Raw genomic sequence first — 360,770 nt, forward strand, 5'->3', positions numbered from 1 at the left:
TGAGAACGAAGGCTAGGAATATCCTGACCGAGTTCTTCAATATGTGTAAACGGAAGCTCGCATACCTCGCTGTCTTCCAAAGCCACAGCATCACAGCTGTGAATATGGGAACAAATCCCATCCATACCGATCAGCTCGCCCGACATAAAAAAGCCGGTTACCTGATCTCGTCCATCTTGGCTGGCGACTGTTGTCTTAAAGAAGCCCGCACGGATGGCAAACAAAGAGGTAAACGGCTCACCGGCACGGAACAGGTATTCACCTTTTTTCAGACGGCGGCTTTGACGAATAACCGCGTCCAATTGTGAAAATTCGTTAGGCATCAGTCCGACAGGCAAACACAGCTCGCGTAAAGAACATGTGGAACACAAGGTTTTCATTTGATGTGTTGCATTGTGTGTAGCCATAACGCACCCTTAATCTGCATAGTTCTATAAATCCCTGATGAAGCCGAACAACTATTGACCCAAGTCAAAGTCGGCATATCATTATCAGGCATTCTACCAAACTATCGAAATTTTGACTAAAATTTTCCCTAATTTCCCTACTTTATACTACAAGCCCAACCATGAAAATCATCCCCATCTCAAATAACACCAACACAAACAACGAATTACCAGAATTCGATCGTGAATTGATTGCCAGTTTGCCATCAAGCGGTCCCCGTTATACATCCTACCCGACTGCCGACCGCTTCCATGAAGGCTTTAAAGAAGCCGAATATATCCAAGCTTTAAGCCTGCGCAATACGGGAGCGCTCAACAAACCCCTTTCGCTCTACATCCACATCCCCTTCTGCAATACCATCTGCTACTACTGCGGCTGCAACAAAATCATTACCAAAGACAAAAGCCGTGCCGATGCCTATATCCAGTATCTGGAAAAAGAAATGGAATTGCTGGCACCGCATTTGGGCGGAAGACACCAGCTCGCGCAGCTGCACTTCGGCGGCGGTACGCCCACATTCCTGAGCGACGACCAACTCGAGCGCGTCTTCGACATGATTCGTAAATACTTCCAGCTGATTCCCAACGGCGAATACTCCATCGAAATCGACCCGCGCAAAGTCAGCCGCGAAACCGTCCTCAAATTGGGCAAACTCGGTTTCAACCGCATGAGTGTCGGTATTCAAGACTTTGACCCTAAAGTGCAGGAAGCCGTCAACCGCATTCAAAGTTATGAAGAAACCAAAGAAGTAATTGATGCCGCACGCGAAGCCGGGTTTAAATCGGTCAGCGTCGATTTGATTTACGGCCTGCCGCACCAAAACACAGAAAGCATCAAAACCACCATCGACACGGTCTTGTCCCTCGATCCCGACCGCCTTGCCCTTTACCACTACGCCCACCTGCCGCATATCTTCAAACCGCAACGCCGTATCGACACCAATGTCGTACCCGGCAGCGAAGAAAAACTCGATATGCTGCAATATTGCGTTCAAACCCTGACCGAGCGCGGCTATGTCTTCATCGGTATGGACCACTTTGCCAAACCTGACGACGAACTCTCCATCGCCCTCAAAGAAGGCTTTCTGCAACGCAACTTCCAAGGCTACTCGACCTATGCCGACTGCGACTTGGTGGCAATCGGCGTATCCTCTATCGGCAAAATCGGCAGCACCTACTCCCAAAACGAGCGCGACATCGATGCCTATTACGCCGCACTTGATGCCGGACATCTGCCGATTATGCGCGGCTACCAGCTCAATCAAGACGATATTCTGCGCCGCAACATCATTCAGGATTTAATGTGCCGTTTCTCACTTGATTATCAAATTTACGAAAGCGTGTTCGGTATTCCGTTTAGCCGCTATTTTGCAGCCGAACTGGAAGATATGAAGCAACTGGAAACCCTCGGCTTGGTTCGTCTCAAACCACACAGTCTGACCGTTACGCCGAAGGGCCGTTTCCTGATCCGCAACATCGCCATGGTGTTCGACTACCATCTGCGCCATAAAGAAACCAAAGCCAAATACTCGCAAACCGTATAAATAGGAATAGAAAAGGTCGTCTGAAAATTTTCAGATGACCTTTGTTTTTATTTTCAATACTTTCGGGTAACATAAAACCATATTTCCCGCTTTATCAGGATTCAAAGTTAATTTGTATAGGCGCGTATCCTATGATTACCGAGCAGCAAAACGATATCCTCAGCATCAATCAAGTGCAGCTTCTCCTTGCTGAAAAACGCACGGCACTTGCTATCATGCGTACGGGCATTGCCGTTTTCGCACTCCCTTTGTCTATTTTCAGTGCGCTGATTGCGACATCGAAATGGTACGAAGCCGTTGATGTTTGGCCTTTGCTCGCACTGGTCAGTCTGATGAACATCAGTTTGATTATTTTCTCGGTCTATCTGATTACCCGCTCGCTCCGTAGAATGCATCAATACGACCGAATGATTGCCGATATCAAATACAACAATCAGTCTTTGCGTAAACTGATTAAGTCATAAAGTGCAAATAGTTGGAGCTGGGCATAAGGTCGTCTGAAAATCAAAATATAGAGGAACTCCAGATTTGTATTAAAACATGATTCTGCCAAACATACCGTAATTGTTCTTGGAGACCTTACTGTACACTTTGCTCCTCCTATTTGAATCGATACGATACCATGGCAGTAATTGGGTTTAAAATGAACAACTCAATTGAATATTGGTAGAAATCCTACCGGATACACTTGCTATGTTTAGACGAAAGCGAAAGCAGTCTGAAATTTCGGTTTGTCCGGTCTCTTATCTCAAACGCTTTTAAAATATGGAACAACCCGATTTTTTCCCCATCCCCAGCCCCTGCATCGGCGTTTGCGAAGCCAATGCCAAAGGCTATTGCAAAGGCTGTCTGCGCAGCCGAGAAGAGCGCTTGTACTGGCTCCAGATGACCGACAGCCAAAAGCACCAAGTCATGCACCTTCTATCCCTCAGGAAGGCCAAAATCCGCAACCGCAAAATGGAAAAAACCGAAACGGGCGAACATCCTGTTCAAAACCTGCTCGATTTCTAAATTCCCCTTACCTACCGCACACCACAATAAGGAAAAACATGAAAAAACTACTCGCCTGCCTGCTTGTTCCATTGACCGCCCTTGCCTTGGGTGCCTGCAAACCCGCCGCAACTTCATCCGACAACAAACCCGCCGAACTTAACTGGCAGCAGCCTAAACTGACCAGCAATGTTTGGAAAATCAGCAAAGAAGGCCAACCCAATTCCTACCTGCTCGGCACCATCCACATGGGGCAAACCAATCAAACCTTGTCTTCCGATGCAGTCAAACTATTGCAATCCACCGACCAACTGACCACAGAAGTTGACCCACTGCCGGACAGCAGTCCGGAAACGAAAAAAATGTATCAAAAATACTTCAAGGAAGTCATGAGTACCGAACCGCTCAGTCGCAAGCTTGGCAAAACAGATTTCCGTCTTTTACAAGAAATCTATTCACAAAATGAAGAAAGCCGACCCATCGCCCAAATTGCCGACAAACTCCATCCGTGGGCGGCATTCATTTTTGCCGGCAGTACATTTCCCAAAGGGTATAGCTCAGAAACCGGTGCAGATATGTTGCTGACCAACGCGGCCGCCGACATCAATAAGCCGCGTGGTTCATTAGAAAGCTTGGACGATGTTACCGCGATCTTCAAAGCCCAGCCTGAAAAAACCATGCTCAACTTTCTGAAAGCCAGTATTAAAACCAATAAAGAAGAAACCGAAGATATCAAAAAACTCCATCAAGCCTATTCAGACGGCCGCTTTGAAGAACTCATCCCACTTTTGGAAGAAACCGAACAACGCACCCTCAAACTTGTTGATACCAAATACGCCAAAGCCATGTCCGATTGGCTGAAAAACGACCTCCTGATTCGGCGTAACTTGGCATGGCTGCCTGAAATCCGCAAGCAATCCGCCAAACAAAGCACCCTCTTTGCCGTCGGTATTGCCCATTTACCCAGCGAAAAAGGCTTAATCGAACTATTGCGTCAAGAAGGCTATCAAGTAACGCCCGAACCCAAAGTCCTGATTTGGCAATAAACTCCAATCAAACGACAAGGCCGTCTGAAAGTCTTTCTTTCAGACGGCCTTTATTTAATCTCTATTAAATGAAGCAGTAAGCAATGTTGAGCGTAACAATCAATCGCCCAATGCCGCTACCATCACCGCTTTAATCGTATGCATCCGGTTTTCTGCCTGATCAAACACAATGCTGGCTTCGCTTTCAAAGACTTCTTCCGTTACTTCCACACCATTCAGGCCGAATGTCTCATAAATCCATTCGCCGACTTTGGTTTCGCGATTATGGAAAGCAGGCAGACAGTGCATAAACTTGACTTGCAGATTTTCCGCCGCCGCCATCAGCTCAGGCGTAACGCGGTAACCTTTCAGCAAATCAATACGTTCCTGCCAAGCCTCTTTAGGCTCGCCCATACTGACCCACACATCGGTATGGATAAAATCCACGCCTTTCACGGCTTCCTGCACATTCTCCGTCAACAGAATCCGTCCGCCGGTCTCTTTGGCAACAGCCTGCACCGTCTCGATAATGTTTTCAGACGGCCACAAACTTTTCGGCGCACCGATACGCACGTCCATGCCCAATTTCGCAGCCAACACCAGCAACGAATTGGCCATGTTGTAACGCGCATCTCCGACGTAGGCAAACGCAATTTGGTTCAAAGGCTTGTCGCTATGTTCGCGCATCGTCAGCGCATCGGCGAGCATTTGAGTCGGGTGAAACTCGTTGGTCAAACCATTGAACACAGGCACGCCTGCATACTTGGCCAGCTCTTCCACTACATCCTGTCCAAAACCGCGATATTCGATACCGTCAAACATCCGCCCTAAAACACGCGCCGTATCCTTAATGCTTTCCTTATGCCCGATTTGGCTGGCAGAAGGTTCCAGATAAGTTACCCCTGCGCCTTGGTCGCGTGCGGCCACTTCAAACGCGCAACGGGTGCGGGTCGATGTTTTCTCGAAAATCAGGGCGATGTTTTTTCCCTTCATACGCTGCACCTCGCGCCCTGCTTTTTTAGCGGCTTTCAATTCGGCGGCAAGGTCGAGATAGGTGGTGATTTCTTCAGGCGTAAAATCCAAAAGTTTTAAAAAATGGCGGTTTTTCAGGTTCATATTCGTATTTCTCCTTTGCATTAACCGTTTATCAGCATTAAAGCCTTTGCTCCATCAATGTTTTCAACGGCTCCATACCCAATTTTTCATAAAAGCCTAATGCACCGCCGTTGGCATTGGCAACGTATAAGGTCAGGCTGTTGCAACCCGACGAACGGGCGAAATCGACGACATAACGATAAAGTTTTTCGCCGATTTTCTTGCCGCGCTGCGAAGCGTCCACGCACAAATCGTCGATAAACAAAACCTTGCGTTCATGCAGCGACGGTACGCCCGAGGTCGCCTGAAAAAAGCAAATGGCGTATGCCTGCACCATTCGGGCTTCATCTTCGTAAACAAAAACGACCTTGCCTTCATCGGCAATCAGTGCGGCAATTTCTTCATCCGAATATTTTCGACCGCCCTTTTTGTACAAATCGGGACGCAAATCGGCATGTACGTCGTGTACCTGATACAGTAATTCGCCGATTCGTGCCATATCGGCTGCAACCGTTTTTCTAATAGCCATATTTCGTTCCTTTTACAATCGTAGGTCAGGCATTTATGCCCAACCTCCCCCTCTTCAAAACAAGGCCGTCTGAACTTCGCCTCGCTCCAACGCAAGCAACGATTGTTTGCGGTTCAAACCGCCTGCGTAGCCGGTCAGTTTACCGTCGCTGCCGATGACACGGTGGCAGGGAATCAAGATAGACACCTTATTCTGTCCGTTTGCAGCGGCAACGGCGCGAATGGCTTTGGGATTACCCAACTGCTGCGCCTGCTCCTTGTAGCTGCGCGTTTCGCCGTAAGGAATGGTCAGCAGCGCATTCCACACCTGCTGCTGAAAAGCTGTACCTATCGTTTCCAAAGGTGTCACAAAAACTTTCAGACGGCCTTGAAAGTATAAATCCAATTCTTGACGCAAAAGTTGCGTTTGCTCATTTTCTTGGAAAATAAACTGCCCGCGTAAAGCTTTTTGGACAGCCATGATTTCCTGTCCCATATGTTTCTGCCCGACAAATTCCAGCAGACACAAACCCTTACTGCCGAACACCGCCAACATCTCGCCCAACGGCGTAGCAACCACGACCGCAGTCAGTTCGTTCGGACTATCCGGATAACGCGTTTCCAACAGTCGGATGGCTCGGCGGATACGGACATATTCTTCAGGCGCGCAACCGATACAGTCAATAAAATCCTGCTCGAACTGCTTGGCTTCGTGTTCAGTAAGACGCTCGTGCAGCAAGGCTTCGAGGTCGGCAGAAAAGTCGGTTTCCAACTGCTCGCGGATTTCATTCCACTTTGATGGAAGATCGTTTAAAGAAGGCAGTGTAATCATATTTTGCCTTGTCCAATTATCGATAACTTAAGAGAAAACAAAAAGAACAAAAGAATCGTATCGCCCTATCGTTTTTCAAAGCCTACTACGGCCTTTTCACTTCAACAGGCGTTTCAACATATCTTCATACACTGCCGACAGCTTCGGAATATCTTCCAAACGTACGTTTTCGTTGATTTGGTGGATGGTCGCGTTGGACGGGCCTAACTCGATGAGTTCTTTGGCAATGGCTTTGATGAAGCGTCCGTCCGAAGTACCGCCGGTAGTGGACAATTCGGCCTCAATGCCACAAATCTCGGCAATGGCTTCGCGTGCCACATCGGTCAATTTTCCTGCCTGAGTCAGGAAAGGTTGGCCTGAGCAAGACCACTGCAAATCGTATTGCACGCCGTGTTTGTCCAAAATGGAGTGAACGCGTTGTTTCAACCCTTCTTCGGTGGACTCGGTAGAGAAACGGAAATTGAATTTGACGTTCAGCTCGCCCGGAATCACATTGGTCGCACCTGTGCCGCCGTTGATATTGGAAATTTGGAAACTGGTCGGTGGGAAGTATTCGTTGCCCTCGTCCCAGACTTCTTGTGTCAGCTCTAACAAGGCCGGGGCAAAAGTATGCACGGGATTGATCGCCAAATGCGGATAGGCAATATGGCCTTGCTTGCCTTTGACGGTCAGATTGCCCGACAGCGAGCCACGGCGGCCGTTTTTCAACATATCGCCTAATTTATCCACGGCAGTCGGTTCACCGACGATACAGTAATCAATCAACTCGCCGCGCGCTTTCAACACATCGACGACTTTGGTCGTACCGTCCAGCGCATCACCCTCTTCGTCCGAAGTAATCAGGAGCGCGATGCTGCCTTGATGATTGGGATTTTCGGCAACGAATCGCTCGCAGGCGGTAACAAAACAGGCAATGCTGGTTTTCATATCCGCCGCGCCGCGGCCATACAGACGGCCTTCACGCTCGGTCGGTTCAAACGGTGGCGAATCCCATTTTTCAACAGGGCCTGTCGGCACGACGTCGGTATGTCCGGCAAAGCAGAACACCGGAGCCTGAGTACCGCGGCGCAACCAAACGTTTTTGGTGTCGCCAAAATGAAGCTCTTCGACGGCAAAACCGATTTTCTGCAGGCGTTCGACCAGCAGTTGTTGGCAGTTTTGGTCATCCGGCGTCACGGACGGGCGGGAAATCAGCTCTTTGGCAAGCTCTAGGGATTGGGTTTCGGTCATATTTGATCACTTTGAGAAACAGGCCGTCTGAAACGTTCTGAATATGATTTTCAGACGGCCTTGAGTTTATTTGAAGATACTGAATAGGCAGTCTGCCTTTCGGTATTCTGAGTTATTTTCCATGACAAGCTTCGTAAAGCGGCAGTAAGTCTTCCACTGTTTCCACTATCCATTTCACGACATCCTGCTTGCCCAAATCATCACGTTCGATATGTTTCCCGATACAGAAGAAATCTTTGTCGTCTCGAAGCTTTCTATCGCCGTCGCTTTGTTGGGCGACGGTGCGATAGTCGTCATATTCGCTTTCCGCACCGTGCCACATATCGAATGAAGCGTATTTTTCGGTATCAAAATTATCCAGCCAGCGGTTGTAATCAGGCAGCGCAATGGGGGAAACATCGGCTTTATAGCAATGCCAGTCCAAGCTGACACTCAAACGGCGGCGATTCAGCAAAATCGATAAAATCGCTGCGGAATTTTTATATTGTTCGTATTTGAAATAGGCAAAGAAATGAGCGCGCACCTGCCAGCCGTTACACCAGCGTTCGATATGCGGCGGCGCAAACGGTGCACCCAATTCGGCGGCAACCTGCTGGATTAGCTGCTGCCATACCTGCCAGTTTTCTTTATAGTCTGCCTTGATTTGCGGAATACTTTCAGGCTGGTATTTTTTAAGCTGGGAAAACTGGAAAAAAGGGATATTGAACAAATCACAACTTTTTGGGGTCAGCATAGTGTATTCCTTGAGACGATTGTTTCAGACGGCCTTATTTGCGGCGGCGTGCGGCCATAATTTCGCCGATTTCGGTCAGTTTTTCTTTGGGGATAAAGGTTTTGCCCATATCAAACAGCGGCTCTTCAATCGCCAGATGAACATCATATCCTGCGACAAAACGTTTGAATGCTTCAGCATCAGGGATATAGGCGTTGTCCGCTTCAAGCTTGGCAAATTCAGCCGCTACACCGTCCCAGTTGCTATGCAGGCTGACATGTTGGCGCAACAGCTCGTCAACGCTTTCTTGAGCTTGCGGCGCATATTGCAACAAAAGCGGAAAAAAGTTTTCTTCTTCATCTTCATGGTGCAACGGCGCGGCAACGTTGAAATACTGGGCAATTTGGCGGATGGTTTGCAAAACGACTTGATTGCAGCCGTTTTCGGCAATATAGTCCGACAACATGGCAATCTGATTGCAGAAACGGCGCACTTTGCCGTGGCAGGCGTACAGCATTTCAATGGGTTCGGCAAAAGTAACGCTTTTGGTTTCAAACGGATTCATAGGATTTATTCTTAAATTAATGTTTCCAGATTATAACAAAACAGCCTGCGCAAGGCAGGCTGTCTGTTTTCGAGCTTTAGGCGGATTAGTCAACCAAAGTAACTTTACCGTTCATCAAAGCGCCGTGACCTGGGAAGGTGCAAGCGAATTTGTATTCGCCGTCAGCCAGTTTGGCTGGATCCAGAGTCAAAGAAGATTCTTCGCCGCCACCGATCAGTTTGGTGTGGGCAACAACACGTGCATCATCAGGTTTGACGTAGTCAGTGTCAGCTGCGCCAACGCCATCTTTGAAAATACCGTCCATGTCTTCAGCTTTACCGATGACAATGTTGTGACCCATGCTGGTTTTAGGTTGGGTACCGGTGTGTTTCAGGGTGATGGTGAATTCTTTACAAGCTTTGCTTACTTGGATTTCTTTAGTGTTGAACTGCATAGCGTCGTTGGCTTCAACAGTAGTCGCGCAGTTGCCGGCAGCAGGAGCAGCGGCAGCGTCGGCCGGAGCGGCTTCAGAAGCAGGAGCTGCATCAGCAGGTGCAGTAGTTTCTGCGGGGGCAGCTTCGGAAGCAGCAGAAGCAGCAGGGGCTTCTGCAGGTTTTGCAGCTTCTTGAGAGCATGCAGCCAAGCCGATAACGGCAGCGGAAATCAGAGCCAGATAAGCTTTCATTGATGTATCTCCTAATGATGAGAGTTTTGTTAAGTTCTATTAATAGCACCACACGAATATATTAATAAAAGGCAAACGCCAAACTAAAATTTATCCGCATAGCGTGATGTGAAATTCAGGCGTTATTTTGCTACAAACTTCACACGAAATCAAAGTTTCAAGCCAAGTTTACATCAGTTTACCTAAAAGAAAACAGATACTTTCTAGGTCGTATTTCTTTAGTATTAGATACTATCAGCCGAACGATATAAATTTTAACATTTATTAACTATAATCTCATTTAACATAATTTTAACGGCTATGCTTGCGTACCAATTCTGCCAATGCCGCCGCCAATTCGGGATGTTTGCCTTCCAATTTGGCTGCCGCCTCATCGAAGCTGTCTAAAGCTGCCTCACTCAATCGCAAACTATTGGTTTTCAGCTGAGCCGGAGGCTTGGGAACTACCCTGACCACCACTTCCCTTACGCCTGCATGCAATGTTTGCAACTTGGGCAACATGGCAGGCAGGATCATTTTCAAACGCGAAGCAGCCATATTGTTGGCGGCAAGCAAGACCAATCTTCCGTCTTCTACGCAGGCCGTCTGAAAATGCGGATGCAGGTTTGCCGGCAAAACCGTTTTGATTTTTGCATCCAATTTCCGCCATTGTTGCGATTGTTGCAACAAGCCCGCCAATAAATGATCGCGTTTGCCTAATTGTGCTAAATCCATAGTTTCAGACGGCCTCTCAGTGAATTAACCAAACAATTACAATTGAAATACAGCAAAACCGCCTTTATTTCAAACAGCATTACCGCGTTATATAGGCGCTTGTGTTAAAATCCCAGTTTCGCCCACTATTATATCAAGGCGCAGGAATTATTCATGCTGACAAACATTGCTAAGAAAATCTTCGGCAGCCGCAACGACCGCCTGCTGAAACAATATCGTAAATCCGTTGCCAAAATCAACGCGCTTGAGAAACAAATGCAGGCCTTGAGCGATGCAGAACTGCAAGCTAAAACAGCCGAATTCAAACAACGTCTCGCCGACGGACAAAGCTTGGACGACATCTTGGTCGAAGCCTTTGCCGTCTGCCGCGAAGCATCGAGCCGTGTATTGGGCATGCGCCACTTCGATGTACAGCTGATCGGCGGTATGGTCCTGCACAACGGTAAAATCGCCGAAATGCGTACCGGTGAAGGTAAAACTCTAGTGGCCACCCTTGCCGTTTACCTGAATGCATTGTCAGGAAAAGGCGTCCACGTTGTTACCGTCAACGACTACCTCGCCTCCCGTGACGCAAGCATTATGGAGCCGTTGTACAACTTCTTAGGCTTAAGCGTCGGCGTGATCGTCGCCGATTTGCAACCTTTCGAACGCCAAACTGCTTACGGTGCCGACATTACTTACGGTACAAACAACGAATTCGGTTTCGACTACCTGCGCGACAATATGGTGACCGACCAATACGACAAAGTTCAACGCGAATTGAACTTTGCCGTTGTCGACGAAGTGGACTCCATTCTGATTGACGAAGCACGTACGCCGCTGATTATTTCCGGCCAGGCGGATGACAACATCCAGCTCTACCGTGTGATGAACGCCGTTCCTGCCCACCTTATCCGCCAAGAAACCGAAGAAGGCGAAGGCGATTACTGGGTAGATGAAAAAGCACACCAAGTCATCCTGAGCGAAGCCGGTCACGAACACGCCGAGCAAATCCTGACTCAAATGGGCTTATTGCAGGAAAACGATTCGCTCTACTCTGCCGCCAATATTTCCCTGATGCACCACCTCATGGCTGCATTGCGCGCACACACCCTGTTCCACAAAGACCAACACTACGTCATTCAAAACGGCGAAATCGTGATTGTGGACGAATTCACAGGCCGTCTGATGGCCGGCCGCCGTTGGTCCGAAGGCTTGCACCAAGCCGTTGAAGCCAAAGAAGGCGTAGAAATCAAACGCGAAAACCAAACGCTCGCGTCTATTACCTTCCAAAACTACTTCCGCCTGTACAACAAACTGTCCGGCATGACCGGTACGGCCGACACCGAAGCCTTCGAGTTCCAAAGCATTTACAACCTCGAAACCGTCATCATCCCGACCAACCGCCCTGTACAACGTAAAGACTTCAACGACCAAATCTTCCGTTCAGCCGAAGAAAAATTTGAAGCCGTCGTCAAAGACATCGCCGAATGCCACAAAAACGGCCAACCGGTTTTGGTCGGTACAACCAGCATCGAAAACTCCGAACTGGTTTCCCGCTTGTTACACGAAGCAGGTTTGCCGCATAACGTTCTGAATGCCAAAGAACACGAGCGCGAGGCATTGATTGTAGCCCAAGCCGGTAAAGTCGGCGCAATTACCGTTGCCACCAACATGGCAGGCCGCGGTACCGATATTGTCTTGGGCGGCAACCTCAAACATCAAATCGAAGCCATCCGTGCCGATGAAACCTTGAGCGAACAGCAAAAACAAGCGCAAATTTCCGCCCTTGAAAGCGGTTGGCAAGCCGAACACGACCAAGTTGTGGCCGCAGGCGGTTTGCACATTATCGGTACAGAACGCCATGAAAGCCGCCGTATCGACAACCAATTGCGTGGTCGTGCGGGCCGTCAGGGCGACCCCGGCTCCAGCCGTTTCTATCTGTCGTTTGAAGACCCATTGTTGCGCCTCTTTGCGCTCGACCGTGCCGCCGCCATCCTCAACCGTCTGGCACCTGAGCGCGGCGTTGCCATCGAACACGGCCTGCTGACCCGTCAAATCGAAGGCGCACAACGTAAAGTCGAAGGCCGCAACTTCGATATGCGTAAACAAGTTTTGGAATACGATGACGTTGCCAACGACCAACGTAAAGTGATTTACCATCAACGTAACGAAATCCTGACCAACAAAGACGTCAGCGATTTGACCCGCGAAATCCGCGCCGACGTTATCAGCGACTTGGTTGATTACCATATCCCACCTGACAGCATGGAAGAACAATGGGACATTCCGGCACTGGAGCACCAACTTGCCGCCGATTTCCGCCTGCATGTCGATATTAAAGGCTGGCTGAAAGAAGACAGCACTTTGGACAACCAAGACATTAAAGAACGCCTCATCAAACGCATCGAAGACGAATACGCCGAAAAAGTCGAATTGGTCGGCAAACAGGCTATGTCTGACTTCGAACGCAATGTTATGCTGCAAGTTATCGACAACCAATGGCGCGAACACCTCGCCGCCATGGACTACCTGCGCCAAGGCATCCATCTGCGCAGCTATGCTCAAAAAAATCCGAAACAGGAATACAAACGCGAAGCTTTCGCCATGTTTGAAAACCTGTGGCGCAGTATCAAACAAAACATTGCCGCTTTGCTGACCGCCGTTCAAATCGAGCGCAACAGCGAATACGACCACACCGCCGCACAAAGTGTCAGCGATGTTCAAACCGTCCACTCCGATGCGCCTGATATGGAAGAATTGCTCGGTCAATCGCAAACCGATTTGGTTACCGAAGCGTTCGACCCTGACGGCACAGACTTCAGCCCTGAAGCGCTTGCACAAAACGGCCTGATTGTTCACCGCAATGATCCTTGCCCTTGCGGCAGCGGCCTGAAATACAAACAGTGCCACGGTAAATTGAACTAAGCAGTCATCTCAAAAGGCCGTCTGAACGGTGAAACGAGAATCTTTGATTTCGTTCTCACATCTGTTCAGACGGCCTGAGAATTATCCAAATAAGCAAAAAATTTCCAAACCCAATTTCAAAAGAGTATCCCTATGGCAGGAAATACCTTCGGACAAATCTTTACCGTTACCACTTTCGGCGAAAGCCACGGCGCAGGCTTGGGCTGCATCATTGACGGCTGCCCGCCCGGATTAGAATTGAGCGAAGCGGATATCCAATATGACCTTGACCGCCGCAAACCCGGCACCAGCCGCCACGTTACCCAACGCCGCGAAGCCGACCAAGTCGAAATCCTCTCCGGCGTATTCGAAGGCAAAACCACCGGCACACCCATCGCCCTCCTAATCCGCAATACCGACCAACGCAGCAAAGACTATGGCAATATCGCCACCAGCTTCCGCCCCGGACATGCCGATTACACCTACTGGCACAAATACGGTACACGCGACTATCGCGGCGGCGGTAGAAGTTCCGCCCGCGAAACCGCTGCCCGCGTTGCAGCTGGAGCAGTCGCTAAAAAATGGCTGAAAGAAAAATTCGGTACGGAAATTACCGCCTACGTTACCCAAGTCGGCGAAAAAGAAATCCAGTTTGAAGGCTACAAATATATTTCCCAAAATCCTTTTTTTGCAGCAAACCAAAGCCAAATTGAGGACTTGGAAAACTATATGGACAGCGTGCGCAAATCATTGGATTCTGTCGGCGCAAAACTTCATATCGAAGCAGCCAACGTCCCTGTCGGCTTGGGCGAACCGGTTTTTGACCGCCTCGATGCAGAAATTGCCTACGCCATGATGGGCATCAATGCTGTCAAAGGCGTGGAAATCGGTGCAGGTTTTGATAGCGTAACGCAACGCGGCAGCGAGCATGGCGACGAGCTCACGCCACAAGGCTTTCTATCCAACCACTCAGGCGGCATCTTGGGCGGCATCAGCACCGGACAAGACATTCATGTGAATATTGCCATCAAGCCTACCAGCTCTATCGCCACACTGCGCCGCAGCATTGATATAGAGGGCAACCCTGTCGAACTTGCCACACACGGCCGCCACGACCCCTGCGTTGGCCTACGCGCCGCTCCGATTGCAGAAGCCATGCTGGCCTTGGTATTGATTGATCACGCTTTACGCCATCGTGCGCAAAATGCCGACGTTCAGGTAAATACACCGGACATTACCAAACTGAAGAAATAACCGTTTATTTCTGAATATTCTCAGAAAAATTTAGCCAAATCACAGTCTTTATACTACAATAGCACCTTATTGCCGTATGACGAAAATACGGATTTATATTAGAGGAATACAACCGCAATGGCACAAGAAACCGCTTTGGGCGCTGCGCTGAAATCTGCCGTCCAAACCATGAGCAAGAAAAAACAGACAGACATGATTGCCGACCACATCTACGGCAAATATGATGTATTCAAACGATTCAAACCGTTGGCCGTTGGTATCGACCAAGACTTGGTTGCCGCCCTGCCCCAATACGACCCTGCACTGATTGCACGCGTACTGGCCAACCACTGCCGCCGTCCACGCTATCTGAAAGCCCTGGCTCGCGGCGGCAAACGTTTTGACTTGAACAACCGCTTCAAAGGCGAAGTCAGCGCAGAAGAACAAACCATCGCCCAACAGCACCCAGCCGTTCAACAGGCATTGGCTGCACAAGCCGAACGCCAAGCCGCCAAGGCTACCACTGAAGCAGAAGCGGCTCCTGCACAAGCTGAGATCAACGAAGCTGCTGAATAATGTTCAGACGGCCTGATAAGGCTCATACTAAATAGAAAAAACCCCAGTTCAATACGACACTTAAACGTCGATGGATTGGGGCTTTTTATTGCCTTAACCTTATAGTAGGCTGATTAAAAATAGCTTTGTTTATATCCTCACCAAGCCAAGTTTTGAAACCAAAATCTTTTCTAAGCTATTCCCAATAAGGTATTTCTCTATTACCTTGGTTATTCTTGTATCAGTTCAAACATTGAACAACATGATTTATGCATCGTTAAAATAAACTAAAATCTACCCCTTACAAAAATAAGCAAAGGCCGTCTGAAATCGATCTTTCAGACGGCCCTTTTAAATCAAATAATCAATTAAAACACTGCTTGCAAAATCAAATAGCTGACAACAGACAAAATGGCAGCAGCAGGCAAGGTAATAACCCAAGCAAGGCCGATCGGTTTCATCAATTTCCAGTTGGCATTGCGGTTAACCAAGCCGATACCCAAAACTGCACCCACCAAGATATGGGTACTGGAAACAGGCAAGCCCATAAATGATGCGGCCATCACGACGGCAGCAGCAGAAAGCTCAGCAGAAAAACCTGACGCGGGGTGCATTTCTGCCAAGCTGGTGCCAACGGTTTTAATCACTTCTTTGCCGACAAACCACAAGCCGACGATCAATGCGATACCAAAAGTCAACATGGCAATAGGCGGCACGGCGTTTTGAGCGGTAATGCTGTTGGTACGCAACACATCCATAATCGCGGCAAACGGACCAATCGCATTGGCAATATCGTTCGCACCATGGCTGAATGCAAAACCGCAAGCGGTAAATACCTGCATCCATGAGAACATTTGAAAAGTCGATTTATCCAAATCTTTGCGTTTTAAACTTTTGGCAAATACAAACGTACCCATCCAAATAGCCGCGCCAATCATGAAAATGGTCAGGAAGCTGTTGACGTTGCTCATACCCAAATGCAGATTTTTCAGACCTTTGAAAATCAACATTGCCGCAATCATCATGCCACCGACAGAAGCAATAAACGGCACCCAGGAATGCAGCGCTTTGTAAGAATCTACTTCACCCTTACGGCTGTCAAAGCGGTGCAGACCGCGATAATACTCAGACTGCAATTCTTCAGGATCAAAGTCCGGCTCATCATAGATTTGGGCATCATGCGCCATTTTGGTGGCGTATTCGACTTTTTCAGATTCACTTAAGGCTTCAAAAAACAGGCGATGCTCTTCTTTATAAGCTTTCTTCTCCAGCTTGATGCCTTTGAGCGTATTATCAGCCCAAGAGTTGTAGTCTAAAACATTTTTCTTAATTCGTGAAAACAACAGATAGGAAACGATGCCGCCCAAAACCGGAGACAATATCCAAGATAAGGCAATTTCGCCCAACTTGTCCCATTGAATCAGCGCAACGGAATCCACACCGTTCAATGCCGCCATACACAAAGCACTACCGACGATACCGCCGATAATGGCATGTGTAGTGGAAACCGGCAGACCTTTGTGCGATGCGAAAAGCAGCCACAATGCCGCAGCCAAAAGCGCAGACATCATAATAAAGACAAACTGCATTGGATCCAGATGCATGCCATTCAAATCGACAATACCCTTACGGATAGTATCTGTTACCTCGCCGCCAGCAATCACTGCGCCGCTGACTTCAAATACTGCCGCAATCAGCAAGGCTTGCGGAATGGTCAAAGTGCCGGAGCCGACACTTGTACCGAAAGAGTTGGCAATATCGTTGCCACCCACATTAAACGCCATGAAGACGCCGAAAAAGGTAGCAAGGATAAACAGGCCGGAGTGGTTGTAGTGGGTATAACCCAAGCCCCAATAAATAAAATAGCCGACCATGCTCACAAGCATAGCGGCAAAAACCGTATTAATCAGCTTCAAGTTCGCACTCGACTGAGTTTGAGCCATGGAAAGTTTCCTTTTGGAAAACATGTTGAGTCGCGTTATTTTAACCTTTTTGTAATCTTTCTTGCACCAACTATTTACATTAAATGCCGAAATTCCCGTAAAAACGTCAAAAGGCGTTAAAATGTCATTTTACCTTCTCTTTCTGTAACCGAAATGCAACCCCAATACTATATCGGCATCATGTCCGGAACCAGCATGGACGGCGCCGATGCCGTACTGATTCAAATGCAAGGCAAGCAATGGCAACGCGCCGTTGCCCACAGCTTTTTACCCTATTCAGACGGCCTGCGCCAAGAATTGTTGGCACTGCAAAATATAGGCGAAAATGAATTGCACAGAAGCAATATCCTGGCTCAAACACTCAGCCGCCTATACGACCAAACCGTCCAGCAACTATTGGCAGAACAAAACCTGTCGGCCAAAGACATTGCCGCAATCGGCTGCCACGGACAAACCATCCGCCATGCGCCTAAACACGGTTACAGCATTCAACTGGTCAACCTCCCACTATTGGCCGAACTGACCGGCATTTTCACGATCGGCGACTTCCGCAGCCGTGACCTTGCCTGCAACGGTCAAGGTGCGCCCCTCGTCCCCGCTTTTCACGAAGCGCTGTTTCAAGATGCGAATGAAACCCGTGCCGTACTCAACATTGGCGGCATTTCCAATATCAGCATCCTCCCGCCCGACAACCCTTCTTTCGGCTTCGATACCGGCCCCGGCAATATGTTGATGGATGCATGGATGCAACATATTTGGCAGCAGCCTTACGACAAAAATGGGGAAAAAGCCGCACAAGGCGAAATCCTCCCTGACCTGCTCGTTTCCCTGCTCGACCATCCTTACTTCAGCCGCCCTTATCCGAAAAGTACAGGTCGAGAGTTGTTTTCCCTAAGCTGGCTTCAAGGCCGTCTGAAAGGTGATGAAAAGCCAGAAGATGTGATACGCACATTGGTCTTTTATACCGCACAAACCATTTTTGATGCGACCAAACAAGCTGCTCCGGCGATTCATAATCTTTATATCTGCGGCGGCGGCATCCGCAATCCGATTTTGATGCAAGACTTGGAAACCCTGTTTTCTCCCAACACCAAATTGCACAGCACAGCCAAGCTCTATCTTGACCCGCAGTGGGTCGAAGCAGCCGCTTTTGCCTGGCTTGCAGCCTGTTGGTGCAATCAAGTTCCGAGCAATCCCCACCATGCAACCGGCGCACATTCACACCGAATCTTAGGCTCAGGACATTACGGCAACTAAAGTTGAACAAATAAAAAGGCTGTCTGAACATTTTCAGACGGCCTTTACTATATTAGCCTTTACTTATTCTTCTTCCGGCAAACGGTTGATTTTCACACGGGCAATACGTTGCCCATCCTTCTCAACCACTTCAAAACGCCAGCCATGATAATCGATGAAGTCGCCCACATCAGGAATACTTTGCAATTCTTCCATAATCAAGCCGGCAACGGTATGGAAATCCGCGTCTTCCTCTTGAGCAGGCAGGTTTAATTGAGAAGCCAATTCCACATACTCCAATGCACCATCCACAGACAGCGTTTCATCCTGACTGGCCGGAGCAGCTTCTTCTTCCTCACGCTCGAATTCCTCGGGGAACTCACCGGCAATGGTTTCCAACAAATCTTTCATAGTCACCATACCCAGCACCGCGCCAAACTCATCCACCACCAACGCATAATCCGCGCTGCTTTGACGGAACAATTCAATCGCATTCAACGCCGTCGTACTATCCGGCAAAATCAACGGCTGGCGCAAGGCCGTCTGAATATTGATTTCTCCCGATTCAAGCAGCTGGTTCAGCAAATCTTTTTTACTGATATAGCCCAACGGCTCATCTACACCTGCCTTACCAACAACCAACAAACGGCTATACGGCGTATTTTTCAACTGCGCATTTTGTTCTTCCCGACTTTGGGAAATATCCAATTTCTCGATTTCCCGACGCGGAATCATCACACCCATAATCGGACGCTCCGCCAAAGTCAGCACGCTGCGAATCATGGATTTTTCGTTTTCTTCAAAATGCTCGTCATCGCCGCCATTATCGCCTGCTTTTGCCAAAATGCTTTCGCGGATACCCATCATGCCCAACACATTTTCAGCGGTGCGCTTACGCCAAGAAGTGCTGATGTAGTCATTTTTACGGGCATTCTTTTGCGAAACCTGATTAAACAGTTCGATCAAAATCGAGAAGCCGATCGCCGCATACAAATAGCCTTTCGGAATATGGAAATGGAAGGCTTCCGCAATCAGACTGAAACCAATCATCAACAAGAAACCCAAACACAACATCACGACGGTCGGATGCTTGTCGACAAAAGCAGTCAACGGTTTGCTGGCGGAAATCATCACCGTCATCGCCACAACAACCGCACCCATTGCCACCACAATATGATCCACCATCGCCACTGCCGTAATGACAGAATCGATAGAGAAAACCGCATCCAAAATCAAGATTTGCACCACAACGCCCCAAAAAGCAGAATGCTTCTTCTGCCCTTCAGCAACAGCAAATTGATTGTGGCCTTCAAGGCGTTCGTGCAACTCAGTAGTCGCTTTATAAAGCAGGAAAATACCGCCGGCAAACATAATCATATCTTTACCGGAAATCTCCAAGCCTCCCAGCTCAAACAAAGGACGCGTCAGCGTCATGATGTGCGCCATAAAGCCCAGCATGAAAATCCGAATAACAACGGCCAAACCCAAGCCCGTTATCCGCGCCCTATCACGTTGCGATGGTTTAACCTTGTTTGCCAAAATCGCTACGAAAACAAGGTTATCAATACCTAAAACAACTTCCAAAACCAGAAGCGTGGCAAAGCCTATCCAGGTATGCGGCTCTGCCAACCAACTGAAATCCATAATGATTGTGTTCCTTTAAAATACAAAAAGGCAGCCGTTCCGCTTAAAACGGACAGACTGCCAAAGTTCGGACATAAATAAAGGGAAAGAAGCGGTATAACAACTACTCTGCTCTGCGTCTTTCATGAAAAATTTATGCCTCGGTCAAAAATAATGGCAAACAGTTTATCAGTTTGACGAAAGAAAGGCAAAGTCTGGCAGCATATTTTCTTTTAAAAACAGCCTATACCATCACTTACCAGCTTTCAGACGGCCTTTTCTTACTTGATAAAACCATCAATCGGCGCATAACCCAAGAAATCTGCCTGATCATTCAATATCACAACCCATTCTTTACTGCGCGCACTGGTAAATGGCAAGAAATACAATTCTTTTCCATCGTTTTCCAGCGAAGCCTGTTTAAAAATTGACTCCTCACTCATGCCACGGGCTTTTGCCAAGACAAATAACGGTTTCATTGCCTTACGAATTTTCTCACGTTCCTGCTGCGAATCTGGCAACCACCAAGAAGGCCTCATACTCGGTTCAACACCTTTCAAAGACAAATCAAGACTTTGGTTAGCTTCATCCGGACCCGTTGCTTCACGCAACCCAACACGACGCGCGCCAAACCAAGATAAATCCTGCAAATCCTTCGGGGCATGGCTCAAATCATTTACATCAATTTCTGCAGCAGTTACCACATTTATCCTATCGGTTTCAAATGCAGCAACCACTGGACGTGCCAAAGATACACTATATAAACCATAAATCAAAGCAGCCAGCTGAATCATGCCGATTAAGGAAAAATCAACAATCCTCTCTTTAAGTTTCTTGCTCGGACTGGCAAGAATCAAAGTCAGCAACGGACCACAAACAATATCTACTGAAATGACCAGTTTATATAAAGCCAATCCACCTGTCAGCTCGGCATACGGATAAGGATACCAAACTCCAAATACCAACAAAGCGGCCAATCCTGCCAAAATCAGACTAATCAACAAGTGCCATGCCGCATTTTTTAATGCGAACCGAAAGCGTGATAAAGAATGTAATGTATGTGAGTTTTCCATAAATAACAATAAGATATTATTTTTCTATAAATATTATGTATAGCTTAAAAAATAAATGAGATATTTAAATATGCTGGTAGGCCGTCTGAAAATTGAAGCATTAAGTACAACCATCTCACCACGCATTATCAATATGTTAAAAATACTAATAAATAGATAAAATAAAAACCACCATGCAACATGGTGGTTTTAAAATTTGGCTCCCCGACCTGGGCTCGAACCAGGGACCTGCGGATTAACAGTCCGTCGCTCTACCGACTGAGCTATCGGGGAATTAAAGATGGAATTATATAGAAAATATCAGAAATCTGTCAAGCAACAATCTATATAAAAACAAAAATATTTTTAGGGGCTGTACTAGATAACCAGAATAAATTCTGCTTTACTAATTGTTTTAAAATAGAAATTTGAACTTTTATTTCACCATGGTTAAAACGCCATTCACATTCCTTCAAATACAGCTCAAAATGATCTTTGGGAATGCCGTTAAACTTACGTAAGTGGCGTTTTGCCTGATTCCAAAAGTTCTCAATTCCGTTGATGTGATTTTGTCGATCAGCAAAATGTGTGCTGTGATTAATGCGAAAGTGGCTAAACTCACTCACATCAAGTACGTCATAGCTTTTGTAACAATCAGTATAAACAATACTGTCAGGCTTTACTTGCTCACGTATTATCGGCAATAAAGTGGCAGTTTGTGTATTGGGCACAGCAACGGTGTAAACCTTGCCGTTGCGCTTCAGAAGCCCGAATACAACCACTTTGCTGGCTGCACCGCGACCGCGTTTGCCTTTGCGCTGCCCGCCAAAATAGCTTTCATCAACTTCTACTTCGCCATCAAACATTTCCAGATGCGGGCTGTTATGAAAAATTAGTACACGTAAACGATGAAAGTAATAGGCTGATGTGTTTTTATTAACACTGACTAATTGCGCTGCTGTGCGTGCGGTAACACCTGCAATAAACAGCTCAATCAGTTTGTTTTGTTTGTACTGACTTAAACGGCTTCTTCTCATAGGGATTATTCTAACCTGAAATTAGATTTCCCTAGTTATCTAGTACAGCCCCTATTTTTATATCTTTTTAATTTATAAAACTTTTATAAGATTTCAGCAATTTGTTTGGCTGCACGTTTCGCATCTAACAAAATCAAGCCCAATTTACCGCTTTCTTTTGCCATCAATGCCAACACTGCTTTTTCACCTGCTTGACTCAACAGAATATAGCCGTTTTTACCTTTAACCATTACCTGATCCAACTCACCGCAAGCCAACTCACGCACGGAACGATTGCCCAATGCCAAAAGCGTTGCCGACATCGCGCCTACACGGTCTGCATTCAGGTGGGAAGGCAGCATGGTTGCGATCGGCAGGCCGTCTGTAGAAATAACTGCAGAAGCAGTGATATCAGCAGAGGTATTGTTCAAATCGCTTAATACAGAGATTAATAGTTGTTGCATAGTCGCTCCATTCTAAAATAAATATCGGTCAGGCAAAAATCAACGGCTGCCGTATCGGTGGTACAGCACTTTAACCAAAGTAACAAAAGCCTCTTTATTTAAGTCAGGCATTCCGCCAATTACCAAAATCAGCTTGGTCATGCCAATATACAGAGGGAAAAAGGTCAATTCACTTTGGCCTGAAGGATCACAAATACCCCATGCGCTATTATTGATATGCAGGTTATTGCGAATCAAAAGACGGTGATTGTCTTCCATTTTGGCCACTTCGCTCGCCAAAAGGCCCAACTCTTCCGCAGCCTCGTGATGGAAATTGGCATTGGCAAAATACAAACCGTTTTCATCAGCCAATAAAGCTTTGCCAGAATTAGACAACTGTTCCAACAATGTAGGCAATTGCTCGTCAGTCAAATGGATATCGTCTGTGCTGATTTCCTCATCACCATACAAGAATTCCAAGCGTTGGAGACGGTACAGCAGATTCAAAGCGGTATTGATGTCGCTGGTATCCGCCCACGCCAAGATTTTTTCGCTGCTGATGGTTTCAGACGGCTCTGCACGCAACAGACCATACAATAAAGTTCTGCTGGCACTGGGCGTATCACTTGAAACAGCATAATACGCACCCGCCGGTGTAATCTTAGGATATAAATTTGCTTGTAAAGAGAGTGTCGCTTCCATCTTATACCTCTAATCCGGGGTCAATTGAGAACAACATGGCAGTAACCAATTGTCTTACATCGTCTTTTCGACGCGCATCAATCTCAAAAACCGGTACATTAAAATTATTCTGTGCTAAATATTTTTGATAAACATCCACGCTTGGTAAGGATCGGATATCCATCTTCGTCACCCCTACAACCAGAGGCGCTTTTTTCAGCAACTCCCGGAATGCATCCAAGAAGAATTGCAAGTCTTTCAATGGATTGCTTCTTGTATTATCCAAAAGAAGCACCAAGCCCATACTGCCTTGGCTCAGAATTTCCCACATGAAATTAAAACGCTCCTGACCAGGTGTACCATACAGGTGAACCTTAGTTTCCTCATCCAAATGAATGACACCGTAGTCCATCGCCACAGTCGTGTACCCCTTACGGACAAGTGTAATATCGGATGCGGATGCATCGGTTTGAACCGGAGGTTCATCAGATAAAGCTGAAATTGCAGTGGTTTTACCTACGCCAACAGGACCGGTAAAGATAATTTTATTTTCTTTCATGACGTGTCCTTTACGATTTACCCAGCAACTTACGCATCAGGCGTTGCAACAGGCCGCGAGGTTGTTCTTTCGACGGACCGGCAATTTTTTGAGCCTCTTTGCTCATTGCTGTTTCAGGTACGTCTTTGCTATTCACATCAATCTGTTCGTTCAATGAAGGCGTATTGTTCGCATCAGTTGCAAACTCTGTATCTGTCGCCAAAAAGCCTGTCATATATGTTGCCGATAAATAGTTCAAAATATCAGGCATTTCTAAAGGCATGACTTTATAGAGGATGTTCAGATTAACAGACGTTTTCGTCAGAAATGCCGACAAACGCATAGATTCTGGAACATGTGCCAAACGGGTTAAGTTTGGCCACCGCTTGAGTGTAAAGACAGTTTGCGGCGTCATCGGATAAATCAGACGGCCTGATGCAGTCCAAATAGCCATTTGCCACAAGCATGACATAATGGTAACTTTGGCTTTTTCTTTCCATTGAGGATTATCAGGAACAGCCTTACACACGACAGCCAAGTTATCGTTCTTACACAATTTCTCCAACTCGTTGGCACTGACTGTCAACAGTACTCGCTGGATGCTAGGAAACACGATTAATATCGGCTTGCCTTCATGCAAGACAGCAATATCTTGGTGTCCTTGACTGGCAAATTTTAGCGCGCCCAACAAGCCTTTATTTGGATTAAATCGGCGAATGGTTGCTTTTCTTGTGCCATCTGAATTTGATTGTCTTTTATTCTCTTCAGCCGCTTGTTGTTCAGACGGCTCAAAAACATTGCCGCCTTGAGCCAGGCTGCGCAAAACAGGAAACAAGGTATCGAATTTGACCGGCTTAGCCAAATAAGGAGTCGTTACTGTCGGCAACTCGGAAGAAAACATAGCCACAGGTACTTCCGGATAAGTTTTCTTCGACTCTTTCCAAGCTTCTAAACCTGCCGGAGTATCGGTATCAACCAATACCAAATCCGGTTTTTCATCAGAGTCAGGGGAAACGATGACGTAATTCGTCGTATTGTGCATTTTAAATGCCATACGGAATACCGCCTGCTGTTGCTCGCCCATCTCCTGTAACATAACCCGTATGGTTTTAATTTTTGGTAAATGATTATTCATCACTCGTACTTTCTACGATTATCTTATTTTTTTGAATATTGGTTCATTCGTTGCAAGAGACGGCTCATTGCCAAGACAACCTCTTCAGGCAGGCTGACAACACGCTCACGCAACAAGCGCAGAAATTGTTCTAAACGTCCCCAATCTTCAACGCGTTCGTACAAATCAAACAAGATAATGTACAACTGCGATTCTTGAGGATACTGCAAAACAGCCTGTTCCAAAGTACCGATGGCCAAATCCAATTGACCATAAGCCAACAAAGATTCCACTTCTTTCAGAGCCTCATCAGCTGGTGAAGAGCTGGCGCTGATAACTGAAGAGTCTTTTTGAACCAACTCACGATATTTGGCTTTCATCTGCAAAGAACTTGGCTGAATGTAACCGCGTTTCAAGCCAATCTCTTTAATTTGCTGTTCAGACGGCCCTTTTTCCAAATCATCAAAAATTTCGTGATAACCAAGGTTATAACCCCAACCAAGCATACGTTCTTTTACTTGACGGCCATATTGACCCAAAGAGTGGTAAAGCTTCCACAGATGCTTGGCAAACTGCCCTACTTCTTCATTCTGATAATCCAGACGCAAGGCATCGATAATGAGACCAGCGGGCTTCGCAGAAGTTTGGATTGCTTTGTTGTATTGATGCAAAGCAGTCTCGTAGCTAATCTTGTCTTTCAAGATTTTTGCACTACGCTCCGGTTTGGCAAAACCAATAACCGCGCCCATCTCTTCAGGGCTGATTTCGCCAAAATCTTTCTTGCCTAATACGATAGGCGCACGTTTGCCCATGCCTGGAACGACAATGCGCTCAACCGAGTCGTTCTCAAAGGCAATATGCTCGTCGGAAGCAACTTCCAAACCGCTTTGTTCGCCAATTTGACGGTCCACTTCCTGCATATTCCAACTAAGATGATGCTCGGCAAAAACACGCAGGCGCAGGTTAGTAGAATCCAAAGCCAGACCGGCTTTCAGGTATTCGGCTACGCTGTCTTCAGAAAGGGAGGCACTATGACGCTCAAGCGTATCCGCCAGCATGTCGATATTGCCGACACGCAGATTCAAACCGATTAATTCATGAACCAGCTTTTCCGGAGCACCGTCTTCCAAAGTATTGAGATAACCGGCCAAAGACTCCGCTGCTTTGCTCTCATAGCCGAACTGTTTATAAACCTGATATTCGGTCAACGGATCGACTTCTTGTGCGGAAACAGAAGCTGTTGCATCGTTTGAGCCGCTTCCACCCCATTCCCAGTCTTGATTATCCGCATTGGAAACTGTCTGGTTGACTTTCTCAATCCAGTCGTTTCCATCATCAGAGGAGGCTGTATGAGCAGCAGACGTACGGCCGCTTTTTGATGCATGTGCGCTTTGTTTGTCTGAATTGTTACTTTGTTTATGACGAACAAAAACCAACACCAGCAAAAAAAGCACCAGCAAAAAAATAGTTAAAAGTTGATAGTTCAAGAACACCTCCCGGTCTTGTGCTGCAAACTGCATTTATTAACATCTGTTGCTTTACACGCAACTTCAACGTTATTAATTCCCCAAACGAATGATGATAACATGAATGCACTCATTTTTACATTAAAAACCCTACTCACATAAAGGACTTGATACCAATTTACAACTCAAACACACCGATGGATTCAACATGCGAGGTTTGCGCAAACATATTCATGATTCCTGCCGCCTTAAACTTATAGCCCTTATCAACCAAGACACCGGCATCTCGTGCAAATGTTGATGGATTACACGAAACATACACTATCTTCTGAGGCAAAAACGGCTTGTGTAGCGATTTGACAACAGCATAAGCCCCGTTTCTCGGCGGATCCAGCAACATCTTGTCAAATCGTCCCCACGACTCAACAGTCTTTTCATCGGTATCGAATAAGTCTGCAACAGAAAACGTCATATTCTCGGCACAACGATTCAGACGAGTATTTTCCCTTGCCCTATCTACCAGATAATCGGCACCTTCAATACCGACAACCGATGCGCCACTTTTTGCCAGTGGCAAACTGAAATTGCCCAAACCGCAAAACAGATCGGCAATCCGCTCCCCTTTTTGAGGGTTTAAAAGTCTGACAGCCCTTGCCACCATCACTTCGTTTAGCTGCGCATTAATCTGCGTAAAATCACCAGGCTTATAAGGCATTTCCACATCAAATTGAGCAAAAGTATAGTTCAGGGGAGGCGCGTTCTCAGGGTAAAACGGCAAGGACTCGGCATGATCCTGCAACCATATTTGCCATGCCTTTTCAGCACCCGACAATATCTTATCAAACCAATTACACAATTCGCTTAATATTTGTTCAAACGGTTGATTTACGAAACGAATGTTGAGTACCGTCACATTTTTCCCGTAATAAAACTCAACAAATTTCACTTTTACACCGTCATCATGCAGCTTTTGCAGCAAATTGCGGACATCAGGCAATCTATCGGACACATGCTTAGGCAAAATATGGCAATGGCGGATATTGACGACATCATGGCTTTTTTTGGCCTGAAAACCGAGTTTCAGACGGCCTTGCTTATCCACCGAAACACTTAAACGTGCTCTATCGCGATAATACCAGGAGTAACCATATAAGGGAGGTAAAATTATCTCCGGCTTGACCTTACCTATCCGTTCCAACTGTTCTTCCAAAATCCGTTGCTTTAATGCAACTTGCGCTCCGAAAGAAACATGTTGAAGCGAACAGCCACCACATGTATCAAAATAGCAACATGCGGGCTCGACACGTTCGGAAGAAGCCTTCAAAACCTTTTCAACTTGAGCCTCGGCAAACTGCTTTTTCTCTTTATGTATGACAAACGTTACACGCTCTCCAGGCAGCGCACCGCCGATAAATACGGCCTTCCCATCAACTCTGGCAACACCCCTGCCCTCATAATCCAAAGAAAAAACTTCCGTTTCTTGATACTGTTCTTTCACACCCATACCGTTTCCGTCACTCAGCCGCTCCCCGACCATTTAACTGTCTTCCAATACCGAAAGCGCATATTTTCTCACAAAAACACAGAGTTTCAGGTATCATGCGCCAAAAACTTTCATTTCAAACCCTACAAAAAAAAGACGACATGAAAAAAATACTATTCGGCCTGACAGCCGCCCTTTTAACTTCAGCCGCTGCTGCAAACACGCTTATTCCAGACGTCTCCCCCGCCTCTTCCGGACAACACGTCGTTATCAATATTACGCAACAGCGTTTGTTCCTCTACGACAACGGCAAACTGAGCAAAATTTATCCTGTTGCCGTCGGCAAAGCCATGACCCAAACCAATCTGGGCGAACATAAAATCGGCGCAAAAGCCTACAACCCAGTTTGGCATATCCCTAAATCCATTCAAAAAGAACGCAATGACGGCGTAAAAAGCGTACCGGCTGGTCCAAATAATCCGCTGGGCCCCGTATTTGTCCGTCTTGGCGACCCTAAATTAAGCCTTGGCATTCACGGCACCAATGCCCCTGCCAGCGTACCCGGCGTCCGCAGCCATGGTTGCGTGCGCATGAAATCGCCTGACGCATTGGAATTCGCCAAAACCATTGCAACAGGTTCTCCTGCCTCCGTTATCTACCAAATGGCAAGCCTGAACGAAGATGCCAACCAAAACTTGTGGCTGGCTGCCTATCGTGACCCATACGACAAGAAAAACCTTGATACGGCTGCCCTGAAAAAAAGCATTGCCGCCTGGGCAAAAGCGCACGGCAAAACCATTCCTGCCGCACGTGTGGATGCAATCCTGAAAGGACGCACCGGCGCAGCAAACTGTCTGACCTGCGCCAAAGGTGTGAAACTCAAATCGCCTTTGAAGTCTTTGGCATGGACCAGCGGCACGGATGCTTACAGCAAACCTAAAGTCATGCCGAAACCGGCTCCTGCTAAAGATGTGGTATTGCCTCAAGGTACTGAAATCGAAGTTGATGCTACCGACGATACAAACAAGGCAGCATCCGAACCGAAACAAAGCGTTCGTCCGACTCCGGTGAAACCGGCAAAACCTGCGGCCAAACCGGTAACCACTCCAGCCGATGCTCCTGCCTCTGCACCTAAAGCCGCCTCCGAACCGGCTACTGCCCCAGCCTCTTCTCCAGTGAAAGATGCTCCGGCAAGCAGCGAACCGGCAGATTTGCTGTTCTAAGCAGAACAAAATACATAGCCAAAGGCCGTCTGAAATGAATTTTTCAGACGGCCTTTTCGTACAACTGGATATTGGAAATAGATGCCCCTCTTAATTCAGACGGCCTTTTTACTTTCCAAATATTCTGACAAGCCGCGCTCGCGCAAAATACAGCTTGGGCATTCATGGCAACCACCGACCACGCCGTTATAACAGGTATGCGTATGCTCGCGAATATAATCCAACACACCCATTTCATCCGCCAGCGCCCATGTTTGCGCTTTGGTTAAATACATCAAGGGCGTGTGAATTTGAAAAGCGTAATCCATGGCCAGATTCAGCGTGACATTCATCGACTTGACGAACACATCGCGACAGTCGGGATAACCCGAAAAATCGGTTTCGCACACGCCAGCAATGATATGGCGTATTCCCTGCCCTTTGGCGTAAATAGCGGCGTAAAGCAAAAACAAAGCATTGCGTCCATCTACAAATGTATTGGGCAAGCCGTCTGAAGCTGTTTCAATGGATGCCGTATCATCCATCAAGGCATTGTGTGTAATCTGTTGCATCAAGCTCAAATCGAGTACTGTCTGCTTTACGCCCAAATCTTGGGCAATCCAACGCGCGCGCTCTAATTCGATGGCGTGGCGTTGTCCATATTGAAAAGTGATGGCCTGCACATTTTCACATCCATATGTTTGAATTGCCTGAATCAGGCAGGTTGTTGAATCCTGCCCACCCGAAAAAATAACGAGGGCCTGCTGTTTTTCCATAGTAAATTCCTAGTTTTGTTAACGCGGGAGGTTTGCGAACCGCGTGATTCGAAGATTGACGGATTATAACGGATTTCATCTATAATCACGGCACTTCATTTTCTTTTATATAGCATAATTATGAGCATCTACGCCCTGAAACCAAAATTCCAAAACCTTTTGTGCCCCATTGTTAAGCGACTTTATCAAAAAGGCATTACTGCCAATCAGGTTACTCTGTTTGCCTGCGCCGTTTCTATTTTGATTGGTTTGCTTTTAGCATTGTTTGCAGGTGTATCCACATTATTCTGGCTTTTGCCGATTTGGTTGTTTGTCCGCATGGCGCTGAATGCAATGGACGGCATGCTGGCACGGGAGTTCGGCCAGCAATCGGCATTAGGCGGTTATTTGAATGAAATCACCGATATTGCCGCCGATGCCGCTTTGTATCTGCCTTTTGCCTTTATCGTTCCCTTCGGCGGCGTGCAAATCGCCCTGTTTATTTGGCTGGCGGCAATGACCGAGTTTTGCGGCGTTTTGGGACAAGTCCATGGCAACGGCCGTCGTTATGATGGGCCATTCGGCAAAAGCGACCGCGCATTCTTTATAGGCGCATTGGCCGTATGGTATGCAATCGCCGGCAGCTTCCATTCGCTTTTCTATATCCTTATGTGGCTGGCCTGCGCGGCATTGTTTTATACCTGCTACAAACGTGTCATCAATGGCTTGAAGGCCGTCTGAAACCTGTCCGCGTTCCTGGGTTAATCACTGTTTCAACCCATCAACCTGTTTTACTGAAAACAAAAAGGCCGTCTGAAACCATAAAGTTTATGGTTTCAGATGGCCTTTTATCCAGTAGCCAAGATAACTTACTGTTTACCCAGCTGACTGTAATCTACCAACATATACTTGGCAGTAATTTTCTGTGAAGCATTGCCTTCATCGCCCATCAGAATCATTTGAGGCTTGCCGTTAACGGTAATCGAATCGACGGCTTCAACGTTGGTGATGTGTTGCAGATTAGGCAGAGAGATTTTTTGCGGTTCATCGGTCGGATTACCGCTCCAAGTCCACAGTTGTGAGAATTTTTGTCCATTCTCATCCTTCACTTCATTGGCAATTACGTATGTTTTCAACACAGGATCATAGTTGAGGGAACGGATACCGCCGCCATCAATATCAATCACGGCCACTTCATCAAACTCAGGCTTGGCATTGCGCTCAAACACATCTTTCGGATTGCTGATAAACGCAACTAAAGCCATGTTGTTGAACTCAGGATCACGGAATCCCAAAACGAGACGTTTTTTCACCGGATCAAACGCCATGCCCTCAATATTGATTTCTTCAAAAGAAACCTCAGCCTTAGTTCGCTCGCGAATCAAATCATGCAGCTTGTGATCGGTTTCCAAAACCTGCGTCAGATTGTCGTAGCTGGTCAGCCCCAACACATTGCCGTCTTGGATTTTAAAACGCATCAGGTGTTCGCGGTCAGGCGAGCGATTGCCTTTACGGGTGCGCGAGTGTGAAGTCAGCGCGTAGATAAAGCCTTCATCGTCACGCGCCAAAGCCTCCAAGTCGCTGAGACGGCGTTTGAAACCGGTAATCACGCGTGTATCCAATGCCTCGTCTTCCACAAACCTACCGGTTTTATCAATGCTGACAATACTGAACGCATGGTTGGGTTCGTCTTCCGCAATCAACAAATTCCCATCCGGAAGCTGTTGTACGGCGGAAGGCTCAAATACTCCGTTAAACATATTGATACCCAGCGAACGCAGCTCTGCCGCATTGTTGGCCGGAGGCGTCAGCAATGACGGCAATGTTTTCACGCCGATAAATGCCGCCAACGAAGCCAGCAAGCCCCAGCGGAATACCGCGTAAGATAAATTAATGTATTTAAACTGTTTATCCGCCAACAAACCAAGCCAATAAAGATGATCGCTCATCTTTTGATAGATTTGTTTACGGTCGCCCATAATCTCCTGCATCATTTCCCAATATTGATCTTTTTGCAGTTTTACACGGTCTTCATAAATCAAAATATTGGGTTGGCTGCCGCCAAAAAAGCGTGTTTCGGTACTGCTGAGGCGGGTTTTCAAATCCCGCAGTTTCGAACGGCCGCGGATAAAATCCTTAAACCATGTACGCGCTGCCTGCATTTTGCCGATACGTTCCGGCGAAGCAGAAAGCAATGCAAACACGATAGACGCGGCGGCAGTAATCATAAACGTACTGGCCGGAATCAAAAATTCGGGCGACGATGAAAAAATAAACGCGCCCGAAATCATCAGCGCAGAAACAATAAAACCATTCAGCGAAATCATAATGTTCGCTTTGGTTGCCGCTAGCGCCAACAATTCCATCTCCGAGCGTACGGCGTTGCGGAACATGGTTTCCACGCCCTTATTCGTACCCAACAGATCAGACGCATTCAAATCCTCGGCTTTATTTTTTTCTTCTTCGCCTTGTCTTTTTTGCGTTTGGCTTTCTTCTCACTTTTTTCAGACGGCATCTCAGGATGTTCAACCACTTCCTGACCTTCTACTGCTCCAGCCACAACCTCAACTTCGTTTTCAACCACACCGTTTTGCTTGTGATCCCAAAACTCAACATCCTGTTGGGATTCGGCAGCTGCGCCGTCGTTTAAAGGTTGTTCTTGGTCGCCTATCTGCTTCGGCTGACCATCTTCCTTCCAATCATTCAAACTCATATTATGACTCCCAACATCAAACACTTTGAACTACATGGAAAATAAAAAACATATTTAGTTCATTTATTTCAGGTAATTTACATGCTGTTTACATTCTTTAAATGCCTAAATAGCAAACTGTCGCAGGACCAAAAGCCCTGCGACAATCTACTTTATATCGAAATATTAATAATCGATGCGTTCTTTGATAATTTGCAAATCAGGATACGACAAAACAATGTCGTACTCACGGCCATTTTTAAAAGCCTCAACCTCCAACACAGGCTGACCTCGACGGCTATCGGCATCAACATCGTGAACTTGATAGCCACGTTGTTCCAACATTCTTACGGCTTTAGCACGGTTTTGCTCGAAGTTTTTGTCGCTGTAGATTTTGTGTTCGATGTAATCGCTGGCACCGGCAGTAGCAGCAGACAAAGCAACGATAGTAGTCAATAAGAATTTTTTCATGTTTGATTTCCTTTTAAAATGTGTATTCGGGTTTCGATGGATGTATTAAAACATGACAAAATTAGCAGTTAATTAGTGCTTGGTTAAACGCAGTAAAGGCCGTCTGAAAACTGTTCAGACGGCCTTGATCCTTAGTCATCAAATTTCAAACGTATTGCCCAAGTGTAAATCCTGAAGGTTAGAAGCGATGAAAAGCCTGCAGCGAATATTCACCCAACAAATGGACAAATCATGAACAAATTTTGCGAAATTACTTTTTGCCAACAAATCGGCAGCAACAAACAACACAACCAAGATGCCCTTTTTAACGGCGAACAAGTGTTTCAATATAAACTCAAAACCGCTGAAACACGCCTTGAAACCCGTCCACGCTTTATCATCGGGATAGCCGACGGCATTTCCAATAGCAATCATCCCGGAAAAGCCAGCAAATCAGCCATGCACCTATTAAGCCGTACAGCCAGACTCAGCCGTCAAACCATCAATCATGTACAAACCGTTTTATCCGCAGAATTGGCAGAGGATTATTTTGGTTCATCAACCACTTTTGTTGCCGCAGAAATCGACCAAACCACCGGCAAAACCAAAATCATCAGCGTAGGCGACAGCCGCGCCTATTTGATTGATACACAAGGAACATGGAAGCAACTGACCCAAGATCACTCGATACTCTCCGAATTGCTGGATGGTTTGTCGGATAAAAAAGAAGAAGAGTTCGCCACCATATATGGCGGCGTTTCTTCTTATCTAGCAGCAGATTATTCCGAATTCCAAGACAAAATGTGTCATATCGAACTTACGCTTAAAGCAGGAGAAAGCCTGCTGCTTTGTTCAGACGGCCTAAGTGATGCTCTTTCAGAAGAAATAAGAGAAAAAATTTGGCAACAATATGATAACGATAAGTCCCGTCTGACTGTGTTTCGTAAATTAATTGCGAAACAAAGAGTTTATGATGATATGTCGGTAGTAGTTTGTAAGATTATCCAAACACCTTCTATCCAACCTTTTAACAATCACTGTCATCCGTTTTAAGTGAAATTTGAAACCATCTTTTACCATTTCTCTCCATCATTGCATTCGTCCGATATGTCATGATACTGTTCAAAAAACATGACTATTAGGAGTTTCTCATGTCCGAACAGCAAAAATACTTTTCTACCCAAGACGGTACTTCGCTTTTCTACCGCTATCGCCCTGCTGCCGATGGTTCTTCCGACAAAGCCATTGTGCTGTTCCATCGCGGACATGAGCATTCTGGCCGGATGATGTTTGTGGCGGATGAACTGGGTTTCAACGATTTTGCCTATTTTGCTTGGGATGCGCGCGGTCATGGCTACAGCCCCGGAGAACGCGGCGATAGTCCGAGTATCGGCACTTCGGTTGCAGACGTAGATGATTTTATCCGACACATTCAAAGCGAATATGGCATCAAACCTGAAAACATTTGCGTGATTGCGCAAAGTGTCGGAGCGGTATTGGTTTCTACTTGGTTGCACGATTACGCGCCGAAAATCCGTTGCGCCGTATTGGCATCGCCCGCATTCAAAGTCAAACTCTACGTCCCTTTTGCCCGTACCGGCCTGAAAATCATGCAGAAATGGCGCGGTAATTTCTTTGTCAACAGCTACGTCAAACCACACTATCTGACCCACAACGTCGAGCGTCAAAAAAGCTACGACAATGATCCGCTTATTGCCCACGCTATTTCTGTGCGCATCCTGCTGGGTTTATATGAAGCGGCCGAACGTGTGGTTGCCGATGCGCAAGCCATTACTACGCCTGTACAACTGTTGATTTCAGGCAGCGATTGGGTTGTTCATCATAAACCGCAACATGATTTCTACAACCGTTTGGGCAGCCATATTAAAGAACGCCATATCCTACCCGGTTTCTACCACGACACCTTAGGCGAGCAAAACCGTGAAATCGCGTTTGTCGAAATGCGCCGTTTTATACGCGAGCGTTTCAATCAACCCTTGCAACAAGTCGATCTGACTCAAGCGCACTTATTTGGAGACAGCCGTCGCGAAGCTGACGAACTGGCGACGCCTTTGCCTGTTTGTTCGCTACGCGGTGCATTTTGGGCAATATATCGCGCCTCGCTCAAACTGGGTTCGCGCTGGAGTGAAGGCTTGAGAATCGGTCAAGAAACAGGCTTTGACTCAGGCAGCACACTGGATTACGTCTACCGCAATCAACCGCAAGGCAGCAATGCTTTCGGTGTATGGGTGGATAAATACTATCTCAACGCCATTGGCTGGCGCGGCATTCGACAACGCAAAGTCAATATCGGCAAAGCCATTCAGACGGCCTCAGCCAAACTGCGTGAAGCAGGCAAACCGGTACACGTTTTGGATATTGCGTCCGGTCATGGCCGCTATGTATTGGATGCCCTGACTGCCGACACATTGCCTGATTCCGTACGCTTGCGCGATTACAGTCCGATTAATGTCGAAGCCGGACGCAAGCTGATTGCCGAGCGCGGCTTGCAAGAGACGGTAACCTTCAATGAAGTCAATGCCTATGATCGCGCCAATTATCACGATTTACAGCCACGCCCCACCCTGGGCATCGTCTCTGGCCTGCACGAATTGTTTGCCGACAACGATTTGATTTTGAACTCACTCTACGGTTTTGGAGAAGCCATTGAAACCGGCGGCTATCTGATCTACACCGGCCAGCCGTGGCATCCACAACTGGAAATGATTGCCCGCGCCCTAACCAGCCACAAAGCAGGCAGCCCAAACTGGGTAATGCGCCGCCGCAGTCAGCAGGAAATGGATCAGCTGGTTGAAAAAGCCGGTTTTGAAAAAATCCATCAATGGATAGACGAAGACGGTATTTTCACCGTGAGCTTGGCAGTGAAGAAATAAAAATAAAGGCCGTCTGAACAATTTTTTAACTTTCAGACGGCCTTATTTAAACCATGTACCTATCCATGAAACCCTCCCTCAAAAACTCCCTACTCAAGCTGATTTTAGTCGGTATCCTGTTTTACACCAGCTACGGCCTCTCCAATCATTACGCGGCATCGCTGGACTATGTGCCTGAAATCGCTTTTGCATGGGAGAGCAATATTCCGTTTTGGGCATGGACGATTGTGCCTTATTGGTCGCTGAACCTGATGTATGCTGTGGCATTTTTTCTTTGCCGTGATACACATGAACAAAACCGATATGTAGCGCACCTTGTAGCCGCCCAACTGATTGCGACTGTTTGCTTTGTCCTGTTTCCGCTGCGTTTCGGGTGGCCTAAACCGCCTGCTGATGGGCTGTCAGGCTGGCTTTTTGATTCATTGGCTGCATTTGATTTGCCGTACAACCAAGCACCATCTTTGCATATCGCGTTGGCGATTATCGTGGGTGCATTTTATTGGACGCGCTTTCCCAAAATCCGCCTGCCGCTTTTCTTATGGCAAAGCCTGATTGCCTTATCGGTACTGACGACTTATCAACATCATTTTATTGACATGCCGACCGGAGCATTGCTTGGCTGGCTGGTGTTGTGGGCTTTCCCGCGTCAGATGACTTCGCCGTTAAGACTGGACTCAAGTGATGTACGCTCAAGAAAGATTGCTCTGCTGTATTTGCTTGGCGCGTGTTTAATGGCTTTACCTGCGCTGCTGGGTGGCGCGTGGCTGTGGTTGATATGGATTAGCGTGTCTTTGCTGATGGTGGCCTTTGCCTATTTGACTGGAAATGCAAACGTATTCCAAAAACAGGCTAACGGTAAATTATCGACGGCAGCGACGGTTTTGCTGTTGCCTTATCTGGTGGGCGTACGGCTAAACATGGCGTATTGGTTACGCAGTAAGGCGAAAACGGCACCAGTCCGCCATGATGTATTGATTGGCAGCGTTTTGGGGATTTCAAACCATCTGCCTGCCGTATTGGATGTATGCGCCGAATATCCCTGCCGTAGCCATCAAGGAGAATATCGCGCCGTACCTTTACTGGATATGGTAACGCCGTCTGAAAACGATTTGGTTCAGACGGCCTTGATATTGGAAACCTTACGCCAAAAACACGACAAAGTGCTGGTATGTTGCGCTTTAGGTTATGGAAGAAGTGCCGCAGTGGTGCTGACGTGGCTGCTGGTCTATGGTGGCTGCAAAGACTTGGCGCAAGCGAAGGCTGAACTCAAACAGGCTCGGCCGCAAATGGTATTATCGCCGGCCACTGCCAAAGCAGTCGAAGCTGCTGCCAACCGTTTAAAACAAGGATAATGATGAACAACGCAACCGACAGCCGTATTACTGCCCACCTGCTCTCTACCACACATTATGTTGCCGCCTGCAACGCCTTGCTGCTCGCCTTGTCGGCAAAATATGGCGGCGCATGGTTTGCGGTGCAACTTGTCTTGGCAGCGGTTTTGCTGTACTGCCATATCCGCATTCACTTCGACCACCGCGTGTTCCAAGACTTTGCCGACAACCGCTACTCTCCTGAAGACTTCGACCAATCCTTACAACAAAACGGTTTACATCAAATTTCAGGCAGCCGTACGTTGACCCAACGGATAAACGGCGCACTTTCCTTATGGCGCAAAAACTTATACCTGACCGCCGCACAATTTTTAATTTTGCTTATCCAAAGCATTTGATTATTTTTGCTGATTTACCCAAACCAAATCCTTAGCGGTATCTCACTCCCAAAGGCAGAAACAATGAAAAACTTCCTCAAAAAACAACTTGCCTGGCTGACCGACCAAGCCTTGTGTCTGTCGGTCTCTTTTCTTACGGGCGTCCGTCCTAAAAGTCCGCACGAACGGACATTCAATCAGCACCAAAAGGTCTATTATGCCAATCACGGCAGCCATGGCGATTTTGTGCTGGTGTGGATTTCCCTACCCCGCCGCTGGCGCTTGTCCACGCGCCCAGTCGCCGGTTCGGATTACTGGCTGACAAGCAAACTCAAACGCTTCATCATTCAAAACGTTTTCAACGCCTTGCTGATTCCGCGCCATAGCGATAATCCGCAAGCAATTACCGAACAGATGAAAGACGCGCTAAACGCAGGCGACTCTTTGATTATTTTCCCGGAAGGCACGCGCAATACTGACGACAACACTATCCTGCTGCCGTTCAAGTCCGGCATTTATCATTTGGCAAAAAGCAAACCCGATACCGAATTTGTGCCGATTTGGATAGACAACATCAGCCGCGTACTGCCCAAAGGCAAAATCCTGCCTATACCGCTTTTGTGTGAAGTCCATATCGGACAGCCGCTTACTTTGCAGGAAAACGAAGACAAAGACAGCTTTTTGACACGCAGCCGTGAAGCGCTGCTGGCACTCAGGCCGTCTGAAAACGACCGCAGCGAACTTCGCCAAAATGAATCTGAAGTCCATCAAAACAAAGGAGGACAAGCATGAGCCTTTCTACGACTTCCCAACAAATTATTGTCGAACAGGCCGCCGCTCATCTGACTCCGCAAGCCAGCTATATTTTTGTCGGCGTATTTGCCGTATTGTGTTTTGCCAGCATCATCGGACAATGGCTCAAGCGCAAAAACGGCGCCGATAATGCCACCATCGCCAACCTCAATGCCCGCATTTACGCATGGTGGCTGATGACGCTGGTGTTGCTGGGTGCGTTTTGGTTCGGCAAAATCGGGACGGTTGTACTGTTTTTCCTGATTTCATTTGCCGCACTGCGCGAATTTATGACCCTCGTCTATCGCCGCCGCAGCGACTATTACAGCATGGTGGTCTGCTTTTATCTGCTGCTGCCGGTGCAATACTATTTCGTCTATGACAGCTGGTACGGCATGTTCAGCATTTTTATTCCGGTTTACGGCTTTTTGATACTGCCGATTATTGCCAGCCTCAGCGGCCAAACCGCGCACTTTTTGGAACGCGCCGCCAAAACGCAATGGATGGCGATGATTTGCATCTTCTGTCTGTCCCATGTTCCGGCGCTGATGTTTCTAGATTTGGACGGCTTCGATAACAGCAATAATATCCTGTTGCTGATCTTCCTGATTGGCGTGGTGCAAGTATCAGATGTGTTGCAATACGTTTGGGGCAAACTGATTGGCGGTGCAAAAATCATGCCCTCGCTTTCCCCGTCCAAAACCATTTCCGGCACTGTCGGCGGTATTTTATCGGCCACTGCCATTGCCGCGTTGATGGCGCCGATTACGCCGTTTTCCCACGGCCAAGCAGCCGTTATCGGCTTTATCGTCTGCCTGATGGGTTTCTTTGGCGGCCTGGTTATGTCTGCCATCAAACGCGATTACGGTGTCAAAGACTGGGGCAATATGATACGTGGCCACGGCGGCATGCTTGACCGCGTGGATTCGATTTGTTTTGCCGCACCCGTGTTTTTCCACATCACCCGTTATTTCTGGAACGGCTAAACTTCAGGCCGTCTGAAAGCTGTTTTCAGACGGCCTTGAATATATGAAACTGCCAGCCCTACCAATTCGTTATACAATACGCGACCATTGTTATTACACACACAACATGAATAAACCTTCTCCAATCTTTCCCATTTTTCTTGCTACGATTATCTTCGCCCTCATTGTTTGGTCAGGTATCAATCCCCATGACCGCGCAGTCTGGTACGCCGAAATCATTCCCGTAGCATCCGTATTCTTCCTTCTGGTTGCCACCTACCGCATTTTCCGATTCAGCAACCTGGCCTACTTATTCATGAGTTTCTGGCTCATCATGCATTCCATCGGTGCATACTACACTTTTGCAGATGTACCGTTTGAATCCATCAACCGCTTTGTCGAGCCAATTTTGGGCGAAAACCGCAATCATTACGACCGTATTGCCCATTACATCATCGGCTTTTATGCCTATCCAATGGCTGAATGGCTGCTACGCCGCAAGCTGTGCAACCTGCCGTTGGCCTTATTTTTCTCCCTGTTCTTCATTATGAGCGTGGCTGCCGCCTATGAAATCATCGAATGGCAATATGCTGTCATCGACGGCGGAGAAGCCGGACTGGAATTTTTGGGTTCTCAAGGCGATATTTGGGACGCGCAAAAAGACATGCTTGCCGATACTTTGGGCGCGTTAACTTCTCTGTTTATTTTTGTGTTTACCCGACCCGATAAACGCTTGGGTTTCTCTTAAATCTACCCCTTTACAGCAAAAGGCCGTCTGAAACCAGATTTTCAGACGGCCTTTTTCATTTTTCTATTGGTATGTTGGAACATTGGTTGACAATAATTGGAGTGGGTTGTCGACCATCAAGTTGAATATAAAGTTTTAAATATCGACATCAAAGTGCGCTAGTACCAATACAGAAAGCTTCATTAATAACAATTTTGTCGGCCAGCCTGATCTAAGATTTGCCGACAACGGTATAGATTCTATGCGTATGATGATGCGTATAGAAGATCATGACACCTTTTTTAACCGCAAATTGCAAATTAAAAGTAATATGGAATTGTGAGAAATCACCAAAATTTACTCGACAATGTCGAATAATCTTTCAGTGAGTAGTTCCTGAAACGCAGTACGCCTACTTTGGATTGATTAATTTGGGTTGGATCAAGAACAAAGGTCGTCTGAATGTTTCAGATGGCCTTATATATTTCGCCTCTTTGATATGTCTTTTCTCATCGGTTTTATCAAATATAAAAAAGCGTACCTTTCTAGGTACGCTTTTTTTCAATCTGACTCAAAATTAGAATTTCGCGCCAGACTCGTTTGCCATAAAGTCTACAGCAGCTTTAACTTCATCGTCACTCAAGCTGCTGTTGCCACCTTTGGCAGGCATTGAATTAAAACCTTCAAGCGCGTGTTTGTGCAAAGTGTCTTTACCTTGCTTAATTCGAGGAGCCCAGTCTTCTTTTTTACCTACGACAGGAGCGCCTGGAATCATACCGCCATGACATGTTTTACAGTTGGCTTCAAAAACAGCTTTGCCATCTACCTTAACCGGAGCCGCTTCTGCTTTTTCAGCAGGTTTGGCTTCAGCAGCCGGAGCAGCTTTAGCATCTGAAGCAGGAGCGGCAGATGCTGCGCTGTCAGCTGCAGGGGCTGATGCTTCGGCTGCTGGAGCAGCTTGAGCAGGCTCAGCTTTTTTAGCAGGAGCTTTTTTACCGTCTTTGTTAGACATACCCCAAACGTAAGCAGTCATGATGTGCAGCTTGTCTTTGTCGAGGAAGTGACCCCAAGCAGGCATTTGGCTGCTGCGGCCGTTGGTAATGGTTTCGGTAATCGCTTTTTGAGTACCGCCCCACAACCATACATCGTCAGTCAGGTTCGGACCAAGACCTTGGATACCTTGACCTTTGTCGCCGTGACAAGTGAAACAGTTGGCAGGTGGGCCGCTAAACAGGGCTTTACCGCGTTCTGCACGTTCTTCGTCGTATTGACCTTTAGGTTTAGAAAGAGACATAACATACTGTGTTACGTTTTTCACGCCTTCTTCACCCAAAGCAGGACCCCATGCAGGCATGGCGGCAGTACGGCCTTTTTCAATAGTTTCCTGAATTTTTTCAGGTTCGCCGCCCCACAGCCAGTCGTCGTCAGTCAGATTTGGGAAGCCTTTAGAGCCTTTGGCATCTGAACCATGACATTGGATACAGTAGGTATTGAAAAGGTTTTGACCGATAGCTTGTGCTTCAGGATTTTTAGCCACTTGATCAATCGGCATTTTGGCAAACTTAGCATACATTTGGCTGTATTTCTGTTCGGCTTTGGCAACCTCTTCTTCATACTGACCGTGGCTAGTCCAGCCCCAGATACCTTTAAAGTCACCGACACCCGGATACATGACCAGATAGCCGATACCGAAGGTCCAAGTGCAGACATACAGCCAAAACCACCAACGCGGCAGCGGGTTGTTGTATTCTTCAATACCGTCCCATTCATGACCTGTCGTTTTGACTTCTTCGCCCTTTTTAGGACGCTTCACAACGTTTTGGGAAAGCAGCAGCCATGCCAAGCCGATAAAGCTGAGCACGACAATAACTGCAATGTATATATTCCAGAAATTGCTGGTAAATTGGGATGTTGTGTTCATTCTTTTGCTCCGTGATCACGGACTAAACTGTTATCGCCCGTCTTTTTCAGACGACCCTTTATCATCATTGTCAAAAATACTGTTGGCAGCATCATCGTAGTTCTTTTTATTACGTCGATTAAAAACAATATAAAGCACTAAGATGAAACTGATAAAAACCCAAACAGTAAAGAGCGAGCGAGCCCAGTTCACGTCCATGATGTTACCTTACGTTTTTCAATGCCAAGCCTAAGCCTTGCAGGTATGCAATCACCGCATCCAGCTCTGATTTGTTTGCCAAAGCTTCAGGAGCTTTTTCAATTTCTTCATCGCTGTAAGGCGTACCGACTTTACGCAGGGCTTTCATATGTGCCACTGTTGCTTCGGCATCGACTTTGTTGCGGGCAAGCCATGGGAAAGCAGGCATATTGGACTCTGGCACAACGTCGCGCGGATTCAGCAAGTGGATGCGGTGCCATTCGTCGGAATAGCGGCCGCCTACACGAGCCAAGTCCGGACCGGTACGTTTGGAACCCCATTGGAACGGATGGTCATAAACAGACTCACCGGCAACGGAGTAGTGGCCGTAACGTTCGGTTTCTGCACGGAACGGACGAATCATTTGAGAGTGGCAGTTATAGCAGCCTTCGCGTACGTAAATATCACGACCGGCCACTTGCAAAGCGTTATAAGGTTTCACACCTTCAATAGGTTGGGTTACAGCCTTGGAGAAGAACAGCGGCACGGCTTCAATCAACAGACCTACGCTGACTACAAGCAGGGTAAATACAATCAGGACGCCGACTTTTTCTTCAGCTAATTGTTGTAATTTCATTTTGGTAGCCTTTTCTTATGTTTTTAGTGGTGCTGGGTTTGAGACACCGCGGGAATCTCGGCATCAACCGCTTTGCCACTGATGGCTGTACGGTAAACGTTGTATGCCATGATACACATACCGCTCAGGTACAGCAGGCCGCCGGTGAAACGAATCATGTAGTAAGGCATGGTACGTTTAACTGACTCTACAAACGAATAAGTCAAAGTACCGTCAGCATTCAGAGAACCCCACATCAGGCCTTGCATCACACCGGCAATCCACATCGCGGCGATATACAGAACCACACCGATGGTTGCAATCCAGAAATGCGCTTCAACCAATTTGGTGCTGTACATTTCGTTTTTACCGAAGAGGCGTGGGATCATATAGTAAACGGAACCGATGGTTACGAAGCCTACCCAACCCAATGCACCGGCGTGAACGTGTGCAACAGTCCAGTCAGTGTAGTGGCTCAGAGCGTTAACAGTTTTGATAGACATCATCGGACCTTCGAAGGTAGACATACCGTAGAAGGACAGAGATACGATCAAGAATTTCAAAATCGGGTCAGTACGCAGTTTGTCCCATGCACCAGACAGAGTCATGATACCGTTGATCATACCGCCCCAAGAAGGTGCGAACAGGATCAAAGACAATACCATACCCAAAGATTGAGTCCAGTCAGGCAATGCGGTGTAGTGCAAGTGGTGAGAACCTGCCCACATATAAGTGAAAATCAAAGCCCAAAAGTGAACAACGGACAAGCGGTAAGAGTAAATAGGACGACCTGCTTGTTTTGGTACGAAGTAGTACATCATACCCAAGAAACCGGCTGTCAGGAAAAAGCCCACCGCATTGTGGCCATACCACCATTGAACCATCGCATCAATCGCACCAGAGTAAACTGGGTAAGATTTCATCAAACCGGCAGGGATGCTGATATTATTGACGATGTGCAACAGCGCAACAGCCAAGATAAAGCCGCCGTAGAACCAGTTGGCAACGTAAATATGTTTGATTTTACGTTTGGCAATCGTACCGAAGAATACGATAGCGTAGGCAACCCACACCAGCGTAATCAAAATGTCGATAGGCCATTCCAACTCGGCGTATTCTTTACCTTGGGTATAACCCATAGGCAAGCTGATAGCCGCAGCCACGATGACAGCCTGCCAACCCCAGAAGGTAAATGCAGGCAACCAACCGCCAAACAGACGGGTATTACATGTACGTTGAACAACGTAGTATGATGTACCGATCAAACCGCAACCACCGAATGCAAAAATAACCGCATTGGTATGCAGCGGACGCAGGCGGCCAAAGTGGAACCAAGGTCCAATTTCAGATAAATCAAGGGATGGAGCAAATAATTGGGCGGCTACAATTACACCGACCAACATGCCCACAATACCCCAAACTACAGTCATGATGGCGAACTGGCGCACCACTTTGTAGTTATAAGTTTGTGTGTCCATGGAAGTCTCCATAAATTATGGGTATAAAAAATTTTTATCTCACCCCAACCCTTACGTTTATGAAAAGCGCAATACGGCTAAGGCTCAAATTTTTCTAAATTTAACATAGACACCACAACATGCCAAGCAAAATTACATTCCATATTGCATAAAACCTTTAGTGAGACATCATCTCATTTCTTTTATAATCAATAATTTATTTAAACATATTCAATAAATAGGGCACGGCATTTTTTCAAGCCTCCTTTTTCGTACAGATTTATTGATATAGATTAAACCCAACCTTTTAAAACACTTATTCTTAATAAACTTTAGCAAACTATACGATAGCTATGATTAATTACAAAATTACCCCCAACTTTCTGTCTCATGAATGGCACATCACCTTATCGTTCACCCAACCCAATGATTATGAAACAGAAATCAGCCTACCAAACTGGGTTCCCGGCAGCTACCTCATCCGTGACTTTGCCCGCCACATCACACACATCAGCGCACGCTGCGACGACAAAGCCCAGCCGCTAACACAAACCAGCAAAAACCATTGGCAAACCCCGGCCCTCAGTGGAGCGTGGGAAATTTACTACACCATCTACGCATTCGACTTGTCTGTACGCGGCTCATTCCTCAGTACCGAGCGCGGCTTTTTCGATGGCGCGTGCCTCTTCTTAAAAGTACACGGACAAGAGGAACAACCGCACCAAGTCGAATTTCCTACCCTGCCACACACATGGCAAATAGCCACAACCCTGCCCCAAATTTCGGCGACCACTTTTCAGACGGCCTCATATACCGAGCTTATTGATCACCCCGTTGAAACAGGCATCATCGAATTCCTCGACTTTGAAGCACAAGGCATCCCCCACCGTATTGCATTAAGTGGTATTTACCCCGATTTCGACCGCGCCCGCTTCCTCGCCGATATTCAAAAAATCTGCGAAACCGAGTTGGCGATGTTCCCCACCCCTGCCCCGTTTACCGAATACCTTTTCCTACTACATCTGGGCGACAACCTCTACGGCGGACTGGAACACATCAGCAGCACCGCCCTACTCGCCGACCGCCACAGTCTGCCATCTTACGATATGGGCGAAGCCGACAAAGCCTATACCGAACTGCTCGGCCTCTTTTCCCATGAATACTTCCACGCATGGAACGTCAAATCCATCAAACCGGCCGTCTTCGCACCTTACAATCTCGACCAAGAAAACTACACCGAGCAACTTTGGGCATTTGAAGGCATTACGTCCTACTACGACGACCTCTTTCTTGCTAGAAGCAAAACCATCAGCCCCGAAGCCTACCTTACCCTGCTTGCACAAGGCATCACACGCGTACAGCAGACACAAGGCCGTCTGAAACAAACACTTGCCCAATCCAGTTTCAGCGCATGGGACAAGTTCTACAAACAAGACGAAAACAGCCCAAACGCCATCGTCAGCTACTATCAAAAAGGCGCACTGGCCGCACTTTGCCTCGACCTCATCATCCGTGAAAAAAGCCAAGGCAAATACACCCTCGACAGCGTGATGCAGCAACACTATCGCGACTGGTGCGACACCCATCAAGGCATACCCGAAAAACACTGGCAAACCCGTTGCCAAGAAATGACCGGTTTAGATTTAGCAACCTTCTTTCAGACGGCCTTATACAGCACCGAAGACCTTCCGCTCGCAGAATGTCTGCAAAGCGTAGGTGTCAAACTCGACTTCATCCCCCTGCCACGCCAGCACGGCGGAGCATTTGCAAGCGAACCCCAATCGGTTGCCCCCGCCAATGATTTGGGCGCACGTTTCAAACAAAACGGCGACCACGCTATCCTGACTCATGTATTTAATGGCGGCAGCGCAGAAAATGCCGGACTCTGCCCGCAAGACAAAATCATCGCCTTAGGCGGATATGCCTGCAACGACCTTGCGGCTCAGTGGAGCAAACTGCCTATCGGCACGCGCACCACCATCCATTTCTTCCGCCAAGGCCTGTTGCGCGAAACCAGTATCACAGTTCAAGCAGCAGAAGCCAATACCGCCCTGCTACACATTACCGATCGCCCAAAACTCGAAAACTGGTTGTACAATCATTAAATAAAACTTCAAACGGCCTGCCACTTTCTAGGCCGTCTGAAATCTACATATCCGCTCAATATAAAGAAAGGAAAAACTATGCCCATCCGTAAACTGACCGACTCCCTCTATATCGCCCCCCAACTGACCGAAGCCGATGTCCAAGAAGCCGTACGTCTCGGCATCCAAACCGTCATCTGCAACCGCCCGGACGGCGAAGAAGAAAACCAACCGGCTTTTGCCGAAGTACAAAACTGGTTTAAAGAAGCCGGCATCAACCAATTCTCACACCAGCCTGTTGTTGCGCCTCAAATCAACGCAGCCGATGTTGCAGCCTTCCAAAATCTGTTGCAACAATCTCCGGCTCCTATCCTTGCCTTCTGCCGTACCGGCACTCGCTGCTCCTTGCTTTGGGGTTATCATCAAGTGCAACACGGCGCATCCGTAGCCGAAGTAGTTGCCGCAGCCGAGCAGGCGGGCGTCAACCTCAGCAGCTTTGAAGCCCGCCTGCAAGAAGCCAAAGATAAAGGTTTGGCTTAATACTTAATTTATATAAGTAGCAGCCTTTAAACCAATCAGGCCGTCTGAAACCAATTCTTTCAGACGGCCTAATGACTTTTATTCACAATCAAACCTTATTTTTAATTTATTTCCACTATCCTAAAAATATATTTTCTAAATCAAGCCCGAATTGACCTGTATCAATACCCCAACCCTATTTTCATTTATAATGCCTTTCAATGCTTCAGGGCCAAGCCCTAATCATCCAGTTTTCCTCTATAAGAGCCAGCTCTCTTATTAAATGATTTTTCTTTCCTCTTGATGTGTGTGTGTTTGGGTGTGGCCGAAAGCCACCCCCTTTTTTTTATACCTACCCCTTTTAAGGCCGTCTGAAAACTTTCAGACGGCCTTTCCTTTCCCCTCACAAAAATAGTATAAAATCCCCTTATCGTTCAAACCACAAACTCAAAATACCATGGTCAATAAACTCACTCCCCCTCCCAGCCTGCCCGATCCGCAAGACCTCCGCGCTGTTATCGCCTACAACATGCGCCTCTACCGCGTCAACCACGGCTGGTCGCAAGAAGAACTGGCGCGCCAATGCGGACTTGACCGTACCTACGTCTCCGCCGTCGAACGCAAACGCTGGAACATCGCCCTTTCCAACATCGAAAAAATCGCATCCGCACTTAAAATCGCCCCTTACAAACTCCTCCTTCCGCCGCAAGAAATGCTCCGCCAAATGACCGAGCCTGCCGATACCCAAGCCTAATTCACAGCCAGATACCATCATGACCGCCGCCCAACAAGCCATCCAAACCTACCAGCAGCAAAAAGCCGCAGCAGAAACTGCCTACCGCCAAAACAACCGCCCTACCGCTTACTTCCGCGACCATATCGCTGCTGCCGAAACCCTGCTACAAACCCTCTGGCAAATCCACTTCCCCGACAGCAACGACATCAGTCTCATTGCCATCGGCGGCTTTGGGCGTTGCGAACTCTATCCCCATTCCGACTGGGACTTAGCAATTATTTCCTCCACTCCTTTTTCAGACGACCTGCAACAGCAAACCGCCCAATTTATCCAAACCCTTTGGGACGCACACCTCAATCCCGCCATCAAAAGCGGCAGCATAGAAGAAATCCTCCAAAGCACCCAAAACGACATTACCGGCGAAACCGCCTTTCTAGAAGCACGCCACCTACAAGGCAATGCCGACCTTACCGCCCAACTTCTAAACAAACTCAACACACGCCGCGACACAGCCACCTTTATCGAAGCCAAACTCCTCGAAATGGAGCAACGCCATACCAAATCCCAAGGTACAGGCGCACAACTCGAACCCAACATCAAAACTTGCCCCGGCGGCCTGCGCGACATCCACACCCTGATTTGGACAGCCAAAGCACAAGGCATAGACAGCAACCCCACCGCCCTTGTTACTGCCGGCGTCCTCACACGCACCGAAGCCGGTATGTTGGCCCATGGCTACCGCCGGCTCGCCAACATCCGCATTCATCTCCACCTTACTGCCGACCGCCCCGAAGACAGGCTGCTTTTCGACTACCAGTCCCAAGTTGCCGAAAGCTTAGGCTATACCCAACCCGACATCCGCGGCCGAAGCGAAGCCCTAATGCACACCTTCTACCGTGCCACTAAAGCCATCAAACAACTCAACGGCATCCTCATTCCGGTTCTCAAAAACCATCAAACCTCCAGCCGTCCCCAACATATCCACCCCATCGACAGCCGCTACAAACGCATCGGCCACCAAATCGCCGCCAACGACCTTGCCCTGTTCGAACAAAATCCCGAACACATCTTCACCATCATTCAAACCATGCAGGAGCAAAACATCACCACCATCGAGCCGCAAACCCTACGTGCATGGTGGGCGGCCACACGAAAAATCAACGCCCGTTTCACCCAAAATCCAGAAAACCGCCGCCGCTTTATCCAATTCTTCAAACACGGCACCGGCCTTACCCAAACCCTCCGTTTTCTCAACCTCTACGGCGTACTTGGCCGCTATCTCCCCGCATGGGAAAAAATCACCGGCCTGCTCCAACACGACCTCTTCCATATTTACCCCGTAGACGACCACATCCTGACCGTCGTCCGCAATATGCGCCGTCTCGCCATCGAAACCCACAGCCACGAAATGCCCGAGGCCAGCGCCATCATGCAGGCCTACCCAAGACCGCATGTCCTCTACACCGCCGCCCTGCTGCACGACATCGCCAAAGGCCGTGGCGGCGATCACGCCAAAGAAGGCATCAAAGACGCACAACAATTCGCCGCCAACCACTACTACACCGAAGAAGAAAGCCACCTCCTCGCATGGCTGGTTGAAAACCACCTGCTCATGTCCACCGTTGCCCAAAAAGAAGACATCCAAGATCCCCATGTCCTCCAAGCCTTTTGCCGCCGTATTCCCACGCGCGAATACCTCGACGCACTCTACCTGCTTACCATTGCCGACATCCGCGGCACCAACCCCAAACTTTGGAACACATGGCGCGCCAGTCTGCTCCAAACCCTCTACCACAGCACCGCCGCCGTTTTAAACAGCAAACACCACGATCCCGAACGCCTCCCCAACCGACGCGAACAAGCCTCGACCGATCAGCTCACACGCGCGGCCGTTCCCCTCAAAAACCAACAAAAACTCCGCCGCATCCTCGGCAGCGCATACTACGTCCGCCATCAGACGCGAGAAATCCTCTGGCACACCGCAAACCTCGCCTACGACACCCAAAGTCCGGCCGTCCGCAGCCGTATCCTCCCCCAAAGCAACAGCCTTCAAGTCATGGTATTCATGCCCAATGGCGACCGCCTCTTCGCACGCCTCTGCCGCATCTTCAGCAGCCACCGCTTCGACATCCAAGCCGCCCGTGCCTTTATTACCGAGCACGACTACATCCTTGACACCTTTATCCTGCAACTTCCCGACAATCTCCCGCCCGAAGAATATCCCGACCGTCAAAGCGCACTCGAAGCCGAACTCAACAGCTTCATCCACGGCAATACCACCGTCCAAAAACAAAGCGGCCGCCCGCACATCAGCCGCCGCATCCGCCACATTCCCATTCCGCCTACCGTAATCATCACCCCCGAAGAAGATTATCCCGGCTGGCACACCATAGACATCACCGCCGTCAACCGCCCCCATCTCCTCGCCGATATCGCCGAGACCTTCTTTGCACACAACATCAGCCTGCGCTACGCCAAAATCACCACCTTGGATCAGCGCATTGAGGACAGCTTCATCACCTACAGCCCATCCCTCCAAGACCCGCAAACCCAAAACACCCTAAAACAGGCATTGATCGAAGTCTTGGCCCCATAAAGGCCGTCTGAACATCTTAAAAACATAGGGTGAGCATTTTTTGCTCACCCTAATCGCACCCAAAAATATAAATATCTCGAACATACCCTTCTAAAACACTCAAGAAATCCAAAGCCTTAAAATTCGAAACCAAAACTTCCTTCTGACATAAAACTACATTCTAAAATCATAACCCATATGAATATAATTCCAATAACAAATTTTCATTCACCTATTACACCAAACCTTCTTCAAAAATCCTTCCTTCCAAATTTTCTCCTTATCCGTATTCAAACAAAATACGCATAAAAAATAAAACCCATAAAAAACAAAAAAATAAAATCACAAAATATTAAACTCACCGATTAATCCATAAAAATACCGTCCATCTAAATCAATTAACATATTATTGAGTCAAGCTTAATTTCTGACGAAAACGTCACATACCCAAACTTGCACACACTCTCTGTCACAAAAAACACAAAACTGACAAAAAACGTCAACCCCCTATTTCCCAAAAATCCTGAAACTTTCAAACAAAACCTCACAAAATTTAAAAATTTAAAAATAATTTCAATAAAAACAATAAACAAAAAATAAAAAATAAATTTTCTAATCAGTTTTGCACACTTGGCACACCGACTGCTTGTAATAACACATCCGATAAGGCTCAAGCCTCAAAGCAGCAAGCCCGACGGAAGCTGTATATTCCTTCTTACTTATGGTTTACTCATAATACATAGTGCCAAGCACATTACGGATTTTTTACTTAAACACAATTATTCACACTTTAAAACTGGAATTTTAAACAATGAAAGCAATCCAAAAAGGTTTCACCCTGATCGAATTGATGATCGTTATCGCCATCTTGGGCATCTTGGCCGTAATCGCTCTGCCTGCATACCAAGACTACACCGTCCGCGCTAAAGTAGCTGAAGGCTTAGGCCTCGCAGCTCCTGCAAAATTGGCCGTATATGAAACTTCCGCAGCACTCGGTAGCTTGGATAAAGTTAATGCTGAGAATAGTGGTTATAAATTTGTAAAAACCAAGTACGTTGAAAGTATTAAAATTGAAGACGGCGGTATAATTAAAGTTGTAACTAAAGATACTGGAGCAAAAGACAATCCTGAATTTACTCTGACCCCAAGCCAAGCTTCAAATAATATTGAAGCACCAATCGAGTGGGCATGTACTAAAGATAAAGGTGAAGAGAAACATTTGCCTGCTAACTGCCGAGCTGATACTCCTAAGAAGCCATAATTTTTACATAAACAGCACATTTTCAGATAAGCTTTTCAGATAAAAGCAAATCCCATAAGATTATTATGGGATTTGCTTTATAAAAATAAAAAAGCTTGAAAACGATACACTCAAATGAATACCCCATTTCAAACCCAAAAAGGTTTTACCCTGATTGAGCTGATGATAGTTATCGCTATCCTCGGTATTCTGGTTGTTGTCGCCATACCCACTTACAAAAACCATACCGGTAGGGCGCAAGCCTCCGAAGCAATATACCTTACCGACGACCTGAAAACCGAAATCAGCATTGCCTCAGCGGTAAATAACCGCCTGCCCAATGCAGAGGATGTCAGCAAACAAGGCGCAATCGGCGTTATCGCTCAAAGCATCGGCGGCACATACATCCAAAACGGTGGCGTAACTGTAGAAGCAGATACAGGCAAAATCAGCATTCCTTTCGATAAAGGACAAAACAAAGGCAAAGTCCTGACCCTGACCCCTTATCGAAATAATAACGATTCGACTTGGTTGCTCAACTGGCGATGCGGCGGAACACTGGATCCGATGATGGTTCCCGCCATGTGCCGCGATAACTCAAACGGATAACAACCAAGCATATACCCTAAGAAAAACACAAAAATACATTGCGAAGAAAACACCCCAAACAAAGCCAAATACAAACGCGGAAAACGAATCAAAGCAAAAGAACAAAACTCTCCAAAACACGGTCATTAAGAGCCTGAATGATCACATTACGAAAATAAATGCCGTCTGAAATTCATTTTCAGACGGCCTCTTTATATCCAATCCTAATATGACATAAAACTTTGATCTAGATTAGTTTCAGACGGCCTTCATCTTTTCACCACTACATAAAACAAATTCGCAACACTCCTTATAAGACAATTTGTCGCCTATCTGAACTCAATATATAATTTAACCATACAAGTCTTTATTTTTAAGCATTTTTCATTTTTAAAACATACATTACCTACATTGGGAGAACCATCATGCCTCATCTAAACTTGGATAAAACGGATTTAAAGATTCTGCAGGTTTTGCAGGAAAATGGGCGGTTGAGCAATGTTGAGCTTTCTGAAAAGGTGGCGCTCTCCCCTTCTCCCTGCCTGCGCCGTCTCAAACAGCTTGAAGATGCGGGCATTATTCAAAAATACGCTGCCCAGCTTTCTCCCGTATCTTTGGGCTTGGGCTTGCAGGCTTTTATCCGTGTATCGATTAGCAAGGCAAAAGATGCGCGCGAGGATTTTTCCGAATCTGTCCGCGCCTGGCCGGAAGTATTAAGCTGCTTTGCTTTAACAGGCGAAACCGACTATCTGCTCCATGCGTTTTTTACCGATATGAACGCGTTTTCCCATTTTGTTTTGGACACGCTGCTTTCGCACCACGGCGTGCAAGATGCGCAATCGAGTTTTGTGTTGAAAGAAATTAAAAACACGACTGCTCTGCCTTTAGTTCATTTGGTTCAGGATTAATGATTTAAAACTGATAAAGGCCGTCTGTTATTCAGACGGCCTTTTAAATTCCAATGGTTTGCTTTCAAGCCCATACACTTGTATACTTTTTAAGAATAATTCACATAAGCTTTTACTATGACTGACACTGCCCATCTCGATATCGATACTGTTTCAGAACATACCAAACAATGGCTGGAAAAAGCCGTTATCGGGCTGAATCTCTGCCCGTTTGCCAAAGCGCCGCACGTTAAAAACCTGGTTCGCATCGTTGTCAGCGAAGCCCGTCATTTGGACGGTTTCCTTGAGGACTTGGATCGTGAATTGCAACTTCTGGGCAATACGCCTGCTTCGGAATTGGAAACCACTTTACTGGTTCATCCGACGCTATTCCCTGATTTTGAAACCTTCAACCAAATGCTGGAAATTGCCGACGATGCGGTTATAGAAAACGAATTGGAAGGCATTGTCCAAATTGCGCCGTTCCATCCCGATTTTCAATTTGAAGGCACTGAAGCCGACGACATCAACAACTACACCAACCGCTCGCCCTACCCGACCTTGCATCTGATTCGTGAAGACAGTATTGCCAAAGCGGCTGAAGCATTTCCTGATGCCTCGGCAATTTTCGACCGCAATATCGCACTACTGGAAAAAATGGGGCATGAGGGCTGGGATAAATTAGACATTCCGCGTTGTCCATTTCCACATCACAAGCCGTCTGAAAACAAATAATTGGTGACGGGAAGATGGTTCGCTATTTATTGATTTTTTGCGGCGCATTGTCGCTTGTCTTGGGCATTATCGGCATTTTCCTGCCATTACTGCCGACTACGCCTTTCATTTTATTGACCGCCGCCTGCTGGGCAAAAGCTTCGCCGCGCTTTCACAATTGGCTGTATCATCACCGCCATTTCGGCCCGATCATACAAAATTGGGAAAACAACGGCGCCGTGCCGCGCAAGGCAAAGTTCTTCGCTATCGGCATGATGGCCCTTTCTTGCCTGTTTATGTTTTGGCAATTTCCAGAACGCTGGTGGATTGGTGCCGTTTCATCAGTCTTCTGTAGCTGCGTGGCTGTGTGGATGTGGTTACGGCCGGAGGCATAAAATAAAACAGGTGGGCATTTTCGCTTACCTATTTTTTTGTTTTCATACCCAATTTATCCATTAAAACAATCAGTAAGAACTAAAACACCCTATTCATCCTCATTTTTCAGACGGCCTCCATTTATTCAATTAAATGTAAATTTTAGCTAAAATTAATTCAAAATATTTTTTCGATAGCATTATTTTCAAAGTTTCAAGCTCCTGTTTCAAAAACATTTTTTTACTACTTCCAACTACTCCCATCGCTTTTATTCCTTTATTTGTATCAACATTTCTTTTGATTCCAACACTCTAAACCGTCCCTTAACACTTGCTTTGCGTTATACTTTCCCCTGACACAACCGCGCAGTTCGTCTGGATATTTTCAGACGGCCTGAATATTTCACCGCCGTGCTCTCTCAACGAAGTTCCTCACTGCGCAACAGAATAAAAAGGAAATACTATGCGCTATCTCTCATTTTTACTGCTTCTTACCGCCTTTCCTGCTGCGGCATCCGATTTTGACGGCTCATCCGCAAGCCTGCTTTGGGGTCTGCCGTTTGCACTGATTCTCTTGTCTATTGCACTCGGACCTCTGTTTTTCTCCCGCATTTGGCATCACCACTTCGGCAAAATTACAGCGTTTTGGACGCTGCTGTTTTTAACGCCGTTTATCGTAACCTTTGGTTTCGGAGCCGGCGTACATACCGTTGCCCACGCGTTGGTTGAAGAATATATCCCCTTTATCCTGTTGCTTTTGGCACTCTATACCATTTCAGGCGGTATTTTTGTCAGCGGCGACTTGCACGGCTCGCCCAAATTAAACACAACCCTGTTGGCAGTCGGCACGGCTTTGTCGTCCATCATGGGGACGACAGGCGCGGCGATGCTGATGATTCGTCCGCTTTTGAAAGCCAACCATAAACGCCACTACCGCGTTCACATCGTGATTTTCTTCATTTTCTTGGTGGCGAATATCGGCGGCGGTCTGACTCCTTTAGGCGATCCTCCTTTGTTCTTAGGATTCCTGAAAGGCGTAGATTTCATGTGGACGGTCAAACACATGCTGATGCCTGTATTGATCAGTTCTGTGATTTTGCTGGCCGTTTTCTACATCATCGACAGCCGACACTTCAACCGTGAACAAAGCGAACACCTTGCTCCTGCTCCTTCCGATAAAGAAGACAAAGTCAAAATTTACGGCAAATGGAATTTTCTGTTACTGGCCGGTGTAGTCGGCGCGGTTTTGCTGTCCGGTTTGTGGAAACCAAATCATCCGGGCTTTGAAATCTTAGGCAGCCATTACGCCTTGCAAAACCTGATGCGCGATGGCATTTTGCTGGCTTTGACCGCCGTATCTTGGATTATTACGCCCAAACAGGTACGCGCAGGCAATGAGTTCAACTTCGAGCCGATTGCCGAAGTGGGCAAACTGTTTTTGGGTATTTTCATTACCATTTCGCCTGTTTTGGCGATTTTGAAAGCCGGCGAAACAGGCGCATTGGCTTCCGTTGTTTCTTTGGTTCACGACGCGGCAGGCAATCCGATTAATGTGATGTATTTCTGGATGAGCGGCATTTTGTCGGCATTCTTGGATAACGCGCCGACTTATTTGGTGTTCTTCAATATGGCCGGTGGCGATGCCCAAGCCTTGATGACAGGCCACCTGTTCCACTCGCTGCTGGCAGTATCTATGGGTTCCGTATTTATGGGTGCGCTCACTTATATCGGTAATGCGCCGAACTTCATGGTCAAAGCCATTGCCGAACAACGCGGCGTACCGATGCCTTCCTTCTTCGGCTATATGGCATGGTCGGTGATTGTATTGGTACCTCTGTTTGCCCTGCATACGATGATTTTCTTTGTTTGGCAGCTCTTTTAAACTTAAAGGCCGTCTGAAATTCAGACGGCCTTTCATTTTCAGCCATATCATCAAATATAGCGTTTAAATATCAATCAGTTAAAAATTATTTCCCTTAACACTCGATTACACATTCCTACTTTTTTCCCACTTTTCCCGTAAAAATAAGCGTAAAACTGACATAAAGCAGCCTATACCTGATAAAATCTAAAGCTTTGTTGTTTGCGTTTATTCGTTGTTTTTATAGCAAACCTCTGCTTTTTCAGACGGCCCATCCGTTGTTTCAAAACATTACATGCCGTCTGAAAAAAACAATCCGACATCCGAATCTCAACCCACCAAAAAGTAACGCATCCTTATGATTAAGATAAAAAAAGGCTTAGACCTGCCTATCGCAGGCAGACCGGAGCAAGTCATTTATGACGGTCCGGCCATTACCGAAGTCGCGTTGCTTGGCGAAGAATATGTCGGCATGCGCCCCTCGATGAAAATCAAGGAAGGCGAAGCCGTCAAAAAAGGCCAAGTGCTGTTTGAAGACAAAAAGAATCCGGGCGTAGTATTTACTGCTCCGGCTTCAGGCAAAATCGCCGCGATTCACCGTGGCGAAAAGCGCGTACTTCAGTCAGTCGTAATTGCCGTTGAAGGCAACGACGAAATCGAGTTCGAACGCTACGCACCTGAAGCGCTGGCAAAATTGAGCAGCGAAGAAGTGCGCCGCAACCTGATCCAATCCGGTTTGTGGACTGCACTGCGCACCCGTCCGTTCAGCAAAATCCCTGCCGTCGATGCCGAACCGTTCGCCATCTTCGTCAATGCGATGGACACCAATCCGCTGGCTGCCGATCCTACGGTCATCATCAAAGAAGCCGCCGAAGACTTCAAACGCGGCCTGCTGGTATTGAGCCGCCTGACCGAACGTAAAATCCATGTATGTAAAGCAGCCGGCGCAGATGTGCCGTCTGAAAACGCTGCCAACATCGAAACACATGAATTTGGCGGCCCGCATCCTGCCGGTTTGAGTGGCACGCACATTCATTTCATCGAGCCGGTCGGTGCAAACAAAACCGTTTGGACCATCAATTATCAAGATGTGATTGCCATTGGCCGTTTGTTTGCAACAGGCCGTCTGAACACCGAGTGCGTGATTGCCTTGGGTGGCTCTCAAGTCAACAAACCGCGCCTCTTGCGTACCGTTTTGGGTGCGAAAGTATCGCAAATTACTGCAGGCGAATTGGTTGACGCAGACAACCGCGTGATTTCCGGCTCAGTATTGAACGGCGCGATTGCACAAGGCGCGCACGATTACCTCGGCCGCTACCACAATCAGATTTCCGTTATCGAAGAAGGCCGCAGCAAAGAGCTGTTCGGCTGGGTTGCGCCGCAGCCGGACAAATACTCGATTACGCGTACGACCCTCGGTCATTTCCTGAAAAACAAACTCTTCAAGTTCACGACAGCCGTCAATGGCGGCGACCGTGCCATGGTGCCGATTGGCACTTACGAACGCGTGATGCCGCTGGACATCCTGCCTACTTTGCTTCTGCGCGATTTAATCGTCGGTGATACCGACAGCGCGCAGGCTTTGGGTTGCTTGGAATTGGACGAAGAAGACCTCGCTTTGTGCAGCTTCGTCTGCCCGGGTAAATACGAATACGGCCCGCTGTTGCGCAAGGTGCTGGAAACCATTGAGAAGGAAGGCTGATTATGGGCTTGAAACATTTTCTGGAAAAAATCGAACCGCACTTCCTGCCGGGCGGCAAACATGAAAAATGGTATGCCCTCTATGAAGCTGCGGCGACGATTTTCTACACATCCGGTGCGGTAACGCGCAAAGCGGCGCACGTCCGCGATGCGCTGGATTCCAAACGCATGATGATTTTGGTATGGCTGGCTTTGTTCCCCGCCATGTTTTACGGTATGTACAACGTCGGCGCACAGGCATTCGGTGCGCTGACACCCGATTTGCTGCAACAAAGCATCGCAAACGACTGGCATTACGCCCTTGCCAACGCTTTGGGCATTAATATGTCGTCTGAAGCGGGCGTGTTGGGCAAAATGCTGTTCGGCGCGATTTACTTCCTGCCGATTTACGCAACCGTATTTATCGTCGGCGGCTTCTGGGAAGTCTTGTTCGCCACCGTGCGCAAACACGAAATCAACGAAGGTTTCTTCGTGACTTCGATTCTGTTTGCCTTAATCGTTCCGCCTACGCTGCCGCTGTGGCAGGCTGCCTTGGGTATTACCTTCGGCGTGGTGGTTGCGAAAGAAGTGTTCGGCGGTACGGGTAAAAACTTTATGAACCCCGCGCTGGCAGGCCGTGCCTTCTTGTTCTTCGCCTATCCTGCGAATATTACCGGCGACACCGTTTGGACGGCGGTTGACGGCTATTCCGGCGCAACTGCGTTGGCGCAATGGGCGGCACACGGTTCAGAAGGTCTGAAAAATGCTGTTACCAATCAATCCATCACTTGGATGGATGCGTTTATCGGTAACGTGCCCGGTTCTATCGGGGAAGTATCCACTTTGGCGCTTTTAATCGGCGGCGCGTTTATCGTGTTTGCCCGCATCGCTTCTTGGCGCATTATTGCCGGCGTGATGATCGGTATGATTGCCATGTCTTCGCTGTTTAACGTCATCGGTTCGGACACCAACGCCATGTTTTCCATGCCTTGGTACTGGCACTTGGTGGTCGGAGGCTTCGCCATCGGTATGCTGTTTATGGCGACCGACCCTGTTTCCGCTTCCTTTACCAATGTCGGCAAATGGTGGTACGGCGCGCTTATCGGTGTAATGTGCGTGTTGATCCGCGTGGTCAACCCAGCTTACCCCGAAGGCATGATGTTGGCGATTCTGTTTGCCAACCTGTTTGCCCCGATTTTCGACTATTTCGTCGCACAAGCGAACATCAAACGCAGAAAGGCGCGCAGCAATGGCTAAGAAATTCGATAAAGACAGCTTCAGCGGCACGCTGATTGTGGTATTGGTTGTCAGCCTGATTTGTTCCATCATCGTTGCTGGTGCGGTCGTCGGCTTGAAACCAATCCAAGAGAAACAAAAACTCCAAGACAAACAAGGCTATATCTTGAGCGTAGCTGGTTTGATGGATAAAAACACCGACATCAGCAAAACCTTTGCCGAGCGTATCGAGCAACGTGTCGTGGACTTGGCAACCGGCGAATACGTCGCCGATGCGCCTAAAGACTTCAGCGCACGCGTTGCCGGCAAAGACCCTGCCCAAAGCATCCAAATCAAACCTGAAGACGATTTGGCAGGCATCAAAAGCCGTGCCAAATACACTGAGGTTTACTTGGTAAAAGGCGAAGACGGTAAAGTCAGCCAAATCATCCTGCCTATGCACGGCAACGGTTTGTGGTCTGTCATGTACGGTTTTGTCGCCATTCAACCTGACGGCAACACCATCAACGGCATTACCTACTACGACCAAGGCGAAACTCCGGGTTTGGGCGGCGAAATCGGCAACCCTCTGTGGCAACAAAAATTCGTCGGCAAAAAACTGTTTAACGAACAAGGCAAATTTGCCCTGCACGTCGGCAAAGGCGCAAGCTCAGACAAAGAACACGGCGTAGATGCCCTCTCCGGCGCGTCGCTGACGTCTAAAGGTGTGCAAGGTTCGTTCGACTACTGGTTCGGCGAAAACGGCTATATCCCCTACCTGAACAAATTGAAATCAGCAGGAGCACAATAATGGCTGACATGAAACGCTTGAAACATTTGATGTTTTCACCCTTTATCGACAACAACCCAATTGCCTTGCAAGTTTTGGGTATTTGTTCGGCTTTGGCGGTTACCACCAAACTTCAGACGGCCATCGTAATGGGTATTTCCGTCAGTTTAGTAACCGGTTTTTCCAGCTTCTTCATTTCTTTGGTACGCAACTACATCCCCAACAGCATCCGTATTATTGTGCAAATGGCGATTGTTGCTTCCTTGGTAACGCTGGTTGACCAACTGCTCCAAGCTTTTGCTTATGAGCTGTCCAAACAGCTGTCCGTATTCGTCGGCCTGATTATTACCAACTGTATCGTGATGGGCCGCGCCGAAGCATTCGCCATGAAAGAGCCTCCTTTGGAGAGCTTGGTTGACGGTATCGGTAACGGCGCAGGTTACGGCATGATGTTGATCATCATCGCAACCATCCGCGAACTGATCGGCTCAGGCAAGCTCTTTGGCTACACCATTTTCCAAACCGTACAGGACGGCGGCTGGTATCAAACCAACGGCTTATTCCTGCTCGCCCCTAGCGCATTCTTCATCATTGGCTTCTTGGTATGGGGTCTGCGCACTTGGAAACCTGAACAGGCGGAGAAATAACACATGGAACATTACTTAAGCCTCTTTGTAAAATCCGTCTTTCTGGAAAACATGGCACTTTCCTTCTTCTTGGGGATGTGTACATTTTTGGCGGTATCTAAAAAAGTATCCACTGCATTCGGTTTGGGCGTGGCTGTAACTTTCGTACTCGGCCTGTCCGTCCCAGCCAACCAACTGGTTTACTCGCTGTTGAAAGACGGCGCGCTGGTTGAAGGTGTGGACCTGACCTTCCTGAAATTCATCACCTTCATCGGCGTGATTGCGGCTTTGGTGCAGATTCTGGAAATGTTCTTGGACAAATTCGTTCCCGCCCTCTATAACGCGCTGGGCATCTACCTGCCGCTGATTACCGTAAACTGCGCGATTTTTGGTGCTGTTTCGTTTATGGCGCAACGCGAATACAACTTCGGCGAATCCGTCGTGTACGGCTTCGGCGCGGGCTTGGGCTGGATGTTGGCAATTGTCGCTTTGGCGGGCATTACCGAAAAAATGAAATATTCGGACGCTCCCAAAGGCCTCAAAGGACTGGGCATCACCTTTATCTCCGCCGGCCTGATGGCGATGGCGTTTATGTCGTTTTCAGGTATCCAGTTGTAAAAACGTTCAGGCCGTCTGAAAAATAAAACAGAAGGAAAAACATGTTTATCATTTCGCTGACCTACACCGCCGAACTTGCTCAAATAGAACAGCACTTGGCTGCCCACCGCCAATTTTTAGACCGCTACTATCAGGCAGGCGTATTTCTGTTTTCAGGGCGGAAAGAACCGCGCACCGGCGGCATCATCATCGCCCAAGCCGCTGGCCGCGACGAAGTGGAACGTATCATTAGCAAAGACCCTTTCCGCCAAGCAGGTATCGCCGATTACGCGATAACAGAGTTTATCCCCAGCAAAACCGCGCCTGATTTAAGCCACTATGCCGGGGCCTGAATTTTCAGACGACCTAAAACTCCATTTGGCGCAGCCAAAAATATTTTTGAATTAAAGGAACACCTATGGAAATCATCTTAGGTATCGTGATGTTCACCGTCATCGTCTTGGCTTTGGCACTGATGATTCTGTTTGCCAAATCCAAGCTGGTGAGCGAGGGCGACATCACCATCAAAGTCAATGATGAAAAAGAGCTGACTATGCCCGCCGGCGGCAAACTGCTGGGCGCGCTTGCCAGCCAAGGCATCTTCGTTCCCTCCGCCTGCGGTGGCGGCGGTTCGTGCGGACAATGCCGCGTTGTCGTGAAAAGCGGCGGCGGCGACATTCTGCCGACCGAGTTGTCCCACATCAGCAAACGCGAAGCACGCGAAGGCTGCCGTCTGTCCTGCCAAGTTAACGTCAAAACAGACATGGACATTGAAGTACCGGAAGAAGTGTTCGGCGTGAAAAAATGGGAATGCACCGTCATCTCCAACGACAACAAAGCCACGTTCATTAAAGAACTCAAGCTTGCCATTCCCGAAGGCGAAGAAGTTCCCTTCCGTGCAGGCGGCTACATCCAAATCGAAGCCCCGCCGCACACCGTTGCTTACAAAGACTTCGACATTCCTAAGGAATATCACGAAGACTGGGACAAATACAATCTGTGGCAATACGTTTCCAAAGTGGACGAGCCGATTTTGCGCGCTTACTCCATGGCTTCATATCCTGAAGAAAAAGGCATCATCATGCTGAACGTGCGTATCGCCACGCCGCCTCCGCGCGTACCTGATGCACCTCCGGGACAAATGTCGTCTTACATCTGGTCGCTCAAACCCGGCGACAAAGTAACCATTTCCGGCCCGTTCGGCGAATTTTTCGCCAAAGACACCGATGCCGAAATGGTATTCATCGGTGGCGGTGCGGGTATGGCGCCGATGCGTTCCCACATTTTCGACCAGTTGAAACGTTTGAACTCCAAACGCAAAATCACCTTCTGGTACGGTGCACGTTCCAAACGCGAAATGTTCTATGTTGAAGACTTCGACCAACTTGCAGCAGAGTTCCCGAACTTCACATGGCACGTCGCCTTGTCCGATCCGCTGCCGGAAGACAACTGGGACGGCTACACAGGCTTCATCCACAACGTGGTTTACGAAAACCACCTGAAAAACCATGAGGCACCGGAAGACTGCGAATTCTACATGTGCGGCCCTCCGATCATGAACCAGTCCGTGATCAAAATGCTCAAAGACTTGGGCGTGGAAGACGAAAACATCCTCTTGGACGATTTCGGCGGCTAACAGACAAAAAGGAAGAAACTACGGTTTCTTCCTTTTTTTATTTCTAGGCCGTCTGAAAACTATACTTTCAGACGGCCTGACCCTTTCTTTTACGATACAATAAAGGCTTCAAAAAATAATCCGCAAATCCCTTATGCCGTTTCTTTCAAATTCGTTTTACCGTCTGATAATCGGTTGCACCGTTGCCATCCTTTCCGCGCTCACACTCTCTGCCTGCCAACCTGAAAAACAACAAACCATTACCCTGCAAGGCGAGACCATGGGCACGACCTATACCGTCAAATATCTTTCAGACGGCCAAGACAAACTCCCCTCCCCTGCCGAAATACAAAAACGCATTGATGACGCACTTAAAGAAGTCAATCGGCAAATGTCTACCTACCAGACCGATTCCGAAATCAGCCAATTCAACCAGCTGCGCACCGTCAATCAGGCCATGCCCATTTCCCTAGACTTTGCCTATGTGACCGGCGAAGCCTTGCGTTTAAACAAACTAACGCACGGCGCACTAGACGTAACCGTCGGTCCTTTGGTCAACCTCTGGGGATTCGGCCCGCAAAAAGAAATCACGCACGAACCGACTGCGCAAGAAATCCAACATGCTTCAGAAATGGTCGGCACAGACAAAATCAAACTTTCCCAAGACGGACAGCAGCCTACACTTGCCAAAACCCATCCCGAAGTCTATTTAGACCTATCTTCTATCGCCAAAGGCTTTGGCGTGGATAAAACCGCCGCCGAACTTGAAAAACTCAATATCGGCAATTATTTGGTAGAAATCGGGGGTGAGTTGCATGGCAAAGGCCACAATGCGCAAGGCAACCCTTGGCGTATCGGCATCGAGCAGCCCAATATCGTTCAAGGAGGCGCCACCCAAATTACCATTCCATTGGACAATAAATCACTGGCTACGTCCGGCGACTACCGCATTTTCCATGTTGATAAGTCAGGCCGCCGCCTTTCCCATATCATCAACCCTAAAACCAAACAACCCATCAGCCACAACCTTGCTTCCATCAGCGTAGTAGCTGAAAACGCCACACTTGCAGACGGCCTTTCAACCGGCTTATTCGTCCTCGGAGAAACCGAAGCACTTAAACTTGCCGAGCAAGAAAATCTCGCCGTTTTCCTTATCATCCGAACTCCGCAAGGCGGCTACCATACTGAAATGTCCAGCGCATTCAAAAAATTATTAAACTAACCTTCAGGAATACACACATGAAAACCCTCCTCCTTACTTTCGGTATCTTTATCCTTGTCATCCTCGGCATGGCAGTCGGCTATATTTTCTCCAAACGCACCATTAAAGGCAGCTGCGGCGGCATTTCCTCTCTCGGTATGAAGAAAATGTGCGATTGCGATACGCCATGCGATACCTTGCAAAAAGAGCTGGATAAAAAACAACATTCCGACAATCAAGGCATCAAGGTCGATCATTAAAGTCGTTGTTGAATATTTATTCATGATTTAAGACCGCTTATCCCCTATCAGGCCGTCTGAAAAATAAAAGAGCGTGACCCCAATGGATACACGCTCTTTTATTTTGCCTCTTATTAAAGCAATTCAAAAATATCTTGCATACACATTTGAAACAAGCCTCCAAACTAATCGGGAAATAAAAAAGAAAAGCTCCTGCAAAACAGGAGCTTTTTCTTGGAAGAAACCGGATTATTTCAATTTAGTTTCTTTGTAAATAACGTGTTTACGGGCTACCGGGTCAAATTTTTTGATTTCCAGTTTGCCAGGCATAGTACGTTTGTTTTTAGTAGTTGTGTAGAAGTGACCAGTACCAGCGCTGGACTCCAGTTTGATTTTATCGCGCATTGCAGTAATCCTTAATTAATGGTGTTTAAATTAAGCTTCGCCGCGAGCACGCAAATCAGCCAATACGACATCAATGCCTACTTTATCGATGGTGCGCAATGCAGCGTTAGAAACGCGCAGGCGAACCCAGCGGTTTTCACTTTCTACCCAGAAACGACGTGATTGCAAGTTAGGCAAAAAACGACGTTTGGTTTTGTTGTTGGCGTGTGATACGTTATTGCCAGACATCGGGCGCTTACCGGTCACTTTGCAAACTCGTGCCATGGTTAGTCTCCAAACTTCTAAAATAGTAAAACGCGATTTATACCACGAAATCCGCCTTCAGTTCAAGTCGTTTGCTGAAAAAACGGGATTTGTGGAAATAAATCTTCTCAATATGTTGCATCTGCGAAACGGTATTTCGCAAAGCCTTAACTTTTCAATTATAACGGATTTCTTTAAAAAAATCATCTGTCGTTTGCATGGTCGGCGAAATAAACAGGCCGTCTGAACATTTCAGACGGCCTGTTTTATCATCATGCTTTTTTCTTCAACGCCGCATTCAAAATGCAGCCGAGTATAAAGCAGGCTAAAGAGGGAACAACCCATCCTAAACCGATATTGTAAAACGGCAATGCGCGCTCGATAGCGGCAGCGGTGTCGGCATCAAATCCAAACGCGGCCTTATAGGCATCGAGCAAACCGACCACAAGGGCCGCCATCATGGTGCAGAAATAGACAATACGGCCGCCGCCAAACAATTTATCTGTCAAAGCCAGCAGAATGATGACGATGGTCAGCGGATACAACAGCATCAACATAGGGATGGAAAACTGCAAAATCGCTGAAAGGCCCTTGTTGGCCAACAGGATAGACACCACAGTATTCAGTATCACAAAGGCTTTATAAGAAATACCCGGGCAGAGACGGTTGAAATATTCGGCGCATGAAGTAATCAAGCCAACCGCCGTACTCAGGCAGGCAAGCAGCACCATCACGCCCAGCAGCACAATACCGGCCGTACCGAAATAGTGTTGTGCAGTTTTAGACAAAACCGACGCGCCGTTTTCCTGCAAGCCGATACCGGCCACACCTGTCGCGCCCATATAGCCGATAAACAGGTAAACCACTGCCAAACAAGAAGCCGCCAACACGCCCGAAATCGTCGTAGTCTTCAGCAAGTCTGCACGGTTGTCCACGCCCATGGCGCGAACGGCATCGATGACGATAATGGCAAACACCAGCGAAGCCAGCGCGTCCATGGTACCGTAGCCTTCCAAAATGCCTTTAACCAACGGATGAGTGGCAAAATCGCCTTGCGCCGCCTGCGGCACGCCCATTGGGTTAATGGCGGCATAGCCGACCAATATCGCAATTGACAGCAACAAAACAGGCGTGAGGATTTTACCGATACGGTCAACCAGCTTACCCGGAGAAATCGACAGCCAATAAGTCATACCGAAAAACACCAGGCTGAATACGGCCAATGCGATGTTTTTCCAAGATTCATCAATAAAAGGGGAAATCGCGGTTTCAAAAGACACTGTCGCCGTACGCGGCATGGCAAACAGAGGGCCGATTGCCAAATAAAGCGCCGTGGCAAAAGTCACGCCGTACCAAGGCGCAACACGGGAAGCCAGCGCCTCCACATCGCGCGAACCGGAATAGCCGACGGCAATCACACCCAACAACGGCAAACCCGCCCCTGTCAGCAAAAAGCCGGACATGGCCGAAAGCCAGTTTTCACCGGCCTGCTGTCCCAAAAAAGCAGGAAAAATCAGGTTCCCCGCCCCAAAAAACAGGGCAAACAACATTAAGCCCACTGCCCATAAAGAAGCTTTGGTATGACTTGTCGTCGAATCCATTTTAGTTCTCTTTATTCAAATTCTCGTTATCGGTTTCATCGGCTTCAAGGCCGTCTGAAAGCATTTCAGCTTCGTTTGTTTCCAAACCGTCTTTCAGGCTGATTTCGATTTCACCATAATTTTCAGGCTGCACGATACGCACCAAGCCTTCTTTAGCCAATTCCAGCAATGCAATAAAATTGACCACCACATATATCGCACCCTGCTCCGGCTTAAATAAATCGCTAAACTTGCTGATACCACTTTCGTTCAAGCGACGCAAAATCGCCGTCATCTGCGCGCGCACGGAAATGGTTTCCCGCACCACTTCATGACTGCGCGTATGCTTGGCACGCGACAAAATACCCAACCAAGCCTGCGTCAAATCGGCAACGTACACTTCCGGCAACTTCGCTTCGACCGCGATTTCCAGCGGCAAATACGCCCAAGCAAAATCACGCCCGGCACGCGGCAACGCATCCAAGCCCTGAGCCGCCAGTTTCATCTGTTCGTAAGCCAACAGACGGCGCACCAACTCAGCACGCGGATCCGCCTCTTCATCCTCAACTTCTTCAGGACGCGGCAACAGCAGGCGCGATTTAATTTCAATCAACATCGCCGCCATCAGCAGGTATTCCGCCGCCAAATCAAACTGATACGCTTCCATTTGGGCAATATAGTGCAGATACTGCTCGGTAATCTTCACCATCGGAATATCGAGGACATCGATATTTTGCTTGCGGATAAGGTACAGCAGCAAATCCAACGGCCCTTGGAAGCTGCTCAATACCACCTTCAACGCATCAGGCGGAATAAACAAATCCTGCGGCACATCGGTGACAGGCTGACCGAACACCCACGCAACGGTATGTTCAGACGGCGTTGCGGCAGTGGAAGAAATAAGGTGTTCTGAAGGCATGGTTAAAGGGTCTTTTTCTTTTTAAGTTTAGTAAGAAGTTTCATCAACAAAAGGCCGTCTGAAACAAGGACAACCCGTTTTAAATATAAAAATCAACGTTTTTTACGATTGATTTGCAAAGAAACAATGGCGACGGCAAAGGTCTGGGCCAAGGCCATACCCAACAGCGGCAGACTGGCGAAAACTGTACCCGCCAGTACCGAGCCAACATCTCGGGACAACACAAAACCATCCCTCGCAAGCATCGCCACTATCAAAGCTAACAGCAGCAAACTTTCGCAGCCGACCAAAAACCAAATCATTTTAACCGAACGGCGGTTAAGCCATTTCATAATACCGGCGTGCAAAAGACTGAATATCACGACGGACAGAAACGGATAAAGAAAAGTGGTGAATGGGCGGTCATAACCGCTTTGCACACACAAATAATCGCCCGGCAGCGTATTGCATTCCGTCACATCAAGAAACATCGGATCGACAGCATACATCAATACGCCGAACCATACCGCATAAATCAGACTGGCAATAAAATAGGCTTTGAAAAATCGGCTCTTAACCATCTTCCTCTACCCCTCACTTCCGCCCCGCGATATGCTCCACCGCCGCCTGCGCACAATACAGCCCAAACGAAGCCGTTACCAGCATACTCGCGCCGTAGCCCGCGCAGGACAAACCTTGCGGCGCGGCATCGGTCGAACACGCTTCGCCGGATTGCGGCGGCGTAATATTCTCGGTTGAATAAACGCAAGGCACGCGCATTTTTTCTTTGGTATCGCGGCTGAAGCCGTAGCGTTTGCGCAAGGTGTAGCGCAAATTGGAAAGCAGCGGATCGTGGGTAACTCGGCTCAAATCGGCGGTTTGGATTAAAGCCGGATTTTTCTGTCCGCCCGCGCCGCCGCTGATAATAAACGGTTGTTTATGTTGCACGAAATACGCCGCCATCGCCGCTTTGACACGGATTTGGTCGATGGCGTCGATAACGAAGTCAAAAGGCCGTCTGAAAAACTCGTCCAGATTGTCTTCGGTAACAAAATCTTCGATTTCCGTCACTTCGCATTGCGGATTGATTTGGGCGATGCGTTCGCGCAAAGCAGTAACTTTTGCCTTACCGAAATCATCGGTCAAAGCGTGCAACTGGCGGTTGACATTGGACTCGGCAACATTGTCCAAATCAATTAGCGTTAAACGACCGATACCGCTCCGAACCAAAGCCTCCACCGCCCACGAGCCGACGCCTCCGACGCCGACCACGCACACATGCGCACGCGAAAAGCGCGCCAGTGCTTCGTCTCCGTAAAGCCTGGCAATGCCGCCAAAGCGGCGCGAAGAAAGAAAAGCGGCGTCCTGCATAAGTAACCTTGTGATATATCAATAAATTAATGAAAAACGCCACAGGCGAATCGGACTGACATTATACTTGAAAGCAGATGGGCTGTTGTACCCGCCCGAAAGAGTTTATAATCGTTTCACATTCAGACAAGTTCTGATTTCATATTAAACGAAAGTGCCGCTACTCGGCGCAAAAGGAGAATAAATATGTACAAACATCTGGTTGTAGCCGTTGACGGTAGCGAGACCTCCCTCAATGCATTGAAACACGCCGCCGAACTGGCAAGCCTCAACAAAGCCCAACTGACTTTGGTTCACGTTGCCAACCCTGCCGAATACATGGCTTTGGCTCCTGAATTCCTGCAACACGAAAGCTACGAAGCCGCCGCAGTGGCTCAAGGTAACGAAGTTTTGGATTTCGCAGAAAAAACAGCGCGTGAAAGCGGCGTTGAAAACATCGTGAAACACCTGTTGGTTGCCAACAAAGGCGCGCGCGAAATGGCGCAAGACTTGGTTGACTACGCCGACAACAACGGCGCAGACCTGCTGGTACTCGGCACACACGGCCGCACCGGCCTGATGCACCTGCTGATGGGCAGCTTCGCCGAAACCGTAATGCGTCAAAGCCACCTGCCTCTGCTGATTATCCGCAGCAAAGCCGAAGAAGCATAATCAAGCATTTATTTAACATAGCGAAAGTCCGTCTGAATAGTTTCAGACGGCCTTTTTTCACATGGCAGCTTCAGCTTTTATTTTGCCATTTCTTTGAACACTTCGTGTGCCACAGCAATGGTTTCGTCAATCAGCTCAGGCGTATGCGCGGCGGAAACAAAACCGGCTTCATAAGCTGACGGGCCGAATGCGACATTGCGGTCGAGCATACCGTGGAAGAAATGTTTGAAACCGTCGATATTAGAACGCGCCATGTCGGCATAGTTTTGCGGCGTATGGCTGGCAAAATACAAACCAAACATGCCGCCCACGCTGTCCGCCGTAAATTCAACGCCATGTGCTTTAGCCGCATCGGCAATACCGTTGGCGAGGCGTTGGGTCAAGGCAGTCAGGTTTTCATAGAAGCCTTCACGCTGAATGATTTCCAGCGTTTTCAAACCGGCGGCGATGGCAATCGGATTGCCGGACAATGTACCTGCCTGATACACGCCGCCCAACGGGGAAATACATTCCATAATGTCTTTACGGCCGCCGAACGCCGCCAAAGGCATACCGCCGCCGATCACTTTGCCCATGGTGGTTAAATCGGGTTTGATGCCGTGCAAAGATTGTGCGCCGCCCAGCGCCACGCGAAAGCCGGTCATCACTTCGTCGTAAATCAACACGGCACCGTGTTTTTCAGTCAATTCGCGCAAGGCTTTGACAAAGGCTTCAGACGGCCTAACCAGATTCATATTGCCGACAAAAGGCTCCAAAATCACACAGGCAATGTCATTGCCGCTTTGGGCAAAGGCTTCTTCCAGTTGGGCGATATTGTTGTATTCGAGTACCAAAGTGTGTTTGGTAAAGTCGGTAGGCACACCGGCGGAAGAAGGATTGCCAAACGTCAGCAGACCGCTGCCTGCTTTAACCAGCAAACTGTCGGAATGGCCGTGGTAGCAGCCTTCAAATTTGATGATTTTGTCGCGGCCGGTAAAACCGCGTGCCAAACGGATGGCGGTCATCGTTGCTTCCGTACCGGAGCTGACAAGGCGCAGCTGCTCGACAGACGGCATGATTTTGGCGATTTCTTCGGCAATGACAATTTCGCCTTCAGTTGGCGCACCAAACGACAAACCGCCCAATGCTGCTTCGCGCACGGCTTCAATGACTTCAGGATGGGCATGGCCGACAATCGCAGGGCCCCAAGAGCCGACATAGTCGGTATAACGCGTGCCGTTTTCGTCCCAAACATACGCGCCTTCTGCCTTTTTGATAAAGCGCGGCACGCCGCCGACGCTGCCAAATGCGCGCACAGGAGAGTTCACGCCGCCGGGAATAATGGCTTTGGCGCGGTTGAACAAGCTTTCATTACGGTTCATGATAAATTCTTTCGTAAGAGGTCGTCTGAAAATCAAATCGGTGCCATTTTAACACCAAATCCTTTTCAGACGGCCCAAGCTTCAAAATAAGAATCGGGTGCAAAATCAAAATTATTCTTTAAAAACAAATACTCTATCCACATTTTTCCTGCTTGTGCTATAATCCGCGACCTATTGAAACAATAAAAGAAAAGCATCATGTTACGCGGATTCATACTCAGCCTCGCCCTTTTGGCGTCCTCCCTCGTCCATGCACAACGCAGCCTGCCTGACGATATGGATGTAGCCGTTTTAAAGACTGTCGATTTGCCTTATCTGAAAGTCAGCAAAGGCGGTTTTTCTTGGACGCGCCTGCTAACCTTGGGCATTGTGGACGGCAATGCGGCCAAACTGCAAATCACCCGTTTCACCAAAATCCACGATGAAAACGACCGTTTCATTCCGATGGGCCGCCTGCTGAATCAAACCGGCAAAGCCGTTGCGTTCAAATACAACGAAGAAAGCCGCCTCGTCCGCGAAATCTGGATTTTGACCGACGCCGAAGCCGACAGGTTCATCGAACACGCTAAAAAGCAGAAAAAGGCGGAAGAATAATTTTTCAGACGGCCCGAGTATTTCACAGGCCGTCTGAACCCTTTTACAACAAGCAAATCAATCAAAACAAACCATGAAAAAAGTATTTATCCGCACCTTCGGGTGCCAAATGAACGAGTACGACAGCGAAAAAATGTTGTCCGTCCTCGCCGAAGAACACGGCGGCATCGAACAGGTTACCCAACCTGACGACGCCGACATCATCTTGTTCAACACCTGCTCCGTGCGTGAAAAAGCACAAGAGAAAGTTTTCTCCGACTTGGGCCGCGTACGTCCGCTCAAAGAAAAAAATCCCGACCTCATCATCGGCGTTGCCGGCTGCGTTGCCTCTCAAGAAGGCGAAAACATCGTCAAACGCGCTCCGTATGTGGACGTGGTTTTCGGCCCGCAAACGCTGCACCGCCTGCCCAAACTCATCGTCGACAAAGAAACCACCGGCCTATCTCAAATCGATATTTCCTTCCCCGAAATCGAAAAATTCGACCATCTGCCGCCTGCGCGCGTAGAAGGCGGCTCGGCATTCATTTCCATTATGGAAGGCTGTTCCAAATACTGCTCTTACTGCGTCGTCCCTTACACCCGCGGCGAAGAATTCTCCCGCCCGCTCAACGACGTATTGACCGAAATTGCCGGTTTGGCGCAACAAGGCGTTAAAGAAATCAACCTCTTAGGCCAAAACGTTAATGCCTATCGCGGCGAAATGGAAAACGGCGAAATCTGCGACTTTGCCACTTTATTGCGCATCGTCCACGAAATCCCCGGCATCGAACGCCTACGCTTTACCACCAGCCATCCGCGCGAATTTACCGACGCGATTATCGAGTGCTACCGCGACCTGCCGAAGCTGGTTTCCCACCTGCACCTGCCGATTCAAAGCGGTTCCGACCGCGTATTGAGCGCGATGAAACGCGGCTACACCGCCTTGGAATACAAATCCATCATCCGCAAACTGCGTGCCATCCGTCCTGATTTGTGCCTCAGCTCCGACTTTATCGTCGGCTTCCCGGGCGAGACCGAGCGCGAGTTCGAGCAAACCTTGAAACTGGTCAAAGACATTGCCTTCGACTTGAGCTTCGTCTTTATTTACAGTCCGCGCCCCGGCACACCTGCCGCCAACCTGCACGACGACACGCCGCATGAAGAAAAAGTGCGCCGCCTCGAAGCTTTAAACGAAGTTATCGAAGCCGAAACCGCACGCATCAACCAAACCATGATCGGCACGGTTCAACGCTGCTTGGTTGAAGGCATCTCCAAAAAAGACCCTGACCAACTGCAAGCCCGTACCGCCAACAACCGCGTGGTCAACTTTACCGGTACACCCGACATGATCAACCAAATGATCGATTTGGAAATCACCGAAGCCTACACCTTCTCCCTGAAAGGCAAACCGGTATAAGTACACACAAACAAAGGCCGTCTGAAACTGTTCAGACGGCCTTTATCTTGGCTCGGCTCAGTATCATCTGATTCATTTTTATTACCCGAACAAAAGGCTTTTCAGTATAATACCGCCCGAAAATTCCCTTATCTGTTGAGAAGTTAAGGCTAAAATCCGAGCTTCCGGCAGTTAAACCCGATGATGCCGTCCTTAAACGGCTTTCCCCCAAAGGAATATCTCGAATGAGTTCTTCAAATCAAAGCGTTTTGGAAAGATTATTCAACCTCAACGCCAATCAGACCAACGTCCGCACGGAAATTATGGCCGGCGTGACAACCTTCCTCGCCATGTGCTACATCATCATCGTCAATCCCCTGATTTTGGGTGAAACCGGCATGGATATGGGCGCAGTATTTGTGGCCACCTGTATCGCCTCCGCCATCGGTTGTTTCGTGATGGGCTTTGTCGGCAACTACCCGATCGCCCTTGCTCCAGGCATGGGTTTGAACGCCTACTTTACCTTTGCCGTCGTCAAAGGCATGGGCGTGGACTGGCGTGTGGCTTTGGGTGCCGTTTTCATCTCCGGCATTATTTTCATCCTGTTCAGCTTCTTTAAAGTGCGCGAAATGCTGGTCAACGCCTTGCCTATGGGCTTGAAAATGTCGATTGCCGCAGGCATCGGCCTCTTCTTGGCATTGATTGCACTCAAAGGCGCAGGCGTGATTGTGGCCAATCCTGCCACATTGGTCGGTTTGGGCGACATCCACCAGCCTACCGCCCTGCTGGCGATGGCAGGCTTTGTCATGGTAGTTGCACTTGGCCACTTCCGCGTTAAAGGCTCCATCATCATTACCATTCTGACACTGACCGCCATCTCCACCATCTTGGGCTTGAGCGAGTTCAAAGGCGTGGTCGGCGAAGTTCCGAGCATTGCGCCAACCTTCATGCAGATGGACTTCAAAGGCTTGTTCACCGTCAGCATGGTCAGCGTGATTTTTGTATTCTTCCTGGTTGACCTGTTTGACTCTACCGGCACATTGATCGGCGTTTCCCACCGCGCAGGCCTGTTGCAAGACGGCAAACTGCCACGTTTGAAACGCGCCCTGCTTGCCGACTCTACCGCCATTATCGCCGGTGCCGCCTTGGGTACTTCTTCTACCACCCCTTACGTTGAAAGCGCGGCAGGCGTTTCTGCCGGCGGCCGTACCGGCCTGACTGCCGTTACCGTCGGCGTACTGATGCTGGCCTGTCTGATTTTCTCCCCGCTGGTTCAAAGCATTCCTGCATTCGCTACCGCACCCGCCCTGCTCTATGTTGGCGCGCAAATGTTGCGCAGCGCGCGTGAAATCGATTGGGACGACATGACCGAAGCCGCACCAGCATTCCTGACCATCGTCTTCATGCCGTTTACCTACTCGATTGCCGACGGTATTGCGTTCGGCTTTATCAGCTACGCACTCATCAAACTCTTGTGCAACCGCACCCAAGACGTACCGCCTATGGTATGGATTGTCGCCGTGTTGTGGGCATTGAAATTCTGGTTCTTGGGTTAAACCGCTCAAAAGAACAGGCCGTCTGAAAACTTTTCAGACGGCCTGTTTTATTTTATCCAGCGTTTAAAGCTGTCGGTAAAAAATTATTTTTTCACTTTTTTAGCAGCTGGTTTAGCGGCAGCTTTCGCGCCTTTGTCCAATGCGCAGAAGCGGGTAACGATTTGATCAACCACTTCTTGTTTGCCGTTTACTTCGGTAGTACCGCGGACAGTCAGCATGTTGCCGTCAACTTTGTCTACGTTGGCTGCAGTAGCTGCTTCAGCAACCCAAGCGACATTGCCACCCCAGAATGCGTTTACATCTTTGCTGCTGTCAGTGATACGGAACAGGTTTTCAGTTAATTGACCTTTGTATTTTACTTGGGCGGCAACAACTTCGTTGCCTTTGAAGCCGTACATTACGCTCAGAGGTTCTTTGCCGTCTTTACCGCATTTGTAGTGAACTTCTTTAGTACCGTCGATAGAGTCTACTTTCAAAGTATTAGGTACTGGAGCTTGAGCTTGTTGAGCTTGGGCTTGAGTTTGTTGTTGCACAGTAGGCGCAGCTTTGGTTTCAGGTTTGGCTTTAGAACCGCTGCTACATGCAGTCAAGGCAACAGCCGCCAAAACGGCAGGAACGATTAATTTAACATTCATATTCATAATTGACTCCCAAATGGTTTCAATAAAAACCGGCAAATGCCGTGACATTTACACATTAACAGAGATATTCCGTCTTGTCTTTATCTCAGACGGCATTTTTCAAGAAAAGTTCAAATAAATATTTTTATTTCCTAAAATCAATAAATTATAAATATGAAATCATGTAAATTCAGGTTTGGGAATTTTTAAGATGAATACTATTGTCAATAAATCAGGTTTTGACAATGGTAAAATGAGATTGAAAAGCGCATATAGACAACAAAAACCTGAGCAATTTATTTTACAAGCTTCTGCCTCTGGATTTGCTGAGCGTTTCAGACGGCCATAAAACATACACAGCAAATACAATAAAAAAACGCAATCTGAAACAGATTGCGTTTTTTTGAAAACTGGCACGCCCACGGGGAATCGAACCCCGGTTACCGCCGTGAAAGGGCGATGTCCTAACCGCTAGACGATGGGCGCGGATAAATCTTGTGGCGCACCCGGAGCGATTCGAACGCCCGACCCTCTGGTTCGTAGCCAGATACTCTATCCAACTGAGCTACGGGTGCATCCTCATCACTTCGCTAGTGCGTTGTGAATCAAGAAGACCGAATAATATAGGCTTTGCTGAAACCTGTCTACTATTTTCACAGATATTTTTTATATTTTTAATTAACTAATTGAAATTAAAAAATATAAAATTAACGTAAAATCCCTACTCCTGACAAATCCTGCGCCATTTTGGCGGCGGAGTTATCGGTCATGCTGCCGACAAAATCCAAAATCTTCATATAAGCCTGATACAGACTGTCTTCAGGAAGAATCGGATTGTGTTTTTTCAATAATTCCAACGCCAGAGACTGACGCGTTGCCAACTGTTTTTCAGCAATCAGGGCATAAGCGGCAGGGACGAGTAAATCCAAGATGGAGCCTAAACATGGGAACGTGGCAATCTCAGTCAAGAGCTTGGTGTGATGGCGGAAAATCCGTGTTTGCGCCAACTCTTTCGCTTTTGCCAAAGTGTTTTGCACTTGCGGGCTACACAAAGCAAGCAAGTCTTTGCCTTTGAATGTTCCGTCCAGTAAATCGGACTGATGCAGCATAAAGGTTTGCGCGACATCATCAATCGCCTTGCCAATCGCAATACCGCGCAACATGGCGCAACGCTGACGGCTGGAACTGGCGTGCCATGCGCTTTCGGCAAAGGTCAACTCGGACAAGATACTCTCCACTTCCGTATCCGTGAGCAAATCCAATTCGACGGCATCTTCCAAGTCCAGCAAGGCATAGCAAATATCGTCAGCAGCCTCCATCAAATAAGACAAAGGATGGCGCGCCCAGCTGTCTACTCCTGCAGAAACCAGTCCCAATTCTTCGGCAACTTGACGGATAAACGGCAACTCGGTTTGATAAATATTGAATTTCTTTCTGCCGTTTGGATGTTGCGTTGTCCACGGATACTTCAGCAATGCGCCGATGGCTGCCGCAGTCAGGCGCATTCCGCCCGCCTCTGGATACATTTCAAGACTGGCGACAATACGCAGGCTATGCGCATTGCCTTCATAGGTTTGAATGTCGTTGCGCTCCGCTTCGTTCAATGTGTTCAGATAAATTTGATGTTCAGGCCGTCTGAACCAATCACGCAAAGCATCTTCTCCGGTATGGCCAAACGGCGGATTGCCCAAATCATGCGCCAAACAGGCAACCTGCACCACAGCACCAATATCGCTGGGCGTATTGCCCTGCGGCAGAAAACCGCCGTTGTGCAACATCACGCCCACGCGGTTGCCCAAACTCCTGCCCACACTGGCAACTTCAACGCTGTGCGTCAGGCGGTTGTGCGTCAAGTCATGTTGCGCCAACGGATGCACCTGCGTTTTACGACCAAGGCGGCGGAAGGATCCGGAAAAAACAACCCGGTCGTAGTCAATGTGAAAATCCGTACGCAAGGCATCGGCACCTTCCTGAGTCGAAGGGGTAACGGTCGGCACGATTTCGCCGTTTTTGGTACGGAAGCGTTGGGTGGACAATAAATTTTGCCAATTCATTCGGATGGTCATAAAGATTCCTCAAGCAAAGTAAAGGCCGTCTGAAACATGTTCAGACGGCCTTATGCTTATTTACCGCGCATCAATTCAAAGAAATCGTCGTTATTTTTAGAGTCTTTGAGTTTACCCACCAAAAACTCGGTCGCTTCGATTTCGTCCATAGGATGCAGGAATTTGCGCAAAAGCCACATACGTTGCAACTGATCGTTCGGCACCAGCAATTCTTCGCGGCGCGTACCGGATTTATTGATACTGATGGCCGGAAACAGGCGTTTTTCTGCCATGCGGCGGTCAAGGTGCAATTCCATATTGCCCGTGCCTTTGAACTCTTCGTAAATCACGTCGTCCATGCGGCTGCCGGTTTCAACAAGTGCCGTCGCAATAATGGTAAGCGAACCGCCCTCTTCCACATTACGCGCTGCGCCGAAAAAGCGTTTCGGACGGTGCAAAGCGTTGGCATCGACACCGCCGGTCAGAATTTTGCCCGAAGTCGGCACAACGGTATTGTAGGCGCGTGCCAAACGGGTAATCGAATCCAGCAGAATCACCACGTCTTTTTTGTGTTCGACCATGCGTTTGGCTTTTTCAATCACCATCTCGGCCACTTGTACATGGCGTTGCGCAGGCTCGTCAAACGTAGAGGAAACCACTTCGCCGCGTACAGAACGGCTCATTTCGGTCACTTCTTCCGGACGCTCGTCAATCAACAGGACAATCAACTCGACATCGGGATAATTGGCGGTAATGGCGTGGGCAATGTTTTGCAACATCACGGTTTTGCCGGTTTTAGGCGGCGCAACCAACAATGCACGTTGGCCTTTACCAATTGGGGAAACCAAGTCGATGGCGCGGCCGGTCAGATTCTCTTCGGCTTTGATGTCGCGCTCGAGTTTGAATTGTTCGGTTGGGAATAAAGGCGTGAGGTTTTCAAAAAGGATTTTGTGTTTGCAGACTTCAGGCTGATCGCCGTTGATAGTGTCTAGACGGACAAGCGCGAAATAACGCTCATTGTCTTTAGGCACGCGCACGCTGCCTTCGATGGTGTCGCCGGTGTGCAGATTGAAGCGGCGGATTTGCGTGGGCGAAACATAAATATCATCAGGGCCGGCAAGGTAAGAAGTATCTGCGCTGCGCAAGAAACCGAAGCCGTCGGGCAGGATTTCGAGTGTACCGGAACAGGTAAAACTGACATTCTGCTTCATCATCTGGCGGACGATGGCAAAAACGAGGTCTTGTTTGCGGAAACGGTTGGCGTTTTCAATGCCATGTTCTTCTGCCATTTCCAAGAGTTTGGAAATGTGGAGGGTTTGGAGTTCTGAAACGTGCATAGTATTGATATATTTTGAATGGTATCAGAGAGATGGCACAAAGGCCGTCTGAAAGTATGAAATCGTGCCGCAGGATACGGTAGATTTTTGAGAAAGTTGAATTTTAGGCAGTTGGAGGCAGGGTGTCAAATTTTTAAATCGAACACTAAGGCCGTAACTTGGTCTTATCCTTCAATAAGATTACGGCTGGAAGTAACGTGGCAACCGCAATCTTATTATCAAAAATCCGAGTATTTGCCAAACTTCAGACGGCCTTCTGCCCGTACCGCATCAGCGTCATGCCGCCGACTGCCGCTGCACAACCTGCAACCAGCGAAATATGCAACGGTTCGCCCAAAAACCACGCCGAAGACAGTACACCGAAAATCGGCACGAGCGTAATGTACGCCGCCGCACTGCCTGCGCCCAAAATCTTCACACCTTCGAAATACCACGCATATGCCAATACCGTCGCGCCGATGACCAGCCACGCCAAGGCCGTCCAGCCGCGTCCATCCATTGCCGCTATCGCCTCAAACGGCAATCCGTCCGTCCACAACGCCACCGCCGACAACATCAACGCACCAATGAACGAAGTTGCCGTCGTTACCGTCAGCGCATCTATCCCGCGCAAAACCGCGCGCCCGATTAAGGTATAAGCCGCCCAACAGACCACGCAGCCGAAAATCAGCCACTCTCCTGCCTTGATGCCGCCGGATAACACTGTCAACGGCTGCCCTTGCGTGACCGCCGTTATTGCACCCAAAACCGCCAGCAGCATACCCGCCAAAATCTTCGCATTTAAACGCTCGCCGAAAAACCAAGTTGCCAACAGCAGCGTCAACACGGGGTTCACCGCCACGACCACCGCCGCCTTGCCTGCCGGCATAGTCTGCAAACCCAGCATAAAAAACACCGCATAGCCGCACACCCCGACGGAAGCGGCTGCAGTCAAGCCCAGCCATTGCCGCGCCGACAAAGCCGCTAAAGTCGCAAACCTGCTGCGCGTAAACAACCAGCCCAACAACAAAACCGAAGCCAGTACAAACCGAACCGCCCCACCCGTCAGCGGCGGCAGCGACTGCCCCAGCATCCGCCCCATCGGCCAAGACGCGCCCCACAACACCGCCATTCCCAGCAGTTTCAAATGTACGGAATAACGTTCCATCTCAATCCTTTATCAACAAAGGCCGTCTGAAAACCGAATTTCAAGTTTTCAGACGGCCTTTCAGTGCAGCTGCTGTAAACAGATTACTTGGGCTGCCAAGAATCTTTCAGTGTTACCGTGCGGTTGAACACGGGCTGTTCGGGGCGGTGGTCTTTACGGTCGGTGACGAAATAGCCCAGTCGCTCGAACTGCCAACGGCTTTCCGCCGGCAGATCTTTTGCGACAGGCTCGGCGTAGGCAGTGATTTCCTTGATGGATTCTGGATTGAGGAAATCTGTAAACGGCAGGTAGTTGCCGTCTTCGCCGCGCACGGCATCGGGACGCTCGACGGTAAAGAGGCGGTCGTACAGGCGGACTTTGATTTCGGCGGCGTGTTCGGCAGACACCCAGTGAATCACGCCTTTGACTTTGCGGCCTTCTGGATTTTTGCCCAAGGTATCGTGGTCGATGCTGCATTTGAGTTCAACCACATTGCCTGCCGCGTCTTTTACGACTTCATCGCACTTGATGACATAGCCGTGGCGCAAACGCACTTCGCCACCGGGAATCAGGCGTTTGAAGCCTTTAGGCGGATTTTCGGCAAAGTCGTCGGCTTCGATGTAGATGGTTTGGGAAATAGGTACTTCACGATCGCCCATTTCTTCATGGTTCGGATGGAATGCGGCACGGCGGCTTTGGGTTTTACCGGCTTCAAAGTTGGTCAGAGTCACTTTGAGCGGGTTCAAAACCGCCATCAAGCGTGGCGCAGAGTTTTCCAACTCTTCACGAATTGCACCTTCCAACACGCTCATGTCGACGATGTTTTCAGATTTGGAAATACCGGCGCGTTTGGCAAACAGGCGCAGGCCTTCGGGCGTGTAACCGCGGCGGCGCATACCGGAAATGGTCGGCATACGCGGGTCGTCCCAGCCGGAAACATGGCCTTCTGAAACCAGTTGGTTCAGCTTGCGTTTGGAGGTGATGGAATACAGAAGCTCCAAACGGGAAAACTCGTATTGGCGCGGACGTGTGGCGTGCAGCGCAGGGATGTTGTCCAACACCCAGTCGTAAAGCGGGCGGTGGGCTTCAAATTCGAGCGTACACAAGGAATGCGTGATGCCTTCGATGGCATCGGAAATGCAATGCGTGTAGTCGTACATCGGGTAGATGCACCATTTGTCGCCAGTGTTGTGGTGATGGGCGCGGCGGATACGGTAGATGACAGGATCGCGCATATTGATGTTGCCTGAAGCCATGTCAATTTTCAGGCGTAGGGTTTTACTGCCGTCGGGAAATTCGCCGTTTTTCATGCGCGTGAACAGGTCGAGGTTTTCTTCGACGCTGCGGTCGCGGTAGGGGCTGTTTTTGCCTGCTTCGGTCAGCGTACCGCGATACTCGCGCATTTCTTCTGGTGTCAAATCATCGACATACGCTTTGCCGTCTTTGATTAAACCGACGGCGTAGTCGTAAAGCTGGTCGAAATAATTGGAAGCGAAACGCGGCTCGCCTGCCCAATGGAAACCGAGCCACTCGACGTCTTCTTTGATGGCGTTGACGTATTCGTCGTTTTCTTTTTCGGGATTGGTATCGTCGAAACGCAGGTTGCACAGGCCGTCGAAAATATAGGCCAAACCGAAGTTCAGGCAGATGGATTTGGCGTGACCGATGTGCAAATAGCCATTCGGCTCGGGCGGGAAACGGGTTTGGATGGCTGTATGTTTACCGCTTTTGAGGTCTTCATCGATAATGGTGCGGATAAAATGGTTGTCCGCGAATTGGTCTTTATTCAACATAATATTTCTTTAATGGGAAAATGATTTTCTGTTTTCAGACGGCCTGTACATTCAATCAGGCCGTCTGAAAGGAATGGAATGATGGCTCAATTGTACCCGACTTGGCTACTTTGATACAGGGTCGGCAACCTGCCACGCTACGCCGCGCTCGTTTAGGGTTTTCTGCATGGCGGCGGATGGTGGGCGGTCGGTAAACAACTTATCAAATGCGCCGATATCGCCCAGTCTGACCAAGGCATTGCTGTTGAATTTGCTGTGATCGACGCCAAGATAGCGCACGCGGGCATTGTTCACCATCGCCTGCATGACGCTGACCTCCTTGTAATCGTCATCCAAAAGCGAGCCGTCGTTTTCTATGCCGTGGGTACTCATGATGGCATAGTCAACTTTGAATTGGTTGATGAAATCGACGGTCGCCACGCCCGTAATACCGCCATCCAAGGGGCGGACCACGCCGGAAGCGATGATGACTGTGTAGTCGGTACGCGCCGCAGTGATGGAGGCGGCGTAGATGTTGTTGGTGATAATCCGCAGGTTTTTACGCTGTCTGACCAATTCGGCGGCGACGGCTTCCATGGTGGTGCCGATGCTGATAAAGAGCGAGGCATTATCGGGAATGGTGGAAGCAATCAGCCGGGCAATGGCGTTTTTCTCCTGCTGCTGATGGTTGCGCCGCTCCTGCCCTGCCGTTACGACTGAAACGTCGCCCAAAGATGCGCCGCCGTGATAGCGTTTAAGTTGTCCGGTTTCGCTTAACTCCTGCACATCGCGGCGTATGGTTTGCGGCGTAACATCCAAATTTGCCGCCAACTCTTCCACCGTCATAAAGTTATGTTCGCGGACGAGGGTGAGGATATGTTCGTGTCTTTGGATTTTGGGTTTCATGGCGTTTCGTTTTTTAGGGATAAACCAATGGCCGTCTGAATATTTCAGACGGCCTTGTTATTGTCAAACCGATTACATCTCGAGTTTCTGTTCCAAGCGTTCCATGCACGCGCCCAAGTGGCGGCGTATGACTTTGGTCACACGGTTGCGCTTGCCTGCCAGCAACAAATCAAGGATTTCTCGGTGTTCATGGTGCGAATTGGAATCGATATTGCGCTTTTCTTTGCGAAGCGGGTCGGAAACGGCCACAATCAATGAAGAGCGCGCACACAAGGTATTCATGATTTCAAACAGGACATTGTTGTCCAACAGCCGCGCCAATTCGACATGGAAGGCATTGGACAGGCGGTTCCAACCCACGCGGTCGCCGCTTTCGGAGGCTGCGCCCTCTTGCTCAATCATGGCGTAAAGCGGTTTCAGACGCGTTTCCAAATCAGGCATATCGATGAGGACGCTCAAAATCATGCTTTCCATTTCGATACGCGTGTTGAACACGTCTTTCATTTCTTTCAAGTCCGGCACATGGACAAATGCGCCGCGGTTGGGCTGCAAATCGACGATTTTGTCGTGCGCCAAAAGCGACAATGCGCCACGCACGGTATTGCGCGAGCAAACCATTTGTCTGCAAAGCTCGGACTCGGTCAGTTTTTTGCCCGGCAACAGCAGATGGTCGGTAATGCCGTCCAAAATCAATGCGTACACGCGGAAGAGTTCGGAATCATGACGCTCTTCCAAAATAAGCGATGAAGTTGCAGGCGCAACGTTGGTATTATTTTCGTAATCCATAATGTTTCCCCTGTATCCGTATTAAGGCGCAAGCGTTTACAAACCAGCATCTTTCGGGGGTGTTTAAAATATAATTAAAAATTGTTGACAATGTTAAACGAAACTTGCACAATGAGATCAACAAGCCAAGTTATAAAGGCTGATAGAGAGAGAAGAAAAAGGAATAAAAAGCAAGCAGATATATTCATGTTAATGCGTGAATATATCTGCTTTTTTTGTGGGTAGTCGGTTCACGCTCCGACACGCCCACCCTGAAACCGCCCTATTCTGTTTCGACGATCTCGAAGCTGTGGCTCATTTTTGCCGCTTTGCCCAGCATAATCGATGCGGAGCAATATTTTTCGGCAGACATCTGTACGGCGCGTTCAATCGCGCTTTCTTGCAAACCTCGACCATACACTTTGAAATGGATATGGATTTCGGTAAACACGCGCGGCGCAGTGTCGGCGCGTTTGGCAGTCACTTCGGCACGGCAGTCGGTGATTTTTTGGCGTTGTTTCTCGGCAATCATCACGACATCGATGCTGGAGCAGCCTGCTACACCCAACAACAGCATTTCCATCGGGCTGGGGCCGCGTTTGACTTCGCCTTCAGCCGCCGCGCCTTCCATCACAACGCTGTGTCCGTTTGCCGTTGTACCGACGAAGCACATTCCGTCTATCCATTTTGAAGTAACTTGCATGGTGTCTTTTTTATCCGTAAAAGCATTAATCCGATATTGTAAACAATTTCAAGTGATAAACCTAGTCAGGCCGTCTGAAAAATACAATCAATTACAATCGGACTAAACGCATCATTCGTTCCGATACGCCCAGTGGTTGACCGGCCCGTGCCCTGCCCCGATGCCCAAAGGATGGGAAATGGCGGCGGCAATATAGTTTTTTGCCGTTTGAACCGCCTCTGGAACGCTAAACCCTTTTGCCAACTCGGCTGTGATGCAGGCAGAAAACGTGCAGCCCGTGCCATGTGTATGCGGCGTCGGGAAACGTTTGCTGTTCAGCTCAATGGTTTCGTATGGCGTAAACAGCCAGTCGGTGCAATATTCGCTTCGGCTGTCGGCAAGATGGCCGCCTTTAATCACCACATTTTTCACGCCCCAATCCTGAAGAATTTTGGCGGCGCGTTCCGCATCTTGGCGGTTTTCAATATTGATACCCGTCAATGCCTGCGCTTCGGGCAGATTGGGGGTCAATACGTCCGTATGCGGCAGCAGCAGGCGTTTCATGGCTTCGACGGCTGAATTTTCCAACAACGGCGCACCGCCTTTAGCAATCATGACCGGATCCAATACGCGTTTACCGAAGTCGCATTCGGCGGTTTGTTCCGCCACGCATTCGATGATTTCCGCCGTACCCAGCATGCCGATTTTATAAGCGCGGATTTGAAAATCCTCCTGAATCGCGGCAATTTGCGCGGCAATCATGTCGGTCGGTATCGGATGCACTGCCGATACACCCAAAGTATTTTGTGCGGTAACAGCGGTCAGTACGCTGGTACCGAACACGCCGCGCATCTGAAACGTCTTCAAATCCGCCTGTATGCCCGCGCCGCCGCCGGAATCTGAGCCGGCAATCGTCAGCGTTTGAATAAAAAGTTCGTCCATCGTGTCCTCCTGTTTTTCAGACGGCCTTTTGCTTATCGTTATGGAAAGCCGTTTGGTTTTATTCGTAAGCAAAGGCATCCGCTGTCTATCTTTCCGAATGCCTTATCCGTTGTTTTACCAAAAACAAATGTATGTTCTCGGGCGAAATATCTTAACAAACAAAAGGCCGTCTGAAAACTATTTTCATTTTCAGACGACCTGTTCAATTTTAAACCTATTCAGGCTTAATCTTCGTATGCGTCAATCGGCAAGCAGGAGCAAATCAGATTGCGGTCGCCATACACTTCATCTACACGTTTCACGCTCGGCCAGAATTTGTGTTCGCGGACAAACGGCAACGGGAAGACAGCTTCTTCGCGAGAATACGGATGCGTCCATTCGTCGGTTACGTCGGACGCGGTGTGCGGAGCGTTGACCAGTGGGTTGTCCTCTTTCGGCCATTCGCCGCGCTCGACTTTCAGCACTTCCTGTTTGATTTGTTTCAGGGCGGCGATGAAGCGGTCAAGTTCGGCTTTGCTTTCGCTCTCGGTCGGCTCAATCATCAGCGTACCGGCAACAGGGAAGGAAACCGTCGGCGCGTGGAAGCCATAGTCCATCAGGCGTTTGGCGATGTCGGTTTCGGTGATGCCGCTTTCGGCTTTGAGCGGACGCAAATCGACGATACATTCGTGCGCAACGCGGCCGTTTTTGCCTGTATACAGAATCGGATAGTCTTCACTCAGGCGTTTGGCAACGTAGTTGGCGTTGAGCAATGCCCAGCGTGTTGCCTGCTCCATGCCTTGTTTGCCCATCATGGTCAGGTACATCCAAGTAATCGGCAGGATGGACGCAGAACCGAAGGCCGCAGCAGCAACGGCGGTTTGGTCGGCACTGGCGCTGTGGGTGTCGGTCAAAGCGTGTCCCGGTGCAAACGGGGCAAGGTGGGCTTTCAAACCGATAGGGCCGACGCCCGGACCGCCGCCGCCGTGAGGGATACAGAAGGTTTTGTGCAGGTTCATGTGCAACACGTCCGCGCCGACTTCGGCAGGCTGCATGATGCCGATTTGGGCGTTGAGGTTGGCGCCGTCCATGTAAACCTGTCCGCCGTTTTCATGGATGATGCGGCAGATGTCGCGGATGCCTTCTTCGTACACGCCGTGGGTGGACGGGTAAGTAATCATGATGGCGGACAAAGCGTCGCGGTATTGCTCGGCTTTGGCTTTCAAATCGTCGATGTTGACGTTGCCGTGTTCGTCGGTATCGACAACGACGACTTTCAAACCCAGCATAGCGGCAGTCGCAGGGTTGGTACCGTGGGCGGATTTGGGAATCAGGCAGATGTTGCGGTGTCCCTCTCCGTTGGCTTCTTGATAGCGGCGGATGGAGAGCATGCCGCTGTATTCGCCCTGCGCGCCGGAGTTGGGCTGGAAGGAAATCGCGTCAAAGCCGGTGATGGCTTTCAGGCTGTTTTCCATATCGGCAAGCAATTCGCGGTAGCCGGCGGTTTGCGCTTCAGGAGCGTAAGGATGGATGTCGGAGAACTCAGCCCAAGTAATCGGCAACATTTCCGCAGTCGCGTTGAGTTTCATGGTGCAGCTGCCCAATGAAATCATGCTGCGGTTCATCGCCAAGTCGCGGTCTTCGAGTTTTTTCAGATAGCGCAACATTTCGTGTTCGGTGTGGTAACTATTGAACACAGGATGTTGAAGAATGTCGTCCTGACGCAGCAATTCGGCGTTCAGACGGCCTTTGACATCATCGGCAAATGCGAACGTATCCTTGCCGGTAAACGCACGGTACAAATCAACCAAATCTTCGTATGCCGATGTTTCATGGAATGCAGCTGCAACTTGAGTATCGTTGACGCGGCGCAGGTTGTAACCCGATTCCAGAGCAGCGGCAAACACTTGGTCTGCTTTCTCTTTGCTGCCGAAATCGACGGTAACGGTATCGAAGAAGACTTTGTGAACCACATTCAGGCCGTCTGAAACCAGCGCATCAGCAAAGGCAGAAGCCAACGCATGAATGCGGTTGGCAATGCGTTTCACGCCTTCAGGACCGTGGTAAACAGCATACATACCGGCCAAGTTCGCCAGCAATGCTTGTGCGGTACAAATATTGGATGTCGCTTTTTCGCGGCGGATGTGTTGCTCGCGGGTGGACAAAGCCATGCGCAGCGCGGGTTTGCCCGATGCGTCTTTGGATACGCCGATGATGCGGCCCGGAGCGGAACGTTTGAACTCGTCTTTAAATGCGAAATAAGCAGCGTGCGGACCACCAAAGCCCATCGGTACACCGAAGCGTTGGGTGTTGCCCAAAGCAATATCCGCGCCCAATTCAGCCGGAGACTTCAGCAAAACCAAGCTCATGATGTCGGCGGCAACGGCCACAATTGTGCCTTTTGCTTTCAGACGGCCGATAACATCCTGCAAGTCTTGTACGTCGCCGTCTTTGCCGACGTATTGGAGCAGCGCGCCGAAGTATTCGCCTTCATCCGCTTGGGCAAAATCACCGACCACCAGTTCAAAGCCGAAATATTTGGCGCGGGTTTTCATCACGTCCAAAGTTTGCGGATACACGCGCGCATCCACAAAGAAACGCTCGGTTTTCACTTTGCCCACTCGGTGCGCCATCGCCATCGCTTCAGCCGCGGCAGTTGCCTCGTCCAACAAAGACGCGCCTGCCACAGGGAAACCGGTCAAATCAATACACACTTGTTGGAAGTTCAACAAAGCTTCCAAACGACCTTGGGCAATTTCTGCCTGATACGGGGTGTAGGCGGTGTACCAGCCCGGATTCTCCAATACGTTGCGCAAAATCACGTTCGGCACGCGGGTCGGGTAATAACCCAAACCGATATAGGACTTGTTGATCACGTTTTTCGACGCAATGGCTTTCAGCTTCGCCAAAGCGTCCGCCTCGGTCAGGGCTTCGGACAGGTCGAGTTCGGACGGCATACGGATGCTTTGCGGCACGGTATTGCCGACAAAATCATCCATGCTCTTCTCGCCCAGCGCTTCCAAAAGCGCAGCCTCGTCGCCAAAGCTCAAATGTCGCGCGGCAAATTCGTTCGGGTTGAACAATTCAGATAGTTTCATTTCTACTCCTTCGGTGTTATCGATATCAACACTGTTTTTTCTTGCAGATGTTGTTTCAGACGGCCTCCGCCCACTTTGGACGACATGCCAATATTTCCCTATAAACCGGACAGGTTTCCACATGCGCGCCGGGCAGGTAGCCGGTACTCATCAGAAATTCGCCGACGATTTCGCCGCCGACAAATTTGAAATGTTTTTTAAACAGCTTCACCCATTCAGCCTTGTCGAGCGGATGGTTCGCATCGAGCCAGTTTTTGAATGAGCTGTATTCTTGCTGTATTTGTTTGATTTGTCGCGCGTTATAAATGGCTGCGTTGATTTTCAGGCGGTTGCGGACGATGCCTGCATCGGCAAGCAGCAGCTCAATATCGGTTTCGTCAAATGCGGCGACCGTATCGATGTCAAAACCTTTAAATGCCGTCTGAAATGCCTGCTGCTTCTTCAGCATCAGCGTCCAGCTTAATCCTGCCTGATTGATTTCCAACACCAGCCGCTCAAACAATTCATTGTCGTCCTCAATCGGAAAACCGTATTGCGTGTCGTGATAATGTTTGTTGGGGTTGTCTGTATCGTCAGGAAGCGTGGCGACAAATTCGCAGTAATTCATGTTTACTGAGGAAAAATTGAAACAAAGGCCGTCTGAAAGCATTTTTCAGACGACCTAAGACCTGCAATATCAAACAGATGAAAAATCTGTTTGGATGTTTGCAAAAATCAAGCTACTTCGCCTGCGTATTGTTCGGCAGTCAACAGACCGTCGTAATCGGCAGGATTGGCAGGTTTGATTTTGAAGAACCAGCCTGCGCCGTAAGGGTCGCTGTTGGCGGTTTCCGGCGCGCTGGGCAAATCTTCGTTGACGGCAACGACTTCGCCCGCAATCGGCGCGTACACGTCGGACGCGGCTTTCACAGACTCAACCACACCGGCTTGTTCTTCAGCGGCAAGGTTCGCGCCGACTTCAGGCAGTTCGACGAACACGATGTCGCCCAACAACTCTTGCGCGTGGTGGGTAATGCCGACGGTAACGGTACCGTCGTCTTCAAGGCGCAGCCATTCGTGGCTGGCAACGTATTTCAGTTCGGCTGGGATGTTGTTGCTCATGGTTTGGTTCTCCTTTAAGAACGGTTTAATTTAGCTAGTAGTGAATCTTGCGATACTCTCCTACTAAGTGTAAGTGTATAAGCAAACCTTACAAACAAAAAACTTTATGAATCCTAGTATCTGAATATTGATATGGGCCATGAATAGAAGCCGACCAGCCATGTAAATCAACAATTCTTTCCAAATGCTTGAATTGCACTTTCCAATCTACATAAACTCTCCATTCTTCAAAATCAATATCTTTCACAATACCCAACGCTCTAACTTCCATTTTTTGTTCAGGTACACTATGAATTTTCTTTACTGCTATCTTATCTCCAATAGAAATCTCCTTGAATTTTTCAATCTGCCTTTCTATTGAATTTGGTCCTTTACTTTCTTCCCCCGTTGGAACCTTCTTATTCCAACAATACCAATAACCCCGTTCTATAAAGCTCTCTAAGGCATCATCCACACCACCAAACATGGCACCAACAATCCAATAATTCATCACAACAAACTTTCTTTTTTATTTGAATACCATTTCTAACTTCTTAATTTAGGTAAATTAATACCTATATTTTTATTTCAGACGGCCTTTATTTTGACAAAGGCCGTCTGAAACCGCATCAGTCAAACTGTTTCTGCCCATTACGCACAAACGGCAGTTTCAATACGCGCACGTCCACTTCCTTGCCGCGCATCAGCACTTTGGCGGTATCGCCGTCAAAATCTTTCGGCACGCGGGCGATGGCGATGGATTGTTTCAGGCTGGGCGAGAATACGCCGCTGGTGGTTTCGCCTTTGCCTTTGTCGGTCAACACTTCCATATGCGCGCGCAGGATGCCGCCTTTGTCGAGCAGCAAACCGACCTGTTTGACGGCAACGCCTTTTTCTTTCAATGCCAGCAAGGCGGCTTTACCGACGAAATCGCGGTTTTCGTCTTTCAAATCAACCGTCCAACCCATGCCTGCTTCGAGCGGGCTGGTGTCGTCGTCCATATCGTTGCCATAGAGGTTCATGCCGGCTTCCATGCGCAGGGTGTCGCGCGCACCGAGGCCGCAAGGCTGTACGCCTGCTGCTTGCAGGGCTTTGAAGAATGCGACGGCTTCAGTGCCCGGCAGAATCACTTCGACGCCGTCTTCGCCGGTATAACCGGTGCGTGCGACAAACCAGTCGTTGCCCAAATCCGCGCCCTGGAACGGTTTGAGGTTGTTGACGACATCCGCCCATTCGGGTTTGACGGTCAGGAGTTTTTCGATGGCTTTCGGGCCTTGTACGGCGAGCATACCGAGGTCGTAGCGCGGGTTGAAGGCGACGCCGAATTCTTGTCCGACTTTGTGGAACTGGGCGGTGTCTTTTTCGCGGGTCGCGCCGTTGGACACGATGCGGTATTGGGTTTCGGCTTCGTTGGTGCGGTAAACGATCAAGTCGTCAATCACGCCGCCGTTGTCGTTAAGCAGCGCGGAATAAAGGGCTTTGCCGACGAAGGCGAGTTTGGCAACGTCGTTGGCAATCAGTTTGCGGAAAAAGGCTTTGGCGTTCACTCCGGCGACGTCGGTAACGAGCATGTGGGATACGTCGAACATGCCGGCGTCGGTGCGCACGGCTTCGTGTTCGGCGATTTGCGAACCATAATGGATGGGCAGCTCCCAGCCGGCAAAATCGACCAGCTTCGCGCCTGCATCTTGATGGGCTTGATGAAATGGGGTGGTTTTCAGAGCAGTCATTCTCAAATTTCTCCGGATTTTTTGTTCAGATGCCGCCCGCGCACCTATGCGCGGATGACCCTATCTGTCCTTGAACCTGAGATTTTCGGCCGTATCCGCATGATGGCAAACCAGTCTGCTCACTGCTTTGCGCGGTTGTCTGAATGGTGGTTCAGACGGCCTTCTCCCCTTCGGTGGACGTTATTCTAACGCCGCTCTCCAGATTGTTTGTTTCAATGTGCAGTCCCTGATACCTGAGCGATTTAAGGGTGTCTGCGCCTTCGGTGGTTACATTGTAGTTGGGTGTAACACTCTCCTGCACATTTTCCGATTATGTCTTGAATCGGCGGTTTGGGCAAGTAGCCGACGAATATTTATGATGCGAATATTCGTCTTTTTATTGAGGCGGCAAAACCTGAGCCTTTATAAAATTGTTAGCCATGCGGCAAATGTTTTTGCAAAAGTCCCAGGCCGTCTGAAGCCCTTACCCGTTTTTCCTATATAATTCTGTTTTTTCGATTTATCTGCGTCCATCATGAACCGCCTCAAACGCATTAAAACCATCCTCTGCACGCTCTACCGCTACCGCCTTGCCGAGCTGATTGCCTCGCTGGTCCGTCCGGGTTGGGCGCGGACTTTCCTCAATATGTTGCCGCAGTCGTCCAAGTTCAAACACGAGACGCCTGCCGTGCGCCTGCGTTTGGCGTTGGAAAGCCTGGGGCCGATTTTCATCAAATTCGGACAGGTATTGTCCACGCGTCCCGATTTGATTCCGCACGATTACGCGGTCGAACTGGCAAGGCTGCAAGACAAAGTGCCGCCGTTTGACGCGCAGCTTTCACGCTCGCAAATCGAAAAATCTTTGGGCCAATCCATCGACACTTTATACGCGGAATTTGAAACAGAGCCTGTCGCCAGCGCGTCCATCGCCCAAGTACACAAAGCCCGCCTGCATTCGGGCGAACAGGTCGCAGTGAAAGTCTTGCGCCCCAACCTTTTGCCCGTGATTGAACAGGATTTGTCGCTGATGCGCTTTGGTGCAGGCTGGGTGGAACGTTTGTTTTCAGACGGCAAGCGTTTGAAGCCGCGCGAAGTGGTGGCCGAATTTGACAAATACCTGCACGACGAATTGGACTTGATGCGCGAAGCCGCCAATGCCAGCCAGCTCGGTCGCAATTTCCAAAACAGCGATATGCTGATTGTGCCGAAGGTATTTTACGATTACTGCACCAGCGACGTACTGACCATCGAATGGATGGACGGCACGCCGGTATCCGATATCGCCAAACTCAAAGCAGACGGCATTGATTTGCACAAACTTGCCGATTACGGCGTGGAAATCTTCTTCACGCAAGTTTTCCGAGACGGCTTTTTCCATGCGGATATGCACCCCGGCAATATTCTGGTTGCCGCCGACAACCGCTACATCGCCCTCGATTTCGGCATCGTCGGCACGTTGACCGATTACGACAAACGCTATCTCGCCATCAACTTCCTCGCCTTCTTCAACCGCGATTACCACCGCGTCGCCACCGCCCACATCGAATCGGGTTGGGTGCCTGCCGACACACGTGCGGAAGAATTGGAAGCCGCTGTCCGCGCCGTGTGCGAGCCTGTGTTCAACAAACCGATTTCGCAGATTTCCTTCGGCTTGGTGCTGATGCGCCTGTTTGAAGTCAGCCGCCGTTTCAATGTCGAAATCCAACCGCAGCTGGTATTGCTGCAAAAAACGCTGCTCAACATCGAAGGCTTGGGCCGCCAGCTTGATCCCGATTTGGACTTGTGGAAAACCGCCAAACCGTTTTTGGTGCGCTGGATGAACGAACAAGTCGGCCCCAAAGCCCTTTGGCGCAACCTCAAAAACGAAGCCCCCGACTGGGCGCAAATCATCCCCTCCCTGCCGCGCAAAATCAGTGCGCTGATTGATGAAAACCGCCAGCAGGAAATGCGCGATGCCTATGTACATTTGGTTAAAGTACAGCAACGCCAAAGCCTGTGGCTGGGTGTGATTGCGGTTGTTTTGCTGCTGATTTTGCTGTTTAAGTAAACCGTAATACAGCTTTAAACGACATAATAAAGGCCGTCTGAAATTTAGTTTTCAGACGGCCTTTGTTATGCCGACCTATTCTTTTTTCTCGTGCTGAACATGTCCGCTTTCGGCTTCAATATGCCGTCTGAAGCGCAAACCTGCGGCATGGTAAAACGGATGCGGCGAGAATTGGCGCGAGACTTGCGAAGCGAAGATGCAAGTCAGCAACATCCAAAACAGTAAATTCTGTCCACCCGTCATTTCCATGACCACCACGGCGGCGGTCAACGGCGATTGGGTCGCGGCGGCAAGAAATGCGGCCATGCAGAGCAAAACCGCGACATTGGACGCGTCGCCCAGTTGCGCGAAAGAAGCCATGTGTTCGCCTATCATCGCACCAATGGTTAACGATGGCGTGAAGATGCCGCCGGGAATGCCTGCCCAATAGCTGAACACGGTTGCCGCCCATTTTGCGACTGCCAAGCCGAACGGCGCTTCATACGCGCCTTTGAGTGCGGCTGCGGCTTCGTGATAGCCCGTACCATAGGTTTTACCTTGATAAAACGTACCGAGCAGCGCGAGCAAGATACCCATTACAAAGGCGACCACCAACAAATGGCGGCGGATGAAACTGCGCCAGCGTACCGGTGCGAATGCCGCCGCTCCGCGATACAAAAAGCTGCCGAACAATCCGCCGGCCACGCCGCAGACGATGCCCGACACCTCCGCCCACATCAACATGTTTGGCAACTCATGCCCTTGAAAACCTGAGAAATACGGGTTATTGCCCTGTATCGCCACTTGAATGAAACCGGCTGCCAACACGCCCATCAGGATTTGACGTTCCCAACGTAAAAGCACGCCACGCCCCAATTCTTCGATGGCAAACACCACGCCGGCCAAAGGCGCGTTAAACGCCGCCGCCAAACCGCCGGCCGCACCTGCGGCAATCAAATCGTTTTCCTGCATACCCCTAAACGCCAGCCCGTGCTTTTTACACCACGCGCCCCAAGCGTTCATCACCGCCGCGCCCACTTGCACAGACGGCCCTTCCCTGCCGACAGACGCACCCAACAGCATGGCGCAAAACGTCAGCGGAATTTTAAAAAAGGTTTCGCCCAAACGAATCAAACGGGTTTTCTGCGCACCATAAGGCAAAGACAAAGAGGCGATAACCTGCGGAATACCGCTGCCGGAAGTGTACGGCGCAAATTTTCGCGTAAACCATGCCAAAAGCGGCAAACCCAGCGGCAAAACCACCCACGCAAACCACGGATATTTTCCCACCAACAAGGCGTTCCATTCCAAAGCCAAATCCGCCAAGTACGCAAACATCAAAGCCGTCAGGGCAACCAATGCCGATCCTGCCAACAAAAACAGAAGGGCGATGCTCTTTTTCGACAGGCGTTTGGTTTGGCGGATTTTGTGGGCAAGGCGCGTCGCCCAAGTCTGGGGAAATTTCATAATAAACACGCAGTCAATGTGTTCAGACGGCCTTGATACTTTTCTCAAAGGCCGTCTGAACACAAGGATAAAGGTTTTTAAGAACGGTAATCCGCGTTAATCGACACATATTCGTGCGACAAATCGCAGGTATAGACAGCCGCCGTCGTATCACCGCGTTGCAAATCGATGCGGACGGTGATTTCCGGACGGTTCATCACCGCTTGTCCTGCTTCTTCGGTATAGCTTTCCGCGCGGCCGCCGTTTTCGGCAACCAACACGTCATCCAGCCACATTTTCAAAGCATCGACATCCAAGTCTTCAATACCGGCATAGCCGACGGCTGCCAACAGACGGCCCAAGTTCGGGTCGGAGGCAAAGAAAGCGGTTTTCACCAAAGGCGAATGGGCAACGGCATAAGCCACTTTGCGCGCCTCTTCGCGGTTTTTCGCATTTTGCACTTCAACCGTGATGAACTTGGTCGCACCCTCGCCATCACGGACAATCGCCTGCGCCAATTCCAAAGCCAGCGAACCGAGCAAGGCTTTGAGCTGCGCATAGCGCGGATCGGCGGTATTGTCGATTTCGCTCTGACCGCAACGGCCTGTCGCCATAATGACAAAGCTGTCGTTGGTGCTGGTATCGCCGTCCACGGTAATCGTATTGAAACTCTCATCTGCGATTTCTTGCGTCATCAGCTGCAAAATCGGTTGGGACACTTTGGCATCGGTAGCGATAAACGACAACATAGTCGCCATGTTCGGATGAATCATGCCCGAGCCTTTGGCGATGCCGGTAGCGCGGACTGTGTGTTTTTCGCCGACCAAGCCTGTGCGTGAAGCGGCTTTCGGTACAGTATCCGTCGTCATGATGGCACGCGCCGCGTCCGACCAGAATGCAGGACGTACTTGCGGCAAGGCGGCCACGATTTTATCCACAGGCAGAGGCTCCAAAATCACGCCGGTCGAAAACGGCATAATCTGATTGGATTGGCAGCCGACCTGTTCCGCCGCCGCCGCGCACACTTTGATCGCGTCCAGACGGCCTTGTGCGCCGGTACCCGCATTGGCATTGCCCGTATTGATGACTAAGGCACACACGCCGTCTTGGTCAAACAGATGCGACTTGGCGATATGCACCGGCGCGGCGCAGAAACGGTTTTGCGTAAACACCGCGCCCACCGTATGTCCGCCGCCCAACACCATTAGCGTCAAATCGTCGCGGTCTTGTTGCTTGATGCCGGCACGACCTGTAAACAGACGGATGCCGTCGATTTCCAACAATTCGTCTGCACGTTTTTCAGTCAAATTTACAGCCATATCATTTTCTCCTGTTTACACTATTTTCAGACGGCCTAAACGCTATACGCCCAATAAGGGAATCAAGATAGGCACCAATATCGCCGTCAACACGCCGTTAAGCGTCAAGCCCAAGCCGGCATATGCGGCCATACGGCGGCCGTATTCCAAAGACGCCGCAATACCCATCGCATGCGAGGCCGTACCCAAAGACATTCCTACTGAAGAAGGCATATACAACGCCCCTTTCAACACTTTATATCCGGCCATCTGTCCAAAAAGTCCAGCAATAATCACCGTTGCCGCCGTAATCGCCGGAATACCGCCGATAGACGCCGTGATTTCAATCGCAATCGGATTGGTCACGGATTTGGAAGCCAGCGACAGAATCACTTCGCGCGAAGCGCCCAGCCATTTGGCAAAATACACGCCCGTAACAATGCCTGTCACGCTGCCCGCCAACTGCGACAACACCACCGGCAACCACTGGCTGCGGATACGGTCCCAATTTCGATAAAGCGGCACGGCCAGCAACACGACTGCCGGTTTCAGCCAAAAATCAATAAAGCGCGAAGCAGAATGATACAGCTCGTAATCGATGGCAAATACCTTCAAATACCCCATCAACACCAGCGTACTGATCAATACCGGATTACACAGCACATTCCCCGTGCGCGTCCGAATCTGCACCGCCAAAGCATATACGGCCAAAGTCAGGAACAGCATGACTGAGGGCATGCGCAACAGCCCGTCTATATTCATCACATCCGCCTCCTGACCCACTCATGCACTTTGCCGGTCACCAACAATACGCAGATCGTACTGCCGATTGTGGCCGTCAAAATTGAAAACCAGTCGTTTGCAATCACGTCCAAATAGCTGATGACGGCCACGCAAGGCGGCACCAAAAACAAAGTCAGGTTTGCCATCAAAATGTCTGCCAGTTCGCCCACCCAAGACAATTTGACCCAGCCCGCCTGAAGCGCGGCAAACAGCAAAGCCATGCCGACAATACTGCCCGGCAGCTTCAACCCCAAAATCCAAACGGTTGCCTCGCCCAAAGCCAGGCAACCCAATACCACCAATAAGGCACGAATAATATTCATTAAGCCGGTTTCTCCTTATCCTTTTTCAGACGGCCTCAAGAAATTTATTAATCATTGAATCATATCGTGCCACAGGCCGTCTGAAAAGGGAAGAAACGCCTTCCTTCGAGTTTAATGAAAGATAAGTATGATTACTCTAGCGGATTGGCTGAGGCAATATTGAAACCCCTACCCTGCTTTTTGTCTTTAACGGCCGCTGCAAACCGGGCATTCGGGATTGTGTTTCACCCCGTATTGCTGCCATTTTCCGCTCAACGCGTTGTAGGTAGAAAGTTTGCCGTGCGACGGCGTACCGATACCGATCAGCACTTTAAGCGCTTCGGCGGCTTGGGTCGTTCCGATAACGCCGACCAATGGCGAAAAAACGCCGAACAATGCACAAGCGCCGTCGCTGGCTTGTTCTCCGTCAAACAGGCAGGCATAACAAGGCGTATCGGGAAGATCGGGACGGTACACGGCGATTTGTCCGTCAAAGCCGACGGCCGCTGCGGAAACCAAAGGCGTGCGCGTGGCAACGGCGGCGCGGTTGACCGCTTGGCGTGTGGGATAATTGTCGGAACAATCAAGGATGATGTCAGCGGCGTTTGCCAATTCGACAAGCCTGGCCTCATCGAGAAATTCGGCAATAGCTGTAATGTGTGTTTGGCTGTTGATTTGTTTCAGACGGCCTTGCATCACCAAAGCCTTGTTTTTACCGATGTCGGCTTCGGTAAACGTGATTTGGCGTTGAAGGTTGGTCTCGTCGATGGTATCGGCATCGGCAATCGTCAGGCTGCCGATACCGGCGGCGGCAAGATACGGCAAGGCCGCCGCACCCAGCCCGCCGCAACCGACAACAAGCACATGGGCGGCCAAGAGTTTTTCTTGACCTTCGATACCGATTTCGTCAAGCAAGATATGGCGGCTGAACCGCAGGAGTTGTTGATCGTTCATCATAATAATAAGGCCGTCTGAAACCCAATGTTCAGACGGCCTGAATGGTTTAGAAATTAATATTTTCGTATGCGTTGTCAAACAAGAAAGGACGGCCTTCGCTGCTGGTTTCGGATTCTAGGCGGATGCCGCTGAGCATCATATTGCGGTCAACGTCTTTCATCATGTCGTAAACGCTCAAGAGCGCCAAATTGAGGCCAGCCAGGGCTTCGGTGGCAATGCTGCCGTTGCTGTGCGCTTGGACGGTCAGCGTGGCCTTCAGGCAGGCCAACTCAACGTTAATATCGAAATCAACCTGCACGCCGATGATGCGGCCGGGCAGGTGCAGCGGAATCAGGTTGGCAGTCTGTTTGATGCTCTGAATGGCGGCAACGCGGGCAATGGTCAGGATACTTGCCTTTTCGGTGGCATTCTCTATCAACACCCTTATCGCCTGCTGGCTCATGTTGATAGTGCCGACGGCGACGGCGGTGTGTTGCTCAGGAAAATCGGGTTGGTTGGGAAATTCAATCATGGGTTTCTCGCCTCTGTTTTGATGGGCAATATTTTACGGCATTTTACAGACAGCGACCACGCGGCGGATACAGACGGCCGTTTTCCGGTTTGAAATGTATCGGGTGTTACCATTGGCAGTTTATAAAAATCTGCTATACAATGGATTCACGATACACCCAAATTAACATTTAAATAAGAGAAAAATCATGCAACTGCATATCTTGAATAATCCAAAAGATGCCGCTCTGGCAGCGGATGCGGAATTTTTAAAACAGTCTCTTTTCAATCTGCTGCATGAGGAAGCATCGCCTTTGGTGGTCGAAACCGTTAAGCTATTATCGACCTCAGACGACAGTGCTGCCCTGATTGAGAAGGTGTTGCCGCAATTGGACGAACAACAAACCCACGATTTAACCTTGGCCTGCGGCCTGTTCGCGCAGATTTTGAACATCGCCGAAGACGTACACCACGAACGCCGCCGCCAAATCCACGAAGAGGCCGGACACAACAGCGCCGAAGGCAGCCTGACGGAAACCGTGCGCAAGCTCAAAGCCGGAAAAGTCAACGGCAAATCGTTGCAACAACAACTAGACAACACGGTCGTTACCGCCGTTTTGACCGCACACCCGACCGAAGTACAACGCCAAACCGTCTTGAGCTTCAACCGCCGCATCCGCGCGCTGCTGCCGCAACGCGAACGCTGCACCAACCCCGAAGCACTGGCTCAGTTGCGCCGCGAAATCGACACTGTCCTTTTGGGCCTGTGGCAGACCAGCGAAACGCGCCGCCACAAACTCAGCGTCAACGACGAAATTAACAACGGCGTATCTATTTTCCCAATGAGCTTTTTTGAAGCCCTGCCTAAACTCTACCGCACAATGGAACGCGATTTTCAGACGACCTATCCCGGCGTCAGCGTTCCGAATATCCTTAAAATCGGCGGCTGGATAGGCGGCGACCGCGATGGCAACCCTTTCGTTTCTGCCGAAACCTTGCGTTTTGCGTTCAGACGGCATGCCGACGCAGTGTTCCGCTTCTATCGCGGCGAACTCGACAAACTCTACCGCGAATTGCCGCTCTCCATCCGCCGCGTCAAAGTCAACGACGACGTGATGGCACTGGCCGCCCTCTCGCCTGACGAAGAAATCGCCCGCACCGAAGAACCCTACCGCCGCGCCATCGCCTACATCATGGCTCGCGCCATGGGCAAAGCACGCTCACTCGGTTTGGGTATGGGCTGCAAATTCGGCTTCCTCGAGCCTTATGCCACGGTTGAAGAGTTCCTCAACGACCTGAAAAAACTGCAACGCTCGCTCCACGAAAACGGCAGCCAACTGCTGGCAGAAGGCCGTCTGGCCAATATTATCCGCAGCGTATCCGTGTTCGGCTTCCACATGATGCCGCTCGACCTGCGCCAACACGCAGGCAAACACGCCGATGTGGTTGCCGAGCTTTTCCAACATGCAGGCTTGGAAGACTACAACAGCCTGAACGAAGAGCAAAAACAAACCGCCTTATTGCGCGAATTGAGCCATCAACGTCCGCTGTACAGCCCGTTCATCACATACAGCGACCATACCCGCCACGAACTGGCAATTTTCAACGAAGCGCGCAAAATCAAAGACGAATTTGGCGAAGATGCCGTTACACAAAGCATTATTTCCAACTGCGAACAGCCCAGCGACCTGCTCGCCTTGGCATTGCTGCTGAAAGAAAGCGGCCTGTTGGTGGTGGAAAACAGCAAACCGCACAGCCGCATCAATATCGTGCCTCTGTTTGAAACCATCGAAGCGCTCGAAAACGCCTGTCCGGTCATGGAAACCATGTTCCGCCTCGACTGGTATGATGCCCTGCTCGAAAGCCGCGGCAACATCCAAGAAATCATGCTGGGCTACTCCGACTCCAACAAAGACGGCGGCTACGTTACCAGCTCATGGTGTCTGTATCAGGCAGAGTTGGGCTTGGTCGAACTCTTCAAAAAATACGATGTCCGCATGCGCCTGTTCCACGGCCGCGGCGGCAGCGTAGGTCGCGGCGGCGGCCCATCTTACCAAGCCATCTTGGCGCAACCTGCAGGCAGCGTTGCCGGACAAATCCGTATTACCGAGCAAGGCGAAGTCATTACCGCCAAATACGCCGACCCGGGCAATGCCCAACGCAACTTGGAAGCCTTGGTTGCCGCGACGTTGGAAGCCAGCATCCTGCCGGACAAAAAAGACCCTGATGCCAAACTGATGCAGGATTTGTCGGACGTATCGTTCAAATACTACCGCGAACTGATTACCCATCCCGACTTCATCGACTACTTCCTGCAAACCAGCCCGATTCAGGAAATCGCCACCCTCAACCTCGGCAGCCGTCCCGCCAGCCGCAAAACCTTGGCGCGGATTCAGGACTTGCGCGCGATTCCGTGGGTATTCTCATGGATGCAAAACCGCCTCATGCTGCCGGCTTGGTACGGTTTCGGCAGCGCAGTGGAAACCTTGTGCGAAGGGAATCCCGACACACTGGCCGCGCTGCGCGAACACGCCCAAAGCAACCCGTTCTTCCAAGCCATGCTCTCCAACATGGAACAAGTGATGGCGAAAACCGACATCACCTTGGCGGAAAACTATGCCGGCTTGAGCGAATCGCCCGATAAAGCAAAAATCATCTTCGGCATGATCAAGGAAGAATACCAACGCAGCCGCAAAGCACTGCTCGACCTGCTGCAAACCGAAGAACTCCTGCGCGACAACCGCAGCCTCGCCCGTTCTCTTGCCTTGAGGATTCCATATCTGAACGCCCTCAACGGCCTGCAAGTCGCCATGCTCAAACGCCTGCGCAAAGAGCCTAACAATCCGCACGCGCTGCTGATGGTTCACCTGACCATCAACGGCGTGGCGCAAGGTTTGCGCAATACCGGTTAAGGCAGCACAGAAAAAAGGCCGTCTGAAACAATTTTCAGACGGCCTTTAAACTAACTGCGAACCGCAGCAACGGCTTTATCCACGAAGCCCCATACTGTTTCTCAACCTGCTTGCCACTCTTACCCTATTCATTTAACTTGCCCTGTATTTCAAACTATTATGGGCAACAGCAGATAATCCATTGTCAAATCAAAGTGTTCATTTAAGTATGGCAAGCGCTTCAGCATGATGGATGATCAACCTCTGACATACCTTACCGCAGCACTACCCCATACGCCGCACAATACGCTTTCAGACAATCCTGAGGCCGTCTGAAAACAAAAACATCTTACACCAAGGCAACTATCATTATGTTTGACATTGTATTTATCTTGTTATTCGGCAGGCTTCAGCCCCACAAAACACCCGATTCATCCGACACGCCCGTCCCTTTTGGGCATTCGGCGGCAGGCTCGGCTTTAATTTATTTATGCATACGCATAGGGACAATCATCCTTCATGATTCGATTTCCGGAGCCATTAACAGCCCCCCCCTCATTCTGTTTCAAACAATCTGCATGTTCGGCTGTCTGGTTTTGTATTTTAAAATGTTGCGTACCGCATCCGACCCAAAATACCGTCAGATGATTTATTGGGTACTGGGCATTCTTTCAGGTTTGATCTTAAGCCTCCTGTCCGAAAAATTGTTTTATTTAACGGCTTTATTCATTTACTCATTCTTCGGAAAAACAATAAGTTGAATGCCTGTCCCTCTTTTTTCAGACGGCCTTTTATCATAAGAACATACCAGCATTGCGGCTGTGTTGAGTACCTCCACAATATGCTATAATCCGCCGTTAAACTTTTATCTTTTCAGGAAAAACCATGAGCTTGAAATGCGGCATCGTCGGCCTGCCCAACGTAGGCAAATCCACCCTCTTTAACGCGCTGACCCAATCGGGTATCGAAGCGGCAAACTATCCTTTCTGTACCATCGAACCCAACGTCGGCATCGTTGAAGTCCCCGATCCGCGTATGGCTGAATTGGCAAAAATCGTCAATCCGCAAAAAATGCAGCCTGCCATCGTCGAATTCGTCGACATCGCTGGTTTGGTTGCAGGTGCAAGCAAAGGCGAAGGCTTGGGCAACCAGTTCCTTGCCAACATCCGCGAGACTGACGCGATTGTTAACGTCGTACGTTGCTTTGACGACGACAACATCGTGCACGTTTCCGGCAAAGTCGATCCGATTGCCGACATCGAAACCATCGGCACCGAATTGGCACTTGCCGACCTCGCCAGCGTCGAAAAAGCCATCGTCCGCGAAGAAAAACGCGCCCGCTCAGGCGACAAAGACGCGCAAAAACTGGTCGAGCTGTGCAAAAAACTGCTACCGCATCTGGACGAAGGCAAACCCGTCCGCTCCTTCGGTTTGGACGCGGAAGAACTCGCCATGCTCAAGCCACTGTTCCTGCTGACCGCCAAACCCGCCATGTATGTCGGCAACGTTGCCGAAGACGGATTTGAAAACAATCCGCACCTCGACCGCCTGAAAGAATTGGCTGAAAAAGAAAACGCGCCCGTCGTCGCCGTTTGCGCCGCGATGGAAAGCGAAATTGCCGAATTGGAAGATGATGAAAAGGCCGAATTCCTCGCTGAAATGGGCTTGGAAGAGCCGGGCCTGAACCGCCTGATCCGTGCCGGCTACGACCTTTTGGGCCTGCAAACCTACTTCACCGCCGGCGTCAAAGAAGTCCGCGCCTGGACCATCCACAAAGGCGACACCGCCCCACAAGCCGCCGGCGTAATTCACACCGACTTTGAACGCGGCTTCATCCGTGCTCAAGTTATCTCCTACGAAGATTTCATCGCTTTAGGCGGCGAAGCCAAAGCCAAAGAAGCCGGCAAAATGCGTGTGGAAGGCAAGGAATATGTCGTGCAGGATGGCGATGTGATGCACTTCTTGTTTAACGTGTAAGATTGTCTGAAAATATTTGGGAACAGGGAATCTGTTCCCAATACTACAATAGCAAAGAAAATAAATATGATCTTAAGAAAATTTCAAATTAAAAATTTCCGATCTCTTATTAACGTTAATGTTAAATTTATTGATAATCTACCTATTGTAATCAGTGGTGAAAATAATATTGGTAAAACTAATTTTTTAAGAGCTTTAAACGTATATTTTAATCATATTCATGATAAAAATTTATACCATGCTGAAACTGATATTCCACATCACATATATTATGGTTCGCGAGGAGGAAGAACCAAGACAGAATTAATTGGGGAATTTGAAAATCACGGTAAAATTATAAAACTTTTAGTACGTTTTGATGCAAAAGGTAACTCTTCATACAAATTAGATTCCAAAGATATTAATGATAACAAAGCCTTTGAATTTTTATCAGAATTTAAATTTATATTTATAGAATCTCATAACATACATTTACCAAGCCTCATTGGAGCTATTCTAGAAAAAGACGGCTTACTAGCTTTGGATAAAAAACGTACAAAACAAAGTCGTCCTTTAGAAAAATTGGAAGAGTTTATAGATCTATCTAGACAAGCCATCACCGACATTGAGAATGACATAAACCATTGCTTTAAAGAACTTACTGATTTTGATGGAATTTTGAAAGAGGCTAAAATTCTAATAAACTTTGCAGAATTTGATAGATTGAGAGATGTAATTCGCACAATGACATCCATCACTCTACAAGACGGCAATAATCATGAAATTGAATCTAAAGGTAGTGGAGCTCAAAGAGCAGTTTTTCTTTCGTTAATGAAATATATTTCAAAAAATATTAAAAATAAAAAAATTATTTGGGCAATTGATGAACCAGAAGCATTTTTACAACCAAAATTACAAAGAAAAGTATTTGAAACTTTGCAATCGATGTGTAAAGAAGATAAGCAAACAATTATACTCACTACACACTCACAACATTTTATTAACTTAAGAAATATTGATACGGTTAATTTATTTATAGGGAATTCTGAACCTAAGGAGTATGAAAGACGCCCTGGTAAAATATTTTATGAAATAAACACTCAAAATATTGCTTTTACCTCTACATCCGAAAAAATCAAAGCAATTAAAGAACATTTAGGAATTAACAATAATGACGGATGGGAGCTTTTGCCATTTAATGTCTTAGTAGAAGGAGAGGAAGACAAAAAATACTTAGAAAAACTGATGGAAGCCGTAGATATTGAAATTCCAAACATTATCTGCGCTGGAGGAGCAACCAAAATTGCAGGATACTTGCAATATTATAATGATTTCGCCAAAGATAACCCCTTTCCAGAAAAACCAAAAATTTTATGTATTTTTGATAATGATAAAGAGGGAAGAGAATCTAAATCAAAAATCAATCCTAAAAAATTAACCTCCCTGAAAATCCAAAGCATTCTTATTCCCAGACATGACTACACCATTTTAGATGATAATCCTAGGAACTTTAGTGGACAATCTCAAAACTGGGCAATAGAAGATTTTTTATCTCCCGCCCTAATTATAGAAACTGCAAATAATTTACTACGGAAAGACAAATATAAAATCATTGGAAAAAAACAGATAAACGTTCGAAACCAAGTTGCACATAGAAATAAAATTATTCTCGAATATCTTTCAGAGTGCACCTCACAAAATAATCCTGACAAGGATGATTACCTTTGGGGCTCAGATGGAAGAAAAATAGCTCTATGTAAATCTTTCTGTGATAATCAAACTCCAGAAAAAATACTTGAACATCTGAATCAAAATCAAAGAGATTTTTTAAATAAATTAAAAGGTTAAATATGAAGTCTGTCATTCAAGACCTACAATCGCGCGGCCTTATCGCGCAAACTACCGACATCGAAGCCTTAGACGCTTTGTTGAACGAACAAAAAATCGCCCTCTACTGCGGTTTCGACCCGACCGCCGACAGCCTGCATATCGGACACTTGCTGCCCGTATTGGCATTGCGTCGTTTCCAACAGGCGGGGCATACGCCGATTGCTTTGGTGGGCGGCGCGACCGGTATGATCGGCGACCCCAGCTTCAAAGCGGTGGAGCGCAGCTTGAATTCCGCCGAAACCGTTGCCGGCTGGGTAGAAAGCATCCGCAACCAACTGAAACCGTTTTTGAGCTTTGAAGGCGAAAACGCTGCCATTATGGCGAATAACGCCGACTGGTTCGGCAGCATGAACTGCCTCGATTTCCTGCGCGACATCGGCAAGCATTTCTCCGTCAACGCCATGCTGAACAAGGAATCCGTCAAACAGCGTATCGAGCGCGACGATGTGGGCATTTCCTTCACCGAGTTCGCCTATTCCCTGCTGCAAGGCTACGACTTTGCCGAATTGAACAAACGTCACGGTGCGGTTTTGGAAATCGGCGGCTCCGACCAATGGGGCAACATTACTGCCGGTATCGACCTGACCCGCCGTCTGAACCAAAAACAAGTATTCGGCCTGACCCTGCCTTTGGTAACCAAATCAGACGGCACTAAATTCGGTAAAACCGAAGGCGGCGCGGTATGGTTGAACGCGAAGAAAACTTCTCCGTATCAGTTCTACCAATTCTGGCTGAAAGTCGCCGATGCCGATGTGTATAAATTCCTGAAATACTTTACCTTCCTGTCCATCGAAGCAATCGACGCCATCGAAGCGAAAGACAAAGCCAGCGGCACCAAGCCAGAAGCGCAACGCATTCTCGCCGAGGAAATGACCCGTCTGATTCACGGCGAAGAGGCCCTTGCCGCCGCCCAACGCATTTCTGAAAACCTGTTTGCCGAAGACCAAAGCAGCCTGACCGAAAGCGACTTCGAGCAGCTGGCACTCGACGGCCTGCCGACTTTTGAAGTTTCCGAGAGCATCAACGTGGTTGAGACTTTGGTGAAAACCGGTTTGGCGTCTTCTAACAAAGAAGCGCGCGGCTTTGTAAACAGTAAAGCGGTTTTGCTCAACGGCAAACCTGCTGAAGCCAACAATCCGAACCATGCCGCTGAAAAACCTGACGATGCCTACATGCTGACCGACGAACACAAACGTTTCGGCAAATACACCATCGTACGGCGCGGCAAACGCAACCACGCTTTGTTGGTTTGGAAATAATCTTTAAACATTAAACACATCGTTTAAAACAATCATGCCGTCTGAAATCAGCCACGCTTTTTTTTCAGACGGCATTTTCTATTGATGATATTCAGTTTTCCAAAAAGAAAGGGCAGGTTTTGCACCTGCCCTTCTATTAAGCCAATTTCCTTAAGAAACCTTTATCCCCAGCTTACTGCAAACGTTCATTTTCTTGACGGACGGCATTCACCACCTCTGCGCCAAACAAAGCGTTGACATCGGTTTCATCAAACACATACTTGCTATGGCAGAAATCGCAATCGATTTGAATGCTGCCTTGTTCCGCCACCACGCCGCCGACTTCTTGGCCACCAAGCATCAACAGCATATCGCTGACTTTGCCGCGGGAGCAGGTGCAGGCAAATTCAATAGTCTCCGGTTCAAAAACGCGGGGCGGGGTTTCATGGTAAAGGCGGTAAAGGGCGTGATGAGCGTCCAAACCGGTCAATTCTTGCGAAGTAAGCGTTTGCGCAAGCGTAGTCACATGCTCCCACGCGGCATCATCCAATTCTTCTTCCGGCAGACGTTGCAGCAATAATGCGCCTGCGGCTTGGTCGTCGGCGGCAAGCGTAATATAGGTATCGAGCTGCTCGGAACGTTTCATATAGTTGACCAGCATTTGCGCAATGCTGTCGCCTTCCAGCGGTACAACACCTTGCCACGGGTCGGCATCTTTAGGCTGATGGGTCAAAACGAACACGCTGTTTTCGCCCAACAGCGCAGTCAGACTTTCATCATCACGGATTTCAGCAGTTTCGTCCCAACGCGCGGTAGCGCGGACAGTATTTTCAGAAGTCGCTTCCACCACCAACATTTTCAGACGGCCCTGACCTTGAACCTGAACAATCAGCGCGCCTTCGTTTTTAAGGTTGGCAGACAATAAAGCACCGGCGGCCAACAATTCGCCCAATGCGCGACGGATGGCGACAGGATAATGTTTTTGGTTGACGATGTGGTGCCAAACCTTTTCAAGGCGGATGTGCATACCGCGGATAGGCATATCGTCGAAGATAAAGCGTGTACGGATATCGCTGTGATTTTGTGTCATGTCAGTCTCTGAAAATAAATCAATGAATGCCGCTTATATGGTTGCAGCGGCGGATAAATCAAGCGAAACCGTGTTTGATGTTTTTCTAGTTTGTTTGGAAACAAGGGTTTAACGCAAAATAACAGCAGTTTTTTTGCCAAAAAGACAGTTTTTGAATACAATCAAGCAGATAACAAGAGAATGATACGGGATAACATCTCAGAAACCGGCAATGTGCCTGCAATCGGCAGGGAATGCCTTCTGAAACGGAAGTTTTTATAATGAATTTTTTACTCCGGCTCGCAGCAGTTTGGACTTCGGTCGCCATGCTCGCGAGCGTCAATTTTTCTTACGCCGATGATTTGGAAAACCTGATTACCACCCGTCAGCATGTTTTAAACCAATTCAACGACAACGCCAACGTTTACGACAATACGCGTCAGGCAACCCCTGTCCACCCCGTCAATACACACCCCGCTCCAAGCAACAATACGCGCGCACCTTCAGGCAATGCAGACGAATTGATCGGCAGCGCCATGGGCTTGCTCGGCGTGGCCTACCGCTACGGCGGCACATCGGCTTCTACCGGCTTTGACTGCAGCGGCTTTATGCAACACATCTTTAAACGCGCCATGGGTATAAACCTGCCGCGCACCTCTGCCGAACAGGCACAAATGGGCGTTGCCGTGAGCCGTTCGGAATTGCAGCCGGGCGACATGGTCTTTTTCCGCACCATGGGTCCCGGCCGTATTTCCCACGTCGGCCTTTACATCGGCAACAACAATTTTATTCATGCGCCGAGAACGGGCAAACGTATCGAAATTACCAGCCTCGGCCACAAATATTGGAGCGCGAAATACGCCTTCGGCCGCCGCGTGAAGAAAAACGATCCATCCCGTTTCTTGAATTGAGGTGCATGATGGCAATGCCGCAAATGCCCAAATGGTATGACGATGACGGTCAGATTGTTTCCTGCACCGAAAAAGTCAAAGTCATGACCGAAAACTTGAACGAACTGTACCAAATAGCGCAGGACGCATTTGAAGACGCGCTGCTGATGGGTTGTTCCGAAAAACAGCTACGCGAATACTTCCGCGACTTAATGGCCGGACTGGAAAACCCTTATCAAAAAAACGGTTAGTTATTCGATCCATACAAAAAAGGCCGTCTGAAAGTTTTTCAGACGGCCTTTTCTTATTGGCCAGACCCCTACCCTATTGCTAACATTCCACCACGCGCACGGATACTGGGACGGCTTTTTTCTGCAAGGTAATGGCCAGGCCTGCGAGTGAGGTTTCTTTGTAGGTTGCCTTCATATCGCGGCCGGTTTGCAACATGGTTTGAATCACTTCATCAAGTGAGACTTTTTTGTCTGTGCCGTCTTCCAAAAGCGCAAGGGTAGCGAGCTTGAGGGCTTTTTCGGCGGCGATGCCGTTGCGCTCGATACAGGGGATTTGCACCAAGCCGCCGACCGGGTCACAGGTCAGGCCTAAGTGGTGTTCCATGGCCATTTCGGCGGCGTTTTCCACTTGTTTCGGTGTACCGCCGATAACTTCGGCGTATGCGCCAGCCGCCATGGAACACGCCACGCCGACTTCACCTTGGCAGCCTACATCCGCGCCGGAAATCGACGCGTTGGTTTTATACAAAATACCGATGGCACCGGCAGTCAGCAGGAAATCTTCGACACGCGATTGGTTGGCGTGCGGATTAAATTTGCGGAAATAGTGCAAGACGGCAGGAATGATGCCTGCCGCGCCGTTGGTGGGTGCAGTTACAACACGGCCGCCGGCGGCGTTTTCTTCATTAACCGCCATGGCGTACACCATCGGCCAAAGTTGGGTATTGACGATTTCGCTCTCACGCAGGACTTTGAGTTTGGCCGCCAACTGCGGCGCGCGGCGGCGGACGTTCAAGCCGCCCGGCAGCTGCCCTTCCGCACCCAAGCCGCGCTTGATGCAGTTTTCCATCACATCGGCCACGGCAGCCACACGGCGGCGTACTTCCGCTTCATCGCAACCTGCCAACGCCGCTTCATTGGCCAACACGACTTCGGAAATATTCAACTGGTTCAGACGGCATTGTGCCAGCAGCTCGTCGCAGTTTTTGTAAGGATATGGCACGTCTGAATTTTCCTGCGCTTCTTGTGCAAACCCTTCGTCTGTTACGATAAAACCGCCGCCGACCGAATAATAGATCTGCTCTTTCAGCTTCTGGCCGTCTGAATTATAGGCGATAAAGTTCAAACCGTTCGGATGTTTGGGCAACACTTTGTCGCCGCGGATATCCAAATCTTTTTCAGGATTGAATGCCATTTCACGGCCGTTGAGTTTTAAAACGTGCTGCGTGCGGATGCGTTCCAAGCGTTGGGGGATGTCTGCAAGCGGAATATCGTGCGGCAGGCTGCCTTCCAAACCAAGCAATAATGCGTCGAATGTGCCGTGTCCGATGCCGGTCAAGGCAAGCGAGCCGTACACTTCAATGACAATGCGCGCCACTTGCGTATCCAAGTTTTCGGCATACAGCAAATCAGCAAAGGCGGCAGCGGCCTTCATCGGGCCTACGGTGTGCGAGCTGGACGGGCCGATACCGATTTTAAAAATATCAAAGATACTGATCATGGGGTTTTCCCTTATAGTCTGAAAAGGCCGTCTGAAGATTTCAGACGGCCTGTTGTTTGTGAAACTTAAACAGCCTCTATCCAACCGGCAATGCGTTTTTCAACGGCTTCGGCATTCAGCCCCAAATCGGCTAAAAGTTTTTTCGGATCGCCGTGTTCGGTGACTTTGTCTTCTACACCCAGCAACAATACCGGTTTGCAGATGCCGTGTTTCGCCAACACTTCCAACACTGCGCTGCCTGCGCCGCCTTGTTCGGCGTTTTCTTCGGCGGTAACGATGTAATCGTGGCTTCGGGCAAGACGGACGATCAGCTCTTCATCTATCGGCTTGACAAAGCGCATATCGGCAACAGTGGCGTTCAGCTTGTCGGCGGCGGTCAATGATGGGGCAACCATGCTGCCAAAGGCAATAACGGCAATTTTCTCGCCTTCGCGACGGATGATGCCTTTGCCGATTTCAACGGTTTCCAGGCCGTCTGAAATGGTTGCGCCCGTGCCTGTACCGCGCGGATAACGGACGGCAGATGGAGAGTTTGTCTGATAGCAGGTTGAGAACAGCAGGCGGCATTCGTTTTCGTCGCTCGGTACGGCAATAATCATGTTCGGCACACAACGCAAAAAGCTCAAGTCGTACAAACCTGCATGGGTCGGGCCGTCTGCACCGACAATACCTGCGCGGTCAATGGCAAACAAAACAGGCAGGTTTTGCAAGGCAACGTCGTGTACCAACTGGTCGTAAGCGCGTTGCAGGAAAGTGGAGTAAATCGCCACGACAGGCTTGATGCCTTCGCATGCCAAACCGCCTGCAAAGGTAACGGCGTGTTGCTCGGCGATGCCGACGTCGAAATAGCGGTCGGGGAATTGCTGTTCAAACTCAACCAAGCCGCTGCCCTCGCGCATGGCAGGCGTGATGGCAATCAAACGCTCGTCCGCCGCCGCTTGGTCGCACAGCCATTGACCGAACACTTGCGTATAAGTCGGTTTGACCACGGCAGGTTGGACTTCCAGCGCAGGCACTTCGCTCGGCAACTTGGCGACAGCGTGATATTTGACAGGATCGTTTTCGGCAAATTTGTAGCCGTTGCCTTTTTTGGTGATGACGTGCAGCAACTGAGGGCCTTTGCGACCGCGTAAGTCTTTTAATACGTCCACCAGATTTTCAACGTTGTGGCCGTCCACCGGGCCGGTATAACGGAAACCGAAGTTTTCAAACAAAGACAGCGATTGTTTGGCGTGTTCCGCTTCGCCTGCCAAGGTTTTGATTTTGTTTTCGACTTTTTGGGCAAGCTCCATCGCACCGGGCAATTTATCCAATACTTTGCTCGATTGGGCTTTGATGGTGCTCAACAGGCCGTGCATATCGCGCACGACGTTGCTGGCAAGGTATTTCGGCAGCGCGCCGACATTGGGGGAAATCGACATTTCGTTGTCGTTGAGGATGACCAGCAAATCAACATCCATATCGCCTGCGCAGTTCAGGGCTTCGAATGCCTGACCCGCCGTCATGGCTCCGTCGCCGATGATGGCGACGCTGCGGCGGTTGTTGCCCAACTGTTTGTCCGCAACGGCCATGCCCAATGCCGCGCCGATGGATGTGGAAGAATGCCCCACGCCGAATGCGTCGTATTCCGACTCACTGCGTTTCGGAAAACCGGCCAAACCGCCGTATTGGCGCATAGTGTGCATTTGATTTTTGCGGCCGGTGAGGATTTTGTGCGGATAGCTTTGATGGCCGACATCCCAAACCAAATGGTCTTCGGGCGTGTCGTACACATAATGCAGGGCCACCGTCAGCTCGACCGCGCCCAAGTTACTAGCGAAATGGCCGCCCGTCTTACCGACGGAATCCAACAGAAATTCGCGCAATTCGGCGGCGACTTGCGGCAGCTGTTTTTTCTCCAGACGGCGCAAATCCTGAGGCGTATCGATAATATCGAGCAAAGGGCTTGGGTTCATGATTTTTGGCGGTGAATTTTTGTGTAACGGACGATTATATCAAGAGATTGCACAACTTGTTACAAATGCTTTCAGACGGCCCGAACCTTTATCCTTTATAATACTGCCAACTGAAAACACAAGGCCGTCTGAAATGACCCAAAACGCAAACAATCTCTGCTGGCTCGATATGGAAATGACCGGCCTCAACCCGGAACACGACCGCATTATCGAAGTCGCCATGATCATTACCGACTCCGATTTGAACGTACTGGCGCAATCAGACGTCTACGTCATCCATCAAAGCGACGAGTTGCTCAACGGTATGGACGAGTGGAACACCGCCACCCACGGCCGCACCGGCCTGACCCAACGCGTACGCGAATCCCAACTGACCGAAGCCGAAGTCGAGCAAAACCTGTTGGACTTCATGTCCGCATGGATACCTGAGAAATCCACGCCCATGTGCGGCAACTCCATCCATCAAGACCGCCGCTTCATGGTCAAATACATGCCGCGTTTGGAAGCCTATTTCCACTACCGCAACTTAGACGTATCCACGCTGAAAGAATTGGCCAAACGCTGGAATCCGGCCGTTGCCAAAAGCGTGGTCAAACGCGGTTCGCACAAGGCATTGGACGACATCCTCGAAAGCATCGAAGAAATGCGCCATTATCGCGAGCATTTCCTCAAACTCCCTTCCGAACAATAATCCCAAGGCCGTCTGAAACGGGTTTTACACTGTTCAGACGGCCTCATCGGCTTCCTTCATCTCATGAAAATCACCAAAATCTTTACCTTCGATTCCTCGCATATGCTCGATGGGCATGACGGCAAGTGCCAAAACCTGCACGGCCACACCTACAAACTCGAAATTACCGTCTCCGCGCCGGTTATCCAAGGCGGCGCAAAAGACGGCATGGTGATGGACTTTACCGACCTGAAAGCCATCGTCAAACAACACATTACCGACCCGTTCGACCATGCCTTCATCTATCACGGCAACAACGAACGCGAAAGCCAAATCGCTGCGCTTTTGGAAGGCTGGAACATGAAAACCCTGCGCCTGCCCTGCCGCACCACCGCCGAAAACATGAGCGTAGAAATGTATGGCCGTCTGAAAAACGCCGGTGTCAAAGTGTACAGCGTGAAACTATGGGAAACGCCGACTTCGTGTGCTGAATATGAAGGGGAATAAACTGCCATCCTGTATTTTTCAGACGGCCTATTCCCCAAACACACCCATCCTCTAAACATCAAAAGGAATCTTCATGAAAATTATCTCCACCCTCCTCGTCCTCTTCGTCGCTGTCGAACACTTCTACATCGCCTGGCTCGAAATGACGCAAATTCCAAGCGAAAAAGCATCAGAACTGTTCAACATGCCTTACGAATTTATGGAACAAAAGCGCGTACAAACCCTGTTTTCCAACCAAGGCCTGTACAACGGTTTCCTCGCTATCGGCTTGGTATGGGCGCGCTTTGCCGCACCTGACAACGCGGTTTACGGAACGACCATCCTGTTCCTCGGCTTCGTCCTCATCGCCGCCGCATGGGGCGCGTTTTCATCCGGCAACAAAGGTATTTTGCTCAAACAAGGCTTGCCGGCATTTTTGGCCGCCGCAGCCGTCATTAACGCTTAAACACACCAGCCATTCTTTCCCCTCGAACTAACAGAAAGAATGGCTGCCTCAACCGATTTCTCAAAACGCTTCACCACAACAATTAAATCCCGCACACCCGACATTCATGACCATTCAAATCACACCAAACAATCCCCAATACCGCATTGTCGAAATCTTTGAAAGCCTGCAAGGCGAAGGCTGGAATACAGGCATGCCCGCCGTTTTCATCCGTTTGGGCAAATGCAATCTCGCGTGCAGCTGGTGCGATACCGACTACCTTAAATTCGGCATGATGAGCCTGTCCAATATTTTCGACCGTCTGAAAACCTACACGGCGCGCAACATCATCATTACCGGCGGTGAACCCACCATCCAACCGCATTTGGATACCCTGCTCAATGCACTCAAAGCCGAAGGCTATTTTCTGTGTATCGAAACCAACGGCCTCAACCCCGCGCCGCCGCAAATCGACTACGTTGCCACCAGCCCTAAAGCCTGCTATGCCGCCAAATATGAATCTAGTTGCATCGAGAAAGCCGACGAAGTGCGTATTGTTGCCGGCGGCGATGTCGTTGCGTTTTGCCAAGAGATGGAATGCAAAATCCGCGCCCAACATTACTACCTCTCGCCTTGCGAACAAGACAGTGTGATGAATATCTACGACACCATCCGCCAAATCGGTGTGTTAAACAGCCGACCCGATACCCCCGTCCATTGGCAACTGAGCGTACAGACGCATAAATGGGCAGGAATAGAATAATTCGTTTGAAATCAATTAAAAACAAATCCTTTACAAAATATTGAATGTAAATACCATTCGATATTCGACCAAATGCACTACTGGCAATGCTCTCAGGCCGTCTGAAAACCCAATTTCAGACGGCCTTTTTTGTTACAAACCTCTTGACCGATTACATAAGATTACGTAAAGTGTGCAACAGTTTTCATAAATTGGTAAAACCAATTTACCTGATAACTGGTTGCATCTAAAAAAGTGGCAATCCTTATTCGAAAAACATCTATTACTCAACACATCGCATCAAACCGCCATTGATTGACGGTTATGGTGCCCGTTGCCCCAAGGATAATCCCATGGCTCTCTTTCTCAGTATTTTTCCCATTGTGCTGCTGATCTGGCTGATGGTTAAGAAAAACAGTATGCCGTCCTACGTCGCGCTGCCGATTACCGCCGCGCTGATTTATGCCATCAAACTGTTTTATTTCGGCAACGACGCTATGTTGCTCAACGCAACAGCCGCGTCCGGCCTCGTCTCTACCCTGACCCCGATTACCGTGATTTTCGGTGCCATTATGTTTAACCGCATGATGGAAACCACCGGCTGTATCGACGTCATCCGCAAATGGCTGGCTACCATCAGCCCGAATCCGATTGCCCAGTTGATGATTATCGGCTGGTCTTTCGCCTTTATGATTGAAGGCGCATCCGGTTTCGGCACACCTGCCGCCATTGCCGCGCCAATCCTGATGAGCTTGGGCTTCAACCCATTAAAAGTAGCCATCTTCACTTTGGTCATGAACTCCGTACCCGTGTCCTTCGGTGCAGTAGGTACCCCGACTTGGTTCGGCTTCGCGCCTTTGGGCTTGGATCAAAAGAGCATTATGGAAATCGGTATGAGAACCGGCGTAATGCACTTCTTTGCTGGTTTCATCATCCCTGTGATCGGCTTGAGCTTCATCGTACCTTGGGCTGAAATCCGCAAAAACTTGGGCTTCATCGGTATCGCCGTATTCTCCTGTACCCTTCCTTACGTTGCCTTGGCGATGGTTAATGAAGAATTCCCATCTCTGGTTGCCGGCGCAATCGGTCTGATGGTGTCCGTATTCGCAGCAAACCGCGGCTGGGGCTTGAGCAAAGATTACGCCAAAGACCCGAATGCAGAAAAAGTACCTTTCGCACAAGTTGCCAAAGCACTGGCTCCTTTGGGTATGCTGATCGGCATGCTGGTGATCACCCGTATCAAACAGCTGGGCATCAAAGGCCTGCTGACCAGCAAAGAAGAATGGTTCAGCTTCCAACTGCCGTTTGATTTGTCCAAAATCACCGTCAGCGACTCCCTAACCATCACCTTCGGCAACATCTTCGGCCAAGGCGTAAACGCTTCCTACCAAACCCTATACGTTCCGGCTTGGATTCCGTTTGTCTTCACCGTTTGGATTTGCATCCTGCTGTACAAAACCAAATTCAAAGATGCGTGGTCTTTCTATGCTGCAACCTTCAACCAAACCAAAAAACCTCTGCTTGCCCTGATGGGTGCGTTGATTATGGTTCAACTGATGATGGTTGGCGGCGACGACTCCATGGTGAAAATCATCGGTAAAGAATTTGCCAATGCGGCTGGCGAACACTGGGTGTACTTCTCCCCATACTTGGGTGCAATCGGTGCATTCTTCTCCGGCTCCAACACTGTATCCAACCTGACCTTTGGTCCGATTCAACAACAAATCGCGCTTGATACCGGCCTGTCCGTTACCCTCATCCTCGCCCTGCAATCTGTCGGCGGCGCAATGGGCAACATGGTCTGCATCAACAACATCATCGCCGTGTGCAGCGTGTTGAACGTAAACAACGCCGAAGGCGCCATCATCAAGAAAACTGTGATCCCGATGAGCATCTACGGCATCATCGCCGTAACTGTGGCTGCAATTTTCTTCTTCTAAACCGCTTCATATCAAAGGCCGTCTGAATATTCAGACGGCCTTTCTTGTATTCTTTCGCTATATTTCTTAAAGAATCATTAATGTATATATTCCGCAACAACCCGCATAACCACTTTGCAACACCAAATTACAAACAACTTTCTATTAATAAACAATCCGGTAACCATAAGTAAACACTGTTTTGCAATTTACCCAATTGCCACTACCGACAAAACGCCTAAAATACGCTTCATCTGCAAACGGAAACCCTTTCTCACTTTGCAAGATAACACACAACACTCATATGGAGCTTAGATCATGAAATTACTTTCTGTTATCACTGCAGCCGCATTGGCTACTGTTTCCTTCTCTGCTGCCGCTGCACCTGCCGGCTTCGTTTCTTACAGTTGTGACGGTGGCAAATCACTGAACGTGATGTACGGCTTTGACCGTAGCGGCCGTGCCATTACTGCTGACGTAAATGCCGGTGGCAAAAAAGCCTCTTTGGTTGTCGACAAAAAACGTTCTGACAGCACTGGCACTACTTTCACCAACCGTAAAGGCTATGTAATGTCTGCCGGTTTCATCGACAAAAACACCCACACTACTTCTGAAGTAGTTGGCGTGAACGCCCCTAACGGCTCATTCCTGGTAAAAAACTGCGAACCACGTCCACGTTAATCCCAGTTTCCCTATTTAACCGAATCATCCCGGTTTGATAGAAAGGCCGTCTGAAAAACAATTTTTCAGACGGCCTTTTGATTCAAGCCTATAAAAAAGAGCGTGTACCGTACACGCTCTTTTTGTTTGTTCACACACCAATTAAATACGCATCGGCATTACGATGTATTTGAAGTTCGGATTATTCGGCATGGTAAACAGCGTTGAACGGTTGGCATCGCCGAAAGCAAGCTGCATATCGTCGGAGTGTATGTTACGCAACACATCCATCAGGTAGCCGATGTTGAAACCGACTTCGAGTTCTCCGCCTTGGTAAGCGATTTCCAGCTCTTCGCGCGCCTCTTCCTGCTCGTTGTTGCTACATACGACACTCAGCAAACCAGGCTGCAGGAACAGTCGTGCGCCGCGGAATTTTTCATTGGCAAGAATGGCGGCACGCTCGAGTGCACCCAAAAGCTGGGTACGGGATACGAGGAAAATCTTGTCATTATCCAAAGGAATCACGCGGTTAAAGTCAGGGAACTTGCCGTCGATGACTTTGCTGACAATGGTTGTGCCATTGCATTGGAAGCGTACTTGATTGTCCAAAAGCTCAACTGTGATGGACTCGGACGGATTATTCAACAGCTTGAAGAGTTCCAATACCGTTTTACGCGGCAGGATCACTTCCGTTTTCGGCAGTTCTGCTTCAATTTGACTGGCCGCATAAGCAAGGCGGTGGCCGTCGGTTGCAACAAGGCGCAGCTGATTACCTTCAACCTGCATCAGCAAACCGTTGAGGTAATAGCGGATATCTTGAACTGCCATGCTGTATTGCACTTGCGAAAGCATGGTTTTGAAGGTTTCTTGAGTCAGTGAGAAAGTCGCACTGACGTCGCTGCCGACGCTCATCAACGGAAAGTCTTCAGCCGGCAAGGTTTGCAGGGCAAAACGAGATTTTCCCGCGCGCAGAGTCAAACGGTTGTCCGCCCAATCCAGTGACACCAGCGCACTGTCAGGCAGGGCACGCAGGATGTCTTGGAATTTTTTAGCGTTGGTCGTAATACGGAAATCGCCTGCCTGACTTTCAGGGCCGGCGGTATTGATTTGGATTTCCAAGTCGGTTGCCAAAAGTTTGGTTTGTCCGTCTTTGCTTTCCAGCAACACATTAGACAAAATCGGCAGAGTATGGCGACGTTCGACAATACCGGTAACGGCTTGCAACGGCTTGAGCAGACTGTCGCGATCGGCTTGTAAAATCAGCATGTTCCATTCCTTTGAATTTGAAATCGGTTGATTTGGGTATTTTAGAATATTTTTTGTATTCAGACGGCCTCACATTGACATCAGGCCGTCTGAATATTGCATTGGGTCAGTTCTGAATCAAAATCAGCAGTTTTTCGTAGTCTTGCGCCAATTCGGGATCTTCTTCGCGCAGTTTTGCCACCGCTTTGACACCGTGCATCACGGTCGTGTGATCGCGACCGCCAAAGGCATCACCGATAGAAGGCAGGCTGAGCGTGGTCAGCTCTTTGGTCAGACTCATGGCAACTTGGCGCGGACGGGCAATATTGCGCGTGCGTTTTTTGCCTAATATATCGCTGATTTTAATACGGTAGTATTTGGCTGTCGCATCGATGATGATGTCGGCGGTAATGACTTTGTGTTTCTCGGCAATAATATCCTGCAAAGCCGTACGCGCCAAATCCATGTCGATGACAGGACGGTTCATAAAACGGCTGCTGGCACTGACGCGGTTGAACGCGCCTTCCAGCTCACGCACATTGGAACGGATCAGATTGGCGATAAACAGAGCAGCTTCGTCTTCGATACTGATACCGGCTGCTTCTGCCTTTTTCTGCAAAATCGCCACGCGCATTTCCAATTCGGGCGGTTCGAGTTCCAAAGTCAAACCCCATGAAAAACGGGACTTGAGACGGTCGTCCATACCCTCGATCTTGGCAGGCAATACGTCGCACGTCAGGATCAGCTGTTTTTTCTCGTTGTGGAAATGGTTGTACAGATAGAAGAACTCTTCCATCGTACGGTCTTTGCCTTTAATGAACTGAATATCGTCGATAATCAGCAGGTCATATTGTTTGTATTGTTGCTTGAACACATCATAAGTGTTGTTGCGTACAGCCTTCATAAAGCTGCGGATATAGTCATCCGAGTGCATATAACGCACTTTGGCATCAGGACGGTTTTTCAGCAATTCATTGCCGATGGCTTGCACCAAGTGGGTTTTACCCAAACCGGTACTGCCATATAAGAAAAACGGGTTGTAGCCCTGCCCCGGATTTTCAGCAATCGCTTGGGCGGCAGCGGCGGCAAGGCGGTTGCCCTTACCTTCCACCAAAGTTTCAAATGTATAGTCACGCGACAGATTGGTCTGTTCGTAGCGTGCTTCTTCCGCATCGTGTTGCGCGTCGGTTTTGGCTTTGGCAACTGCTTTAGACTCAGCCGGAGCGACAGTTTGCACTTGAGGCTCATGCGGCAGGTTTTTCATGCGTTGCGCCAAAATCTCGGCAGCCGTCATGGCAGCGGCAGGTTTGGAAACCGTTTCAGACGGCCTATCTTCTTCCATTGCAGCAGCAGTTTGCAAAGGCATTTGAACAGGCTCTACACACTCTTCGACTTCAATGACCTCTTGCACTTGCACTGGCGCAACAGTCTGAGCCGCCATTTCATAATGCTCACCTACGCCCGGCTTAAACGCGAAAGCAGCCTGCTGAGGCACCAACTCGGCACGCACGGCGTCAATTTTGGCGGCAAACTGGCTTTTGAGCATATTGCAGGCAAATTGGTTTTTACCATACACCACCCATACGCCGTTTTCTTCGCCCACGGTCAAAGGCGCAATCCATTGCGCAAACTGCCCGGCAGGCAACATTTCGTGAAGGCGGCGAAGGCACAGCGGCCAAAATTCAGCTAACGTCATGAGATTAAGCTCGGAAATGGAAGATTTGGGAAATACAAGAAGGCAGAGCAGACAGGCAATCCGATAAAAATCAAATTTTTACGATACTCCCGCTTTCAGACGGCCTTGCACACAGAGAAAAGCAAGGTTGGTCAATTATACCCATTCCGCTCTTTTTTATCCACAACCGCCGCAAAATTTTATCCACAAATTCTATCAATGCATAAAACCCGTTGTCACACTTTAGCCAACGAAAAGTTTTTATATTGATTGACAAAAGCGGCAAATTGGAGTGTAATTCATGGTTTAATTATCTACCAATTTTTAGGAAACATCATGAAACGCACTTATCAACCTTCCGTTACCAAACGCAAACGCACCCACGGCTTCTTGGTTCGCTCCAAAACCCGCGGTGGTCGCGCAGTATTGGCTGCCCGTCGCGCCAAAGGCCGCAAACGCCTGGCTGTATAATTTTGAATTACGGCTTCTCGAAGCAGTATCGCTTATTAAAAACGGATGATTTTTCATCCGTTTTTGCGTTGAAAAACCGACGCAGCCGCGATTTGCTGCAAGTCTCCCAGTCCGCAGACAACGCGCTCGGCCATCCGCGCCTTGGTTTGGTCGTCAGCAAAAAGACTGCCAAACGCGCCCATGACCGCAATTATATGAAGCGCGTCATCCGCGACTGGTTCAGACTGAATCAACACCAGCTGCCGCCGCATGATTTTGTTGTGCGCGTGCGTCAGGCGTTTAATCGGGAAACTGCCCCAGAAGCCCGAGACCAACTTGCCCAGCTGATGAAAAAACGCCGATGAATACCCTGCTTTCCAAGCTCTTCCTTGCACTCATCCGCTTTTACCAATACTGCATCAGTCCCCTCATTCCGCCGCGCTGCCGCTATACCCCGACCTGTTCACAATACGCAGTCGAAGCCGTCAAAAAATACGGTGCATTCAAAGGTGGATGGCTGGCAATCAAACGCATCGCACGATGCCATCCTTTCGGCGGACACGGACATGACCCTGTTCCATAATGCTGCTGTCAACCATTTAAAGAACACGATTTCCTTTAATTTCCCGTCGGTTTCTATATAATGCCGTCTGAAGCAGTTTTCATCTCGATTACCTATCCGTCAATTCCAGGAATCTCTTATGGATTTTAAAAGACTAATGGCGTTTTTTGCCATTTCAGTGGCAATCTTTGCCGGCTGGGAACATTTTTTCCCCAGCCCCAAACCTAATCCGGCGCAACAAGCCGCGCAACAGCAAACGGCCGCCGCTCCGGCAAAAGCCGCTGCCGAAGCCGCGCTTGCCCCGGCCTCTCCCATTACCGTTACCACAGACACGGTTAAAGCCGTCATCGATGAGAAAAGCGGCGACCTGCGTCAGCTGACCCTCTTGCAATACAAAGCAACCGGCGACGAACACAAACCTTTCGTCCTGTTTAACGACGGCAAGGAATACACCTACGTTGCCCAATCTGAACTTTTGGACGCTCAAGGCAACAACGTTCTGAAAGGCATCAGCTTTACCGCCCCACAAAAACAATACAGTTTGGAAGGTGACAAAGTTGAAGTCCGCCTGAGCGCACCTGAAACCAACGGCCTGAAAATCGACAAAGTTTATACTTTTACCAAAGGCAGCTACTTGGTTAACATCCGCTTTGACATTACCAACAGCAACGGCCAACCTGTCAACCTGAGCGCGGACTACCGCATCGTACGCGACAACAGCGAACCCGAAGGTCAAGGCTACTTCACCCGCTCTTACGTCGGCCCGGTGGTTTACACCCCTGAAGGCGACTTCCAAAAAGTCAGCTTCTCTGATTTGGACGACGATGCCAAATCCGGCAAATCCGAAGCCGAATACATCCGCAAAACCCCGACCGGCTGGCTCGGCATGATTGAACACCACTTCATGTCCACCTGGATTCTCCAACCTAAAGGCGGACAAAGCGTTTGCGCCGCTGGCGACTGCCGTATCGACATCAAACGCCGCAATGACAACCTGTACAGTGCAAGCGTCAGCGTACCTTTAGCCGTGATCCAAGCCGACGCAAAAGCCGAAACCGCCATCAACCTGTATGCCGGCCCGCAAACCACTTCCGTTATCGCCAATATCGCCGACAAACTGCAACTGGCCAAAGACTACGGCAAAGTACACTGGTTCGCCTCTCCCCTCTTCTGGCTCTTGAACCAACTGCACAACATCATCGGCAACTGGGGCTGGGCAATCATCGTTTTGACCATCATCGTCAAAGCCGTACTGTACCCATTGACCAACGCCTCTTACCGCTCTATGGCAAAAATGCGTGCCGCCGCACCTAAATTGCAAGCCATCAAAGAGAAATACGGCGATGACCGCATGGCGCAACAACAAGCCATGATGCAGCTTTATAAAGACGAGAAAATCAATCCGCTGGGCGGCTGTCTACCTATGCTGTTGCAAATCCCTGTCTTCATCGGTCTGTATTGGGCATTGTTCGCCTCCGTAGAATTGCGCCAAGCGCCATGGTTGGGTTGGATTACCGACTTAAGCCGTCCGGATCCTTTCTACATCCTGCCTTTGATTATGGCGGCAACCATGTTTGCACAAACTTATCTAAATCCGCCGTCAACCGACCCAATGCAGGCGAAAATGATGAAAATCATGCCTTTGGTTTTCTCCATCATGTTCTTCTTCTTCCCTGCCGGCTTGGTTCTGTACTGGGTAGTCAACAACCTCTTGACCATCGCCCAACAATGGCACATCAACCGCAGCATCGAAAAACAACGCGCCCAAGGCGAAGTCGTTTCTTGATAAAAGCTTAGGCAACACAAAGGCCGTCTGTTGTTCAGACGGCCTTTTTTATTTCCTCAAACAAATACAGTTTGAGATTGAACCCAATCCAGTTTTAAGCTTTTAAGCGGCATGCAACACAAAAATCGTCGGGCGTTTCTTCAAATTCGGCATTTCTTTTCTTTTTCGCCACTGCGCAATCGTCTGGCTGATGATTTCCTGTGTCGGCAAGGTCAAATCCGTAGCCACACATAAGCGCGTTTCAGGATGCAGGTTTTCCACCGCATCAGCCAACAACGCATCGTTGCGATACGGCGTTTCGATAAACAGCTGCGTTTCATTCTGCTGGCGTGAACGTTGCTCCAAAGCCTTCAAACTCTGAATTCGCTCATTTTTTTCAGACGGCAGATAACCCTTAAATGCAAAGTTTTGCCCATTCGCACCCGAAGCCATCAGCGCCAGCAACAAGCTGGACGGCCCAACCAAAGGCCGTACTTCAAACCCGTGTTTATGCGCCAATGCCACCAAATTCGCACCCGGATCGGCAACAGCCGGACAACCTGCCTCGCTGACAATGCCCATACTGCGCCCTTCTTGCAAAGGCTTCAGCAGTTCCGGCAAAGACTTCAAATCCGTGTGTTCATTCAGCGTTTGCAAATTCAGTTCGCGGATAGGCGTAGTCACACCCAAATGCTTCAAATGCGCGCGCGCTGTTTTTTCCGCTTCCACAACAAAATCCGTCAGCCCGACAATCGCCTGTTGTTCATGCGGCAACAGGCATGGCGTATCAGGCGCACCCAAAGGGGTAGGAATCAAATACAAAACCGGTTTCATTCTTGCAACTCCAAAAAATCTCAGGCCGTCTGAACACATTCAGACGGCCTCAAACTATAAAACTTCCACACCTTCGTTTTTCAAAAAATCAATCAGACGGAAAATCGGAAGGCCGATCAAAGCATTCGGATCCGTACTTTCAATCCGCTCCAACAAAGCAGCGCCCAAACCCTCACTCTTCGCCGCACCGGCACAATAAACCGCATCCGGCTCGCGTTCCAAATATCGGCTGATTTGTTCCTGCGTCAACTGGCGCATGGCAACCACCGTATGATCGACATGATGCTGAACCTTGCCCGTAGCAGTATTCAAAAGCACGATTGCACTGTAAAATTCAATCCGTTTTCCGCTTAAGTCCGCCAGCATCTGTTGTGCATTTGCGACGTTCATCGGCTTGCCCAACTGCCGTCCTTCGCACCATGCGACTTGGTCTGCACCGATAATCAGCGCGGCAGGGAAAGCTGCCGCCAATGAACGAGCTTTGCCTTCAGCCAAACGCAGCGCCGTTTCGCCCGCATGCTCGCCCGCAATAGGCGTTTCGTCAAAATCAGGCAATGCCGTCTGAAAATCGATACCCAAACGGCGAAGCTGTCCGCAGCGGAAAACCGAACTCGACCCTAAAACCAAAGGCAGTTTTACTTCCATATTTTTACTTAAAAACATTGACGTTAGACTGCCGAAATTATATCATACTCCGTTTATGTCATACCCTAATTTGATTGACCCAGAAGTTTTCGCCGCCGAAGGGCAGAATCTGCAAGGCAGCTTCCTGCTCGAAGAATTGGATGAACGAGTCAGTTCGCACGATTATCCGGCCGACAAACAGACACGCGTGTCGTTTACGCTGCAAGGCGGTCGCGACCGGCTGCAACGTCTGTTTCTCGATTTAAACGTCAAAGCCGACATGCCCCTGATTTGCCAGCGTTGCATTACGCCCATGCCGTTTCTACTCGATGAAACCAGCCGTATCGTCCTGTTTGCCGATGAAGAGAGTTTGGACGAAGCCATGCTTGCCGATGAAGAATTGGAAGGCATGCTGCTCGAAAAAGAGCTTGACGTGCGGACTCTGGTTGAAGACCAAATCCTGATGTCGCTCCCTTTCTCCCCTCGACACGAAGACTGCGGCAACAATGGAACACTGGACGAAGTCAATCGGGACAAACCAAACCCCTTTGCTGTTTTAGCAGGTTTGAAAAGCAGTTAATTAGGACACAGTTTATTTATCTAGGAGCTTGAAATGGCCGTTCAACAAAACAAAAAATCCCCTTCTAAACGCGGTATGCACCGTTCACACGACGCTCTGACTGCGCCTTCTCTGTCTGTTGACAGCGCAACCGGCGAAGTGCATCGTCCACACCACATTTCTCCAAACGGTATGTACCGTGGCCGTAAAGTGGTAAAAGCTAAAGGCGAATAATCCGTTCGTCTGACTGAAAAAGCCAGAATATTGCCATGCAATGACTGGCTTTTTTGCATTGCACCCTGTATTTTCCTCTTCGGAAGCACACCATGAAACGTAAAATCTGGTACACCTACGACGACATCCACCGCGTAATCAAAGGATTGGCGGAAAAAATCCAAAACTCCGGCACCAAATACGATGCCATGATTGCCATTGGCGGCGGCGGTTTTATCCCTGCCCGCATGTTGCGCTGCTTCTTGGAAATTCCGATTTACGCCGTCACCACAGCCTACTACGACAGTGATAACGAAGGTCAAGTTACCGAGGAAGTGAAAAAAGTCCAATGGCTTGATCCCGTTCCAGATGCCCTGAAAGGCAAAAACGTACTGGTTGTTGACGAAGTGGACGACAGCCGCGTTACCATGGAATTCTGCCTGAACGAATTGTTGAAAGAAGATTTCGGCACTGTCGGCGTGGCAGTATTGCATGAAAAAATCAAAGCCAAAGCCGGTAAAATTCCTGAAGGTATCCCTTATTTCAGCGGCATTACCGTTGAAGACTGGTGGATCAACTATCCTTGGGACGCGCTGGACATTGACGAACACAACAAATTGGCCGCGCAAAACCAATAAATCTGGCACGACCGTCGCAACAAGCCTTTTCATCTGATTTTCAATTCAATTTCCTGAAAATCAGGTGAGAGTGCTTGTCCGATTGTTTGAGGCCGTCTGAAACACACAAACCGGAGAACAACATGATTACACTGGCCGTAGATGCCATGGGCGGAGATGCAAGCCTTGCGATGACCGTCCCCGGTGCAGTGGATTTCCTGAAACAGCAATCCGACGTACATCTGATTATGGTCGGAGATGAAGCAGCAGTCCGTCAAGCATTAAGCTCGGCAGGCGCGCCTATGGACCGCATTACCGTCTGCCATGCAGCACAAGTCGTCGAAATGGATGAAGCGCCGCAATCCGCGCTGAAAAATAAAAAAGAATCATCCATGCGCATCGCCATCAACCAAGTCAAAGAAGGCAATGCGCAAGCCGCCGTATCGGCAGGTAATACCGGCGCACTGATGGCGACCGCCCGATTCGTCCTCAAAACCATTCCCGGCATTGAGCGCCCTGCCATCGCCAAATTCCTGCCTTCTGACAGCGAACACGTTACCCTGGCTTTGGATTTGGGTGCCAACGTCGACTGTACGCCCGAACAACTGGTTCAATTTGCCATCATCGGCAGCGAGCTGGTACACGCGCTGCACCCTGAAAAAGGCAGCCCTCGTGTCGCCCTTTTGAACGTCGGCACTGAAGACATCAAGGGCACGGATGCCGTCAAACAAACCTTTCAACTGTTGAGCAGCAGCAAACTCAACTTTATCGGCAATATCGAAAGCAACAGCGTTTTGTATGGCGAAGCCGATGTCGTTGTCGCAGACGGATTTGTCGGCAACGTTATGCTCAAAACCATCGAAGGCGCGGTTAAATTCATGAGCGGCGCCATCCGCCGTGAATTCCAAAGCACCCTGTTCAACAAACTTGCCGCCATTGCCGCCCTGCCCGCGCTCAAAGGTTTGAAAGGCAAATTGGATCCGCGCAAATTTAACGGTGCCATCCTTCTTGGCTTACGCGGCATCGTGATTAAGAGCCACGGCGGAACTGACGAAGTCGGCTTCCGTTATGCTTTGGAAGAAGCCTACCACGAAGCCAAATCTGCCGGCCTCGCCCAAATCGAACAAGGCGTAGCCACCCAGTTGGCTGCTTTGGAAGCCGCCAAAGCAGCAACCGAACCGGAAGAAACAGCTGCTCCAAAAACGGAAGCTTAAGGCTGATATACACAGGCCGTCTGAAACTTCAAAATGTTCAGACGGCCTGTTTTTATCTTTAATTACCGGCTTCATTCTTAATATTGGGAATTTTCCCATTTTCGCTTACAATACCCGACTATCTGAATCAATTCTCTAAAAAGGCCGTTCTCATGCAATATGCCAAAATTTCCGGTACGGGCAGCTACCTTCCTGCCAACCGCGTCAGCAATGACGACCTTGCCAAAAAAGTGGACACTTCCGACGAGTGGATTACCACGCGTACAGGTATCAAATTTCGCCATATTGCAGACGACAGCGAAAAAACCAGCGATTTGGCCGCCGAGTCAGCGCGCCGCGCCTTGGCAGATGCCGATTTACAGGCTGACGATATCGATTTGATTATCGTCGCCACAGCCACTCCCGATATGCAATTCCCTTCTACGGCAACCATCGTGCAGCAAAAATTGGGCATTGCCAACGGCTGCCCTGCCTTCGACGTACAAGCCGTGTGTGCCGGTTTTATGTATGCCCTAACCACTGCCAATGCCTACATCAAAAGCGGCATGGCGAAAAACGCTTTGGTTATTGGCGCGGAAACTTTCAGCCGCATCGTCGATTGGAACGACCGTACCACCTGTGTCCTCTTTGGTGACGGTGCGGGCGCGGTTGTCTTAAGCGCATCTGACGAACCGGGCATCATTCACGGCAAACTCAAAGCCGACGGCAACTACCTCAACCTTTTAAACGTCCCCGGACAAATCGCAAACGGCCAGATTTGCGGTTCGCCCTACATCAGCATGGACGGCCCCGGCGTATTCAAGTTTGCCGTCAAAATGCTGGCAAAAATTGCAGATGATGTCATCGAAGAAGCCGGTTACACCGCCGATCAAATCGATTGGATTGTGCCGCACCAAGCCAATAAGCGCATTATCGACTCTACCGCCAAACACTTGGGCTTGAGCATGGACAAAGTGATCTTGACTGTCCAAGACCACGGCAACACGTCCGCCGCCTCCATTCCGCTGGCACTGGATGTCGGTATTAAAAACGGCCAAATCAAACGCGGACAAAACCTCTTGCTCGAAGGCATCGGCGGCGGTTTTGCCTGGGGTGCGGTTCTGGTGAAATATTAATGTTTAGGCCGTCTGAACATCCCTTTCAGACGGCCTATTCTGCTAAAACCCATGAAATCCCTAACGTTTGCACTCTGCATCAGCATCTTATTTTTAGGCGTAACGTTTATGGTATTGCCCAAACTGGCAATCGCCTATCTCGCACTGAGTGCATACGTTTTCCTGCTTTACTACCTAGACAAACAGCACGCACGCAACCACGGCAGACGCATATCCGAAGCAAAATTGCACCTGCTCAACCTGCTTGGTGGCTGGCCGGGCGGTTATTGCGGCAGCCTCGCATTCAGGCACAAAACCAGCAAACCCGGATTTATCCGCACCTTCCGGCTGACCGCCGCAACCAATACTGTCGCCACCCTCCTTCTGCTGGCAGACACCCTCAAACATTCAAACCAATAAGGAATTACCATGTCTTTCGCATTCTTCTTCCCCGGACAAGGCTCACAAAGCCTAGGCATGATGAACGGCTTTGCTGAGCAAGCCATCGTTAAAGCCACATTTGACGAAGCTTCCGCCGTATTGGGTCAAGACCTGTGGGCAATGATTAACGGCGAAGATGCCGAATTAATCGGACAAACCGTCAACACCCAGCCCATCATGCTGGCTGCCGGCATTGCTACCTACCGCGCCTACTTGGAAGCCGGCGGTAAAATCCCTTCCGTCGTTGCAGGCCACAGTCTCGGCGAATACACTGCCCTCGTCGCTGCCGGCGCATTGGATTTCGCAGATGCGGTCAAACTGGTTCGCCTGCGCGCTGAACTCATGCAATCTGCCGTACCGCAAGGCGTAGGCGCAATGGCCGCTATTTTGGGTTTGGAAGATGAACAAGTAAAAGCCATTTGTGCCGAAGCTGCACAAGGCGAAGCCGTTGAAGCCGTCAACTTCAACTCTCCAGGTCAAGTTGTGATTGCCGGCAATACCGCCGCGGTCGAACGCGCCATGGCCGCCGCCAAAGAAGCCGGAGCCAAACGCGCCCTGCCGCTGCCTGTTTCCGTTCCCTCACATTGCAGCCTCATGAAGCCCGCAGCGGAAAAACTTGCCGAAGCATTGAAAGACATCACCATCAAACAACCGCAAATCCGCGTCATTCATAACGCCGATGTTGCCTCTTATGATGATGCCGACAAAATCAAAGATGCCTTAGTACGCCAACTGTATAGCCCGGTGCACTGGACAGAAACCGTCAACGCGCTTGTTTCCGAAGGCATCACCGAATCCGCCGAATGCGGCCCCGGCAAAGTCCTTGCAGGCCTCGCCAAACGCATCAATAAAGAAGCCGCGTGCAGCGCATTGACCAATGCCGACCAAGTGGCTACATTTATCGAAGCCCACTAAAACGTTTTTAGACGGCCTTCCTCAAAAAGGCCGTCTTTAATTCTTGAATATAAACCAGTAAAATAACAACAAAAAAGATGGGGAAGAAATCCTAAATCAGAAATATAGGCATTTACAAGAAGATTCATCTTAATAACCGTTTTTAATGCATATTTCAAACTAAGTAACTTTGCCAGACTCCTGCCTGAATGAATATAAATATCAAAATTGTAAATACTGGAATTAAGTCGCCTAACTTATTGGCAACTTGATTACGAAAATACCTTTAACAAGTCCTAATCAATATAAGAAATAGTTATGAGTAAAACAATATTATTTGGAATGCCTACTGTATCCGGATTGTATAAACTAATTGATAAGAATTTAAAATACCATGGTTTTAAAGTTATTAATATTACAGAAGACTTTGAAAACTTCCGTTATCCTTCTATTTCCAGTTGGCTAAAAGTAAAATGGAGTAAATTTATTTACAAAGATATATCTGCTAAAAAAAATTTGAAATGTTCAACATTACAGAATATTATTACAGAGAAAATTAAGAATATTGGCGAATTAGACTACGCTTTATTAATTAGTGGCGACATATACAATAATGATTTTATTCAATTCCTTAATAAAATAAGTCAAAATGGTGTAGTTAATTATCAATTTGACGGTTTACATCGATTTCCTTCAATTTATCCTTTAATAAATGAATTTAATAGATGTTATGTTTTTGATTCAAATGATTTATATTATTCAGAATACCATCTCTTTCCTGCAACAAATTTCTATTTTGACTATGAGCTAGATAACCTTCCCGAAAGAACAGTAGATTTCTACTTCACAGGTGTTCATATGGACTCCCGAGCAAAAGTAATTGCTAATTTTGGACGCTATGCAAAAACAAGGAATAAGAGTACTGACATAAATATATTTTGGAAAAGATACGCAGATGGCAGAAAAATATACCCTGATGAGAGCATTACACTTATTGATAAAACAATCAGCTTTGAGGAAAATATTAAACGTGCCCAACATGCGAAAGTATTAATTGACTTTGTTATTGATAAGCATAATGGCTTATCTTTTCGCACTTTCGAAGCACTAGGAAATAAACAAAAGCTGATTACCACAAATACACAAGTAAAATACTATGATTTTTATCACCCTAATAATTTCCTAGTTTGGGATGGATATGATTTTGCACAACTAGATGAGTTTTTGGCAAAACCCTACGTTGATATTGATGAGAAAATTCGACAAAAGTACAGTTTTAAAAATTGGATTAGTTATATACTACAAATTCAACCATATAAAGAAATAAAGCTTCCAAATCCAATAGAAGATATAAAAGTCAAACCATAATGATAGGCCCATATAAGAAATCAAAAACTTACTATCATATTTTGGGATAAATGTCTTTTAAATTTCTATTAACATGGAAATTAAACTTATAATTTAACTGAAAATTAAAAACAGGGCGAAAATGCATAAACATCAACCTCTTATATCCATTATTATTCCATGCTATAACTCAGCTAATTACATTAAGGAAACTTTATCAAGTATTTATCACCAGTCTTATCAAAATTTTGAAATTATAGCTATTGATGATGGTTCAAACGACAATACCTTAGAAATTCTATATGAAGAAGCAAAAAAAGAATCTAGATTAAAAGTACTTTCACAAGAAAATACTTACTGCGTCAAAGCTCGTATTCATGCTATTCAATATGCCCGTGGCGATTACCTTGTTTGTCTAGATTCAGATGATCTTTTGGGAATAGACTATTTGAAAGTATGTGTAGATGCAGCTGAAGCTGATAAGAAATTAGCAATTGTATATACTGATGCCTTTCTTTTTGGCGCGAGAAATGAACCATGGAAGTTACCTAAATTTGCCTTACCAGACTTTTTACTGCAGAACTGCATCTATATTACCGCCTTAATCCGAAAAAAAGATTACGATGCAGTGGGTGGCTTTGATAGCAACATGACTTTTATTGAAGATTGGGAACTGTTTATTTCCATCATTAAAAATGGTGGGAAAGTCAAACAAATTCATCAACCTTTATTTTACTACCGACAACGACTCGACGAATCATCAGTGAGTAATTTAGCCTCTGATATAAAAGTCTCAGACAACCTACTAAAAATTTATAACAAACACTATGATTTTTACAAAGAAAACGGGATTTTTCTACAACTTTTAACTTCATACACACTAAAACAATATGAATTAAAACGAAAAAAATATAACAATCCTTTGATAAAATATTTTTATAAATGGTTCAACCCTAGAAGATATCAAAAAATCCAACCCTACTTGGAGTAGTAGCTAATGAGACGAATATTAAAAAAAATATTTCATACTTGGAAAATACAACGTCAGCTTCAAGCAAATTATCGTTTCATTTCAAGTAATCCTTATATATATAAGTCAGAAAACTATCCAGATAGTTTTCTAAGTAAAGTTATTAAGCAAACAACATTCATAATTGACAAGAATCCCGTTCCTAGAAAAATTTACACTTTTTGGACTGGTAACAATCCAATGTCAGAATCCCGTCAATCGCATTTTGAGCTTCTGAAACTAGTTTCAGGAGTAGAAGTGGTATTGATTACTCCAAATAATTTATCAGAATATATTTTACCTGAGTATCCACTGCACCACGCATTCAAATACTTATCCTTAGTACATAAAGCTGATTATCTACGTTGCTATTTTATGCATCATTACGGTGGAGGTTATAGTGATATTAAAGCTGCTCAATACAATTGGAGTCCTGTTTTTGACACTTTAGATTGTAGTAATGCATATTTTATTGGCTATCCTGAGATTAAAGCAGAAGACTTAGCACCTGTTGAAGGCAAGATTGGCGAAGATATGCAATGTTATTTTAGTATCATAGCTGGAAATTGCGCCTATATTTTTCGCAAACAAACCCCTTTTACTCAAGAATGGTATAACGAACTATTAAATAGAATGGATAATTACGCTGAGCAACTGGAGAATAATCCTGGTAACGTTCTAGGTAATAACCCCGGATACCCTATCCCTTGGACAAATATATTAGGAGATATATTTCACCCTTTATGCTTGAAATATACTGATAAAATTCTCCTTGATAATACTTTACGTCCAAATTTGGAAAACTATCGTTAAATTAATAGCGTGGTTGACATCCAAACATTTAACTACTATTTATACAGCATGTGATATAAATAGTATCAAAAAGGAAACAACATGAGTACACAAGATTTGAGCGGCAAAATCGCTTTGGTAACTGGCGCATCGCGCGGTATTGGTGCGGCGATTGCCGATACTTTGGCTGCGGCCGGTGCAAAAGTTATCGGCACTGCCACCAGTGAGAGCGGTGCGGCTGCAATCGGCGAACGCTTGGCACAATGGGGCGGCGAAGGCCGTGCATTGAATTCTGCCGAACCTGAAACCATCGAAAACCTGATTGCCGATATCGAAAAAGAATTCGGCAAACTGGATATTCTGGTCAACAACGCCGGCATTACCCGCGACAACCTCCTGATGCGCATGAAAGAGGAAGAATGGGACGACATCATGCAGGTCAACCTCAAATCTGTGTTCCGCGCCTCCAAAGCGGTATTGCGCGGCATGATGAAACAGCGTGCCGGTCGCATCATCAACATCACTTCTGTTGTCGGTGTGATGGGCAATGCCGGTCAAACCAACTATGCAGCGGCAAAAGCAGGCTTAATCGGCTTCTCCAAATCTATGGCACGTGAAGTCGGCAGCCGCGGCATTACCGTCAACTGCGTCGCCCCCGGCTTTATCGACACCGATATGACCCGCGCCCTGCCGGAAGAAACCCGCAAAACCTTTGAAGCGCAAACTTCTTTGGGTAAATTCGGTGAGGCGCAAGATATTGCCGATGCAGTCTTGTTCTTGGCTTCTGATCAGGCAAAATACATTACTGGTCAGACACTTCATGTCAACGGCGGCATGTTGATGCCTTAAACCGTTTGTTTATTTAAAGGCCGTCTGAATATTTCAGACGGCCCTTTTTGTCAATCAAAACACTATTTTACATTCTATCTTGATATAATCTTAATAATCCGTTAGATAACGCTCGAAACAGTAAGTCCAAATAAGCATGATACGGGAAATCAAATTGCAGAAATGAAGTTCATTCTGTGCGTTTTTATTTGGGTTTGCTGTCGGTTTTCGACGTGTTTCAGACGGCCTATATAACAATAGCTACTTTTAACGAAAGGCCGCCCACTCTATGCACGAATTCTCCCTCGGTCCCATTGTCATTGTCCTGTTGGTTTCCGTCATTACGGTTATCTGCTGTCGCAAATTCAACATTCCTTCCATGCTCGGTTATCTTTTGGTCGGTTTTATTGCCGGTCCGGGTATGTTCAAACTGATTCCGCAAAGCCACGCCACTGACTATTTGGGCGAAATCGGCATTGTGTTCTTGATGTTCAGCATCGGTCTCGAATTCTCCCTGCCCAAACTCAAAGCCATGCGCCGCCTCGTATTCGGTTTGGGCGGTTTGCAAGTCATCATTACCATGCTCTCGATTATGGGCATTTTGATGGCAATGGGCACGCCGTTTAACTGGGCTTTTGCCACTGCGGGCGCACTGACCATGTCGTCCACCGCCATCGTCAGCCGCATTCTGTCGGAGAAAACCGAGCTGGGTCAGCCGCATGGTCAAATGGCCATGGGTGTTTTGCTGATGCAAGATATTGCCGTGGTACCGCTGATGATTCTGATTCCGGCACTTGCCGGCGGCAGCGAAGGCAACTTGTGGGTAGAGTTGGGCTTGGCCGGTCTGAAAATGTTGCTGACCTTGGGCATTTTGTTCGTTATCGGCAGCCGTGTGATGTCGCGCTGGTTCAGACTGGTTGCCAAACGCAAATCGTCCGAACTCTTCATGATCAACGTTTTGCTGGTTACTTTGGCCGTAGCCTATCTGACAGAGCTTGAAGGCCTGTCTATGGCATTGGGCGCATTCGTCGCCGGTATGCTGCTTTCCGAAACCGAATACCGTATTCAGGTAGAAGACGACATCCGTCCATTCCGCGACATCCTGCTTGGCTTCTTCTTCATTACCGTCGGTATGAAGCTGAATATTCAGGCACTGATCGGCAACTGGCAGCAAATCCTGATTTTGTTGGCAATCCTGTTGGTCTTGAAAGCACTGGTCGTCTTCATCATCGCTTTGCGCATGAAAAACCCTGTGGGCGACAGCCTCAAAAGTGCGCTTTATTTGGCGCAAGGCGGCGAGTTCGGCTTCGTGATGCTGGCCATTTCCAGCAAAATCAATATGGTTTCGCCTGAATTGGAACAAGCGGCCACTGCAGCCGTCTTGCTCTCCATGATTGCCGCACCATTCATTTTAGGCAGCAGCGATGCCATCGTCAGCCGCTTCGTTAAATCCGACTGGGACATGAAAGCCTTGGACTTACACTCTATGTTGGTGGAAACCATGAGCAAATCCGAACACGTCCTGATTATCGGTTTCGGACGCGGCGGTCAATCGGTTGCCCGTGTATTGGCGCAAGAAGGCATCCCCTACTTTGCCCTTGACTTGGACATTGCCCGCGTACAAGTGGCACGCAACGCAGGCGAGCCGGTTTCCTTTGGCGATGCCAAACGCCGCGAAGTCTTGGAAGCCGCCGGCTTGGGACGCGCCAAAATGGTGGTCATCACGCTGAACAATATGCACGAGACCCAACATGTTCTCGGCAACATCATGTCTATGCATCCGAGCATGCCGGTTTATGTTCGCGCCACCAATGACGATTACGTTAAAACCTTTACCGAAATGGGTGCAGAAGAAACCGTCTCCGATACCAAAGAAACCAGCCTGGTGCTGGCAAGCTATGCCATGTTGGGCCACGGCCTCTCCTACAACCATGTTTATCAAACCATAACCCATATCCGTCACAGCCGCTATGCATCTTTGCAGGACTTGTTTGTCGGCAGTGATGATGACAGCTTCTCCGACGAAGACAGCAAGGCCGTCTGCCGCCATGCCTTCCCATTGCAAGGCGAAGCATACGCCATCGGCAAAACCATCCGTGAATTGCCATTGGCAGCGCATTATCTGAAACTATTGTTTATCCGCCGCAATACCGGAAAAATCCAGGACCTTGACCCTGATTTCGTTCTAGAAACCGGCGACATTTTGGTTGTCGCAGGCAAGCAGGAAGAAATTATTTCCTTTGAAAACTGGTGCTTGCAGGGAGATATCTAATTATCGGCAAATAAATCTTGCGCGTATCAGGATTTTTTGGTTTAATAGCGTCTTCGCAATTTTGCGCATGGGTGATTAGCTCAGTTGGTAGAGCGTCTGCCTTACAAGCAGAATGTCGGCGGTTCGACTCCGTCATCACCCACCAAGTTTCTTTTTCATTGTCTTTGACAGTGGATGCGCGGTGGTAGCTCAGTTGGTTAGAGTACCGGCCTGTCACGCCGGGGGTCGCGGGTTCGAGCCCCGTCCGCCGCGCCATTATTTAGAAATACTGATTCCTCAGTATCTCCCTTTTTCGGGTGATTAGCTCAGTTGGTAGAGCGTCTGCCTTACAAGCAGAATGTCGGCGGTTCGACTCCGTCATCACCCACCAAGTTTCTTTTTCATTGTCTTTGACAGTGGATGCGCGGTGGTAGCTCAGTTGGTTAGAGTACCGGCCTGTCACGCCGGGGGTCGCGGGTTCGAGCCCCGTCCGCCGCGCCATCAAGTTAAAAATAAAAATACCGGTTTTTACCGGTATTTTTTCGTCTGTACCCTATGCCTTTTTATAAAAAATCGAGCTTTTTAGATAGTATAAACAGGACAGCACAATAAAGCAGACATATGGTTCGAATCCTGAAAGACCATCTATCTCAAGCGGATTCACACCAAACGCTTATTCATCAAATCCCTAGATCATCTTTCAAAATAGACATAAATACTTGTCTCCTCTTCTTACACAAAGGCCGTCTGAAAACGTCAATACATTTTCAGACGGCCTTTTTTAGCTTATCAAGCCTGATATCTAATCATGCAGGAGGCCTTAGCATCAATCCAATGTTCGCCACCGGGCTGTACAATTTTAGACACCAGCTTATCCAAGTCGCGTAGATAATCGGTTGATTTTTGGCTGTTGATAATGACGACAACCAGCAACGGCTTTTCGCCCAACCAATACCCTGCCAGCGCGCGGACATCTTTAAGCGTACCGGTTTTGAGGCGCAGGTTTTCACCGGGCTGTTTCAAGCGTGTTTTAAGCGTGCCGTCTTTACCGGCAATCGGCAGCGTACTGATAAACTCGTTTTTAAACGGGCTGAAGTAGGCTTTTTCCAACATTTGCGCCATCATGCGCACATTGAGCCGTTCTACGCGGGACAGGCCTGAGCCGTTTTCCAACACCAGCCCTTCCGTATTGATACCGGCAACCTCCAGCTCGCTTTTTACGATAGAGGCGGCCTTAGTCTGCGCCAGCTTGTAATCAGATATATTTCCGGCAAATTTAAGGAAAACCGAACGGGCAATCAGATTATTGGAATGCTTGTTCATATCGGTGAGAATATCGGTAAGCGGTTTAGATAGATGACTTGCCAACACATGCGCATCATGAGGCGCGACACCTGTCGTCAGGCCGTCTGAAACCGTACCGTCTTGTTGACGCCATTGGTTGACAAAACTTTTGCCGACAAATTCTTTCATGCTGTACATATTCAGATACAGCTCTTTGCCCAAGCAGCTTTCCGGCAGCTTGCCCGATACGGTCAGCGTATTGTTTTTATAGGCAGTCTTCATGTGGTTTTTTAAAACACTGCACTTCCCTTCCTTATCTTCAAGCGTCAATTTGTTTTGAATATTCAGATTCGGCAGCGGCGGATTGGTACGGATGACCAAGCTTCCGTCTTCTTCTTTTTCAGCACGAAGCTCAACGGTTTTATACGCCAACATATTGGGATCAGGCGGTGTCATAAAGCTTTCGGCAGAGTCGGAAGCAAAATCATCCGGGTTCTTCACATCGCCCCACAGGCTACGGTCGAGTATCAGATGTCCGTCAATATGGCGTATGCCCTTATCGCGCATCTGTTGCTGCATTTGCACCAAATCATGCTGGTCAAACACAGGATCGCCGCTCCCCACCCAATACACATTGCCTTTCAGCGTATCGCCTTTGATTAGGCCGTTGGTTTTAAACTCCGTTTTCCAACGATAATCGCCGCCCAGCATACGAAACGCGGTAAACGCCGTTACCAGCTTCATCGTCGAAGCAGGATTGCGTAATTCATCGGCACGGTGTTCGGCAATCACTTTGCCGCTGTCCAATTCCTGCACATAAACGGAAATTTCATTTTCAGGAATACGCCCGAAATCCAAAGCCCATGACGGACAAACCGCCATCATCAGGCCGATTGATAAAATTCTTTTCAACTTCATTACGTTACAAAATCTTATAAATTCTGACAAGGTACTTAGGCCGTCTGAACGTTTCAGACGGCCTTTTATTTATTTCTGATGCGCTTTCAAACGCAAAGCAAACATGACGACCACGACACCGACAGCCAAAGCGCAACCCATCGCCAAATGGATACCGTCCAGCATTGCCTGTTGCGGCATATCTGCGCTGGAGAGTTTCTCGCCAATATTGGTTACGCCGACAAAAAACGCCGCACCGATGGCACCGGCAATCGGGTTGATGGTGGTCAGAATCGCCGCACCGTGCGGATTGAGCGTTTTCGGCAACGCGTTCAAACCGTGAGTTTCTCCCGTTACACAAGCGGACACGGAAAGCGCCAACAGCGTGAACATCGCCGTCAACATCACCACTTGCGTATCAATCCGCAAAAACAGCCACAATACCGCCAGCGACACCACCAGCATCACTGTTGCCGGCAAGACGACAAAGCGTCCGCCCTTTTTGTCCAATAATTTGCCGAACAAAGTCGCGGCAACCGCTTGGGCGATACTCGCGGGCATCAGAATCAGGCCGGTTGCCGTACCGGTCAGCATCAACACTTGTTGCGTGTACATCGGCACCATCAGTTCCAAGCCCAAGAACAGGAATATCGCACCGGCTAAAATTACAACGCAATATCTGAACTGTTTGTATTCAAATGCACGAAGGTTCAACAACGGCGTAGCCAAACGGAACTGACGGTGCGCAAACCAACCCACCAGCACAACGGAAGCGGCAAAGAGCAGGATAAATTCCACCAACGGCATATGGGCAAAATTACTGCTCGCATAAACCAGCCCGCCGAAGCCCGCAATCGACAGCACAGCCGACAACATATCAATTTTCGGACGGCTGATGTTGCTCAAATTGACCGTCAAATATTTGCCCACCAGCACCATCGCCGCCAACATAAACGGCGCAGTAAAGCCGAACAACACGCGCCAATGCGTATGGTCGATGATGATGCCCGACAGCGTCGGCCCCATTGCAGGCGCGGCGGTAAACATCATGGTAATGACGCCCATCGCCGTTCCGCGCTTGTTGGGCGGGAAAATCGACAATACGCCGTTAAACAGAAGCGGGACAAAAAATGCGGCAGACACTGCCTGCACCATACGCCCGACCACTAATACGCCAAACGTCGGTGCAAACGCGCAAATCAGCGAGCCTGCTAAAAACGTTGCCTGTGTAAACAGCACCATTTTGCGCGTTTCAAACCATTGAATCACGCCTGCCGTAATCGGCGTAAATGCCCCCATGACCAGCAAAAAGCCCGTCGTCAGCCATTGAACCGTGGTCTTATCGACACCGAAATCCTTCATAATCGGCGTGAGCGCGACATTCAGCAGCGTATCGTTGAGATAGCCGAAAAATGCGCCGATGAATAAGGTGGCGACAATGGTTTTAGCAGGAAAGTCGGGATTGTCGGCGTAGTATTCGTGTGCCGTTTCGCCCTCTTGCGAATCAGAAGCGTGCATAATAATTTGAAATATCAGCGAAACCGTTATTTTAGCATAAACCGTTTTGACAGGCCGTCTGAAACCTTGACCGCTTCTCCAGACAATACTAAAATTTAGAATCGTTTTCATTTTTATTATCAAACAGGAGAAAAACATGTCAAAGAAAGTCAGCATCTTGGTCGGCAGTCTGCGTAAAGGCTCGTTTGCACGAAAAATCGCACAAAACGTCATTTCCATGTTCCCCGAAGGCTACGAAGCGCAAATCGTCGAAATCGGCCATTTGCCTTTATACAACTTCGACTACGATGATCCCGCCGTTACCGACTTCCCTACTCCGTCCAGCTATACCGAGTTCCGTGAAACCATCAAAGCCTCTGCCGGCGTATTGTTCGTAACTTCCGAAAACAACCGCACCGTCCCGGCTTGTCTGAAAAACGCCATCGACATCGGCTCCAAACCCAATGCCGATGTTGCCTGGAAAAAAACACCGGCCGGCATCATCAGCCATTCTGTCGGCAAAATGGGCGGCTATAGCGCGCAAAAAAATCTGCGCCTTGCCCTTTCGTATTTCGATATGCCGCTGACCGGCCAGCCGGAAGTGTTCCTCGGCAACTCGCCTACCCTGTTTGACGACAACGGCCAGCTCATCGAATCTGCACGCGGCTTTGTTCAAGGCTATATCGACCAATTGGTTGCCTTGATTGAGAAAAACCCTAAATAACCGGGATTGAAACATACAGGCCGTCTGAAAACCGAATTTCAGACGGCCTCATCTTTTGCAAAAAATCAGTTTTTCGACAGTTCCTAAATTTTTACTAATTGTGTGCGGTTATAATCACTATCCGCCCATCCTCCGGAGAACTTCCATGCGCGTATTATTGGTTGAAGACGATGCCATGATTGCCCAAGCCGTCAGTGCCAACCTGAAAGACACCGGCTACGCTGTCGATTGGGTCAGCCGCGGTTCGGAAGTTGCCGCAGCAGTGGCGGCGCAAGCATACGATTTGCTGCTCTTGGATTTGGGTTTGCCCGGCAAAGACGGTTTGGACGTATTGGCGCAAATCCGCAGCGGAGGCTGTACCGTTCCTGTCTTAATCGTGACCGCGCGCGACGATTTGCACAGCCGCCTCAACGGCTTAGACGGCGGCGCAGACGACTACATCGTCAAACCCTTCGACATGGCAGAACTGCAAGCCCGTATGCGCGCCGTATTGCGCCGACACGGCGGACAGGCGCAAACGCTGCTGAGCAACGGCATCATCACGCTCAACCCTTCCACCCATCAGGCAGAAGTGGTCGGGCAGGAACAGGCCATCATGCTCAGCAACAAAGAATTTGCCGTCCTCCAAGCCCTGCTGCTGCGCCCGGGCATGATTCTGTCGCGCAGCGATTTGGAAGATAAAATCTACGGCTGGGGCGAAGAAGTCGAAAGCAACGCCGTTGACTTCCTGATTCACGCCTTACGCAAAAAACTCGGCAAAGAAGCGATTCAAAACGTTCGTGGGGTCGGCTGGCTGGTTGCACAAAACAACCAAACCGTCTGAAAAACCACAACAACAACACACAAACCATGCAACGCCTTATCCACACCATCAAACAATCCCTGCAAGTCCGGATCAGCCTCGCCCTGATCTGTATGCTCCTGCCCCTCTCCATTCTTGCAGGCATATTTTCATATTACGATACTTATCACGAGACCCAAGAGGTTCAAGACGACCTGTTGCGCCAAGTTGCGAACTATCTCGACCCGAGCGATGCCGATGACGAGAAACACTCGCTCGACAACGACAACAAGATTTCCGTTCAATTTCCCAATACGCCCAATCCCATTGTCAGCCTGCCTGAGAAGATTTCAGACGGCCTGCACACCATTCAGGCCGATGACGACGACGATTACTACCGCGTTTATACCCGTAATACCAAGCAAGGCCGCATCGCCGTCATGCAGGAAAGCGACTACCGCGAAGAGCTGGCCGAAATGGCCGCCGTGCAGAGCATCCTTCCCATGCTCCTCGCCCTGCCTCTGATTATCCTGCTCACCGTCTGGATTACCCATCGCGCCATGCGTTCCATCAAAACCCTGTCCAACGATTTAGAACAGCGCCAAATCAACGACCTCTCGCCGATGGACACGCAAGACATTCCCAGCGAAATCCAAGGCTTTGTCGTCGCCATCAACAACCTGTTGCAACGTACCGACGAAAACGTCCGCCAACAGCAACGCTTTATCGCCGATGCCGCACACGAATTGCGTAGCCCCATGACCGCCCTTTCCCTTCAGGCAGAACGGCTCAACAATATGCAGCTGTCCGCCGAAGCGCGCGAGCAGTCCGCCCTGTTGCAACAAGGCATACAGCGCAACCGCCACCTGCTTGAGCAACTCCTCTCCCTAGCACGCGCCCAAGCACCCGAAACCCAACGCCCCAAAACCCTGATCAGCCTGCAAAACCAGTTCCGCCGCGTCTTGCAGGAACTCATGCCGCTGGCGCTGGCCAAAGGTCAAGACATCGGTGTCGCCGTTGAAAACGACTGCCAAATCCACGCCGACGACACCGAAATCTACACCCTCATCAAAACCTTTACCGACAACGCCATCCGCTATACCCCCAAAGGCGGCCGCATCGATTTGGGCTTTGACGAAACCGCCGAATACCTCAACATCTGGGTAGAAGACGACGGCCCCGGCATTCCCCAAAGCGAACGCCAACGCGTTATCGACCCCTTCTACCGCATTCTCGGTACCGAACAACAAGGTACCGGCTTGGGGCTTTCCATCGCAAACACCATTGTCAAACGCCATCAAGGCCGTCTGAAACTGGCCGACAGCCGACGCTTTGACAGCGGCTTGCTGATTATTGCCGAGTTGGATAAAAAGACGCTTTAAATAATCGACCCGCCCAAATTGGTTTATCTAGCTTTAATCCGATAAATGAAAACGCTTTAAAACCAAAGGCCGTCTGAAAATACCTTTCAGACGGCCTTTTTATATTTTAAAGCAAACCTCATTCATTCCTCACAAATACGGCTGCAAGGTTTGGCGGAGGATTTCCATATCGGTAATTTCGGTGATATTGGCTTTACCCAAGTATTCCAAACCGACAAAACGCATGATGCCGCTGCTGACTTTTTTGTCGTGGCTCATATGTTCAATCCATTTTTCAAATGAGAAAACAGGCGGTGCGGACGGGAGGGAGGCGGCTTCCATTAAAGCAGCAATGCGGTCGGTATCGGCTTGTTGGGTTTTGCCCAAAATTTGCGACAAACGGGAAGCGAGGACGCAACCGGCGGCAACGGCTTCACCGTGCAGCCATACGCCGTAGCCCATTTCAGCCTCAATAGCATGGCCGAAAGTGTGGCCGAGATTAAGCCATGCGCGGATGCCCTGCTCGGTTTCGTCTTGGGCAACAATATCAGCCTTCATTTTGCAGCAATGATAAACGGCTTCTGCCATTTTTTCTTGATGTTGCGCCATCAGATCGGCCATATTTTCTTCCAACCAGGCAAAAAATTCGGCATCGCCCAATGCGCCGTATTTGATGACTTCGGCCATACCTGCGGAAAGTTCGCGTTGCGGCAGCGTTTGCAGGGCGGTCAAATCGGCCAAAACGGCTTGCGGCTGGTAGAACGCGCCAATCATGTTTTTACCGAGCGAATGGTTGATGGCAGTTTTACCACCGACCGAGGAATCGACCTGGCTGAGCAATGTGGTCGGCACTTGGATAAAAGGTGCACCGCGCTGATAAGTCGCCGCGGCAAAGCCGACCATATCGCCTATCACACCGCCGCCCAAAGCGATTAAAGTGGTTTTGCGTTCGGCACGGTTTTGCATCAAGCCATCGTAAATCAGGTTAAGCGTCTGCCAGTTTTTATATTCTTCGCCGTCGGTAAGGATGATGCTGAAATGCGGCACGCCCAGTCTGTCTAAGGCCGTCTGAAGCTGTTTGAGATAAAGCGGCGCAACGGTTTCGTTGGTAATGATGGCCGCTTTTTTGCCTAAATAGGGCTGAAGCAGCGTATCTGCCTGCTCAATCAGTTTATGCCCGATAAAGATGGGGTATTGATGGGACGGAGTTTGGACAGTCAGGGTGCGCATGGTGTTCCTTTGCAAAGCGTATTTATTCGCCTAAAGCCTGTATCAGGCGTTTGAGCGTTTTGTGACAGCTGTCGGATTCGATGACGAGATGGGCAGTTTGACGGTACAGCGTATCGCGTTGGTCATACAGCTCTTGCAGTTTGGCCAAAGGATTGGCAACTTGCAACAGCGGCCGGTTGCTGTCGTAACGGGTACGCTCCAGCAAGGTTTCGGGGCTGGCATGCAGATAAACAACCGTACCGTTTTGGCGCAAAATCTGCCTGTTTTCACTGCGCAATACGGAGCCGCCACCGGTCGATAAAACGATGTTGCGCCGGGAAGCGAGCTTCTTCAGCATATTGGTTTCACGGTTGCGGAAGCCTTCCTCCCCTTCCATCTCAAAAATGGTCGGAATGGATACGCCCGAAGAAGTGCAGATTTCGTAGTCGCTGTCGTAAAACGGGCATTCAAACATTTGGGCAAGCTGCTTGCCCAAAGTGGTTTTGCCCGCGCCCATCAGCCCGATTAAGATTAAATTGCCGTTGATTTTTTCCATGTGGGTCATTTTATACGATATGGTGGTTTCGTGGAAAAGTTCGTCGTTTTTCAGACGGCCTTTTCATCTCAGGCCGTCTGAAAACCAAAACAGGCATACCTTTGCAGATATGCCTGTTTGTCATTTTAAAAATCAGTAACGCAGATTGTTACCCACATTATCCATAATGCGCGGCGTGATGAAGATCAATAGCTCACGGCGGTTTTCACGTTTGCCGCGTGATTTGAACAGATTGCCGACAACGGGAATATCGCCCAAAACAGGTACTTTGTTCACCGCATTGGTGCTTTCTTCCTCGTAAATACCGCCGACAATCAGCGTACCGCCATCTTCAACCATGGCTTGGGTATTCAAGTGTTTGGTGTTGATACACTTGGTCATCAGAGAATCTACGGTACAGTCGATCGGGGTATCGCGATTAATCTTCACAGTCATGATAATTTGACCGTCAGGCGTAATGTTCGGCGTTACGGTCAAGCCCAAAACGGCTTTCTTAAAGGTAATCGAAGTCGCACCGCTGGAAGAAGCCTCTTGGTAAGGAATTTCCGTACCGGATTCAATTTTGGCTTCTTTACGGTCTTGTGTCAGCACGCGCGGATTGGAAATGGTTTTGCTCTTACCCTGTTCTTCAGACGCACTGATTTCCAAGCCCAATGCGCCGGACGAGAACGCACGCACCAGCGCAATGCTGTTGACTGCGGCCGCGGTCGGCAGACTGACATTCGGATCCAAAGTCCATTTGCGGTAGCCTACGTCGCCACGGTTAAACGAGGCATTGGTATTGTAGTTGGTTTGCGCATTGCTCCAGTTGCTGCCCCATGCCGTACGGCCGATCGCACCACCGGAACCGAATTTAACGCCCAAGTTGCGGAAGAAGGTATCTTCTGCTTCCACAATACGCGCTTCCACCATCACTTGACGGGTTGGAACGTCCAATTCATCAATCAGTTTGCGGAATTTCTCAATCACGCCGCGGTTGTCGGTTACGATCAGCGTATTGGTGGCCGGATCGATTAAGGCGCTGCCTCGGTTGCTCAACAGAGTGTTGCGGGTGTTGGAATTATTGCTGTCGTATTCTTCCAAACGCAGAATTTTGCGGAATTCATCCACGTTTTTGTATTTCAACTGGAAGGTTTGAGAATACAGCGGACCCAATTCGGCAATCTCTTTTTCAGCCTGCAAGAAGGCTTTGTCTTTTGCCAACAATTCATCGCGAGGTGCGATATTGATAATGTTGCCTTGACGGCGCATATCCAAATTGCGCGCCTGCATAACCAAGTCTAAAGCCTGATCCCAAGGTACATCTTTCAGGGACAAAGTCATAGTGCCTTTGACGGTATCGCTGGCAACAATATTCATGCCGGATTCTTTTGCCAAAATCTGCAAGATGGTACGAACTTCTACATCTTGGAAATCCAAAGAAATTTTACGGCCTTTGAACGATTTGTTCGCATTGTGGTTTAAGCCGCCGGATTCGGTATTGGCGGCTTTAGGCGATACTTCAAATACAAAGCGTCCGGAAGAAGCTTTGGTATTGATGTCCCAATTCGTATTATTGTTGCGGATAATAAGCTGGGTAGAATTGCCGATACGTTTGAGCGTAACGTTTTGTACAGGTGTATTAAAGTCAGCCACATCCAAACTGCGTTGCGCTTGTGTCGGCAAAGTATGGTTTTTCAATGTCACAACCACGCGGTCGCGCTGCTGTTTAATATCCGGCTGTCCGCTGAAACCAGGGGCGGACAATTCAATAATGCCGGAATTGCGTGCGCCTTTGCGGAAATCGATATTGGCTGCTGAAACGGCTTGATAAGTCTGAGCAGCGCGCGCGGTAGACGGCGTAGCCGCACGTTCATTTGCAACGGCCGCATTGGTTTGATCAGTAGATTCGTTTACAAATACCCAAACTTCGTTGCCGCGAATCTCAGTATTGTATTGGCTGATTTTGTTCAAACCCAAAACCACGCGTGCACGGTCATTGTTTTGCGCCGCAGTAATTTGATTCAGCAATGGGTCGGCATATTCCAAAACAGGCTGAGGCAAACGGATATTGGTGTTGGCAAAATCCAATGCGATACGCGCCGGCGTAGATGTTACAAAACCATGAGGTGTGGTGACATCTTTGTCGAAACGGATTTTGATGATTTTTTGGTTGTCAGGCAAAGTAGAAACGTTAATATCGGTAATATTGCCTGCAAAGGCCGTCTGAACAGCGAGGGCAACGCTGAAGCCGGCAAATAATTTTGTCATGTGCTTGGTTTTCATAATCGAGTGAGACCCCTAAATTAATTTGAATTCGAACTATCTGAGCTATTGGAAGAATCCGCCTCTTTACTGCTCAATGGCAATTCGGCCTTCCGGTACACCCAGTTGCCGTAGCTGTCTTCAACTTGCTCGGTCAAGATAATTTTATCTTCGGTAATACTTTGGATTCTGCCGTAATTCTGACCGATGTAGTTTCCGGGATAAACGGTATAAACATGGTCGTTAACCTTGATAAATCCGGAAACTTTGCCGCCGCTTTGAAGCGTTCCGACAAAGGCCATATTCTCCAAACTGAAGGCTTCCAATGTTTCTTTCGGACGGTTCACATCCGGCGCATTGCCGCCTTTAGGAGCAGTGTCCAAACGACGTGAATCAAACGCATTCATGCCTTTAAAGTTCGGCGGGCTATACGGCTTAGGCAATGTAACCGTCGGCTCTTCAAACGGAATAATCTTGGATTTTGCTTCCTGACGGGTTTGCGTCATCCATTGAGTCAAATCTTCATAGCTTTGCGTACAGGCTGTCAAGGGAAGAAGACTTAAGAGTAAGATGATTTTTTTCATGATTTCCCTATTCTTTTATTTTTGCTCATTCTCGGCAGGTTTGCCTTCTTCTTGTGCCTGTTGCGCAGCCAATTCGGCAGCAATCTCTTCGGCCGGACGGGCTTTGTAAGTCGTCGCAATCGCACTCAATGTCAACTCGCCTTTATTGCCTTTGCCTTCTTTGTCCTCGCCTGCGTTCACGAGTTTCAAAGAATCTAACGTAATAATGCGCGACAAATCGCCTACATCACGGGTAAATTGGCTGATTTGAGAGTATTTGCCCGTGATGGAAATCTGATACGGCAGTTTTTGAATCGGACCATCGTTTTCAGGTTGGAGCGGTGCAACGCTGTCCAAACGCAGTCCGTTGGTTGAACCTGCCTGATGCAGCTCTTGAATCAGGTTCGGAATTTCCGCATCGGTCGGCAGTTGTTTCAACAAAACGTCAAATGCAGAACGGATAGAAGCCAATTCAGCCTTCAAATTGTTCAAGCTTGCCGCCTGAATGCTTTTACGCGTAAAGGTTTCCTTCAGTTCTGCTTCTTTGGCTTCCTGCGTATTCAAGGTTTCAATCTGATCTTTAAATACGCCGACATAGCCCAACGCCAACATACCGACAATCAACAAACCTCCCAGCAAAAGTTTTGAAGGCATATTGAGCAGGTACAGGTTTTGTACGTCCAATTGTTTCAGGTTTTTAGATGCCATTATTGAGCCTCCGGAGCAGGTTCTGCCACAGGTTCGGCTATTTCACTGCTGCTTTGTGCAGTCGGTGCAGGAGCCGGCGTATTCACTTGGTTGATTGAAGATTTCAAAGTAAATTCTTGGTAGTTATCTACTTTTTTGATGCTCAACAATTCAGGCTGCAAGAAAATACCTGTACTTGGCAGGGAGCGCATCATAACGGCAATTTTATTGTCGCTGACGGCATGGCCGCTAATTTTATAGCTGGTCGGGCTTTCTGCTTCCAACGCAGTCAAATAAGTATTATCGGGCGTAAGCGCATTCAAAGAATCAAGGATATAAGCTGCTTGATAGCGTTTTTCCTGCAACTCTTCCACTTTCAGCTTCTTGGCCAAGAAGGCTTCTTTTTCTTGCTGAAGTTTATCGATTTCGCCCAATTCTCTATCAAGTCTGTCGATTTCGGTTTGCAGGAAGTTGTTGCGGCCTTCTTGATTGCTGATGGCGCTATCAATACCGAGATAGGTAGCGGCTGCCAAGCCCAAACCCACTGCAAAAGCGCCAAGCATCAATACTTTGAATTGCTGCTGCTTGCGCTGTTTAATCTCTTCCCGATACGGAAGAAGGTTGATTCTGGTTAATTCGATCATGTTCTCAAAGTCCCCTTAATGCCAATCCAAACGCCAACGTCAGTGACGGCGCATCAATTTGAAACTGCGGCAATTCTACTTTTGCACTGCGTTCCACATATGAAATCGGATGCAGGTATTCTGTTGCCGTATTGGTTTGCGAGAAAATGCTTTCCGCCAAACCTGCCTGCTGAGCGGTAAAGCCGGTCAGCAGGATGTGTTTGATATTGGCGAAAGAATCAGTGGCCTGCGTGGTATAGTAAAATTGCAAAACCCGCTGAACTTCTTGCGCAACCTGCACATTAAAACGGTCGGCAATCTGAGACTGGTAGTCGGAAGGCTTGTTTTGGGAAGCCATCATTTGAGCGGCTTTTTCTTCCGTTACCCGATAAGTACGCTGAATCAGCTGATTGAGCTGCTCTGTGCTGACCGGAGTTTCTTGTTTATAGAGAATGCGGCCGTTTTGCAGAATCAGGGCATACATTTGCGTCGCATGAATGCCGAACACGGCAACTTTTTCCTCTGCCATTTCGGGAGCATGCGTATTCATCCAATAAACGAAGGCATTGCGTTGCGCCAGTAAGTCCAAATCCAAAGCGGACAAAGGCAAGCCCGCATTTTCAAACATTTCAATGCGCGGTTCGACATCGTCTTTTTTAGCGGCAACAGCTAAAACATGCTGGCCCGAACCGACTTCTTCGGCTTGAAAGTCGTAGTTCATTTCTTCAATAGGCGCAAATTGGCCGACTTCCGCATCGACAAACTCTTCCAAGTCCAAATCGGTATCACGCGGGTTGTAAATAATTTGCTCGACTGTCGCCAAATTTTGTGGCACAGCCGCAACAATATTTTTGCAAGAACTGCGTAATTGTGTGTAAGTATGTTGGATGTAAGTGGCAAGCTGATCGTAGTCTTGAATTTTGTTGCCTTTGACAATATTTTTAGGCAATTTGGTAATAACGTATTTTTCCAGCTGAATTTGGTTTAAACTACGGCCTGTCAGTTGTACCATCTTAATGGCATGTTGGCTGATGTCGACGCCGATGGCAGAGCGGTTGTTCAATCCGCTAGAAGCCTTGCCTGTTTTGGTATCTTTCGTGCTTTTAAATAAGCGCATGATTTGACTTCCCTGTATCATTTAGGAGTGAGTAACTGTTTCGTTATCCGTAAAGGACTTCTTATTCTTTACACAGTATTGACTGTGACTGATAGAAATCGTTTCCCATTTTACTTTATTTATCGCCATTAATGGCAAAATTATTACTTAGTCATGATTAAAAAGATTATAACGACCTGTATGGGTCTCTTATTAGGACTGGCTCTTTTCGGTATAGGTCTGATCGCAATTGCAATTCTGGTAACCTATCCAAAACTGCCGTCTTTGGACTCTTTACAACACTACAAACCAAAAATGCCGCTGACGATTTATTCTTCAGACGGCCAAGTCATTGGCGTTTACGGCGAACAACGGCGTGAATTTACCAAAATCGGCGACTTCCCCAAAATTTTGAAAGACGCAGTGATTGCCGCCGAAGACAAACGCTTCTACGACCACTGGGGTGTGGACGTTTGGGGCGTGGCGCGAGCCGTGATCGGCAACGTAATGGCCGGCAGTGTTCAATCCGGTGCCAGTACGATTACGCAACAGGTTGCCAAAAACTTCTACCTGAGCAGCGAGCGTTCATTCACCCGTAAATTCAACGAAGCCCTGCTGGCTTACAAAATCGAGCAGTCTTTAAGCAAAGACAAGATTTTGGAGCTGTACTTCAACCAAATCTATTTGGGTCAACGCGCTTATGGTTTTGCCTCCGCCGCCCAAACTTATTTCAATAAAAATGTTAATGATTTAACATTGGCCGAAGCCGCCATGTTGGCCGGCTTGCCTAAAGCACCTTCCGCCTACAATCCGATTGTAAACCCTGAGCGTGCCAAACTGCGCCAGGCTTATATTCTGAACAATATGCTGGAAGAAGGCATGATCACCCTGCAGCAACGCAATCAGGCTTTGAAAGAAGAGTTGCATTACGAGCGTTTTGTACAAAACATCGACCAAAATGCCCTGTATGTTGCCGAGATGGTGCGTCAAGAACTGTTTGAAAAATACGGCGAAGATGCCTACACACAAGGCTTCAATGTATATACCACCGTCGATACCGCACACCAGCGCGTCGCCACCGAAGCCCTGCGTAAAGTTCTGCGCAATTTCGACCGCGGCAGCAGCTACCGCGGTGCAGAAAACTACATCGACCTGAGCAAAAGCGATAACGTAGAAGAAACTGTCAGCCAATATCTTTCTACACTTTACACCGTCGATAAAATGATTCCTGCGGTTGTATTGGAAGCCTCACGCAAAGGTGTACAGATTCAGTTGCCAAGCGGCCGTAAAGTCACGCTGAACAGCCACGCTTTAGGCTTTGCCGCCCGTGCCGTCAACAACGAAAAAATGGGGGATGACCGTATCCGTCGCGGCTCCGTCATTCGCGTTAAAGGTAGCGGCGATACTTTTACCGTCGTTCAAGAGCCTTTGTTGCAAGGCGCATTGGTGTCTTTAGATGCGAAAACCGGTGCAGTCCGTGCATTGGTCGGCGGCTACGACTACCACAGCAAAACCTTCAACCGCGCAACTCAAGCCATGCGCCAACCCGGCTCGACGTTCAAACCGTTCGTTTATTCCGCCGCTTTGGCAAAAGGCATGACTGCCTCCACCATGATTAACGATGCGCCGATTTCCCTGCCGGGCAAAGGTGCAAACGGTAAAGCGTGGAACCCGAAAAACTCTGACGGCCGCTATGCCGGTTACATCACGCTGCGTCAGGCTTTGACCGCGTCGAAAAACATGGTGTCCATCCGCATCCTGATGTCTATCGGCATCGGCTACGCGCAACAATACATCCAACGCTTCGGCTTCAAGCCGTCTGAAATCCCTGCCAGCCTGTCTATGGCTTTGGGTACAGGCGAAACCACTCCGTTGCGTATTGCAGAAGGTTACAGCGTCTTTGCCAACGGCGGTTACAAAGTATCTGCCCACGTCATCGACAAAATCTACGACAGCCAAGGCCGTCTGAGAGCGCAAATGCAGCCGTTAGTGGCCGGTGAAAACGCACCTCAAGCCATTGACCCGCGCAACGCCTACATCATGTACAAAATCATGCAGGACGTTGTCCGTGTCGGTACCGCGCGCGGTGCAGCCGCACTGGGCCGCTCCGACATCGCCGGTAAAACCGGTACCACCAACGACAACAAAGACGCATGGTTTGTCGGCTTCACCCCTAGCGTTGTGACTGCCGTCTATATCGGCTTTGACAAACCGCGCAGCATGGGCAGTGCAGGCTACGGTGGCACAATCGCCGTACCGGTTTGGGTAGAATACATGCGCTTCGCCCTGAAAGGCACCAGCGTCAAACCGATGAAAGCACCTGAAGGCGTGGTTACAAACGGCGGCGAAGTGTATATGCGCGAACGCATGACCACCAGCTCCGACCTGGCCTTGGACAACAGCGGCGTTGCTCCGCGTCCTGCTCAACCTGCCCGTCATGCTGTTCCGAATGAAAACCGCCGCAGTGCCGAGAGCAACACTGCGCCAGCCCGTGAAGAATCAGACGAAACCCCAGTTCTGCCAAGCAATACCGGCAACAATAACAGACAACAACTGGACTCTCTGTTCTAATGTTCTAAAGCAAGGCCGTCTGAAACGTTCAGACGGCCTTTTTTAAGAAAATTCAAAGCAAAACCATGATTGATTTACACTGCCATTCGACCGTTTCAGACGGCATGTTGTCCCCAACCGAAGTTGTCCGACTCGCCCGTCAAAACGGTTGCACCCTGCTCGCCCTGACCGACCACGACCATACCGGCGGACTTGCCGAAGCACGCACCGAAGCCGATACCCTCGGCCTCCCCTTCGTCAACGGCGTGGAGATATCCGTCACTTGGCGCGGCCGCACCATCCACGTTGTCGGCTTGGACTTTGACGAACACAACGAAGCCCTGCAAAACCTGCTTGTCGAAGTCCGCAAAGGCCGTCTGAAACGATTGGAAACCATCGCGGCCAAACTGGAGAAAAAAGGCATAACAGGCGCGTATGAAGGCGCGCTGGCATTGGCCGCCAATAAAGAAATGGCCAGCCGCACCCACATTGCCGAATTCCTCATCCGCGAAGGCCATGTCAAAAACAAACAGCAGGCATTTACCAAATATCTGGGAGACGGAAAATCCTGTTCCGTCAGACACGAATGGGCCACACTGGAAGACTGCGTAGCCGCGATTACAGGCGCGGGTGGCATGGCCATTATCGCCCACCCGATGCGCTATGAATTATCCGCCACCGCCAAACGAAACCTGTTTCAAGAATTTAAAAATCTCGGCGGCGCAGGGATTGAAGTGCACAGCGGCAACTGCTGTAAAAACGACCGCCTAAACTATGCCTTGCTTGCCGACCGTTTCGACTTTCTCGCCAGCGCAGGCAGCGACTTCCACCGCCCCAACGACTTCAGCGGCGGCATACTCGGCGCCTGTCCCGACTTACCCGAACAATGCCGTCCTGTCTGGAAACACTTTAAGGCCGTCTGAATGCCTCACGCAAAAGGATTATCCTGCCAAATATCTTTGGAAGCCATATCTGATAACGTGTTTATACGGCCGGGATATATGCAGTATTTTCTCCGGGCAGTATAACCGATGTTGAAATTTCCGTCGGATACACGACATCAGCGGCTGTCTCTGCTGAAATTTCACCTGCCAACTCATTGTAAATTCCTTTGTCGTTTTGGAAATCAATATCGGCAACCTTGCGCCTTTCCCCATTTTCCAAAACCACTTCTGATTCAAATAATATTTTATTATCGGCTTCATCTTTCAGATTGATTTCTGCAAAATCCAAAGAGATCGACTGGATATCCCAGTCGGACAATAGAGAAAGCTCTCCTTCCTCCGTTTTCCCGTTACTGTTTTCGTCATGCCAGATTCTTAGCTCACCCCACAATTCATCATATTGATTAATGATATTATTATTGTCGCTGTCCAAATCTTTCGCCGTTTTCTGCGCGCTTGCCGTCAGACATAACTGTTGCCTTACCAAACATCTCCGTTCCGTCGTTTACCATGCCGTCTCCATTTTTATCCCAAACCAAAAAACCGCTGCCTTTTTTGAGCCAAGCCGTCTGTTCGGCCATCCCGTCGCTATCCATATCAAAACTCACTCCATCCTCCACCGAAGTCGTGAGCAACTCTTCTCCATACAGCTCGATAGCAAGAGGAGTATGGTAATTTTGGGCAATTTGGTCAAAATTCTGCTGAAGATTATCCACTCCGCCCTGCAAATCAAGTGAAATATTGGCTTTGTTCAGTAAATCCTGCAAAGCTTTCAAAGCTTCGTTTTCATTATGAATTTCTTTGCCTTTTCCTGATGCCTGTTCGGATTTTTGCTGTTCGACCAAAGCAGCCAAGCGGTTCACTGCATTGGAATAAAGCCTGCTGGCTGAAGTAATCAGTGCCGCATACGCACTTTTTGAGTAATTTACTAAATTATCGTTGAAGCTGACACTCTTGCCCGCGCTACCGATACCGAATTCAATCGCCCCCTGCTTTCCGCCTGAAGAATAATATAACGCTGTTCTTGCAGCCGTCGTTACCGTACCGTCTGCCAAACGGCTGTTGGCAGATACAAATACCACCATCAACATAGGATTTCCACGTGTCATCATCGGCATCAGACTAAGCGGCATATTTGGATCGGTTTTCTGAAAGCGAACCCGCTCGTCACCTACGCCAAACAGTCTGCTGGGATGGTCAGGCGCTGCTTCATCCATTCCTGATTGCAGGATTTTTTACTTTTCGGCCGGAGTTTTACCGTTTAGCAGGTTTGGATTGATTTTCTTAAGGAATATTGATTTCGCCAATGTCCAATAAGTATCGCCGGGCTCGCCGCTGGGGTTTTGGGTTTTCATTTTATGGGCAAAATAATCAACAGCCTGTTGTTGGTTCATCGCCTTGATTGCTTCTGTATTTGAGCCGTATTTGGTTTCTTTTGGGTTGTTCCGCAAATCAAACTGAAAACGGTTGTATTCGGCTTTTCCTTCTTCATAAACAAATCTTCGTGCATATTCATTCGCTGTTATATTGCGATTTCCATCAATATCAAGATCAAGCTTGGAAATTGTTTTCGACAAACCATGTCCTAACTCATGAGCCCAATCAGAAGCAGTCAGATATCTTTTGTCTGCCGTACCGAATACAATACTTCTATTTTCTTTACTGCCAATTAGTTTGCTTTGGAAAAATATGCCGGAATATTTAGTGTTTGCTTGAATACTCCCTAACCCCCCATTGATTGATAAAGTTATGGGTTTGCCCCAGTAAAATTGAATCCCGAATAATCTGATTAACTTCCGAAACAGGCATCCCTAATTTTAAAAAATGCTGCCGGATTTGTGCTGTTGTAGCCATACCATATACCTTTAAAATTAAATACTATCGACTATCTGATAAGAAAGATGCTGGAAATATCATTAATGCATTTGTCTGTTGGATGCTGAAATAATATTCCTGCACCTTTCTCCTCCCTTATAACCAAATGTCTATCACTCCCGATCAAATGGTTGTTTTCATCTACTGCTACTTGTTTTACTACCGTATACCTAGGAAAAACTTGTTCTGTTCCATTGTTAAAGCATACGCTGACCGGGCTTAGGATATGAGATGAAACATAGGGTTTCGGCAAATCATCAGGATAACGGTCATCAGGAAACAATGAACGGTATCGTTTTATATAATCAGGCGTTGCTTCGATTTCTAAAAAAGTACTGCCGTCGTAGTCGGTCTGATGCACTACCGTAAAGCCGTCGGTCGGCCGTTTTAGCTTACGCCGCCTGTGTTTGAGCCATTTCTGCCGCTCTGCCTTGTCTTTCCATCTGAGTACCGCCTGTTTTTCTCCGTCAGGCCGCAAACGGCCAGAAAGCCGCAGATAGCGCCGGTACACGGGAATCTGCCACTTTTTCGCTAAATCTTCAGGCGGCATATCAAGCAAACAGGCACTATGCAGCGTGCCGGCCATCTGTCTGAACAAATTCTCGAAGCTCTCTACAGGATAAAGCTGCCCGCAGCCCGTTGCGTCATCCGCATATGCTTGAGAAACAGAGACCGTCTGAATGCCGCTATCGGCATGAGACAAAATGGGCAGCAACATGGCCGGCCACAGCAAAGCAGCTAAAAATTTCACACTCATCTCCTTCTTGATAAAAATTATTACTTGCATTGATATTATTTCCAATATTTTTTCACTGCAAGCACATTTGCACGCTAATTGAGACCTTTGCAAAATTCCCCAAAATCCCCTAAATTCCCACCAAGACATTTAGGGGATTTTTCATGAGTACCTTCTTTCAGCAAACCGCCCAAGCCATGATTGCCAAACACATCGACCGTTTCCCACTAATGATAGAAAAAGGTCGTCTGAAAACCGCTTTTCCGTTTTCAGACGACCTTTGTTCTTTGCTTTGTTCAAGCGGGTTACGCCGTTTTCTTTTCGCGTATCGGCAGGTTCAGCAAAGCCGCCGTCCCCGCCAACACCGCGTCGGCATACCACATCCAGCCGTAATCGTTGAATTGATAAATCACGATGCCGCCGATATACGAGCCTAAAAAACCGCCGATTTGGTGGCTCAACATCGTCAGTCCGAACAGCGTCGCCAGATAGCGCGTGCCGAACAGCTTGCCTGTAATCGCAGCGGTTGGAGCGACGGTGGCGAGCCAAGTGAAGCCCAGCGCGGCGGCGAAAATGTAGAAATTGACGTCGGTTCTTGGGGCGGCAAGGTATATCAGCACCATCGCCACGCGCGAGGCGTAGAGTCCGAACAGAACGTATTTGCCCAAAAACCGCCCCGTACACCAGCCCGAAAAAATGCAGCCTGCGATGTTCGCCAAGCCGATAATCGCAATCGAAGTCGAAGCGACCGAAGCGGGCAGGCCGCAGAGCGCGATTTCGTTGGGCAGGTGGGTTACCAAAAACGCAATGTGGAAACCGCAGGTAAAAAAGCCCAAGTGGAGCAGGATGTAGCTTCGGTCTTTAAACGCGGTTTTGACCGCCTGCCCCAGCGTTTGCCCGTTTTCAGACGACGTGTGGTGCGTGGCGACAGCGTTTTTGCCGCCCGCCAGCCACCACGAAATCGGCAGGATCAAAAGTGCGATGCCGCTCCAAACGTAAAACGCTCCCGTCCAGCCGACGGCGGGCGATATCAACAAACCCTGCACCAGCGGCGCAAACAGAAACTGCCCCGCCGAACCGCCCGCGTTGACCAGCCCCGAAGCCAAACCGCGTTTGTGCGGCGGTACTTTCGCCGCGACCTGCCCCATGATGATGGAGAAACCGCCCGCCCCCGTTCCGAATGCAAAAAGCAGCCCGATTGCCAGCATCAGCCCCCAATAAGTCGGCATCTGCGGCACCATCAGACAGGCGCAAGCCAACAGCAGCGCGCCGCCGCCCAAAACCTTAAACGCGCCAAAGCGGTCGGCAAGCGCGCCGGAAAGCGGCTGGGACACGCCCCACATCAACTGGAAAACGGCAATAATCAGGCTGAACTCTTGGATACTCAGCTCGGTAGAGTCGACAACGGGACGGACAAACAGTCCCATAGTCATGCGCATACCGATGGTAATCAGCAGGATGGCGGCGGCAGCGGCGGTCACCAGCCAAAGGTCAGGGGATTTTTGCTGTGTGTGTGTCATGGTTATGATTTGTTTCTATTGGAAAATGCCGTTCAATCAAACGGCAAAACGACGGATTTTAGCAAACGGGCTGACGCAGGCTAAATAACTCCTGATGCTTTGGATATAGCCAAAACCTCTATCCGCGCCGTTTTTCAATTTCTTTCTATCTGAAAGGTAGGGCATGGGATATGGGCAGAAAATACGGCGCATAAAAAACAGCAAAGGTCGTCTGAAAACCCGAAATCCGATTTTCAGACGACCTTTGTGTTTCTGCGTCCCGTATTAGAACGATTTGACCAGCGACAGACCGACTTCGTTTTGTTTGTAGCTGTACAGCCAGTCGGTGTTGCCGTGGACGCGGCGGTGTTTGTAGCTGAGGACGGGTTTGAGGCCGGTGGCTTTCCAGCGGTCTGCACCTATGCTGAGGAGGTAGGTCTGTTCTTTGTCGCGGCGGCGTTGTTCGAGTACGGCGTTCTCTTCGCGGTGGCTGCGCAGGCCGAAGGTGGCGGAGAGTGAGGCATCGAAGCCGGCTTCAAAGATTTTTGCGGCACCCAGCCGTGCGGAGATTTGGCGGTAACTGTCCACGGGTTCTTTGGCTTTGCGCTGCTGCCAGTCTATGCCGCCGTAGAGCATGAGGTCGTTGCGCGGGAAGTAGGACAGGGTGTTGTAAACGGAGAAGAGGCTGCCGTCGAGCAGGCGGGTTTTGTCGGAATAGGAGAGGTGTTTCCACTCGGCTTCGGTGTTCCACGTCCAGCTGCCTTTGTCGAGGTTCCACTCGCTGCGCACGCCGTAGGCGCGGTTGAGGGTTTTGCCGCCGCTGCCGTTCCATTCGACGAGCGGGGCGAGGGCGAAGGTGTGGCGGTGGTTTTCAAACTGGTAGCCTGCGCTGAGGTTGAGCGTGTGTTCGTTGAAGTCTTTATGGTTGTGGTAGAAGCGGCCGTAGCCGAGCGCGCGGGCGGCGATGCCGTGATGTCCTTTAATCTGCCAGCGGCGGACGGCGGCGGCTTCGTATTTGATGCCGTTGGCGGAAACGGGCTGGTCGCCTGAAAATTCTTCCCAGCATTCGCCGTCGATTTCGGTTTTGCACCACACTTTGCCGCTGGCTTCGTTGATGTTGCTGTTGTGGACGGCGCCGACGGAAAGACTGCCCTGCCAACTTCGACGTTGGTTCAAGGCATCTTGGAAATGGGCGATGTTTTCTTTGACGGCTTCGGGCAAGTCTTCGTTTTGAAGGTGTGCAAATTCAGAAGAGGCTTCGCGGTTCAGACGGCCTTCAAAAAGCAGGCGTGCGTAATCAAGCCGTCCGCGTATGAAGTCGGGATGGCGTTGCAGCAGGGTTTCGTATTCTTGTTTAGCGGCTTTCCACCTGCCTTCGCCTCTAGCCAACGAGGCGCGGGCAAACGAAGCGATATCGGGATCGTATTCGGTTTGCTGTGTATAACGTTCAAGCAGCGGGCGTACGGTTTGCCAGTCGCTGTGGTTGACGGCGTTGAACAGGGCTTCGCCTTGGTCGGCTTCGGGATCGGCTTCGGCTGTCTGCCCGATGTTTTCGGAGGGAATGTCGAGGCGGTATTCGCGCACTTTTTGTTCCTGTTCCTGCATGGTTTGGCGGGTGTCCTGCCACAGGCGTTGCGCGGTACGGTCGTCTGAAAAGTCAGAACGGGGCGCGGCAAGGACGGGGGCAGCGAGAAACAGGAGAAGGCAGGCAGACGGTTTGTACATGGTGTCGGCTTTCCGGTCGGTGGTTTTCAGACGATCTTGAGAAGGTTGGCGGGCTGGTGTTTAAAAAAGCCTGCGTGAAGCAGGCTTTCATTTTACTTAACTACGGATTTTAGCGTTTTACACCGCCGTATGCCGTATCCAAGTTGCGGTCAGTCTTAAATTTGGCAACACCGGCCAACGCGCTTGCACCGTTGCCGAAGAAGTGGCCTTCGGTTGTACCGAAGTGGCCGTTGGCGCGGGCGTAGCCTTCAAATGATGCGCTAGACGGTTTGATGCGGGAATGAATATCCAGCTGCATGGCGTTGTTTTTCATAGAGCCGGTCAAGACTTTTTGACCGAAGTCGGCACGCAATATACCGGTCAGAGGATTATTGCCGGTGTAGTTGTTGATGCCTTTAACCGCGTAGTTGGCTACACCGGATACAGGCATAGAGGTAGCGCGTTTGTCGCCGGAGTAGTAAACGCCGCGGTTGGTGCCTTTAGCGTATTCTTTGCCGACCCACTCGCCGTAATATACTTCCGAACCGCCGCTCTTAATGGTATCAAATGCATAACGGCCGAGATTTTGACGGGTGTATGCGTCGTTAACCTGTACGGTTTTCACGCCGTTGCGGTCTGCTTTTGCCGGAATGCGGTTTACGTTGGTGTAATACACTCCTGAACGGTAGGCTGCATTTTTCATCACTTTTTCGCCTTCGGCTTCAGATGCAGGCTTACCCCATTTTTTGCCGTATTTGTGATTTTTGTAGCCATACTCGAATGGGTTATAGGCATTATTAGCGGCAAATGCGCCTGCGCTGAACACAACAGCCAAAACAGCAGCGGTGGTTTTTTGCAGATTCAGTTTCATTGAACACTCCTTGAGGTAAGACGATGGTGGGGAAAATTATGTTTCGTTGTGAGTAGAACATATCGTTATGTGAGGAGGTCTTTTTATTCTACAAAACATTTTATAGGGGAAGTGTTAGCACAGAATTAGCAAATATCCTAAAAATCTCCAATAAGGCGAAAATATTTATTTTTAATTCGATACAACCTGTATCACCTGCCCCAAAACGGCAAAGAATATATTGAAACTGCCTGCCCGATACACCATAATGACCCTATAAATACCCGAAAAAAAGGTTAACGCCATGTGCCAACTGCTCGGCATGAATTGCAACACTCCCACAGACATCATGTTTTCTTTTGAAGGCTTTCGCCGTCGTGGCGGCATTACCGATTACCACGCCGACGGCTTCGGTATCGGCTTTTTTGAAGGCAAAGGCGTGCGCTTGTTTCACGACGACAAGCCCAGCGCCAACTCGCCTGTTGCCGACTTGGTACGCGCCTATCAGATCAAATCCGAAAACGTTATCGCCCATATCCGCAAGGCCTCACAAGGCCAGACCTCATTGGCGAACACTCATCCCTTCATGCGCGAGATGTGGGGCGAATATTGGCTGTTTGCACACAACGGCCATTTGATTGATTTTTTCCCCGAGCAGGGCGAGTACTACCATGCCGTCGGTTCAACCGATTCCGAACGTGCATTCTGCTTTATCCTCAACCGCCTGCGCAGTCGCTTTGCCACCAAGCCCGAACCTGAAGTTTTGTTTGACGCCATTGCCGGCCTAACCCATGAAATCCGCCGCCACGGTTTGTTCAACTTTGTGATGTCCAACGGCGACTGCCTGTTTGCCCATGCCAGCACCTTGCTGCACTACATCGTGCGCAAAGCCCCGTTTGGCAAAGCGCGTCTGCTGGACGATGATGTGATGGTCGATTTTTCCAAAGTGACCACGCCAAACGATAAGGTCTCCGTCATCGCCACCCTGCCCCTGACCCGCGATGAAACTTGGTCGCAATTGGCAGTCAATGAATTGGTGATGTTTCAAGACGGCGATATCGTCCGCAGCGACCGCCCCGAAAATCCGGTTTATATGAGTGCGGAAGAAGGTTTGGAAATCGCCCGCGCCGTCGGCGTATCGGTTTAACGGTTGATTGACTGCAAAACTCAAGGCCGTCTGAAAAGCCCAACTTCACTCAAGTTGCCCTTTCAGACGGCCTTTTTATACTTAATCCAGCGAAAAGCCTTTACTATACGAAAATAGCACAATCCGCTACAATAATAGTTCACAAACAATAAATTCAATTGCTTAGCGACCTTGCCGAGCGTATGACAAGGAAACCCGATGAAGTGTCCGTTTTGCCAACACCCCAACACACAAGTAACCGACTCGCGATGGCTGGAAGACACCAACAGCATCCGTCGCCGTCGCAAATGCTTGGAATGCGGTCAACGCTTCAGCACCTTTGAAACCGTTGAAATGCGGATGCCGCAAGTCATCAAATCCGACAGCACACGGGTTCCCTTCAATCCGCACAAACTGCAGACCAGCCTTGAGCGCGCGCTGCACAAACGCCCTGTTACGCAAGAACAAATCGATGAAACCGTTGCCCTTATCGAGCAACGCCTCTACCGTTTGGGCAAAAAAGAAGTCGCTTCGCACATCGTCGGCGAAATGGCGATGGAAGAGCTGGCAAAAATCGACCAAGTCGCTTATGTCCGCTTCGCGTCTGTCTATAAAAGCTTTAAAGACGTTTCCGAATTCACCCAAGTCATCGCCGAATGCAAAGCCAAATAAGGCCGTCTGAAACCATGTTTTCCGCACTTGATACCCAAATGATGCAAACCGCCCTCGAGCTGGCCAAGCTTGGGCGGTTTTCCACTTCCCCCAATCCCCGCGTCGGCTGCGTAATTGCACACGGCGCCCAAATCGTCGGACAAGGTTTCCACGTCAAAGCAGGCGAACCGCACGCTGAAGTTCATGCCTTGAGGCAGGCCGGAGCGGCGGCAAAAGGCGCAACAGCCTATGTCACGCTGGAACCTTGCAGCCATTACGGCCGCACACCGCCATGCGCCGAAGCGCTGGTTCATTCCGGCGTAACGCGCGTGGTCACCGCCATGACCGACCCTAACCCATTGGTTGCAGGCAAAGGCTTGTCTATGTTGGAAGCCGCCGGAATCCGTACCGAAAGCGGTTTACTGGAAACTCAGGCGCGCGAACTCAACCGCGGTTTTCTGTCGCGTATCGAACGTGGCAGACCGTTTGTCCGCCTCAAATGCGCCGCCAGTTTGGATGGTAAAACCGCCCTTTCAGACGGCCGCAGCTTTTGGATTACAGGCGAAGCAGCGCGCGAAGACGTACAAATTCTCCGTGCCGAAAGTTGCGCCGTTTTGACCGGTATCGGTACCGTACTTGCCGACAACCCGAAACTCAACGTTCGCAGCTTCCCCACTCTACGCCAACCTGCGCGTATCGTCTTGGACAGCCGACTGCAAACTCCTTTAGACTGCCACCTCGTTACCGATACCGAAAGCCCGACCGTTATCGTTACCCTTTCCTCAGACGAACAACGTTTGCAGGCTCTACGCACATTTGAACATATCCGCATCATCAGGCCGTCTGAACACATCAACGGCCGCATCAATCTTCTTTCACTCATGCCGCAACTGGCAGAGCTTGGCTTTGGAGAAGTTCTGGTAGAAGCCGGCTCCACACTTGCTTCAGCCTTCCTGAAGGATGACTTGGTGGATGAAATCGTCCTCTACCAAGCGCCGAAACTGTTAGGCGCAGGCAAACCTCTTTTCTCCCTTTCTGAAAATCCGGCCGCCCTACTTTCAGACGGCCCTTGGCAAAGTCAATCAGTAGAAATCATCGGACAGGACATTAAATGGGCTCTCCGGAAACAATCCATCTAATTGCCTCAAATTAATAATCAAATCACTTTCAATAGCATATATCTATTATTCACATAGCAATAAATGTAATTTTTTCGTCAATATATTATAATGACTTTAGCGTATTCCAATTTAAAACTTTGACTTAAGTTAACTATCCTCAAGCTGATTATAGACAAATTTTCCTTTTTTCATCACGAAACAATGGATTATTAAGATAAGTTAAACCACGAAAATTTATTAAAAGTTTTTATTCTAGAAGGGTTTTAAACGGCATAAACGGTAGTTTCATTTCATGAACCATGCATTTGACAAAACAATATCTAAAATCAAAACATGTAGTTGAATGTAACTTCTAAAAATTAAGCATTCAAAAATACCGTTTTCATGCCTTATAGGCCGTCTGAACGACCATTAAACTTTTTTGATTGAGACGAATCAGATAAGTGCTTATGATTTTGTCTAATGTAATTATAAGTATGGTTTTAAGGCTTCACACAATACGGCAGCCGGCTATGGCTATGCGGTTGCAGCAAACAACTCAGGCATCGGGCAAACATCCCGATTTACTCATTCATTAAACGAAAGACATCATGAAAAACATTACGATACAAAAATTTGCCGATAAGACCGCAAAAATCGGCATCGTTGGCTTAGGCTACGTCGGTTTACCACTGATGTTGCGCTATGTGGATATCGGTTACCAAGTTTTGGGTTTCGACATTGACACCAACAAAGTCGACAAGCTCAACAAAGGCGAAAGCTACATTGAGCATATCCCTTCCGACAAAATTGCCGCTGCTTCCAACAGCCTGTTTGAAGCAACGACCGACTTCTCCCGCATCGGCGAAGTAGAAGCCGTTATTTTGTGCGTACCGACTCCGCTGAACAAATACCGCGAGCCGGACATGAGCTTTGTGATCGACACTACAGATGCGGTAAAACCCTACCTACGCGCCGGTCAAGTGCTGTCTTTAGAATCCACCACCTACCCCGGCACTACCGAAGAAGAATTGCTGCCGCGCATAGAAGAAGGCGGCTTGAAAGTTGGTCAAGACGTATTCTTGGTTTACTCTCCTGAGCGTGAAGACCCTGGTAACCCTAACTTTGAAACCCGTACCATTCCAAAAGTCATCGGCGGCCACACCCCTGATTGTTTGGAAGTCGGCCTTGCGCTGTACCAACCTGCCATCGATAAAGTTGTTCCAGTAAGCTCCACCAAAGCTGCCGAGCTGACCAAACTTTTGGAAAACATCCACCGCGCCGTAAACATCGGCTTGGTGAACGAGATGAAAATTGTTGCCGACAAAATGGGCATCGACATTCACGAAGTCATCAATGCCGCTGCAACCAAACCGTTCGGCTTCGTTGCTTATTACCCGGGCCCTGGCTTGGGCGGCCACTGTATCCCTATCGACCCGTTCTACCTGACTTGGAAAGCACGCGAATACGGCGTAAACACCCGTTTCATCGAGCTGGCCGGTGAAGTGAACTCCCATATGCCCGATTACGTTATCGAAAAAGTCGGCCTGGCTTTGAATGACCACAACCGTTCTATCAAAGACAGTAAAATCTTGGTATTGGGTATCGCCTACAAGAAAAACGTGGACGATATGCGTGAAAGCCCGTCTGTGGAAGTTATGGACCGCCTGCACAAACTGGGTGCAGTGGTTTCCTACTCTGACCCGCACGTTCCAGAGTTCCCGCACATCCCCGGCCACCACTACTTCGACCTGAAGAGCGAAGCGCTGACCCCTGAAACTGTCGCTCAATACGATTGCGTGGTTCTGACCACCGATCACGACAAATTCGACTATGACATGATTACCGAACATGCCAAGCTGATTGTCGATACACGCGGCAAATTCCCAGTGAAAAATCCTAAAGTCATCAAAGCATAATCTTGCTTCAAACGCATCCGGCTGCCTCCGGTTTCCCCGACCGGGACGGCGGCCGGTTTCCCAAGGCCATTTGTTTTTCAGACGGCCTTGGCAAACCGGCAACGGTAACAACACATACCTTACAAAAAATGCTCAGCTCGAACTTCTGGCCGTCTGAAAACAAATAATATGAACGCGAAAAAAATTCTCGGCTACGCATTGGGCCCGGTAGGAAGCGCCGCCTTCGGCCTGCTTTCCCTGCCACTCATCTCATGGTACTTCCCTGCGGAAGACATCGGCCGTATCGTACTCTTGCAGACCATTGCCGGACTGAGCATTCTGCTCTTGGGCTTGGGGCTGGACCAATCCTATATTCGCGACTATTACGCCGTTAAAGACAAGGCCGCGCTGTTCAAATCCGTTTTTTTATCGCCATTGATTCTGACTGTGGCGGTTGTGGTTTTAGTGTTACTGATAAACGCATCATGGCCGTCTGAAATCATTTTTGACATCCCCAGCGCAAATTTGGGGATTCTCTTTCTGATTTTCTTGACCACCACGCTGATTACCCGTTTTTTAGCTCTGATTTTGCGGATGAAAGAGCAGGCATTGGCTTTTTCCGTCAGCCAGCTTGCGCCGAAATTCTTGATTTTGTTGTTGGTTTTTGCCGTGATTGCTTCCGGCTTGCCTACCAATACTACTTCGCTGGTTTTTACCTACACCGCAGCCCAAGTGCTGACCGTTGTACTGTTGATATATCAGCTGCGCCAAGACCTGCAAGCCGTTTCCCATGCGAAATGGTCGTCCGAGCTGCATCGGGACGGCCTGCGCTACGGCCTGCCGCTGGCATTCGGCAACCTGGCCTATTGGGGCCTGACTTCGATTGACCGCTTTGTCCTCAAAGACATCTCGGGTTTGGACGAATTGGGCATTTATTCGATGGCAGTCAGCTTTGGTGCCGTCGCCCTGATTTTCCAAAGCGTGTTTTCCACCATTTGGGCGCCTTTGGTGTTCAAATGGGTAGAAGAAAAAACCAATCTGGACAAAATCGGCGACATCACGCTTTCCATGACCGTCCTCATCAGCGCAATGATTTGCCTTATCGGGATTTTCTCGCCGATGGCGACTTGGATACTGCCGGAAAAATACACGCAGGTTCAATTTATCCTGCTCTCGTGTATGCTCTTTCCCCTGTTTTACACGCTGACCGAAGTCAGCGGCATCGGTTTGAACGTCGTCCGCTCGACTTGGCTGATTACCGTCATCAACATCGTTGCCTTTATCGCCAATACCGCCCTGCTCTATCTGCTGGTACCGAAATTCGGTGCAAAAGGTGCGGCTATGGCCAGCGCAACGGCTTTTTGGCTGTTTTTCATCTTTAAAACCGAATTCTCTTCACGCCTATGGCAACCTTTGCCGCGCCTGAAGATTTATACCAACTCAACGCTCTGCCTGATGATCTGCCTTGCCTACACTTGGCTGGGTACGCGCGACAACTACATTTGGTTTGCGCTGGCATGGTCAGTCGGACTGGGTTTCCTGTTCCTAAAATACAAACACGCACTATTTGCCGCAACCGAAAAAATCAAAGCCAAATTAAACCGTTCGGCAAAATAGCCAACCTGAGATTCACGTCTCTACGACAACAACAGAATGACCATGAAAATAAAACGTCTGAACTTATACACTTACATCCTATACATCATGCTCGCAGCCTATATGCTGGGACCCGCGCTGTCCTTTAAGGTCGGCGTGCCGCGTATCGACAACCCGCTGACCCTGATATTTGTACTGCTTGGTTTTGTCGTATTTTTTCTGGAAAGCAAGCATATTCCGCGCAAGATTTTTGCCATGCTCTGCGCCCTGACCGCCATGTGCATCTGGCCTGCCATCCACATGGGTATTACGTCGCTGACGCCGACGCAGTACATGGATATTTTGTTTTTTATGGCGATTCCGGCTTTCTTCTACTTGTTTTACCAAGTATCGAAACGTGCCGACGACCCTTTGGGAACGATTCAAAAGTTCCTCATCGTATTTACGCTGTTTATCGCCGTGCCGCCTTTTGCAGAGTTGGCCACCGGCATTCAGTTTGTGAGCGCCAGCGATGAGTTGGCTATTGATGAAGGTTCACTCAAAGGCTTGTTCTTTAACCCGAACAACCTTGCCGCCACCGCAGTCTGCCTTGCACCTGCCATTTTGTTTTTCTTCCAACTCCAAGGACGAAAACACAAAGAAAAACTACTGGGCTGGGGTTTGTTCCTGCTGTTGGGCATGGCCATTTTCGCCAGTGTATCGCGTACCGCCATCGGCTGTTACCTGTTGATTTTGCTGGTTTATACGGCCTATCGCAAAAACGGTTTTATTACAGTCGGCGTAGCTGGTTTGCTGGCGTTGGTGTTGTCGATGATTCCGTCACGCGCGATTGCGGAATTTTTGCTGTCGCTCAACGGCAACCAGTTTTTGGAACGTTTTTCCAGCCGCGTGTACCTCTTCCTGTACGACTTAGGCAGCGACAACTCCGTGTCCTACCGTCAGGAGATTTACAACTACTTCTGGAACAATCCGCCCCTGCTGCTGACCGGTTACGGTCCTAAAAACTTCCGCGAATATTTCGGCGGCCACTTGAGTAACAGCGTGGGTTTTGAAAATCCGCACAGTTTTATCATCGAACTGTATTTGGGTTTCGGCATAATTTCCCTGCTCGGCTTTATTGCATTTGTAGCGTTTTATTTCCTCTACACTGCCTCAAGCCGTGCACTAACCAATAAATCACGCGTACTGGCTTGGGTTACCTTGGGCATTTTCCTGCTGGCCGGTTTTATTCCATCCACCATTTTACGTATGCCGTTTATCTGGCTGCCCTGCCTGCTGATTTTTATTTACAGCGTATTTGTTGCGCCCAAGCTGAAAGATATGGCCGCTTACGCATACAACGAAACACTATACGATACGAAGAAACCATCATGAAAATCATCCTGACTACCTCCATGTCCGGTCTCGGTGGCACTGAAAACGCCACTTTCCGCCTCGGCCGCCTGCTCAAACAACGCGGACACGATATCGTATTGGCCTCTTCAGACGGCCCTCTGATTCAGGAAGCGCAAGCATTGGGCATCCGTTGGCAGCCGATCGATTTTTACCAAGGCGGTCTTTTGGGTTACGTCAAAGGCATGTTTGCCTATATGAAACTGCTGAAAAAAGAAAAACCTGATGTGATTCACTGCCAAATGGCGCGTATCGTTCCGGCCTGCGCCATTGCGGCCAAGTTTGCCTCGCCGAAAACCAAAGTGTTCTACCACGCGCGCGGCCTTGATCCGGAAACTTATCCGAAAATTGCCAAGCTTTTCGACAAGCTGGGCGTGTACATCATCGGCAACTGCAAACACGAACGCGAAAAACTCATCCGTTACGGTTTCCCTGCCAACCGCATCACCTACACTTACAACGCCCTGCACAAAGCAGATTTCGTTCCTGAAAAAACGGTCAAAGACTATGTCCAACTGGGCACACTTTCCCGTTTGGACACCGTCCGCGCCGTACATCTGATGTTGGATATTTTGAAGAAAATGATTGACCGCGGTATGCCTGTACGCCTCAACGTTGCAGGTATCGGCGAAGAAATGGACAACCTCAAAGCCCAAGCCAAACGTTTGGGCATTGAAGACAAAGTCACCTTCCTCGGCGGCGTCCGCGACTTGACCGGCTATTTCAAAGACGTGGATATTTTGGTGAACACGCCGCACTGTATCGGCGACCATGGTGCAGGCGTCGGCAACAACATCCTTGAAGCTGGCCTCTACGACACGCCCGTCGTGACCTACAACATGGGCGGCATTTCCGAAATGGTCATTACCGGCGAAACCGGATACTGTTTCCCCTTCGACGAAGACGAAGCCTTTATCGAAGCCGTCGATCAACTCATCAAGCAGCCCGAGTTACGCGAAAAGATGGGCAAAGCCCTGCATAAACACGTTGAGACCTTGTGTTCCGATGATGAAATCTATCGCACCACCATGGCCGCTTACGATATGTGAGGTCGTCTGAAAATATGAACATCACCATCGTCGCCCCCTACTGTTCGCTGCCGTCCGAGCCGCATTTCAACCGCTTCTGGTATCTTGCTGAGCTGTTGTCGCAGTCTCATGACGTGCTGCTGATTACCAGCAATTTCAAACACTACGACAAATCTTTCAGACGACCTGAAGATGCCACATCTGCTTCGCAAGGTCGTCTGAAAGTCATGCTGCTGGAAGAGAGCGGCTACGGCAAAAACGTCTCGCTGGACCGCGTCAAAAGCCATCATGTATTCGTCAAAAATTTTGAGCAATGGCTGAAAAACTGCCGTCCGGGCGAGCAAGACGTCGTCTTTTCCGCCTATCCGCTGATTGCCACCAACCTGCTTTTGGGCGAACACAAAGCGCGTTTGGGCTACAAGCTGATTATCGACGTGCAGGACGTATGGCCGGAATCCTTCTCCTCGGTCGTGCCGTTTTTGAAAAAAATCCCGCACAACCTGCTGCCCTTCTCCTCTCGCGCCAACCGCGCCTACCGCTACGCCGACGCGCTGGTCGCCGTGTCGCAGACCTACCTCGACCGCGCCAAAGAAGCCAATCCGAACGTACCCGGCGAAGTCGTCTATATCGGCGCGGATTTTCCGAAACTCGATGCCGCGCCGGCAAAAGACTTCGGCGACGACAAAACCCGTTTCTTCTACTTGGGTACGCTCAGTTACAGCTATGACGTGGAAACCGTGTGCAAAGGCGTTCGCAAGCTGTTGGACGCCGGCGAAAACGTCGAATTGCACATCATGGGCGGCGGCCCCGATTTGGACAGGCTCAAACAATATGCCTGCGACGGCATCAAGTTTTACGGCTACATTCCTTACGCCGAAATGATGTCGGTCGCCAAAGGCTGCGACATCTCCGTCAACGCCATCCACTCTTACGCCATGCAGTCGATTACCAACAAACTCTCCGACTATATGGCTTTGCAAAAACCGATTCTGAACAGCCAGGTCAACGACGAAGTTGCCGAAGTCCTTACCCTGCTGCCGCATGCGAACTACCGTTCCGGCGATGTGGACGGTTTCGTCCAAGCCGCCAAAGACATTCTGGCGCGCAAAAACGACCCCGTTCAATCCGACGAAATCGTCCGCCGCTTCAAGCGCGACGTGGCGTATCAAAAAATCGTCAACCTGATTGAAAGATTAGCCCATGAGTAAATTCTTCAAACGCCTGTTTGACATCATCGCCTCCGCCTCAGGACTGATTTTCCTCTCGCCCGTATTTTTGATTTTGATATACCTCATCCGCAAAAACTTGGGCGAACCGGTATTCTTCACCCAAGAGCGGCCGGGCAAAGACGGCAAACCGTTTAAAATGATTAAATTCCGCTCCATGCGCGATGCGGTCGATAAAGACGGCAACCCGCTGCCCGACAGCGAACGCCTGACCGATTTCGGCAAAAAATTACGTGCCACCAGTTTGGACGAACTTCCTGAATTATGGAATGTCTTAAAAGGCGAGATGAGTCTAGTTGGCCCTCGTCCGCTGCTGATGCACTACCTGCCGTTGTACAACGACTTCCAAAACCGCCGCCACGAAATGAAACCGGGCGTGACCGGTTGGGCTCAAGTCAATGGCCGCAACGCCATTTCATGGGATGAGAAATTTGCCCACGATGTTTGGTACATCGACAACTTCAGCTTTTGGCTGGATATCAAAATTTTGTTCCTGACGGTTAAAAAAATCTTCGTCAAAGAAGGCATCTCAGCCGAAGGAGAAGCCACCATGCCTTATTTCACGGGTAATAAAACTGATGAAAAAAAATAACATACTGATTCTGTCGGCAGGTCGCCGTGTCGAATTGGTGCAGGACTTTCAAACCGAAGCCGCACGTTTTTCAGACGGCATCGGCGTTTTTGCCACTGACCTCAACCCACACATGTCTTCTGCCTGCCATGTTGCCGACCGCGCTTTCAGCGTGCCGCGTATCGATGCAGCCGAATACATTGACAGCATTCTCGAGCTGGCCCAACAACACGACATCGGTCTGATTGTGCCAACCATCGATACCGAGCTGCTCAAACTGGCCGAAGCACGTGACCGTTTTGAAGCTGAAGGAATACATATTGTCATTTCCGATGCAAAGCTGATTACCCTGTGCTGCGACAAGCGCCTGACCGCAGGCCTGTTTGCACAATACAGTATCCGTTCGCCTGAAATTTACGAACGTGACCGCCTGGTTTTCCCATGTTTTGCCAAGCCTTATGACGGCAGCCGAGCCATCGGTGCGAAAAAAATCAACACACCGGCTGATTTGACTGTCGACATTACCGAAGACCCGAAAATGATGTTCGCCCAATACATCGATATCGAGAATACTTTCTCCGAATTTACCGTCGATATGTATTACGACCGTCAAGGCCGTCTGAAATGCGCCATTCCTCGCGAACGTTTGGAAGTGCGCACCGGCGAAGTCAGCAAAGGCGCAACCCGACGCAATGCCCTATATGAAGAGCTGGTTGAAAAAATGGCCGTATTGGAAGGCGCACGCGGCTGTATTACCGCACAATTCTTCGTCAGCAAAACCGACAGCACGACCTACGGTGTGGAAATCAACCCGCGTTTCGGCGGCGGTTTCCCGCTGACTTACGCCGCAGGCGGCAACTATCCGGGCTGGCTGATTCAAGAATACATCGGCGGCCAAGACATCCCTTTCTCCAACGACTGGGAAAACAATTTAATCATGCTTCGTTACGATGCTAAAGTTTTGGTAAGAGAACATGATTAAGCCGGAAGAATCTGTCATCGTCTTCGATCTTGACGATACGCTTTACTCTGAGCACGACTACAAATGCTCCGGAATACAGGCAGTTGTAGGGATAATTACGTCGCTTTATCCTCAATACAATGCTGACGTACTAAATGAAATTGCAGACAATAAAAGTAAAGACTGGCTCGATAATTTGTGCCATCATTGCAAATTAAACGAATTAGAGAAACAATCACTTTTGTGGCAATATCGACTACACAGGCCTGTTATCCGACCCTATGTCGAACCGTCTTTTTTACGGAAGCTGATGCGCCCTTTTGCCGCACGCGCCCTGATTACAGACGGCCGCAGTCTGACACAGCGTTTGAAAATACAGGTCTTGGGTTTGACCGATTTGTTTGACGACATTTTGATTTCGGAAGCCATGCAATCGGAAAAACCCGAAGATAAGCGTTTTGTCTTCCTGCAAAACAAATATCCGGCTGCAAAACATTTCATCTACATCGGCGACAACATCAAAAAAGATTTTGTCGCACCCAACAAACTGGGGTGGCTCTCCATTGGCATCATGCCTAAGCCGCACAATATTCATCAAGCCGATCCCGAGCAATACGGTCATGAATACCAGCCCACCCTTTGGATAAACACCCTGGAAGAATTGACTACACTGACAACTTCCGCCACCGAAAAAGCAAATGCATAAGGGACATTTCTCCATGAAAATCTTATTTATGGGTCGTAAACAGGTTTCCGCCAACCTGCTTCGTTTTTTGACCAAACAAGACCATATCGAAATCGTCGGTGTCTTGACCGACAGCCATCTGCAAGGCTCGCCGACCACGGCTGCCGCACAGGAATTGGGCTTGCCCCTGTACACCTTCGATACGGCTTTGGAAGCAATGCGAGAAGGCCGTCTGAAATACGATTTGGGCTTGTCTGTCCTTTACTGGCGCAAGCTGCGTGATGAATTCCTGAGCATTCCGACTTTAGGCACGATCAACTTCCACCCTGCGCTGTTGCCCGAATACAAAGGCACAGGCGGCTACAATCTGGCCATCATGGACGAGCTGAACCAATGGGGCAATACCGCCCACTACGTTGATGCTTCCATCGATACCGGCGAAATTATCGAAGTGGACCGCTTCCCTATCGACGCTGAAACAGAAACCGCCCAATCGCTCGAACGCAAAACCATGCAGGCATTGGAAGATTTCGCACGACGCATCATCACCCGCGCCATCGAGTCGAAAACCAAATTGCCGACCACGCCAAACATCGGTGGCCGCTACGTCAGCCGTGACGAAATGGAAGCCATGAAGCAAATCTGCGACGGCGACGATATCGAGAAGAAAATCCGCGCCTTCTGGTTCCCTCCTTACGACGGCGCATACGTCGAAATCAACGGTCAGAAATACACCCTGATCAACCGCCAACTGCTGGAAGAAATCGCCCCCAAAGGCTCAACCAGTCTTTTCGCAGGAAAAACAAATGCTTAATACATCACTCTCCCCATGGCCAAGCTTTACTCAAGAAGAAGCCGATGCCGTTTCCAAAGTCCTGCTGTCCAACAAAGTCAACTACTGGACAGGTACGGAATGTCGCGAATTTGAAAAAGAATTTGCAGCTTTTGTCGGCACGCAATACGCCGTCGCCCTTTCCAACGGTACGTTGGCACTCGATGTCGCGCTAAAAGCAATGGGCATAGGCGCAGGCGACGACGTCATCGTTACCTCGCGCACCTTCCTCGCCTCCGCTTCCTGCATCGTTACCGCAGGCGCAAACCCCGTGTTTGCCGATGTGGATTTGAACAGCCAAAACATCAGCGCGGAAACCATCAAAGCCGCGCTGACGCCGAATACCAAAGCCATCATCGTCGTCCACCTCGCCGGTATGCCCGCCGAAATGGACGCCATCATGGACTTGGCCAAAGAACATAACTTGTGGGTTATCGAAGACTGCGCCCAAGCGCACGGTGCGAAATACAAAGGCAAATCCGTCGGCTCTATCGGCCACGTCGGCGCTTGGTCGTTCTGCCAAGACAAAATCATGACCACCGGCGGCGAAGGCGGCATGGTAACCACCAACGACAAAGAGCTGTGGAGCAAAATGTGGTCGTACAAAGACCACGGCAAAAGCTACGATGCCGTGTACAACCGTGAGCACGCACCCGGTTTCCGCTGGTTGCACGAAAGCTTCGGCACCAACTGGCGCATGATGGAAATGCAGGCTGTCATTGGCCGCATTCAGCTCAAACGTATGCCCGAATGGACTGCCCGCCGTCAAGCTCACACCGCCAAACTGGCTGAAAGCTTGGGCAAATTTGCCAGCATCCGTTTGGTTGAAGTAGCCGACTATATCGAACACGCGCAATACAAGTTCTATGTTTTCGTCAAACCCAAACACCTGAAAGACGGCTGGACGCGCGACCGTATCGTCAACGAACTGAACGCGCGCAAAGTCCCATGCTATCAAGGCAGCTGCTCCGAAGTGTATTTGGAAAAAGCCTTCGACGACACGCCTTGGCGTCCGAAAGAGCGTTTGAAAAACGCCGTCGAGTTGGGCGACACCAGCCTGATGTTCTTGGTGCACCCAACCCTGACCGATGAAGAAATTGCGTTCTGTAAAGAAAACATCGAAGCCGTATTGACTGAAGCCACGGCATAATCATTTTCAGACGGCCTGCAACTTCAGGCCGTCTGAAAAAATAAAACAGCCTGCTTCAAACAATCCGTACCAAGCCACATTACAACACTCAGACACAAGAAATATAAAATGAACTTGGAAACCCTGCTGGCTCTGCCGCGCAACCTTAAAAAAACCTTCTTCGTCATTCACGATATCTTGATAATATTCGTGGCGTTTTGGTTTGCCCAAAGCCTCAAAGTACAATATTCCGACGAATGGTTGAGCATCGCCAACTGGCTGGCTTTCGGCAGCACCGCTGTGCTGACCATCATCCTTTTCATCCGTATCGGCCTCTATCGCGCCGTCACACGCTTCGTCAGCATCCGTGTCCTGACCGCCGCCGCATTCGGCAGCATCATTTCAGCGGTCTTGTTCTGCCTAACCACCCTGATTTTTGAACGAAAACTGCACCTTGCCCTGCCCATCGTCTATTTCTTGGTCTTGGTGGTCGGCGTAACCAGCTCGCGCATGATCCTGCGCGCGATTCTGACCGATCATCACCGCAAACAGATGACCCCCGTCATCATCTACGGTGCAGGCCAATCCGGCCGCCAGTTGTTGGAAGCCATCAAACAGGTTAACGAATACTCAGCCATTGCCTTTGTCGATGACAACCCAAAAATCCAACGTACCGTCATCTATGATCTTGCCGTCTACAACCCCAACGAAATCCCGATGCTGATCAGCCGCTACGGCGTCCGTAAAATTCTGCTGGCGATTCCAAGTTCTACGCCGGAAGAACGCAAAGACATCATCCGCCGCCTCGAAGCATACAAATGCGAAGTCCTGACCATTCCGGGTATGAAAGATTTGGTCGACGGCAAAATCAACGTCAGCTCATTGAAAAAAATCTCTGTGGTCGATTTGCTCGGCCGCGCCCCTGTGGCACCGCGCCCTGAATTGATGAGCGCCGACATCAGCGACAAAGTCGTGATGGTGACCGGCGCAGGCGGTTCTATCGGCTCCGAACTTTGCCGTCAGATTCTCAACTGCCGTCCGACCAAACTGCTGTTGTTTGAATTGTCCGAGTTTGCCCTGTACAGCATAGACAAAGAATTGCGCGAAACCCAAGCCGCGCAAGGCAGCCAAGTCGAAGTCGTACCGCTTTTGGGCTCGGTTCAAAACAAAGAACGCCTTAGCAGCATCATGAAGGCCTATCACGTCGACACCGTCTATCATGCCGCAGCCTATAAACACGTCCCTATGGTTGAGTTTAACACCATCGAAGGCATTCAAAACAACGTGTTCGGCACACTCTGCTGCGCGCAGGCCGCCGTAGATGCGGGCGTTTCCACCTTTGTTTTGATTTCCACTGACAAAGCCGTCCGACCGACCAACACTATGGGCGCCAGCAAACGCATGGCCGAACTCTGCCTGCAAGCGCTTGCCGCTGAGCCGGAGCAAAAAACACGCTTCTGCATGGTGCGTTTCGGCAATGTATTGGGTTCATCCGGCTCCGTTGTCCCCGTATTTGAAAAACAAATTGCCGAAGGCGGCCCAATTACCCTGACCCACCAAGACATTACCCGCTACTTCATGACCATTCCCGAAGCAGCGCAACTGGTTATCCAAGCCGGCGCAATGGGTAAAGGCGGCGACGTATTCGTCCTCGACATGGGCGAATCCGTCAAAATCATCGACCTTGCCCGTCAAATGATTGTCCTCAGCGGCCTCAAAGTCAAAGACGAGCAGCACCCTCACGGCGACATCGAAATCAAGATTACCGGCCTGCGCCCGGGCGAGAAACTTTATGAAGAACTGCTCATTGGCGACGAGGTACAAAAAACCACTCATCCCCGTATTATGACCGCCAGTGAAGTAATGCTTCCATGGACGCAATTATCTGACATACTGTCGGAACTCCATACTGCCTGTCTCCAAAGCGACCAAAACAGCCTGCGCCAGCTTCTGCTGCGCGCACCGACAGGCTTCGTACCTAAAGACGGTATCTGCGACTTGGTTTGGCAACAAAACAATAAGGCCGTCTGAACATTTTCAGACGGCCCGGACACCATCCCGCAAGGACTACTACATGAAAAAAACGCTCTCCCTGCTTACTCTATTCGCACTGACTGCCTGTAACAGCACGACAGTCATTCCTGGTTCAACCATCAAAACCAGAACCAAAACCATTGTTTACACCGATACCGACACCGCAGCCGACACCAACCTCGACAGCCGCGTTGCCGTTTACCCCATCACGCCCAACCTGATTGAAAAAATGCGTAAGCCGCCTGTACTTTCCCAAAACAACCAAGGTTTGGAGCAAAGCAAAAGCGCTTACCGCTACCGCATCGGCAGCGGCGACGTCCTCAATATCATGGTTTGGGCGCACTCCGACCTTAACTCCCCTATCCAGCAAAGCAACCCGCAAACCAACCAAGTCAGCCGCGGGGCCTGGGTAGATGAGGGCGGTTATATTACTTACCCGCTGGCAGGCAAAATTCAAGCCAAAGACAAAACTTTGGACGAATTGCAAAACACCCTGACCAACCTTCTGAAACGCTACATCAAAAACCCTCAAGTAGCCATCAACGTTACCGAATTCCGTTCACAACGCATTTCAGTATCCGGTGCCATCAACCAAGCAGGTCAGCTGCCGATTACCAATATCCCGATGACCATTTTGGATGCCATCAACCAAGCAGGCGGCGTTACCCAAAGTGCCGACACCCAACACATCAAATGGACGCACAACGGCGTCGACCGCACCATCTCCCTGCAAGACATGCTGCAATACGGCGATATGTCGCAAAACCATCTTCTCAGCCATGGCGACATCGTTTACGTTCCTAACAGCAGCAACAACAAAATCTACATCATGGGCGAAGTCGGCAAACAAGCCACACTGCCGATCGGCAATCACGGCCTCAACCTGACCCAAGCGCTCGGAGAAGTCGGCGGCATGAACCAAAACTATGCCGATGCAACCGGCGTATTCGTAATCCGCCGCGCACCAGAAGACGCGGCCAAACCTATCCACATCTATCAGCTCAACCTGAAAGATGCGACTTCTTACGCATTGGGCAGCGAATTCAAACTGCGTTCGGAAGATACCGTTTACGTTACCGCCGCCCCGGTTACCCGTTGGAACCGCGTAATGTCACAAATTACCAACTCCATCAGCAACGTCAACACCCTCGACAATACGTTTAGATAAACAGTGGTTCCTGCTGTCAGACCCTTGTTTGACAGCAGGATACAAAATCACGCACAATCCAAGCTAATTACATAAACGGCATACAAAAGCCGTACACACCGCACAAACGGAAAAGCAGTATCTTATAGTCTGACTCACGTTTTTTTCAGGCCATAAACCGAAAACAATATCATGTACCACAACATACTCATCGTCTGCCTAGGCAACATCTGCCGCTCCCCCACTGCAGAGCGGATCATGCAGAAAAAACTACCCGGCCATCAAATCAGCAGCGCCGGCATAAAAGCACTGGCAGGTAAGGATGCCGATTTCCAGGCCATTAAAACCGCACTCAAACACGGCGTCATCGTTGCAGGCCATACGCCACGCCAACTGACCGCCCCGATGTGCGAACAGGCCGATTTGATTCTCGTCATGGAGCCCAGTCAAATCGATATGGTGGCCGACATCCATCCGCCGGCACGCAGCAAAACCATGCTGTTTGCCCAATGGTTGCCTAAAAAAACCATACCTGACCCATACAAACAAAGCAGCGAAATGTTTGAAGCCGTTTTTGAACAGCTCAATGCTGCCGCAGACACTTGGAAAACCAAACTAAACGGAAAAACTCAACCGGTATAAAACCGGCATGAACAAGAAAGCAAGCAATGAAAAAAACGACCTACACACCTTACAGCGCAGACAACGACGAAATCGACTTCGGCCAACAGCTGCGCGTAATTTGGACAAATAAATACAAAATCCTCGCCGCCCTGCTTGCAGGCGGCATTCTTGGCGCAGCCTTCAGCCTGGCATCCACTCCGCAATACCGTGCCGACGCCATGCTGGAAATTGAAACGCGGCAAAACCAAATCCTGACCGAAATCAACAGCATCTTCAACAACCAAACCACGCCGTCTGAAGCAGAAGTCGAGCTGGTTCAATCACGCTTGGTACTGGGTAAAACCGTTGACGACCTTCAGCTTGACCAAGAAGTCAAAGCCAAATACACACCCGTTATCGGCAGCCTGATGCACAACGTCAGCGGCGACCCTGATCCCAAACTGACCGTCGGCAGCTTTACCGTACAAGACGAATGGTTCAACAAAACCTTCACGCTGACCGCCAAGAGCAACAAAGCCTATACCCTTACCCTGCCTGACAAACGCGTTGTAGAAGGCAAGGTCGGCGTACCTCTGAAAATCAACAATCAAACCACCCTCAAAATCGATCAAATCTTAGCCAATCCGGGTCAAGAATTTGCGTTGACCAAGTTCTCGCGCATCAGCGCCATCGAAAACATCCAAAACAAACTGGCGGTCATCAGCAAAGGTAAAACCAGCCCCATCATCAACCTTACCTTTACCGGCACTGACCCTAAACGTACCAGTGTCATCCTCAACAGCATTGCCGACAACTACGTTGCGCAAAACCGCGAACGCGACGTCCAAGTTGCATCCAGCGGTTTGGCCTTCATCAGCGAAGAATTGCCACGCTTGAAAGAAACCTTGCAAGACGCTGAAAACAAACTCAATGCCTACCGCCAACAATCAGGCTCCCTCGACATTCCGCTCGAGTCCAAAGGCGCATTGGAAAGCCTGACCGGCATCGAAACCCAAATTACCCTGCTCAAAACCGAAGAAGCAGGCTTGGCCGAGCTATACACGCCGGAACACCCTTCCTATAAAGCTGTATTGGACAAACTTGCCGTTCTCGAGCGTGCTAAAAACAAAATCAACCAACAAATTGCTGAGTTGCCGAATACCCAACAAGAAGTTATCCGCCTGACCCGCGACGTAGAAACCAACCAGGCTACCTACGTCCAACTGTTGAGCAAACAACAAGAACTCAACATCATGAAAGCCAGTGCGCAAGGTAATGTCCGCATCGTCGATTATGCCTATGTCCCTGAAAACCCCGTTGCCCCGCGCAAAGCTGTCATCACACTCCTGAGCGCACTTGCCGCAGGTTCATTGACCGCTTTGTGGCTGATGATTCGCAACCGCATGAAAAACGGCATTACTTCATCCGAAGAAATCGAAAACCTCAATTTGGAAGTCGTCGCTCTTATTCCGCACTCCAAAACCCAGCAAAAACGCGACTTCTTCAAAAGCAAATTCAAGAAAACCGGCGGCCGTTCCAACTATCTGCTGGCCAGCGAAGACCGCGCCGACACGGCCGTCGAAGCCATCCGCGCCCTGCGCACCAATATCTACTTCTCCATGCTGGACGCGCCTAACAACGTCCTCATGATTACCGGTGCCGCGCCTGAAGCAGGTAAATCCTTTATCTCCGCCAACCTCGCCACCGTAATGGCGCAGTCGGGCAAACGCGTTCTGCTTATCGATACCGATATGCGCAAAGGCTACCTCGACCGACTCTTCGGCCTTACCCCCGAGTTCGGCTTGTCTGACATCCTTAACGGCAAAGCAGCTCCGGCTAAAGCCGTACAAGAAACCGGCATTGAAAACCTCCACCTCATCAGCAGCGGCAGCTATCCTAGCAATCCGTCTGAGCTTTTGATGGACAACCGTTTCAACGAGTTGCTTGCCAACGCTAGCCAACGCTACGACTACGTCATCTTGGACACGCCGCCCGTATTGGCCGTGACCGACGCCGTCATCATCGGCCAACATGCAGGCACCGTCCTGATGATCAGCCGTTATGCACATACGCGTGCACGAGAGCTTGAGGCCAGCGTTGAACGCCTCAAACAAAGCCACATCAACATCAAAGGTGTCGTCCTCAACGGCATGAAGCGCGAAGCCAACAACAGCTACGACTACTACGCCTACGATGCCTACCATTCCGGTAACAATAAATCATAAACCGAAGCAGGCCGTCTGAACTTTCAGACGGCCTAAGGCTTTTTAAACGGCACAAAATATTTTTCACAAACGCCGCCCTTGCACCCAAAAGCCGTTTGTTTTAAAGTAAGCCCCGTTCCCATATGGAAGAGAAACATGAAAATTACCGTCATCGGCGCAGGTTCGTGGGGGACAGCTCTCGCGTTGCACTTTGCGCACCACAACAATGAAGTTGCCCTTTGGACACGCAATCCCGACCAAATCCGCGCCCTGCAAACAGATCGCGAAAACAAACGCGGCCTGCCCGGCTTCCCTTTTCCTGAGTCCCTTACCGTTCACGCCGATTTGGGCGAAGCGCTGAAAGACAGCCAACTTGCCCTGATCGTAACCTCCGTAGCCGGCCTCAGAAGCAGCGCCGAGCTGCTCAAACAGCATAACGCTGCCGATATTCCCGTTCTCGCCGCCTGCAAAGGTTTTGAACAAGATACCGGCCTCTTGACTTTCCAAGTACTGAAAGAAGTCCTGCCTAACAATAAAAAAATCGGCGTTCTCTCAGGTCCGAGCTTTGCCCAAGAACTTGCAGCCCAACTGCCTTGCGCCGTCGTACTTGCTTCCGAAAACAAAGACTGGGTGGAGGAAACCACCGCCCAACTGAACACCAACGTGATGCGCCTGTACGGCAGCACCGACGTCATCGGCGTCGCTGTGGGCGGTGCCGTTAAAAACGTTATGGCGATTGCCACCGGCCTTTCAGACGGCCTCGAATACGGCCTCAATGCACGCGCAGCCTTAGTAACACGCGGCCTTGCCGAAATCACCCGCCTTGCCATTGCCATGGGCGCGCAACCCAAAACCATGATGGGCTTGGCAGGCATCGGCGACCTTATCCTGACCTGTACCGGCGCACTCTCGCGCAACCGCCGTGTCGGCCTCGGCCTCGCAGAAGGCAAAGAGTTGCATCAAGTGCTTGTCGAAATCGGCCACGTTTCCGAAGGCGTCAGCACCATTGAAGAAGTCTTCAACACCGCCGCCAAATACCAAATCGATATGCCCATCACTCAAACCCTGCTGCAACTCATCCGCAAAGAAATGACCCCGCAGCAAGTCGTTGAACGACTGATGGAACGAAGCGCGCGCTTCGAATAAACTGTCGCGCCGTCTGCCATTCAGACGGCCTGACGCACAATATGACGGCCATAAGGCCGTCTGAAGGGAAACACATGAAGCAATCACTGAACAATCTGGAAATCAACGTTTACCAACTTGTCCAAAAATTTGAAACACTGGTTTCAGAAAACCGCCGTCTCAACGAAGAAATCGACAGACTCAAACTCGAGCAAGAGCAACAAAAACGCCAACACGACGCGGCCATTGACGAACTCAGCGAAGCCTTGCTGGTTCAAGTCGGCAAACTCAAAGAAGACCTGCAAAGCAAAATTGACAACCTGACTGCCGAAAAAGAAAACTACCGCAACGCGCTGGCCCAAAGTGCAGACCAAATCCGCAGCCTCATTGCCCGACTGCCCCAAGAAACACAACAATAAAAGGATGCCCCGTGAGTATCGAACAAGTCAATCTCGACATCATGAATGTCAACTTCACCATCAACACGCCGAGTGAAGAAAAAACCACCCTCCTGCAAGCCGTTGAAATGCTCAACAAAAAAAGCGACGCGATTAAAGAAAGCGGCCGAATCGTCGGCACGGACAAAATCGTCGTCATGGCAGCCCTCAACGTCGTACACGACCTCTTGAAAACCACCCTCAACGACGATTTGGCAATCGGTGAATTTGAGCGTAAAATAACCGACATGAACAACGCGTGCCAAAAAGCATTGGCGCGCTTGGAGCAAAACTGATTTTCCCCTTTTCCCTGCGGTGTTCGCAAAGGCATACATTCCTTTGAACCAATACGTTCGCTTTAGGTTACCGGGAGCTGTAGTGGGCGCGAGCGTCCGTTTGTCGGACGCACCCGAAACTACCCGAGGTAACCGCCTTGTCAGCAAGGTTCAAGCGGATTCAGCCTAAACGGCACTCGTGGGGATTCCCTAAAAAAGCCATACCGACAGGTGTGGCTTTCCCCTTTCCAAGTTAAGACTTTCGTAAAGATTTCCGGCCGTCTGAAAAAACCGCATATTCATGCATCAAACACACTCAATTAAGATTGACAAAAGCCAATCTCCTCTTTAAAATCCATAACTTTCTATATATATCTGGATTCCAACCATGAAAACCTTCTCTGCAAAACCCCACGAGGTGAAGCGCGAATGGTTCGTCATTGACGCAGAAGACAAAGTTCTGGGTCGTGTCGCAGCCGAAGTCGCACACCGTCTGCGCGGCAAACACAAACCCGAATACACCCCTCACGTTGATACCGGCGATTACATCATCGTCATCAACGCAGACAAACTGCGCGTGACCGGTGCTAAATTCGAAGACAAAAAATACTTCCGTCACTCTGGTTTCCCAGGCGGCATCTACGAGCGTACTTTCCGCGAAATGCAAGAGCAATTCCCAGGCCGCGCTTTGGAACAAGCCGTAAAAGGCATGTTGCCTAAAGGTCCTCTGGGCTACGCCATGATCAAAAAACTGAAAGTGTACGCCGGCGCCGAACACGGCCACGCTGCACAACAACCTAAAGTTTTGGAACTGAAATAATAAGGACACGACATGAACGGTAAATACTACTACGGCACAGGCCGCCGCAAAAGTTCAGTGGCTCGTGTATTCTTGACTAAAGGTACCGGCCAAATCATCGTAAACGGCCGTCCCGTTGACGAATTCTTCTCACGTGAAACCAGCCGCATGGTTGTACGTCAACCTCTGGTTCTGACTGAAAATGCCGAATCTTTCGACATCAAAGTTAACGTAACCGGTGGTGGCGAAACCGGTCAATCCGGCGCTATCCGTCACGGCATTACCCGCGCCCTGATCGACTTCGATGCGGCTCTGAAACCAGCTCTGTCTCAAGCAGGCTTTGTTACTCGCGATGCTCGTGAAGTTGAACGTAAAAAACCTGGTTTGCGCAAAGCACGTCGCGCAAAACAATTCTCCAAACGTTAATACGTTTTCAGAATCGAATCAAAAAGCCTTGCTATGCAAGGCTTTTTTTCATTTATAAAACAATAATCCAATATCCCGCAATATATGATGAAAACCCTGATCCACTACGCCAAATCATTGCTTCAGGCTGTGATTATCTTCATCTTCTTATCCCTGATTGTCGACTGGGTGCGCAAGCCTGACCAACCCTTACAATCAGCAGCACAAACCATCACTTTAACCGATGGGCAAACCACCTCTCTCCAATCCTTCAGCCAAAATCGGGTTGCCATCGTTTATTTTTGGGGCAGCTGGTGTCGTATTTGTTCATACACATCGTCCACCATAGAAAAGCTGCACCAAGACAATATCCCAACACTGGGCATAGCCTTGCGCTCCGGAAGCGACGCAGACATTGCCCACCATATGCAACAAAACAATCTATCCTTTCCAAATTTCAATGATTCAGACGGCCTGATGGCTCAAAAATGGAACATAGCCGTCACGCCGACCATTATCATATTAAAAGATGGCAAAATGATTCATCACACATCCGGACTTTCCAGTTATATCGGCTTAAAAATCAGGGTTTACTTGGCAAATATCTTCAGCTAAATTCATTGAAAATCCACTAAAAATAGAGAATCTAAAGAATAATTTCAACTGAATATATACAACCAATTCCATTTCATAAATAAATAAACTATCTCTTTCCCAATAACATATGATTTTGTTGAGATTATAAAGAAAATAGACTAAGATATAACCATAAGAACAATTGGAAACATTATTATCAAAACAAACTGTTAGAGATCTTCATCTAATATTGTGGCAGTGATGCTTTTGTTCCCATGACCCGGCTGCCGACGGCAGCCTTAAACAGCAATATTCGCCTTTATCAATCTACCTCACGCTTCAACGGTTTGATTTTTGATAACACCGGAGACTTAGTAATGCCCAACCAATCTAAACATGCATCTATCAATATCGGTCTGATTCAGGCGCGGGAAGCATTGATGACCCAATTCCGCCCTATTCTGAACCAAGCCAATATTACCGACCAGCAATGGCGTATCATCCGGCTCTTAGCGGAAAACGGCACACTCGACTTTCAAGATTTGGCCAATCAGGCCTGCATCCTTCGCCCCAGTCTTACCGGCATTCTGACCCGCTTGGAAAAAGCAGGTTTGGCCGTCCGCCTGAAGCCTTCCAACGACCAACGCCGTGTTTACCTGAAACTGACGCCCGAAGGTGAGAAACTCTATGAATCCACCGGCGCATTGGTTGACGAACGCTACGATGCGATTGAAAAAGTTCTATCCAAAGAAAAAATGGCACAACTCAAAGAACTCTTGGCAGAGCTGGCAAAAATCGAACAGGCATTAAAATAAAGAAAGCCGGATGACAGACTCAACACACACACTCAAGAGATCATTTCGAGATGCCATGGCCTCCTGTGCCACCGGCGTGCATGTTATCACGACAGACGGCGAAGCAGGACGCTATGGCATTACCATGACTGCCGTCACTGCCGTTACCGACGAGCCACCGACGGTCATGCTGTGCATCAACCGCCAATCCGCCATCATTCCCATCCTGCAAGGCAACCATGATTTGTGCATCAACACGCTCAACGACAGCCAGCAGGATATCGCCGAACACTTTGCGGGACTGACCGACCTCTCACCCGAAGAACGCTTCGAATACCATATTTGGCATAGAGGGCAAACCGGGCAGCTCGAAGTCGAAGGCGCGCTGGCGCACCTGCACGGCAGCATTGTTGATCAACGCGAAATCGGCACGCATTACGTCTTTTTCGTTCAGCTCAATGAAATCCGCAATACCGACACGCAAGCACCGGCATTGCTGTATTTCCGTAGGCAATTCAAATATTTGGCATAAATAAAGGTCTCAGCCGTCTGAAACATCGGTTTCATTTTTCAGACGGCCTGAGACCTTTTCTGTTTCACACATTATAGGCACACCCATGAAAGCAATGATCCTGGCCGCCGGTCGCGGCGAACGCATGCGCCCTCTGACCGACCACACGCCCAAACCCTTACTCGAAGTAGCTGGCACGCCGCTTATCGGTTGGCACTTGCGCCGCCTGCAACAGGCCGGATTCACTGAAATCGTCATCAACCATGCCTGGCTTGGCCAGCAAATCGAAGATACCTTGAAAGACGGTTCAGACTACGGCGTGCGCATTGCCTATTCTCCCGAACGCGCCGGAGGTCTGGAAACCGCTGGCGGCATTGCCACCGCCCTGCCTCTTTTGGGCGACGAGCCGTTTTTGGTCGTCAATGGCGACGTATTGACCGACATTGATTTCCAAGCTGCACAACTGGCTGCCAAGCGTATGCAGGAACACAACCTTCTCGCCCATTTGTGGCTGGTGGACAATCCGCCCCATCATCCCGAAGGCGACTTCGGCCTGCTTTCAGACAGCCTGGTTTCCGCCTCATCTGCAGACGGCCAAGCCCTGACTTTCAGCGGCGTGGGCGTTTATCACCCCATGCTTTTCAAAGATACCCCGGCGCACCAGGCTGCCAAACTTGCCCCTCTGTTGCGTCAAGCCATGAGCCAAAACCAAATCAGCGGTGAACACCACAACGGCCTTTGGTTGGACGTCGGCACAGTCAAACGCCTGCAAGAAGCCGACCGTATTGCCCAAAGCTGGTAAAACAAAAGGGACGCATCCGATACGTCCCTTTCAATATCAAAGGCCGTCTGAAAATATTGTTCAACTCAGTTTTCAGACGGCCTTAATCTATCATCAAGCTTTAGCCAATTTCTTTTCTTTCTTCATTCCCAACAAGCCATTGGCTATCATCACGCACAATCCCGACCAAATCAGGCCATAGCCGATCAATGCACCTTTTTGTACCGGCTCGCCCAGCCACACAATCGACACGATAAAGAGCAACACAGGTTCCAAATAGCTCAACATACCGAACACTGCAACCGGCAGCAACTGATTTGCCTTCAAATTCAAATGCATGGATATTGCGCTATTAAAGCCCAGCAACACAATAAAAAAGATTAATGTCGGTTTGGCCGCTATCATCGCCGGCGTATCCGTTGCCAGCAAAATATACGCCAACGCAAACGGCGTAATCATCATTAAATCAAAGGCCAGACCGATTAAAGAAGACACGCCCAGTTTTCGGCGCAGTAGATAATAAAACGGATAAGTACCGAACACCCATACAGTCGTCCACGAAAACGCACCCGACCGTACCAATTCACATGCCACGCCTGCACAGGCCAACGCAACGGCAACCCTCTGCAACCGGTTTAAACGCTCTTTAAACCAAATCCGTCCACCCAGCATCATCGCCAAAGGAAACAGGAAATAACCCATGGCGATGTTTACCCCTTCCCCGTTGACCGGCCCCCAGACAAACAGCCACAACTGACTGGCAAATATCGGCGTCGGCAATACAATCAACAGCCACCGCTTCCAATCACGGCCGATATTGTTCGCAAACCGCGCCGCAGCCTGCCAACCGTTGACCATTGTCATCAGCACGCATAAAGCCGACAGCATCGCCACCATACGCCACGCAAAAATTTCTGTGCCGCTCATCGGCTGCATCCATACGCCGTACAGAAACAGCATAGCAAACAATGCATTGGACGTTATGGCCGCCAGCAAACCTTTAGATAAATTCGTCATTTCAGACGGCCTTTCATTGCATCGAAGCAGTCTAATACATCAGCCCTGTTTCACAATATCCGACAGCGGCCAGCGCGGCTTGACATTGAATGCACCAACAGCCTGACGCTCGGCAAGACGCATCGCACCGGCAAAGGCAATCATTGCGCCGTTGTCTGTGCAATATGCCATCGGCGGGAAATAGATGTTGATTTTTTCTTCCTGCGGCTTGGGTTTGCCTTTTTCAGACGGCACTTTGACAGTTAAGCGCGAAAATTCATCACGCAGTTTCCAGTTTGCACCCACACCACCGGCAACCACCAAAGTTCTGAAGCCGGTATCCAACAACGCTTTTTTGGCTTTGGCCGCCAATACGTCAACCACCGCATCTTGGAAAGCGCGGCAAATGTCGTTGCGTGTTTGTTCGGGAATTTCATCGCTACCGGTTTCGGCACGGACTTTTTCGACAGCGGTTAAAACGGCGGTTTTCAAACCGGAAAAGCTCATCTGCAAATCGTGCGAATGGAGCATGGGGCGTGGGAACGTGAAAGTATCAGGTGTGCCGAGTTTGGCCAGCTCGGACAATTTGGCACCGCCGGGATAAGGCAAACCTAAAAGCTTGGCCGTTTTATCAAACGCCTCGCCTGCCGCATCATCCACGCTCTCACCCAGCAAGGTGTAATCGCCGATACCGCGTACAGCCATAAATTGCGTATGTCCTCCCGACACCAGCAAAGCAACAAATGGAAATTCAGGCTTATCGTCTGCCAACAAAGGCGAGAGCAAATGGCCTTCAAGATGGTGGACGGGGATAACGGGCTTGCCGATGGCAAACGCCAATGCATTGGCAAAGCCTGAACCGGCCAGCAATGCGCCGCCCAAGCCCGGGCCTTGCGTAAAAGCAACCGCGTCGATATCGGCATAGCCTACGCCTGCTTCTTTCAAGCAACCTTGCGTCAACGGCACGACACGGCGGATATGGTCGCGGCTGGCCAATTCGGGGACAACGCCGCCGTATTCGGCGTGCATCGCCATTTGTGTGTGCAAATGATGCGCCAACAGGCCGCGCTCGGTATCGTAGAGCGCAACGCCGGTTTCGTCGCAAGATGATTCAATTCCTAATACCAACATGGTTTGAGGCCGTCTGAAAAAATGATTAAAAACGATTCAGACGGCGTTTTCTCCGAAAACGGAAAAAGGCCGTCTGAAATAAAGTGCGGGATAGGCTGCTTACAAAGTGCCGTAAGAATGCAGGCCGCTCAAGAACATATTCACGCCGATAAAGGCAAAGGCGGTAATGATTAAGCCGATGACTGCCCACCAAGCCAACACCCTGCCGCGCCAGCCTGCCACCAACCGCAAATGCAACCAGACAGCGTAATTCAGCCAAACGATGAATGCCCAAGTTTCTTTCGGGTCCCAGCTCCAATAGCGGCCCCACGCGTCAGCCGCCCACAATGCGCCGAGAATGGTGGCGATGGTGAAGAACAGGAAACCGACAGCAATCGCTTTGTACATGACTTCTTCAATGACTTGAGATTGCGGCAGCCATGATTTTTTGCCTGCATCTTCTTTTCTGAGTGCCAACAGTTCGGCAATACCCAGCATGGCGGCGATACAGAATGCGCCGTAGCCGATAAAGTTGGCCGGAACGTGGATTTTCATCCACCAAGACTGCAACGCAGGAATCAGCGGCTGAATGGCATGCGCTTCGCGTGAAACGCTGTACCACAAGACAAATCCGACCACAATCGCCATAAAGCTGAAGACGAAGCCGCCTAGTTTTTGTACGGCAAAACGGCCTTCGTAATAGAGGTACATCAGCGCCGTAATGACCAAGAACAAGATGAATACTTCGTAAAGGTTGGAAACCGGAATATGGCCGGCATCGGGACGCAGCAGATAGCTTTCATGCCAGCGCACCAGCAAGCCGACAAAGCCCGCCACCGCGGAAACCCACGCAAACACGGTACCCATGCCCAAAAGCGTATTGGACGGCACATTTTTGCGCACCGCCGCTATTGCGCCGACGATATAGGCAAACAAGGCGAAGAACACAAACGCGCATTGCCACATAATCGCCGACTGGCTGCTTAACAGGTATTTGAGCAGGAAGCCGTCTGCGTGTTTGATGTCGCCACCATACAAATCAACGGCCAAATACGCCAAGCACACGCCCAAAGGGATAAACCAGCGCATCGGTTTGAAAAACCAACCCAGAAAAACGGCAATACCGGCACTCACCCACAAAATCGCCATTTCGTAGATGTCCATATGCAGACCGGCCTGGGTTTGGGCAATAAACGCACCGATTGCAATCAGCAGCGCGAACGCCCAGTCGAAAAGGTTAAGGTTTCGGATAAATGATTTGTGTGTCAGAAGCTCATGCTCGGGCAAGGCCTGATGTTTGTTATTCATGGTTCAAATCCTTGGCAAGCTGCTGCAATTGCCGTGTGTGTTGCGGAAATTCTTTCTGCAAGTCGCGTTCGTTGCGGCTGGAAGACATGGCAAAACGGATACGGCCGTCTGAAAACAGAAGCCAAGCACGTTTTTCACGAATATAGAACATAAACACCGTACCCAACACCAGCAATACCGAACCCAAATACACCAAGAATGCGCCCGGCGAACGGGTCATCTGCAGGCCGGAAGAGCGTACTTCGGTAAAACTTTCCAGTTGCAGCAGCATCGGCGCGGGATATTCGGTCAAACCGGTGTAAGCATCCATTGCGTGCAGCAGGAAGCGGTTGCGTTTTTCATCTTGCGGCCAAGCCGGCAGATTGTATGTGCTGATCGTGTCTTCCAAAGCGGCATTCATCACGCCATAGAGCATCTCATAGAAATAGCCCTGCATTTTTTCCTGCTGCTCTTTCGGAATGTTGGTAGTGACAAATTCGTCCAAAGCCAAATAGCCGCCTTTGGCAAAAATCGACAAAGTGTTTTCCGCCGCCGCCATGAATTGCTCACGGATTTCGGCAGGCGCACCTTTAACAGCATTGGCAACGGTTTTACGGCGTGCCGCATCGTCTTTCAGATATTGGCGCAAAGCCATAAAGGTGTCGATTTGGCCGTTTTTATCCATCGGAATGCGCAACCAGCGGTATTGCTGCGCCAAGCCGCTGCGTGTGCCGGTAATGAAAAAATAGTCTTCATCTTGTTTTACCGGCAACATATAGTTTTTATATTCGACAGCCTGCCCTGCTTTGTCGCGGATGCGGTAAACGATAGACGGGCCGATATTGGTGTATTTTTTGCCTTCCTGACGGACGGAGCGAACATCGTTGAGGGCGGATTTCAGGTTTTGCTCTTTTTCAGACGGCTCACTCATGTCTTCGACGTTCATCGAAGTAAACTGGTCGAATTCCAGTTTATAAGAAGCTTTGCCCAAATCCAGCGGAAACTCGCGCATGGAAGTTGCTTTGAGTTTGACCGGCGTACGGTCGGTATCAGCCAGATTCCACGCTTTAAACGTCAAGTCAGAGCCGCCGTCGGCAAAACTTGCCTGATAAACCGTGATACCGTGCAGCGTCAAAGGATGATTGACGCGGATAGTGTGTTCGCTGACTTTGCCGGTTGCCTTGTCCGTGACTTCCAAGTCGCTGGCGAAATCGCGCGGCATACCGGTATCGTAAAAATCAATATGAAATTTCTTTAATTTGACCGAAAACGGCAAGTCTTGCACGAGCATGCCGTTATCCGCATTCAGAAATACCACGTCCGCACTCTGACCTTCCGAAATATTGACATTGCCCCTAAACGACAGGTTGGATTCACCCAACACGCTTTCTGGCTTAAAGTCTTTGGCGTAAACCGCAGTATTGTCCGGCACGACTTGGCCGGTGAGCATACCGATTTTCAGCAGGATATTGCTGTCTATCAAACCGCCCAAACAAATCACAATCAGCGCGGCATGGGCAAAGATATAGCCCCATTTGTTCATCACGCCTTTTTTCGCCGCCACCAAAACCGAGCCGTCTTCACGCGTAACGGTTTTACAACCGTAGCCCTGCACTTCCAAATATCGTTGTGCGACTTCGGGCGTCACCTGTCCGTCTAAAACGGTGGAATAGCGCATTGCCGCCAGCGATTTTTCCTTCGCGTTTTCACGGAACGAACGAATCTCGCGCAAAAACGGCGGAACATTGCGAATCAGGCACAATCCGGTGGAAATCACCAAAAACATCATGATGACAACGAACCACGCCGAGGCGTACACGTCGTACAGGCCCAAAAAACCGAAAATCTGCGACCAAAACGGGCCGAATTTCACCAAATAATCAACTTGTGGCTGGTTTTGCTGCAAGACCGTACCGATAATCGAAGCCACGCCCAATAGGCTGAGCAAGGCGACGGCAAAACGCATAGAGCTGAAAAAGGCAAACCATGGTCTGCGGATAAGTGGGACGGATGATGAAGATTTACTCATGTTTCAACTGTCGGCTTTGAACAACCCAATCAATCGGGCTGCGATAGACGTTATGATGCGAAAGGAAGAATACTGTATATTGTAGTCAAAATCTTACTGTCGCTATTTGAAAAAACCAATCAGGCTTATCGGCATATATTGGCTAAGGCCGTCTGAAGGGTTTTCAGACGGCCTGTATCAATAAGCTCGTTTCAAAACGAAATTAGTGCAAACCTTGGATGAAGTTGGCTACTGCGTTCAACTCTTCTTCGCTCAGACGGTTGGCAATATCGGCCATGATGGCGTTTTTGCGTTGGCCGGATTGGTAAGCTTTCATTTGCTCGACAACGTAAGCTTTGTGTTGGCCGCCCAGACGAGGATAGGCTTGGATTTCAGTACCGCCGCCAGGGATACCTGCGCCGCTAGGACCGTGGCAAGACATACATGCCGGCAGTTTTTTAGCGCTCAGACCGCCGCGATAGATTTTTGCGCCCAGCTCTGGGTTTTCTTTAGGATTGGCTTCGCCCGGTTTGCCTTGTTGTTTGGCGTAGTAGGCGGCAGCGTCGCGGATGTCTTGTTCGGACAAGTTCATCACCATCGGTTTCATCACGCCGGCAGCACCGTGGGTACGGGTACCGTCTTTGATGGCCATGGTTTGGCCGTAGGTGTAGGCCGCAGCCTGACCTGCCAGTTTAGGATAAGTTGCGATACCGCTGTTACCATCGGCTGCGTGACACGCCGCACAGATAGTAGTCGCTACCTGTTTGCCTTTTTCAGCATCTGCTTTAGGGGCAGCGGAAACCGCACCGGCAGCCAATACCAAGGCCAATAAAGTCAATCGTTTCATGGAGTGCTCCTGATTACAGCATTGCGTACCGCGTCAATGCCTTTTTTATACTCAAATACCGGGGAATTTTCCCGATTAAAACCGATAATTCTATAAACGTGCTATTCTATACCAAGTTTACATTAAATTACTACTCAAATTACCAAACTGCTGCAACATAAATGCCCGATACAAATTATGATGTTGCAGTTTTGTTTCCACGCAAGGAAATACTGATGAACCTTTTTCAAAACGCCAAATTCTTTACAACGGTCAACCATCTGAAAGACCTGCCCGACACGCCGGCCGAGATTGCCTTTGTCGGCCGAAGCAATGCCGGCAAATCCAGCGCCATCAATACCTTAACCAATCATGTGCGCCTTGCCTACGTTTCCAAAACACCGGGCCGCACCCAACACATCAATTTCTTTGAACTGGAAAACGGCAATTTCATGGTCGACTTGCCCGGCTACGGCTACGCGCAAGTACCGGAGGCCATCCGTGCGCACTGGGTCAAACTCTTGGGCGACTACCTGCAACAACGCCGCCAACTGATCGGCCTGATTTTGATTATGGACTCGCGCCATCCGCTCAAAGCTTTAGACATTCAAATGCTGGACTTTTTCCACATCACCGGCCGCCCTGTGCATATCCTGCTGTCAAAAGCAGATAAACTGTCTAAAAACGACCAGATTAAAACTTTGGCGGCGGTAAAAAAATCACTGAAACCCTACACCGAACGCCAAAAAATCAGCGTTCAACTGTTCTCCAGCCTGAAAAAGCAAGGTATGGACGAAGTTAATCAAGTGGTCGGCTCATGGTTTGACGCGCATCGCGAAGAAATCGAAAATCTTGCAGGCGAAACATCGCCTGAGTGATTGTAAAACAAGACGGAATAAGATAAGTTGACCAACCGCAAATCTTATTCCGTCATTTGGTTTCTCACCATCGCATTTACCATTTAATTCAGGGCATGTATCACACATGCCTTTTTTCATCACGCTTTTTGTTTTCACACGCAAACCACAATCTGCGCCAAATATGCCATCACAACATATCAGCAAGGCCGTCTGAAAGACGCGGCTTCGTTCCTCATTATTATTAAAATGTTAATTTTAGTATTGCAACCCATTACACATCTTAGCGTTTTGCTCATATTCAGCTAATTGTTGAGGCATAGAATGCATTCATCGTTCAACAACACAGTAGGAAAGAAAATCATGAAACGCATTAACGCTTTTATTTCAAAAAAACTCATCATTGCCGGTATTATTGCTTCAAGTTTGGGCGTTGCCGGTGCGGCAGGTACCATGGCTTTCAAAGAAGGTATGTTTGCAAAGGTTTCCGGCCAGCAAGCAGCCGCAGCAGCGGTAGCAGAAGTGGGCGGCGTCGTTAAAGATGTCGATTACAAATACAAACAACATTTGGGCGGCCGTTACAAAGTAGAAATCTTGAAAGACGGCGTTGAATACGAAGCTTTGGTTGATGCTCAAAACGGCAAAGTATTGGCAGTAGCACAAGATGACGATCAAGACAAACGACACTTTGGTAAACATGATAAGCATCATAAACATGATAACTATGACAATGCCGAGCCCCCTTCATCGCAAAATACAGATTATCAGGCTCCTGCAGATGCTGCACCTGACACACCTGAAAATGCAACCGCTTCCGAGGTAACAAAATCTTAATTTAAACTTTAAAAAAGCCAATGCCGTCTGAAACTTTCAGACGGCATTAGCTTTAATGCAGCATTGTTTGAAGCCAATCGTTTTCAGACGGCCTTTGCCTCATCTTCGCCATCAGTCCAACCCGCTTCTTTCAATTTCCGCTGTTGCGCGTCATATCGGGCTTTTTCCGCCCAATACATTGTCTGGATACAGGCATCGCCGCACTCGCTGCCGCAACATTCCCACGACTCGGGGCGGATAGGTTCGTCTAAAAGCGGCTCGCCCAAGATGGCTTCGGCTTTATTCTTCAGGGTCGTATCCATCAGCAATTTCCAAGCGTGCGCCGTCAAATTCAATCACTTCGCCGCCGCGTATTTTGGCGGTTTTACGGGTTTCGATTTCGCCGTTGCGCAACACCAGCCCTTCGGCGATAAACGCTTTTGCCTGTCCGCCGCTTTCGGCAAGGCCGGCCAGTTTTAACAGGTCGCATAAAGCGATGTATTCGTTGTCTTCAAGATAGACGGTTGCTTCCATAATTCAATCCTTTTTAATAATGGCGATATTTTAACATGGCCGTCTGAAAGAAAATCCTCCTCCTATTTTATTCATTCTGATAAACCCAAGAGCTTTGCAAAATTCTCACGCTTGGCTATCTCTCGAATTCCTTTTTCAAAATTCCTTCAAGTATTTCAAAGACTTTTAAGACCCTTGGTGGTGTAACAGTTTCGTATGGGCGGTATAAAAACAGTTGCCATTTTTGAATCTCCACTTCAGGAAATAAACGAACAAGCTGTCCTGATTTTAGATAAGGCTCACACAAGAAATCACTCAACATTCCTGCTGATTTTCCTTGCAATACAGCCTGCAAATAGCTGTATAAATCTGTACTTAAAAAATTAATACGGCGGGGGTTCAAGACTTGCTCACTGTTAATCGGGAAATGCCATGCTCGCCCTGTGTTAAGGTTAATTTGTCCGGCAAAAGGATAGTGTTCTGCCAAATCATCTAATGAAGTAGGTTTGCCTAGTTGTGCTATGAGCTCCGGTGAGGCAACTAATATATCGCCAATGTCCGTAATTTTTTTAACAATAAAATTTTCATCTAGTTTTAAACCAATGCGCAGCCCGATATCAACACGGTGCGTTATGGCATCAAGTTTGCTCATATCGTCACGCCAATCAATAATCAGATCAGGATAAGGTACAAGTGCGGTCAGTAATTGCGACAGAACACTATCATTAATTCGCCAGCTCGGCACGGTAATGCGTACCAAACCTGTCATGTCATTTTCTTGACGTTGTTTTCTGGATATAAATAAGCGTTCGCTTTGTGCCAATAAAGCTTGCGCCTCAGGTAAAAATTGCTCACCAAAATCGGTCAGCCTAACCTGTCTAGTATTACGTTGAAAAAGCGGCTCGCCTAAATAATCTTCCAATTCAGCAATGATTCGTGTAATAACGGGTGGCGAAACAGCTAAGCGATTGGCGGTTTCTTTAAATTGTAAGGTTTCCGCCAGTGAACAGAAAATTTTTAGGCTTTCAAAGCGATTTTTCATATGGTTCCTTGATGAATTTGGTAAGACCTACCCTATCGTACTATTTTCTTTGCTTTACAGATGACGTACAAACGGTCATTTTTCCAGCTATTTTGCAAAAACTAAAAAATTTAACTGCTGAAATAAATAGAAAAATGTCGTCTGAAAGATCCATTTCAAACGACATTTTTACAAATTGAAGTTACCAAATAGGCATTTTAAATAGTCTACCGTCTTGCCCATCATCATGTAGTGTTAGAACAATTTCATTTTCCATAATTGATGTTTCCATGCCTTGTGTTTCTGAATTAATTGTTGTCGCAATAATTTGAATTCCTAAATTACTATATTCTCTCAATACTTTTAGGAGCAACTCTTTTTTACGATCATCCAAACCATCAAAAACGCCATCAATATAAATAAATTTAGGAAATTACTTATCAAGATAAGCTCTAACAACTGCCAAATCAAAAGCAATACATAGAAATTTTCTATATGTATTACCTTGACTTTCATTAGTATTTTTCCCAGATTCTTGATATTCCGCTTTAAACTCAAAATTACTATTATCATTTAATGAAACGAATAGCTCACCATCTTTTTTTAAGACAGCGTTAATTATCTCATTAAAATAAATTCGAATCTTTGAAAATATGCTTTCAGTACTATTATTAACTTGAGAAACATTTAATACCATTCTATTTTGAATATCATTCAAGGAAAGCTGTAAGTCTCTTTTTTGTTTTTGCAACTCTAATACTTTTTTAATATTCTCTTTTTGTTTTTCCAAATCAATTATTTCAGCCTGAACAATAGAAATTTGACGATTAGATTCTCTAAACTTATCCATTAATTCGTTTTCTTGCAAAAATTCGAGTTGCTTTGCTCTCTCATCATTTAGTTTAGTCAATTCTTCCTGAATTTTTATGAGTTCAGATTGATTTGCCTGTAGCTCTTGTTTTAGATAAGAGTTTCTCTCTTTTGTGATTGCATTATTAAAGTCAATTAATTGTTCAAAATCTCTCTTAACTTGTTTAGGAAACAGTATCTTAACTTCGTTAAATAAATTTTCTACATCATCAGAATTAAATTTTATTTTACTATTAGAAAATGATTTCTCTAGATGATAAATGTTATTTTTTGTAGAATATTCTTTCATATTTAAAGACACTATTTTATTATCAAGTTCAGAAACTAACCTTTCGATAGATTTATCATCAATTTCACGAAAATTAAATTTTTCAACAAGACTAGTTAATTGAACAAGCTCATTATTTCTAAGTAATAAACGACCATCTGTTTTACTTAAAGCTTCAAGTGCAGATTTTTCATCTATTTTTTGTTCCTTAATTTTATTTTCTAAATCAGACACTTGTTTATCAAGTTGGTAACGTTGCTTTGCAAGCTCTCCATTAAAACCTAATAGATCAGCCATATAAGGCTTCCAATCAACATCTTTGCCGCCACGATATTTTTGAAGTTGGAATATTTGATGAAAATCATCTTGAGTACGAATAAGATAGCCAATCAACTTACGATAATCCCAACTTTTTATTGCTTTAAAATTTAATTTTCCATCTAAATAATCTTTTGCTTTATCAAAAGATAATTCGTAGTAATCCCATTTTTCTTCAGGTAAAGAACTAAAATCTTGATTTGGTTCGTCATGTAGTAAAAAACTAATTTTTGTATTATTCTTAACTCCTCTTTTTATGGTTAAATATTTCCCTGAAATTAACTTAAGCTCTAGGAAAAAGATAAAACCTTCAAAAACCCCTTTGTTTTTAAATAAAAAGTGATCTTTATGTTTCCTAGCTAAAAACATAAAATCTAAAAGGCGAGCAAGTGTAGTCTTCCCTAAATTATGGGAATCTAAATCGTGATTTTTAGGGTGTTTTACATCACCATAAATGAAGTTTAGTCCTTCATTAAATTTAATCTCATTAAATTTTTGTGCAAGGTTACTATATAGTTTAGAAATTTTCATTATTTCTGCTCAATATATTCAATCATGTCTGTTTTTGCTTGATAATCAATCAAGCCAAGTAAAAATAGAAAGTTCAATGCTGGTAAAAATAAATATTCCCCACTAACTATTTCTTTTTTAATAAAACTTAATAATGCTTCATAAGGCATAATTTTTTGATTCTTAAGTTTCTTAAGAATTAGAAAAGTAGCATAAACTAAGGTTTTATCAGGGTCATTATGTTTACTCGGACGAATCATCATTTGATTTTCCTATATCACAGTTCCAATACATATAAAAAACCATCATTCTAGTAAGTCTCCTATATTTATATAATACATAATCTCTGTTTGTTAGGTAGGATACTAACTCATTGTATATATCGTCAAAATAGTTTAATTCTCTTTGCTTGGGAATAATATACTGCAACTGAAATTCTTCAATCGATTCTTGATAAGATGTTAATATATGATAATTCTGTGGATCTTTTAAGAACTGGTCAATCTGAAAGATATGTTTCATGTACAACTTTTCTAATTCTTTTGCAGTCTCATCTCTTAAGTTGTTTAATTTATTTTTTTCTTTATAACTTGTTCTAATTGTTGGTAGTAATTCTTTTTGTACATTTTCATCTTTAAACACTTTAGAGAATTGACCAATCAATTCAGAAAGTTCGTTAAGATTTATTGTGGGGGCAATATTCAGTGGCTCTAAATTAATGCTTCTCATATTAGCGATATGTGGGTAGCGATCTAAATAGTAATTTAAATCATCAATACCAAATATCCCGATATCATAACTATTCAATTCCGTATTTTTAGCTATATATTCTATAATTTGGGGCTTAGCCCCACCTGTTAAACTACGGTTGGAAAAAAGCATATAATGATCAATATTATTATATTCTACCATTTTCTTGATTTTTATAACTTCTTTTGCAAGAATATTACTCCCACTATTTTCACTATAAAAGTCAGGATCCGTAAAATGTTTATTAATACCTTGAGTGTGTTTTGCTTGAATGATGGTGTGCCCTTCCCAAGGCTCTCGCTCGCTAGGATAAGAATTTGCTTTACCGTAGAATTCCCCATCTTTACCACCATCAGCCCCTACGGAAAATCCTTGTGTTCCTTCACCAAGAATTTGTTTACAAATGGCCACCACAAGATTTTCAAAACGACTATCATCTAAATCAAAATATTGATGCATAATTTTTGTTACTCATTAGAACAATGTAGACTATGTGCGGTATTGTATCAATACTTTATCATATTTTTCAGTGGATCCAAGAAAAAATAGGTGGATAACCTTATTTCTCCTCCCCACCAACCAATATACCACAAGCACGCCGTCGATTTCTTTTTTCAACTGATAGAGTCCTGTGATCAGAATCTTAAGGCAATTGTCGCGAATATACAGTAAGTTATCGGTTTCACGCGTATTCTTGGGTATATAATACGTCATTGTACATATAAAATTTCATCGACTTTACAGGCCTAAAGTCAATTTCTTTAGCATCCAGCTTGCCTAATAGGTGATGTCATTCAACACAATAGAATTAAAAATGCCCGATAAAATCGTGTCTTTCTGACTTTCATCAGACCCGTGTTACAGCAAACGGCTATGAAATCAAAATGCAAGCGAATGCTGATGGTTCATACGACCGCGCACCTGCACAAAGTGCTGATGCACGTTATAAAATGAAATTGGATATGAGCAACGCACGTTGGGAAACATCAAAAAACGGTTATACTGACTTATTACCGGCCAACAACCTTGATCCGAAAAAAGATTTCACGGCGGAAACCCCTAAATTCGTTAAAGAATACGCCAACTTCTACCGTACCGAACGCGGCTACCACCCTCGTAGCGTAAACTCAAACCCTGATGCGTCTTGGACTGTAACGGGTATGTTACCGCTGATTAATATGCCAATTTTGAAATATGCGGCAGAATTGAAATCGCCAGCTTTAGTGGTTCACGGTGAAATTGCTCACAGCCGTTACTTCGGTGAAGATGCTTATAAAGCATTAGGTAGCAAAGATAAAGAGCTATACATCGTACCAGGTGCAACACACACGGATTTATACGACAACAGCACGGGTAAAATTCCGTTTGATAAATTCGAGCAGTTCTTCAAAGCGAAATTGAAATAATGTGAATAAATAAAAGGCCGTCTGAAATGAGTGTTTCAGACGGCCTTTGTCAACCCTGCTACAATACAGTTTTTCTTTTTTCACCGATTTTGCCATGACCGAGCCGACCTACATCCCCCTGCGCCTGCATACCGAATTTTCGATTACCGACGGTATGGTACGGATTAAAAAACTGATTGCCAAAGCGCAAGAATACGGTTTGCCTGCTTTGGGCATCAGCGATTTGATGAACGAATTCGGTTTGGTGAAATTCTATAAAGCCTGCCGCGGTGCAGGGATTAAGCCCATCGGCGCGGCGGATGTATGGATAGGCAATCCAAATGCGCCCGACAAGCCCTTTCGCGCCATGCTGATTATCCGCAACGATGCGGGCTATCTGCGCTTGAGCGAGCTTTTGACGGCGGCTTATGTCGGAAAAGACCGCAATATCCATCATGCGGAACTCAATCCCGAATGGCTGGAAAACGGCGACAACAGCGGCTTGATTTGTTTGAGTGGCGCGCATTACGGCGAAGTGGGCGTGAATCTATTGAACGGCAATGAAGAAGCGGCGCGGGCGGCGGCGTTGAAGTATGCGGCGTGGTTTCCCGATGCGTTTTATTTAGAGCTGCAACGCCTGCCAGAACGCCCTGAATGGGAGGCTTGCGTTTCCGGCAGCGTGAAGCTGGCGGAGGAACTGGGTTTGCCGGTGGTGGCGACGCATCCGACACAGTTTATGAGCAGCGATGATTTCAACGCGCACGAGGCGCGGGTGTGTATCGCTGGCGGCTGGGTACTGACGGACAAAAAACGTCCGCGCGATTTCACGCCGAGCCAGTTTTTCATTCCGCCGGAAACCATGGCCGAACGTTTCGCCGACTTGCCCGAAGCCTTGGAAAACACGGTGGAAATTGCCAAGCGCTGCAATCTGCACATCACATTGGGCAAAAACTTCCTGCCGCTCTTCCCTACTCCGGACGGCCTGTCGCTGGACGATTATCTGGTGAAGCTGTCCAACGAGGGTTTGCAGGAACGCATGGTTCAGCTTTATCCCGACGAGGCGGAACGGGCGGCGAAAATGCCGGAATATCAGGAGCGGCTGGATTTTGAGTTAAACATCATCATCCAGATGAAATTCCCCGGCTATTTCCTTATCGTACAAGACTTTATCAACTGGGCGAAAACACATGGCTGTCCGGTAGGGCCGGGACGCGGTTCGGGTGCAGGTTCGCTGGTGGCGTATTCATTGAAGATTACCGACCTTGATCCGCTCAAATACGCGCTGCTGTTTGAACGTTTCTTAAACCCTGAACGCGTTTCCATGCCTGACTTTGACGTGGACTTCTGTCAGGCAAACCGCGGCCGCGTGATTGAATATGTGCGCGAGAAATACGGCGCGGAAGCAGTCAGCCAGATTGTGACTTTCGGCACGATGTCGTCCAAAGCGGTCATCCGCGACGTGGGACGCGTGCTGGAACTGCCGTTTATGCTGTGCGACAAACTGTCCAAGCTGATTCCGTTGGAAGCCAACAAACCTCTGGGTCTGGACGATGCAATGAAGGCCGAGCCGCAAATTCAGGAATTAATCGAAGCGGAAGAAGCGGACGAACTGATTACGCTGGCGAAAAAGCTGGAAGACCTAACGCGCGGTTTAGGTATGCACGCAGGCGGCGTGTTGATTGCGCCGGGCAAGATTTCCGATTACAGCCCTGTGTATCAGGCGGACGAATCCGCCTCACCCGTATCCATGTACGACAAGGGCGACGTGGAAGACGTGGGTTTGGTGAAATTCGACTTTTTGGGTCTGCGCAACCTGACCATTATCGAAATGGCGCAGAACAACATCAAAAATACCACCGGCGATATCGTCGATGTCGGCAAGATTCCGCTCGACGACCAAGCCGCCTACCAAATCTTCCGCGATGCGAACACCACCGCCGTCTTCCAGTTCGAGTCGACCGGCATGAAAAAAATGCTGAAAACGGCGCACACCACCAAGTTTGAAGAACTCATCGCCTTCGTATCGCTCTACCGACCCGGCCCGATGGACAACATCCCCGACTTCGTCGCGCGCATGAAGGGTCAGGAATTCCAATACATCCACCCGCTGCTCGAAGGCATCCTCGCGCCGACCTACGGCATTATGGTGTATCAGGAACAAGTGATGCAGGCGGCGCAGATTATCGGCGGCTACTCGCTCGGCGGCGCGGACTTACTGCGCCGCGCCATGGGTAAGAAAAAACCCGAAGAAATGGTGAAACACCGCGAAATCTTCGCCGAAGGCGCGGCGAAACAAGGCATTTCGCGCGAAAAATCCGACGAAATCTTCAACTACATGGAAAAATTCGCCGGCTACGGTTTCAACAAATCCCACGCCGCCGCCTACGCCCTGATTTCCTACCAGACCGCATGGCTCAAGGCGCACTACCCCGCCGAATTTATGGCGGCTACCATGTCGTCTGAATTGGACAACACCGACCAGCTCAAACATTTCTACGACGACTGCCGCGCCAACGGCATCGAGTTCCTGCCGCCCGACATCAACGAATCCGACTACCGCTTCACGCCGTATCCGAACATGAAAATCCGCTACGCACTTGGCGCGATTAAAGGCACGGGCGAAGCCGCCGTCGAATCCATCATCGCCGCGCGGCAAAGCGGCGGCAAGTTTACCGGCCTGTTGGACTTCTGCGAGCGCGTCGGCAAAGAACACATGAACCGCCGCACCCTCGAAGCCCTGATACGCGGCGGCGCGTTCGACAGCATCGAACCCAACCGCGCCATGCTCTTGGCAAACATCGACCTCGCCATGAACAACGCCGACCAAAAAGCCGCCAACGCCAATCAGGGCGGGCTGTTTGACATGATGGAAGACGCCATCGAACCGGTGCAACTCGTTGACGCGCCCATGTGGAGCGAATCGGAAAAACTCGCCGAAGAAAAAACCGTCATCGGCTTTTATCTGTCCGGCCACCCGTTCGGCCCGTATGCCCAAGAAGTCCGCCAAATCGCCCCGACCAAATTAGGCCGTCTGAAACCGCAAGACAGCGTGCGCCTCGCCGGATTCGTGACCGCCGTGCGCACCATGATGGGCAAGCGCGGCAAAATCGCCTTCGTCAGCCTCGAAGATTTGAGCGGACAGATTGAAATCATGGTCAGCGGTCAGACGCTGGAAAACTGCGCCGACTACCTCAAATCCGACCAAGTGCTGATTATCGAATCCAAAGTCAGCCGCGACGACTACGGCGGCGGCGACGGGCTGCGCATCATGGCAAACCAAGTCATGACCCTGCAAATGGCGCGCGAACGCTACGCCCGCAGCCTCAGCCTCGCCCTCGCCCCCGGCCACGACATCACACGCCTTGCCGCCATTCTCACCGCACACCGCCTGCCCGACACGTCGCACATTCCGCTGCAACTGTCGTACAGCAACGGCAAAGCATCGGGCAAATTGAAAATTGCGCCCAAATGGATGGTAACGCCAAGCACCGCCTTGTTTGACGAACTGGAAACATTGCTCGGCAGCAGGGCAGTTCGTGTGAATTGGTAAAACTAAAGGCCGTCTGAAACCACACGTTCAGACGGCCTTTAATTTAAAAATCGCTTTTAAAACATAAATCAATATTCGGCTTTCAGACGGCCTTATTGAATAGAGCAATTATCTGAGAAGTTTATTGCACAAAGCCTTTGGCCAATAAGGAAAGGTAGCCCACAACAAAGGGGAGCGACAATGCCGAAACAATGCCAAGCACCCAGTAAATACATTGGTTCAGTACAGTTTTTGAGGCGGTAAGCCGCAGCAGTTTTAAATATAGGGCAAACCAAACAAAGGGAGTGAAAATACACCCCTTTTTCCTACAGATGCCCCATATTAAAGGCCGTCTGAAAAACAGTTTTATTTAATGATTTCAACAGGGCCGTGGTCGTCGCAGTGATCGCCGTGTTTGTGATGCAGACGGCCGTTGACGATGTAGTCAACATGATCGCCGTGCGGTACGGCTTCGTGGCCGCAACCTTTGCCGTGAACGTGGCCGTGGCAGCTGTCAACCGGATGGCAGCCGTCAGGGTTGGTTTCATTGACGCTCAGTGCATGCTCGTCGTAGTGACCGTTGTGCTCATGGTGCAGGTGGCCGTCGTGCAGATAATCAACGTGGCCTTCGTGTTTGATGGCAGTGTGGCCGCAGTTTGCGCCGTGGACGTGGTCATGATGTTCGTGGGTTTTGCAGGTCATTTTTTCTCTCCTAATGTTCAGTGAATAGCAATCTTTCTCGATTGATTTTTTTATCTTATCTTTTTTTGATATAAACGTAAAAAATTTTACAGTTATTAATATATTGTTACGATATATCATCTGTTGATATATCGGCCTATTTTATTTTTTCAGACGGCCTTTCATTTATAATTCATTTATTTTCAGCGAGAACTTCAAACCCTTCCGACAATGCAAAATATCGAATCTCTCAGCCGTAACGGGTAACATGGAAACAAAGGGATGGGTTCTTCAAACAAACAGGTACTGCAATGGGAAAACAAGCCAGACTTTATATGGTTCGCAGCACGCAAGGTGCGCTTTATGACGTATTTTTCGAGCGCGGCGTGGCGGCGTTGGCTTGGCCCATGCTGGCTGAAGCGGCGGCAAAAGGTTTTGGCCGTGAGGAGCTGACCGATATTTACCGTTCGGCCGTGCCGGATGTGAAGTTGAGAACGGCGCAATCGGGCGCGGCTCAAATGTGGCGGTTTGTCAACGAATTGGCTGATGGAGATGCCGTACTGACCTACTCGCCTGCCTTGCGCCGTTATCGGGTTGGCAGGATTACAGGCGGCGCGGTGCATTGTCCACAATGGGACGATGAAAAAATGTCGCTGGTGCGGCCGGTTGAGTGGCTGGGCGAAGTGTGCCGCGATGATTTGAGCGTGGCAGCACAACGGGCTTTGGGCAGCGTGGCAACTTTGTTTGCGGTATCGGAAGCATGTGCGGCAGAAATTTTTGAACGCGTGGGTTTTCAGACGGCCTAAAAAGGGAAAGGAAACAGTATTATGTGGAACACCATACAGGAATGGCTGAACGCTTTGCCTGTCAGTGAAGAGATCATCAAATCGGTTTTAATGTCAGTGGTGATGATTGTGGCCGTTATTACCGGGCGCAGCATCTTACTTTCGGCGCATTTTCGCAGCCATCCGGATTTGAGTATCGAAAACAAACGCCGTTCTCTGGTGGTCAGCCGCAACATTACCATGCTGCTGCTCTTGTTCGGGCTGGCGATGATTTGGGCGGCGCAGATTCAAACTTTGGCGTTGTCAATGTTTGCGGTAGCCGCAGCAATTGTGGTGGCGACCAAAGAATTGATTATGTGTTTGTCCGGCAGCATCCTGCGCTCAGTGACTAAACAATATTCCATCGGCGACTACATCGAAATCAACAGCCTGCGCGGACGGGTGGTCGATATCAATATGCTGAACACGCTGATGATGCAAATAGGCCCAAATCCGTTGATTGGCCAGCTTTCCGGCAAAACGCTCTCGTTTCCCAACAGCCTGCTTCTGAGCCACACCGTGCGCCGCGACAATATTTTGGGCGATTATGTGATTCATACGGTGGAAATTCCCGTGCCGATTCATTTGGATTCGGACGAAATCATAGGCCGTCTGAAAGACGTTCTTGAGCCCTTGTGCGAGCCTTATGTCCCTGCCATCAAGCAGCATTTGGAAAACGTGCAAACCCAAAAATTGTTTATCACGCCCGCCGCCCAGCCGCGTGTATCCCGCGTGCCACATGACGATAAGGTGTACAACATCATCGTGCGCTTTGCCTCGCCCGTAGCCAAACGCTTGGAAATCCAACAGGCGGTTTTGGACGAATTCTTGCGCACGCAATACCAATTAATCAATAAATTAAAATAGCCAAGTTTATATATATACTATCAAATCCCTTACAATACCCAAATTCACAATCAACAATAAGGAAAACTCATGTTGCCCGAATCAGCCCTTGCCGAAATGTACCCTGTAATCATGACCCCCAGCCATGACGGCAAATATTTCCACAACTACACCCTCTCACTTCTGAACATCGTCCACACCAACGCCTCGCACGGCCTGCCGCTTCAAGTAATGATACAACGCGGCGAAAGCCTGATTACGCGCGCGCGCAACAACTGCGTGGCCAGATTTTTGGAAAACAAAGAATGGACGCATTTATTCTGGATTGACTCCGATATCGGCTTCTCTCCCGATTCATTCTACCGCCTGCTCTTGGCCGATAAAGACGTTGTGGCCGGCGTTTATCCGCTCAAACGCGAAAACTGGCCCCAAGCAGGCCTTCCTGCCGGTATGACCCAAGCCGATTTCGAGCGCATGTACACTTCTTACACCGTCAACACCAACGACAAAAATGAAAACGGCGAAATCGTCCTGAAAGTCGATGAAGAAGGCTTTATGAAGGTTCATGACGCGCCAACCGGCTTCATGGTCATCAAACGCAGCGTATTTGAAAAAATGATAGAGGCCTATCCCGAGTTGAACTACGTCTCCGACAGCGACTACAGCTCGGAAAACAAAGGCCTGCACTACCGTTTCTTCGACTGCATGGTCGATCCCGAAAGCAAGCGCTACCTGTCTGAAGACTACACCTTCTGCCACCTCTGGCGACAAATCGGCGGAGAAGTGTACGTCGACGTACAATCCAACCTGACCCACCAAGGCGCAAAAGTGTATCGCGGCTCGTTTGCCGAATCCCTGCAAACCAATATTGCCAATGCCGTATTTGCCCCGAAAGGCACGCCGATGCGCCTCGAACTGGCTGCACCGTTGCACGCCAATCCGCGCGGCGCAGAATAAGATTGGCCGACAGGCAGGCGGGACACTTTAATTCTGCCTGTCTGCCACCATATAACGCCTATCGTTTTCTTTTCAGACGGCCACAAGGCCGTCTGAATCCATCTTATTCAGGAGAAACCATATGAGCGACAACGTCCTGCTCCACTTGGGCGAAGAACCCCGTTTCGACCAAATTAAAACCGAAGACATCAAACCCGCCCTGCAAACCGCCATCGCCGAAGCGCGCGAACAAATCGCCGCCATCAAAGCGCAAACGCATACCGACTGGGCCAACACCGTCGAAAAACTAACCGATATTACCGAACGCGTCGGCCGCATTTGGAGCGTGGTTTCCCATCTCAACTCCGTGGTCGATACGCCCGAGCTGCGTGCCGTATACAACGAATTGATGCCTGAAATCACCATTTTCTTCACCGAAATCGGTCAAGACATCGAGTTGTACAACCGCTTCAAAATCATCAAAAATTCTGCCGAATTCAACACCCTCTCCCAAGCGCAGCAAACCAAGCTCAACCACGACTTGCGCGACTTCGTCCTCAGCGGTGCCGAATTACCGCCCGAACAGCAGGCAGAACTGGCGCAACTGCAAACCGAAGGCGCGCAACTGGGTGCCAAATTCGCACAAAACGTCCAAGACGCGACCGACGCTTTCGGCATTTACTTTGACGATGCCGCGCCGCTTGCCGGCATCCCCGAAGACTCCATCGCCATGTTTGCCGCCGCCGCGCAAAGCGAAGGCAAAACAGGCTACAAAATCGGCTTGCAGATTCCGCACTACCTCGCCGTTATCCAATACGCCGACAACCGCGAACTGCGCGAACAAATCTACCGCGCCTACGTTACCCGTGCCAGCGAATTGTCTGACGAAGGCAAATTCGACAACACGGCCAACGTCGAACAAACGCTTGCAAACGCGCTGAAAACCGCAAAACTGCTCAGCTTTAAAAACTACGCCGAGCTGTCGCTGGCAACCAAAATGGCGGATACGCCCGAACAGGTTCTAAACTTCCTGCACGACCTTGCCCGCCGCGCCAAACCGTTTGCCGAAAAAGACTTTGCCGAAATCAAAGCCTTTGCACGCGAGAGTCTGAATATCGAAGATCCGCAATCTTGGGATTTGAGCTACGCCGCCGAAAAACTGCGCCAAGCCAAATACGCCTTCAGCGAAACCGAAGTGAAAAAATACTTCCCTATCAGCAAAGTATTGGCAGGCCTGTTTGCCCAAATCAAAAAACTCTACGGCATCGAGCTGGCTGAAAAAACAGTCCCCGTTTGGCACAAAGACGTGCGCTATTTCGAGCTGAAACAAGACGGCCAAACCATCGGCGGCGTTTACATGGACTTGTACGCACGCGAAGGCAAACGCGGCGGCGCATGGATGGACGGCTACAAAAGCCGCCGCCGTTTCGCCGACGGTACGCTGCAACTGCCGACCGCCTACCTCGTCTGCAACTTCACCCCGCCCGTCGGCGACAAAGAAGCGCGTTTGAGCCACGACGAAATCATCACCCTCTTCCACGAAACCGGCCACGGCCTGCACCACTTGTTGACCCAGGTTGACGAAGTGGGCGTATCCGGCATCAACGGCGTCGAATGGGACGCGGTCGAGCTGCCTAGCCAATTCATGGAAAACTTCGTTTGGGAATACGACGTATTGGCGCAAATGTCCTCGCACGAAGAAACCGGCGCAGTATTACCGAAAGAGCTGTTCGACAAAATGCACGCGGCTAAAAACTTCCAACGCGGTATGTTCCTCGTCCGTCAAATGGAATTTGCCCTCTTCGACATGGAAATCTACCATCAGGAAGACGAAGGCCGTCTGAAAGAATGGCCGCAAATCTTGGACAAAGTGCGTCAAGAAGTCGCCGTGACCCAACCGCCGGCATACAACCGCTTTGCCTTGAGCTTCAGCCACATCTTCGCCGGCGGCTACTCCGCAGGCTATTACAGCTACGCATGGGCGGAAGTTTTGAGTGCAGACGCTTACGCCGCTTTTGAAGAAAGCGACGACGTTGCCGAAACCGGCCGCCGCTTCTGGAAAGAAATACTGGCTGTCGGCGGTTCGCGCAGCGCAGCAGAATCCTTCAAAGCCTTCCGCGGCCGCGAACCAAGCCTGGATGCCCTGCTCCGCCACAGCGGCTTCGACAACGCCGCTTGATCGGAAAATCTGCCGTTTTTATTGCTGATTCAAAGCTAAAGGCCGTCTGAAATGTTTCAGACGGCCTTTTTATAATCAATTCAAGATTTTCAGCAAAACAAATAAAACTATTCCGCCGATACCCCCGCAATGATTGCCAAGCTCAATATTTTCCCAATGCAGACAAGCCGCCCATAAAAACAGGGCATGTTCCCCATGCCCTATCATTTGAATTTCAGACGGCCTTTCGGTTGTCAAAATTTATTAGGAACAATGAGTAAACCCTATCCCTAACAAGACTTCGAGGAAAACAGAAATCCGCATTTCAAACTCCTATCTCCCCCTGCCCAACGCTAAAATTAGTTTTTGCCTTTTTTATCGCCGGCTGCCAAACGCATATTGATAAATTCCATCATCAAATCTTTTTTCGTCCAGAAAAAGGTTTTCATTTTTTCCAAAGAATAGATTTTCCGAATCATCGCCGGCAATCCTGCGTGAACGATGGCCGCGACTTCGCCATTGGTTGTTTCATTATCCATGGCGGCTTTGAGGTTTAGATTGTGCGTATTCAGGTAGTTGCTAAGCTCTTTCCTGACGCTGTTGCTGATTTCGAATTGTTTCATGTTTTCCGTCCATAATGTTTTTATAATTAAATAGCATAGGATTCTAACAAGTTTTTTGCATTGTGCATATCCCAACTTGCATATTGTTGCGAAATTTACAATTTGGCTTTTGGGTAAATTTGTGCCTGCAACACATTGTTGCGACGCACTAAATCGGATTGTTTTGACTATTTTGTTTTGGCTCGGGCCGTATTGCGGATAAAATAATGGTTTTAGGTTTTGAGGCCGTCTGAAATGTATTTGTGGTTTAAGCTACTGCATGTGTTTTTTGTGATTTCTTGGTTTGCCGGACTGTTTTATCTGCCGCGGATTTATGTGAATCTGGCGCAATTAGAGCCTGGCAGCGTGGAATATATACGGCTGACGGATATGTCGCGGCGGCTGTACCGCTTTATGTCGCCTTTGGGCTGGGGAACGCTGATATTCGGCGCGGCCATCGGGTTTGTAAACAATTGGTGGGGCAACGGCTGGCTGGCGGTTAAATTATTGTGCGGCCTGCTGCTCTTGGCTTATCAGCTTTATTGCGGCCTGCTGCTGCGCCGTTTTCAAAACGGCAGCAATATGTATTCGCACCGCTGGTATCGGGTATTCAACGAACTCCCTGTATTGATGATGATGGCCGCGCTTTATATGGTGGTTTTCAAGCCGTTTTAATCTTCAGACGGCCTGTTTGGTAAATAAGGAAAGAATTCATGACGGTCGAAATCGAACGCCGCTTTTTGCTGGCGGATGACAGTTGGCGTGAAGCGGCAAGCGAGCCGCTGGTGTTGCAACAGGGCTATTTGAGCGTGGAAAAAGAGCGCACCATCCGCGTGCGGATTATCGGTTCGCAAGCATGGCTGACCCTGAAAGGCTATATTTCCGACATGACGCGCAGCGAGTTTGAATACGAAATTCCGCTGGCTCACGCGCAAGCGATGATGGCGGATATGTGCCCGTTTAAAATGGAAAAATACCGCTATCGGGTCGAATTTGAAGGCTTTGTGTATGAAATCGACGAATATTTAGGCGACAATGCGCCATTGATTGTGGCGGAAATCGAATTGCCGTCTGAAGATACCGAGTTTCCCAAACCGTCTTGGCTGGGCAAGGAAATCACGGCAGACGGTAAATTCACCAATGCGTATTTGAGCAAACATCCGTATTCGTCTTGGACGAAATAACGAGTACAACCCACATACAAAAAAGGCATGTATCGCACATGCCTTTTTTCTTTTCAGACGGCCTGATTTACCTTACCGATATTTGTATCGAGCTGCTTTCGACATATCGTTTCAAATATAGGGCAAGTCCGTGTGTTTTATCAGTTGAACCTTACGCCGGACGGCAGGCAACCATATAGTTGACCTCGGTCGAGTCGCACAAAGAATAACGGCCGCTCAACAAATTGTAGGTCATGCCCTTGCTGCCGACGGTATCCAATCCGGCTTGGCGGCACATGCGAGCGAGTTCTGCCGGCGTGATAAATTTTTTCCAGTCGTGCGTGCCTTTGGGGACGAATTTCAACAGATATTCCGCGCCGACAATCAGATGCAGATAAGATTTGGGATTGCGGTTGATGGTGGAGAAAAACACCATGCCGTCGGGTTTGACCAGTTTCGCGCAGGCTTGAACGATGGCGGACGGATCGGGAACGTGTTCCATCATTTCCATACACGTTACCACGTCAAAGCTGTGCGGCTGCTCGGCGGCTAGGTCTTCGACGCGGATGCAGCGGTAATCAATATTGGCAACATGTTGGCTGGCCGCATGGGCAGCGGCGGTTTGCAGGGATTTTTCCGCCATATCGATGCCGGTCACGTGTTCTGCGCCGCGTTTGGCCATGCTTTCCGACAAAATCCCGCCGCCGCAGCCTACATCCAACACACGTTTGCCCGCCAATCCGGCATAGCCGTCGATATAGTCGAGGCGCAAGGGGTTGATGTCATGCAGGGGCTTAAATTCGCCGTTTTTATCCCACCATTTGTCGGCGATTTGGCTGAACTTGGCGATTTCGCCGGCATCTACGTTGTCGTGTTGATTGCTCATGGTTTGCTCCTGCATAAAATAATTCGCCTGATTTTAGCCGATTGCGCTTCAAAATAAAATGTTTCAGACGGCCTTTGCCCGTTTATCGGCCCTATTTCAACTTTCATCCGCCTGCCCATAAAAAACGCACCTTGTGGCAAGGTGCGTTTCAATCGGTGCAGTTTAAAATTTAGCGCCGGATTCGTTGGCCATGTAGTCAACTGCGGCTTTCACTTCATCGTCGCTCAGGCTGCCGTTGCCGCCTTTGGCTGGCATGGCTTGGAAGCCTTCGATTGCGTGTTTGTGCAGAGTGTCTTGGCCTTGTTTGATGCGAGGCGCCCAGTCTTCTTTTTTACCTACGGCAGGAGCGCCGGGAATCAAGCCGCCGTGACATGTTTTACAGTTCGCTTCGTAAACAGCTTTGCCGTCCACTTTGGCGGATTCTGCAGGTTTAGCGTCAGCGGCAGGCGCTTCGGTTTTTTCTTCAGGCTTGGCAGCTTCTTCAGGTTTAGCGGCTTCCTCTGCTTTGCTGGCGGCAGCTTCAACCTTATCGGCGGCCTCTTGAGCGGCAGATGCAGTCGCATCGGCAGCAGAAGCGGCTTCGTTTTTCACTTCAGATGCAACGGCTTGAGCAGCCTCTTGAGTCTCCTGTTTAGCCTCTTGGGAACAAGCTGTCAAACCAGCCATCATCATTACGGCAATCAGTAATTTGTTCATGTTCTGTCTTTCCTTAGTTTTAGTTTAAATCACTGTTTTATATAAACAGCTTAAAAATTCTAGCATAGAAACTAATCCATTCGACTTAGACTATAATAAATATTGGCATAAATCAGATTTTGTCACAAAAACAGGAAAAACATATTGACACCACACCTCTACTCAGATAGAAATCTACGCCCATTTGTCATTTGGCGTGATAATTTTCATTTTATTGTTCAATCAGTTATACTCTTGGCTTTTAATGTTTCTTTTTAAATTCAACTTTTTACAAACTTTCCAGATAATATCATAAGCATTAAACCGACTTTTATCCTAAAAAGGCCGTCTGAACTCCAATCAGGTTTCAGACGGCCTTTTTGAATCATGTTAATAAACATTTGCCGCTTGGCTATGCAAAAGACACCAGCAGGCTTACTTGTTTATGTAGTTATCCATATCCCGACTACAATTTAATCCATTGCCGTCATTAACCTTTTGCCAATGTTTCAGCTTCAGCCCACAATCCCCGCTTCTGCTCTGCCGTCAATTTCTTAATGCCGATTTCCCGTTTCAGCGCTTCACTTTTGTTCAGGCCGTCTGAAACGATGCGCATCTCGACAGGCTTGTTCAAACGCGTGTATTTCGCGCCTTTTCCTGACAAATGCACCGCAAATCGCTCTTGCGGACGGTTGCTGATGCCGCAATAAAACGCGCCGTTTTCGCACAAAATCAGGTAAACGCTCCAATTTTCCGCGTTCATAAATCCCCTTCCTTGGCAAAACTCTCGGTAAAAATGCGCACGGCAGCCTCGGTTTTGGCAGACTGCACACGATAAGGCGTCACCAAATAAAGGCTGACCGGCGGCAATGTCCATTCAGGTAAAACCACTTTCAGACGGCCTTGTGCAATTTTCTCCCTCACTTCGCCGCCCACTTGCAAAGACAAACCGAAGCCGCGTTCGGTCAGGCTGCGGACAGCGGCAAGATGCGTGCAGGCAATGCTGTCGGCGACATCGAGGAAATAGCTTTCTTCACCATTTTGCAAGGTGGTGCGTACAGGTAAAAAATGCAGCCAGCGGTGCGCATAAAGCTGAGAGGGATGGGTAATGGTCGGATGGCGATCGAGATAATCGGGCGCGGCACAAATCATATACGGCCACGTCACGAGATGGCGCGCAACCAAGTTGGGATCGTCCAAAGCCCGGTCGCCGCCGCGTATGGCGATGTCGGTCTGATTATGTTGCAGGTCGTCCAAGGTATCACTGAAATTAAGGATGGGGCGGATTTTGGGAAACTCGGTTTGCAATCTTGAAAATGCCGTCTGAAAAGCGCGGGATTCGATGACCGTGGAAGTCAAGGAAATCCGCAATTCGCCGACGGGTTCTGTTTTCAGATTGTCGATAACGGTACGCGTATCGGCAAGCGTGGCGGCTAAGCGGCGGCAGTATTCGCCCAAGGCGCGGCCGGCATCGGTAGGCGCAAGGCTGCGCGTGCTGCGGTTTAACAGCTTGATGCCGTGCAGGGTCTCAAGGCGGTTGATGTGCTGGCTGACCGCCGACGGAGTCATGCCCAGCGCGGCCGCAGCGGCGTTCATGCTGCCGTGTTCGAGGACGGCGACGAAAACGAGCAGGGGTTTGATGTCTTGCATTCTTCTATGATGAGGCCATCTGAAAGTTTGGTTTTAACGAAGTCCAAACGCTTTCAGACGGCCTTCTATTTTGATTGTTTAGTTAAACTTCACAATCATAACAGTAAATCAGGGATTATCAAGCGTTTCAGACGACCTTACAATGCGTTCATCTAATCAATCACATCCCAACAAGGAGTCAAACATGAAAATCGCAGTTATCGGTGCAACAGGTTATGTCGGCAACGCAGTCGTTCAAGAATTGGCAGGCCGCGGTCATGAAGTGACCGCTTTCGCCCGCAACACAGACAAAGTGTTCCAAGCGCAAAATGTTGCCGCTGTCTCCGCAGATGTCAACGCAGCAGATTTTGCCGACAAACTGGCCGGTCTTGATGCCGTGGTCAGCGCGTTCAACCCGGGCTGGACCAATCCCAACATCGGCGCAGATTTCACACGCGGCGCAAACAGCATCGTCGAAGCGGTAAAAGCAGCGCAAGTGCCTTATTTGTTGGTCGTCGGCGGCGCGGGTAGCCTGTATGTGGCACCCGGTTTGCAAGTTATCGATACGCCTGACTTCCCGAAAGAAATTTTCGACGGCGCCAATGCCGCACGCTATCTCTTGGCAGAACTCCTGCCGCGCCGCGATGTGAATTGGTCTTTCGTTTCCCCTCCGGCACGACTGGGTGCGGACGGCGGTTTCAGCGAAGACAAAACCGGCAAATACCGCTTGGGCAAAGACGATTTGCTGATGGACGGTGAAATTCCGGCAGGCATCAGCGTGGCCGATTTGGCAGTCGCCATCGCCGACGATGTGGAAAACAAAGCGCATTTGTTTGAACGTTTTACCGTCGCCGCTGTTTAACCGTCTCAATTCAAAGGCCGTCTGAAACCCAAAGTTTCAGACGGCCTTTTGCTATAATACGCACATTAAATTTACCTATACGCGAGTTCTCATGTCCGCAACCCAACCCACCATCGCCGCCATCGCCACCGCACCCGGACGCGGCGGCGTCGGCGTGATCCGTCTTTCCGGCAAAAACCTGCTGTCTTTGGCGCAAACCCTTAGCGGCGGCAAAACGCCCAAACCGCGCACCGCGCTTTACACCGACTTTCTCGGCGGCGACGGGCAGCCGATAGACAACGGCATCCTGCTCTACTTCGCCGCGCCCGCCAGCTTTACCGGCGAAGACGTGATTGAATTGCAGGGGCACGGCGGCCCCGTCGTGATGGACATGCTGCTCTCGCGCTGCCTCGAACTGGGCGCGCGCATGGCGGAACCGGGCGAATTTACCAAACGCGCCTTCCTCAACAACAAACTCGACCTTGCCCAAGCCGAAAGCGTCGCCGACCTCATCGACGCCTCCAGCAAATCCGCCGCGCGCATGGCGTTGCGTTCGCTCAAAGGCGCGTTTTCCCAACACATACACGAGCTGGTGGACGACCTTATCACCCTGCGTATGTTGGTCGAAGCCACGCTGGACTTCCCCGAAGAAGACATCGACTTTCTCGAAGCCGCCGATGCGCGCGGCAAGCTCCAAGCCCTGCAAGGTCGTCTGAAAACCGTCCTCGCCAGCGCGGAACAAGGCGCGATTTTGCGCGAAGGCATGAACGTCGTCCTCGTCGGCGCACCCAACGTCGGCAAATCCAGCCTGCTCAACGCCTTGGCGGGCGACGACATCGCCATCGTAACCGACATCGCCGGCACCACCCGCGACACCGTGCGCGAACAAATCACCCTCGACGGCGTGCCCGTCCACATCATCGACACCGCCGGCCTGCGCGAAACCGACGACGTGGTCGAACAAATCGGCATCGAACGCAGCCGCAAAGCCGTCTCCGAAGCCGATGTCGCCCTGATTCTGATTGACCCGCGCGAAGGTGTGAACGCCAAAACCCAAGCCATTTTGAACAGCCTGCCCGCAGGTTTGAAAAAAATCGAAATCCACAACAAAGCCGACCTGACCGGCGAACCCGTCGCCGTCCGTTCAGACAGCCTCGCGCAAACCGGCGCGGACACCGTCATCAGCCTGTCCGCCAAAACCGGCGCGGGTCTCGACTTGCTCAAACACGCGCTGTTGCAGGAAGTCGGCTGGCAGGGCGAAAGCGAAAGCCTGTTCCTCGCCCGCAGCCGCCACCTCAACGCCTTGCACGAAGCCGAAGCCGAGCTGGAAAACGCCGCCCTCTGCAACAACAACCAAATCGAGCTTTTCGCCGAACACCTGCGCCTCGCCCAAAACGCATGTAGCGAAATCACCGGCGAATTTACCGCCGACGATTTGCTGGGCGTGATTTTCTCGCGCTTCTGTATCGGCAAATAAAACGGTTTGCCATCAAATACAAAGGCCGTCTGAATGTTCAGACGGCCTTTTTTATCACCAAAACAAGCTTAATTTCACTTGCGTTTATTTATTGGCAGCTTCTGCCATATTTTTTGCGATTTTGGTTGCGCCAACTGTCAAACCGGACATACCGATCAAAGAAGCCGCAGCCAATTTGATTAATGTTTTCATTTTAACTCTTTTCTGTGTATTTAAGGGTGTGTTGTGTATTTTTTTATTTGTCGGCATCAGCCATATTGTGGGCGATATTGGTTGCACCGACGGTCAGGCCGGACATACCGATTAAAGAGGCAGCTGCCAGTTTGATTAAAGTTTTCATTGTTTGTCTCACTTTCTTGTCTGTCGGCCGAAAAACGGCCTAAGTTGCGTTTCCTGAAGCATTGTAATTAATTCGTTTATGATTGAATTATTTGTGTACTACCGTTTCAATATTGTAGGCGACGCCGAGGGCGGAGGCCGGCATCCCCGACATGCCGATTAAAGAAGCGGCGGCAAGCGTTATTAAATGTCCCATTTTAAGTAGTCCTTTTTCATAGATACAAAATGTTATTTAATAACATACACATTTTTTCGCCGGCATCTGCGCTGCCGACAGGACGAATCATACCGTATTAATCGTTAATTAATACAACTTTTCTGTAAAGATGAAATACTAAAAACATACATAATGAATTTTTAGTTAATTTATATTTTGTTTTGAAAATGACACCGATGTCTTTTTCAATGACACCGATGTCTTAATTACATACACACTACAAACGTACCTTGCCGCACCCATAAAATCCCTCCTTTTTTGTTGCAAAATCGCACTCTAAATTGAATATATTTTTAAATTCAAAATGTTACAAATTTATCTTTTTTTACAGCCCAACTCTTCACTTAGTCAAAATCAATACCTTTAATAGCTTATTTTAAAGAAAATACGCGTTTCTAGCGCATATCCGACCATAAAATGCGCCGCAAATATATGATATAGTGAAACATTCTGCGTATTGACTATTTCCAGCATGAACAACATCCTAATCCTGACCGGCGCGGCCGCATTTTTTATCGGCGCGCTGTTTGCTTGGCTGATAACACGCTACCAAGCCCAAAGCCGACACTTTATTGTTTTGCAAGAATTGGCCGAAAGCCGCCGCCTGCATGAGTTTGCCGAACAGGTTCAGGCTCAAACTGCGGCGGATTTGGCGCAAAGCCGCCATACCGTGCAGGAATTGCAAGACGAATTGCAGGAGACAGGCAACCGCTTTGCTGCAGCCGAAAAACAGATTGCCTATCTGCAAGATTGCGAGGCCGAAGCCGAAGCTTTAAAACACGAATGTGCAAAATGGCAGCAAAGCGCGCAAAATCTGCAAATCAACAACGAGCGCCTCAACACGCAACTGATTCAAGAACAGGCATTGAGTGCGGATAAAAATACGCTTTTGCAACAACAAGAAACGGAAAAAGGCCGTCTGAAACAAGACTACGACACGCTGTTGGAGCAAAACCATGCGCTGCAAGTCCAAAACGAACGCCTCTCCACACAACTGACCCAAGAAAAAGCCAATATCGACGACAAAAACAGCCTTTTACAGCAACAGGAAGCCGAAAAAGGCCGTCTGAAACAAGAATACGCCGCCCTTTTGGAGCAAAACCACGCGCTTCAAGTCCAAAACGAGCGCCTCAACACCCAATCGGAAAAAGACCGTCAGGCTGCCGAAGAAAAGCTGGCCCTGCTGGCAGATGCGCGTAAAAACCTGAGCGACCAGTTCCAAAACCTCGCCAACACTATTCTGGAAGAGAAAAGCCGCCGCTTTACCGAACAAAACCACGACCATCTCCAGCAACTGCTCAATCCGCTCAACGAACGCATACACGGCTTCAGCGAGCTGGTTCAGCAGACTTATGAAAAAGAAGCCAAAGAACGCCTGACCATCGAAAACGAGCTCAAACGCCTGCAAACCCTCAACACCCAACTCCACCACGATGCCAAAGCGCTGACCACTGCGCTGACCGGCACGCAAAACAAAACCCAAGGCAACTGGGGCGAGATGATTTTAGAAAGCGTATTGGAAAATTCCGGCCTGCAAAAAGGCCGCGAATACATCGTCCAAGCTTCCAGCGTCCGCCACGAAGCAGACGGCACTCAGCGCCGCCTCCAGCCAGATGTCCTCATCAATCTGCCCGACAACAAACAAATCGTCATCGACTCCAAAGTATCGCTGACCGCCTACATCCGCTATACGCAAAGCACCGGCGCAGAAGCAGAGCGCGAGCTTGCCAACCACGTCGCCAGCATCCGCGCCCACATCAAAAGCTTGGCTGCGAAAGATTACACCGACCTTGAGGGCGTCAAAACGTTGGACTTCGTCTTTATGTTCGTCCCTGTCGAACCGGCCTACCTCCTCGCCCTGCAACACGATCCGAACCTATTCCAAGAGTGTTTCGACAAACGCATCATGCTGACCGGCCCCAGCACCCTGCTCGCCACGTTGCGCACCGTTGCCAACATCTGGCGCAACGAGCAGCAAAACCAAAACGCGCTGGCAATTGCCGAGGCAGGCAGCAAACTCTATGACAAATTTGTCGGCTTTGTCGAAAGCATGGACGGCATCAATAAAGCACTCGGTCAGGCTCAATCCCAGTTTCAGACGGCCTATGGCCGCTTGGTTTCCGGCAGGGGCAACCTCATCAGCAGCACCGAAAAACTGCGCAAATTGGGCATCAAAGCCGGCAAACAGCTGCAACGCGATTTAGTAGAAAAAGCCGTATTGGAAAACGAAGACCAAGCCGCCTTACCGACCGCACAAGACCAAGAAGATAACTAACAAAATTTAAGACATTGCAAATAAAGGGAATTTAAGCAATGAGCAACATCACCATCGTCCTTGCCGCCGATACCGGCTATGCCGAGCAGGTTCATACCCTGATGAAATCCATCTGTACCCACAACACAAATGTCGATTTCTACCTCATGCACAATACCTTCAGGCGGGAATGGATCGACTATACCAACCAAAAGCTCGCGGCCAGCGGCAACCGCCTGAATGATGTCAAAATCGAAGTCGACTTCAGCCAATATCGCCGCTTATCCCATATTTCGGATGCCGCATTTTTCCGCCTGGTGATGCAGCACTGCCTGTCGACCGCGCCCGTATCTCGACAGCGATATGGTGGTGACCCAATCCCTGCATGATTTGTTCAACCTCGATATGCGCGGTTATCCCGTTGCGGCGGTACAAGATTCCGTTTTGGCGCGCATCGAGTGGAAACACCCTATCGACCTGCACACCACACCCTATTTCAATTCAGGCATGTTGCTGGCCGACTTGGTGCAATGGCGGGAACACAATATCGCGGAGTAACTGCTAAAAACCGCCGCCTGTCTCAACGAAGCCGTACCCTATGGCGACCAATGTTTCTTAAATACCGTCTTCCGAAACAGCTGGCTGGAATTGAACGAGTCTTGGAACTTCCAAACCGGCGCAGTCAAATATTTCCAAAAACGAAACCTCGGCGAAGTATTCCCCAAACCCGACACCGTTCCGCCCGTTATCCACTACACTACACGCGCCAAACCGTGGTTGTGCGATTACGGCGAGATTCCTTTTATCGAAGTCTATTGGCAATACTATTGCGCCGACTGGCCGAAAGCGTAATTTCAGGCAAGGCCCCCTCTCCTTCGATTACTCTTAAACAACCCATCATCAAAAACAAAAGGCCGTCTGAAATCGTTTCAGACGGCCTTTCAGCCATAAAAAACAGGCAGAACATTCTGCCTGTTTTGTGTTCATACCCGACCGTAAAGCAGGCTTTGCCACTCATCCTCGGCCGGCGTCATCGTTATCCGATTAGATACCGCGCAACAATTCGTTCACGCTGGTTTTCGCACGGGTTTGCGCGTCCACGCGTTTAACGATAACCGCGCAGTAGAGGCTGTGGCTGCCGTCTTTGGAAGGCATGCTGCCGGATACGACAACCGAACCAGCCGGTACGCGGCCTTGATAGATTTCGCCGGTAGTACGGTCAAAGATTTTAGTAGATTGACCGATGAACACGCCCATAGAAATCACACTGCCTTCTTCGACAATTACGCCTTCGACGATTTCAGAACGCGCACCGATAAAGCAGTTGTCTTCAATAATGGTCGGGCTGGCTTGCAGAGGCTCGAGTACGCCGCCGATGCCGACGCCGCCGCTCAAGTGAACGTTTTTACCGATTTGCGCGCAAGAGCCGACAGTCGCCCAAGTATCGACCATCGCACCTTCGTCAACGTATGCGCCGATATTGACATAAGAAGGCATCAACACGACATTTTTCGCCACAAAGCTGCCGCGGCGGGCAACCGCACCCGGAACTGCGCGAAAACCTGCGCTGCGGAATTCGTCTTCAGACCAATCGGCAAATTTAGTCGGCACTTTGTCGAAGTATTTGTTCACACCGTCGTTGAGGATTTCATTGTCCTGAATGCGGAAAGACAGCAATACGGCTTTTTTCGCCCATTCGTTGACTTTCCATTCGCCCACACCCAAACGCTCGGCAACGCGCAGTTTGCCGGAGTCGAGTTGGCGGATGGTTTCCAAAACCGCTTCACGCACTTCGGAGGTAACGGTATTCGGATTGATTTCGGCACGATTTTCAAAAGCCGTTTCAATGATGTTTTGCAAAGACATGTTGATTCCTTCAAGAGATCAGGGCCGTCTGAAACCTATTCAGGCCACCCTATTACAAATATTTAACTCGTTATTTTGCCATGTAAAAGCGATTTCGTCAGCTATTAACATGATTAGCGCCAAGCGTTACACGGACGGATTTTGGCTAAGCCAAGATTTTCAGACGGCCTGTTCAAGTGAATTGAATAGCATTTATTTTCTAACTAATTTCCCAATCACAATATACAGACTGTCGATTCCGCCGACACGCCGTGCCGATAAATCAATCTTCGCCGCCAATCTTTTGCAGAAGATTTTCAGCCACCACGCCGCATTCGATATTCCGCTTTAACGGTTTCGCGTTCAAATCCTTCAAGGCCGTCTGAAAGTCGGCAAAATCCATCAACTGCGAACCGAAACGGCGCATATGTTCGGTATCCTGCTGACAGTCTATCAGCGCAACGCCCAAATCCTCCAAAAACGGGACGGCGCAGACAAACGCAATCTTTGACGCATCGGGACGCAAAGCAAACATCGACTCGCCATAAAACACGCAGCCGATTTGCACGCCGTAAAACCCGCCTGCCAACTGCATTTCGCCTTGTTCATCAGGTAGCCAGCATTCAAACGAATGCGCATGCCCCTGATGGTGCAGCTTCAAATAGGCCGTCTGAAACGCAGGTTCTATCCACGTTCCGTCCTGTTCCGGACGCGGTACATTGGCGCAATGGGCAATCACTTTTTCAAAACAGCGGTTGACCGTTACCCGATACGGCTTGTGGCGCAAGGTTTTTGCCAAAGAGCGGCCGATATGCAGGTTTTCCGGCACAATCACGGCTCGTGGCGCAACCGCATACCAGAAAAACCAACCGTCGCGGCTAAACCACGGAAAAATTCCCTGCCCATACGCCGACAACAGCCGTCCCGTATCCAAATCGCCGCTGACGCCGACCAAGCCGTCGCATTCTGCCAAAGCGTAAGACGGGTCGGGGAACCGATAATCCCGTGGCGCAAGAAAAGGAATCTTCATCGTAAAGCTCATAAAGTTTCAGACGGCCTCAAGCTGAAAATGCCCAAGGCCGTCTGAAAAATCAACATACAAACTGCTTAACGTTTGGTTTTGGTTTGGCATTCGCCGCATACGCCGTACATATACAGCGCGTGATCGACGATGCGGTAACCGTTTTCTTCAGCGATTTTGTCTTGCAGCGCTTCGATTTCCGGATTGTGGAATTCGGTTACTTCGCCGCATTTCACGCAGACAATGTGGTCGTGGTGATCGCCTTTGTCCAATTCGTAAACCGCTTTGCCGGTTTCAAAATGGTGACGTTGCAAAATGCCGGCCTGTTCAAACTGGGTCAGCACACGGTAAATCGTCGCCACGCCGATTTCCACACCCTCTTCCAACAGGATACGGTACACATCTTCCGCGCTCAAATGCTCCTCGGCATGAGTCTCGAACAAGTCCAAAATTTTCAAACGTGGACCCGTAACTTTCAAACCGCTGTCTTTCAATTGCGCAATGTTGCTGAATTTTTCCATAATATTCAATATCCCTGTAAGGTAATAACCGTTATAATACGCACTTTCCGCCCATTTGCCCACTATTGGGCCGTTAAAGGGCGGCAATCTACCGCCGATCTTGCAATTGAAAATCAGCGAAAAGAAAAATTAAGAAGATGATTATCGTTTGCTTTTTGAAAATATTCAAGCGATGATAAACATCTTTCCCGAAATGACACAGAAAGGTAAGCCCGTGAATAAAGCCTTATGCCTTGCCATCGCCGCTATTTTAGGTCTGGCCTCATGCAGTGCCGAGCGCGTATCCAACTTTCCATCCTACAAACTCAAAATCATTCAAGGTAACGAGCTCAATCCCCGCGCCGTGGTTTCCCTGCGCCAAGGTATGACCCGCGACCAAGTCCAACTGCTGCTCGGTACGCCGCTCCTGCGCGACGCCTTCCATGCCGACCGCTGGGATTACACTTTCAACACCAGCCGCAACGGCATCATCAAAGAACAAAGCAACCTGACCCTGTACTTTGAAAACGATGTCCTCGCACGCGCCGAAGGCGATGCCATTCAAAAATCCATCGAAGCCGTTCAAGCCGGACAAAACGTCGTTCCGACCACCGAAACCAAGCCGAAATAAGGAAGCCCCATGAGCGCATTGAAAATCGCCATTGCCGGCGTCAACGGCCGCATGGGTCGCGTATTGGTTGAAGCGGTCAACAACCATCCCGATGCCGTCCTCTCCGGCGCACTCGAGCATTCCGGTTCGGAAGTATTGGGTTTGGATGCAGGCTTCGCCTCCGGCCTCAAAACCGGCGTTGCCATTTCAGACGACGTGGATGCCGTACTGGCTCAAAGCGATGTCCTCATCGACTTTACCCGTCCCGAGCCAACCCTGAAACACCTGCAAAAATGCGTGGAAAAAGGCGTCAACATCATCATCGGCACCACCGGTTTTGACGACGCAGGCAAAGCCGCCATCCAAGCCGCAGGCGAAAAAACAGGCGTTGTCTTCGCCGCCAACTTCAGCGTCGGCGTCAACCTGACCTTCCACATCCTCGACACCGTCGCCCGCGTGTTGAACGAAGGCTACGACATCGAAATCATCGAAGGCCACCACCGCCACAAAGTCGACGCCCCCAGCGGCACCGCGTTACGCATGGGTGAAGTCATTGCCGACGCACTCGGCCGCGACCTCAAAGAATGCGCCGTTTACAGCCGCGAAGGCCACACCGGCCCGCGCGATCCGTCCACCATCGGTTTTGCCACCGTCCGCGCAGGCGACATCGTCGGCGACCACACCGCCCTCTTCGCCACCGACGGCGAGCGCGTGGAAATCACCCACAAGGCCAGCAGCCGCATGACCTTTGCCGCCGGTGCCGTACGCGCCGCGGTTTGGGCAAACGGCAAAAAAGGCCTGTACGATATGCAAGACGTATTGGGTTTGAAAAACCGATAAGCCCGCATCATCAGGTTTCATACCTTACAAGGCCGTCTGAAAGCACAACGTCGATTTTCAGACGGCCTTATTAACAAAGAAAGCCCTACCATGTCCTATCAACAAATCACCATCAACGTCAACGATGCCGTCGCCGAACGCCTTGCCGACGCGCTGATGGAACACGGCGCATTGTCCGCCGCCATTGAAGATGCCTACGCCGGTACAGAAAACGAGCAGGCCATTTTCGGCGAACCGGGCATGCCGACCGAGCAAATCTGGCAACAAAGCAAAGTCATCGCCCTTTTCGGCGAAAGCGACGATGCCGCTTCCATTATCGAAGCCGCCGCGCAGGAATGCGGTTTGCACGATTTGAAATACACCGGCGAAATCCTTGAAGATCAAGACTGGGTACGCCTGACCCAAGCGCAATTCGACCCGATTCAAATTTCCGACCGCCTGTGGATTACCCCGTCTTGGCACGAAGCGCCCGACGGCAACGCCGTCAACCTGCAACTCGACCCGGGCCTTGCCTTCGGCACCGGCAGCCATCCGACCACACGCCTCTGCCTCAAATGGCTGGACACGCAGCTCAAAGGCGGCGAAAGCGTATTGGACTACGGCTGCGGCTCAGGCATTTTGGCCATTGCCGCCCTCAAACTCGGTGCAGGCTCCGCCGTCGGCGTAGATATTGACGAACAAGCCATCCGCGCCAGCAAAGACAATGCCGCGCAAAACAACGTCGACGCGCAGTTCTACCTACCGGACGGCCTGCCGCAAGGTCAGTTTGATGTCGTTGTCGCCAACATTCTGGCCAACCCGCTGCGTATGCTCGGCGAAATGCTTGCCGCGCGTACCAAACAAGGCGGCCGCATTGTCTTGTCCGGCCTTTTGGACGAACAAGTCGAAGAACTCAGCGGCATTTACAGCCAATGGTTCGACATCGAGCCTGCCGAAATCGAAGAAGGCTGGGCGCGATTGAGCGGCGTCAAACGCTAAACCTGTTTTCCAATACAAAGGCCGTCTGAAATTTAATCTTTCAGACGGCCTTTTTGCACTTAAAACGCTGAATATTCCAGCAAAATCAGGTATAATTGCCTATTATTTTTGACCTTTCGGAACACATCCGCCGCGCTCGTTTGACATTTCATTGCGCGCACGGAAAATTCCTTGAAATTCAGCAAGAAAAGACCATGACTGACCAAAAACACGAAGAATACGGCGCCGACAGCATACAAGTGCTGGAAGGCTTGGAAGCGGTACGCAAACGCCCCGGTATGTATATCGGCGACACGCAGGACGGCAGCGGCCTGCACCACATGGTGTTCGAGGTGCTCGACAACGCCATCGACGAAGCACTCGCCGGACATTGCGACAAAATCACCGTAACCATCCATGCCGACAATTCCGTCAGCGTGGCCGACAACGGCCGTGGCATGCCCACTGGCATCCACCCGAAAGAAGGACGCTCCGCCGCCGAAGTCATCATGACCGTATTGCACGCGGGCGGCAAGTTCGACAACAACAGCTACAAAATCTCCGGCGGCCTGCACGGCGTGGGCGTGTCCGTCGTCAACGCGCTATCCGACTGGGTAACGCTGACTATCTACCGCGATGGCAAAGAACACTTCGTCCGCTTCGTGCGCGGCGAAACCGAAGAGCCGTTGAAAGTTGTCGGCGATTCCGACAAAAAAGGCACGACCGTGCGCTTCCTCGCCAGTACGGAAACCTTCGGCAACGTCGAATACAGCTTCGACATCCTTGCCAAACGTATTCGCGAACTTTCCTTTCTGAACAACGGCGTGGACATCGAATTGACCGACGAGCGCGACGGCAAACACGAAAGCTTCGCCCTCTCCGGCGGCGTGGCTGGGTTCGTGCAATACATGAACCGCAAAAAAACGCCGTTGCACGAAAAAATCTTCTACGCGTTCGGCGAGAAAGACGGCATGAGTGTCGAATGCGCGATGCAATGGAACGACAGCTATCAGGAAAGCGTGCAGTGCTTCACCAACAACATCCCGCAACGCGACGGCGGTACGCACTTGACTGCGTTGCGCCAAGTGATGACGCGCACCATCAACAGCTACATCGAAGCCAACGAAGTCGCCAAAAAAGCCAAAGTGGAAACCGCCGGCGACGATATGCGTGAAGGTCTGACCTGCGTTTTGTCCGTCAAACTGCCCGATCCGAAATTCTCATCGCAAACCAAAGACAAACTGGTTTCCAGCGAAATCGGCCCCGTTGTCAATGAAGTCATCAACCAAGCCTTGACCGACTTCCTTGAAGAAAACCCGACCGAAGCCAAAATCATCACCAGCAAAATCGTCGATGCCGCGCGCGCGCGCGAAGCCGCCCGCAAAGCACGCGAAATTACCCGCCGCAAAGGCGTGATGGATGGTTTGGGCCTGCCCGGCAAACTCGCCGACTGCCAAGAAAAAGACCCTGCCCTGTCCGAACTCTACCTCGTCGAGGGTGACTCCGCAGGCGGCTCCGCCATGCAAGGCCGCGACCGCAAATTCCAAGCGATTTTGCCGCTCAAAGGTAAAATTTTGAACGTCGAAAAAGCACGTTTTGAAAAAATGCTGGCCAGCCAAGAAGTCGCCACGCTGATTACCGCTTTGGGCGCGGGCATCGGCAAAGAAGAATTCAATGCCGAAAAACTGCGCTACCACCGCATCATCATCATGACCGATGCCGACGTGGACGGCGCGCACATCCGCACCCTGCTCCTGACCTTCTTCTACCGCCAAATGCCCGAGTTGGTCGAACGCGGCTACATCTACATTGCCCAGCCGCCTTTGTACAAAGCCAAATACGGCAAACAAGAGCGCTATCTCAAAGACGAATTGGAAAAAGACCAATGGCTGCTCGGTTTGGCCTTGGAAAAAGCCAAAATCGTTTCAGACGGCCGCACCATCGAAGGTGAAGAGCTTGCCAATACTGCCAAACAATTCCTGTTGGCCAAAACGGTTATCGAGCAAGAAAGCCGCATCATTGACGAACTAGTCCTGCATGCCATGCTGCATGCTTCGCCGGTCGATCTCAGCACAGCAGAAAGCGCAGACCGCGCCGTTGCCGAATTGAACGGCCTCTTGGACGAAAAAGAAGTCGCGCTCGAACGTATCGAAGGCCACGAAGGACACCAGTTCATCAAAATCACACGCAAGCTGCACGGCAATGTGATGGTGAGCTACCTCGAGCCTAAGTTCCTCAACAGCAAAGCCTACCAAACCCTTACCCAAACTGCCGCCGCACTCAAAGGCATGGTCAGCAAAGGGGCGAAACTCTACAAAGGCGACAATGAATACGACATCGACAGCTTTGAAGGCGCTTTGGACATCTTGATGAGCGTTGCCCAAAAAGGCATGTCCATCCAACGATACAAAGGCTTGGGCGAGATGAATCCGGAACAACTTTGGGAAACCACGATGGATCCTACCGTCCGCCGTCTCCTGAAAGTCCGCATCGAAGACGCCATCGCCGCCGACGAAGTGTTCGTCACCCTGATGGGCGACGAAGTCGAACCGCGCCGCGCCTTCATTGAAAACAACGCCCTGCTGGCACAAAACATCGACGCCTAAGCATGGGGATATAAAAGGCCGTCTGAAAAACGATTTTCAGACGGCCTTTTTTTGTTTTATTTCTTATAACTCAAATTCCAACCACTTCGCGCGTTTGCTTTAATCATCTATTTTAATTCGCATATTTTAATAGAGCGTTCCAACATTACAATTACCGGTCATAAGAAACCTGCAAATCCATGATCCCCGTCTGTCCAAAGGACAAATTTGCCTTGACCTCGGCAAGATTGGCGCAAATCCGCTGTGTAACCGCTTCTGCCTCAATCTGATGTTTCTCATCGATGCCTGCGGGCGTCATCCCGAAGATTGCCGTATCAAGCAGGCGCTCGGCATGGATGCCCCGGCGGTATACATGCCGAACGGCGGCATCTTCCGTCCCGAACAGAGTCCCGACCACACTGCTGCGGGTCAGTGCGATACCGAGTGCGGCATCCTCGCCGCCGAATTTCCTGAACAACCCGTCTTGAGGAAATCCGCCGCAAGCCAGTAAAACGGAACGGCGGAACACCGTATTGCCGCCGACCGTCATTTCCAGACGCCGCCACGCTTCGGCGAAACCTGCGTGCCGCGTATAGCGTTCGGGAAAACCGACGGGACGCAGTTTCAACCGCACCAAACCAAGATAATAAAAATTACACAACGCCATGTATGCGGCGGTCAGCACATCGGATTCATAGGCATCGTCCGCATCCAAAAATGCGACGAAATCCGCCGTGCTCTGCAATGCGCCCCAGTTGCGGGCCTTTGCCGCCCCGCCGTTTTCCGCCAAAAATTCGCAGCGGATTGCCGGATATTGCGCGGCAAGCTCCGTCATTATTTCCTGCGTACCGTCCTGCGACGCATCGTCAACCAGCCAGACGGTTCGGACTTTCTGTTGCTTCAGCGCGCTTTCAGCGGCAGCACGCAAAGTTTCGGCAGCGTTGTAACACGGGATAACGACATCTAACGACGGATTCATACCTGCTCCTAGCGGAAATATATAGTTAGGCGGCGGAAGGGCCAATAAAAAAGGATATACCTGTATAAAGTATATCCTCTTTTCCGGTTCAAGCCGTTTTCAGACGGCCTATACGACGACCTCTTCTTTTTTCTTCTGTTGCTTGGCAATGTTCTCGCGGTTCAGACCGAACATCAGCAGCAGCGGGCTGGCCACCAGCACGGAGGAATAGATGCCGATGATTCAGATTCGGATAACCCAAATAACCAGTTTGAAACGCTCCAATCCGCTTCCAATTTATTCCGCTTTTCCCAAAATCATCGCATCGCCATAGCTGAAAAAGCGGTATTCCTGTTCCACCGCATGACGGTAAACGCTGCGGATATGTTCCATGCCCGAAAACGCGCTGACAAGCATCAGCAAGGTTGATTTGGGCAGGTGGAAATTGGTAATCAATCGGTCGGCAACATTGAAGCGGTAGCCCGGCGTAATGAAAATATCGGTATCTCCGCGACCGGCTTTCAGACGGCCTGTTTCGCGTGCGGCGGATTCCAAGGCGCGCATGGAGGTTGTTCCCACTGCCCACACTTTATTGCCGCGCGCTTTGGCGGCTTCAACGGCGGCAACGGTCTCGGCCGGTACGTCAAACCACTCGCTGTGCATTTTGTGTTCTTCAATTTTATCGACGCGCACGGGTTGGAATGTGCCGGCACCGACGTGCAGGGTTACTTCTGCGGTTTCTACACCTTTGGCTTTCAGACGGCTCAATAGCTCATCGGTAAAGTGCAAACCCGCCGTCGGCGCGGCCACTGCGCCTTGATACTTGGCGTACACGGTCTGATAGCGGCTGTCGTCTTCATCATCGGCCGCGCGTTCGATATAAGGCGGCAAGGGCAGATGGCCGTTTTGCTCCAAAAGTTCATAAACGGTTTGCTCGCCTTCAAATTTCAGGCAAAACAATTCTTCCGCACGCTCCATCATGACGGCACGGATATCGCCTTCAAAAATCAATTCTGTACCCGGTTTCGGCGATTTAGACGAACGGATATGCGCCAATGCGGTATGCGCGTCTAAAACCCGTTCAATCAGGGCTTCGATTTTGCCGCCGCTGGCTTTTTGGCCGAACAGACGCGCCTTCATCACTTTGGTATTGTTAAACACCAGCACATCGCCCGGTGCGACATAATCGGGTAAATCGCCGAAATGTTTGTCTTCAATCGGCAATGTCGGCAAAGCAACCAGGAGCCTGCTGCTGCCGCGCACTTCGGGAGGATGCTGGGCAATCAGTTTTTCGGGCAATTCAAAATCAAAATCGGAAATATCCATTGTCGTGCATACTTTAAAAAAACAGGCGCCATTATACGCGCAAAGTTGGTTTTCAGACGGCATGTTTTGTCGAAAAACCAATAAATTAGAATAAACGCTCTTGGAAAAATCACTTTTTAACGAAAATCAGCGTTTCTTTCTTTTTTCGCCGAAAAACACCTTTTTTCTATCTTTTACTGGACATTTACCGACAAGTTCGGGAAAATAACCAGATTCATTTCTCAGGCTCCGCCCTGTTCCGACATTATTTAAACGCCGGATGGCAAACCCGCCTTCCGACGTCTCAGGAAATCATCTAAAACCACAGCGGCGCATACCCAATATGCACTTTATGCCGCGCTAAAGAAGGAAAAGCAATGGATTTGCGTAAATTAAAAAAACTGATTGATTTGGTCGAAGAATCAGGCATTGCAGAAATTGAAGTTACCGAAGGCGAAGAAAAAGTCCGCATTACGCGTACCATTGCCGCCGCAGCTCCTGTTTATGCTGCTCCGGCCCCTGCCGCAGCCGCTCCGGTTGCCGCCCCTGCTGCTGCTCCGGCCGCAGCCGCTCCAGCCGCCGCCCCTGCCGCTCGCGATTTGTCCAACGCACAAAAATCGCCTATGGTCGGTACGTTCTACCGCGCCCCAGGCCCAAACGCAGCCGCTTTTGTCGAAGTCGGCCAACAGGTTAAAGTCGGCGATACTTTGTGCATCATCGAAGCCATGAAGCTGATGAATGAAATCGAAGCCGAGAAATCCGGTGTCGTTAAAGAAATTCTGGTTGAAAACGGTACTCCGGTCGAATACGGCGAGCCGCTTTTCATCATTGAATAATCCGTTTTTTCAGACGGCCTTCAGTTTCGAGGCCGTCTGAAATTCCTTTTTCTGTTCATTAAGGACAAACCATGCGTCTGATTTTGGCTATTTTCTTGCCTTGGTTGCAGTTTTTCACCATCGGCCGTCCGATTGCAGGCATCATCTGTCTGATTCTGCAATGTACGCTGGTTGGCTGGATACCGGCAGCCATGTGGTCGGTTTACGCCTTGAGCCAATACAAAACCGACCAAAAAATCCGCAACGCATTAGGCGGCCGCTGAGGCCGTCTGAACCATCCGGAAAGATTATCATGCTGAAAAAAGTATTGATCGCCAACCGGGGCGAAATCGCCCTGCGCGTCCTGCGAGCCTGCCGTGAAATGGGCATCGCCACTGTCGCCGTCCATTCCGAAGCCGACAAAGACAGCCTGCACGTCAAACTCGCCGACGAATCCGTGTGCATCGGCCCTGCCGCATCCGCACAAAGCTACCTCAACATCCCGGCCATCATCGCAGCCGCCGAAGTAACCGAAGCCGACGGCATCCACCCGGGCTACGGCTTCCTCGCCGAAAACGCCAACTTTGCCGAACAAGTCGAACAATCCGGCTTTGTCTTCATCGGTCCGAAAGCCGACACCATCCGTCTGATGGGCGACAAAGTATCCGCCAAACACGCCATGATCGAAGCCGGCGTGCCTTGCGTTCCCGGTTCTGAAGGCGCATTGCCAGACGACGGCGAAGAAATCCTTAAAATCGCCGACAAAGTCGGTTATCCCGTCATTATCAAAGCCTCCGGCGGCGGCGGCGGTCGCGGTATGCGTGTTGTCGAGAAAAAAGAAGACCTCCTCCAGTCTGTCGAAATGACCAAAGCCGAAGCAGGCGCGGCATTCGGCAACCCGATGGTTTACATGGAGCGCTATCTGCAGCGTCCGCGCCACGTCGAAATCCAAGTGATTGCCGACGAACACGGCAACGCCATCTACCTCGCCGAGCGCGACTGCTCCATGCAGCGCCGCCACCAAAAAGTCATCGAGGAAGCACCTGCTCCGTTCATCACTGAAGAAGAACGCACCAAAATCGGCAAAGCCTGTGCCGACGCTTGCAAACGCATCGGCTATCGCGGCGCAGGTACGTTTGAATTCCTGTACGAAGACGGCGAATTCTTCTTTATCGAGATGAACACACGCGTTCAGGTTGAGCATCCGGTTACCGAGCTCATCACCGGCGTAGACATCGTCCAAGAGCAATTACGCATCGCATCCGGCCTGCCTTTGCAATACAAACAGGAAGACATTCAAGTCGAAGGCCACGCGTTTGAGTGCCGTATCAACGCCGAAGACCCGTACAACTTCATTCCAAGCCCGGGTCTGATTGAAAGCTGCCACCTGCCCGGCGGCTTCGGCATCCGCGTCGACAGCCACATCTACCAAGGCTACCGCATCCCTCCTTACTACGACAGCCTGATCGGCAAAATCTGCGTTATCGGTAAAGACCGCGACCAAGCCATGGCGAAAATGCGCGTAGCCCTTGCCGAGCTGGCGATTACCGGCATCAAAACCAATACACCGCTGCACCGCGATTTGTTCAGTGACCCAGGCTTCCAAAAAGGTGGCGTCAGCATCCACTACTTGGAACATTGGCTGGAAGAACGCAAAGCCAAACAGGATAAATAATCCCTTGTTTTGACTAAAAATAAGGCCGTCTGAAACGCAAAATAAAGTTTCAGACGGCCTTTTTTACAGCTTTATCATTAATAAAAACTAATGAAATTTAATTCTTGATTATTAATATTAATTCTAAATCGATTTCATAGTTCCAATAGCTAAAGCCTTTCTATATAGTTTAGCTTATAGCTTAATACAAACAAAATTTAAATATTGATATTAAATTTTTATTATTTGTTCGGATATAAGCATCCCGTCCGGCAAACCGTCTCATCAACCTATGAAAACTTCACAAAGGAAATAACTATGTCCATCTCCAAATGCCCTATCACCCATCTGACCATGAACAACGGCGCGCCCGTTGCCGACAATCAAAACAGCCTGACCGCCGGTCCGCGCGGCCCTCTGCTGGCGCAGGATTTGTGGCTGAATGAAAAACTCGCCGACTTCGTGCGCGAAGTCATCCCTGAACGCCGTATGCACGCCAAAGGCTCGGGCGCGTTCGGTACGTTTACCGTAACACACGACATTACAAAATATACCCGTGCCAAAATCTTCAGCGAAGTCGGCAAGCAAACCGAGATGTTCGCCCGTTTCACCACCGTGGCAGGCGAGCGCGGCGCAGCCGATGCGGAACGCGACATCCGCGGCTTTGCGTTGAAGTTCTATACCGAAGAAGGCAACTGGGACATGGTCGGCAACAACACGCCCGTATTCTTCCTGCGCGACCCGCGCAAATTCCCCGACCTGAACAAGGCCGTCAAACGCGACCCGCGCACCAATATGCGTTCTGCCACAAACAACTGGGACTTCTGGACGCTGTTGCCCGAAGCCCTGCACCAAGTTACCATCGTCATGAGCGACCGCGGCATCCCCGCCAGTTACCGCCATATGCACGGTTTTGGTTCGCATACTTACAGCTTCTGGAATGAAGCGGGCGAACGTTTCTGGGTGAAATTCCATTTCCACACCCAGCAAGGCATTAAAAACCTGACCGACAAAGAAGCTGCGAAAATCATCGGAGACGACCGCGAAAGCCATCAGCGCGACCTGTACGAAGCCATCGAACGCGGCGAGTTTCCGAAATGGACGATGTACATCCAAGTCATGCCCGAGGCGGATGCGGAAAAAGTGCCGTATCATCCTTTCGACCTGACCAAAGTTTGGCCGAAAAAAGACTATCCGCTGATTGAAGTGGGCGAATTCGAGTTGAACCGCAATCCCGAAAACTTCTTCGCCGATGTGGAACAATCCGCCTTCGCACCGAGCAACCTTGTGCCCGGTATCGGCGCCAGCCCCGACAAAATGCTGCAAGCCCGTTTGTTCAATTACGCCGACGCGCAACGCTACCGCTTAGGCGTGAACTTCCGCCAAATCCCCGTCAACCGCCCGCGTTGCCCCGTCCACAGCAACCAGCGCGACGGACAAGGCCGCGCCGACGGCAACTACGGCAGCCTGCCGCACTACGAACCCAACAGCTTCGGCCAATGGCAGCAACAGCCCGACTTTGCCGAACCGCCTTTGAAAATCAACGGCGATGCGGCGCACTGGGACTATCGCCAAGATGATGACGACTACTTCAGCCAACCACGCGCCTTGTTTAACTTGATGAACGACGCGCAGAAACAGGCTTTGTTCGGCAATACCGCCGCAGCCATGGGCGATGCGCCTGACTTCATCAAATACCGCCACATCCGCAACTGCTACCGTTGCGACCCGGCATATGGTGAAGGTGTAGCCAAAGCCCTTGGACTGACTGTCGAAGATGCCCAAGCGGCACGAGCTAACGACCCGGCTTTAGGTCAACCTGGTTTACTGTAAGGAGGCATTATGTGGATAGAAATTGAAGAACTCTTGTCCCAAGCTGTCCGATACAGCCGTTCAAATAAAAAGTAACGGTTTAGATCATTAAGCAGGCCGTCTGAAACACAAAATAAAGTTTCAGACGGCCTTTTTTGATGATGAAGTTTATTTGATGGCTTCTGATTCAATGGAACTGGCTGCCCTTATTTCTCCGTAAATCATGGCGTACCCCTTACCATCTCACGCTTCTTACTGGCAAATAAAAAACCGCACGGCTACTTGCCGTGCGGTTTTGTTTTTTATCTGAAGGGTTCAGGCAGCCTTACATCATGCCGCCCATACCACCCATGCCACCCATATCAGGCATAGCAGGTTTTTCTTCAGGGATTTCAGCGATCATGCAATCGGTTGTCAGCATCAGGCCGGCGATAGATGCGGCGTGTTGCAGCGCGGAACGGGTTACTTTGGCGGGGTCGAGTACACCCATTTCGATCATGTCGCCGTATTCGCCGGAACCTGCGTTGTAACCGTAATTGCCTTTGCCTTCCAGCACTTTGTTCACAACCACGCTAGGCTCGCCGCCTGCGTTGGCAACGATTTGGCGCAGCGGAGACTCAACGGCGCGCAAGACGATTTGTACGCCTGCGTCTTGGTCGGCATTGCCGGTGTGCAGGTTTTCCAGAGCGGCACGGGCGCGCAACAGGGCTACGCCGCCGCCTGCAACCACGCCTTCTTCAACGGCCGCGCGGGTAGCGTGCAGCGCGTCTTCCACGCGGTCTTTTTTCTCTTTCATTTCGACTTCGGTAGCAGCACCGACTTTGATTACTGCCACGCCGCCTGCTAGTTTGGCAACGCGCTCTTGCAGTTTTTCTTTGTCGTAATCGCTGGTTGCGGTTTCGATTTGTTGGCGGATTTCGGCAACACGCGCTTCGATTTGGGCAGCGTCGCCGAAGCCGTCGATGATGGTGGTGTTTTCTTTACCGATTTCGATGCGTTTGGCTTGACCCAAGTCGTCCAAAGTCGCTTTTTCCAAAGACAGACCGACTTCTTCGGCAATCACGGTGCCGCCGGTCAGGATGGCGATGTCTTGCAACATGGCTTTGCGGCGGTCGCCGAAGCCTGGAGCTTTAACGGCAACGGTTTTCAGAATGCCGCGGATGTTGTTCACCACCAAAGTCGCCAAGGCTTCGCCTTCTACGTCTTCAGCGATAATCAAAAGCGGACGGCTGGCTTTTGCCACTTGTTCCAAAACAGGCAGCAGGTCGCGGATGTTGCTGATTTTTTTGTCGAACAACAATACAAACGGATTGTCCAAAGCTGCAATTTGTTTTTCAGCATCGTTGATGAAGTAAGGAGACAGGTAACCGCGGTCGAACTGCATACCTTCGACGACATCCAGCTCGTTTTCCAAAGATTTGCCGTCTTCAACGGTAATCACGCCTTCTTTGCCGACTTTTTCCATCGCTTCGGCAATAATCGCACCGACTTGTTCGTCGGAGTTGGCGGAAATCGAGCCGACTTGTGCGATTTCTTTGGAAGTATCGCAAGGTTTGGCGATGTTTTTCAGCTCTTCAACCAAAGCGGCGACGGCTTTGTCAATACCGCGTTTCAAGTCGGTCGGGTTCATGCCGGCGGTCACGTATTTCATGCCTTCCGCTACGATGGCTTGTGCCAGTACGGTGGCGGTAGTGGTACCGTCGCCCGCTACGTCGTTGGTTTTGGACGCGACTTCTTTCACCATTTGCGCGCCCATGTTTTCGAATTTGTCTTTCAGTTCGATTTCTTTAGCGACGGTAACGCCGTCTTTAGTGATGTGCGGACCGCCGAATGTGCGGTCAACCACTACGTTGCGGCCTTTAGGACCCAAAGTTACGCGGACGGCGTTTGCCAGAGTGTTCACGCCGCTGACCATTTTTTGGCGGACTTCGTTACCGAACTGTACGTCTTTTGCTGCCATGTTTTGATTCTCCTAATTTATTTAATACATTTGATTGATTCTGTCTGAGGTCGTCTGAAAACCTTATACGCCTTTTCAGACGACCTGTTGTTCTGAATACACGGAATGTTTATTCGACAATACCGAAAATGTCTTCTTCGCGCATAACCAACAGCTCTTCGCCGTCGGCTTTTACGGTTTGACCGCTGTATTTGCCGAAAATCACTTTGTCGCCGACTTTGACATCCAGCGGACGGCGCGCGCCGTCTTTACCGATTTTACCCGCACCCACGGCGATCACTTCGCCCATGTCGGGTTTTTCAGCGGCTGCGCCGGGCAGAACGATGCCTGATGCGGTTTTCTCTTCAGCTTCCAAGCGTTTGACGACGACGCGGTCGTGTAAAGGACGGATGGTCATGTTTTATGCTCCGATAAATAGTTTGAAAACAATCATCTACCTTCATCCGGCAGATGCGGTTTGAAAAAGAAGGCGGCAAGTTTGTCAACAAACTTACCTTAACACAGTGGCAAATTAGGGTTCTGCCCGATAAATTCAAGGGAAGAAGTAAAAATTTTCTATGCGGGGTCGTCTGAAAACGGGCATGACAAGTTGCGCACCATCCCCGCCTTACTTTCAATGCTGCCCAAGCAGGCAGATATTTTCAGACGACCTTTTACAGTCGGCAAACTTCAAGTGGTTCAATCAACAAAAAACCAGACACTATCGGCGCAAACCTATGCACACCTTTACAAAATAATATCCTACCTTTAAAATAAATAAAAATTATTATTATTATTAATAAATAGTTTTATCAATTAACTGAAACTTATCCAATAGAAGGAAATTTCCATGACTTCACCCCTGTTCCGCTTCAGCCTGCTTTCAATGGCACTCGCTGCCGGCTTTGCCCACGCGGAAAACGAAGCGAAAGAAAGCGTTACCCTTGATACCGTTACCGTAAAAGGCGACCGCCAAGGCAGCAAAATCAAAACCAATATCGTCACCCTTCGTCAAAAAGACGAAAGCACATCAACCGATTTGCGCGAATTGTTAAAAGAAGAACCTGCCATCGATTTCGGCGGCGGTAACGGCACATCCCAACACATGACCTTGCGCGGCATGGGTCAGAACTCTGTCGACATCAAGGTGGACAACGCCTATTCCGACAGCCAAATACTGTATCACCAAGGCCGTTTCATCATCGACCCTGCGCTGGTCAAAATCGTCTCCGTACAGAAAGGCGCAGGCTCGGCATCTGTCGGTATTGGCGCGACCAACGGCGCGATTATTACTAAAACAGTCGATGCCGAAGACTTGCTAAAAGGTTTGGACAAAAACTGGGGCGTGCGCCTCAGCAGCGGCTATGCCAGCAATGACGGCGTAAACTACGGCGCCAGCGTGTTCGGAAAAGCCGGCAACTTCGACGGCTTATTCTCTTACAACCGCAACGATGAAAAAGATTACGAAGCAGGTAAAGGCTACAAAAGTCCCAACGGCGGCAAAACCGTACCTTACAGCGCACTGGACAAACGCAGCTACCTGGCCAAAATCGGAACAACCTTCGGCGACGGCGACCACCGCATCGTGTTGAGCCACATGAAAGACCAGCACCGGGGCATCCGTACTGTGCGTGAAGAGTTTACAATCTTCGAGTCCGACCCTGCAAAAGACAGGCAGAAACCCTCATACCGTGAAACTACCCAATCCAACACCAACTTGGAGTACACGGGTAAAAACCTGGGCTTTGTCGAAAAACTGAACGCCAACGCCTATGTGTTGGAAAACGAACGCTATTCCGCCGATGACAGCGGCAGCGGTTACGCAGGCAATGTGGCAGGTCCGACCACAACCAAAATCACCACCAAAGGTGCAAATATCAACTTCGACAGTCGCCTTGCCGAAAAAACCCTGTTGAAATACGGTGTCAACTACCGCCATCAGGAAATCAAACCTCATACCTTCCTGAATTCGCAATACACCAGCACCGATGCCGCCCTGCAAAGTCTGGTACGCGGATACAGCCTGACCAACCCGACCAAAACCGATTACGGCGTGTATGTCGAAGCCATCCAAGATATCGGCGATGTTACCCTGACCGGCGGTCTGCGTTACGACCATTTCGATATCAAAACCCATGACGGCAAATCGGTTTCAGACGGCAAAGTCAACCCGAGTCTGGGCGTAATTTACCAACCTGTCGAAAACTTGAGCTTCAGCGTAAGCCACAACTACGCCAGCCGCAGCCCGCGCCTGTATGACGCGCTGCAAACCCACGGCAAACGCGGCATCATCTCGATTGCCGACGGCACTAAAGCTGAACGCGCGCGCAATACCGAAATCGGCTTCAACTACAACGACGGCACGTTTGCCGCAAACGGCAGCTACTTCTGGCAGACCATCAAAGACGCGCTTGCCAATCCGCAAAACCGCCACGACTCTGTCGCCATCCGTGAAGCCGTCAACGCCGGCTACGTCAAAAACCACGGTTACGAATTAGGCGCGTCCTACCGTACAGGCGGCCTGACTGCCAAAGTCGGCGTAAGCCACAGCAAACCGCGTTTTTACGATACGCACAAAGATAAATTGTTAAGCGCGAACCCCGAGTTTGGCGCACAAACCGGCCGCACTTGGACGGCCTCCCTTGCCTACCGCTTCCAAAATCCGAATCTGGAAATCGGCTGGCGCGGACGCTATGTTCAAAAAGCCGTGGGTTCGATATTGGTGGCGGGTCAAAAAGGTCGCGACGGCAAACTGGAAAACGTTGTACGCCAAGGTTTCGGTGTGAACGATGTCTTCGCCAACTGGAAACCGCTGGGCAAAGACACGCTCAATGTCAATCTTTCAGTCAACAACGTGTTTAACAAGTTCTACTATCCGCACAGCCAACGCTGGACCAATACCCTACCAGGTACCGGACGTGATGTACGCTTGGGCGTGAACTACCGCTTCTAAGCAATCAGCTTGAAAAAGCCGTCTGAAAACAAAAGTTTTCAGACGGCATCTAGCTTTATAATCCGATACAAGTTATCATTTCTATTTACTTTATTTCCGACCACGGAGAAACTCTATGTTACGTTTGACTGCTTTAGCCGTATGCTGCACCCTCGCTTTGGGTGCGTGTTCACCGAAAGATTCTGCTTCCAATCAGGCGCAAACTGCTTCCGCTTCTGCCGCCCAAACCGAAGGTGCAAGCCTGACGGTGAAAACCGCGCGCGGCGAGGCAAAAGTGCCGCAAAATCCGGAGCGTATCGCCGTTTACGATTTGGGCATGCTCGACACTTTAAACAAACTGGGCGTAAAAACCGGTTTGTCCATCGATAAAAACCGACTGCCTTATTTAGACGAATATTTCAAAACCACAAAACCTGCCGGCACGCTGTTTGAGCCTGACTACGAAGCCTTAAACGCTTACAAACCGCAGCTCATCATCATCGGCAGCCGTGCAGCCAAAGCGTTTGACAAGTTGAACGAGATTGCGCCGACCATCGAGATGACCGCCGAAACCGCCAATCTGAAAGAAAGCTCAAAAGAGCGCATCGACGCACTGGCGCAAATCTTCGGCAAACAGGCCGAAGCGGATAAGCTGAAAGCGGAAATCGATGCTTCGTTTGAAGCGGCGAAAACTGCGGCTCAAGGCAAAGGCAAGGGTTTGGTGATTTTGGTCAACGGCGGCAAGATGTCGGCTTTCGGCCCTTCTTCCCGTTTGGGTGGTTGGCTGCATAAAGACATCGGTGTTCCCGCTGTCGATGAATCGATTAAAGAAGGCAGCCACGGCCAGCCTATCAGCTTTGAATACCTGAAAGAGAAAAACCCTGATTGGCTGTTCGTTTTGGACCGCGGCGCGGCCATCGGTGAAGAAGGTCAGGCTGCGAAAGATGTTTTGAACAATCCTTTGGTTGCCGAAACAACTGCATGGAAAAAAGGCCAAGTCGTGTACCTCGTGCCGGAAACCTATCTGGCGGCCGGCGGCGCACAAGAATTGCTGAACGCTTCCAAACAGGTCAGCGATGCGTTTAATGCGGCCAAGTAATTCGGCACGGGCATAGCCGCCCGCCTCTTTCAGACGGCCTGAAGGGTTTGATGATTCACAGGGTCAAGCTGCTTGATCTGAAGTCATTGGATTTAGGCCGTCTGAAAATACATGGTGCAAATGGACAATTTTTGCCTGTTTGCATCTGTTTTTATGATGGGCAAACCTGCCTTTTTCGCAAAATACCTTAACCCTTCTTTCAGACGGCCTTATTTTTTCCGAACCATTTTATGTTTCACAAACCTTCATTTTTAAATGCGGCCAACGGCGTGGCGCTGCTGATATTGTTTGCCGTCAGCCTGTCGGTCGGCGTGGCCGACTTCAAATGGTCCGCCCTGTTTTCGCTATCCGACAGCCAGCAGGTCATGTTCATCAGCCGCCTGCCGCGCACGTTTGCGATTGTGCTGACGGGTGCGTCAATGGCTGTGGCCGGCATGATTATGCAGATTTTGATGCGCAACCGTTTTGTCGAACCGTCGATGGTGGGCGCAAGCCAAAGCGCGGCTTTGGGCTTGCTGTTGATGACCCTGCTGCTTCCGGCCGCGCCGCTGCTGGCAAAAATGTCGGTTGCCGCCGTTGCCGCGCTGATCGGAATGTTGGTCTTTATGCTGCTGATCCGCCGCCTGCCGCCGACGGCGCAACTGATGGTGCCTTTGGTCGGGATTATTTTCGGCGGGGTGATTGAGGCGGTGGCCACCTTTATCGCTTATGAAAACGAAATGCTGCAAATGCTCGGCGTGTGGCAACAGGGCGATTTTTCCGGCGTGTTGCTCGGGCGGTATGAATTGTTGTGGGCAACAGGGATTTTGGCTTTGTTTGCCTATTTGATTGCCGACCAGCTGACGATTTTGGGTTTGGGCGAAACGGTAAGCGTGAACTTGGGGCTGAACCGAACGGCGATTCTGTGGTCGGGGCTGATTATTGTGGCGCTGATTACGTCTTTGGTGGTCGTGACAGTCGGCAATATTCCGTTTATCGGCTTGGTCGTGCCGAACATCATCAGCCGCCTGATGGGCGACAAACTGCGCCAAAGCCTGCCTGCTGTGGCCTTGCTGGGCGCGTCTTTGGTGTTGCTGTGCGATATTGTCGGACGCGTGATTGTGTTTCCGTTTGAAATTCCGGTCTCTACGGTTTTTGGTGTGATGGGGACGGCTTTGTTTTTATGGCTTTTATTAAGGAAACCTGCTCATGCCGTCTGAAAAAAATATTGGCTTTATGGCAGGAAGCAGCCGTCCGTTGTGGGCAGCCTTTGCGCTGTTGCTGGTTTCCTGCGTTCTGTTTATGACGCTCAACGTCAAAGGCGATTGGGACTTTGTCTTGCATCTGCGCCTGACCAAGCTTGCCGCGCTGCTGATGGTTGCCTATGCGGTCGGCGTGTCCACGCAACTCTTCCAAACGCTGACCAACAATCCGATTCTGACCCCTTCGATTTTGGGTTTCGATTCGCTGTATGTGTTTTTGCAGACCTTGCTGGTGTTTACGCTCGGCGGCGTGGGTTATGCTTCCCTGCCGTTGACGGGCAAATTCGGCTTTGAACTGGTCGTCATGATGGGCGGCTCGCTGCTATTGTTCTACACGCTCATCAAACAAGGTGGACGCGATTTGTCGCGCATGATTTTAATCGGCGTGATTTTCGGGATTTTGTTCCGCAGCCTGTCGTCGCTGCTTTCGCGCATGATTGACCCCGAAGAATTTACCGCCGCGCAGGCGAATATGTTTGCCACTTTCAATACTGTCCACTCGGAATTGTTGGGTATCGGTGCAGTCGTGTTGCTCATCAGCGCCGCCGTGATCTGGCGCGAACGCCACCGCCTCGATGTTTACCTACTCGGCCGCAATCAGGCCATTAATTTGGGCATCAACTACACGCGCAATACCTTATGGCTGCTGTTGTGGATCGCCGCACTGGTTGCAACTGCGACCGCCGTTGTCGGCCCGGTGAGCTTTTTCGGCCTGCTGGTTGCCGCGCTGGCCAACTATTTTTCCCCGTCGGTCAAACATTCCGTCCGCCTGCCCATGACTTTTTGTGTCGGCGGCATCTTGTTGGTCGGCGGGCAAACCATCTTCGAACACTTCCTCGGCATGCAGGCCGTATTGAGCGTGGTCGTCGAATTTGCAGGCGGATTGGTATTTTTATATTTGGTGTTGAAAAAGAAATAAATTAAACGTGCCCAAACGCTCGCAAAAATAAATTCAGGCCGTCTGAAACCTTCAGACGGCCTAAGCAAACCCATAAAGGACAACCCTCATGACACTAGAACGCCTCCCTTCATTCTTCGATGACGCCCCGACCATTACCGTCCAAGACGCATTGGCCGACTTCCTCGGTGCAGCCGAAAACGGCATCCTCACTTACCACTACGCCGATGCTGTGCGCCTGTGCGGCCACTCCTGCCCGACCGTCGCCGGCGCCTACCTGATGGTGGTCAAAGGCCTGAAAGCCCTTTACGGCGCAGAGCTACCGCAACGCGGCGACATCGAAGCCTTTATGCAGGGCGAGCGTGACGAAGGCACGACCGGCGTTACCGCTTCCGTCGTCCAACTCCTTACCGGCGCGGCACCCGAAACCGGCTTTGGCGGCGTAGGCCCTGCCGGACGCTTTGCCCGCCGCCACCTCTTGTCCTTTGGTGCAGGCGAAATCAACGGCACACTCGCGCTCCGCCGCCGCGATACCGGCAAAACCGTTGCCGTCAGCCTCAACGCCGCACTCCAACCCTTTGCGCCGCAAATGCGCGACATCATGCCCAAAGCCGTCAGCGGCAGCGCAAGTACTGACGAACTCAAACAATTCGGCGAGCTTTGGCAAGAACGCGTCCGCGCCTTCCTGATTGATCAAGCCGACAATCCTGAATTTGTCACCGTCAAAGAAATCTAAAACGTCATAATCAATAAGTTTCAGACGGCCTTAAAACTCAAGGCCGTCTGAAACCCCAATTTCCCATTTTCGGACCCGCCTATGATTACCATCCGCAACGTCAGCCACACCATCGGCAGCAATCCCATCCTCAACGACGTCAGCCTCGACATTCCCGAAGGCGGCATTACCGCGCTGATCGGCCCGAACGGCGCAGGCAAATCCACCCTCCTCTCCTTTATGGCGCGCCTGCAGCCCTTGATACACGGCGACATCAGCTACGCAGGCAAAGACATCAAAACCACCCCCACCGCCGAACTCGCCCGCACGCTCTCCATCCTCACCCAAGAAAACAGCATCATGAGCCGTATTACCGTGCGCGATCTGCTCATGTTCGGCCGCTATCCCTACCATCAAGGCAGGCCGTCTGAAACTGATAAAACCATCGTCGAAGAAGCGCTCGCCGAGTTCCACCTGCAAGACTTCGCCGACCGCTACCTGACCGAGCTTTCCGGCGGCCAACGCCAACGCGCCATGATTGCCATGGTGTTCTGCCAGCGCACCGACTACGTTTTGCTGGACGAACCGCTGAACAACCTCGACATGTATCATGCCCGCTCCCTCATGCAAATCCTGCGCCGGCTGACCGACGAACACAAACGCACTACCGTCGTCGTCCTGCACGACATCAACCAGGCCGCCGCCTACGCCGATTACGTCGTCGCCATGAAAAACGGCCAAGTCGCCATGCAGGGCAAGCCCAACGATATTTTCACCGCCGAAAACATCAAAACCCTATTCGATATGGACGTCAACGTCCTCGATTACGAAGGTAAAAAACTGGTTATCCACCATATCTAAATCCGACAAAAAGGCCGTCTGAAACCTGATTACTCATGTTTCAGACGGCCTTTGTCTATTCAAAGCGTTTATTTTTTATCGTACAAACCGCGCACCACGCGACCGATCGCGGCAATGCCTTTTTCCAGCGTTTCCGCATCCTGCGCAATGCTCATGCGGATGCACTCGTGCGCATGCGGATAGTCTTGCCTATCAATACCGACAAAAAAATGCTCACCCGGAATAATCAGCGTACCTTCGGCCTTGAGCATTTCGTACAAGGTTTGCGACGAAACAGGCAGGTTTTCAAACCAAAGCCACAAGAAAATCGCACCTTCAGGCTTGTGGATTTTCAACGGATACGCGCCCAATTCACGCTTGAGCAGGGAGACCGCCGTTTGCGCCTGCTGACGGTAAAACGGCTGAATCACTTGGTCGGCCAGCTGTTTCAGACGGCCGTCATTTAACAGCGGAGCCGCAATCGCCGCGCCGAAACGGGTTGGCGACAGGTTTACAATCGCATTCAAACTGCTGACGGCTTTGACCACTTCCGGCGCAGCAACAATAATGCCGGTACGCACGCCGGGCAGGCCGATTTTAGAAAGGCTGAAGCAGAGGATAATGTTTTCGTGCCAGTTGAGCGTCACATCGCTGTAAATAATATTCGGGAACGGCATTCCGTAAGCGTTGTCGATAATCAGCGGAATCCCGTGTTCTTGCGCCAAAGCGTCCAAACGCGCCATCTCGCCGTCGGTCAGCACATTGCCGGTCGGATTAGTCGGGCGCGAACAGCAAATCGCACCGATTTTGCCCTCTTTCAATTCAGGCAGGCTCTCCAGCGTGTCAAAGTCCACGCGGTATTTGAAAAATCCCGCTTCGCCTTCGTGTTCGACATTTTCGATTTTCGGTTTTACCGAAATAAAATGCTGCCCTTCGACATGCACGTCGGCATAACCGATATATTCAGGCGCAAGCGGCAACAAAATGGCTTTTTCAGCCGTTTGGCCGTCTGAAAGATTGAATTTGCCACCGAACAGGTTGAACAAATAGAAAAACGCGTTTTGCGAACCATTAGTCAGCGCGATATTGTCCGCCGTCAGATTCCAGCCGTATTCATGGTTAAGAAACTCCGTCAAAGCCGCAATCAGCGCCGCATCGCCCTGCGGATTGGAATAATTGCCGATATTCTCAACAGCGTGTTCCACCGCCAGCTTGGAAAACACATCGGCGAACACGGCATTGACTTCAGCAATCTTCGCCGGATTACCGCCGCCAAGCATATTGACGGGCTTGTCGCTTTTGAGCGCGTCGCCCAAATCGTCCATCAACTGCAAAATACCGCTGTGTTGTGTGAATTTTTCGCCGAATGCTGAAAACTGCATGAAAACTCCGTTGCTGAGTGTGTAAAAACAATAAACCGCTATTATAAGAACAAAGGCCGTCTGAAAACCAGTTATCCTGATTTTTCAGACGGCCTTTAGTTTCTCAGCTATCGATGCTGAATAACCCGATAGCCATTTTCTACGCTTTATTGTTCATGAGTAACTATCCATTGAAAGAATAAGGGAAAATCGTACTATCATCAGCATTCTTCAAATTTGGGAAGGATTTAACCAAACGAACGACCACCATAGCTGCGCTCTTCTTGAACTTGCGGAACATTTTGAGCGACTTCTTGAGTCTGATTTTGTTTTAAGGTTTCTCGCAACTCATCTCTAAAATTCGCCACTACATCGGCATTTTCAGCCAATGCTTTGGTTGTGAACGTACCATCTTTGTCGTTTTTAAAGCCTTGAATTAGAGCTTGAAGTTTGTCAGCTGCAGTTAAAGCTGATTCAGCAAAATTTACGCCTATTTCTCCAAGATTAACCTTTTTATGTTGTAACTCCCAATTTTGGCGAATATTCCTTAACTGTTCCTCAGGTATCAATAAGGACTCTTCTCCTGGTGTTAAAGCATGCCCTAAATCAGGATCATTTAACCCTATACCTTTTAATAAGGTGGAGGCAACAGAGTTGCGCTATTATCTCCTAAACCGAAGAATGGATATGTGAATTCATGTTTATTAATTTCTTTTCCTATCGCATACCCTAAATTAAATTTATCCATAACATCTTTATAATTCCCTTCAAAAACTACTTCTTGATTTTGAGATGAATTATAAAAAAATCCTTTTACTTCTTTTTCATTGTAAACATACAATTTATCAGAAGGTAAATAACCGATTGGTTTAATTTCCCCATCTTTTGATGTGGCAAGTCCATTCAATTCATGAATTACCCGATTATTAGGATCCAATACAGCAATAAAATTATGTCCAGCTATACCTCCTAAAAGAGGTAATTGTGATTTCACAATTTTATAGTTCCCAGTATTTTCCATATTTAATTCACCTTCTCCGTATCTTCTACAATTTGATATTCAATCTTCAAAGAATCCATCCCTTTTTTAGGGAAAATAACGATATGATAAATGCGTTTTGCCCGACCACTTCCCGAGCTAATACCGGCAACCTTAGTTTTAATATATCCTAAATACTCGCACATCTCTTTTTCTACTTCACAAGTCATACCCATTTGGGAAACGGTCTTTCTAATATTATCAGCACTTTTATCACCACTTAACTGAGCATAAATCATTTTGCTCAATGCTTCTTTTTCAGGTTCATTTGGAAATGTTTTAGTAATATATTCTTTAATTTTCCCATGGGGCAAATTATCATAATTAACAGTCATTTTGGGAAAGCCTAAATCACAAGCTGCCAAAAGAAGGGACAAACTAAAAAGAATAGCTAGTTTTTTCATTTTAAAACTCCTTAACTTTTTAGCAATCTAAACCATTATAATAACTATTTCTTTATAATTAATAAGTTTACATTAAATTATTCACATTCTAGCATGTATTTCGCAAACATAGATAAAATAAAACGACAAACGGCCATATTTTAAGACAATGTACAAAACTTTCCAAAAACCACTCTCTCTTCTATCATGCTTCCATAAATTTCATAAAATAGATGATTTTAAGCCTACTAATTTTTTCCAAGCATCCTTAAATACAAAAAAGAGCGTATGTAATACACTCCTAAAATTCTTCATTTTTAACAATAAAAACTGTGATCTAAAGGCACATTCTACAATTATCCTCACAATAGACAAAGGCCGTCTGAAAACCAGTTATCCTGTTTTTTTTCAGACGGCCTTTAGTTTCTCAGCTATCGATGCTGAATAACCCGATAGCCATTTTCTACGCTTTTACCTGTCTTGGCACAAAGTTCATCGCCGCATCGCACGATATTGGCTCGATTGATGCGACCGACCATATCCGCATCCTGTCGTTTTTGGTCAATCAACATTGTATAAAAGAAAGATAATGCCAATCCGCCAATAACCAATGTTGCCATTGCAAGCGAAATAATCCATACCAAACGTGAAGAAATCTTCTGATTTTCTTCATTTACCTTATTCAAGTATGCATTGAATTCACGTACTTGATCAGCCATTTGGTTGCGTGCCTTTTCCATATCTCGCACATAACCTGCCACCGAATTTGACATTTCTTTCGTCACTTCCGCACGCACCATCTCCGTAATCATTTTGCGTTGATCGTAAAGTGATTTATCCAATTTATCTTCAAGATTTTGGACAATCTGATGGGTACTTTGCCTAAATTGTGTCATTACCTCGGCGGTTTCAAGCAAAAGATTATGTGCTTGCTCAAGTTCGTTATTATTCATGCGTAACTATCTATTGAAAGAATAAGGAAAAAACGTGCTATCAGCATTCTTCAAATTTGGGAAAGATTTAACCAAACGAACGACCACCATAGCTGCGCTCTTCTTGAACTTGAGGAGTATTTTGAGCAACTTCTTGAACCTGATTTTGTTTTAAGTTCTCTCGCAACTCATCTCTAAAATTCGCTACCACATCAGCATTTTCAGCCAATGCCTTGGCTGTGAACGTACCATCTTTGTCGTGTTTAAAGCCGTTTATCAAATTTTGCAATTTATCCTTTGAAGAAAGTTCGTTTACAGTGGATGATTTATTTATTTCTATTTCTTGAATTCGTTTATCAACTTCAATATTCCAATCAGGCGTACCATACCCTTTTATTGTATTTTTGTCTAAAGGATATTGTTTCTCCCTAACTGTTGTTCCATTACTATCCCCTGGCTTAGCACTAGTATTACCTTCAATTGTATAAACAATACCTTTTTCTAGATCAACATCAATAACAACCCCTGTATGATTAACCGTTCTTTTTTTATCTTTTGTTGAATTAAGAAAGAAAATTTGATCTCCTTTCTGAGGAATATAATCTTTTGCATCATGCCAATTACCTATTTTTTGATAATTAGCTTTGCTAAGCTCTGTTCCTGCAGAAAATCCACCTAACATTTTTTTTGCATTTTGTTTGCCAAACGATTCTTCCATAACATAATCAACATACATATCGCACCAATATTGGCCTTGCATGCCATAATGAGCCCCAAAAATGGTATTATCCTTACCTTTTTCGGTATAGCCATTATATTTCCTTAAATTTTCAATATAATCATTGATAACCTGTTCTCGAACTTGGTCTCTTTGATTTTCTTGCTTGTGATTACCAGTTTTATTTGTATCCATATACCATTCCTTTAATAAATTAAATTCCTAAAGATGTATTAAAACAGCTTCTGCACTTCCTGACTAATCTTAAATCCATGTTTATCTTGATTTATGCAAGTTACTTCTGAACCGGAAGCCGTACATTGCCAGCTATTACCTTTAACTGTTTCTCCATTTTTCAAGATACGGGCTTTGGGATTAAAAGGAAAGTCACTATGACAAACCATATCTGCTTTACCGGTTTTACCCAAGAAGAATGTTCCACCCCATTCAAGTTCGCAATCGTTGGGGCGCGGTAAAACAGGCTTACCTTTAATTTCAGTCAGACATGATACACCCTGAGCCAAATCAGATACTTTCGCATCACCGCCGCAATAAATCTTACCGTTTCCGGCACGAAAATCGATATTATATAATCCACTATTTATCACATCTTCAGTTTCTTCCATTGGAGATACAGCACAAGCCGAAACTGATAAAGTTAATGATATTAGAATAAATAATTTCTGCATACAAAGACTCCTATTAGGGTTTTAAGGTTATTAAATATTTCCTAACTAAACGATCGACCGCCATAGCTGCGCTCTTCTTGAACTTGTGGAGTATTTTGAGCAACTTCTTGAGCCTGATTTTGTTTTAAGGTCTCTCGCAACTCATCTCTAAAATTTGCCACCACATCGGCATTGTCAGCCAATGCTTTGGCTGTGAACGTACCATCTTTGTCATTTTTAAAGCCTTGAATTAAAGCTTGAAGTTTATCGGCTGGCCTGTCATTACCCTCAGAAGATTTGGAATGTTCTTGCTGACGAGTTGGAGCTGTGATTCTTTCGATGTTTTCGTCCCGACGTTTTGCATCTGCTGGGTGTTTGATTCCATATACAGTACTCATACGAAAATTTTTTAAATCTTCCATATCAAGCTGACCATGCACTTTTACAGTTCTATTTCCAGGTAAAGTGACTCCATTGTCTTTTTCTGTTTGTGCAATAAACTTAACAAGAGCCTCATTAACTTTTGCACCATATTGATTGCCAATATCCGCAATAAAGACCTTTGCCTGCATGCTGTTATTCAAAAATTCTCTATTTACTTTATTTTTAACATTACTAATCTTTTCCTCTACCTTTAAAATTTTATCATCTAAATTTTCATTATAGTTTTCATTAATTAATTTTATTCCTGTCGGGGATGATAGAGCAGCATCCAATTTGGGCTTGATTTGCTTGTAGAATGCTTTATCTTCATCACTCATTCCCCGAGTTGCTATCTTTCCTTCCTTAGTCTTGACATCATTAAATGGTTTGTATATCCGATGAAGCTGCGTCATCTCAGATTCTGATAAAAAAGAATTTCCTGCATTATCTTTGGCATGATGAAGTATTTTTTCTAATAACTTTTGGCCATTTTTATTAGATCCCACATCAAATTGAATTCCACCAAAGCTTGGACCACTAGAACCATTTACAGCATTAGACATTTCATATGCACCATACCCCCCACGCAATTCATTTACCATCATAGCTTGATGTAGATAATATTTAAAACCATCTTTAGGGGTTAAATGATCGCCACCGGTAAAACGAAGGCCATGATTCGCTTTCTTTGCCATACTTTATTCCTTTCTTAAAACAAATTAGAAGCGCTCCAATGCTTTCAAATGAGCTTGCGATTGCTCAATTCGACATTGAAGAATATACCAATCAGATGCAGATTTTAGATCTGTATTATTTGTAGGATCAGAACAAAGTTGTTCTCTATATGCATTCCAAGTTTTACGTACTTTAATAAAATAAGAGGAAGGCAAAGCATGTAGAGCCATATCTTTTTGTTTTACTCGTCGGTATATCATCTTATATTTTTCATCAATTTTTTTTTCTAAACGGCTATCCCAAACATCCAAGCAATCATAACTAACATTTTCAATATTTTCTAACGCACTTTTAGGACAGACTTCTTTTTTATGCTCTATATTTTCCTGTGCAAAACATGAACCTGCCCCTAATAGGCAAACAGAAAGAAATAATGCTTTTTTCATTTTTTAAATTCCTTAAATTTGTAATAAATTACCCTATTTCATATAGCGATATTGATCGAATTTATCATTCATAATATTTTACCTATTTTCAATAAAATGCCATTTACCATTACGCCAGCAATAATGATTCTGGGAGTATTCCATTGAATTTTTCCGATAATCAACGTAAATACAGTTTTTGCCGCTAGCATGAATTTCTCCAAGCTGGGTAATATCTTTAGTTTCTTCAAATTGTTTAGTTTCAGGATTGAACATATAAAGTTCATTACCATTAATTGCTGACGCTGCAACAGGAAAACCCTTTAAAATAATATCAGGGTATCCATCATTATTTAAGTCTTGTATTTGAACCAAATGATCTGCAGTTAGAGGGGGATGTGACATACTTTCAATAATTTGTATTTTTTTAGTTTTTTTATTTGTAATGACAGCCTGATAATCCGTATCAGAAAGTGGTTTTATCTTAATTTCAAAAGAAAAATTTGCTACTGGTGGATAAACACTTTCTTTCCCAACTACGTTTCCACTTTGCACGGCGCACGCAGTAGAAAATAAAGAAAGTGCAATAAAAGGAATTGTGAATAGTTTTTTATATTGCATTGCTCCTCCTTGAAAAATTTGGATTTTTTCAAATTACATTATAACCTTAAATTAATATATAAATCAAATATTTTTATCAAAATTTTCTAATGTTTTTATATGAAATAATTTCTGCTCCACATCACAAACAAGCTCTTTTGTATCATAAGAATTTTTTAACCCATCGGTAATATCACTTAATGGATTAAAACAAGCTTCATCCTCATAAGCAGAGTACGTTTTTCTTAACTTAGAAAAATAACTTGAAGGAAATTTTTCAACTAATTTATTTTTTTGTTTTCAATTTGTAATTTTTTATATTTTTCATCTATTGCATTATCTAAGCTAAGAGATAAACTATACAAACATTCATTTCCAATTTTATGTAGTTGATCATATTTTTCTACATTGCATAGAGTATATGTTTTCTCATCGATTGACTCCTTAATAGTATCTTTGAAAACAGAAAGTGCTGAAAAATCCTGAGCAAAACAAGAACCAGCTCCTAACAGGCAAATAGAAAGAAATAATGCTTTTTTCATGTCAAACTCCTTAAATTTGTAATGGCTTAGCCCATTATAGCAATACCCATTTTTAAAATTCACAAATTTATATTTTATTGCTCACAATATTCTAGCACCATTTTGAAAACTTAGTCCTAATAAATAACTATCAATTAGATTTTAAAGATAGAATTTAAAAAATAACCGTTCTTTTATTATGCTTCTATAAATTTCATAGAATAGATTATTTTAATCCTTCCTATTTTTTTCAAGCATCCTTTAATACGAAAAAATATACGAAAACTTCATAACTCGTCATTTAAAACAATAAAAACAGTGAGTTAAAAATACACTATATTACTATTCTCAAAATAAAAAACAGACCGTCTGAAAATCTTTCAGACGGCCTTTACTATTCAATCTTTCCTTAACGGCCAAAATTATCTCGACGTTCGCGCCAGTCTTGGCGGATGGAGCCGCTTTTGCCGACAGGGGTATCTTGTTCGACTTCCCAAATAAAATTCGTTCCGCCGCCAATCGGATGCGAGCCGCGCAAACCGATGTGGCTGCCTTGGTCGGCAACGGCGGTTCGGCTGTATGTTTGGTCGCCGAAACGGGTTTGCGAGGTTTCGATGCCGCTTTTGATGCTGCCGTAAAGCTGTACGTCGGCGTGTGCAGCGAGTGCGGCGGTGGAAAGTGCGGCAGTGAGGAGAAGTTTTAAGTTCATGGTTTATCCTTTTTTGGAGAGGAATTGTGTGACGATTGTATCGGCCTTGTGCGTAAACAAGTTACAATTCTTGCAAAATCTGACAGGAGTTTTGATGATGCGCTCTTTACGCGCCGCCGCTGTGCAAATGGTGTCGTCCACCGACCCCGAAACCAATATTTCCACCATGAAGCGCCTTGTCCGCGAGGCGGCCGAACAAGGGGCGGATTGGGTGTTGCTGCCCGAATATTGGCCGCTGATGGGCAAAAACGATACGGACAAGCTGGCATTTGCCGAGCCTTTGGACGATGGACGAGTTGGCAAAACCTGCCACACCCGTTTTCAGACGGCCTTAAGCGAAACGGCAAGGGAATGCGGCGTGGTGTTGTTTGGCGGTACGGTTCCGCTGCAAAGCAAAAACGCTGGCAAGGTGATGAACACGATGCTGGTGTATGACCGCGACGGCAACCGAATTGGGCTTTACCACAAAATGCACCTGTTCGGCTTTTCCGGTTTGGGCGAACGCTACGCCGAAGCCGATACGATACTGGCGGGCAACGATGTGCCGAAATTGAGCGTGGACGATGTTCCGCTGGCGGCCGGCGTCTGCTACGATTTGCGCTTTCCTGAGTTTTTCCGCGTCCAGCAGCCGTTTGATGTGTTACTGCTGCCGGCTGCATTTACCTACACGACCGGCAAGGCGCATTGGGAATTGCTGCTGCGCGCCCGTGCGGTGGAAAACCAATGCTACGTCATCGCGTCGGCACAAGGCGGACTGCATGAAAGCGGCCGCCGCACATTCGGCCACAGTATGATTATTGACCCTTGGGGCGATGTATTGGCGACGTTGCCGGAAGGCGAAGGCGTGATTTGTGCCGATTTGGATACTGCGAGCCTGCAAAGCGTGCGCACGCGCCTGCCTGCCCTGAAACACCGATTACTTTAAACACGCACTATGTCCCAGTTCCAACCCACACGCATTCTTGGCATCGACCCCGGCAGCCGCATGACCGGCTTCGGCGTTATCGATGTCCACGGTCGCGAACATCATTATGTTGCTTCCGGCTGTATCAAAACCCCGACCGGCGCGTCGCTTTCCGAACGCATCGCCGTGATTGTCCGCCATATCGACGAAATCATCCGCCACTATCAACCCCATCAGGCAGCCATCGAGCAAGTATTCGTCAACGTCAATCCGGCCGCAACGTTAATGCTCGGTCAGGCGCGCGGTGCAGCGATTGCCGCTTTGGTCATGCACGATTTGCCCGTGTTTGAATACACCGCTCTTCAGGTCAAGCAGGCTGTGGTCGGCAAGGGCAAGGCCTCCAAAGAGCAAGTGCAGCATATGGTGGTCCAAATGCTTGCACTTTCAGGCACGCCGCAAGCCGATGCCGCCGACGGACTCGCCGTCGCCCTCACCCACGCCCTGCGCAATCACGGATTGGCTTCGCAACTCAACCCCGACGGACTGCAGGTCAAACGCGGCCGCTTCCAATGGTAAGCCGACATTCAGGCCGTCTGAAATAGTGTTCCAGCCCGTTTTCAGACGGCCTTTCGGTTATAATAGCCCTTTGCCCACATACAGCGAGCCTTCATGAAAGCCGCCTTCCTTTTTCTCTACCTCATCCGCCTGCTGCCTTTTTGCGTGTTGCACAAGATTGCCGACGCGATCGGTATTCTCGCCTATTACGCAGTCAAACCGCGCCGCAAAGTCGGCGAGGTCAACCTTAAAAAATGCTTTCCCGAGCTGAACGACAGCCAGCGCACCGCCCTGCTCAAACGCCACTTCCAACACATGGCAAAGCTGATGCTCGAATACGGCCTCTACTGGTACGCACCTGCGGACAAGCTGCGCTCGTTGGTACGCTATCAAGACAAACACCATCTCGACGAAGCCCTCGCCGCCGGCGAAAAAGTCATCATCCTCTATCCGCACTTTACCGCATTTGAAATGGCGGTTTACACGCTCAATCAGGATGTGCCGCTGACCAGCATGTATTCGCACCAAAAAAACAAAGCCCTGGACGAACAAATCCTGAAAGGCCGCCACCGCTACAACAATGTTTTCCTGATCGGCCGCACAGAAGGCCTGCGTGCCATCATCAAACACCTGCGCAAAAGCGATGCGCCCTTTCTTTATCTGCCCGACCAAGACTTCGGCCGCAACGATTCCATTTTCGTCAATTTCTTCGGCATTCAGACGGCCACGATTACCGGCCTTAGCCGTATCGCCGGCATGACCAAAGCCAAAATTATTCCCGCCATCCCCACGCGCGAAACCGACAATACCGTAACCCTGCACTTCCATCCGGCTTGGGACAATTTCCCGACTGAAAATGTCGAAGCCGACACCCAGCGCATGAACGACTTCATCGAAGAGCGGGTACGCGAGCATCCCGAACAATATTTCTGGCTGCACAAACGCTTCAAAACCCGTCCCGAAGGCGAAAGCAGCTTTTATTGACTACATTGAATTACAATTTGAATATGCAAAAAGCGGCGAAATTTTTCTTTCGCCGCTTTTTCATTTTAATTGAATCAAACCGAAACTCATGTTTGAGTTCAAACAATCAAATAATATTCCGCTTTAAATGCTTTAAAAACAACTTTTTCATTTATATATTAAATTTAATTTCTTTTAAAAACAATATATTGCAAAAATAGTTCATTTGAAAAAATACATTTTAATCATTCAAAATATGAAATAAAATTAAATTAAAATTTAAAAAAATAAAATAAATACCTAACTTTTGAATAATTATGAAACATAATTGCAAAAATATGACAACATATGAAATTTATACCAAAACAAGCCTTCAGAAAAAAATACTTGGCAAACTGTAAAAATTCGCGTAAATTTCACTACATCAAATTACAAAACGTTCAGACGGCCTCGCCGGTTTTAGATACTTTTGTAAGCATTTTTCTGATATTGCAAGAAATTGCGGTATCTTAGAGGATTTCGGTGCAATACCCGAAATGAAAGTTTACTGATGCAGAGTTGAGCTGCATCTGTAAAGCCGCAGGTAAAAGCCTGTATTGTTTGTGAAGCGTAAATCTCTGATTTGAGGTATTGGGGCAATCCTGTGGGGGATTGCCTCTTTTTTTATCTGCGCCGTCATGCCACAATGACATCATCCCTTATCCAACCCGATCACGCCATGACTCCGATACTCGCCTTCGACATCGAAACCATTCCCGACGTAAACGGCATCCGCCAGCTTTACGATTTGCCAGCCGATTTGCCCGACAACGAAGTCGTCCTGTTTGCCCAACAGCAACGCCGCGCCAAAACCGGCAGCGACTTTATGCAACACCATCTGCACCAAGTCGTCGCCATCTCCTGCTGTATGCGCTGGGGGCAAGACAAAATCCGCGTCAGCACCATCGGCGATCCCGAAGACAGCGAAGAAATCATGATTGCCAAGTTCTTCGAGGTCATCGAAAACTATACGCCACAACTCGTCAGCTGGAACGGCGGCGGTTTCGACCTGCCCGTCCTCCACTACCGCGCCCTGATACACGGCATCAGCGCCGCCCGCTATTGGGACATGGGCGACGGCGACTTTGGCGACAGCCGCGACTTTAAGTGGAACAACTACATCAGCCGCTACCACACCCGCCATTGCGACCTAATGGATTTGCTCGCCCTCTACCAACCGCGCGCCAGCGTGCCTTTAGACGATATGGCCAAACTCTGCGGCTTCCCCGGCAAACTGGGCATGGACGGCAGCAAGGTTTGGGACGCTTATCATGCAGGCCGTCTGAAAGACATCCGCGACTATTGCGAAACCGATGCCGCCAATACCTACCTGATGTACATGCGCTTTCGCATGATGAGCGGCGCGCTCGATGCCGATGAATACGAAGTCGAAATCAAACGCATCAAACATTATCTGGCCGCACAAGCCGAAGAAAAACAACATTGGGCGGAGTTCGTCGCTGCTTGGCGTTAAACCAAGCCGTCTGAACAGACAAACCAGAAAACCAAAAGGGCGTGATTGACACGCCCTTTTTTAATTCCGACAAACCATGCCCGCTAAGCAGGCAAACGTCCCAGCGTGACCCTGTCCAATCCTGCCAAATCCTGTTCGGTTGCCACTTCGGCAAAACCGTTCTTCAGCATAATATTCCGCACCGCTTCGCCTTGGTCATAGCCATGTTCAAACAGCAGCCAGCCGTTAGCTTTCAGGTATTTGGGGGCTTCTTGAGTAATGTGGCGGATATGGCTGAGGCCGTCTGAAAAGTCGGTCAACGCATTTTGCGGTTCAAACCTCAAATCGCCTTGCGATAAATGTTCATCGCCGTTCTCGATATACGGCGGATTGGAAACAATCACATCGTATCTGCCTTCAGACGGCCTGTCGGTATCAAACCACGAACCCTGCGCAAACTCGACTTTTGCGCCCAATTCGGCCGCATTTTGACGGGCGGTATCCAAAGCACCGGTGCTGATGTCGGATGCGCGAACATCGGCATCAACGCGTTCAAGCGCGACGGTCACGGCAATGGCGCCGCTGCCCGTTCCCAAATCCCACACGCGGCCTTGCGGCGGCAAGCGTTTGAGCACGGCTTCCACCAAATGCTCGGTTTCAGGGCGTGGAATCAGTACATGGGGATTGACGGCAAAGCGTCGTCCGTAAAACTCACGCACACCCAAAATATAGGCCATCGGCTCGCCGCTCAGACGGCGTTGCGCCAGCCTGTCCGCCCGCTGCCGGACTTCATCCGGAATTTCTTCCCCGCCCCGTGTCAACAACTGCACGCGCGTATATCCCGAAGCATATTTCAGCAGCATTCTTGCTTCATTTTTAGGTAGTTTTGACAAGCCCAACCATTCGTCAAACATCATTTTTTATCCCGTCTGCCGCCGATGCGGCTCGAACATTTTTTCCGGCTTTGCGGCACGCTTGTTCAAAAAATATCATTTTCGCTTTGGAATTATATAATAAAGAAAAACACCTTATCGCCATTTCGATACCGTAGGAATTTATCCGAATAACAGAAACGCTCCGCCGTCATTCCGCGAAAGCGGTCATCCGGAAACATAAGGCTGAAGCGATTTTCGGGAATGACGATTTGAAAGTTGCCCGAAATTCAAAAACAAGCGAAACCGAACGGGGCGGATTCCCTTCCAAGCGGCAACAACGGAATAAATAAAAAACAATGATATAGTTGATTTTACTTTGAATTTGCGATATTTGCGGCAGCTGAAAAAATCCGCACCCGCCTTCAAATGCGGATACGGATTTTCTTGTTAAACAAACTTATTCGGCCAACAATGCTTCCGGTTTGACTTTTTCGCCATACACGGGCAACAGGGTTTTTTCATAGGCGGCTTTCAGACGGCCGTCTTTTTTCATGGCGGCGATTTCGCCGTTGACCCAGTTCAAGAGATCGGCGTTGCCTTTTTGAACGGCGGGTGCGATAAATTCGGCAGGGCCTAAATTACCGATGGCGACTTCAAAATCCGGGTTTTCTTTCGCCCACGCCCACAGCAGGGCGTTGTCGTGGGCGAGTGCTACACCGCGGCCGTCTTTCAGTGCGTCGAAGGTTTCGGTATTTTGGTCGAATTTCAGCAGTTTGACTTCAGGATGGCTTTTGGTGAAGAAGGCATCGGCGGTGGTGCCTTTGTTGACCAGAAGGGTTTGGTCTTTCAATTGCGCAACGTCGGTAATCGGTTTGTCTTTGGGGGAAACCACGCCCAAGGCCACTTTCATGTAAGGATCGGCGAAATCGACGGCTTCGGCGCGTTCGGGTGTTTTGGTGAAGTTGGCGAGGATGAGGTCGACTTTGCCGGAACGGACGTATTCGACGCGGTTTGCGGCCTCGGTCAGGACGAATTCGACTTTGTCGGGGCTGCCGAGCAGGTCTTTGGCCAGGTCTTTGGCGATTTCAACGTCAAAGCCTTGGTTTTTGCCGTTGGCGTCAACATAGCCGAACGGAGGCTTGTCGCCGAATACACCGATACGGATGACGCCTTTTTCTTTGATGGAGGCAACGGTCGCCGCGCCGCTGCTTTGTGAAGATTGGGCATCGCCGGAGCCGCCTCCGCAAGCAGTCAGGCCGACGGCGATGGCGGCAGAGGCGAGTAGCGCTTTGAATTTTGCGTTCAGTTTCATTGGGAATCTCCTTTTTGAATGTTTGCTTGGGATAGAATGCCGTCTGAAAGGGGGAGCGGACGGTTTGCGGTAAATCAGTAGTCCATACCTGCCAGAAATTGGCGGGCACGCTCGCTTTTGGGTGCGGAGAAGAAGGTTTCGGGATCGGACGATTCGACGATGCCGCCTTTGTCCATAAAGACGATGCAGTCGGCAACTTTGCGGGCGAACCCCATTTCATGGGTAACAATCAGCATGCTCATGCCTTCGCGGGCGAGTTCCAAAACCACTTCCAAGACTTCGCGCACCATTTCGGGGTCGAGTGCGGCGGTGATTTCGTCCAGCAGGATGACTTCCGGATTTAGGCACAGGGCGCGGACAATGGCGATGCGCTGTTTCTGGCCGCCGGAAAGTTCGCGCGGATAGGCGTTTTTGCGGTCGGATAAACCGACGCGTTCCAACAGTTTGTCGGCTTGTGCTTCCGCTTCGGCGCGGTTGCGGTTTTGTACTTTTACCGGGCCTAAGAGGATGTTTTCGATGACGGTCATATGGGCAAACAATTCATAGCTTTGAAAGACCATGCCGACTTTTTGCCGGGCGGTTTGCCAGGAAACGTCTTTACCGAATTCGCCAACACCGTCCATCACGATGCTGCCGCCTTGGTGCGGCTCCAAACCGTTGACGCAGCGCAGGAGGGTGGATTTGCCGCAGCCGGACGGACCCAATAACACAATCACTTCGCCTTTTTCCAAGTCCAAATCTAAGGATTGAATGGCGGTTACGCTGCCGTATTGTTTGTGCAGCTTGCGGATGCTCAATAAAGCCATATCAGTGTTCCCATTTTTGTTCCAGCTTTGCCGCCAACAGCGACAGCGGCCAACAGCATAAGAAATACAGCATAAAAATCAGGCCATAAACCCAAAATGAGGCATTGGGCTGCGTCAGCAGAGAGTTTTCAATAATTTGCTGTCCCACTTTGACCACTTCAATCACGCCGATAAGCGAGGCGAGCGAACTGGTTTTAATCATTCGCGTAAACAAATTAACCGCCCCCGGCAAAGCGCGGCGGACACCTTGCGGCAATTCGATGTAGCGGAACACTTGACGACGGCTCAAACCCAGTGCCAAGCCCGATTCGACTTGATGTTTTTCAATCGATTCCAATGCGCCGCGCACCAAATCGCCCATTTCGGCGATGCCCCAAAGCGTAAAAACCCAAACGCAAACCCAAAATCCGCCGATGTGTATGCCCGTCCACACGGACAAACCGAAATACAGGCCGAACAGCCACACCAAAATCGGCACGATGCGGATGGTTTCGAGATAAAACCGTCCGATAAGGCGGACAAGCCGGTTGCGCGAACGCAAAACCAGGCCGAACAACGTCCCCAATACGCAAGAAGCCGCAACAGAGATTAAAGAAATTTGTGCTGTTAAGAGCAGGCCTTCGCCCAAACGTGCCGCATTTTTTCCTTCAAAAAGCCAGTCAAACGCCATATTTCGCCCTCCGTATGCGGTTTTCCAATCGCCGCACCAACAAAGAAACAGGCAGCAGGATAATCAGATAAGCGGCAAACAGCAGGAACAATGCCTCGTTGGTTTTATAGTCCATACCAATCACATCTTTGGTAACAAACAACAATTCTGCAATACCGACCGCGCTAATAACGGATGTTTCTTTCATTAAAAACAATATATTAGCGGCAACAGCCGGAAAAGCGACCGCCCAAGCCTGCGGCAATTCGACATAGCGGAACACTTGAAATCGGCTCAAACCAACGGCTTTACCCGCCTCGACCTGCCCTTTTGGCACTGCCAAAATGCCGGCGCGGACGGCTTCCGCCATATAGCTTGCGCCCAAGAAAACCAGCGCGATCACGCCGCAGGTGAAACCGTCCCATTTGATGCCCATTTTCGGCAGGCCGTAATACAGGAAAAACAACTGGATCAACAGGGGCGTATTGCGCGACAGTTCGATATAGGCGCGTGCCAATGCGTAGAAAGGGCGGATGCGGTATGCCGTTACCACGGCGACGGGCAGGCCGAACAGCAACGACAAAACAACGCCGTAAACGGACAATTCCAGCGTCAGCTTTGCCGCATCGGCGAATTTGGGTATGGCATCGATCAGATAAGGCCAGTTCATCAGAATCAGACAATCAGCTTAACGAAAGGCGGTATTTTAATGAACTTGTAAGATAATGTTAAAGAATTCTTGGGAATATCAAACATCATAAAAAAGAATAAGGCGATGCCGTCTGAAAAAACTTTCAGACGGCATCGTACTGGATTCCGCGTCAGATTGCGCTACCGCCGACAGTCAGCCCGGCATCAATCCTCAGAGTCGGTTGTCCGACGCCGACAGGAACGCTCTGCCCCTCTTTGCCGCAGACGCCGATGCCGCTGTCGAGCGCGGTGTCATTGCCTATCATGGAAACATGTTTCAGCACTTCAGGGCCGTTACCGATGATGGTCGCGCCTTTGACAGGATATTGCAGTTTGCCGCCTTCCACCCACCATGCTTCGGATGCGCTGAACACGAACTTGCCGCTGGTAATGTCCACTTGTCCGCCGCCGAAGTTGACGGCGTAAATGCCCTTGTCGATGGACGCGATGATTTCTTCCGGCTCATAGCCGCCGTTTTCCATAAAGGTATTGGTCATGCGCGGCATAGGCGCAGAAGCGTAACTTTCGCGGCGGCCGTTGCCGGTTGATTGCGTGCCCATCAGGCGGGCGTTGGTTTCGTCCTGCATATAGCCGACCAAAATACCGTCTTCGATCAATACAGTGCGGCGGGTTTCATTGCCTTCGTCGTCGATATTGAGCGAACCGCGTCTGTCGACAATATCGCCTTGATCCACAACGGTAACGCCTTTGGCGGCCACGCGCTCGCCGATTCGGCCGGAGAAAACGCTGGTTTCTTTGCGGTTGAAATCGCCTTCCAAACCATGCCCGACCGCTTCGTGCAGCAACACGCCCGGCCAGCCGTTGCCCAAAACGACGGTCATCTCGCCGGCAGGCGCAGGACGGGATTCGAGATTGGTCAGGGCTTGTTTGACGGCGGAATCGACAAACCGATGCACCAAGTTTTCATCGAAATACGCCAAATCATAACGCCCGCCGCCGCCCGCGCTGCCCTGCTCGCGACGCTCGCCCTGCTTGGCAATGACGGTGACGTTCATGCGCACCATCGGGCGGATATCGGCAGCGTGTTTACCGTCCAGACGGGCGATGTACACCATGTCGTATTCGCAGGTCAAACCGGCCATCACTTGCACGATACGCGGATCGGCGGCTTTGGCCAGCGTTTCAACTTTGTTCAACAGCGCGACTTTGGCAGCGGAATCGAGGCTGGCAATAGGGTCTATCGCCATATGGACAGGCTTGCCGTAGGCAGGTGTCGGCACTTTGACGCTGGCCTCGCCACCGGCCGCACCAATCACGCGAACTGCTTTGGCAGAGCGGTTGATCGAATCGATACACAGGCTGTCGGCGTAGGCAAAAGCGGTTTTATCGCCCGAAACGGCACGCACGCCCACGCCCTGATCGATTTGAAAACTGCCCGATTTAACGATGCCTTCTTCCAAATGCCAGCTTTCATAGGCAGTGCGCTGACAATAGATGTCGGCATAATCGACATGGTTGGCGCCGATAATGCTCAGGCTTTGGGCGAGCAAATCGGGGGAAAGATGGTTGGCTTCGAGCAAATCTCGCTGTACGGCGGCGTAGGTTTGTTGCATAATTTTTCAGACGGCCCGACAAGCAGGCAAAGTTAATTTGGCCTTGATTATACGGTATTTTATATGGCTTTGGATATGTTGATTGCTTGGGTTTATGAGTGATTGAAACAAATCAAAAGGCCGTCTGAAAGATAGGGTTGAAATGTTTGCCTTACCCTATTTCAACGTCAACCGCGTAAAGAAGATAAGAAATCATCGTAGGATTGATGCAGCGCAGGCTGATAAAGATTCAAATAAATAGATTGGAATTGAAATGAAAAAGTTACTTGTTGTATTGCTAGGACTGGCAAGTCTTAATGTTTATGCCAACGGCTGCGGCGGTGAATACCAACCTGCAACTGGAACCTGTCGTATTATCGACAGCTCGGGCAGGCAAATTCTATATAACGTTGGCAGACCACAATCTTCTAATAGTGGTTATTCTCAAAACCAACCAAACGTTGTCAATATCGATGTTCCTTCAAAATATGGAGCATGGGCAGTAAATTTTAAAACAGGTATTGCTGGTGGTGCACTTGAGATGGACTCACTTGCTGCTGCCAAAAGAGAAGCTATTAAAACCTGTGAACGAGGTGGGAAAAATAAACCGTGTAAAGTTTTGGCTTGGGTACGTAATGGATGTATTGCAGTTGCTCAGGGAAAAGATGGGACACTTTTTTTTGGAACGAAAAATACTGGCAATACTGAAGAAGAAGCTTTAATAAAATGTCAGGAATCTGGTAGTCCTCAATGTTCTATCGTTGCGAACGAAGGTTGCTCACTACCTAAATTCTAATAGACAAAGTGCCGTTATTTTATATCGCTTTGGATATGTGCTTGCTTGGGTTTATGAGTGATTGAAACAAATCAAAAGGCCGTCTGAAATATAGGGTTGAAATGCTTGCCTTACCCTATTTCAACGTCAGCCGCGTAAAGAAGATAACGAATCATCGTAGGATTGATGCAGCGGCAGGCTGATAAAGATTCAAATAATAAATAGATTGGAATTAAAATGAAAAAGTTACTTGTTGTATTGCTAGGACTGGCAAGTCTTAATGTTTATGCTGCTGACCCCGCAACCAGAGGAGCATTGCAAAACAATCCGGCGCTGTGTCAGTATGGCTATAATCCCAACTGTACGTCGTCTCGTCAGTATCAACAAAATCAACCTACGGAAATTGTTAATATCAATGTTCCTTCAAAATATTTGGCGCTGGCCATAAATACAAAAACAGGTATGTCAGGTGGTGCACTCGATATGGATTCTCGGGCTGCTGCAGAGAGAGAAGCCATCAAAACTTGTGAACGTGGAGGAAGTAATGCTCCATGTAAAGTACTTGTATGGGCGCGAAATGGCTGTGTTGCCAGTGCACACGGTGATGAAGGTAAGAGACCAAGACTATTCTCAGTTACAGGGAAACCTGGATTTGCTGAAGCAGAAGCTTTAAGAAGATGTCGCGCGGCAGGTGTCCCTGGATGCAGGATTTTAATCCCAGAAACTTGTTCACTGCCTAAATTCTAATAGACAAAAGGCCGTCTTTATTCAGACGGCCTTTTCAATCACGGCAAAGCCTATACCGCAATTTAATTTCCATACGAAACAATATATTACATCAAAATCCCTTATTTTTTCAATTTTGCTATTGATAATAGTTATTATTAGCGTATAATCAAAACCACTCGGAAGACGTCCTAATCCGAGCCATTAAACGACAGATTTTATCCCCCTCTTTCTCATTATCTCTTGATACTCGGAGTGCGCATATACGAAACATACCTGTTCCCCTTTATATCAGATACTCAAAACCGAAAACATGAAACCCACTGCCGATACAGTGGGTTTCGTGTTTTGTGGCGTTCGGTTTATCAGGCTTGGAACTGCTTATCAGGCCGTCTGAAACCGAATAAGCCTGACTATCGGCAGGTTTTCATATTCAACTTGCCATAACGACCGACAATGTTTCTGATGTCTTGGGCATCGCGCTCGTCGACCGCCATAAAGACCACGGTCATGCGCGCCACGCTCAAACCGGTATCGGGTGCGCTTCTGTCTTCCTGTTCGACAATGCGCGCACCGCCGAAACCTGCGCTGGACAAGCGTGAAATCAAAACTTGGGCGGAAGAGCGGCTGCGTGTTACGTCAATACTGATTTCGCCGTTGTGAATGCTGCCGCTAAAGCCGCGGCTGCCCAAGGCATCAAGCTGGGCGGAAGTGTCGCCGTCGGCAGGCAAGACCACGCGGAAGGTTTTGGAAGAAGTCTCGCCACCGGATGCGCCGTTGCGTTTTTCGATACTGCGGCTGGCCGCATGAGGCCATTTGCCCAACAGGCCTTTGATGCGGTGGTAATCGTCTTCATCCATCACCACGGTGGCGCTGCTGGTACACAAGCGTTCCACGCCGGCCGCGCCCATTTCTTCTTCAGCGGCGCGACGCTCTTGCGCCTCTTTCTCGCGGCGCATTTTTTCTTTTTTCTCTTTCAACTGCTGCGCTTCTTGCTTTTTACGCAAGGCTTCCGCTTCTTCGGATTCAGGTTCGGCCATAATCAGGCCGTCTGATTCAACCACCACCCAATCGGGTTGCGATGCCTGCTGAGGCTCGGCTTTGGGTGCGTCCAAAGAAGACGGGCGCAATAATTCGTGTGTACTGCCTTCCAAAGCAGATTCGGGTTTGGCGGTTTTATGTTGTGTCCGATAGGCAACCATGCTGCCAAAAACAATGATGTTGAGTGCGACCAATACCGCAAACAGCCATTTCATGATGCGCTTTCCTTTTTATTGTCCGTTGCGATGGGCAATCCAATGCAAGAGCCCGTGAATCACGAGATTATCGACGATTTTCACTTGATTGTCATGAACAAATGACTCCGGCAGCGCCTGCACGACTCTGGCTGCGCCGCCGCCCGTGATAATGATATCGACCGGTTTGCCCTCGCCCGTTTTGTCTTTCAGACGGCCATGCATCATCATCAACGCGCCGCAAACGGCATCCATCATGCCGCTGGCAATGGCGTTCGGCGTTGTGGTTGGGAACGGATATACCTTGCCGATGGGGCGGTTGAGGTTGGCGGTTTTGAGCGCCATCGCCTCTTTCATCAAGTGGAAACCGGGCATGATGGTGCCGCCGAGATAATGATTGTCTTCCGTCAGCGCGTCGGTGGTTATGGCGGTACCGCAGCTGACGACGACGCAGGCGTTTTGCGTAAAGCGGCGGCTGCCCAGCGCATTAAACCAACGGTCGGAGCCATGTTCTTCAGGGCGGCGGTAATGGTTGCGGATACCCAAAGCCTGCGGCATGGAAGACAGCCATTCGACCGGACGGGTTAATTGTTCTTCAACCATCGCTTTTTTTACCGAACCGCACACGGCGCAACCGACAATCTTCACATCTTCATCGGCAAATTGCAGCCATTCTTCGCCCAGCTGGGTCAAATCACGATACGGTGCGCGGCCAACTTCGGAAAATGTGCCGTTCTCCACCCACGCCCATTTCAACTGACTGTTGCCGCCGTCCAGCAGCAAAAAGCGTTCCGGTTTGGCAGCGGCAGGTTGTGCCGGTCGGTTATCCGGGCGCAAACTGATTTCGCCGCTGACGATGGTTTTCTCGCCCTTGTCCGTCAGCAAACGCAACGCGCCTTGCGCATCCACGCCTTTGACTACGCCTTCGTGGACAACGCGTCCTTCCTGAAGCAGCAACACTGGTCTGTCCGTATCGCGGTTGGCGGCATCGTATTCGCCGACACATGACGCAAATCCGTTTTGCGCGTATTCGTTCAACAGTGCATCGAGTTGCGCCAATACCGCATTCAACAAGGTTTTGACGCTTACGCCCTGCTTAGAGGCCGTCTGAAACAAGGCCTGCACGGAAGTGGCGTTTTCAACTTCTTTCGGCAATACAAAATTAATGCCGATGCCGATGACGGCGACAGTCTTATTCTCTACCCGAGCCGTTTCAATCAAAATACCGGCCAATTTATCGTTGGCCACGACCAAATCGTTCGGCCACTTGATCTTCACGTCCAAACCAATATCGGCAAGCGCGCGTCGGCAAGCCAATGCCACTACTAACGCCAGCGAACCCAGCTCATACTGCGGCTTGTCAAACGCCCAGCCCAAGCTGAACATCAGACATTCGCCCTGTCGGTTAACCCAGCTTCGCCCTTGCCGTCCGCGGCCTTTGGTTTGGAAATGCGCCACACACAAGGCCTTATGCGCCAAATCTGCCGACTGGCGCGCCAATGCCATGATTTCATCGTTGCTGGACGAACATTCGTGTTTCAACTGCGCACGAAAACCCTGTTTCCCGGCCATTTGTTGCAGAGATTCTTCGGCAAACACAGCCAAAGGGCGCACCAAGCGCCATTGCCCGTCGTGCTGGCGCAGCAAACCGCGGATATGACCCGGCATCTGCTGCCAGAATCCGTTTAATTGTTGCGGCTTCATCCCGACCACACGCGCCAACTGAGAAACGTGTTGCGGCAGGCCGTCTGAAAGCGCGGCGAGCAAGGCCCAATGGCGGCTGTTCAAATCCGTCATTCGCCTCCTCCGACTTCGCGGATTTTCGCCAATGTTTTGGTGGTCGAAGTCTGGTGTAAAAACGGAATCGAAAATACTTTGCCGCCACGCGCAAACGTCTCGGCCGCACCGACAATCTTATCCACAGGCCAGTCGCCGCCTTTAATCAACACATCGGGTTTGACCATTTCAATCAGCGCGACCGGCGTATCGTCATCAAACCATGTGACCAAATCCACGCTCTCCAATGCTGCTGCCACTGCCGCGCGGTTTTCCAAAGAATTAATCGGACGGTCGTCCCCTTTGCCCTGACGGCGCACCGAAGCATCAGTATTCAACGCCAATACCAAAGCCGCACCGGCCGATCGCGCCTGCGCCAGATAGGTTACATGACCCCTATGGAGGATATCGAAACAGCCGTTGGTAAACACCAGCGGACGGGGCAATGCCGCCAAACGCTCCGCCAGCTTTTCGGGCGGACAGATTTTGGATTCGAATTCTGGAGCTGGCCATTCGGACATGATGCGGTTCCTTTGGGAATGAAACAGAAAATAATCGGGGTATTATAAAGGATAACGGCGAAACACCATAAAAAGATACCGAACGGTACAATATTCGGGCTTGATTGCGTATTCATTGATATTTGATAACACGGCAAATGCCATTTTTGCCGATGCCATGATGAAACGGTTTGATAAATACTTTTTTGAAACCCAATTAAATCTGAAGTAAAATTCGGGTATAAATGGAAAAAGCCTGCATACAATATGCAGGCTTTCATCTGGGGTGGCTGATGGGGCTCGAACCCACGACAACTGGAATCACAATCCAGGGCTCTACCAACTGAGCTACAGCCACCGTAAAAATTGGCACGCCCGACAGGAATCGAACCTGTAACCCCCGACTTAGAAGGTCGGTGCTCTATCCGGTTGAGCTACGGGCGCTCATGCCGATTCGTGCGAAGAATTTTGTGGTCGGGGCGGTGGGATTCGAACTCACGACCCTCTGCTCCCAAAGCAGATGCGCTAACCGGGCTGCGCTACGCCCCGACTGAAGACCTGAACTATACAGACCCTTTTCAACCCGGTCAACACTTACTTTGCTTTATTTTTTCATTTCTTGGTTATCTTATTATTTTTAATCGTTATTTATTTTTATGTTTCGTAACCAGGGTCACTCTTTTGTGTCAGGCCGTCTGAAAAATGCGATAATTTAAACGCAATATTTATCCCTATTGAGGAGGAAAAATCATGGCTGCACAACTTATAGACGGAAAAAAAATCTCCCAACAACGCATCGAGGCGGTCGCGCAGGCGGTAAAAGCACGTCAGGAAAAAGGTTTGCACACGCCTTGCTTGGCAGTAGTATTGGTTGGCGACGACCCTGCCAGCGCGGTTTATGTACGCAATAAAAAACTGACCTGCCAAAAAAGCGGCATAGAATCGCGCTCTTATGAGCTGCCGTCTGAAACCACGCAAGACGATTTGCTGAAACTGGTGGACGAATTGAACAGCGACCCTGCCGTCGACGGTATTTTGGTGCAACTGCCGCTGCCGGCTCACATCGACAGCCAAGCGGTTTTGGAGCGTATCGAGCCGCATAAAGATGTGGACGGCTTCCACCCTTACAACGTCGGCCGCCTGGTCGTCAAAATGCCGCTGATGCGCCCTTGCACACCCAAAGGCGTGATGACTTTGTTGGAAGCCTACGGTATCGACCCGAAAGGCAAAAAAGCGGTCGTCGTCGGCGCATCCAATATTGTCGGCCGCCCGCAAGCGTTGGAATTGCTGCTGTCCCGCGCGACGGTAACCATCTGCCACAGTGCCACGCAAAACCTTGCCGATGAAGTTGCTGCCGCAGATATTTTGGTGGTCGGCGTTGGCATTCCGAATTTCGTCAAAGGTGAATGGGTCAAACCCGGTGCAGTGGTTATCGATGTGGGCATCAACCGCTTGGACGACGGCAGCCTGTGCGGCGACGTGGAGTTTGATGTTGCCAAAGAACGTGCTTCCATGATTACGCCTGTTCCCGGCGGCGTCGGCCCGATGACGATTGCCACTTTGTTGGAAAACACGGTACACGCGGCCTCATTGCACGATTAATCGCTGTCATTAAGTTAGGCCGTCTGAACATGGTTTTTCAGACGGCCTGACCTGTTTTTTTGCTTTTTACCTTATTGGCTTCACATGTCCTTACTCTCTTCCCACACCGACAACCCGACTTTCCGCAACACCTCCTATATCCTGATGGGCTTGGCCTTGCTGATTGTCTTGCACTACCATTTTCTGCCGCTGCTGCTGTCGGTTATCCTGACCTATATCTTTATTACGCGCACCAACGGTGTCATCCTCAAACTCCGCCGCCGCGTTTTGCCGCGCAACACGCGGCTGCATAAATCGCTCAACGCGCACAATATCAACCTGATTTCCACCACGCTGACGCTGGCCATCGTGTTCAGCATCATCACGATGATGTCTTTAGGCATTTACCACCTGATACACGGCGGACACGTCGGCTTTATGTTGGCCAAGCTGGCGGCGATTTTGGAAGACACCAAAAACAGCCAAGACCTGCCTGCGGCCATTCTCAATATGCTGCCCAACAATATGGCCGAAATCAAAGCTTCGGCGATCAAGCTTATTGAAGAATACCGCGCCGCGCTGACCCGTATCAGTAAAAACAGCATCACGTCCTTCGTGTACATCCTCATCGGCATCATCATCGGCGCCATGCTCAGTTTCCACCGCCTGAAAATGCGCAAAAACCGCCACAAAATGCCGCTGTTTAAAGCCGAATTGATGCGGCGCATCGTCAATTTTGAAACCAGCTTTGAACGCGTGTTCCTCGCCCAAGTCAAAATCTCGCTGATCGACACCTTCCTGACCGGCCTGTACCTCTACCTGGTTTTGCCGCTGTTCGGCGTTGACCTGCCGTTTAAAATGACCGTCCTGATCGTCGCCTTTATCGTCGGCCTGATTCCGGTGGCGGGCAACCTGATTTCCAACACCATCATCATTATTTTGAGCCTCGGCGCATCGCTGTACGTCGCACTCGCCTCGTTGGTTTTCCTTGTTGTCATCCATAAGCTTGAATATTTCCTCAACGCCAAAATCATCGGCTCGGAAATCGAATCCAGCGCATGGGAATTGCTGGTGGCGATGGTCGTCTTTGAACGCATTTTCGGCATCGGCGGCATCATCGTCGCGCCGGTTTATTACGCCTATCTGAAAAACGAATTGAAACTGCGAAAATTGATTTAATCAGTTGCATTTATACACATCAAAGGCCGTCTGAAAACGACAATCGGGTTTTCAGACGGCCTTTGCTTTACCTTTTCTTACACTTTACGGCATAATGGCAGCCACGCATTTCTAGAAGAAAGATAAACAATGTCAACCAAAACCCCTTCCCTATTCGGCGGCGCGATGATTATCGCCGGTACGGTTATCGGCGCAGGCATGCTTGCCAACCCGACCGCCACCTCCGGCGTATGGTTTACCGGCTCGCTGGCCGTGTTGCTGTACACCTGGTTTTCCATGCTCTCCAGCGGCCTGATGATTTTGGAAGTCAATACCCATTATCCGCACGGCGCCAGCTTCGACACCATGGTTAAAGACCTGCTCGGCCCGACTTGGAACGTCATCAACGGCGTTGCCGTCGCTTTCGTTTTATACCTGCTCACCTACGCCTACATCTTCGTCGGTGGCGACCTGACAGCCAAAGGCATCGGCAGCGCGGTAGGCAGCGAAATCTCGCTCACCGTCGGGCAACTCGTCTTCTTCGGCATTCTCGCCTTTTGCGTTTGGGCATCAGCACGCTTGGTTGACCGCTTCACCAGCATCCTCATCGGCGGCATGGTATTGACCTTTATTTGGGCAACCGGCGGTCTGATTGCCGATGCCAAAATGCCTGTCTTGTTCGACACCCAAGCCCCTGCCGGCACCAGCTACTGGATTTATGTCGCCACCGCCCTACCCGTTTGCCTTGCCTCATTCGGTTTCCATGGCAACGTTTCCAGCCTGCTCAAATACTTTAAAGGCGACGCGCCCCAAGTAGCCAAATCCCTGTGGTCGGGTACGCTGATTGCCTTGGTGATTTACGTCCTCTGGCAAATCGCTATCCAAGGCAACCTGCCGCGCAACGAGTTCGCACCGGTTATCGCCGCAGAAGGCCAAGTTTCCGTCCTGATCGAAACGCTGTCCAAGTTCGCCCAAACCGGCAATATGGACAAAGTGTTGACACTGTTCTCCTACATGGCGATCGCAACGTCCTTCCTCGGGGTAACGCTCGGCCTGTTCGACTACATCGCCGACATTTTCAAATGGAACGACAGCATCTCCGGCCGTACCAAAACCGCCGCGCTGACCTTCCTGCCGCCTTTGATCTCCTGCCTGCTCTTCCCTACCGGCTTCGTTACCGCCATCGGCTACGTCGGCCTGGCCGCAACCATCTGGACAGGCATCATCCCCGCCATGCTGCTCTACCGCTCGCGCCATAAATTCGGCATCGGCAAAAACTACAAAGTTTACGGCGGATTCTGGCTGATGGCTTGGGTCTTCCTCTTCGGCATCATCAACATTGCCGCCCAAATACTGAGCCAAATGGAACTTGTTCCCGTATTTAAAGGTTAAATTCCCTTAAGGCCGTCTGAAACACCCTCTTTCAGACGGCCTAATTCATTATTTTCCGCTAAAATACCCCCTTTCCCCCAACGAACACCGTCCATGTACGACAATATCCGCTTCCATCTCGACGAAGATTATCCCGACCAGCTCCCGCCCGAAAACGCCGCCACCCATATCGGCATGTACTGGCAGTGGGCAGCACAGGCAGGCCTCGTCAACCCCGTCTGGCAAACCGCCCCCGAAACCGCAGCCGACTTCGCCGCCATGACCTCGGGCAAAATCAGCGGACGGCACTTCCTGCTCAAACACATGGACGGCGCATTGACGGCGGACGACTTTACCGAACTCGGTCAACGGTTTACCGAGTTCTACTACACCGACGAAGAAGACGGCTACGGCGCATTTATGGAAGACTACGTCCTCGCCCTCGACACACCCTCGCTCGGCGGCTTCTACCACGTCAAAAACACCCCGGAAACCTTCGCCAAACTGACCCCCGTTTTTCAGACGGCATTTGAAAAATGGAAAAGCAGTTTGAAAGTAGAAAAATATTCGAAAGAATCCACACAATGAAGCCGAACTATTCTATCGACATTGCTATTAACTGCTTCCGTCCAGGTGGCGGCATGGAAAGCTACACTTTCGACCTGGTCCGTGGTTTAAACGCACACGGCATCAAACCTACCGTCTTTGCTGCACAAATCGATACAACGATTCCTGAATACCGCCAAGTTGATACGCATCACGTCAATCAAAAAAAGATTCCAAAAAAGTTGCGTCCTTTTTTCTTCAGTATGCAATTGGCCAAACTCCGGCAAAACAGAAATATTCCCCTTATTGCCTGCAATCCCAGTGATTATGCTGATATCTTTGTCTGCGGCGGTACACACTTAGGTTACCTGCACAACATGGGTAAAACCCCAAACCTACTTGATAGACTCATCATTCGGCGTAACCGCACCAACTACTCAACGGCAAAATTGATCATGGCGCATTCACACCTAATGCAACACGAGTTGATCAACCTCTATGGGGTACCTTCTGAAAAAATCCATGTTATCCATCCACCTGCCGATACTGCACGCTTCTACGCTAAACCGGAAGAAATTCCTGCAACTCGTGCGAGATACGGATTTAAAGACGACGAAACTATTTTCCTATTTCCATCAACCGGACACACCCGAAAAGGTTTGGATTTATTAGCAGAATTTTTCGAGCATACCGATTTACCCATCAAACTGGCTGTTGCCGGATCGCCCTTACCTCGACCAATGGACAACGTCATTGAGCTTGGTTTCTGCAAAAATATGCCTGAACTTTACCGAGCTGCTGACTTCACTATCATGGCATCACTGTACGAACCATTCGGACTGGTTGGCATAGAATCTATTTTGTGCGGAACCCGAGTTGTTTTCTCCGACAATATGGCATGTACCGAAGTCATGAACGAAAATGCAGGCTTCTTTTTCTCACGTCAAAACCCAGAAACATTGGCACAAGCCATCACTCAAGCAGTTTCTTTCAAACGGCAGGGAAAACACAAAATTACCTCTCCTATGCAGGCATTAACCTATAATCCCACCTTAACGCATCATATCGACCAAACTCTCAATATGTTGAAGGCCGTCTGAAAACAATATTTAGGAACACCATGAAACTCATCATTCTCGACCGCGACGGCGTCATCAATCAAGACCGCGACGATTTCGTCAAATCCGTTGACGAATGGATTCCCATCGAAGGCAGCATGGATGCCATCGCCTTTTTAACGCAGGTAGGCTACACCATCGCCGTGGCCACCAACCAATCCGGTATCGGCCGCAAATACTTTACCGTGCAAGACCTGACCGAAATGCACGCGAAAATGCACCGCCTTGCCGTTCAAGCAGGCGGTACCATCGACGGCATTTGGTTTTGCCCGCACACCGCCGCCGACAACTGCGAATGCCGCAAACCCAAGCCCGGCATGATTATCGACATCATCGAACGCTTCAAGGCCAATGCCGCCGAAACCTGGCTGGTCGGCGACAGCCTGCGCGACCTGCAGGCCATTGATGCCGCAGGCGGCAAATCCGCGCTCGTCCTGACCGGCAAAGGCAAAAAAACGCTGGCCAAACACGAGCAAGACCTGCCCGAACACACCCAAGTCTTCGACAACCTGCTGGCTTTCTCGCAATACATCATGCGTGAAAACACACAAATCGAAGAAGCCACGCAAGCCATCCTATAAACGACAAGGCCGTCTGAAACTGCCGACAACGGCGTTCAGACAGCCTTCAAACGACAGACTTTTCCCCGATATGCTGATTATCCGCAACCTGATTTACTGGTTCATCCTTTCCTCTAGCATTATTTTGCTGTTCCCCTTTATGCTGCTTGCCCTGCCCTTCCAAGGCGGTGCGCACAAAATGGCGCAAATTTGGGTACGCATCCTCAACTGGTCGCTCAAGCACGTCATCGGTTTGAACTACACCTTAAGCGGCGCGGAAAACATTCCAAACCACCCCGCCATCATCTGCGCCAAACACCAAAGCGGCTGGGAAACCCTCGCCCTGCAAGAGATTTTTCCGCCACAAGTCTATGTTGCCAAACGCGAACTGTTCAAAATCCCTTTCTTCGGCTGGGGCTTGAAGCTGGTCAAAACCATCGGCATCGACCGCAGCAACAGCCGCGAAGCCAACAAACAACTTTTAGAACAAGGTCTTGCGCGTAAAAACGAAGGCTATTGGATTACCATTTTCCCCGAAGGCACACGCCTGCCGCCCGGCGAAAAAGGCCGCTACAAACTCGGCGGCGCGCGCATGGCAAAAATGTTCGAGATGGACATCGTCCCCGTCGCGCTCAACAGCGGCGAGTTTTGGCCGCGCAACTCCTTCCTCAAATATCCGGGCACGGTCAGCGTCATCATCGGCAAACCCATTGCCCACAACAACGGCAATGAAGCCGAACTCATGGCCCAATGCGAGCAATGGATTGAAAGCCAACAGCCCCTGATTACCGGACAAGGTCCGTTCGCGCCCAAAACCAAATAAATCATTCCATCGGGTGGGCCGCTATGCCCGCCTTTCCATGCCGTCCAATATTTCCATTAATATCATGCCCCGCCTCCATACCCACACCCTTTCAGACGGCCTCACCATTCATATCCAGCTCAAACGCAGCGCCAAGAAAAACCTCATCTTGCGCCCCGTTTCCGCCGATACCGTCAGCATCAATATCCCTCCGTTTGTTACCCAGCACACCTTTACCCAATGGCTGAACGACAACGAAGCCATCCTGCGCCGTACCCTAAACAAAACACCGGCCCGACAAACACCTACCGACTCGCTTCCCGAATGGATTTGGTATCAAGGCGTTCAGACGGCCTTGTCCGTCCACGCAGCCAACCACATCCAAATCAGGCCGTCTGAAATTCTGTTACCCGAAAAAGAAACCACCGCCCAACTTACCCATTTGCGCCGCTTCCTGCACGAGCGTGCGCACGAGTATCTGCTGCCGCGCCTCGAAGGCCATATCCGAACCACCCGCCTAACCCCGAGTGCCATTTCCCTTTCCAACGCCAAAACCTTCTGGGGCGTTTGCCGCCACACTACCTGCATCCGTCTCAACTGGCGGCTCATCGGTGCGCCCGAATATGTCGCCGACTACGTCTGCCTGCATGAACTCGCCCACCTGCGCCATCCCAACCACAGCCCTGCATTTTGGGCTCTGACCCACTCGCTCACGCCGCATGTTGACCAAGCCGAACAATGGCTGAAGGCGCACGGCGGCGAATTGTTCCACCTCGGCTAAGTCTTATCCGGCAGCATTTTTTTGCAAGCAAACACCAGCCCAAAGCAAAGAACCAACGCCCTCCAAACAAATCATGTAGCCGCGCGTAAAATCAAGTTTATCCGCTTGCCGCCCCTCATACCTGCCGATAAGATGATGTCGTTCTCAAAACCCTTTTCAGAAAGGAAAACCGATGACCAAAGCAAAATCGTTACTGGCCACCGGCATTTTGGCTCTTTTCTCCGCCACGGCATTCGCCTCCCCACTGCCTTCCGAAATCTACCGTCCGGATGGCGCGCACACCATCAAAGCCGATCATCAAGGCAACGGCGAATTTGAATACGAAGCCGAACTTTCCGGCCAACGCAATTCCATTCCTTCCTTGGCCAAAAAAGTGATCGCCCACGCGCGCAGCAAAGGTTTCCATGTGGTTGAGTCTGAAATCAAACACGACGATGCCGATCTGAAATTCAAACGCGGCAAACAAGAGCTGGACGTTTCCATCGAAGACAAAGGCCAAGGCCGTATCGAATACAAAGCCGATTTGGACTTGGACCAAAACTAAATCCGACTCGCAAATAAAGGCCGTCTGAAATCCCATCGGGTTTCAGACGGCCTTTTGTCGTCTTTATCAGGTATAATGGCACTCGGTTTGTAAAATTTCCGACTCAAAACATTGTACAATCTGCCCACTTATACCGATAACATCCCAAACATTGCCATGGAAAAACGTCTGCTCCTCCTCGCCATCCTTCCCCTTTCCCTTCACGCCGCCGATGTGCCGCCTGATGTAAAACCCGAGCTTCAAGTCAACACAGCCGAACCCCAACAACCCGAAACGCACAATATCCCTGCCGAGCAGACAAACAGGCCGTCTGAAAAAATCATCAACGTCGATGCCGATACCCTGCTTGCCAACACCGAATTACTGGCACGCGCCATGTATTCCGCCGTCGTCGCCCACAACATCCCCGGCATCAAAGCCGTTTTGCCCATTTACGAACAATGGCCAGAACACGACCGCGCCATGGCACGCTATGCCAAAGGTTTGCTTGCCCAATCCGAAGGACGCGCCGCCGAAGCCATCGGCCATTACCGCCGCTTTATCGCCGAGCAACCCGATGCCTCCGCCGTCCGCTGGCAGCTTGCGACCGCCTTGTTTGAAGACAAACAAAACGAAGCCGCGGCCGACCAGTTCGACAAACTGCAAACTGAGCCCCTCCCGCCTGCCTTGCAAGAACGCATCGAAACCTACCGCAAAGCCCTGCGCGAACGCGACTCATGGCAATTCAACGCCGGCTTGAACATCACGCGCGAGCAAAACATCAACCAAGCCCCCGGCCAACGCCGTCTGGGCAACCACCTGAGCGATGAACAATGCCGCGCCGTGCGCCTAGTCTATCCCGACGACGACTGCTTCCGAGGCTGGACATTCCCCGAACCCATCGATGCCACCGCCGTCCACTACCAAATCGGTGCAGAAAAAAAATGGTCGCTGCCACGCGGCTTCTATGCCACGGCAGGCGCAGACCATTACGGCAAAATCTACCCCAAACATACCAACTACAACGACCTCACCACACGCTTCTCGGCAGGCATCGGCTATGCCGACCAGCGCAACGATATCGGCATGACCCCGTTCCACGAGCGCCGCTTCTACGGCAACGACCCCTACACCTACACCAACGGCGCACGCCTCCACTACAACCATTGGTGGCAACCCAAGCTGCAAACCCTCAGCGCATTTGAAGCAGGCCGTCTGAAAAACAACCGCCGCGAGCGTTCCAACAACACCAGCCAACTGCTCAGCAACTCCATCGTGTACTACCGCAACGCGCGCCAATACTGGGTAGCCGGTATCGACCTCTACCGCGAACGCAACCGCGACGACAAAAGCGACAGCTTCAACCGCTACGCCCTGCGCACCACATGGGGACAAGAATGGCCCAAAGGCCTCTCCACCGTCCTACGCCTCAGCGCCGCCCAACGCCGTTACCAAGCCCCCAGCTTCTTCAGCAACGAACAAAACCGCCGCGACAAAGAAGCCTCCGCCTCCCTGAGCGTATGGCACCGCGCCCTCCATTTCAAAGGCATCACCCCGCGCCTGACCATCGCCCACAACAAAACATGGAGCAACGACAAGTTCTACGAATACGGCAAAACCAAAATGTTTGTCGAATTGAGCAAAACGTTCTGACAAATGGAACCAATCTGTGAATAAAGCAAAAATGCCTGTCCTGCATACTGATTTACAAGACAGATTCAAACTTTTACAGATACCGAATCAATAGATTTTTTAAGGCACAACGCCTTATTAAATTCATATTTATCAAATAGATAAAATCTAAGCCAATATTACTTTACAACGTAACGTACAACACCGCATAACGTTACAAAAAAATCAGGCCGTCTGAAACCCGACTTAGCGTTTCAGACGGCCTTAGTATTTGTTATCATATCCGTTCACACCTCTTCAGAAAGTATGATGATGAATGCTCTGAACAAAACCCTCTTATCCGTTTCTGTCGCGCTGGGATTGAGCGCCTGCGCTTCCGTCAAAACCGCAGACACCTACGACCTAGACTTCTCCAAACAAAAATACACCGAACAAAGCATCGAAGTGAACGGTCAGACGGTTAAATTCCGCGCTTACGAAAACGTGGTTTACGTCCGCAATCCTGTCGACACCCGCTACGAAATCATCAATATTTACGTCCCCGAAGCCTATTACAACGGCGGCGAGATAGACGGTTTTACCGCCGAAACCGCACCGATTTTCCTACCCAACCAAATCGGCGGCTATATGCCTGCCGAACCGGGCAAACCCGCTTTAGAAGGCAAAAGCGGCGAGCCTGAAGACAGTCAAAAATCACCGAATGCCGCGCTAACCGCCCTTTCCAAAGGCTACGTCGTCGCCTCCCCGGGCGCACGCGGCAGAACGGAATCCACCGGCAAAGCACCTGCCGCCATCGTTGATTTGAAAGCCGCCGTCCGCTATCTGAAAGCCAACGACAAAGCCATGCCCGGCGATGCCGAAAAAATCATCTCCAACGGCACAAGCGCAGGCGGTGCGATGTCCGCCCTTTTAGGCGCAACAGCCGACCAAAAAGATTACGAAAACCACCTCAAGGCCTTAGGTGCGGCAGACGGCAGCGACAAAATTTTCGCCGTATCCGCCTACTGCCCGATTACCGATTTGGACCATGCCGACATGGCTTACGAATGGCAGTTCAACGGCGTTAACGACTACAAAAAAATGAACATTTCCATGCTCGACTACCGCGTCAAACGCGAGCTGGTCGCCGGCACGCTGACCGATGACGAGAAAAAACTGTCCAACCTCCTCAAACCCTTATACCCCGCCTATCTCAACAGCCTGAACCTGAAATCCCCCGAAGGCAAACCCCTGACACTGGACACCCAAGGCAACGGCAGCTTTAAAAACCATATTGCCGGTTTACTTGCCCAATCCGCACAAACCCAGCTTGATGCAGGTAAAGACCTGAGCGACCGCACATGGCTGACCGTCCGCAACGGCAAAGTCGTCTCCGTCGATTTCGATGCCTACGCCAAAGCCGCCGGCCGCCAAAAAACACCGCCCGCCTTTGACGGCGTAGATTTAAGCGCAGGCGAAAACCAACTCTTCGGCACCAATACCGTCGATAAACGCCACTTCACCGCGTTCTCCATGCAACACAATACCGCCGCCAACGCCGAAATCGCAGATGAAGAAACCATCAAAATCATGAACCCGCTCAACTACATCGGCAAACCGGGCGTAAGCCTGCCGCAAAACTGGCGCATCCGTGTCGGCACCAACGACCGCGACACCTCACTGGCAGTCTCCGCCGTCTTAGCCGCCAAACTGCAAAACAACGGCCAAACCGTCGACTACGCCCTGCCTTGGGATGTCGGCCACGGCGGCGATTATGACTTAGACGAACTGTTTGCCTGGATGAATCAGGTCAGCCGTTCTGCAAAATAAGCATTCGCAACATAGATTGAGATGAGATTTAATATCCGTTTTAATTAAAGAAAGGCCGTCTGAAAATGTTCAGACGGCCTGTATTTTGATAAAAGCTCAAAGCCCTTTACTATATAAATGAAATTTTTAATAGCATTAAATGCTAACTTTAATAAATAAAATAATTATAAATTCTATAAAATAATTTAAATAAAGGAATTTTAGAATAAAATTGCTAAAACAAAAAACTAAGCCTTGTTTAATTCTGCTAAAACCTGTAACCTGTATCAAAAATAAACAAGAGAGTCCATCATGTCCCAACACCACCCTACCGACGATATTAAGATTAAAGAAGTCAAAGAGTTACTCCCTCCAATCGCACATTTGTATGAGCTGCCTGTTACGCCTCAGGTTGCCAATTTGGTTTATAAAACACGTCATGAAATTGCGGATTTGGTTCATGGCCGCGACAACCGTTTGCTGGTCATCATCGGCCCATGTTCGATTCACGATACTAAGGCGGCGGTTGAATATGCGCAAAAATTACTGCCCTTGCGCAAAAAATATGAGAAAGAGCTGCTGATTGTAATGCGCGTGTATTTTGAAAAACCGCGTACAACCGTTGGCTGGAAAGGCTTGATTAACGATCCGCACTTGGACGGTACGTTTGACATCAACTACGGCCTGCGCCAAGCGCGTCAGTTGTTGCTGACTTTGAACGAAATGGGCATGCCTGCTTCGACTGAATTCTTGGACATGATTACGCCACAATACTATGCCGACCTGATTTCTTGGGGCGCGATTGGTGCGCGTACGACTGAAAGCCAGGTACACCGCGAATTGGCCAGCGGCCTCTCCTGCCCTGTCGGTTTTAAAAACGGTACGGACGGCAATCTGAAAATCGCCATCGACGCCATCGGTGCCGCCAATCATCCGCACCACTTCCTGTCTGTAACCAAAGCCGGTCATTCCGCGATTGTCCACACCAGCGGCAACCCTGACTGCCATGCAATTTTGCGTGGCGGAAAAGAGCCTAATTACAGCGCGGAACACGTTAAAGACGCTGTTGCGCAGCTTCAAAAAGCCGGTGTGAGCAGCAAACTGATGGTGGACTGCAGCCATGCCAACAGCCGTAAAGACTTCCGCAAACAAATGGATGTAGCACGCGATGTTGCGGAGCAGCTGAAAGCCGGTGAAGAAAACATCATGGGCGTGATGGTGGAAAGCCACTTGGTTGAAGGCCGCCAAGACAAGCCTGAAGTTTACGGTCAAAGTATTACGGATGCCTGCATCGGTTGGGATACGACTGAAGAATTGCTGGCCCTGCTTGCCGAGGCGAAAGGTTACCAAGCGTAAGTGCGAAACCATTAAAAAGACCGGATATGTTCCGGTCTTTTTTGTGTCTGTCATTTTGATTTCTTTGCTTAAGATAACGCAAGTTTTAGTCATGTTTGACATCAAAACAATATGAGAAAAAATTCAGGCCGTCTGAAACCCCGATCACTCAGGTTTTCAGACGGCCTGCACTACTTTTCTTTTCAATTAAAACGTATGTTTAACCGTTGCAGTCACACTACGCGGCGTGCCGTAAACGTGAATATCCGGCATGGTGCGGTAGCGTTTGTTGAACACGTTTTCAAAGTCCAAACTGATGCGGGTGGATCTGCCGATTTTGTAATGCGCAGTCAAGTCCAGCGTTGCATACGGACGTTGGGTCAATGCGGCGGCGGCGGCCGGATTGATGTCTGCAGGGTATTCGTCCAGCGTGTGGCTTCGGCTTTGCCAGTTGACGTTGGCACCCAGGTTCAAACGGTCGGTCACGTCATACGCGGTAAAGAGTTTGAACAAATGAACCGGGTAAGACGGATGCAGTTGAACCCCTTCGCTGTCTTTGATTTTGGAACGTGCATAAGACGCATTCAACAGCCATTTGTCGCTCAGGCGGCCGCCGACAGAGAGCTCCACGCCTTTTGTTGTGGTGTTGTCGGCTGCACGGTAGTATTCCTCGCCATTCGCGAATTTGCCTGCAACAACGCCCAAATGGTCGCGTTTGTTCATAAAGACGGAGGCGGAAGCATTCAGACGGCCTTCAAACCATGAGGCTTTCAAACCGGTCTCGTAGGTTTTGCCGCGCTGCGGTTTGAGTGCTGCGCCGTCTTTGGTCAGGTAACGCACTTGCGGACGGAAAATGGTGGTGTAAGACGCATAGGCAGTCAGATTGTCGCCGATGTCGTAGGTTACGCCCAAATAAGGAATGAAAACGTTTTGTTTGTGGCTGCTGTGTGCGAATTTGTTGCGGTCAGTGCTGTAACGGTAACGCCAATCCACAAAACGGCTGCCGCCGATAAAGGCGAGCTTGTCGGTCAGTTTGAAACGGGTCGAGCCGTAAACCGACAGGTTTTTCATGCGTGAAAAACCATCGCGCAGATACGGCATATCGGGTTTGGCGATGTTGCCGTCAAATTTACGCAAATCGGGAATCATCGACTCGCCTTCTTCATAGAAAGAAAGGTTTTCTTTGTTGTCCTGATAGCTGATGCCGACATTGAACTCGTGCGAGCGGCCCAGCGCTGGATAATTGCCGTCCAAGGCCAGCGCAAAATTCTGATCGCGGTATTTGCTGCGGTCGCGGTCTGAAGTGAAAAGTGCAGAGTAATCGGGATTGATTTCAAATGTACCGGCAATGCCTGAAACGATGTCGTTTTTACCAGAAACATGGCTGTAATCGCCTGTCAGTTTCCAGCCGTTGTCAAACTCATGGCTGAGGGAAGTAAATACTTCGGCACTGGTGTCTTTGCCGTATGCCCAGCGTGCGGAAGAATTGCTGCGTGGCGAAGATTCAAACGGTTTGAATCCGTCTTTGCGATTACCTGCTGCTGTCAGATAGCTGAAACGCGAGCTGCCGGTATTGCGGAAACGGTGTATTTCCGTACCGAGGCGCCATTGAGTTTGCGGTGTGAGATCGTAAGACAAAATGCCATAGAAAGTGTGATTATGGCGCGATGTGTTCGGCAGGTAATCGCCGCCGTGGTCGCTGACCAAAATGGCGCGGCCGCGCAAGGTATTGTCGGCATTCAGAGGATGATTGGCATCAAGGACGAAACGGTAGTGGTTCCACGAACCGACACCGGCTTCCACGCTGATGGCTGGTTTGGCAGTCGGTTTTTTGCGTTCCAACGCAACCGTACCGCCCGGCTCGCCCATACCGCCGTTGGACAAACCGCTTGCGCCGCGTACGACGACGACTTGTTCGTACAACGTGCTGTCCAGATTGTTGGTGCCGCGGCGGATGGCTTTACCGTCGTAAAGGAATTTGGGCGCGCCGTCCACGGAAATGCTGTCAATCGCCTGACTGCGCGAAATAAATTGGCTGTGGCCGGAGACGTTGTTGCCCATTTTGCTGTGGAACACGCCCGGTGTTTGTTTCAACACGTCCTGCAAGGTATCCAAACCTTGGTCGTCCATTTGTTTTTCGGTAACGACGGACAAAGACTGTGGCGTTTCACGCTGGGTCAGGCGAATGCCTGTCGCGGCGGAAGATGCGGGAATGGTGTAGTTGGAAGTAGTCTGTTTTCCGACACCTTGGACGGTAACTGTCGGTAAATCGACACGTTCTTGCGGCTGGCTATTTTCTACTTCGGTCGCGAAAGAATACGCCGAACACAAAGCCAGACTGACGGCAAAGCTTAATTTGCCATAGGGAAATACGGGTAGTGACATAGCTTCTCCAGTTAGCTGATGTTTTAATTTGGTGGCAGATTCTATCAAAAAGATGTAGTCCGATGAAACTATGTTCCAATCCCTATTTTCTAAGTAGTTTGTTTAATTAGAAATATTTATTTGTTTGCTAGTTATAAATAACTAAAAAGGCCGTCTGAAAACTGAATCATCAGGTTTTCAGACGGCCTTAATCTTTTTATCACAAAAAATCAGTCTGCCAATTTTCGTGCCAATTCTGCCAAACGTTTACCTTGTGCGAAGGCAATGTCGTTTTCTTCGGCGGTCAATGCCGGCTTACTGTCGTGGCCGGAAACATGGCTTGCGCCGTAAGGCGTGCCGCCGCTTTGGGTATTGCTGAGCGCGGATTCGGTATAGGGAATGCCGCTGATGACCATGCCGTGGTGCAACAGGGGCAGCATCATGGTCAGCAGGGTAGTTTCTTGGCCGCCGTGCAGCGAAGATGTGCTGGTGAATACGGTGGCAGGTTTACCGACGAGTTCTGCGCCGAGCCAAAGGGGAATGGTGCCGTCGATAAAGTATTTCATTGCGGCGGCCATATTGCCGAAACGTGTCGGGCTGCCGAGCGCGAGGCCGGCGCAATTTTTGAGGTCGTCGGCAGTCGCATAGGGCGCGCCTTTGTCGGGAACGGCTTTTTCAACGGCTTCGCAAACGGTGGAAACTTTGGGCACGGTACGCAACACGGCTTCGCAACCGTCCACGCTTTCGATACCGCGTGCGATTTGGCGGGCAAGGTTGCGCGTGCTGCCGTTTTGGGAATAAAAGAGGACGAGGATTTTCAGGGGATTTGGGTTCATTTGGGGTTTCCGTTACAATGCTGTCAGGTTTCAGACGGCCTTTTGAATACTCGGGCCGTCTGAAAAGAAAAATTTCTATTCAAAAGTGGGAAAAGGTTATGCCGTTTTCGCAATGGTGGCAAGATTTTTTGAAAAGTAAGGGCGTGGCGTTTGCTTGGTTTGTCGTGCGCCGTTTTGATGACGAGCGTGTGCCGCAGGTGGCGGCAAGCATGACGTTTACGACGCTTTTGGCTTTGGTGCCCGTGTTGACGGTGATGGTCGTCATCGCTTCGGCCTTCCCCGTTTTCGACCAATGGTCGGGGGAATTTGTCTCTTTTATCAACCGCACCATTGTGCCGCAGGGTGCGGATATGGTGTTTGACTACATCAATGCGTTCCGCGATAAGGCCACCAAGCTGACGGCCATCGGCAGTGTGATGTTGGTCGTAACCTCGCTGATGCTGATTCGGACAATAGACAATGCGTTCAACCGGATTTGGCGCGTCAATTCGCAACGGCCCTGGATGATGCAGTTTTTGGTGTATTGGGCGTTGCTGACGTTTGGGCCTTTGTCTTTGGGCGTAGGCTTGTCGGTCGTGATCGGCCAGGTGCAATTGGTGGGCGGCTCGGAATGGCTGAGAGTTATCACTGCGGTTTCATTTATTACGGTGCTGCTGTGGGGCTTGTACCGCTTTGTGCCCAACCGTTTCGTACCGGCCAGCCATGCTTTGGTCGGCGCGGCCGTAACGGCGTTTTGCTTGGAAACGGCACGCTTTTTGTTCGCTTGGTACATGGGCAACTTTGACGGCTACAAATCGATTTACGGCGCATTTGCCGCAGTACCGTTTTTCCTGTTGTGGCTCAACCTGTTATGGACGCTGGTATTGGGCGGCGCGGTTTTGACCTCGTCCCTGTCCTACTGGCGCGGCGAAGCGTTCCGCCGCAGTCTGGATGCGCGCGGCCGCTTTGACGATGTATTGAAAATCCTGCTGCTGCTCGATTCTGCCCAACAAAACGGCAAGGCATTGCCGGTGCAGGAGTTCAGACGGCATATCAATATGGGCTTTGACGAATTGGGCGAACTTTTAGAAAAACTGGCGCGACACGGCTATGTCTATTCCGGCCGTCAGGGCTGGGTCTTGAAAATGGGGGCGGAATCCATCGACTTGGCGGAGCTGTTCAAACTCTTTGTCTACCGCCCGCAAACGCTCAACAAAGACAAGGTCAATCAAACGGTTGACCACATCATGCAGCCCTGCTTGGAAACCTTGAACATGACGCTTGCCGAGTTCGGCGCCCATACGAAAAAGCAATCCTCTTAAACCTGATGCCGTCTGAAAGCAAAAATATCAAGTTTCAGACGGCCTTTGCTATAATCGGCACACTACTGAATACAATATTCAACCTACAAGGAAAAATAGATGAAAACACCAGCCCTACTCTCTCTGCTCGGTTTGATTCCATCTGCCGCCTTTGCCGCCCACGGCGTAGGCCTCGGCCAACCGCCCAAATATCCGGCCAACTTCACCGCTTTCGAATACGTCAACCCCAACGCCCCTAAAGGCGGCACATTTACCACGCCTTTCCTCGGCGCTTTTGACACGCTTAACCCCTTTACCCTCAAAGGTAACCACGAATACGGCATCAGCATGCTGACGCTCGACACCCTGACCGAGCAAAGCATGGACGAACCTTACGCCGTTTACGGCCTGATTGCCGAAGACATCGCCCTGGCGCCGGACGGCCTTTCCGTTACCTTCAAAATCAACCCAAAAGCCAAATTCCACAACGGTGACCCCGTTTTGGCCAAAGACGTTGCTGCTTCATTTAACATCCTGACCAAAGACAAAGCCGCCGCCCCCATGTACCACTTCTACTGGAGCGACGTGGCCAAAGTAGAAACGCCCAACGACCGCACCGTCGTGTTCCGCTTCAAGCAGCGCAACTCAGAATTGCACATGATTCTCGGCAGCCTGCCCGTCTTCTCGCATAAAAGCTATCCAAAAGGCCTGGCCGCCGCGCCCAACAGCCTGCCCATCGGCTCCGGCCCCTACCGTTTTGCCAAAGCCGAAAACGGCCGCATCAGCGAGTTTGTCCGCGACAAAAACTACTGGGCGCAAAACCTGCCCGTACGCAAAGGCCGCTACAACTACGACCACATCCGCATCAAATACGTCAAAGACGAAGTTGTCCGCATTGAAGGGTTAAAAGGCGGCCAATATGACTTCGTACAAGAAAACGTCGCCCGCAACTGGGCGCGCGCCTACTCCGACGAAGTCCTCAAAAAACGCAACCTGTCCAAACACGAATGGCTGCAAAACAGCACCGCCGGCATGCAAGGCTTCGTCATCAATATGCGCCACAAGCCCTTGGACAATATTTACGTCCGCCGTGCCTTGATTGAAAGCTTCGACTACGAAAGCGTCAACAGCCGCATCTTCTACGGCGCATACCGCCGCACCGACAGCTTCTTCACCAACAGCACCATGGCCGCAACCGGCAAGCCCGACCGTGCAGAAACCGCATTGCTCAAATCATTGGGCACCAAGCTGCCCGAGGGCGTATTGGATCAAGACGTCCCTATGCCGCCGGTTACCGACCCCAAACTGGGCGTGCGCCCAAACCTGCTCAAAGCACGTGCCCTGCTTGAAAAAGGCGGCTATCAATACAAAAACGGCAAAGCAGTGGACAAACAAGGCAAACCGCTGACCTTTGAATTCCTCGCCCCAAGCAAAAACTACGAACGCATTACCGCCAAATGGCAGCGCGACCTCGCCAAAATCGGCATCACCATGAACGTGCGCACCGCCGATTCCGCCGTGTACCAAAAACGCATGAACGACTTCGATTTTGACGTGACCACAGGCTACTACGGCAACAGCGAAAGCCCCGGCAACGAGCAATACGACTACTTCAGCTGTGCCGCCGCCAAAACCGAAGGCAGCCGCAACCTATCCGGCGTCTGTCATCCCGCGGTTGAAAAACTGCTGACCCATTTCAACAGCTTTACCAACCGCCAAGAGCTGCAAACCACCTCGCGCGCGCTCGACCGACTGATCCGCCACCAATACACCATCGTTCCAAACTGGTTCGCCGACCGCTACCGCGTCGTGTACCGTAACGATGTCGGCATTCCGTCCAAGCTGCCGAAATACTATGACCCCATTACCTTCGCCATGACCGCAGGCTGGAAGAAAAAATAGTCGCATTTCGACAACACGTCCAAGTGTCTGACAAGCCCTTGGCGTGTAGTCCTCAGCATAGAATCATAAAACCTAGTTGTTTGTTTAAAAACAATCAATCGACTGATTCCAAACAAACATAAAAGAAAAAACAACTTAAAGCCAAATCAAAGGCCGTCTGAAACATCCGTCAGCAAAATCATCTGCAACGGAACATTTCAGACGGCCTTTTCGTCTTTTTTCAATCCAGTTTCGCAACCGAAGCAAGATATCGAAAATAAACAAAAAAATTGCAAAACAATGCCCTCAAATTTTACAAAACCGTGTACACTGCAGGGTAAGATTTTGAATTATAAGGTTAATCTTAATAAAAACTACAATCATCCAAATTTAACCCAAATCAAGTATTCATATAATAGACAAAAGGAACAATAATATGGAAATCAAGCGTCTCTCTACCATTCTCAAACTGATTGCCAACCCCGAACGCATGGCCATCCTTTTTCTGCTGCTTGACGGCGACCGCAGTATTACCGAACTGGCACGAGCGCTCGACTCCTCCCCGACCGGCATCGCCAACCACCTCGCACGCCTGCGCACCGAAGGCATCATCGATTTCACACGCTACCACCGCATCATCGAATACCGCCTCATCTCCGAAGAAGCCACCACCATCCTCAATACCCTGCGCACGCTCAAAGACCAAGCCGAATAAACAAATTATTTCACATCACAACATCAAGGCCGTCTGAAACATCAGCTTTCAGACGGCCTGCCACTTTCAGCCCATATCGAAAAATAAACCAATCCGCTATACAATACCGCCCATTCCCACAGGCGCAATCCGCCGCCTTCCCACCCAACAGCACACACGGAAACATCATGAAAATCGCCACTTGGAACGTCAATTCCCTCAACGTCCGCCTGCCCCAAGTACAAAACTGGCTGGCCGACCACCAAGCCGACATACTCGCCTTACAAGAACTCAAACTCGACCAAGACAAATTCCCGGCCGCCGCCCTGCAAATAATGGGCTGGCACTGCGTCTGGAGCGGCCAAAAAACCTACAACGGCGTCGCCATCATCAGCCGCCACGAACCGCAAGACGTACATTGCGGCCTGCCCGCCCTCCCCGACGACCCGCAACGCCGCGTCATCGCCGCCACCATCAACGGCGTGCGCGTCATCAACGTCTATTGCGTCAACGGCGAAGCCCTGGACAGCCCAAAATTCCAATACAAAGAACAATGGTTTGCCGCATTGACCGAGTTCGTCCGTGCCGAAATGGCCGCACACCCAAAACTCGTCCTGCTCGGCGATTTCAACATTGCTCCGGCCGATGCCGACTGCTACGACCCCGAAAAATGGCACGAAAAAATCCATTGCTCCTCCATCGAAAGACAATGGTTTAAAAACCTGCTTGACCTCGGCCTGACCGACAGCCTGCGCAAAATCCACCCCGAAGGCGCGTTCTACACATGGTTCGACTACCGCGGCGCCATGTTCCAACGCAAACTCGGCCTGCGCATCGACCACATCCTCAGCAGCTCCGAACTCGCCGCCACCCTTACAGACGTCACCGTCGACCTAGAAACCCGCGCTCAAGAACGCCCCAGCGACCATGCGCCGGTAATTGCAGAGTTTGACTGTTAGATTTTGAGTGAATAAACAATCAGGCCGTCTGAAAACTGGATTTCAGACGGCCTTTATTCCAAAAGTTTTCAGACCACGTTTGTGTCTGAAAGTTTGAAACAATGGTTTGAACACCAAAACACGCGTGCGTGCGTACCGCACACACCCTACACCTTGATTTTAAAGTTTGTGCCATCCGCAGGTGGGGTGTGTGGCACAGCCACGCACGCGGTTGGTGGAGATGCAGGCTACGGCTTGCTGCCGTTTATTGGTTACAACCGTAAAAAAGTAAGTGCCGCCATTGCGGTAAAAATGACGGTATTTCATAGTGTTATGCCCGGAATGATTTTGTAGCAACTGTATTTTTCACCCCGTCGGGTAAAAATACAGTTGCTACTACTAATCCTTCTTAATCGGCGGATTGGCATTAATCGGCAGCGACGAGCGGGATACTTTAACGTTTGGATAATATTTCCGCATTAAGTGCTGAAACACTTCCGCCTTGCGCTCTTTTCCGCTCTTTTCGTAATTCGTCCCCAAAATCACTTCATCCACAATATCACATATATCGGTATAAGGCAGATAGACGGATTTTGTGGTTTCGCAATATTTGATTTTGTCCGAACCGATTTGTTCGATTTTCAGCAGTCGGAACTCTTCTTCGTCACGAAAAGCAAAATCTTTAAACAGATAGCGGACATATTCCAAAGCTTTTTTGTCTTCATCGCTGATATTATTGGATTTTTCCATTAACTCTATCAACGCTTCTTCAAGCTTGTTGATGCGAAATTGATGCCAACTTGGATTTTTCCCTACAGGCTTTAATCGGATACCAAAACTTTGATTATTCTTATTCAACAACCATTTCCCACATTTCTCTTCAGCAATATATTCATCGTGATAAGCGATATAAGCTACCTGATAAAGCGGCAAGTTTTCATCTTCCGAACCCGCTACATCTGCCTCTATTGACTCTTTGAAACCTTTATTCTGTTTATTTGTAAAACTTCTGAACGAAGCAGAAATATCAGGCTCTTTCAACCAATCCCCGCTTTTATTAAATACCAAGCAGCAACCCGACGCTTCCACCCCATTTTCTTTGCCATACAAACGGAACTGGTTCAAATCATTTACACGACTGGAAAAACAGGTAAAGAAAGCATTATGTACAGGGCATTCAGCCTTGTTTTCCAATTCCAAATCCTGCAAATTCAGTAGCTCCAACAGCCCTTCTCCTTCAGTCGGATCGTTCATATAAGTGGAACTACCGATTCTCATCGGACTAACCTTATTACTATCAACAGGAACTTTATCATCGGCTTTATCACTGACAATGCCGAATAATCTTTCGCATACTGAAGGCGAAGTATAATGGGCAAGAGGAATTGACCCTAATTCCATAGGTGAGATATTTAAAACTGCCAGAATGGTAGTAATGTCGTCTATTACTGTTTTTTCTTTTTGAGTTCCTTCTTGAGTTCCAAATAAATCTCCCTGTATTTTCTGTTTTTTCCAGTCAAAATATCTTTCCCAGTTTTTTTGAATTATGGCTTGTTCGAAATAACAACGGCCTAGAAAAAGTTGGGCATGTTGTTGAAGTTGAAGGCGGTTTTGTTCGTCTGCCAACTGTTCGACAAGTCTCAAATACCCAACTGCCTGCTCAAACAACTTAGCCGCCTCCTTGCCTTCGGCTTTTATCGCCTGCTCTAAATAGCAGCGGCCTAACCAAAATTGAGCATAGATTTGTTCTTGAATGCTGTTTTGTTCGTCTGCCAGCCGTTTGGCAAGCCTCAATTGCTGTTGGAGGTGTTCAACTACCTGCTCAAACAACTTAGCCGTTTCCTTGTCTTCGGCTTTTATCGCCTGCTCGAAATAGCAGCTACCTAACCAAGATTGAGCATAGATTTGTTCTTGAATGCTGTTTTGTTCGTCTGCCAGCTGTTCGGCAAGCCTAAAATGCTGTTCGAAATGCACAGCTGCCTGCTCAAACAACTTAGCCGCTTCCTTGCCTTCGGCTTTCATCGCCTGCTCGAAATAGCAGCGGCCTAGCCAAGATTGGGCATTGTTTTGTCCTTGAATGCTGTTTTGTTCGTCTGTCAGCTGTTTGGCAAGCCTCAATTGCTGTTCAAAATACCCAACTGCCTGCTCAAACAACTTAGCCGCTTCCTTGCCTTCGGCTTTTATCGCCTGCTCTAAATAGCAGCGGCCTAACCAAAATTGAGCATTGCTTTGTTCTTGAATGCTGTTTTGTTCGTCTGCCAGCTGTTCGGCAAGCCTCAAATACCCAACTGCCTGCTCAAACAACTTAGCCGCCTCCTTGCCTTCGGCTTTTATCGCCTGCTCTAAATAGCAGCGGCCTAGCCAAGATTGAGCATTGCTTTGTTCTTGAATGCTGTTTTGTTCGTTTGTCAGCTGTTTGGCAAGCCTCAATTGCTGTTGGAGGTGTTCAACTGCCTGCTCAAACAACTTAGCCGTTTCCTTGTCTTCGGCTTTTATCGCCTGTTCTAAATAGCAGCTACCTAACCAAGATTGAGCATTGCTTTGTTCTTGAATGCTGTTTTGTTCGTTTGTCAGCTGTTTGGCAAGCCTCAATTGCTGTTCGAAATGCACAGCTGCCAGCTCAAACAACTTAGCCGCTTCCTTGCCTTCGGCTTTCATCGCCTGCTCGAAATAGCAGCGGCCTAGCCCAGCTTGAATCTCATTTTGCTCTTCAATTTGGCTATTTTTATCTTCAATTTGGCCTAAAGCCTGCTTTAGCTTCGCAATCACTTCGTCAAATTTTTTGTTTTTGAATAACTCTACGCTTTCGTTAATTAAATTTTGAACATTCATTGTATTATACCTTTCTCAAAATAATCGGTTAAACGCCATAACATCTCAATGCGCCTCTTCCCAATTCATCCCCACACCAACCTCAGCTACCAGCGGCACTTTCAACATTCCTTCATCCACTTTCGCCATAATCTGCGGCAGTTTTTCTTTCACTAGATCCAGTTCGGCTTCGGGTACTTCCAACACCAGTTCGTCATGCACCTGCATGATCAGTTTGCTTTGCAGGAGGTCGTATGAAAGCCAGCGGGACACGTCTATCATGGCGCGTTTGATGAGATCGGAGGCGGTGCCTTGCATGGGGGCGTTGATGGCGGCGCGTTCGGCTCCGGCGCGGGCGTTGGCGTTTTTGTTGCGGATGTCGGGCAGGTAGAGACGGCGGCCGAACAGGGTTTCGACGTAGCCTTGGGCGGCGGCTTGTTCTTTGGTGCGCTGCATGTATTCGGCGACGCCGGGGTAACGGGCGAAGTAGCGGTCGATGAAGGTTTTGGCGGACAAGTTGTCTATGCCCAGCGATTTGGCGAGGCCGTATTGGCCCATGCCGTAAATCAGGCCGAAGTTGATGGTTTTGGCGTAGCGGCGTTGTTCGGACGAGACGTTTTCGGGGGCGATGCCGAACACTTCGGCGGCGGTGCGGCGGTGTACGTCTTCGCCGTTTTGGAACGCGGTAATCAGGGTTTTGTCGCCGGAGAGGTGCGCCATGATGCGCAGCTCGATTTGGGAATAGTCGGCGGAAACGATGACGCTGCCTTGCGGTGCGGTGAAGGCGCGGCGCACGCGGCGGCCTTCGGCGGTGCGGATGGGGATGTTTTGCAGGTTGGGGTTGTTGCTGGCGAGGCGGCCGGTAATGGCGACGGCTTGGGCGTAGGTGGTGTGCACGCGGTCGTCTTTGGGGGAAATCATTTCGGGCAGTTTGTCGGTGTAGGTGGATTTGAGTTTCGCCAGGCTGCGGTTTTGCAGGATGATTTTGGGCAGGGGGTAGTCGGGCGCGAGCTGTTCGAGCACGGCTTCGTTGGTGGAAATGCCGCCTTTGGCGGTTTTTTTCAGGCCTTTGGTGGGAATGCCCATTTTGTCGAACAGGATTTCTTGCAGCTGTTTGGGCGAATTGAGGTTGAACGGCTGTCCTGCGGCGGCGTAGGCTTCTTGTTCGAGCTTCATCAGCTCGGCGCCGAGTTCCGCGCTTTGGCGGGCGAGTTCGGCACGGTCGATTTGTACGCCGTTGCGTTCCATTTCAAACAATACCTGCGCGACGGGCAGCTCCATTTTTTCATACATTTCAAGCTGTTTAGCATCCATTTGCGCGCGCAGGTGCGCTTCGAGGCGCAGGGCGAAATCGGCGTCTTGGGCGGCGTATTCGGTCGCCTGCTCGATGGCGACGTCGGCAAAACCGATTTGCTTCACGCCTTTGCCGCACAACGATTCGTAGGTAATGGTTTCCAAGCCCAGCCAGCGTTCGGACAATTCGTCCAAGCCGTGTCCGAGATGGCTCTCGATGATGTAGGAAGCGAGCATGGCGTCGCCGGCAATGCCGTTCAGGGCGATGCCGTAGTTGGCGAAAACGTGTTGGTCGTATTTGAGGTTTTGCCCGATTTTTTTCAGGGCGGGGTTTTCCAAATGTGTTTTCAGACTACCTAATACGTCTTGCAAATCAAGTTGTTCGGGCGCAGCGGTCAGGCTGTGTCCTACGGGGATATAAACCGCTTCGCCTGCTTGGAACGCGATGCTGATGCCGACCAGCGCGGCGTTCATCGCGTCTAGGGACGTGGTTTCCGTATCAATACCGATTTTGTCCACTTGCGACAGTTTGTCCAACAAGGCGGCAAACTGCGCTTCGGTGGTAACGGCCTGATAATCCAGTTTTTCGGGCGCAACGGCTTTTTCAGGTAGCCTTTCAGACGACGTTTCCATGTCCAACGCCGCCTGTTCGCCTATCGTATCGCTGCCGAACAAATCGCCGTCCGCCGCTTCGTGCATACGGCTTTCCGCTTCTTTCAGCCAAGTGCGGAAGCCCCAGCGTTTGAAATCGACCGCAAGTTGCGACCATTTCGGCGAAGTGCGGCGCAGGCTTTCGAGGCCGTCTGAAAGCTCAGTGTGCAAGTCCACATCGGTTTTAATCGTCACCAAATCATACGAAAGCGGCAATTGGGGCAGCGCGGCTTGTAGGTTTTCGCCGACCTTGCCCTTGATTTCCGCAGCGTGTTCCATCACGCCTGCCAGCGAGCCGTAGGCTTCCAGCCACTTCACCGCCGTTTTCGGACCGCACTTCTCCACACCCGGCACGTTGTCCACCTTGTCGCCCATCAGCGCGAGATAATCGCGGATTTGGTCGGGGCGCACGCCGAATTTTTCCTTCACACCTTCAATGTCCAGCGTTTCGCCGCTCATCGTGTTCACCAGCGTCACGCGCTCGTTCACCAACTGCGCCATATCCTTATCGCCGGTGGATACCACCACATTCCAACCCGCTTCGCCGGCCATCGCTGCCAGCGTGCCGATAACGTCGTCCGCTTCCACTTGCGGAATCACCAACACCGGCCAGCCCATCAACCGCACCAAATCCGGCAAGGCTTCCGCCTGCGGGCGCAAATCATCCGGCATCGGCGGGCGCGTCGCCTTGTAGTCGGGGAACATCTCATGGCGGAAATTCTTGCCCTTCGCATCAAACACCACCGCGCAATAATCATGCACATAATCCGCCCGCAACCGGCGCAGCATGTTCAACACGCCATAAAGCGCACCCGTCGGCGCACCGTCAGGCGCGGACAACTGCGCCATCGCGTGATAAGCGCGGTAGAGATAAGAAGAGCCGTCAACGAGGAGGAGAGTGGGTTTGGACATGGTGAACCTGCTTGAAATAAGTGAAAAATAGATGGATGGATTATAAAGGAAAAGCTCGGTTCTCCCCATGTATCCGCAAACGTGTTTTAGCGAGTTTTAGGGTTTACAAAAATAAACCATTTCAAATATTGCGCCTTGTCATTTCATCTTGTATATTTGTATACAAATGAATACAAACCAAATTAAACGAATATGAATACAACAAACCGTATCCCAGTCAGCGTAAGAATCACTCAGGAAGATGCTGATTTTATTGCCGAATTAAAAATAGAAGGCGCGAATACGCCGTCTGAAAAAATCCGCGAGCTGCTCAAGCAGGCGCGTTTGGCGCATACACAGACGCGCGATTACGGTTCCGCGCTGACGGCGCAGGAGCAGTTTTTCCAAGCGGCGAAACATGACGTGCTGCACGCGGAAAAGCAGGCGGGGGTGCATTCGCATATCGTCGCGCGCTTGTTTGAGCAGTTGCCCGACTTGGGCGCGACGCTTGCCGCCGATCTGCCCGAAGAAGCCGACCTCGAAAGTTTGAAAAAATACGAACGCGAACTGATGTGGCGCATCGTCCGCCTCACCGACAGTATCCTGCAGCTCGCCGTAACCGGCAAAGGCGCGGCATACGACGATACCGTGCTGCAACAGCTTGAAAACACTTTGAAACTAGCGAAGATCGTACAACAGGCAAATGAAGTTTAAGACTGCCGCCATACCAAATGAAACAAACACATTTTAGTGAAAGGAAAATCCAAATGAGCGAAACCCTATCCCGCCGAGTAGGCCGTCTGGTAAGCGGCGGTTTTCATGCCCTGATTGATGCGGCGGAAAACCTCGCGCCTGAAGCGGTAATGAACGAAAGCATCCGCGAAATCGAGAACGCAGTAGATGAAGTGCGTGCCGAATTGGGCAAAGTGTTGGCGCAGAAACACCTTGCCGCCAAGAAAATGGCGGACGAGAGCAACCGCCACGAAGCCATCGATGCCAACCTGCAAGCTGCCGTAGCCGCTGGGCGCGACGATCTTGCCGAGGCGGGTATCGCCGAACAAATGGACATCGAAGCGCGGCTGCCTGTTTTGGAAAACACCATCGCCGACTGCGCCGCACAGGAAAAAGAACTTGAAGGTTTTATCGCCGCCTTGCAGGCGAAAAAACGCGAGATGCAGCAGCAGTTGCAAGACTGGCGTGCCGCACAGCAAAGCATGGGGACAGGCAAAACAGCCAGTGGCAACGGCAGCGACCTCAACCGCATCGCCCGTGATGCCGAAAAAAGCGGCAACACCTTTGACCGCGTGATGGGTCGTCAAAACGCGGTACATAGCAGCACCGATGCGGCGCAGTTGGCAAAATTGAAGGAATTGGAAGACTTGAGCCGCAACAACCGTATTGCCGAACGATTGGCAGCCTTAAAGGCGGGGAAATAAGATGAATTTTGTTAATAAGATTTATGAGCTTGCTGAGCAGATTGATTACCACCATAAGATGTTGAATCACCGTGCTGCATGGTTGCTGTTATCAACTATTGCAGTTTGGTCTCTTAGTGATAATCACCCCATTCCCGCAATAGTTGCTTCTATTTTAATTATGGGATTCTATGCAGTTATTATTACAAATGACTTGAAGGCAAAATATGGCGACAAATTGATTGCGGATGGATGGAAAATCCATATCAAAAAAGCCATAGAAATGCTGGAAGCAGAGATTTTGGAAGGTTGCGAAGAGTCTGAGCAGCAAAAACTCTTAGATTTACTAGAGGAGAAATGCCATAGCCGGATAAAGTTTAAAAATTTCCTTAAACATCGTCCGTTTCTAATTGCGTATGTTTTTTGGGCTTGGATGTTTTATGAAAATCTGATTGCATTTCTTCGTTATATAAAATAATCCATGTTTTCAGACGACCCTCTCTATCGGAAAGGTCGTCTGAAAAGAAAAACGCCGCGCGGAGCTTGTCCTTGCGGCGTTGGCGGAACGAATTAGTAGTCGATACGTTCGCTGATGATGCGCAAATCCGGCCATGAGAAAACGATGTCGTATTCGCGTCCGTTTTTGAAGGCTTCGGCTTTCAATACGGGGCGGCCGCGGCGGTCATCGGCTTCGATTTCGTGAACTTGGTAGCCGCGTCGTTCGAGAATCCGCATCACTTGTGCGCGTTTTTGCTCGAAAGACGGATCGCTGTAAATTTGGTGTTCGATGTAGTCGTCATCGTAATACTTGCCGTCGCGGTAACGGTAGTCGTCATAACGGTCGTAATCGCGCTCATAACGGTCATCGTAGTGGTCGTCGTAACGGTCATAACGCTGTTCGTAGCGGTCGGTACGATAGTCGTCGTCATAATAATCGTAAGGATAAGGAGCGGCGCAAGCGGTCAGTGCGATACTGCCTAAGAGTAATACCGGTAAGAGTTTTTTCATGTCGTATCCTTTCGGGACGTGGGGTAAGTAAAGAATATTCGGAAGCGGATTATAAATCGACGCGTTCTACGAGAATGTTCAAATCGGGATAAGACATCACGATTTTGTATTCCAAGCTGCCTTTGTAGGCCTCAAATTCCAAAACGGGTCTTGCCCAATAGAGATCGGTGTCGGAATCGTGGACCTCGTAGCCCCTGCTGTGCAGGATGGACAAAGCGCGGTCGTGGTGTTGCGCGAACGCCGGGTCGGTTTCCATGCGGTATTGGGCGTAGTCTTCGTAAAGGTCGAAACCTTCTGCTGCAAGAAAAATGGCGCAAACAGCGGCGACAGGAAGCAGCAGTTTTTTCAAAAGCGGTTTGGACGGCTTTGTATATTGCGACTGAGAATGTTTCATTTCGTTCCCTTTGCGTCTGTTGTCGGTATAGACATTTAAACACGCAGGACTTAGGGAAAAGTTAGGAGCGGTTTCAGACGACCTTTCTTTACGGTACGCACAGGTCGCCTGAAAAATAGGGGAATTTAATGATTTTTGCCATCTTGATCGGCTTGCTAACCGCCGTATTGCTTTACTTTGTGATGTTTAAGGATTGGGACGAATTTGTCGAATGCATCGAATTCTGTTGCACACCCGACATTATCAGCGCGCTGCGGGGGCGGTATTGGGATGACGTATGGGCGGAAACCAAAATCCTGCTGTGGCTGAGCATCAGCGTGATAGCCGGCGTATCTGCCTATTTCTGGCTCGAATAGAACCGACGTTTTAAGGCTGATACGGTCTTATTACCGCGAACAGTAAATGATTGAAAGGAATGTCAAAATGAGCAAAAAACACACCTACCGCACCACTGCAACATGGACGGGCAATCTCGGCGAAGGCACATCATCCTACACCGCTTATTTGCGCAACTTTACCGTTTCCGCCGAGGGCAAGCCCGACCTGCACGGTTCCGCCGACCCGGCCTTCCGCGGCGATGCGGGCCGCTGGAACCCCGAAGAAATGCTGTTGGCTGCCGTTTCTGCCTGCCACAAACTATGGTACCTGCACCTGTGTGCCGACGCGGGCATCTGCGTTACCGCCTACACCGATTATGCCGAAGCGGTGATGGACGAAGGCGGGAATGGGAGTGCGGGGCGTTTCGTCTCCGCCGTATTGAAGCCGCGCGTTACCATCGCCGCAGGAAGCGACCGCGCCAAGGCTTTGGAACTGCACCACGAAGCGCACCGCCTGTGTTTCATCGCCAACTCGGTCAACTTTCCGATTGAATGCCGCGCCGAAATTGAGAGCGGAGAGGTCGTCTGAAAACCGAATGTCTGTTTGGGATGCACGGATAGGTCAAATTCAAATAAGACATACCTAATGCCGTCATTCCCGCGCAGGCGGGAATCCAGACCTCGATTCTAGAAGTATTATTTGTCTATTTAAGGTCGTCTGAAAGTTGATAGAACAAGGAACGGAATATGTGGAATTTAATCAACGCCCCCGAAACGGAAATCTTCGGCATCGCCATCGCGCTGATGGTTTTGCTCGGCGTGTTGGAAGTCATCTCCATGCTGGCGGGCGGCATCAGCGACTGGCTGGACAACCTGCTGCCCGATAGCCTGACCGAAACCGCGCATACCGAAGTCGGGCTGGACGCGGCGGACGCAGGCGTGTTCGTCAGGTTTTTAAGCTGGCTGTATGTCGGTCGCGTGCCGGTGTTGATGCTGATGGTTGTGTTCCTTGCCGTGTACGGACTGACGGGCTACCTGTTTCAGACGACCTTTGCCGCCGTGTTCGGCAGCTATCTGAACGGATGGCTGGCGGCAATCGCAGTGTGGTTCCTTTCGCTGCCGCTGGTGCGCCTGACGGCGGGCGGACTGTACAAAATCATGCCCAAAGACGAAACCACCGCCGTTTCGCAGGAAAGCCTAATCGGACGCATCGGCACGGTGGTACTGGGCGAAGCACGGGCGGGCAGCGCGGCGCAGGTACGGGTGAAGGATGTGTATGGTCAACAGCATTATGTGATGGCAGAACCGGATTCCGACGAAGTATTGAAACAGGGCGACGCGGTGTTGCTGGTGTCGTTGGAGGGAAATACGTTTAAAGCGATTTTGAATCCGAGCGGAAGCTTGGTGGATTGAGGTCGTCTGAACAGATAAACGCCGGTTTGCAATGAATCACCATTTATCAATTAATTAGAAAAAAAAAAAACGGGGATAGATATGGGTCATTTGGCGCAGCCTGAGCGCGATATGCAATCCCGCATCGAAGCGTTGAAAAACAAGCTGCCGCGAGGTGTCATCGTTGTCGGCGACGGGCTGCTGTTTCAGCATTCGTTATTCAGAGGTTTGTTGTTTCAACCCTTGGTTGCTTTCTTGTTCGGCCTCATCGGCGTAGGCGGTCTCTGGTTGAAGATGGTGAAATGGATGGATCCATCATTTTCAAGCAACATGATTTGGCTGCTGGCTATTGTACTCACGCTATTGTGGTTGTGGCGTGCGGAACGTTGGTGGTGCGGGCTGACAACCCGAAAATCGATTTATATTGATCGCGAAAAATTGATTATTTACGGTGCATTCGGACGCATCCGTTATCAAGGCGGACATGACGGGGCTTACAGGAAGTTTGACCGTATACATATGAGTGACATCATCGGAGTCAGTCTGATTACCGAACGTAAAGGAACAACAGGCATCTGTGGGCTACTGGGCTTAGGAAGACACAATATTTGTACAACAGCTTCCCAAAACGCATTTATTGAATTAACAGGTTGGCAGTGGAATTCAAGGTAAGATACCCAGCTATCAGACTGCGAAAAAAGAAACACCCAAGAATATTGATAAAACACAAAACAATAATCAGGAAAACAAATTTGTATGGATAACTCTCTTAACAACGAGCCAAGTTTGGAAAAATCCAACTCGGCAGCATTATGGCTGAAACGGACAGCGGCCTTAATATTGTGGCTTGCCGCGTTTCTGTCGGGTGTAACGGCTTTGTATGGTCTGACCAGAGCGGGCAGTGAACCTGCAAATCTGATACTCGTCGCCTTATTGTCGGCAGGGGCGTGGTACGGTATCTATTTCGGCGGACGACTGACAGGCTGGTTCAGGTCGTCTGAAAACCCGCAAATCCGCTACCCCGCCATTCATTGGGCAATATGGACGCTTGAAACATTTTTCGCCTTATTTTTTGCAAGCATCATTTTCGATAAACAAAACATAGGATTGGTGGTTTTTTGCCTGATTTTTAGCGGCTTGGCGGGTGTGTCTGCATATTTGCGCGGTAAACGGCTGATTGCCGATTACCGGCTACGGAAAAATACCGAAGTCCGCGCAACGGTAGGGCGGCTGATATGGAGCTTTATTTTTGCACTGTTATGGTCGGCAACCATCTTGCTCTGCCTGTATGCGCTTCTGCGCCAAATGGTATTGCCTGAAGGAATTGAGCCTGCTACTTTCTGCTTTATCTTCATCCTAACCGTACTGTCGGGATGTGCTGCATATTACTGCTGGAATGGGTTGGCAAAATTGTTCCAAAAATATGCACAACAACAGAAAACGTGGTAGGTCAGATTCAAGAATCCGACGAATCGTTCCGCTTCAGCCGTATTGCACATAACCCAAATTGTCGGATTCAAGAATCCGAGTACCTTTAAAACCCCAGATTTTTAACCTTTTCAGACGACCCCAAACCCTAAAAAAACCGTCTGAACCCACGCCCCTCAAGGGTATATCGACAACAAGAAAGGAAAACCCATGAACTTAGTTTCCATCGGCATCATCGCCGGCGTCATACTCGTCGCGCTGTTCGTACTCGGCCTCATCCTCACCCACCTGTACCGCCGTGCCAGCAAAGAAGTCTCATTTGTCCGCACCGGTTTTGGTGGCGAAAAAGTCATCATGAACGGCGGCGCGATGGTGCTGCCCGTGTTGCACGAAATCATCCCCGTCAACATGAATACATTGCGCCTTGAAGTGCGCCGCGCTGCCCAACAAGCGCTGATTACCCGCGATCGTATGCGCGTTGATGTGATGGCGGAATTTTACGTCCGCGTTAAACCCAGCGCCGAGAGCATTGCCACTGCTGCGCAAACGCTGGGTATGAAAACCATGTCTCCCGATGAGCTGAAAGACCTCGTCGAAGGTAAATTCGTCGATGCCCTGCGCGCCGTTGCCGCCGAAATGGCGATGGAAGAGTTGCACGAAAAACGTGTTGATTTCGTTCAAAAAGTGCAACAAGTCGTAAGCGAAGATTTGTTTAAAAACGGTCTCGAACTCGAAACCGTTTCCCTGACCGGCCTCGACCAAACCAGCTTTGAGTTCTTCAACCCGCAAAACGCCTTTGACGCGGAAGGTTTGACCAAACTGACCGAAACCATCGAAGGCCGCCGCAAAAAACGTAACGAAATCGAACAAGACACCGACTTGGCAATCAAAACCAAAAACCTCGAAGCCGAGCAGCAACGCCTGAAAATCTCGCGCGAAGAAGAATACGCCAAACTCGAACAAGAACGCGAAATCGCCGTGCGCCGCGCCGAACAGGAAGCCAGCATCGCCGAGCAGGAAGCGCAGAAAAAACGCGAAGCGGAAGAAGCCAAAATCGCTGCCGAACGCGAAGTGGATTTGAAACGCATCGCCGCCGAACGCGACATTAAAAACGAAGACATCCGCAAAGCCCAAGCCGTCGAGCAGGCAGAGGTCGAACGCCGCAAAGCCATCGAGCTTGCCGAACAAGACCGCGCCATCGCCGTTGCCGAGAAATCGCGTGCCGAATCCGAAGCCAAAGCCGAGGCCGACAAAGCCCGTGCCGCCGCCGTGCGTGAAGAAGAGAGCGTGATTACCGTGCGCGAAACCGAACGCGCCGAGCGTGCCAAAGCGGTGGAACTGATTGCCGCTGAAGAGGCTGCGCAAAAAGATGCGATTTCGCTCACTGTTGCCGCTGAAGCCGAAAAACAAGCCGCACAAGACCGCGCTGAAGCCGTGCGTATTGCCGCCGAAGCCGAAGCCGAAAAACACCGCCTGCAAGCCAAAGGTGAGGCCGATGCCAAAATTCTGTTGGCACAAGCGCAAGAGCAACAATACAAAGTTGATGCAGAAGGTACCCGCGCCGTGAACGAAGCTGCCAACGTCCTGAGTGTTGAACAAGTTGAAATGCAAGTCCGCCTTGCCCTCTTGAAACACCTGCCCGACATCATCCGCGAATCCGTCCGCCCGATGGAAAAAATCGAAGACATCAAGATTTTGCAAGTCAATGGTCTGGGTGGCTTTGCCGGTGGTGCAAACGGTGCGGAAGGTGTTTCAGACGGCCAAACCACACAAGCCAGCCTCGCCGACCAAATGGTCAACAGTGCCCTGCGCTACCGCAGCCAAGCCCCGTTGGTTGACGGTCTCTTGAAAGAGTTGGGACTGAATGGTGGCGACATCAACGGTCTGACCCAAGGACTGGATAAAACCATCGACCAATCATAAACGAATGCCGTATTAATGGTTTAAAGGCCGTCTGAAACTTTTCAGACGGCCTTTTTTGTATGCGAGTTCAGAAAAACGCTAATATTTTCAATACTGATAAATTTAATTCTATTGCGGTAGTAATAAATTAGGAATCATCCAATCTGTTTTTGAGGATAAAAAGATTGGGCAGGCTATTTTAAATGACTCACAAGGCTAGCTACTTCGACAATGATCCACCAACAATTTAGTCATAGAAGTCGGTTCTACCATTTCAATTTCAAACTTGCCGTCTACTCGTCTATCGACATTTCAATATCAAGCCACTTATCTTCAGACAAATAAAAAAGCACAACATTTCGTTGTGCTTTTTCTTGATGAACCCACATTACTTGTTTTTTTGCGAACGAAGGTAATCCAAAGTTTTCAGCTGGGCAATGGCTGCTGCCAATGCTTTGTGCGCTTCGGCCAAAGATTTTTCGTCTCTGGCTTCAGAAACACCAGTTTCGGCTGCTTTTTTAGCTGCTTCAGCACGCGCCTGATCCATTTCGGTACTGCGGACGGCAACGTCTGCCAATACGGTAATCTTATCAGGCTGTACTTCTAAAACGCCACCGGAAACGGCAACCAGCACTTCTTCAGCTTCACCCGGAACAGTCAAACGCAATGCGCCGGGGCGTACCAAACTCATAATCGGCTCGTGTCGTGGATAAATACCAAGCTCACCTTGAACGGTCGGAACCACTACAAAGCTGGCCTCGCCCGAATAGATGTTTTGCTCGCTACTAACCACTTCAACTTGCATGGTGCTCATGCCGGCCTCCTTAGTTTAAGGTTTTCGCTTTCTCAGCCGCTTCTTCGATGCCACCTACCATGTAGAACGCTTGTTCAGGCAGATGGTCGTATTCGCCGTTCAAGATGGCTTTAAAGCCGGCGATGGTGTCACGCAATGAAACGTATTTGCCTGGAGAACCGGTAAATACTTCGGCAACGTGGAACGGTTGAGACAGGAAGCGTTGGATTTTACGGGCACGCATCACAGTCAGTTTGTCTTCGTCAGACAATTCGTCCATACCCAGAATGGCGATAATGTCGCGCAATTCTTTGTATTTTTGCAGAGTAGACTGTACACCGCGCGCTACGTCGTAGTGCTCTTGACCCAATACCATCGGATCCAATTGGCGTGAAGTAGAGTCAAGCGGGTCAACTGCCGGGTAAATACCCAAAGATGCAATATCACGGCTCAATACGACGGTGGCGTCCAAGTGGGCGAAAGTTGTCGCTGGAGACGGGTCAGTCAAGTCATCCGCAGGTACATATACGGCTTGGATGGAAGTAATCGAACCGGTTTGGGTAGAGGTAATACGCTCTTGCAAACGACCCATTTCTTCAGCCAATGTCGGTTGGTAACCCACTGCAGAAGGCATACGGCCCAACAGTGCAGATACTTCAGTACCGGCCAGAGTGTAACGGTAGATGTTGTCAACGAAGAACAATACGTCTCGACCTTTACCGTTTTCGTCTTTTTCGTCACGGAAGTATTCGGCCATAGTCAAACCGGTCAAAGCAACGCGCAGACGGTTGCCTGGAGGTTCGTTCATTTGGCCATACACCATGGCTACTTTATCCAATACGTTGGAATCTTTCATCTCGTGGTAGAAGTCGTTACCTTCACGGGTACGTTCACCCACACCTGCGAACACGGACAGACCGCTGTGCGCTTTGGCGATGTTGTTGATCAATTCCATCATGTTCACAGTTTTGCCCACACCGGCACCACCGAACAGACCTACTTTACCGCCCTTAGCAAACGGACACAGCAAGTCGATCACTTTAATACCCGTTTCCAACAATTCGGTAGTTGAAGACAACTCGTCGAATTTCGGAGCAGTTTGGTGAATGGCACGGCTCTTGTCGGTATCGATCGGACCTGCTTCATCAACAGGCGTACCCAATACGTCGACAATACGACCCAATGTACCTTTACCTACCGGCACAGTGATTGGCGCACCAGTATTGCTTACAGACATGCCGCGTTTCAGGCCGTCTGAACTACCCATTGCAATAGTACGGACAACGCCGTCACCCAGAAGCTGTTGAACTTCCAGAGTCAGACCGTTCTCGTCCAATTTCAGGGCATCGTAAACATGCGGGATAGCGTCGCGTGGAAATTCCACGTCAACCACCGCACCAATAACTTGTACGATTTTGCCTTGGCTCATTATCGTATCCTAATTTCCTGTTCAGGCTTCAGACGGCATTAAACTGCCGCTGCACCTGCTACAATTTCTGACAATTCTGTGGTAATCGCGGCTTGACGCGATTTGTTGTACACCAAGCGTAATTCTTTAATGGCATTGCCTGCGTTGTCGGTTGCGGCTTTCATCGCTACCATACGCGCGGCTTGTTCAGATGCCATGTTGTCGCTCAATGCCTGATAAACCACAGACTCTAAATAGCGGCGAACCAAATATTCCAATACGGCGATAGGACTCGGCTCGTAGCGGTATTCCCAAGTAAATGAAGAATGACCTGCTTCGTCGTCAATAACGTTTTCACCGATAGGCAGCAAAACTTCCATACGCGGCTCTTGGCGCATTGTATTGACGAAACGTGAGTAAACCATATGGATGCGGTCTAATTCATGCTTCTCATAACGTTGGAAGATTTCGGTCAGAGGGCCGAGCAGCAATTCCATTTTTGGGGTATCGCCCAAATTGGTTGCGCTGGCAATAACATTCAAACCGATGCTTTGGCATGCAGCCAAACCTTTACTACCCAGGCACACGACTTCGACTTCGATGCCTTGTTCCTGATACTCTTGAACTTGCGCCAAAAACTTTTTCAGTACGTTTGCGTTCAAGCCACCGCACAAACCTTTATCCGAGGTAATCAAAATGAAACCGGCACGACGCACTTCGCGGTGCGGCGCCAACAATTTGATACCATGATCGGCATTAGTCTGTGCAAGATGGCTCATCACTGTACGCACTTTTTCGGCGTACGGACGCGCTAAGCGCATCCGGTCTTGAGTCTTCCGCATTTTAGAGGTCGACACCATTTGCATCGCTTTAGTGATCTTTTGGGTATTTTGAACACTACGGATTTTGGTGAGAATCTCTTTTCCGACTGCCATTTCAGACTCCTTTCATCTCAATACTTATGCTTGGTAAGCGTAAGAAGATTTGAAAGATTTCATGGCTTCGGTTAATGCTTTTTCGCTTTCGTCAGACATTGCGCCTGATGCATTAATCGCTTCCAGAACCTCAGGATGTTGCGTACGTACAAAACTCAAGAATTCTGCTTCGAAAGCCAAGGCTTTGGATACCGGAACATCTGCGTAAGAACCGTTGTTGATCGCCCACAAAGTCAATGCCATTTCGGCAGTGTTCAATGTGCTGAATTGTTTTTGTTTCATCAATTCAGTAACCACTTCACCATGTTGCAGCTGTTTGCGTGTTGCTTCGTCCAAATCGGAAGCAAATTGCGAGAACGCCGCCAATTCACGGTACTGTGCCAACGCCAAACGGATACCGCCACCCAGTTTTTTGATGACTTTGGTTTGTGCTGCACCACCTACGCGCGATACGGAAATACCGGCATTGATTGCAGGACGGATACCGGCGTTGAACAAGTCGGTTTCCAAGAAGATTTGGCCGTCTGTAATCGAAATTACGTTGGTTGGTACGAATGCTGATACGTCACCGGCTTGGGTTTCAATAATTGGCAACGCAGTCAGAGAACCGGTTTTGCCTTTTACTTCGCCATTGGTCAGTTTTTCAACTTCGTTTTCGCTAACGCGGGCCGCACGTTCCAACAGACGGGAGTGCAGATAGAATACGTCGCCAGGATATGCTTCACGGCCAGGAGGACGGCGCAACAGCAGGGAAATTTGACGGTATGCAACGGCTTGTTTAGATAAGTCATCGTATACGATCAACGCATCTTCACCACGGTCACGGAAGAATTCGCCCATGGTACAACCGGAGTAAGGAGCGATGTATTGCAGTGCAGCGGCTTCAGAAGCAGTTGCAGCAACTACGATAGTGTGTTCCATCGCACCATGCTCTTCCAATTTGCGTACTACGTTGGCAATAGAAGATGCTTTTTGACCGATAGCCACATAAATACAGATAACGCCTGTACCTTTTTGGTTAACGATGGCATCCAGTGCTACGGCAGTTTTACCGGTTTGACGGTCACCAATGATCAACTCACGTTGGCCACGACCAACCGGAACCATAGAGTCAATGGCTTTCAGGCCGGTTTGCATTGGTTGGTCAACCGATTTACGCGCAATCACACCTGGTGCAATTTTTTCGATTGGAGCAGTCAATGTTGTGTTGATTGGACCTTTACCATCGATAGGACGACCCAATGCATCAACCACGCGACCAACCAGTTCGCTACCAATCGGCACTTCCAAAATACGGCCGGTACAGGTAACTGTATCGCCTTCTTTAATGTGTTCGTACTCACCCAACACTACGGCACCGACGGAGTCACGCTCCAAGTTCATGGCCAGACCGAAAGTGTTACCGGGGAATTCGAGCATCTCACCTTGCATCGCGTCTGACAAGCCATGAATGCGCACAATGCCGTCTGTAACAGAAACAACGGTACCACGGGTACGCACTTCTGCATTGACGGACAGATTTTCGATTTTGGCTTTAATCAAATCGCTAATTTCAGCAGGATTAAGCTGCATGAAAACTCTCCTAATTTGTCATAGTCGCATACAAAGCATTCAGTTTGCCTTGTACGGACAAATCCAAGACCTGATCACCCACTTCTACTTTGATGCCGCCGATTAATTCAGGGGCAACTTTAGCTACCACATCCAATTTGCTGTTGAAGCGTTTTGTCAGGATATCGGTAACATCGGCCAGCTGCTGAGAACTGAGTTCATATGCGCTGTAAATTACTGCCGATTTCGTATTGTTGTGTATCAAGGTCAAATCTTGATATTGGGCATAAATTTCCGGCAATACCAGCAAACGTTTTTGCTCGGCCAAAACGGTAATGAAATTTGCCAATTCGACATTTTTGATACCGACAAGACCTTTGAGCGTTTCTGCTTTTTCGGAAGCTCCCGTTTCCGGTTGCTCGATGAAAGCAATAACTTTCTCATCTTGAACAACCGCTGCGAGTTCTTTCAGTTCGCCCAACCAAGACTCGATTTGGTTTTTTTCCTGAGCCAGACTAAACAATGCTTTCGCATAAGGTCTGGCAATCGTTGCGAACTCTGCCATAAGATTACAGCTCCTGTTTTAAGGTACTGAGCAAATCTGCATGTTTGGAAGCATCAACTTCTTTACGCAAGATAGATTCCGCACCTTTAACAGCCAGTGTAGCAACCTGTTCGCGCAACACTTCGCGCGCACGGTTAACTTCTTGCTCCACGTCAGCTTTTGCTTGGGCTGCAATGCGTGCTGCTTCATGAGAAGCTTGCTCTTTGGCTTCTTCTACAATTTTTGCAGCACGTTTTTCGGCGTTAGCAACCATTTCGGTTACCTGATTACGCCCTTCGGCCATAAGTTCTGCAACTTTTTTCTCTGCCTGCTCAAAATCGCTCTTACCGCGCTCGGCAGCAGCCAAGCCCTCGGCGATTTTTGCGGCACGCTCATCCAATGCTTTGGCAATCGGAGGCCATACGAATTTCATCGTAAACCAAACCAAGCCAAAGAAAACTAGGATTTGCGCAAATAAGGTTGCATTAATATTCACGTTACTTAACCTTCGTATCTGGGTTAATCAAACAGACCATAAGCCTGTATCTGAACGGATCACTCCGTCTTGATTACGCAGCACCAAACGGGTTAACGAAGGCGAACAACAGGGCAATAGCCACACCGATCAAGAAGGCCGCGTCGATCAGACCAGCAATCAAGAACAGTTTGGTTTGCAGAGGACCGATCAGCTCAGGTTGGCGAGCAGAAGATTCCAAGTATTTAGAACCAACCATTGCGATACCGATAGAGGCACCCAATGCACCCAAGGCAACGATCAAACCACATGCGATAGCAATCAAACCCATTTTTAAACTCCTTAAGATAGTAAAGGTTAAACTACAAAAACAAACTACGAAAAAACTACTTGATTAGTGTGCATCATGCGCTTGTCCGATGTATACGAACGCCAACGCCATGAAAATAAATGCCTGCAAGGTGATAACCAAAATGTGGAAAATCGCCCAAGCCAAACCGGCAATCAGGTGGAACACAAATAAAATTGGATCCAAAGTCTCGATACTGCCGGTTGACGCCCATGCACCACCCAACAAAGCGATCAGCAGGAACACCAGCTCACCGGCATACATATTACCAAACAACCGCATACCGTGGGATACGGTTTTGGACAAAAACTCTACCAAGTTCAACAGGAAGTTGGCCGGAGCGAGCATCGGACCAAAAGGCGCGCTGAACAATTCGTGAATCCAACCGCCAAAGCCTTTGATTTTGATATTGTAATAAATACATACCAACAATACGCCAATTGCCAAAGCCAAAGTGGTATTCAAGTCAGCAGTCGGTACGACACGCAACAGTGCGTGATGATTACCGGTAATGCCTTGCCATACCATTGGCAGCAAATCGACTGGCAACATATCCATGGCGTTCATCAGGAAAATCCAGACAAACAGGGTCAAACCCAAAGGTGCAACAGCTTTACGCGATTGTTCGTTATGGATAATGCTCTTACACATGTTATCCACGAATTCGAACAGAATTTCAACAGCCGCTTGAAAACGACCGGGCACGCCAGCCGTCGCTTTTTTGGCGCCACGCCACAAAAGGAAGCTGCCGATTACGCCCAACAGAACGGTAAAAAAGATTGCATCAAGGTTAATGAACGAAAAATCAGCGATGTTTTTCAGTCCTTGACCCTGAGTAACATCCGACATACTGGTCAAGCTTTGCAAGTGGTGCTTGATGTAGTCGGCAGCGGTCATAGTTTCACCTGCCATAGTGTTTCACTCTCAACAATACTAAAAAAACCAAATGACTGACGCTAAGAAACGCCAATAAAAATGGGTAAAATACCAGTGATCGATGCCATATCGCAAAAACGACCAACATAGATACCAGCGACAGCACTACTTTTAAAACCTCTCCGCCGATAAACATCGAACTTTGCAGATTGGGATTTCGTCGGGAAAACTTTAAAAGTAAAACTGCAACCAGGGTAGGCAAAATATACGAAAATCCTCCCGCCAAAGCAGAGAGGAAGCCGGGCAATCCGGAAAATAATGCACAAACAACTGAAATTATTAACAATACAATCACTTGCAGTGGGACTATCTGATTCATTGTACTTCACACCCCAAAAACGCAAGGTAAATTAATATAATCAAGAAGTTTGTTAACGTCAAGCAATATGTTAATCTTTGTGAACTTTTCACAGATAAATGATTAACACATATAAAACAAATCTTTGCAGGAACGGAGTTTAACACAAATTACATGTTGCTACACAGATTTTACAGAAGATTTTGATTTGTATTGTAAGCATCTGTACGACCAGTCCTTTTATCAAAAATTCAGGCCGTCTGAAAATTTTTTCAGACGGCCTGTTTATAAAACCGTTAAAACTCTTGATTAATGCCTAACTGTTTCAGCAGGTATTCAAATGTTTCCGGCGTATCAAAATGCAGTACGATTTTGCCTTTTTTCTGATTGCTGGTTTTGACTTCGGCATTGACACCCAAACGCTCGGTCAGGGCATCATTAATACGGCGGATATCCGGGCTGATGGTTTTGGCTGCTTCAGGCTTGGCTTTTTGATGTGCCAACTGGCTGCGGCGTTCTACTTCGCGTACCGACCAGCCGTTTTTGACAGCTTTCTGCGCCAACTCCAATTGGTCAACCACATGCAAGGTCAGCAACGCACGGGCATGACCCATTTCCAGACGGCGTTGATAAAGCATTTCCTGAACCGGCTCAGGCAGGCTCAACAAGCGCAGGCTGTTGGAGATGGCACTACGGCTTTTACCGACGGCTTTTGCGATGGTTTCATGAGTCAGGCCAAATTCGTCGGCAAGACGTTTCAAACCTTGAGCTTCTTCAATCGGATTGAGGTTTTCACGTTGCAGGTTTTCAATCAAACCCATGGCCAACGCGGTTTCGTCGCTGATGGTTTTGATAACGACGGGAATTTCGGTCAAACCAGCCAACTGAGAAGCGCGCCAACGGCGTTCGCCGGCAATCAATTCATATTGAGACAGACCACGTTCGCGTACGATAACCGGCTGGATAATGCCTTGTGCCTTAATGGAATCGGCCAACTCCTGCAAAGCTTCATCATCAATTTGCACACGCGCCTGATAGCGGCCGGGCTGAATATCGGCGATGGCAACCGTTGTCAGGCGGTCGCTACTGCTACTGTCCACTGCATTGGAAATCAGCGAATCCAAACCGCGTCCCAATCCACCTTTTGCTTTTGCCATATTGTTTTCCCTTTCAGACGGCCTCATTGTTGAAATGACGTATTCTATCGGATATTGCCGCTTTACGACAATTTGAATCACGATGATTTGACTATTGCCATTTATTTACGGAGCGAAACCGCAAACACGCCCCTTAAAGCGTTGCTTAAGCGGATTTCTTCCGCATTTTCCAACATGGCACGCGTGATGTGTGTTTCCCTTATCGTATCCGCACCTAAATATAGCTGCGGTTGCCTCAATACCGCTTGGCGCATTACCCCGTTCAAAATATCCAAATCTAAAGACGGCGTGAGCCATTGTCCTTGATATTTGACGAACACATTGCTTCTTCCGCCCTCTAACAAAAGGCCGTCTGAATTGAAAAACAGGCTGTCAAATGCGCCCTGCCCTTCTGCCGTTTTCCATGCTTGGTCAAAAATTTCACGGCGCGTGGTTTTGAAACGGCGCAGATAATCGCGTTGACTTAATGTGTGCTCACTCAAGATGACGTATTGCTGCCCATCCAATTCAGAAACAGCCGCATGACTCAATACAAGGCCGTCTGAAAACAAAGTAGCTTTGACTCTAAATAACCCACTTGGCAACGCATCTATATAGTGTTGGATTTTCTCTATTGTATTTTCAGGCCAAGTCAGGTTGAGCGCTTGCGCCGAGCTGTTCAGACGGCCTAAATGCAAATCAAGTAAACGGCATTGTTTGTCTTCCACGCGCATAGTTTCAAAAATACCGAAATCAGGCCGTAAATCATTAAGGAAACGCGCCTTCCAACCGCACTCGCGATATTCGGCTTCAGGATCGCTATCAATCACAATCCCCGAACCCACGCCATAAACACCTTGATAAAGGCCGTCTGAAACCGGCTTCAGGGATAAGGTGCGAATCACGACATTAAATACGCCTTCAAATCCCAAACCCGTATCGCACGGATGCAAAAAGCCGATGCTGCCTGTGTACAAACCGCGCGGTTCGGATTCAAGAGACTCAATAATCTGCATACTCATGCGTTTGGGTGCGCCGGTAATACTGCCACACGGGAAGGCTGCACGGAGAATATCGGCAACCGAAACATCAGGCAGCGCCTGCGCCTCGATGGCACTGGTCATCTGCCAAACACTGCCGAAACGTGAAACTTTAAACGGCTTAGGCACGCGTACTTTGCCCGTTTGCGCGATTTTGCCGAGGTCATTGCGCAACAAATCGACAATCATCACATTTTCGGCGCGGTTTTTCGGGTCGTTTTGCAATTCAACGGCGCGGCGTTCATCTTGTCCGTCATGAAGAATCGGCGCAGTGCCTTTCATCGGCTCGGTTGTGATCAGGCCGTCTGAATCGATTTTGAGGAAAAGTTCGGGAGAAAAACACAAAGTCCATGCGTCCTGCCCTGCCCCGTCGGACAGACAAGACAAAACGGCATACGGCACAGGCTGGCGCAAGCGGCGGTAAAGCTGAATCGGATTGCCGTAAGTTTGCAGGTGCAGACGTGCGGTGTAATTGATTTGATAGGTATCGCCGCGGCGGATGGCTTCGTGGATTTGGTTGATATGCTCGAGATAATCGGCTTCGGATACGGAGAATCGGGGAGTGGAGATGCCTGCTTCAAGGCCGTCTGAATGATTGGACAGCCAGCTTTCGGCATCGATTTCTGTACAAGTAGCAAACCAGTGCAAACGCAAATTGCCACTGCGCGCGGATGAAATATCCATCAGTGGCAATCCGAATTCGTAGTCTGCAAACAACACTGCATGCAGGCCTTTTTTCCAACCTGCCTGCAAAATATCATCCAACGACGCCAGTTCGTTATGATGAAAAAGGCAGCTTTCCACATGATTTTGATAGAGTTTTGCACGACCGCTTAACGCATCGTCGAACAGGGCGAAATAAGGCATGATGTATTATACAAATAGGCTGATTATACGCTGTTTTTACAAAAATTATCAAACAAGCCGAAAAAAATCGCTTATGTGTAATTTTATGTAGGCTAACACAGCATAAAGAGGTAAAATCAAGTCATACCACACCATATCATTTAAAACTTAATCGATAAGGAGACTTTATGGCAGACCACCAATTAGAACCGTTCGAGAATGTTGAACTGGGCGAGAAACAAGACCAGCTGCAAGTATTCGAAAAGGCTGTTTTGGAACACGAAGGACGCGGCACTGACGAAGATTCCGGCAGCGCACCGCTTCCTGCCAACTACCCGTACAAACAACGTATGCGCCGATCTGTTTACGAAAAAGAAAAACAGAAGCTGCAAATCGAATTGTTGAAAGTACAAAGCTGGGTTAAAGATTCCGGTCAGCGTATCGTCAGCCTGTTTGAAGGCCGCGACGCAGCCGGTAAAGGCGGTACCATCAAACGCTTCATGGAACACCTGAATCCGCGTGGCGCGCGTGTGGTTGCTTTGGAGAAACCAACCACTACCGAACGCGGCCAATGGTATTTCCAACGCTACATTCAAAACCTGCCGACCGCAGGCGAAATGGTATTCTTCGACCGCTCATGGTACAACCGTGCCGGCGTAGAACGCGTAATGGGCTTCTGCGAACCTAACGAATACCTGCTCTTCATGCGCCAAACCCCTGAATTGGAACGCATGCTTGTTGCCAGCGGCATCCATCTGTTCAAATTCTGGTTCTCCGTATCCCGTGAAGAACAACTCCGTCGCTTCATCTCCCGTCGTGATGACCCGCTGAAACACTGGAAACTGTCTCCAGTGGATATCCAGTCGCTCGACCGCTGGGACGACTACACCGAAGCCAAAAACGCCATGTTCTTCCACACCCACACCGGCGACGCGCCTTGGGTCATCATCCGCTCCGACGACAAAAAACGTGCACGTTTGAACTGTATCCGCTACTTCCTGCATCAGCTGGACTATCCGGGCAAAGACGTGAAAGCCATCGGTAAAGTGGACGAGAAAATTGTTTTGATTCCTGATACACGTTACAAAGAAAAAACTGTCGATCTCGGACATGACTGATTGAGTGGTCAGCCGTTTGAGCAGTAAAAAGGTCGTCTGAAAACCTGAAATATGGGTTTTCAGACGACCTTTTGATTTATGGTATAAAGGGAAGACTCTTGAATTAATACTCACATTTTACTCAATGGTTTGCATTCCCAACGTTTTGCAAGCATCTCAAAATCTTGAAAATTAGTTGGTTTCCCTTTTTCACTGTTACGAATAGCTTCTATCGTTTGACAGAGCATCTTCCAGTCACGAATGATAATGTTACAAAAAGAACGCTTGTATACTTCTTCATCAATGATTCCAGTATTGATGCCGACTGCCACAAATTCTCGATAATTCAAAAGGGCAAGGATTGCTTTTCGTTCTTCCGGATATTTTTCCTTGTCAAGATACTGATGTAGATTGGGAAAATCCCCTTTAACAAGATTGTAAACCATTTCAATCGACTTGTTTAACTCCTCATTAAACCGCTGCCTCAGAATTAAGTCTACAGTTGCCATTCGCCGATTGTCATTTTTATTATTCCAAACGGATAAAGCGGTAAATCCCAACCCTAAGAAGAGAATTACCGCCTGTATAATCAATAACCAATCTGATAAGGTTATTGGATTAGTTGTCGTCGTATCCATCAGAAAAAACCCTTTTAAATTTAAACACAGTACATTTCATAACTAGCTCCTTGATAAATGTTATTGGTATATCAACTTTGCCGAATTCGCCAATGGTTTAATTATATGGGTTGAATTTTATTTTTTCAAATCTAGCCTGTTTGAAACAATTGGATAAAAACAATTCAATTATACCACATATTGTGTTTATCTTTAAAAATATAAAAAAAATATCCATATATTGTGATTTTTTAATATTACACATACAGGAAAAAAATCCAACAAAATAATAAAAATCATCTGAAACTGTTTGAGCCCATTTCCAAAACATTGGTTGCTGTTATACCACCTCCGCTTTGAAATTTTATACAAACAGAGCCCTTTGCAAAAAAGCCCTTCCTCCGGCATCCGAAATCCAAACACAGGTTTTAGGTTGTTTTCGTTTCAAATATCCACTGATTCTACTCAAATACCCCTTTACCCCCTTGGATACCCGATAATCAGGCATCTGGGCCGCCTTTTCTTAATCCTCGCGATTCCAGTACGTTTTTTGTGCGAATACCAATTTATTGTCAGTGAATTTCACACTGTCCAAATTCAATGCCCAAACATCGCTTTTCATCACTCTGGCAGCAGGATGCGCTTTGTAATACAAAGACTGCGCCGCTTTCAAATCCGCTTCATCCTCAATCAAAGTGGCAGTCGCCGCAAACTGAATGCCGCTGATTTTTGCGATGCTGTCAGGTTGTCCGGCAATAGTACCGGCTACTTTGGCAGAACGGCTCATCATTCCGCCATGCTTCGTTTTCAAAGATGTCAGCACAATCAATCGGGCATTCGCCTCATCAAACACATAAAAACAGCAAGCCGCCCAAACTTCGCCCTCTTCCGCAGCAGCAATACTGACGACATGATGATTGCTCAAAAACTTCACTATATTGGCAGGAATCGTTTGCATGTTTTTTTACCTTTCTTCGCAGTAGACGAAATTATACTCAGGCCGTCTGAAACATCAGCCCTGCCAGCGCGGCACATCGTTTTGAATGATGCCGAACAAGTCCAAAGCATGAGAGACGCTGTGTGTAATCATATCTTCGATGGATTCGGGCTTCTGATATAAAGCCGGAACGGGAGGAAACACAATACCTCCCATTTCTGTCACACGGCGCATATTTTCAATGTGCGCCAAGTTTAACGGCGCTTCACGCACCATCAACACCAGCTTGCGCCGCTCTTTCAACGTTACATCCGCCGCACGGCTGAGCAAATTATCGGCAAATCCATGAGCAACCGAAGCCAAAGTTTTCATTGAACACGGTGCAATCAACATTCCATCCGTCAAAAACGATCCACTGGCAATACTTGCCCCGACATTACGGACGGAATGCACAACATCCGCCAAAGCATAAACGTCTTCTTTGGTGTAATCCGTTTCCAAAGCGCGGGTCATCTCCGCCCCTTGCGAAACCACCAAATGCGTTTCTACCTGATGCTCACGCAAAAGCTGTAAAGCCTTCACGCCATACTGGAAACCGCTGGCACCGCTGATGCCGACAACCAAACGCTTCATTGTATTTTCCTGTCTCGGCCTAAAGATAAATGAAAGGCAGATTCTCAAGACGAAAAAATAACCGCTAAAAAGCGGTTAGATTTTCTAATGTGGTGCCGACAGCGAGATTTGAACTCGCACAGCCTATGGCCACTACCCCCTCAAGATAGCGTGTCTACCAATTCCACCATGTCGGCATAAATCAAATTGTCTTACTGCTGCTGAGGATTCGGTGCAACAGGAGTTGTATTGTTTTGTGCAGGCGTTGCAGGCTTAGGAGCTTGCTGGCTCTGCTTCACATCGCTGAAGTCTAAACCGTGCTTACTGGAGTGGGTGTGAATATACACCATCGCCATGCAGGTCGCAAAGAAAAATGTTGCGGCAATAGCAGTTGAGCGGCTCAAGAAGTTGGCATTACCGGCAGAACCGAATACGCCTTGCGCGCTACCGCTGCCGGAACCGAACGTTGCGCCGGCATCCGCGCCTTTACCGTGTTGCAACAATACTAACACGATTACGGCTAAAGCGGAAATAATATTAATGATCCAGATAAGGGTTTTAAAGGCTTCCATATGTTTTCTACGAGGCTTGTGCTGCGTTGATGATGGCGGTAAAGGAGTCATATGATAATGACGCGCCACCAACCAATGCGCCGTCTACATGAGGTACTGCGAAGATGTCGGCCGCGTTATCCGCTTTCACACTTCCGCCGTAAAGAACGCGGATTTTAACATCGCTTCCGCACAAAGACAAGATTTCTTTGTAGATAAATGTGTGCATGTCGGCGATTTGTTCGACAGTGGCGACTTTGCCTGTACCGATCGCCCAAACCGGCTCGTAGGCAACGGCGATGTTTTTGGTGTTTAAACCTTGCAGGATGGAAAGTTGGTGGGCAATGACTTCATGTTCTTTACCGGCTTCGCGTTCTTCCAAGCTTTCGCCGACACACAACAATGGAATCAGGCCGACGTTGAGGACGTTTTCCATTTTGCGGCGTTGGATTTCGTTTTTCTCGCCGAAATAAAGGCTGCGCTCGGAGTGGCCGATGAGGACGATGTCTGTACCGATGTCGGCAAGCATTTCGGCGGACACTTCGCCGGTGTACGCGCCGTTATTCGGGAAACGGCTCACGTCTTGCGCACAGGTCAAGATGCGGTTGTTCAAAACAATCTGCATGGCGTTGTGCAGTTGCAACAGATAAACGGTCGGAGCGGCCAGGCCGATTAACACGCGTTCTGCGGTTGGCATGACACGGAAGCGGTGCATAAGCGCATTGTTATTTTGGAGTCGGCCGTTCATTTTCCAGTTGCCGATAACCCATTTTTGATCCCACATTCCGATTTGGTGATACATCTTTATTGCTCCGTGTGTTGGTTGTTGCTTGCTGTAGCGTCGTGTAATGTGAAAGTTTAGTGGATATATGTGCGCTTGGCAATTATTAACGAGCCTCTGGGCCGTCTGAAAGATGGCACACTCTCCGACAAGGATTTATAATGTATGCTTCGATAAAATTAAGAATTGAACGGAGCACAAATATGGACTTTGAAAAAGCGCGTTTCAATATGGTCGAACAGCAGATTCGTCCGTGGGATGTCTTGGACTTCGACATTTTGGATGCTTTGGAGGAGATCGAGCGCGAACATTTTGTCGGCGAGGCTTTTCAAGGTTTGGCCTATGCGGATATGGAGCTGCCGCTGGCCAACGGCCATAAGATGTTGGAACCCAAAGTCGTTGCCCGCCTGGCTCAAGGTTTGAAACTGAAAAAAGACGAAACCGTCTTAGAAATCGGTACAGGTTCAGGCTATGCAACCGCCCTGCTGTCCAAACTGGCCGGCAAAGTCGTCACTGACGACATCGATGCCCAGCAGCAGCAACGCGCCAAAAAAGTTTTGGACGAATTGGGCTTTACCAACGTCGATTATGTGCAAAACAACGGCCTGACCGAAGCATCGCAAGGCGCTCCTTTTAATGCGATTTATGTGGGCGGCGCAGTAGACAGCATACCTGAAATTCTGAAAGAGCAACTGAAAGACGGCGGCCGTATGGTGGTCATCGTCGGCCGCAAACCGGTACAACGCGCGCTTTTGCTGACGCGTAACGGCAATGAGTTTTCCGAAAAAGTATTGTTCGACACCGTCGTGGCACACTTGGAAGACAAATCGGCCAATCCGTTCGGCGATTTCGATTTTTAAACGACAGGCCGTCTGAAAGTTCAGACGGCCTCATACTTTCATACCCTACCTATGACCGACATCATCCAACTCTCGCCCACCGAATTGAAACAATGGCAGGACGAAGGCCGCGCATTTCATCTGCTCGACGTCCGCACCGATGAAGAACGCGCCATCTGCACCCTGCCCACTGCCATTCATATCCCGATGAACCTCATCCCACTGCGCCAAAACGAGCTGCCCGACGACGATTTACCCATCGTCGTTTACTGCCACCACGGTATCCGCAGCCTGCACACGGCAATGTATTTAGAAGACGCCGGATTTGAAAACCTCTACAACCTTCAAGGCGGTATTGATGCTTGGGCAATGCAGGTGGACAGCAAAATGATGCGGTATTGAATCGGTTTTATCAATAAAAGGCCGTCTGAAACTGGATTTCAGACGGCCTTTTTCAAACCTTTCTGCTTACGCTTGCAAGCTAGCGACAAACTGCTGTACGGCCGGCACAGCCAAAATCAACAGCAATACCAATACGGCTTTTTCCATACGGTTGAACTGACAACTTCCGTAGTGTTTCTTTTGCGAATAGAGAAACAGCAATACGCCGGGCAAATAGAGCAAGACTGAAAGTAGCAAATATTCCGTGCCTGCCGCATAGACAATCCAAGTCGCATAAAGCGTTGCTGCCGCGCCGATAAGACGGTATTTCGCCGCGGCCTTTTGTGTCAGCGATAATTTGAGCAGATATGCACCAATTAACAGATACGGTATCAAAATCATCGAAGTCGATACCATCAGCAAGGCAGAATAATCCTCGCCTTTTAACCACACCAGCAATAGGCAAAACTGCACGGTCAAAGTGGTAAACATCAACGAACCCTGCGGCACTTCGTTTTTATTCAACGGGATAAACGATTTTGGAAATGCGCCGTTTCTCGCACCCATGTGCGGAATCTCGGTCGCATACAGCGTCCAGCTTAAATAAGACGACAGCACAGACATAATCAGGCAGGAAGAAATCAGCACTTTGCCCCAAGGGCCGATCATGTGCGCCAACACGCCCGCCATAGACGGATTAGCCATTGCTGCAATATCCACACGAGGCAAAATGCCTTGCGCCAAGACGGTAATTGCCACATACATTGCCAGCGTCAAGCTGACTCCGATAATGGTTGCTCGACCGACATCAGCACGACTTCGTGCATGCTTGGACAAAACCGCCGCACCCTCAATACCGGTAAACACCCACAGCGTAATCAGCATTGTGTTTTTCACCTGCGTCATCAGGCTGACATCAGGATTTTCAGGCGTAGCAAGGCTCGCCCCTGTCCAATCGGACATAAACACTTCGGTTTGAAAGAAATAGGCTGCCATACCGATAAATAAAATCAGCGGAAATACTTTGACTGCTGTCGCAATCAGGTTCACTCCTGCCGCTTCTTTAATACCGCGCACTACCAACCAGTAAATCAGCCACACAATTACCGATTCACCGACAAAAGCGGCAAATGTGTTGCCTTTACCGAAAATCACGTTGTCCGGCGTATCGACAAATCCGCCTACTGCTTCAAACGCAACCACCAAATAGCCGACAATACCGACCGTAGTGCAAAGCCAATAGCCCCACGCCGAGAAAAAACCCATCAAATCGCCGAAGCCGTCGCGGGCGTACGTATAAATACCGCCGTCCAATTCGGGCTTAAGTTTGGACAAGGCCGAAAATGACAGACCGAGAAAGATAATGCCCACACCGGTAATCAGCCAACCCAGCAGCAAAGCCTGCGAACCTGCGACGGCAGCCATATTCTGCGGCAGGCTGAAAATACCCGAACCAATCATGGAACTGATAACCAAGGCCGTCAGCGCGGCCAAGCCGATTTGAGATTTTTGCGACATGTTTATTCCTGATTTTTATAATTATGTGTTTGTGAAGCAACGGCATTACCGGCTTTTTTAGCCTGTTCTAACCGTATCAAAATATTATGCGACCACTTTCAGACGGCCTTAAATCCTTGCGCCAACGCACGGATATGTTCAGGTGCGATACCGCAGCACCCGCCGATGATTTCAGCACCCAAATCCGCCCATTGTCTCGCCCACGCCAAATAATTTTCCGGCGTAGCATCGGCACGAATCGGATCCAAACCATCGTTGGCCTCGTTCATCTGTCCTTGTACCGGCTCAAATGCATTGGCGTAAACACCCAGTTTCAGACGGCCTTGGGCTTCATGTGCCACTTTCAAAGCTTCCGCCATCACTTCAGGCTGACTGCAATTGAACAACATTGCCGCTGCACCTATCTCTACCGCGAAATCCGCCGCCTCGTGCACGTTTTCTCCCGAACGCAACACCGGTACATCATGCGGCATCGTATCTTCCAAAGTAAACGACACCCAAAACGGTTTACCGTCCTCGGGCAGACTGCTGCGCCAGAAACGCGCTTCTTCCAAGCTGGATACGGTTTCTGCCAACCAAATATCAGCAAACGGCATCAAACCCGATATTAAAGGGCGCGCCAAAGCAGGTGCGACTTGTTTGTCAAACAAGTCAGGGCGGTAAGAACCGAACAACGGCGGCAGGCTTGCGGCCACTTTTGCAGTAGTCCCGCTTTGTTCCACCGCTTCTCGCGCCAAACAGCCGGCCAGCCTTGCCCATTCGGCAGCTTGAGCATCAAAGCGCTCCTGCCCGATATGAAACGGAACAAGCGCATAGCTGTTGGTCGTAATCACCTGTGCGCCGGCCTGAAGAAAATCTAAATGCGTTTCACGCACAATATCCGGCGCTTCCATCAAAGCCAAAGCAGACCATTCCGGCTGACGAAACGGTGCGCCGCGCCGATGCAATTCACGCCCCATTCCGCCGTCTAAAATCGTTACCGTCATGATCGACCTCCAATGATGAATTTTTAAAATCGCCATTCTACGCTTTTTTAACTCCTTACCTTTAATCTATAAAGAACTAAACTTATGCAGCTTTGTTATATAAAAGGCCGTCTGAAACTGGATTTCAGACGGCCTTTGCGATTATTTCACAAACCGTGCATCTGCCATAAACGGCCGTGTGGCAGTCGGTTTAGCGGAATAGAAGCGGGAGAAAGTGCTGTCGATTTTAGTCTGTATCGGTTTATCGTCCAATGTTGCCGATGCTTCCAATTTCACACCACCGCCACTGGTTTCGCCCAATTTCATATTTGGCAACGTCAGTTTGGCAATATTGAGTTTCACATTTTCCACCTTGGTATCGGGAGACATCAGCTGTTTGCCGACGGGGCGGATTTTCTCACCCTCATCATGAGGCGCAGCACCACCGTTGTCGTCAACCACACCGATATTAATCAACCGGGCAGACGCCAAATCCATCTTGCCGTTTTTAACCGGAATACCGACAAACAGTTTTACGCCGCGATGAATGAACGTATTGTCCCGCCACTGAGTTTGGCCCTCTTTCGGCGGTTTGGTTTCTGCCGCCACCGAATAAGTGCGGCCCATAATCATCAATTTATAGCCCGGAATTTTTTTCGAACCCAATCCGTCGGTAATGTCTTCGACCAGTTGCGGCGCAGTCAAGGTTTCGTTTGCCAAAATACGGGCTGAAGTTTCTGCCAGATGGGCGGGCTTGCCGTCTATGGTCAATGCCTGTTCATGGCCGAAATCAGACGCAAATACAGGCACGGCGGCCAGTGCGGCGGCCAATGCCAGAATACGGATAGTTTTCATTGCAGACTCCTGATAAAAATGTAATTGGGTTGATTACCCGATAAAATCCGGGCGATATTGATTGGAATCGGTATTTTTATACAAATGATACAGATTATCAAGAGTATTTGGCTTTTAAAATAAAAAGGCCGTCTGAAAACCAGTTTCAGACGGCCTTTTCAATTTGGCTTAAAACCTTCTATCAGTCTTTGAAGCGTTTGAATACCAATGTGCCGTTGGTACCGCCAAAGCCGAAGGAATTGGAGATGGCAACGTCGATTTTCGCGTCACGCGCTTCGTTGGCGCAGTAATCCAAATCACAACCGGCTTCAACGTCTTGTTCAAAGATATTGATGGTCGGTGGAGATTTTTGCTCGTGTACTGCCAACACGCTGTACAACGCCTCCACACCGCCGGCTGCGCCAAGCAAGTGGCCGGTCATGGATTTGGTGGAGTTAACGATGACTTTGCACGCATGATCACCCAAAGCGCGTTTGATGGCTTTGGTTTCGTTGGCATCACCCAAAGGAGTCGATGTACCGTGTGCGTTGACGTAATCTACGTCTTCAGGATTCAAGCCAGCATCTTTCAGCGCGCGAGTAACGGCCAATGCAGGGCCTTCTTCGTTAGGCGCGGTAATGTGGTAGGCATCGGAGCTCATACCGAAGCCGACGATTTCGGCGTAAATTTTCGCACCGCGTTTTTTCGCGTGTTCCAATTCTTCCAACACCAGCACGCCAGCGCCTTCGCCGATAACGAAACCGTCACGGCCTTTGTCCCACGGACGGGAAGCGGTAGCAGGGTCATCGTTGCGGGTGGAAAGTGCCTTCATGGCGGCAAAACCGCCGACGCCCAAAGTGCTGATCGCGCCTTCCGCGCCACCGGCAATCATAACGTCTGCGTCGCCGTATTTAATCAGTCGTGCAGAGTCGCCGATGGAGTGTGCGCCGGTTGTACAGGCAGAAACCATGCCGTAGCTCGGGCCACGGTAGCCTTTGAGGATGGTTACGTGGCCGGAAATCAGGTTAATCAGCGAGCCTGGGATAAAGAAAGGATTGATTTTGCGCGCACCGCCTTCGATAACGGCTTTGCCGGTCGCTTCAATGCTCGGCAGGCCGCCGATACCGGAGCCGATGTTGACACCGACGCGGTCTTTGTCGAGGGTTTCCACGTCGTCCAAGCCTGAATCATTGATGGCTTGCAGGGCGGCGGCAATACCGTAGTGGATGAACACGTCCATACGGCGCGCTTCTTTCGCGCTGATGTATTGGCCGATGTCGAAATCGCGCACTTCGCCGGCGATTTGGCTGTTGATGTCGGATGCGTCAAAGCGGGTAATCCGTCCGATGCCGCTTTTGCCTGCGAGCAGATTGCTCCATGCGGTGGCGACGTCGTTGCCGACCGGTGATACTTGGCCAAGACCTGTGATGACTACTCTTCTCTGACTCATGATAATCTCGCTGTTGGTTGTCGGGATTTTCGCGGCAGCCTTGCTTATTTTCTTCGTGAAAACGGGCAAAACTCATGCCGTCTGAAATTTCAGGGGTTTAATAATAAGGTAAAAGCCTCTATTGCGATGGCGCAGCAGAGGCTGGATGTTTGGTGCGACCGATTAGCCTTGGTGGGCGTTGATGTAGTCGATAGCCAATTGTACGGTAGTGATTTTTTCAGCGTCTTCGTCAGGGATTTCGCAGCCGAAAGCTTCTTCCAAAGCCATCACCAGTTCTACGGTGTCCAGAGAGTCAGCACCCAAATCGTCTTGGAAAGAAGATTCGTTTTTCACTTCGGCTTCGTTTACGCCCAGTTGTTCAGCAACAATTTTCTTAACTTGTTGTTCGATGTTTGACATGTCAGTCGTTCCTTTTCGCCTTGCGGCAGGTTGTTTAAGAGAAATAATTCGTCGGTATTGTACCGAATTCGGATAGAGTTTTCCATCTAATCCTGCATTTTAGCACAGATTATTCAGTAAAAACCTGTTGTTGCGCATATTAGCATAGGCTGATTTTAACCTACAAGCAGGAAATTGTTTTTATTTGATATCATAGAGTTAAGTTTGATTATCGTGAATCGCGGCCGTCTGAAAAGCAGGTTTCGCCATTTTTTCTTTCCGTTTTCACGCGCCTGCCGGGTGCGTAAAACGAATAAAAAATACCTTAAATAAGGTTTCACAATGCCATCAAACTCGCTTTTTTTGCCCGCTCTTTCAGACGGCCTGAAATAAGCGGGCAAATCAAACAGCGTTCTTTTTAAGCCAAAAACTCTTTCAAAAACAGCAAGACGCAGGCGAGTTCGTCTGCGGATTCGCGTTGCGTACCGTTGCCGGTATGACCGCCACCGTCAGGCGAGTAGAGCCAAGATTGCGCGGAGGTTTCGCGCAGTTTGGCGTAGAACTTGAGCGCGTGGGCGGGATGGACGCGGTCGTCGCTGAGGCTGGTGGTAATGAGCGCTGGCGGATAATTGATGCCGTCTGAAAGATTGTGATACGGAGACAATTCGCCCAACCAGCGTTTGCAGACTTCGTATTTCTGCGGATTGCCGTATTCGTCCGTCCAACTTGAACCGGCGGAGAGCAGCGGATAACGGATCATGTCGGTCAGCGGCACTTCACACACCAGCGCGCCTATGCTTTGCGGCTCGCGCACGAAGGCGGCGGCGGTAATCAGGCCGCCGTTGCTGCCGCCCTGCAAACCGATGTGTTTGGGCGAACTCATGCCGCGTTCGGACAAATCGCGCACGACGGCAAGCAAATCATCGACGCTCTTGTGTTTGCTGATTCCCTGCGCCGCCTGATGCCAGCGCGGGCCGAACTCGCCGCCGCCGCGTATGTTCGCCAACACGAAGGCGTTGCCCTCTTCCAGCCAGTATTTGCCGATGCTGCCCAGATAATGCGGCAGCTCGGGCACGCCGAAACCGCCGTAGGCATAGACCAGCGTCGGCGTGTCGGGCGCGGCGTTTTTGCCGACGTGGAAATAAGGAATGCGCTCGCCGTCGGCCGAAGTCGTCCAAAACTGCTGCACGTTGATGCCGTCTGAATCAAACTGCTGCGGCTGACGGCGCATGACGGTCAGTTCCATCACGTTCAAATCCAGCGCAAACAGCGTCAGTGGCGTAGTGAAATCGCTGGCGGCAAGGTAAACCACGTCGCCGCCCCACGGCTGGTCGGTCATTTCCAATGCACCCGAAGGCAGGCGCGGCAGTTCGACTTCCTGCCATTTGCCGTCGGTAAAGCGCCATGCTTTCAGACGGCCTTGTACGTTCTCCAGCAGGCTCGCCACCACAAAACGCTTGGTCGTTTCCACGCTTTCCAATGCCTGCGTTTCATCGGGCGCAAACAAAAGCTGCGCCGCGCCCAATTCGCCGCGGTTCAATTTTACTGCCACCAATGCGCCGCTCGGATAGCTTTGGTTCGCGCGGTTCCAGTCCTTGCGCAGCGTCAGCAAAAGATGTCCCGCCAGATAGCCGACTACGTCGCAATCGTTGGGCAGGTTTAACGGTTTCGCCTCGCCTTCGGCTGAGACCTGCAAATAGGTTTTGGTGTAAAAACCGTCCGACGCTTCAATCAAATCAATCGGCGAACCCTGCGGATCGAGATAACGCCACGCGTTCACCATCATGCCGTCTTCGGCAATTTGATACACCGGCAGGCTTTCCTCGAAACTCTTACCACGCTCCACCAGCCACACTTCGCGCGGATAACCCGATTCGGTCAACTGGCGTTCGTCCCAAGCCGGACACACCCATACGCTGTTTTCATCGCGCCACGACACATGGTTTTTACCTGCCGGAAAGTGAAAACCGCCTTCTACCAACTCCCCTGCTTCCAAATCCACTTCCAGCGTGTACGCCGTATCGCCGCCCGATTTGCTCAGTGTTAACAACGCGCGGTTGGGCTTTTCCACCAAGTGCGACACGCCGCCCAAATACACATCGTCGCCGAGCAACTCGTCGAAATCCGCCACCGAAAACAGGATTTTCCACTCAGGATAGCCAGAACGGTAAGTCGCCGCCGTACATACGCGGTACACACCCTTCGGATATTCTGCGTCCTGATGGAAATGGTACATCCGCGCGCGGTGTTCCTGACAAAACGGAATCTGCCGCGTGTCCTGCAACTGCGCCAAAATGCCGTCGGACAATGCGCGCGCTTTGTCGTTTTCTAAAAAACGCGCACGCGTTTCGGCATGCGCCGCGGCGGCAAAATCTTGCGTTTCGGGAGATTCGAGGTTTTCAAAATGGAGATAGGAATCGGGGTAAGATTTCATAGGAAAAGGCCGTCTGAAAGATTGGGAAACGGAATTATAACGGCAAAATCAAAAAAGGCCGTCTGAAACCTGCATTTCAGACGGCCTAAGACATTATTCAATTTAACGTCCGTATATTTTCCACAAACCTTCCTGCAAACCAAACGCAGGCTCGCCGTCTTGCGGCTGGGTGCGGACGTAGCTGCCGTCAGGCTGCATCAGCCAAGCCTGGGTATTGTCTTCCAAGGCCATTTCCAAACCTTCGCAGATCACGCGTTCTTTGAGTTCGGGCGTGGTAATCGGCGTGGCGACTTCAATGCGGCGGAAAAAGTTGCGACCCATCCAGTCGGCGCTGGAGATAAAGGTATCGTCTGCACCATTGTTATGGAAGCAATACACGCGCGAGTGTTCGAGTTGGCGGCCGATAATGGAGCGGACGCGGATGTTTTCGGACAAGCCTTTTACACCCGGGCGCAAAGTACACATACCGCGCACAATCAGATCGATTTGCACGCCTGCCGCGCTGGCTTGATACAGCGCATCGATTACACTCGGCTCGATGAGGGAGTTCATCTTGGCGGTAATCCGCGCCGGTTTGCCTGCTTTGGCGTGTTCGGTTTCCTGCTTGATGCGGTCGATGACCATTTTGTGCAGGGTAAACGGGCTTTGATAGAGCTTGTTCAGACGGCCCGGCTTGCCCAATCCTGTGATTTCCATAAACAAAGTGTTCACATCGGCAGTGATTTGTTCGTCGGCGGTGATGATGCCGAAGTCGGTGTAGATGCGCGATGTGCCTTGGTGGTAGTTGCCGGTACCGAGGTGGGCATAACGCTTGAGTACGCCGTCTTCGCGACGGATAACCAAAGCCATTTTGGCATGAACTTTGTAGCCGAATACGCCGTACACGACGTGCGCGCCTGCCTCTTCCAGCTGCTTCGCCCAGTTGACGTTGTTGGCTTCGTCAAAACGCGCCATCAGTTCGACCACGACGGTAACCTGTTTGCCCGCCAGTGCGGCCTTCATCAATGCGCGCACAAGCTCGGAATTGCTGCCGGTGCGGTAGATGGTCATTTTAACGGCCAACACATCCGGATCGGCCGCTGCCTCGCGTATCATTTGGACAACCGGATCGAAAGATTGATACGGATGGTGCAGCAAGATCGGCGACTGTTTGACCAGTTTGAATACGGAGCCGTTTTTGCGTAAGGCTTTCAGACGGCCTGCATTACGCGGTGGGAACTTCAAATCCGGCCTATCCACCAAATCGGGGACGGCATTGAGGCGCACCAAATTGACCGGTCCTTTGACCTGATACAGCTCGGCAGAAGTCAGCTTGAACTGGGCAAGCAGGAAGTCGTGAATATGCGCCGGACAAGTATCCGCCACTTCCAAGCGCACGCCGTCGCCGTATTCGCGGTCGTGCAATTCGTTTTGAATCGCGGCACGCAGGTTTTTCAAATCTTCTTCATCAACCGTCAAATCGCTGTCGCGCGTGAGGCGGAACTGATGGCAGTCTTTAACCTTCATACCGGGAAAAAGTTTGCCGACATGGGCGTGCAAAATCGAAGACAAGAACACAAAGCCTGCATCACCGCCGCAAATTTCAGACGGCATGGGAACGACGCGCGGCAAAATGCGCGGCGCCTGCACAATCGCCATTCCGGACGGACGGCCGAACGCATCCGTACCTTCGAGTTCGACGGCAAAGTTGAGCGATTTGTTTAACGGGCGCGGGAACGGATGCGAAGGATCAAGGCCGATGGGCGTGAGAATGGGCAACAGCTCGTTGTCAAAATAATTTTCAATCCATTTTTTCTGCGCGGCCGTCCATTTGTGGCGGCGATAGAAATGAATACCGGCGCGGCTGAGTGCAGGCTGCAATACTTTGTTAAACAGATCGTACTGCTCGCGAATCAAGGCCTGTGCCTCTTTTGCCACCGCTTCGATGGTTTCGGCCGCAGTTTTGCCGTTGTCGAGCGGCTGATGCGGGCGCAATTTATTTTCGCGTTTCAACCACGCCATGCGCACTTCAAAAAATTCGTCCAAATTGGAAGACACGATGCACAGAAAACGCAAACGTTCCAACAAAGGAACTTTCGTATCCTGCGCCTGAGCCAGTACACGGCGGTTAAACGCCAACAGGCTGAGTTCTCGGCAGAGAATGCGGTTTTGCTCGGGCATGGTTCACTCCTGAAACATCGGTCATTAACACCATCAAGTATAACGTTTTGCCGACGTTCCGTCAGGTTTCAGACGGCCTTGACAGAAAACCTTATCCCTATTTGAGGCAAGACAAAGGGTTATCCGTTGTTTTCTATACCGAAACAGCGGTTTTTGCTATAATGCGCCTTTTAATGCAACCGCAATACCACTGCTAAAGGATAAGAAAATGGGCTTTTTGCAAGGCAAAAAAATTCTGATTACCGGCATGATCTCCGAGCGTTCCATCGCTTACGGCATCGCCAAAGCCTGCCGCGAACAAGGCGCGGAATTGGCATTTACTTATGTTGTCGACAAACTGGAAGAGCGCGTCCGTAAAATGGCGGCCGAACTCGGCTCCGAACTCGTGTTCCGCTGCGACGTTGCCAGCGACGACGAAATCAACCAAGTTTTCGTTGACTTGGGCAAACATTGGGACGGCCTCGACGGTTTGGTGCACGCCATCGCGTTTGCCCCGAAAGAAGCTTTGAGCGGCGACTTCCTCGACAGCATCAGCCGCGAAGCGTTTAACACCGCACACGAAATTTCCGCATACAGCCTGCCCGCATTGGCAAAAGCCGCCCGTCCGATGATGCGCGGCAGAAACTCCGCCATCGTCGCCCTGAGCTACTTGGGCGCGGTTCGTGCCATTCCGAACTACAACGTCATGGGCATGGCCAAAGCCAGCCTCGAAGCCGGCATCCGCTTCACTGCCGCCTGCCTGGGCAAAGAAGGCATCCGCTGCAACGGCATCTCCGCAGGCCCGATCAAAACCCTGGCCGCTTCCGGCATCGCCGATTTAAGCAAACTCTTGGGCCACGTCGCTTCCCACAACCCATTGGGTCGCAACGTTACCACTGAAGAAGTCGGTAACACAGCCGCCTTCCTGCTGTCCGACCTCGCTTCCGGCATCACCGGCGAGATTACCTACGTTGATGGCGGTTACAGCATCAACGCGCTGAACGACGAAGAGAACTAAACAGTTTTCACGCAAAACGCACTTTCATGATGAAAGTGCGTTTTTTATGGCCATTACCCATTACATTATGGTTTGAATGACTGCATAACCGATAAGGCCGTCTGAAATTCAAATACACGCATGAAACATGATTGTCGTATGCTTTGGCGTATTATGTTAATAACATTACAACGTTATCATTTAATCTCATTTAAAAGATAAGATAGAGCATTGATTCCAAAGATAACATTCATATTATCTGATACTTAGCCGCTGATAAAAAATGGTGTAAAAAAGTAACAGAAAAATTTCAGACGGCCTGTTTTTCATACAGAAGGCATAGAAGCAGGAGATTTTTGGCATAAAATACAAAATTTAACATTATTGAATTTTTCTTAACTGATAAAGCGTTAATATGCCTGCCGATTTATTGAATCACATCTGATTTTGACTCAAACACATACAGGAGATTAATTATGTCAATCGCTTCAGAATTTAAAGAATTTATTATGCGTGGCAACGTGATCGACCTCGCAGTCGGTATGGTTGTCGGTACAGCATTCAGCGGCATCGTCAAATCATTGGTTGACGATGTAATCATGCCTCCTATCGGTCTGCTGATTGGTGGCGTTGATTTCTCCAACCTGTTCATCACGCTGAAAGACGGCGCACAAGCCGCTCCTGAAGCTGGTTACGCCAGCCTGGCGGCCGCTCAAGCAGCCGGTGCCGTTACCTTGAACATCGGTCTGTTCATCAACACTGTGATCAGCTTCCTGATCATCGCCGCTGCCATCTTCTGCGTGGTTAAAGCCATCAACTCCGTGAAAAAAACCGAAGCTCCTGCTGAAGAAGTACCAGCAGAGCCTAGCGAAGAAGTTCTGTTGTTGCGCGAAATCCGTGACTCTCTGAACAAAAACTAATCACAATACCTAAACATACACACAAACCAAGGCCGTCTGAAACCATTTCAGACGGCCTTTTCTCATACCAATCTATTTCGTTAAGTCCTTCCCACTGAAAGAATCATGCCCTTCCCTTTCTCAGCAAGCGATCCTACTTTTTCAACCATGAAGCAACGCTCATGGTAAACACAAAGAAAATGAGCAGCGCACCTCCTTGCCAATAAAAAAGCCCGATGCGTTCAACATCGGGCTTTTAACTGGAAAACCAATCTTAGTCTTTACGTGTTTCCACCAAAATCATTTCGACTGCTACGTCTTCCACTTCTACTTTAGGCACATCCGAACGGCGTGTTTTAGCAACCGGTTCAGGTTGTGGCTGCGCGGCAAAAGCGGCAACGGCTTGCGGATCGGTTTCAACGAAGATCAAATCGCCTAAGCTCTCAGGCACAACGATTGCGACAGGCGCTGCTTGAGCTACGGCTTCAGCTGGTGTGGCAACAGTTTCGGCTGGTGCTTCAACCGGTGCAACAGTAGTCGTTGCATTCAGAGACAATACTGCAGAAATGGCTTCTTTAACGTTGCTGACGGCAGAAGCAAGCAGGGCTTGTTCGGCATCAGCGTCTTCAGTTTGCGCTACGGCAGGCTCGTTTTCGCTTTCAATCGCAAATACGAATGGCTCTGCGCTGGTAGCTTCAGGCTCGGATACCACAATCACCAGCGGCTCGGCTTGGTTGCTTTCAGAAGTCAATGTCGCATTTGCAGCTTCAACCGTTTCGTTCAAACCTAAAACATGCGCTACGGCAAAGAGGACTTTGTCGGCAGTGTCGGTAATGTTCAGGTATTGCTCGATTTTTGCCGAAGACGGAATATTGCGTTTTTTGCTGTTGGAACGGCGGTCGTTACGGTTGTTGCGCTGACGGTTGTTGCGGTCGCGTCCTTGACGGCCGTTGTTTTTCACACCCTCTTCGCTGCGGGCGTTGTCGTCCGCTTCAACTTGCGCCTGTTCGCCATCGGCTTGAACGTTCACGTCCTCAACACGGTTTTCCGCAGATTGATGACGGTTGCGCTCGTTACGGCCGTTGTTGCGGCGGCGTTTATTGCCGTTTTGTTCCGCTTGGTTTTCAGACGGCATCTCAACCAGTGCAGCTACTTCTTGAACGTTTACGTCTTCAACCACTTCCTCAACACGGTTGCGCTCGTTGTTGCGATCATCGCGGCGGTTGTTACGGTTGCGGTTGCGACGATTGTCTTTACGCTCGTCGTTGCGGCTTTCGTTTGATTTGTTTTCTTCAAACTTGCTGTCGACAGCTTCGGCATTCACTTCGCGCACTTCTACCTTGCTGCCGTCGTGCCTATTGTTGCGGCGCGGGTTTTGGCGGCGGTTGTTTGCGCGGCGGTTGCCGGAATTGCCGTTGCGATTGTTGCCGTTTGAAGTGCGTTTTTCTGCCACTTCGGCAACAGGCGCGGTTTCGGCTGCGGTATTGCCGCCGAAAATGCGTTTGAGCCATGCTTTGAAGCTATCCCACCATGAACCGTTCTTCTGCTCGGCTACAACCGGGGCTGGCTGGGTATGGCGCACGCCTTTGACAGCAGGTTCGGGGCGGGCGGCTTTGGCTCTTTCGCTGCCGAAAGGTTTGGCAGATTCGTCTTCTTCCGGCTCGGCAACGCGTTTGTAGCTCGGTTCGCCGTCTTCTTCTACGTCGTCAATGCGGATGCGGTTGATTTCGTAGTGCGGATTTTCCAAGTGAATGTTTGGAATCAGGACGACGTTCACATCCAAGCGCTCTTCCATCGCAAACAGCTCGGCGCGTTTTTCGTTCAACAGGAAGGTGGCAACATCGACAGGAACTTGTGCGTGCACTTCGCCGGTGTTGTCTTTCATTGCTTCTTCTTGAATGATGCGCAAAACGTGCAGGGCGGTGGATTCGATACCGCGGATGACGCCGGTACCGGCGCAGCGCGGACACGCAACATGGCTGCTTTCGCCCAAAGCCGGTTTCAAACGTTGGCGGCTCAATTCCAAAAGGCCGAAACGCGAAAGTTTGCCCATTTGCACGCGGGCGCGGTCTTTTTTGAGCGCATCGCGCAGAACGTTTTCAACATCGCGCTGATGTTTCGGATTTTCCATGTCGATGAAGTCGATGACGACCAAACCGCCCAAGTCGCGCAGGCGCATTTGACGGGCAACCTCTTCGGCAGCTTCCATATTGGTTTTGAACGCGGTGTCTTCAATATCCGAGCCACGTGTGGCACGCGCAGAGTTGACGTCGATGGAAACCAGGGCTTCGGTGTGGTCGATCACAATCGCGCCGCCGGAAGGCAGGCTGACGCTGCGTGAGAACGCGCTTTCGATTTGGTGTTCGATTTGGAAACGGGAGAACAGCGGCGTGTGGTCTTGATAGAGTTTCAGACGGCCTACATTGCTCGGCATGACGTAGCTCATGAACTCGGCAACTTGGTCGTAAACTTCTTGATTGTCCACCAAAATCTCGCCGATATCGGGACGGAAATAGTCTCGAATCGCACGAATCAGCAGCGAGCTTTCCATAAAGAGCAAGTAAGGATCATGATGTGCTTTGCCTGCTTCTTCAATGGCTTTCCAGAGTTGTTTGAGGTAGTTCAAGTCCCATTCCAACTCTTCCGCGCTGCGGCCGATGCCGGCAGTACGCGCGATGATGCTCATGCCGTTCGGAATGTCGAGTTCGGCCATAGCAGCTTTCAACTCTTGACGCTCTTCGCCTTCGATACGGCGGGATACGCCTCCGCCGCGCGGATTGTTCGGCATCAATACCAAATAGCGGCCGGCCAGGCTGATGAAAGTGGTCAGCGCCGCGCCTTTGTTGCCGCGCTCGTCTTTTTCGACTTGGACGATAACTTCCATGCCCTCTTTGAGCACGTCCTGAATACGCGCCCTGCCGCCTTCGTAGTCGCGGAAATATGAACGCGATACTTCCTTAAACGGCAAAAAGCCGTGGCGGTCGGTTCCGTAATCGACGAAACACGCTTCCAGCGACGGCTCGATGCGAGTAATGATACCTTTGTAGATATTGCCTTTACGCTGTTCTTTGCCCAGCGTTTCGATGTCCAAGTCCAAAAGGTTTTGGCCATCGACAATGGCAACGCGCAGCTCTTCGGCCTGCGTTGCGTTGAATAACATTCTTTTCATAGTCACCTCATGAACAGCGGCCGTTTGATTTGTGAATATCTTTTTCAGACGGCCTGTCTGTCCGGTTGGCACTCTTCAAAGGCAAGATGGGAAAATCCCCGTGTAACCAGTATTTGATTTGAAATCCGCAAGGTTGCATGCTTAGACTCAAGCCATGTGCGGACGGATTCGGATAAAGAAGGAAATAAAGAACAATGCGGCGGAAAGGTTGATGGTTCCGCTGCCGTCCGAATGCTGATGCTTCGGACAAAATAAGGCAGCCTACATCTTCTTATTATCGTAGCGCCGGTAATTTCGGACGGTGCTGCGCGGACTGCGTCTTACGCCCGGCCGGACGGCAGGTTCAATTCAAACTTAATTACGGGATTGCGTTTGCCGGCTTTGAACAAACACAAGGAAATGCTTTGCGGAGTGCGTTTTTAATATAAAATCTCGTTTTAACAATAAATCCGTTTCAGACGGCCTGCGACGGCAGGTTCAAGTCCCGAAACGGACGTTTGGGATTATAGAGAAAATGCACGCAATACGCAAAGATTCAGTCAGCCTGATTGCCGTTGCCGAACACGAGGAAGGCCAACGCCTTGATAACTATCTGATAAAAATCCTCAAAGGCGTCCCGAAAAGCCATATCCACCGCATCATCCGCGCCGGCGAAGTGCGGCTGAACAAAAAACGCTGCAAACCCGACAACCGCATTCAGGCAGGCGATACCGTCCGCATTCCCCCGATACGCACCGCCGAAAAACAAAGGCCTTCTGAAAACCGCGTTCAGGCCGCGCCTGCGCGCGAGTTTGACATCGTTTACGAAGACGATGCGCTTTTGGTCATCAACAAACCGTCCGGCGTTGCCGTCCACGGCGGCAGCGGAGTGAGCTTCGGCGTCATCGAACAAATCCGCTGCGCCCGTCCCGAAGCGCGTTATCTCGAACTCGTCCACCGCCTCGACAAAGACACCAGCGGCCTTTTGATGATTGCCAAAAAACGTAGCGCCTTGGTAAAACTGCACGAAGCCATCCGCAACGACCATCCGAAAAAAATCTATCTCGCACTGGGTGTCGGCAGGCTGTCGAACGACCGCTTCCACGTCAAGCTCCCCCTGTTCAAATACACCGGCGCACAAGGCGAAAAAATGGTGCGCGTCAGCAAAGACGGCCAATCCGCCCACACCATCTTCCGCGTGTTAAACCGTTTTTCAGACGGCCTTTTGCACCAAGTCGGCCTATCCGACCTGACCTTTGTCGAAGCCACCCTGAAAACCGGCCGCACCCACCAAATCCGCGTCCACCTGCAATCGCAAGACTGCCCTATTGCAGGCGATGAACGCTACGGCGACTATCAAGCCAACAAACGCCTGCAAAAACTCGGTTTGAAAAGAATGTTCCTGCACGCTTCCGAGCTGCACCTCGCCCATCCGCTGACCGGCGAAAAACTGATCCTGAAAGCCCCCCTGCCGCAAGAATTGGCGCAATTCATTGTAATGCTGGAAAATCAGGAAAAGGCCGTCTGAAAGGAAACCCATGAAACCCAAACTCATTATTTTTGACTGGGACGGCACGCTTGCCGACACCACCAACCCCATCATCCACACCTTTCAGCAAAGCTTTGCCGATTGCGGCCTGCCCGTTCCCGAAGCCGACCAAATCCGTCCGCTCATCGGATACAGCCTCTCCGGCATCATCCGCCGCCTTGCCCACAACGTCAGCGAACACGTTCAGGAAACCCTGATTGAGACCTATGCCGCGCACTACCTCAATCCCAACAATCACAACATGACCCTATTCCCCGAAGCCCTGTCTTGCCTGCAACGCTTGCAACAACAAGGTTATTGGCTTGCCATCGCCACCGGCAAAGGCCGAAGCGGCTTGGACAAAGCCATTGCACAAACCGACACCCAAGCCTTTTGGCTGGAAACTGCCTGCGCTAGCGAATATCCGTCCAAACCCGCGCCCGACATGGTACTTGCCCTCTGCGACCGACTGGGTGTTGAACCGGAAGAGGCCGTCGTCGTCGGCGACACCACCCACGACCTAGAAATGGCCGCCAATGCCAAAATCCGCGCCATCGCAGTTGCCACCGGCGCACATACTGCCCAACAGCTTTCCTCCATGCCCCATGTCGCCATACTCAACAGCTTGGCCGAATTGCCTGATGTATTGGAAACCTTATAAAAGGCTAGGGGCTGACGTAGATTAGCCCTAAAGGCTATGCAACATCTATATTAAAGGCCGTCTGAAACCTATTTTCAGACGGCCTTTCATTTGTTTTATCGATCCGAGCGCACCCTGACAAATGTTGCAAATTTCGGCGTTCCCTTTTGCGTAAAACCACGATAACGGTAAGTAATCAGTGCACCGATTTTCGGCGGATGGTCGCGGTCTTTATCCTTAAAACCTCTGCCGATACGAAACTCGCCATATTGGTTTTTGCATCCTACCGCACCCAAACGCCCGACATTGCGCCCTTTGCCCTCATAATGACGCGTTACCGTACATTCATCATCATATTCACTTTTCAGCTTCAACAGCTGCCCATTTCTACCGCTTGCATAACGGGCTTCAGGTTGACGCAGCATCACCCCTTCCCCACCCAACGCTTCAACTTGTTTCAAAAAATCCAAAGCATGCTGTTTGTCGCGCACCTTGACTTGCGGAATAACCGTAAACCGTGCCGACGGGTGTGATTTCAGCCATTTCGAAGCTGTTTCCAGCCGTTGATACAGATTACCCTGCGCCTGCGGCACATCAAAAACATGCAAACGGATGCCGTCCCAATTTCCCGAGGCAGAACGCACCGTCGCGGAAATTTGCTCAAACCGCCCTCGTCCGCTGTACAACTCGCCATCCATCGGAAACGGTGGAAAACCTGCTGTAAAACCTTTGGGCAGTGTAAACGCATAACCCTGACGACTGACCAGCTGCCTGCCGTCCCAATACGCGCGTACGCCATCCAACTTTTCACTCATGGCCCAACCGGCAATATCTTGATTTTTATATTCCTGCGCCAACAACAAATCTGCACCAAACGCCGCAGAGATGAAAGAAGCCGCAAAAATCGGTATCATGATCCGCATTACATTATTCATAAGACATTTTTCCAGACTTGCTTTTTATTATATATACATAATAGCAAAAAATGAACTGCCCCCCAAATCTTGGACGCTCATAAAAGCCTATTCAGGCGCTCTGTGTAAGCCGGGTTCTGTATGCGACAGGACTCAGCTTTTTCAATTTCAAACTGCAACGCTCCCGGTTGTAGTAATCCATATAATCATCTATCTGCGTCATCAATTCATCCACCGTCAATTCTCCTGCGTTATAGAAACACTCCGTCTTCAACACCGCAAAGAAGCTTTCCATCGGTGCATTGTCCCAACAATTCGCCTTTCGCGACATGCTTTGAACCATGGAATGCTCCGCAAGCAATTCCCTATACCCCGCCGTACGGTACAGCACGCCTTGGTCGGAATGAAGCATTGTTCCTTTATCAGTCAGACGGGGCGCGGCTTTTTCGAGCATTTCCTTCACCATTTCGCTGTCGGCTCTGCGGCTCATGGCATATAGCACAACTCTTCGATAAGCTCTGCCTGTGTTTTTTTCGTGGTCGGGTTTGTCGGCGATGAAGGGGTTTTTGCGGTGGTCGGGCATGGTTTTGGATTGGGGATGTTCGAATGCGCCGATGCTGCCTTCCTGATGGGCGCGTATCCATCGCCGCAGGTGGGTTCGGGAGATGCCGTAGTGGTCTGCGGTACGCTGTTGGCTGCGTATATGCAGGTAGTGGTGTACGGCTTGGTATTTGAAGTGTAATGTATATTTGCTCATAAAAAAACTGCACCTTGTGAGTTGGAGGGGGGTGTCCAACTTTTGGGGTGCAGTTCAACCCGTTTTCAGGTTTCAGACGGCCTTACTTATCGGCTTACAACGGTTAGAACTTGCCGTTCAGCTTCAGGAATATGCCTTTGTCGGTGCCGGAGAAGGCGTTGCGGCCGATATAGCCGCCCAGCGACAGCACGGCGGAGGGGCTGAAGGCGTAGTCTACGCCGGTCTGTACGGACGGACGGGTACGCGAGGTTTCGCGCTCCGTTTCATATTTGCCGAAGAAAGGAGCCTCGGCCGTGAAGCGGGCTTTGCCGCCGCCCACGCGCTGTGCAACTTCCGCATTGCCGTACCATGCCAGCTTGCCGGTCAGGGGCAGGCGGCCTTTTATGCCTGCAGCCAATGAGGTTTCCTTCAGCTTGGCCGCGCCGTAGGCAAACGGGAAGGACAGGCCCGCGTCTTCGCTATAAGACGGGCGTTCGGCTTCGGTGCGGCGCAGCGCGGCGTACCAGCCTAAGGTTTTTTCACCGGACGTGCCGTAGTCGCGGCCTGCCGTCAGGCTGTATGCGCGGCCTTTGGTGCGAACGGTGTTTTCGGGGCTTTCCGTGCCGTTCAGGTGGGGGCGGCGGATGCGGGTTTTGTCCGTTTCGAAGGCGGCGGCGGGTACGGCATACCAGCCCGCGCCGTTATGGAGGCGTGCGGACAGGCCGATGCCGACGCCGGATTTCAGGCGGTGGCTGCCGTTTTCTTCGGCACGGGCGGGGACCGCCAGGGAGACGGCGGCATCGAAGTTGTCGGTGAAGCCGTAGCCGAAGGCGAAGTCTGCGCCGCGCGAGCTTGCGCCGTGTCCTATGTCGCGGCGGTATCCGGCGCTGTAGCAGAATTTGCCGCCGTCGGCGCGGCAGGTGTCCAGCAGGGTTTGCGCGGCGCGGGCGCGTTGCGCCAGCATGGCGGCGGTGTCGGCGGAAAGCAGCGACAGGGAGGCGCGGGTGTTGGCGGTATCCGTGGGGCGGGCGTTGTTGAGGTTGCGCAGGTTCCAGACGACGGCGTGGTAGTCGCCATTGTCGTTGTCTGCCAGTCCAAGCGCAAACTTGCCGTCGGAGCTGAAGGCGTTTACCCTCGATACGCCCGAATTGTCGGTTCTAAGCGTGCCGAGGTCGGTTTTGGTGTTCCAGCCGCTGCCCGACCAGACGGTGGCATGTTGGTCGCCGTCGTTATTTTCCGCACTTCCACCGACCACCGAACCGTCGCCGCTGGCGGCCCATGCCGACGACTCACCCGAATTATCGCTTTTCAGCGTACCGAGGTCGGTTTTGGTCGTCCAGCCGTTGCCCGACCAGACGATGGCGCGTTTTTCGTCGTTGTCATTATACGCATAGCCGGCCACCACCGAACCGTCCCTGCTGACGGCATTTGCGGACGACCAGCTCGAATTGTCGCTTTTCAGCGTACCGAGGTCGGTTTTGGTGGTCCAGCCGCTGCCCGACCAGACGATGGCGTGGGTATCGCCGTTATCGGTGTCCGAAGATCCGACTACTACTGAGCCGTCACCGTTGACGGCATTTGCGTACGAAGTCCACAAATTGTCGGTTCTCAGCGTGCCGAGGTCGGTTTTGGTGGCCCAGCCGCTGCCCGACCAGACGGTGGCACGTTGGCTGCGATCGTCGTCCGCACTGCCGACTATTACTGAGCCGTCACTGCTGATAGCAATTGCATCGGAACCCCCAGTATTATCGGTTCTGAGCGTGCCGAGGTCGGTTTTAGTGGCCCAGTCGCTTCCCGACCAGACGGCGGCACGGCTATTTCCATCACCATCCCAGTCCGAAAATCCGAATACTACTGAGCCGTCACCGTTGGCGCCACGTGCAACAGAAGACCCAGTATTATCGCTTTTCAGTGTGCCGAGGTCGGTTTTGGTGGCCCAGTTGCTGCCCGACCAGACGGTGGCGCGGACACGTATACCACCATCCCAGCCCGAAGATCCGACTACTATCGAACTGTCGCTGTTGAAGCCATATGCTTGCGAATTCCCCGAATTATCGCTTCTCAGCGTGCCGAGGTCGGTAATGTTATTGGGCGCGGCGGCGGCAGGCAGTGCGGCCAGCAGCGCGGCGAGGGTTAAAAGGCGGTGTACGGGAGATGGTTTTTGCATAGTCATGTTTTCCCTTTTTAGGTTATAAAATTCAGGTTATAAAAAAGCGGCGGGTGTCCGCCACAGCTTGGTTGGTGCTATGAAAGCAGCGCGATTATAGCAGTTTGCATGCGGGGTTTGTGTGTTTTCAAAATTTCAAGAAATTATACAAAACTTTAAAAAAGTTAAGGGCGGCAGGGAGGCCGTCTGAAAAACAGGGATGTTTTGTTTTCAGACGGCCTCAAGGTTTTACCGCTTACCGAACGGACAGGTTCAAATATAGAAATCCTGATTCATTTCCTCATAAAAATTCTGATTCATTTCCTCCGCCGGTTTGGCATGCGATTTGTTGCCGACCACGCGGGCGGGCACGCCGACGACGGTGCTGTAGGCGGGCACTTCCGCCACCACCACGCTGCCCGCGCCGATTTTCGCGCATTCGTTCACGCGGATATTGCCCAACACGGAAGCGTTCGCGCCTATCATCACGCCGTCGCCGATTTTCGGATGGCGGTCGCCGCCCTCTTTGCCCGAACCGCCGAGGGTTACGCCGTGAAGGATGGAAATGTCGTTGCCCAAAACGGCGGTTTCGCCGATGACGACGCCGGTGCCGTGGTCAATCATAATCCCCTGCCCGAAACGGGCGGCCGGATGGATATCGACGCCGAACACTTCGGAAGCGCGGTTTTGCAGGAAATAGGCCAGCGTTTTGCGCCCTTCCTTCCACAGGCAGTGGTTGATGCGGTGCGCCTGAATGGCGTGGTAGCCTTTGAAATACAAAAGCGGCAGGCAGTATTGGTCGCAGGCCGGGTCACGTTCGTAATAGGCGGTGATGTCGGCGCGGACGGCCTCGCCAATGGACGGTTCTTTTCCCAGCGCGTGCAGGTAGAGTTCGTACAGCGTGCGCATATCCATGGTCGGATTGCCAGCTTGCTCGACAGGTGGAAGGCCAGCACCCGCTCCAAACTGTCGTGCCGCAGCACGGTCATGTGGAGGAAGCTGGCCAGCATAGGTTCTTCCGCCGCCGACTGCTCGGCTTCGTTGCGTATGGTCTGCCACAGGTTAAAATAGGTATTTTCCATTTTCAGACGGCCTCTGTTGCGTAAAAGCTGCGATTGTAGCCGAAAGTATGCACCAATGTGCAAAAGGCCGTCTGAAACGTAAACAACATTAAACAAGCCTTTCCTAGGAACACCCATGGCACTCCAATTTGAAATCAACGCCGTTACCCCCTTCCGTCAAAACTGCACGCTGATTTGGGACGATGAAACCAAAGAAGCCGTTTTGACCGATGTCGGCGGCGATGTACCCTATTTATTGCAACAAGTCCAAAACAAAGGCCTCAAGCTGACCGCCGTTTGGCTGACCCACGGCCATCTTGACCACGCAGGCGGCGTAGTTGAACTTTTGAAAACCTGCGATATACCCGTTCTCGGCCCGCACAAAGACGACGAATTCCTGCTCCAAGCCCTTCCGCAAACGACGGCGCAATACGGCTTCCCCGTTTCTCCGTCATTCACGCCGACACGCTGGTTGGAAGAAGGAGAATCGCTCAAGGTCGGCAACCACAGCTTCCAAGTCCTCCACATTCCCGGCCACACTCCCGGCCAAGTCGTTTTCTATAACGCCGAAAACGGTCTTTTAGTCGCAGGCGATGTTTTATTTTATGAGACCGTTGGTCGCACAGATTTTCCGCGCGGCAATCATGATGACCTCATAAACAATATCTGCGCTAAACTATTAACTCTGCCCGAAACCACGCAAGTTATAGCCGGACACGGCCGCATGACCAGTATCGGGCATGAGAAAAGGTACAATCCGTTTCTGGTTCGTTAGTATGAATATTGTATAAAGCCAACATTCTGGCATACACAGATTATGCGTATAAAGGAAAACTGACATACAATTTGCAGGAATAACACCCGAAAGATTAAGTACCTAATCTCCGGCAAATGCCAAAAAGAACTAAAGCACAAAGATAACAAGGTATTACGCAATACAACCTGATTTATCGAAAACCGGAAATCTCTAAACCCCAAGCCTTACTCGCAGTGAAATTGTTACAAAGTGACAATAAATGTCAGTCAGGCCGTCTGAACGGTTCTGCCGATTCAGGCGGATACAACGGAGATGAGGTGCAATGCCCTGCCGGAATGTGCCGATGTTCTGTTTGTCAAACCGTCGGGTACATCTTTAAGAAGCACAACATTATTTGGGTAAACCGGCAAACTCGCTGCCGGCACTAACAGGCCGTCTGAAAAGTTCGGCCGGTAAAATCAATAAAAGGATTATCAAATGAAAAAAATCGCAAAAGTGGGCTTTGCCCTGCTGGCTACCGGCCTGCTGGCCGCCTGTGCTACTAAGAGCAAAATCACTCCTGAAGGCACTACAGACGAGCCACGCTTCCCTAAACCTTACTCCCTGACCTTCAACAACGGCCGCGGTACATTCCCGACTTTTGCCGAGCTGGATCAAATGCGTCCTGGTCTGACCAAAGACGACATCTACAAAATCCTCGGCCGTCCTCACTACGACGAAGGCATGGTTGGCGTACGTGAATGGGACTACCTGTTCCACTTCTACACCCCGGGCGTAGGTGTTGACCCTGAAAACACTTCCGGCGTTGAAGGCATCACTACTTGCCAATACAAAGTGATCTTCGACAAAGACAAATTTGCACGCAGCTTCTTCTGGAATCCAGTATTCCCTAAAGATGCCGTATGTCCTCCTCCAGTACCTACACCTAAACAAGAGCCTCAAGTGATCATCCGCGAGATCATTAAAGAAGCTCCTAAACGCATCCGTCAATAAGGACAAATTTGAAACGGATCCTATTGGGTATAGCCTTGGCAGCAGGCCTGAATTCTTCGGCTGCTGCCGATGCTGTCAGCGACTGTATCCAACGCAAAAAAGTTGTGGTCAATACAGCTAAGGCGGAGCTTTGCTTTGCCGATGACGGTCAGTGCCATCCGGTACTGATTGGCAAGACCACGCCGAAAGGCAAATTCAATATGACGCCGATGATGACCAGCGAACCGGGTTACGGTGGCGAAGTTATCGGCTTCAAAGAAGAAAATGACTTTCTGTTTGCGTTACATAGGGTATGGACGCTCAAGCCACAAGAAAGACGCATGGAACGCATCGTCTCCCCCCATGTGGCCGACCGCATCATAACCAATGGTTGTATCAACGTACAAAATAATGTGTACGAAAAACTGCGTCAGTACTTCATTTTAGAAATCATCTGATGTAGGCTTTAGTTTGAATAAAGGCCGTCTGAATATTTTTCAGACGGCCTTTTCTTTTTTATTGGCAAAAACCTTTATTGTTGGATATGCTGATACGGTCTTGGACAGCGCGGCAACTTTGTTGAAGCTGCTGATTCAGGAAAAGAAAACTCTATCAACCTAACGCGTAAATCTAAAAGAAAGGCTGCCTAAAAATTCAGGCAGCCTTTATTGTTTACAAACAAATAATATGTTAACCTCTTGTTATCGAATAGATTTAATCATTCGTAATATATCATTTCACAAAGCAAAAAGGACTCTATCTTATGAACCGTCGTCAATTTATCGGCAGCGCAGCTGCTGTCTCCCTCACCGCCGCCGCTTCTTTCGCCCGTGCGCACGACCATGCAGGCCATGCACACCACGCCGGTCATGCTGGTCACGCGCATTCTGCACCGCGCGCCTACGAAGCTGCGCGCAAAGCAGCCACACATTGCGTTGAAGCCGGTCAAATCTGTTTGGCGCACTGCATCGCCCTGTTGAGTTCCGGCGATACTTCCATGAAAGACTGCGCAACCGGCGTTAACCAAATGTTGGCACTGTGCGGCACATTGCAAAACCTCGCCGCCCAAAATTCACGCCTGACCCCGTCTTTGGCAAAAGTGTGCATCGAAGCCTGCAAACAATGTTCTGCCGCCTGCAAAGAACACGCCGGCCACCACGCTGAATGCAAAGCCTGCTACGAATCTTGCTTGGCTTGCATTAAAGAATGCGAAAAAATTGCCGCTTAATCAATATTAAAAAAGGCCGTCTGAATTTCAGACGGCCTTTTATTTTGCTATTTTGTTTACGCTATTCGGCTGCAAACTCTTGCTCATCCAGCAGTTTTTTCCGAACAATCGCAGGATTGCCCGCAGCCACACAATAAGGCGGCACATCGTTGGTAACCACCGAACCTGCACCGATTACTGCACCCTTGCCGATGGTAACGCCGCCCATGATAATCGCACGCCGGCCAATCCAGACATCATCTTCAATTACAATCGGGCTGATCTCTGTATAGCCTTCAAAGCGGCGGGTTTCAGGGTTGAATTTGTGGTTGGTCGAATAAAACAGGCATTCCGGCCCCATCATCACGTTCTTGCCGAGGGTCAAACCGTGGCAGATTTCGCAATTTACGCCGATACCCGAATTATCGCCGACTACTGTATCTGGAAAAACGTATCCGCCTTTTTCAATATTGACGTTTTTACCGATGTTTGGAGAAATGCACGCAGCCAAAGCAGCACGGAATTTTTGCGCAATTCTGCCGAATGGTTTGCAATAAGACGGAGGCAACATCCCTCCCCAAACACGCAAAATGCACGTCAATATCCTTTTCCACATTAATTCCGTCTCCTGTTCGTACAAGCGTAAATATTATTCAGACTATTATTCTTCTTAAAGTTTCACATCTAGAGGAGGTTTTACATCCTCTTTTCAGTTAGATTACAATCTGACCGCATAATATTTGGTTCGATATTCTATTCTAAACTGTTCTCTTCTGTTGCGAAACTGCCCTGCATACAAAATATCCTCTTGACGAAACAGCCAAAAATAGCGAAAATCCCACGCTTAACTGAAGTACAGGCAAAACCCCTGTGCCCGCTTAATCGAAAGGAAATCAAATGAAACAAGGTATTCACCCGAACTACCACGAAATCAACGTTACCTGCTCTTGCGGCAACAAATTCGTGACCAAATCCGCAATGGAAAAAGACAGCTTCAACGTTGAGGTTTGCTCTCTGTGCCACCCTTTCTACACCGGTACTCAAAAAATCGTCGACACTACCGGTCGTGTGGACAAATTCAACAACAAATTCGGCAACCTGTTCAAACGCTAATTGCCGCTTTGTCAAAAAGACTGCTTCGTGCAGTCTTTTTTGCATTCAGGCCGTCTGAAACATTTCTTTCAGACGGCCTGAGCTTTTTGTCATCAACCGAATGCCATATCATTCCAAACACCCGATAAAAACGAGCCGTAAGCATTATTTTACAAAGCTCCCCGGTCCGGCATATCGCACAAACCCGTCAAACCCTGTACCATTGCTATTCAAACCAACCGTTTTTTGACCTTCCATGCTGACTTACACACCGCCCGATCCGCGCCGCCCCCAAAAAACCCATGAAAAACCATGGCTTCTGCTGCTGATGGCCTTTGCCTGGCTGTGGCCGGGCGTGTTCTCGCATGACTTGTGGAACCCTGCCGAACCCTCCCTCTTTACTGCCTCCGAATCCATGAAAAACGGCGGCAGCCTGTTGATTGCACAAATCTTCGGCCAACCCGACTTTACCATCTCCCCTGCTTTTTTGTGGGCGTCAACCGCATTCCAAACCCTGTTTTCGCCTTGGGCGGCCGATGCCTATGATGCCGCACGTTTTGCCGGCGTGGTATTTACCGCCATCGGACTGACCGCCTGCGGTTTTGCCGGCTTCAACTTTCTCGGCAGACACCACGGCCGCAGCGTTGTCTTGATCCTCATCGGCAACATCGGTTTGCTGCCCATCGCCCACTTCCTCAATCCCATGTCGGCCGCCTTTGCCGCGTTTGGATTGATTCTGTGCGGCTTTTCACTGGCACGCCGCCGCGTCATTATTGCCATTTTGCTGTTGTGCGGCGGCTGGGTTTTACTCTCCCTTTCCTCAGGCTATCTGCTGACCGCGGCCATGATGTTTTTGGCACTTGCCCTGTCGTTCCATTCCACTTGGCAAAGCAAACGCTATCTGCTGACCCTGATTGGCGCCATTGTCGTTTCCCTGCCCCTGCTGATTCTGTATCCGCTGGTGTTATCCAAAACCAATCCAGAATGGTTTGATATTTGGTTCAACCATTATTCCTTAGGCGTATTCGGCGGTTTCCATCAGATTCAGACGGCCTTCAACCTGCCCTATTATCTGAAAAACCTGCTGTGGTTTACCCTGCCTGCTTGGCCGCTGGCGGCATGGACGCTCAGCCGCACGCGTATCCACGATAAAAACTGGGGCATTCTGAGCCTGTCGTGGCTGGTTATCATGACAGCCCTGCTCGCCATCAACCCTCAACGCCTGCAAGACAACCTCGTTTGGCTGTTGCCACCGCTCGCCCTGCTCGGCGCGGCACAACTGGACGGCCTGCGTCGCGGTGCAGCGGCATTTATCAACTGGTTCGGCATCATGGCATTTGGTCTGATTGCCGCCTTCCTGTGGCTGGGCTTCTTCGCCATGAACTACGGCTGGCCTGCCAAACTGGCCGAACGCGCCGCCTATTTCAGCCCGTATTACATCCCCGACATCGATCCGATTCCGATGACCGTCGCCCTGCTGTTTACCCCGTTGTGGCTCTGGGCGATTACGCGTAAAAACATCCGCGGCCGCCAAGCCGTGACCAACTGGGCAGCCGGCGTTACCTTGGCTTGGGCCTTGCTGATGACCCTGTTTTTACCGTGGCTCAACGCCGCCAAAAGCCATGCGCCGGTGGTACACCAAATGGAAGCCGCGCTTTCTTCCGGATTGAAACAGAAACTTTCAGACGGCCTCGAATGTATCAACATCGACAGCCAAGACCAGCGCACACGCATCGCGTGGACACAATACAGCCATATTAAAACCACGACCGACAACCCGTCCTGCCGCTACCGCCTCATCCGCCAAGCCGCCAATGTCGACGCACCTTCGGGCTGGCAAACCTTGTGGCAAGGCGCAAGACCGCGCAACAAAGCCGAAACTTTCCTATTACTGGAAAAAACTGCAGCGCAATAAATCCGTGACACTAGCCATAAAGCTGAATATTCCTGCTACATTCAAATAAAAGGCCGTCTGAAAGAACTTTTATCCTTTCAGACGGCCTTTGACTCACTTTAACACCGCTTCCCGTACAATGGCCCTTTTCCCTTATCTGCCAAAAATATGAAACCCAACCGCCTTTTGCCCCTCGTCCTCTTATTGACCGCCCTCTCCGCCCATGCCAAAGACTTCATCATCTACGACCGCATGGACTACGTCGGCAAACCCGATCTGACTGCCGACAAACTCTCCAAAGTGTTCTTGGTTTACGAAAGCGAGCTGGTCAAACCCGATCCGACGGGCAAACGCAAACACGGCGTACTCAACGAAGAGCGTATCCGCGAATTGGCCAAACAATCGCGCCGCGAAGGCTACCGCACCATTTCTACCGACATCGAAAGCTGGTTTGCCGAAAAAGACGGCCAACTGCTGACACCCGATGAATTGAAAACCGACTTCGCGCGGATGTACCAAATCTTCAGAGAAGAAAACCCGCGCGCCGTCATCAGCAACTACGGCATGCCTTCCGAACACCTGCACGGCATCCGCCACTACCGCCCCAACGTTGACAACGAAGCCATCTTGGCCAAATGGCGGCAAGTCAGCAAACGCCGTGCGCCCACTGCCGCCATCAGCGACTATGCCAATCCTGTGTTCTACATCACTTCCCTCGATTTGGTGCAATGGGAAAAAGACGTGAAAACCGCCGTTGACGACATCCATCAACGCTTTCCCAACAAAAAAATCATCGGCTACATCTGGCCGCAATATTATTCGGCCACCAACAGCCCTTATTTCAAACAGTTCATTGATCCCGTCCGCTGGCGCCAAATGCTCGAAATCAGCAAAAAATACACCGACGGCGTGATTATCTGGTCAGACAAGCGCGATGAAAACAACCAAATCGTGCGTTGGAACGATCCGCGCATCCAAGCCACGATGAAAGCGACTCAAGCCTTCATCAATGCCAATACCAAAGAAATCAAGGTGGAAGGTTTGCAGAAATATTAAAAACAAGGCGGGCATGTTTTCCCGCCTCTTTATATACCTACACATCTGTCTGTATGTTTGACACAACACGCGACAAAACGACCGTACCACCAATGCTTCTGCATTCTTTCACACGTTTTTACCCGTTATTCCTACGCGCAGGCCGTCTGAAAATTGCCCGAATATCCAATACCCTTTACAATACACGTAATTAAAATACATTTTTTGATACCCCCTCTCCTGCATGAGTTCCACACCCTTCATCGAAATGAAAGACGTTGCCTTCGCATATGGTGACCGTCCTATTCTAAACAACATCAACTTCAGCATTCCACAAGGCAATTTCGCCGCCGTAATGGGTGGTTCGGGCAGCGGTAAAACCACGCTGATGCGCCTGATTACGGGTCAAATTCACCCGCAATCGGGCAAAGTGCTGATTGAAGGGCGAGATTTGTCCGCATTTTCGGCGCAGGAGCTGTACGAACACCGCCGCCGCATGGGTGTTTTGTTCCAACACGGCGCATTGTTCACCGACTTATCCGTCTTCGACAACATCGCTTTCCCCATGCGCGAGCTGACAGATTTGCCCGAAGCGGTCATCCGCGATTTGGTGGTGTTGAAACTGAATGCAGTCGGTTTGCGTGGTGTTGAAAACCTGATGCCTTCCGAGCTTTCCGGCGGTATGTCACGCCGTGTCGCCCTTGCACGTACGATTGCGCTCGACCCTGAAATCATGTTGTATGACGAGCCTTTCACCGGCCTCGACCCGATTTCGTTGGGCGTTATCGCCCACCTCATCAGCCGTGCCAACAAAGCCCTGCGCTCCACCAGCGTAATGGTAACGCACGACATCGAAAAATCACTGGAAATCGTCGATCAAGTCATTTTCTTGGCACACGGCGAAATCATGTTCTCCGGCTCGCCCGAAGAAATGCGCGAACTCGACTCGCCTTGGGTGCGCCAGTTTGTCGGCGGCTTGGCAGACGGTCCTGTCGCCTACCGCTATCCGGCGCAAACGACTTTAAAACAAGACTTGCTGGGCTGATGTTCAGACGGCCTGAAACTTAAACAAGGCCGTCTGAAAACCATTTAACCAATCAACTGAAACCTATGAATTTTATCCGTTCCGTCGGGGCAAAAACCCTCGGCTTCATCCAATCGCTGGGCAGCATTACGCTGTTTTTCCTGCAGATCCTGGCCAAATCAGGTACGGCGTTTGCCCGTCCGCGCCTGAGCATCCGCCAGGTTTACTTTGCAGGCGTGTTGTCTGTCCTGATTGTTGCTGTGTCCGGCCTGTTTGTCGGCATGGTGTTAGGCTTACAAGGCTATACGCAGCTGGCAAAATTCAAATCCGCCGATATTTTAGGCTATATGGTTGCCGCTTCCCTATTGCGCGAATTGGGTCCCGTATTGGCGGCCATTCTGTTTGCCAGCAGCGCAGGCGGTGCCATGACCAGCGAAATCGGCTTGATGAAAACCACCGAGCAGCTTGAAGCAATGAACGTGATGGCAGTCGACCCTGTGGCACGCGTGGTTGCGCCGCGCTTTTGGGCGGGCGTGTTTTCCATGCCTTTGCTGGCTTCGATTTTCAACGTTGCCGGTATTTACGGCGCGTATTTGGTCGGCGTCGAATGGCTGGGTTTGGACGGCGGTATTTTCTGGTCGCAAATGCAAAACAACATTACCTTCCATTACGACGTACTCAACGGCTTAATCAAATCCGCCGCTTTCGGCGTAGCCGTTACGCTGATCGCCGTACATCAGGGCTTCCACTGCGTACCGACTTCCGAAGGTATTTTGCGCGCCAGTACACGCACCGTAGTGTCTTCCGCCCTGACCATCCTCGCTGTCGACTTCATGTTGACCGCATGGATGTTTACCGACTAAAGGCCCTCTGAAACGACACTTAAAAAGAATGAAACAAGGACAATAGCACATGAAAAAAAATGCTTTGGAATTTTGGGTAGGACTGTTTGTCTTACTGGGCGCGGCCGCTATCGGCTTTCTCGCCTTCCGCGCCGCCGGCGGACAATCGTTCGGCAAATCATCACAAACCTACACCGTCTATGCCGATTTCAGCGACATCGGCGGCTTGAAAACCAATGCTCCGGTCAAATCTGCAGGCGTACTGGTGGGCCGCGTTGCCTCCATTCAGCTCGACCCTAAATCCTATCAGGCAAAAGTCGCCCTCAATCTGGACAGTCAATATCAGTTCAGCAGCGACGTTTCCGCACAAATCCTGACTTCAGGCTTGTTGGGCGAACAATACATCGGCCTGCAACAAGGCGGCGATACTGATTCTTTGGCGGCAGGCGACACCATTACCGTCACCAGCTCCGCCATGGTTTTGGAAAACCTTATCGGCAAATTCATGACCAGCTTTGCCGAAAAAAACGCAGACAGTGAATCTGCCGGTCAAAATGAACAATAAACACATATCAACCCAATATTCAGGACACTCCCATGAAAAAAACTTCCTTCATCAGCGCATTGAGCATCGGCGTATTGAGCATCAGCATGGCATTTGCCTCTCCTGCCGACGCAGTCAACCAAGTACGTGAAAATTCCGTTCAAGTGCTGAAAATCCTCAACAGCGGCGACGCCAACACCGCACGCCAAAAAGCTGAAGCCTACGCCATCCCTTACTTCGACTTCCAACGCATGACCGCTTTGGCCGTCGGCAACCCATGGCGTACTGCGACTGACGCACAAAAACAAGCGTTGACCAAAGAGTTCCAAACCCTGCTGATCCGCACCTACTCCGGCACCATGCTGAAATTCAAAAACGCCAAGGTCAACATCAAAGACAACCCAGTCGTAAACAAAGGCGGTAAAGAAGTCGTTGTCCGCGCCGAAATCAACGTTTCCGGCCAAAAACCGGTCAACATGGACTTCACCACCTACCAAAGCGGCAGCAAATACCGCGCATACAATGTCGCAGTCGAAGGCGCAAGCCTGGTTACCGTATACCGCAACCAATTCGGCGAAACCATCAAAGCCAAAGGTATCGACGGCCTGATTGCCGACTTGAAAGCCAAAAACGGCGGTAAATAATCCACCCCCGCACCATGCCGCCTAATGTTCAGACGGCATGGTGCCTTACATCATAAAGACACCATGCAAACAGAAATCCGCAACGGCACGCTCTACATCAGCGGCGACGTTACCGTCAAAACCCTGACTGCCTCCGCCTTTGCGCGCTACGAACAGCAATGCCGTCTGAAAGAAACAGACAGCATAGACTTCAGCCAAGTAGGCAAAGCAGATTCAGCCTGCGTTTCCCTGCTGCTCAACGCTCTGCGCCGGACAGACAAAAAACCGACCATTCAAAATATTCCCGATTCCGTCTGCGCACTGGCCGAACTTTACGAAATCAAAGACTGGTTGCAATCATGAAAAAAACCACCGCTTCCCTCTGCCTCCTCATCAGCATAGCCTCCGCTCCCGCACTGGCCGAACGCAATCCGGCCGACCCTTACGAAGGCTACAACCGTACCGTTTCCAAGTTCAACGACAAAGCAGACAAATACGTCCTTTCCCCTGTCGCACGCGGTTATCGCAAAATAACGCCCAAACCGGTGCGTACCGGCGTGAGCAACTTCTTCAACAACCTGCGCGATGTCGTCAGCTTCGGCAGCAATGTACTGCGCCTTGACGTCAAACGCGCCAGCGAAGACCTCGTCCGCGTCGGCATCAACACCACCTTCGGCCTTGGCGGTTTAATCGACGTAGCCGGTGCAGGCGGTGTGCCCAGCAATAAAAACACCCTCGGCGATACCTTCGCCTCATGGGGCTGGAAAAACAGCAACTACTTCGTTGTCCCCCTACTCGGCCCGTCTACCGTACGCGATACCGTCGGCAACGCCGTCACCACCGTCTATCCGGTTAAAAATGCCGTCTTCCACACCAGAGCAGGACGCTGGGGCACAACCGGCCAGCAAGCCATCAACACCCGCGAAGAGCTCCTCGACCTGACCGACAGCCTCGAAGGTGCAGCCATCGACAAATACAGCTACACACGCGACCTTTACATGAAAGTCCGCACCCAACAAACCGGCGGCACGCTCCCTCAAAACGAAGACGACAACATCGACATCGATGACTTGGTGGACAGCAACACCACTTCCGAACCGGTAGCACCCCAATCCGCTCCGGCAGAAATCCCCGATACAGCCAATCCCCAAACCCTGTATCAAACACCATCAGAAAATCCCTGATTGTTCCCAAAAATAAAGGCCGTCTGAAATTCAGACGGCCTTTATCCCCCAAAAGATAGCCAGTCCCCCACCTTTGCTATATCATTCAACTATACAGAAACCAAGGAAAACACCATGTACGAAGTCAACCGCAGCGTCTTCCTGCTTATCCCCCTCGATCCATTTTGGAACTGGCTGAAATCCCTGCCCGGCAATCACCTAGACGGCCTGACACTGGAAGACATTCAAGCCGATGCCAATTCCTACCTCGTTCGCCCATGCGAAACTGCCGACGAAGTATGGGACGAAATCGAAGCGCGTTTTGAAGATATTTTTGCTGCCGAATTGGCCGACTGGTGCGAAGACGAAAGCGAATGGCCGGATTTGGATGCCGACATTTTCAACGAATGGTTCGATATCCAACTCTCCACCGTGATTACCGACCTCGAACACGAACCAATCGCACGCGAAGAGTTCCAACCCATCAATCTCAACTGATGAAACTGACCGTCCGCAACTACCACCTTGACGGCTACGGCCACGTCAACAATGCACGCTATCTCGAATTTCTCGAAGAAGCGCGCTGGACGTTTTTTCAAGAGCATGACCTTCTGTCCGAACTCAAAGGCATCATGCTCGTTGTTGCACGCGTTGACATCCGCTATCGCCGCCCGTCGCTTGAAGGCGATGTCTTGACCTTTACAGGCCGTCTGAAAGACATCGGCACACGCCACATCATCCTCAGCCAAACCGCGACCCTGCCCAACGGCAAAGCCGCCATCGAAGCCGAAGTGACCCTTATGCCCGTCAGCAGCGAAAGCGGCCGTAGCATCAGCATTCCCAAAACCTTAGCACACGCCATTCAAAACCTCGAATCATGAAAAAAATACTCACACTCCTTGCCATTGCCACGATTGGTGCGCTCCTTGCCTTCGTCCTTATCCCCAGCAACAAAGCCGCCCCTGATTTCGCCCTGCCCGACCTGCAAGGCAAAACCATTACCAATGCCGATTTGAAAGACAAAGTTACCCTCATTAACTTCTGGTTTCCCTCCTGCCCCGGCTGCGTGAGCGAAATGCCTAAAATCATCAAAACCGCCCAAGACTATCAAGGCAAAAACTTCCAAGTCCTCGGCATTGCCCAGCCCATCGACCCTATCGAAAGCGTCCATCAGTACGTCAAAGAATACGGCCTTCCCTTCACCGTCATGTACGATACCGACAAAACTGCCGCAAAAGCCTTTGGCACACAGGTTTACCCGACTTCCGTTCTGATCGACAAAAACGGAAACATCCTCAAAACCTACGTTGGCGAACCCAATTTCACCCAACTCTATCAAGAAATCGACCAAGCCCTCGCCCAATAAATCCAAGGCCGTCTGAAACCACATTTCAGACGGCCTAAAACCGAAATATCCTTTATAATAAGCAACATTTTATCCGTTCAGACACCAAGCTCCTCTATTAACAAAGGTCGTCTGAAACAACCGAATACCCATAAGAGAACACCATGAAATTCATCGACGAAGCAAAAATCGAAGTCGCCGCAGGCAAAGGCGGTAATGGCGCAACCAGTTTCCGCCGCGAAAAATTCGTACCCCGCGGCGGCCCTGACGGCGGCGACGGCGGCAAAGGCGGCAGCGTTTGGGCAGAAGCCGACGAAAACACCAACACCCTCGTCGAATACCGCTTCGTCAAACGCTACCAAGCCAAAAACGGCGAAAAAGGCCACGGCTCCGACCGCTACGGCGCAGGGGCGGACGACATCGTCCTCAAAATGCCCGTCGGCACCCTCATCCGCGACCTCGACACTGACGAAATCGTCGCCGACCTCACTTATCACGGACAGCGCGTCTGCCTCGCCAAAGGCGGCAAAGGCGGCTTGGGCAACATCCACTTCAAATCGTCCGTCAACCGCGCGCCCAAACAATCCACGCCCGGCGAAGAAGGCGAAACCCGTTCCCTGCAACTCGAGCTTAAAGTCCTCGCCGACGTCGGCTTGTTAGGCATGCCCAACGCCGGCAAATCCACCCTGATTACCGCCGTATCCGCCGCACGCCCCAAAATCGCCAACTACCCCTTCACCACCCTGCATCCAAACTTGGGCGTCGTACGCATCGACGAAAACCACAGCTTCGTCATGGCCGACATCCCCGGCCTGATTGAAGGTGCAGCAGAAGGCGCAGGTCTCGGCCACCGCTTCCTCAAACACTTATCGCGCACTGGCCTGCTGTTGCACGTCGTCGATTTGGCCCCCTTCGACGAAACCGTCAACCCCGCCGAAGAAGCCCTTGCCATCATCAACGAATTGCGCAAATACGACGAAGAACTCTACGACAAACCGCGCTGGCTGGTGCTGAACAAACTCGACATGCTCGACGAAGAAGAAGCCCAAGCACGCACCGCTGCCTTCCTCGAAGCCATCGGCTGGGATTACCCCAAACCAGACGACCGCTTCCAATTCGATATGGAAACCCCGCGCCTCTTCCAAATCAGCGCCCTGACCCACCAAGGCACGCATGAATTGGTACACCAAATCAACCAATACCTGACCGAGAAAAAACGCATCGAAGCCGAGAAGGCCGAAGCGGAGCAGGAAGCGGCAAATGTCGAAATTATCGAACAGCAGCCTAAAACGGACACAGGTGTATTTAAGCCGGAGTAAAAAATTTCAGACGGCCTATTGATGACGTAAAAGGCCGTCTGAAATTCAACAAAGTATTCTTAGAAAGAATCGTAACTACCACGAACAAGCTAATCGTCTACGGGCGATTATTAAGTAACCAAATATGATATAGCCGCTTACGGGCGGCTATGAGCAAGATATGTCCAAACCCTTTCTGAAATGGGCTGGAGGGAAGTATAAACTTGTCCCCTTTATTGAAACCCACATCCCCACAAAAAAACGAAAACGCCTGATTGAACCGTTTTCAGGCTCTGCTGCCTTATCACTGTCTTTGGATTTTGAGAGGTATTTGCTCAATGACATTAATACTGACTTGATTGTTCTGTTTTCAAACTTAAAAACAGAAAAACATAGTTTTATCGACTACGCACATTCTTTCTTTATCCCTGAAAATAATAACGAAAAAAAATATTATGACTTACGTGACAGATTTAACCACAGTACTGACACCATTGAGCGCGCAGCTCTGTTTGTTTATCTGAACCGCCATGCCTTCAACGGATTGTGCCGTTACAACAGCAAAGGCTGTTTCAACGTACCGTTCGGACGCTACAAATCTCCTTATTTTCCCGAAACCGAAATGCAGGCTTTTGTACAGAAATCCGAACGGATAGATTTGACCTGCAGCGATTTCCAGACGGCATTAGATGCAGCGGAAGATGGCGACACCATTTATTGCGACCCACCTTATGCACCTTTGAGCGAAACCTCGTCCTTTACCTCCTACTCCAAAAGCGGTTTCGATTTGGACGAACAAAAACGCTTGGCAGAAACTGCCAAACAAACAGCACGGCGGGCGCACGGTATTCTAATTTCCAATCACGATACCACATTTACCCGTGAGATTTACCGTGGTGCTGTTATTAAAACAGTCGAAGTTCAACGCAGTATTGCCGCCAAAGGAAGCAGTAGGAAAAAAGTCGGAGAATTACTAGCAATTTATGAGTGAATTTAACAAACTATCGGAAGAAGTAGCACATTATGGACGCAGTCTGAAAAAACTGATTTCAGACGACTCCATTATTTATAACGAAGACTCTCTTCATGTGATGCGCCGTATCTTGGACAAACACTCGGATGGCTGTTTTGATATGATTTTTGCCGATCCTCCTTATTTTTTATCCAATGATGGCTTTACCTGCCAAAACGGGCAAATGGTTTCCGTCAATAAAGGTAGTTGGGATAAATCTAAAGGCATGGCGGCGGATTTAGTTTTTTACGAAGAATGGCTGCGCTTATGCTATGCCTTGCTAAAACCGAACGGCACGATTTGGGTATGTGGCACATTTCATAATATTTATCTGATCGGCTACTTGATGCAGACCATCGGGTATCATATTCTGAACAATATTACCTGGGAAAAACCTAATCCCCCACCTAATTTGTCCTGCCGATTTTTTACCCATTCCACCGAAACACTGTTATGGGCAAAGAAAGATAAGAAGGCAAAGCATATTTTCCATTACGACATGATGAAAATACAAAACAATGGCAAACAGATGAAAAGTGTCTGGGTGTTCCCGCCACCAAACAAAACGGAAAAAACGTTCGGTAAACACCCAACGCAAAAACCGCTAGCATTGCTAGAGCGCTGTATATTAGCTGCATCTAATGTTGGCGATTTGATTTTCGACCCATTTATGGGCAGTGGAACAACAGGCGTTGCTGCTATAAAAAATGGACGGAAATTTTGCGGATGTGAGATGAAGCAAAATTTTTTTGAATTGGCAGAGAAAAGGATAACTAATGGAACGTAGAGAGGCTATTGTGAAAATGCAGGATTTACTTGGAAAGAACCTACATGATTTAGCAAGAGAATATAATGTTACTGTCTATGCTCCATCAGGAAAAGTTAATAAAGGTTGGGCGGGACATGTAGTAGAACGTTTTTTGGAGTTGCCGTTAAATTCTGCCCAATCACCCAACTTCGGTTCATGGGAATTAAAATCTATCCCAATAAAAACCCTAAGAAATGGTAGATTAGCATTCAAAGAAACGATGGCTATTACTATGATTGATCCTGTCAATGTTTGTCAGAAAGAATTTGAAGATAGCCACTTACTATCGAAATTAAAAAAAGCAGTCGTTGTTGCAAGAACTGTTGGGAGAACTGTTGATGACCCTAGTTTTGTTTATGATATTGTCGAATTTGATTTGAATGAAGGTTCTGATTTATATGAATCAGTAAAAGCTGATTACAATTTAGTACGTCAGACCATTCTAGACCCAAATAAAGGATTTAATTTCCTGACAGGCAAGATGGGTATATATATCCAACCAAGAACAAAAGGATCAGGGCATGGTTCTACATCCAGAGCATTTTATGCTCGTCCTTCATTTTTGGCTAAATTCATTAATTTAAATAGTACAGAAAATTAAACATGACCACCATCTACAACACCCTTACCCGCCAAAAAGAACCCTTCACCCCCATCGATCCAAAAAACGTGCGCATGTACGTTTGCGGCATGACTGTTTACGACTATTGCCACTTGGGGCACGCCCGTGTGATGGTTGTGTTCGACATGATTGCCCGCTGGTTGCGCGAGTGCGGCTATCCGCTCACTTATGTGCGCAATATCACTGACATCGACGACAAAATCATTGCCCGCGCGGCTGAAAACGGCGAGACCATCGGCGAACTGACTGCGCGTTTCATCCAAGCCATGCACGAAGATGCCGATGCTCTGGGCGTATTGCGTCCCGACATCGAGCCGAAGGCAACGGAAAACATTCCGCAAATGATTGCCATGATTGAAACCCTGATTCAAAACGGCAAGGCATATCCTGCCGCAAACGGCGACGTTTACTACGCCGTGCGCGAGTTTTCCGCTTACGGCCAATTATCGGGCAAATCGTTGGACGACCTGCGCGCAGGCGAGCGTGTGGAAGTGGACGGTTTCAAACGCGATCCACTTGATTTTGTATTGTGGAAAGCCGCCAAAGCAGGCGAACCGGCATGGGAAAGCCCTTGGGGCAACGGCCGTCCGGGTTGGCATATTGAATGCTCCGCCATGAGTGAAAACCTGTTCGGCGATACTTTCGATATTCACGGCGGCGGCGCGGACTTGCAGTTCCCGCACCATGAAAATGAAATCGCCCAAAGCGTCGGTGCCAGCGGTCATACCTGCGGCCACGACCACGCGCAAACCCACCACGGTCAAAGCATCGCCAGCCACGTCAAATACTGGCTGCACAACGGCTTCATCCGTGTGGACGGCGAAAAAATGTCCAAATCGCTGGGCAACTTCTTCACCATCCGCGAAGTGTTGAAACAATATGACCCGGAAGTCGTGCGTTTCTTCATCCTGCGTGCCCACTACCGCAGCCCGTTGAATTACTCCGACGCACACTTGGACGATGCCAAAGGCGCGCTGACACGCCTATACACTACCTTGAAAAACACACCTGCCGTTGCGTTCGAATTGTCCGAAAATGCCAACGACTACACCCGCCGCTTCTACGCCGCCATGAACGACGATTTCGGTACGGTTGAGGCCGTTGCCGTGTTGTTCGAACTGGCAGGAGAAGTGAACAAAACTAATGACGCACACCTTGCCGGCTGCCTGAAAGCCTTGTGCGGCATCATCGGCCTGCTGCAACGCGATCCGACCGAGTTCCTGCAAGGCGGGGCGGTTTTAGACGGCCTCTCCAACGAAGAAATCGAAGACTTAATCGCACGGCGCAAACAAGCGCGCGCGGATAAAAACTGGGCAGAGTCCGACCGCATCCGCGACCTTCTGAACGAACACAAAATCATTCTGGAAGACAACGCCGGCGGTACGACTTGGCGCCGCGGTTGATTTCATGGCATAGATAAAAGGCCGTCTGAAACTGTTTTCAGACGGCCTTTTATTTTGCTATTTCAAAAAGGGCGCAAACATCGCGCCCTTTATGTAAAACATCATTTCATTTATGCGCCGAATACTTTCAGACGGCCTTCGATTGGTTGGAAGGCTTTTTCGCCGGCTGGAGCCGCGATACCGCCGATCACCATTTGCGCACGCAACAACCAGCTTTCCGGCAGGTTCCATTCTTTGGCAATGGCCGCATCAGGCAGCGGATTGTAGTGTTGCAGATTGGCGCCGATACCGGCAGCCGCCAATGTTGTCCAAACAGCATACTGAACCATGGCATTGGCCTGATCCGCCCAGATCGGGAAGTTGGCCGCATAAGATGGGAACTGCTCTTGCAAGCCTTTGACAACATCTTGATCTTCAAAGAACAAAACTGTCGCCGCGCCTGCTTTAAACAAGTTCAGTTTTTGTACAGTTGCTTCAAACTGCTCGGCAGGAACAACCGCACGCAACGCTTCTTCGACAAAATGCCACACTTTGGCATGTTCTTCGCCAAACAATACGACCACTCGGGCAGATTGCGAATTGAAAGAAGACGGCGTATGCAAAACGGCGTGTTCGATGATTTTGGTTACTTCCTCATTAGACAGAGGCAGGGTATTGTTCAATGCATAGATAGAACGACGGGTTTCAGCAGCTTGTTGCAAAACAGAATAAGTCATGATCTTTTCCTTAAATTAATCTTTATCTTTACCAAAAACGTTATCCAACGCCCACGCTCCGCCGCCGGCTACTGCCAGATACAGGAACACGAAACAGAACAAAACGGCAGATTCGCCATGGTTGGCCAATGGAAACAAAACATTACCGGAAGACGCGTGTGCCATAAAATAGGCGGCAGCCATCTGACCGGACAAAATAAACGCGGCCGGACGGGTGAACAGGCCCAATATCAATAAGATACCGCCGACAATTTCCAAAATACCAGCCACCAGCATCAAGCCTTCAGGTGCGCCGCCCATGGACATCGGAAAACTGAAAAACTTGGCTGTGCCATGCAGCAAAAACAGATACGCCGCAACAATACGCAAGACAGACAATACAACCGGTTGGAATGATTTGAGGGCTGACATCTTAATAATCCTTATTTTAATGGCTACCTGAAAGAGGTAGGGAGCAATTTCAATAAGTGCAGTATAGATAATTCCCAGTAAGAGATATATACTAAAATTATTGATACAACGTTTCCTAATAAGAAATCATGGATACCCTATTCAGCCTAAAAGTTTTCCGCCAAGTTGTTCAAAGCGGTAGTTTTACCCGTGCCGCCGATCAGCTCGACATCTCCACCGCCATGGCCAGCAAACACGTCAGCCATCTGGAAAACACCATTCAAGCCAAGCTCTTACACCGCAACAGCCGCAACCTCCATCTGACCGAAGCAGGCGAAGAATACTACCGCCAATGCAGCTACGCGCTGGATACCTTGGACACCGCCGCCCAAAAAGCGGCTGGCGGTGCCGACACGCCGCAAGGTATGTTGCGCGTTACCATGCCCCTGTGGTTTGCAGGCGGCAATATGAGCGCATGGTTGGCAGAATACCGCCAGCGTTATCCCAAAGTCACGCTCGACCTCGTCCTCGACAACCGCCATATCGACCTCATCGCCGAAGGCTTCGACCTCGCCTTGCGCGTTTCCAAAACCCCCTCCCCTTCGCTGATCGTCAAACCGCTGGCCAAAATCGAGTTCGTTCTGCTTGCCGCCCCCGACTATCTTGCCCGACACGGCACACCCGATACACCCGAAGCCGTCATGCAGCACCAAGCCATCCTGCCTTCCTATACCAGTCAACAAGACTGGGAAATTACCCACCGCGCTACCGCAGAAAAAGCCATTCTCCACCTCTCCTCGGTTATCCGCAGCGACAACACACTGATGATCCGTGAGCTGATTAAATCAGGTGCAGGCATAGGCTATCAGCCCCTTTGGGCGGTTCAGCAGGAATTGAAGGACGGCACATTGATCCAACTCCTGCCCGATTACACCATCTGGACAGACCAACTGAACGCCACTTATGTCGACAGGGCCTTTCTCAGCGCGAAAGTGCGCAGCTTTATCGACTTTCTCAATGAAAAAATATCGGAAGGATAAACATCAAGGCCGTCTGAAACACTTTTCAGACAGCCTTTAATCAAAGCAACAATCCAATCAATAATTGGTCGAGCAGAACTGTTCGCGTTTGTCCGCATCGGCGGCATAGCATGTCAAACCCATGCCTGACGCATTGCTGTTGTTCGCTTTCGCACCCGGTTTCTTGTTCACCAAAACCTTACCGTTTTTTCCGATTTCAACGGTTACGCCTTTGCCGTTTTTCAGCTTCCATTTCAACACTTGCGCATCGGCACTTTGGCATTTGCTGACCGTACAACCGCCTTCTGTCGCGACGTTGCCGTTTTTATAAATCACGCACTGCTGCTGGCTGTCGGTACAGACCGCATATGCAGCAACGGAGAAACAGGAAATCAGCGCGGCAAACAAAACAGGTTTCATGGTTTGAACTCCTAAGGTTGTGATGATGGGTTTGTGATATTTGGAACTATACGCTTGTTTGCATGTACCTACTACAAAATGTATCGGTAACATTCAACGGGCGCAGCACTATATCCATTCCACCAATTATCTAATTCGCCCCATACGATAAAGGCCGTCTGAACATCACTTTTCAGACGGCCTTCAATTGGTTTTCTACCTTACCGCTTCAACTTCGCAAACGCATCCGCCATTGCTGAATTGGTTGGGGCACGCTCGTTGCGTTGGGGTTTACGGTCGTGGCGTTCTTGATGTCGGGTTTCAGACAGCCTGTTGCCTTTGGTTGCTCCGCCCGCCTCGTCATCCAGTCGCATGGTCAGCGCGATGCGTTTTCTGGCGGCATCGACTTCCAGCACTTTCACTTTCACCACGTCGCCGGCTTTCACCACTTCGCGCGGGTCTTGGACGAATTTATTGGACAGGGCGGAGATGTGTACCAAGCCGTCCTGATGGACGCCGATGTCCACGAACGCGCCGAAGTTGGCGACGTTGGAAACCACGCCTTCGAGTATCATGCCAACTTGCAAGTCGCTGATTTCGTGGATGCCTTCGGCAAATGAGGCTGTCTGAAACTCGCCGCGCGGGTCGCGGCCGGGTTTTTCCAGCTCGGACAGGATGTCCAGAATGGTCGGCAGGCCGAAGCGTTCGTCGGTGAAGTCGGACGCTTTGATTTGCTTCACACGCTCGCGGTTGCCGATGAGTTCGGCGGCGGTAATGCCTTGTTGCGCCAGCATTTTGGCGACGACGGGATAGGCTTCGGGGTGGACGGCGCTCGCGTCCAGCGGCTCTTTGCCGCCGTTAATCCGCAAAAAGCCCGCCGCCTGCTCGAAGGTTTTTTCGCCCAAACGCGGTACTTTCAGCAATTTTTTGCGGCTGTCGAACGCGCCGTTTTCATCGCGGTAGGCGACGATGTTTTGGGCAAGGGTTTGATTTAAACCGGAAATCCGCGCCAAGAGCGGGGCGGAGGCGGTATTCACGTCCACGCCGACGGCGTTCACGCAGTCTTCGACCACCGCGTCCAGCGATTTGGCGAGCTGGCTTTGGTTCACGTCGTGCTGATACTGGCCCACGCCGATGGATTTGGGGTCGATTTTGACCAACTCGGCAAGCGGGTCTTGCAGCCTGCGGGCAATGGACACCGCGCCGCGCAGGGAAACGTCCAAGTCGGGGAACTCGCGCGCCGCCAGTTCGGACGCGGAATAAATCGACGCGCCGGCTTCGGAAACGACGATTTTGTGCAGGCTGCTTTCAGGCATTCCGCGCACCAGTTCACCCGCGATTTTGTCGGTTTCACGGCTGGCGGTGCCGTTGCCGATGGCGATGAGCTTCACGCCATGCTGCTTAATCAGGCGCGACAGCGTTGCCAACATATTGTTTTCTTGATGCAAATAGACGATGACGGTATCCAGCAGCTTGCCTGTGTCGTCCACCACGGCGCATTTCACGCCGTTGCGGTAGCCGGGGTCGAGACCCAGCGTGGTCAGCCGTCCGGCGGGCGCGGCGAGCAGCAAGTCTTTGAGATTGCGGGCGAACACGGTAATCGCGTCGGTGTCGGCGGCTTCTTTCAGACGGCCTAAGGCTTCGAGTTCCAGCGACAAAAAGATTTTCGCGCGCCAAGTCAGGCGCACGGTGTCGCGCAGCCATTTGTGGCCGTCTGAAACCTTGAAACGGCGGGCGATGATTTGCTCGTATTCGCTTTGCTGCGTAATCGGCGTGTCGTCGGGCTGGTATTTGAGCGCGATGTTCAATATGCCTTCGTTGCGGCCGCGCAAAACCGCCAGCGCGCGGTGGCTCGGCATGGTGCGGATGGGTTCGCGGTGGTCGAAATAATCGCTGAATTTTTCGCCTTCGTTTTCTTTGCCTTCAACGACTTGCGCGTGGATTTCGGCTTCGTTCCACAGCTTGTCGCGCAGCGTGCCGATGAGTTCCGCGTCTTCGGCAAACTGCTCCATCAGAATCGCGCGCGCGCCGTCCAGCGCGGCTTTGGTGTCGGGAACGTTTTCGTTCAGGTAGCCTTGCGCGGCAGCTTCCACGTCCTGCGGCTGCTCGGCAAGCAACACGTCCGCCAGCGGCTGTAAACCGTGTTCGCGCGCGATTTGCGCTTTGGTGCGGCGTTTCGGTTTGTAGGGCAGATACAGGTCTTCCAGCGCGGTTTTGTTGTCGGCGGCTTCGATTTGCGCCCTGAGGTCGTCTGAAAGCTTACCTTGCTCTTCAATGCTTTTTAAAACAACGGCTTTGCGCTCTTCCAACTCGCGCAGGTATTGCAGCCGCTCGGCAAGCTGGCGCAGCTGCGTATCGTCCAGCCCGCCTGTGGCTTCTTTACGGTAGCGGGCGATAAACGGCACGGTTGCACCGTCGTCCAAAAGCTCGACGGCGGCAGTGATTTGCGCGGCGGTAGCGGAGAGTTCTTGAGAGAGGATTTGGGTGATGTTCATGGGGGTCCTTTTGATGGGTGCAGGCTGCTTTTGGAGGTGGGCTACCTGAAAATTATTGTTTGAACTGTTTGATTAGACTATTTAATTGTTCCAAGCCGTCAAATGTGCTGGGGATTTTTTCATCACTAGATAAGATGCTGCTAAAAATCAGATTTTCAAATTTATCTAGCGCATCTTTATCATTGGTTTTGATTTCTTTGGCATATTCGGCATAGCTTTGGATAAATTGGCAAAGCGACAGCCGCAAATCTAGCTGCATGATTTGGGTTTGCACAGTACGGTAATGAAATAAGACAACGCGAAAGAAATAGATTAAAACCAATTCCAAACCCGCACTTATTGCGATTTGCTGCCAAGTTAAATTAGCACCTCCATCAGAAAGAAATTTATATGCCGGGATTGCTGAAATAATTACTGCAATAAGAAATAAAAGCTGTAAAATCGATTCCTTACTTTCTTTTTTTTCATTAAGCATTCTGCTGAATCCATCAGATAAGGCAACAAAATTAAAACCCTGCTCTAGATTTTTCAATGTATCACTTAACTGTTCGACTTTTTTCAGTTTCTCATCAACACTTTTCTGCATTTCCTCGCCAAAACTTTTCTGTATTTTGTTTGATGTTTCTTTTAAAGTAATGGACTGTTGCTCAATTTTTTTTATATTTTCTTCATAGTTTAAGAATGCTTGAAATGATTTATTTCCTAAATAATCGTTGAGCAGCATAAGCGAATAGTCGTTTTGTATGTAATTTAATTGAGATCTCTTGTTGGAGGGAATGTCATCATTTGTTAATGATTTAAACCAATCCCAAATCCTTTCATACGTATTATCATCGTTCCAAAGCTTTTGTTTGTACTGACGCTTCATTGTCAATTCAGCTTCTCGTAAGAATCTAATTGACATTAGGAATATATCATCTAATATTTCTGAATCCCAATTATTTTCTAAAAAGTTTAATCTTTTTTCAAAAGATTCACCTATATAATGATAATTAAATGGGCAGATTGATAGCCAACAATCATCTGATTGGGATATTTCTTCTAATATAATTTGAGTGTAATGAATCTTATGATATTCAATACTGTCTCTCGATTCTCTTTCTTTTTTCATCTTAAGAAGATTAACTGCTTTTTCTAATAAATCCTTATTTATTCCTTTATCCATCATAAACCTTTCATGTTGTGTTTATATTTTCAGGTATCCTATATTACCGTTTCAACACTTCCAATTCGGCAATATCTTTCGTCTGCCGCTTAATATTTCCAACCTGCAACCCTGTTGATTTTACTGTAACCGACAAAGTGCAGGCTGCTTTTTCATCAGAACTGCTTGAATATATCCAAAAACACGCGGTGGTTGTTATAGCGGTAATAGAAATGGTTGCTGTGGATGTGCGACCAGGTCCAGTTCAGGCGCGGGGTGAAGCCTTTCCAGGAGAGGCGGCTGTGCGACAGCGACAGGCGGGTGAAGTATTCGGTGTCGCGGCGCTGAATATTGAAGATGTCGGGGCCGCGGTAGTTTCTGCGCTGCACGCTGATGTTGAGCGATGTGGCTAGGTGTAGAAAATAACCGCGTTGTTTACACCACAGGTTGAGAAAAATAAGCCTGCAAGACCTCAAACGGCGTATCGCCGTTCAAACTGCGGTGCGGCTTCACAGTGTTATAGAAATTAACAAAG

At 49.5% G+C, this 360,770-nt stretch carries 353 protein-coding genes, 11 tRNA genes, 1 other RNA gene, 6 pseudogenes and 2 riboswitches (1 of these 373 only partly in view); of the genes and pseudogenes, 196 read left to right on the forward strand and 175 right to left on the reverse strand.

Going from position 1 to position 360,770, the window contains the following annotated elements:
• A protein-coding gene (gene fnr, locus ACTHTA_RS00290; protein WP_039862092.1) for a fumarate/nitrate reduction transcriptional regulator Fnr crosses the window boundary here: on the reverse strand, positions 1–407 show its 5' portion. It extends 328 nt beyond the left edge of the window; only the first 407 of its 735 coding nucleotides appear in the window; it begins with the start codon at positions 405–407; the stop codon falls past the left edge of the window.
• A 161-nt stretch (positions 408–568) separates the two neighbouring features.
• On the opposite strand from fnr, the gene hemN reads away from it, so the two are divergent.
• The 4 genes from hemN (at position 569) to ACTHTA_RS00310 (ending at position 4,026) form a co-directional block, all read left to right on the forward strand.
• Complete coding sequence (gene hemN / locus ACTHTA_RS00295) at positions 569–1,990, forward strand: oxygen-independent coproporphyrinogen III oxidase (RefSeq protein WP_070591642.1); 1,422 nt, start codon at positions 569–571, stop codon at positions 1,988–1,990.
• A gap of 131 nt (positions 1,991–2,121) precedes the next feature.
• Entirely contained in the window at positions 2,122–2,454 is a 333-nt protein-coding gene (locus ACTHTA_RS00300) for a hypothetical protein (protein WP_049329518.1), read from the forward strand.
• Positions 2,455–2,755: 301 nt separating this feature from the next.
• Entirely contained in the window at positions 2,756–3,001 is a 246-nt protein-coding gene (locus ACTHTA_RS00305) for a DUF1289 domain-containing protein (protein WP_004519627.1), read from the forward strand.
• 38 nt (positions 3,002–3,039) lie between these two features.
• Complete coding sequence (locus ACTHTA_RS00310) at positions 3,040–4,026, forward strand: TraB/GumN family protein (protein WP_313971483.1); 987 nt, start codon at positions 3,040–3,042, stop codon at positions 4,024–4,026.
• Between the two features lie 99 nt (positions 4,027–4,125).
• Here the strand turns inward: ACTHTA_RS00310 and argF are convergent, their stop codons facing one another.
• From argF to ACTHTA_RS00350, 8 genes are all read right to left on the reverse strand, one after another.
• Complete coding sequence (gene argF, locus ACTHTA_RS00315) at positions 4,126–5,121, reverse strand: ornithine carbamoyltransferase (protein WP_308887210.1); 996 nt, start codon at positions 5,119–5,121, stop codon at positions 4,126–4,128.
• Positions 5,122–5,158: 37 nt separating this feature from the next.
• A complete protein-coding gene (locus ACTHTA_RS00320; RefSeq protein WP_308887209.1) occupies positions 5,159–5,629 on the reverse strand; it encodes a GNAT family N-acetyltransferase in 471 nt (156 codons plus the stop codon).
• A 54-nt stretch (positions 5,630–5,683) separates the two neighbouring features.
• Positions 5,684–6,439, reverse strand: a complete 756-nt coding sequence (locus tag ACTHTA_RS00325) for a methylated-DNA--[protein]-cysteine S-methyltransferase (RefSeq protein WP_440364134.1) — start codon at positions 6,437–6,439, stop codon at positions 5,684–5,686.
• Between the two features lie 96 nt (positions 6,440–6,535).
• The gene (gene dapE, locus ACTHTA_RS00330) at positions 6,536–7,669 is read right to left on the reverse strand and encodes a succinyl-diaminopimelate desuccinylase (protein WP_308887207.1); all 1,134 of its coding nucleotides are present in this window, start codon (positions 7,667–7,669) and stop codon (positions 6,536–6,538) included.
• Between the two features lie 112 nt (positions 7,670–7,781).
• The gene (locus ACTHTA_RS00335; RefSeq protein ID WP_063075616.1) at positions 7,782–8,402 is read right to left on the reverse strand and encodes a glucose-6-phosphate 1-dehydrogenase family protein; all 621 of its coding nucleotides are present in this window, start codon (positions 8,400–8,402) and stop codon (positions 7,782–7,784) included.
• A 34-nt stretch (positions 8,403–8,436) separates the two neighbouring features.
• Positions 8,437–8,946 (reverse strand): hemerythrin domain-containing protein, encoded by a 510-nt coding sequence (locus ACTHTA_RS00340; protein WP_254346978.1) that lies wholly within the window; start codon positions 8,944–8,946, stop codon positions 8,437–8,439.
• A gap of 85 nt (positions 8,947–9,031) precedes the next feature.
• Positions 9,032–9,610, reverse strand: coding sequence for an azurin (gene azu, locus ACTHTA_RS00345; RefSeq protein ID WP_003684449.1), 579 nt, complete (start codon positions 9,608–9,610; stop codon positions 9,032–9,034).
• 291 nt (positions 9,611–9,901) lie between these two features.
• Entirely contained in the window at positions 9,902–10,324 is a 423-nt protein-coding gene (locus tag ACTHTA_RS00350) for a DciA family protein (RefSeq protein WP_308887206.1), read from the reverse strand.
• 153 nt (positions 10,325–10,477) lie between these two features.
• Here ACTHTA_RS00350 and secA point away from each other — a divergent pair, with 153 nt between their 5' ends.
• From secA to ACTHTA_RS00365, 3 genes are all read left to right on the forward strand, one after another.
• Positions 10,478–13,231: a preprotein translocase subunit SecA gene (gene secA, locus ACTHTA_RS00355; protein WP_308887205.1), complete on the forward strand. Its 2,754-nt coding sequence runs from the start codon at positions 10,478–10,480 to the stop codon at positions 13,229–13,231.
• Positions 13,232–13,363: 132 nt separating this feature from the next.
• A complete protein-coding gene (gene aroC, locus ACTHTA_RS00360) occupies positions 13,364–14,464 on the forward strand; it encodes a chorismate synthase (protein WP_308887204.1) in 1,101 nt (366 codons plus the stop codon).
• A 117-nt stretch (positions 14,465–14,581) separates the two neighbouring features.
• On the forward strand, positions 14,582–15,019 hold the full coding sequence (locus ACTHTA_RS00365) for a ProQ/FINO family protein (protein WP_070749366.1): 438 nt from the start codon (positions 14,582–14,584) through the stop codon (positions 15,017–15,019).
• A gap of 347 nt (positions 15,020–15,366) precedes the next feature.
• Here the strand turns inward: ACTHTA_RS00365 and ACTHTA_RS00370 are convergent, their stop codons facing one another.
• Positions 15,367–16,941 (reverse strand): inorganic phosphate transporter, encoded by a 1,575-nt coding sequence (locus ACTHTA_RS00370; RefSeq protein ID WP_308887203.1) that lies wholly within the window; start codon positions 16,939–16,941, stop codon positions 15,367–15,369.
• A 153-nt stretch (positions 16,942–17,094) separates the two neighbouring features.
• Here ACTHTA_RS00370 and ACTHTA_RS00375 point away from each other — a divergent pair, with 153 nt between their 5' ends.
• A complete protein-coding gene (locus ACTHTA_RS00375) occupies positions 17,095–18,198 on the forward strand; it encodes an anhydro-N-acetylmuramic acid kinase (protein ID WP_440364133.1) in 1,104 nt (367 codons plus the stop codon).
• Positions 18,199–18,261: 63 nt separating this feature from the next.
• Here ACTHTA_RS00375 and ACTHTA_RS00380 read toward each other — a convergent pair whose 3' ends face one another.
• The 10 genes from ACTHTA_RS00380 to rlmD all read right to left on the reverse strand — a co-directional run bounded on the left by ACTHTA_RS00380 (position 18,262) and on the right by rlmD (position 27,614).
• Positions 18,262–19,821: a TerC family protein gene (locus ACTHTA_RS00380; protein ID WP_308887201.1), complete on the reverse strand. Its 1,560-nt coding sequence runs from the start codon at positions 19,819–19,821 to the stop codon at positions 18,262–18,264.
• Positions 19,822–20,081: 260 nt separating this feature from the next.
• Complete coding sequence (locus ACTHTA_RS00385) at positions 20,082–20,873, reverse strand: fimb protein (protein ID WP_308887200.1); 792 nt, start codon at positions 20,871–20,873, stop codon at positions 20,082–20,084.
• 197 nt (positions 20,874–21,070) lie between these two features.
• Positions 21,071–21,146: transfer RNA gene (locus ACTHTA_RS00390), tRNA-Asn, on the reverse strand.
• Positions 21,147–21,196: 50 nt separating this feature from the next.
• Entirely contained in the window at positions 21,197–21,889 is a 693-nt protein-coding gene (locus ACTHTA_RS00395; RefSeq protein ID WP_308887199.1) for an IS1595-like element ISNesp1 family transposase, read from the reverse strand.
• An 83-nt stretch (positions 21,890–21,972) separates the two neighbouring features.
• Complete coding sequence (locus tag ACTHTA_RS00400; protein WP_003684442.1) at positions 21,973–22,332, reverse strand: roadblock/LC7 domain-containing protein; 360 nt, start codon at positions 22,330–22,332, stop codon at positions 21,973–21,975.
• 39 nt (positions 22,333–22,371) lie between these two features.
• Complete coding sequence (locus ACTHTA_RS00405; protein ID WP_003679679.1) at positions 22,372–23,013, reverse strand: hypothetical protein; 642 nt, start codon at positions 23,011–23,013, stop codon at positions 22,372–22,374.
• Position 23,014: 1 nt separating this feature from the next.
• A complete protein-coding gene (locus tag ACTHTA_RS00410) occupies positions 23,015–23,551 on the reverse strand; it encodes a GTP-binding protein (protein ID WP_003684400.1) in 537 nt (178 codons plus the stop codon).
• A 10-nt stretch (positions 23,552–23,561) separates the two neighbouring features.
• Positions 23,562–24,665: a response regulator transcription factor gene (locus ACTHTA_RS00415; RefSeq protein WP_003684312.1), complete on the reverse strand. Its 1,104-nt coding sequence runs from the start codon at positions 24,663–24,665 to the stop codon at positions 23,562–23,564.
• Positions 24,666–24,688: 23 nt separating this feature from the next.
• A complete protein-coding gene (locus ACTHTA_RS00420; protein ID WP_308887198.1) occupies positions 24,689–26,164 on the reverse strand; it encodes a 23S rRNA methyltransferase in 1,476 nt (491 codons plus the stop codon).
• Positions 26,165–26,288: 124 nt separating this feature from the next.
• Positions 26,289–27,614, reverse strand: coding sequence for a 23S rRNA (uracil(1939)-C(5))-methyltransferase RlmD (gene rlmD, locus ACTHTA_RS00425; RefSeq protein ID WP_308887197.1), 1,326 nt, complete (start codon positions 27,612–27,614; stop codon positions 26,289–26,291).
• Positions 27,615–27,754: 140 nt separating this feature from the next.
• On the opposite strand from rlmD, the gene ACTHTA_RS00430 reads away from it, so the two are divergent.
• The gene (locus ACTHTA_RS00430; RefSeq protein ID WP_308111536.1) at positions 27,755–28,816 is read left to right on the forward strand and encodes a L,D-transpeptidase; all 1,062 of its coding nucleotides are present in this window, start codon (positions 27,755–27,757) and stop codon (positions 28,814–28,816) included.
• A gap of 95 nt (positions 28,817–28,911) precedes the next feature.
• On the opposite strand, the gene queC is transcribed toward ACTHTA_RS00430, so the two are convergent.
• Entirely contained in the window at positions 28,912–29,571 is a 660-nt protein-coding gene (gene queC / locus ACTHTA_RS00435; RefSeq protein ID WP_308887196.1) for a 7-cyano-7-deazaguanine synthase QueC, read from the reverse strand.
• Between the two features lie 3 nt (positions 29,572–29,574).
• Positions 29,575–29,620, reverse strand: a riboswitch (PreQ1 riboswitch).
• Positions 29,621–29,691: 71 nt separating this feature from the next.
• Between queC and ACTHTA_RS00440 the strand changes: the two genes are divergently transcribed.
• Entirely contained in the window at positions 29,692–30,291 is a 600-nt protein-coding gene (locus ACTHTA_RS00440) for a CDP-alcohol phosphatidyltransferase family protein (protein WP_308887195.1), read from the forward strand.
• 128 nt (positions 30,292–30,419) lie between these two features.
• Here the strand turns inward: ACTHTA_RS00440 and ACTHTA_RS00445 are convergent.
• Together ACTHTA_RS00445 and ACTHTA_RS00450 are read right to left on the reverse strand one after the other, a co-directional pair.
• Positions 30,420–32,263 (reverse strand): annotated as a pseudogene (locus ACTHTA_RS00445) (Pycsar system effector family protein).
• 165 nt (positions 32,264–32,428) lie between these two features.
• The gene (locus ACTHTA_RS00450; RefSeq protein ID WP_070646658.1) at positions 32,429–32,713 is read right to left on the reverse strand and encodes a PepSY domain-containing protein; all 285 of its coding nucleotides are present in this window, start codon (positions 32,711–32,713) and stop codon (positions 32,429–32,431) included.
• 231 nt (positions 32,714–32,944) lie between these two features.
• Here ACTHTA_RS00450 and ACTHTA_RS00455 point away from each other — a divergent pair, with 231 nt between their 5' ends.
• The 7 genes from ACTHTA_RS00455 to ACTHTA_RS00485 all read left to right on the forward strand — a co-directional run bounded on the left by ACTHTA_RS00455 (position 32,945) and on the right by ACTHTA_RS00485 (position 39,799).
• A complete protein-coding gene (locus ACTHTA_RS00455; RefSeq protein ID WP_308887194.1) occupies positions 32,945–33,745 on the forward strand; it encodes a PP2C family protein-serine/threonine phosphatase in 801 nt (266 codons plus the stop codon).
• A 98-nt stretch (positions 33,746–33,843) separates the two neighbouring features.
• Positions 33,844–35,586: a bifunctional alpha/beta hydrolase/class I SAM-dependent methyltransferase gene (locus ACTHTA_RS00460; RefSeq protein WP_313971018.1), complete on the forward strand. Its 1,743-nt coding sequence runs from the start codon at positions 33,844–33,846 to the stop codon at positions 35,584–35,586.
• 65 nt (positions 35,587–35,651) lie between these two features.
• Entirely contained in the window at positions 35,652–36,938 is a 1,287-nt protein-coding gene (locus ACTHTA_RS00465; RefSeq protein WP_440364132.1) for a dual specificity protein phosphatase family protein, read from the forward strand.
• A gap of 2 nt (positions 36,939–36,940) precedes the next feature.
• Positions 36,941–37,315 carry a hypothetical protein gene (locus ACTHTA_RS00470; protein ID WP_440345742.1) on the forward strand — a complete coding sequence of 125 codons (375 nt, stop codon included), beginning with the start codon at positions 36,941–36,943 and terminating at the stop codon, positions 37,313–37,315.
• A 63-nt stretch (positions 37,316–37,378) separates the two neighbouring features.
• On the forward strand, positions 37,379–38,086 hold the full coding sequence (locus tag ACTHTA_RS00475) for a lysophospholipid acyltransferase family protein (protein ID WP_440345739.1): 708 nt from the start codon (positions 37,379–37,381) through the stop codon (positions 38,084–38,086).
• Positions 38,083–39,072, forward strand: a complete 990-nt coding sequence (locus tag ACTHTA_RS00480; protein ID WP_440364131.1) for a phosphatidate cytidylyltransferase — start codon at positions 38,083–38,085, stop codon at positions 39,070–39,072. Before ACTHTA_RS00475 ends, ACTHTA_RS00480 begins: the two co-directional genes overlap by 4 nt.
• Before the next feature lie 106 nt (positions 39,073–39,178).
• Positions 39,179–39,799, forward strand: a complete 621-nt coding sequence (locus tag ACTHTA_RS00485) for a DUF2238 domain-containing protein (protein WP_070646683.1) — start codon at positions 39,179–39,181, stop codon at positions 39,797–39,799.
• 556 nt (positions 39,800–40,355) lie between these two features.
• Here ACTHTA_RS00485 and ccoP read toward each other — a convergent pair.
• From ccoP to ccoN, 4 genes are read right to left on the reverse strand one after another with little or no spacing between them, the layout of a single operon-like run.
• Entirely contained in the window at positions 40,356–41,699 is a 1,344-nt protein-coding gene (gene ccoP, locus ACTHTA_RS00490; RefSeq protein WP_079454060.1) for a cytochrome-c oxidase, cbb3-type subunit III, read from the reverse strand.
• Between the two features lie 30 nt (positions 41,700–41,729).
• The gene (locus tag ACTHTA_RS00495) at positions 41,730–41,897 is read right to left on the reverse strand and encodes a cbb3-type cytochrome oxidase subunit 3 (protein WP_003684417.1); all 168 of its coding nucleotides are present in this window, start codon (positions 41,895–41,897) and stop codon (positions 41,730–41,732) included.
• Between the two features lie 4 nt (positions 41,898–41,901).
• Complete coding sequence (ccoO, locus tag ACTHTA_RS00500) at positions 41,902–42,513, reverse strand: cytochrome-c oxidase, cbb3-type subunit II (protein ID WP_003680866.1); 612 nt, start codon at positions 42,511–42,513, stop codon at positions 41,902–41,904.
• 23 nt (positions 42,514–42,536) lie between these two features.
• Positions 42,537–43,970 carry a cytochrome-c oxidase, cbb3-type subunit I gene (ccoN, locus tag ACTHTA_RS00505; protein ID WP_193699282.1) on the reverse strand — a complete coding sequence of 478 codons (1,434 nt, stop codon included), beginning with the start codon at positions 43,968–43,970 and terminating at the stop codon, positions 42,537–42,539.
• Between the two features lie 332 nt (positions 43,971–44,302).
• Here ccoN and ACTHTA_RS00510 point away from each other — a divergent pair, with 332 nt between their 5' ends.
• The 19 genes from ACTHTA_RS00510 to nqrM all read left to right on the forward strand — a co-directional run bounded on the left by ACTHTA_RS00510 (position 44,303) and on the right by nqrM (position 63,511).
• On the forward strand, positions 44,303–46,054 hold the full coding sequence (locus tag ACTHTA_RS00510) for a M61 family metallopeptidase (RefSeq protein ID WP_440364130.1): 1,752 nt from the start codon (positions 44,303–44,305) through the stop codon (positions 46,052–46,054).
• A 78-nt stretch (positions 46,055–46,132) separates the two neighbouring features.
• A complete protein-coding gene (locus ACTHTA_RS00515; RefSeq protein ID WP_049352543.1) occupies positions 46,133–46,573 on the forward strand; it encodes a TIGR01244 family sulfur transferase in 441 nt (146 codons plus the stop codon).
• Between the two features lie 436 nt (positions 46,574–47,009).
• Positions 47,010–47,306, forward strand: a complete 297-nt coding sequence (locus tag ACTHTA_RS00520) for a helix-turn-helix domain-containing protein (protein WP_003680870.1) — start codon at positions 47,010–47,012, stop codon at positions 47,304–47,306.
• A 19-nt stretch (positions 47,307–47,325) separates the two neighbouring features.
• A complete protein-coding gene (gene glnD, locus ACTHTA_RS00525) occupies positions 47,326–49,884 on the forward strand; it encodes a [protein-PII] uridylyltransferase (protein WP_440364129.1) in 2,559 nt (852 codons plus the stop codon).
• 790 nt (positions 49,885–50,674) lie between these two features.
• Positions 50,675–51,124 (forward strand): pilin, encoded by a 450-nt coding sequence (locus ACTHTA_RS00530; protein ID WP_440364128.1) that lies wholly within the window; start codon positions 50,675–50,677, stop codon positions 51,122–51,124.
• Positions 51,125–51,238: 114 nt separating this feature from the next.
• Positions 51,239–51,712 (forward strand): pilin, encoded by a 474-nt coding sequence (locus ACTHTA_RS00535; RefSeq protein WP_440364127.1) that lies wholly within the window; start codon positions 51,239–51,241, stop codon positions 51,710–51,712.
• 404 nt (positions 51,713–52,116) lie between these two features.
• The gene (locus ACTHTA_RS00540) at positions 52,117–52,599 is read left to right on the forward strand and encodes an Lrp/AsnC family transcriptional regulator (protein ID WP_003684427.1); all 483 of its coding nucleotides are present in this window, start codon (positions 52,117–52,119) and stop codon (positions 52,597–52,599) included.
• Positions 52,600–52,716: 117 nt separating this feature from the next.
• Positions 52,717–53,313: a DUF1415 domain-containing protein gene (locus ACTHTA_RS00545; protein ID WP_308887182.1), complete on the forward strand. Its 597-nt coding sequence runs from the start codon at positions 52,717–52,719 to the stop codon at positions 53,311–53,313.
• A 14-nt stretch (positions 53,314–53,327) separates the two neighbouring features.
• Positions 53,328–53,687 carry a YbaN family protein gene (locus tag ACTHTA_RS00550; RefSeq protein WP_070632654.1) on the forward strand — a complete coding sequence of 120 codons (360 nt, stop codon included), beginning with the start codon at positions 53,328–53,330 and terminating at the stop codon, positions 53,685–53,687.
• Positions 53,688–54,129: 442 nt separating this feature from the next.
• Complete coding sequence (locus ACTHTA_RS00555; protein ID WP_308887181.1) at positions 54,130–55,548, forward strand: sodium:proton antiporter; 1,419 nt, start codon at positions 54,130–54,132, stop codon at positions 55,546–55,548.
• A gap of 337 nt (positions 55,549–55,885) precedes the next feature.
• The gene (locus ACTHTA_RS00560) at positions 55,886–57,229 is read left to right on the forward strand and encodes a Na(+)-translocating NADH-quinone reductase subunit A (protein ID WP_308887180.1); all 1,344 of its coding nucleotides are present in this window, start codon (positions 55,886–55,888) and stop codon (positions 57,227–57,229) included.
• A 2-nt stretch (positions 57,230–57,231) separates the two neighbouring features.
• Positions 57,232–58,464 carry an NADH:ubiquinone reductase (Na(+)-transporting) subunit B gene (locus ACTHTA_RS00565; RefSeq protein ID WP_308887179.1) on the forward strand — a complete coding sequence of 411 codons (1,233 nt, stop codon included), beginning with the start codon at positions 57,232–57,234 and terminating at the stop codon, positions 58,462–58,464.
• Positions 58,457–59,233, forward strand: coding sequence for a Na(+)-translocating NADH-quinone reductase subunit C (locus tag ACTHTA_RS00570; protein ID WP_049329021.1), 777 nt, complete (start codon positions 58,457–58,459; stop codon positions 59,231–59,233). The genes ACTHTA_RS00565 and ACTHTA_RS00570 overlap by 8 nt, the downstream gene beginning before the upstream one ends.
• Entirely contained in the window at positions 59,233–59,859 is a 627-nt protein-coding gene (locus ACTHTA_RS00575; protein ID WP_049352534.1) for an NADH:ubiquinone reductase (Na(+)-transporting) subunit D, read from the forward strand. Before ACTHTA_RS00570 ends, ACTHTA_RS00575 begins: the two co-directional genes overlap by 1 nt.
• A 3-nt stretch (positions 59,860–59,862) precedes the next feature.
• The gene (nqrE, locus tag ACTHTA_RS00580; RefSeq protein WP_308887178.1) at positions 59,863–60,456 is read left to right on the forward strand and encodes an NADH:ubiquinone reductase (Na(+)-transporting) subunit E; all 594 of its coding nucleotides are present in this window, start codon (positions 59,863–59,865) and stop codon (positions 60,454–60,456) included.
• A 41-nt stretch (positions 60,457–60,497) separates the two neighbouring features.
• The gene (locus ACTHTA_RS00585) at positions 60,498–60,788 is read left to right on the forward strand and encodes a YciI family protein (protein ID WP_308887177.1); all 291 of its coding nucleotides are present in this window, start codon (positions 60,498–60,500) and stop codon (positions 60,786–60,788) included.
• A gap of 65 nt (positions 60,789–60,853) precedes the next feature.
• Positions 60,854–62,071 carry an NADH:ubiquinone reductase (Na(+)-transporting) subunit F gene (gene nqrF / locus ACTHTA_RS00590; RefSeq protein WP_003741084.1) on the forward strand — a complete coding sequence of 406 codons (1,218 nt, stop codon included), beginning with the start codon at positions 60,854–60,856 and terminating at the stop codon, positions 62,069–62,071.
• Between the two features lie 133 nt (positions 62,072–62,204).
• Positions 62,205–63,272 carry an FAD:protein FMN transferase gene (locus tag ACTHTA_RS00595; RefSeq protein WP_308887175.1) on the forward strand — a complete coding sequence of 356 codons (1,068 nt, stop codon included), beginning with the start codon at positions 62,205–62,207 and terminating at the stop codon, positions 63,270–63,272.
• A 17-nt stretch (positions 63,273–63,289) separates the two neighbouring features.
• Positions 63,290–63,511, forward strand: coding sequence for a (Na+)-NQR maturation NqrM (nqrM, locus tag ACTHTA_RS00600; protein ID WP_063069108.1), 222 nt, complete (start codon positions 63,290–63,292; stop codon positions 63,509–63,511).
• Positions 63,512–63,739: 228 nt separating this feature from the next.
• Here the strand turns inward: nqrM and rpmG are convergent, their stop codons facing one another.
• From rpmG to ACTHTA_RS00630, 6 genes are all read right to left on the reverse strand, one after another.
• Complete coding sequence (gene rpmG, locus ACTHTA_RS00605; protein WP_003684373.1) at positions 63,740–63,895, reverse strand: 50S ribosomal protein L33; 156 nt, start codon at positions 63,893–63,895, stop codon at positions 63,740–63,742.
• 30 nt (positions 63,896–63,925) lie between these two features.
• Entirely contained in the window at positions 63,926–64,159 is a 234-nt protein-coding gene (gene rpmB / locus ACTHTA_RS00610; RefSeq protein WP_002216391.1) for a 50S ribosomal protein L28, read from the reverse strand.
• 251 nt (positions 64,160–64,410) lie between these two features.
• On the reverse strand, positions 64,411–65,739 hold the full coding sequence (gene brnQ / locus ACTHTA_RS00615) for a branched-chain amino acid transport system II carrier protein (protein WP_308887173.1): 1,329 nt from the start codon (positions 65,737–65,739) through the stop codon (positions 64,411–64,413).
• 1 nt (position 65,740) lies between these two features.
• Positions 65,741–66,637: a segregation and condensation protein A gene (locus tag ACTHTA_RS00620; RefSeq protein WP_440364025.1), complete on the reverse strand. Its 897-nt coding sequence runs from the start codon at positions 66,635–66,637 to the stop codon at positions 65,741–65,743.
• A 92-nt stretch (positions 66,638–66,729) separates the two neighbouring features.
• Positions 66,730–67,197 carry a hypothetical protein gene (locus ACTHTA_RS00625; protein WP_440364024.1) on the reverse strand — a complete coding sequence of 156 codons (468 nt, stop codon included), beginning with the start codon at positions 67,195–67,197 and terminating at the stop codon, positions 66,730–66,732.
• Positions 67,198–67,210: 13 nt separating this feature from the next.
• Entirely contained in the window at positions 67,211–67,987 is a 777-nt protein-coding gene (locus ACTHTA_RS00630) for a tRNA threonylcarbamoyladenosine dehydratase (protein ID WP_313971575.1), read from the reverse strand.
• Positions 67,988–68,173: 186 nt separating this feature from the next.
• On the opposite strand from ACTHTA_RS00630, the gene ACTHTA_RS00635 reads away from it, so the two are divergent.
• Positions 68,174–68,638, forward strand: a complete 465-nt coding sequence (locus ACTHTA_RS00635; protein WP_003680896.1) for a universal stress protein — start codon at positions 68,174–68,176, stop codon at positions 68,636–68,638.
• Positions 68,639–68,715: 77 nt separating this feature from the next.
• On the opposite strand, the gene hemL is transcribed toward ACTHTA_RS00635, so the two are convergent.
• The gene (gene hemL / locus ACTHTA_RS00640) at positions 68,716–69,999 is read right to left on the reverse strand and encodes a glutamate-1-semialdehyde 2,1-aminomutase (RefSeq protein WP_440364023.1); all 1,284 of its coding nucleotides are present in this window, start codon (positions 69,997–69,999) and stop codon (positions 68,716–68,718) included.
• A gap of 198 nt (positions 70,000–70,197) precedes the next feature.
• Here hemL and ACTHTA_RS00645 point away from each other — a divergent pair, with 198 nt between their 5' ends.
• The 3 genes from ACTHTA_RS00645 to ACTHTA_RS00655 all read left to right on the forward strand — a co-directional run bounded on the left by ACTHTA_RS00645 (position 70,198) and on the right by ACTHTA_RS00655 (position 73,524).
• Positions 70,198–70,593, forward strand: a complete 396-nt coding sequence (locus ACTHTA_RS00645; RefSeq protein WP_049333912.1) for a hypothetical protein — start codon at positions 70,198–70,200, stop codon at positions 70,591–70,593.
• A 73-nt stretch (positions 70,594–70,666) separates the two neighbouring features.
• The gene (miaB, locus tag ACTHTA_RS00650; protein ID WP_003684389.1) at positions 70,667–71,989 is read left to right on the forward strand and encodes a tRNA (N6-isopentenyl adenosine(37)-C2)-methylthiotransferase MiaB; all 1,323 of its coding nucleotides are present in this window, start codon (positions 70,667–70,669) and stop codon (positions 71,987–71,989) included.
• Between the two features lie 224 nt (positions 71,990–72,213).
• Entirely contained in the window at positions 72,214–73,524 is a 1,311-nt protein-coding gene (locus tag ACTHTA_RS00655; RefSeq protein WP_440364022.1) for an NCS2 family permease, read from the forward strand.
• Between the two features lie 83 nt (positions 73,525–73,607).
• Here ACTHTA_RS00655 and ACTHTA_RS00660 read toward each other — a convergent pair whose 3' ends face one another.
• Entirely contained in the window at positions 73,608–74,165 is a 558-nt protein-coding gene (locus ACTHTA_RS00660; RefSeq protein ID WP_308887168.1) for a hypothetical protein, read from the reverse strand.
• 190 nt (positions 74,166–74,355) lie between these two features.
• Between ACTHTA_RS00660 and ACTHTA_RS00665 the strand changes: the two genes are divergently transcribed.
• Positions 74,356–74,493 carry a hypothetical protein gene (locus ACTHTA_RS00665; protein ID WP_308887167.1) on the forward strand — a complete coding sequence of 46 codons (138 nt, stop codon included), beginning with the start codon at positions 74,356–74,358 and terminating at the stop codon, positions 74,491–74,493.
• 62 nt (positions 74,494–74,555) lie between these two features.
• On the opposite strand, the gene ACTHTA_RS00670 is transcribed toward ACTHTA_RS00665, so the two are convergent.
• The 15 genes from ACTHTA_RS00670 to gcvT form a co-directional block, all read right to left on the reverse strand.
• Positions 74,556–74,630: transfer RNA gene (locus tag ACTHTA_RS00670), tRNA-Glu, on the reverse strand.
• 12 nt (positions 74,631–74,642) lie between these two features.
• Positions 74,643–74,719 (reverse strand) — tRNA-Arg (locus ACTHTA_RS00675).
• Between the two features lie 132 nt (positions 74,720–74,851).
• Positions 74,852–76,210 carry a deoxyguanosinetriphosphate triphosphohydrolase gene (locus ACTHTA_RS00680; RefSeq protein ID WP_308887165.1) on the reverse strand — a complete coding sequence of 453 codons (1,359 nt, stop codon included), beginning with the start codon at positions 76,208–76,210 and terminating at the stop codon, positions 74,852–74,854.
• Positions 76,211–76,266: 56 nt separating this feature from the next.
• Positions 76,267–77,526 carry a transcription termination factor Rho gene (rho, locus tag ACTHTA_RS00685; RefSeq protein WP_003680905.1) on the reverse strand — a complete coding sequence of 420 codons (1,260 nt, stop codon included), beginning with the start codon at positions 77,524–77,526 and terminating at the stop codon, positions 76,267–76,269.
• Between the two features lie 244 nt (positions 77,527–77,770).
• Positions 77,771–78,673, reverse strand: a complete 903-nt coding sequence (locus ACTHTA_RS00690; protein WP_308887163.1) for a DMT family transporter — start codon at positions 78,671–78,673, stop codon at positions 77,771–77,773.
• 83 nt (positions 78,674–78,756) lie between these two features.
• The gene (locus ACTHTA_RS00695) at positions 78,757–80,445 is read right to left on the reverse strand and encodes a glutamine--tRNA ligase/YqeY domain fusion protein (protein WP_308887162.1); all 1,689 of its coding nucleotides are present in this window, start codon (positions 80,443–80,445) and stop codon (positions 78,757–78,759) included.
• A 105-nt stretch (positions 80,446–80,550) separates the two neighbouring features.
• On the reverse strand, positions 80,551–81,330 hold the full coding sequence (locus tag ACTHTA_RS00700; RefSeq protein WP_063068458.1) for a DeoR/GlpR family DNA-binding transcription regulator: 780 nt from the start codon (positions 81,328–81,330) through the stop codon (positions 80,551–80,553).
• Between the two features lie 72 nt (positions 81,331–81,402).
• A complete protein-coding gene (locus ACTHTA_RS00705; RefSeq protein WP_308887160.1) occupies positions 81,403–82,116 on the reverse strand; it encodes a GntR family transcriptional regulator in 714 nt (237 codons plus the stop codon).
• 262 nt (positions 82,117–82,378) lie between these two features.
• A complete protein-coding gene (locus ACTHTA_RS00710) occupies positions 82,379–82,798 on the reverse strand; it encodes an OsmC family protein (RefSeq protein ID WP_003684499.1) in 420 nt (139 codons plus the stop codon).
• A 111-nt stretch (positions 82,799–82,909) separates the two neighbouring features.
• Complete coding sequence (gene thiD / locus ACTHTA_RS00715; protein ID WP_308887159.1) at positions 82,910–83,719, reverse strand: bifunctional hydroxymethylpyrimidine kinase/phosphomethylpyrimidine kinase; 810 nt, start codon at positions 83,717–83,719, stop codon at positions 82,910–82,912.
• Between the two features lie 224 nt (positions 83,720–83,943).
• Positions 83,944–86,796, reverse strand: coding sequence for an aminomethyl-transferring glycine dehydrogenase (gcvP, locus tag ACTHTA_RS00720; RefSeq protein ID WP_308887158.1), 2,853 nt, complete (start codon positions 86,794–86,796; stop codon positions 83,944–83,946).
• Positions 86,797–86,851: 55 nt separating this feature from the next.
• On the reverse strand, positions 86,852–87,403 hold the full coding sequence (locus ACTHTA_RS00725) for a DNA-3-methyladenine glycosylase I (RefSeq protein WP_440364021.1): 552 nt from the start codon (positions 87,401–87,403) through the stop codon (positions 86,852–86,854).
• Positions 87,404–87,510: 107 nt separating this feature from the next.
• Positions 87,511–87,897 carry a glycine cleavage system protein GcvH gene (gene gcvH, locus ACTHTA_RS00730; RefSeq protein ID WP_313971231.1) on the reverse strand — a complete coding sequence of 129 codons (387 nt, stop codon included), beginning with the start codon at positions 87,895–87,897 and terminating at the stop codon, positions 87,511–87,513.
• Positions 87,898–87,985: 88 nt separating this feature from the next.
• Positions 87,986–88,387, reverse strand: coding sequence for a hypothetical protein (locus ACTHTA_RS00735; RefSeq protein ID WP_070774256.1), 402 nt, complete (start codon positions 88,385–88,387; stop codon positions 87,986–87,988).
• A gap of 118 nt (positions 88,388–88,505) precedes the next feature.
• On the reverse strand, positions 88,506–89,606 hold the full coding sequence (gene gcvT, locus ACTHTA_RS00740; protein WP_313971232.1) for a glycine cleavage system aminomethyltransferase GcvT: 1,101 nt from the start codon (positions 89,604–89,606) through the stop codon (positions 88,506–88,508).
• Positions 89,607–89,816: 210 nt separating this feature from the next.
• A riboswitch (glycine riboswitch) is annotated at positions 89,817–89,914 on the reverse strand.
• Between the two features lie 206 nt (positions 89,915–90,120).
• On the opposite strand from gcvT, the gene ubiB reads away from it, so the two are divergent.
• Positions 90,121–91,632, forward strand: a complete 1,512-nt coding sequence (gene ubiB / locus ACTHTA_RS00745; RefSeq protein WP_070589717.1) for a ubiquinone biosynthesis regulatory protein kinase UbiB — start codon at positions 90,121–90,123, stop codon at positions 91,630–91,632.
• A gap of 75 nt (positions 91,633–91,707) precedes the next feature.
• Here the strand turns inward: ubiB and ACTHTA_RS00750 are convergent, their stop codons facing one another.
• From ACTHTA_RS00750 to ACTHTA_RS00775, 6 genes are all read right to left on the reverse strand, one after another.
• The gene (locus tag ACTHTA_RS00750; RefSeq protein ID WP_308887155.1) at positions 91,708–93,078 is read right to left on the reverse strand and encodes a chloride channel protein; all 1,371 of its coding nucleotides are present in this window, start codon (positions 93,076–93,078) and stop codon (positions 91,708–91,710) included.
• Between the two features lie 77 nt (positions 93,079–93,155).
• Positions 93,156–94,376, reverse strand: coding sequence for a bifunctional glutamate N-acetyltransferase/amino-acid acetyltransferase ArgJ (gene argJ, locus ACTHTA_RS00755; RefSeq protein WP_063076667.1), 1,221 nt, complete (start codon positions 94,374–94,376; stop codon positions 93,156–93,158).
• A gap of 42 nt (positions 94,377–94,418) precedes the next feature.
• The gene (locus tag ACTHTA_RS00760) at positions 94,419–95,117 is read right to left on the reverse strand and encodes an LrgB family protein (RefSeq protein WP_372340840.1); all 699 of its coding nucleotides are present in this window, start codon (positions 95,115–95,117) and stop codon (positions 94,419–94,421) included.
• Entirely contained in the window at positions 95,117–95,461 is a 345-nt protein-coding gene (locus ACTHTA_RS00765; protein WP_049328555.1) for a CidA/LrgA family protein, read from the reverse strand. The genes ACTHTA_RS00760 and ACTHTA_RS00765 overlap by 1 nt, the downstream gene beginning before the upstream one ends.
• A 186-nt stretch (positions 95,462–95,647) precedes the next feature.
• Positions 95,648–96,394: a HesA/MoeB/ThiF family protein gene (locus tag ACTHTA_RS00770; protein WP_308887213.1), complete on the reverse strand. Its 747-nt coding sequence runs from the start codon at positions 96,392–96,394 to the stop codon at positions 95,648–95,650.
• Positions 96,395–96,443: 49 nt separating this feature from the next.
• The gene (locus ACTHTA_RS00775) at positions 96,444–96,908 is read right to left on the reverse strand and encodes a cyclic pyranopterin monophosphate synthase MoaC (protein ID WP_049352038.1); all 465 of its coding nucleotides are present in this window, start codon (positions 96,906–96,908) and stop codon (positions 96,444–96,446) included.
• A gap of 187 nt (positions 96,909–97,095) precedes the next feature.
• Here ACTHTA_RS00775 and ppc point away from each other — a divergent pair, with 187 nt between their 5' ends.
• The 5 genes from ppc to tyrS all read left to right on the forward strand — a co-directional run bounded on the left by ppc (position 97,096) and on the right by tyrS (position 104,882).
• Positions 97,096–99,798 (forward strand): phosphoenolpyruvate carboxylase, encoded by a 2,703-nt coding sequence (gene ppc, locus ACTHTA_RS00780; RefSeq protein ID WP_440364020.1) that lies wholly within the window; start codon positions 97,096–97,098, stop codon positions 99,796–99,798.
• Between the two features lie 350 nt (positions 99,799–100,148).
• The gene (locus tag ACTHTA_RS00785) at positions 100,149–100,538 is read left to right on the forward strand and encodes a hypothetical protein (protein ID WP_440364019.1); all 390 of its coding nucleotides are present in this window, start codon (positions 100,149–100,151) and stop codon (positions 100,536–100,538) included.
• 124 nt (positions 100,539–100,662) lie between these two features.
• Positions 100,663–101,754 (forward strand): redox-regulated ATPase YchF, encoded by a 1,092-nt coding sequence (gene ychF, locus ACTHTA_RS00790; protein ID WP_440364018.1) that lies wholly within the window; start codon positions 100,663–100,665, stop codon positions 101,752–101,754.
• 66 nt (positions 101,755–101,820) lie between these two features.
• Complete coding sequence (locus ACTHTA_RS00795; protein WP_308887152.1) at positions 101,821–103,581, forward strand: ATP-dependent nuclease; 1,761 nt, start codon at positions 101,821–101,823, stop codon at positions 103,579–103,581.
• Positions 103,582–103,583: 2 nt separating this feature from the next.
• Positions 103,584–104,882: a tyrosine--tRNA ligase gene (gene tyrS / locus ACTHTA_RS00800; RefSeq protein WP_308887151.1), complete on the forward strand. Its 1,299-nt coding sequence runs from the start codon at positions 103,584–103,586 to the stop codon at positions 104,880–104,882.
• Positions 104,883–105,054: 172 nt separating this feature from the next.
• Here tyrS and hslO read toward each other — a convergent pair whose 3' ends face one another.
• Positions 105,055–105,951, reverse strand: a complete 897-nt coding sequence (gene hslO / locus ACTHTA_RS00805; protein WP_308887149.1) for an Hsp33 family molecular chaperone HslO — start codon at positions 105,949–105,951, stop codon at positions 105,055–105,057.
• Positions 105,952–106,211: 260 nt separating this feature from the next.
• Between hslO and ACTHTA_RS00810 the strand changes: the two genes are divergently transcribed.
• Positions 106,212–106,841, forward strand: coding sequence for a C40 family peptidase (locus tag ACTHTA_RS00810; RefSeq protein WP_308887147.1), 630 nt, complete (start codon positions 106,212–106,214; stop codon positions 106,839–106,841).
• An 8-nt stretch (positions 106,842–106,849) separates the two neighbouring features.
• Positions 106,850–107,071, forward strand: coding sequence for a hypothetical protein (locus tag ACTHTA_RS00815; RefSeq protein ID WP_004519529.1), 222 nt, complete (start codon positions 106,850–106,852; stop codon positions 107,069–107,071).
• 79 nt (positions 107,072–107,150) lie between these two features.
• On the opposite strand, the gene ACTHTA_RS00820 is transcribed toward ACTHTA_RS00815, so the two are convergent.
• Both ACTHTA_RS00820 and dxs read right to left on the reverse strand, forming a co-directional pair.
• Positions 107,151–108,551, reverse strand: coding sequence for an L-serine ammonia-lyase (locus ACTHTA_RS00820; protein ID WP_308186582.1), 1,401 nt, complete (start codon positions 108,549–108,551; stop codon positions 107,151–107,153).
• 65 nt (positions 108,552–108,616) lie between these two features.
• Positions 108,617–110,506, reverse strand: a complete 1,890-nt coding sequence (dxs, locus tag ACTHTA_RS00825; RefSeq protein WP_308888293.1) for a 1-deoxy-D-xylulose-5-phosphate synthase — start codon at positions 110,504–110,506, stop codon at positions 108,617–108,619.
• 133 nt (positions 110,507–110,639) lie between these two features.
• Between dxs and orn the strand changes: the two genes are divergently transcribed.
• The 6 genes from orn to ACTHTA_RS00855 all read left to right on the forward strand — a co-directional run bounded on the left by orn (position 110,640) and on the right by ACTHTA_RS00855 (position 115,449).
• Positions 110,640–111,197 (forward strand): oligoribonuclease, encoded by a 558-nt coding sequence (gene orn, locus ACTHTA_RS00830; RefSeq protein WP_308888294.1) that lies wholly within the window; start codon positions 110,640–110,642, stop codon positions 111,195–111,197.
• Positions 111,198–111,260: 63 nt separating this feature from the next.
• Entirely contained in the window at positions 111,261–111,683 is a 423-nt protein-coding gene (gene queD / locus ACTHTA_RS00835; RefSeq protein ID WP_283120823.1) for a 6-carboxytetrahydropterin synthase QueD, read from the forward strand.
• Between the two features lie 73 nt (positions 111,684–111,756).
• Positions 111,757–112,128, forward strand: coding sequence for a DUF1304 domain-containing protein (locus ACTHTA_RS00840; RefSeq protein ID WP_313971127.1), 372 nt, complete (start codon positions 111,757–111,759; stop codon positions 112,126–112,128).
• Positions 112,129–112,234: 106 nt separating this feature from the next.
• Positions 112,235–112,870, forward strand: a complete 636-nt coding sequence (locus ACTHTA_RS00845; RefSeq protein ID WP_440364017.1) for a 7-carboxy-7-deazaguanine synthase QueE — start codon at positions 112,235–112,237, stop codon at positions 112,868–112,870.
• A 332-nt stretch (positions 112,871–113,202) separates the two neighbouring features.
• A complete protein-coding gene (locus tag ACTHTA_RS00850; RefSeq protein WP_003684590.1) occupies positions 113,203–114,789 on the forward strand; it encodes an L-lactate permease in 1,587 nt (528 codons plus the stop codon).
• A gap of 297 nt (positions 114,790–115,086) precedes the next feature.
• Positions 115,087–115,449: an ACP-like domain-containing protein gene (locus tag ACTHTA_RS00855; protein ID WP_070749422.1), complete on the forward strand. Its 363-nt coding sequence runs from the start codon at positions 115,087–115,089 to the stop codon at positions 115,447–115,449.
• A gap of 141 nt (positions 115,450–115,590) precedes the next feature.
• On the opposite strand, the gene dnaN is transcribed toward ACTHTA_RS00855, so the two are convergent.
• Both dnaN and dnaA read right to left on the reverse strand, forming a co-directional pair.
• Positions 115,591–116,694, reverse strand: a complete 1,104-nt coding sequence (gene dnaN, locus ACTHTA_RS00860; RefSeq protein WP_070749423.1) for a DNA polymerase III subunit beta — start codon at positions 116,692–116,694, stop codon at positions 115,591–115,593.
• 106 nt (positions 116,695–116,800) lie between these two features.
• Positions 116,801–118,369, reverse strand: a complete 1,569-nt coding sequence (gene dnaA, locus ACTHTA_RS00865; RefSeq protein WP_313971126.1) for a chromosomal replication initiator protein DnaA — start codon at positions 118,367–118,369, stop codon at positions 116,801–116,803.
• A gap of 315 nt (positions 118,370–118,684) precedes the next feature.
• Between dnaA and rpmH the strand changes: the two genes are divergently transcribed.
• The 4 genes from rpmH (at position 118,685) to yidC (ending at position 121,146) form a co-directional block, all read left to right on the forward strand.
• Positions 118,685–118,819: a 50S ribosomal protein L34 gene (gene rpmH / locus ACTHTA_RS00870; protein WP_002214728.1), complete on the forward strand. Its 135-nt coding sequence runs from the start codon at positions 118,685–118,687 to the stop codon at positions 118,817–118,819.
• A gap of 2 nt (positions 118,820–118,821) precedes the next feature.
• Positions 118,822–119,163 carry a ribonuclease P protein component gene (gene rnpA / locus ACTHTA_RS00875; protein ID WP_049352010.1) on the forward strand — a complete coding sequence of 114 codons (342 nt, stop codon included), beginning with the start codon at positions 118,822–118,824 and terminating at the stop codon, positions 119,161–119,163.
• Positions 119,160–119,381, forward strand: a complete 222-nt coding sequence (gene yidD, locus ACTHTA_RS00880; RefSeq protein ID WP_003684591.1) for a membrane protein insertion efficiency factor YidD — start codon at positions 119,160–119,162, stop codon at positions 119,379–119,381. The genes rnpA and yidD overlap by 4 nt, the downstream gene beginning before the upstream one ends.
• A 118-nt stretch (positions 119,382–119,499) precedes the next feature.
• Positions 119,500–121,146: a membrane protein insertase YidC gene (yidC, locus tag ACTHTA_RS00885; RefSeq protein WP_308888299.1), complete on the forward strand. Its 1,647-nt coding sequence runs from the start codon at positions 119,500–119,502 to the stop codon at positions 121,144–121,146.
• Between the two features lie 102 nt (positions 121,147–121,248).
• Here yidC and ACTHTA_RS00890 read toward each other — a convergent pair whose 3' ends face one another.
• Together ACTHTA_RS00890 and ACTHTA_RS00895 are read right to left on the reverse strand one after the other, a co-directional pair.
• Positions 121,249–121,959, reverse strand: coding sequence for an SAM-dependent methyltransferase (locus ACTHTA_RS00890; protein WP_250590719.1), 711 nt, complete (start codon positions 121,957–121,959; stop codon positions 121,249–121,251).
• Positions 121,960–122,013: 54 nt separating this feature from the next.
• Entirely contained in the window at positions 122,014–122,604 is a 591-nt protein-coding gene (locus ACTHTA_RS00895) for a Maf family protein (RefSeq protein ID WP_308888300.1), read from the reverse strand.
• 55 nt (positions 122,605–122,659) lie between these two features.
• Between ACTHTA_RS00895 and ACTHTA_RS00900 the strand changes: the two genes are divergently transcribed.
• The 16 genes from ACTHTA_RS00900 (at position 122,660) to ACTHTA_RS00975 (ending at position 134,343) form a co-directional block, all read left to right on the forward strand.
• A complete protein-coding gene (locus ACTHTA_RS00900) occupies positions 122,660–123,163 on the forward strand; it encodes a YceD family protein (RefSeq protein ID WP_004520416.1) in 504 nt (167 codons plus the stop codon).
• Positions 123,164–123,196: 33 nt separating this feature from the next.
• Positions 123,197–123,376 carry a 50S ribosomal protein L32 gene (gene rpmF, locus ACTHTA_RS00905; RefSeq protein WP_002240035.1) on the forward strand — a complete coding sequence of 60 codons (180 nt, stop codon included), beginning with the start codon at positions 123,197–123,199 and terminating at the stop codon, positions 123,374–123,376.
• A gap of 92 nt (positions 123,377–123,468) precedes the next feature.
• On the forward strand, positions 123,469–123,993 hold the full coding sequence (locus ACTHTA_RS00910) for a phosphoribosyltransferase (protein ID WP_107737733.1): 525 nt from the start codon (positions 123,469–123,471) through the stop codon (positions 123,991–123,993).
• A gap of 122 nt (positions 123,994–124,115) precedes the next feature.
• Positions 124,116–125,186 (forward strand): phosphate acyltransferase PlsX, encoded by a 1,071-nt coding sequence (plsX, locus tag ACTHTA_RS00915; protein ID WP_313971124.1) that lies wholly within the window; start codon positions 124,116–124,118, stop codon positions 125,184–125,186.
• A gap of 152 nt (positions 125,187–125,338) precedes the next feature.
• Complete coding sequence (locus tag ACTHTA_RS00920; RefSeq protein WP_308888239.1) at positions 125,339–126,301, forward strand: beta-ketoacyl-ACP synthase III; 963 nt, start codon at positions 125,339–125,341, stop codon at positions 126,299–126,301.
• Positions 126,302–126,352: 51 nt separating this feature from the next.
• Positions 126,353–126,700, forward strand: a complete 348-nt coding sequence (locus ACTHTA_RS00925; protein ID WP_308888238.1) for a DUF1294 domain-containing protein — start codon at positions 126,353–126,355, stop codon at positions 126,698–126,700.
• Between the two features lie 9 nt (positions 126,701–126,709).
• The gene (gene fabD / locus ACTHTA_RS00930; RefSeq protein WP_308888237.1) at positions 126,710–127,636 is read left to right on the forward strand and encodes an ACP S-malonyltransferase; all 927 of its coding nucleotides are present in this window, start codon (positions 126,710–126,712) and stop codon (positions 127,634–127,636) included.
• 297 nt (positions 127,637–127,933) lie between these two features.
• Positions 127,934–128,983, forward strand: coding sequence for a hypothetical protein (locus tag ACTHTA_RS00935; protein ID WP_049328892.1), 1,050 nt, complete (start codon positions 127,934–127,936; stop codon positions 128,981–128,983).
• A 121-nt stretch (positions 128,984–129,104) separates the two neighbouring features.
• Positions 129,105–129,953, forward strand: a complete 849-nt coding sequence (locus ACTHTA_RS00940) for a glycosyltransferase family 2 protein (protein WP_049328893.1) — start codon at positions 129,105–129,107, stop codon at positions 129,951–129,953.
• Between the two features lie 6 nt (positions 129,954–129,959).
• Positions 129,960–130,784, forward strand: a complete 825-nt coding sequence (locus ACTHTA_RS00945) for a capsular polysaccharide synthesis protein (protein WP_049351969.1) — start codon at positions 129,960–129,962, stop codon at positions 130,782–130,784.
• Between the two features lie 81 nt (positions 130,785–130,865).
• Complete coding sequence (gene fabG, locus ACTHTA_RS00950; protein ID WP_003682193.1) at positions 130,866–131,612, forward strand: 3-oxoacyl-ACP reductase FabG; 747 nt, start codon at positions 130,866–130,868, stop codon at positions 131,610–131,612.
• Positions 131,613–131,880: 268 nt separating this feature from the next.
• Positions 131,881–133,863 carry a cation:proton antiporter domain-containing protein gene (locus ACTHTA_RS00955; RefSeq protein WP_308888235.1) on the forward strand — a complete coding sequence of 661 codons (1,983 nt, stop codon included), beginning with the start codon at positions 131,881–131,883 and terminating at the stop codon, positions 133,861–133,863.
• A 69-nt stretch (positions 133,864–133,932) separates the two neighbouring features.
• A tRNA-Val gene (locus tag ACTHTA_RS00960) sits at positions 133,933–134,008 on the forward strand.
• A gap of 33 nt (positions 134,009–134,041) precedes the next feature.
• Positions 134,042–134,118 (forward strand) — tRNA-Asp (locus ACTHTA_RS00965).
• A 39-nt stretch (positions 134,119–134,157) separates the two neighbouring features.
• Positions 134,158–134,233 (forward strand) — tRNA-Val (locus tag ACTHTA_RS00970).
• Positions 134,234–134,266: 33 nt separating this feature from the next.
• Positions 134,267–134,343: transfer RNA gene (locus ACTHTA_RS00975), tRNA-Asp, on the forward strand.
• Positions 134,344–134,631: 288 nt separating this feature from the next.
• On the opposite strand, the gene dacB is transcribed toward ACTHTA_RS00975, so the two are convergent.
• The gene (gene dacB / locus ACTHTA_RS00980; RefSeq protein WP_308888234.1) at positions 134,632–136,044 is read right to left on the reverse strand and encodes a D-alanyl-D-alanine carboxypeptidase/D-alanyl-D-alanine endopeptidase; all 1,413 of its coding nucleotides are present in this window, start codon (positions 136,042–136,044) and stop codon (positions 134,632–134,634) included.
• Positions 136,045–136,113: 69 nt separating this feature from the next.
• The gene (locus ACTHTA_RS00985) at positions 136,114–137,541 is read right to left on the reverse strand and encodes an MFS transporter (protein ID WP_440364016.1); all 1,428 of its coding nucleotides are present in this window, start codon (positions 137,539–137,541) and stop codon (positions 136,114–136,116) included.
• A 136-nt stretch (positions 137,542–137,677) separates the two neighbouring features.
• Here ACTHTA_RS00985 and ACTHTA_RS00990 point away from each other — a divergent pair, with 136 nt between their 5' ends.
• The 3 genes from ACTHTA_RS00990 (at position 137,678) to ACTHTA_RS01000 (ending at position 140,407) form a co-directional block, all read left to right on the forward strand.
• Entirely contained in the window at positions 137,678–138,244 is a 567-nt protein-coding gene (locus ACTHTA_RS00990; protein ID WP_049328898.1) for an NADPH-dependent FMN reductase, read from the forward strand.
• A 145-nt stretch (positions 138,245–138,389) separates the two neighbouring features.
• Positions 138,390–139,067, forward strand: a complete 678-nt coding sequence (locus ACTHTA_RS00995; protein WP_154953123.1) for a response regulator — start codon at positions 138,390–138,392, stop codon at positions 139,065–139,067.
• Positions 139,068–139,093: 26 nt separating this feature from the next.
• On the forward strand, positions 139,094–140,407 hold the full coding sequence (locus tag ACTHTA_RS01000; protein WP_308888232.1) for an ATP-binding protein: 1,314 nt from the start codon (positions 139,094–139,096) through the stop codon (positions 140,405–140,407).
• Positions 140,408–140,536: 129 nt separating this feature from the next.
• Here ACTHTA_RS01000 and aroB read toward each other — a convergent pair whose 3' ends face one another.
• The 7 genes from aroB to pilM form a co-directional block, all read right to left on the reverse strand.
• Positions 140,537–141,616: a 3-dehydroquinate synthase gene (aroB, locus tag ACTHTA_RS01005; protein WP_003684595.1), complete on the reverse strand. Its 1,080-nt coding sequence runs from the start codon at positions 141,614–141,616 to the stop codon at positions 140,537–140,539.
• A gap of 22 nt (positions 141,617–141,638) precedes the next feature.
• Entirely contained in the window at positions 141,639–142,160 is a 522-nt protein-coding gene (locus tag ACTHTA_RS01010) for a shikimate kinase (RefSeq protein ID WP_003682215.1), read from the reverse strand.
• 123 nt (positions 142,161–142,283) lie between these two features.
• Positions 142,284–144,416 carry a type IV pilus secretin PilQ gene (pilQ, locus tag ACTHTA_RS01015; RefSeq protein WP_049328902.1) on the reverse strand — a complete coding sequence of 711 codons (2,133 nt, stop codon included), beginning with the start codon at positions 144,414–144,416 and terminating at the stop codon, positions 142,284–142,286.
• 20 nt (positions 144,417–144,436) lie between these two features.
• Positions 144,437–144,979, reverse strand: a complete 543-nt coding sequence (locus ACTHTA_RS01020; protein ID WP_308888231.1) for a pilus assembly protein PilP — start codon at positions 144,977–144,979, stop codon at positions 144,437–144,439.
• Positions 144,980–144,994: 15 nt separating this feature from the next.
• Positions 144,995–145,666 carry a type 4a pilus biogenesis protein PilO gene (locus ACTHTA_RS01025; protein WP_003684514.1) on the reverse strand — a complete coding sequence of 224 codons (672 nt, stop codon included), beginning with the start codon at positions 145,664–145,666 and terminating at the stop codon, positions 144,995–144,997.
• Positions 145,666–146,289: a PilN domain-containing protein gene (locus ACTHTA_RS01030; RefSeq protein ID WP_049328903.1), complete on the reverse strand. Its 624-nt coding sequence runs from the start codon at positions 146,287–146,289 to the stop codon at positions 145,666–145,668. The genes ACTHTA_RS01025 and ACTHTA_RS01030 overlap by 1 nt, the downstream gene beginning before the upstream one ends.
• A gap of 4 nt (positions 146,290–146,293) precedes the next feature.
• Positions 146,294–147,385, reverse strand: coding sequence for a type IV pilus assembly protein PilM (pilM, locus tag ACTHTA_RS01035; protein WP_440364015.1), 1,092 nt, complete (start codon positions 147,383–147,385; stop codon positions 146,294–146,296).
• 153 nt (positions 147,386–147,538) lie between these two features.
• Between pilM and ACTHTA_RS01040 the strand changes: the two genes are divergently transcribed.
• Together ACTHTA_RS01040 and ACTHTA_RS01045 are read left to right on the forward strand one after the other, a co-directional pair.
• Entirely contained in the window at positions 147,539–149,935 is a 2,397-nt protein-coding gene (locus tag ACTHTA_RS01040; RefSeq protein ID WP_308888230.1) for a penicillin-binding protein 1A, read from the forward strand.
• A gap of 65 nt (positions 149,936–150,000) precedes the next feature.
• Complete coding sequence (locus tag ACTHTA_RS01045; protein ID WP_154953118.1) at positions 150,001–150,837, forward strand: PHP domain-containing protein; 837 nt, start codon at positions 150,001–150,003, stop codon at positions 150,835–150,837.
• 61 nt (positions 150,838–150,898) lie between these two features.
• On the opposite strand, the gene ACTHTA_RS01050 is transcribed toward ACTHTA_RS01045, so the two are convergent.
• From ACTHTA_RS01050 to ACTHTA_RS01085, 8 genes are all read right to left on the reverse strand, one after another.
• Positions 150,899–151,291 carry a bacteriocin gene (locus tag ACTHTA_RS01050; protein ID WP_250599572.1) on the reverse strand — a complete coding sequence of 131 codons (393 nt, stop codon included), beginning with the start codon at positions 151,289–151,291 and terminating at the stop codon, positions 150,899–150,901.
• On the reverse strand, positions 151,275–152,075 hold the full coding sequence (locus ACTHTA_RS01055) for a hypothetical protein (protein ID WP_308888229.1): 801 nt from the start codon (positions 152,073–152,075) through the stop codon (positions 151,275–151,277). The genes ACTHTA_RS01050 and ACTHTA_RS01055 overlap by 17 nt, the downstream gene beginning before the upstream one ends.
• Before the next feature lie 18 nt (positions 152,076–152,093).
• Complete coding sequence (locus ACTHTA_RS01060) at positions 152,094–152,435, reverse strand: hypothetical protein (protein WP_308888228.1); 342 nt, start codon at positions 152,433–152,435, stop codon at positions 152,094–152,096.
• Positions 152,436–152,559: 124 nt separating this feature from the next.
• The gene (locus ACTHTA_RS01065; protein WP_308888227.1) at positions 152,560–152,712 is read right to left on the reverse strand and encodes a hypothetical protein; all 153 of its coding nucleotides are present in this window, start codon (positions 152,710–152,712) and stop codon (positions 152,560–152,562) included.
• A gap of 31 nt (positions 152,713–152,743) precedes the next feature.
• On the reverse strand, positions 152,744–153,490 hold the full coding sequence (locus ACTHTA_RS01070) for a hypothetical protein (protein ID WP_107810729.1): 747 nt from the start codon (positions 153,488–153,490) through the stop codon (positions 152,744–152,746).
• 284 nt (positions 153,491–153,774) lie between these two features.
• A complete protein-coding gene (locus ACTHTA_RS01075; RefSeq protein ID WP_440364014.1) occupies positions 153,775–154,989 on the reverse strand; it encodes an MFS transporter in 1,215 nt (404 codons plus the stop codon).
• Positions 154,990–155,253: 264 nt separating this feature from the next.
• On the reverse strand, positions 155,254–156,693 hold the full coding sequence (locus ACTHTA_RS01080; RefSeq protein ID WP_440364013.1) for a porin family protein: 1,440 nt from the start codon (positions 156,691–156,693) through the stop codon (positions 155,254–155,256).
• A gap of 109 nt (positions 156,694–156,802) precedes the next feature.
• The gene (locus tag ACTHTA_RS01085; protein WP_308887121.1) at positions 156,803–157,543 is read right to left on the reverse strand and encodes a Slam-dependent surface lipoprotein; all 741 of its coding nucleotides are present in this window, start codon (positions 157,541–157,543) and stop codon (positions 156,803–156,805) included.
• A 283-nt stretch (positions 157,544–157,826) separates the two neighbouring features.
• Here ACTHTA_RS01085 and ACTHTA_RS01090 point away from each other — a divergent pair, with 283 nt between their 5' ends.
• The 27 genes from ACTHTA_RS01090 (at position 157,827) to murU (ending at position 183,429) form a co-directional block, all read left to right on the forward strand.
• On the forward strand, positions 157,827–158,669 hold the full coding sequence (locus ACTHTA_RS01090; RefSeq protein WP_003684485.1) for a class II glutamine amidotransferase: 843 nt from the start codon (positions 157,827–157,829) through the stop codon (positions 158,667–158,669).
• 198 nt (positions 158,670–158,867) lie between these two features.
• Complete coding sequence (gene nrdR / locus ACTHTA_RS01095) at positions 158,868–159,320, forward strand: transcriptional regulator NrdR (RefSeq protein ID WP_070631158.1); 453 nt, start codon at positions 158,868–158,870, stop codon at positions 159,318–159,320.
• A 14-nt stretch (positions 159,321–159,334) separates the two neighbouring features.
• Complete coding sequence (gene ribD / locus ACTHTA_RS01100) at positions 159,335–160,438, forward strand: bifunctional diaminohydroxyphosphoribosylaminopyrimidine deaminase/5-amino-6-(5-phosphoribosylamino)uracil reductase RibD (RefSeq protein WP_440364026.1); 1,104 nt, start codon at positions 159,335–159,337, stop codon at positions 160,436–160,438.
• Positions 160,439–161,010: 572 nt separating this feature from the next.
• The gene (locus tag ACTHTA_RS01105; RefSeq protein WP_440364012.1) at positions 161,011–162,318 is read left to right on the forward strand and encodes a nucleotide sugar dehydrogenase; all 1,308 of its coding nucleotides are present in this window, start codon (positions 161,011–161,013) and stop codon (positions 162,316–162,318) included.
• 168 nt (positions 162,319–162,486) lie between these two features.
• Complete coding sequence (locus tag ACTHTA_RS01110) at positions 162,487–163,914, forward strand: oligosaccharide flippase family protein (RefSeq protein WP_440364011.1); 1,428 nt, start codon at positions 162,487–162,489, stop codon at positions 163,912–163,914.
• 42 nt (positions 163,915–163,956) lie between these two features.
• A complete protein-coding gene (locus tag ACTHTA_RS01115; RefSeq protein WP_003684579.1) occupies positions 163,957–165,267 on the forward strand; it encodes an O-antigen ligase family protein in 1,311 nt (436 codons plus the stop codon).
• Positions 165,264–166,334, forward strand: coding sequence for a glycosyltransferase family 4 protein (locus ACTHTA_RS01120; protein ID WP_440364010.1), 1,071 nt, complete (start codon positions 165,264–165,266; stop codon positions 166,332–166,334). Before ACTHTA_RS01115 ends, ACTHTA_RS01120 begins: the two co-directional genes overlap by 4 nt.
• 14 nt (positions 166,335–166,348) lie before the next feature.
• The gene (locus ACTHTA_RS01125; protein WP_440364009.1) at positions 166,349–167,521 is read left to right on the forward strand and encodes a glycosyltransferase; all 1,173 of its coding nucleotides are present in this window, start codon (positions 166,349–166,351) and stop codon (positions 167,519–167,521) included.
• Positions 167,514–168,131, forward strand: a complete 618-nt coding sequence (locus ACTHTA_RS01130) for a sugar transferase (protein WP_308887110.1) — start codon at positions 167,514–167,516, stop codon at positions 168,129–168,131. Before ACTHTA_RS01125 ends, ACTHTA_RS01130 begins: the two co-directional genes overlap by 8 nt.
• Entirely contained in the window at positions 168,118–169,092 is a 975-nt protein-coding gene (locus ACTHTA_RS01135; protein WP_308887109.1) for an ATP-grasp domain-containing protein, read from the forward strand. The genes ACTHTA_RS01130 and ACTHTA_RS01135 overlap by 14 nt, the downstream gene beginning before the upstream one ends.
• Positions 169,085–169,777: an HAD family hydrolase gene (locus ACTHTA_RS01140; protein WP_308887107.1), complete on the forward strand. Its 693-nt coding sequence runs from the start codon at positions 169,085–169,087 to the stop codon at positions 169,775–169,777. Before ACTHTA_RS01135 ends, ACTHTA_RS01140 begins: the two co-directional genes overlap by 8 nt.
• A 13-nt stretch (positions 169,778–169,790) precedes the next feature.
• Positions 169,791–170,570, forward strand: a complete 780-nt coding sequence (locus ACTHTA_RS01145; protein WP_250599550.1) for a methionyl-tRNA formyltransferase — start codon at positions 169,791–169,793, stop codon at positions 170,568–170,570.
• A complete protein-coding gene (locus tag ACTHTA_RS01150; protein ID WP_308887106.1) occupies positions 170,563–171,738 on the forward strand; it encodes a DegT/DnrJ/EryC1/StrS family aminotransferase in 1,176 nt (391 codons plus the stop codon). The genes ACTHTA_RS01145 and ACTHTA_RS01150 overlap by 8 nt, the downstream gene beginning before the upstream one ends.
• A 108-nt stretch (positions 171,739–171,846) precedes the next feature.
• Positions 171,847–173,748: a polysaccharide biosynthesis protein gene (locus tag ACTHTA_RS01155; protein ID WP_440375725.1), complete on the forward strand. Its 1,902-nt coding sequence runs from the start codon at positions 171,847–171,849 to the stop codon at positions 173,746–173,748.
• Between the two features lie 43 nt (positions 173,749–173,791).
• The gene (locus ACTHTA_RS01160) at positions 173,792–174,919 is read left to right on the forward strand and encodes a polysaccharide export protein (protein WP_003684536.1); all 1,128 of its coding nucleotides are present in this window, start codon (positions 173,792–173,794) and stop codon (positions 174,917–174,919) included.
• Positions 174,920–175,090: 171 nt separating this feature from the next.
• Positions 175,091–175,540: a low molecular weight protein-tyrosine-phosphatase gene (locus ACTHTA_RS01165; RefSeq protein WP_049328305.1), complete on the forward strand. Its 450-nt coding sequence runs from the start codon at positions 175,091–175,093 to the stop codon at positions 175,538–175,540.
• 26 nt (positions 175,541–175,566) lie between these two features.
• Positions 175,567–177,726 (forward strand): polysaccharide biosynthesis tyrosine autokinase, encoded by a 2,160-nt coding sequence (locus ACTHTA_RS01170; protein ID WP_308887102.1) that lies wholly within the window; start codon positions 175,567–175,569, stop codon positions 177,724–177,726.
• Between the two features lie 135 nt (positions 177,727–177,861).
• On the forward strand, positions 177,862–178,851 hold the full coding sequence (locus ACTHTA_RS01175) for an NAD(P)H-dependent glycerol-3-phosphate dehydrogenase (RefSeq protein WP_070631182.1): 990 nt from the start codon (positions 177,862–177,864) through the stop codon (positions 178,849–178,851).
• A gap of 74 nt (positions 178,852–178,925) precedes the next feature.
• Positions 178,926–179,249: a hypothetical protein gene (locus ACTHTA_RS01180; protein ID WP_070631183.1), complete on the forward strand. Its 324-nt coding sequence runs from the start codon at positions 178,926–178,928 to the stop codon at positions 179,247–179,249.
• 11 nt (positions 179,250–179,260) lie between these two features.
• The gene (locus ACTHTA_RS01185) at positions 179,261–179,563 is read left to right on the forward strand and encodes a cell division protein ZapA (protein WP_070584685.1); all 303 of its coding nucleotides are present in this window, start codon (positions 179,261–179,263) and stop codon (positions 179,561–179,563) included.
• Between the two features lie 8 nt (positions 179,564–179,571).
• Positions 179,572–179,752: non-coding RNA, 6S RNA (gene ssrS, locus ACTHTA_RS01190), on the forward strand.
• Positions 179,753–179,930: 178 nt separating this feature from the next.
• Complete coding sequence (gene rplM / locus ACTHTA_RS01195; protein ID WP_003684605.1) at positions 179,931–180,362, forward strand: 50S ribosomal protein L13; 432 nt, start codon at positions 179,931–179,933, stop codon at positions 180,360–180,362.
• A 12-nt stretch (positions 180,363–180,374) separates the two neighbouring features.
• Positions 180,375–180,767, forward strand: coding sequence for a 30S ribosomal protein S9 (gene rpsI, locus ACTHTA_RS01200; protein WP_308887100.1), 393 nt, complete (start codon positions 180,375–180,377; stop codon positions 180,765–180,767).
• A gap of 84 nt (positions 180,768–180,851) precedes the next feature.
• Positions 180,852–181,361 carry a protein disulfide oxidoreductase gene (locus ACTHTA_RS01205; RefSeq protein WP_313971035.1) on the forward strand — a complete coding sequence of 170 codons (510 nt, stop codon included), beginning with the start codon at positions 180,852–180,854 and terminating at the stop codon, positions 181,359–181,361.
• A 338-nt stretch (positions 181,362–181,699) separates the two neighbouring features.
• Entirely contained in the window at positions 181,700–182,137 is a 438-nt protein-coding gene (gene hpaR, locus ACTHTA_RS01210) for a homoprotocatechuate degradation operon regulator HpaR (RefSeq protein ID WP_003681518.1), read from the forward strand.
• Positions 182,138–182,147: 10 nt separating this feature from the next.
• On the forward strand, positions 182,148–182,648 hold the full coding sequence (gene hpaC, locus ACTHTA_RS01215) for a 4-hydroxyphenylacetate 3-monooxygenase, reductase component (protein WP_308887097.1): 501 nt from the start codon (positions 182,148–182,150) through the stop codon (positions 182,646–182,648).
• A gap of 85 nt (positions 182,649–182,733) precedes the next feature.
• Positions 182,734–183,429 (forward strand): N-acetylmuramate alpha-1-phosphate uridylyltransferase MurU, encoded by a 696-nt coding sequence (murU, locus tag ACTHTA_RS01220; RefSeq protein WP_308887095.1) that lies wholly within the window; start codon positions 182,734–182,736, stop codon positions 183,427–183,429.
• Positions 183,430–183,522: 93 nt separating this feature from the next.
• Here murU and rarD read toward each other — a convergent pair whose 3' ends face one another.
• From rarD to ACTHTA_RS01245, 5 genes are all read right to left on the reverse strand, one after another.
• A complete protein-coding gene (gene rarD, locus ACTHTA_RS01225; protein WP_308887094.1) occupies positions 183,523–184,425 on the reverse strand; it encodes an EamA family transporter RarD in 903 nt (300 codons plus the stop codon).
• A gap of 39 nt (positions 184,426–184,464) precedes the next feature.
• A complete protein-coding gene (tsaD, locus tag ACTHTA_RS01230; RefSeq protein WP_308887093.1) occupies positions 184,465–185,535 on the reverse strand; it encodes a tRNA (adenosine(37)-N6)-threonylcarbamoyltransferase complex transferase subunit TsaD in 1,071 nt (356 codons plus the stop codon).
• Positions 185,536–185,634: 99 nt separating this feature from the next.
• Positions 185,635–186,822 carry a c-type cytochrome biogenesis protein CcsB gene (ccsB, locus tag ACTHTA_RS01235; protein ID WP_440364008.1) on the reverse strand — a complete coding sequence of 396 codons (1,188 nt, stop codon included), beginning with the start codon at positions 186,820–186,822 and terminating at the stop codon, positions 185,635–185,637.
• Complete coding sequence (locus ACTHTA_RS01240; RefSeq protein WP_308887139.1) at positions 186,815–188,767, reverse strand: cytochrome c biogenesis protein ResB; 1,953 nt, start codon at positions 188,765–188,767, stop codon at positions 186,815–186,817. Before ACTHTA_RS01240 ends, ccsB begins: the two co-directional genes overlap by 8 nt.
• Positions 188,768–189,032: 265 nt before the next feature.
• Positions 189,033–189,656, reverse strand: coding sequence for a c-type cytochrome (locus tag ACTHTA_RS01245; protein ID WP_003684518.1), 624 nt, complete (start codon positions 189,654–189,656; stop codon positions 189,033–189,035).
• 215 nt (positions 189,657–189,871) lie between these two features.
• Here ACTHTA_RS01245 and yihA point away from each other — a divergent pair, with 215 nt between their 5' ends.
• Together yihA and ACTHTA_RS01255 are read left to right on the forward strand one after the other, a co-directional pair.
• Positions 189,872–190,513: a ribosome biogenesis GTP-binding protein YihA/YsxC gene (gene yihA / locus ACTHTA_RS01250; RefSeq protein ID WP_049336942.1), complete on the forward strand. Its 642-nt coding sequence runs from the start codon at positions 189,872–189,874 to the stop codon at positions 190,511–190,513.
• A 342-nt stretch (positions 190,514–190,855) separates the two neighbouring features.
• Positions 190,856–191,326: a PepSY domain-containing protein gene (locus ACTHTA_RS01255; protein ID WP_308887091.1), complete on the forward strand. Its 471-nt coding sequence runs from the start codon at positions 190,856–190,858 to the stop codon at positions 191,324–191,326.
• 83 nt (positions 191,327–191,409) lie between these two features.
• On the opposite strand, the gene ACTHTA_RS01260 is transcribed toward ACTHTA_RS01255, so the two are convergent.
• The 7 genes from ACTHTA_RS01260 to ACTHTA_RS01290 form a co-directional block, all read right to left on the reverse strand.
• Positions 191,410–191,628 (reverse strand): hypothetical protein, encoded by a 219-nt coding sequence (locus tag ACTHTA_RS01260; protein ID WP_070836763.1) that lies wholly within the window; start codon positions 191,626–191,628, stop codon positions 191,410–191,412.
• On the reverse strand, positions 191,606–191,839 hold the full coding sequence (locus tag ACTHTA_RS01265) for an RNA-binding S4 domain-containing protein (RefSeq protein WP_254347052.1): 234 nt from the start codon (positions 191,837–191,839) through the stop codon (positions 191,606–191,608). The genes ACTHTA_RS01260 and ACTHTA_RS01265 overlap by 23 nt, the downstream gene beginning before the upstream one ends.
• A 115-nt stretch (positions 191,840–191,954) precedes the next feature.
• Positions 191,955–192,860: a LysR family transcriptional regulator gene (locus ACTHTA_RS01270; protein WP_308887090.1), complete on the reverse strand. Its 906-nt coding sequence runs from the start codon at positions 192,858–192,860 to the stop codon at positions 191,955–191,957.
• A 181-nt stretch (positions 192,861–193,041) separates the two neighbouring features.
• On the reverse strand, positions 193,042–193,260 hold the full coding sequence (locus ACTHTA_RS01275; RefSeq protein WP_440364158.1) for a DUF2326 domain-containing protein: 219 nt from the start codon (positions 193,258–193,260) through the stop codon (positions 193,042–193,044).
• A 12-nt stretch (positions 193,261–193,272) separates the two neighbouring features.
• The gene (locus ACTHTA_RS01280) at positions 193,273–194,826 is read right to left on the reverse strand and encodes a hypothetical protein (protein ID WP_440364157.1); all 1,554 of its coding nucleotides are present in this window, start codon (positions 194,824–194,826) and stop codon (positions 193,273–193,275) included.
• Positions 194,826–195,068 carry an ABC-three component system middle component 8 gene (locus tag ACTHTA_RS01285; protein WP_308887088.1) on the reverse strand — a complete coding sequence of 81 codons (243 nt, stop codon included), beginning with the start codon at positions 195,066–195,068 and terminating at the stop codon, positions 194,826–194,828. Before ACTHTA_RS01285 ends, ACTHTA_RS01280 begins: the two co-directional genes overlap by 1 nt.
• Complete coding sequence (locus ACTHTA_RS01290; RefSeq protein WP_308887087.1) at positions 195,049–196,014, reverse strand: ABC-three component system protein; 966 nt, start codon at positions 196,012–196,014, stop codon at positions 195,049–195,051. Before ACTHTA_RS01290 ends, ACTHTA_RS01285 begins: the two co-directional genes overlap by 20 nt.
• Positions 196,015–196,439: 425 nt before the next feature.
• Between ACTHTA_RS01290 and ACTHTA_RS01295 the strand changes: the two genes are divergently transcribed.
• Positions 196,440–196,961 carry an alpha/beta hydrolase gene (locus ACTHTA_RS01295; protein ID WP_308887086.1) on the forward strand — a complete coding sequence of 174 codons (522 nt, stop codon included), beginning with the start codon at positions 196,440–196,442 and terminating at the stop codon, positions 196,959–196,961.
• 94 nt (positions 196,962–197,055) lie between these two features.
• Positions 197,056–200,490 carry a DNA polymerase III subunit alpha gene (gene dnaE / locus ACTHTA_RS01300; protein WP_308887085.1) on the forward strand — a complete coding sequence of 1,145 codons (3,435 nt, stop codon included), beginning with the start codon at positions 197,056–197,058 and terminating at the stop codon, positions 200,488–200,490.
• Between the two features lie 345 nt (positions 200,491–200,835).
• Here the strand turns inward: dnaE and ACTHTA_RS01305 are convergent, their stop codons facing one another.
• Positions 200,836–201,171, reverse strand: a complete 336-nt coding sequence (locus ACTHTA_RS01305) for a hypothetical protein (protein ID WP_308887084.1) — start codon at positions 201,169–201,171, stop codon at positions 200,836–200,838.
• Positions 201,172–201,461: 290 nt separating this feature from the next.
• Between ACTHTA_RS01305 and ACTHTA_RS01310 the strand changes: the two genes are divergently transcribed.
• From ACTHTA_RS01310 to ACTHTA_RS01325, 4 genes are all read left to right on the forward strand, one after another.
• The gene (locus ACTHTA_RS01310) at positions 201,462–201,956 is read left to right on the forward strand and encodes a restriction endonuclease (RefSeq protein WP_003681551.1); all 495 of its coding nucleotides are present in this window, start codon (positions 201,462–201,464) and stop codon (positions 201,954–201,956) included.
• A gap of 21 nt (positions 201,957–201,977) precedes the next feature.
• On the forward strand, positions 201,978–202,841 hold the full coding sequence (locus ACTHTA_RS01315; protein WP_308887083.1) for a mechanosensitive ion channel family protein: 864 nt from the start codon (positions 201,978–201,980) through the stop codon (positions 202,839–202,841).
• A 69-nt stretch (positions 202,842–202,910) separates the two neighbouring features.
• On the forward strand, positions 202,911–203,777 hold the full coding sequence (locus ACTHTA_RS01320; protein ID WP_440364156.1) for a hypothetical protein: 867 nt from the start codon (positions 202,911–202,913) through the stop codon (positions 203,775–203,777).
• 121 nt (positions 203,778–203,898) lie between these two features.
• The gene (locus ACTHTA_RS01325; protein WP_440364155.1) at positions 203,899–205,935 is read left to right on the forward strand and encodes a M3 family metallopeptidase; all 2,037 of its coding nucleotides are present in this window, start codon (positions 203,899–203,901) and stop codon (positions 205,933–205,935) included.
• A gap of 338 nt (positions 205,936–206,273) precedes the next feature.
• Here ACTHTA_RS01325 and ACTHTA_RS01330 read toward each other — a convergent pair whose 3' ends face one another.
• Entirely contained in the window at positions 206,274–206,537 is a 264-nt protein-coding gene (locus ACTHTA_RS01330) for a hypothetical protein (RefSeq protein WP_004520905.1), read from the reverse strand.
• Between the two features lie 234 nt (positions 206,538–206,771).
• On the opposite strand from ACTHTA_RS01330, the gene ACTHTA_RS01335 reads away from it, so the two are divergent.
• Positions 206,772–207,191 carry a CopD family protein gene (locus tag ACTHTA_RS01335; RefSeq protein ID WP_308887080.1) on the forward strand — a complete coding sequence of 140 codons (420 nt, stop codon included), beginning with the start codon at positions 206,772–206,774 and terminating at the stop codon, positions 207,189–207,191.
• A 38-nt stretch (positions 207,192–207,229) separates the two neighbouring features.
• Positions 207,230–207,700: a CYTH domain-containing protein gene (locus tag ACTHTA_RS01340; RefSeq protein WP_308887079.1), complete on the forward strand. Its 471-nt coding sequence runs from the start codon at positions 207,230–207,232 to the stop codon at positions 207,698–207,700.
• A 151-nt stretch (positions 207,701–207,851) separates the two neighbouring features.
• Here the strand turns inward: ACTHTA_RS01340 and ubiG are convergent, their stop codons facing one another.
• The 4 genes from ubiG to ACTHTA_RS01360 all read right to left on the reverse strand — a co-directional run bounded on the left by ubiG (position 207,852) and on the right by ACTHTA_RS01360 (position 210,890).
• Complete coding sequence (gene ubiG / locus ACTHTA_RS01345) at positions 207,852–208,565, reverse strand: bifunctional 2-polyprenyl-6-hydroxyphenol methylase/3-demethylubiquinol 3-O-methyltransferase UbiG (protein WP_199900968.1); 714 nt, start codon at positions 208,563–208,565, stop codon at positions 207,852–207,854.
• Between the two features lie 162 nt (positions 208,566–208,727).
• Positions 208,728–209,261 carry a c-type cytochrome gene (locus tag ACTHTA_RS01350; protein WP_049328922.1) on the reverse strand — a complete coding sequence of 178 codons (534 nt, stop codon included), beginning with the start codon at positions 209,259–209,261 and terminating at the stop codon, positions 208,728–208,730.
• 469 nt (positions 209,262–209,730) lie between these two features.
• Positions 209,731–210,003, reverse strand: a complete 273-nt coding sequence (locus ACTHTA_RS01355; RefSeq protein WP_308887078.1) for a GIY-YIG nuclease family protein — start codon at positions 210,001–210,003, stop codon at positions 209,731–209,733.
• A complete protein-coding gene (locus tag ACTHTA_RS01360; protein ID WP_308887076.1) occupies positions 210,000–210,890 on the reverse strand; it encodes a LysR family transcriptional regulator in 891 nt (296 codons plus the stop codon). The genes ACTHTA_RS01355 and ACTHTA_RS01360 overlap by 4 nt, the downstream gene beginning before the upstream one ends.
• A 184-nt stretch (positions 210,891–211,074) precedes the next feature.
• Here ACTHTA_RS01360 and ACTHTA_RS01365 point away from each other — a divergent pair, with 184 nt between their 5' ends.
• The 5 genes and pseudogenes from ACTHTA_RS01365 (at position 211,075) to ACTHTA_RS01385 (ending at position 216,849) form a co-directional block, all read left to right on the forward strand.
• The gene (locus ACTHTA_RS01365) at positions 211,075–211,731 is read left to right on the forward strand and encodes an NAD(P)-dependent oxidoreductase (protein WP_308887075.1); all 657 of its coding nucleotides are present in this window, start codon (positions 211,075–211,077) and stop codon (positions 211,729–211,731) included.
• Positions 211,732–211,822: 91 nt separating this feature from the next.
• A complete protein-coding gene (mnmE, locus tag ACTHTA_RS01370; protein WP_440364154.1) occupies positions 211,823–213,187 on the forward strand; it encodes a tRNA uridine-5-carboxymethylaminomethyl(34) synthesis GTPase MnmE in 1,365 nt (454 codons plus the stop codon).
• 1,028 nt (positions 213,188–214,215) lie between these two features.
• Complete coding sequence (gene rmuC, locus ACTHTA_RS01375) at positions 214,216–216,018, forward strand: DNA recombination protein RmuC (protein WP_440364153.1); 1,803 nt, start codon at positions 214,216–214,218, stop codon at positions 216,016–216,018.
• Between the two features lie 38 nt (positions 216,019–216,056).
• The gene (locus tag ACTHTA_RS01380) at positions 216,057–216,386 is read left to right on the forward strand and encodes a glycosyltransferase (protein WP_440364152.1); all 330 of its coding nucleotides are present in this window, start codon (positions 216,057–216,059) and stop codon (positions 216,384–216,386) included.
• A gap of 16 nt (positions 216,387–216,402) precedes the next feature.
• Positions 216,403–216,849 (forward strand): annotated as a pseudogene (locus tag ACTHTA_RS01385) (glycosyltransferase family 8 protein).
• A gap of 192 nt (positions 216,850–217,041) precedes the next feature.
• Here the strand turns inward: ACTHTA_RS01385 and dapD are convergent.
• The 3 genes from dapD to fur all read right to left on the reverse strand — a co-directional run bounded on the left by dapD (position 217,042) and on the right by fur (position 219,447).
• On the reverse strand, positions 217,042–217,863 hold the full coding sequence (gene dapD, locus ACTHTA_RS01390; RefSeq protein WP_107867861.1) for a 2,3,4,5-tetrahydropyridine-2,6-dicarboxylate N-succinyltransferase: 822 nt from the start codon (positions 217,861–217,863) through the stop codon (positions 217,042–217,044).
• A gap of 262 nt (positions 217,864–218,125) precedes the next feature.
• A complete protein-coding gene (aat, locus tag ACTHTA_RS01395; RefSeq protein WP_308887063.1) occupies positions 218,126–218,872 on the reverse strand; it encodes a leucyl/phenylalanyl-tRNA--protein transferase in 747 nt (248 codons plus the stop codon).
• Positions 218,873–218,949: 77 nt separating this feature from the next.
• Entirely contained in the window at positions 218,950–219,447 is a 498-nt protein-coding gene (gene fur, locus ACTHTA_RS01400; protein WP_094192831.1) for a ferric iron uptake transcriptional regulator, read from the reverse strand.
• Positions 219,448–219,598: 151 nt separating this feature from the next.
• Between fur and ACTHTA_RS01405 the strand changes: the two genes are divergently transcribed.
• The 4 genes from ACTHTA_RS01405 to gyrB all read left to right on the forward strand — a co-directional run bounded on the left by ACTHTA_RS01405 (position 219,599) and on the right by gyrB (position 224,376).
• Positions 219,599–219,994, forward strand: a complete 396-nt coding sequence (locus tag ACTHTA_RS01405; protein ID WP_049350824.1) for an outer membrane protein assembly factor BamE — start codon at positions 219,599–219,601, stop codon at positions 219,992–219,994.
• Positions 219,995–220,003: 9 nt separating this feature from the next.
• Complete coding sequence (gene dapB / locus ACTHTA_RS01410) at positions 220,004–220,813, forward strand: 4-hydroxy-tetrahydrodipicolinate reductase (RefSeq protein ID WP_440364151.1); 810 nt, start codon at positions 220,004–220,006, stop codon at positions 220,811–220,813.
• Positions 220,814–220,903: 90 nt separating this feature from the next.
• Positions 220,904–221,791, forward strand: coding sequence for a 50S ribosomal protein L11 methyltransferase (gene prmA / locus ACTHTA_RS01415; protein ID WP_440364150.1), 888 nt, complete (start codon positions 220,904–220,906; stop codon positions 221,789–221,791).
• A gap of 194 nt (positions 221,792–221,985) precedes the next feature.
• Complete coding sequence (gyrB, locus tag ACTHTA_RS01420; RefSeq protein ID WP_440364149.1) at positions 221,986–224,376, forward strand: DNA topoisomerase (ATP-hydrolyzing) subunit B; 2,391 nt, start codon at positions 221,986–221,988, stop codon at positions 224,374–224,376.
• A 151-nt stretch (positions 224,377–224,527) separates the two neighbouring features.
• Here the strand turns inward: gyrB and ACTHTA_RS01425 are convergent, their stop codons facing one another.
• The 3 genes and pseudogenes from ACTHTA_RS01425 to queA all read right to left on the reverse strand — a co-directional run bounded on the left by ACTHTA_RS01425 (position 224,528) and on the right by queA (position 226,639).
• Positions 224,528–225,334, reverse strand: a complete 807-nt coding sequence (locus ACTHTA_RS01425; protein ID WP_377080633.1) for a glycosyltransferase family 2 protein — start codon at positions 225,332–225,334, stop codon at positions 224,528–224,530.
• A 108-nt stretch (positions 225,335–225,442) separates the two neighbouring features.
• Positions 225,443–225,556: pseudogene (locus tag ACTHTA_RS01430) on the reverse strand (protein translocase subunit SecF); the annotation flags it as partial.
• 54 nt (positions 225,557–225,610) lie between these two features.
• Complete coding sequence (gene queA, locus ACTHTA_RS01435; protein ID WP_440364148.1) at positions 225,611–226,639, reverse strand: tRNA preQ1(34) S-adenosylmethionine ribosyltransferase-isomerase QueA; 1,029 nt, start codon at positions 226,637–226,639, stop codon at positions 225,611–225,613.
• 356 nt (positions 226,640–226,995) lie between these two features.
• On the opposite strand from queA, the gene accB reads away from it, so the two are divergent.
• The 4 genes from accB (at position 226,996) to katA (ending at position 230,920) form a co-directional block, all read left to right on the forward strand.
• Complete coding sequence (accB, locus tag ACTHTA_RS01440; RefSeq protein WP_219089006.1) at positions 226,996–227,454, forward strand: acetyl-CoA carboxylase biotin carboxyl carrier protein; 459 nt, start codon at positions 226,996–226,998, stop codon at positions 227,452–227,454.
• 71 nt (positions 227,455–227,525) lie between these two features.
• Entirely contained in the window at positions 227,526–227,717 is a 192-nt protein-coding gene (locus ACTHTA_RS01445; protein ID WP_003684175.1) for a YqaE/Pmp3 family membrane protein, read from the forward strand.
• 29 nt (positions 227,718–227,746) lie between these two features.
• On the forward strand, positions 227,747–229,108 hold the full coding sequence (gene accC / locus ACTHTA_RS01450; protein WP_440364147.1) for an acetyl-CoA carboxylase biotin carboxylase subunit: 1,362 nt from the start codon (positions 227,747–227,749) through the stop codon (positions 229,106–229,108).
• Positions 229,109–229,405: 297 nt separating this feature from the next.
• Positions 229,406–230,920 carry a catalase KatA gene (gene katA / locus ACTHTA_RS01455; protein WP_308887053.1) on the forward strand — a complete coding sequence of 505 codons (1,515 nt, stop codon included), beginning with the start codon at positions 229,406–229,408 and terminating at the stop codon, positions 230,918–230,920.
• 304 nt (positions 230,921–231,224) lie between these two features.
• Here katA and groL read toward each other — a convergent pair whose 3' ends face one another.
• Both groL and groES read right to left on the reverse strand, forming a co-directional pair.
• Positions 231,225–232,859 carry a chaperonin GroEL gene (groL, locus tag ACTHTA_RS01460; RefSeq protein WP_283114297.1) on the reverse strand — a complete coding sequence of 545 codons (1,635 nt, stop codon included), beginning with the start codon at positions 232,857–232,859 and terminating at the stop codon, positions 231,225–231,227.
• Between the two features lie 109 nt (positions 232,860–232,968).
• On the reverse strand, positions 232,969–233,256 hold the full coding sequence (groES, locus tag ACTHTA_RS01465) for a co-chaperone GroES (RefSeq protein WP_003744509.1): 288 nt from the start codon (positions 233,254–233,256) through the stop codon (positions 232,969–232,971).
• 432 nt (positions 233,257–233,688) lie between these two features.
• On the opposite strand from groES, the gene ACTHTA_RS01470 reads away from it, so the two are divergent.
• The 6 genes from ACTHTA_RS01470 (at position 233,689) to ACTHTA_RS01495 (ending at position 240,584) form a co-directional block, all read left to right on the forward strand.
• Positions 233,689–235,791, forward strand: a complete 2,103-nt coding sequence (locus ACTHTA_RS01470) for a TonB-dependent siderophore receptor (protein WP_440364146.1) — start codon at positions 233,689–233,691, stop codon at positions 235,789–235,791.
• 115 nt (positions 235,792–235,906) lie between these two features.
• Complete coding sequence (locus ACTHTA_RS01475; RefSeq protein ID WP_308887050.1) at positions 235,907–236,869, forward strand: siderophore ABC transporter substrate-binding protein; 963 nt, start codon at positions 235,907–235,909, stop codon at positions 236,867–236,869.
• Between the two features lie 230 nt (positions 236,870–237,099).
• The gene (locus ACTHTA_RS01480) at positions 237,100–238,068 is read left to right on the forward strand and encodes an ABC transporter permease (RefSeq protein ID WP_308887049.1); all 969 of its coding nucleotides are present in this window, start codon (positions 237,100–237,102) and stop codon (positions 238,066–238,068) included.
• Positions 238,058–239,029: an iron chelate uptake ABC transporter family permease subunit gene (locus ACTHTA_RS01485; protein WP_308887048.1), complete on the forward strand. Its 972-nt coding sequence runs from the start codon at positions 238,058–238,060 to the stop codon at positions 239,027–239,029. The genes ACTHTA_RS01480 and ACTHTA_RS01485 overlap by 11 nt, the downstream gene beginning before the upstream one ends.
• An 88-nt stretch (positions 239,030–239,117) precedes the next feature.
• Positions 239,118–239,744 carry an FmdE family protein gene (locus ACTHTA_RS01490; protein WP_440375746.1) on the forward strand — a complete coding sequence of 209 codons (627 nt, stop codon included), beginning with the start codon at positions 239,118–239,120 and terminating at the stop codon, positions 239,742–239,744.
• A gap of 81 nt (positions 239,745–239,825) precedes the next feature.
• Complete coding sequence (locus tag ACTHTA_RS01495; protein WP_049350811.1) at positions 239,826–240,584, forward strand: iron ABC transporter ATP-binding protein; 759 nt, start codon at positions 239,826–239,828, stop codon at positions 240,582–240,584.
• A 68-nt stretch (positions 240,585–240,652) separates the two neighbouring features.
• Here ACTHTA_RS01495 and ACTHTA_RS01500 read toward each other — a convergent pair whose 3' ends face one another.
• The 12 genes from ACTHTA_RS01500 to ACTHTA_RS01555 all read right to left on the reverse strand — a co-directional run bounded on the left by ACTHTA_RS01500 (position 240,653) and on the right by ACTHTA_RS01555 (position 249,017).
• Entirely contained in the window at positions 240,653–241,945 is a 1,293-nt protein-coding gene (locus ACTHTA_RS01500) for a valine--pyruvate transaminase (protein ID WP_308887046.1), read from the reverse strand.
• A gap of 227 nt (positions 241,946–242,172) precedes the next feature.
• Complete coding sequence (locus tag ACTHTA_RS01505) at positions 242,173–242,493, reverse strand: hypothetical protein (RefSeq protein ID WP_308887045.1); 321 nt, start codon at positions 242,491–242,493, stop codon at positions 242,173–242,175.
• Between the two features lie 62 nt (positions 242,494–242,555).
• Positions 242,556–242,945 carry a hypothetical protein gene (locus tag ACTHTA_RS01510; protein ID WP_308887044.1) on the reverse strand — a complete coding sequence of 130 codons (390 nt, stop codon included), beginning with the start codon at positions 242,943–242,945 and terminating at the stop codon, positions 242,556–242,558.
• 2 nt (positions 242,946–242,947) lie between these two features.
• Positions 242,948–243,367 carry a hypothetical protein gene (locus tag ACTHTA_RS01515; protein WP_308887043.1) on the reverse strand — a complete coding sequence of 140 codons (420 nt, stop codon included), beginning with the start codon at positions 243,365–243,367 and terminating at the stop codon, positions 242,948–242,950.
• A 410-nt stretch (positions 243,368–243,777) separates the two neighbouring features.
• On the reverse strand, positions 243,778–244,299 hold the full coding sequence (locus ACTHTA_RS01520; protein ID WP_003684204.1) for a hypothetical protein: 522 nt from the start codon (positions 244,297–244,299) through the stop codon (positions 243,778–243,780).
• Positions 244,300–244,366: 67 nt separating this feature from the next.
• Positions 244,367–245,191 carry a CHAP domain-containing protein gene (locus tag ACTHTA_RS01525; RefSeq protein ID WP_003684181.1) on the reverse strand — a complete coding sequence of 275 codons (825 nt, stop codon included), beginning with the start codon at positions 245,189–245,191 and terminating at the stop codon, positions 244,367–244,369.
• 38 nt (positions 245,192–245,229) lie between these two features.
• Positions 245,230–245,685, reverse strand: a complete 456-nt coding sequence (locus ACTHTA_RS01530) for a DUF6636 domain-containing protein (protein ID WP_440364145.1) — start codon at positions 245,683–245,685, stop codon at positions 245,230–245,232.
• A gap of 41 nt (positions 245,686–245,726) precedes the next feature.
• Positions 245,727–246,782 carry a hypothetical protein gene (locus ACTHTA_RS01535; protein WP_036472610.1) on the reverse strand — a complete coding sequence of 352 codons (1,056 nt, stop codon included), beginning with the start codon at positions 246,780–246,782 and terminating at the stop codon, positions 245,727–245,729.
• Positions 246,783–246,806: 24 nt separating this feature from the next.
• Positions 246,807–247,208: a hypothetical protein gene (locus ACTHTA_RS01540; RefSeq protein WP_003684225.1), complete on the reverse strand. Its 402-nt coding sequence runs from the start codon at positions 247,206–247,208 to the stop codon at positions 246,807–246,809.
• A 78-nt stretch (positions 247,209–247,286) separates the two neighbouring features.
• Positions 247,287–247,808, reverse strand: coding sequence for an XAC2610-related protein (locus ACTHTA_RS01545; protein ID WP_308112116.1), 522 nt, complete (start codon positions 247,806–247,808; stop codon positions 247,287–247,289).
• A gap of 260 nt (positions 247,809–248,068) precedes the next feature.
• A complete protein-coding gene (locus ACTHTA_RS01550) occupies positions 248,069–248,329 on the reverse strand; it encodes a hypothetical protein (RefSeq protein WP_308887042.1) in 261 nt (86 codons plus the stop codon).
• Between the two features lie 388 nt (positions 248,330–248,717).
• Entirely contained in the window at positions 248,718–249,017 is a 300-nt protein-coding gene (locus ACTHTA_RS01555) for a porin (RefSeq protein ID WP_308887041.1), read from the reverse strand.
• Positions 249,018–249,111: 94 nt separating this feature from the next.
• Here ACTHTA_RS01555 and ACTHTA_RS01560 point away from each other — a divergent pair, with 94 nt between their 5' ends.
• The 4 genes from ACTHTA_RS01560 to ACTHTA_RS01575 all read left to right on the forward strand — a co-directional run bounded on the left by ACTHTA_RS01560 (position 249,112) and on the right by ACTHTA_RS01575 (position 252,952).
• The gene (locus tag ACTHTA_RS01560) at positions 249,112–249,942 is read left to right on the forward strand and encodes a carbon-nitrogen hydrolase family protein (RefSeq protein ID WP_308887039.1); all 831 of its coding nucleotides are present in this window, start codon (positions 249,112–249,114) and stop codon (positions 249,940–249,942) included.
• 9 nt (positions 249,943–249,951) lie between these two features.
• The gene (gene ruvC, locus ACTHTA_RS01565) at positions 249,952–250,497 is read left to right on the forward strand and encodes a crossover junction endodeoxyribonuclease RuvC (protein ID WP_308887037.1); all 546 of its coding nucleotides are present in this window, start codon (positions 249,952–249,954) and stop codon (positions 250,495–250,497) included.
• A 78-nt stretch (positions 250,498–250,575) separates the two neighbouring features.
• On the forward strand, positions 250,576–251,460 hold the full coding sequence (locus tag ACTHTA_RS01570) for a lipid A biosynthesis lauroyl acyltransferase (RefSeq protein WP_308887137.1): 885 nt from the start codon (positions 250,576–250,578) through the stop codon (positions 251,458–251,460).
• 697 nt (positions 251,461–252,157) lie between these two features.
• Positions 252,158–252,952 (forward strand): 3'-5' exonuclease, encoded by a 795-nt coding sequence (locus ACTHTA_RS01575; RefSeq protein ID WP_308887135.1) that lies wholly within the window; start codon positions 252,158–252,160, stop codon positions 252,950–252,952.
• Between the two features lie 83 nt (positions 252,953–253,035).
• Here the strand turns inward: ACTHTA_RS01575 and prmC are convergent, their stop codons facing one another.
• The 6 genes from prmC to tldD form a co-directional block, all read right to left on the reverse strand.
• Positions 253,036–253,848 carry a peptide chain release factor N(5)-glutamine methyltransferase gene (prmC, locus tag ACTHTA_RS01580; RefSeq protein ID WP_308887036.1) on the reverse strand — a complete coding sequence of 271 codons (813 nt, stop codon included), beginning with the start codon at positions 253,846–253,848 and terminating at the stop codon, positions 253,036–253,038.
• Positions 253,849–254,263: 415 nt separating this feature from the next.
• Positions 254,264–255,118: an amino acid ABC transporter substrate-binding protein gene (locus ACTHTA_RS01585; protein WP_308887035.1), complete on the reverse strand. Its 855-nt coding sequence runs from the start codon at positions 255,116–255,118 to the stop codon at positions 254,264–254,266.
• 74 nt (positions 255,119–255,192) lie between these two features.
• Positions 255,193–255,924, reverse strand: a complete 732-nt coding sequence (locus tag ACTHTA_RS01590; protein ID WP_049350820.1) for an amino acid ABC transporter ATP-binding protein — start codon at positions 255,922–255,924, stop codon at positions 255,193–255,195.
• A gap of 1 nt (position 255,925) precedes the next feature.
• Positions 255,926–256,594 (reverse strand): amino acid ABC transporter permease, encoded by a 669-nt coding sequence (locus ACTHTA_RS01595; RefSeq protein ID WP_049329486.1) that lies wholly within the window; start codon positions 256,592–256,594, stop codon positions 255,926–255,928.
• Complete coding sequence (locus ACTHTA_RS01600; protein ID WP_003680341.1) at positions 256,584–257,243, reverse strand: amino acid ABC transporter permease; 660 nt, start codon at positions 257,241–257,243, stop codon at positions 256,584–256,586. Before ACTHTA_RS01600 ends, ACTHTA_RS01595 begins: the two co-directional genes overlap by 11 nt.
• 151 nt (positions 257,244–257,394) lie before the next feature.
• On the reverse strand, positions 257,395–258,837 hold the full coding sequence (gene tldD, locus ACTHTA_RS01605) for a metalloprotease TldD (RefSeq protein ID WP_308887032.1): 1,443 nt from the start codon (positions 258,835–258,837) through the stop codon (positions 257,395–257,397).
• A gap of 253 nt (positions 258,838–259,090) precedes the next feature.
• Here tldD and ACTHTA_RS01610 point away from each other — a divergent pair, with 253 nt between their 5' ends.
• Together ACTHTA_RS01610 and ACTHTA_RS01615 are read left to right on the forward strand one after the other, a co-directional pair.
• Positions 259,091–259,612, forward strand: a complete 522-nt coding sequence (locus ACTHTA_RS01610) for a DUF4189 domain-containing protein (protein WP_295863845.1) — start codon at positions 259,091–259,093, stop codon at positions 259,610–259,612.
• Between the two features lie 216 nt (positions 259,613–259,828).
• Positions 259,829–260,338, forward strand: coding sequence for a DUF4189 domain-containing protein (locus ACTHTA_RS01615; protein ID WP_079457058.1), 510 nt, complete (start codon positions 259,829–259,831; stop codon positions 260,336–260,338).
• Positions 260,339–260,730: 392 nt separating this feature from the next.
• Here ACTHTA_RS01615 and ACTHTA_RS01620 read toward each other — a convergent pair whose 3' ends face one another.
• The 6 genes from ACTHTA_RS01620 to ACTHTA_RS01645 all read right to left on the reverse strand — a co-directional run bounded on the left by ACTHTA_RS01620 (position 260,731) and on the right by ACTHTA_RS01645 (position 264,377).
• The gene (locus ACTHTA_RS01620; RefSeq protein ID WP_308887028.1) at positions 260,731–261,573 is read right to left on the reverse strand and encodes a cell division protein; all 843 of its coding nucleotides are present in this window, start codon (positions 261,571–261,573) and stop codon (positions 260,731–260,733) included.
• A 15-nt stretch (positions 261,574–261,588) separates the two neighbouring features.
• On the reverse strand, positions 261,589–263,349 hold the full coding sequence (locus ACTHTA_RS01625; RefSeq protein ID WP_308887027.1) for a bifunctional biotin--[acetyl-CoA-carboxylase] ligase/type III pantothenate kinase: 1,761 nt from the start codon (positions 263,347–263,349) through the stop codon (positions 261,589–261,591).
• Positions 263,346–263,849, reverse strand: coding sequence for a D-glycero-beta-D-manno-heptose 1-phosphate adenylyltransferase (gene rfaE2 / locus ACTHTA_RS01630; RefSeq protein WP_440364501.1), 504 nt, complete (start codon positions 263,847–263,849; stop codon positions 263,346–263,348). Before rfaE2 ends, ACTHTA_RS01625 begins: the two co-directional genes overlap by 4 nt.
• Positions 263,850–264,110: 261 nt before the next feature.
• Positions 264,111–264,186, reverse strand: a tRNA-His gene (locus ACTHTA_RS01635).
• Between the two features lie 9 nt (positions 264,187–264,195).
• Positions 264,196–264,272: transfer RNA gene (locus tag ACTHTA_RS01640), tRNA-Arg, on the reverse strand.
• Between the two features lie 27 nt (positions 264,273–264,299).
• Positions 264,300–264,377 (reverse strand) — tRNA-Pro (locus ACTHTA_RS01645).
• A gap of 201 nt (positions 264,378–264,578) precedes the next feature.
• On the opposite strand from ACTHTA_RS01645, the gene folD reads away from it, so the two are divergent.
• The 12 genes from folD to aroG all read left to right on the forward strand — a co-directional run bounded on the left by folD (position 264,579) and on the right by aroG (position 277,044).
• Positions 264,579–265,430: a bifunctional methylenetetrahydrofolate dehydrogenase/methenyltetrahydrofolate cyclohydrolase FolD gene (folD, locus tag ACTHTA_RS01650; RefSeq protein ID WP_003683785.1), complete on the forward strand. Its 852-nt coding sequence runs from the start codon at positions 264,579–264,581 to the stop codon at positions 265,428–265,430.
• An 84-nt stretch (positions 265,431–265,514) separates the two neighbouring features.
• Positions 265,515–266,588, forward strand: a complete 1,074-nt coding sequence (locus ACTHTA_RS01655; protein WP_154953991.1) for an AI-2E family transporter — start codon at positions 265,515–265,517, stop codon at positions 266,586–266,588.
• 129 nt (positions 266,589–266,717) lie between these two features.
• Positions 266,718–267,959, forward strand: coding sequence for an aromatic amino acid transporter (locus ACTHTA_RS01660; protein WP_440364028.1), 1,242 nt, complete (start codon positions 266,718–266,720; stop codon positions 267,957–267,959).
• A gap of 93 nt (positions 267,960–268,052) precedes the next feature.
• Positions 268,053–268,526 (forward strand): DUF7832 domain-containing protein, encoded by a 474-nt coding sequence (locus ACTHTA_RS01665; protein ID WP_308887023.1) that lies wholly within the window; start codon positions 268,053–268,055, stop codon positions 268,524–268,526.
• Complete coding sequence (locus ACTHTA_RS01670; protein ID WP_308887132.1) at positions 268,523–269,584, forward strand: glycosyltransferase family 4 protein; 1,062 nt, start codon at positions 268,523–268,525, stop codon at positions 269,582–269,584. Before ACTHTA_RS01665 ends, ACTHTA_RS01670 begins: the two co-directional genes overlap by 4 nt.
• Before the next feature lie 20 nt (positions 269,585–269,604).
• Positions 269,605–270,183, forward strand: a complete 579-nt coding sequence (gene gmhB, locus ACTHTA_RS01675) for a D-glycero-beta-D-manno-heptose 1,7-bisphosphate 7-phosphatase (protein WP_308887021.1) — start codon at positions 269,605–269,607, stop codon at positions 270,181–270,183.
• Between the two features lie 70 nt (positions 270,184–270,253).
• The gene (locus ACTHTA_RS01680) at positions 270,254–270,985 is read left to right on the forward strand and encodes a lysophospholipid acyltransferase family protein (protein WP_308887131.1); all 732 of its coding nucleotides are present in this window, start codon (positions 270,254–270,256) and stop codon (positions 270,983–270,985) included.
• A gap of 64 nt (positions 270,986–271,049) precedes the next feature.
• A complete protein-coding gene (locus ACTHTA_RS01685; protein WP_308887130.1) occupies positions 271,050–271,745 on the forward strand; it encodes a M48 family metallopeptidase in 696 nt (231 codons plus the stop codon).
• A 172-nt stretch (positions 271,746–271,917) separates the two neighbouring features.
• Positions 271,918–272,289 carry a hypothetical protein gene (locus ACTHTA_RS01690; protein WP_003683787.1) on the forward strand — a complete coding sequence of 124 codons (372 nt, stop codon included), beginning with the start codon at positions 271,918–271,920 and terminating at the stop codon, positions 272,287–272,289.
• Between the two features lie 156 nt (positions 272,290–272,445).
• Positions 272,446–273,921, forward strand: coding sequence for a surface lipoprotein assembly modifier (locus ACTHTA_RS01695; RefSeq protein ID WP_308887020.1), 1,476 nt, complete (start codon positions 272,446–272,448; stop codon positions 273,919–273,921).
• Positions 273,922–274,212: 291 nt separating this feature from the next.
• A complete protein-coding gene (locus ACTHTA_RS01700; protein WP_308887128.1) occupies positions 274,213–275,709 on the forward strand; it encodes a subtype B tannase in 1,497 nt (498 codons plus the stop codon).
• Positions 275,710–276,000: 291 nt separating this feature from the next.
• On the forward strand, positions 276,001–277,044 hold the full coding sequence (gene aroG / locus ACTHTA_RS01705; protein WP_308887019.1) for a 3-deoxy-7-phosphoheptulonate synthase AroG: 1,044 nt from the start codon (positions 276,001–276,003) through the stop codon (positions 277,042–277,044).
• A gap of 186 nt (positions 277,045–277,230) precedes the next feature.
• Here aroG and ACTHTA_RS01710 read toward each other — a convergent pair whose 3' ends face one another.
• Both ACTHTA_RS01710 and wrbA read right to left on the reverse strand, forming a co-directional pair.
• Positions 277,231–279,408 (reverse strand): TonB-dependent siderophore receptor, encoded by a 2,178-nt coding sequence (locus ACTHTA_RS01710; RefSeq protein WP_440364029.1) that lies wholly within the window; start codon positions 279,406–279,408, stop codon positions 277,231–277,233.
• Between the two features lie 209 nt (positions 279,409–279,617).
• On the reverse strand, positions 279,618–280,223 hold the full coding sequence (wrbA, locus tag ACTHTA_RS01715) for an NAD(P)H:quinone oxidoreductase (RefSeq protein ID WP_440364030.1): 606 nt from the start codon (positions 280,221–280,223) through the stop codon (positions 279,618–279,620).
• Between the two features lie 98 nt (positions 280,224–280,321).
• Here wrbA and ACTHTA_RS01720 point away from each other — a divergent pair, with 98 nt between their 5' ends.
• The 3 genes from ACTHTA_RS01720 to ACTHTA_RS01730 all read left to right on the forward strand — a co-directional run bounded on the left by ACTHTA_RS01720 (position 280,322) and on the right by ACTHTA_RS01730 (position 284,099).
• Complete coding sequence (locus ACTHTA_RS01720) at positions 280,322–281,524, forward strand: YihY family inner membrane protein (protein WP_070504036.1); 1,203 nt, start codon at positions 280,322–280,324, stop codon at positions 281,522–281,524.
• Positions 281,525–281,623: 99 nt separating this feature from the next.
• Positions 281,624–283,405, forward strand: a complete 1,782-nt coding sequence (locus ACTHTA_RS01725; protein WP_036493920.1) for an extracellular solute-binding protein — start codon at positions 281,624–281,626, stop codon at positions 283,403–283,405.
• 415 nt (positions 283,406–283,820) lie between these two features.
• Complete coding sequence (locus ACTHTA_RS01730) at positions 283,821–284,099, forward strand: ArsR/SmtB family transcription factor (RefSeq protein WP_308887010.1); 279 nt, start codon at positions 283,821–283,823, stop codon at positions 284,097–284,099.
• 10 nt (positions 284,100–284,109) lie between these two features.
• On the opposite strand, the gene ACTHTA_RS01735 is transcribed toward ACTHTA_RS01730, so the two are convergent.
• Positions 284,110–284,268 (reverse strand): YeeE/YedE protein, encoded by a 159-nt coding sequence (locus tag ACTHTA_RS01735; RefSeq protein ID WP_308887008.1) that lies wholly within the window; start codon positions 284,266–284,268, stop codon positions 284,110–284,112.
• On the opposite strand from ACTHTA_RS01735, the gene xth reads away from it, so the two are divergent.
• The gene (gene xth, locus ACTHTA_RS01740) at positions 284,267–285,037 is read left to right on the forward strand and encodes an exodeoxyribonuclease III (protein WP_308887007.1); all 771 of its coding nucleotides are present in this window, start codon (positions 284,267–284,269) and stop codon (positions 285,035–285,037) included. The two genes, ACTHTA_RS01735 and xth, sit on opposite strands and share 2 nt — an antisense overlap.
• Positions 285,038–285,271: 234 nt before the next feature.
• Here xth and ACTHTA_RS01745 read toward each other — a convergent pair.
• The 3 genes and pseudogenes from ACTHTA_RS01745 to polA form a co-directional block, all read right to left on the reverse strand.
• Positions 285,272–285,343: pseudogene (locus ACTHTA_RS01745) on the reverse strand (REP-associated tyrosine transposase); the annotation flags it as partial.
• A 72-nt stretch (positions 285,344–285,415) separates the two neighbouring features.
• A complete protein-coding gene (locus tag ACTHTA_RS01750; RefSeq protein WP_308887006.1) occupies positions 285,416–287,848 on the reverse strand; it encodes a tetratricopeptide repeat protein in 2,433 nt (810 codons plus the stop codon).
• A 45-nt stretch (positions 287,849–287,893) separates the two neighbouring features.
• Entirely contained in the window at positions 287,894–290,683 is a 2,790-nt protein-coding gene (gene polA, locus ACTHTA_RS01755; protein WP_308887004.1) for a DNA polymerase I, read from the reverse strand.
• A 192-nt stretch (positions 290,684–290,875) separates the two neighbouring features.
• Here polA and ACTHTA_RS01760 point away from each other — a divergent pair, with 192 nt between their 5' ends.
• From ACTHTA_RS01760 to ACTHTA_RS01770, 3 genes are read left to right on the forward strand one after another with little or no spacing between them, the layout of a single operon-like run.
• The gene (locus tag ACTHTA_RS01760; protein WP_308887002.1) at positions 290,876–291,376 is read left to right on the forward strand and encodes a hypothetical protein; all 501 of its coding nucleotides are present in this window, start codon (positions 290,876–290,878) and stop codon (positions 291,374–291,376) included.
• A 53-nt stretch (positions 291,377–291,429) separates the two neighbouring features.
• Positions 291,430–292,098, forward strand: coding sequence for a PspA/IM30 family protein (locus ACTHTA_RS01765; protein ID WP_308887001.1), 669 nt, complete (start codon positions 291,430–291,432; stop codon positions 292,096–292,098).
• A 1-nt stretch (position 292,099) separates the two neighbouring features.
• Entirely contained in the window at positions 292,100–292,555 is a 456-nt protein-coding gene (locus ACTHTA_RS01770; RefSeq protein WP_440364031.1) for a hypothetical protein, read from the forward strand.
• Between the two features lie 92 nt (positions 292,556–292,647).
• Here the strand turns inward: ACTHTA_RS01770 and ACTHTA_RS01775 are convergent, their stop codons facing one another.
• Positions 292,648–293,085: a PepSY domain-containing protein gene (locus tag ACTHTA_RS01775; protein WP_308887000.1), complete on the reverse strand. Its 438-nt coding sequence runs from the start codon at positions 293,083–293,085 to the stop codon at positions 292,648–292,650.
• Between the two features lie 49 nt (positions 293,086–293,134).
• Complete coding sequence (locus ACTHTA_RS01780) at positions 293,135–293,479, reverse strand: hypothetical protein (RefSeq protein WP_009312448.1); 345 nt, start codon at positions 293,477–293,479, stop codon at positions 293,135–293,137.
• A 128-nt stretch (positions 293,480–293,607) separates the two neighbouring features.
• On the opposite strand from ACTHTA_RS01780, the gene ACTHTA_RS01785 reads away from it, so the two are divergent.
• From ACTHTA_RS01785 to ACTHTA_RS01810, 6 genes are all read left to right on the forward strand, one after another.
• Positions 293,608–293,835: a hypothetical protein gene (locus ACTHTA_RS01785; protein ID WP_308886999.1), complete on the forward strand. Its 228-nt coding sequence runs from the start codon at positions 293,608–293,610 to the stop codon at positions 293,833–293,835.
• A gap of 67 nt (positions 293,836–293,902) precedes the next feature.
• A complete protein-coding gene (locus ACTHTA_RS01790; RefSeq protein WP_308886997.1) occupies positions 293,903–294,385 on the forward strand; it encodes an OsmC family protein in 483 nt (160 codons plus the stop codon).
• Between the two features lie 158 nt (positions 294,386–294,543).
• Entirely contained in the window at positions 294,544–295,209 is a 666-nt protein-coding gene (locus ACTHTA_RS01795; RefSeq protein ID WP_308886996.1) for a YqiJ family protein, read from the forward strand.
• Between the two features lie 81 nt (positions 295,210–295,290).
• Positions 295,291–295,860 carry a hypothetical protein gene (locus tag ACTHTA_RS01800; protein ID WP_308886995.1) on the forward strand — a complete coding sequence of 190 codons (570 nt, stop codon included), beginning with the start codon at positions 295,291–295,293 and terminating at the stop codon, positions 295,858–295,860.
• An 84-nt stretch (positions 295,861–295,944) separates the two neighbouring features.
• Positions 295,945–296,637 (forward strand): transglycosylase, encoded by a 693-nt coding sequence (locus tag ACTHTA_RS01805; RefSeq protein WP_308886993.1) that lies wholly within the window; start codon positions 295,945–295,947, stop codon positions 296,635–296,637.
• Between the two features lie 189 nt (positions 296,638–296,826).
• The gene (locus ACTHTA_RS01810; RefSeq protein WP_440364032.1) at positions 296,827–298,539 is read left to right on the forward strand and encodes a flotillin family protein; all 1,713 of its coding nucleotides are present in this window, start codon (positions 296,827–296,829) and stop codon (positions 298,537–298,539) included.
• A gap of 367 nt (positions 298,540–298,906) precedes the next feature.
• On the opposite strand, the gene ACTHTA_RS01815 is transcribed toward ACTHTA_RS01810, so the two are convergent.
• From ACTHTA_RS01815 to ACTHTA_RS01865, 11 genes are all read right to left on the reverse strand, one after another.
• The gene (locus ACTHTA_RS01815) at positions 298,907–299,332 is read right to left on the reverse strand and encodes a F0F1 ATP synthase subunit epsilon (RefSeq protein WP_003683708.1); all 426 of its coding nucleotides are present in this window, start codon (positions 299,330–299,332) and stop codon (positions 298,907–298,909) included.
• Positions 299,333–299,342: 10 nt separating this feature from the next.
• Positions 299,343–300,740 carry a F0F1 ATP synthase subunit beta gene (gene atpD / locus ACTHTA_RS01820; protein ID WP_003683789.1) on the reverse strand — a complete coding sequence of 466 codons (1,398 nt, stop codon included), beginning with the start codon at positions 300,738–300,740 and terminating at the stop codon, positions 299,343–299,345.
• Between the two features lie 38 nt (positions 300,741–300,778).
• Complete coding sequence (atpG, locus tag ACTHTA_RS01825; protein WP_003683919.1) at positions 300,779–301,654, reverse strand: F0F1 ATP synthase subunit gamma; 876 nt, start codon at positions 301,652–301,654, stop codon at positions 300,779–300,781.
• A 24-nt stretch (positions 301,655–301,678) separates the two neighbouring features.
• A complete protein-coding gene (atpA, locus tag ACTHTA_RS01830) occupies positions 301,679–303,226 on the reverse strand; it encodes a F0F1 ATP synthase subunit alpha (protein ID WP_308886990.1) in 1,548 nt (515 codons plus the stop codon).
• 10 nt (positions 303,227–303,236) lie between these two features.
• A complete protein-coding gene (locus ACTHTA_RS01835) occupies positions 303,237–303,770 on the reverse strand; it encodes a F0F1 ATP synthase subunit delta (RefSeq protein WP_004519004.1) in 534 nt (177 codons plus the stop codon).
• A 4-nt stretch (positions 303,771–303,774) separates the two neighbouring features.
• Complete coding sequence (locus tag ACTHTA_RS01840) at positions 303,775–304,245, reverse strand: F0F1 ATP synthase subunit B (RefSeq protein WP_004464459.1); 471 nt, start codon at positions 304,243–304,245, stop codon at positions 303,775–303,777.
• A gap of 73 nt (positions 304,246–304,318) precedes the next feature.
• Positions 304,319–304,555: a F0F1 ATP synthase subunit C gene (gene atpE, locus ACTHTA_RS01845; RefSeq protein WP_003676106.1), complete on the reverse strand. Its 237-nt coding sequence runs from the start codon at positions 304,553–304,555 to the stop codon at positions 304,319–304,321.
• A gap of 63 nt (positions 304,556–304,618) precedes the next feature.
• Positions 304,619–305,485, reverse strand: a complete 867-nt coding sequence (gene atpB / locus ACTHTA_RS01850; protein WP_440364033.1) for a F0F1 ATP synthase subunit A — start codon at positions 305,483–305,485, stop codon at positions 304,619–304,621.
• Positions 305,475–305,828 carry an ATP synthase subunit I gene (locus ACTHTA_RS01855; protein WP_296184167.1) on the reverse strand — a complete coding sequence of 118 codons (354 nt, stop codon included), beginning with the start codon at positions 305,826–305,828 and terminating at the stop codon, positions 305,475–305,477. The genes atpB and ACTHTA_RS01855 overlap by 11 nt, the downstream gene beginning before the upstream one ends.
• A gap of 275 nt (positions 305,829–306,103) precedes the next feature.
• On the reverse strand, positions 306,104–306,964 hold the full coding sequence (locus ACTHTA_RS01860; protein WP_039863743.1) for a ParB/RepB/Spo0J family partition protein: 861 nt from the start codon (positions 306,962–306,964) through the stop codon (positions 306,104–306,106).
• Positions 306,965–307,065: 101 nt separating this feature from the next.
• Positions 307,066–308,850 carry a bifunctional anthranilate synthase component I family protein/class IV aminotransferase gene (locus ACTHTA_RS01865; RefSeq protein ID WP_313971010.1) on the reverse strand — a complete coding sequence of 595 codons (1,785 nt, stop codon included), beginning with the start codon at positions 308,848–308,850 and terminating at the stop codon, positions 307,066–307,068.
• Positions 308,851–309,017: 167 nt separating this feature from the next.
• Here ACTHTA_RS01865 and ppk2 point away from each other — a divergent pair, with 167 nt between their 5' ends.
• Entirely contained in the window at positions 309,018–309,947 is a 930-nt protein-coding gene (ppk2, locus tag ACTHTA_RS01870; RefSeq protein WP_049351294.1) for a polyphosphate kinase 2, read from the forward strand.
• A 110-nt stretch (positions 309,948–310,057) separates the two neighbouring features.
• Here ppk2 and ACTHTA_RS01875 read toward each other — a convergent pair whose 3' ends face one another.
• From ACTHTA_RS01875 to tpiA, 6 genes are all read right to left on the reverse strand, one after another.
• A complete protein-coding gene (locus ACTHTA_RS01875; RefSeq protein WP_308886987.1) occupies positions 310,058–310,564 on the reverse strand; it encodes a DUF4760 domain-containing protein in 507 nt (168 codons plus the stop codon).
• Positions 310,565–311,066: 502 nt separating this feature from the next.
• Complete coding sequence (locus tag ACTHTA_RS01880) at positions 311,067–311,501, reverse strand: pyridoxamine 5'-phosphate oxidase family protein (protein WP_063076775.1); 435 nt, start codon at positions 311,499–311,501, stop codon at positions 311,067–311,069.
• Between the two features lie 54 nt (positions 311,502–311,555).
• The gene (locus ACTHTA_RS01885; RefSeq protein WP_004464450.1) at positions 311,556–312,113 is read right to left on the reverse strand and encodes a UbiX family flavin prenyltransferase; all 558 of its coding nucleotides are present in this window, start codon (positions 312,111–312,113) and stop codon (positions 311,556–311,558) included.
• Positions 312,114–312,203: 90 nt separating this feature from the next.
• A tRNA-Leu gene (locus ACTHTA_RS01890) sits at positions 312,204–312,289 on the reverse strand.
• A 15-nt stretch (positions 312,290–312,304) separates the two neighbouring features.
• Positions 312,305–312,664 carry a preprotein translocase subunit SecG gene (gene secG, locus ACTHTA_RS01895; RefSeq protein ID WP_049351297.1) on the reverse strand — a complete coding sequence of 120 codons (360 nt, stop codon included), beginning with the start codon at positions 312,662–312,664 and terminating at the stop codon, positions 312,305–312,307.
• A gap of 7 nt (positions 312,665–312,671) precedes the next feature.
• Positions 312,672–313,445 carry a triose-phosphate isomerase gene (gene tpiA, locus ACTHTA_RS01900; RefSeq protein ID WP_308886985.1) on the reverse strand — a complete coding sequence of 258 codons (774 nt, stop codon included), beginning with the start codon at positions 313,443–313,445 and terminating at the stop codon, positions 312,672–312,674.
• A gap of 182 nt (positions 313,446–313,627) precedes the next feature.
• Here tpiA and ACTHTA_RS01905 point away from each other — a divergent pair, with 182 nt between their 5' ends.
• A complete protein-coding gene (locus ACTHTA_RS01905; RefSeq protein WP_308886984.1) occupies positions 313,628–314,284 on the forward strand; it encodes a protein-L-isoaspartate O-methyltransferase family protein in 657 nt (218 codons plus the stop codon).
• 51 nt (positions 314,285–314,335) lie between these two features.
• Positions 314,336–314,665, forward strand: a complete 330-nt coding sequence (locus ACTHTA_RS01910) for a rhodanese-like domain-containing protein (protein ID WP_250591600.1) — start codon at positions 314,336–314,338, stop codon at positions 314,663–314,665.
• A 66-nt stretch (positions 314,666–314,731) separates the two neighbouring features.
• Here ACTHTA_RS01910 and ACTHTA_RS01915 read toward each other — a convergent pair whose 3' ends face one another.
• The 7 genes from ACTHTA_RS01915 to ppk1 form a co-directional block, all read right to left on the reverse strand.
• On the reverse strand, positions 314,732–316,162 hold the full coding sequence (locus ACTHTA_RS01915) for a basic amino acid/polyamine antiporter (protein ID WP_308886983.1): 1,431 nt from the start codon (positions 316,160–316,162) through the stop codon (positions 314,732–314,734).
• A gap of 98 nt (positions 316,163–316,260) precedes the next feature.
• Positions 316,261–317,148 carry a homocysteine S-methyltransferase family protein gene (locus ACTHTA_RS01920; protein ID WP_308886981.1) on the reverse strand — a complete coding sequence of 296 codons (888 nt, stop codon included), beginning with the start codon at positions 317,146–317,148 and terminating at the stop codon, positions 316,261–316,263.
• Between the two features lie 141 nt (positions 317,149–317,289).
• On the reverse strand, positions 317,290–317,982 hold the full coding sequence (locus ACTHTA_RS01925; protein WP_003683752.1) for a hypothetical protein: 693 nt from the start codon (positions 317,980–317,982) through the stop codon (positions 317,290–317,292).
• 181 nt (positions 317,983–318,163) lie between these two features.
• Complete coding sequence (fabF, locus tag ACTHTA_RS01930) at positions 318,164–319,411, reverse strand: beta-ketoacyl-ACP synthase II (protein WP_308886980.1); 1,248 nt, start codon at positions 319,409–319,411, stop codon at positions 318,164–318,166.
• Between the two features lie 162 nt (positions 319,412–319,573).
• Entirely contained in the window at positions 319,574–319,810 is a 237-nt protein-coding gene (acpP, locus tag ACTHTA_RS01935; RefSeq protein WP_003679644.1) for an acyl carrier protein, read from the reverse strand.
• 397 nt (positions 319,811–320,207) lie between these two features.
• Positions 320,208–322,223: a prolyl oligopeptidase family serine peptidase gene (locus ACTHTA_RS01940; RefSeq protein WP_440364034.1), complete on the reverse strand. Its 2,016-nt coding sequence runs from the start codon at positions 322,221–322,223 to the stop codon at positions 320,208–320,210.
• Positions 322,224–322,325: 102 nt separating this feature from the next.
• Complete coding sequence (ppk1, locus tag ACTHTA_RS01945) at positions 322,326–324,383, reverse strand: polyphosphate kinase 1 (protein ID WP_107810946.1); 2,058 nt, start codon at positions 324,381–324,383, stop codon at positions 322,326–322,328.
• Between the two features lie 208 nt (positions 324,384–324,591).
• Between ppk1 and fabI the strand changes: the two genes are divergently transcribed.
• Positions 324,592–325,380 carry an enoyl-ACP reductase FabI gene (fabI, locus tag ACTHTA_RS01950; protein WP_440364035.1) on the forward strand — a complete coding sequence of 263 codons (789 nt, stop codon included), beginning with the start codon at positions 324,592–324,594 and terminating at the stop codon, positions 325,378–325,380.
• Between the two features lie 455 nt (positions 325,381–325,835).
• Complete coding sequence (gene mscL, locus ACTHTA_RS01955) at positions 325,836–326,279, forward strand: large conductance mechanosensitive channel protein MscL (protein WP_440364036.1); 444 nt, start codon at positions 325,836–325,838, stop codon at positions 326,277–326,279.
• 253 nt (positions 326,280–326,532) lie between these two features.
• Here mscL and ACTHTA_RS01960 read toward each other — a convergent pair whose 3' ends face one another.
• Positions 326,533–329,427 carry an Rne/Rng family ribonuclease gene (locus ACTHTA_RS01960; protein ID WP_313971005.1) on the reverse strand — a complete coding sequence of 965 codons (2,895 nt, stop codon included), beginning with the start codon at positions 329,425–329,427 and terminating at the stop codon, positions 326,533–326,535.
• 514 nt (positions 329,428–329,941) lie between these two features.
• Between ACTHTA_RS01960 and ACTHTA_RS01965 the strand changes: the two genes are divergently transcribed.
• Complete coding sequence (locus ACTHTA_RS01965) at positions 329,942–330,934, forward strand: RluA family pseudouridine synthase (RefSeq protein WP_440364037.1); 993 nt, start codon at positions 329,942–329,944, stop codon at positions 330,932–330,934.
• A gap of 10 nt (positions 330,935–330,944) precedes the next feature.
• The gene (locus tag ACTHTA_RS01970) at positions 330,945–331,595 is read left to right on the forward strand and encodes an HAD-IA family hydrolase (RefSeq protein WP_049328522.1); all 651 of its coding nucleotides are present in this window, start codon (positions 330,945–330,947) and stop codon (positions 331,593–331,595) included.
• A gap of 95 nt (positions 331,596–331,690) precedes the next feature.
• Here ACTHTA_RS01970 and ACTHTA_RS01975 read toward each other — a convergent pair whose 3' ends face one another.
• From ACTHTA_RS01975 to cysE, 4 genes and pseudogenes are all read right to left on the reverse strand, one after another.
• Positions 331,691–332,497, reverse strand: a complete 807-nt coding sequence (locus tag ACTHTA_RS01975) for a DNA ligase (protein ID WP_440364038.1) — start codon at positions 332,495–332,497, stop codon at positions 331,691–331,693.
• Positions 332,498–332,600: 103 nt separating this feature from the next.
• The gene (locus tag ACTHTA_RS01980; protein WP_440364039.1) at positions 332,601–333,245 is read right to left on the reverse strand and encodes an IS3 family transposase; all 645 of its coding nucleotides are present in this window, start codon (positions 333,243–333,245) and stop codon (positions 332,601–332,603) included.
• 103 nt (positions 333,246–333,348) lie between these two features.
• Entirely contained in the window at positions 333,349–335,397 is a 2,049-nt protein-coding gene (locus tag ACTHTA_RS01985) for a hypothetical protein (RefSeq protein ID WP_440364040.1), read from the reverse strand.
• Between the two features lie 246 nt (positions 335,398–335,643).
• A pseudogene (gene cysE, locus ACTHTA_RS01990) lies at positions 335,644–336,452 on the reverse strand (serine O-acetyltransferase).
• A gap of 115 nt (positions 336,453–336,567) precedes the next feature.
• On the opposite strand from cysE, the gene ACTHTA_RS01995 reads away from it, so the two are divergent.
• The 4 genes from ACTHTA_RS01995 to ACTHTA_RS02010 all read left to right on the forward strand — a co-directional run bounded on the left by ACTHTA_RS01995 (position 336,568) and on the right by ACTHTA_RS02010 (position 339,388).
• Entirely contained in the window at positions 336,568–337,206 is a 639-nt protein-coding gene (locus tag ACTHTA_RS01995) for an MBL fold metallo-hydrolase (protein ID WP_049350941.1), read from the forward strand.
• A gap of 459 nt (positions 337,207–337,665) precedes the next feature.
• Positions 337,666–338,181: an outer membrane protein assembly factor BamE gene (locus ACTHTA_RS02000; RefSeq protein WP_440364041.1), complete on the forward strand. Its 516-nt coding sequence runs from the start codon at positions 337,666–337,668 to the stop codon at positions 338,179–338,181.
• A gap of 8 nt (positions 338,182–338,189) precedes the next feature.
• On the forward strand, positions 338,190–338,618 hold the full coding sequence (locus ACTHTA_RS02005; RefSeq protein WP_440364042.1) for a murein L,D-transpeptidase: 429 nt from the start codon (positions 338,190–338,192) through the stop codon (positions 338,616–338,618).
• A gap of 305 nt (positions 338,619–338,923) precedes the next feature.
• Positions 338,924–339,388, forward strand: a complete 465-nt coding sequence (locus tag ACTHTA_RS02010) for a four-helix bundle copper-binding protein (RefSeq protein ID WP_440364043.1) — start codon at positions 338,924–338,926, stop codon at positions 339,386–339,388.
• Between the two features lie 61 nt (positions 339,389–339,449).
• Here ACTHTA_RS02010 and ACTHTA_RS02015 read toward each other — a convergent pair whose 3' ends face one another.
• On the reverse strand, positions 339,450–339,983 hold the full coding sequence (locus tag ACTHTA_RS02015; protein ID WP_440364044.1) for an acyltransferase: 534 nt from the start codon (positions 339,981–339,983) through the stop codon (positions 339,450–339,452).
• Between the two features lie 281 nt (positions 339,984–340,264).
• Here ACTHTA_RS02015 and rpmE point away from each other — a divergent pair, with 281 nt between their 5' ends.
• The 17 genes from rpmE to cysS all read left to right on the forward strand — a co-directional run bounded on the left by rpmE (position 340,265) and on the right by cysS (position 354,072).
• Entirely contained in the window at positions 340,265–340,480 is a 216-nt protein-coding gene (rpmE, locus tag ACTHTA_RS02020; RefSeq protein ID WP_003681847.1) for a 50S ribosomal protein L31, read from the forward strand.
• Positions 340,481–340,715: 235 nt separating this feature from the next.
• A complete protein-coding gene (locus tag ACTHTA_RS02025; protein WP_440364045.1) occupies positions 340,716–342,374 on the forward strand; it encodes an ArnT family glycosyltransferase in 1,659 nt (552 codons plus the stop codon).
• A gap of 147 nt (positions 342,375–342,521) precedes the next feature.
• Positions 342,522–343,409, forward strand: a complete 888-nt coding sequence (locus ACTHTA_RS02030) for a hypothetical protein (protein ID WP_440364046.1) — start codon at positions 342,522–342,524, stop codon at positions 343,407–343,409.
• Positions 343,410–343,632: 223 nt separating this feature from the next.
• Positions 343,633–344,433, forward strand: a complete 801-nt coding sequence (locus ACTHTA_RS02035) for an ABC transporter ATP-binding protein (protein WP_308886962.1) — start codon at positions 343,633–343,635, stop codon at positions 344,431–344,433.
• 65 nt (positions 344,434–344,498) lie between these two features.
• The gene (mlaE, locus tag ACTHTA_RS02040; protein WP_003683792.1) at positions 344,499–345,275 is read left to right on the forward strand and encodes a lipid asymmetry maintenance ABC transporter permease subunit MlaE; all 777 of its coding nucleotides are present in this window, start codon (positions 344,499–344,501) and stop codon (positions 345,273–345,275) included.
• A gap of 49 nt (positions 345,276–345,324) precedes the next feature.
• A complete protein-coding gene (gene mlaD, locus ACTHTA_RS02045; RefSeq protein ID WP_003681819.1) occupies positions 345,325–345,819 on the forward strand; it encodes an outer membrane lipid asymmetry maintenance protein MlaD in 495 nt (164 codons plus the stop codon).
• Positions 345,820–345,851: 32 nt separating this feature from the next.
• Positions 345,852–346,442, forward strand: a complete 591-nt coding sequence (locus ACTHTA_RS02050) for an MlaC/ttg2D family ABC transporter substrate-binding protein (RefSeq protein WP_070843294.1) — start codon at positions 345,852–345,854, stop codon at positions 346,440–346,442.
• 63 nt (positions 346,443–346,505) lie between these two features.
• Complete coding sequence (locus ACTHTA_RS02055) at positions 346,506–346,784, forward strand: STAS domain-containing protein (RefSeq protein ID WP_254347241.1); 279 nt, start codon at positions 346,506–346,508, stop codon at positions 346,782–346,784.
• The gene (locus tag ACTHTA_RS02060; RefSeq protein WP_070837115.1) at positions 346,781–347,605 is read left to right on the forward strand and encodes an MlaA family lipoprotein; all 825 of its coding nucleotides are present in this window, start codon (positions 346,781–346,783) and stop codon (positions 347,603–347,605) included. Before ACTHTA_RS02055 ends, ACTHTA_RS02060 begins: the two co-directional genes overlap by 4 nt.
• 114 nt (positions 347,606–347,719) lie before the next feature.
• Positions 347,720–348,082, forward strand: coding sequence for a hypothetical protein (locus ACTHTA_RS02065; RefSeq protein ID WP_003681812.1), 363 nt, complete (start codon positions 347,720–347,722; stop codon positions 348,080–348,082).
• Positions 348,082–348,465 carry an acyl-CoA thioesterase gene (locus ACTHTA_RS02070; RefSeq protein WP_440364047.1) on the forward strand — a complete coding sequence of 128 codons (384 nt, stop codon included), beginning with the start codon at positions 348,082–348,084 and terminating at the stop codon, positions 348,463–348,465. The genes ACTHTA_RS02065 and ACTHTA_RS02070 overlap by 1 nt, the downstream gene beginning before the upstream one ends.
• Positions 348,462–348,950, forward strand: a complete 489-nt coding sequence (locus tag ACTHTA_RS02075) for a peroxiredoxin family protein (RefSeq protein WP_440364048.1) — start codon at positions 348,462–348,464, stop codon at positions 348,948–348,950. Before ACTHTA_RS02070 ends, ACTHTA_RS02075 begins: the two co-directional genes overlap by 4 nt.
• 143 nt (positions 348,951–349,093) lie before the next feature.
• Entirely contained in the window at positions 349,094–350,248 is a 1,155-nt protein-coding gene (gene obgE, locus ACTHTA_RS02080) for a GTPase ObgE (RefSeq protein ID WP_440364049.1), read from the forward strand.
• Between the two features lie 160 nt (positions 350,249–350,408).
• The gene (locus ACTHTA_RS02085) at positions 350,409–351,218 is read left to right on the forward strand and encodes a Dam family site-specific DNA-(adenine-N6)-methyltransferase (protein ID WP_049350931.1); all 810 of its coding nucleotides are present in this window, start codon (positions 350,409–350,411) and stop codon (positions 351,216–351,218) included.
• Positions 351,211–352,026: a DNA-methyltransferase gene (locus ACTHTA_RS02090; protein WP_107993949.1), complete on the forward strand. Its 816-nt coding sequence runs from the start codon at positions 351,211–351,213 to the stop codon at positions 352,024–352,026. The genes ACTHTA_RS02085 and ACTHTA_RS02090 overlap by 8 nt, the downstream gene beginning before the upstream one ends.
• Positions 352,016–352,648, forward strand: coding sequence for a MutH/Sau3AI family endonuclease (locus tag ACTHTA_RS02095; protein ID WP_079454083.1), 633 nt, complete (start codon positions 352,016–352,018; stop codon positions 352,646–352,648). Before ACTHTA_RS02090 ends, ACTHTA_RS02095 begins: the two co-directional genes overlap by 11 nt.
• A 2-nt stretch (positions 352,649–352,650) precedes the next feature.
• Positions 352,651–354,072, forward strand: a complete 1,422-nt coding sequence (cysS, locus tag ACTHTA_RS02100; protein WP_308886953.1) for a cysteine--tRNA ligase — start codon at positions 352,651–352,653, stop codon at positions 354,070–354,072.
• A gap of 110 nt (positions 354,073–354,182) precedes the next feature.
• Here the strand turns inward: cysS and ACTHTA_RS02105 are convergent, their stop codons facing one another.
• The gene (locus ACTHTA_RS02105; RefSeq protein WP_308886952.1) at positions 354,183–354,788 is read right to left on the reverse strand and encodes a nitroreductase family protein; all 606 of its coding nucleotides are present in this window, start codon (positions 354,786–354,788) and stop codon (positions 354,183–354,185) included.
• Positions 354,789–354,803: 15 nt separating this feature from the next.
• Positions 354,804–355,199 carry a DoxX family protein gene (locus ACTHTA_RS02110; protein WP_070632706.1) on the reverse strand — a complete coding sequence of 132 codons (396 nt, stop codon included), beginning with the start codon at positions 355,197–355,199 and terminating at the stop codon, positions 354,804–354,806.
• Between the two features lie 128 nt (positions 355,200–355,327).
• Between ACTHTA_RS02110 and ACTHTA_RS02115 the strand changes: the two genes are divergently transcribed.
• The gene (locus tag ACTHTA_RS02115; RefSeq protein WP_308886950.1) at positions 355,328–356,218 is read left to right on the forward strand and encodes a LysR family transcriptional regulator; all 891 of its coding nucleotides are present in this window, start codon (positions 355,328–355,330) and stop codon (positions 356,216–356,218) included.
• Between the two features lie 57 nt (positions 356,219–356,275).
• On the opposite strand, the gene ACTHTA_RS02120 is transcribed toward ACTHTA_RS02115, so the two are convergent.
• The 5 genes and pseudogenes from ACTHTA_RS02120 to ACTHTA_RS02140 all read right to left on the reverse strand — a co-directional run.
• Positions 356,276–356,617, reverse strand: coding sequence for a hypothetical protein (locus tag ACTHTA_RS02120; protein ID WP_308886949.1), 342 nt, complete (start codon positions 356,615–356,617; stop codon positions 356,276–356,278).
• 200 nt (positions 356,618–356,817) lie between these two features.
• The gene (locus ACTHTA_RS02125; protein WP_308886948.1) at positions 356,818–359,091 is read right to left on the reverse strand and encodes a Tex family protein; all 2,274 of its coding nucleotides are present in this window, start codon (positions 359,089–359,091) and stop codon (positions 356,818–356,820) included.
• Positions 359,092–359,143: 52 nt separating this feature from the next.
• Positions 359,144–360,259 (reverse strand): hypothetical protein, encoded by a 1,116-nt coding sequence (locus ACTHTA_RS02130; RefSeq protein ID WP_308886947.1) that lies wholly within the window; start codon positions 360,257–360,259, stop codon positions 359,144–359,146.
• 152 nt (positions 360,260–360,411) lie between these two features.
• Complete coding sequence (locus ACTHTA_RS02135) at positions 360,412–360,624, reverse strand: surface lipoprotein assembly modifier (protein WP_308886946.1); 213 nt, start codon at positions 360,622–360,624, stop codon at positions 360,412–360,414.
• 46 nt (positions 360,625–360,670) lie between these two features.
• Positions 360,671–360,770: pseudogene (locus ACTHTA_RS02140) on the reverse strand (IS481 family transposase); the annotation flags it as partial.

The sequence above is a fragment of the Neisseria sp. P0013.S005 genome (assembly GCF_051958425.1).
Classification (GTDB): domain Bacteria; phylum Pseudomonadota; class Gammaproteobacteria; order Burkholderiales; family Neisseriaceae; genus Neisseria; species Neisseria subflava.

Coding starts and splice junctions, on each gene's coding strand:
- ruvC (WP_308887037.1), top strand. CDS start 249,952: ATGTCCCAGTTCCAACCCACACGCATTCTTGGCATCGACCCCGGCAGC.
- ACTHTA_RS01155 (WP_440375725.1), top strand. CDS start 171,847: ATGAACTTGGAAACCCTGCTGGCTCTGCCGCGCAACCTTAAAAAAACC.
- ACTHTA_RS01735 (WP_308887008.1), bottom strand. CDS start 284,268: ATGATGTTTCCGTGTGTGCTGTTGGGTGGGAAGGCGGCGGATTGCGCC.
- ACTHTA_RS00530 (WP_440364128.1), top strand. CDS start 50,675: ATGAAAGCAATCCAAAAAGGTTTCACCCTGATCGAATTGATGATCGTT.
- gcvP (WP_308887158.1), bottom strand. CDS start 86,796: ATGAAACTATCTGAATTGTTCAACCCGAACGAATTTGCCGCGCGACAT.
- hemL (WP_440364023.1), bottom strand. CDS start 69,999: ATGAACCGTAATGAAAGCTTGTTCAACCGCGCCAAAGCCATTATTCCC.
- hemN (WP_070591642.1), top strand. CDS start 569: ATGAAAATCATCCCCATCTCAAATAACACCAACACAAACAACGAATTA.
- ACTHTA_RS01910 (WP_250591600.1), top strand. CDS start 314,336: ATGACCGACATCATCCAACTCTCGCCCACCGAATTGAAACAATGGCAG.
- ACTHTA_RS01590 (WP_049350820.1), bottom strand. CDS start 255,924: ATGGCTTTATTGAGCATCCGCAAGCTGCACAAACAATACGGCAGCGTA.
- tpiA (WP_308886985.1), bottom strand. CDS start 313,445: ATGTATCACCAAATCGGAATGTGGGATCAAAAATGGGTTATCGGCAAC.
- ACTHTA_RS01305 (WP_308887084.1), bottom strand. CDS start 201,171: ATGACCTGCAAAACCCACGAACATCATGACCACGTCCACGGCGCAAAC.
- ACTHTA_RS01620 (WP_308887028.1), bottom strand. CDS start 261,573: ATGAAATGGCTGTTTGCGGTATTGGTCGCACTCAACATCATTGTTTTT.
- rpmH (WP_002214728.1), top strand. CDS start 118,685: ATGAAACGCACTTATCAACCTTCCGTTACCAAACGCAAACGCACCCAC.
- ACTHTA_RS00450 (WP_070646658.1), bottom strand. CDS start 32,713: ATGAAAAAATTCTTATTGACTACTATCGTTGCTTTGTCTGCTGCTACT.
- accB (WP_219089006.1), top strand. CDS start 226,996: ATGGATTTGCGTAAATTAAAAAAACTGATTGATTTGGTCGAAGAATCA.
- katA (WP_308887053.1), top strand. CDS start 229,406: ATGTCCATCTCCAAATGCCCTATCACCCATCTGACCATGAACAACGGC.
- ACTHTA_RS00810 (WP_308887147.1), top strand. CDS start 106,212: ATGAATTTTTTACTCCGGCTCGCAGCAGTTTGGACTTCGGTCGCCATG.
- ACTHTA_RS00595 (WP_308887175.1), top strand. CDS start 62,205: ATGCCGTTTCTTTCAAATTCGTTTTACCGTCTGATAATCGGTTGCACC.
- atpG (WP_003683919.1), bottom strand. CDS start 301,654: ATGGCAGTCGGAAAAGAGATTCTCACCAAAATCCGTAGTGTTCAAAAT.
- ACTHTA_RS02065 (WP_003681812.1), top strand. CDS start 347,720: ATGTACGAAGTCAACCGCAGCGTCTTCCTGCTTATCCCCCTCGATCCA.
- ACTHTA_RS00620 (WP_440364025.1), bottom strand. CDS start 66,637: ATGCCTTCAGAACACCTTATTTCTTCCACTGCCGCAACGCCGTCTGAA.
- ACTHTA_RS01000 (WP_308888232.1), top strand. CDS start 139,094: ATGCAACGCCTTATCCACACCATCAAACAATCCCTGCAAGTCCGGATC.
- ACTHTA_RS00455 (WP_308887194.1), top strand. CDS start 32,945: ATGAACAAATTTTGCGAAATTACTTTTTGCCAACAAATCGGCAGCAAC.
- aat (WP_308887063.1), bottom strand. CDS start 218,872: ATGAAGATTCCTTTTCTTGCGCCACGGGATTATCGGTTCCCCGACCCG.
- ACTHTA_RS01835 (WP_004519004.1), bottom strand. CDS start 303,770: ATGGCAGAGTTCGCAACGATTGCCAGACCTTATGCGAAAGCATTGTTT.
- ACTHTA_RS01595 (WP_049329486.1), bottom strand. CDS start 256,594: ATGGCGTTTGACTGGCTTTTTGAAGGAAAAAATGCGGCACGTTTGGGC.
- wrbA (WP_440364030.1), bottom strand. CDS start 280,223: ATGAACCCAAATCCCCTGAAAATCCTCGTCCTCTTTTATTCCCAAAAC.
- ACTHTA_RS00385 (WP_308887200.1), bottom strand. CDS start 20,873: ATGGAAAACTCACATACATTACATTCTTTATCACGCTTTCGGTTCGCA.
- ACTHTA_RS01290 (WP_308887087.1), bottom strand. CDS start 196,014: ATGCATCAATATTTTGATTTAGATGATAGTCGTTTTGAAAATCTTGTG.
- ACTHTA_RS00735 (WP_070774256.1), bottom strand. CDS start 88,387: ATGAATTATTGGATTGTTGGTGCCATGTTTGGTGGTGTGGATGATGCC.
- ACTHTA_RS02060 (WP_070837115.1), top strand. CDS start 346,781: ATGAAAAAAACCACCGCTTCCCTCTGCCTCCTCATCAGCATAGCCTCC.
- ACTHTA_RS01785 (WP_308886999.1), top strand. CDS start 293,608: ATGATTTTTGCCATCTTGATCGGCTTGCTAACCGCCGTATTGCTTTAC.
- ACTHTA_RS00515 (WP_049352543.1), top strand. CDS start 46,133: ATGCCCATCCGTAAACTGACCGACTCCCTCTATATCGCCCCCCAACTG.
- ACTHTA_RS01550 (WP_308887042.1), bottom strand. CDS start 248,329: ATGAAAAAAGCATTATTTCTTTCTATTTGCCTGTTAGGAGCTGGTTCT.
- ACTHTA_RS01560 (WP_308887039.1), top strand. CDS start 249,112: ATGATGCGCTCTTTACGCGCCGCCGCTGTGCAAATGGTGTCGTCCACC.
- ACTHTA_RS00565 (WP_308887179.1), top strand. CDS start 57,232: ATGGGCTTGAAACATTTTCTGGAAAAAATCGAACCGCACTTCCTGCCG.
- ACTHTA_RS01710 (WP_440364029.1), bottom strand. CDS start 279,408: ATGTCACTACCCGTATTTCCCTATGGCAAATTAAGCTTTGCCGTCAGT.
- ACTHTA_RS01885 (WP_004464450.1), bottom strand. CDS start 312,113: ATGAAGCGTTTGGTTGTCGGCATCAGCGGTGCCAGCGGTTTCCAGTAT.
- rpmB (WP_002216391.1), bottom strand. CDS start 64,159: ATGGCACGAGTTTGCAAAGTGACCGGTAAGCGCCCGATGTCTGGCAAT.
- atpB (WP_440364033.1), bottom strand. CDS start 305,485: ATGGCAGGTGAAACTATGACCGCTGCCGACTACATCAAGCACCACTTG.
- yihA (WP_049336942.1), top strand. CDS start 189,872: ATGAACCTTTTTCAAAACGCCAAATTCTTTACAACGGTCAACCATCTG.
- ACTHTA_RS01530 (WP_440364145.1), bottom strand. CDS start 245,685: ATGCAGAAATTATTTATTCTAATATCATTAACTTTATCAGTTTCGGCT.
- ACTHTA_RS01720 (WP_070504036.1), top strand. CDS start 280,322: ATGCCGTTTTCGCAATGGTGGCAAGATTTTTTGAAAAGTAAGGGCGTG.
- obgE (WP_440364049.1), top strand. CDS start 349,094: ATGAAATTCATCGACGAAGCAAAAATCGAAGTCGCCGCAGGCAAAGGC.
- ACTHTA_RS01940 (WP_440364034.1), bottom strand. CDS start 322,223: ATGAAATCTTACCCCGATTCCTATCTCCATTTTGAAAACCTCGAATCT.
- ACTHTA_RS02130 (WP_308886947.1), bottom strand. CDS start 360,259: ATGATGGATAAAGGAATAAATAAGGATTTATTAGAAAAAGCAGTTAAT.
- ACTHTA_RS00325 (WP_440364134.1), bottom strand. CDS start 6,439: ATGATTACACTGCCTTCTTTAAACGATCTTCCATCAAAGTGGAATGAA.
- ACTHTA_RS00550 (WP_070632654.1), top strand. CDS start 53,328: ATGGTTCGCTATTTATTGATTTTTTGCGGCGCATTGTCGCTTGTCTTG.
- ACTHTA_RS00400 (WP_003684442.1), bottom strand. CDS start 22,332: ATGCAACAACTATTAATCTCTGTATTAAGCGATTTGAACAATACCTCT.
- ccoO (WP_003680866.1), bottom strand. CDS start 42,513: ATGAAATTACAACAATTAGCTGAAGAAAAAGTCGGCGTCCTGATTGTA.
- ACTHTA_RS01120 (WP_440364010.1), top strand. CDS start 165,264: ATGAAAATCATCCTGACTACCTCCATGTCCGGTCTCGGTGGCACTGAA.
- ACTHTA_RS01980 (WP_440364039.1), bottom strand. CDS start 333,245: ATGAGCAAATATACATTACACTTCAAATACCAAGCCGTACACCACTAC.
- ACTHTA_RS00940 (WP_049328893.1), top strand. CDS start 129,105: ATGCATAAACATCAACCTCTTATATCCATTATTATTCCATGCTATAAC.
- ACTHTA_RS01030 (WP_049328903.1), bottom strand. CDS start 146,289: ATGATCGAATTAACCAGAATCAACCTTCTTCCGTATCGGGAAGAGATT.
- mnmE (WP_440364154.1), top strand. CDS start 211,823: ATGTCCGCAACCCAACCCACCATCGCCGCCATCGCCACCGCACCCGGA.
- rplM (WP_003684605.1), top strand. CDS start 179,931: ATGAAAACCTTCTCTGCAAAACCCCACGAGGTGAAGCGCGAATGGTTC.
- yidC (WP_308888299.1), top strand. CDS start 119,500: ATGGATTTTAAAAGACTAATGGCGTTTTTTGCCATTTCAGTGGCAATC.
- ACTHTA_RS01355 (WP_308887078.1), bottom strand. CDS start 210,003: ATGAACGCGGAAAATTGGAGCGTTTACCTGATTTTGTGCGAAAACGGC.
- cysS (WP_308886953.1), top strand. CDS start 352,651: ATGACCACCATCTACAACACCCTTACCCGCCAAAAAGAACCCTTCACC.
- ACTHTA_RS01725 (WP_036493920.1), top strand. CDS start 281,624: ATGAAAACACCAGCCCTACTCTCTCTGCTCGGTTTGATTCCATCTGCC.
- aroG (WP_308887019.1), top strand. CDS start 276,001: ATGTCCCAACACCACCCTACCGACGATATTAAGATTAAAGAAGTCAAA.
- murU (WP_308887095.1), top strand. CDS start 182,734: ATGAAAGCAATGATCCTGGCCGCCGGTCGCGGCGAACGCATGCGCCCT.
- ACTHTA_RS01130 (WP_308887110.1), top strand. CDS start 167,514: ATGAGTAAATTCTTCAAACGCCTGTTTGACATCATCGCCTCCGCCTCA.
- dapB (WP_440364151.1), top strand. CDS start 220,004: ATGAGCGCATTGAAAATCGCCATTGCCGGCGTCAACGGCCGCATGGGT.
- ACTHTA_RS01600 (WP_003680341.1), bottom strand. CDS start 257,243: ATGAACTGGCCTTATCTGATCGATGCCATACCCAAATTCGCCGATGCG.
- ACTHTA_RS01325 (WP_440364155.1), top strand. CDS start 203,899: ATGAGCGACAACGTCCTGCTCCACTTGGGCGAAGAACCCCGTTTCGAC.
- ACTHTA_RS01880 (WP_063076775.1), bottom strand. CDS start 311,501: ATGCAAACGATTCCTGCCAATATAGTGAAGTTTTTGAGCAATCATCAT.
- ACTHTA_RS01585 (WP_308887035.1), bottom strand. CDS start 255,118: ATGAAACTGAACGCAAAATTCAAAGCGCTACTCGCCTCTGCCGCCATC.
- ACTHTA_RS00750 (WP_308887155.1), bottom strand. CDS start 93,078: ATGAAATTTCCCCAGACTTGGGCGACGCGCCTTGCCCACAAAATCCGC.
- ppk1 (WP_107810946.1), bottom strand. CDS start 324,383: ATGCCCGAGCAAAACCGCATTCTCTGCCGAGAACTCAGCCTGTTGGCG.
- ACTHTA_RS02095 (WP_079454083.1), top strand. CDS start 352,016: ATGGAACGTAGAGAGGCTATTGTGAAAATGCAGGATTTACTTGGAAAG.
- ACTHTA_RS01920 (WP_308886981.1), bottom strand. CDS start 317,148: ATGACGGTAACGATTTTAGACGGCGGAATGGGGCGTGAATTGCATCGG.
- ACTHTA_RS01815 (WP_003683708.1), bottom strand. CDS start 299,332: ATGAGCACCATGCAAGTTGAAGTGGTTAGTAGCGAGCAAAACATCTAT.
- ACTHTA_RS01160 (WP_003684536.1), top strand. CDS start 173,792: ATGAAAAAAACGCTCTCCCTGCTTACTCTATTCGCACTGACTGCCTGT.
- brnQ (WP_308887173.1), bottom strand. CDS start 65,739: ATGGATTCGACGACAAGTCATACCAAAGCTTCTTTATGGGCAGTGGGC.
- ACTHTA_RS01540 (WP_003684225.1), bottom strand. CDS start 247,208: ATGAAAAAAGCATTATTTCTTTCTGTTTGCCTATTAGGGGCAGGTTCA.
- rmuC (WP_440364153.1), top strand. CDS start 214,216: ATGAACAACATCCTAATCCTGACCGGCGCGGCCGCATTTTTTATCGGC.
- ACTHTA_RS01800 (WP_308886995.1), top strand. CDS start 295,291: ATGGGTCATTTGGCGCAGCCTGAGCGCGATATGCAATCCCGCATCGAA.
- mlaE (WP_003683792.1), top strand. CDS start 344,499: ATGAATTTTATCCGTTCCGTCGGGGCAAAAACCCTCGGCTTCATCCAA.
- ACTHTA_RS01240 (WP_308887139.1), bottom strand. CDS start 188,767: ATGCGTTTTGCCGTCGCCTTGCTCAGCCTATTGGGCGTGGCTTCGATT.
- ACTHTA_RS01905 (WP_308886984.1), top strand. CDS start 313,628: ATGGACTTTGAAAAAGCGCGTTTCAATATGGTCGAACAGCAGATTCGT.
- ACTHTA_RS01365 (WP_308887075.1), top strand. CDS start 211,075: ATGAAAATCGCAGTTATCGGTGCAACAGGTTATGTCGGCAACGCAGTC.
- ACTHTA_RS01915 (WP_308886983.1), bottom strand. CDS start 316,162: ATGTCGCAAAAATCTCAAATCGGCTTGGCCGCGCTGACGGCCTTGGTT.
- tsaD (WP_308887093.1), bottom strand. CDS start 185,535: ATGTTGGTATTAGGAATTGAATCATCTTGCGACGAAACCGGCGTTGCG.
- ACTHTA_RS00405 (WP_003679679.1), bottom strand. CDS start 23,013: ATGGAAGCGACACTCTCTTTACAAGCAAATTTATATCCTAAGATTACA.
- ACTHTA_RS00635 (WP_003680896.1), top strand. CDS start 68,174: ATGTACAAACATCTGGTTGTAGCCGTTGACGGTAGCGAGACCTCCCTC.
- ACTHTA_RS00840 (WP_313971127.1), top strand. CDS start 111,757: ATGAAAATTATCTCCACCCTCCTCGTCCTCTTCGTCGCTGTCGAACAC.
- ACTHTA_RS01545 (WP_308112116.1), bottom strand. CDS start 247,808: ATGCAATATAAAAAACTATTCACAATTCCTTTTATTGCACTTTCTTTA.
- ACTHTA_RS00335 (WP_063075616.1), bottom strand. CDS start 8,402: ATGCTGACCCCAAAAAGTTGTGATTTGTTCAATATCCCTTTTTTCCAG.
- ACTHTA_RS02085 (WP_049350931.1), top strand. CDS start 350,409: ATGTCCAAACCCTTTCTGAAATGGGCTGGAGGGAAGTATAAACTTGTC.
- queA (WP_440364148.1), bottom strand. CDS start 226,639: ATGGATATTTCCGATTTTGATTTTGAATTGCCCGAAAAACTGATTGCC.
- groES (WP_003744509.1), bottom strand. CDS start 233,256: ATGACCATCCGTCCTTTACACGACCGCGTCGTCGTCAAACGCTTGGAA.
- dnaE (WP_308887085.1), top strand. CDS start 197,056: ATGACCGAGCCGACCTACATCCCCCTGCGCCTGCATACCGAATTTTCG.
- ACTHTA_RS00945 (WP_049351969.1), top strand. CDS start 129,960: ATGAGACGAATATTAAAAAAAATATTTCATACTTGGAAAATACAACGT.
- dnaN (WP_070749423.1), bottom strand. CDS start 116,694: ATGCTGATTTTACAAGCCGATCGCGACAGTCTGCTCAAGCCGTTGCAA.
- ccoP (WP_079454060.1), bottom strand. CDS start 41,699: ATGAACACAACATCCCAATTTACCAGCAATTTCTGGAATATATACATT.
- ACTHTA_RS01510 (WP_308887044.1), bottom strand. CDS start 242,945: ATGGAAAATACTGGGAACTATAAAATTGTGAAATCACAATTACCTCTT.
- nqrM (WP_063069108.1), top strand. CDS start 63,290: ATGAAAACCCTCCTCCTTACTTTCGGTATCTTTATCCTTGTCATCCTC.
- ACTHTA_RS01260 (WP_070836763.1), bottom strand. CDS start 191,628: ATGGATACGACCCTGAAGAATAAAGCCGAAGCCATCTTGGGCGAGCCG.
- ACTHTA_RS01515 (WP_308887043.1), bottom strand. CDS start 243,367: ATGAAAAAACTAGCTATTCTTTTTAGTTTGTCCCTTCTTTTGGCAGCT.
- ACTHTA_RS00495 (WP_003684417.1), bottom strand. CDS start 41,897: ATGGACGTGAACTGGGCTCGCTCGCTCTTTACTGTTTGGGTTTTTATC.
- ACTHTA_RS01090 (WP_003684485.1), top strand. CDS start 157,827: ATGTGCCAACTGCTCGGCATGAATTGCAACACTCCCACAGACATCATG.
- ACTHTA_RS01670 (WP_308887132.1), top strand. CDS start 268,523: ATGAAGCCGAACTATTCTATCGACATTGCTATTAACTGCTTCCGTCCA.
- ACTHTA_RS00430 (WP_308111536.1), top strand. CDS start 27,755: ATGAAAAAAATACTATTCGGCCTGACAGCCGCCCTTTTAACTTCAGCC.
- yidD (WP_003684591.1), top strand. CDS start 119,160: ATGAATACCCTGCTTTCCAAGCTCTTCCTTGCACTCATCCGCTTTTAC.
- ACTHTA_RS00990 (WP_049328898.1), top strand. CDS start 137,678: ATGTCAAAGAAAGTCAGCATCTTGGTCGGCAGTCTGCGTAAAGGCTCG.
- fabI (WP_440364035.1), top strand. CDS start 324,592: ATGGGCTTTTTGCAAGGCAAAAAAATTCTGATTACCGGCATGATCTCC.
- ACTHTA_RS01855 (WP_296184167.1), bottom strand. CDS start 305,828: ATGAATCAGATAGTCCCACTGCAAGTGATTGTATTGTTAATAATTTCA.
- ACTHTA_RS01265 (WP_254347052.1), bottom strand. CDS start 191,839: ATGGAAGCAACCGTCTATCTTGAAGACAACGAATACATCGCTTTATGC.
- ACTHTA_RS01860 (WP_039863743.1), bottom strand. CDS start 306,964: ATGGCAAAAGCAAAAGGTGGATTGGGACGCGGTTTGGATTCGCTGATT.
- ACTHTA_RS01115 (WP_003684579.1), top strand. CDS start 163,957: ATGAAAATAAAACGTCTGAACTTATACACTTACATCCTATACATCATG.
- ACTHTA_RS00785 (WP_440364019.1), top strand. CDS start 100,149: ATGTTTGACATTGTATTTATCTTGTTATTCGGCAGGCTTCAGCCCCAC.
- ACTHTA_RS00845 (WP_440364017.1), top strand. CDS start 112,235: ATGACCATTCAAATCACACCAAACAATCCCCAATACCGCATTGTCGAA.
- ACTHTA_RS00680 (WP_308887165.1), bottom strand. CDS start 76,210: ATGACCATCCGAATGAATTGGCAAAATTTATTGTCCACCCAACGCTTC.
- atpD (WP_003683789.1), bottom strand. CDS start 300,740: ATGAGCCAAGGCAAAATCGTACAAGTTATTGGTGCGGTGGTTGACGTG.
- rfaE2 (WP_440364501.1), bottom strand. CDS start 263,849: ATGTCCGAATGGCCAGCTCCAGAATTCGAATCCAAAATCTGTCCGCCC.
- ACTHTA_RS02010 (WP_440364043.1), top strand. CDS start 338,924: ATGAACCGTCGTCAATTTATCGGCAGCGCAGCTGCTGTCTCCCTCACC.
- ACTHTA_RS01995 (WP_049350941.1), top strand. CDS start 336,568: ATGGCACTCCAATTTGAAATCAACGCCGTTACCCCCTTCCGTCAAAAC.
- ACTHTA_RS00725 (WP_440364021.1), bottom strand. CDS start 87,403: ATGAATTACTGCGAATTTGTCGCCACGCTTCCTGACGATACAGACAAC.
- ACTHTA_RS01965 (WP_440364037.1), top strand. CDS start 329,942: ATGCACGCAATACGCAAAGATTCAGTCAGCCTGATTGCCGTTGCCGAA.
- ACTHTA_RS01555 (WP_308887041.1), bottom strand. CDS start 249,017: ATGAACTTAAAACTTCTCCTCACTGCCGCACTTTCCACCGCCGCACTC.
- ACTHTA_RS01700 (WP_308887128.1), top strand. CDS start 274,213: ATGAATGCTCTGAACAAAACCCTCTTATCCGTTTCTGTCGCGCTGGGA.
- ACTHTA_RS01165 (WP_049328305.1), top strand. CDS start 175,091: ATGTACCACAACATACTCATCGTCTGCCTAGGCAACATCTGCCGCTCC.
- ACTHTA_RS01170 (WP_308887102.1), top strand. CDS start 175,567: ATGAAAAAAACGACCTACACACCTTACAGCGCAGACAACGACGAAATC.
- ACTHTA_RS02125 (WP_308886948.1), bottom strand. CDS start 359,091: ATGAACATCACCCAAATCCTCTCTCAAGAACTCTCCGCTACCGCCGCG.
- ACTHTA_RS00625 (WP_440364024.1), bottom strand. CDS start 67,197: ATGGTTAAGAGCCGATTTTTCAAAGCCTATTTTATTGCCAGTCTGATT.
- ACTHTA_RS01080 (WP_440364013.1), bottom strand. CDS start 156,693: ATGTACAAACCGTCTGCCTGCCTTCTCCTGTTTCTCGCTGCCCCCGTC.
- acpP (WP_003679644.1), bottom strand. CDS start 319,810: ATGTCAAACATCGAACAACAAGTTAAGAAAATTGTTGCTGAACAACTG.
- ACTHTA_RS00570 (WP_049329021.1), top strand. CDS start 58,457: ATGGCTAAGAAATTCGATAAAGACAGCTTCAGCGGCACGCTGATTGTG.
- ACTHTA_RS00895 (WP_308888300.1), bottom strand. CDS start 122,604: ATGGAAGTAAAACTGCCTTTGGTTTTAGGGTCGAGTTCGGTTTTCCGC.
- ACTHTA_RS01065 (WP_308888227.1), bottom strand. CDS start 152,712: ATGGCTACAACAGCACAAATCCGGCAGCATTTTTTAAAATTAGGGATG.
- ACTHTA_RS01280 (WP_440364157.1), bottom strand. CDS start 194,826: ATGAAAATTTCTAAACTATATAGTAACCTTGCACAAAAATTTAATGAG.
- pilQ (WP_049328902.1), bottom strand. CDS start 144,416: ATGAAAACCAAGCACATGACAAAATTATTTGCCGGCTTCAGCGTTGCC.
- ACTHTA_RS00995 (WP_154953123.1), top strand. CDS start 138,390: ATGCGCGTATTATTGGTTGAAGACGATGCCATGATTGCCCAAGCCGTC.
- ACTHTA_RS01180 (WP_070631183.1), top strand. CDS start 178,926: ATGAAGCAATCACTGAACAATCTGGAAATCAACGTTTACCAACTTGTC.
- ACTHTA_RS00300 (WP_049329518.1), top strand. CDS start 2,122: ATGATTACCGAGCAGCAAAACGATATCCTCAGCATCAATCAAGTGCAG.
- ACTHTA_RS00850 (WP_003684590.1), top strand. CDS start 113,203: ATGGCTCTCTTTCTCAGTATTTTTCCCATTGTGCTGCTGATCTGGCTG.
- groL (WP_283114297.1), bottom strand. CDS start 232,859: ATGGCAGCAAAAGACGTACAGTTCGGTAACGAAGTCCGCCAAAAAATG.
- ACTHTA_RS02015 (WP_440364044.1), bottom strand. CDS start 339,983: ATGTGGAAAAGGATATTGACGTGCATTTTGCGTGTTTGGGGAGGGATG.
- ACTHTA_RS02070 (WP_440364047.1), top strand. CDS start 348,082: ATGAAACTGACCGTCCGCAACTACCACCTTGACGGCTACGGCCACGTC.
- ACTHTA_RS00520 (WP_003680870.1), top strand. CDS start 47,010: ATGGTCAATAAACTCACTCCCCCTCCCAGCCTGCCCGATCCGCAAGAC.
- ACTHTA_RS00660 (WP_308887168.1), bottom strand. CDS start 74,165: ATGAATATGAATGTTAAATTAATCGTTCCTGCCGTTTTGGCGGCTGTT.
- ACTHTA_RS02050 (WP_070843294.1), top strand. CDS start 345,852: ATGAAAAAAACTTCCTTCATCAGCGCATTGAGCATCGGCGTATTGAGC.
- ACTHTA_RS01140 (WP_308887107.1), top strand. CDS start 169,085: ATGATTAAGCCGGAAGAATCTGTCATCGTCTTCGATCTTGACGATACG.
- ACTHTA_RS01245 (WP_003684518.1), bottom strand. CDS start 189,656: ATGAAACGATTGACTTTATTGGCCTTGGTATTGGCTGCCGGTGCGGTT.
- rpmG (WP_003684373.1), bottom strand. CDS start 63,895: ATGCGCGATAAAATCAAACTGGAGTCCAGCGCTGGTACTGGTCACTTC.
- ccoN (WP_193699282.1), bottom strand. CDS start 43,970: ATGGACACACAAACTTATAACTACAAAGTGGTGCGCCAGTTCGCCATC.
- queD (WP_283120823.1), top strand. CDS start 111,261: ATGAAAATCACCAAAATCTTTACCTTCGATTCCTCGCATATGCTCGAT.
- ubiB (WP_070589717.1), top strand. CDS start 90,121: ATGAACCGCCTCAAACGCATTAAAACCATCCTCTGCACGCTCTACCGC.
- polA (WP_308887004.1), bottom strand. CDS start 290,683: ATGTCCAAACCCACTCTCCTCCTCGTTGACGGCTCTTCTTATCTCTAC.
- atpE (WP_003676106.1), bottom strand. CDS start 304,555: ATGGGTTTGATTGCTATCGCATGTGGTTTGATCGTTGCCTTGGGTGCA.
- secA (WP_308887205.1), top strand. CDS start 10,478: ATGCTGACAAACATTGCTAAGAAAATCTTCGGCAGCCGCAACGACCGC.
- azu (WP_003684449.1), bottom strand. CDS start 9,610: ATGAAAGCTTATCTGGCTCTGATTTCCGCTGCCGTTATCGGCTTGGCT.
- ppk2 (WP_049351294.1), top strand. CDS start 309,018: ATGGCAGACCACCAATTAGAACCGTTCGAGAATGTTGAACTGGGCGAG.
- secG (WP_049351297.1), bottom strand. CDS start 312,664: ATGGAAGCCTTTAAAACCCTTATCTGGATCATTAATATTATTTCCGCT.
- ACTHTA_RS01760 (WP_308887002.1), top strand. CDS start 290,876: ATGAATACAACAAACCGTATCCCAGTCAGCGTAAGAATCACTCAGGAA.
- ACTHTA_RS01680 (WP_308887131.1), top strand. CDS start 270,254: ATGCTGATTATCCGCAACCTGATTTACTGGTTCATCCTTTCCTCTAGC.
- tldD (WP_308887032.1), bottom strand. CDS start 258,837: ATGCAACAAACCTACGCCGCCGTACAGCGAGATTTGCTCGAAGCCAAC.
- ACTHTA_RS01975 (WP_440364038.1), bottom strand. CDS start 332,497: ATGCGGATCATGATACCGATTTTTGCGGCTTCTTTCATCTCTGCGGCG.
- ACTHTA_RS02120 (WP_308886949.1), bottom strand. CDS start 356,617: ATGAAACCTGTTTTGTTTGCCGCGCTGATTTCCTGTTTCTCCGTTGCT.
- argF (WP_308887210.1), bottom strand. CDS start 5,121: ATGAACCTGAAAAACCGCCATTTTTTAAAACTTTTGGATTTTACGCCT.
- ACTHTA_RS01335 (WP_308887080.1), top strand. CDS start 206,772: ATGTATTTGTGGTTTAAGCTACTGCATGTGTTTTTTGTGATTTCTTGG.
- dapE (WP_308887207.1), bottom strand. CDS start 7,669: ATGACCGAAACCCAATCCCTAGAGCTTGCCAAAGAGCTGATTTCCCGC.
- gcvT (WP_313971232.1), bottom strand. CDS start 89,606: ATGACTGCTCTGAAAACCACCCCATTTCATCAAGCCCATCAAGATGCA.
- ACTHTA_RS00760 (WP_372340840.1), bottom strand. CDS start 95,117: ATGAATATAGACGGGCTGTTGCGCATGCCCTCAGTCATGCTGTTCCTG.
- ACTHTA_RS01500 (WP_308887046.1), bottom strand. CDS start 241,945: ATGCAGTTTTCAGCATTCGGCGAAAAATTCACACAACACAGCGGTATT.
- ACTHTA_RS01445 (WP_003684175.1), top strand. CDS start 227,526: ATGCGTCTGATTTTGGCTATTTTCTTGCCTTGGTTGCAGTTTTTCACC.
- ACTHTA_RS00575 (WP_049352534.1), top strand. CDS start 59,233: ATGGCTGACATGAAACGCTTGAAACATTTGATGTTTTCACCCTTTATC.
- ACTHTA_RS00690 (WP_308887163.1), bottom strand. CDS start 78,673: ATGGAACGTTATTCCGTACATTTGAAACTGCTGGGAATGGCGGTGTTG.
- hslO (WP_308887149.1), bottom strand. CDS start 105,951: ATGACACAAAATCACAGCGATATCCGTACACGCTTTATCTTCGACGAT.
- ACTHTA_RS01535 (WP_036472610.1), bottom strand. CDS start 246,782: ATGGCAAAGAAAGCGAATCATGGCCTTCGTTTTACCGGTGGCGATCAT.
- ACTHTA_RS01350 (WP_049328922.1), bottom strand. CDS start 209,261: ATGAACAAATTACTGATTGCCGTAATGATGATGGCTGGTTTGACAGCT.
- ACTHTA_RS01470 (WP_440364146.1), top strand. CDS start 233,689: ATGACTTCACCCCTGTTCCGCTTCAGCCTGCTTTCAATGGCACTCGCT.
- ACTHTA_RS01960 (WP_313971005.1), bottom strand. CDS start 329,427: ATGAAAAGAATGTTATTCAACGCAACGCAGGCCGAAGAGCTGCGCGTT.
- ACTHTA_RS01255 (WP_308887091.1), top strand. CDS start 190,856: ATGAAACGCATTAACGCTTTTATTTCAAAAAAACTCATCATTGCCGGT.
- ACTHTA_RS01790 (WP_308886997.1), top strand. CDS start 293,903: ATGAGCAAAAAACACACCTACCGCACCACTGCAACATGGACGGGCAAT.
- ACTHTA_RS02000 (WP_440364041.1), top strand. CDS start 337,666: ATGAAAAAAATCGCAAAAGTGGGCTTTGCCCTGCTGGCTACCGGCCTG.
- ACTHTA_RS00320 (WP_308887209.1), bottom strand. CDS start 5,629: ATGGCTATTAGAAAAACGGTTGCAGCCGATATGGCACGAATCGGCGAA.
- rpmE (WP_003681847.1), top strand. CDS start 340,265: ATGAAACAAGGTATTCACCCGAACTACCACGAAATCAACGTTACCTGC.
- ACTHTA_RS01310 (WP_003681551.1), top strand. CDS start 201,462: ATGGGAAAACAAGCCAGACTTTATATGGTTCGCAGCACGCAAGGTGCG.
- ACTHTA_RS01685 (WP_308887130.1), top strand. CDS start 271,050: ATGCCCCGCCTCCATACCCACACCCTTTCAGACGGCCTCACCATTCAT.
- ACTHTA_RS01520 (WP_003684204.1), bottom strand. CDS start 244,299: ATGAATAATAACGAACTTGAGCAAGCACATAATCTTTTGCTTGAAACC.
- ACTHTA_RS00475 (WP_440345739.1), top strand. CDS start 37,379: ATGAAAAACTTCCTCAAAAAACAACTTGCCTGGCTGACCGACCAAGCC.
- ACTHTA_RS00460 (WP_313971018.1), top strand. CDS start 33,844: ATGTCCGAACAGCAAAAATACTTTTCTACCCAAGACGGTACTTCGCTT.
- plsX (WP_313971124.1), top strand. CDS start 124,116: ATGATTACACTGGCCGTAGATGCCATGGGCGGAGATGCAAGCCTTGCG.
- ACTHTA_RS00645 (WP_049333912.1), top strand. CDS start 70,198: ATGTTACGCGGATTCATACTCAGCCTCGCCCTTTTGGCGTCCTCCCTC.
- ACTHTA_RS00770 (WP_308887213.1), bottom strand. CDS start 96,394: ATGAACGATCAACAACTCCTGCGGTTCAGCCGCCATATCTTGCTTGAC.
- ACTHTA_RS01085 (WP_308887121.1), bottom strand. CDS start 157,543: ATGAAACTGAATCTGCAAAAAACCACCGCTGCTGTTTTGGCTGTTGTG.
- ACTHTA_RS01695 (WP_308887020.1), top strand. CDS start 272,446: ATGGAAAAACGTCTGCTCCTCCTCGCCATCCTTCCCCTTTCCCTTCAC.
- ACTHTA_RS00710 (WP_003684499.1), bottom strand. CDS start 82,798: ATGCAAGTTACTTCAAAATGGATAGACGGAATGTGCTTCGTCGGTACA.
- ACTHTA_RS00410 (WP_003684400.1), bottom strand. CDS start 23,551: ATGAAAGAAAATAAAATTATCTTTACCGGTCCTGTTGGCGTAGGTAAA.
- ACTHTA_RS00305 (WP_004519627.1), top strand. CDS start 2,756: ATGGAACAACCCGATTTTTTCCCCATCCCCAGCCCCTGCATCGGCGTT.
- ACTHTA_RS00890 (WP_250590719.1), bottom strand. CDS start 121,959: ATGAAACCGGTTTTGTATTTGATTCCTACCCCTTTGGGTGCGCCTGAT.
- rlmD (WP_308887197.1), bottom strand. CDS start 27,614: ATGGGTGTGAAAGAACAGTATCAAGAAACGGAAGTTTTTTCTTTGGAT.
- ACTHTA_RS01340 (WP_308887079.1), top strand. CDS start 207,230: ATGACGGTCGAAATCGAACGCCGCTTTTTGCTGGCGGATGACAGTTGG.
- ACTHTA_RS00535 (WP_440364127.1), top strand. CDS start 51,239: ATGAATACCCCATTTCAAACCCAAAAAGGTTTTACCCTGATTGAGCTG.
- rho (WP_003680905.1), bottom strand. CDS start 77,526: ATGCACGTTTCAGAACTCCAAACCCTCCACATTTCCAAACTCTTGGAA.
- ACTHTA_RS01105 (WP_440364012.1), top strand. CDS start 161,011: ATGAAAAACATTACGATACAAAAATTTGCCGATAAGACCGCAAAAATC.
- ACTHTA_RS00655 (WP_440364022.1), top strand. CDS start 72,214: ATGAGTTCTTCAAATCAAAGCGTTTTGGAAAGATTATTCAACCTCAAC.
- ACTHTA_RS00775 (WP_049352038.1), bottom strand. CDS start 96,908: ATGATTGAATTTCCCAACCAACCCGATTTTCCTGAGCAACACACCGCC.
- ACTHTA_RS01295 (WP_308887086.1), top strand. CDS start 196,440: ATGCAAGCGAATGCTGATGGTTCATACGACCGCGCACCTGCACAAAGT.
- ACTHTA_RS00695 (WP_308887162.1), bottom strand. CDS start 80,445: ATGTTGAATAAAGACCAATTCGCGGACAACCATTTTATCCGCACCATT.
- ACTHTA_RS01285 (WP_308887088.1), bottom strand. CDS start 195,068: ATGATGATTCGTCCGAGTAAACATAATGACCCTGATAAAACCTTAGTT.
- ACTHTA_RS01485 (WP_308887048.1), top strand. CDS start 238,058: ATGCCGTCTGAAAAAAATATTGGCTTTATGGCAGGAAGCAGCCGTCCG.
- folD (WP_003683785.1), top strand. CDS start 264,579: ATGGCTGCACAACTTATAGACGGAAAAAAAATCTCCCAACAACGCATC.
- ACTHTA_RS00920 (WP_308888239.1), top strand. CDS start 125,339: ATGCAATATGCCAAAATTTCCGGTACGGGCAGCTACCTTCCTGCCAAC.
- ACTHTA_RS01110 (WP_440364011.1), top strand. CDS start 162,487: ATGAACGCGAAAAAAATTCTCGGCTACGCATTGGGCCCGGTAGGAAGC.
- ACTHTA_RS00795 (WP_308887152.1), top strand. CDS start 101,821: ATGATCTTAAGAAAATTTCAAATTAAAAATTTCCGATCTCTTATTAAC.
- prmA (WP_440364150.1), top strand. CDS start 220,904: ATGTCCTATCAACAAATCACCATCAACGTCAACGATGCCGTCGCCGAA.
- ACTHTA_RS00310 (WP_313971483.1), top strand. CDS start 3,040: ATGAAAAAACTACTCGCCTGCCTGCTTGTTCCATTGACCGCCCTTGCC.
- ACTHTA_RS00555 (WP_308887181.1), top strand. CDS start 54,130: ATGCGCTATCTCTCATTTTTACTGCTTCTTACCGCCTTTCCTGCTGCG.
- ACTHTA_RS01690 (WP_003683787.1), top strand. CDS start 271,918: ATGACCAAAGCAAAATCGTTACTGGCCACCGGCATTTTGGCTCTTTTC.
- ACTHTA_RS01625 (WP_308887027.1), bottom strand. CDS start 263,349: ATGACGGATTTGAACAGCCGCCATTGGGCCTTGCTCGCCGCGCTTTCA.
- ACTHTA_RS01775 (WP_308887000.1), bottom strand. CDS start 293,085: ATGAAAAAACTCTTACCGGTATTACTCTTAGGCAGTATCGCACTGACC.
- ACTHTA_RS01040 (WP_308888230.1), top strand. CDS start 147,539: ATGATTAAAAAGATTATAACGACCTGTATGGGTCTCTTATTAGGACTG.
- mscL (WP_440364036.1), top strand. CDS start 325,836: ATGTCAATCGCTTCAGAATTTAAAGAATTTATTATGCGTGGCAACGTG.
- ACTHTA_RS01075 (WP_440364014.1), bottom strand. CDS start 154,989: ATGACACACACACAGCAAAAATCCCCTGACCTTTGGCTGGTGACCGCC.
- nrdR (WP_070631158.1), top strand. CDS start 158,868: ATGAAGTGTCCGTTTTGCCAACACCCCAACACACAAGTAACCGACTCG.
- ACTHTA_RS01360 (WP_308887076.1), bottom strand. CDS start 210,890: ATGCAAGACATCAAACCCCTGCTCGTTTTCGTCGCCGTCCTCGAACAC.
- ACTHTA_RS00365 (WP_070749366.1), top strand. CDS start 14,582: ATGGCACAAGAAACCGCTTTGGGCGCTGCGCTGAAATCTGCCGTCCAA.
- ACTHTA_RS01660 (WP_440364028.1), top strand. CDS start 266,718: ATGTCAACCAAAACCCCTTCCCTATTCGGCGGCGCGATGATTATCGCC.
- aroB (WP_003684595.1), bottom strand. CDS start 141,616: ATGCGCACCCTGACTGTCCAAACTCCGTCCCATCAATACCCCATCTTT.
- ACTHTA_RS02115 (WP_308886950.1), top strand. CDS start 355,328: ATGGATACCCTATTCAGCCTAAAAGTTTTCCGCCAAGTTGTTCAAAGC.
- ACTHTA_RS00395 (WP_308887199.1), bottom strand. CDS start 21,889: ATGAGAAGAAGCCGTTTAAGTCAGTACAAACAAAACAAACTGATTGAG.
- dnaA (WP_313971126.1), bottom strand. CDS start 118,369: ATGACGTTAGCTGAATTTTGGCCGCTGTGCCTTCGCCGCCTTCACGAA.
- ACTHTA_RS01875 (WP_308886987.1), bottom strand. CDS start 310,564: ATGGATACGACGACAACTAATCCAATAACCTTATCAGATTGGTTATTG.
- ychF (WP_440364018.1), top strand. CDS start 100,663: ATGAGCTTGAAATGCGGCATCGTCGGCCTGCCCAACGTAGGCAAATCC.
- nqrE (WP_308887178.1), top strand. CDS start 59,863: ATGGAACATTACTTAAGCCTCTTTGTAAAATCCGTCTTTCTGGAAAAC.
- ACTHTA_RS00585 (WP_308887177.1), top strand. CDS start 60,498: ATGTTTATCATTTCGCTGACCTACACCGCCGAACTTGCTCAAATAGAA.
- ACTHTA_RS01135 (WP_308887109.1), top strand. CDS start 168,118: ATGAAAAAAAATAACATACTGATTCTGTCGGCAGGTCGCCGTGTCGAA.
- dapD (WP_107867861.1), bottom strand. CDS start 217,863: ATGTCTTTGCAAAACATCATTGAAACGGCTTTTGAAAATCGTGCCGAA.
- ACTHTA_RS00350 (WP_308887206.1), bottom strand. CDS start 10,324: ATGGATTTAGCACAATTAGGCAAACGCGATCATTTATTGGCGGGCTTG.
- atpA (WP_308886990.1), bottom strand. CDS start 303,226: ATGCAGCTTAATCCTGCTGAAATTAGCGATTTGATTAAAGCCAAAATC.
- ACTHTA_RS00955 (WP_308888235.1), top strand. CDS start 131,881: ATGCACGAATTCTCCCTCGGTCCCATTGTCATTGTCCTGTTGGTTTCC.
- ACTHTA_RS00420 (WP_308887198.1), bottom strand. CDS start 26,164: ATGCAGTTTGCAGCACAAGACCGGGAGGTGTTCTTGAACTATCAACTT.
- ACTHTA_RS00370 (WP_308887203.1), bottom strand. CDS start 16,941: ATGGCTCAAACTCAGTCGAGTGCGAACTTGAAGCTGATTAATACGGTT.
- ACTHTA_RS00470 (WP_440345742.1), top strand. CDS start 36,941: ATGAACAACGCAACCGACAGCCGTATTACTGCCCACCTGCTCTCTACC.
- prmC (WP_308887036.1), bottom strand. CDS start 253,848: ATGATGTTTGACGAATGGTTGGGCTTGTCAAAACTACCTAAAAATGAA.
- dxs (WP_308888293.1), bottom strand. CDS start 110,506: ATGAACCCAAGCCCTTTGCTCGATATTATCGATACGCCTCAGGATTTG.
- ACTHTA_RS00925 (WP_308888238.1), top strand. CDS start 126,353: ATGAAATCCCTAACGTTTGCACTCTGCATCAGCATCTTATTTTTAGGC.
- ACTHTA_RS01020 (WP_308888231.1), bottom strand. CDS start 144,979: ATGAAAAAAATCATCTTACTCTTAAGTCTTCTTCCCTTGACAGCCTGT.
- ppc (WP_440364020.1), top strand. CDS start 97,096: ATGCAACTGCATATCTTGAATAATCCAAAAGATGCCGCTCTGGCAGCG.
- ACTHTA_RS00985 (WP_440364016.1), bottom strand. CDS start 137,541: ATGCACGCTTCTGATTCGCAAGAGGGCGAAACGGCACACGAATACTAC.
- dacB (WP_308888234.1), bottom strand. CDS start 136,044: ATGAAGTTGAAAAGAATTTTATCAATCGGCCTGATGATGGCGGTTTGT.
- ACTHTA_RS02030 (WP_440364046.1), top strand. CDS start 342,522: ATGAAACCCAACCGCCTTTTGCCCCTCGTCCTCTTATTGACCGCCCTC.
- ribD (WP_440364026.1), top strand. CDS start 159,335: ATGTTTTCCGCACTTGATACCCAAATGATGCAAACCGCCCTCGAGCTG.
- ACTHTA_RS01150 (WP_308887106.1), top strand. CDS start 170,563: ATGCTTAATACATCACTCTCCCCATGGCCAAGCTTTACTCAAGAAGAA.
- ACTHTA_RS02035 (WP_308886962.1), top strand. CDS start 343,633: ATGAGTTCCACACCCTTCATCGAAATGAAAGACGTTGCCTTCGCATAT.
- ACTHTA_RS00630 (WP_313971575.1), bottom strand. CDS start 67,987: ATGCAGGACGCCGCTTTTCTTTCTTCGCGCCGCTTTGGCGGCATTGCC.
- ACTHTA_RS01655 (WP_154953991.1), top strand. CDS start 265,515: ATGTCCTTACTCTCTTCCCACACCGACAACCCGACTTTCCGCAACACC.
- ACTHTA_RS00380 (WP_308887201.1), bottom strand. CDS start 19,821: ATGGATTTCAGTTGGTTGGCAGAGCCGCATACCTGGATAGGCTTTGCC.
- ACTHTA_RS01330 (WP_004520905.1), bottom strand. CDS start 206,537: ATGAAACAATTCGAAATCAGCAACAGCGTCAGGAAAGAGCTTAGCAAC.
- ACTHTA_RS00465 (WP_440364132.1), top strand. CDS start 35,652: ATGAAACCCTCCCTCAAAAACTCCCTACTCAAGCTGATTTTAGTCGGT.
- ACTHTA_RS00935 (WP_049328892.1), top strand. CDS start 127,934: ATGAGTAAAACAATATTATTTGGAATGCCTACTGTATCCGGATTGTAT.
- ACTHTA_RS01045 (WP_154953118.1), top strand. CDS start 150,001: ATGATTGATTTACACTGCCATTCGACCGTTTCAGACGGCATGTTGTCC.
- ACTHTA_RS01205 (WP_313971035.1), top strand. CDS start 180,852: ATGATGAAAACCCTGATCCACTACGCCAAATCATTGCTTCAGGCTGTG.
- ACTHTA_RS01805 (WP_308886993.1), top strand. CDS start 295,945: ATGGATAACTCTCTTAACAACGAGCCAAGTTTGGAAAAATCCAACTCG.
- glnD (WP_440364129.1), top strand. CDS start 47,326: ATGACCGCCGCCCAACAAGCCATCCAAACCTACCAGCAGCAAAAAGCC.
- fabG (WP_003682193.1), top strand. CDS start 130,866: ATGAGTACACAAGATTTGAGCGGCAAAATCGCTTTGGTAACTGGCGCA.
- miaB (WP_003684389.1), top strand. CDS start 70,667: ATGAAAAAAGTATTTATCCGCACCTTCGGGTGCCAAATGAACGAGTAC.
- ACTHTA_RS01175 (WP_070631182.1), top strand. CDS start 177,862: ATGAAAATTACCGTCATCGGCGCAGGTTCGTGGGGGACAGCTCTCGCG.
- rpmF (WP_002240035.1), top strand. CDS start 123,197: ATGGCCGTTCAACAAAACAAAAAATCCCCTTCTAAACGCGGTATGCAC.
- ACTHTA_RS00545 (WP_308887182.1), top strand. CDS start 52,717: ATGACTGACACTGCCCATCTCGATATCGATACTGTTTCAGAACATACC.
- accC (WP_440364147.1), top strand. CDS start 227,747: ATGCTGAAAAAAGTATTGATCGCCAACCGGGGCGAAATCGCCCTGCGC.
- ACTHTA_RS02055 (WP_254347241.1), top strand. CDS start 346,506: ATGCAAACAGAAATCCGCAACGGCACGCTCTACATCAGCGGCGACGTT.
- ACTHTA_RS00480 (WP_440364131.1), top strand. CDS start 38,083: ATGAGCCTTTCTACGACTTCCCAACAAATTATTGTCGAACAGGCCGCC.
- orn (WP_308888294.1), top strand. CDS start 110,640: ATGACCCAAAACGCAAACAATCTCTGCTGGCTCGATATGGAAATGACC.
- fabD (WP_308888237.1), top strand. CDS start 126,710: ATGTCTTTCGCATTCTTCTTCCCCGGACAAGGCTCACAAAGCCTAGGC.
- ACTHTA_RS01795 (WP_308886996.1), top strand. CDS start 294,544: ATGTGGAATTTAATCAACGCCCCCGAAACGGAAATCTTCGGCATCGCC.
- tyrS (WP_308887151.1), top strand. CDS start 103,584: ATGAAGTCTGTCATTCAAGACCTACAATCGCGCGGCCTTATCGCGCAA.
- ACTHTA_RS00765 (WP_049328555.1), bottom strand. CDS start 95,461: ATGAATATTATTCGTGCCTTATTGGTGGTATTGGGTTGCCTGGCTTTG.
- hpaR (WP_003681518.1), top strand. CDS start 181,700: ATGCCCAACCAATCTAAACATGCATCTATCAATATCGGTCTGATTCAG.
- argJ (WP_063076667.1), bottom strand. CDS start 94,376: ATGGCTGTAAATTTGACTGAAAAACGTGCAGACGAATTGTTGGAAATC.
- ACTHTA_RS02090 (WP_107993949.1), top strand. CDS start 351,211: ATGAGTGAATTTAACAAACTATCGGAAGAAGTAGCACATTATGGACGC.
- hpaC (WP_308887097.1), top strand. CDS start 182,148: ATGACAGACTCAACACACACACTCAAGAGATCATTTCGAGATGCCATG.
- ACTHTA_RS01055 (WP_308888229.1), bottom strand. CDS start 152,075: ATGGATGAAGCAGCGCCTGACCATCCCAGCAGACTGTTTGGCGTAGGT.
- fabF (WP_308886980.1), bottom strand. CDS start 319,411: ATGAGTCAGAGAAGAGTAGTCATCACAGGTCTTGGCCAAGTATCACCG.
- ACTHTA_RS01810 (WP_440364032.1), top strand. CDS start 296,827: ATGAACTTAGTTTCCATCGGCATCATCGCCGGCGTCATACTCGTCGCG.
- ACTHTA_RS00560 (WP_308887180.1), top strand. CDS start 55,886: ATGATTAAGATAAAAAAAGGCTTAGACCTGCCTATCGCAGGCAGACCG.
- queC (WP_308887196.1), bottom strand. CDS start 29,571: ATGGAAAAACAGCAGGCCCTCGTTATTTTTTCGGGTGGGCAGGATTCA.
- ACTHTA_RS00815 (WP_004519529.1), top strand. CDS start 106,850: ATGGCAATGCCGCAAATGCCCAAATGGTATGACGATGACGGTCAGATT.
- ACTHTA_RS02110 (WP_070632706.1), bottom strand. CDS start 355,199: ATGTCAGCCCTCAAATCATTCCAACCGGTTGTATTGTCTGTCTTGCGT.
- ACTHTA_RS02075 (WP_440364048.1), top strand. CDS start 348,462: ATGAAAAAAATACTCACACTCCTTGCCATTGCCACGATTGGTGCGCTC.
- ACTHTA_RS00700 (WP_063068458.1), bottom strand. CDS start 81,330: ATGAAACCCAAAATCCAAAGACACGAACATATCCTCACCCTCGTCCGC.
- ubiG (WP_199900968.1), bottom strand. CDS start 208,565: ATGAGCAATCAACACGACAACGTAGATGCCGGCGAAATCGCCAAGTTC.
- ACTHTA_RS00910 (WP_107737733.1), top strand. CDS start 123,469: ATGAAACGTAAAATCTGGTACACCTACGACGACATCCACCGCGTAATC.
- ACTHTA_RS00340 (WP_254346978.1), bottom strand. CDS start 8,946: ATGAATCCGTTTGAAACCAAAAGCGTTACTTTTGCCGAACCCATTGAA.
- aroC (WP_308887204.1), top strand. CDS start 13,364: ATGGCAGGAAATACCTTCGGACAAATCTTTACCGTTACCACTTTCGGC.
- ACTHTA_RS01270 (WP_308887090.1), bottom strand. CDS start 192,860: ATGAAAAATCGCTTTGAAAGCCTAAAAATTTTCTGTTCACTGGCGGAA.
- ACTHTA_RS01780 (WP_009312448.1), bottom strand. CDS start 293,479: ATGAAACATTCTCAGTCGCAATATACAAAGCCGTCCAAACCGCTTTTG.
- ACTHTA_RS01665 (WP_308887023.1), top strand. CDS start 268,053: ATGTACGACAATATCCGCTTCCATCTCGACGAAGATTATCCCGACCAG.
- ACTHTA_RS01480 (WP_308887049.1), top strand. CDS start 237,100: ATGTTTCACAAACCTTCATTTTTAAATGCGGCCAACGGCGTGGCGCTG.
- ACTHTA_RS01315 (WP_308887083.1), top strand. CDS start 201,978: ATGTGGAACACCATACAGGAATGGCTGAACGCTTTGCCTGTCAGTGAA.
- ACTHTA_RS00540 (WP_003684427.1), top strand. CDS start 52,117: ATGCCTCATCTAAACTTGGATAAAACGGATTTAAAGATTCTGCAGGTT.
- ACTHTA_RS01025 (WP_003684514.1), bottom strand. CDS start 145,666: ATGGCATCTAAAAACCTGAAACAATTGGACGTACAAAACCTGTACCTG.
- gmhB (WP_308887021.1), top strand. CDS start 269,605: ATGAAACTCATCATTCTCGACCGCGACGGCGTCATCAATCAAGACCGC.
- ACTHTA_RS01925 (WP_003683752.1), bottom strand. CDS start 317,982: ATGAAAACTATCCGTATTCTGGCATTGGCCGCCGCACTGGCCGCCGTG.
- ACTHTA_RS00665 (WP_308887167.1), top strand. CDS start 74,356: ATGAATACTATTGTCAATAAATCAGGTTTTGACAATGGTAAAATGAGA.
- ACTHTA_RS01495 (WP_049350811.1), top strand. CDS start 239,826: ATGATTACCATCCGCAACGTCAGCCACACCATCGGCAGCAATCCCATC.
- gyrB (WP_440364149.1), top strand. CDS start 221,986: ATGACTGACCAAAAACACGAAGAATACGGCGCCGACAGCATACAAGTG.
- ACTHTA_RS00855 (WP_070749422.1), top strand. CDS start 115,087: ATGAAATTACTTTCTGTTATCACTGCAGCCGCATTGGCTACTGTTTCC.
- ACTHTA_RS00415 (WP_003684312.1), bottom strand. CDS start 24,665: ATGAATAATCATTTACCAAAAATTAAAACCATACGGGTTATGTTACAG.
- ACTHTA_RS01985 (WP_440364040.1), bottom strand. CDS start 335,397: ATGACTATGCAAAAACCATCTCCCGTACACCGCCTTTTAACCCTCGCC.
- ACTHTA_RS01145 (WP_250599550.1), top strand. CDS start 169,791: ATGAAAATCTTATTTATGGGTCGTAAACAGGTTTCCGCCAACCTGCTT.
- ACTHTA_RS00820 (WP_308186582.1), bottom strand. CDS start 108,551: ATGATCAGTATCTTTGATATTTTTAAAATCGGTATCGGCCCGTCCAGC.
- rpsI (WP_308887100.1), top strand. CDS start 180,375: ATGAACGGTAAATACTACTACGGCACAGGCCGCCGCAAAAGTTCAGTG.
- ACTHTA_RS01750 (WP_308887006.1), bottom strand. CDS start 287,848: ATGAATGTTCAAAATTTAATTAACGAAAGCGTAGAGTTATTCAAAAAC.
- ACTHTA_RS01010 (WP_003682215.1), bottom strand. CDS start 142,160: ATGACCCACATGGAAAAAATCAACGGCAATTTAATCTTAATCGGGCTG.
- ACTHTA_RS01970 (WP_049328522.1), top strand. CDS start 330,945: ATGAAACCCAAACTCATTATTTTTGACTGGGACGGCACGCTTGCCGAC.
- ACTHTA_RS01730 (WP_308887010.1), top strand. CDS start 283,821: ATGGAAATCAAGCGTCTCTCTACCATTCTCAAACTGATTGCCAACCCC.
- ACTHTA_RS00485 (WP_070646683.1), top strand. CDS start 39,179: ATGAATAAACCTTCTCCAATCTTTCCCATTTTTCTTGCTACGATTATC.
- ACTHTA_RS01615 (WP_079457058.1), top strand. CDS start 259,829: ATGAAAAAGTTACTTGTTGTATTGCTAGGACTGGCAAGTCTTAATGTT.
- rarD (WP_308887094.1), bottom strand. CDS start 184,425: ATGACGAATTTATCTAAAGGTTTGCTGGCGGCCATAACGTCCAATGCA.
- ACTHTA_RS02105 (WP_308886952.1), bottom strand. CDS start 354,788: ATGACTTATTCTGTTTTGCAACAAGCTGCTGAAACCCGTCGTTCTATC.
- ACTHTA_RS00705 (WP_308887160.1), bottom strand. CDS start 82,116: ATGGATTACGAAAATAATACCAACGTTGCGCCTGCAACTTCATCGCTT.
- nqrF (WP_003741084.1), top strand. CDS start 60,854: ATGGAAATCATCTTAGGTATCGTGATGTTCACCGTCATCGTCTTGGCT.
- ACTHTA_RS01770 (WP_440364031.1), top strand. CDS start 292,100: ATGAATTTTGTTAATAAGATTTATGAGCTTGCTGAGCAGATTGATTAC.
- thiD (WP_308887159.1), bottom strand. CDS start 83,719: ATGGACGAACTTTTTATTCAAACGCTGACGATTGCCGGCTCAGATTCC.
- ACTHTA_RS01575 (WP_308887135.1), top strand. CDS start 252,158: ATGACTCCGATACTCGCCTTCGACATCGAAACCATTCCCGACGTAAAC.
- ACTHTA_RS01475 (WP_308887050.1), top strand. CDS start 235,907: ATGTTACGTTTGACTGCTTTAGCCGTATGCTGCACCCTCGCTTTGGGT.
- pilM (WP_440364015.1), bottom strand. CDS start 147,385: ATGCGCTTATTTAAAAGCACGAAAGATACCAAAACAGGCAAGGCTTCT.
- ACTHTA_RS00510 (WP_440364130.1), top strand. CDS start 44,303: ATGATTAATTACAAAATTACCCCCAACTTTCTGTCTCATGAATGGCAC.
- ACTHTA_RS00900 (WP_004520416.1), top strand. CDS start 122,660: ATGTCATACCCTAATTTGATTGACCCAGAAGTTTTCGCCGCCGAAGGG.
- gcvH (WP_313971231.1), bottom strand. CDS start 87,897: ATGAGCAACAACATCCCAGCCGAACTGAAATACGTTGCCAGCCACGAA.
- ACTHTA_RS01610 (WP_295863845.1), top strand. CDS start 259,091: ATGAAAAAGTTACTTGTTGTATTGCTAGGACTGGCAAGTCTTAATGTT.
- xth (WP_308887007.1), top strand. CDS start 284,267: ATGAAAATCGCCACTTGGAACGTCAATTCCCTCAACGTCCGCCTGCCC.
- ACTHTA_RS01125 (WP_440364009.1), top strand. CDS start 166,349: ATGAACATCACCATCGTCGCCCCCTACTGTTCGCTGCCGTCCGAGCCG.
- ACTHTA_RS00440 (WP_308887195.1), top strand. CDS start 29,692: ATGAGCATCTACGCCCTGAAACCAAAATTCCAAAACCTTTTGTGCCCC.
- ACTHTA_RS01380 (WP_440364152.1), top strand. CDS start 216,057: ATGAGCAACATCACCATCGTCCTTGCCGCCGATACCGGCTATGCCGAG.
- ACTHTA_RS01490 (WP_440375746.1), top strand. CDS start 239,118: ATGACACTAGAACGCCTCCCTTCATTCTTCGATGACGCCCCGACCATT.
- ACTHTA_RS00375 (WP_440364133.1), top strand. CDS start 17,095: ATGCAACCCCAATACTATATCGGCATCATGTCCGGAACCAGCATGGAC.
- ACTHTA_RS02025 (WP_440364045.1), top strand. CDS start 340,716: ATGCTGACTTACACACCGCCCGATCCGCGCCGCCCCCAAAAAACCCAT.
- ACTHTA_RS01765 (WP_308887001.1), top strand. CDS start 291,430: ATGAGCGAAACCCTATCCCGCCGAGTAGGCCGTCTGGTAAGCGGCGGT.
- ACTHTA_RS01525 (WP_003684181.1), bottom strand. CDS start 245,191: ATGGATACAAATAAAACTGGTAATCACAAGCAAGAAAATCAAAGAGAC.
- ccsB (WP_440364008.1), bottom strand. CDS start 186,822: ATGAATAACAAACATCAGGCCTTGCCCGAGCATGAGCTTCTGACACAC.
- ACTHTA_RS01070 (WP_107810729.1), bottom strand. CDS start 153,490: ATGAGTGTGAAATTTTTAGCTGCTTTGCTGTGGCCGGCCATGTTGCTG.
- ACTHTA_RS01865 (WP_313971010.1), bottom strand. CDS start 308,850: ATGCCTTATTTCGCCCTGTTCGACGATGCGTTAAGCGGTCGTGCAAAA.
- ACTHTA_RS01425 (WP_377080633.1), bottom strand. CDS start 225,334: ATGAATCCGTCGTTAGATGTCGTTATCCCGTGTTACAACGCTGCCGAA.
- ACTHTA_RS01320 (WP_440364156.1), top strand. CDS start 202,911: ATGTTGCCCGAATCAGCCCTTGCCGAAATGTACCCTGTAATCATGACC.
- mlaD (WP_003681819.1), top strand. CDS start 345,325: ATGAAAAAAAATGCTTTGGAATTTTGGGTAGGACTGTTTGTCTTACTG.